Origin of the sequence: Actinomadura madurae, assembly GCF_047130825.1 — a bacterium.
Classification (GTDB): Bacteria; Actinomycetota; Actinomycetes; order Streptosporangiales; family Streptosporangiaceae; genus Spirillospora; species Spirillospora madurae.
Genome location: NZ_CP083237.1, coordinates 57672 through 510998, shown reverse-complemented (window position 1 = coordinate 510998; position 453327 = coordinate 57672). Strand labels below are relative to the sequence as shown.

General features: G+C 70.7%; 399 protein-coding genes, 1 tRNA gene, 3 rRNA genes, 10 pseudogenes and 1 riboswitch (2 of these 414 running past the window's edge). Of the genes and pseudogenes, 165 read left to right on the top strand and 248 right to left on the bottom strand.

Annotation, left to right across the window (positions count from 1 at the left end; all coding sequences use genetic code 11):
* The 3 genes from K8Z49_RS02340 to K8Z49_RS02330 form a co-directional block, all read left to right on the top strand.
* Positions 1-865, top strand: partial view of an ATP-binding protein gene (locus K8Z49_RS02340; protein ID WP_412517521.1) — the 3' portion only. 848 nt of this gene lie to the left of the window's left edge; only the last 865 of its 1713 coding nucleotides appear in the window; the start codon falls outside the window, past its left edge; its stop codon occupies positions 863-865.
* Positions 862-2454, top strand: coding sequence for a fused response regulator/phosphatase (locus K8Z49_RS02335; protein ID WP_021598373.1), 1593 nt, complete (start codon positions 862-864; stop codon positions 2452-2454). The genes K8Z49_RS02340 and K8Z49_RS02335 overlap by 4 nt, the downstream gene beginning before the upstream one ends.
* Before the next feature lie 108 nt (positions 2455-2562).
* Entirely contained in the window at positions 2563-3699 is a 1137-nt protein-coding gene (locus tag K8Z49_RS02330) for a hypothetical protein (protein ID WP_021598374.1), read from the top strand.
* Between the two features lie 7 nt (positions 3700-3706).
* Here K8Z49_RS02330 and K8Z49_RS02325 read toward each other — a convergent pair whose 3' ends face one another.
* The 8 genes from K8Z49_RS02325 to K8Z49_RS02290 are packed head-to-tail and all read right to left on the bottom strand — an operon-like array spanning position 3707 to position 13051.
* A complete protein-coding gene (locus K8Z49_RS02325; RefSeq protein WP_033332034.1) occupies positions 3707-5710 on the bottom strand; it encodes an ATP-binding SpoIIE family protein phosphatase in 2004 nt (667 codons plus the stop codon).
* 60 nt (positions 5711-5770) lie between these two features.
* Entirely contained in the window at positions 5771-6544 is a 774-nt protein-coding gene (locus tag K8Z49_RS02320; protein WP_412517520.1) for an SDR family oxidoreductase, read from the bottom strand.
* A 34-nt stretch (positions 6545-6578) separates the two neighbouring features.
* Positions 6579-7439 (bottom strand): spermidine synthase, encoded by an 861-nt coding sequence (locus K8Z49_RS02315; protein WP_021598377.1) that lies wholly within the window; start codon positions 7437-7439, stop codon positions 6579-6581.
* 43 nt (positions 7440-7482) lie between these two features.
* Positions 7483-8502, bottom strand: coding sequence for an ABC transporter ATP-binding protein (locus tag K8Z49_RS02310; RefSeq protein ID WP_021598378.1), 1020 nt, complete (start codon positions 8500-8502; stop codon positions 7483-7485).
* The gene (locus K8Z49_RS02305) at positions 8486-9520 is read right to left on the bottom strand and encodes an ABC transporter ATP-binding protein (RefSeq protein WP_075024467.1); all 1035 of its coding nucleotides are present in this window, start codon (positions 9518-9520) and stop codon (positions 8486-8488) included. Before K8Z49_RS02305 ends, K8Z49_RS02310 begins: the two co-directional genes overlap by 17 nt.
* 8 nt (positions 9521-9528) lie before the next feature.
* Complete coding sequence (locus K8Z49_RS02300) at positions 9529-10491, bottom strand: ABC transporter permease (protein ID WP_024935487.1); 963 nt, start codon at positions 10489-10491, stop codon at positions 9529-9531.
* A gap of 7 nt (positions 10492-10498) precedes the next feature.
* Positions 10499-11425 (bottom strand): ABC transporter permease, encoded by a 927-nt coding sequence (locus K8Z49_RS02295; RefSeq protein ID WP_021599633.1) that lies wholly within the window; start codon positions 11423-11425, stop codon positions 10499-10501.
* Positions 11426-11431: 6 nt separating this feature from the next.
* Positions 11432-13051: a peptide ABC transporter substrate-binding protein gene (locus K8Z49_RS02290; RefSeq protein ID WP_412517519.1), complete on the bottom strand. Its 1620-nt coding sequence runs from the start codon at positions 13049-13051 to the stop codon at positions 11432-11434.
* A gap of 217 nt (positions 13052-13268) precedes the next feature.
* On the opposite strand from K8Z49_RS02290, the gene K8Z49_RS02285 reads away from it, so the two are divergent.
* A complete protein-coding gene (locus K8Z49_RS02285; protein ID WP_412520973.1) occupies positions 13269-14600 on the top strand; it encodes a M20/M25/M40 family metallo-hydrolase in 1332 nt (443 codons plus the stop codon).
* Here the strand turns inward: K8Z49_RS02285 and K8Z49_RS02280 are convergent.
* On the bottom strand, positions 14597-14809 hold the full coding sequence (locus K8Z49_RS02280) for a DUF5988 family protein (RefSeq protein WP_021599636.1): 213 nt from the start codon (positions 14807-14809) through the stop codon (positions 14597-14599). The genes K8Z49_RS02285 and K8Z49_RS02280 overlap by 4 nt on opposite strands.
* A 107-nt stretch (positions 14810-14916) precedes the next feature.
* On the opposite strand from K8Z49_RS02280, the gene K8Z49_RS02275 reads away from it, so the two are divergent.
* The 3 genes from K8Z49_RS02275 (at position 14917) to K8Z49_RS02265 (ending at position 17655) form a co-directional block, all read left to right on the top strand.
* Complete coding sequence (locus K8Z49_RS02275) at positions 14917-15819, top strand: hypothetical protein (RefSeq protein ID WP_024935490.1); 903 nt, start codon at positions 14917-14919, stop codon at positions 15817-15819.
* Between the two features lie 83 nt (positions 15820-15902).
* Positions 15903-16940 (top strand): MBL fold metallo-hydrolase, encoded by a 1038-nt coding sequence (locus tag K8Z49_RS02270; RefSeq protein ID WP_412517518.1) that lies wholly within the window; start codon positions 15903-15905, stop codon positions 16938-16940.
* Positions 16941-17016: 76 nt separating this feature from the next.
* The gene (locus K8Z49_RS02265; RefSeq protein ID WP_021596406.1) at positions 17017-17655 is read left to right on the top strand and encodes a pyridoxamine 5'-phosphate oxidase family protein; all 639 of its coding nucleotides are present in this window, start codon (positions 17017-17019) and stop codon (positions 17653-17655) included.
* A gap of 61 nt (positions 17656-17716) precedes the next feature.
* On the opposite strand, the gene K8Z49_RS02260 is transcribed toward K8Z49_RS02265, so the two are convergent.
* A complete protein-coding gene (locus K8Z49_RS02260) occupies positions 17717-17974 on the bottom strand; it encodes a DUF5302 domain-containing protein (protein WP_235206434.1) in 258 nt (85 codons plus the stop codon).
* A 74-nt stretch (positions 17975-18048) separates the two neighbouring features.
* Here K8Z49_RS02260 and K8Z49_RS02255 point away from each other — a divergent pair, with 74 nt between their 5' ends.
* A complete protein-coding gene (locus K8Z49_RS02255; RefSeq protein WP_412517517.1) occupies positions 18049-19452 on the top strand; it encodes a cytochrome P450 in 1404 nt (467 codons plus the stop codon).
* A gap of 20 nt (positions 19453-19472) precedes the next feature.
* Here K8Z49_RS02255 and K8Z49_RS02250 read toward each other — a convergent pair whose 3' ends face one another.
* Positions 19473-19814 (bottom strand): DUF7668 domain-containing protein, encoded by a 342-nt coding sequence (locus tag K8Z49_RS02250; RefSeq protein WP_024935491.1) that lies wholly within the window; start codon positions 19812-19814, stop codon positions 19473-19475.
* Positions 19815-19913: 99 nt separating this feature from the next.
* Here K8Z49_RS02250 and K8Z49_RS02245 point away from each other — a divergent pair, with 99 nt between their 5' ends.
* Entirely contained in the window at positions 19914-20321 is a 408-nt protein-coding gene (locus tag K8Z49_RS02245; RefSeq protein WP_021596410.1) for a DUF2795 domain-containing protein, read from the top strand.
* Here K8Z49_RS02245 and K8Z49_RS02240 read toward each other — a convergent pair.
* From K8Z49_RS02240 to K8Z49_RS02215, 6 genes are all read right to left on the bottom strand, one after another.
* Positions 20315-22267 carry an aconitate hydratase gene (locus K8Z49_RS02240; protein ID WP_021596411.1) on the bottom strand — a complete coding sequence of 651 codons (1953 nt, stop codon included), beginning with the start codon at positions 22265-22267 and terminating at the stop codon, positions 20315-20317. The two genes, K8Z49_RS02245 and K8Z49_RS02240, sit on opposite strands and share 7 nt — an antisense overlap.
* On the bottom strand, positions 22264-23838 hold the full coding sequence (locus K8Z49_RS02235) for an FAD-dependent monooxygenase (protein WP_412517516.1): 1575 nt from the start codon (positions 23836-23838) through the stop codon (positions 22264-22266). The genes K8Z49_RS02240 and K8Z49_RS02235 overlap by 4 nt, the downstream gene beginning before the upstream one ends.
* 106 nt (positions 23839-23944) lie before the next feature.
* Positions 23945-25546: a long-chain-fatty-acid--CoA ligase gene (locus tag K8Z49_RS02230; protein ID WP_075024452.1), complete on the bottom strand. Its 1602-nt coding sequence runs from the start codon at positions 25544-25546 to the stop codon at positions 23945-23947.
* A gap of 92 nt (positions 25547-25638) precedes the next feature.
* Positions 25639-26496 (bottom strand): hypothetical protein, encoded by an 858-nt coding sequence (locus tag K8Z49_RS02225; protein WP_412517515.1) that lies wholly within the window; start codon positions 26494-26496, stop codon positions 25639-25641.
* A gap of 80 nt (positions 26497-26576) precedes the next feature.
* Complete coding sequence (murA, locus tag K8Z49_RS02220) at positions 26577-27878, bottom strand: UDP-N-acetylglucosamine 1-carboxyvinyltransferase (protein ID WP_024935493.1); 1302 nt, start codon at positions 27876-27878, stop codon at positions 26577-26579.
* Between the two features lie 56 nt (positions 27879-27934).
* On the bottom strand, positions 27935-28561 hold the full coding sequence (locus tag K8Z49_RS02215) for a LysE family translocator (protein ID WP_024935494.1): 627 nt from the start codon (positions 28559-28561) through the stop codon (positions 27935-27937).
* Between the two features lie 63 nt (positions 28562-28624).
* Here K8Z49_RS02215 and K8Z49_RS02210 point away from each other — a divergent pair, with 63 nt between their 5' ends.
* Complete coding sequence (locus K8Z49_RS02210; RefSeq protein ID WP_412517514.1) at positions 28625-29335, top strand: haloacid dehalogenase type II; 711 nt, start codon at positions 28625-28627, stop codon at positions 29333-29335.
* Between the two features lie 234 nt (positions 29336-29569).
* Here K8Z49_RS02210 and K8Z49_RS02205 read toward each other — a convergent pair whose 3' ends face one another.
* Positions 29570-30163: a TetR/AcrR family transcriptional regulator gene (locus K8Z49_RS02205; RefSeq protein WP_412517513.1), complete on the bottom strand. Its 594-nt coding sequence runs from the start codon at positions 30161-30163 to the stop codon at positions 29570-29572.
* 63 nt (positions 30164-30226) lie between these two features.
* Here K8Z49_RS02205 and K8Z49_RS02200 point away from each other — a divergent pair, with 63 nt between their 5' ends.
* Both K8Z49_RS02200 and K8Z49_RS02195 read left to right on the top strand, forming a co-directional pair.
* Complete coding sequence (locus K8Z49_RS02200; RefSeq protein ID WP_412517512.1) at positions 30227-31618, top strand: MFS transporter; 1392 nt, start codon at positions 30227-30229, stop codon at positions 31616-31618.
* Positions 31619-31641: 23 nt separating this feature from the next.
* On the top strand, positions 31642-32142 hold the full coding sequence (locus K8Z49_RS02195) for a tetratricopeptide repeat protein (protein WP_412517511.1): 501 nt from the start codon (positions 31642-31644) through the stop codon (positions 32140-32142).
* Between the two features lie 21 nt (positions 32143-32163).
* On the opposite strand, the gene K8Z49_RS02190 is transcribed toward K8Z49_RS02195, so the two are convergent.
* From K8Z49_RS02190 to K8Z49_RS02175, 4 genes are all read right to left on the bottom strand, one after another.
* Entirely contained in the window at positions 32164-32319 is a 156-nt protein-coding gene (locus tag K8Z49_RS02190) for a hypothetical protein (protein ID WP_177287907.1), read from the bottom strand.
* A gap of 52 nt (positions 32320-32371) precedes the next feature.
* Positions 32372-32488 (bottom strand): 5S ribosomal RNA (gene rrf / locus K8Z49_RS02185).
* 154 nt (positions 32489-32642) lie between these two features.
* Positions 32643-35762, bottom strand: a 23S ribosomal RNA gene (locus K8Z49_RS02180).
* Positions 35763-36214: 452 nt separating this feature from the next.
* A 16S ribosomal RNA gene (locus tag K8Z49_RS02175) occupies positions 36215-37731 on the bottom strand.
* The 16S, 23S and 5S rRNA genes sit together here, the layout of an rRNA operon.
* 777 nt (positions 37732-38508) lie before the next feature.
* On the opposite strand from K8Z49_RS02175, the gene K8Z49_RS02170 reads away from it, so the two are divergent.
* The gene (locus tag K8Z49_RS02170; RefSeq protein ID WP_412517510.1) at positions 38509-39264 is read left to right on the top strand and encodes a hypothetical protein; all 756 of its coding nucleotides are present in this window, start codon (positions 38509-38511) and stop codon (positions 39262-39264) included.
* On the opposite strand, the gene K8Z49_RS02165 is transcribed toward K8Z49_RS02170, so the two are convergent.
* The gene (locus K8Z49_RS02165; protein ID WP_256255845.1) at positions 39202-40053 is read right to left on the bottom strand and encodes a putative RNA methyltransferase; all 852 of its coding nucleotides are present in this window, start codon (positions 40051-40053) and stop codon (positions 39202-39204) included. The two genes, K8Z49_RS02170 and K8Z49_RS02165, sit on opposite strands and share 63 nt — an antisense overlap.
* Before the next feature lie 98 nt (positions 40054-40151).
* Complete coding sequence (gene trxA / locus K8Z49_RS02160; protein WP_021598928.1) at positions 40152-40505, bottom strand: thioredoxin; 354 nt, start codon at positions 40503-40505, stop codon at positions 40152-40154.
* 130 nt (positions 40506-40635) lie between these two features.
* On the opposite strand from trxA, the gene K8Z49_RS02155 reads away from it, so the two are divergent.
* Together K8Z49_RS02155 and K8Z49_RS02150 are read left to right on the top strand one after the other, a co-directional pair.
* Positions 40636-41640, top strand: a complete 1005-nt coding sequence (locus K8Z49_RS02155; protein WP_021598927.1) for a sigma-70 family RNA polymerase sigma factor — start codon at positions 40636-40638, stop codon at positions 41638-41640.
* A gap of 125 nt (positions 41641-41765) precedes the next feature.
* Complete coding sequence (locus K8Z49_RS02150) at positions 41766-43115, top strand: class II 3-deoxy-7-phosphoheptulonate synthase (RefSeq protein WP_412517509.1); 1350 nt, start codon at positions 41766-41768, stop codon at positions 43113-43115.
* Between the two features lie 101 nt (positions 43116-43216).
* On the opposite strand, the gene K8Z49_RS02145 is transcribed toward K8Z49_RS02150, so the two are convergent.
* The 3 genes from K8Z49_RS02145 to K8Z49_RS02135 form a co-directional block, all read right to left on the bottom strand.
* Positions 43217-43492 (bottom strand): ATP-binding protein, encoded by a 276-nt coding sequence (locus K8Z49_RS02145; protein ID WP_412517508.1) that lies wholly within the window; start codon positions 43490-43492, stop codon positions 43217-43219.
* 147 nt (positions 43493-43639) lie between these two features.
* Positions 43640-43978, bottom strand: a complete 339-nt coding sequence (locus K8Z49_RS02140) for an STAS domain-containing protein (RefSeq protein WP_024936128.1) — start codon at positions 43976-43978, stop codon at positions 43640-43642.
* Between the two features lie 31 nt (positions 43979-44009).
* Positions 44010-46271 (bottom strand): SpoIIE family protein phosphatase, encoded by a 2262-nt coding sequence (locus K8Z49_RS02135; RefSeq protein ID WP_024936127.1) that lies wholly within the window; start codon positions 46269-46271, stop codon positions 44010-44012.
* A 334-nt stretch (positions 46272-46605) separates the two neighbouring features.
* On the opposite strand from K8Z49_RS02135, the gene K8Z49_RS02130 reads away from it, so the two are divergent.
* From K8Z49_RS02130 to K8Z49_RS02120, 3 genes are all read left to right on the top strand, one after another.
* Positions 46606-50847, top strand: coding sequence for a HAMP domain-containing protein (locus K8Z49_RS02130; protein ID WP_024936126.1), 4242 nt, complete (start codon positions 46606-46608; stop codon positions 50845-50847).
* A gap of 76 nt (positions 50848-50923) precedes the next feature.
* Positions 50924-51577 carry a response regulator gene (locus tag K8Z49_RS02125; protein ID WP_033333273.1) on the top strand — a complete coding sequence of 218 codons (654 nt, stop codon included), beginning with the start codon at positions 50924-50926 and terminating at the stop codon, positions 51575-51577.
* Between the two features lie 95 nt (positions 51578-51672).
* Entirely contained in the window at positions 51673-52689 is a 1017-nt protein-coding gene (locus K8Z49_RS02120; protein WP_412517507.1) for a sulfite exporter TauE/SafE family protein, read from the top strand.
* Here the strand turns inward: K8Z49_RS02120 and gltX are convergent.
* Both gltX and K8Z49_RS02110 read right to left on the bottom strand, forming a co-directional pair.
* Positions 52686-54080 (bottom strand): glutamate--tRNA ligase, encoded by a 1395-nt coding sequence (gltX, locus tag K8Z49_RS02115; RefSeq protein WP_412517506.1) that lies wholly within the window; start codon positions 54078-54080, stop codon positions 52686-52688. The two genes, K8Z49_RS02120 and gltX, sit on opposite strands and share 4 nt — an antisense overlap.
* A 66-nt stretch (positions 54081-54146) precedes the next feature.
* A complete protein-coding gene (locus K8Z49_RS02110) occupies positions 54147-54728 on the bottom strand; it encodes a TIGR03086 family metal-binding protein (protein ID WP_052357852.1) in 582 nt (193 codons plus the stop codon).
* A gap of 94 nt (positions 54729-54822) precedes the next feature.
* Between K8Z49_RS02110 and K8Z49_RS02105 the strand changes: the two genes are divergently transcribed.
* Positions 54823-55662 (top strand): helix-turn-helix domain-containing protein, encoded by an 840-nt coding sequence (locus K8Z49_RS02105; RefSeq protein WP_412517505.1) that lies wholly within the window; start codon positions 54823-54825, stop codon positions 55660-55662.
* On the top strand, positions 55659-56297 hold the full coding sequence (locus tag K8Z49_RS02100; RefSeq protein WP_075024835.1) for an NUDIX hydrolase: 639 nt from the start codon (positions 55659-55661) through the stop codon (positions 56295-56297). The genes K8Z49_RS02105 and K8Z49_RS02100 overlap by 4 nt, the downstream gene beginning before the upstream one ends.
* A 3-nt stretch (positions 56298-56300) precedes the next feature.
* Here K8Z49_RS02100 and K8Z49_RS02095 read toward each other — a convergent pair whose 3' ends face one another.
* Complete coding sequence (locus K8Z49_RS02095; RefSeq protein WP_276330314.1) at positions 56301-56441, bottom strand: SDR family oxidoreductase; 141 nt, start codon at positions 56439-56441, stop codon at positions 56301-56303.
* Between the two features lie 75 nt (positions 56442-56516).
* Positions 56517-57527 (bottom strand): methyltransferase, encoded by a 1011-nt coding sequence (locus tag K8Z49_RS02090; RefSeq protein WP_024936122.1) that lies wholly within the window; start codon positions 57525-57527, stop codon positions 56517-56519.
* 199 nt (positions 57528-57726) lie between these two features.
* Between K8Z49_RS02090 and K8Z49_RS02085 the strand changes: the two genes are divergently transcribed.
* A complete protein-coding gene (locus K8Z49_RS02085; RefSeq protein ID WP_021595457.1) occupies positions 57727-58365 on the top strand; it encodes an HNH endonuclease family protein in 639 nt (212 codons plus the stop codon).
* Positions 58366-58442: 77 nt separating this feature from the next.
* Here K8Z49_RS02085 and K8Z49_RS02080 read toward each other — a convergent pair whose 3' ends face one another.
* Positions 58443-58943 (bottom strand): HAD domain-containing protein, encoded by a 501-nt coding sequence (locus K8Z49_RS02080; protein ID WP_024936121.1) that lies wholly within the window; start codon positions 58941-58943, stop codon positions 58443-58445.
* Between the two features lie 90 nt (positions 58944-59033).
* Between K8Z49_RS02080 and K8Z49_RS02075 the strand changes: the two genes are divergently transcribed.
* Together K8Z49_RS02075 and K8Z49_RS02070 are read left to right on the top strand one after the other, a co-directional pair.
* Complete coding sequence (locus tag K8Z49_RS02075) at positions 59034-59888, top strand: class II glutamine amidotransferase (protein WP_021595455.1); 855 nt, start codon at positions 59034-59036, stop codon at positions 59886-59888.
* A 53-nt stretch (positions 59889-59941) separates the two neighbouring features.
* Complete coding sequence (locus tag K8Z49_RS02070; protein ID WP_412517504.1) at positions 59942-60754, top strand: PIG-L family deacetylase; 813 nt, start codon at positions 59942-59944, stop codon at positions 60752-60754.
* Here K8Z49_RS02070 and K8Z49_RS02065 read toward each other — a convergent pair.
* The 3 genes from K8Z49_RS02065 to K8Z49_RS02055 form a co-directional block, all read right to left on the bottom strand.
* A complete protein-coding gene (locus K8Z49_RS02065) occupies positions 60747-61886 on the bottom strand; it encodes an ARPP-2 domain-containing protein (RefSeq protein WP_412517503.1) in 1140 nt (379 codons plus the stop codon). The two genes, K8Z49_RS02070 and K8Z49_RS02065, sit on opposite strands and share 8 nt — an antisense overlap.
* The gene (locus K8Z49_RS02060; RefSeq protein WP_412517502.1) at positions 61883-63313 is read right to left on the bottom strand and encodes a hypothetical protein; all 1431 of its coding nucleotides are present in this window, start codon (positions 63311-63313) and stop codon (positions 61883-61885) included. The genes K8Z49_RS02065 and K8Z49_RS02060 overlap by 4 nt, the downstream gene beginning before the upstream one ends.
* Positions 63314-63496: 183 nt before the next feature.
* Positions 63497-63736, bottom strand: coding sequence for a hypothetical protein (locus K8Z49_RS02055; protein WP_021595451.1), 240 nt, complete (start codon positions 63734-63736; stop codon positions 63497-63499).
* A gap of 182 nt (positions 63737-63918) precedes the next feature.
* Here K8Z49_RS02055 and K8Z49_RS02050 point away from each other — a divergent pair, with 182 nt between their 5' ends.
* Entirely contained in the window at positions 63919-67818 is a 3900-nt protein-coding gene (locus K8Z49_RS02050; RefSeq protein WP_412517501.1) for a hypothetical protein, read from the top strand.
* 18 nt (positions 67819-67836) lie between these two features.
* On the opposite strand, the gene K8Z49_RS02045 is transcribed toward K8Z49_RS02050, so the two are convergent.
* The 3 genes from K8Z49_RS02045 to K8Z49_RS02035 form a co-directional block, all read right to left on the bottom strand.
* The gene (locus K8Z49_RS02045; RefSeq protein ID WP_412517500.1) at positions 67837-68199 is read right to left on the bottom strand and encodes a VOC family protein; all 363 of its coding nucleotides are present in this window, start codon (positions 68197-68199) and stop codon (positions 67837-67839) included.
* Between the two features lie 70 nt (positions 68200-68269).
* Positions 68270-68932: a TetR/AcrR family transcriptional regulator gene (locus K8Z49_RS02040; RefSeq protein ID WP_021595448.1), complete on the bottom strand. Its 663-nt coding sequence runs from the start codon at positions 68930-68932 to the stop codon at positions 68270-68272.
* Entirely contained in the window at positions 68925-70217 is a 1293-nt protein-coding gene (locus tag K8Z49_RS02035) for an acyl-CoA dehydrogenase family protein (protein WP_412517499.1), read from the bottom strand. Before K8Z49_RS02035 ends, K8Z49_RS02040 begins: the two co-directional genes overlap by 8 nt.
* A gap of 107 nt (positions 70218-70324) precedes the next feature.
* Between K8Z49_RS02035 and K8Z49_RS02030 the strand changes: the two genes are divergently transcribed.
* The 3 genes from K8Z49_RS02030 to K8Z49_RS02020 all read left to right on the top strand — a co-directional run bounded on the left by K8Z49_RS02030 (position 70325) and on the right by K8Z49_RS02020 (position 73096).
* Positions 70325-71389: a phosphotransferase family protein gene (locus K8Z49_RS02030; RefSeq protein WP_338072012.1), complete on the top strand. Its 1065-nt coding sequence runs from the start codon at positions 70325-70327 to the stop codon at positions 71387-71389.
* A 75-nt stretch (positions 71390-71464) separates the two neighbouring features.
* Positions 71465-71971 carry a GNAT family N-acetyltransferase gene (locus K8Z49_RS02025; RefSeq protein WP_021595445.1) on the top strand — a complete coding sequence of 169 codons (507 nt, stop codon included), beginning with the start codon at positions 71465-71467 and terminating at the stop codon, positions 71969-71971.
* Between the two features lie 186 nt (positions 71972-72157).
* The gene (locus K8Z49_RS02020; protein WP_021595444.1) at positions 72158-73096 is read left to right on the top strand and encodes a TIGR03621 family F420-dependent LLM class oxidoreductase; all 939 of its coding nucleotides are present in this window, start codon (positions 72158-72160) and stop codon (positions 73094-73096) included.
* Here K8Z49_RS02020 and K8Z49_RS02015 read toward each other — a convergent pair.
* From K8Z49_RS02015 to K8Z49_RS02005, 3 genes are read right to left on the bottom strand one after another with little or no spacing between them, the layout of a single operon-like run.
* Positions 73093-74592 carry a sugar ABC transporter ATP-binding protein gene (locus K8Z49_RS02015; protein ID WP_412517498.1) on the bottom strand — a complete coding sequence of 500 codons (1500 nt, stop codon included), beginning with the start codon at positions 74590-74592 and terminating at the stop codon, positions 73093-73095. The two genes, K8Z49_RS02020 and K8Z49_RS02015, sit on opposite strands and share 4 nt — an antisense overlap.
* 13 nt (positions 74593-74605) lie before the next feature.
* Complete coding sequence (locus tag K8Z49_RS02010) at positions 74606-75682, bottom strand: sugar ABC transporter substrate-binding protein (protein ID WP_021599915.1); 1077 nt, start codon at positions 75680-75682, stop codon at positions 74606-74608.
* Complete coding sequence (locus K8Z49_RS02005) at positions 75679-76719, bottom strand: ABC transporter permease (protein WP_111832253.1); 1041 nt, start codon at positions 76717-76719, stop codon at positions 75679-75681. The genes K8Z49_RS02010 and K8Z49_RS02005 overlap by 4 nt, the downstream gene beginning before the upstream one ends.
* Before the next feature lie 102 nt (positions 76720-76821).
* Between K8Z49_RS02005 and K8Z49_RS02000 the strand changes: the two genes are divergently transcribed.
* From K8Z49_RS02000 to K8Z49_RS01990, 3 genes are all read left to right on the top strand, one after another.
* Positions 76822-77574 (top strand): SDR family NAD(P)-dependent oxidoreductase, encoded by a 753-nt coding sequence (locus K8Z49_RS02000; RefSeq protein WP_021599913.1) that lies wholly within the window; start codon positions 76822-76824, stop codon positions 77572-77574.
* Between the two features lie 46 nt (positions 77575-77620).
* Positions 77621-79264, top strand: a complete 1644-nt coding sequence (locus K8Z49_RS01995) for a thiamine pyrophosphate-binding protein (RefSeq protein ID WP_111832255.1) — start codon at positions 77621-77623, stop codon at positions 79262-79264.
* 71 nt (positions 79265-79335) lie between these two features.
* A complete protein-coding gene (locus K8Z49_RS01990; protein ID WP_052357843.1) occupies positions 79336-80130 on the top strand; it encodes an IclR family transcriptional regulator in 795 nt (264 codons plus the stop codon).
* 140 nt (positions 80131-80270) lie between these two features.
* On the opposite strand, the gene K8Z49_RS01985 is transcribed toward K8Z49_RS01990, so the two are convergent.
* From K8Z49_RS01985 to K8Z49_RS01975, 3 genes are all read right to left on the bottom strand, one after another.
* Positions 80271-80939 (bottom strand): hypothetical protein, encoded by a 669-nt coding sequence (locus K8Z49_RS01985; RefSeq protein WP_412517497.1) that lies wholly within the window; start codon positions 80937-80939, stop codon positions 80271-80273.
* Between the two features lie 680 nt (positions 80940-81619).
* Complete coding sequence (locus tag K8Z49_RS01980; protein ID WP_143118851.1) at positions 81620-82096, bottom strand: hypothetical protein; 477 nt, start codon at positions 82094-82096, stop codon at positions 81620-81622.
* Positions 82097-82230: 134 nt separating this feature from the next.
* On the bottom strand, positions 82231-82995 hold the full coding sequence (locus K8Z49_RS01975) for a siderophore-interacting protein (RefSeq protein ID WP_024936117.1): 765 nt from the start codon (positions 82993-82995) through the stop codon (positions 82231-82233).
* A 185-nt stretch (positions 82996-83180) separates the two neighbouring features.
* On the opposite strand from K8Z49_RS01975, the gene K8Z49_RS01970 reads away from it, so the two are divergent.
* Positions 83181-84275 carry a winged helix DNA-binding domain-containing protein gene (locus K8Z49_RS01970; RefSeq protein ID WP_021594888.1) on the top strand — a complete coding sequence of 365 codons (1095 nt, stop codon included), beginning with the start codon at positions 83181-83183 and terminating at the stop codon, positions 84273-84275.
* Positions 84276-84478: 203 nt separating this feature from the next.
* On the opposite strand, the pseudogene K8Z49_RS01965 reads toward K8Z49_RS01970, so the two are convergent.
* Both K8Z49_RS01965 and K8Z49_RS01960 read right to left on the bottom strand, forming a co-directional pair.
* Positions 84479-84604 (bottom strand): annotated as a pseudogene (locus K8Z49_RS01965) (AMP-binding enzyme); the annotation flags it as partial.
* 216 nt (positions 84605-84820) lie between these two features.
* Positions 84821-85369, bottom strand: a complete 549-nt coding sequence (locus K8Z49_RS01960; protein ID WP_412517496.1) for an AMP-binding protein — start codon at positions 85367-85369, stop codon at positions 84821-84823.
* Between the two features lie 255 nt (positions 85370-85624).
* Between K8Z49_RS01960 and K8Z49_RS01955 the strand changes: the two genes are divergently transcribed.
* Both K8Z49_RS01955 and K8Z49_RS01950 read left to right on the top strand, forming a co-directional pair.
* Positions 85625-85897 carry a hypothetical protein gene (locus tag K8Z49_RS01955; RefSeq protein ID WP_021594885.1) on the top strand — a complete coding sequence of 91 codons (273 nt, stop codon included), beginning with the start codon at positions 85625-85627 and terminating at the stop codon, positions 85895-85897.
* Between the two features lie 529 nt (positions 85898-86426).
* Positions 86427-87650, top strand: a complete 1224-nt coding sequence (locus K8Z49_RS01950; RefSeq protein ID WP_412517495.1) for a DUF2786 domain-containing protein — start codon at positions 86427-86429, stop codon at positions 87648-87650.
* A gap of 81 nt (positions 87651-87731) precedes the next feature.
* Here the strand turns inward: K8Z49_RS01950 and K8Z49_RS01945 are convergent, their stop codons facing one another.
* Together K8Z49_RS01945 and K8Z49_RS01940 are read right to left on the bottom strand one after the other, a co-directional pair.
* Complete coding sequence (locus K8Z49_RS01945; RefSeq protein WP_021594883.1) at positions 87732-87944, bottom strand: helix-turn-helix domain-containing protein; 213 nt, start codon at positions 87942-87944, stop codon at positions 87732-87734.
* A 167-nt stretch (positions 87945-88111) separates the two neighbouring features.
* A complete protein-coding gene (locus tag K8Z49_RS01940; RefSeq protein ID WP_075024853.1) occupies positions 88112-89104 on the bottom strand; it encodes a class II glutamine amidotransferase in 993 nt (330 codons plus the stop codon).
* Between the two features lie 186 nt (positions 89105-89290).
* Between K8Z49_RS01940 and K8Z49_RS01935 the strand changes: the two genes are divergently transcribed.
* The 5 genes and pseudogenes from K8Z49_RS01935 to K8Z49_RS01915 all read left to right on the top strand — a co-directional run bounded on the left by K8Z49_RS01935 (position 89291) and on the right by K8Z49_RS01915 (position 94041).
* Positions 89291-90241 carry a hypothetical protein gene (locus K8Z49_RS01935; protein ID WP_111832258.1) on the top strand — a complete coding sequence of 317 codons (951 nt, stop codon included), beginning with the start codon at positions 89291-89293 and terminating at the stop codon, positions 90239-90241.
* A gap of 473 nt (positions 90242-90714) precedes the next feature.
* Positions 90715-90936 carry a hypothetical protein gene (locus tag K8Z49_RS01930; RefSeq protein ID WP_412517494.1) on the top strand — a complete coding sequence of 74 codons (222 nt, stop codon included), beginning with the start codon at positions 90715-90717 and terminating at the stop codon, positions 90934-90936.
* Between the two features lie 272 nt (positions 90937-91208).
* Positions 91209-91397: pseudogene (locus K8Z49_RS01925) on the top strand (transposase); the annotation flags it as partial.
* 26 nt (positions 91398-91423) lie between these two features.
* Positions 91424-91615 carry a hypothetical protein gene (locus tag K8Z49_RS01920; protein ID WP_412517493.1) on the top strand — a complete coding sequence of 64 codons (192 nt, stop codon included), beginning with the start codon at positions 91424-91426 and terminating at the stop codon, positions 91613-91615.
* Positions 91616-93219: 1604 nt separating this feature from the next.
* Positions 93220-94041, top strand: a complete 822-nt coding sequence (locus K8Z49_RS01915; RefSeq protein ID WP_075024855.1) for a hypothetical protein — start codon at positions 93220-93222, stop codon at positions 94039-94041.
* A gap of 849 nt (positions 94042-94890) precedes the next feature.
* On the opposite strand, the gene K8Z49_RS01910 is transcribed toward K8Z49_RS01915, so the two are convergent.
* Complete coding sequence (locus tag K8Z49_RS01910; RefSeq protein WP_412517492.1) at positions 94891-95169, bottom strand: transposase; 279 nt, start codon at positions 95167-95169, stop codon at positions 94891-94893.
* 901 nt (positions 95170-96070) lie between these two features.
* Here K8Z49_RS01910 and K8Z49_RS01905 point away from each other — a divergent pair.
* A pseudogene (locus K8Z49_RS01905) lies at positions 96071-96448 on the top strand (transposase); the annotation flags it as partial.
* A gap of 289 nt (positions 96449-96737) precedes the next feature.
* Positions 96738-96872, top strand: a pseudogene (locus K8Z49_RS01900) (IS5/IS1182 family transposase); the annotation flags it as partial.
* Between the two features lie 176 nt (positions 96873-97048).
* Here K8Z49_RS01900 and K8Z49_RS01895 read toward each other — a convergent pair.
* The gene (locus tag K8Z49_RS01895) at positions 97049-97834 is read right to left on the bottom strand and encodes a hypothetical protein (protein WP_021594875.1); all 786 of its coding nucleotides are present in this window, start codon (positions 97832-97834) and stop codon (positions 97049-97051) included.
* Positions 97835-98012: 178 nt separating this feature from the next.
* On the opposite strand from K8Z49_RS01895, the gene K8Z49_RS01890 reads away from it, so the two are divergent.
* Entirely contained in the window at positions 98013-98951 is a 939-nt protein-coding gene (locus tag K8Z49_RS01890) for an aldo/keto reductase (protein ID WP_412517491.1), read from the top strand.
* Positions 98952-99016: 65 nt separating this feature from the next.
* A complete protein-coding gene (locus K8Z49_RS01885; RefSeq protein ID WP_412517490.1) occupies positions 99017-99919 on the top strand; it encodes a serine/threonine-protein kinase in 903 nt (300 codons plus the stop codon).
* A 10-nt stretch (positions 99920-99929) separates the two neighbouring features.
* Here the strand turns inward: K8Z49_RS01885 and K8Z49_RS01880 are convergent, their stop codons facing one another.
* Complete coding sequence (locus K8Z49_RS01880; protein WP_412517489.1) at positions 99930-100592, bottom strand: hypothetical protein; 663 nt, start codon at positions 100590-100592, stop codon at positions 99930-99932.
* A 127-nt stretch (positions 100593-100719) separates the two neighbouring features.
* Here K8Z49_RS01880 and K8Z49_RS01875 point away from each other — a divergent pair, with 127 nt between their 5' ends.
* The 5 genes from K8Z49_RS01875 to K8Z49_RS01855 all read left to right on the top strand — a co-directional run bounded on the left by K8Z49_RS01875 (position 100720) and on the right by K8Z49_RS01855 (position 106359).
* A complete protein-coding gene (locus K8Z49_RS01875) occupies positions 100720-102003 on the top strand; it encodes a citrate synthase (protein WP_021594871.1) in 1284 nt (427 codons plus the stop codon).
* Between the two features lie 156 nt (positions 102004-102159).
* Positions 102160-103383, top strand: coding sequence for a cytochrome P450 (locus K8Z49_RS01870; protein ID WP_021594870.1), 1224 nt, complete (start codon positions 102160-102162; stop codon positions 103381-103383).
* Positions 103384-103745: 362 nt separating this feature from the next.
* A complete protein-coding gene (locus K8Z49_RS01865) occupies positions 103746-104615 on the top strand; it encodes a DUF418 domain-containing protein (protein WP_412517488.1) in 870 nt (289 codons plus the stop codon).
* A gap of 167 nt (positions 104616-104782) precedes the next feature.
* Positions 104783-105697, top strand: a complete 915-nt coding sequence (locus tag K8Z49_RS01860) for a hypothetical protein (protein WP_412517487.1) — start codon at positions 104783-104785, stop codon at positions 105695-105697.
* Positions 105698-105744: 47 nt separating this feature from the next.
* Positions 105745-106359: a hypothetical protein gene (locus tag K8Z49_RS01855; protein ID WP_412517486.1), complete on the top strand. Its 615-nt coding sequence runs from the start codon at positions 105745-105747 to the stop codon at positions 106357-106359.
* A 379-nt stretch (positions 106360-106738) separates the two neighbouring features.
* Here K8Z49_RS01855 and K8Z49_RS01850 read toward each other — a convergent pair whose 3' ends face one another.
* The 4 genes and pseudogenes from K8Z49_RS01850 to K8Z49_RS01835 form a co-directional block, all read right to left on the bottom strand.
* Positions 106739-106987, bottom strand: a complete 249-nt coding sequence (locus K8Z49_RS01850) for a hypothetical protein (RefSeq protein WP_412521352.1) — start codon at positions 106985-106987, stop codon at positions 106739-106741.
* A 172-nt stretch (positions 106988-107159) separates the two neighbouring features.
* Positions 107160-107228: pseudogene (locus K8Z49_RS01845) on the bottom strand (hypothetical protein); the annotation flags it as partial.
* 473 nt (positions 107229-107701) lie between these two features.
* On the bottom strand, positions 107702-108292 hold the full coding sequence (locus K8Z49_RS01840) for a DUF4291 domain-containing protein (protein WP_412517485.1): 591 nt from the start codon (positions 108290-108292) through the stop codon (positions 107702-107704).
* Between the two features lie 34 nt (positions 108293-108326).
* Positions 108327-109034, bottom strand: a complete 708-nt coding sequence (locus K8Z49_RS01835; RefSeq protein WP_412517484.1) for a TetR/AcrR family transcriptional regulator — start codon at positions 109032-109034, stop codon at positions 108327-108329.
* Positions 109035-109114: 80 nt separating this feature from the next.
* Between K8Z49_RS01835 and K8Z49_RS01830 the strand changes: the two genes are divergently transcribed.
* Entirely contained in the window at positions 109115-110011 is an 897-nt protein-coding gene (locus tag K8Z49_RS01830) for a TIGR03620 family F420-dependent LLM class oxidoreductase (protein ID WP_412517483.1), read from the top strand.
* Between the two features lie 201 nt (positions 110012-110212).
* Positions 110213-110386 carry a hypothetical protein gene (locus K8Z49_RS01825; RefSeq protein WP_412517482.1) on the top strand — a complete coding sequence of 58 codons (174 nt, stop codon included), beginning with the start codon at positions 110213-110215 and terminating at the stop codon, positions 110384-110386.
* On the opposite strand, the gene K8Z49_RS01820 is transcribed toward K8Z49_RS01825, so the two are convergent.
* Both K8Z49_RS01820 and K8Z49_RS01815 read right to left on the bottom strand, forming a co-directional pair.
* A complete protein-coding gene (locus tag K8Z49_RS01820; RefSeq protein ID WP_021598183.1) occupies positions 110356-111012 on the bottom strand; it encodes a response regulator in 657 nt (218 codons plus the stop codon). The two genes, K8Z49_RS01825 and K8Z49_RS01820, sit on opposite strands and share 31 nt — an antisense overlap.
* An 8-nt stretch (positions 111013-111020) precedes the next feature.
* Entirely contained in the window at positions 111021-112157 is a 1137-nt protein-coding gene (locus K8Z49_RS01815; RefSeq protein ID WP_412517481.1) for a sensor histidine kinase, read from the bottom strand.
* 158 nt (positions 112158-112315) lie between these two features.
* Here K8Z49_RS01815 and K8Z49_RS01810 point away from each other — a divergent pair, with 158 nt between their 5' ends.
* Genes K8Z49_RS01810 through K8Z49_RS01800 form a run of 3 tightly spaced genes read left to right on the top strand, consistent with a single transcriptional unit; the run spans position 112316 to position 114773 of the window.
* Positions 112316-113221 (top strand): ABC transporter ATP-binding protein, encoded by a 906-nt coding sequence (locus K8Z49_RS01810; RefSeq protein WP_021598181.1) that lies wholly within the window; start codon positions 112316-112318, stop codon positions 113219-113221.
* Entirely contained in the window at positions 113218-113994 is a 777-nt protein-coding gene (locus K8Z49_RS01805) for an ABC transporter permease (protein WP_021598180.1), read from the top strand. The genes K8Z49_RS01810 and K8Z49_RS01805 overlap by 4 nt, the downstream gene beginning before the upstream one ends.
* Positions 113991-114773, top strand: a complete 783-nt coding sequence (locus K8Z49_RS01800) for an ABC transporter permease (RefSeq protein ID WP_412517480.1) — start codon at positions 113991-113993, stop codon at positions 114771-114773. Before K8Z49_RS01805 ends, K8Z49_RS01800 begins: the two co-directional genes overlap by 4 nt.
* Before the next feature lie 81 nt (positions 114774-114854).
* On the opposite strand, the gene K8Z49_RS01795 is transcribed toward K8Z49_RS01800, so the two are convergent.
* Positions 114855-115163, bottom strand: a complete 309-nt coding sequence (locus K8Z49_RS01795; protein ID WP_021598178.1) for a hypothetical protein — start codon at positions 115161-115163, stop codon at positions 114855-114857.
* A 580-nt stretch (positions 115164-115743) separates the two neighbouring features.
* On the opposite strand from K8Z49_RS01795, the gene K8Z49_RS01790 reads away from it, so the two are divergent.
* Complete coding sequence (locus K8Z49_RS01790) at positions 115744-116610, top strand: helix-turn-helix domain-containing protein (RefSeq protein WP_024936670.1); 867 nt, start codon at positions 115744-115746, stop codon at positions 116608-116610.
* An 11-nt stretch (positions 116611-116621) separates the two neighbouring features.
* On the opposite strand, the gene paaI is transcribed toward K8Z49_RS01790, so the two are convergent.
* Positions 116622-117017 carry a hydroxyphenylacetyl-CoA thioesterase PaaI gene (paaI, locus tag K8Z49_RS01785; RefSeq protein WP_052357972.1) on the bottom strand — a complete coding sequence of 132 codons (396 nt, stop codon included), beginning with the start codon at positions 117015-117017 and terminating at the stop codon, positions 116622-116624.
* A gap of 172 nt (positions 117018-117189) precedes the next feature.
* Here paaI and K8Z49_RS01780 point away from each other — a divergent pair, with 172 nt between their 5' ends.
* The 9 genes from K8Z49_RS01780 (at position 117190) to K8Z49_RS01740 (ending at position 125729) form a co-directional block, all read left to right on the top strand.
* Positions 117190-117591, top strand: a complete 402-nt coding sequence (locus tag K8Z49_RS01780) for a nitroreductase family deazaflavin-dependent oxidoreductase (RefSeq protein ID WP_021598175.1) — start codon at positions 117190-117192, stop codon at positions 117589-117591.
* A gap of 131 nt (positions 117592-117722) precedes the next feature.
* A complete protein-coding gene (locus tag K8Z49_RS01775; RefSeq protein WP_412517479.1) occupies positions 117723-118814 on the top strand; it encodes a phosphotransferase enzyme family protein in 1092 nt (363 codons plus the stop codon).
* 146 nt (positions 118815-118960) lie between these two features.
* Positions 118961-119827, top strand: a complete 867-nt coding sequence (locus tag K8Z49_RS01770; protein WP_412517478.1) for an NAD(P)-dependent oxidoreductase — start codon at positions 118961-118963, stop codon at positions 119825-119827.
* A gap of 54 nt (positions 119828-119881) precedes the next feature.
* A complete protein-coding gene (locus K8Z49_RS01765) occupies positions 119882-120271 on the top strand; it encodes a VOC family protein (protein WP_412517477.1) in 390 nt (129 codons plus the stop codon).
* Positions 120272-120289: 18 nt separating this feature from the next.
* Positions 120290-120895: a class I SAM-dependent methyltransferase gene (locus K8Z49_RS01760; RefSeq protein ID WP_412517476.1), complete on the top strand. Its 606-nt coding sequence runs from the start codon at positions 120290-120292 to the stop codon at positions 120893-120895.
* A gap of 68 nt (positions 120896-120963) precedes the next feature.
* Positions 120964-121797 (top strand): hypothetical protein, encoded by an 834-nt coding sequence (locus K8Z49_RS01755; RefSeq protein ID WP_021599698.1) that lies wholly within the window; start codon positions 120964-120966, stop codon positions 121795-121797.
* The gene (locus K8Z49_RS01750) at positions 121794-122888 is read left to right on the top strand and encodes a hypothetical protein (RefSeq protein ID WP_024936672.1); all 1095 of its coding nucleotides are present in this window, start codon (positions 121794-121796) and stop codon (positions 122886-122888) included. Before K8Z49_RS01755 ends, K8Z49_RS01750 begins: the two co-directional genes overlap by 4 nt.
* 7 nt (positions 122889-122895) lie before the next feature.
* On the top strand, positions 122896-124368 hold the full coding sequence (locus K8Z49_RS01745) for a hypothetical protein (RefSeq protein WP_412517475.1): 1473 nt from the start codon (positions 122896-122898) through the stop codon (positions 124366-124368).
* Positions 124365-125729, top strand: a complete 1365-nt coding sequence (locus tag K8Z49_RS01740) for an AAA family ATPase (protein WP_235206589.1) — start codon at positions 124365-124367, stop codon at positions 125727-125729. Before K8Z49_RS01745 ends, K8Z49_RS01740 begins: the two co-directional genes overlap by 4 nt.
* A 45-nt stretch (positions 125730-125774) precedes the next feature.
* Here the strand turns inward: K8Z49_RS01740 and K8Z49_RS01735 are convergent, their stop codons facing one another.
* Positions 125775-127952 (bottom strand): MMPL family transporter, encoded by a 2178-nt coding sequence (locus tag K8Z49_RS01735; RefSeq protein ID WP_412517474.1) that lies wholly within the window; start codon positions 127950-127952, stop codon positions 125775-125777.
* A 148-nt stretch (positions 127953-128100) separates the two neighbouring features.
* Here K8Z49_RS01735 and sigJ (K8Z49_RS01730) point away from each other — a divergent pair, with 148 nt between their 5' ends.
* Positions 128101-129006: an RNA polymerase sigma factor SigJ gene (gene sigJ / locus K8Z49_RS01730; protein ID WP_075023676.1), complete on the top strand. Its 906-nt coding sequence runs from the start codon at positions 128101-128103 to the stop codon at positions 129004-129006.
* 60 nt (positions 129007-129066) lie between these two features.
* Here the strand turns inward: sigJ (K8Z49_RS01730) and K8Z49_RS01725 are convergent, their stop codons facing one another.
* Positions 129067-129855, bottom strand: coding sequence for an ABC transporter ATP-binding protein (locus K8Z49_RS01725; RefSeq protein ID WP_412517473.1), 789 nt, complete (start codon positions 129853-129855; stop codon positions 129067-129069).
* 187 nt (positions 129856-130042) lie between these two features.
* Here K8Z49_RS01725 and K8Z49_RS01720 point away from each other — a divergent pair, with 187 nt between their 5' ends.
* From K8Z49_RS01720 to K8Z49_RS01710, 3 genes are all read left to right on the top strand, one after another.
* Positions 130043-130558, top strand: a complete 516-nt coding sequence (locus K8Z49_RS01720) for a hypothetical protein (RefSeq protein WP_021598400.1) — start codon at positions 130043-130045, stop codon at positions 130556-130558.
* Positions 130559-131144: 586 nt separating this feature from the next.
* Entirely contained in the window at positions 131145-131834 is a 690-nt protein-coding gene (locus tag K8Z49_RS01715) for a hypothetical protein (protein WP_024936674.1), read from the top strand.
* A 145-nt stretch (positions 131835-131979) separates the two neighbouring features.
* On the top strand, positions 131980-132195 hold the full coding sequence (locus K8Z49_RS01710; RefSeq protein WP_021598398.1) for a hypothetical protein: 216 nt from the start codon (positions 131980-131982) through the stop codon (positions 132193-132195).
* 12 nt (positions 132196-132207) lie between these two features.
* Here the strand turns inward: K8Z49_RS01710 and K8Z49_RS01705 are convergent, their stop codons facing one another.
* Positions 132208-133701, bottom strand: coding sequence for a chromosome segregation ATPase (locus K8Z49_RS01705; RefSeq protein ID WP_075023679.1), 1494 nt, complete (start codon positions 133699-133701; stop codon positions 132208-132210).
* A 98-nt stretch (positions 133702-133799) separates the two neighbouring features.
* Positions 133800-134759: a prolyl aminopeptidase gene (gene pip / locus K8Z49_RS01700; RefSeq protein WP_021599101.1), complete on the bottom strand. Its 960-nt coding sequence runs from the start codon at positions 134757-134759 to the stop codon at positions 133800-133802.
* A 55-nt stretch (positions 134760-134814) separates the two neighbouring features.
* Here pip and K8Z49_RS01695 point away from each other — a divergent pair, with 55 nt between their 5' ends.
* Positions 134815-135039 carry a hypothetical protein gene (locus tag K8Z49_RS01695; protein WP_021599100.1) on the top strand — a complete coding sequence of 75 codons (225 nt, stop codon included), beginning with the start codon at positions 134815-134817 and terminating at the stop codon, positions 135037-135039.
* 15 nt (positions 135040-135054) lie between these two features.
* Here the strand turns inward: K8Z49_RS01695 and hrpA are convergent, their stop codons facing one another.
* Positions 135055-138987: an ATP-dependent RNA helicase HrpA gene (gene hrpA / locus K8Z49_RS01690; RefSeq protein WP_412517472.1), complete on the bottom strand. Its 3933-nt coding sequence runs from the start codon at positions 138985-138987 to the stop codon at positions 135055-135057.
* A 214-nt stretch (positions 138988-139201) separates the two neighbouring features.
* Between hrpA and K8Z49_RS01685 the strand changes: the two genes are divergently transcribed.
* Positions 139202-140626 (top strand): serine/threonine-protein kinase, encoded by a 1425-nt coding sequence (locus K8Z49_RS01685; protein ID WP_075023681.1) that lies wholly within the window; start codon positions 139202-139204, stop codon positions 140624-140626.
* A gap of 22 nt (positions 140627-140648) precedes the next feature.
* Here K8Z49_RS01685 and K8Z49_RS01680 read toward each other — a convergent pair whose 3' ends face one another.
* On the bottom strand, positions 140649-141557 hold the full coding sequence (locus K8Z49_RS01680) for an SDR family oxidoreductase (RefSeq protein WP_412517471.1): 909 nt from the start codon (positions 141555-141557) through the stop codon (positions 140649-140651).
* Positions 141557-142384 carry an SDR family oxidoreductase gene (locus K8Z49_RS01675; RefSeq protein WP_021595899.1) on the bottom strand — a complete coding sequence of 276 codons (828 nt, stop codon included), beginning with the start codon at positions 142382-142384 and terminating at the stop codon, positions 141557-141559. Before K8Z49_RS01675 ends, K8Z49_RS01680 begins: the two co-directional genes overlap by 1 nt.
* Before the next feature lie 66 nt (positions 142385-142450).
* Here K8Z49_RS01675 and K8Z49_RS01670 point away from each other — a divergent pair, with 66 nt between their 5' ends.
* From K8Z49_RS01670 to K8Z49_RS01650, 5 genes are read left to right on the top strand one after another with little or no spacing between them, the layout of a single operon-like run.
* Positions 142451-143197, top strand: coding sequence for an enoyl-CoA hydratase family protein (locus K8Z49_RS01670; RefSeq protein WP_021595898.1), 747 nt, complete (start codon positions 142451-142453; stop codon positions 143195-143197).
* Positions 143194-144054 carry a CoA transferase subunit A gene (locus tag K8Z49_RS01665; RefSeq protein ID WP_412517470.1) on the top strand — a complete coding sequence of 287 codons (861 nt, stop codon included), beginning with the start codon at positions 143194-143196 and terminating at the stop codon, positions 144052-144054. Before K8Z49_RS01670 ends, K8Z49_RS01665 begins: the two co-directional genes overlap by 4 nt.
* Positions 144051-144797 carry a CoA-transferase subunit beta gene (locus tag K8Z49_RS01660; RefSeq protein WP_021595896.1) on the top strand — a complete coding sequence of 249 codons (747 nt, stop codon included), beginning with the start codon at positions 144051-144053 and terminating at the stop codon, positions 144795-144797. The genes K8Z49_RS01665 and K8Z49_RS01660 overlap by 4 nt, the downstream gene beginning before the upstream one ends.
* Complete coding sequence (locus K8Z49_RS01655) at positions 144797-145858, top strand: NAD(P)H-dependent flavin oxidoreductase (protein ID WP_021595895.1); 1062 nt, start codon at positions 144797-144799, stop codon at positions 145856-145858. The genes K8Z49_RS01660 and K8Z49_RS01655 overlap by 1 nt, the downstream gene beginning before the upstream one ends.
* A gap of 26 nt (positions 145859-145884) precedes the next feature.
* Positions 145885-146463, top strand: coding sequence for a peroxiredoxin-like family protein (locus tag K8Z49_RS01650; RefSeq protein ID WP_075023685.1), 579 nt, complete (start codon positions 145885-145887; stop codon positions 146461-146463).
* Here the strand turns inward: K8Z49_RS01650 and K8Z49_RS01645 are convergent.
* From K8Z49_RS01645 to K8Z49_RS01615, 7 genes are all read right to left on the bottom strand, one after another.
* A complete protein-coding gene (locus K8Z49_RS01645; RefSeq protein ID WP_412517469.1) occupies positions 146417-147427 on the bottom strand; it encodes a quinone oxidoreductase family protein in 1011 nt (336 codons plus the stop codon). The two genes, K8Z49_RS01650 and K8Z49_RS01645, sit on opposite strands and share 47 nt — an antisense overlap.
* Positions 147427-148431, bottom strand: a complete 1005-nt coding sequence (locus K8Z49_RS01640; protein ID WP_412517468.1) for an aldo/keto reductase — start codon at positions 148429-148431, stop codon at positions 147427-147429. Before K8Z49_RS01640 ends, K8Z49_RS01645 begins: the two co-directional genes overlap by 1 nt.
* A 108-nt stretch (positions 148432-148539) precedes the next feature.
* Positions 148540-149400, bottom strand: coding sequence for a helix-turn-helix transcriptional regulator (locus K8Z49_RS01635; protein ID WP_412517467.1), 861 nt, complete (start codon positions 149398-149400; stop codon positions 148540-148542).
* 59 nt (positions 149401-149459) lie between these two features.
* A complete protein-coding gene (locus tag K8Z49_RS01630) occupies positions 149460-150680 on the bottom strand; it encodes a CaiB/BaiF CoA transferase family protein (protein WP_412517466.1) in 1221 nt (406 codons plus the stop codon).
* The gene (locus tag K8Z49_RS01625) at positions 150677-151849 is read right to left on the bottom strand and encodes an acyl-CoA dehydrogenase family protein (protein ID WP_412520970.1); all 1173 of its coding nucleotides are present in this window, start codon (positions 151847-151849) and stop codon (positions 150677-150679) included. Before K8Z49_RS01625 ends, K8Z49_RS01630 begins: the two co-directional genes overlap by 4 nt.
* Before the next feature lie 20 nt (positions 151850-151869).
* Complete coding sequence (locus tag K8Z49_RS01620) at positions 151870-152670, bottom strand: enoyl-CoA hydratase/isomerase family protein (protein ID WP_075023690.1); 801 nt, start codon at positions 152668-152670, stop codon at positions 151870-151872.
* 70 nt (positions 152671-152740) lie between these two features.
* Positions 152741-153436, bottom strand: coding sequence for a GntR family transcriptional regulator (locus K8Z49_RS01615; RefSeq protein ID WP_412517465.1), 696 nt, complete (start codon positions 153434-153436; stop codon positions 152741-152743).
* Between the two features lie 117 nt (positions 153437-153553).
* Here K8Z49_RS01615 and K8Z49_RS01610 point away from each other — a divergent pair, with 117 nt between their 5' ends.
* The gene (locus K8Z49_RS01610) at positions 153554-154705 is read left to right on the top strand and encodes an acyl-CoA dehydrogenase family protein (RefSeq protein ID WP_412517464.1); all 1152 of its coding nucleotides are present in this window, start codon (positions 153554-153556) and stop codon (positions 154703-154705) included.
* Here the strand turns inward: K8Z49_RS01610 and glpK (K8Z49_RS01605) are convergent.
* Both glpK (K8Z49_RS01605) and K8Z49_RS01600 read right to left on the bottom strand, forming a co-directional pair.
* Positions 154702-156228 carry a glycerol kinase GlpK gene (gene glpK, locus K8Z49_RS01605; protein ID WP_250370275.1) on the bottom strand — a complete coding sequence of 509 codons (1527 nt, stop codon included), beginning with the start codon at positions 156226-156228 and terminating at the stop codon, positions 154702-154704. The two genes, K8Z49_RS01610 and glpK (K8Z49_RS01605), sit on opposite strands and share 4 nt — an antisense overlap.
* Before the next feature lie 57 nt (positions 156229-156285).
* The gene (locus tag K8Z49_RS01600; RefSeq protein ID WP_024936373.1) at positions 156286-157053 is read right to left on the bottom strand and encodes an IclR family transcriptional regulator; all 768 of its coding nucleotides are present in this window, start codon (positions 157051-157053) and stop codon (positions 156286-156288) included.
* Positions 157054-157300: 247 nt separating this feature from the next.
* Here K8Z49_RS01600 and K8Z49_RS01595 point away from each other — a divergent pair, with 247 nt between their 5' ends.
* From K8Z49_RS01595 to K8Z49_RS01585, 3 genes are all read left to right on the top strand, one after another.
* A complete protein-coding gene (locus K8Z49_RS01595; RefSeq protein WP_021595882.1) occupies positions 157301-158131 on the top strand; it encodes an MIP/aquaporin family protein in 831 nt (276 codons plus the stop codon).
* A gap of 45 nt (positions 158132-158176) precedes the next feature.
* Entirely contained in the window at positions 158177-159694 is a 1518-nt protein-coding gene (gene glpK / locus K8Z49_RS01590) for a glycerol kinase GlpK (RefSeq protein ID WP_024936374.1), read from the top strand.
* Between the two features lie 104 nt (positions 159695-159798).
* Positions 159799-161463: a glycerol-3-phosphate dehydrogenase/oxidase gene (locus tag K8Z49_RS01585; protein ID WP_021598123.1), complete on the top strand. Its 1665-nt coding sequence runs from the start codon at positions 159799-159801 to the stop codon at positions 161461-161463.
* Here K8Z49_RS01585 and K8Z49_RS01580 read toward each other — a convergent pair.
* The 11 genes from K8Z49_RS01580 to K8Z49_RS01530 form a co-directional block, all read right to left on the bottom strand.
* Positions 161460-162266 carry an FAS1-like dehydratase domain-containing protein gene (locus K8Z49_RS01580; protein WP_083598327.1) on the bottom strand — a complete coding sequence of 269 codons (807 nt, stop codon included), beginning with the start codon at positions 162264-162266 and terminating at the stop codon, positions 161460-161462. The genes K8Z49_RS01585 and K8Z49_RS01580 overlap by 4 nt on opposite strands.
* Positions 162267-162416: 150 nt before the next feature.
* On the bottom strand, positions 162417-163583 hold the full coding sequence (locus K8Z49_RS01575; protein ID WP_021598125.1) for an NADH:flavin oxidoreductase: 1167 nt from the start codon (positions 163581-163583) through the stop codon (positions 162417-162419).
* Positions 163584-163585: 2 nt separating this feature from the next.
* Positions 163586-164740, bottom strand: coding sequence for an acetyl-CoA C-acetyltransferase (locus K8Z49_RS01570; protein WP_021598126.1), 1155 nt, complete (start codon positions 164738-164740; stop codon positions 163586-163588).
* A 24-nt stretch (positions 164741-164764) separates the two neighbouring features.
* Entirely contained in the window at positions 164765-165382 is a 618-nt protein-coding gene (locus K8Z49_RS01565; protein ID WP_021598127.1) for a TetR/AcrR family transcriptional regulator, read from the bottom strand.
* Between the two features lie 11 nt (positions 165383-165393).
* The gene (locus K8Z49_RS01560; RefSeq protein ID WP_021598128.1) at positions 165394-166173 is read right to left on the bottom strand and encodes an SDR family oxidoreductase; all 780 of its coding nucleotides are present in this window, start codon (positions 166171-166173) and stop codon (positions 165394-165396) included.
* Entirely contained in the window at positions 166170-167369 is a 1200-nt protein-coding gene (locus K8Z49_RS01555; RefSeq protein WP_024936375.1) for an acyl-CoA dehydrogenase family protein, read from the bottom strand. The genes K8Z49_RS01560 and K8Z49_RS01555 overlap by 4 nt, the downstream gene beginning before the upstream one ends.
* A gap of 24 nt (positions 167370-167393) precedes the next feature.
* Positions 167394-168689, bottom strand: a complete 1296-nt coding sequence (locus tag K8Z49_RS01550; RefSeq protein ID WP_412517463.1) for a glycosyltransferase — start codon at positions 168687-168689, stop codon at positions 167394-167396.
* Positions 168673-171567 carry a bifunctional glycosyltransferase/CDP-glycerol:glycerophosphate glycerophosphotransferase gene (locus K8Z49_RS01545; protein ID WP_075023792.1) on the bottom strand — a complete coding sequence of 965 codons (2895 nt, stop codon included), beginning with the start codon at positions 171565-171567 and terminating at the stop codon, positions 168673-168675. The genes K8Z49_RS01550 and K8Z49_RS01545 overlap by 17 nt, the downstream gene beginning before the upstream one ends.
* 163 nt (positions 171568-171730) lie before the next feature.
* Complete coding sequence (locus K8Z49_RS01540) at positions 171731-172489, bottom strand: CHAP domain-containing protein (protein ID WP_075023695.1); 759 nt, start codon at positions 172487-172489, stop codon at positions 171731-171733.
* 11 nt (positions 172490-172500) lie between these two features.
* Positions 172501-172643: riboswitch (cyclic di-AMP (ydaO/yuaA leader) on the bottom strand.
* 470 nt (positions 172644-173113) lie between these two features.
* Entirely contained in the window at positions 173114-174976 is a 1863-nt protein-coding gene (locus K8Z49_RS01535; RefSeq protein ID WP_021594580.1) for a PP2C family protein-serine/threonine phosphatase, read from the bottom strand.
* A gap of 180 nt (positions 174977-175156) precedes the next feature.
* Positions 175157-175945: a hypothetical protein gene (locus K8Z49_RS01530; RefSeq protein ID WP_021594581.1), complete on the bottom strand. Its 789-nt coding sequence runs from the start codon at positions 175943-175945 to the stop codon at positions 175157-175159.
* 171 nt (positions 175946-176116) lie between these two features.
* Between K8Z49_RS01530 and K8Z49_RS01525 the strand changes: the two genes are divergently transcribed.
* Positions 176117-176190: transfer RNA gene (locus tag K8Z49_RS01525), tRNA-Pro, on the top strand.
* Between the two features lie 82 nt (positions 176191-176272).
* Here the strand turns inward: K8Z49_RS01525 and K8Z49_RS01520 are convergent.
* From K8Z49_RS01520 to K8Z49_RS01460, 13 genes are all read right to left on the bottom strand, one after another.
* A complete protein-coding gene (locus K8Z49_RS01520) occupies positions 176273-177256 on the bottom strand; it encodes a tyrosine-type recombinase/integrase (protein ID WP_412517462.1) in 984 nt (327 codons plus the stop codon).
* 220 nt (positions 177257-177476) lie between these two features.
* Positions 177477-177719, bottom strand: a complete 243-nt coding sequence (locus K8Z49_RS01515) for a helix-turn-helix transcriptional regulator (RefSeq protein ID WP_412517461.1) — start codon at positions 177717-177719, stop codon at positions 177477-177479.
* Between the two features lie 16 nt (positions 177720-177735).
* A complete protein-coding gene (locus K8Z49_RS01510) occupies positions 177736-179349 on the bottom strand; it encodes a replication initiator (protein WP_412517460.1) in 1614 nt (537 codons plus the stop codon).
* On the bottom strand, positions 179346-180113 hold the full coding sequence (locus tag K8Z49_RS01505) for a hypothetical protein (protein WP_412517459.1): 768 nt from the start codon (positions 180111-180113) through the stop codon (positions 179346-179348). The genes K8Z49_RS01510 and K8Z49_RS01505 overlap by 4 nt, the downstream gene beginning before the upstream one ends.
* Positions 180103-180390: a hypothetical protein gene (locus K8Z49_RS01500; RefSeq protein ID WP_412517458.1), complete on the bottom strand. Its 288-nt coding sequence runs from the start codon at positions 180388-180390 to the stop codon at positions 180103-180105. The genes K8Z49_RS01505 and K8Z49_RS01500 overlap by 11 nt, the downstream gene beginning before the upstream one ends.
* Positions 180387-180632 (bottom strand): hypothetical protein, encoded by a 246-nt coding sequence (locus K8Z49_RS01495; protein ID WP_412517457.1) that lies wholly within the window; start codon positions 180630-180632, stop codon positions 180387-180389. The genes K8Z49_RS01500 and K8Z49_RS01495 overlap by 4 nt, the downstream gene beginning before the upstream one ends.
* Before the next feature lie 45 nt (positions 180633-180677).
* Positions 180678-181106 carry an RRQRL motif-containing zinc-binding protein gene (locus K8Z49_RS01490; protein ID WP_412517456.1) on the bottom strand — a complete coding sequence of 143 codons (429 nt, stop codon included), beginning with the start codon at positions 181104-181106 and terminating at the stop codon, positions 180678-180680.
* A 77-nt stretch (positions 181107-181183) separates the two neighbouring features.
* Complete coding sequence (locus K8Z49_RS01485) at positions 181184-181525, bottom strand: hypothetical protein (RefSeq protein ID WP_412517455.1); 342 nt, start codon at positions 181523-181525, stop codon at positions 181184-181186.
* Complete coding sequence (locus tag K8Z49_RS01480; RefSeq protein ID WP_412517454.1) at positions 181522-181848, bottom strand: hypothetical protein; 327 nt, start codon at positions 181846-181848, stop codon at positions 181522-181524. The genes K8Z49_RS01485 and K8Z49_RS01480 overlap by 4 nt, the downstream gene beginning before the upstream one ends.
* 16 nt (positions 181849-181864) lie before the next feature.
* Positions 181865-182671, bottom strand: a complete 807-nt coding sequence (locus K8Z49_RS01475) for an FtsK/SpoIIIE domain-containing protein (protein ID WP_412517453.1) — start codon at positions 182669-182671, stop codon at positions 181865-181867.
* 220 nt (positions 182672-182891) lie between these two features.
* Entirely contained in the window at positions 182892-183200 is a 309-nt protein-coding gene (locus K8Z49_RS01470) for a hypothetical protein (protein WP_412517452.1), read from the bottom strand.
* 184 nt (positions 183201-183384) lie between these two features.
* A complete protein-coding gene (locus K8Z49_RS01465; RefSeq protein WP_412517451.1) occupies positions 183385-184230 on the bottom strand; it encodes a hypothetical protein in 846 nt (281 codons plus the stop codon).
* 498 nt (positions 184231-184728) lie between these two features.
* Positions 184729-185049 (bottom strand): hypothetical protein, encoded by a 321-nt coding sequence (locus K8Z49_RS01460; RefSeq protein WP_412517450.1) that lies wholly within the window; start codon positions 185047-185049, stop codon positions 184729-184731.
* A 1065-nt stretch (positions 185050-186114) separates the two neighbouring features.
* On the opposite strand from K8Z49_RS01460, the gene K8Z49_RS01455 reads away from it, so the two are divergent.
* A complete protein-coding gene (locus K8Z49_RS01455; RefSeq protein WP_412517449.1) occupies positions 186115-186504 on the top strand; it encodes a hypothetical protein in 390 nt (129 codons plus the stop codon).
* 65 nt (positions 186505-186569) lie between these two features.
* Here the strand turns inward: K8Z49_RS01455 and K8Z49_RS01450 are convergent, their stop codons facing one another.
* Positions 186570-187541 (bottom strand): IS481 family transposase, encoded by a 972-nt coding sequence (locus K8Z49_RS01450; protein WP_412517448.1) that lies wholly within the window; start codon positions 187539-187541, stop codon positions 186570-186572.
* A gap of 447 nt (positions 187542-187988) precedes the next feature.
* Positions 187989-188579: a hypothetical protein gene (locus K8Z49_RS01445; RefSeq protein WP_412517447.1), complete on the bottom strand. Its 591-nt coding sequence runs from the start codon at positions 188577-188579 to the stop codon at positions 187989-187991.
* Between the two features lie 356 nt (positions 188580-188935).
* Here K8Z49_RS01445 and K8Z49_RS01440 point away from each other — a divergent pair, with 356 nt between their 5' ends.
* Positions 188936-189790: a helix-turn-helix domain-containing protein gene (locus K8Z49_RS01440; protein WP_412517446.1), complete on the top strand. Its 855-nt coding sequence runs from the start codon at positions 188936-188938 to the stop codon at positions 189788-189790.
* Positions 189791-189814: 24 nt separating this feature from the next.
* Positions 189815-190039: a DUF397 domain-containing protein gene (locus K8Z49_RS01435; protein ID WP_412517445.1), complete on the top strand. Its 225-nt coding sequence runs from the start codon at positions 189815-189817 to the stop codon at positions 190037-190039.
* Between the two features lie 455 nt (positions 190040-190494).
* On the opposite strand, the gene K8Z49_RS01430 is transcribed toward K8Z49_RS01435, so the two are convergent.
* The 3 genes and pseudogenes from K8Z49_RS01430 to K8Z49_RS01420 form a co-directional block, all read right to left on the bottom strand.
* The gene (locus K8Z49_RS01430) at positions 190495-190806 is read right to left on the bottom strand and encodes a hypothetical protein (RefSeq protein WP_412517444.1); all 312 of its coding nucleotides are present in this window, start codon (positions 190804-190806) and stop codon (positions 190495-190497) included.
* 1163 nt (positions 190807-191969) lie between these two features.
* Positions 191970-192170: a helix-turn-helix transcriptional regulator gene (locus K8Z49_RS01425; RefSeq protein WP_412517443.1), complete on the bottom strand. Its 201-nt coding sequence runs from the start codon at positions 192168-192170 to the stop codon at positions 191970-191972.
* Between the two features lie 170 nt (positions 192171-192340).
* Positions 192341-193547, bottom strand: a pseudogene (locus tag K8Z49_RS01420) (IS256 family transposase).
* Positions 193548-193979: 432 nt separating this feature from the next.
* Here K8Z49_RS01420 and K8Z49_RS01415 point away from each other — a divergent pair.
* A complete protein-coding gene (locus tag K8Z49_RS01415) occupies positions 193980-194552 on the top strand; it encodes a hypothetical protein (protein WP_412517442.1) in 573 nt (190 codons plus the stop codon).
* A 545-nt stretch (positions 194553-195097) separates the two neighbouring features.
* Here K8Z49_RS01415 and K8Z49_RS01410 read toward each other — a convergent pair.
* Together K8Z49_RS01410 and K8Z49_RS01405 are read right to left on the bottom strand one after the other, a co-directional pair.
* The gene (locus K8Z49_RS01410; protein WP_412521327.1) at positions 195098-195493 is read right to left on the bottom strand and encodes an ImmA/IrrE family metallo-endopeptidase; all 396 of its coding nucleotides are present in this window, start codon (positions 195491-195493) and stop codon (positions 195098-195100) included.
* Between the two features lie 97 nt (positions 195494-195590).
* On the bottom strand, positions 195591-195887 hold the full coding sequence (locus K8Z49_RS01405; RefSeq protein WP_412517441.1) for a hypothetical protein: 297 nt from the start codon (positions 195885-195887) through the stop codon (positions 195591-195593).
* A 612-nt stretch (positions 195888-196499) separates the two neighbouring features.
* Between K8Z49_RS01405 and K8Z49_RS01400 the strand changes: the two genes are divergently transcribed.
* The 3 genes from K8Z49_RS01400 (at position 196500) to K8Z49_RS01390 (ending at position 198955) form a co-directional block, all read left to right on the top strand.
* Positions 196500-197546 carry a zinc-binding dehydrogenase gene (locus tag K8Z49_RS01400; protein WP_412517440.1) on the top strand — a complete coding sequence of 349 codons (1047 nt, stop codon included), beginning with the start codon at positions 196500-196502 and terminating at the stop codon, positions 197544-197546.
* The gene (locus K8Z49_RS01395; protein ID WP_412517439.1) at positions 197546-198019 is read left to right on the top strand and encodes a MaoC/PaaZ C-terminal domain-containing protein; all 474 of its coding nucleotides are present in this window, start codon (positions 197546-197548) and stop codon (positions 198017-198019) included. The genes K8Z49_RS01400 and K8Z49_RS01395 overlap by 1 nt, the downstream gene beginning before the upstream one ends.
* A gap of 366 nt (positions 198020-198385) precedes the next feature.
* Positions 198386-198955 (top strand): TetR/AcrR family transcriptional regulator, encoded by a 570-nt coding sequence (locus K8Z49_RS01390; protein ID WP_412517438.1) that lies wholly within the window; start codon positions 198386-198388, stop codon positions 198953-198955.
* Positions 198956-199382: 427 nt separating this feature from the next.
* Here K8Z49_RS01390 and K8Z49_RS01385 read toward each other — a convergent pair whose 3' ends face one another.
* The 7 genes from K8Z49_RS01385 to K8Z49_RS01355 all read right to left on the bottom strand — a co-directional run bounded on the left by K8Z49_RS01385 (position 199383) and on the right by K8Z49_RS01355 (position 206630).
* Complete coding sequence (locus tag K8Z49_RS01385) at positions 199383-201029, bottom strand: AMP-binding protein (RefSeq protein ID WP_412517437.1); 1647 nt, start codon at positions 201027-201029, stop codon at positions 199383-199385.
* Positions 201030-201503: 474 nt separating this feature from the next.
* On the bottom strand, positions 201504-202433 hold the full coding sequence (gene iolB / locus K8Z49_RS01380; RefSeq protein ID WP_412517436.1) for a 5-deoxy-glucuronate isomerase: 930 nt from the start codon (positions 202431-202433) through the stop codon (positions 201504-201506).
* Positions 202430-203530 (bottom strand): mandelate racemase/muconate lactonizing enzyme family protein, encoded by a 1101-nt coding sequence (locus K8Z49_RS01375; RefSeq protein ID WP_412517435.1) that lies wholly within the window; start codon positions 203528-203530, stop codon positions 202430-202432. The genes iolB and K8Z49_RS01375 overlap by 4 nt, the downstream gene beginning before the upstream one ends.
* Before the next feature lie 58 nt (positions 203531-203588).
* Positions 203589-204104: a flavin reductase family protein gene (locus K8Z49_RS01370; protein WP_412517434.1), complete on the bottom strand. Its 516-nt coding sequence runs from the start codon at positions 204102-204104 to the stop codon at positions 203589-203591.
* 173 nt (positions 204105-204277) lie between these two features.
* On the bottom strand, positions 204278-205042 hold the full coding sequence (locus K8Z49_RS01365; RefSeq protein ID WP_412517433.1) for an ABC transporter permease: 765 nt from the start codon (positions 205040-205042) through the stop codon (positions 204278-204280).
* The gene (locus tag K8Z49_RS01360; protein ID WP_412517432.1) at positions 205039-205788 is read right to left on the bottom strand and encodes an ABC transporter permease; all 750 of its coding nucleotides are present in this window, start codon (positions 205786-205788) and stop codon (positions 205039-205041) included. The genes K8Z49_RS01365 and K8Z49_RS01360 overlap by 4 nt, the downstream gene beginning before the upstream one ends.
* Positions 205785-206630, bottom strand: a complete 846-nt coding sequence (locus K8Z49_RS01355) for an ABC transporter ATP-binding protein (RefSeq protein ID WP_412521325.1) — start codon at positions 206628-206630, stop codon at positions 205785-205787. The genes K8Z49_RS01360 and K8Z49_RS01355 overlap by 4 nt, the downstream gene beginning before the upstream one ends.
* A 570-nt stretch (positions 206631-207200) precedes the next feature.
* Between K8Z49_RS01355 and K8Z49_RS01350 the strand changes: the two genes are divergently transcribed.
* Positions 207201-207920 (top strand): GntR family transcriptional regulator, encoded by a 720-nt coding sequence (locus tag K8Z49_RS01350; protein WP_412517431.1) that lies wholly within the window; start codon positions 207201-207203, stop codon positions 207918-207920.
* Here the strand turns inward: K8Z49_RS01350 and K8Z49_RS01345 are convergent.
* The 5 genes from K8Z49_RS01345 to K8Z49_RS01325 form a co-directional block, all read right to left on the bottom strand.
* A complete protein-coding gene (locus K8Z49_RS01345; protein ID WP_412517430.1) occupies positions 207869-209050 on the bottom strand; it encodes an adenosine deaminase family protein in 1182 nt (393 codons plus the stop codon). The two genes, K8Z49_RS01350 and K8Z49_RS01345, sit on opposite strands and share 52 nt — an antisense overlap.
* The gene (locus K8Z49_RS01340) at positions 209047-209271 is read right to left on the bottom strand and encodes a hypothetical protein (protein WP_412517429.1); all 225 of its coding nucleotides are present in this window, start codon (positions 209269-209271) and stop codon (positions 209047-209049) included. Before K8Z49_RS01340 ends, K8Z49_RS01345 begins: the two co-directional genes overlap by 4 nt.
* A 55-nt stretch (positions 209272-209326) precedes the next feature.
* Positions 209327-211042 carry a CocE/NonD family hydrolase gene (locus K8Z49_RS01335; protein WP_412517428.1) on the bottom strand — a complete coding sequence of 572 codons (1716 nt, stop codon included), beginning with the start codon at positions 211040-211042 and terminating at the stop codon, positions 209327-209329.
* A gap of 73 nt (positions 211043-211115) precedes the next feature.
* Entirely contained in the window at positions 211116-212765 is a 1650-nt protein-coding gene (locus K8Z49_RS01330; protein WP_412517427.1) for a CocE/NonD family hydrolase, read from the bottom strand.
* 131 nt (positions 212766-212896) lie between these two features.
* Positions 212897-213793: an ABC transporter substrate-binding protein gene (locus tag K8Z49_RS01325; RefSeq protein WP_412517426.1), complete on the bottom strand. Its 897-nt coding sequence runs from the start codon at positions 213791-213793 to the stop codon at positions 212897-212899.
* A gap of 521 nt (positions 213794-214314) precedes the next feature.
* Between K8Z49_RS01325 and K8Z49_RS01320 the strand changes: the two genes are divergently transcribed.
* Positions 214315-215016, top strand: a complete 702-nt coding sequence (locus K8Z49_RS01320; RefSeq protein WP_412517425.1) for an alpha/beta hydrolase — start codon at positions 214315-214317, stop codon at positions 215014-215016.
* Between the two features lie 44 nt (positions 215017-215060).
* Here K8Z49_RS01320 and K8Z49_RS01315 read toward each other — a convergent pair whose 3' ends face one another.
* Both K8Z49_RS01315 and K8Z49_RS01310 read right to left on the bottom strand, forming a co-directional pair.
* The gene (locus K8Z49_RS01315; protein ID WP_412517424.1) at positions 215061-215918 is read right to left on the bottom strand and encodes a fumarylacetoacetate hydrolase family protein; all 858 of its coding nucleotides are present in this window, start codon (positions 215916-215918) and stop codon (positions 215061-215063) included.
* Positions 215919-215946: 28 nt separating this feature from the next.
* On the bottom strand, positions 215947-216732 hold the full coding sequence (locus tag K8Z49_RS01310; protein WP_412517423.1) for an SDR family oxidoreductase: 786 nt from the start codon (positions 216730-216732) through the stop codon (positions 215947-215949).
* Positions 216733-216911: 179 nt separating this feature from the next.
* On the opposite strand from K8Z49_RS01310, the gene K8Z49_RS01305 reads away from it, so the two are divergent.
* The gene (locus K8Z49_RS01305) at positions 216912-217457 is read left to right on the top strand and encodes a cupin domain-containing protein (RefSeq protein WP_412517422.1); all 546 of its coding nucleotides are present in this window, start codon (positions 216912-216914) and stop codon (positions 217455-217457) included.
* 82 nt (positions 217458-217539) lie between these two features.
* Here K8Z49_RS01305 and K8Z49_RS01300 read toward each other — a convergent pair whose 3' ends face one another.
* From K8Z49_RS01300 to K8Z49_RS01270, 7 genes are all read right to left on the bottom strand, one after another.
* Positions 217540-218727, bottom strand: coding sequence for an NAD(P)/FAD-dependent oxidoreductase (locus tag K8Z49_RS01300; protein ID WP_412517421.1), 1188 nt, complete (start codon positions 218725-218727; stop codon positions 217540-217542).
* Positions 218728-218871: 144 nt separating this feature from the next.
* Positions 218872-219063 (bottom strand): ferredoxin, encoded by a 192-nt coding sequence (locus K8Z49_RS01295; protein ID WP_412517420.1) that lies wholly within the window; start codon positions 219061-219063, stop codon positions 218872-218874.
* A 27-nt stretch (positions 219064-219090) separates the two neighbouring features.
* Positions 219091-220317, bottom strand: coding sequence for a cytochrome P450 (locus tag K8Z49_RS01290; RefSeq protein ID WP_412517419.1), 1227 nt, complete (start codon positions 220315-220317; stop codon positions 219091-219093).
* Between the two features lie 39 nt (positions 220318-220356).
* Complete coding sequence (locus tag K8Z49_RS01285; RefSeq protein ID WP_412517418.1) at positions 220357-221235, bottom strand: hypothetical protein; 879 nt, start codon at positions 221233-221235, stop codon at positions 220357-220359.
* On the bottom strand, positions 221225-221647 hold the full coding sequence (locus tag K8Z49_RS01280; protein WP_412517417.1) for a hypothetical protein: 423 nt from the start codon (positions 221645-221647) through the stop codon (positions 221225-221227). Before K8Z49_RS01280 ends, K8Z49_RS01285 begins: the two co-directional genes overlap by 11 nt.
* 497 nt (positions 221648-222144) lie before the next feature.
* Entirely contained in the window at positions 222145-223578 is a 1434-nt protein-coding gene (locus K8Z49_RS01275) for an aldehyde dehydrogenase family protein (protein ID WP_412517416.1), read from the bottom strand.
* A gap of 14 nt (positions 223579-223592) precedes the next feature.
* A complete protein-coding gene (locus K8Z49_RS01270; protein ID WP_412517415.1) occupies positions 223593-224642 on the bottom strand; it encodes an LLM class flavin-dependent oxidoreductase in 1050 nt (349 codons plus the stop codon).
* 202 nt (positions 224643-224844) lie between these two features.
* Between K8Z49_RS01270 and K8Z49_RS01265 the strand changes: the two genes are divergently transcribed.
* From K8Z49_RS01265 to xdhC, 3 genes are read left to right on the top strand one after another with little or no spacing between them, the layout of a single operon-like run.
* Complete coding sequence (locus K8Z49_RS01265) at positions 224845-226251, top strand: xanthine dehydrogenase small subunit (protein ID WP_412517414.1); 1407 nt, start codon at positions 224845-224847, stop codon at positions 226249-226251.
* Positions 226248-228596 carry a xanthine dehydrogenase molybdopterin binding subunit gene (gene xdhB / locus K8Z49_RS01260; protein WP_412517413.1) on the top strand — a complete coding sequence of 783 codons (2349 nt, stop codon included), beginning with the start codon at positions 226248-226250 and terminating at the stop codon, positions 228594-228596. Before K8Z49_RS01265 ends, xdhB begins: the two co-directional genes overlap by 4 nt.
* A 50-nt stretch (positions 228597-228646) precedes the next feature.
* On the top strand, positions 228647-229408 hold the full coding sequence (gene xdhC / locus K8Z49_RS01255; RefSeq protein WP_412517412.1) for a xanthine dehydrogenase accessory protein XdhC: 762 nt from the start codon (positions 228647-228649) through the stop codon (positions 229406-229408).
* 10 nt (positions 229409-229418) lie between these two features.
* On the opposite strand, the gene alc is transcribed toward xdhC, so the two are convergent.
* The 5 genes from alc to uraD are packed head-to-tail and all read right to left on the bottom strand — an operon-like array spanning position 229419 to position 233532.
* Positions 229419-230519 (bottom strand): allantoicase, encoded by a 1101-nt coding sequence (gene alc, locus K8Z49_RS01250; protein WP_412517411.1) that lies wholly within the window; start codon positions 230517-230519, stop codon positions 229419-229421.
* Complete coding sequence (allB, locus tag K8Z49_RS01245) at positions 230516-231841, bottom strand: allantoinase AllB (protein ID WP_412517410.1); 1326 nt, start codon at positions 231839-231841, stop codon at positions 230516-230518. Before allB ends, alc begins: the two co-directional genes overlap by 4 nt.
* Entirely contained in the window at positions 231835-232722 is an 888-nt protein-coding gene (gene pucL / locus K8Z49_RS01240) for a factor-independent urate hydroxylase (protein ID WP_412517409.1), read from the bottom strand. The genes allB and pucL overlap by 7 nt, the downstream gene beginning before the upstream one ends.
* A gap of 4 nt (positions 232723-232726) precedes the next feature.
* Positions 232727-233038, bottom strand: a complete 312-nt coding sequence (uraH, locus tag K8Z49_RS01235; protein WP_412521323.1) for a hydroxyisourate hydrolase — start codon at positions 233036-233038, stop codon at positions 232727-232729.
* The gene (gene uraD / locus K8Z49_RS01230; protein WP_412517408.1) at positions 233038-233532 is read right to left on the bottom strand and encodes a 2-oxo-4-hydroxy-4-carboxy-5-ureidoimidazoline decarboxylase; all 495 of its coding nucleotides are present in this window, start codon (positions 233530-233532) and stop codon (positions 233038-233040) included. Before uraD ends, uraH begins: the two co-directional genes overlap by 1 nt.
* Before the next feature lie 116 nt (positions 233533-233648).
* On the opposite strand from uraD, the gene K8Z49_RS01225 reads away from it, so the two are divergent.
* The gene (locus tag K8Z49_RS01225) at positions 233649-234635 is read left to right on the top strand and encodes an adenosine deaminase family protein (RefSeq protein ID WP_412517407.1); all 987 of its coding nucleotides are present in this window, start codon (positions 233649-233651) and stop codon (positions 234633-234635) included.
* Between the two features lie 10 nt (positions 234636-234645).
* Here the strand turns inward: K8Z49_RS01225 and K8Z49_RS01220 are convergent, their stop codons facing one another.
* Positions 234646-235386 carry a TetR/AcrR family transcriptional regulator gene (locus tag K8Z49_RS01220; RefSeq protein ID WP_412517406.1) on the bottom strand — a complete coding sequence of 247 codons (741 nt, stop codon included), beginning with the start codon at positions 235384-235386 and terminating at the stop codon, positions 234646-234648.
* Positions 235387-235442: 56 nt separating this feature from the next.
* Between K8Z49_RS01220 and K8Z49_RS01215 the strand changes: the two are divergent.
* Positions 235443-235638, top strand: a pseudogene (locus K8Z49_RS01215) (transposase); the annotation flags it as partial.
* Positions 235639-236161: 523 nt separating this feature from the next.
* On the opposite strand, the gene K8Z49_RS01210 reads toward K8Z49_RS01215, so the two are convergent.
* Both K8Z49_RS01210 and K8Z49_RS01205 read right to left on the bottom strand, forming a co-directional pair.
* Complete coding sequence (locus K8Z49_RS01210) at positions 236162-237181, bottom strand: hypothetical protein (protein ID WP_412517405.1); 1020 nt, start codon at positions 237179-237181, stop codon at positions 236162-236164.
* Entirely contained in the window at positions 237181-237921 is a 741-nt protein-coding gene (locus K8Z49_RS01205) for a hypothetical protein (protein ID WP_412517404.1), read from the bottom strand. Before K8Z49_RS01205 ends, K8Z49_RS01210 begins: the two co-directional genes overlap by 1 nt.
* Before the next feature lie 251 nt (positions 237922-238172).
* Here K8Z49_RS01205 and K8Z49_RS01200 point away from each other — a divergent pair, with 251 nt between their 5' ends.
* The 3 genes from K8Z49_RS01200 to K8Z49_RS01190 all read left to right on the top strand — a co-directional run bounded on the left by K8Z49_RS01200 (position 238173) and on the right by K8Z49_RS01190 (position 241145).
* A complete protein-coding gene (locus K8Z49_RS01200) occupies positions 238173-238319 on the top strand; it encodes a hypothetical protein (protein WP_412517403.1) in 147 nt (48 codons plus the stop codon).
* Positions 238320-239417: 1098 nt separating this feature from the next.
* Positions 239418-240356: a GntR family transcriptional regulator gene (locus K8Z49_RS01195; RefSeq protein ID WP_412517402.1), complete on the top strand. Its 939-nt coding sequence runs from the start codon at positions 239418-239420 to the stop codon at positions 240354-240356.
* Between the two features lie 33 nt (positions 240357-240389).
* Entirely contained in the window at positions 240390-241145 is a 756-nt protein-coding gene (locus K8Z49_RS01190; protein WP_412521321.1) for a group II intron maturase-specific domain-containing protein, read from the top strand.
* A 128-nt stretch (positions 241146-241273) separates the two neighbouring features.
* Here K8Z49_RS01190 and K8Z49_RS01185 read toward each other — a convergent pair whose 3' ends face one another.
* The 4 genes from K8Z49_RS01185 to K8Z49_RS01170 form a co-directional block, all read right to left on the bottom strand.
* Positions 241274-242758: a CoA-acylating methylmalonate-semialdehyde dehydrogenase gene (locus tag K8Z49_RS01185; protein ID WP_412521319.1), complete on the bottom strand. Its 1485-nt coding sequence runs from the start codon at positions 242756-242758 to the stop codon at positions 241274-241276.
* A gap of 1232 nt (positions 242759-243990) precedes the next feature.
* The gene (locus tag K8Z49_RS01180; RefSeq protein WP_412521317.1) at positions 243991-244851 is read right to left on the bottom strand and encodes a Cgl0159 family (beta/alpha)8-fold protein; all 861 of its coding nucleotides are present in this window, start codon (positions 244849-244851) and stop codon (positions 243991-243993) included.
* A 41-nt stretch (positions 244852-244892) separates the two neighbouring features.
* Positions 244893-245816, bottom strand: a complete 924-nt coding sequence (gene iolC, locus K8Z49_RS01175; RefSeq protein WP_412521315.1) for a 5-dehydro-2-deoxygluconokinase — start codon at positions 245814-245816, stop codon at positions 244893-244895.
* A gap of 32 nt (positions 245817-245848) precedes the next feature.
* Entirely contained in the window at positions 245849-246496 is a 648-nt protein-coding gene (locus K8Z49_RS01170) for an inosose dehydratase (RefSeq protein ID WP_412517401.1), read from the bottom strand.
* A gap of 205 nt (positions 246497-246701) precedes the next feature.
* Here K8Z49_RS01170 and K8Z49_RS01165 point away from each other — a divergent pair, with 205 nt between their 5' ends.
* The 3 genes from K8Z49_RS01165 to K8Z49_RS01155 all read left to right on the top strand — a co-directional run bounded on the left by K8Z49_RS01165 (position 246702) and on the right by K8Z49_RS01155 (position 248380).
* Positions 246702-247418 carry a GntR family transcriptional regulator gene (locus K8Z49_RS01165; protein WP_412521313.1) on the top strand — a complete coding sequence of 239 codons (717 nt, stop codon included), beginning with the start codon at positions 246702-246704 and terminating at the stop codon, positions 247416-247418.
* 66 nt (positions 247419-247484) lie between these two features.
* Positions 247485-247895 (top strand): hypothetical protein, encoded by a 411-nt coding sequence (locus K8Z49_RS01160; protein ID WP_412517400.1) that lies wholly within the window; start codon positions 247485-247487, stop codon positions 247893-247895.
* Positions 247896-247903: 8 nt separating this feature from the next.
* Positions 247904-248380 (top strand): hypothetical protein, encoded by a 477-nt coding sequence (locus tag K8Z49_RS01155; RefSeq protein ID WP_412517399.1) that lies wholly within the window; start codon positions 247904-247906, stop codon positions 248378-248380.
* Between the two features lie 129 nt (positions 248381-248509).
* On the opposite strand, the gene K8Z49_RS01150 is transcribed toward K8Z49_RS01155, so the two are convergent.
* From K8Z49_RS01150 to K8Z49_RS01100, 11 genes are all read right to left on the bottom strand, one after another.
* Positions 248510-249844: a DUF1996 domain-containing protein gene (locus K8Z49_RS01150; protein ID WP_412517398.1), complete on the bottom strand. Its 1335-nt coding sequence runs from the start codon at positions 249842-249844 to the stop codon at positions 248510-248512.
* Positions 249845-250552: 708 nt separating this feature from the next.
* The gene (locus K8Z49_RS01145; protein WP_412517397.1) at positions 250553-250921 is read right to left on the bottom strand and encodes a fumarylacetoacetate hydrolase family protein; all 369 of its coding nucleotides are present in this window, start codon (positions 250919-250921) and stop codon (positions 250553-250555) included.
* Entirely contained in the window at positions 250921-251340 is a 420-nt protein-coding gene (locus K8Z49_RS01140) for a hypothetical protein (RefSeq protein WP_412517396.1), read from the bottom strand. The genes K8Z49_RS01145 and K8Z49_RS01140 overlap by 1 nt, the downstream gene beginning before the upstream one ends.
* The gene (locus K8Z49_RS01135; RefSeq protein WP_412517395.1) at positions 251331-251723 is read right to left on the bottom strand and encodes a cyclase family protein; all 393 of its coding nucleotides are present in this window, start codon (positions 251721-251723) and stop codon (positions 251331-251333) included. Before K8Z49_RS01135 ends, K8Z49_RS01140 begins: the two co-directional genes overlap by 10 nt.
* An 80-nt stretch (positions 251724-251803) precedes the next feature.
* Positions 251804-252538 (bottom strand): amidohydrolase family protein, encoded by a 735-nt coding sequence (locus K8Z49_RS01130; protein WP_412521311.1) that lies wholly within the window; start codon positions 252536-252538, stop codon positions 251804-251806.
* Positions 252539-252560: 22 nt separating this feature from the next.
* Positions 252561-252941 (bottom strand): hypothetical protein, encoded by a 381-nt coding sequence (locus K8Z49_RS01125; RefSeq protein WP_412517394.1) that lies wholly within the window; start codon positions 252939-252941, stop codon positions 252561-252563.
* On the bottom strand, positions 252938-253375 hold the full coding sequence (locus K8Z49_RS01120; protein ID WP_412517393.1) for a fumarylacetoacetate hydrolase family protein: 438 nt from the start codon (positions 253373-253375) through the stop codon (positions 252938-252940). Before K8Z49_RS01120 ends, K8Z49_RS01125 begins: the two co-directional genes overlap by 4 nt.
* A gap of 60 nt (positions 253376-253435) precedes the next feature.
* Positions 253436-253708 carry a hypothetical protein gene (locus tag K8Z49_RS01115; protein ID WP_412517392.1) on the bottom strand — a complete coding sequence of 91 codons (273 nt, stop codon included), beginning with the start codon at positions 253706-253708 and terminating at the stop codon, positions 253436-253438.
* Positions 253705-254286, bottom strand: a complete 582-nt coding sequence (locus K8Z49_RS01110; RefSeq protein WP_412517391.1) for an FAD-dependent monooxygenase — start codon at positions 254284-254286, stop codon at positions 253705-253707. Before K8Z49_RS01110 ends, K8Z49_RS01115 begins: the two co-directional genes overlap by 4 nt.
* A 211-nt stretch (positions 254287-254497) precedes the next feature.
* On the bottom strand, positions 254498-254941 hold the full coding sequence (locus K8Z49_RS01105; RefSeq protein WP_412517390.1) for an aldo/keto reductase: 444 nt from the start codon (positions 254939-254941) through the stop codon (positions 254498-254500).
* A 160-nt stretch (positions 254942-255101) separates the two neighbouring features.
* Entirely contained in the window at positions 255102-255899 is a 798-nt protein-coding gene (locus K8Z49_RS01100) for a helix-turn-helix domain-containing protein (protein ID WP_412517389.1), read from the bottom strand.
* A gap of 211 nt (positions 255900-256110) precedes the next feature.
* On the opposite strand from K8Z49_RS01100, the gene K8Z49_RS01095 reads away from it, so the two are divergent.
* The gene (locus K8Z49_RS01095) at positions 256111-257103 is read left to right on the top strand and encodes a methyltransferase (protein WP_412517388.1); all 993 of its coding nucleotides are present in this window, start codon (positions 256111-256113) and stop codon (positions 257101-257103) included.
* Positions 257104-257177: 74 nt separating this feature from the next.
* Positions 257178-258794, top strand: a complete 1617-nt coding sequence (locus K8Z49_RS01090; protein WP_412517387.1) for a GMC family oxidoreductase — start codon at positions 257178-257180, stop codon at positions 258792-258794.
* 21 nt (positions 258795-258815) lie between these two features.
* On the opposite strand, the gene K8Z49_RS01085 is transcribed toward K8Z49_RS01090, so the two are convergent.
* The 9 genes from K8Z49_RS01085 to K8Z49_RS01045 all read right to left on the bottom strand — a co-directional run bounded on the left by K8Z49_RS01085 (position 258816) and on the right by K8Z49_RS01045 (position 270551).
* Positions 258816-259124 (bottom strand): hypothetical protein, encoded by a 309-nt coding sequence (locus K8Z49_RS01085; protein WP_021592018.1) that lies wholly within the window; start codon positions 259122-259124, stop codon positions 258816-258818.
* Positions 259125-259403: 279 nt separating this feature from the next.
* On the bottom strand, positions 259404-260777 hold the full coding sequence (locus K8Z49_RS01080) for an MmgE/PrpD family protein (RefSeq protein ID WP_412517386.1): 1374 nt from the start codon (positions 260775-260777) through the stop codon (positions 259404-259406).
* Complete coding sequence (locus K8Z49_RS01075; protein ID WP_412517385.1) at positions 260774-261907, bottom strand: NAD(P)/FAD-dependent oxidoreductase; 1134 nt, start codon at positions 261905-261907, stop codon at positions 260774-260776. The genes K8Z49_RS01080 and K8Z49_RS01075 overlap by 4 nt, the downstream gene beginning before the upstream one ends.
* On the bottom strand, positions 261904-263355 hold the full coding sequence (locus K8Z49_RS01070; RefSeq protein WP_412517384.1) for an FAD-dependent oxidoreductase: 1452 nt from the start codon (positions 263353-263355) through the stop codon (positions 261904-261906). The genes K8Z49_RS01075 and K8Z49_RS01070 overlap by 4 nt, the downstream gene beginning before the upstream one ends.
* Entirely contained in the window at positions 263352-263591 is a 240-nt protein-coding gene (locus tag K8Z49_RS01065) for a (2Fe-2S)-binding protein (protein WP_033329715.1), read from the bottom strand. Before K8Z49_RS01065 ends, K8Z49_RS01070 begins: the two co-directional genes overlap by 4 nt.
* Before the next feature lie 17 nt (positions 263592-263608).
* A complete protein-coding gene (locus K8Z49_RS01060) occupies positions 263609-265240 on the bottom strand; it encodes a dihydroxyacetone kinase subunit DhaK (RefSeq protein WP_412517383.1) in 1632 nt (543 codons plus the stop codon).
* A gap of 49 nt (positions 265241-265289) precedes the next feature.
* Positions 265290-266591 carry an MFS transporter gene (locus K8Z49_RS01055; protein WP_111833431.1) on the bottom strand — a complete coding sequence of 434 codons (1302 nt, stop codon included), beginning with the start codon at positions 266589-266591 and terminating at the stop codon, positions 265290-265292.
* Between the two features lie 40 nt (positions 266592-266631).
* Positions 266632-268731, bottom strand: coding sequence for a hydantoinase/oxoprolinase family protein (locus K8Z49_RS01050; RefSeq protein WP_075023796.1), 2100 nt, complete (start codon positions 268729-268731; stop codon positions 266632-266634).
* Between the two features lie 5 nt (positions 268732-268736).
* Positions 268737-270551 carry a hydantoinase B/oxoprolinase family protein gene (locus tag K8Z49_RS01045; protein WP_412517382.1) on the bottom strand — a complete coding sequence of 605 codons (1815 nt, stop codon included), beginning with the start codon at positions 270549-270551 and terminating at the stop codon, positions 268737-268739.
* Positions 270552-270660: 109 nt separating this feature from the next.
* On the opposite strand from K8Z49_RS01045, the gene K8Z49_RS01040 reads away from it, so the two are divergent.
* The gene (locus tag K8Z49_RS01040) at positions 270661-271545 is read left to right on the top strand and encodes a LysR family transcriptional regulator (protein ID WP_412517381.1); all 885 of its coding nucleotides are present in this window, start codon (positions 270661-270663) and stop codon (positions 271543-271545) included.
* Positions 271546-271616: 71 nt separating this feature from the next.
* Here K8Z49_RS01040 and K8Z49_RS01035 read toward each other — a convergent pair whose 3' ends face one another.
* The 4 genes from K8Z49_RS01035 to K8Z49_RS01020 form a co-directional block, all read right to left on the bottom strand.
* Positions 271617-272798 carry a thiolase family protein gene (locus K8Z49_RS01035; protein WP_075023737.1) on the bottom strand — a complete coding sequence of 394 codons (1182 nt, stop codon included), beginning with the start codon at positions 272796-272798 and terminating at the stop codon, positions 271617-271619.
* Between the two features lie 79 nt (positions 272799-272877).
* On the bottom strand, positions 272878-273900 hold the full coding sequence (locus K8Z49_RS01030) for a CaiB/BaiF CoA transferase family protein (protein WP_412517380.1): 1023 nt from the start codon (positions 273898-273900) through the stop codon (positions 272878-272880).
* Complete coding sequence (locus K8Z49_RS01025) at positions 273900-275579, bottom strand: long-chain fatty acid--CoA ligase (RefSeq protein WP_412517379.1); 1680 nt, start codon at positions 275577-275579, stop codon at positions 273900-273902. Before K8Z49_RS01025 ends, K8Z49_RS01030 begins: the two co-directional genes overlap by 1 nt.
* A 74-nt stretch (positions 275580-275653) precedes the next feature.
* Entirely contained in the window at positions 275654-276823 is a 1170-nt protein-coding gene (locus K8Z49_RS01020) for an alpha/beta hydrolase (protein WP_244938902.1), read from the bottom strand.
* Positions 276824-277117: 294 nt separating this feature from the next.
* Between K8Z49_RS01020 and K8Z49_RS01015 the strand changes: the two genes are divergently transcribed.
* The 11 genes from K8Z49_RS01015 to K8Z49_RS00965 all read left to right on the top strand — a co-directional run bounded on the left by K8Z49_RS01015 (position 277118) and on the right by K8Z49_RS00965 (position 288850).
* A complete protein-coding gene (locus K8Z49_RS01015) occupies positions 277118-277729 on the top strand; it encodes a TetR/AcrR family transcriptional regulator (RefSeq protein ID WP_033329711.1) in 612 nt (203 codons plus the stop codon).
* Positions 277730-278155: 426 nt separating this feature from the next.
* The gene (locus K8Z49_RS01010) at positions 278156-279580 is read left to right on the top strand and encodes an APC family permease (RefSeq protein ID WP_075023740.1); all 1425 of its coding nucleotides are present in this window, start codon (positions 278156-278158) and stop codon (positions 279578-279580) included.
* Between the two features lie 52 nt (positions 279581-279632).
* Entirely contained in the window at positions 279633-280391 is a 759-nt protein-coding gene (locus K8Z49_RS01005; protein WP_021592002.1) for an SDR family NAD(P)-dependent oxidoreductase, read from the top strand.
* Entirely contained in the window at positions 280376-281440 is a 1065-nt protein-coding gene (locus K8Z49_RS01000; protein WP_111833367.1) for a phosphotransferase, read from the top strand. Before K8Z49_RS01005 ends, K8Z49_RS01000 begins: the two co-directional genes overlap by 16 nt.
* The gene (locus tag K8Z49_RS00995; protein ID WP_218163842.1) at positions 281437-282825 is read left to right on the top strand and encodes an aspartate aminotransferase family protein; all 1389 of its coding nucleotides are present in this window, start codon (positions 281437-281439) and stop codon (positions 282823-282825) included. The genes K8Z49_RS01000 and K8Z49_RS00995 overlap by 4 nt, the downstream gene beginning before the upstream one ends.
* A complete protein-coding gene (locus K8Z49_RS00990) occupies positions 282825-283595 on the top strand; it encodes a LamB/YcsF family protein (protein ID WP_111833366.1) in 771 nt (256 codons plus the stop codon). The genes K8Z49_RS00995 and K8Z49_RS00990 overlap by 1 nt, the downstream gene beginning before the upstream one ends.
* A gap of 3 nt (positions 283596-283598) precedes the next feature.
* Positions 283599-284501, top strand: a complete 903-nt coding sequence (locus tag K8Z49_RS00985) for a 5-oxoprolinase subunit B family protein (RefSeq protein ID WP_412517378.1) — start codon at positions 283599-283601, stop codon at positions 284499-284501.
* Positions 284498-285484, top strand: coding sequence for a biotin-dependent carboxyltransferase family protein (locus tag K8Z49_RS00980; RefSeq protein ID WP_412517377.1), 987 nt, complete (start codon positions 284498-284500; stop codon positions 285482-285484). Before K8Z49_RS00985 ends, K8Z49_RS00980 begins: the two co-directional genes overlap by 4 nt.
* A gap of 15 nt (positions 285485-285499) precedes the next feature.
* Complete coding sequence (locus tag K8Z49_RS00975) at positions 285500-286690, top strand: acyl-CoA dehydrogenase family protein (RefSeq protein ID WP_412517376.1); 1191 nt, start codon at positions 285500-285502, stop codon at positions 286688-286690.
* 13 nt (positions 286691-286703) lie between these two features.
* Positions 286704-287924 (top strand): acyl-CoA dehydrogenase family protein, encoded by a 1221-nt coding sequence (locus tag K8Z49_RS00970; RefSeq protein WP_412517375.1) that lies wholly within the window; start codon positions 286704-286706, stop codon positions 287922-287924.
* 41 nt (positions 287925-287965) lie between these two features.
* Positions 287966-288850 carry a TIGR03618 family F420-dependent PPOX class oxidoreductase gene (locus K8Z49_RS00965; RefSeq protein ID WP_021591994.1) on the top strand — a complete coding sequence of 295 codons (885 nt, stop codon included), beginning with the start codon at positions 287966-287968 and terminating at the stop codon, positions 288848-288850.
* A 61-nt stretch (positions 288851-288911) separates the two neighbouring features.
* Here the strand turns inward: K8Z49_RS00965 and K8Z49_RS00960 are convergent, their stop codons facing one another.
* The 6 genes from K8Z49_RS00960 to K8Z49_RS00935 are packed head-to-tail and all read right to left on the bottom strand — an operon-like array spanning position 288912 to position 295908.
* Positions 288912-289973: an LLM class flavin-dependent oxidoreductase gene (locus K8Z49_RS00960; RefSeq protein WP_412517374.1), complete on the bottom strand. Its 1062-nt coding sequence runs from the start codon at positions 289971-289973 to the stop codon at positions 288912-288914.
* A 26-nt stretch (positions 289974-289999) separates the two neighbouring features.
* Complete coding sequence (locus tag K8Z49_RS00955; RefSeq protein ID WP_075023747.1) at positions 290000-291415, bottom strand: gamma-aminobutyraldehyde dehydrogenase; 1416 nt, start codon at positions 291413-291415, stop codon at positions 290000-290002.
* Positions 291412-292899, bottom strand: a complete 1488-nt coding sequence (locus K8Z49_RS00950) for an APC family permease (RefSeq protein ID WP_021591991.1) — start codon at positions 292897-292899, stop codon at positions 291412-291414. Before K8Z49_RS00950 ends, K8Z49_RS00955 begins: the two co-directional genes overlap by 4 nt.
* Complete coding sequence (locus K8Z49_RS00945) at positions 292896-293165, bottom strand: hypothetical protein (RefSeq protein WP_021591990.1); 270 nt, start codon at positions 293163-293165, stop codon at positions 292896-292898. The genes K8Z49_RS00950 and K8Z49_RS00945 overlap by 4 nt, the downstream gene beginning before the upstream one ends.
* Positions 293162-294673: an FAD-binding oxidoreductase gene (locus K8Z49_RS00940; protein ID WP_021591989.1), complete on the bottom strand. Its 1512-nt coding sequence runs from the start codon at positions 294671-294673 to the stop codon at positions 293162-293164. Before K8Z49_RS00940 ends, K8Z49_RS00945 begins: the two co-directional genes overlap by 4 nt.
* A complete protein-coding gene (locus K8Z49_RS00935; RefSeq protein ID WP_024934016.1) occupies positions 294670-295908 on the bottom strand; it encodes a (Fe-S)-binding protein in 1239 nt (412 codons plus the stop codon). Before K8Z49_RS00935 ends, K8Z49_RS00940 begins: the two co-directional genes overlap by 4 nt.
* A 123-nt stretch (positions 295909-296031) precedes the next feature.
* On the opposite strand from K8Z49_RS00935, the gene K8Z49_RS00930 reads away from it, so the two are divergent.
* The 3 genes from K8Z49_RS00930 (at position 296032) to K8Z49_RS00920 (ending at position 298542) form a co-directional block, all read left to right on the top strand.
* On the top strand, positions 296032-296766 hold the full coding sequence (locus tag K8Z49_RS00930; protein WP_021591987.1) for a FadR/GntR family transcriptional regulator: 735 nt from the start codon (positions 296032-296034) through the stop codon (positions 296764-296766).
* 45 nt (positions 296767-296811) lie between these two features.
* A complete protein-coding gene (locus K8Z49_RS00925) occupies positions 296812-297534 on the top strand; it encodes a cache domain-containing protein (protein ID WP_021591986.1) in 723 nt (240 codons plus the stop codon).
* Between the two features lie 819 nt (positions 297535-298353).
* Positions 298354-298542 (top strand): hypothetical protein, encoded by a 189-nt coding sequence (locus K8Z49_RS00920; protein ID WP_412517373.1) that lies wholly within the window; start codon positions 298354-298356, stop codon positions 298540-298542.
* A 38-nt stretch (positions 298543-298580) separates the two neighbouring features.
* Here K8Z49_RS00920 and K8Z49_RS00915 read toward each other — a convergent pair whose 3' ends face one another.
* Positions 298581-299696 (bottom strand): Acg family FMN-binding oxidoreductase, encoded by a 1116-nt coding sequence (locus K8Z49_RS00915; protein WP_412517372.1) that lies wholly within the window; start codon positions 299694-299696, stop codon positions 298581-298583.
* 416 nt (positions 299697-300112) lie between these two features.
* Between K8Z49_RS00915 and K8Z49_RS00910 the strand changes: the two genes are divergently transcribed.
* The 3 genes from K8Z49_RS00910 (at position 300113) to K8Z49_RS00900 (ending at position 303906) form a co-directional block, all read left to right on the top strand.
* On the top strand, positions 300113-301078 hold the full coding sequence (locus tag K8Z49_RS00910; protein WP_412517371.1) for an Acg family FMN-binding oxidoreductase: 966 nt from the start codon (positions 300113-300115) through the stop codon (positions 301076-301078).
* A gap of 273 nt (positions 301079-301351) precedes the next feature.
* Positions 301352-302725, top strand: a complete 1374-nt coding sequence (locus tag K8Z49_RS00905) for a nitronate monooxygenase (protein ID WP_412517370.1) — start codon at positions 301352-301354, stop codon at positions 302723-302725.
* Positions 302722-303906 (top strand): TIGR04053 family radical SAM/SPASM domain-containing protein, encoded by a 1185-nt coding sequence (locus K8Z49_RS00900; RefSeq protein ID WP_412517369.1) that lies wholly within the window; start codon positions 302722-302724, stop codon positions 303904-303906. The genes K8Z49_RS00905 and K8Z49_RS00900 overlap by 4 nt, the downstream gene beginning before the upstream one ends.
* A 38-nt stretch (positions 303907-303944) precedes the next feature.
* Here the strand turns inward: K8Z49_RS00900 and K8Z49_RS00895 are convergent, their stop codons facing one another.
* The 10 genes from K8Z49_RS00895 to K8Z49_RS00850 form a co-directional block, all read right to left on the bottom strand.
* A complete protein-coding gene (locus tag K8Z49_RS00895) occupies positions 303945-305162 on the bottom strand; it encodes an ATP-binding protein (protein WP_412517368.1) in 1218 nt (405 codons plus the stop codon).
* 81 nt (positions 305163-305243) lie between these two features.
* Positions 305244-306464 carry an FAD-dependent monooxygenase gene (locus K8Z49_RS00890; protein WP_412517367.1) on the bottom strand — a complete coding sequence of 407 codons (1221 nt, stop codon included), beginning with the start codon at positions 306462-306464 and terminating at the stop codon, positions 305244-305246.
* On the bottom strand, positions 306461-307795 hold the full coding sequence (locus K8Z49_RS00885; protein ID WP_220126869.1) for an MFS transporter: 1335 nt from the start codon (positions 307793-307795) through the stop codon (positions 306461-306463). Before K8Z49_RS00885 ends, K8Z49_RS00890 begins: the two co-directional genes overlap by 4 nt.
* Positions 307796-307933: 138 nt before the next feature.
* A complete protein-coding gene (locus K8Z49_RS00880; RefSeq protein WP_412517366.1) occupies positions 307934-308671 on the bottom strand; it encodes a YoaK family protein in 738 nt (245 codons plus the stop codon).
* Positions 308668-310404: a gamma-glutamyltransferase family protein gene (locus K8Z49_RS00875; protein WP_412517365.1), complete on the bottom strand. Its 1737-nt coding sequence runs from the start codon at positions 310402-310404 to the stop codon at positions 308668-308670. Before K8Z49_RS00875 ends, K8Z49_RS00880 begins: the two co-directional genes overlap by 4 nt.
* A 93-nt stretch (positions 310405-310497) precedes the next feature.
* Positions 310498-311622 (bottom strand): DUF3500 domain-containing protein, encoded by a 1125-nt coding sequence (locus K8Z49_RS00870; protein ID WP_412517364.1) that lies wholly within the window; start codon positions 311620-311622, stop codon positions 310498-310500.
* Complete coding sequence (locus K8Z49_RS00865; protein WP_412517363.1) at positions 311619-312422, bottom strand: alpha/beta fold hydrolase; 804 nt, start codon at positions 312420-312422, stop codon at positions 311619-311621. Before K8Z49_RS00865 ends, K8Z49_RS00870 begins: the two co-directional genes overlap by 4 nt.
* Positions 312423-312792: 370 nt before the next feature.
* A complete protein-coding gene (locus K8Z49_RS00860; RefSeq protein ID WP_021597986.1) occupies positions 312793-313410 on the bottom strand; it encodes a TetR/AcrR family transcriptional regulator in 618 nt (205 codons plus the stop codon).
* A 108-nt stretch (positions 313411-313518) separates the two neighbouring features.
* Positions 313519-314667 (bottom strand): pyridoxal phosphate-dependent aminotransferase, encoded by a 1149-nt coding sequence (locus K8Z49_RS00855; protein ID WP_412517362.1) that lies wholly within the window; start codon positions 314665-314667, stop codon positions 313519-313521.
* Positions 314664-315323: an aldolase gene (locus K8Z49_RS00850; RefSeq protein ID WP_021597984.1), complete on the bottom strand. Its 660-nt coding sequence runs from the start codon at positions 315321-315323 to the stop codon at positions 314664-314666. The genes K8Z49_RS00855 and K8Z49_RS00850 overlap by 4 nt, the downstream gene beginning before the upstream one ends.
* A 156-nt stretch (positions 315324-315479) precedes the next feature.
* On the opposite strand from K8Z49_RS00850, the gene K8Z49_RS00845 reads away from it, so the two are divergent.
* The 4 genes from K8Z49_RS00845 to K8Z49_RS00830 are packed head-to-tail and all read left to right on the top strand — an operon-like array spanning position 315480 to position 321089.
* Positions 315480-317216, top strand: coding sequence for an FAD-dependent oxidoreductase (locus tag K8Z49_RS00845; RefSeq protein ID WP_412517361.1), 1737 nt, complete (start codon positions 315480-315482; stop codon positions 317214-317216).
* A gap of 9 nt (positions 317217-317225) precedes the next feature.
* On the top strand, positions 317226-319238 hold the full coding sequence (locus K8Z49_RS00840) for a condensation domain-containing protein (RefSeq protein ID WP_412517360.1): 2013 nt from the start codon (positions 317226-317228) through the stop codon (positions 319236-319238).
* Complete coding sequence (locus K8Z49_RS00835) at positions 319235-320320, top strand: saccharopine dehydrogenase NADP-binding domain-containing protein (protein WP_412517359.1); 1086 nt, start codon at positions 319235-319237, stop codon at positions 320318-320320. Before K8Z49_RS00840 ends, K8Z49_RS00835 begins: the two co-directional genes overlap by 4 nt.
* A gap of 28 nt (positions 320321-320348) precedes the next feature.
* Positions 320349-321089 (top strand): class I SAM-dependent methyltransferase, encoded by a 741-nt coding sequence (locus K8Z49_RS00830; RefSeq protein ID WP_075023763.1) that lies wholly within the window; start codon positions 320349-320351, stop codon positions 321087-321089.
* A 2-nt stretch (positions 321090-321091) separates the two neighbouring features.
* On the opposite strand, the gene K8Z49_RS00825 is transcribed toward K8Z49_RS00830, so the two are convergent.
* The gene (locus tag K8Z49_RS00825) at positions 321092-321856 is read right to left on the bottom strand and encodes a thioesterase II family protein (RefSeq protein WP_021599668.1); all 765 of its coding nucleotides are present in this window, start codon (positions 321854-321856) and stop codon (positions 321092-321094) included.
* Positions 321857-321890: 34 nt separating this feature from the next.
* Between K8Z49_RS00825 and K8Z49_RS00820 the strand changes: the two genes are divergently transcribed.
* Positions 321891-322817: an NAD(P)/FAD-dependent oxidoreductase gene (locus K8Z49_RS00820; RefSeq protein ID WP_021599667.1), complete on the top strand. Its 927-nt coding sequence runs from the start codon at positions 321891-321893 to the stop codon at positions 322815-322817.
* Positions 322818-322823: 6 nt separating this feature from the next.
* Here K8Z49_RS00820 and K8Z49_RS00815 read toward each other — a convergent pair whose 3' ends face one another.
* The 6 genes from K8Z49_RS00815 to K8Z49_RS00790 are packed head-to-tail and all read right to left on the bottom strand — an operon-like array spanning position 322824 to position 340363.
* Positions 322824-325286 carry a methyltransferase gene (locus K8Z49_RS00815; RefSeq protein WP_412517358.1) on the bottom strand — a complete coding sequence of 821 codons (2463 nt, stop codon included), beginning with the start codon at positions 325284-325286 and terminating at the stop codon, positions 322824-322826.
* Complete coding sequence (locus K8Z49_RS00810; protein WP_412517357.1) at positions 325270-327519, bottom strand: ATP-binding cassette domain-containing protein; 2250 nt, start codon at positions 327517-327519, stop codon at positions 325270-325272. The genes K8Z49_RS00815 and K8Z49_RS00810 overlap by 17 nt, the downstream gene beginning before the upstream one ends.
* On the bottom strand, positions 327516-328445 hold the full coding sequence (locus K8Z49_RS00805) for an ABC transporter permease (RefSeq protein WP_244938886.1): 930 nt from the start codon (positions 328443-328445) through the stop codon (positions 327516-327518). Before K8Z49_RS00805 ends, K8Z49_RS00810 begins: the two co-directional genes overlap by 4 nt.
* A complete protein-coding gene (locus K8Z49_RS00800) occupies positions 328442-329959 on the bottom strand; it encodes an ABC transporter substrate-binding protein (protein ID WP_412517356.1) in 1518 nt (505 codons plus the stop codon). The genes K8Z49_RS00805 and K8Z49_RS00800 overlap by 4 nt, the downstream gene beginning before the upstream one ends.
* A gap of 16 nt (positions 329960-329975) precedes the next feature.
* Positions 329976-336491 (bottom strand): SDR family NAD(P)-dependent oxidoreductase, encoded by a 6516-nt coding sequence (locus K8Z49_RS00795; RefSeq protein ID WP_412517355.1) that lies wholly within the window; start codon positions 336489-336491, stop codon positions 329976-329978.
* Entirely contained in the window at positions 336488-340363 is a 3876-nt protein-coding gene (locus K8Z49_RS00790; protein ID WP_412517354.1) for a non-ribosomal peptide synthetase, read from the bottom strand. Before K8Z49_RS00790 ends, K8Z49_RS00795 begins: the two co-directional genes overlap by 4 nt.
* Before the next feature lie 322 nt (positions 340364-340685).
* Between K8Z49_RS00790 and K8Z49_RS00785 the strand changes: the two genes are divergently transcribed.
* Both K8Z49_RS00785 and K8Z49_RS00780 read left to right on the top strand, forming a co-directional pair.
* A complete protein-coding gene (locus K8Z49_RS00785; protein WP_412517353.1) occupies positions 340686-341306 on the top strand; it encodes a hypothetical protein in 621 nt (206 codons plus the stop codon).
* Between the two features lie 25 nt (positions 341307-341331).
* Complete coding sequence (locus K8Z49_RS00780) at positions 341332-341706, top strand: CocE/NonD family hydrolase (RefSeq protein WP_412517352.1); 375 nt, start codon at positions 341332-341334, stop codon at positions 341704-341706.
* Positions 341707-341802: 96 nt separating this feature from the next.
* On the opposite strand, the gene K8Z49_RS00775 is transcribed toward K8Z49_RS00780, so the two are convergent.
* The gene (locus tag K8Z49_RS00775) at positions 341803-343530 is read right to left on the bottom strand and encodes an FAD-dependent monooxygenase (protein WP_412517351.1); all 1728 of its coding nucleotides are present in this window, start codon (positions 343528-343530) and stop codon (positions 341803-341805) included.
* Positions 343531-343655: 125 nt separating this feature from the next.
* Between K8Z49_RS00775 and K8Z49_RS00770 the strand changes: the two genes are divergently transcribed.
* Positions 343656-344597, top strand: a complete 942-nt coding sequence (locus tag K8Z49_RS00770; protein WP_412517350.1) for a LysR family transcriptional regulator — start codon at positions 343656-343658, stop codon at positions 344595-344597.
* Positions 344598-344674: 77 nt separating this feature from the next.
* Here K8Z49_RS00770 and K8Z49_RS00765 read toward each other — a convergent pair whose 3' ends face one another.
* The 3 genes from K8Z49_RS00765 to K8Z49_RS00755 form a co-directional block, all read right to left on the bottom strand.
* Positions 344675-346141, bottom strand: coding sequence for an aldehyde dehydrogenase family protein (locus K8Z49_RS00765; RefSeq protein WP_412517349.1), 1467 nt, complete (start codon positions 346139-346141; stop codon positions 344675-344677).
* Positions 346142-346343: 202 nt separating this feature from the next.
* Positions 346344-347210 (bottom strand): amidohydrolase family protein, encoded by an 867-nt coding sequence (locus K8Z49_RS00760; RefSeq protein WP_220126864.1) that lies wholly within the window; start codon positions 347208-347210, stop codon positions 346344-346346.
* The gene (locus tag K8Z49_RS00755) at positions 347210-348559 is read right to left on the bottom strand and encodes an MFS transporter (RefSeq protein ID WP_021591544.1); all 1350 of its coding nucleotides are present in this window, start codon (positions 348557-348559) and stop codon (positions 347210-347212) included. The genes K8Z49_RS00760 and K8Z49_RS00755 overlap by 1 nt, the downstream gene beginning before the upstream one ends.
* 231 nt (positions 348560-348790) lie before the next feature.
* On the opposite strand from K8Z49_RS00755, the gene K8Z49_RS00750 reads away from it, so the two are divergent.
* Genes K8Z49_RS00750 through K8Z49_RS00720 form a run of 7 tightly spaced genes read left to right on the top strand, consistent with a single transcriptional unit; the run spans position 348791 to position 355142 of the window.
* Positions 348791-349735, top strand: coding sequence for a 3-carboxyethylcatechol 2,3-dioxygenase (locus K8Z49_RS00750; protein WP_412517348.1), 945 nt, complete (start codon positions 348791-348793; stop codon positions 349733-349735).
* The gene (locus tag K8Z49_RS00745; protein WP_021591546.1) at positions 349732-350622 is read left to right on the top strand and encodes an alpha/beta fold hydrolase; all 891 of its coding nucleotides are present in this window, start codon (positions 349732-349734) and stop codon (positions 350620-350622) included. Before K8Z49_RS00750 ends, K8Z49_RS00745 begins: the two co-directional genes overlap by 4 nt.
* Complete coding sequence (locus tag K8Z49_RS00740) at positions 350619-351542, top strand: alpha/beta fold hydrolase (protein WP_412517347.1); 924 nt, start codon at positions 350619-350621, stop codon at positions 351540-351542. Before K8Z49_RS00745 ends, K8Z49_RS00740 begins: the two co-directional genes overlap by 4 nt.
* A 21-nt stretch (positions 351543-351563) precedes the next feature.
* On the top strand, positions 351564-352538 hold the full coding sequence (locus tag K8Z49_RS00735; protein WP_021591548.1) for a 3-hydroxyacyl-CoA dehydrogenase NAD-binding domain-containing protein: 975 nt from the start codon (positions 351564-351566) through the stop codon (positions 352536-352538).
* Positions 352535-354247, top strand: coding sequence for an AMP-binding protein (locus K8Z49_RS00730; RefSeq protein ID WP_083598351.1), 1713 nt, complete (start codon positions 352535-352537; stop codon positions 354245-354247). Before K8Z49_RS00735 ends, K8Z49_RS00730 begins: the two co-directional genes overlap by 4 nt.
* On the top strand, positions 354244-354729 hold the full coding sequence (locus tag K8Z49_RS00725) for a MaoC/PaaZ C-terminal domain-containing protein (protein WP_021591550.1): 486 nt from the start codon (positions 354244-354246) through the stop codon (positions 354727-354729). Before K8Z49_RS00730 ends, K8Z49_RS00725 begins: the two co-directional genes overlap by 4 nt.
* Positions 354726-355142 (top strand): PaaI family thioesterase, encoded by a 417-nt coding sequence (locus K8Z49_RS00720; RefSeq protein ID WP_021591551.1) that lies wholly within the window; start codon positions 354726-354728, stop codon positions 355140-355142. The genes K8Z49_RS00725 and K8Z49_RS00720 overlap by 4 nt, the downstream gene beginning before the upstream one ends.
* Before the next feature lie 59 nt (positions 355143-355201).
* Here the strand turns inward: K8Z49_RS00720 and K8Z49_RS00715 are convergent, their stop codons facing one another.
* The 4 genes from K8Z49_RS00715 to K8Z49_RS00700 are packed head-to-tail and all read right to left on the bottom strand — an operon-like array spanning position 355202 to position 361519.
* Positions 355202-355999, bottom strand: a complete 798-nt coding sequence (locus tag K8Z49_RS00715) for an enoyl-CoA hydratase/isomerase family protein (protein ID WP_021591552.1) — start codon at positions 355997-355999, stop codon at positions 355202-355204.
* The gene (locus tag K8Z49_RS00710) at positions 355999-357258 is read right to left on the bottom strand and encodes a CaiB/BaiF CoA transferase family protein (protein ID WP_021591553.1); all 1260 of its coding nucleotides are present in this window, start codon (positions 357256-357258) and stop codon (positions 355999-356001) included. The genes K8Z49_RS00715 and K8Z49_RS00710 overlap by 1 nt, the downstream gene beginning before the upstream one ends.
* Positions 357259-357286: 28 nt before the next feature.
* The gene (locus K8Z49_RS00705) at positions 357287-359437 is read right to left on the bottom strand and encodes a hydantoinase B/oxoprolinase family protein (protein WP_412517346.1); all 2151 of its coding nucleotides are present in this window, start codon (positions 359435-359437) and stop codon (positions 357287-357289) included.
* Positions 359438-359461: 24 nt separating this feature from the next.
* On the bottom strand, positions 359462-361519 hold the full coding sequence (locus tag K8Z49_RS00700) for a hydantoinase/oxoprolinase family protein (RefSeq protein WP_021591555.1): 2058 nt from the start codon (positions 361517-361519) through the stop codon (positions 359462-359464).
* A gap of 205 nt (positions 361520-361724) precedes the next feature.
* Between K8Z49_RS00700 and K8Z49_RS00695 the strand changes: the two genes are divergently transcribed.
* The 3 genes from K8Z49_RS00695 to K8Z49_RS00685 all read left to right on the top strand — a co-directional run bounded on the left by K8Z49_RS00695 (position 361725) and on the right by K8Z49_RS00685 (position 365875).
* Positions 361725-363560, top strand: coding sequence for a helix-turn-helix domain-containing protein (locus K8Z49_RS00695; protein WP_412517345.1), 1836 nt, complete (start codon positions 361725-361727; stop codon positions 363558-363560).
* A 99-nt stretch (positions 363561-363659) separates the two neighbouring features.
* The gene (locus K8Z49_RS00690) at positions 363660-364934 is read left to right on the top strand and encodes a hydroxymethylglutaryl-CoA reductase, degradative (protein ID WP_412517344.1); all 1275 of its coding nucleotides are present in this window, start codon (positions 363660-363662) and stop codon (positions 364932-364934) included.
* The gene (locus K8Z49_RS00685) at positions 364931-365875 is read left to right on the top strand and encodes a hydroxymethylglutaryl-CoA lyase (RefSeq protein ID WP_075023779.1); all 945 of its coding nucleotides are present in this window, start codon (positions 364931-364933) and stop codon (positions 365873-365875) included. Before K8Z49_RS00690 ends, K8Z49_RS00685 begins: the two co-directional genes overlap by 4 nt.
* 85 nt (positions 365876-365960) lie before the next feature.
* Here the strand turns inward: K8Z49_RS00685 and K8Z49_RS00680 are convergent.
* From K8Z49_RS00680 to K8Z49_RS00660, 5 genes and pseudogenes are all read right to left on the bottom strand, one after another.
* Positions 365961-366086 (bottom strand): annotated as a pseudogene (locus tag K8Z49_RS00680) (FAD-dependent oxidoreductase); the annotation flags it as partial.
* Positions 366087-366145: 59 nt separating this feature from the next.
* Complete coding sequence (locus K8Z49_RS00675) at positions 366146-367087, bottom strand: alpha/beta fold hydrolase (protein ID WP_412517343.1); 942 nt, start codon at positions 367085-367087, stop codon at positions 366146-366148.
* A gap of 17 nt (positions 367088-367104) precedes the next feature.
* Positions 367105-369108, bottom strand: coding sequence for an acetoacetate--CoA ligase (locus K8Z49_RS00670; protein WP_412517342.1), 2004 nt, complete (start codon positions 369106-369108; stop codon positions 367105-367107).
* The gene (locus K8Z49_RS00665) at positions 369105-370037 is read right to left on the bottom strand and encodes a VOC family protein (RefSeq protein WP_412521309.1); all 933 of its coding nucleotides are present in this window, start codon (positions 370035-370037) and stop codon (positions 369105-369107) included. The genes K8Z49_RS00670 and K8Z49_RS00665 overlap by 4 nt, the downstream gene beginning before the upstream one ends.
* 28 nt (positions 370038-370065) lie before the next feature.
* Entirely contained in the window at positions 370066-370920 is an 855-nt protein-coding gene (locus K8Z49_RS00660) for a fumarylacetoacetate hydrolase family protein (RefSeq protein ID WP_412517341.1), read from the bottom strand.
* Positions 370921-371053: 133 nt separating this feature from the next.
* Here K8Z49_RS00660 and K8Z49_RS00655 point away from each other — a divergent pair, with 133 nt between their 5' ends.
* Positions 371054-371737 (top strand): GntR family transcriptional regulator, encoded by a 684-nt coding sequence (locus K8Z49_RS00655; protein WP_024934001.1) that lies wholly within the window; start codon positions 371054-371056, stop codon positions 371735-371737.
* Here the strand turns inward: K8Z49_RS00655 and K8Z49_RS00650 are convergent.
* Positions 371688-372512, bottom strand: coding sequence for an IclR family transcriptional regulator (locus K8Z49_RS00650; RefSeq protein WP_021591564.1), 825 nt, complete (start codon positions 372510-372512; stop codon positions 371688-371690). The two genes, K8Z49_RS00655 and K8Z49_RS00650, sit on opposite strands and share 50 nt — an antisense overlap.
* 47 nt (positions 372513-372559) lie before the next feature.
* Between K8Z49_RS00650 and K8Z49_RS00645 the strand changes: the two genes are divergently transcribed.
* The 3 genes and pseudogenes from K8Z49_RS00645 (at position 372560) to K8Z49_RS00635 (ending at position 375918) form a co-directional block, all read left to right on the top strand.
* A complete protein-coding gene (locus K8Z49_RS00645) occupies positions 372560-374152 on the top strand; it encodes an FAD-dependent monooxygenase (protein WP_024934000.1) in 1593 nt (530 codons plus the stop codon).
* 35 nt (positions 374153-374187) lie between these two features.
* Positions 374188-374965, top strand: a pseudogene (locus K8Z49_RS00640) (hypothetical protein).
* A gap of 182 nt (positions 374966-375147) precedes the next feature.
* On the top strand, positions 375148-375918 hold the full coding sequence (locus tag K8Z49_RS00635) for an SDR family oxidoreductase (protein WP_075023783.1): 771 nt from the start codon (positions 375148-375150) through the stop codon (positions 375916-375918).
* Positions 375919-375929: 11 nt separating this feature from the next.
* On the opposite strand, the gene K8Z49_RS00630 is transcribed toward K8Z49_RS00635, so the two are convergent.
* The 3 genes from K8Z49_RS00630 to K8Z49_RS00620 all read right to left on the bottom strand — a co-directional run bounded on the left by K8Z49_RS00630 (position 375930) and on the right by K8Z49_RS00620 (position 377663).
* A complete protein-coding gene (locus K8Z49_RS00630) occupies positions 375930-376319 on the bottom strand; it encodes a VOC family protein (RefSeq protein WP_021591569.1) in 390 nt (129 codons plus the stop codon).
* Positions 376320-376383: 64 nt separating this feature from the next.
* The gene (locus K8Z49_RS00625) at positions 376384-377241 is read right to left on the bottom strand and encodes an alpha/beta fold hydrolase (protein ID WP_412517340.1); all 858 of its coding nucleotides are present in this window, start codon (positions 377239-377241) and stop codon (positions 376384-376386) included.
* A gap of 14 nt (positions 377242-377255) precedes the next feature.
* Positions 377256-377663 carry a hypothetical protein gene (locus tag K8Z49_RS00620; RefSeq protein WP_075023812.1) on the bottom strand — a complete coding sequence of 136 codons (408 nt, stop codon included), beginning with the start codon at positions 377661-377663 and terminating at the stop codon, positions 377256-377258.
* Positions 377664-378018: 355 nt separating this feature from the next.
* On the opposite strand from K8Z49_RS00620, the gene K8Z49_RS00615 reads away from it, so the two are divergent.
* The 3 genes from K8Z49_RS00615 to K8Z49_RS00605 all read left to right on the top strand — a co-directional run bounded on the left by K8Z49_RS00615 (position 378019) and on the right by K8Z49_RS00605 (position 382196).
* Entirely contained in the window at positions 378019-379407 is a 1389-nt protein-coding gene (locus K8Z49_RS00615) for an FAD-binding oxidoreductase (RefSeq protein ID WP_200871673.1), read from the top strand.
* Between the two features lie 174 nt (positions 379408-379581).
* Complete coding sequence (locus K8Z49_RS00610; RefSeq protein ID WP_412517338.1) at positions 379582-380808, top strand: amidohydrolase family protein; 1227 nt, start codon at positions 379582-379584, stop codon at positions 380806-380808.
* Positions 380805-382196, top strand: a complete 1392-nt coding sequence (locus K8Z49_RS00605; RefSeq protein WP_412517336.1) for a carboxylesterase/lipase family protein — start codon at positions 380805-380807, stop codon at positions 382194-382196. The genes K8Z49_RS00610 and K8Z49_RS00605 overlap by 4 nt, the downstream gene beginning before the upstream one ends.
* A 69-nt stretch (positions 382197-382265) precedes the next feature.
* On the opposite strand, the gene K8Z49_RS00600 is transcribed toward K8Z49_RS00605, so the two are convergent.
* The 7 genes from K8Z49_RS00600 to K8Z49_RS00570 all read right to left on the bottom strand — a co-directional run bounded on the left by K8Z49_RS00600 (position 382266) and on the right by K8Z49_RS00570 (position 390033).
* Complete coding sequence (locus K8Z49_RS00600; RefSeq protein WP_021591575.1) at positions 382266-383009, bottom strand: GntR family transcriptional regulator; 744 nt, start codon at positions 383007-383009, stop codon at positions 382266-382268.
* A gap of 158 nt (positions 383010-383167) precedes the next feature.
* The gene (locus tag K8Z49_RS00595; protein WP_412517334.1) at positions 383168-384796 is read right to left on the bottom strand and encodes a thiamine pyrophosphate-dependent enzyme; all 1629 of its coding nucleotides are present in this window, start codon (positions 384794-384796) and stop codon (positions 383168-383170) included.
* A gap of 56 nt (positions 384797-384852) precedes the next feature.
* Positions 384853-386331 carry an aldehyde dehydrogenase family protein gene (locus K8Z49_RS00590; protein WP_412517332.1) on the bottom strand — a complete coding sequence of 493 codons (1479 nt, stop codon included), beginning with the start codon at positions 386329-386331 and terminating at the stop codon, positions 384853-384855.
* 104 nt (positions 386332-386435) lie between these two features.
* On the bottom strand, positions 386436-387227 hold the full coding sequence (locus K8Z49_RS00585) for an IclR family transcriptional regulator (protein WP_412517330.1): 792 nt from the start codon (positions 387225-387227) through the stop codon (positions 386436-386438).
* A gap of 88 nt (positions 387228-387315) precedes the next feature.
* On the bottom strand, positions 387316-388083 hold the full coding sequence (locus K8Z49_RS00580; protein ID WP_412517329.1) for an ABC transporter permease: 768 nt from the start codon (positions 388081-388083) through the stop codon (positions 387316-387318).
* A 50-nt stretch (positions 388084-388133) separates the two neighbouring features.
* The gene (locus K8Z49_RS00575; RefSeq protein WP_412517328.1) at positions 388134-389003 is read right to left on the bottom strand and encodes an ABC transporter permease; all 870 of its coding nucleotides are present in this window, start codon (positions 389001-389003) and stop codon (positions 388134-388136) included.
* Positions 389004-389034: 31 nt separating this feature from the next.
* The gene (locus K8Z49_RS00570) at positions 389035-390033 is read right to left on the bottom strand and encodes an ABC transporter substrate-binding protein (protein ID WP_021591581.1); all 999 of its coding nucleotides are present in this window, start codon (positions 390031-390033) and stop codon (positions 389035-389037) included.
* A gap of 529 nt (positions 390034-390562) precedes the next feature.
* Between K8Z49_RS00570 and K8Z49_RS00565 the strand changes: the two genes are divergently transcribed.
* A complete protein-coding gene (locus K8Z49_RS00565; protein WP_021591582.1) occupies positions 390563-391450 on the top strand; it encodes an ABC transporter ATP-binding protein in 888 nt (295 codons plus the stop codon).
* A gap of 18 nt (positions 391451-391468) precedes the next feature.
* Here the strand turns inward: K8Z49_RS00565 and K8Z49_RS00560 are convergent, their stop codons facing one another.
* Positions 391469-392188 (bottom strand): GntR family transcriptional regulator, encoded by a 720-nt coding sequence (locus K8Z49_RS00560; protein WP_052357186.1) that lies wholly within the window; start codon positions 392186-392188, stop codon positions 391469-391471.
* Between the two features lie 148 nt (positions 392189-392336).
* Positions 392337-393917 (bottom strand): FAD-binding oxidoreductase, encoded by a 1581-nt coding sequence (locus tag K8Z49_RS00555; protein WP_024933995.1) that lies wholly within the window; start codon positions 393915-393917, stop codon positions 392337-392339.
* Between the two features lie 330 nt (positions 393918-394247).
* Here K8Z49_RS00555 and K8Z49_RS00550 point away from each other — a divergent pair, with 330 nt between their 5' ends.
* Genes K8Z49_RS00550 through K8Z49_RS00530 form a run of 5 tightly spaced genes read left to right on the top strand, consistent with a single transcriptional unit; the run spans position 394248 to position 398643 of the window.
* Positions 394248-394775, top strand: a complete 528-nt coding sequence (locus K8Z49_RS00550) for a carboxymuconolactone decarboxylase family protein (RefSeq protein ID WP_412517326.1) — start codon at positions 394248-394250, stop codon at positions 394773-394775.
* A complete protein-coding gene (locus K8Z49_RS00545; protein WP_021591586.1) occupies positions 394772-395572 on the top strand; it encodes an SDR family NAD(P)-dependent oxidoreductase in 801 nt (266 codons plus the stop codon). The genes K8Z49_RS00550 and K8Z49_RS00545 overlap by 4 nt, the downstream gene beginning before the upstream one ends.
* The gene (locus tag K8Z49_RS00540) at positions 395565-396515 is read left to right on the top strand and encodes an amidohydrolase family protein (RefSeq protein WP_021591587.1); all 951 of its coding nucleotides are present in this window, start codon (positions 395565-395567) and stop codon (positions 396513-396515) included. The genes K8Z49_RS00545 and K8Z49_RS00540 overlap by 8 nt, the downstream gene beginning before the upstream one ends.
* A complete protein-coding gene (locus K8Z49_RS00535) occupies positions 396508-397281 on the top strand; it encodes an SDR family NAD(P)-dependent oxidoreductase (protein WP_412517325.1) in 774 nt (257 codons plus the stop codon). Before K8Z49_RS00540 ends, K8Z49_RS00535 begins: the two co-directional genes overlap by 8 nt.
* Before the next feature lie 9 nt (positions 397282-397290).
* Entirely contained in the window at positions 397291-398643 is a 1353-nt protein-coding gene (locus K8Z49_RS00530; protein WP_412517323.1) for a hypothetical protein, read from the top strand.
* Positions 398644-398713: 70 nt separating this feature from the next.
* Here K8Z49_RS00530 and K8Z49_RS00525 read toward each other — a convergent pair whose 3' ends face one another.
* Genes K8Z49_RS00525 through K8Z49_RS00505 form a run of 5 tightly spaced genes read right to left on the bottom strand, consistent with a single transcriptional unit; the run spans position 398714 to position 403217 of the window.
* Positions 398714-399733 carry an LLM class flavin-dependent oxidoreductase gene (locus K8Z49_RS00525; RefSeq protein ID WP_075023310.1) on the bottom strand — a complete coding sequence of 340 codons (1020 nt, stop codon included), beginning with the start codon at positions 399731-399733 and terminating at the stop codon, positions 398714-398716.
* A complete protein-coding gene (locus tag K8Z49_RS00520; RefSeq protein WP_412517322.1) occupies positions 399730-400695 on the bottom strand; it encodes a fumarylacetoacetate hydrolase family protein in 966 nt (321 codons plus the stop codon). The genes K8Z49_RS00525 and K8Z49_RS00520 overlap by 4 nt, the downstream gene beginning before the upstream one ends.
* 8 nt (positions 400696-400703) lie before the next feature.
* Positions 400704-401720 carry an amidohydrolase family protein gene (locus K8Z49_RS00515; RefSeq protein ID WP_412517321.1) on the bottom strand — a complete coding sequence of 339 codons (1017 nt, stop codon included), beginning with the start codon at positions 401718-401720 and terminating at the stop codon, positions 400704-400706.
* Positions 401717-402733: a fumarylacetoacetate hydrolase family protein gene (locus tag K8Z49_RS00510; RefSeq protein WP_412517320.1), complete on the bottom strand. Its 1017-nt coding sequence runs from the start codon at positions 402731-402733 to the stop codon at positions 401717-401719. The genes K8Z49_RS00515 and K8Z49_RS00510 overlap by 4 nt, the downstream gene beginning before the upstream one ends.
* Complete coding sequence (locus K8Z49_RS00505; protein ID WP_412517319.1) at positions 402726-403217, bottom strand: MarR family winged helix-turn-helix transcriptional regulator; 492 nt, start codon at positions 403215-403217, stop codon at positions 402726-402728. Before K8Z49_RS00505 ends, K8Z49_RS00510 begins: the two co-directional genes overlap by 8 nt.
* A gap of 114 nt (positions 403218-403331) precedes the next feature.
* Here K8Z49_RS00505 and K8Z49_RS00500 point away from each other — a divergent pair, with 114 nt between their 5' ends.
* Genes K8Z49_RS00500 through K8Z49_RS00490 form a run of 3 tightly spaced genes read left to right on the top strand, consistent with a single transcriptional unit; the run spans position 403332 to position 406440 of the window.
* Entirely contained in the window at positions 403332-404366 is a 1035-nt protein-coding gene (locus K8Z49_RS00500) for a VOC family protein (RefSeq protein ID WP_412517317.1), read from the top strand.
* Positions 404367-404383: 17 nt separating this feature from the next.
* Positions 404384-405310, top strand: a complete 927-nt coding sequence (locus K8Z49_RS00495; protein ID WP_412517316.1) for an MBL fold metallo-hydrolase — start codon at positions 404384-404386, stop codon at positions 405308-405310.
* Positions 405298-406440 (top strand): FAD-dependent monooxygenase, encoded by a 1143-nt coding sequence (locus K8Z49_RS00490; protein WP_412517314.1) that lies wholly within the window; start codon positions 405298-405300, stop codon positions 406438-406440. The genes K8Z49_RS00495 and K8Z49_RS00490 overlap by 13 nt, the downstream gene beginning before the upstream one ends.
* On the opposite strand, the gene K8Z49_RS00485 is transcribed toward K8Z49_RS00490, so the two are convergent.
* Positions 406424-406957 (bottom strand): MarR family winged helix-turn-helix transcriptional regulator, encoded by a 534-nt coding sequence (locus K8Z49_RS00485; RefSeq protein WP_075023304.1) that lies wholly within the window; start codon positions 406955-406957, stop codon positions 406424-406426. The genes K8Z49_RS00490 and K8Z49_RS00485 overlap by 17 nt on opposite strands.
* Positions 406958-407044: 87 nt before the next feature.
* On the opposite strand from K8Z49_RS00485, the gene K8Z49_RS00480 reads away from it, so the two are divergent.
* From K8Z49_RS00480 to K8Z49_RS00470, 3 genes are read left to right on the top strand one after another with little or no spacing between them, the layout of a single operon-like run.
* Positions 407045-408097, top strand: a complete 1053-nt coding sequence (locus tag K8Z49_RS00480) for an ornithine cyclodeaminase family protein (protein WP_063747644.1) — start codon at positions 407045-407047, stop codon at positions 408095-408097.
* Between the two features lie 14 nt (positions 408098-408111).
* On the top strand, positions 408112-409131 hold the full coding sequence (locus K8Z49_RS00475; RefSeq protein WP_412517313.1) for a dihydrodipicolinate synthase family protein: 1020 nt from the start codon (positions 408112-408114) through the stop codon (positions 409129-409131).
* Positions 409128-410612, top strand: a complete 1485-nt coding sequence (locus K8Z49_RS00470) for an NAD-dependent succinate-semialdehyde dehydrogenase (protein WP_412517312.1) — start codon at positions 409128-409130, stop codon at positions 410610-410612. Before K8Z49_RS00475 ends, K8Z49_RS00470 begins: the two co-directional genes overlap by 4 nt.
* Before the next feature lie 741 nt (positions 410613-411353).
* On the opposite strand, the gene K8Z49_RS00465 is transcribed toward K8Z49_RS00470, so the two are convergent.
* From K8Z49_RS00465 to K8Z49_RS00395, 15 genes and pseudogenes are all read right to left on the bottom strand, one after another.
* Positions 411354-412301 carry an alpha/beta fold hydrolase gene (locus tag K8Z49_RS00465; RefSeq protein ID WP_177287839.1) on the bottom strand — a complete coding sequence of 316 codons (948 nt, stop codon included), beginning with the start codon at positions 412299-412301 and terminating at the stop codon, positions 411354-411356.
* 443 nt (positions 412302-412744) lie between these two features.
* A complete protein-coding gene (locus tag K8Z49_RS00460) occupies positions 412745-412915 on the bottom strand; it encodes a hypothetical protein (protein WP_177287838.1) in 171 nt (56 codons plus the stop codon).
* A gap of 191 nt (positions 412916-413106) precedes the next feature.
* The gene (locus tag K8Z49_RS00455) at positions 413107-414321 is read right to left on the bottom strand and encodes a DUF6745 domain-containing protein (protein WP_111833328.1); all 1215 of its coding nucleotides are present in this window, start codon (positions 414319-414321) and stop codon (positions 413107-413109) included.
* A gap of 2 nt (positions 414322-414323) precedes the next feature.
* Positions 414324-414878 (bottom strand): hypothetical protein, encoded by a 555-nt coding sequence (locus tag K8Z49_RS00450; RefSeq protein WP_052357185.1) that lies wholly within the window; start codon positions 414876-414878, stop codon positions 414324-414326.
* Between the two features lie 277 nt (positions 414879-415155).
* Positions 415156-415251: pseudogene (locus tag K8Z49_RS00445) on the bottom strand (DUF6444 domain-containing protein); the annotation flags it as partial.
* Between the two features lie 34 nt (positions 415252-415285).
* Positions 415286-416542, bottom strand: coding sequence for a tetratricopeptide repeat protein (locus K8Z49_RS00440; protein WP_412517311.1), 1257 nt, complete (start codon positions 416540-416542; stop codon positions 415286-415288).
* A gap of 59 nt (positions 416543-416601) precedes the next feature.
* Positions 416602-418320 carry an NB-ARC domain-containing protein gene (locus K8Z49_RS00435; protein WP_143118686.1) on the bottom strand — a complete coding sequence of 573 codons (1719 nt, stop codon included), beginning with the start codon at positions 418318-418320 and terminating at the stop codon, positions 416602-416604.
* A 570-nt stretch (positions 418321-418890) separates the two neighbouring features.
* Positions 418891-420111, bottom strand: a complete 1221-nt coding sequence (locus K8Z49_RS00430) for an MFS transporter (protein WP_412517310.1) — start codon at positions 420109-420111, stop codon at positions 418891-418893.
* A gap of 47 nt (positions 420112-420158) precedes the next feature.
* Positions 420159-421340 (bottom strand): RNA polymerase sigma factor, encoded by a 1182-nt coding sequence (locus tag K8Z49_RS00425; RefSeq protein ID WP_244938882.1) that lies wholly within the window; start codon positions 421338-421340, stop codon positions 420159-420161.
* Positions 421341-421393: 53 nt separating this feature from the next.
* Positions 421394-421708, bottom strand: a complete 315-nt coding sequence (locus K8Z49_RS00420) for a YciI family protein (RefSeq protein ID WP_256255556.1) — start codon at positions 421706-421708, stop codon at positions 421394-421396.
* 176 nt (positions 421709-421884) lie between these two features.
* A complete protein-coding gene (locus K8Z49_RS00415; RefSeq protein WP_111833324.1) occupies positions 421885-422880 on the bottom strand; it encodes an NADPH:quinone oxidoreductase family protein in 996 nt (331 codons plus the stop codon).
* Between the two features lie 99 nt (positions 422881-422979).
* Positions 422980-423969 (bottom strand): cyclase family protein, encoded by a 990-nt coding sequence (locus tag K8Z49_RS00410; RefSeq protein ID WP_021591613.1) that lies wholly within the window; start codon positions 423967-423969, stop codon positions 422980-422982.
* 64 nt (positions 423970-424033) lie between these two features.
* Positions 424034-425584, bottom strand: a complete 1551-nt coding sequence (locus tag K8Z49_RS00405; protein WP_412517308.1) for a long-chain-fatty-acid--CoA ligase — start codon at positions 425582-425584, stop codon at positions 424034-424036.
* 7 nt (positions 425585-425591) lie between these two features.
* On the bottom strand, positions 425592-426371 hold the full coding sequence (locus tag K8Z49_RS00400; protein WP_021591615.1) for an SDR family NAD(P)-dependent oxidoreductase: 780 nt from the start codon (positions 426369-426371) through the stop codon (positions 425592-425594).
* Entirely contained in the window at positions 426368-427654 is a 1287-nt protein-coding gene (locus K8Z49_RS00395) for an alpha/beta hydrolase (RefSeq protein ID WP_412517307.1), read from the bottom strand. The genes K8Z49_RS00400 and K8Z49_RS00395 overlap by 4 nt, the downstream gene beginning before the upstream one ends.
* Positions 427655-427817: 163 nt before the next feature.
* On the opposite strand from K8Z49_RS00395, the gene K8Z49_RS00390 reads away from it, so the two are divergent.
* Positions 427818-428330: a TetR-like C-terminal domain-containing protein gene (locus K8Z49_RS00390; RefSeq protein WP_021591617.1), complete on the top strand. Its 513-nt coding sequence runs from the start codon at positions 427818-427820 to the stop codon at positions 428328-428330.
* A gap of 22 nt (positions 428331-428352) precedes the next feature.
* On the opposite strand, the gene K8Z49_RS00385 is transcribed toward K8Z49_RS00390, so the two are convergent.
* The 8 genes from K8Z49_RS00385 to K8Z49_RS00350 form a co-directional block, all read right to left on the bottom strand.
* The gene (locus K8Z49_RS00385; protein WP_024933987.1) at positions 428353-429669 is read right to left on the bottom strand and encodes an MFS transporter; all 1317 of its coding nucleotides are present in this window, start codon (positions 429667-429669) and stop codon (positions 428353-428355) included.
* A 243-nt stretch (positions 429670-429912) separates the two neighbouring features.
* Positions 429913-431241, bottom strand: coding sequence for an LLM class flavin-dependent oxidoreductase (locus K8Z49_RS00380; RefSeq protein ID WP_200871670.1), 1329 nt, complete (start codon positions 431239-431241; stop codon positions 429913-429915).
* 24 nt (positions 431242-431265) lie between these two features.
* Complete coding sequence (locus K8Z49_RS00375; protein ID WP_412521307.1) at positions 431266-432165, bottom strand: ABC transporter substrate-binding protein; 900 nt, start codon at positions 432163-432165, stop codon at positions 431266-431268.
* A gap of 55 nt (positions 432166-432220) precedes the next feature.
* On the bottom strand, positions 432221-432751 hold the full coding sequence (locus K8Z49_RS00370) for an NADPH-dependent FMN reductase (RefSeq protein WP_412517306.1): 531 nt from the start codon (positions 432749-432751) through the stop codon (positions 432221-432223).
* 320 nt (positions 432752-433071) lie between these two features.
* Positions 433072-434925, bottom strand: coding sequence for a helix-turn-helix domain-containing protein (locus tag K8Z49_RS00365; protein WP_075023293.1), 1854 nt, complete (start codon positions 434923-434925; stop codon positions 433072-433074).
* 201 nt (positions 434926-435126) lie between these two features.
* Entirely contained in the window at positions 435127-435741 is a 615-nt protein-coding gene (locus tag K8Z49_RS00360; protein ID WP_111833320.1) for a fumarylacetoacetate hydrolase family protein, read from the bottom strand.
* A gap of 166 nt (positions 435742-435907) precedes the next feature.
* On the bottom strand, positions 435908-436882 hold the full coding sequence (locus K8Z49_RS00355) for an MBL fold metallo-hydrolase (protein WP_412517305.1): 975 nt from the start codon (positions 436880-436882) through the stop codon (positions 435908-435910).
* Between the two features lie 11 nt (positions 436883-436893).
* Positions 436894-438102, bottom strand: coding sequence for a cytochrome P450 (locus tag K8Z49_RS00350; RefSeq protein ID WP_075023291.1), 1209 nt, complete (start codon positions 438100-438102; stop codon positions 436894-436896).
* Positions 438103-438219: 117 nt separating this feature from the next.
* Between K8Z49_RS00350 and K8Z49_RS00345 the strand changes: the two genes are divergently transcribed.
* From K8Z49_RS00345 to K8Z49_RS00325, 5 genes are all read left to right on the top strand, one after another.
* The gene (locus tag K8Z49_RS00345; protein ID WP_021591625.1) at positions 438220-438885 is read left to right on the top strand and encodes a TetR/AcrR family transcriptional regulator; all 666 of its coding nucleotides are present in this window, start codon (positions 438220-438222) and stop codon (positions 438883-438885) included.
* Positions 438886-439158: 273 nt separating this feature from the next.
* Positions 439159-439956 (top strand): SAM-dependent methyltransferase, encoded by a 798-nt coding sequence (locus K8Z49_RS00340; RefSeq protein WP_412517304.1) that lies wholly within the window; start codon positions 439159-439161, stop codon positions 439954-439956.
* A gap of 342 nt (positions 439957-440298) precedes the next feature.
* On the top strand, positions 440299-441729 hold the full coding sequence (locus K8Z49_RS00335) for an RCC1 domain-containing protein (protein ID WP_143118685.1): 1431 nt from the start codon (positions 440299-440301) through the stop codon (positions 441727-441729).
* Between the two features lie 121 nt (positions 441730-441850).
* Positions 441851-443869 (top strand): ATP-binding protein, encoded by a 2019-nt coding sequence (locus K8Z49_RS00330; protein ID WP_412517303.1) that lies wholly within the window; start codon positions 441851-441853, stop codon positions 443867-443869.
* A gap of 402 nt (positions 443870-444271) precedes the next feature.
* Positions 444272-444727 carry a nuclear transport factor 2 family protein gene (locus K8Z49_RS00325; RefSeq protein WP_021591630.1) on the top strand — a complete coding sequence of 152 codons (456 nt, stop codon included), beginning with the start codon at positions 444272-444274 and terminating at the stop codon, positions 444725-444727.
* A gap of 605 nt (positions 444728-445332) precedes the next feature.
* On the opposite strand, the gene K8Z49_RS00320 is transcribed toward K8Z49_RS00325, so the two are convergent.
* From K8Z49_RS00320 to K8Z49_RS00305, 4 genes are all read right to left on the bottom strand, one after another.
* A complete protein-coding gene (locus tag K8Z49_RS00320; protein ID WP_021591631.1) occupies positions 445333-445821 on the bottom strand; it encodes a pyridoxamine 5'-phosphate oxidase family protein in 489 nt (162 codons plus the stop codon).
* 642 nt (positions 445822-446463) lie between these two features.
* A complete protein-coding gene (locus K8Z49_RS00315; protein WP_021591632.1) occupies positions 446464-446934 on the bottom strand; it encodes a hypothetical protein in 471 nt (156 codons plus the stop codon).
* A gap of 36 nt (positions 446935-446970) precedes the next feature.
* A complete protein-coding gene (locus tag K8Z49_RS00310; protein ID WP_412517302.1) occupies positions 446971-447951 on the bottom strand; it encodes a zinc-binding dehydrogenase in 981 nt (326 codons plus the stop codon).
* A 5-nt stretch (positions 447952-447956) separates the two neighbouring features.
* Positions 447957-448835: a haloalkane dehalogenase gene (locus K8Z49_RS00305; protein ID WP_075023285.1), complete on the bottom strand. Its 879-nt coding sequence runs from the start codon at positions 448833-448835 to the stop codon at positions 447957-447959.
* A gap of 65 nt (positions 448836-448900) precedes the next feature.
* Between K8Z49_RS00305 and K8Z49_RS00300 the strand changes: the two genes are divergently transcribed.
* The 3 genes from K8Z49_RS00300 (at position 448901) to sigJ (K8Z49_RS00290) (ending at position 451074) form a co-directional block, all read left to right on the top strand.
* Positions 448901-449410 (top strand): MarR family winged helix-turn-helix transcriptional regulator, encoded by a 510-nt coding sequence (locus tag K8Z49_RS00300; protein ID WP_412517301.1) that lies wholly within the window; start codon positions 448901-448903, stop codon positions 449408-449410.
* A 222-nt stretch (positions 449411-449632) separates the two neighbouring features.
* Positions 449633-450211, top strand: coding sequence for a carboxymuconolactone decarboxylase family protein (locus tag K8Z49_RS00295; RefSeq protein ID WP_021591636.1), 579 nt, complete (start codon positions 449633-449635; stop codon positions 450209-450211).
* Positions 450208-451074, top strand: a complete 867-nt coding sequence (gene sigJ, locus K8Z49_RS00290; RefSeq protein WP_412517300.1) for an RNA polymerase sigma factor SigJ — start codon at positions 450208-450210, stop codon at positions 451072-451074. Before K8Z49_RS00295 ends, sigJ (K8Z49_RS00290) begins: the two co-directional genes overlap by 4 nt.
* 365 nt (positions 451075-451439) lie before the next feature.
* Here sigJ (K8Z49_RS00290) and K8Z49_RS00285 read toward each other — a convergent pair whose 3' ends face one another.
* Both K8Z49_RS00285 and K8Z49_RS00280 read right to left on the bottom strand, forming a co-directional pair.
* Positions 451440-452675 (bottom strand): MmgE/PrpD family protein, encoded by a 1236-nt coding sequence (locus K8Z49_RS00285; RefSeq protein ID WP_021591639.1) that lies wholly within the window; start codon positions 452673-452675, stop codon positions 451440-451442.
* Positions 452672-453327 carry the 3' portion of an LLM class flavin-dependent oxidoreductase gene (locus K8Z49_RS00280; protein WP_021591640.1) on the bottom strand. It continues 361 nt past the right edge of the window, so only the last 656 of its 1017 coding nucleotides appear in the window; its start codon lies off the right edge, out of view; the stop codon is at positions 452672-452674. The genes K8Z49_RS00285 and K8Z49_RS00280 overlap by 4 nt, the downstream gene beginning before the upstream one ends.

Below are 453327 nucleotides of genomic sequence, written 5' to 3'. Positions count from 1 at the left end.
GCTGGAGCCGCGGCCCGCGCCGGTGAACGTCCCGGCGCTGCTGAAGCACCTGGCGGAGCTGATGGGCCCGATGGCCGAGCAGGCCGGGCTCACGCTCTCCGTGGACGTGTCCCGCGCGCCCCCCGTCATCGTGACCGACCGGGAGATGCTCTCCCGCATCCTGCGGAACCTGGTGGGCAACGGGCTGAAGTTCACGGCGGAAGGGGAGGTCCGCCTCGCCGCCGGAGCGACGTCCCGGCACACCGAGTTCGTCGTCACCGACACCGGCGTGGGCATCCCGCCCGACGAGCAGGAGCGGGTCTTCGAGGAGTTCTACCAGGCGCCGGGCGGCACGGCGCGGGGAACCGGGCTCGGCCTGCCCTACGCCCGCCACCTCGCCACCGCGCTCGGCGGCGAGCTCCTCCTGGAGAGCACCGAGGGCGAGGGCACGACGGTGACGCTGCGGCTGCCGCCCTACCGGCCGCTGGCCGAGCTCGGCCTCGGCCACGTGCTGATCGCCGATGACGACGACGCGACCCGCCGGCTCCTGCGCGGCCTGGTGGAGGAGGCCGCGGAACGGGTCAGCGAGGCCGCCGACGGCCGTGCCGCGCTCGCCGCCGTCGCCGCCGATCCGCCCGGCCTCGTCCTGCTGGACCTGCGCATGCCCGGAGTGGACGGCGTCGACGTCCTCGCCGAACTCCCCCCGGAGCCGCCGGTCGTGCTGGTCACCTCGGCGGACGTGACGGTTTCGGACGACCCGCGGCTGGCCCGCGCGGGCGCGGTGCTGGCCAAGGACAGGATCGGCCCGGAGACGCTCGCCGACGCGGTGCGCGCCGCCCTGGCCGATGGCACCGCCCGCCCCCGCGACGCCGGAGGGCCGGCATGACCGGCTCGCCCGCGTGCACGACGCTGGTGGTCGACGACAACGACACCAAGCGGTACATCATCGGCAGCTGGCTGCGCCGCGCCGGGCACGTCGTGGTGGAGGCCGCGTCCGCGGCGGAGACCTGGCGGCGGCTCGCCGAGCACGAGATCGAGCTGGTGGTGCTGGACGTGCGGCTGCCGGACATGAGCGGCATCGAGGTCTGCGAGCGGATCAAGTCCGCACCGCGGACGGGGTCGCTGCCCGTGATCCACATCTCGGCGCACGCCGTGGACATCGCGGACCGCGTCCACGGGCTGCGCCGGGGCGCCGACGCCTACATGACCGACCCGATCGACCCCGGCGAGTTCCTCGCGACCGTGGAGGCGGTGCTGCGCTACTACCGGGCGCTGCACCGGGCCGAGCGGATGGCCTCCCGGCTGGCGGCCTTCACCCGCACGTCCCTGCGGATCAACGCCGCCGGGTCCTTCGAGGAGCTCGCCGCGGTCGCGGTCCACGGCGCCCACACGATCTTCGGGACGCCGGCCGCGGTGTTCACCCAGCCGCTGGAGGGCAGACCGGTGCGGACCGTGGAGCGCGGCGGCGGGCCGGAGTACCGCGACCATCCGTCCGGCCTGCTGCCCCGGCTGGTCGGCATGACGGGGCTCGCGGACGACACCGGGACCGAGGTCAGGCGGGTGCCCGCGCACGCGTGGCGGGAGCTGCTGCCCGACACGGTGGTGGAGGGGGACGCCGTGATCGCGGTCTCGCGGCTCAAGGCGGACCGGCCGGCCGCCGCGATCGTGATCGACGCCCGCGGCGTCCCGGAGAAGGGCGACACCGAACTGCTCCGCCAGCTCGGCCAGACCCTGGCCCTCGCGATGGAGGCGCTCAGGTCCTACACCGAGGAGCACACGGTCTCGCTCACCATCCAGCGCAGCCTCCTCCCCGCGGCGACCCCGCCGGTGCCCGGCTGGGCCTTCGCCGTCCGGTACGCGCCCGCCGGCGACCAGGCGGAGGTCGGCGGCGACTTCTACGAGGTCCTCGACCGCGGCGACCGGGTCCTGGTGGCCATCGGGGACGTGCAGGGCCACTCGCTGCTCGCCGCGACGGTGATGGCGGAGATCCGGCACGCGCTGCGGGCCTTCGCCGCCGAAGGCCACGACGCCGTCACGATCCTGCGGCTGCTGAACGACGTGATGGAGCGCTACCACGGCGACCAGACCGCGACGATGTGCCTGCTGACGCTGGATCCCCGCACGGGCGCCGCGCAGGTCGCCAACGCCGGGCACATCCCGCCGCTGCACATCTCGGGCGGCCGGGCCCGCTACGGCTCGGGCGGCGGCGTGCTGCTCGGGTTCCCCGTGGAGGACGTGGCGGTCGAGGAGACCGTGGTGCCGCCGGGCGGCATCGTCATGCTGCTCACCGACGGGCTGATCGAGGACCGCGGCATCCCGCTGGGCGACAACCTGGAGCGGCTGCGGGCCGTCGCCGGCCGCGCGGAGGACGACCTCGAACGGTTCAGCGACCGCGTGCTCGCCGAGTTCGGGCACCGCGAGGACGACGTCGCGATGATCGTGCTCCGCCGCGACGGGGCCCGCGGCGCCGCCTGACACCACACCGCCTGACACCACACCGCCTGACACCACACCGCCTGACACCACACCGTGCCGCCCGCTCCCCTACGATGCGGCGGAGGACGGCGAGGGGGTCGGCGACGGATGCGAGGCGGCAGGGGGCTCTGCGCGGGCATCGCGGCGGGAATCGTCCTCACCCTGGCGGCCGACGTCGGCGTCATCGTGCACGACCGGGCGGACGGCGGGCCGGCCAAGGCCGGAAACCTCGTCTCGGTGGACCAGGCGCCGCGGACGCCCACCGTCGCGCCGCTCACCCGCCGGTACACGCCGCACCTGCTCGTGGCGGGCCCGTCCTCCTTACCGCCCCAGGCGGTCGAGCGGGCGAGGCGGCTCGACGGCGTCGCCGGGGTCACGGTCGTGGACGCCGCGCGGGCGCAGGTCGGCGGGCGCCGCATGGGGCTGCTCGGCGTCGACCCGTCGGGGTTCCGGGCGTTCGCCCCCGGGCCCACCGCCGAGTCCGACCAGCTGTGGCAGACCATCGCCCTGGGCGGCCTGGCCGTCTCGTTCGAGCACGGCCGGGACGCGCTGCCGCTGGGCTCGGTCGTCACCGCGGGCCGCAGCACGAGCCCGGGGCGGGTCCGCGTCGGCGCCTACGCGTCGATGGGCATCGGCGACATCGACGCGGTCGTGTCGCGCCGGCAGGCCCGCGCGCTCGGCATGCCGGACGGGAACGGCCTCGTCGTCAGCGCCCCGAAGGCCGACACCGCGAAGCTGGCGAAGCGGCTGCGGCGGATCCTTCCGCGCGGCACGAGGGTGGCGGCGCTGGCGACGCCGAAGACCCCGGCCGGCTCCGGGAAGCGGAAGAACCGGCCGCAGGTCACGGGGCGTCCGGACGGGGCGTCCGGCGACCGCACGCCCATCACCGGCAACATGATGACCCCCACGATGCGGACCGTCCTGCTGGAGATCGCCGGCATGTTCGGCCCGTTCCCGGTGATCGGCTGCCACCGCTCCACCGGCGACCCGCAGGACCACGGCGACGGCCGCGCCTGCGACTTCATGGAGAGCACCGGCGGCCGGATGCCGAGCGCGGGCGCCCAGCGGCACGGCGACCAGGTCGCCGCGTACGCCGTGGCCAACGCGCGCCGGCTCGGGATCTCCTACGTCATCTGGAAGCAGCGGATCTGGAACGTCCGCGGCGGCGGCTGGCGGCCGATGGAGGACCGCGGCAGCATCACCCAGAACCACTACGACCACGTGCACATCTCGGTGCTGCGCTAGGGACCGGTCACGGCAGTTCCTGCTCGCACCAGACCACCTTGCCGCCCTTGGTGCGGCGGACGCCCCAGCGCTGCGCCAGCCGCCCCACCACGTGCAGGCCGCGACCCGACTCGCTCGCGTCGTCCTCCTCCTCGTCGTGGTGGCGGATGCGGGGCCGCCCGTCCGAGGAGTCGAACACCTCGCAGACCAGCCCGCCCTCCCGCACCAGCCGCAGCACGATCCGGCCGCCCGCGTGCCGGATCGCGTTGGTGACCAGCTCGGACGCCAGCAGCGTGGTCGTGTAGGCCATGTCCTCCAGGCCCCAGCGGGCCAGCCGGTCGCGGATCAGGCCGCGGGCGCGGCGGACGGCGGCGGGCTCGGCCGGCAGCTCCCAGGAGGCGTGCCGGTCGGCGGGGATGCGCGCCAGCCGCGCCACGAGCATCGCGATGTCGTCGCGGTGCTGGTCGTCGTAGACGCCGTCGAGCGCCGCCTGGCACAGGTCCTCCAGTGGCCGCGCCGCGGCGCCCGGGCCGAAGGTCGCCTGCAGCCGGGCGAGCCCGTCGTCGATGTCGCGGGCCCGGTTCTCCACCAGGCCGTCGGTGTAGAGGAACAGCAGCGTGCCGTCCTCGACGGTGAACTCGCGGCTGACGATCGGGCCCTCGCCCCCGACGCCGAGCGGCGGCGCGGGCGGCACCGGCAGGTACTCCGAGTCGGCGCCGGGCGGGACGAGCAGCGGCGGCAGGTGCCCGGCGCTGGCGACCTCGCACCGGCCGCTGACCGCGTCGTAGACGACGTAGGCGCAGGTGGCGAAGTGCGGTTCGCGCTCGCCGAGCGTCTCCATCAGCCAGTCGAGCCGCTCCAGCGCCTCGGCGGGCGGCAGCTCCAGGCCGGCGAGGGTGTGGATCGCGGTGCGGAGCCGGCCCATGGTGACGGCGGCCTTCACGCCGTGCCCGGCCACGTCCCCGACCACGAGGGCGACCCGGCCGCCGGGCAGCGCGATCGACTCGTACCAGTCGCCGCCGACCTCGATGAGGCGGCTACCTGGCAGGTACCGGTGGTGCACCTCGACCGGCGACGGAGCCGACAGCCCGGTCGGGAGCAGGCTGCGCTGCAGGGTCAGCGCCGTCGCGCGCTCCCGCGAGTACTGCCGGGCGCTCTCGATGAAGATGGACGCCCGGTTGGCGAACTCCATCCCGATCTCGACGTCGTAGGCGTCGAACGGCCGGTGCGCGGCGTTGCGCGTGCACACGAAGAAGCCGAGGACACCCGCCGCCGACGCGATCGGCAGCAGCAGCATCGAGGCGCCCTTGAGCAGCTCGGCGACGGGAGGCCGCCGCCACGCGGCGGCGAGCCTGGCCGCGCCCTCGCCGCCGAGGGCGCGCAGCACCGGCTCGCCCGACTGCAGGCACAGCACGTGCGGGGTGCCCTCCGGGTAGACGAGGGACTCCCCCGTCGGGAAGGTCGCGTCCCAGGCCGGATCCTCGTCGTCGAACCCGATCGCCATCCGGCGCAGCTGCGGGCCGTCCGGGCCCTCCGGCGGCTCGTCGGCGTCGATATGGCTCTCCAGGAGCATCAGCGCGCCGGAATTGCAGAAATGCGGGACGAGGACGTCCATCAGGCCGCGGGCCAGCATTTCCAGGTCGAGCGTCGAGCCGATCCGCGGCAGCGCGTCGTCCAGCAGTGCCCGCCGGATGACCGCCGGGTCGACGAAACGGTCCGCGAGCGGCACCGGCACCCGGACGACGGCGAGCGCGACGACGTCGGGCGCGCCGCCGTTCATCGGGTGGACCGTTACGACCGCGTCGAGCGACCCGCCCGCGGGGTTCTCCACGGCGAGCATGGCGGTGCGCTCCCGCCTGGCCTTCAGCGCCTCCAGCAGCGGCTCCCGGGCGCCGGGGATGACCTCGTCCAGGTGCGCACCCAGCAGGTCGTCCGGATCCGGGCGCAGCACGGCGGCGGCATTGCGGTCGAACTGAAGAATTCTCCCCGACGAGTCCATGCCGAGAATGAGAATTCGGGTGGACGACTCCATCGCTCGATTATGGGACATGGCGCGGCCGGATGAGGCCGATACGGGAGGGGAATCCGCCCGTTACCGATGCGTGCGGGTCTCGTCCAGGAACTGCCTCCAGGTCCGCTTCCCCACCGCCCGGTCCGGAGTCAGATGGAGGCCTTCCCGGAATCCGCGCGCGGCCTTCCCCGGCAGCGGCAGCGGCAGCCGCACGGGCTTGCGCAGGCCGCGAGCCGCCAGGTAGTCCCGCATCATCTCCTCGGCGGTGAGCACCTCCGGGCCACCCATGTCATCCACCCGCCTCGCGGGACCGGCGGCCAGCGCGAGTTCGGTGAGGCGCTCGGCGACCTCTCCGACGTCGATCGGCTGGTCGCGCAGGTTCCTGGGCAGCGCCACCACCCCGGGGATCTTGGTGAGAACGGTGAAGACCATGTCCGGGAGCGTGTGGAACTGGGTGGTGCGCAGGATCGTGTACGGCAGGCCGGAGTCCTCGACGAGCCTCTCCACCGCGTGCTTGGTCCGGTAGTAGCTGTAGGGGATCTTGTCGACGCCGACGATCGAGATGTAGATCAGGTGCGGCGCGCCCTGCCTGCGCGCGGCCTCGACCAGCCTGCGCGTGGCCGCCAGGTCCCGTTTGGTGTGGAACGGGTCGCTGGCGCAGTGCACGATCGTCTCCACGCCCTCGAGCGCGGCGTCGATGCCCTCGCCCTTCCACAGGTCGCCCTTGTGCCAGGTCACGCCTGCCTCGGGTTCCCGCGCGCGGCGGCTCAGCCCGTGCACGTCCGCGCCCGCCTCGGCGAGCAGCCGGGTGACCGGCGTGCCGAGCGTGCCGCTCGCTCCGGTGACGAGAATCATCGTTTCCTCCATCTCAACGTGGCGCCGCCGCGGGTCAGGGCCTCCCGAAGACCTGCGGCGGCGGGACGGGCGTGACGATCTCCTCGCCGTCGCGCAGCGGCGCGGCGCCCGCGCAGAAGGCGGCGAGGTCGCCGCCCTCCAGCAGCCGCGCCCGGACGATGCCGCCCGCCGCGCGGCGGGTCAGCTCCGCCACCGGGAGCGGCTCGCGCGACGCGGCGACGATCAGGTTGCCGAAGCGGCGGCCCCGCAGCACGCCGGGATCGCCCATCAGCAGCGTGTGCCGGAACACCGAGCGGACCGTCGCGGTCACCCGCCGGGCGAACGGCAGCCGGAAGCCGTCTGCGACGTTGGCCAGGTAGACGCCGGCTGGACGCAGCACCCGCGCCGCGTCCAGGACGAACTCGCGGGTCGCGAGCTCCGGCGGCATCGACGCCCCGGCGAACGCGTCCATCACCACGAGGTCGTCGGCCTCGTCCGCGAGCGCCGCGACCCCGGTGCGCCCGTCGGTGACGCGGATCCGCAGGCCGGGGACGCCCTTGACCGGCAGCTGCTCCCGGACGAGCTGCACCAACTCCGCGTCCGGCTCCAGCACGATCTGCCTGGAGCCGGGCCGCGTCGCGGCGATGTAGCGGGGCAGCGTGCATCCCGCGCCGCCGATGTGGACCGCGTCGAACGCCTCGCCGTCCGGCCCGAGGGAGTCGACCACGTCGCCCATCAGCCGCATGTACTCGAAGTCGAGGTAGGTCGGGTCGGCCAGGTTCACGTACGACTGCGGCACGCCGTCGACGAGGAGCATCCAGCCGCCGTCGCGGTCGGCGTCCCGCAGGAGCTCGGCCTCCCCGCCGTCGATCTCGTAGGTTCGCGCCCGGGGTCCGTGCCTGCCCTTGCGTGCCATGGCCTCCACCCTACGGACCGCGCGACGCGCGGCCCGCCGTACCTCACGTCCGTTCCGTCAGCGTGACCTCCGCCGCGAAATGGCACGCGCTGGGATGGGCGGAACCGTCCCGCGCCCGGAGCGCGGGCTCCTCCTCCGCGCAGACGTCCCGCGCCTTCCAGCACCGGGTCCGGAACCGGCAGCCGGACGGCGGGTCCATCGGCGACGGCGGCTCCCCCTCCAGCCGGATCTGGTCCGTCCAGACGGCCGCGTCCGGGTCGGGCACCGGCACCGCCGACAGCAGCGCCTGCGTGTACGGGTGGGTCGGGTGCTCGTAGATCTGCTCCTCGTCGCCGGTCTCGACGACCCTGCCCAGGTACATGACGGCGATCCGGTCGGAGATGTGGCGGACGGCGGCGAGGTCGTGCGCGATGAACACGTAGGCCAGGCCGAGCTCGCGCTGCAGCTCGGCGAGGAGGTTCATCACCTGCGCCTGGACCGAGACGTCCAGGGCCGACACCGGCTCGTCGCACACGATGACGTCGGGCCGCAGCGCCAGGGCGCGGGCGATCCCGACGCGCTGCCGCTGCCCGCCGGAGAACTGGTGCGGGTACCGGTTGACGTGGCCGGGGTCGAGGCCGACCAGCTCCAGCAGTTCCTGGACGCGCCGGCGCCGCTCGCCCTTCGGCGCGGCCTCCGGGTGGATCGCGAACGGCTCGCCGACGATGTCGCCGACCGTCATGCGCGGGTTGAGGGACGAGTACGGGTCCTGCATCACCATCTGGATGCGGCGGCGCAGCGCCCGCAGCTCGGGCCTCGGAAGCGCGAAGACGTCGCGACCCTCGAAGCGGACCGTCCCGGCCGTCGGGCGCTCGGCGGCGAGCAGCAGTTTCGCCAGCGTCGACTTGCCGCAGCCGGACTCCCCGACGACGCCGAGGGTCTCGCCGCGGCGCAGCTCCAGGTCGACGCCGTCCACGGCCTTGACGTGCCCGACCGCCCGCTTGAGCACGATGCCGCGAGTCACCGGGTAGTGCTTGACGAGCCCCTCCACCTGGAGGATCGGCTGCTCACTCTGCTCCGGCACCGTGCACCTCCGCGGCGAAGTGGCAGGCGGCGTCGTGCCCGGGCGCGACCGTCACGAGCGGCGGCGCCTCGGCGGCGCAGACCGCCTCGGCGCGGGGGCAGCGCGGCTGGAACGGGCAGCCGGGCGGGAGCGCGGCCGGGTTCGGCGGCGAGCCCTTGATCGGCACGAGCGCCGCGTCCCGCCGGTCGAGCCGCGGCACCGAGGCCAGCAGCCCCCGGGTGTAGGGGTGGGCGGGCCGCGCGTACAGCTCGCGGGCGGGCGCCTGCTCGGCGACCGACCCGGCGTACATGACGACGATCCGGTCCGCGACGCCGGCGACCACGCCGAGGTCGTGGGTGATCAGCACCATGCCCATGCGCAGCTCGTCCTGGAGCGTGGCGAGCAGCCGCATGATCTGCGCCTGCACGGTCACGTCGAGCGCGGTGGTCGGCTCGTCGGCGATCAGCACGTCCGGGTCCAGGGCCAGCGCCATCGCGATCATGATGCGCTGGCGCATGCCGCCGGAGAACTGGTGCGGGTAGTCGCCGAGCCGCTCGGCGGCGGACGGGATCCGGACCCGCTCCATCAGCTCGACGGCCTTGTCCCGGGCCGCGCGGCGGCCGAGCCCGCGGTGCACCCGGTACATCTCGCGGAGCTGGTCGCCGACCGTGAAGACGGGGTTCAGCGCGGTCAGCGCGTCCTGGAAGATCATCGAGATGCGGTCGCCGCGGTAGGCGCGGCGGCGCTTCTCGGGCAGGCCGAGCAGTTCCTCGCCGCGCAGCTTCACCGACCCGCGCTCGATCCGGGCGGGCGGGACGTCGAGGATGCCCATCACGGCCTGCGCCGCGACGCTCTTGCCCGACCCCGACTCGCCGAGGATCGCGAGCGTCTCCCCTTCGGCGAGCGTGTACGACAGGCCGTTCACGGCGTGGACGTCCTGGTCGCGCACGCGGAACCGCACGTGCAGGTCGTCGACCTCCAGCAGCGGCGCCCCCGGCCGGGGCGCCGGTACCGGGTCGTCCTTCAGTTCCGTGCTCATGTCTCCGATCACCGCAGCTTCGGGTCGAGGGCGTCGCGGACGGCGTCGCCGAGCATCAGGAAGCTCAGCACCGTGGCCGACAGGAACGCCGCGGGGAAGATCAGCAGGTGCGGATGGTCGATGAAGGAGTCCTTCGCCTGGTTGAGCTGCAGGCCCCAGGAGACCTCCGGGTACTGCAGGCCGACGCCGAGGAAGTCCAGCGTCGCCTCGCCCACGATCACATGGCCGACGTTGAGGGTGGCGATCACGATCACCGGGGCGATCGCGTTCGGCAGGATGTGCCGCGTCATGATCCGCCGGTCGGACGCGCCGAGCAGCCGCGCCGCCTGCACGTAGTCGGCGTCGCGGACGGAGATGACCTGGCCGCGCATGATGCGGATCATGGTCGTCCAGCCGAGCAGCACCAGCACCAGCGTCATCGCGCCGACGCCGTGCCCGGGGAAGGCGACGAGGATGACCGTGCCGCCCAGCACGAACGGCAGCCCGAAGAACACGTCGGTGAGCCGGGCGATCAGTGCGTCGACGGCGCCGCCGTAGTAACCCGCGAGCAATCCGAACACGAGCGCGATCAGCAGCGCGAACAGCGTGACCGCGACGCCGATCAGCAGGGTCGGGCGGGCGCCGTGCACGACGTGCGCGTAGTAGTCGCAGCCCGCGAGGTCGGTGCCGAACCAGTGGTCGCCGGACGGGCCGAGCTTGGCCATGTTCGGGTCGCATCCCTTGTTGGCCTCGGTGGCCGTGAACAGCCGTGGCAACGCGGCCATCGCCGCCACCACGGCGAGGATCACCATCGAGCCCCAGAAGATCCAGCGGCGCCGCAGGTCGCGCCAGGCGTCGTCCCACAGCGAGGCCCTGCCGATCTCGCCGCCCGCGACCGCGACGGCCGCGGCGCCGGTGCCCGGGGCCCCCGCGCCCGCGGCGGGCGCGGGCTCGGCGCCCGGCGGCCCGGCGTCCGGCTCCTTGATCGTCATGTTCTCCTCACTCGTACCTGATCCGCGGGTCCAGCACCCCGTACAGCAGGTCCACGATCAGGTTGACCAGCAAGAAGATCAGCACGAGCACTGTGACCGCGCCGACCACCACGGGGCCCTCCTTGAGCTGGATCGAGGTGAACACCTGCTGCCCGATGCCGGGCAGGTTGAAGATGCCCTCGGTCACGATCGCGCCGCCCATCAGGTTGCCGAAGTCGACGCCCAGATAGGTCACCACCGGGATCAGGGAGTTGCGCAGGGCGTGCCGCCCGACGACCCGGGCCCGGGACAGCCCCTTGGCGTTGGCGGTGCGGACGTAGTCGGCCCGCAGATTCTCCGCGAGGCTCGTCCGGGTCAGCCGCGCCACGTACGACAGGCCGAGCGAGCCCAGGACGAGGCCGGGCAGCAGGTAGCTCATCGGCCACCCGTCGTCCGTCCCGGCCGTCGGGAAGATCTTCCAGTGCAGGCCGAACAGGATCTGCGCGAGGTAGCCGAGCACGAACACCGGGACCGCGATCACCAGGGTCGTCCCGCCGAGGACGAGGGTGTCGGCGAACCTGCCGCGCCGCAGGCCCGCCCACACACCGAGCATGATCCCTATGCCCAGTTCGAAGAGCCAGGCGGTGACCGCGAGCTGCGCGGTCACCGCCCAGCGCCCGCTGAGCATCTCCGACACGCTCTGGCCGGTGTAGTTCTCGCCCAGGTCGCCCTGGACGAGGCCCCACATGTACTTCGCGTACTGCACCAGCAGCGGGTCGTTCAGGTTGTACCGGTCCCGGAGCGTCTGCAGGACGTTCTCCGGAACCGGCTTGTCCCCGGCGAGCGCCTGGATCGGATCGCCCGGCAGCGCGAACACCATCGCGTAGATGAACAGCGTGGTGCCGATGAAGACCGGGACCGCCTGCAGGAGCCGCCGGAGGACGTAGCGCCACATCGCCGGCTACTTCACCGTCACTTCGGTGGCGACCAGCCCCGTCGCGTACGGGGTGATCTTGACATTGTCCACCTTCTCCGACCGGCCGCCCTGGCCCACCCATGTCCACAGCGGGATCATCGGCATCTCACGGATGGCGATGTCCTCGGCCTGGTGGTAGAACTTCAGGGCCTCCTGCTGGTCGGACGTCCGGTTGCCCTTGGCGATGAGCTCGTCGAACTCCTCGTTCTCCCAGCCCATGCGGTTGGCGTCCGAGCGCCACATGTTCTCCAGGTAGTTCTGCGCGCTCGGGTAGTCGGCCTCCCAGTTCTGCCGGTACGGGCCCTTTTCCTCGCGCGCCCTCAGCATGGAGAAGTAGTCGGAGGCGGGGACCTGCCGGAACTCGATCTTCTGGATGCCGAGGTTGTCTCGCAGAGAGTTCGCGACGATCCTCATCCACTGCGCGTACGTCGGCTGCGCATTGGAGAAGTACAGCTCCAGCGTCCCCTCGAAGCCGCCCGACTTTTCGTACAGCTCCTTGGCCTTGGCCGGGTTGTAGGTGCACAGCTCGCCGCAGGCGCCCTGGCGGTACCCGGAGATGATCGGCGGGAGCAGGGAGTCGGCGGGGATGTAGTCGCCGTTGTAGACCGCCTTGTTGATGCCCTCGCGGTCGATGGCCATGGAGAACGCCCTGCGCAGGTCGGCGTTGGCGAAGCGCTTGTCGAACAGCGGGAAGCCGAGGTAGTCGATGGTGCCCATCTTGCGCGGCAGGAACCGGTCGCCCAGCAGCCGCTTGGCCTCGGGCACCTTCCCGGCCGGGATGGTCTGGAGGACGTCGATCCGGCCGGCCCGGAGGTCGGTGTAGGCGGTGTCCGCGCTGGAATAGCTCTTCCAGGTCACGCCCTTGTTCTTAGGCTTGCGTGGCCCGGTGTAGCCCTCGAACGCGACCAGCTTGATCTGCTTGTTGCGTTCCCACTTGCCCTCGATCTTGTACGGGCCGTTGCCGATCGGCTGGTCGTCGAACCCCTTGAGGTCCTTGAGCCCCGCCTTCGGCATCGGCGCGTACGCCGGATAGGTGAGCAGCTGCGGGAACTGGTTGAACGGGTCGTTCAGCGTGACCTTGAGCGTGTTCTGGTCGACGACCTCGAGCCCGGACAGCTTGTCCGCCTCCGGCTTGGCGTCCTCGTCCTCGGGGTTCATCTCCTCGTACCCCTTGATGTACGAGAAGTAGTCGTTGGCGCCCATCGCGTTCGGCCCGTATGCGGCGTTGTTCCACGCGTCCGCGAAGCTCTGCGCGGTCACCGGCTCGCCGTTGTGGAACTTCTGCCCCGGCCTGACCTTGATCGTCCACACCTTCTGGTCGTCCGAGGTGACCGACTCCGCGGCCAGCGGGACGGCCTTGCCGTCCTCGGTGAGCGTCACCAGGTTGTCGAACAGCTCGGTGATCACGTCGAAGGAGTAGCTGCTCGTGGTGTTGGCCGGCACCAGGTGATCGGGCTCGCTGTGGCCCACGGTGAAGGCGCCGTCGCCCGCACCGGCGTCGTCGCCGCCGCAGGCCGACAGGCCGAGCGACGCGGCCAGCGCCACCGCGGCGAGCCCCGCCACCTTCACGCGGACGCCCCTTCCGGCACCCCTCAGGCTGGTCATGCTCCTCCTCGGCCCCGTTGCTTCGTCGCGCGGGCGCTTGGCCGCCCGCCGCCACCTAGATTGCTGGCAGCGTCGTCCTCACGTTGACGGTTTGGGTACGCCGCTGACGGAGTCGAAACCGGATCGAGACGTTTTTGATCATTCATTGACACAGGTCAGCGCGGGAGCAAAATGAAGGTTCGTTGCGGAAGGGGCTGATGGGGTGGAGTTGCGCGAGATGCCGGACGGGGCGGCGGCGGACCGGGCGGGGACCGACCGGGCGGGGGCGGAGGCGGCGGCGATCTGCGCCGACCTGATCCGGTTCGACACCACGAACCGCGGGGAGGGCGTGGCGCAACCGGAACGGCCGGCCGCCGAGCACGTCGCCGCGCTGCTGGACGAGGCCGGCGTGGCGGCCGAGATCGTCGAGTCGGCGCCGGGCCGCGCGAGCGTGCTCGCCCGCGTCGCCGGGACCGACCCGTCCCATCCCGCGTTCCTGATCCACGGGCACCTGGACGTGGTGCCCGCCGACCCGGCGGACTGGACCGTCCCGCCGTTCTCCGGCGAGGTCCGCGACGGGTGCGTGTGGGGGCGCGGCGCCGTCGACATGAAGGGCAGCCTCGCGATGACGCTCGCGGCCGTCCGGCGGCGGATGCGGGAGGGCCGGCGCACCCGCGGCGACCTGGTCCTGGCGTTCCTGGCCGACGAGGAGTGCACCGGCGACCACGGTTCCCGGTACGTGGCGCGCGAGCACCGGGAGCTCTTCGAGGGCTGCGCGGAGGCGATCAGCGAGTCCGGCGGGTTCAGCGTGGACGCGGGCGGCACGCGCGTCTACCCGATCGCGACCGGCGAGCGCGGCACCACCTGGATGAAGCTGACCGCGCGCGGCACCGCCGGGCACGGCTCCAAGCCGGCACCCGACAACGCGGTCGCGGAGCTCGCGCACGCCGTGTCGCGGCTGGCCGCGTACGAGTGGCCCGTCCGGCTGACGCCGGGCGTGCGGGCGCTGCTGGACGGGCTCGCGGACGCACTCGGCACCACCATCGACCACGACCGCCTCGACGCCGAGGCCGCGCGGCTCGGCCGTGCCGGGCAGCTGTTCGCCGGGACGATCCGCAACTCGGCGAACCCGACCCGCCTGGACGCCGGCTACAAGGTCAACGTCGTGCCCGGCACGGCGACCGCGCAGGTCGACGGCCGCTACCTGCCCAGCACGGGCGAGGAGTTCCTTGCCACGATCGACCGGCTGCTCGGCCCGAAGGTCACCCGCGAGTTCATCAACTACGAGGAGGCCCCGGCGGCCGACCCGGCGGGCGCGACGTTCGCCGCGCTCGCCGGGTCGCTCCGCGCCGAGGACCCGCTCGCCCGTCCCGTCCCGTACGTGATGGCGGGCGGCACCGACGCCAAGTCGTTCCACCGGATCGGCATCACGAGCTTCGGGTTCGCGCCGCTGCTGCTCGGGCCGGAGCTCGACTACTTCGGGATGTTCCACGGTGTGGACGAGCGGGTGCCGCTGGACGGGCTGGCCTTCGGCACCCGCGTGCTGGACCGGTTCCTCGACACCCGCTAGAGGGAGCCGGGGGCGCTCGTGCGCCCGGACCAGCGGAACACCGGGAGCCTGCCCTCCGGGGTGTCCCGGTGCCGGGACGTCGCCCTGAAGTGCTCGTATCCGCCGCGGAAGGGGAGCCTCAGCTCGGCGCCGGGCGGGGTGATCCCGACGATCCGGTGCGGCAGGTCCGCGGGACCGCCTTCCAGGAAGGCCTTCAACGAGGTGTCCATGAGCGGATGGTCACATGCCGGGAACGTTCCGCCAATGCTCCGCGGGGACGTATCGCCCTATCATCGCGTCCGAGATCACCGGGACGCCGGGCGGGTAGAGACCAGGCGTGGACTTCTCCAGCGCGACCGGCGAGCTCTACGGCGTCCCGCCCGCCGAGTTCGTGGAAAGGCGGAAGCGCCTGGCCCAGGAGGCGAAGGCGGACGGCGACGCGGCGCTCGCGAAGCGGATCGGGGGGCTGCGGCGGCCGACGCTGTCGGCCTGGGCGGTGAACCTCCTGGCGCGCTCGGCGCCCGGGGAGCTCGACGACCTGCTGGACGTCGGCGAGGAGATGCGCGCGGCCTGGTCCTCCGGCCGCGGCGTCGGAGACCTGGAGCAGCGCCGGGCCGGGCTGGTGCGGGCGCTGGTGCGCCGCGCCGCGGACCTCGCGGCCGAGGCGGGCGGCCCGCTGCGGGAGCAGGCGGTCCGCGAGGTGGAGGACACCCTCCAGGCCGCGACGGTGGACGCCGGCGTCGCCGAGGAGGTGCGCGCCGGACGTCTCCCGCAGCCGCGCAGCCACACCGGCTTCGTCCCGGCCGGGTTCCCGATGGCGCCGGCGGAGAAGCGGGAGCGTCCCGAGCCGAAGCCCGAGGAGAGGCCCGAGGAGAAGCCCGCCCGGCGCCCCAGGGAGAAGAAGGAGCCCGAGCGGGCGAGGTCGAACGTCACCCGGACGAGCGCGGCGCGGGCGAAGCGGGCCGAGACGCTGCGCAAGCGCGCCGAGCAGGCCGAGCGGAAGCTGGCCGAGCGGGCGGAGCGCGCCGACGCCGCCCGGCGCGAGGTCGAGGAGGCGTCCGCGGAGGTGGGCCGGCTCCGGCACGAGCTGGACCGGGCGATCGCCGAGCGGGACGCCGCGTCCCGGCGGGCCGGGCGCGCCGAGCAGAACCGGGCCCGCGCCGAGGAGGCGGCGCGGGAGGCGCGCGAGGCCGCCGCCGACGCCCGGCGGGTCGCCGACCGTGACGCACGCCACGGCTGACCTCGGCACCCGCCGGTCAGGCGGTCGGACGGGATGAAGTACCTTCGTTTTCGAACGTGATTCGATTTCGGAGGGGGCCTGCGGTGACGGCACCGGTCGTGGAGCAGCCGACTGACTGGACCGAACCGGGCGCTCACCAGGTGGCCCCGGGGGTGCACCGGGTCCCCCTGGAGCTGCCGATCCCGTCGCTGCACGCCGTCAACGTGTACGTCATCGAGGACCCCGAGGGCCTCGTCGTCGTGGACTCGGGCTGGGCCATGCCCGACTCGCGCGCCGCGCTCGAACGCGCCCTCGCCACGCTCGGCCACCGGCTGGACGACGTCGCGCAGTTCCTCGTCACCCACGCCCACTGGGACCACTACTCGCAGGCCCTCGCCCTGCGGGAGTCCTTCGGGACGCGGGTGCGGATCGGGCGCGGCGAGCAGCCGTCGATCGAGGCGTTCGACCGGCGGCTCGGGCTGCACCCCCGGCAGGTCGAGCTGCTCCGCCGGTGCGGCGCGCACGAGCTCGCCGACGAGATCGCGGGCAAGCCGGTGGACCGGTCCGAACGCGACGTCCCGCACACGATGCCGGACGCGTGGCTGGACGACGGCCAGCGGCTCACCCTGGCCGAGCGGGGCCTGGACGTCTTCGCGACGCCGGGGCACACGCGCGGGCACATCGTCCTGCGGGACGCCGGCGCCGGGCTGCTGTTCGCGGGCGACCACATCCTGCCCCACATCACGCCGTCCATCGGGCTGGAGACCGAGCCCGAGCCGAAGCCGCTGCGCAGCTACCTGGAGTCCCTGCGGCTGGTCCGCGGGATGCCCGACACGCTGCTGCTGCCGGCGCACGGTCCCGTGACGCCGAGCGTGCACACCCGGGTCGACCAGTTGCTGGAGCACCACGCCGAGCGGCTGGAGATCGCGGCGGCGCAGGTCCGCGCCGGCCGCGGCACCGCGTTCGAGGTGGCGGCCGCCATGCCGTGGACGCGCCGCCGGCGCAGCCTCGACGACCTGGACGCGTTCAGCCGGATGCTGGCCGTCCTGGAGATCGACGCGCACCTGGACGTCCTCACGGACCAGGGCGTGCTGGAGGCCCACGAGGCGGCCGGGGTCCGCAGCTACGCCGTCCGGCGCTGACGCACCGCGGGCAGGGCGCCGGAGGACGCCCGAGTTACGATGATCGTCGGTTCCCCCGGGTGGAAGGAGGGGCGCGATGACGGTCGCCCCCGAGTTCACAGCGATCACGTCCGCGCAGGAGCTGCGCGAGCTTCTCGGCGTGCCGATGCGGCGCGCGGTCGACAAGGAGCGCGTCGCGCTGCACGACTGGGACCGGGAGTGGCTCGCCAACTCCCCGTTCTGCCTGATCTCCACCAGCGACGCCGACGGCAACTGCGACGTCTCCCCCAAGGGCGACCCACCCGGCTTCGTCCACGTCATCGACGACACGACGATCGCGATCCCGGACCGTCCGGGCAACCGCCGCGCCGACGGATTCCTCAACGTGCTCGGCAACCCGCACGTCGGGCTGATCTTCCTCATCCCGGGGCGCGGGGAGACGCTGCGGATCAACGGGCGGGCCACGCTCGTCCGGGACGCGCCGTTCTTCGACGCGATGGTCGTCAAGGGGCACCGGCCCGCGCTCGCGCTGGTCGTGGAGATCGAGCAGATCTTCTTCCACTGCGCGAAGGCGCTGATGCGCTCGAAGCTGTGGAAGCCGGAGTCGTGGGAGCCGGGGGCCCTGCCGCCGCACGCCCGCATCGTCAAGGACGTCCAGTACACCGAGGAGTCGCTGGACCAGCTCGAACAGCACTACACCGAGGCGAACTACTCCAAACTGCTGTACAAGGGCTGACCCCCGCGCCTTCCACGCGGGGGTCGTCGGTCACAGCGGGGTCGGGGGCGCTCCGGCCCCGTCAGCCGCTCTTGCGGCGGAACTGGCGCTGGTGATCGGCCCGGTCGTGCGTACCGCGCACCTTCGAGCCGCTCCTGCCGCCGCCACCGGTGTTCTTGCCCGCCGCTCCGCGCTTGCGCTCCAGGGCCTCCCGGAACCTGCGCTTCACGTCGTCCTCGCCCTCGTCGGGCTCTCCTGCCGAGTCGGCCATGCGGACCTCCAGCTCTCGTTCGGGCACACCTAGCGTCACATACCCCGCGTGGACCGCGGACTCGTGCACCCCCACAAGATCATCGTGGGAGATTCCAGCATAAACCGGCCGCAGACGAATGATCTCTCCTAGGGTCTGTGCACGTGGATCCGCAGACACCCCACGCAGAGCCCCTCCCCGCCCACCCGCCGCTGGAGTCGCTGGCCGTCCAGCCGCTGCTGAACCGCGACTACGAGGCCCGGCCCGCGGTGTTCTTCGAGCGGCTCCGCGCGGAGTACGGGCCCGTCGCGCCGGTGGACGTCCTCGGCGTCCCGGCCTGGCTCGTCATCGGGTACGCGCAGACGCTCGACATCCTGCGCGACACGCGCGGCGTCTGGAGCAGGCGGGTCGGCTCCTGGCGCGCCTACCGGGACGGCGCGGTACCGGCGGACTGGCCGATGCTGCCGGTCGTCGAGTCGGACAACTGCGGGTTCCGCGACGGCGCCGAGTCCACCCGGCTGCGCGGCGCCTGGAGCGAGGGCCTGCGGCCGTTCCAGGACCGGACGCGGCCCGAGGCGAAGGCGCTGGAGCAGGCCGTCCGGCGGTACGCCGACGAGCTGATCACGGTGCTCTCGGAGAACGGCGGCCCGTCCGGCTGGGCGGACCTGTCGGCGCAGTACGCGCGGCCCCTGCCGCTGATGGTCATCGGGCGGCTGCTCGGCTCCGGGGCGGACAGCGGCGACGAGCTGATCATCGACCTGTGGCGGGTGATGGACGCCGGCCCGGGCGCGCAGGAGGCGTCCGAGCGGCTGACCGCCCGGGTCGCGGACCTGTGCGCGGCGCGGATCGCGGCCCCCGGCGACGACCTGCCGTCCGCCATGCTGGCCGCCGTGCCGGACCTGACCGCCGACGAGCTGACCGCCGAGATGGCCATGATGACCGGCCTCGTCGGCGACGTGACCGGGACGCTGATCTGCAACACCATCACCGAGGTGCTCATCGGCGACACCGGCGCCCGCGACAGCCTGTCGGCCGGCCTGCTCCAGGAGGCGATCAACCGCGCGGCGGCCGCCAACCCGCCGATGGCGAACATGGCGTTCCGCTGGGCCAGGACGGACGTGCGCCTCGGCCGGTTCCAGATCGCGGCCGGCGACCCGGTGATGGTGTCGCCCGCCGCCGCGCACCTGGACCCGGCGTTCACCGCGTCCACCACGCCCGACTCGATCTACAGCTCGCGCGCGCACCTGGCGTGGGGCGCCGGGCCGCACGCCTGCCTCGGCCGCGACCTCGCCACCACGATCATCACCATCGCGGTGGAGCGGCTGTTCGACCGGTTCGCCACGCTGCGGCTCGCGCTGCCCGAGGACCAGCTCCCGTGGCGGTCGTCGCCGATCATGCGCGGCCTGCGGTCCCTGCCGGTCACCTACGAGCTGGCCGAGGCGCCGGCGCGGCCCGCCCCCGCGCCCGCCGAGCCGGAAGAGGACGCCGAGCAGGACCCGCCGGCCGGGGCCGGGCCGAACTCGCTGGTGCGGCGCGTGCTGCGGCTGATGCGCATCCCGCAGTCCTGACCGGCCACCGCGGGCCGGGGTCAGGGGCCGATGCCGTCCAGGTCCGCGGCCCACACGCCGGCCATGATCTCGGTGACGGTGAGGCGCAGCGTCAGCGCGGAGCGGCCGTCCCGCGCCGTCCACAGCGGGAAGGCCACGTGGAAGGCGCGCCCGCCGGCGGAGACCTGCTCGGCGCCGGTCACCTCCAGCTCGCCGAAGGCCTCCTCCGGCGGGCTGAGCAGGTCGTGCCCGGCGAGCGCGGCGGCCATGTCGGACGCGCTGAGCCGGCGTCCCTCGGTCAGCGTCTCGAGTTCCTCGTAGTCGCCCCGGACGAGCAGCGCGACCACGACCCTGACGGCGTTCACGCCCTCCTCCGGCAGCATGCGCCACACCGTACCGCGCCCCCGCCGCGAGATCGCCCGCATGTTTGGGCACGCCCGCCCGGGAACGATCGACGGGTACGCGCGCAGGGAGGACGCACGATGCCAGACAAGAGCGACAAGCACGGCGCGAAACTGGACGAGGAGATCGACCGCGAGACCCGGGGCATGGTCAGCGGCGGGCATCCCACGCACGCCGAGGAGTTCAAGGAGACCGAGCCCTTCTCCGACGATCCGCCCGCGGACCCGGACACGGCCGCCGCCGACGCGCGGGAGGGGTCCCCGCCCGGCATGAGCGCGCAGGACGTCGAGTCCCGCAGCGCGCTCGCGCGGATGCTCACCGGCGTCCGCTACCCGGCCCGCCAGAACGAGCTGGTCCGGCACGCGGCCGAGGCCGACGCGTCCGGCGAGCTGATCGAGCGGCTGCGCGGGCTGCCGAGGCGCGAGTACGAGAACGTCGCCGACGTGGCCGAGGAACTCGGCTACGGCAGGGAGGAGCGGCGCTACTGACCGGCCGCGCGTGCGCGGTGCAGCGGGATCTGGCCGCCGGCGGCGACCAGGTCCCGCTGCCGTGCGGACAGCCGGTGCCGCGCCCGGTACGTCTCACCCCTGGTGAGGTTGCGGACCTCGATCTCCGTTCCGGCCTCCAGCGCGCGCCGGACGCCCTCGACGCGCAGCACGTCGCCCTGGCCGATCCGGTCGTGGTCGGAGCCGTCGGCGAACTCCAGCGGCAGGATCCCGAAGTTGACGAGGTTCTGCCAGTGGATCCGCGCGTACCCGCGCGCCAGGACGAGCCGGAGCCCGAGATGACGGGGCGCGATCGCGGCGTGCTCGCGTGACGAGCCCTGCCCGTAGTTGCGGCCGCCGACCACGGCGTGCGGCCCGGCCTCCCGGGCCCGCCCGGGGTAGCCCTCGTCGATCCGGACGAACGCGAAGTCCGCGAGCCTGGCGATGTCGCTGCGGTACGGCAGCGCCCGCGCGCCCGCCATCAGGATCTCGTCGGTCGACACGTCGTCCCCGACCTTGATGACGACGGGGACCTCGACGATGTCGGGAAGCGGGTCGAGGTCGGGCAGCACGCCGATGCTGGGCGCCTTCTCCAGGGCGGCGCGGCGGGCCTCGTCCTCGGGCGGCGGGCCGTCGAGCATCGCGCGGTCGACGCTGGACCGCGCCGGGAGCCGGACGGCGGGCGGGTCCATGTCCAGGTCGCGGGGGTCGGTGATGCGGCCGGTGAGCGCCGCGGCGGCCGCGGTCTCGGGCGAGCACAGCCAGACGAGGTCGTCCTCGGTGCCGGACCGCCCGGGGAAGTTGCGCGGGAACGTCCGGAGGCTGTTGCGGCCGATCGCGGGCGCCTGCCCCATCCCGATGCAGCCGAGGCAGCCGGCCTGGTGGATGCGGGCGCCCGCCTGGAGGAGGTCGGCCGTCGCGCCCATCCGGGTGAGGTCTACGAGGATCTGCCGGGACGTCGGGTTGACGTCCAGCGAGACCCGCGGATGCACCTGGCTCCCCCTCACGATCGCCGCCACGGACGCGAAGTCGCGCAGCCCGGGGTTCGCCGACGACCCGACGACGACCTGGTGGACCTCCTCGCCCGCGACCTCGCGCACCGGCACCACGTCGCCGGGCGAGCCGGGCCGGGCGATCAGCGGCTCCAGTTCCGCCAGGTCGATCTCCTCGGTGACGTCGTAGGAGGCGCCCGGGTCGGCGACGATCTCGGTGAAGTCGTCCTCGCGGCCCTCCGCGCGCAGGAACTCCAGGACCCGCTCGTCGGACGGGAACACCGTCGTCGTGGCGCCGAGCTCGGCGCCCATGTTGGCGATGACGTGCCGGTCCATCGCGGTCAGCGAGGCGAGGCCCGGCCCGTGGTACTCGATGATCCGGTTGACGCCGCCGCGGACCCCGTGCCGCCGCAGCATCTCCAGGATGACGTCCTTGGCGCTCAGCCACGGCGCGAGCCGGCCGGTCAGCCGGACGCCCCAGATCTCCGGCATCGTGACGTGCAGCGGCTCGCCGGCCATCGCCATCGCGGTCTCCAGCCCGCCGACGCCGATCGCGAGCATGCCGAGCGAGCCCGCCGCGCACGTGTGGGAGTCGGAGCCGGCCAACGTCGCCCCGGGCACGCCGAACCGCTGCATGTGCGTCGGGTGGGACACGCCGTTGCCGGCCTTGGAGAACCAGAGCCCGTAGCGGCGGCTCGCGGACCGCAGGAAGATGTGGTCGGCCATGTTGCGCTCGTCGGCCTGAAGGAGGTTGTGGTCGACGTACTGCACCGACACGTCCGTACGTACCCGGTCCAGGTCGAGGGCTTCCAGTTCCAGCATCACGAGCGTGCCGGTCGCGTCCTGGGTGAGGGTCTGGTCGACGCGGATCCCGATCTCGCCGCCCGGCGTCATCTCCCCGCTCACCAGGTGCGAGGCGATCAGCTTCCCGGCCACGCCGAGGGCTCCCCCGGTCACCGGGTCCTCCCGTCCTGGGGCAGGTCGTCCCCGGGGACGCTCTCGGCCGGGCGCGGGTCGTGGGCGGGGTGGTCGGCGGGCCGCCCGCACCAGTGGTCCAGCGCGTCCCTGATCGCCGCGGCCCGCCGGTCCGGCGCGGTCTCGTCGGTCGCCCACGCGACGTACCCGTCCGGGCGGACCAGCGCCGTCGTCCGGGTCGCGCCGCCCGCCGTCACGCAGTGCACGCGCCCGGCCCACCGCCGGGTCGCCAGGTAGGTGACGGCCGGGTCGTTCGCCGCGACGACCAGGACGAACCGCCCATCGCCGAGCAGCCCGTAGAGCCGTCCCGGTTCGCCCGCCAGCGGGACGTCCGGGGCCCGCCTGCCGGCGAGGCGGTGGGACCCGCGCGGAGCCGGGTAGGCGATGTCGATGCCGGAGACCGCGCCGGCCATCCGCCGGGCGACGGGCCGGGCGTGGGTCGCCGCCCACGCCGCCGCGCCGCGCGCCGTCCGCAGCCACCACGGCTCGGCCAGCGCGAACCGCAGCAGCAGGCCGCTGCCCCGCAGGACCTGCCGGCCGACCGGGTACCGCTCCTCGTGGTAGCTGTCGAGCAGCCATGACGGCGCCCGGCCCCGCAGTTCGGCCGCGAGCTTCCACCCGAGGTTCGCCGCGTCCTGGATCCCGGTGTTCATGCCCTGCCCGCCCGCCGGGGAGTGGACGTGCGCGGCGTCCCCGGCGAGGAACACCCGGCCCACCCGGTACCTCGGGACCTGCCGCTCGTCGCTGTGGAACCGCGACGTCCAGCGCGGGTCGCGCGGGCCGAGGTCGGTGCCGAGCGCGCGGCGCGCCACCTCCCGCAGTTCGTCCATGTCGACGGGCTCGGAGTCGGGTGCCTGGTGCCGGCGGTTCCACGCGATCACCCGGTACCAGCCGTCGCCGAACGGGGCGAGGAACGCGAACGCGTCCCCGGTCGCGCCGACGGTCAGGACGCCGGCGGGCGCCTCGTCCAGCCGGACGTCCGCGAGCATCACCGACCGCACCACCGCCCGGCCGGGAAACGGGAGCCCGAGCGCCCGCCGCACGGTGCTGCGGACCCCGTCGGCGCCGACGACGTACGAGGCACGCCGGGTCCGCGTCGTCCCGTCCGCGGTACGGACGTCGACGTCGACGCCGGCCGCGTCCTGGCGGAGCCCGGTGGCCTCGGCCCCGTACACGATCTCCGCGCCGGCGGCCAGCGCCCGTTCCGTGAGGACGCGCTCCGTCTCGTACTGCGGTGTGACCAGGACGTACGGGAAGCGCCCCGGCAGACGCGACAGGTCGAGGCCGGTCGCGCCGAGCAGCCGCAGGGTCGCGACCCGCCGGCCCGTCCCGATCAGCTCCTCCGCGACGCCGCGGGCGTCCAGCATCTCCAGGGTGCGGGCGTGCACGGCGAACGCCCGGGTCAGGTTGCTCGCCTGCTCCTCGCGGCGCTCCAGCACCGTGCACGCGATCCCGGCCGCGGCCAGGTCGCCGGCCAGCAGGAGGCCCGTCGGGCCCGCCCCCACGATCAGCACGTTCCCGTCCGGTCTTCCGGCGGGCCTCCCGGTGGGCATCCCGATCCCCTCTCGCTCGGCGGCCGGCACTCGGCGGCCGCGCAGGGAACACTTCCCACGAACCGGCGGCCATCACCTCACCGGAGGCCCCGTCCCGCCGGGGTTCTCAGCCCTGGACGCGGCGGTCGCGGCCCGCCCACTCCCGCTCGCGGAGCTGGAACTTCTGGATCTTGCCGGTGGACGTCTTCGGCAGCTCGGGGACGAACTCCACGGCGTCGGGCGCCTTGAACCGGGCGAGGCTCTTCCGGACGTGCTCGACCAGCTCGGTCCCGGTGACCGCGTGCCCGTCGCGGAGGACCACGAAGGCCTTCGGGCGCTCGCCCCACTTGTCGTCCGGGACCGCGACGACGGCGACCTCCAGCACGGCCGGATGCGAGTCGATCGCCCGCTCGACCTCGACCGTGGAGATGTTCTCGCCGCCGGAGATGATGATGTCCTTGGAGCGGTCGCGCAGCTCGACGTACCCGTCGGGGTGGCGGACGCCGAGGTCGCCGGAGTGGAACCAGCCGCCGCGGAACGCGCGGGCGGTGGCCTCCTCGTCCCGGTGGTAGCCCTTCATGACGTTGTTGCCGCGCATGACGATCTCGCCGAGCGTCGCGCCGTCGGCGGGGACGTCGTTCATGGCGTCGTCGACGACGCGCAGCCCGTCCGTCTGGATCATGCCGACGCCCTGCCGGGCCAGCAGGCGCGCCCGGTCGGCGGCGGCCAGCTCCGGCCACCCCGGCTGCGGGTCGCAGACCGAGTACGGTCCGTAGGTCTCCGTCAGCCCGTACACGTGCACGATGCCCGCGCCGAGGCCCTCCATCTGCCCGATGATCGTCGGGCTGGGCGGCGCGCCAGCCGTCGTGACGGTCAGCGGCCGCTCCAGCGGATGCGCCTCCGCCGCGTTCGCGATCGTCACCAGGACGGTCGGGGCGCCGTTCAGGTGCGTCACGCCCTCGGTGTCGATGAGCCGCCACACCTCGCCCGCGACGACCGCGCGCAGGCACACCTGCGTCCCGCCGATCGCGGCGAGCGCCCACGGCGTGCACCAGCCGTTGCAGTGGAACATCGGCAGCGTCCACAGGTAGACGCTCTCGGGCGTGTGGCGCGAGTGCACGACCTCGCCGAGCGCGTTGAGGTAGGCGCCGCGGTGCGTGTAGATGACGCCCTTGGGACGTCCCGTGGTCCCGGACGTGTAGTTGATCGAGATGGCGGCGTTCTCGTCGTCGACGTCCCAGGAGAGCGGGTCCTGCGAGCCGCGCGCCATCAGCTCCCCGTAGCCGATGCCGCCGACCGCCGGGTCGGGTTCGGCGCCGGCGGCCGGGACGGTCACGACCTGCGGCAGACCGCCCGCGAGCGGCGCCACGGACGGATGCAGCGCCGCGTCCACCACCAGCGCCTTCGCTCCCGAGTGGTCGAGGATGTAGCGGATCTCCTCGGCGGCGAGCCGGGTGTTGATCGCGACGAGGACGGCTCCGGCGAGCGGCACGCCGAAGTGCGCGACGAGCAGCTCCGGGACGTTCGGCGCCAGGTAGGCGACCCGGTCCCCGGGGCCGATCCCGGAGGCGCGCAGCGCGGAGGCCAGCCGGGTCGCCTCGGCGGCGAACTCCGCGTACGTGGCGCGGCGGTCCCCGTGGACGTAGGCGGTCTTGCCGGGGAACACCTCCGCCGACCGCCGCAGGAACGCGAGCGGGGTGAGCGCCGTGTAACCCGGGCCGTTGTCCATGGGAGCCTCCGGTGCCGTCTGCTGGGAGCGTCCGGCACCCCCAGGGCGGATGTCGCCTGCGCTCCCAGGATCGCACGGCCCCCGCCGCGGGCTCAGGCGCCGCGGGTCAGGATGGAGACGGCCTTGACCGTGACGTAGCCGCGCCATTCCAGTTCGGCGGCGGGCGAGTAGGAGACGAAGTCGACGCGCCATCCGCCGTCGTCCTGCTGCTCCTCGTCGAGGCGCCGCAGCTCCGCGGCGATGAGGTCGTCCTCGAACAGCCTCCGGACCGGGCGCCCGGGGTAGGGCGCGAGGTCGAGCGGGCGCATCATCTCGTCCTCCTGCCCGCCCTGGACGTGGACGAGGCCGTTCTCGGGGATGTGCCTTCCGAGCAGGTCGATGGCCTCGATGTCCTCGACGGCGTCGGCCAGCCACAGCGCGAACGCCAGTTCCAGGGCGTGCAGCTCATCTTTCGCACGCAGGGCGTCGAGGCAGTAGCGGGTGGCGCGTTCGAGCCACGGATGCGCGGCGACGGCCTTGTCGTGGACGGCGACGCGCTGCGCCGTCGCCGCCACGACCGCCGTGATCTGCAGGGAGGACGCCCGCGGGTCCGCGCCGGCCCAGAACGGCGCGCACCCGGCCGGGTCGGGGACGTGCAGCCCGAACGGCACGCCGCCGTCCGGCAGCGTCACCGAGTCCAGCCAGTCGCAGAGCGCCACCGCCTCCGGGGCCGTGGCCGGCCCCAGCTCCTCGAACACCTCGAACGCGTGCAGCGCCGGGCCGGGCTGGCTGGTGCGCGACCGGAGGTCGGGTTCGAGGCCGTGGCCGTACCCGCCGTCGGGGTTGCGGTAGGCGTTGACCGCGGCGAGCAGCGCGTCGCGGTCGCCCTCGCCGGTCAGCAACTCGAACCGCCGCCGGTCGAGGGGACGCGCGTGCGTGGCCATGAATTCCGATGCCTTCGTCAGGTTCATGGCTCCAGCGTGGCCGCCGCTCGGCCACCCGTCTTGTAGGTTCCGGCCATCACCGCGTAAGGACCGGCCCAGGTCCCGCGCTAACCGGCCTGCAGGGAGAGCCCCAGCGCCCGGAACTGCTCGACCGGGCGGTGGTAGCCGCGCTCGATGTGGTGGACGCCGCGCAGCGTGGAGGGACCCTCCGCCACCGCCGCCGCCAGCACCGCCGAGAACCCGGCCCGGATGTCGGGCATGGTGACGTCCCCGCCGCGCAGCTTCGTCACGCCGCGCACCACGGCCGAGTGCAGCGCCGCCGTGTCGTGGTACCGGCAGGCGGGGCCGCCGAGGCACGTGTCGTACACCTCGATCTCCGCGCCCATGCTCTGCAGCGCCGGAACGTAGGCGAGCCGGTTCTCGTAGACGGTCTCGTGCAGCACCGACATGCCGTCCGCCTGGGTGAACAGCACCATCAGCGGGGTCTGCCAGTCCGTCGCGAACCCCGGGTGCGTGTCGGTCTGCACCGCGGCGGGGCTCAGCCCGTCCGGCGCGGACGCCATGATCCAGTCATCGGTGATCTGGAACTCCGCGCCCATCCTGGTGAGCGTCGTGATCGCGGTGACGAGACGGTCCTGCGGGCACCCGTGCACCCGCACCTCTCCGCCGGTCACGAGCCCGGCCACCAGGTAGGAGAACGCCTCGATCCGGTCGCCGTCCAGCCGCGTCAGCGCGCCGTTCAGCCGCTCGACGCCCTCGACCACGATCCGCCGGTCGGGCGCGAAGGAGATCCGCGCGCCCATCCGCTGGAGGAACAGCGCCAGTTCGATGATCTCCGGCTCCGTCGCGGCGTTCCTGATGACGGTCTTCCCCTCGGCCCGCACGGCGGCCAGCAGCACCGTCTCCGTGGCGCCGACGCTCGGATACGGCAGGTCGATCCGGGTGCCGACGAGCCGCGTCGCGTGCGCGTGGATCCCGTCCGCCGCGTGCGACACCTCGGCGCCGAACGCCCGCAGCGCCTCGACGTGGAAGTCGACCGGCCGCCGCCCGATCGGGTCGCCGCCGACCAGCGGGACGAACGCCTCGCCCGCCTGGTGCAGCAGTGGGCCGAGCATCAGGATCGGGATGCGGTTCAGCCCGGTGAACGCCTTGCCGACGCTCGGGTCCGACACCGGCCCCGGCACGACCGTCACGTCCCCGCCGGACCGCTCCACGGTCATCCCGACGTGCTCCAGCATGCCCGCGGTGATGCCGACCTCGCCGACGTCGGGCGCGTTGCCGATGGTGCTCGGCCCGTCCCCCAGCATCGCCGCGACCATGTGCTTGCTGACCGCGTTCTTCGCCCCCCGCACGGTGACGTCCCCGCGAAGCGGCCCCGACGGCTCAATACGCCACAACTTGTCAGTCATCCGAGCAGCCTACGGCGTCCGGTGAGCCCGTCCACGGCATTCCCGCGGGCCCGGAATCAGGGACGGTCCGCCAGGAGGTTCGCCGCGAAGCCGATGAACGCGACGCCGCTGACCTGTTCCATCCGCCGCCGGAAGGACGGCCGCCGGAGCCTGTCCCCCAGCGCGGCCGCCGCGCCCGAGACGAGCCAGAACCAGACCGCCAGCTCGATCAGGTCGATCACGGTGAACAGGACGGTCGTGCCGAACACCGGTGCCCCGTGCGGCATGAATTGCGGGACGAGGCTCATGTAGAACACGCCGGCCTTCGGGTTCAACAGGTTCGTCCCCACCCCGGCCCGGAAGGCCGCGAACCCGGTCCCGGCCACGGCGGGTTCCGGCGGGGCGCTCCCGCTCTCCTTCCTCCGCGCGCGCCACAGCGCCGTCGTCCCCAGCCACACCAGGTACGCGGCGCCGCACACGCGCACCACGTCGTACGCCACCTGCGAGGCGGTCAGCAGGGCGGTCAGCCCGACCGCCGTCGCGAGCCCCCAGACGCCGCACCCGGTCAGGATGCCGAGTGCCGCCGCGAGCCCGCTCCGCCGGCCCTGCGCGATGGACGTCCTGAGCACGAGGAACGTGTCCAGGCCTGGCATGACATTGACGATCATCGCGGCGAGGGCGAACGCGAGCACGGCGGTGGCCATGATCGAATCCTACCGACACTCCTTACGCCCGCTGCTCCGGCGGACGTGCTAGATGTGGCTGGTATGAACGTTGACGCTGCGGTGTTCGATGTGTTCGGGACATTGACCGACTGGCGGTCGAGCGTGGCGGGCGAGGTGGCCGAGGTCGGCGAACGCGCCGGGCTGCACGCCGACTGGACGGCCGTCGCCGAGGACTGGCGGCGCCGCTACCGCCCCACGCTCGGACGGGTCGTCGCCGGGGACCTGCCCTGGGGTCCCCTGGACGCCCTTCACCGCCTCATGCTGGACGAGGTGCTGCCCGGGCACGGGCTCGACACGCTCACCGACGCCGACCGGGACCACCTGGTCCGGGCCTGGCACCGCCTCCGCGCCTGGCCGGACGTCCCCGAGGGCCTGGAGCGCCTTCACCGGAGCCCCGTCCTCACCGCCACGCTGTCCAACGGCGGGGTGGGGCTGCTGACCCGCCTCGCGAAACAGGCCGGGCTCCGCTTCGACTGCATCCTGTCGGCGGAACTGGCCGGCTCCTACAAACCCGACCCGCGCGTCTACCGCAAGGCCGCCGAACTCCTCGACGTCGAGCCGAGCCGACTCCTCATGGTCGCCTGCCACCCGGACGACCTCGAGGCGGCGGCAGCGGTCGGCCTCCGCATCGCCTACGTCCCTCGCCCCGAATGGGGCCCGCACGCCGCGCCCGTCCCACCACCCGCCGAGGCCGACCTGGTCGCCACCGACCTCAACGACCTGGCCCGCACCCTGGCCGAAACTCGCGACTGAACAGAACCGGCGACTCCCGCTTCCCAGAAAGCGGGCGCTCCGCCCTGGTCGCTCACGTCTCCCTTGTGGGTGAGGAGGACACGGTCACCTGCTGCGGCGGCGGAACCGTCGCTTTTCGACACGCTCGCGATGCGGGCGAACTTGAGGTCGTCTCGTACGATCGCGGACCGCTCAGCCGCGCGCGGGGCCACGTGACGATTCGACGCTCGGGGCGATCACGATCCAGCCAACCGCCTAGACGGCGGCCGTCTCCGTCTCCGTCCATGAGTCGGCGAGCGTGCAGAGTTCGGCGAGCGCGGTCTCGGCCCGTTCCCGGTCGCCGGTGGTGAGGACGTCGGTCTGCAAGCCCGCGTAGGCGCTGCTGAGGAAGGTCGCCTTGACGCGCGCCTGAGCGGGATCGAGGCCGCGGGCGGTCAGGGCGCCCGCGACGAACTCCGCCCGTTCCGCCAGGAATCTCGGTATCCGGTCGCCGAGGCGCCCGGCGGCGGCGAGCCCTTCGATCTCGCGGACGAGCCGGGTGTGCGCGATGTTCTCCGGCGCCAGGTGGCGGTCCCAGGAGGCGCGGACGATCGCGCCGATCCCCCGGTCCGTGTCGTCCCAGCCCTCCGTCGCGTGGAGCTGCTCGTGCTGGATCTCGTCCAGGCGCTTCAGCAGCGCGGCGAGCAGCGCGTCCTTGTCGGCGAAGTGGTGGGTCAGGACGCGGGTGCTCTGGCCCAGGGCCTGGGCGATCGGGCGCATCGACAGGCCGGACATCCCGTGCTCGGCGAGATGGTCGAGCACCGCGTCGAGGATCTCGACGCGGCGACGCGGGTCGCGCGGCCTGGCCACTCCTGCCCTCCTTCAGGTCCGGGATGTTCAGCCTATAGGGTAACGAGTGTTACCTTAACCGCCATGCTCATCTTCCGGCGCCCGTCCAGCGGGCTGTGGCTCGTCGCCCTCACCCTGACCGCGTTCACCCTCCAGACCGACGACTTCGTGATCGTGGGCGTGCTGCCGTCCATCGCGACCGGCCTCTCGGTCAGCGAGGCCGCGGCCGGGCAGCTGGTGACCGTCTTCTCCGTCGTCTGCGCCGTGTTCGCTCCCGTGGCGGCGGTGGTCACGGCGTCGTGGTCACGGCGTCGCCTGCTCACCGGCGGGATGCTGGTGTTCAGCGCCGCCAACCTCGCCGTGCCGCTCGCCACGTCCTACCCGGCGCTGATGACCCTGCGGGTCGTCGCCGCGCTCGCCGCCGCCGTCGTGCTGCCGACCGTGTTCGCGGTCACCGCCGCCCTGTCCCCGCCGGGCCGGCAGGGCCGCGACCTGGCGACGGTCATGGCCGGGCTGACGGGCGCCATCGTCGTCGGCGTCCCGCTCGGAACCTGGATCGGCGCGGCGTTCGGCTGGCAGGCCACGTTCGTGACGGGCGGTCTCCTCGGCCTCGCCGCCCTGGCCTTCCTGCACATCACCGTGCCGGACGTCGTGTCACCACCCCAGACCGGCCTGAGCGAACGGCTCCGCCCGCTGGGACGTCCGGCCGTGCTGCTCGTGCTGTCCGCCGCCGTCGCGGCCGTGGTCGGCAACCTGATGATCCAGACGTATCTCGCGCCCCTCCTGGACGGGCTGGCGGGTGTTACTTCGTCCGAGTTGGGCGGGCTTCTGGTGCTGACGGGCGTCGCGGGCATCGTCGGCGGGCGGTTCAGCGGCACGTTGGTCGACCGTTTCGGCCCGGCGAGAACGTTCGCCCTGGCAGCCGCCGTCTTCACCGTGTCGATGGCCGGGCTGGCGCTGGTCTGGTCGCTGCGTCCGGCACATCTGGCGCTCGTCGTCCCGTTGCTGCTGGTGTGGTCAGCGGCGGCCTGGGTCGGTTCCGCCGCCTGTCCAGACGCGTGTCCTGGCGTCCGCCGGGCCCGAGAGCGGCCCGCAGGCCCTGGCGCTCAGCAGCAGCGCCGTCTACGTCGGCGCTTCGCTCGGTGCGGGCCTCGGCGGATGGCTGCTCGGCATCTTCGGCGCCGGGACGCTGCCCGTCGCGGCCGGTGCCTGCACCCTGCTGGCCCTGGCCTTGTTCGGCTTTGCGGAGCGCACCGCCCCCGTCCCTGCCCCCGCGGACGAACCCGCCGAACACGCCGACTGCGAAGTACGTGGCTGACCCCTCGCCGGACCGGTGGCCGCGCCGGTGCAAGATGTGTGGGTTGGCACCGGCGCGACCATGATCCCGACCATCGTCGAGCGGACCAATTCTGCCCGGCCGGAGGTTGCACAACCGTTGCGCCGCCGCCCGGGGACGGGCCGCCCCCGCGACGATGACCTCCGGCCCTATCCTCGATTCCATGATCACTTCGGATTGGGAGCGGCGAATCGCCGATCTCTGGGCCTCCTTCGACGACCACGAGCCCGCGGCCTTCCTCGCCGAGGTCGAGGAGCTGGCCGGCGAGCTTCCACCCGGCGACGCGGTCGCCGAGTACGAGATCGCATCGGCCCATGACTCGATCGGCAACGAGGCGGAGGCCGCCGTCCACTACCGGCGGGCGTTCGAGGCCGGGCTGTCCGGGACGCGCCGCCGCGAGGGGACGATCCAGTACGCCAGCACCCTGCGCAACCTCGGCCGGGCCGAGGAGAGCATCGCGTTGCTGACCACCGAACGCGACGCCGTGTCGGACGACCTCGACGACGCCGTGACCGCGTTCCTGGCCCTCGCGCTCACCGATGTCGGACGCGAAAGAGAGGCGGTGTCGCTCGCCTTGGGCGCCCTCTCCCGCCACCTCCCCCGGTACAACCGCTCGCTCGCCGCCTACGCCGAGGCTCTGACGCAGGAAGGCCCCACCGGCTGACGTCCTCCGCGCAGCGGCCGGTCACGCCTTCGCGCTGACGTCCCGCCGGGCCCGCGCGAGCACCGGATCGGCGTCCCCCGGGTAACCCCCGGCGCGCTCGACAGCACTCGTGCGCCCGACCTCGCCGAAATGCCACCGGGCACGGTCATGGTCACCGGCCGACACCAGAATCGGCATGGTGAAATGAGAAAGGCCCCGCCGAAATCGGCGGGGCCTTCCTGCAATATAGGTCCGGCGGTGTCCTACTCTCCCACACAGTCTCCCATGCAGTACCATCGGCGCTGAGAGGCTTAACTTCCGGGTTCGGAATGGGACCGGGTGTTTCCCCCTCGCCAAAACCACCGAACGCCTCAACGCACCACCCCCAGCGGGGGTGTGCAAGTCTCAACGTCCGAGCCAGGCTCGGTATTCACTTGATTAATGCGGGTTCCCGGTTGTTTTCCAGGAACCACACAGGGACGCGAACAACTCACAACAGCGATTCGGTTTGAACGTCATGTGTGTTCAAGCCACTCGGCCTATTAGTACCGGTCGACTCCACACGTCACCGCGCTTCCATCTCCGGCCTATCAACCCGATCGTCTACCGGGGGCCTTACACCCACAAAGGGGTGGGAGAACTCATCTCGAGGAAGGCTTCCCGCTTAGATGCTTTCAGCGGTTATCCCGACCGAACGTAGCCAACCAGCCGTGCCCCTGGCGGGACAACTGGCACACCAGAGGTTCGTCCGTCCCGGTCCTCTCGTACTAGGGACAGACCCTCTCAATTCTCCTACGCGCACAGCGGATAGGGACCGAACTGTCTCGCGACGTTCTAAACCCAGCTCGCGTGCCGCTTTAATGGGCGAACAGCCCAACCCTTGGGACCTACTCCAGCCCCAGGATGCGACGAGCCGACATCGAGGTGCCAAACCATCCCGTCGATATGGACTCTTGGGGAAGATCAGCCTGTTATCCCCGGGGTACCTTTTAGCCGTTGAGCGACACCACTTCCACACGTAGGTGCCGGATCACTAGGCCCTGCTTTCGCACCTGCTCGACACGTCCGTCTCACAGTCAAGCTCCCTTGTGCCCTTGCACTCGCCACCTGATTGCCAACCAGGCTGAGGGAACCTTTGGGCGCCTCCGTTACACTTTAGGAGGCAACCGCCCCAGTTAAACTACCCACCAGGCACTGTCCCCCACCCGGATCCACGGGTGCGGGTTAGACGCTCAAAACGACCAGAGTGGTATTTCACCAACGACTCCACCGACACTGGCGTGCCGGCTTCACAGTCTCCCACCTATCCTACACAAGACGCTTCAGGCGCCAATGCCAAGCTGTAGTGAAGGTCCCGGGGTCTTTCCGTCCTGCTGCGCGAAACGAGCATCTTTACTCGTACTGCAATTTCACCGGGCCTGTGGTTGAGACAGCGGGGAAGTCGTTACGCCATTCGTGCAGGTCGGAACTTACCCGACAAGGAATTTCGCTACCTTAGGATGGTTATAGTTACCACCGCCGTTTACCGGCGCTTAGATTCTCAGCTTCGACACCCAAAAGGCATCTAACCGGTCCTCTTAACGTTCCGGCACCGGGCAGGCGTCAGTCCGTATACAGCGTCTTACGACTTCGCACGGACCTGTGTTTTTAGTAAACAGTCGCTTCCCCCTGGCCTCTGCGACCCCACCCAGCTCCCCGTGCAAGACGGTTCACCAGACGTGGTCCCCCTTCTCCCAAAGTTACGGGGGCAATTTGCCGAGTTCCTTAACCACAGTTCACCCGATCGCCTTGGTATTCTCTACCTGACCACCTGAGTCGGTTTAGGGTACGGGCCGCCAGTACACTCGCTAGAGGCTTTTCTCGACAGCATGGGATCACTCACTTCACCTAAAACGGCTCGGCATCACATCTCACCCTTCACACGCCACGGATTTACCTATGGCGCGGGCTACATGCTTACCCCAGGACAACCATCGCCTGGGCTGAGCTACCCTCCTGCGTCACCCCATCACTCACCTACTACCCCCTCGGGTCCCACGCTCGCCAAGCAACAGGCCCGAAGGCCCACAACCCGGTTCAGGTGGTTAGCATCAGAGGGTTCAGCGTTGGCGCATACCAGCGGGTACGGGAATATCAACCCGTTGTCCATCGACTACGCCTGTCGGCCTCGCCTTAGGTCCCGACTTACCCTGGGCGGATTAGCCTGCCCCAGGAACCCTTGGTCATCCGGCGCACACGTTTCTCACGTGTGATTCGCTACTCATGCCTGCATTCTCACTCCCGCAGCCTCCACCACTCGATCACTCGGCGGCTTCGCCGGCTACAGGACGCTCCCCTACCCATCACACCCCCCGAAAGGGATGCAATGCCACGGCTTCGGCGGTGTGCTTGAGCCCCGCTACATTGTCGGCGCGGAATCACTTGACCAGTGAGCTATTACGCACTCTTTCAAGGATGGCTGCTTCTAAGCCAACCTCCTGGTTGTCACGGCAACTCCACATCCTTTCCCACTTAGCACACGCTTAGGGGCCTTAGCCGATGATCTGGGCTGTTTCCCTCTCGACTACGAAGCTTATCCCCCGCAGTCTCACTGCCACGCTCTCACTTACCGGCATTCGGAGTTTGGCTGACGTCAGTAACCTTGTAGGGCCCATCAGCCATCCAGTAGCTCTACCTCCGGCAAGAAACACGCAACGCTGCACCTAAATGCATTTCGGGGAGAACCAGCTATCACGGAGTTTGATTGGCCTTTCACCCCTAACCACAGGTCATCCCCCAGGTTTTCAACCCTGGTGGGTTCGGGCCTCCACACCGTCTTACCGGCGCTTCACCCTGCCCATGGCTAGATCACCCCGCTTCGGGTCTACAGCATGCGACTAAAACGCCCTATTCAGACTCGCTTTCGCTACGGCTACCCGCCACCGGTTAACCTCGCCACACACCATAACTCGCAGGCTCATTCTTCAAAAGGCACGCCATCACGAACAAAGGAAAAACAAGTTCCCCCTCGAGGACGCTCTGACGGCTTGTAGGCACACGGTTTCAGGTACTATTTCACGACCCCTCACCGGGGCACTTTTCACCTTTCCCTCACGGTACTAGTCCGCTATCGGTCACCAGGAAGTATTCAGCCTTACCACGTGGTCGTGGCAGATTCACACGGGATTTCACGGGCCCCGTGCTACTCGGGAACACACCCAGAAGCCACTCGAATTTCGTCTACCGGACTCTCACCGTCTACGGTCGGCCATCCCAAGCCGTTCAACTATCCGAGCAGTTTGTAACTCCTCGCCAGCGCGGCAGCACTGACCGGATGGTCCCACAACCCCGCACACGCAACGCCTGCCGGCTATCACACGCGCACGGTTTAGGCTCCTCCGCTTTCGCTCACCACTACTCACGGAATCACTATTGTTTTCTCTTCCTGCGGGTACTGAGATGTTTCACTTCCCCGCGTCCCCACCAACCTGCCTATACATTCAGCAGGCGGCGACACCCCATGACGAGTGCCAGGTTTCCCCATTCGGAAATCCCCGGATCAAAGTCTGGTTGCCGACTCCCCGAGGCATATCGCAGGCTCCCACGTCCTTCATCGGCTCCTGATGCCAAGGCATCCACCGTATGCCCTTAAAAACTTGAACACACAAAACGATCAAAACAAATCGCAGACAAACAACAAGAACAACCCGAAGAAACCCCCAAAAGGGCTCCCCGCGCAACTCTCATCATTCGCCAGAGATGCTCGCGTCCACTGTGCAGTTCTCAAAAAACAACCGGGCCCACCAAAACCACACCCCCGACAAAGGAATGTGGTCCTGGTCCCGCGATCCAGAGGTCACCCGGGCTTGCGCCCGTTCCCTCAGGACCCAACAGCGTGTCCAACCCACCACCCGCCCGACACCGCCGTTCCCACTCCCCCCAACACCCTCACGGGTCTGGGAGGCGGTACTTGCCGGCTCACACGAGCGGTGAGCTGAGTAGCCAGTGCTCCACATCTATGAGCAGCCACCTGACAGACATCCGCTGTCAACAGTGGCCACCGACCCGGGCCTTCCACAGGGGAAGCAGCCCTGGCCAGTTGTGTGCTCCTTAGAAAGGAGGTGATCCAGCCGCACCTTCCGGTACGGCTACCTTGTTACGACTTCGTCCCAATCGCCGGCCCCACCTTCGACCGCTCCCCCCACAAGGGTTGGGCCACGGGCTTCGGGTGTTGCCGACTTTCGTGACGTGACGGGCGGTGTGTACAAGGCCCGGGAACGTATTCACCGCAGCGTTGCTGATCTGCGATTACTAGCGACTCCGACTTCACGAAGTCGAGTTGCAGACTTCGATCCGAACTGAGACCGGCTTTAAGGATTCGCTCCACCTCACGGTATCGCAGCCCTCTGTACCGGCCATTGTAGCATGTTTGCAGCCCAAGACATAAGGGGCATGATGACTTGACGTCATCCCCACCTTCCTCCGAGTTGACCCCGGCGGTCTCCCATGAGTCCCCACCCGAAGTGCTGGCAACATGGAACGAGGGTTGCGCTCGTTGCGGGACTTAACCCAACATCTCACGACACGAGCTGACGACAGCCATGCACCACCTGTCACCGGCCCAAAAAGGACCCCACATCTCTGCAGGTTTTCCGGCAATGTCAAGCCTTGGTAAGGTTCTTCGCGTTGCGTCGAATTAAGCAACATGCTCCGCCGCTTGTGCGGGCCCCCGTCAATTCCTTTGAGTTTTAGCCTTGCGGCCGTACTCCCCAGGCGGGGCGCTTAATGCGTTAGCTACGGCGCGGAATCCGTGGAAGAACCCCACACCTAGCGCCCAACGTTTACGGCGTGGACTACCAGGGTATCTAATCCTGTTCGCTCCCCACGCTTTCGCTCCTCAGCGTCAGTACAGGCCCAGAGAACCGCCTTCGCCACCGGTGTTCCTCCCGATATCTGCGCATTTCACCGCTACACCGGGAATTCCATTCTCCCCTACCTGCCTCTAGTCTGCCCGTATCCACCGCAGACCCACGGTTAAGCGCGTGGGCTTTCACGACAGACGCGACAAACCGCCTACGAGCTCTTTACGCCCAATAATTCCGGACAACGCTTGCGCCCTACGTATTACCGCGGCTGCTGGCACGTAGTTAGCCGGCGCTTCTTCTGCAGGTACCGTCACGTTAGCTTCGTCCCTGCTGAAAGAGGTTTACAACCCGAAGGCCGTCATCCCTCACGCGGCGTCGCTGCGTCAGGCTTCCGCCCATTGCGCAATATTCCCCACTGCTGCCTCCCGTAGGAGTCTGGGCCGTGTCTCAGTCCCAGTGTGACCGGTCGCCCTCTCAGGCCGGTTACCCGTCGTCGCCTTGGTAGGCCATCACCCCACCAACAAGCTGATAGGCCGCGAGCCCATCCCCAACCGAAAAACTTTCCACCACCAGACCATGCGACCAGTGGTTACATCCGGTATTAGACCCAGTTTCCCGGGCTTATCCCAGAGTCAGGGGCAGGTTGCTCACGTGTTACTCACCCGTTCGCCGCTCGAGTACCCCCGAAGGGGCCTTTCCGCTCGACTTGCATGTGTTAAGCACGCCGCCAGCGTTCGTCCTGAGCCAGGATCAAACTCTCCATTAAGGCCTAACGACCAACCAAGGCGCGAACCCCAGCCGGCCAAACCTCGAAGAAAATCCCAGCACCACCATCCCCAGAAAACCAGGGACAGCATTGCCTCAAAGAAATCCCAGACCATCACCACAAACAGCGACGGTCACGGGGCGGTCCAGCCACAACAGGCCGAACCGATAAAGGCACTGGCTTTTAACACGCTGTTGAGTTCTCAAGAAACGGACACCCACCGCGCCGAACACCGCTCTCACGGTCCCGACTCCGGGGCAACCCTTCTAACTTACCTGGTTCGTTCCCGTTGTCAAGCGGATCGGCGAAGATCTTTTCGACGGTTCGAGGACGTTCCAGACCCCCACGCGACGACACACCCCAGGCCGAAAACCTGGCGAGATCGTTTCGTAGGGAGTGCCCTGCGGGCCGGCCACCTCGCGGCGTCCTGCATCCTGTTCCGGGCGGTTTCACCATCGTACAACAGCCCGAGCGAAGCTCGAACCATTTTCGATGGTGTGGTTCCCCTGGGCCGGCCGCCTTCCGGCGTCCCGCATCCCCTCGGGGCAGGAGAGACATTAAGGCGGCTCTCCGAGACCGTCAAATCCGTCGCTCCGGCCACTCGGCGTTCTTGTCACCCGAGCACACCAAATGTCCCTTTGACCTCGTCTTTCACGCACTATGTGTGCCGGGTCACAGTGAGGTAGCGTGCGCAGACCCGCTTCCCGCGGCGGGCGACGCCACGGGACGGCGGTGGCTCCCGGCACGCCTGCCAGACCGAGGTCAGGAGGACACCTCGTGAATGTGCCCGTAGCCGTCCGCGCTTCGGCGGAGCGTCTGGTGGTCGCGGCGACGATGGGGCCCACCATCCATGACGTGCACGCCTGGCGATTCCGAGTCGTGCCCGGCCAGATCGAGGTGCACGCCGACCCGGACAGGTTCCGGCCCATGCACGACCCCGCAGGACGGGGCCTGCACCTGAGCAGCGGCGCGGCGCTCGTGAACCTGCGCCTGGCTGCCGCCCAGCTCGGTCATGAGGCCGTGGTTCGCCTGCTTCCAGACGCGGGACGTCCCACGGTGCTCGCGTCTGCGCGGCTCGCCGGGCGCCACCGGGTGACCCGCGAGGAGCGGCTCCTCTACGCCGCGACCCTCCGCCCGTTCCTCACGGACCGTCCTGCCGCGGGGACCCGGCCGCCCCTCCCACTCGTCAACGAGCTGGGCGGTGAGGCCAAGCTGGAAGGGGCGACGCTTCATCCGCTCCCGCCCGCACCCGGCTCGGTGGGGCAGCGGGCCGTGCTGACGACCCAAGGCGACTCCCCCGCCGAGTGGCTCCGTGCCGGCCAGGCGCTCCAGCGGCTCCTGCTGAGCGGAACGGCCCGCGGGGTCTCCACGTCCTTCATGTACGAAACGGTCGACGTGCCTGGGGCGGAGGACGTCGCAGAGCCCGGCGAGGTGCCGCAGGTGCTTCTGGAGATCACGCAGGACGTCCGCCTATTCGAGCCGCCGGTACGTCGACAGGACGAACGACAGGGGCGTCGGCAACGGGTCCGGTAGCCGTTCCAGCCGATCTTCCAGCAGACCTGCCGGGACGTGGTGCGCGCTCGGCCCCATCCCCACGAGCGTGGCCGCCTCGGCCCGGGTGAGGACGGCCTCGGTCTCGATCTCCTCGCGGGAGTCGAGCTTGAAGTATCCGGCGAGCGCCGCGTCCATGCGCTCGGTCTTGCGCTCGTCGATCGAGAGCAGGCCCAGCGGCCCCACCAGCGTGCCGAGATGCCGTGGCGACGGTGTCACCGTGATGAGCAGCCCGTCGTCTATGAGGACCCTGTGGAACTCGGCCGCGTTGCGGGGCGCGAAGACGTTGACGACGGTCCCGGCGGCACCGTCCCGGACGGGAAGCGGGCGCCAGAGGTCCGCGACGACCGCGCCGCTCCGCGGATGCGCCCTGGCGGCACGGCGGGCGGCGTGCTTGGAGATGTCCACCGCGAGGCCCACGGCGTCCGGTGATCTGTCGAGTATCCGGCTCAGGTAGTGCCCTGTGCCGGCGCCCGCGTCGAGGACGAGCGATGGCCGCGCCGCGGCGACCCCCCACGCGAGCCGCTCCGCCAGCATCGTGAAGTGCCCGGCGTTCAGGAACTCTTCCCGCGCGCGCACCATGTCCGCTGTGTCGGCTGTTCCCGGCCGGGCGTTGCCGGGCAGGAGGTTGGCGTATCCCTGTCGGGCGATGTCGAACGAATGCCGGGCGGAGCAGCGGAGTCCGCGGCCGGCCAGTTCGAGGTCGGCTCCGCACACGGGGCAGACCAGGTGTGGGACGACATCGGCGAGCATCCGTCCATCATCGTCCATGCGGAACGCGGAAGGGGCGGCACCGTCCGGTTCTTTGCCGACCCGCCGCCCGCGCGCCCGCTGCGCGTCCCGTTCCCGCAATCCGCGGGCGAGGACGGTCAGGTGTCCGCGCGCCGGCGGACGTCCTCCATGTCCAGGGCGCGGACCTGCTCGATCACGTTCTCCAGGACGCCCTCGGGCACCGCGCCCGGCTCGGCGAAGACGATCATGCCGTCGCGGATCGCCATGAGGGTCGGGATCGATTGGATCCCGAACCGCTGGGACAGCTCCGGCTCGGCGTCGGTGTCGACCTTGCCGAAGGTGATGTCCTCGTGCTTGCCCGCCGACTTCTCGTACACGGGCGCGAACCTCTTGCACGGACCGCACCACTCCGCCCAGAAGTCGACCAGCACGATCCCGTCGGCCTGAGCCACCTGGTCGAAGTTCTCGGCGGTGAGTGTGACCGTCGCCATGTCGCATTCTCCTCAGTCGGGGTATCAGGACCTAGAGCGGCTTGCCGTCTCGCAGTATTCCCGACCTGGGAATCACAGAGCGGTAATTAGCGTTGTCCCCCTAGGGAGATCGCACCGGAGAAGGGTCAGGATGGCTGCAACCCGTACCAAGGGCGACAGGGTCGACGTCCCCGAGAAGGATCTCGTCGGGGCATACCTCGACCGGATCGGCCGTACCCCCCTGCTCGACGCGCAGGCGGAGGTCGATCTGGCCAAGGCGATCGAAGGGGGCCTGTACGCCGAACAGCTTCTCGAGGAGGGCAGGGTGCCGGAGGGCGCCTCCCGTGAGGAGCTGGAGGAGCTGGTCGCGGCGGGGCTGCGCGCGAAGCAGCGCTTCGTCGAGGCCAACCTGCGGCTGGTCGTCTCGATCGCCCGGAAGTATCCGACCGATTCGTTGCCCCTCATCGACCTCATTCAGGAGGGGAACCTGGGGCTGATGCGCGCGGTGGAGAAGTTCGACTACCGCCGCGGCTTCAAGTTCTCCACGTACGCGACATGGTGGATCAGGCAGGCGATCGGCCGCGGGCTCAGCCACACCGCCCGCACCATCCGGTTGCCCGTCCACGTCGAGGAGGAGCTCTCCCGGCTGCGGCGCGCGGAGCGCCAGCTCGGCCGCGAGCTCGGCAGGGAGCCGACCCGCGAGGAGCTCGCCGGGACGCTCGGCGCCGACGCCGAGCACGTGGACGAGCTGCTGCGCTGGCGGCGGGACCCGGCGAGCCTGGACGCGACCGTCGACGACGCCGGTGAGACGCCGATGGGCGACCTGCTGGAGGATCCGGACGCCGTCACCCCGGAGTCGGAGATCCTCGCGCTGGACGACATCGAGGGTCTCGGGCGGCTGCTCGACCGGCTCCCGGAACGCGAGTCCGCGATCCTGCGCGCCCGGTTCGGGATGGACAGCGGCCAGCCCCTGTCGTACGCGCAGATCGGCGCGCGGTACGGCCTGAGCCACAACCGCGTGCGGCAGATCACCGACCGGTCGCTGCGCCGGCTGCGGCAGCTGGCGAACGAGGCGGACACGGGCGGCCGCCCGACGCTGACCGCCGAGCCCGGTATCGCGCGCCAGGCCGCCACCGCGGGCAGCCGCGCGGCCTGAACCGCCCCTCCCACTCCTGAGCCGAACCGGGCGGCCCCGAAAGCGGGGCCGCCCGGCCGTGTCTCCGGGGGTCGGCGGGTGGATTCGGCGTCTTCGCGGGGCGGACCGTGCCATAGCCTTTTCACGTGAGTACATCCGCCGTCACCGGGGAGCTCGACGCCTGGCGCGCCCTCCCCGCCCACCAGCAGCCCGAATGGGACGATCCAGACGAGGTCCGGAAGGTCGCCGTGGAACTGGCGTCCCAGCCGCCGCTCGTCTTCGCCGGCGAGTGCGACCAGCTGAAAGCGCAGCTCGCGGACGTCGCACGCGGCGAGGCGTTCGTCCTGCAGGGCGGCGACTGCGCGGAGACGTTCGAGGGGTCGACCGCCGACGCGGTGAAGAACAAGCTCAAGACGCTGCTGCAGATGGCGGTCGTGCTCACCTACGCGGCGAGCGTCCCGGTCGTGAAGATCGGCCGGATGGCGGGGCAGTACGCGAAGCCGCGGTCCAAGCCCGTGGAGGTCCGCGGGGGCGTGGAGCTGCCCGCCTACCGGGGCGACGCGGTGAACGGGTTCGGGTTCGACGCCGCGTCCCGCCGCAACGACCCGCGCCGTCTGCTGAAGGCCTACCACTGCTCGGCGGTGACGCTGAACCTGTGCCGGGCGTTCACCAAGGGCGGCTACGCCGACCTGCGGCAGGTGCACGCCTGGAACCGCGACTTCGTCCAGCAGAGCCCGGCGGGCCGCCGCTACGAGCGGCTGGCCGGCGAGATCGACCGGGCGCTGACGTTCATGAAGGCGTGCGGGGCGAACCCCGACGAGTTCCACGGGGTGGAGTTCTACTCCAGCCACGAGGCGCTGCTGCTGGAGTACGAGCGGGCGCTGACCCGCATCGACCACCTCAGCGGCCATCCGTACGACGTGTCCGCGCACTTCCTGTGGATCGGCGAGCGGACCCGCCAGCTGGACGGCGCGCACGTGGAGTTCCTGCGGCACATCCGGAACCCGATCGGAGTGAAGCTCGGCCCGACGACCTCGCCGGACGACGCGATCGCGCTGCTGGAGCGGCTGAACCCCGACCACGAGCCGGGCCGGCTCACGTTCATCACCCGGATGGGCGCCGGCCGGATCCGGGACGCGCTGCCGCCGCTGATCGACAAGGTCCGCCAGACCGGCGCGCCGGTCGCGTGGATCTGCGACCCGATGCACGGCAACACGTTCGAGGCGCCGAGCGGGCACAAGACGCGGCGGCTGGACGACGTGCTGGACGAGGTGGCCGGGTTCTTCGAGGTGCACCGCGCCCTCGGCACGCACCCGGGCGGCATCCACATCGAGTTCACCGGCGACGACGTCACCGAGTGCGTCGGCGGCGGGGACGGTCTCGCCGAGGACGACCTGCACCAGCGCTACGAGACGGCCTGCGACCCGCGCCTCAACCGCGGCCAGTCGCTGGACCTCGCCTTCATGGTCGCCGAGCTGTACCGCAAGTCCGCCTGACCGTCTCGCGGCGGGGCGCGCCTGCCGACCGTCGCCGGGCACGGTCGGCGGGCACGGTCCCTAGGAGATCTTGCCGGGGGCCGGTGCAGCCGGGGGTCTCGTCAGATGTCGACCTCGGCCCAGACGACCTTGCCGCCGGTCACCGGGTCCGCGCCCCACGAGTTGGCGAACCGGTCGACGATGAACAGGCCGCGATGAGATTCGTCCAGGGGGCCGGGGACGGTCAGCCGGGGCAGCTGGGCCGCGCGGTCGCGGACCTCGACGCGGATCCGGCCGGTACCGCGCAGCAGCCGCAGCTCCAGGGCCGTGCCTGCGTGCCGGACGGCGTTGGCGACGAGCTCCGCGACGATGGCGGTGACGAGCTCCTCGCGGTCCATGAGCGCCCAGGTGCGCCCAGGTGCGCATGGTGCGGGCGGCGAGGCGCCGCGCGTACTCGACGGCCTCCGTCTGGGGCGCCGCGCGCAGTGTGGTCTCGGTCATCGGGTCGGTCACTCCGCCCGCTCGCCGTTCTTCATCGGTTCCCCTCACCGCCCATCGGCCGAAGCCTCCTCCGCCGGGCCCTCGATCAGGAACCGGTCGAGGCCTGTGGTCCGCAGCACGTTCTCGACCCGGCCGTAGGCGCCGGTGACGGTGAGCGTGGCGTTCTGCGCACGGGCGTGCTTGTACGCCCTGACGAGGACGTTCAGGCCGGAGGAGTCACAGAAGTCGACCGCCGCGAGGTCGACGACCACCGCCCGCTCGCCGGCGTCCACGAGCTCGGTCAGCCGGGCGCGCAGTTCGTCGGAGGAGTGCAGGTCGATGGAGCCGCGCGCGGCGATCGTCGCGCGGCCGTCCTGTCGTGTCGTGTGCAAGGCAAGCCCCACGCCACCCCACCTTACCGATTGTTGGTCTCCATCATGACGCCCGCAGAACGATGAGGGCAATGTCGTCGTTCGACGGCTCGGGGCCGAAGTCGCGGACCGCGCGCTGGATACGGGCGGCCACGGCGCCCGCGCTCAGACCGGTGCATCCGGCCAGCAGCTTCTCCAGCCCGTGCCCGTCGCCGAGCAGGCGGTTGCCCGAGCGCCGTTCGGTGACACCGTCGGTGACGCAGAGCAGGACCTCGCCGCGGCGCAGGTCGACCGTGTCGGTGTGGAAGTCCACGCCGTCGAAGACGCCCAGCAGCGGCTGGGGCGAGGCGGCCTCGCGCACACCGCCCTCCGGGTCGAGCACCAGCGGGGGCGGGTGCCCCGCGCTCGTCAGCTTGATGGTCACGCCGTCGCGGCGCCGCCGGGACGCGATCTCGCCGTGCAGCAGGGTGAGCAGCCGGCCGCGCTCGCCCTCGCCGAGGATGAGCCGGTTGAGGCGGGTCAGGACGGCCGGGACGGACATGTCCTCGGCGGCGAGGATGCGCAGCGCGTGCCGGGCGAGGCCGGTGACGGCGGCGGCCTCCGGGCCGGTGCCGCACACGTCGCCGATGGCGAACCGCCAGCGGGACGCGGGGGCCGGGCCGCCCGGCCGCAGGCCGCTCTCGAAGACGTCGTAGAAGTCTCCGCCGACCTCGCTGCCCTCCCCGGCCGGCTCGTACACCACCGCGACCTCCAGGCCGGGGATCTCGGGGATGGCGGGCGGCAGCAGGCTGCGCTGCAGCGCGCTGCTCATGGCGGTCTGGGCGGAGAACAGGCGGGCGTTGTCGACGGCGAGGGCGGCGCGGCGGCTCAGCTCCTCGGCCAGCTCGACCGCGCTGCGGGGGAAGCGGTCACCGGACGGGCGGCCGATGACGATGGTGCCGATGCGGCGGCCCCGGGCGATCAGCGGGAACGCGTAGACCTGGTCGGAGGCGGTGTCGCCGGCGGCGGCCCGGACGTCCTCGGCGGCGGTGGCGAGCCCGTTCCAGGGCCCGGGGGTGTCGGTCGGCGGGGCCGCGCCCGCGTGCTCGAGGAGCTCGCGGAGGCCGTCGGCGCGGTTCTCGTCGGCGTGCCACACGTAGGCGAGCCGGTCGGGCTCGGCCTCGGTGACGGTGTAGACGGCGCACCAGGTGGCCAGGCGCGGGACGACGAGCTGGGCGACCAGCGCCATCGTGCGCTCCTGGTCGAGCGTCCCGGCGAGCAGGTCGCTGGCCTCGGCGACGAAGCTGAGCCAGCCGCGCCAGGACCGTTCCAACTCCCCCACCCTGGCCTTCTCCAGGGAGAGCGACATCTCGTCGGCGAGCCGGCCGAGCCGGACGCCGTCGGCCTCGTCGAAGCGGCCGGAGACCGACGAGACGGCCACGATCAGGCCGGTCAGCCGGCCCTGGGACTCCAGCGGCGCGGCGGCCAGCGACGGGGCCCGCAGCGCCTCCGCGGTCGGATCGGCGGCGTCGGCGGCCACCCAGGCCGAGCCGGCGCGGGCGGCGGGGCCGAGGGTGCCGACCGACAGCTCGCCGAGCGGCATCTCCGCGGCCGTCCCGGCGGACGACCCCATGATCAGCCGCCCGTCGCGCTCGGTCAGCAGGACGGCGGCCCCCTCGGCGCCGAGGATCTCCCGGACGGTGGCGACGCCGTCCTCCATGGCCTCGATGGCGGCCGGGGAGCGCAGCAGCCGGTCGCCCGCGACGGGCATCTCGCTCGCGCCGCCGACCAGCCTGCTCTCGCGGCCCTGGGCGGGTCCGGCGCCCTCCCGCGCGGTGTCGGCGCCGTCGGCGGTCTCCCGCGCGCCGCCGTCACGCCCGGCGCGCTCGCGCCGCGGGAGGCCGGCCGCGATGCCGGTGGTGAGGGCCGCCTCCCCCGACCCGGGTTCCGGCGGCGCCGCGACGTCGGCGGCGCCCGGCCGGGGAAGCCGGAACCAGACTCCCTTGGTGCGTCGGTCGTAGGAGACGCCCCAGGACGTGGCGAGCCGGGAGATCGACGGGAGCCCGCGCCCGCTGGAGGCGGTGACGCCCGGCATCTCGATGCCGCGGGTGGGATGGCGGTCGCGGACCTCGATCTCCACGCTCCCGCCCTCCAGGCGGCAGGAGACCTCGAAGGACGTGCCGGCGTAGGCGATGGCGTTGGTGGCGAGCTCGCTCGTGGCGAGGACGGCGTCGTCCGCGACCTCGTCCATGCCCCAGTCGGCCAGCACCTTCCGGACGAACCGGCGCGCGTCCGCCACCGCCGCGGCGGCGGACGGGAAGGTGGCCGACGCCGTCTGCCGATCCAACTGTCGTCCCTCGTTCGAAGCGTCTCTACCCGGGCCTGGCTATCGTGACAGACTGGTCGGCCGCCCGGCCACGAGTGCCGGGAACCGGGCCGTGCGATGCGTCCGGCCTCGGTGTTCGCGACCCCGCCACAACACGACAGACCGTAACACGAAGGCTACAGGGCAGGATGCACGGTCAATGCCGCGCGACGGCCCGCGCGACGGCCGCCCGGCGTCGGAGGGGGGTTCCGCCGCCGTGCGGAGACGTAGAGTACAAGGGCGGCCGGACAGGCCCTGGAGCAGGAGTCCGTGTCACCCGGATGACCAACGATCGCGGGCCAGGAGGATGAAGAGAATGCCGCGTACCGCGTCACGTGCCCGCCCCGGAGGCGGGTACCGCGACACCACCCCGCGTTACAGCGACGCGGACCTCGAACCGCTCCTGAGGGCGCTGATCGCCGTCCGGGACGGCAAGGCGAGGTCGGAGCTGGACGTGCCGGGCGAGGGCGCCGTCGCGGAGGCCGCGGCGGTGCTGGAGGAGATCCGGCAGAACGGCATGGAGCTGGCCTCGGGCCTGGCCCGCGTGCGCCGGGAGATCGGCCGGGAGGGGCAGCTCCGGGGGCGACTGACGCCGGGGACGCTGCGCGGCACCTGGGTGACCGCGGTGGAGGACGCCAACGCGATCATCGACAAGCTCACCGATCTCGCCACCGGGATGAGCCAGGTGGTGGAGGCGGTGGCGGCCGGCGACCTGAGCCAGCGGGTCGAGCTGCGGGTGCGCGGCCGGCCGATGCGCGGCGAGCTGCTGCGCATGGCCAAGTCGGTCAACGGCATGGTGGAGCTGCTCGACCAGTTCACCTGGGAGGTCACCCAGTTCGCCCGGGAGGTCGGGACGGAGGGCCGGCTCGGCGGGCAGGCCCCGGCGCGCGGCATGACGGGCCGGTGGCGGGACGTGACCGCGTCGGTGAACGTGATGGCGGCGCGGCTGACGTCGCAGGTCCGCGACATCGCGGAGGTCACCACGGCGGTCGCCGAGGGCGACCTGACCCGCAAGGTCACGGTGGAGGCGACCGGTGAGCTGCAGGAGCTGAAGCTCACCGTGAACACGATGGTCGACCAGCTGTCGGCGTTCGCCGACGAGGTGACCCGCGTCGCCCGCGAGGTCGGCACCGAGGGGCAGCTGGGCGGGCAGGCCAACGTGCCCGGTGTCAGCGGCGTCTGGAAGAACCTGACCGACAACGTCAACGCGATGGCGAACAACCTGACCTACCAGGTACGCAACATCGCCCAGGTCACCACCGCCGTCGCCGAGGGCGACCTCGGCAAGAAGATCACGGTCGACGCGCAGGGCGAGATCCTGCAGCTCAAGGACACCGTGAACACGATGGTCGACACGCTCTTGGCGTTCGCCGACGAGGTGACCCGCGTCGCCCGCGAGGTCGGCACCGAGGGCCGCCTCGGCGGCCAGGCCAACGTGCCGGGCGTGAGCGGCGTGTGGAAGGACCTGACCAACAACGTCAACGGGATGGCGTCCAACCTGACGTTCCAGGTCCGCAACATCGCGCAGGTCACCACCGCGGTCGCCGAGGGCGACCTCGGCAAGAAGATCACGGTGGACGCGCAGGGCGAGATCCTGGAGCTGAAGGACACCGTCAACTCCATGGTGGACACGCTGTCGGCGTTCGCGTCCGAGGTGACCCGCGTCGCCCGCGAGGTCGGCACCGAAGGGCGCCTCGGCGGCCAGGCGATCGTGCCGGGCGCCGGCGGCGTCTGGCTCGACCTGACCGACAACGTCAACTCGATGGCCAACAACCTGACGAATCAGGTGCGCGGCATCGCGCAGGTGACCACGGCGGTGGCCCAGGGCGACCTGACCCGCAAGATCGAGGTCGACGCGCAGGGCGAGATCCTTCAGCTCAAGGACACCCTGAACACGATGGTCGACACCCTGTCGGCGTTCGCCGACGAGGTCAGCCGGGTGGCCCGCGAGGTCGGCACCGAGGGCCGGCTCGGCGGCCAGGCCCGGGTGCCCGGCGCGGGCGGCATGTGGAAGGACCTGACCGACAACGTCAACGGGATGGCGTCCAACCTGACCTACCAGGTCCGCAACATCGCCCAGGTCGCGACCGCGGTCGCGCACGGCGACCTGACGCGGCGCATCGACGTGGACGCGCAGGGCGAGATCCTGGAGCTGAAGACCACGCTGAACACGATGGTCGACACGCTGTCGTCGTTCGCGTCCGAAGTCACCCGTGTCGCCCGCGAGGTCGGCATCGAGGGCCGGCTCGGCGGCCAGGCCGAGGTCGAGGGCGTGTCCGGCACCTGGAAGCGGCTGACCGAGAGCGTCAACGAGCTGGCCGGGAACCTGACCACCCAGGTCCGCGCGATCGGCGAGGTCGCGAGCGCGGTCGCCACCGGCGACCTGACCCGGACGATCACCGTGGAGGCGCGCGGCGAGGTCGCCGAGCTGTCCGACAACGTCAACCTGATGGTGGCGACGCTGCGCGAGACGACCCGCGCCAACGAGGAGCAGGACTGGCTCAAGACCAACCTGGCGCGGATCGGCGGCCTCATGCAGGGCCACCGCGACCTGATGCAGGTCGCGGAGCTGATCATGCGGGAGCTGACGCCGACCGCGAGCGCCCAGTACGGCGCCTTCTATCTGGCGGAGAACTCCGGCGAGGAGACCGACCTGGTGCTGATCGCCGGGTACGGGACGCGGCGGCACCGCGGCGGCCACATCCGGTTCGGGCTGGGCGAGGGCCTGGTCGGGCAGGCGGCGCAGGAGCGCCGGCCGCTGCTGATCGCCGACGCGCCCACCGACTACGTCAAGCTCGGGTCCGGCCTCGGCGAGGCGTCCCCGGTCAACATCATCGTGCTGCCGATCGTCTTCGAGGACGAGGTGCTCGGCGCGATCGAGCTGGCCTCGTTCGGCCGCTTCACCGACGTCCACCTGGCGTTCTTCAGCCAGCTGATCGAGACGATCGGGGTCACGCTCAACGCGATCCGCGCCAACACCCGGACCGAGGCGCTGCTCGGCGAGTCGCAGCGGCTCGCGCAGGAGCTGCAGGAGCGGTCGGACGAGCTGCAGCGCCAGCAGGGAGAGCTGCGGCACTCCAACACCGAGCTGGAGGAGAAGGCGGCGCTGCTGGCCCAGCAGAACCGCGCGATCGAGATCCAGAACTTCCAGATCGAGCAGGCCAGGCGGACGCTGGAGGAGCGCGCCGAGCAACTGGCGATCTCCTCGCGGTACAAGTCGGAGTTCCTGGCCAACATGTCGCACGAGCTGCGCACGCCGCTGAACAGCCTGCTGGTGCTGGCCAAGCTGCTGTCGGAGAACCAGGACGGCAACCTCACCGACAAGCAGGTGGAGTTCGCGCGGACCATCCACGAGTCCGGCACCGACCTGCTGGAGCTGATCAACGACATCCTGGACCTGGCCAAGGTCGAGGCCGGGAAGATGGAGGCGCACCCGCAGCACCTGTCGGTCTCCGCGCTGGTCGACTACGTGGACGCGACGTTCCGGCCGCTGTCGGTCGACAAGGGCCTGCAGTTCGGCGTGGAGGTCGCGCCGGACGTCCCCGCCACCCTGAACACCGACGAGCAGCGGCTGCAGCAGGTGCTGCGGAACCTGCTGTCGAACGCGGTGAAGTTCACCGCTGAGGGCGAGGTGCGGCTGCTGATCGAGCGGGCCGGCGACATCGACTTCACGCTGCCCGCGCTGTGGAACACCCCCGATGTGATCGCGTTCCGGGTGATCGACACCGGGATCGGGGTGAGCGCCGACAAGCTCCAGGAGATCTTCGAGCCGTTCCAGCAGGCCGACGGGACCACGAGCCGCCGCTACGGCGGCACCGGCCTCGGGCTGTCGATCAGCCGGAACATCGCGCGGCTGCTGGGCGGGGAGATCCACGCCGAGAGCCAGCCGGGCCGCGGCAGCGTGTTCACGCTGTACCTGCCCGCGCAGTACAGCGACCGGGACGGACGGCGCCGCGCGGCGCTGCCGGACGAGCCGGCCGCGGCGGACGCGGTGCCGGGTCTGGCCGCCGGCGGCGGCAACGGCGGGGTGGCCGGGCCTGGGCCCGTCGCCGCCGTGGAGCAAGGGCGGACGGCGGAGCAGCGCCCGCCGGCCGGGGACCGTCCCGGCGAGGAGGAGCCGGCGCTGAGCAGGCTGCTGGAGGAGCCGCCCGCCGAGTTCCTCGACACGGCCCTGTCGGGCCGCAAGGTCCTGATCGTCGACGACGACGTGCGGAACGTGTTCGCGCTCACCAGCGTGCTGGAGGGGTACGGCATGGAGGTCCTGTACGCCGAGGACGGGCAGGCCGGGATCGAGGTCCTGCACCGGAACCCGGACGTGGCGGTGGTCCTGATGGACGTCATGATGCCGGGCCTGGACGGCTACGCCACGACGGCCGCGATCAGGGAGATGCCGCAGTTCGCCGAGTTGCCGATCATCGTCATCACGGCCAAGGTGATGAAGGGCGATCGGGAGAAGAGCCTCGCCTCTGGCGCGTCGGACTATGTGCCGAAGCCCGTTGACGTGGACCATCTCCTTGACGTCATGAGGAACTGGCTGCAACCCTCCATCGTCCGCTGAGGGAGAGGAGACGCCCGGCAAGTGGGTCGCCGCGGGGTCGGTGGCGATGGCGGGGACCGGAATCGGAGAGACGCGCGTGGACGACAAGGCGAAGATCCTGCTCGTGGACGACCGCGAGGAGAACCTGATCGCGCTGGAGGCCATCCTCAGCTCCCTCGATCAGGACCTCGTCCGGGCCCGGTCCGGGGAGGACGCGCTGAAGGCGCTGCTCACCGACGAGTACGCGGTCATCCTGCTGGACGTCGTCATGCCGGGGATGGACGGGTTCGAGACGGCGCGGGACATCAAGCGCCGCAAGAAGACCCGCGACCTGCCGATCATCTTCCTGACGGCGGTGAACAGCGACCCCGACTACGCGTTCCGCGGTTACGCGGCGGGCGCGGTCGACTTCATCTCCAAGCCGTTCGACCCGTGGGTGCTGCGCGCCAAGGTGTCGGTGTTCGTGGAGCTGCACACCAAGAACAAGCAGCTCCGCGACCAGACCGCCCTGCTGCGGGAGCAGGCGGCCCTGCTGCGGGAACAGGCGACGCTGCTGAAGGCGCGCCCGGCCGGCGACGGGGCGGAGCCGGCCGGGGACCGGCGCGTCGGCGACCGCCTGGCCTCGGTGGAGGAGCAGGCGGAGCTGGTCGCCAAGCGCGTGCCGGCCGCGCTGCGCGACGAGTTCGAGGAGCTCGACCGCCGGCTCGCCGAACTGCGGGCGGCCCTCGACGGCGCCCCCTCCGCGGGGTGACCGCCGCCGGCACCGCGGGACACCGGAGGGTGTCCGTGCGGTGACGCTTCGCGGCGTCCGGCGGTGGGGAGGGTCTCGCGGCGGAGGTGGTCCGGGTGGGCGTCGCCGCGTTGTTCCTCGCCGGTGCCGGGACGGGCCTGCTCGCGGGCGGCACCACGTGCGCGGCCGTGCAGCTGGGGCTGCTCACCGGCGCGGTCTCCGGCGGGCGGAAGGCCCCGGAGAGGGAGGCGTCGGGTACGCGATCGGTGGGCGGGGAGGTCCGTGCCCGCCTTGTCCGCCCGGTGGCGGCCTTCCTCGCGGCGAAGCTCGTCTCGCACGCGCTGCTGGGGGCGGTGCTCGGCCTGGCGGGCGGCGCGCTCCAGCCCGGGCCGCGTGTGCGCGGGGCGATCCTCGCGGCGGCCGCGCTGATGCTCGCCGTGTTCGCGCTGGACCTGCTCGGCTTCCGGCCCGCGCGGCGCCTCATGCGGCGAAGGGGCGCCGAGCGGTGCCGTCCACCGCGTTCCGGGCGTCCCGCCGTGCTCGGGGCGGCGACCGTGCTGCTGCCGTGCGGGCTGACGCTGTCGGCCGAGCTGCTCGCGGTCTCGTCGGGGTCGGCGCTCGGCGGCGCCGCGGTCATGGCGGGGTTCGTGCTCGGGACCGCACCGCTGTTCGGGCTCGTCGGCGTGACGGTCGGCCGGTCGCTTGCGGCCGTGCGGGGACGGCTGGCGGCGCTGCCGGCCGTCGGGTTGCTGGCCGTCGCCGGCTGGACGCTTGCCGCGGGCCTGCGCCTCGGCGGCTGGCTCCCGGACGGCGGCGGCACGGCCCCGGCGTCCGGTGCGGCGCGGTTCGTCTCGACGGACGCGTCCGGGACCCAGCTCGTGACCGTGTGGGCCCTCGACCGCGGTTACCGGCCCTCGCGGCTCAGTGCCCGCGCCGGGGTGCGCACCGTCCTGGTCGTGAAGACGGCGGGCACGCGCGGCCACACCAGGGCGTTCACCATCCCGAGCCTCGGTCGGGACGTGTTCCTCCCGGTGACCGGTGAGACCCGGATCGACGTGGGCGCCCCGGGGCCCGGCCGGATGCGCTTCGTGTGCGCGTCCGGCCACTTCCCTGGGGCGGTCACCTTCCGCTAGGCGGCCAGCCGCGCGCGGGCGGCGGCGATGCGCGCGAGGGTGCGGTCGCGGCCGAGGATCTCCAGGGACTCGAACAGCGGCAGCCCCACGGTGCGGCCGGTGACCGCGACGCGGACGGGCGCCTGCGTCTTGCCGAGCTTGAGCCCGTGCTCGGTGCCGATCCGCTCCAGCCGGTCCTTCAGCTCGGCCGCGTTCCACGGCGCGTCCTGGTAGGCGGCCTCGGCGGCGGCGAGGATCTCGGCGGCCGGCTCCTTCATCGCCTTGTTCCAGGACTGCTCGTCGGACGGCGGCTCGTCTAGGAACGCGAAGTCGATCATCTGGACGATCTCCGACAGCAGCGCGACGCGGGTCTGCGCGAGCGGCGCCAGCTCGGCGAACACGGCGACGTCGACGTCGAAGGGGGCTTCCTGCAGGAACGGCAGGCACTCGGCGATGAACTTCTCCACCGGCAGCGCGCGGATGTACTCGCCGTTGATCGCGCGGAGCTTCTTGACGTCGAAGAACGCGGGCGAGGTGTTGACGTCCTCGATGCGGAACTCGTCGACGATCACGTCCCAGGGGACGATCTCGCGGTCGCCGGACGGGGCCCAGCCGAGCAGCATCAGGTAGTTGCGCATGGCCTCGGCGAGGTAGCCCTCGGCCCGGTAGTCCTCCAGCGCGACCTTGTCGCGGCGCTTGGACAGCTTCTGCCGCTTCTCGTTGACGATGACCGGGACGTGCGCCCACACCGGAGGCTCCCCGCCGAGCGCCTCCCAGAGCAGCTGCTGCTTGGGCGCGTTCGACAGGTGCTCCTCGCCGCGCACGACGTGCGTGATGCCCTGGCTCATGTCGTCGACCGCGTTGGCCAGGAGGAACGTGACCGACCCGTCGGCGCGGGCGATGACGAAGTCCTCCATGAGGGCGTTCTCGAACACCGGCTTGCCGCGCAGCAGGTCGACGACGGTCGTCTGGCCCTCGTCGGGCGTGCGGAAGCGGAGGGCGCGTCCCGGGCCGGCCTCCAGGCCGCGGTCGCGGCAGAAGCCGTCGTAGCCCTTGTGCGAGTCGCCGGTGCGGGCGATGACCGACTCGCGGGAGCAGTCGCAGTAGTAGGCGCGGCCCTTGCCCTTGATGGTCTCGACGGCCTCGGCGTGCTTGTCGGCGTTGGCGGACTGGAAGTAGGGGCCCTCGTACTGCTCGCCGTCCATCCCGAGCCACGCCAGGGCGCGGATGATGCCCTCGGTCCACTCCGGGCTGTTGCGCGAGGCGTCGGTGTCCTCGATCCGGAGCACGAGCGTCCCGCCGGACTGGGCCGCCATCACCCAGTTGAACAGCGCCGAGCGGGCGCCGCCGACATGGAACATGCCGGTCGGGGACGGGGCGAAGCGTACGCGGATCGAAGAGGTCGAAGACATGCCACCAAGGGTAGGGCGCGGGGAGCGCGGTTCGCGCCTCGTTTACTCCCGGGCTGTTCCGGCGTGTCAGGGCCTCCAGGACGGGTCGCGGCCCGCTTTCCCGAGCACGCGGTCGAGCAGCGGCGCGTCCCCGGGCACGGGGACCTCGGCTCCGATGGCCCCGTATTGGCGGCTCATCTCGGCCGTGGCGGAGATCTGCTCCCACGCGGCCTCCACCACCGCGGGCGGGAAGGCCGGCTCGCGGCCGGTGGCGACCGCGAGGTCCCAGCCGTGCATGACCCACTCGCCGAGAAGGATCCCGGCGATGAACCCGGCCGGCATGCCCTCCTTGTTCCCGGTGAGGCTGGTGTTGCCTTCCCACGCGGCGGGGTCCTGCCACGCCTCGGCGGTCTTGCGGGCCTGCTCCGCGAACCGCTCGGCCCAGCCCGCCTCGGCGGTGAAGTCGTGGTCCTCCCCCGGCCCGGTGGGCGGCAGCCGGTGCGCGGCGGTCTCGCCCCGTCCGGTCCACAGGATCAGATGGCCGGCGAGCCCCCGCACGTCCCAGTCCGGGCACGGGGTCGGCGCGTCCAGCCCGCTCTCCGGGATCGCCAGGACGATCCGCCCCGCGGCCTCCGCGGCGGCGGGCATCTGGGTCCTTATGTTGTCCATGTCCGTCTCCTCGCTCATCCGTTCGAATACGGTCCACGCTAGGAGGACCCCGTGACGCGCGTCTTGAAGAAACGCGCCACGTTAGCCTGACCTCATGGAACGTCCCCTGCCCGGCGGCACGCGCGGCATCCTGCGGCCGCGGACGGGCCTGGAGCGCTTCCAGATCGAGCGGATCCCGCCGCGGGCGGCGCTCGCCCCGTTCGTCGCCAACTTCTGGGTGCTGTGCTGGGATTTGCGGGGCCGGCCGCCGCACCGCCAGCAGGTGCTCACCCGGCCGTCGGTCCATATGACCTTCACCGGTTATCTGACCGAAGGCGCGACGCGGGCCAGGATCGTCGGCGTGGTGAGGGACGACTTCGCCGAGGAGATCCACGACGAGGGGCGCGTGATCGGCGCGGCCTTCCGCCCGGGCGGGTTCCGGCCGTTCATGGACGCGCCGGTCGCCACGCTGACCGGCCGTTTCGCCGGGGTCGAGGAGGTGTTCGGCGCGGACGGCACCGCGCTCGCCGCCGAGATCTTCGACTGCGCCGACGCGGCCGAGGCCGTCGGCCTGCTGGAGGCGTTCCTGACCGGGCGCGGGCCCGCGCCGGATCCGTCCGCCGAGCGGGCCGCCGTGATCGTCGACCGGATCGCGGCGCGCCCCGGCCTGGTTCGGGTGGACGAGCTGGCCGCGGAGGCGGGGCTCAGCCCCCGCAGCCTGCAGCGCCTGTTCCACGAGTACGTGGGCATCGGGCCGAAGTGGGTGATCCGGCGGTTCCGGATGCAGGAGGCCGCCGAGCGCGCCGCGTCCGGCGCGGACGTGGACTGGGCGGAGCTGGCGGCCGAGCTCGGCTACGCCGACCAGGCGCACTTCGTCCGCGACTTCACCGCCTCCGTCGGCACACCGCCGGCGAGATACGCGCGGGAAACCGGGCCTGGCAGTATCGGGGGATGACCGCCGCCCCCAGCAGCCCGTTCGACGACCTCACCGCGTTCCGGGCGCTCGCCGCCGAACGGCTCGGCTCGTTCGAGCACACGACCGTCCCGGACGCGCCCGGCCTGCGCCGTGCCGGGGTCGTGCTGTGCGCGGTGGAACACGGCGGCGTCCCCTCGGTCATCCTCATCAGGCGCGCCTACCGTGGGCGCAACGCCGGCCAGTGGGGCCTGCCCGGCGGGCGGCTGGAGGACGGCGAGACGCCCGAGGCGGCGGCGCTGCGGGAGCTGCACGAGGAGATCGGGCTGACCGCCGGCCCCGGTGACGTCCTCGGCAGGCTCGACGACTTCCCTGCCACCTCCGGCTTCGCGATCACGCCGATCGTGGTGGTGCTGGACGCTCCGGGCCCCCTGGCGCCGAGCGCGGACGAGGTGCACTCCGTCCACCACACCAGCCTGCGCAAGCTCGCCGCCGACGACACCCCGAAGTGGGTTCCGCAGCCCGACGGCGGACGCCTGCTGCAGATGTGGCTGGGCCCGAAGTGGCGCGTCCATGCCCCGACCGGCGCGATGCTGTGGCAGTTCCGCGAGGTCGTCCTGCTCGGACGGCAGGTCAGGGTCGCCGACTTCGTCCAGCCCGACTGGACGCGCCACTGAGGGTCAGAACGTCCCGCCGTCCACGACGATGCGCTGCCCGGTCACGTAGGACGCGGCGTCGGAGACGAGGAACCGCACCACGTCGGCGACCTCCTCGGGAGTGCAGACGTGGCCGTACGGGGACGAGGCGTCCGCCTGCCGGATGTCCTCGATCCCGGCGGTGGCGCGGACCAGCCCGCACGCTCCCGGAATCCCGCCGTGAGCCGCCCCTGACGCGGGTCATCGGGCGGGCACGGCCTCGATGACGTGGTAGGCCGCCGGCGGCAGCGGCCCGGTCAGCGCGACGACCGTGAACCCGGCGCCGTCCAGCAGGTCCCGGTACTCGGCCTCGGTGCGCTCCCGCCCGCCGGTCGCCACCAGCATGTTGAGGTCGTTGCGGACGATGCCCGCCGACTCCGGCGCGACGATCTCCGGCATCACCTGCTCCAGCAGGATCATCCGGGCGTCGGGGCGCATCGCCGCCCGGCAGTTCCGCAGGATCGCCGCGGCCTTCTCGTCGTGCCAGTCGTGGACGACGCTCTTGAGGACGTAGGCGTCCGCGCCCCCCGGGACCGACGCGAAGAAGTCGCCCGGGACGATCTCCGCCCGCCCGGCGACGTCGGCCAGGGTGCCCGGTGCGGCGGCGAGCCCGGCGGGCAGGTCGAACAGGACGCCGCGCAGGCCGGGATGGGCGCGCAGGATCGCGGCGAGCAGCGTCCCGTCGCCCCCGCCGAGATCGGCGACCGTCCCGTAGCGGCCGAAGTCGTGGGCCTCGATGACGCCCGGCGCGACGTCGCGGGTGTGCTCGGCCATGGCCCGGTTGAACGTCGCCGACGGTTCGGCGTCCGACGCGAAGAACTCGAACGGCGTCCTGCCGGTGACCCGTTCCCAGGCGTACTCCCCTGTGCGCAGCGTCTCGGTCATGTCGCCCCACGTCCGCCACACCTCGGGGCCGCAGAACAGCCTGATCAGCGACCGGATCGAATCCGGGGCGTCGGCGCGCAGGCGGCGCCCCTCGGCGGTCAGCGAGAACAGGTCGCGGTCACGCTGCTCCACGACGCCGAGGCCCGTGAGCCCGCGCAGCAGGCGGTGCAGCGACGGCGCGTGCGCGCCGGTCTCCTTCGCCAACTCGGTGCTCGACATCGGCATGTCGCCGTCGAAGGCGTCCGCGAGCCCGATCTCGGCGGCGGCGTAGATGATCTGCGCCGGCATGAATCCGAAGGCCAGGTCCATGAGCGGTGATCTCGGCATCGTCGTGCTCCCCTCCGTGCCGCCTTCCCTTGCCGTCCGCACGTTACGAGGCCGCCTCGGGCGCGGTCTTGGACGAATGCAACCTCCCGGACAGGTCGCCGTTACCTGATCGTGATCTCCGCTAACACGATAGACATTTCCGGTTTATCTAACTATTTGAGACTGGCGGCTCGTGCTCCCGAGCGAAAAGGAGTTTCCCGTGAGACGCACGGGGATCACCGCCAGCGCACTCAGCGCACTCACCGCCGCCCTCACCGGGGCGGCCCTGCTCGCCCCCGCCGCCGACGCCGCTCCGCCGCCCCCGCCAGACGGAAGCACCGCGTCCCAGCACCTCGCCGCCCTCACCGTCGCCGCCGAAGGCTCCGGCGACGGCTACTCCAGGGACAAGTTCCCGCACTGGATCGACCAGGGCGACAGCTGCAACACCCGCGAGGTCGTCCTCAAGCGGGACGGCGACAACGTCGGGACCGGCTCGGACTGCTACCCGACGTCCGGTTCCTGGACCAGCCCGTACGACGGGGCCACCTGGACCCAGCCGTCCGACCTCGACATCGACCACATGGTCCCGCTCGCCGAGGCGTGGCGGTCGGGGGCCTCGTCCTGGACGACGTCCCAGCGCCAGTCTTTCGCCAACGACCTGTCCAGCTCGCAGCTGTGGGCGGTCACCGACAACGTCAACCAGGCCAAGGGCGACAAGGACCCGGCCGAGTGGACGCCGCCGCTGGCCTCGTTCCACTGCATGTACGCCAGGTCGTGGATCGACGTGAAGTACCGCTTCGGCCTCACGGTCGACTCGGCGGAGAAGTCGGCGCTCACCGGCCTGCTCGGCACCTGCTGACGCGATACCCCCGCTCCCGGCGGGTCCGCGGCGCGCCCGCGGACCCGCCGGCCTCCGCCGTCAGCCGGCCTCCGCTGTCAACCGGCCAGGGCTCGCAGCCAGGTCTTGGCGATCCCGATGTGGTCGTCGGTCAGGCCGGTCAGCGGGTCGATCTCCACGAGCAGATGCTCGGCGATGCCGGGCTCCCCGGCGATGCAGTCGGTGGCGTCCGGCTCGTCCTCGAACCAGACGAACGGCCTGCCCTCCGCCCACGCGGCCACGTGGCGCGCCTTCCACGCCCCGAGCGTGCGGCCCTCGTGGATGCCGGGGAACTGCGGGATCGGCACGAAGGGCAGCTCCGGCAGCCCGACCCGCGGGGCGATCCACTCGTTGGCGTTGTCGCACCAGTAGCTCGCCCAGGCGAGCTCGGCGCCCGTGGACTCGGCGAGCTCCAGCAGCGCCGGGCCGTGCCCGGGGTTCAACCACAGCGTGAACGGCATCCCGTTCGGCGAGCACCGGTGCCGTTGAAATCCGCGATGAGGCCTCTCAAAGGGATTGAGCACCCCGTCGACATCCAGAAGAACCACCGGCGACCCCATACACCGGACCGTACGGCATCCCGGCCCGCCCGTCGAAGGTCATCGCGGCGCGGCCGTCATAGGTCGCCGCCGAGCGGGCATCGTCCCCGCATGTGCCGACTGTTCGGACTGACCACGGGCGGGCCCCGCGTCCGCGCCACGTTCTGGCTGCTGGACGCCCCCGACAGTCTCAGTTCCCAGAGCCGCCGCATGCCCGACGGGACGGGGCTCGGCTGGTTCTCGCTGGGCGAGGAGCCCGTCCGCGACCGGGCGCCCATCGCCGCCTTCCAGGACGCCGACTTCAACTCCGAGGCACGGTACGTCGCCTCGCACACCTTCGTCTCCCACGTCCGGTACGCCTCGACCGGGGCGCCGGACGTCCGCAACTCCCACCCGTTCGTCATGGACGACCGGCTGTTCGCCCACAACGGGGTCGTGCGCGGCCTCGACGTCCTCGGCTCCTGGCTCACGGACGCGGAGCGGGCGATGGCGCGGGGGCAGACCGACTCCGAGCTCGTGTTCGCCTACATCACCGCGCAGATCCGGCGGCACGGGGACACGCGGTCCGGGCTGATCGCGGCCGTCGGCCGCATCGCCGCCGAGCTGCCCGTCTTCGCGCTGAACCTCCTGCTGGCCGAGTCCGGGCGGCTGTGGGCGCTGCGCTACCCCGGGACCCACGAGCTGTGGGTGCTCGCCCCCGAGCTGACCGAACCCGGCGCCGCCCGGCACATGTCCTCCGGCCGCGAACCGGGCCGCATCGACGTCACGGCCCATCGGGAGGCGTGCGCGGCCTGGATCATCGCGAGCGAGCGCATGGACGACGACCCGGACTGGCGGCTCCTCGATCCCGGCGAGCTGCTCATGCTGGACGGGTGGCGGGCGTCCTCGCACTTCCCCTTCGGCACCCCCGCGCACCCGCTGACCACCGCCGACCTGTCGGCGGCGGAGTCGGTGTCCCAGACATGATCGGGTTCGCCGCTCCCGCCGTATAGTGGACGGCCGAGGACCGAGGAGCCCGGATGCCGCGAGAACTCACGCTGATGGCCGTGCACGCCCACCCCGACGACGAGGTGCTGAGCACGGGCGGGATCCTCGCCCGCTACGCCGCCGAGGGCGTCCGCACCGTCCTCGTGACGTGCACCAACGGCGAGCAGGGCGACGGGCCCGGCGGCGTGAAGCCCGGCGAGCCGGGGCACGACGCCGAGGAGGTCGCGCGGCGGCGGCTCGCCGAGCTCCGCGAGTCCGCCGGCCTGCTCGACATCGGCCACCTGGAGCTGCTCGGCTACCGCGACTCCGGCATGCCGGGCTGGCCGGCCAACGACGACCCGGCGGCCTTCGCGAACGTCCCGCTGGACGAGGCGGCCGGGCGGCTCGCCGAGCTGATGGAGCGCCACCGCCCCCAGGTCGTCGTCACCTACGACGAGAACGGCGGCTACGGGCACCCCGACCACATCCAGGCCCACCGCATCGCGGTCGCCGCCGCCGAGCGGTCCGGCATCCCCGACAGGCTCTACTACACGGCCATCCCCCGGTCCGGGAGCAAGCAGCTGTTCCAGGCCGTCCGGGACGCCGGTGTCGATCTCGGGTTCGACCCGCCCGACGACTTCGGCACGCCCGACGAGCTGATCACCAGCGTCCTGGACGTCTCCGAGCATTTCGACGCCAAGCGCAAGGCGCTCCTGGCCCACGCCAGCCAGGGCGAGAGCATCTTCCTGCTGCGGCTGCCGGAGGAGACGCAGCGGATGGCGTTCTCCTCCGAGGCGTTCATCCGCCACCGCAACCGCGTCGAGGCACCCGACCAGGAAGACGACCTGTTCGCCGGGCTCAGGTAGCGCGCTCGGCCCGGTAGTGGTCGAGGACGTCCTGGCGCAGCAGGTAGCCGAACCCGGCCCGTTCGAGCCGCAGCACCAGGGCCGCCTTGTCGGCGCCCAGAGCGGCGGCCGTGGCGCCCAGCCTCCAGTCGTGCTCCGCCAGCCGCTTGAGCAGGTAGCCGCGCTTGACCTGCGCTTCCGAGAGCCTGAAGGTCTTCATGTAGGCGATGCGGCCGTCCCCGTCGGTGATGGTCTCGCCGATGTGGTTCTCCCCGCGCAGCGCGAAGGAGGGCAGCCACCGGGAGAGTTCGAAGCCGTGCAGGTACTGCACCACCTGCCGCGTCCCCTCCTCGTCGAAGAGCTGCCCGGCCATGACCCCGTCGTGGAAGGCGGCCCACTCCTCCTGGCGCAGCGTCACCGCCGTCCGCAGGTCGCCGAGCGAGCGGATGTCCGCGTCGTCGATCGGCGCGGACAGGTCGCCGGCAGGGGCGCCCAGCAGGCCGTACATGTAGACCAGCTCACCGAAGAGGTCCTCGACCAGCGTGGGGTGCAGCGCCCGGTAGTCGTCGGGGTGCGGGACGACGAACGCGCTCGCCAGGGAGTCCGCGACGTACACCATCACGCCGCACTGCCCGGGGTGGATCTCGAAGATCCTCAGCGCGTCCTCCAAGCCCTGGACCGCCCGCCCGAGGTAGGCCTCCTCGCTGCGGGGGGACAGGCCGTGCGCGACCGCCCGGCGCGACCACTCCTCCCACGCGATCGACGGTCCGCCGAAATGCAGCGCCAGATAGCCCTCGACGGCCAGATGCAGCGGAAGGAAGCGCAGCCGGTCCTTGCCTGCCTTCCGCGCCATCCTCCGCGTGAACCGCACGGGCATCCGCGGCGGGGCCGCCGCGGTGTCGCGCTCCAGCAGGCGCGTCCCGTACGAGGCCGCCTGCGTCTGGTCACCGTCACTCCACCCCGCCACGAAGGCGTGCGGGACGAACGAGACGTACACGGAGTCGCCCACGTCCACGACCGACACCGGCTCCTCGTACGCCTTCCGGTGCAGCCGCAGGTACGGAACGGGCTCCTCCCGGACGAGCGGGACGAGCCGCACGGAACCCCACACCTGCGCGGGCCTGGTCTCCAGCCCGTCCAGCCTGATCGTCATGCGCGCTCCCCGAGGAACCGGGCGACCCGGTCGTCCAGATGCGCCCGGAGCCCGGCCAGGCCGACCCGCCCCTCGGCGAACCGGGCGAGCTCGACCAGCGTCGGGAGGTCCTCGGCGTCCCGGACGCCCGCGGTCGGCACGGCCGGCGACAGCCGCCGCACGTCGAAGTCGTCCGCGTCGTACACCGGGTTCAGATGCGCGATCATCACCCGCCGGCCCGGCGCGAGCCGGTGGCCGGGGTCGAGGCGCGTGCGCCAGATCCGCAGGACGTCCGCGGCGAGGCCGGGGGGCGCGTTGTCCCAGCCGTCCGAGATGATGAGGAGCCGCTCGGGGCCGGTCTCCAGGGCGTCGATGATCCGCTGCCCGAGCGGCGTCGGGCCGGACGGGTACACGAGCAGCTCGTCGGTGCGGCCCGACGTCCACAGCGGCGTGTAGTCCTTCGCGAGGGTCTCCAGCAGGTAGTGCGCGGCGAGCACGACCGCCAGCGGGCGCCGCCGCTTCTGCCCCGACCCGAGCGAGGAGTAGCTGTCGTCGAGCACGGCCGCGACCCTGCCCCAGGAGCCTCGCGCGGCACCCGCCACCCGCCGCGCGGCGGTCCGCAGCGCCCGGCTCAGCTCGGCCCGCCGCTCGGACCGCTCGTCCAGCGGCAGGGAGAGCACGTACGAGGCGAGGCGCGTCAGCGGCATCTCCCCCAGATCGGCCCGGACGGCCGCCCCTCCGCTCGACTGCAGGCGCAGCCGCTCCAGCCGCGTCATCCGCGGCTGGATGCGCTCCAGGAACACCTCGCGCGGGATCCGGTGCTTGACCGCGAATCCCTCCGCGACCGTGTACGGCAGCTCGTAGATGGCCGCGTGCTCGTAATGCGCCCGCCGCCACTGCTCGAAGATCGGCGTCTTGAACGCCTTGACGCAGAACGGCGCGAACAGGAACTTGCGCTGCTCGCCGCGGAGCCGCAGATGCGCGTGCCGCGCCGCGTCCTTCACCGCGCCCCGGTACTTGACCGCGTCGAACGCCGGGTCCCGCCGCCCCGCCATCCAGTCGCGGATGATGACGCGCGTCCGCCGGTTGTTCACCCCGAGCCGCCGCAGCTCGCGGAAGAGCCGGTACACGCGCTGGGGCGGCAGCGTCTCCAGCCGCCGCGCGATCAGCCGTCCTTCCCCGCGCCGCCGCTCGACCCCCACGTCCCCCGCCCGGACCAGCAGGTTCCGCACGATGATCGCCGCGTTGTGGTCGTTGACGTCCAGCGCGAGGACGTCGGCGTACATGTCCCGGTAGTTCTCCAGCATGTACTCGTGCAGGAACTCGAGGCTGAGGCGCTGCTCTCCCGCGTGGTGGTGGAACTCGCGCTGCCCGGTCGAGGTGATCGCCGCGTTGACGAACATCAGCACGTCCTCGCACGCGACGAGATCGGCGAACGTCTCGCTCATCACTCCCCCGGGGTGGACAGGCGCCGGCCGGGGAATGGGGGCGCGAACAGCGAAGCATCGCTTTCAAGGCGGGTTCCGGAAGTCACACCGAAGTCCCGCGGCCGGCCACCGAACCGTAACACCGCCCCCGGCCGCGGCGCCTTCGGATATCCGCCATGCGAATCGGCGCGCCGGCTTTCCGCGTCATCCCTCGTCATGAGGGTCGGCCACGTCCTCCAGTGCCGCGAGACGGTAGGTGACGAGGTCGGTGGCCAGCGTCGCGGCCGCGCACGCGATGACGACGGCCGGCCGGCCGGCGCCCATCGTGCCGGCGACCGCCATCATGGCGGCGCGGACGGCGGCTCCGGCCGGGCGGGCCCGGTCGGCGCACCTTCGCGAAAGCCCGCGCGCCGCCGCGCGGACACGAACCAGAATGCCCTTCATGGTGACTCCACTTCCATGCGATCAATGGCAGTGGAATCGACATTAAGGACAGCAATAAAACCCTTCCAGGACTGTCGACAATTGGCGGGAACTGTCGACCACGGCAGGGTATCCTCGCAGTTCAGAACATGAAGTGCTCCTTCGTTCATCAGATCTCGGCAGATCTCGACAGGAGGCTGGCGGTGTCAGAGAGCTGGGCGGACCTGTCCGACTCGGAACTGCGCGATCTCTGCGAACGGCTCGTGCGCGGCCTCGCGAAATCCGACCTGCCCCGGCTGATCTCCAGGGAGGAGACACTGCTCGCACTCGCTCGCCGGCTCGCCGGCGAGGGCGCGGTGATGACCCGCGTCCAACTCGGCGGCGTCCTGTCCGAGCGCATGAACGAGGTCACCGCCCGCACCCGCCGGCGCGAGCTGAAACAGGCACGCGACCTGCTGGGGCTGTCAGCGGAGGACGACGGCTTCGAGGAGCGGCTCGGGGACCGGGATCCGCGCGTCATGGAGGTGCGCCTCTCCCTGGCCGCCAAGTGGACGAGAGAATCCTCGACCAGCGTGCGCCGGAAGCTGGGCACGATTCTCGGCGCCCTGCTCAGCGCCACCGAGACGTCCCGGCGCCGGGACGGCGATCCCGAGGTGGCACGGGTCCTGCGGATGTGCGAGGGGTTCGCGTCCGAGCTGGACCAGACGTTCGAGGCCGCGGACGGGCGCGCGACCCGGTACAGCATCGGTCTGTACGTGCCACGCCGCCTTCAAGGCGACGTCCTTGCCCGGGTGACCGGCCAGGCGTGGCGCACGAAGATCGTGGGCGAGGCCGGCTATGGCAAGTCCAGCCTGCTGTGGGGCCTGCACAAGGAGCTGAAAGGCGCGTTCCGCCCGCTGCTGGTCAACGCCGCCTGGCTGCGCGCCGATCCGGGCCTTGACCCGGTGCTGGACGGAGAGGTGCTCGTCCGCGCCGTCGAGGCCCTCGCGGCAGCCGGCGAGCGTCCCGTGCTCCTGCTCGACACGGTGGATCTGCTCCTCCATGAGCAGCATGAGATCGACCGGGCCAACGCCATGCTCAACGCCGCCGTCGACGCGGGCGCGCGGGCCGTGGTGAGCTGCCGTGAGCAGGAGTCGCACGCCCTCGACCCGCGATTCGACCAGGTGCGGCTCGGCGCCTATGACGAGGACGAGCTGCACGACGTGATCGAGCGCCACGTCGAGGCGTTCTGTCCCGACGCGCCGCCGAAGCCGATCGGCGCGAAGGTCGCGCTGATGATGCGGACGGCGTCGCGGGGGCTGAGCATGGCCGAGGTCTGCCGCCATCCACTGCTGCTTCGGCTGCTCTTCGAGGCGTACGAGGGCACGTTCCCGGACGAGGAGGTCAACAGCCTCGACGTGCTGGGCGCGTACTTCGACAACAAGATCCGCCGCGACCGGAACTGGCGGACGGATCCCGTGCGCGGCCGCGGCGGCGACATGGGGGACGCCTGCGCCTGCATCGCCATCGGGCTCTTCTCCTCGGGTTCCGTGGAGTCCCCCTACGAGGAGCTGTCGTCCCGGGCACGGGACGTGGCCGCCGCGTGGGACGGCTGCGCGGTGACCGACCTCGACGCCGCGTTCGACGTCCTGCTCAGCAGGTCGGTCCTGCTCATGGACGAGCGAGGGCACGTCCGGTTCCGCCACCAGCTCCTCTTCGAGTACGTCGCCGCGCGGGCACTGCTGGCCCGCGGCCGGGACGCCGAACTGCGCAGGCTGCAGGGCATCGTGCAGGACCGTCCGCTCGACCTCTACGTCGGTGCCGTGTTCGAGCAGGCCCTGATCTACGGCTGGCACGCCCATCCGGCGCTGCGCCGCCACGTCTCCTCGGCCCTGGACGCGCTGGCCGCGTCCGGCCAGGTCAACCTCCAGTCGATGGCGCTGGTCGTCGCGGCCCACCACCCCGACGTCGACGCGGACGTGCCGGGCCTGCTCGCCCGGGCCGGAACCGAGGTGGTCCGGCGCTTCGTGGCGTTGACCCCGCGCGTGACCGGGGCGAGGGTGGGCCGGGCCATGGCGCTGCTGCGCCTCGTCTGGAAACGCGATGAGCAGGCCTGCCGGCGGGCCGTGTTGAACGTGTTGGAGCGCTTCGCCGGCCAGGACGCCGCCGCCGTACGGGACCTCGTCGATGATCTGGACTGCGTCTGGTACGTCATCGAGAAGAAGGGCGAGCTCCTTGTGAGCGACCAGGCGCTTCCCCGCGCCGTCGGCCTGGTCGCCGCCGAGGATCCGGGCTGGAGCACCACCACGCTGCGGTCGCTCTTCGAGGCCGGCTGCCTGGCGGCCAGCTCGCGGGCCCTGGCCGTGACGATTCTCGGGATCGTCGGCGACCAGTGGGAGCACCTCGGCTCCAAGGCGACGCTGGACCTGTTCATCGAGGCCACGATCGCCGCGCAGGCGCGCAACGGCGGGCAGGAGGCCACGCCGGTGCGGCTCGCCGCGGGCAGGCTCTGGGGGCTCCACTGGATCGGCGAGTACCGCCTCGGCGGCCCGGAGCCCCGCGCGGCGGAATGGGCCGGGCTGGTCGCCGAGGTTCGCGCCGAACTGGCCCGGCACCCGCAGGCGCCCTGGCCGACCCAGCTCAGGCTCGCGGGCCTGGCGGTCGCGCTGGCGGCCCTTCCCGACGGGAACGCCCTCATCGATCCGACGCTTTCGGCGATCTTCCCGCCGGCCGAGGAGTCCTTCGGCCTGCCGCTGCTGGAGCTGCCGGACTCGTTCCTGATCCCGCTCCTGCGCGGCCCGAGCCCCGCCGGGCGCCGGCTGCGCGGTCTGCTCCGGGACGCGCTCGGCGCGCTGCCCGCCGATCCCGCGCACACGGCGGACCCGCGGTGCCTGCGCGCCACGGTCGCGAGGACCGCCGTCCACGGCGCGGAGCTCTCCCCGGACGAGGTCGCGGAGCTGCTGACGAACCTGCCCTCCCTCCAGCGGCCCTCCCAGTGGACCGCGGCGGGCGGCTTCATCGCCGCGGTCGTCCCGGCGGCCCTCGGCGGCCACCCGGTCGCCCGTGCCGCGCTCGACGCCGTCCGGGCCGATCCCGGAGCGATCGGGGCACCGGGCCGCAAGTCCATCACGGCCTCCCTGAGCCGGCATCTGAGCGACCACCCCGATCTGCTGCCGGCGGCTCTCACCTGCTGCGGCGCGTGGCTGACGGCCGCGCCCCTGATCGAGGCGGTCCGTCGGGACCGGGACGCGCTCGGCCCCGCGCTGGCGCGGCACGCCGGCGAGGTGGACGACTTGATCGACACCTTGTTCGCCAAGGGGGGCGGCGCGCAGCAGGACGCGATGAACCTGTGGCTCGCGGTGGAGGACCTGGACATCCTCCGGGTCCGCGGCTTCGCGGAGCTGCGGAAGATGTGGGAAGGAGCCCAGGTCCACACCGCCAGGCAGAACGTCCTGCGGCTCATGGGGCGGCAGGCCGGGCGAGGACGGCTGCCGCTGGACGACGTCACGTCGCTCATACGGACACTGGTCAGCGTCCGTCCCGACGGATTGCACGCCGTGGGGACGGCGTACCGCGACCAGGGAACGCTGAACGCGGCGCGCGACGCGCTCGTGATCGCCCTCTCGCAGGCCGGGCCGCTGACCGAGGACGCGCTGGACGATCTCCTCATGCTGGCCCTGGGCGGTTCCGCCGGACGCGGCACGCAGGTCTGGTTGCGCTTCCCGTTGCGCCGGCTCGGCTCCTCCGGGCGGTCGGGCGATGCCTTCGCCTTCTACGCGCGGCTCGGGCGGCTGACCGCCGACCGCGGTCCCCAGCACCAGAACAAGCTGGCCAACAAGCTGTTCAAGGAGGTCGCCACCCTGTGCGGCGACGCTCCGCAGGTCGAGCGGCTCCGCTGGATCGAGTCGCTTCCCGCCTTGCCCGTGCCGTTCGCGCAGGTGATGGTGCGCGCCCTCGCACGGACGGCGTTCGGCAAGGTGCACGGCCCGCTGCTGGAGTCCGCGGCGGATGAGCATCTCCCCGAGCCGGTGAAACTGACCATCCGCAGCGTCGTCCAGGACGGTGCCCGCCTCAGCGGCTCGATCGTCATCGACGAGCTGCTCGCCCCGCCCGGCTCTCCCTGAACGGCGGCCCGGAACGGGTCAGGGGCGGTAGGTGCCGAAATACCATTCGTTGCCGTCGGGGTCGCGGGCGGCGTAGTCGCGGGAGCCGTAGTCCTGGTCGGTGAGCTCGCGGAAGATCTCGGCGCCGGCGGCCTTCGCGCGGTCGTGGTGGGCGTCGGGGTCGTCGACCGCGACGTAGACGCTCGCCGCCGGCGTCTCGGCGGCTCCGAGCATGATCAGGCCGGTGTCGTAGCGCATCTCGGCGTGGACGATCGTGCCCCGGTCGTCCTTGTGGACTCCGGCGGTCTCGAAGCCGAACGCCTTCTCCAGCCATTCGAGCGTCCGGGCCGGGTCGGCGGCCCTGATCAGCGGGTAGAAGGTGCGGCGGATCTCGCTCGTCATGTCGTCCTCCCTGCTTCTGGGATGCCCAGTCTGCGGGGAGGGCGACCGTCCGTCTTGGACGAATGTGACCTCAGCGGCGGGCGGCGTCGCGCTCGGCGGCGAGGCGCCGGGTCTCGGCGGAGACGGGGGCGCCGAGGATCGCGGCGACGACGTCGATCAGGTAGCTGGTGAACAGGCGGTCGTCCGTGCGGGGACCGGAGCGGGCGCGGCGGGACAGCTCGATGGAGGCGTAGAGGATGGCGGTGAAGCGGCGGTGCAGCCGGGCCGCGTCCTCTTCGAGCAGCGGCTCGACCAGGGTGCGCCAGCGGCAGAGGCTGTCGGGCGTCCGCTGGGCGGACGGTCCCGCTCCAGGAGGGTCGTCCAGGACGGCCGTGGGGACGAGCGGGTTCGGGCGGTTGACGACGTCCGCCCAGATCTGGAGGTAGGCGCGGCCGGACTCGTCGGTGAGCCGGGCCGCCATGGGGCGGACCAGGGCGGCGGCCAGGGGGCGGACGCCCGGCTCGCCGTCCTCGTAGGCGTCGAGCAGGGCGTGCCGGCGGGCCTCCACCTCGGGCGCGTGCCGGGCGAAGATCGCGCGGATGATCCCGGCGCGGTCCCCGAAGTGGTACTGGACGGCCGTGGCGTTGCGGGCGCCGGCCTCCTGCACGATCTCGCGGAGGCTGACGGCGTCCACGCCGCGGGCTGCGTAGAGGGCCTCGGCGGCGTCCAGCAGCCTCTCCCGCGTGTCACTCATCGCCGATCGCGTGCTCCAGGGCCTCGGCGAAGCGCTGCTCGGCCGCCGCCCGGCGGGTGGGCAGGTGGCCGGACGGCCACAGGCCCTCGACGGGCTCGACGCCGCGCAGCAGCTGCCGGGCCAGGGTGATCTTGTGGACCTCGGTGGGGCCGTCGGCGATGCCCATCGCCTCCGCCCCCATCATCATGGCGGCGAACGGCATCTCGTTCGACACGCCGAGGGCGCCGTGCAGGTGCATCGCGCGCTGGACGACGTCGTGGTACACCTTCGGCATCGCGGCCTTCACGGCGGCGATGTCCTTGCGGACCTTCCTGTAGTCCTTGTGCCTGTCGATGAGCCAGGCGGTGCGCAGGACGAGCAGCCGGAACTGCTCGATCTCGATCCAGCTGTCGGCGATCTTCTCCTGGGTCATCTGCATCTTGGCCAGCGGCCCGAAGCGCGTCTGCCGGGACACCGCGCGCTCGCACATCATGTCGAACGCCTTGCGGACCTGCGCGATGGTCCGCATTGCGTGGTGGATGCGGCCGCCGCCGAGCCGGGTCTGCGCGATGGCGAACGCGCCGCCCTCGTCGCCGAGGAGGTTCTCGGCGGGGACGCGGACGTCCTCGTAGCGCAGGTAGCCGTGCGACCCCTCGCGTTCGCCGCCGACGCCCACGTTCCGGACGGTGGTCAGGCCCGGCGCGTCGGCCGGCACGATGAACATGGACATGCCCTCGTAGGCGGACACGTCCGGGTTCGTCACGGCCATTACGATGAGGAACGTGGCGTGGCGGGCGTTGGAGGAGAACCACTTCTCCCCGTTGATGACCCAGCCGTCCCCGTCGCGGGTGGCCCGGGTGGTGAACAGGGTCGGGTCGGCTCCCCCGTGCGGCTCGGTCATCGAGTAGGACGAGGAGATCTCGCCGTCCAGGAGGGGACGCAGGTAGCGCTCCTTCTGCTCGGGCGTGCCGAAGTGGGCGATGATCTCGGCGTTGCCGGAGTCGGGCGCCTGGCAGCCGAACACCGACGGCGCCCAGCGGGAGCGGCCGAGGATCTCGTTCAGCAGCGCCAGCTTCACCTGGCCGTACCCCTGGCCGCCGAGATCGGGGCCGAGGTGGCACGCCCACAGGCCCTTGTCGCGGACCTGGTCCTGCAGAGGGCGGACAAGTCGCTTGTAGCGGGGGTCGGTCTTGTCGTAGGGGTCGCCGAGGACGAGGTCGAGGGGCTCGACCTCGTCCCGGACGAAGGCGTCCGCCCAGTCGAGAAGTTCCTGGTAGGCGGGGTCGGTCTCGAAGTCCCAAGCCATGGCGCCCTCCCGGGGTCGTGAGGACTCGATAATCCACCAACTTGAGGAAATAATGCAAGTGCATGACTGTTAGTCTCCGGACGATCAGTGTCGGGAAGGGACCCGCCGTGCAGCCTGAGCAGATCGACCGCGCCCTCGTGGACTTCGGCGTCCTGGCCGGGTGGATGGACGGCCAGGACCTGCCGGGCGGGCCGTTCGAGGACGTCGAGGTGCTCACCGGCGGCACCCAGAACACCCTGGTCCGGTTCCGCCGCGGCGGCCGCGAGTACGTGCTCAGACGCGGCCCCGGCCATCTGCGGCCACGGACGAACGACGTCCTGCGCCGCGAGGCGCGCGTGCTCGCCGCGCTCGACGGGACCGACGTCCCCGCGCCGCGCCTCGTCGCCGCCTGCCCGGACGAGTCCGTCATGGGCGGCGCGGTGTTCTACCTGATGACCGTGGTCGAGGGCTTCAACGCCTCGGTGACCTTGCCCGAGCGGCACGCCGGGGACGCCTCCGTCCGGCGCGAGATGGGGTTGAACGCGGCCCGCGCGCTGGCGGCGCTGGGCGCGGTCGACCACGAGGCGGCCGGCCTGCGGGACTTCGGCAGGCCGGAGGGGTTCCTGGAGCGGCAGGTGGGCCGCTGGATGTCCGAGCTCGATTCCTACAGCGCCCTGGACGGCTACCCCGGGCCGGACATCCCCGGCCTGGACGACGTGGCCCGCTGGCTGGAGGAGCGCCGACCGAGGACGTGGCGTCCCGGGATCCTGCACGGCGACTACCACCTGGCCAACCTGATGTACTCCTTCGACGGGCCCGAGGTCGCGGCGATCGTCGACTGGGAGATGTGCACGATCGGCGACCCGCTGCTGGACCTCGGCTGGCTGCTCGCCACCTGGCCCGACCGCGCCGACCAGAGCGCGGCGCTGGCCGGTCCCCTCGGCGCGGCCGGCGGGCTGCCCACCGCGGACGAGCTGGTCGCCGCCTACGCCGAGCGCGCGGACGCCGTCGCCGGGCGCGACCTGCCGTCCATCACCTGGTACGCGGTGCTCGCGTGCTTCAAGCTCGGCATCGTCCTGGAGGGGACCCACGCCCGCGCCTTCGCAGGAAAGGCGCCCAAGGAGACCGGCGACCTCCTCCACGGCATCACGCTCGGCCTCTTCCAGCGCGCCCGCGGCTTCATCGACTCGTAAGGCCGGACGCACCGTTCCCCGCCCTCCGATCTCGTGCGGATGATCAAGAACTGCGAGGATGCCGGAGGAGGTGCGATGAAGATCCGAAAGGGCGGGCCCGGCGACGCGCCCGTCATGATGGCGATGCTGGACGGCGCCGTGGCGTGGCTCGCCTCGAACGGCCGCACGGGGCAGTGGGGCAGCGAGCCGTGGTCGGAGGATCCGCGGCGCGTGGAGCGCATCGCGGGCATCGCCCGCGACGACGAGATCTGGGCGGCGGAGGTGGACGGGAGCCCGGCCGGGGTCATGGCCGTGTCGCCGGGACCGCCGCACTACGTCGACCCGATCGACGAGCCCGAGCTGTACATCACCCTGCTGGTGACCGACCGCGCGTTCGCCGGGCACGGGGTCGGCGCCGCCCTCATCTCCAAGGCGAAGGACGAGGCCCGCGCGAAGGGCGCCGGCCTGCTGCGCGTCGACTGCTACCGCGGCGGCGACGGGCGGCTCGTCGAGTACTACCGGCGCAACGGCTTCGAGCCGGTCGGGGACTTCACCGTGGGCGACTGGCCGGGAAAGCTGTTGTCCCAGCGTGTCGGGGGCTAGCCCCGCCCCGCCTTGCAAAACCGGGCGGCGCGACGCAGCCTGGTAGGTGACGGTGAGAACGGGGCAGTCGGTGACGCCCTTACGCCGCACGGACGGCGACCGAGCCGCTCGCCCCGTTCCGCCGCTCCAAGCCTCACGTCGGATTCCTGCCAGCGAGGCCGCCCGATCGCGGTGCAGGCTCGGGGCATGACCAGAGACTTCCGCTTCGGCGTGGTGGGCGAGTCGATCCGCTCCGGCGCCGAGCTGGCCGAGACCGCCCGCCGCGCGGAGGACCTCGGATACGACGTCCTGACGCTGCGGGACCACTTCGTCGCCGAGCCCTTCGGCGAGCAGCTCGCGCCGATGGCGGCGCTGGCGTACGCCGCGTCCGCGACGAGCACGCTGCGGCTGGGCACGATGGTGCTCTCCAACGACTTCCGGCACCCGGTGATGCTCGCCAAGGAGGCCGCCACCCTCGACCACCTCTCGGGAGGGCGGTTCGAGCTGGGCCTCGGCGCGGGCTGGCTGCGCGAGGAGTACGAGGCCGCCGGGATCGCGTTCGACCGGGCCGGGACGAGGGTCGGGCGGCTGGAGGAGTCTCTGCTCGTCCTGCGGAGTCTGCTCGGCGGAGAGAAGACCGTTTTCTCAGGTGAGCACTACCGGATCGACGGCCTGACCGTCTTCCCGGTCCCCGCCGCGCGCCCGCCGCTCGTCGTCGGCGCCGGGAGCCGGCGCATGCTCGGCATCGCCGGACGGCACGCCGACACCGTCGGCATCCTTCCGCGCGCCCTCCCCGAGGGCGCGATCTCGGACGAGATCTCCGAACGCCTCCCCGAAACGATCGCCCGCAAGGTCGAGTGGGTCCGCGAGGCCGCCGACGGGCGGGACGTCGAGCTGAGCATGATGGTGACGCCGACGTTCGGCCCCGATCCGCGGCGCGCCGCCGCCAGGGTCGCGGTCACCCGCGGCTGGGGCACCTCGTCTGCCGACCTCGTCCTCGGCATGCCGTCCCAGTTCGTCGGCCCGCCCGAGCACATCGCCGAGCAGATGCTCGCCCGCCGGGACCGCTTCGGCTTCACCTACTACCAGGTGTCCGACACCGTCATGGAGGAGTTCGCCCCGGTCATCCCGCTGCTGGCCGGCTAGCCGGCCGGAGCGGCGAAGCCGGCGTTCATGGCGAGGCTCAGCTCCGGTTCGGTGAGCCGGTCGCCGTCCAGCGCGGCGACGATCCGGCCGTGCTGGAGGACGACGACGCGGTCGCACAGCTCGACCAGCTCCGCGAGGTCGCTGGAGGCGATGAGCACCACCTTCCCCTGACCGGCGAGCTCCCGGACGATGTCGTGCAGCTCGCCGCGGGCGCCCACGTCCACGCCCCGCGTGGGATCGTCCAGGGCGAGGACGGCCGGATCGGCGTCCAGCCACTTGGCGAGGACCACCTTCTGCTGGTTCCCGCCCGACAGGTCGCCGGCGCGGCCGTGGACGTCCCCGCGGACCCTCAGCCTCACCAGATGGCCGCGGGAACGTTCGACCAGGCGTGCGCGGCGGGGCATCGGCCCGCCGCGCCCCTGCCCGAGCCAGCTCACCGACGTGATGTTCTCCCAGAGCGTCTTGTCGAGCATCAGCCCGCGGCCCTTGCGGTCGCCGGAGATGTAGGCGACGCCCTTGGTGACGGCGTGCCGGGCGGAACGGGGCGACCGCCCGTCCGGCAGCCGGACGGAACCGGACGAGGGGCGCACCCGGCCGCATACGGCGTCGAGGACGGCGAGATGCCCCGAGCCCTGTAGGCCCGCCAGCCCGACGATCTCCCCGCCCCGGGCCGTCAGGGACACCTCGCGCAGGCGTCCCGGGACGGTGACGCCGGCGAGGGCGACCGCCGCGCCGCCGGAGCGGCGCGGGGCGGCGGCGTCCGCGGGGTCCGCGCGCCGGGCGGCCTGCCCGAGCATCGCGGCGACCAGGGAGTCCAGGCCGACGTCGGCGACCGGCGCGCCCGCGAGCACGACCCGGCCGTCCCGCAGGACGGTGACCCGGGTCGCGACCCGCATCACCTCTTCCAGGAAGTGCGAGATGTACAGGACGGCGAGCCCCCGCGCGGCCAGCCGCCGGGTGACGGCGGCGAGCCGGGCGGCGGCGTCGCGGGGCAGCGCCGAGGTGGGCTCGTCCAGGATCAGGACGCGGGGGTCCTGCAGCAGCGCGCGGCAGATCTCCAGCAGCTGCCGGTCCGCGAGGGGCAGCTCGCCGACCTTCGCGTGCGGCGGCGGGTCCAGGCCGAGCTCGGCGAGGACGGGCCCGGCGACCCGCCGCATCTCCCGCGTGCTGACCAGGCCGCCGCGCCGCGGCGCCCCGTACGGGAACAGGTTCTCCAGCACGGTCAGGTCGTCGTAGGTCATCAGCTCCTGCGACACGATCGCGACGCCCTGCGCCGCTGCCCGTCGGGCGTCGGCGAACCGGACCGGGAAGCCGTCCAGTTCGACCGTGCCGCCCTCGGGCCGCACCACACCGGAGATGACCTTCACGAGGGTGGACTTGCCCGCGCCGTTCTCGCCGACGAGCGCGTGCACCTCCCCCGCGTCCAGCGTGATGCCGACGCCGTCGAGCGCGGTGACCCCGCCGTAGTGCTTGACCAGGCCGGAGGCGACCAGCATCAGCGCCTCCCTGTCATCGGGCGTCCTTCAGCGGGCGCATGCTCGCCTGCTGGTTCGCGAGCAGCTTGTCCAGCTGCGGCTTGTACCACCGGTAGGCGTTCTGCACCGACTGCTGGCGCGTGAGGATCTCGTCGATGTTGGACGAGTCCATCACCAGTCCGGGCGTCTTGAACCAGCCGTCCGGCAGCTTGCCGTCGTTCTCCCGCACCGACTTGATCAGGATCGCGGTGGCGATGTAGCCCTTGAGGTAGTGCTCGGGGTCGATGCCGGCGAAGTTGGTGCCCTTCTTGATGTACTCCAGGGTCTTCGGGTCGACGTCGAACCCGGCCGTCAGGTACTTGCCCTTCTTCTGCTCCTTGAGCCGGCCGAGGTTGTAGCTGTCGGCGTCGCCGACACCGAGGAACGCCAGCGCGTCCGGGTTGGCGTTCACCTGCGACTGCCATGCGCCGTAGTTCTGCGCGGGATCGCTGTAGGTCTGGAACGGGCCGACGACGCGGATGCCCGGCGCCAGCTTCGCGAACGTTTCCTTGATGCCCTTGGCGCGGCTGTCGAGGACGGGCGTCCCCGGGTTGGGCACGCCGACGACCACGGTCCCCTTCGCGTCCGAGCCGAGCTTCTTCACCGTCGCCTCGGCGAGCAGCCCGCCCAGCTCGTAGTTGTCGTTGCCGACGTAGAAGGTCACCTTGCTGCCGTCCGTCGGCGCCGTGTCGAGCGCGACGATCGGGATGCCCTTGTCGACCGCCTGGGCGGCCGGGCGGGTGAAGATCGGCGGGTCGAGGTTCTCCAGCACGATGCCGTCCGGGTGGGTGACGGTGAGGTTCTGGAACAGCTGCTGCTCGGCGGGCCCGTCGGTGTTGGGCGGTCCGACGACCTTGAAGTCGATGTTCCCGGCCTGCTTGGACGCCTCGGTCGCGCCCTCGTACATCTCGCGGGCGAAGTTGAGGCTGTAGTTGGCGACGGCGATGCCCATCCTGAGGCGCTCGCCCTCGCCTCCGGAGCCGCCGCCGTCACCGCAGGACGCGGTGGCGAGGGCGGCGCCGAGCACGAGGGCGGCGGCCGCCGCGACGGGCCCGCGGGGACGCGGGATCATGGGTTCCTCCCTGAAGAGCGCAGGTCACGGACGCGGCGCAGCAGCGGCGCGGCGCCGACGGCGGCGAGGATCACGCCGCCGGTCGCGAAGGTCGTCCAGTTGATGGGGACCTCGAAGAACACCAGCGCCGCGGTGACGGCGCCGAGGATGAGGGTGCCCGCCGCGGCGCCGAGGACGGAGCCGGTTCCGCCCTTCAGCGGGGTGCCGCCGATGATGGCCGCGGCGATGGCCGTGAGCTCGTAGCCCTGGCCGATGGTGGGGTCCCCGGCGATGAAGAACGCCAGGGCGAGGACGGCCGCCACCCCGGCCATCAGCCCGGACAGGGCGAGCGCCGCGATCCGGGTGCGGGTGACGGGCAGCCCGCCGAACTCGGCCGCCTCGGGGTTGGAGCCGATCGCCCGGACCCGCGCCCCGAACCTCGTCCGGGTGAACACGACGGTCAGCACGGCCACGGCGAGGGCGAACACCCACACCGCGTTCGGCACGCCGAGGGACTCGCCGCCTCCCAGCACGCTGAAGAAGGCGTGCTCCTGCGGCAGGTCGGTGACCTGCTTCCCCTCGGCCAGCGCCAGCCCCACGCCGCGCAGCAGCATCAGCGTGGCGAGCGTGACGATGAACGACGGCAGCCGCAGATACGTCGTCACGGCGCCGTTGAGCGCGCCGAGCAGCGCCGACAGGGCCGGCACCGCGAGGGCGGCGAGCCACGGGTTCCAGCCGTCCCTGATCAGCAGCGCGCCCACGACGACGCCCATCGCGTACATCCCACCGACCGACAGGTCGACCTCGCGCATCGCGAGCGCGAACACCATCCCGCACGCCATCAGGCCGACGTAGACCGAGTTGTGCGCGGTCGTCAGCAGGTTGCCGGCGCGCAGGAAGTCCGGCTGGAGCAGGCCGACGCCCAGCACCAGCAGGATGAGCACGCCGACGACGCCGGCCTCGTCGGGGACCGGGCGCCGGGCCCGGGGCCGCCCCGCCGGGGGCTCGCCCTTCGTGTTCTCCGGGGCCGGCGTGGCCGCGGGCTTTCGTTCGGACATGCGGCGAGCATGTGACCGGCCCCACTCCACCACAAGGAACCCGTTTCAATGAATGAAAACGGGGCCTTGCCGGGACCGCGGGCATGGCGCAGGCTGCCGTCCATGAGCGAGACGCCGTCGATGAACGGGACGCGGCGGGTCGCCCTCGTGACCGGTGCGGCGGGCGGGCTGGGGCGCGAGTTCGCGATCGCCCTGGCGGCGCGCGGGCACCGCGTCGCGGGACTCGACCTCGCCGACCAGTCGGGCACCGCGGAGGCGATCGGCGACCGCTTCCATCCGGTGCGCGCGGACGTGACCGACCCCGACGAGGTCGAGGCCGCCGTCGAGGAGGCCGCCGCGAGGTTCGGCGGCCTGCACGTGGTGGTGAACAACGCCGGGATCTATCCGCCGCTGGAGTTCGAGAAGACGACGCTGGAGGACTGGCGCAGGATCCTGCGGGTGAACCTGGACGGCCCGTTCCTGGTGTCGCGGGCCGCGCTCCCCCACCTGAAGGCGGCCGGCTGGGGGCGGATCGTCAACATCGCCTCCGCCGTGGTGTTCCTCGGGCCGCCCGACCTCGTCGCCTACACGACGTCCAAGGCCGGCCTCGTCGGCTTCACCCGCGCCCTGGCGAGCGCGGTCGGCCCTCACGGGATCACGGTCAACGCGATCGCACCGGGCCTCACCCGGACCGACACCGCGGCCCGGACGACCGGCGCGGACGGCGCGTTCGAGCGGGTCCGCGACCTGCAGATCGTCCCGGCGGTCGAGGAGCCCCGCGACCTGGTGTCGACGCTCCTGTACGTGTGCGACGAGGGCAGCGGCTTCCTCACCGGCCAGACGATCAACGTCGACGGCGGCTCCGCCCTGCACTGACCACCCGGCCGGCCGGCACGGGCTCCGACGACGTGGGAGGCAGGACATGAGGCCGATCGAGGCGCTGCTGGAGATCGTCCGGGACGAGGGGGTGACCCGGGTCTTCGGCAATCCCGGCACGACCGAGCTCCCCCTGATGGACGCGCTGGCGGACGCCCCCGATCTCCCGTACGTGCTCGGCCTGCAGGAAGGGTCCGTGGTGGCGATGGCCGACGGGTACGCGCGGGCGACCCGGCGGACGTCGCTGGTCAGCCTGCACGTCGCCGCGGGCGTCGCGAACGGGCTGATCGGGATGCTGAACGCGATGCGGTCGCGGACGCCGATGGTGGTCGTGGCCGGGCAGCAGGACCGGCGCCACCTGATCCAGGACCCCATGCTCTCCGGCGACCTGGTGGGCCTCGCGTCGGCGGCGGCGAAGCACGCCGTGGAGGTGCGGCACGCCCGCGACCTGCCGATCGTGCTGCGGCGCGCGTTCGCGCTGGCGGCGCGTCCCCCGGCGGGGCCGGTGCTGGTGTCGGTCCCGATGGACCTGCTGGAGGAGGACGCCGACGTCGCGGTGCCGGCCCGCTCCCCCGTGACGGGGCCCGGCGCGGCCGACGCCGGGGACGCCGCGGCGCTGCTCGCCCGCGCCGGGCGTCCCGCGATCGTCGCGGGCGACGGGGTCGGGCGGGCCGGCGCGGTCGCCGACCTCGTCGCGGTGGCCGAGCGGCTCGGCGCGGCCGTCCACCACCAGCCGATGAACGACGGCATCGACTTCCCCACCGGGCATCCGCTCTACGCGGGGATGCTGCCGCCGCGCAACGCGGTCATCCGGGAGACGCTCGCCGGCCACGACGCCGTGCTGATCGCCGGGTGCCACGCGTTCATGCCCCACCACTACACGCCCGGCCCGGCCGTCCCGGACGGCCTGGCCATCGTGCAGGTGGACGAGGACCCGGCGGAGATCGGCCGGAACTTCGCCGTCCGGCACGGCCTGACCGGCGACCTGGCCGGGACGCTGCGGGCGCTGGCCGACCACCTGGACGGGCTCGTCCCCACCGCCCCGGAGCGCGCCCGGCGCCTCGGAGCGCGGCACGCCAGGGCACGGCACGAGGTGGAGGCCGCCGCGCGGGCGGCGTACTCGCCGTCCCCGCTGGACCCGCGCGCCGCCGCCCATGCCGTCGCCGCCGGGCTGCCCGAGGGAGCGGTGGTGGTCGAGGAGGCGATCACCGTCGGGCTCCGGCTGCGCGCGGTGCTCCGCCAGGACCGGCCCGGATCGTACGTCCACACCGTCGGCGGCGGCCTCGGCTGGGGCATCGGCGCGGCGGTCGGCACCAGGATGGGGGATCCGGGGCGTCCGGTGGTCGCGGTGCTCGGGGACGGGTGCGCGATGTTCGGCCTGCAAGGGCTCTGGAGCGCGGCCCGCTACGCGGTGCCCGCCGCGTTCGTCGTCATGAACAACGGCGAGTACCGGACGCTCAAGGACACCCTCGACGAGGGCGGAGGGGCGTCGGCCCGGCACGGCACCTACGTCGGCATGGACCTGGCCCCGCCGGCACTCGACTGGCAGGCCGCGGCGCGGCTGTTCGGGATCGAAGCGCTGCGGGCGGGATCGGCGGACGAGCTGCGCGACGCGGTCGCCGCGGTCAAGGACCTCGACGCGCCGCTGCTGATCGAGGCGCCGGTCCGGGGCCACGGGGAGGACCGGTGACCGGGGCCGCGAGGGGCGGCGCCCGCTTCCCGCCCCTTGCCGACGGGTCCGATCACGGACACCATCGGGGGATGGACGTGCCCTCCCCGGGCGACGAGCCGCCGAGATCGGTGCTGGCGCGCGGGCTCAGCTTGCTGGACGCCTTCGGCTCGGCCGACACCGAGCTGAACCTGACCGAGCTGGCCGCCCGCACCGGGCTGCCGAAGCCGACCGCGCACCGGCTGCTGAGCGAGCTGGTGCGGTGGGGCGGGGTGGAGCGCACCGGGTCCGGCTACCGGCTCAGCATGCGGCTGTTCGTGCTCGGGCAGCGCGCCCCCCGGCCGCGCGGGCTCCGCGAGGCCGCCCTGCCCTACCTGGAGGACCTGTACGAGGCGACGCACGAGAACATCCACCTGGCCGTCCTGGACGGGACGGACACGCTGTTCCTGGAGAAGGTCACCGGGCGACGGTCGATGCCGATCGTGTCCCGGGTGGGCGGGCGCCTGCCCGCGTACTGCACCGCGACGGGCAAGCTGTTCCTCGCGCTCGGCCCTCCCCTGCGGCTGGAGCGCGTGCTCGCGGCCGGGCTCGTCCGCTACACACCGCACACGATCATCATGCCGGGGCTGCTGCAGCGGGAGCTGGCCCGCACCGCCGACCGCGGCTACGCGGTCAACCGGGAGGAGTCGGAGGCGGGCGTGTCCGCCGTGGCGGCGCCCGTCCTGGACCACCGGCGGCACGTGATCGCCGCGATCTCGATCACCGGCAACGTGTGCCGGCTGGACCTCGACCGGCTCGCCCCGGCCGTGCGGACCGCGGCGCTGGCGCTGTCGAGGGAGCTGTCCCGGGAGGGCTCCGGCGGAGTGAAAATGGGGATTCCCCGGTGATCTTTCCGATACCGGGGAATCCCCGTTCTCCATGCACCGGCAGCCCTGTGCCGGGTCTGTGAGAGACCTCACGAACGTTCTGTGCGCGGGCTCACATTCGCACGGTGAGCCATTTCACGAACGGTTCGCTCGGCCTCCGGTCAGGAACCGAAAGGCCGCGGCTTGCCCTTCTTCCCGGCGCCGGAGCCCCAGGAGAGGACTTCCCACTTGACGCCCTTCAGGTGTCCCTCGCCGGTACCCGCGTTGTACTTGCTCGCGGGCTTCTTGCCGTCCAGCAGGTACCGGAAGGTGTAGGTGTCGAGGTCGAGCATCACCCCGCGGTGAGACGGCTCGCCGGGACCGCGGTCGCCGACGAAGCCGGTGATGCTGCGGCCCTTGTAGGTGACCCGCACCTTGGTGAGCATCGGCCAGCTCGGGCTGGCGAACATGCCCTTCTGCATGGGCTTGCCGCTCGCGGGGGCACCGGTGTCGCCCCGCACGCCCGACCCGTCGTCCCAGAAGTAGGACGAGGTGGTCTTGCCGCTGAGCAGGGCCTTCGGGCCCTTCTTCGCGTTGTTGCTGTCCTTGGCCACCGCGGGCTTCTCCGCGGGCTTGGCCTCTGTCTTGGCCGCGGGCTGCTTCTTCTCGGGGGCCTTGAGGGCGTCCTGCCGGGGAGCCTTGTGCTCCTGCGCGGCGACGGCCCGCTCGGGCTTGAACTGCTTCTGGGGAGCGGAGTCGTCGCTGGCCGCGGCCACACCGGCCACGAGCATGCCTGCAAGGGCGGTACCGGTCACGCCTGTCAGGACGACGTTGATCGCTCGCTGCTGCATGAAGATCCTTCGTTCGGGGTACAGGGCTGCCGGCCTGCCCTGGCATGCGCGCAGGTCACGCGCTGTTTCCGGGCATGAGGGGACCGGCTCCGAGACTCGAGACTCGGGAGCTGCCGCCGCGATGAGGACCCCGCTTGGAACGATCCACGGGCATGGTGGACCGCGCCCGCGATCAATCGCGCCCGTCCGTGCTCGGACGTGCGTGTGTCACGGGCTTCGTTGAAGCGGAGAGAATGCCGACCGGGGGCTCAGCGGCCCGTCTCGGCAGGCGGCCGGTGCATGGTACGGCCGCGTTCGGCACAGGGGACCCGCCTGGCGGGCGGGAGCGACGGCTCTGCGATTGGCCAGGTCAACGGTTCTTTGACCCGGACCTGGGAGTGACTATATACGGCATTACCGTGCTTTCGCCAAACGGGCGATTTCTTTACCTTTGTCCAGGTAGATCATTTAGCCGCCGACCGTGCGAAAGCGCCTTTCGCACGGGGCCTGCGGTCCAGTCGGCCAGTGAGCGGACGAGAGAAAAGGATCTTCCTGTCATGGGAGATCGCCAGACGCCGAAGGTAAAGAAGGGGGCTCGTGACCGCGGATCCGTGCCCGACAGGGCCGCCCAAGCGGCTACCGGGCCCCTGACATGAGCGTGGCCCGTACGGCGAGTGCCGCACGGGCCGAAGGACGTCGCGTCAGTAGTTCGGGTAGACCGACGGCACCAGGGGTGTCGGGCCGGTTCCGCCGGTGAACACCGACGCACCCTGCTGGGGCGGGATGTACGGTGACTCCGTGTAAGCGGCGTCACCGTAGGCAGGCTCCCCATAGGCAGGCTCCCCGTACGGCGCGGCTGCCGCGACGATGGGGCCCTGCGCCGCCGGGACGGCCTGGGCCGCCTGCGGAGGGACGGGGGGCGGCACGGAGCCGTCGGCACGGCGCGGCTCCCCGGTGGGCACGCCGCCCGGTTCGGCCCGGCGCTCGGCCAGCACGGCCATGAGAGCGCGGGCGGTGTCGGCGTCCATCCTCAGCAGGACGCTGGGCATCCCGGACTGATCGACGAACGGGGAGACCGAAGGCGGGGACGGCAGCTGCGGCAGTGCCGCCCGCATCTCCTCGCGGAGATCCTGGGCCAGCCGCAGCGCCTGTCGGTCGCTGTCGTTCAAGTGGGTCATCGCGATCTCCGGGGAGTTCACGTGCGGGGGTCCGGGGCAATCCTGCTAGGAATGGCGTGCAGGTGCAAGGGCTGATGCACGTGCATTTCAAGAAATATCGCCCCGTAACCCCCGCGCCCGTCGATCGTTCCGGATCACTCCATACCGCGCTTGCCCGGCGTCCAGAACGGCTTGACCAGCACGGATCTGCGCGGCCAGCCGCGTTCCCGCATCAGGTGCGCGCGGACGGCCTGCACGGTGCGTGCCTCCCCGGCCACGTAGGCGATTCCCGGTTCGGACGGCAGATCGAGCCCGCGGACCGCGTCGACGAGCGCGGCCGAGTCCGCGGCCGGAGCGTCCCCGCGGTGGCGCCAGGTGAGCTCCTCCGCCCTCGGCAGGGGCAGCCGGTCCTCGGCGCCGGCGACCTCGATCACGCCGTGCACGGGCTCGTCCGGCGGCGCGGCCCGCAGCATGGCGCCGAACGCGACGGAGGCCGTCTCCTCCCCCGCGAAGACGTGGTAGTCGGCCGGACGGAGCCCGAACCTCCCCTCCGGCTTGCCGAAAACGACCTCCCGGCCGGGCCGCAGGTCCCGCGCCCATCGCGTCCCCGGGCCGCCGGCCTCGTGATCCATGACGCACAGCCGCATCACCCCGGCGGACGCGTCGTAATCCCACACCGAGTAGGTGCGCAGCGAGTGGAGGACGGCCCCGCTGACCCACGTCCGCGCGGAGGTGATGTCCGCGACGTGCACCCGGACCTGCTGTCCGGGCGTCCAGTCCAGGCCGGGCACGCCGGCCACGGCGATCCAGCGCATCCGGCCCGGCCCCGAAGTCACCTCCTCGACACGGCCGCGCACGAACATCAGGTCGAGCAGCCTGCCCCGGACGCCTCCCGCGGGCGCGCGTTCTTCCACGGACACCGTCACACCTCCAACAGACGCGATATATCTCGTGAGTCACGATATATCTTTACTTGCCCGCGCTCCAGCCGTTCGCGGACGCCATGCCGGAAGGCCGAGTCCGATGAGCACACCCGCGAGCGCGATGACCGTCGGGCCATGCTGAGGCGCTGCGTCCGGAAGGCGGTCGGCGGCATGCTGGAGGGATGACCGAAACCCTGAGTGTCCAGGCCCTCAACCGCGCCACCCTGGCGCGGCAGATGCTGCTCTCGCGAGAGCCGGTGCCGGTCGCGGAAGCGGTAGGACGCCTGTGCGGGATGCAGGCACAGGAGCCCAAGCCGCCTTTCCTCGGCCTCTGGACACGCTTGGAGGGTTTCCAGGCGGCGGACCTGCACTCCGCGTTCAACGACCGCTCGATCGTGCGCGCCACGATGATGCGCGCCACGCTGCACCTGATGGCGGCGGCCGACTACACGGCGTTCCGGACGGCTCTCCAGCCGATGCTGGACGGCGCCTTGCGCGTGCTGGGCGACCGCGCAAAGGGGTTGGACCTGCAGAAGGTCGTCCCGGCCGCACGCTCGCTCCTTCAAGAGGCGCCACTGACGTTCAACGAGGTGCGTGCGTCGCTGCAGGAGATGTTCCCGGACGTCAACGACCGGGCACTCGGCTACGCCGTCCGGCTCTGCGTGCCGCTGGTCATGGTTCCGACGCAGGACAGGTGGGGCTTCCCTCGCACGGCCCAGTTCACCTTGGCCGACTCATGGCTGGGATCCGTCCCCGCGGCGGAGCCCGCGGTGGAGGAACTGATGCTGCGTTACCTGGCCGCCTATGGCCCCGCCTCCGCCGCCGACGCGCAGATGTGGTCCGGACTGCAATCGACCGGTGAAGCACTGGAACGGCTGCGTCCGCGCCTTCGTGTCTTCGCCGACGACAAGGGCCGGGAGCTGTTCGACCTGCCCGACGCGCCACGTCCCGGCGAGGACGTCCAGGCGCCGGCCCGCTTCCTGCCTGAATTCGACAGCCTCGTCCTTGCGCACGCCGACCGCAGGCGCATCATCGCCGACTCACACCGCCCGATGCTCACGACCAAGAACCTGCGCGTGCGCGCCGTCTTCCTGTGGGACGGCTTCGCCCGGGGCATCTGGGAGACGGAGTACAAGCGCAAGGTCGCGACCCTGCGGATGCGTCCGTTCGAAGCACTCCCCCGGGCGGCCATCGACGAGCTGACCGCTGAAGGCGAGGCGCTGCTGCGCTTCCTGGAGCCGGACGCGAAGGACACCGCCGTCGCCATAGAGGCCTGACGGCCCGTCAGGCGATGGTCCGTCCCAGCCCCTCCCAGTAGGGCGCGCGGAGGTCCTTCTTGAGGATCTTGCCGCTGGGGTTGCGGGGCAGGGCGTCCACGAAGTCGACCGAGCGGGGCCGCTTGAAACCGGCCAGCCGCTCGCGCGCAGGCGAGCACCTCGTCCTCGCTCAGCACGGCCCCGGGCGCGAGCACCACGACGGCCTTGACGGTCTCACCCCAGCGCTCGTCCGGGACGCCGATCACCGCGATGTCCGCGATGGCGGGATGGGCGGCGAGCACCTCCTCGATCTCGATCGGGTACACGTTCTCGACGCCCGTGACGATCATGTCCTTGATCCGGTCGGTGAGGAAGAGGTACCCGTCGGCGTCGACGAACCCGGCGTCGCCCGTGCGGAGCCAGCCGTCCGCCACCAGGAGCCGCGCCGTCTCCTCCGGGCGGTTCCAGTAACCGGGCGTGTTCTGCGGGGAGCGGGTCAGCACCTCGCCGACCTCGCCGGTCGCGCGCTCGGTGTCACCGCCCGGCTCGACGATCTTTATCTCGACTCATGCGTAGGGGCGCCCGGCCGAGCGCATCAGGTGGGAGCGCGGACCCTCGGGATCGTGGTCCTCTGGGTCGAGCTGGACGATGGCGCCGGTCGTCCCGGAGGTGTAGAGGCACCACGATGTCGTCCGGGCGCCCGGTGAAGCCCGGATCCTCGGCGGGATGCCCGCCGGCCACCGCTCGTGCTCCGCGCCCGTCACGACGACCCTTCCGGGCAGCTCGCCCGCGAGGGAGGCGAACTCGGCGTCCACGAGGGTCATCGGGGCCTGCGCGTCCGCGACGACCGCCGCGATCTCGGGCGGGGTCAGCCGCCAGTTGACCGGCGCGGTCACGGCGCCGATCTTCGCGGCGCCGAACAGCAGGTCGAAGTACTCGGGCGCGTTCTTCCCGACGTAGGCGACCCGGGAGCCGGCTCCGAGGCCCGCGTCGAGGAGGGCCTGCGCGCACCTGCTGGAGCGCTCGTCGAGCTCGGCGTAGCTCACGGTGCGCCCGTCCCCGGTTACGGCGGGCGCTGCCCCCCGGTCGCGGGCATGGTCACCGACGATGGACACGACCCGTTACTCCACCCCGGCCCCTTCCGAATCATATTCGGTTACGTGCCGCGACCTTACTCGCGCGGCACGGCGGACGAAAGCGCCGTCACAGCGCGACATGGGAACATGACGCTTTGAGCGTGGACAACTTCGAATAGTGATCAATCCGATATCTGGGCTGATTGAAAGATCCACCAATAGGGCGCAAGCTGTCCCAGACGTCAGGAATGCCCCGCCCGTTCCTTCCGACCGACCGCCGACAGGACACGACTGATGTTCGAGATCTGGGAGACCAGTGAGCCTGCGCGGCTCATCAGCGACGCGGGGAGCCTGAAGGTGGCGCTGGAGAAGGTCGACACGATGTGCCGGCTCAGGCACGACCAGGCCGTCGCCCACGTCGGCGAGGCCGGCGAGGGCTACCACTTCGAGATCAGGGACCACGAGGGCAAGGCCCTCGCGAGGCTGAGCTACGTCCCGGACACGTCCCGCGCCTACCAGAGCGTCGTGGTCGAGGAGATGCGCGGCGACCGCGACGGCTCCGGCTAGGAACGTTCCCATCGGAAGCCCCCGGCCGCTTGGGTCCTAGGTGTGGCGCCCCAGTTGATCAGCCGGCCGGTGTGGGGAGCGTGGCGAGCCGCTCGACCGGTCTGGACCAAGCTGTACTTGGCCACCCACCGATCACCCGCCTATCACCAACGCCATGACCGAGTACACCTAGTCGCCCCGGGGAAGCAGCGGCGACGCCACGACCACCGGGACGAGGAACCCGAGCACGGCCGCGGGCAGTTGAGCGTTTTGCGTGGTCGGGCGACGAGTTCGGCGGCGCCGCGGTCCAGGCCGTCGTGGCCCCATGGCGGCGTGTCCTGTCGCCCCTGGATGGCAGGATGCGTCGTGCCCGTATGACCTCGACGGCGGGAGTGAGCGGTGCGAAAGGCGTGGCGACGTGGCCGGGCCCCAACCGGGGAATCCTCCGCGACGTCCGCGGAGGACCTGTCCGCCGAGGCGGTACGGGCCCTCTCCCGCGGGGACGGCCCGCTTTTCCGTGCCCTGGTCGCCGAACTCGCGGAACGTCCCGATGGCGACCACCGACCGCGTTCTGGCGCGACGGCTGCACCAGGGCGTCACGCACGCGTGGGAACGGGGCTGGCAGCCGGCCGATGTGGTCCGGTTCACGTCCCGCCGGCGCACGGCCAGGCACGCCCGCCTGGTCACCGACGCGATCGCCGCCGAGATGCGCGCCTACTCCGCCGCCACCGTCGACGACCGCTGGCAGGACCAGCTCGCCGCCCTCGGAGCCGAGGTGTGGTGGCCGGAAGACGACGCCCACGCGACCGCCTGGTGCGCCCGCGAACACGTCGACCGCGCGGCCTACATCACGTGCGCACTCGAACTCGTCCACCTCCTGCAGCACCTCCCGAGACTTCCGACCATCACCCCGCCTCCCGGCACAGAGACCTCCGGCACTGGCGAAGGGGCGGACGACCCGAGGGCGTCCGATAGGCGCCGGGGCGGGGCCCGCCGGAAGCGGGAGGTCGATGGCCCGCAGGACGGCCACCAACGGCTCCGTGGCCGCGCGAGGCGGGAGGTCGATCAGCGGACGCTGGGGCGGGTCCGGGCGTTGCTGGCCAAGGCCGAGTCGACCGAGTACCCAGAAGAAGCCGAGGCGCTCAGCGCGCGCGCCCAGGAGCTGATGGCGCGACACAGCATCGACCACGCGCTGCTGGCGGCCGAGACCGGCGACCTGGGCGGTCCGGACGGACGGCGGATCGCGGTGGACAACCCCTACGAAGCACCCAAGGCGGTCTTGCTGACGGTGGTGGCGGACGCGAACCGCTGCCGTGCGGTCTGGCATCGGGAGCTCGGGTTCTCCACGGTCCTCGGCTTCCCGGCCGATCTGGCGGCGGTGGAGATGCTGTTCACGTCGTTGCTGGTGCAGGCGACGTCCGCCATGGTGCGCGCGGGTTCGAGGCGCGACGCGCGGGGACGGTCACGAACGCGGTCGTTCCGGCACGCGTTCCTCAATGCCTATGCCGCCCGTATCGGGGAGCGGCTGAGGGAGGCCGCCGACGGGGCGGCGGGCAGTGCGGCCGCGGGCGCCGGCGGGAAGGATCTGCTTCCCGTGCTGGCGGCGCGCGACCGGGCCGTCGATCAGGCCGTCGACACGATGTTCCCGGCTCTCGCCAAAGGGCGGGCGGGCACGGTCTCCAACTATGAGGGCTGGGTCGCCGGACGAGCGGCCGCCGACCTCGCCAGCCTGAACGGACGCTCCGAGGTCACCGGGGCGTTCCGCGGTTCCTAGCGCACGGGGTCCCCCCGGGGGGCGAGGGGGACGTCCGGTCATTGCTTGTCTTCCTTTTCTCGCTGGGGGTTCGGGAGCCAGTCAGTCCTTCTTGCGCCGGGTGTTGCCACCCCGGCCGCGGAGCGGCACGCCCGCCTCCTTCAGGACGTTGTAGATGAACCCGTACGAGCGGCCGGTCTCGGCCGCGAGGTCGCGGATGCTCTCGCCGGCGGCGTAGCGCGGTGCGAGCTCCGCGGCGAGACGCGTGCGTTCGGCACCGGTGACACGGGTGCCCCTCGACAGTGTTCGAGCCACGGGGACCTCCTGATTCCAAGGCTGGGCAGCGGGGCCCGTCCCCGCAGCTCACAGCAGTGTTGATCTCCCCAACGTACACATTCCCCCCGAATGCACCGTCGATGCCGCGCGAATCACCGCGAATTCGGCCGAAGCTGGTCTTTTCCGTGGTGAACGGCGTGTCGGAGCTAGACAGACGTGTCCCCGACCGCCGACGGTCGGCCGTTCCGCAGGATCACCGGTTGCAGCGGCGCCCGGACCGGAACCGGTTCCCCGTCGGGGCCGCGCAGCTCCATCACCGTCACCGCCCCGCTCCTGGCCGGCGACGCCGACACTGCCTCGTGGCCGACGGGGACCATCTCCGCCGCTTCGGAAGTCGCCTGGGAGGCGGCCTCGCGGACGGAGAGATCCGAGCGGCGCAGCGGGTACCGGAGAGGGCCGAACGGGAAGAGCGAGGTCTCGGCGAGCCCGTCCACGATCAGCAGCTCGCCGGGCTCCAGGAGACGCCATCCGGGCTGGTCGTCCATCGGCTCGCTGGCGACGACGACGGCCGGGACATCGGCGTCTCCGGCCCCGCTCACACCGCCCCGCCGGTGCGACAGGACCCACAGCTCGTTGCTCTCGGGATAGCGCAGGGCCCAGAGCCGTCCCGCCTCGGCGACCAGGAGGTTGAGCGCGAACACCGGGACCTCCGCGGCGATGCGCCGCACCGCCTCGACGATCCCGGCCGTCGTGTCGCCCCGGCGACGGATCTCGGCGGTCACGCAGGCGAACACCAGTTCCGAGTCGGTCTCCCCGGAGATGTGGGCGCGCTCGACGTCGGTCAGCCACGACTTGAGCGTCTCCAGGCCCTTGACGACGCCGTTGTGCGCGAAGAGGCGGTCGTTCATCACGAACGGGTGGCAGTTGTGCACCGTCAGCCCGCCCACCGAGGCGTCACGGACATGCGACACGAACGTGTGCGACGGGACGTTGCGAGCGTGCAGATCGAAGTCGGCGTTCTCGAAGGCGGCGAGCGGCGCCCGGTCGCGCACGGGCTCGCCGCCGAGCGAGAACCACCCGAGGCCCGCGCCGTGCTGCATCCGATGGCTCTGCGCGCGCAGGCTCCGGGGCGCGTCCAGCAGCCAGTGGGCCGCCCTGACCCGCGGCCCGCCGGTACTCATCCCGAAAAGTCGGCACATATCGTCGCCCCTCAGTGATCTTAACTCCAGGTGACGGAAATTTTACCGAACGTTGCCTTGCGCGTCCGGCGAATCTCGCCACGGCCCGTGGTCGGGAGTTATCCCCAGAATCGAGTTCTAGTGCCTGGAGAGGCCGCCACCGCGGATGCTGAACAGGCCCGTCCCGGTTCTGGAAGGAGCGGCCCCATGGCCACGATCACGTTCCCGGTCCCGTCCACCACGACCTCCCGGTTCGCCGTAGCCGCCGAGAGCATGCCGGACGACCTCGCCGGCGTCCTCCACCGGCTCGCGGACGGCCCTTACCACGCGCACATCGCCGGGCGGCTCGGCTCGTCCCAGCTCCACGTCGCCCAAGAGCAGCTCGGCTCCCTCCGCTGGGACCCGGGCCTCATCAAGGCGGCCCGCCCCGAGGACAGGCCCGTGGCGCGGGCCTTCAACGACGCCGCCGAGTTCGCCGTCATCACCGCGTTCGCCCCCATCACCGACCAGCCCCGCGGCGTCCAGGTCGCCCGAGCCGCCGCGCACGCCCTCGCCGAGGCCACGGGAGGGATCGCCGCCGACCTCGTCACGGGCCACATCCTGCCTCCGTCCACCGGCGAAAGGACGCGCTTCGTCCTCGCCGATCACTGGCTGGGCGACGTCCTGCCACCGTCCCGCGCCAACGGCCGCTGCACGGCCGCCGACCCTTCCCACGACCCCGAGGGCGTCAACGGCTGCGCCTGCGTACGCCTACGAACCCGCGGCCTCCGCCGCTTCGGCCTCCCCGAACTGCAAATCACCGACGTAGCCTGCCCACACGACCTGGCCGCCCTGAACGTCCTACGAACGACCGCACGCCACCTCCTGACAGACCACTGGTCGTGGCTGGCCACCGGACCGGCCGCCCGCACCCGCACCGTCCCCGACACCCTCGACCTCACGGAGACCGACTTCAACGACTTCTGGGGCTCCGCCCCCCGCATGCACCTGTCGCCGCCCACTCCCTTCCAAGTTCACCTCTCACCGGTGACCGGACGCCTCATCACCCTCGCCCCACCCCCCGCCTTCGACGGCACGATCAACGACTGGCTCTGGAGCGACACCGTCCCCCTAGGCATGTACGACACCCCCACCACCACCCTCCCCACCGCCGCCTAACAAGGCACCCCACCAGTGCCCCTCGCCAAGCACCCATCTCACTCGCTGGACGCCGACAGCGGCAGCTTGCAAAGGCAGCACAGGGCGACAGCGAAAACCATGAAGCAGTCAAGCTTGCGTCCGTGGCAACGACGCAAGCAGCAGCGGCGGCCACCCAGTCGATCAACGGCCACAGATGATCGGGCGCGACCCCGGGCCAGATCAGCACCTGCCCAGTCGTCCAGACGATTCTCCGACTAAGGCAGCCACTCCAGGAACCGCCCACTCAGGATGGCGAACAGCGCGAGGAGACCGACCTACCAGACAACCCAGCAGAGAGACAGCTCGGAGTACTGCCGCGTGCCGTCACCGCGAGGCGCTGGATCCGCTGGATCGTCTGGATAAGCCGGGGCGTCCATCTCCGAGTCCTCCGTCGCGGCAGATCCGAATGGCGCCAAAGGCAACAAGGGCCAGGAAGCGCCCAGGCTCGGCCTGTGCTTGTGACCACCATGCTGGGCGGCAGCCCCGCCCAGCAACCGACGGCGGCAGCTCAGAGCGACGGCGAAGGCCGGGCGGCAACCGCCACCCAGCAGAGGACAGCGGCAACTCAGGGTGTCGGCAATGACCGCGAGGGGCCCAAGAAGCGCTCAGGCTTGTTCGCGACGACCATGCAGGAGTCGGCACCCGCCCACGTCGTCAGCATCATCCGGGCGTAAGCGGCTGGACGACCGCAAGGTGCTGTGCGGGATGCTGCACACCGGTATCCGGTGTGAGTTCCTGCCGCAGGAGCTGGGATCCGGGTAGGGGATAACGTTCTGGCGCCGGTTGGCCGAGTGGCACCGGGCGGGTATGTGGGTTCGGCTGCACCGGCTGCTGCTGGAGGAACCGCACACCGCCGGGCGTCTCTAGGACTGGTCCAGGGCGGTGATCGACAGCTCGCACGTCCGCGCGCTCAAGGGCGGCCCAAACCGGGCCGAGTCCGGTCGACCGCAGCCGGCCGGGCTCGAAACACCATGTACTGACAGACAGGAACGGCACCCCGCTGCTGTCGTTGACCGGCGGGAACCGCAACGACGTAACCCAGTTGATGCCGCTGCTGGAGGCGGTGCCGCCGGTGCGAGGCCGAATAGGCCGCCCCCGCCGAAGACCCGAGCGACTGCTGGCCGACCGCGGCTAGGACCACGACAAGTACAGGCGGCTGGTGTGGACCAAGGGCATCAAACCGGTCATCGCCCGCCGCGGCAGCCCGCACGGATCGCGCTGGTCGTCCACCGCTACCCCGTCGAGCGCACCATCGGCCTGCCGCGCCGGTGCCGCAGCCTGCGCATCCGCTGGAAGATCCGCGACCACATCCACCACGCCTTCAAGCCCCTGGCCGCAGCCATCATCCAATAAGGGTCGTCACGTCGAAAGCCTGTGGCATATCTGGTCCGTCGAGGCTTGGAGTAAGACCGTGCACGCGCGGCCTGCCGTAGTGGACGCGTTGCGGAATCAGGCCCCGCCACCGCGGCGGCATCGGGCAGGTTGTCGATCGTGGTTCGAGCCGCCCGCGCGGTGCATCCCTCGCCATCATCAGAGTCTGCTGGCGCCCTCGTCGGGTTAGGGCCCACGCTGGTGCTCCAGGATGGCCGGCTGCGCCTCGTCCGCTGATTCTGTTACGACCTCCAAGGCCACAGAGCGATCGGGCGCGATGCAGGCGGTAGCCACTCAGCCACGACCCGTGCGTCCACGACCCAACGGCGCGGACCCAGCCGACCGCAGGTCTCGATTCCGCGCCGGCCAGGAGCGGCGGGGTAACGCTCCGCCCGGCCCGTCCACCGCGTGACGCGGCGCGGCAACGGCGAACGCGGTGAGGTGCGCCCCGCCAACTCCGCACGTCGCCCGCGAGCGCGACGATGAGGGCCCGTAGCCGGCGCAGGTCGGCGCAGCCGGTGTGGATGAACGCCCTCACCCGGAAGGTCCGGCACCCGGGATTATGGCCAGCGCGCCTTTGCCTGGGATGACCTCCTTGACGGGCTCGGTGCCGTCGCCTGCTTCGTCATCTCATTTGGCCCAGTGACACAGGTTCGAGGAGCCGTCGCCCGACTCTGCTCGGCACGCGTCCTCTATGCACCAAATACGGTGCCATGGTGGTGGGGTCACACGGCGCGCGTGAACGGCGCGTCGGCCAGAGTATGGCGGTGACACCGAGTGAGACTTTTGGAACCGCCTCGCCACTCGAAGGTGCCATCCCGGGGGCTCCCAAGCCTGGGTCAAGCGTGGGCGGATAGGGCGGGAACCATTCCCGGGGAACACCTTACGCGTTGCGAGTAAACCGCCCGCAAGCAGGAAACGCGAGGGTTTCCGGCCGTCCTCCCGCCCAGCCGTCCACGCCGGCGCACCGTACACCGACAGTTCATGGCAGTTCGGTATATGCCCCCTTTTTCAGCCGGGGAGGCGGTGACGGAGGCCACTCGCGATCACCGCGGCGACTGTGAGCAATATGCAACGCTCCGTAGCCGAAGTGGCTACGATCGGCATTCTCACGGTGACCGACGCGATCCCCCGGGGCGAAGATGAACCGTTTCCTGGCACATCCCAGACTTGCCGAGGCGATCGGCGAGCTGTTCCGCTGCACCTGCGGGTTCCTGGGATGCACGGCGATAGCCGGTGCCATCGCCATGGGCGCAGCGACCTCTTCGGAGGCGGCGGTCCGAGCCGAGCCGAAGCCGCGCACGTCCATGCCGCCCGTCTGCCGTCACGCCGTGAACACCGGTGACTGGTACACCGAGCACAAATGCAAGGAGGCTTGGCTGGCGATGTACGAGAGGTCTCGCAGACGGACAGGACGGGACCGGGAGTTCTCCCGTTGGATGGACCGGTATCAGCGAAAGCCGAAGGCCGAGCGCCGGACGCCTCCGCCTGACCCGCTTCAGAAGCCCGCTCCCCCTCCAGCCATTCGGAAAAGACCGAACAGCGCGCCACCATCGCCGACGCGGTCGCGAAGCAAACCGCCGCGCGTGTCCTCCCTCCCCGCTCCGCCCCCCACGCACACCGTTCCGCCTCGCAAGCGCGAGGAGGCGGAGGAGACCGGCTCACGTCCGCCGTCGCTGCAGCCGGTTCTTCTACTCGGGCTGCTCCTCCCTGTCGCCGCGGCGATCTGCTACCCGTTCCGGCATCGCCTCTACGCGGCCGCCACGGCGGGGCTTCCCCCGTTCCCGGTGGGCGAGTCGCTGGAGACACAGCCGGCGACGTTCAGCTACCGGCCCGCCCTCGACCCGTTCGCCGTTCCGGCCATAGGCCTGTCGGGGCCGAGCGCCGGATCCGCCGCACGCCTGCTGGCACTCACCGCCCTCGACGAGTACGGCGACGACTCCCTGGTCGTCATCCCCCGTCCCGACACCACCATCCTGTTCGGCCTGGCCGAGGACGAACTCCTCGATGAGGACACGCCAGGCCTGTTCATCCCCGGCAATCTCGACGCGGCCCTGGCCTACCTGGAAACCGAACTCGCCATCCGCCAGAAGACCGGGGTGCCACAGGCACGGCGCCTCCTCCTGGTGGCCGATTGCGCCAAGGAGGCCGAACGGATCACAGCGCTCCTCGCCCGGCACCCGGGCGGAGTATCCGCCGTCCTGCTCGGTCCCTGGACCGGTGACAGCGCCACCATCGACGACGACGGCCTGGTCGCCGCACCGGCGGCGCTCGCGTCCACCCTGCCCGAGCGCCTTCCGGCGATGTCCCGCACCGAGGCCCGCGACCGGCTCCTGACCGCCCTGGCCCAGCACAAGGAGACCCGGCGCCCTCCAACCCGACGCCGCTCAACTCCCCGCCGCCAATGACCCTCGTCAACGCTCGACCGAATGTCGCCCCAAGCCCAAGACGCCGCTCGCAGTCACTGCGAAGCGCAAGAGTCGCCTGCCACCACCGCACAACATCACAGCTGCCGCTGCCCCGGCCGGAGACCAACCCCCGATCGCCAAAGCCCAGCAACGTTCAAAACACACCGCGGCAGGCCCCCGAAGGAACCAACACCCGGCGCACAACAGTCACCTCCCACGCCACCCAGCAACACCACTCCCGCTACACCGACCCAAGGCCGAACCTCCGATCGACGAAGCCCACCAGCATCCAGCCAGACCGCAATCGGCCACCGAAAGACCAACACATAACGCGCGATACTCGCCTGCCACGCCATACAGCAACATGACCGGTGCCACGCCGGCCCAAGGCTGACCCCCGATCGACGAAGCCAGCGACGTTCAACAACACCGCAGCCCGCCGCCGAAGGAACCAACACACGCGGCGCGCGCAACAGTCACCTGCCACGCCACGGAGCAACACGACTGCCGCTACACCGGCCGAAGAACGAACCCCCGAGTGATGAAGCCCAGCAGCATCCAGCAACACCGCAGTCGGGTAATCAAAGCGACCAACACGCGGCGCGCGAGAGTCACATGCCAGCACCGCTTAGGATCACGGCTGCCGTAACCGCGGCCGGACGCTGATCCCTCGATCGACGAGGCTCAGCAGCGTCCAGGAACACGGTTGCGGAACGCGGTCAACTGCGCGTCCAGCACCTCGGACATCTGCGACACCTGGCTCTTGGCGATGCCCTTGATGCCCGTCTACTCCACCAACTTGTCCACCCGTCGCGTCGACGGCCCCGGCAGATGGAGGTGGCCACACGCTCACCAGGGCCTGCTCGGGCCAGCAGCGTTCCAGCAGCCGCTCGGGGAAGTAGGACCCGCTGCGCAGCTTCGGGATCGCCGGCCACGGTGCTGGCGCGTGGCCAAGTCCCGGACACGGTAGCCGCTACGCCGGTTGACCCGCTCGTTCGAGCGCTGCCCGTAACCGGCACGGCACACCGCATCGGCTTCGGCGCTCATGAGCGCCTCGGCCATCATTTTGACCATCGACCGCATCACATCGGGCTCACACGCCTCGATCTGCTCGGCTGGCCAGGCCAAAGGGTCACACTGTTGCCCACAGCCATCGCGTGCGCTTCTAGTTCGGTCTTGGTCGGTTCAAAAGCTCACGCGATGGCCGTCTCACGCCACAAAACGCCATGCCCACTGACCGGGCCTGAGGTTCCCCCCGTAGCACGGACTGATGTTGCCCCCGTCTGGCGGGCACGGTGATGTTGCCCCGGTTTCACGGACTCGAGGGTGAGGTGATCGGGCTCGACGGGTGGGTGGTTTCGAACTGTATCGGGCTCACACACCATCCCCGTGGGGCAACCTCACCCAAGCGGCTCGTCGCTGATTCCGTCCCGAACGCGAGGTCGGGCCGCGGCACTCGTCGGCGTCCGAAGTCGGCGATGCGAGGGCGCCGACGCCCACCGTGGACGGCCCAGGGCGCGGCTCTCGGCGCGGGCCCGGTGCATCCCTCCGGAATGCACGGCGGGCTCTTTATTCCGACGAACACGCGGGCGGACTGTGTGCGCGTGCGGCGTGCCTGGTGAAGGGGGCAGGTCACCGTGGGCTTTGTTGGGACGCGATTGACTCGGTCTGCGTCCGTGCCGCCAAAGAAGGGTGCGCACGGAGCCGAAGCGGGGCTCGCGGGTAACGCCGAGGGCGCGCGCCGCCACGTGTTCCCAGCGTCCCGGCTCAGTGGCGGTGGGGCCGGCGACGGCCTCGAACCGCCCAGCGCCATCGTCGCGGGGTCAGTTGGGAAGCAGCCGTGCCCCTTCTCGGGAGTCCGTGCTGCGGGATGTCGTCGGCAGCCGGGGAGCTGACCGGCCCGAATCATCATGACTCCTGATCGTCGCCCCTCGGCCTGGCCATCTCCGCCCCTCGCCCCAACCTTTGGCCGACGTGTAATCCGGATTAGGCGTCATCTCATTTAACTTCGAAGAGGTTGCTTGCGGTCGTGGAGATGGTGGAGCGGCTGGTGCCCGAGGGGTTGCGGGAGCTGTTTCAGCGGGTGGTGCCACCTGCTCCGACGCGGCCGCAGGGTGGTGGACGGCGTCGGTATGGGATCGTGAGGTGTTGGCGGCGATCATCTTCGTGGCCACCACCGGTTGTACGTGGCAGCAGCTGCCGGCGGTGTTCGGGCCGTCGGGTCCTACCGCGCGCCGGCGCTTCACTGAGTGGACGGCCGCGCGGATGTGGGTCAAGTTGCACCGGTTGGTGCTGGACGAGCTGGGTGCGCGCGGGGAGTTGGACTGGTCGCGGTGTGCGATCGACTCGGTCAGCGTCCGTGCCGCGTAAGGGCGAGCTGACGGGTCCGAGTCCTAATGACGGTGGACCGCCACCCACCGGTTCACCGTAAGGATGGCGTCTGGTCCGAATCAGGAGCATGGACTCCTGTCGACAGGCGGACGCGCCGTCGGAGCTGCTGGATGGGTGGCGGTTCGCTCATGAGGGTCAGCACGATCGTGGCTGAGCCAGCCGCAGAACCACCGCTCGTCATTCCCGGGTCGTGAACCCTGAGACAGACCCTGGGGTCTGCAGACGGCTGGGGTCACGAACTACTGATCGGATGGCGAGCCTTTGAGCTCTCTCATTAGGGCGTGGCGTGTCCCTTGCGTGGCTGTGGGGGCATCGCGCCGCTCCGTTCCCGGCGCGGGCGGCGCCGGCGTCGTCCCGCCAAACTGCGCGGCGACAAGGGCTACGACTGCGCCGACCTGCGGCGGTGGCTGCGTGGGCGGGGCATCACGCCGCGCACCGCGGGCCGTCCTCGAACGAGTCTCGCGGCGGCGTTGGGTGGTGGAACGCACGGTGTTTGGCTGAGTGGCTGGCGCTGGCTGCCCCCCCGGGCTATGAACGCAACGCCGAGCACCTTCTGGACGTCGTCGGCATGCCGCCGCCCTCGTCTGTCCCGTCTACTCGCCAAATGAGATGTCGTCTAGGGAGTGGCGTCCTCTTGGCTCGCGAGTTCGGCTCTGATTCTCGTCAGGCTTCGGATGGCTCGGGTGAGAGGGGCCAGGTCCGGTGGCTGGTCGGCTTCGTGGTCGACGTAGGCGGAGCAGCGAAGCACCCATGCGCGGATCACGTCTTCGATGTGGGTCTGGGACCTGCGTGTGCGGGCCAGAGTCAGGTGGCGTTTCTCTTCGGCTACCTGGTGCGCCAGGATCTCGTCCGCTTGCAAGGCATGGATGTCGGCCAGCGTGTAGCGGCTGAGCCGGTCGATCGGCAGGTCACGCTCAATGGCGATCCGGTCGAAGATCCTTCGGGGCCATCCGAGGATCATGACCGCCCCGGCGGCGTCGACGGTGTCGGTCAGCGGTCCCTTCCTCGCCCGGACGACCTGCCGGACGGAGTCGGGGTCGAGACGGTCCAGGTCGCGGAGCAGGTAGACGGGGAAACCGCGGAAGCTGCTGATGACGTCGAGGTCGCCCTGAGCCACCAGGACCTCGATGTCCCGGCGCTCCACGTCGAGGCCCACCCGTGCGGCCAGCCTGGCCGCGGCCCGTCCGGAACCGACCGGCGGCTCGGTGCCGAATCTCGCGAGGACCTCCTCGACGCGTTCGCGGGCCTGGTCGGCGAGGCCGGCGGACCAGCGTTCACCGGCGAGGTCGGGGCCGGGCAGGATTTCGTGCTCCAGGCCACAGCGAAGCTGCCAGCGGGTGAGGCCGAGGTGGGCGGCGAACTGGTGCGCGCCGTAGTTGACGCGAGCGATCGGTTCAGGCATTGCCGTGCCTTTCTGGCCGCGATGAAACGTTGGTGTCCTCAGCGTCGCGGACGGCCCCCTCCCGCAGCACCAGAACGCAATTCTGTGGAAAACTTCGGGGCATTTTCCGGGCTTTTGCGGATCATTCGGGCAGACATTGTGGACTGGGGATACCCGGCGGCGTGCGAGGCTGGGGGGCATGAACGCGGTACATCGATTGGGGCTAGGGCTTGCAGCACTGGGGCGGCCTGCCTACATCAACGTGGGCAGGCTTCAGGAGCTGCCGCTTGGACGCACCGTGGAGCAGATGCGCGAGGCGACCTGGAACGTTCTCGACGCCGCGTATGCGGCAGGTGTCCGCTGGGTCGACGCGGCGCGGTCCTACGGCAGGGCGGAGGAGTTCCTGGGAGGCTGGTTCACCGCTCGTGACCCGGCAGAGATGACCGTGTCGAGCAAGTGGGGATACGCCTACGTCGGTGGATGGAAGACCGACGCATCGGTGCACGAGGTCAAAGAGCACACCCTCGGCCGTTACCGCGCCCAGTACGCGGAGACGCGTGACTTGCTCGGTGAACACCTGTCCGTGTATCAGGTGCATTCGCTGACCCACGAAAGTCCTCTGTTCCAGGACGTCGCCCTGCAGGAGGCCATGGCGGAATTGACCGCCGAAGGCGTGCGTGTCGGCTTCTCGACGTCCGGACCGAAGCAGGCGGAAACCATCCGCCGGGCCTTGGCGCTGGAAGTGTCCGGGCAGAGGCTGTTCAGCACCGTCCAATCGACGTGGAACATTCTGGAGACGTCCGCTGAGGACGCATTGCGGGAAGCCCACGACGCGGGCCTGCATGTGCTGCTCAAGGAAGTACTGGCCAACGGCAGGCTCGCCGTGGAACCGCCGGTGGAGGTGCGGGAGCTCGCGTCCAAGAAGGACGTGCGGCCAGATGCCCTGGCTTTGGCTGCGGCGCTGAGCCGTCCCTGGGCCGGGACCGTCCTCATCGGCGCGGTCAGCCCCGCACAGTTGGAGGCCAATCTGGCTGCCACGGACGTGTCGCTCGACGGCGGCGATCTGGAGTTGTTGGACGGGTTGAACGTCTCACCGAACCGCTACTGGGCGGAAAGGGGTGCGCTTCCCTGGACGTGAGGGCCGACGAGCACCCGTGCCATGGCACGATTGAGCCCGCCCACCATGATCGGATAGTCGTGCCCATGCAGTCAGAACCGCCCCGGAAGATCGGCCCGTACCACGTGGTCGCCCGGCTCGGGTCCGGCGGGATGGGGGAGGTCTTCCTCGGCGCGTCGCCCAGCAGGCGGCTGGTCGCCGTGAAGGTCATCCGCCCGGAACTGCTGGACGATCCGAGATGGCGGGAACGGTTCCGCCGGGAGGTGACCTCCGCGCGGTCGGTCAGCGGCTTCTACACGGCGCCCGTCGTCGACGCGGACCCGGATGCGGACCAGCCGTGGCTGGCGACGCAGTACATCCGCGGCGTGAGTCTCTCCAAGGTCGTCCGGGAGAAGGGGCCGCTCCGGGAGCAGGCCGCCTGCCGGCTGGGGGCCGGGCTGGCGGAGGCGCTGATCGCCATTCACGGGGCGGGGATCGTCCACCGTGACCTGAAACCGTCGAACGTCCTCCTCGCCTCGGACGGGCCGAGGGTCATCGACTTCGGCATCGCACGCCCGCTGGACGCGTTGCCGCTCTCGCGTACCGAGATCCTGGGGACCCCCGCGTACATGTCACCGGAGCAGGCTCATGGGGATCCCGTCCATCAGGCGAGCGACGTCTTCTCCCTCGGATCGGCGCTCGTGTTCGCGGCGACCGGTGCCGCGCCGTTCGGCAGCGATCACAAGGTCCGCGCACGGATCGTCCATGGGGAGCCCGACCTCACCGCGCTGCCCGATCCCATGCGCGGGCTCGTTACCCGCTGCCTGGTCAAGGACCCTGGGGAACGTCCCACGCCGGAGCAGGTCCTCGTCGCCTTGTCCACGTTGCTGGACGCGCACTACGGCGAGGAGTGGCCGCCGGTCGACGTCGAGGCGCTCATCGACGTCCAGGAGCGCACACTGGTCGAGGTCACGGCCGAGCTACCCACCCTGCGTGAGCCACCCCTGTAAGGACGGATCGTTACGGGAGACCCTCGACGAGCGCGTCCCAGAAGGCCGTCTCGTAGGCGTGCAGTAGGCGAGCAGCACGGGCGGCCTCGGCAGGGTCGTCGCCCTTGGCGAGCCCTTCCTTGATGACCGCGAGGGCTTGTTCCTCGAAGCCGGGTGGTGACGCAGCGAAGAACTCGAAGAATCCAACGGCGGTGTCCGTGAAACCGTAGCGGGCACGAAGCGCGGCAGCGATACGAGCACAGAACGCACCCCACTCCTCCAGGTTGGCGAGCATGGCCAGAGCCACCTCGCCGGCCGTCCCAAAGGCGGCTCTCTGCGCCAGGTAGGCCGGGTATGCCTGCGCGAAGGGCTTCGGCTCGTAGGCGCTGAGATTCTTCTCACTTTCGCCGAGCGCCGCCGCGAAGTCCCCCAGCAGCGTCAGTGCCTGCCCCTCCCCTTGCGCGAGCCCGAGGAAGAGGTCGCCGGCCGGGGAATCGGGAAATCTCGCGGCGAGGAGGGCGAAACTTCGCCGATCGCTGCTGACGATGCGATACTCCTCGCCCGCCAGCCAGACCAGGCGTTCCTGGGGCAAGTCACCCGTTTCGAGTAGGTCGACGAAGCGGTTCGCGGTCGCCGCCTCCGCGATCTCCCGGCGGGCGCGCGCGACGAGATCGGCTGCGCTCTGAGCGGTCATGCGTCCACCGGAACACCCCCGCCGCCGTTCCGTCAACGCGACAGGCCATGATGAGCGGCCGTGATCACCTGGATACGATGAAGGACGGAACGTCTACGCAGGTGTGGGACGCAGTTGGGAGTGAGCGATGTCGGATTTCGAGCTCGACCACGCGGGCGGCCGTCTGCCTCTGGAGGTCGCCGAGGCGACCGAGGGTCCGTCGGGGCTGGTCGTGGGCAACCTTCTCAAGGAGACGGGGCACGTCACGCTCGATCCGGGATTCACCAATACCGCGTCCACCACGTCGGCGATCACGTACATCGACGGCGAGGCGGGCATTCTCCGCTACCGCGGCTATCCCATTGAGGAACTGGCCGAGAAGTCGTCCTTCCTTGAAGTCGCCTACCTGCTGATTTACGGCGAACTGCCGAAGCCCGACCAGCTGGCCTCGTTCACCGACAGCGTGCGCAACCACACGCTGCTGGACGAGAAGTTCCGGGCGTTCTTCTCCGCGTTCCCGCGCCGCGCCCACCCGATGGCCGTGCTGTCGTCCGCGGTCAGCGCCCTGTCGACGTTCTACCAGGACAGCCTCGACCCGTTCGACCCGGAGCAGGTCGACCAGTCGAGCATCCGGCTCATCGCGAAGCTGCCCACCATCGCCGCCTACGCATACAAGACGTCCAACGGCCAGCCGCTGCTCTACCCGGACAACTCCCTCGGGTACGTGGACAACTTCCTCCGCATGATGTTCGGCCTGCCCACGCAGCCGTACGAGATCGACCCTGAAATCGCGCGCATTCTGGACATGCTGTTCGTCCTGCACGCCGACCACGAGCAGAACTGCTCGACCTCCACCGTCCGCCTGGTGGGGTCCAGCCAGGCGAACCTGTTCTCGGCGGTGTCCGCGGGCGTCGACGCCCTGTTCGGCCCCCTGCACGGCGGCGCCAACCAGGCCGTGCTGGAGATGCTGGAGCGCATCCACGAGAACGGCGACGACATCGACTCGTTCGTCGAGCGCGTGAAGAAGAAGGAGCCCGGCGTCAAACTGATGGGCTTCGGGCACCGCGTGTACCGCAACTACGATCCGCGCGCGGCCGTGGTGAAGAAGGCGACGGGCAAGGTCCTGGACGCGCTGGGCAAGGCGGACCCGCTGCTGGACCTGGCCATGCGTCTCGAAGAGGTCGCCCTGAGCGACGACTACTTCGTCGAGCGCAAGCTCTACCCGAACGTGGACTTCTACACGGGCGTCATCTACAAGGCGATGGGCTTCCCCACGAACGCGTTCACCGTGCTGTTCGCGCTCGGCCGGCTGCCCGGGTGGATCGCCCAGTGGCGCGAGATGATGAACGACCCGGCCACCAAGATCGGTCGGCCGCGCCAGGTGTACGTCGGTCCGGGCGAGCGTCACTACGTGGAGCCGTCCGCTCGCTGACCGGGAGATACCGGGACAACGCCTCCGAGGGAGTGCCGTTCGAGGGACGTTCGTGTGCAGCGGACGGGTCACAGGATCCGTCCGCACACGATCGCCATCCGTAAGCGGCCGGGTTAGCCTGTCGGCGAAGCTCCCCAGCGGAAGGCGGCTGCTCCCATGCCCTCCATCGTCGAGCGCAGTCTCGTCAGCTTGGACTTCTGGGCGAAACCACAGGTCGAACGGGACGAGGTGTTCGCCTCCCTCCGAGCCGCGGAAGGACCGGTCTTCTGTCCCGTGCCGGACCAGCCCGGTTTCTACGCCCTGACCCGCTACGAGGAGGTGGCGGAGGCGAGCCGGAACCCGCAGGTGTTCAGCTCCGGCCCCACCGCCGTCAGCCTGGTCGACCCGGTGCCGGAGATCGCCGACTTCGCCGGGTCGATGATCAACATCGACGATCCGCGGCACGCCCGGCTCCGCCGGATCGTGTCCCGGTCCTTCACGCCCCGCCTGATCCAGCGGGTCACCGGTGACGTGACCGTCCTCGCCCGCCGCATCGTGGACGAGCTCGCCGAGCGCGGCCCGTGCGACTTCGTCCGGCATGTCTCCATGCCGCTGCCGTTGCAGATCATCTGCTCCATGATGGGCATCCCCGAATCGGCGTACGACGATGTCATCGACGCGACGAACGCGATCCTGGCCATCGGCGACCCCGACTACACCGACCCGGACGGCAGGAACCGGGTGGAGGTCATCGTCGAGAAGTTCACCATTCTGCACGAACTCATGGCGGATCTCAGCCGGTTGCGTCGCGAGAAGCCGGCCGACGACCTGGTGACGGCGTTGACGCACGCGAACGTCGACGGCGAAGCCCTCGACGACCGCGACCTCGGCCGCTTCTTCGCATTGCTCGTGGTGGCCGGGAACGAGACGACGCGCAACGCCCTGTCGCACGCCCTGAACCTGCTGACCGAGAATCCGCGGCAGAAGGACATCCTTCTGGCGGACATAGACGGACGGCTCCCCGCCGCCGTCGAGGAGATCGTCCGCCACGCCACTCCCGTGACGTGGATGCGCCGTACCCTGACCCGCGACTACGAGTTGCGCGGGAATGTCTATCGTGCCGGCGATCGGGTCATCCTCTACTACAACTCGGCCAACAGGGACGAGGCCGTGTTCAAGGACGCGGACGCGTTCGACGTCACCCGCTCCCCCAACCCGCACGTGAGCTTCGGAGCACCCGGACCGCATTTCTGCCTCGGCGCGCACCTCGCCCGCCGCGAGATCACGGTGCTGCTGCGGGAGCTCTACACGCGGCTGCCCACCGTGCACGCCACAGCGCCGCCGGTCCAACAGCGGACGAGTTTCATCCACGGCATCAAGTCCCTGGCCTGCGCCTTCTGATGCTTATTACGTGATCGCTTAACCGGTGCATAATCGGTTCTCCGGTACCGTCTCGTTGCCATAGGCGAATGCCGACTGGCCGGGAGGTGTCCCGCGCGACGGTGCGAACAGGCATGTTCTCGTGTCGTTTGCGGTGGCCGTCGCCCAGCTCTAGCCGGGATGTGCTTTCACGGTGTGGGATCGGGCGATGGGGCGAGTCACCGCTCCGGAGGAGGTGAATCCTGACGTCGTGGCAGGGTTCTGAGCCCGAAGGGGTCCGGAAGGACAGGGGCGAGGAGTCGTCGCGCATCACCGAGGTTGACGTCCTGCGCGCCTTCGCCCTGCTGGGCATCTCGATGGTGAACACGGTCAGCATCACCAACATGCCCAACGGTGAGAGCCGACCAGGCATGGGCTACTGGGCATTTGAAACACTCCTACATCAGCGATTCTTCCCCATTTTCGCGTTTCTTTTCGGGATGAGTTTCGGCCTGTTTCTCGACGCGGCTCGGGATAAAGCACGACACCCACGGCTAGTCATGTTGGCGCGACTAGGGTTCCTGGTCCCGTTCGGCGCGGCGCATCGGCTGGTTCAGCCCGACGAAGTCTTGCTGACCTACGCCGTTGTCGGCATCACCGTATTGATTCCCGCATCATTGCTGCCGGGACGTCCTGTCGCCGCGCTAGGCATCCTTGGCGTCGCCGCTGGACTGGTTGCCGGTGGCGGCAGTCTGCTCACTCCAGGACTGTTCCTGTTCGGGCTGGGTGTGCAGCGACGTGGGTTGAGGAATGCAACGGCGATGCGAGTGCCGCATTTGACCATTGCGTGTTGCGCGACACTGACAGTTGCGGCCTGCCTGAACACGTGGCAAGTCGCCGGTGGAACGGATGCAGGCCCGCAACGAGCCGCCCTGGCCGGAGTGGTAACCGCTGGGGGCTATGTCTTGGGCCTTCTGTTGCTGTTTCGCACGCGCGCCTGGCGAGTGTTGCGACACCTGGCCCCAGTGGGCCGCATGGCGCTCACGGGTTACATCGGCGGAACATTGTTGATCCTTGCGGCCGGGCGCCTCATCGACTTCGAGGACGCACCGAGGTACGGGTGGGCGATCTCTCTCGGAGTGTGCGTGTTCGCGATCGAAGTGGCGTTCAGTTGGGCGTGGCTGCGACGCACTCGATACGGCCCCCTGGAATGGATCTGGCGTTGTCTGACATGGTGGCGTATAGAACCGAACACCCGATCCAGCCGAATATAGACCCGGTATCCACCGAATCAACCACCAATGACGACACCCCGGGGCGACAAGATCAGTTCGTGATCAATTCAGACTGACGTTATCCACAGAATCTCGTTCTATCCAATCCGCACGGCCCCCTCATCGAAGCTGGATCCACGCCGGTCCACCGCCCCGAGGAGGCTCCATTGCGCGTCACCATCACGGTTCCCGAAGAGACGACCGCCGGCTTCGTCGTCGCGACCGACAGGGACCCCGGCGACCTGCCGGCGGCGATCCGCCGGAGGCTCCCCGTTCCGTTCGCGGCCGCTGTGTCGGAACGACTCGGCACTCCACGGCTCGTACTGTCCTGCCATCCCGCCGCCGACTCGCCCTGGGATCTTTCGAGCGTGACAAGTGCGGACGAGGACGACATCGCGAGGATCCGCCAGGCGACCCGGCATATCGGCGTCACGTCCGTCCTGCCCGCCGGCGATCTGCCGTCCGGGCCGCACCTGGCCCGGGCCGCCGCCAAGGCGATCTCAGAGGCCCTCTGCGGGGTACCCATCGACCTCGCCTCGGATCGCGTGGTACCGGTAGTTCCTTTCGGACGGTTCGACGAGTTCACCCTCGCCGACGACTGGCTCGGCACCACCCTGCCGCCTTATCGGAACGCCGGGCGCTGCACCGCCGACGAGGACGACATCGACGGCTGCGCATGCGTCACACTCACGACCCGCGGACTCCGCCGGTTCGGCCTGCCCGAGTTAGAGATCGTCGGTATCGGCTGCCCGCACGACCTCGCCGCACTCAACATCCTGCGCACCACCGCGCAACGGCTGCTCCCCTTGGGCATGCATCCAGGCGATCACCTTCTTCCGCCCCAGCTCATGCTGACGAGCGCCGACTTCTCCGCGTTCTGGGGCAATCGCGATCCCATGTGGGACGACGGGCCCATCGCGGTGCGCTTGACCGAGGTGGCACCCGACCGCCTGGGCATACGCCCGCCCGCCGACTTCCCGGGCACCTTGAACGAGTGGCTGTGGGACGAACTTCCGCCCGTCCTGCATGAACTGCTCAGCTGCGAGCCCGACGACGCGGTGCCGGGTCGGACGGGCGGCTAACGTCGTCCGGCATGGAGAACGACCGAGCGCCCGGAGCGCTGGCGCGAGTGCTGGAGGACGTCGCGGCCGAACGCGAGGCCCAGGACCAGATGTGGGGCGTCCAGGAGTTCCCGGACGGCACCGGACCTGAGTTCACCACGCATGCAGAGGAGGCGAAGCAGGATTGTGCCGCGGCCTGGTCGCGTGGGGATCTCACTTGGCGCCACATCCTGACCGAGGAGTTCTTCGAGGCGCTGGCCGAATCAGACCCGGGCGCACTGCGGACCGAACTGGTCCAGACGGCCGCGGTCGCCGTGAAATGGGTGCAATCTCTGGACCGGCGCCACGGTGGGACGACGCATCCCGTCAAGGGTGGTCGGCGCACCGAGAAGCTCGTCCGGGACCGCATACCGCAAATCATCCGGGACGAGGGCGGCGCACCGGAATCACGCGTCGCCGGTTCCGAGGAGCACGCGGCTCTACTGCGCGCCAAGCTCAACGAGGAGGCCGGCGAGTACGCTGCGAGCGGCGACCCAGCCGAACTCGCAGACCTCCTGGAGGTGATCCACGCGCTCGCGGCCCTTCACGGAATGACCCCTGCCGACCTGGAGAAACAACGCGCCGCAAAGGCTGCGGAACGCGGTGGCTTCACCCGCCGCCTCGTCCTACGCCTCCGCGAGTAACAACCCACCCGAGCCGCAACACCAACCGGAACAACATCACTTCGACCACCTGAGCAACCGCATCCACCACGCGCGCTATGTAAAGGATCAGTGCGGCGTTCGAACCAGGACAGACACGAGGGAGCGGCGGGACACCGGCCACGGCCTCGTCAACGGTGAGCAACAACGGCGGCAGCGTGTAGCTGGGCCTCCGCCTCTGGGCAGGACGCTCAAGGCAGCACGCCACGCTCTCCGAGAGAGGGTGAGGACGCTTCTGAACGGGAGGACCTTTAGCATCCGGGAGCACGCCGGTGTCCCACATTCGCTCGTCAGTGGCCGAGCCACGGGTCTGGACCGGCCGGCCGTCAGAGCCCCCGCCACGGTCCCGACCAGCCGGCCGTCAGAGCCCCCGCCACGGTCCCGACCAGCCGGCCGTCAGTGGGCCCGCCGCGGTCTCGACCGGTAGGAACTCGCCGTCGACGACCCGTCCCCCGGCCGCGGGCCGCGGCAGCGTCTCGACGATCACGGCGACGCCCAGCCCGAACCGCGCGGCCAACTCGCCCGCCCGGAAGGGCCCGTGGGCGCGTGCGTACCGGGAGGCCAGGTCGCAGAGCGGATGGCCATGGGGGCCGATTACTCGGAAGATCAAGAGCGTCCTGGACTAGTACGCGGTCCTGTTCATCTTTGACGAGGTGCAGACCGGGTGGCCTGGGCTGGGGCGGACGGAACTGAGGTGCCTGTGAACCATTCGGTCCCGCTGTCGGATAATCGTGTGAGGCGGGCGCTTGCGCTCGGGTGACAGGAGGGGGCCAGCCGGCGGGGCCCTGGATCAGGACGCCCTCCCGCTGTGTCACACCGCGGGACCGCGTCCGCATCGGGATGGAGAACACCCGCACGCGCCGGCCCCCCGGCCTGCCCCGTGGCGGGACATCTGCCTCTGGCCTGGATGCTCCGAGAGGACGCGCCACGGGGGCCGGAAACGGATGAGGCGTTCCTCGGGCAGCAGAGCCTTGGCCTTTGACGGTGCGGCCAGACTTGAGGTGCCTGCAGATCTCCGAGCACGTCGGATGGGTCGCGGCGGCCCGGCCCCGGCAGGGCCAGGTACGACGGCGCCCGGGCGCGCGGGGCGGGCACGCGCCGTTGGGCACGCGCCGTTGGGCACGCGCCCTTGGGCGGGCGGGCGCGGTTGGCGGGCGGGCGCGGTTGGCGGGCGGGCGCCGTTGGCGGGCGGGCGCCGTTGGGCGGGCGCGGTTGGTGGGCGGGCGCGGTTGGGCTTTGGTGGTGTGGGGTGTGGGCGGGCGTCGGGGGTGGACTCGGTGTCGGTGGAGATTTGCGGCGGCGGGTTGTGGGTGGGTGGCTGTGGTTAGGGGGCTCCTAGGCGGTGGGCTATGGGTGGGGGGAGCGGGTACGGGCGTTCTTTTGGGAGTAGGGCCTTGGCTTGGGGGGTGCGGCCGGCTTTTAGGTGGTCGTGGATTTTTCGGGCTAGGGGCGTGCGGTCTTCTACGTCGAGGATCCAGTCGTCGACGTAGCGGTCGATGATGTGGCGGCTTAGGCCTACCTGGATGCTGCGGGCCTCTAGTTTCTGACCACGGAGCGAGCGTTCGGGGTCCCACTGGACGTGCACGACCGCTTCGGCGAAACGGCGGCGCCACTCGTCCGAGCTGCGGAAGACGCGGCGGTCCGGGTCGGTCGGGACCGCCAGGGTCAGGGCCTCCTCCCAGCCCTCCCGGCTGATCCTGACCGCGAGGATCATCTCCTGGCCCGCCTTGCGGGCCCAGTCGCTGCGCGCCATCAGCCAGAGGAACGACGGCTTGATCCAGGTCATGCGGTGCCGGGAGAACGGCGGGACGAACGTGTTGTGCTCGACCGCCGGGGCGCCGATCTCACGGGTGTACGCCTGGTAGACGGTGATCGAGTCACGGTCGTGGACGGCGCGGATCTCGCGTGTGCGCATGGTCCGGTCAGGGTGGCGCAGGCGGCGGTGGCGCTCAACCGGATTTCGCGGCGGCCGTCCTGCGGCGGTGGGCCTTCTGGCGGCAGGACACGCCGCAGTAGCGGGCGGGACGGCCCGTGGACGCGGAGGTGAGGGTGGCCGCGCAGACTTCGCAGCGAGTTTCGTTATGCGACTTGCTAGGTGTTTCGTCTTGTTTCGTTACGTAGCGGAGGGCGTCTAGGGCCAGCGCTGTCATGCGTCCTTCGGTGCCGTGCTGCCTTTCCATCAGCATCGCGCCGCCCAGCAAGGCGCGGACCTCGTGGACGTCCACGTCGGCGCGCACCTCGCCGGCGGCCTGCGCCCGGCGCAGCAAGGCGTCGAGGGCGACGGTGAACTGCTCGTCCAGGCCACAGGCGTCGAGCGTCCGAAGGTCCGTCGCCAAGGCGTCGCACAGGGAGTGGTTGTACATGGCGCGCTCCACGACCCGCATCAGGAATCCGTAGAACGCTTCGGCGGGGTCGGCAGCATCCGCGAGGGCCTGTGCCTCACGAATGATCTCCTCGATCCGCTGTGTTACGACCGCCTCGAAGAGAGCTTCCTTGGTGGGGAAGTTGCGGTAGACGGTGCCCGCTCCGACGCCCGCGCGACGGGCGATGTCGTCGAGCGGGACGAGGCGCCCGTCCGAGGCGAACGCCTCATAGGCGGCCTGGAGGATGCGCTCTCGGTTCCGGCGCGCGTCGGCGCGCCGGGGTCGTTCCGCCAAACCTGGGCCTCCTTGACAAGCGGGGCGAGCGTTCCGGTACTGTCCTAAGCGGGTTGCTGGTTCCGATTATAGGAGGGTCGATGACGGCGGTGGACGAGGCGCGCGGCAGGCTGGGCAGGGTCGGCGTCGCGCTGGTGACGCCCATCGCGCCCGCCGAGGAGTGGGGGCGGGCGGCGCGGCGCGTCGAGGAGGCGGGCTACGGGGCGATCTGGCTGAACGAGGCCATCGGCGGCCGTGAGGTGTTCAGCCAGATGGCCATGATGCTCGCCGCGACGGACCGGATCGCGTCGGGTTCGGCCATCGCGAATCTCTGGGCGCGCCACCCCGCCGCCATGCAAGGCGCGGCCGCGGTGCTGGGGGACGCCTATCCCGGCCGGCTGGCCCTGGGGGTCGGCGTCAGCATGGGTGCGATCGTCGAACAGAGCGGACAGAAGTGGACGAGCCCCCTGAAAAGGATGCGCGAGTACCTTGACGGCATGGACGCGTCGGCGGGCGCGGCCCCGGTGCCCGACGTGCCGTTCCCCCGCCTGGTGGCGGCGCTCGGCCCGAAGATGCAGGAGCTGGCCCGGGACCGGGCGGACGGCGCCCTCCCCGCCGCGATGCCCGTCGAGCACACCAGGGCCACCAGGGAACGGCTCGGCCCGGACAAACTGCTCGTGGTGATGCAGGCGGCCATCCTGGAAGCCGACCCGGAGAAGGCGCGCGGCATCGCACGGGGCACCCAGATGCTCGAAATGCCGGGTTCGCCCTACGTCCGCTCTCTGAAGACCCTCGGCTACGACGACGCGGCGCTCGCCGGCGGCGGGTCCGACGAGGTCATCGACGCCTGCTTCACCTGGGGCGACGAGACCGCCATCGCCAAGCGGGTTCAGGACCACCTGGACGCCGGTGCCGACCATGTCGGCGTCACCGCCTTCGCCCCGGATCTGCCCTCCACCGCCTCCCACTACGAGCGCCTCGCCCCGTTCCTCCTCTGACCCCGGCGCCGAAGCCGACTCCGGCACCGTCTTGCGGAAGGCGCCAGGGGCCCCGGCCTGCGCGAGAGCGCGGCCTCTTCGTGCCGTCGACGCCCCCAGCGCATGGCCGTCCTCTGGTCCCGGCGACATCGGCCCGCCACGCCGCCAAGGCCGGAGCCGACCGCCGCGCCTGGAACAACGAATGAGGGACCGCGCGCGGCCGTGCTGATGTCGGACGAGGTGCCGCTGGACGACCTCGCCTACGCGAGGGTGCGCATCACCGATGCGGCGGGCGGGCCCGCGGTCAGCGGGGGCGGCCGGGACGAGGACGCCCTGGCCGCCTGGCGCGAGGCGGGCCCGCGCGGTCAGCGGGGGCGGATCAGGCCGGTCTCGTAGGCGGTGATCACCAGCTGGGCGCGGTCGCGGGCCTGGAGCTTGGCCAGCAGGTGGCCGATGTGCGTCTTCACCGTGGCGGGGCTGAGGTGCAGGTGTTCGGCCAGCTCGGCGTTGGACAGGCCCCGGGCGATGAGGATGAGGACCTCGCGTTCGCGGTCGGTGAGGGCGTCCAGGCCCTCCGGGGGCGGCTGGACGGGGCCGGGGCGGCGGACGAACTCGGCGATCAGGCGGCGGGTGACCGTGGGGGCCAGGAGCGACTCGCCGGACGCGACGACGCGGATCGCGGAGAGGAGGTCGGCGGGCGGAGTGTCCTTGAGCAGGAAGCCGCTCGCCCCCGCGCGGAGCGCCGCGTAGACGTAGGTGTCCAGGTCGAAGGTCGTGAGGATCAGGACGCGGACGTCCGGGAGGTCGGCGCAGATCCGCCGGGTGGCCTCGATGCCGTCCATCTCGGGCATGCGGACGTCCATGAGAACGACGTCGGGGCGTTCGCGCTCGGCCAGCGCGACCGCCTCGGCGCCGTCGCCGGCCTCTCCGACGGTGCGCAGGCCCGGCGCGGTGTCGATCAGGACGCGGAAGCTGCCGCGCAGCAGGGCCTGGTCGTCGGCGACGAGGACGCTCAGATCCAACGGTGTCCCTAGCTCTCGTACGGGAAGGCGGCCGACACGGCGAAACCGCCCTCGGGACGGGGCCCGGCGGTGAAGTCGCCGCCGTACATCATGACGCGCTCGCGCATGCCGATGAGGCCGTGCCCGTCCCCGCCCGGCAGGACGCGGACGCCGGGCCCGTCGTCGGTGACGTCGATGCGCATCCGGGCGCCGTCGGCCTCGACGCGGACGCGGCAGCGGGCGGGCGCGGCGTGCTTGACGACGTTGGTGATCGCCTCCTGCACGATGCGGTAGGCGGAGAGGGCGACGCCGTCGGGGAGGTCGCCGGTGTCGACGTCCAGATCGACATGGACGCCGGCCATCGCGGCGCGGTCGGCGAGGCCGGACAGCTCGGCCAGACCCGGGGAGGGGGTCAGCTCGGCGTCGGCGGCGCCGGTGCGCAGGACCCCGAGGAGGTGCCGCATCTCGGCGAGTGAGGAGCGGCTGGTGGCCTCGATGACGCGCAGCGCGTCGAGCGCCTCCTCGGGCCGCGCCCCGGCGACGTGGACGGCCACGCCCGCCTTGACGGCGATGAGGCTCATGCTGTGCGCCACGACGTCGTGGAGTTCGCGGGCGATGCGGAGCCGTTCGTCGGAGACGGCCTGGTCGGCGAGGCGGCGGGCCGAGCGGGCGGCCTGGGCGCGGCGCTCCCGGACGACGCGGCCGAGCGTCCAGGACGCGCCGAGGACGGCGAGGCCGAGCAGGATCTTGCCGGCGATCTCGGCATGGCGGCCGGCGGGCCCGACCATGGCGCCGCCGAGGATGAACAGGCCGCTTGCGGCGCCGATGAGCGACGTGGGGATCCAGCGGCGGCGGCGCCGGGTGAGCGCGACCGGGTACAGGGCGTACGCGGCGGCGGCGTAGGAGTCCCAGGGCAGGTCGACGACCAGCATGGCGGTCGAGGCGGCCAGGGTGACGGCGAAGACCGGAACGGGCCACAGGCGCCGCAGGGCGAGCGGCAGCCCCGCGGCGGGGATGAGCACGGCGGCCATGAGCATGGAGCCGCCGCCCGCGGGGAGCGTCAGCATCACCAGCAGGTAGAGGATCGCCGCTCCGGCGTCCAGGCCGATGAGGCCGCGCCGGCTGAGCCGCCTGAAGACCGGGGAGCGCAGCTCGGATTCGTCCACGGCACGAAGGTAGCGGGCGGGGCGGGGCCGACGCCTCGTGCCGGCGGACGTCATACCAGGGTCTGAGCGGGGGCGGCAGCCTCGGAGCACGGTCGCACGCGCGGTTCCCGACCACGTTCCGATGTGGGACGGGGACGTTCCGTAGGACCGTCGACCGCATGATCGAGGTACGTGAGCTGACGAAGCGCTACGGCCGGACGACCGCGGTGGACGGCCTGTCCTTCGTCGTGAGACCGGGCACGGTGACGGGGTTCCTCGGCCCGAACGGGGCCGGGAAGTCGACGACCATGCGCATCCTCCTGGGGCTCGACAAGGCGACGTCCGGTTCGGCGCTGATCAACGGCGGCCCGTACACGGCGTTGCGCCGCCCGATGCGGGAGGTGGGGGCGCTGCTGGACGCGAGCGCCGTGCACGGGGGGCGGCGGGCGTACGACCATCTCGGCTGGCTGGCGCGCAGCAACGGGATCGGGATGCGGCGGGTCGCGGAGGTCCTGGAGCAGGTGGGCCTCGCCGGGGTCGCGCGGAAGAGGGTCGGCGGGTTCTCGCTGGGGATGCGGCAGCGGCTGGGGATCGCCGCCGCGCTGCTCGGCGACCCGGGCGTGCTGATGTTCGACGAGCCGGTGAACGGCCTGGACCCGGACGGCGTCCGCTGGATCCGCGAGCTGATGCGGGCCCTCGCCGCCGGCGGCCGGACGGTGCTGATCTCCAGCCACCTGATGAGCGAGATGGAGCTGACGGCCGACCGGCTGATCATCATCGGGCGCGGCAGGCTGATCGCGGACACGTCGGTGCGGGAGCTGGCGGACCGGTTCCGGCGCGGGGTGGTCGTCCGCTCGCCGCGCCCGGCCGACCTGACCGCCGTGCTCGCCGGGGCCGGGGGCGCCGTCGAGCGGGTGCCGGACGGCTCCCTCTCGGTGACCGGGCTGGACGTCGCCGCGATCGGCGACGCGGCCGCGGCGCACGGGATCCCGCTGTACGGGGTGACGCCGCACAGCGCGTCGCTGGAGGAGGCCTACATGGAACTGACGGCGGGCAGCGCCGAGTTCGGGGCGGTGGCCTCGTGATCGACGCGCTCGCGGCGGAGTGGTACAAGCTCCGGACGGTCCGCTCGACCTTGGCCATCGCCGGGACGATCGCGGTGTTCATGCTGTTGTGCGTCCTGTGGTCCTTCTACGTCGCCCGTTACTGGGACGGCCTGTCGGCCGCGCGGAGGGCGACGGCGAGGTCGGCTCCGGCGGAGCAGCCGCTGGCCGTGGCGCTGCCGGTGTGCGCGGTGGTGCTGGGTGCGCTGACGCTGACGTCGGAGTACTCGTCCGGGATGAACCGGACGACGCTGGCCGCGCTGCCCCGTCGGCTCCCCCTGTTCGCCGCCAAGGCGGGGGTGGCGGCCGGGGCCATGTTCGCCGCGGCCGTGGCGTCCCTGGTCGTCGGGGCCGCGGCGGGCAGGGCGATCGTGGGCGACCGGCCGGTGGCCACGTTCCAGGGTCCGGTGGCCGACGTCGCCGCCCACCTCCTGTGGCTGGGGCTGACGACGGCGGCGATCACGCTGATCACGTTCGGGCTGGGGGCCGTGCTGCGCTCCACCGCCGGGACGATCACGGCGGGCATGGCGGTGCTGTTCATCCTGCCCGCGCTCGCCCAGCTGCTGCCGTCCCCGTGGGACGAGCGGATCTGGTCGGCGCTGCCGGGCAACCTGTCCGACCAGATCGCCGGGGCGCCGGGCTCGTCCGGCGCCCACGGAGTCCTGTCGCCGCCCGCCGCCGTGGCGCTCCTGGCGGCCTACGTCGTGATCGCGCTGGCGGCGGGCGCGTTCTCGTTCATCCGGAGGGACGCATGACGGGCGACGCGGTCGCGGCCGAATGGCGGAAGCTGCGCTCCGTCCGGTCGACCTACTGGATCATGGCGGTGACGTTCGGGTTCCTCCTGGTCGTCCTGCTGCTGGCCCTGCAGTCGGCGCATGTCTGGGACGGCCTGTCCGCGGAGCGCCGCGCGGAGTTCCGGCTGCGGCCCCTCCAGGAGCTGGCCGGGTGGGTGGCGTCGCTGTGCCTGGCGATCCTCGGCGTGCTGACGGTGACGTCCGAGTACCGGACGGGCATGATCCGGACCAGCATCACCGCGATTCCGGCCCGCCGCACGCTGCTCCTGGCCAAGGCCGCGGTCGTCGGGACGGTCGCACTGGTCGCCGGCGAGGCGGTGACGGTCTGCGCGTTCCTCGGGTCGCGGCTCGTCGTCGGCGACCGGCCGTTCGTGGACCAGCAGGAGTCCATAGCGCACGATCTGCCGAGTTTTCTCGTCTCGGGCACGGTGGTCCCGGTCTTCGCGCTGCTCGGCCTGGCGCTCGGTGTGCTGCTGAGGTCCACGGCGGGATCGCTCGTCTCGGTGGTGTTCGTCTGGCACGTCCTACCGCTGCTCGTCATCCACCTGCCGCAGCCCTGGAGCGATCGTGCCGCGTCGGTCATGCCCGGTGCTCTGCCCCACCAGATGTCCAGCCTCAGCGCGGAGAACTCCATATACGGGGATCTGCTGTCTCCGGGGATGGCGACCGCGGTACTGCTGGCGTACGCGCTCGCGCCGCTCGCGGCCGCCGCCTTTGTGCTCGCCCGGCGGGACGCCTGAGCCCCTGGAACCACCAACGGCGGCGTCCCGTCATGGGGCGCCGCCGTTCACTCATGGAAGCCCGCTCACAGCAGGCGAGGCTCAGCCGGCCTGCAGGGACGTCGCCCGGACCGCCAGGCGCTCGCGGAGCATGTCGATGGCCTCGTCGATGCGAGGCGCGGCGGCCTGGGCGCGCACGCGCCGGCCGTCCAGCTCGACGACCGCCTGGGCCAGGGCCGGGCGCGGCAGCGACCGGTCGGCGACGACGCTCAGCGTGACCTGGACGGAGGTGACCCCGCGGGCGGCGGAGAGCGCCTTCCAGACGGCCCGCTCGGCGGCGGCGCGTTCGTGGGCCGAGACATCGCCCGAGGTCAGGAACCGGATCTCCGGTCTCTCACGGGTAGCGTTCATGGTGGTCCCCCAGATGCGAGGTTGTGATCGCCCATCGGAAACGGGGCGGCTGTGGCCGCCCCTCTGAATGGTCGAACGTCGGGAGCGTCCACGATCACGCCCGAGCCGGACGAGAGCTTCGTCACTCGGCCGCCGCCGGGGAGGCGGGCACCCGGAATGTTCACCATAGTAAGAGACCATCGACAATCACGCGTCATACGACCGCCGGCGAAATGCCCTGTCAGGATTGGACGGGGTCATTGCCGGAGAACGGCGGACAATTCGCGCACCAACGGTGACCTGGAGGGCAGGGAAATGACCGTCCGGCCAACGCTCTTGTGACGGCAACGCCACGTTCCGCAGCCGGTCCGCCACCGGCGGCACTGGTCACGGGCCGTGCCCGCCGCGAACGCCCACGTCGAGCGCCGAACGGCCGCTCCCATCGGAACTGCCATTCATACTTCCCAAAAACCGGTCCGCATCCTCTAACATAGGGCGGTGCCGATCCTCCCCCGCGCAGACCCGTCGACTGGCTGGTGACCCCTTGGCCCAGGATTCAGCTGCTCCAACACCTCCGTCCGAGGGTGATCCGGCCGGACGGCTGATCGATTATCCGCGCCGCGGCGGCCCCACCGTCCTGCGCATTCTCCTCGGCGCACAACTGCGGCGGCTGCGTGAGGCCCGCGGCATCTCCACCGAGCAGGCGGGCTACGAGATCCGCGGCTCCCATTCGAAGATCAGCCGCATGGAGCTCGGCCGCGTCGGCTTCAAGGAGCGCGACGTCTCCGACCTGCTGACCCTGTACGGCGTCTCCGATCCGGACGAGCGGGCCCCGCTGCTGGAGCTCGCGAAGGAGGCCAACACCCCCGGCTGGTGGCACCGGTACGGCGACGTCCTGCCCAGCTGGTTCGAGGTGTACCTCGGCCTGGAAGAGGCCGCCTCCCTGCTGCGCACCTACGAGCTGCAGTTCGTCCCCGGGCTGCTGCAGACGGAGGACTACGCGCGAGCGGTCGTCCGCCTCGGTTTCTCGGACGCGTCCGACGAGGAGGTCGAGCGCCGCGTCCAGGTGCGCACCACCCGGCAGCACCGGTTCACCTCACCGGGCGCTCCGACCCTGTGGGCCGTGCTGGACGAGGCGGTCGTGCGCCGTCCCCTCGGTGGGCGCGCCGTGATGCGGGCCCAGCTCCAGCACCTGATCGAGGTGTGCGAGCTGCCCAACGTCACGCTGCAGATCGTGCCGTTCGGCGCGGGCGGGCACGCCGCGGCCGGCGGCCCGTTCACCATCCTGCGCTTCGCCGAGCCCGGCCTGTCCGACGTCGTGTACCTGGAGCAGCTCACCAGCGCGCTCTACCTCGACAAGCCGACCGACGTCGACACCTACATGCGCGCCATGAACAACCTGTGCATCACCGCCGAGCGCCCCGACGACACCGTGCGCTACCTCACCGACGTCCTGAACGACCTTTGACCCCGTGCGGATCACGGCGGGCCGTCGATGACGCGCTGGTCCCGGCTGCGGCTTCCGCCGCGGAACTCCGCGATGACCGCTCCGTCCGCGACGCGGCGGACCGTCACGTCGTAGACGCCGCTCCGTCCGTACCGGACGCGTTCCACCGCCGTCGCCTCCAGCACGTCCCCGCCGTGCGCGCTCGCCACGAACACCACGTCGGCGGACGCGGCGACCGTCACCGCCCCATGGGTGTTGCAGGCGTAGGCGAACGCGGAGTCGGCCAGCAGGAACAGGTAGCCGCCGTGCGCGATGCCGTAGCCGTTCACCATGGTGTCCGCGACCGTCATCCGCAGCCGCGCCCGCCCCGGCGCCACCTCGGCGATCTCCATCGCGAGGTCCTGCGCCACCTTGTCCCGGGCGTACATCGTCTCGGCGCACCGCCACGCCAGCTCTGCCGCGTCGTCCACCAGCCCAGGGTAGTGATCGGCACGCCGATGCGGACGGCGCGCATTTGAGACGCGGCCCATCGGGAAGGTCGTTGCGGGTCCGGCTGTTCACGACAGTGATCGCCTCAAGGTCCGAACACAGGGAGAATGCATGCTTTTCGGCAAGGAGCACGTCGACCGCTACCAGGCGACGGACGGCGAGGAGGGACACGACTGGCAGGGGACCATCACCCTCCTGCTCACCGCCAAGGGACGGCGCAGCGGCAAGGAGTACACCACTCCGCTCATCTACCAGCCGGAGGGCGACGCCTACCTGGTCGTCGCGTCCAACGGCGGCGCGGACGAGCACCCGTCCTGGTACCTCAACCTTGAGGCGGACCCCGAGGTGAAGGTGCAGGTGCGCGGCGACAGGTTCACCGCTCGGGCGCGCACGGCGACGCCCGAGGAGAAGCCGCCGCTCTGGCGGAAGATGGCCGCCACGTGGCCCGACTACGACGAGTACCAGAAGAAGACGAGCCGTCCCATCCCCGTCGTCATCCTGGAACGCGTCTGAGGCGGCGGACCGCGCGGACCGCGCGGTCCGCGGGTCCGCGCGGTCCGCTTTCGCGGCGCGGCCGGGACGTGTAGCGTCGGCGTAGAACATCCATTCGACCGCCGTCCGTCCGACCCAGCCGAGGTGCCGACGTGCCGACGTCACACAGCTCTGACAGTGAACGCGGGAGCGGCGTCGGCGAGGGCGGCGCCGAGCCGCCGCCGCGGCTGCTGAGCCGCTGGGAGATCGGCACGCCGGCCGAGGCGACGCCGCTGGGCTCCGGGCGCGGTCCCCGGAGCTGGCGGGTCGACGCTGCCGGCGATGCCTACTTCCTCAAGGAGTACGAGCGGCCCGACAGGCGCCGCGTGCTGTTCCGGCACGGCGTCACGGCCGCGCTCGACGCCGCGGGCCTCCCGGTGCTCGCGCCGGTGCCGGCGCGCGGCGGCCGGACGCTGGTCACCGCCGCCGGCCGCGGCTACGTCCTGTACCCGTGGGTCGGGGGCCGCGGGCGCGGCGGGCTGGAGCTGACGTTCGCCCAGTGCGAGGCGCTGGGCGAGTTGCTCGGCCGCCTGCACGCCACGCTCGACGAGCTGACGGCGCCCGTCCAGCAGAGCATGCTCGTTCCGACGCCGCGCGCCGCCGACGCCGCGGCGGCCGTGGAGGAGATGCTGCGGGACGTCCCGGACGGCGACGGCGGCACCGACTTCGACGCGCTGACCGTCCGCCGCCTGCGCGAACGCCGCGACCTGCTCGCCGAGTTCGCGGGCCACCAGCCGCCGGACATCGAGGTGAGCACAGTGGGGCACCTGCACGGCTCGTTCCACGCCGGGCATCTGCGCTACGGCGGCTCGGGCAACGTCACCGCCGTCCTCGGCTGGGACGGGCTGACGACGGGCCCGGTCGCGGGCGAGGTCGTCCGGTCGGCGGCGCGGCTGTTCGCCTGCGAGGACGAGCGCGGCCTCGATCTCGACCGCGTCCAGGCGTTCGTCCGGGGGCACCGGTCGGCGTACCCGCTGGACGCCGGCCAGATCCAGTCGGCGGTGCACCGCGAATGGTGGGAGCGGCTCTGCGACGTGGCGCCGCTGCGCCACCGGTACCTCGGTGAGGACGGGACGGCCGAGCGCGGCCCCGCGTCCCTCGTGCCCTGGTGGTCCGCCCAGCTCGAACGCACCCTCGACGCGTTCGCCGCGCCGTACACCGCGGCGCCCGCCGACGTGCTGGAGGAAAGCCCCGCCTACGGCTGAACCGGCCGGTCGTGTCCGGCGCGTGGTCGCGGCGAGTCTCCGCCGCGGCCGGGTAGGGACCCGTTCGGGGATGCACGACATGCGCCCGCTGTGCCAAGCTGGCGCCCCCACCATTTTGAATTGATTAGTCCAAAAGGAGCGGGAGAATGACGCAGATCGCCGTGCTCGGCACCGGGATCATGGGCGCCCCGATGGCCCGGAACCTCCTCCGGAACGGCCATCAGGTCGTGGCGTGGAACCGCACCAGGGACAGGGCGGAGCCGCTCGCCGCCGACGGAGCCGCCGTCGCGGACTCCCCCGCCGGGGCCGTCCGGGACGCCGAGGTCGTCATCACGATGCTGAACGACGCCGATACGGCGCTGTCGGTCATGAAGGACGCCGTCCCGGCGTTGCGCAGCGGACAGGTCTGGGCGCAGATGGGGACGGTCGGCGTCGCGGACGTCCCGGCCCTGGCCGGGTTCGCCGCCGAGCACGAACTGACGTTCGTGGACTCCCCCGTCCAGGGCACCAAGCAGCCCGCGGAGCAGGGCAAGCTGATGATCCTGGCCGCCGGCCCGCAGCGGGGGCGCGAGGTCCTGGAGCCCGTCTTCGGCGCCGTCGGCGCCCGGACCCTGTGGCTGGACGAGGACGGCGCGAGCGGCGCAGGCACCCGGCTCAAGCTGGCCGCGGTGAGTTACGCCATCTCGCTGACCTCGGTCGTCGCCGAGTCCGTCGCCCTGGCCGAGGGGCTCGGGCTCGACCCGGCCCTGCTCGGCGAGGTCCTCACCGGCGGCCCGCTCGACAGCGTCTACCTGCAGATGAAGATGAAGGCGATGCTCGCCGGCGACTTCGAGCCGAGCTTCGCCGTCCGCAACGCGGAGAAGAACACCCGGCTGATCCACGAGTCCGCCGCGAGCGCGGGCATCCGGGTCGATGTGAACGACGCGGCGGGCACGCGGTTCCGGCGCGTGATCGAGCAGGGCCACGGCGACGAGGACATGGCCGCCACCTACCGGGCGAGCTTCACCGGCTGACACCGGGCATCCCGGTGCCCGCACCCGGGCGGCACCCGGGCGAGGATGGTGGGCATGGACGTTCTGAGCAGCCGCATCCTGCTTCGCCCGGGTGACCCGGCGCGCACGCAGCGCTTCTACCGCGACGTGCTGGGCCTCGCCGTCTACCGGGAGTTCGGCCCGGCCGCCTCCCCCGGCGTGGTGTTCTTCCTCGGCCCCGGGTTCCTGGAGGTGTCCGGGCACGGCGCGGGCGGGACGGGACCGTCCCCGATGATCTGGCTGCAGGTCCGGGACGTCCGGGCGGAGCACGAGCGGCTCGCGGCGGCCGGGGCGCGCGTCACGCGGGAACCGCGCGAGGAGCAGTGGGGGCTGGTCGAGATGTGGATCGAGGACCCCGACGGCGTCAAGATCGTTATCGTGGAGGTCCCGGAGGCGCACCCCCTGCGCCGCGACCAGCGATCCTGACCCCCACCGGCGGCGCCGATGACCGACGAGTACTGGAACCACAACACCCACTACCACGACGTCGTGCTGCGCAACGTGCCGCGCGGCTGCGGCGAGGCACTGGACGTGGGCTGCGGCGACGGCCTGCTCGCGCGCCGCCTCGCACCGCGGGCGGCGCACGTCACCGGGCTCGACCGGTCGGCGGAGATGGTCGCCAAGGCCAGGAGGCTGAGCGAGGGCATCGGCAACGTCGAGTTCGTCGAGGCCGGCCTGCTGGAGCACGACCTGCCCGAGAACCACTACGACTTCGTCTGCAGCATCGCGGCCATCCACCACATGGACTTCGCCAAGGGGCTGTCCGCGATGCGCGACGCGCTGCGGCCGGGCGGCGGCCTCGTGGTCATCAGCCTCGCCGGCGACAAGGGGCCGCGGGACTGGGCGTTCTCGGCAATGGGCCTCCCGGCCCACCACGCCCTCCGCCTCCGGAACCTGCGCCGCTCCCGCGGCGGACCGGGAGCGCCGATCGCCGATCCCGCCATGACCTGGGCCGAGGTGCGGGACGAGGCGCAGCGCGTCCTGCCCGGCGCCGTCTTCCGCAGGCACCTGCTGTGGCGGTACTCCCTCGTGTGGCGGAAGCCGCGCTGAACCGGATCGCGCCACGCCAAAGCTGGAAAACACTGGAAGTGTCGGGAAGCACCTGTACTGTCTGCGCCATGCCCCGGTCCCCCGGCGTCCCGACCCCCGACGAGCTGGAGGCGCGCATCGCCGAGCTGCGCGCCGCCGTCCGCCGGGCCATGGCGTCCGGCGACCGGCAGCGGGCCCGCGCGCTGCGCACCGAGCTGCGCCGGGCCGAGAGCGCGTGGGACGACGCGGTCCTCGGCGCCGGCGACCCGCCGGCGAAGCCTTCCGACAGCGGCGAGCGCGGGCTGCTGCCCGTCCGGGAGCAGGTCCACCAGGCGCTCACGCTGCTCGGCGTCCCCGCCGCGCCCAAGCTGATCGGATCGGTGTACGCGGCCTTCTTCCCCGGCGAGATCCCCGGGAGCCGGCTGACGAGCCTGCGGCGCGACGAGGAGCGCTCGTTCCGCACCGCCCCCTACGCCCGGCCGTACTACCTGTGCGCCGCGCTGACCGCCGACCTTCTCGCACCGGCCCGCGGCCTGCTCACCGTGAGCACGTGGCCGCTGGAGCAGCGGATCGTCGGCCCGCTGAGCCCGCGCACCGACTTCCTCACGTCGGCGGTGCGCCTCGCCGAGCACGCCGGGCGCGGGACGCCGCCGCCCGGAGTGCAGCGGCTGCTGTGGCGTTTCGCGTCCAACATTCCCGGTGCGGTCACCGGTACGGTCGGTACGGTCGAGCCGTCCGCGCTGGCCGAGGCCGCCCGGGCCGAGCTGGACGTGCACCGGGATCCGGACCGGCGGCGGCGCGAGGCCGCCGCGGCCCGCGCCCGGGAACGGCTCGACGACGCGGAACGGCTGTTCGGCAGCCGGCTGCGGTCCCTGCGGGACTCCGGCCGGCGCCCCGCCATCAACGGAGAGACGGACCGATGACCGAGACCGCGCCGGACCTGGACCGGCTGCGCGGCGGAGCGCCCCCGCGCAATCACGACGCCCGCACCATCGCCGCGCTGACGTCCAACCCCGGCTGCGCCCGCCGCGGCGTGATGGACGCGGCGGGCGTCGACAAGGACGCGGTGGCGCGGGAGCTGGGCTTCCCCGCGCCGTTCGGCCAGTCGCAGTTCGCGATCACGCGCGGGAACGTGTTCGAGGCGCAGGTGAAGGCGGACGGGTGCGCGGAGCTGCTGACGCTGCTGCGCGAGCGGCTCGGCCTCGACGTCCCCGAGGTCTCCTACGACGACCTGGAGGTCGTCGCGGGCAACGAGGGCCGGGAGCTGCGGCACTCGCGCACCCGGCGGCTGGTCGCCCGCGCGCTGGAGAGCGGCGAGGGGACGCTGTTCGACCATCCGCTGCTGCGGCTGGAGATCGCCGGGCACCCCGCCTACCTGGAGCCGGACGTGATCGCGTTCCAGTTCGCGGGCCGGCTGCACGTCATCGAGGTCAAGTCGTTCGCCGTGGTGGACGGGCAGGCCGAGCCCGAGCAGGTCGCGGCGGCGGCGAGGCAGTCGGCGGTGTACGTGCTCGCGCTGCGCCGGCTGGTGGCCGAGCTGGGGCACGACCCGGCGCGCGTCTCGCACGACGTCTTCCTGGTCTGCCCGGAGAACTTCTCCAACCGCCCGACCGCGACGCCGCTGGACGTGCGGCCGCAGCTCGCCGTCCTCGAACGGCAGCTCGCGCGGCTCACCCGGATCGACGACATCCTGGTGGAGCTGCCCGGCGACCTGACGTTCGAGCCCGGCGAGGCGCTCGCCACGTCGGTCCGCGCGGTGGAGGCCCGGTACTCGCCGGAGTGCATGTCGGGGTGCGAGATGGCGCTGTTCTGCCGGGACGAGGCGCGGGCGTGCGGGGCGACGGGCGCGCTCGGCCGGTCCGTCCGCGACGACCTCGGCGGCGTCGACACGGTCGGCACCGCGCTCGCGCTGGCGGACGGGACGCTGCACCCGTCCGACGACCTGGCCGAGACGGCCGCGCAGCTGCGGGCCGCGGCCCGGCTGCGCGCGGAAGCCCTGCACGGGGCCGCGTGATCCGTCCATGAGCGCGCTGTCCTCGCTCGCGCGGTTGCAGGCGGTGGCCGCCGGCATCGCGCAGCCCGTCGCGACCGTCCGGCACTGCCATGTCTCGGACGCGCCGCTGGTCCTCGTCCCGCTGAAGCTCTCCGGGGAGGCGGCCGCGCCGCTGGCCGTGCTGGCCGGCAGCGCGCCGGACGACCCGACGCTGCTGGTCGTCCCGCAGCCGCGCAACCGCGACCTGCGGTTCGCGTTCGCGGCGAGCCTCGCCAAGCTCGTCCTGAACCACATCGAGACGAGCCGGGGCGCGGTGGAGGAGCTGCCGCCCGGCAAGGACGGCGACGAGAGGATCCGGTACGGGGACGCGCCGCAGCTGCTCGTGCCGAACCGGGGCGGTGTCGCGTTCCTGCGGCTGATGGGCCGCTCGACGAGGTTCCGCAGCACCGAGGGCCCGTACGCGGTGGACCCGGCGGTGCCGGTGCTCGGCCGCTGGCTGACGTGGTTCGCCGACCGCCACGACCATCCCGGGTCGTCGCTGCTGGGCGCGATGACCGAGCTGCTGCGGCTGCACTGGGCCACGGGCCAGAGTTCGCTGGAGGACGGCAACCTCGCCGCGCTGATGGGCTGGATCGACCCGCCGGACGGCCTGGACGGCCCGGCCGCCGCGGCCCGCGCCGAGGACCCGGTGGTCTGCCCGCCGGCGGGGCCGACGACCGACCCGACGTTCGACAACGAGGTCCTCGCGCCGGCGATCGCCGCCTACGACCGGGCGGGCACCGGCTCGCGCGCCGAGGAGCGGCTGCGCTCCGCGCTCGCCGGGCAGCTCACCCCGACGTGGGACCTGATGTGGCGGGCCGTCGGGCTGCTAGGTGCGCTGCCGGAGGGGGCGAGCGTCCCGCGGCGGTGGGAGCGCGACCGGGACGCCTTCACCTACTACCACCAGACGTTCGGCGAGGCGTATCCCCAGGCGCGCCGCGACCCGCCCGTCCGCGCGGCGCGGCGGCTGCACGACCTCGAACGCGCGCAGGACGCCTACGACGCGCAGCGGGCGTTCGACGACCCCCTGGTGATGGCCGAGCACCGGCTGGCCGGCCAGGCGTTCGGCGGGACGGTCACCGAATGCGACCCGACCCGGCTGGACGAGACCGGCAAGCGGCCGAAGCTCCGCCCGCTGCTGCGGGTGGAGACCCGGGACCCGGTGCGCCTGGACGCCGGGACGACGGTGTGCAACGCGGCCCGGCCCGCGCTCAAGGGGAGGATCGTGGAGCTGGACGGCGGCGGCGTCGTGCTGGAGCTGACCGGCGGGATGGGCCGAAAGCTCACTCCGGAGGCGGGCGCCGTGCCGGAGGTGGGCGACCGGGTGTGCTTCACGTCGCTGACGGAGGGCTCGTTCGGCGCGGCGAAGTTCCCCGACCGGGACGACACGCCGTGGACGCACGGCGGGCCGCCCGCCGACTACGTGCCGACCGACGAGGACGCCGAAGAGGAATGGTCGTGACCGAACACGCGGGCCGCCACCTGACGCCGGTGGCTGCGGACGATCCGGACCCGTCGCCGCTCGCTCCCGGGGAGGCGGCCGCCCGGGTCGTCGACGCGGTCCTGGCCGATCTCGGCGGCGGGCACCGCGGCGTGGTGGTCGACTCCCCGCCGGGCGCGGGCAAGTCGACGCTGGTGGTGCGGGCCGCCGCGCACCTGGCCGAGGCCGGCGAGCGGCTCATGATCGTCGCGCAGACGAACGAGCAGGTGGACGACCTCATCGAGCGGATAGCGGGGAGGCATCCCGGCATCACGCTGGGGCGGCTGTCGGCGTCGGGATACCTCCCCTCCGAGCGGGTGCTGGCGCATCCGGCGGTGCGGGTCGCGCAGAAGGCCGACGACCTCGCCGAGCACACCGTCGTGATCGCGACCGCCGCGAAGTGGGCGACGCTCTCGGACGGGTCGTGGCCGTGGGCGATCGTCGACGAGGCCTACCAGATGCGCTCGGACATGCTGCTGCGCATCGCCGGGCGCTTCGAGCGGGCGCTGTTCGTCGGCGACCCCGGCCAGCTCGACCCGTTCTCCACCGTGGAGGTCGAGCGCTGGGCGGGGCTGTCCTGGGACCCGCTGCGCAGCGCCGTGTCCGTCCTGCTCGCGCACAACCCGGACCTGCCCGTGCACCGGCTGCCGGTGTCGTGGCGGCTGCCCGCGTCCGCGGCGCCCGTCGTGTCGGAGGCGTTCTACCCGTTCACGGGCTTCCGCGCCGGGACGGGGCCGGGCGACCGGCGGCTGGAGTACGCCGCGCGCGGCATGGGCACCACCTACGACCGCGCGCTCGAAGAGGCGGCGTCCACCGGCTGGGCCCTGTACGAGCTGCCGGCGCGGCACACGCTGCGGACCGACGCCGAGGCCGTACGGGCCACGGCGGCGCTCGCCGTCCGGCTGCTGCAGCGCGGCCCCGTCGCGCACTCCGAACTGGGATCGGGGCAGGTGGACGCGGGACGCGTCGCGATCGGCGCCGCGCACCGCGACCAGGTGACCGCGATCCGCGCCGCGCTCGGCCCGCACGGCGAGGGCGTCACCGTCGACACGGCGAACCGCCTCCAGGGCCGCGAGTACGACGTGACGGTCGTCCTGCATCCGCTGTCGGGGCGCCGCGACGCGACCGCGTTCCACCTGGAGTCGGGGCGGCTGTGCGTCTTGACGTCGCGGCACCGGCACGCCTGCGTCGTCGTGGCGCGGGCGGGGATCCCCGAGCTGCTGGACGCGCATCCGTCCGCCGAACCGGTGCACCTCGGCGTGCCGGTGAAGTTCCCGGACGGGTGGGAGGCGAACCAGTCGGTCCTCGCCCACCTGGCCCGGCACCGCGTCGCGGGCGGCTAACGCCTGGGCGAACAATCGGCGAACGGGCGACCGGTGGCGCCGCGCCTAGTGCCGCTCCAGCTCGACCTTGGGCAGCAGCCGGGCCAGCGGCGCCGGCAGCCACCAGGCGCGGCGGCCCATCAGCTCCATCGCCGCCGGAACGATCAGGCAGCGGATGACGACGGCGTCCACGAAGATCGCCACCGCCATGCCGAAGCCGGCCTGCTGGAGCAGCCGCTGCGTGCTGAGCATGAATGCGCCGAAGATCACGACCATGATCGCGCCGGCCGCGGTGATCACCGAGCCGGTGTGGGCCAGTCCCTCCCGCACGGCGTGGGAGGGGTCCTTGGAACGCGTCCACTCCTCGTGGATCCGGGAGATCAGGAAGATCTCGTAGTCCATGGAGAGCCCGAAGACGATCGCGAAGACCATCACCGGCAGGTACGCCTCGATCGGGCCGGGCTCCACGCCGAGCCGGCCGTCCTGGAACACCAGGGTCATCGCGCCGAGCGCGGCGCCGATGCTGAGCAGGTTCAGCAGCGCGGCCTTCAACGGGACGAGCACCGAGCGGAACACCGCCATCAGCAGGAGCACGGAGAGGCCGACGACGATGGCCATGAAGAGCGGCAGCCGGTCGGCGACCTTGCCGGCGTAGTCCTCGGACGCGGCCGTTGCTCCGCCGACCAGGTACCGGGCACCGTTCCGATCGGACAGCTCCGGCAGTACGTCGTCGCGCAGAGTGCCGACCAGTTCGGAGGTCTCCTCGTCCTGCGGTGCGGAGGAGGGGAAGGCGAGGATGGTCGCGGCCTCGCCGTCCGGCGTGGGCACGGGGTCCGCGGCGGCCTGCACGCCCGGGGTGCCGCTCAGCGCGCGGGTCGCCTCGGCACCGGACTGGGCGGCGCCGCCCGGACCGCCGTCGGCCACCACCAGCAGCGGGCCGTTGAAGCCGGGGCCGAAGCCTTCGGAGAGCAGGTCGTAGGCCTGCCGGCTGGTCGTCTCGGGCGCGTCGCTGCCCGCGTCCGAGAACCCGAGCCGCATGCCCAGCGCCGGGAAGGAGAGTGCTCCGAGGACCACCGCGGCGGCCAGCAGGGAGGCCAGCGGGCGCCGCTGCACCACGGCGGCGAGCCGCCGCCATGCGGTGCCCTCGACGGCCTTGCCCTTGGCTTCGCGCCGCTCGGCGCGCCGGGTGAACTGGCGGGCGAACCGGCGGCCGAAGACGCCGAGCAGGGCCGGCAGCAGGGTCAGAGCGGCGAGCATGGTCATCAGCACGGTCATCGCGACCGACAGCGCCATGCCCTGCAGCGAGCCGAGACCGAAGGCGACGAGGCCGAGCAGGGCCAGAATGACGGTGCAGCCGGCGAAGAACACCGAGCGGCCGGCGGCGTCCAGCGCGTTCACGGTGGCCCGTTCCGGCTCCGCGCCGCGCACCAACTCGGCGCGGTAGCGGGCGAAGACGAGCAGCGCGTAGTCGATGCCGACGCCGAGGCCGACCAGGATCATCACCGGCGGGGTCCACTCGGCGATCGTGAAGACGTGCGACGCCACGACGATGCCGCCGACCGTGGACCCGACGGCGAAGAGGGCGATGATGATGGGCAGCCCGGCGGCGATGACCGTGCCGAACATCAGCACGAGGATGACCAGCGCCGCGATCAACCCCACGCCCTCCGCGGAACCGGTCCCGCCCTCCCCCAGCAGCCGGGCCGCATCGCCGCCCAGCTCGGCCTGGAGCCCGTCGCCCTCGACCTCCTGAGCGGTGTCGAAGATGCGCTGGGTGTCGTTCTTCGGCATGTCCTGCGAGGGAACGTCGAGCACCACGGTGGCGTAGCCGATCGTGCCGTCCCCGCTGATCGCGCCCTCGCCGTCGTACGGGCTGCGGACCTGGCCGACCTTGGGCAGTCCCGCGACCTCGTCGAGCATGTCCCCCACGCGCTTCTGGACGTCGGGCTCGCGCAGGCCGCCCTCGTCGTGCAGGACGATCTCGACGGTGTCCCCCGCACGGGCGGCGCCGTGCTCGGCCAGCAGGTCGGCGGCCTGCTGCGACTCGGTGCCGGGGAGGGAGAAGTCGTTGCGGTAGTCGTCACCCGTGACCGACGCGGCGGCCCAGACGCCGGCCAGGACCGCCACCCACAGGATCAGGGCGAGCCATCGGCGGCGGTGGGCGAACCCCGCGACGCGGGCGAACACTCCTCGCCGCGCAGGTGGTCGGGTGTTCTCTTCCCGGTCCGTTTGGGTCAGTGTCATGATCTCTTCCCCCCGGAGGGTCGTCGGCGTCCATGGGTCGGCCTGATGAGGCTTCGTTGCCTGACGACGCAGCCCTCCGAGGTGTGACAGGGCACCCCGCGGGAGGGATGCCCTGTCACACCCGGACCGGCTACGTCGTCTACAGCTCATGGGACTGACGGAGCGGGACGTACGAGACACCGAGGAGATGCTGGCGCGGTCCTTCGAGGCCAACCGGCCGCGGCTGCTGCGGGTGGCCTACACGATGACGGGCTCACTGGTGGAGGCCGAGGACTGCGTGCAGGAGGCGTGGCTGCGGCTGCGCGGGCTGGACGACCCCGCGTCCGTCCGTGACCTCGCCGCGTGGCTGACGACCACCGTCAGCAGGCTGGCGCTCGACACCCTGAGCAGCGCGCGCGCACGCCGGGAGCACTACGTCGGCATGTGGCTGCCGGAGCCGCTGGTCGTGGCCGGCTCCGACGACCCGGCCGACCGCGTCACGCTGGACGAGTCGGTGAGCATGGCTCTGCTCGTCGTCCTGGAGCGGCTCTCGCCCGCCGAGCGCACCGCGTTCGTACTGCACGACGTGTTCGGCGTCCCCTTCCCCGAGATCGCCGAGGTCGTCGGCCGCACGCCGGCGGCGGTGCGGCAGCTCGCCTCGCGGGCGCGCCGGCAGGTCGAGGACGGGCGTCCGCGGACACCGGTGACGGAAGCCGAACAGCGGGAGCTGGTCACGGCGTTCGCGGCCGCCTGCCAGAACGGCGACCTGCCGGGCCTCATCGCGCTACTCGACCCGGACGTCGTGCTGCGCGGCGACGGCGGGGGCAAGGTCGTCACGCTGCGGCACGCCGTGCGGGAGGCGGGGCTCGTGGCCGGCATGCTGCTGGCCCGTGCCCAGGCCGCGGGCCCGTTCGACATCCTGCCCGCCGAGGTCAACGGCGTTCCCGGGCTGGTGGCCCGGGACGGCGACGGCGGACTGTCGGTCATGGCGTTCACGGTGGACGCCGGGCTGATCACCGCGATCGACCTCATCCGCAACCCGGACAAGCTCGCGAAGGTTCCGGAGCTGGGCTGAGACGGGCTTCGGCCGGACATCCGTCTCGCGGATGCCTCGGTGTGGTACCCGGAGGGCCCTTCAGGCGTGTCCCGCCGTCGCCGCCCAGCGGCCGTTGTGCCGGGTGATGGTGATCGGGTGGTCGAAGCACGCGCTGACCAGCTCGGTCGTGAGGACCTCCCCGGCCGGTCCCGAGGCGAGCACCTGCCCCTCGCGCAGCAGCAGCGCGTGGCTGGTGCTGGTCGGGAGCTCCTCCAGGTGATGCGTGACGAGCACGGTCGTCAGGCCGGGACGGTCGGCGCGCAGCTGGTCGAGGCTCGCGAGCAGCCGCTCCCGGGCGGCGACGTCCAGGCCCGTGGCGGGCTCGTCGAGGAGCAGCAGCGCCGGATCCGGCATGAGCGCCCGCGCGATCAGCGTCCGCCCCCGCTCGCCCTGCGACAGGGTCGGCCAGCGCGCGTCCGCCCTGGGCGTCAGCCCCATCAGCTCGATCAGCTCGTCGGCGCGGCGCAGGTCGCCCTCGGACGGCGTCCACCGCGGCACGAGCTCGATGGTGCCCGTCACCCCCGTGAGGACGATCTCCCGGACCGTCCGCGCCGACTCCAGGGGATGCCGCGGGTTCACCTGCCCGATGAGCCTGCGCAGCTCCTGGACGTCCACCCGGCCGAGCCGGCGGCCCAGGATCTCCGCCGACCCGCGCGTCGGATGCGTGTAGGCGCCGAGAATGCCGAGCAGCGTGCTCTTGCCCGCCCCGTTCGGCCCGATCAGCGCCCAGTGCTCGCCGCGCAGCACCGTCATCGTGACGCGGTCGAGCAGCGGCCGCCGCTCCCGGACCAGATCGATCTTGTCCGCGTTCAGCACGACGTCGGGCACGGAACCTCCCGTTCGTGGGTATGAGGAGCGCGCGGGGTGTGCGGCGCGCGGGAAGCGCGCGGGACCGGGATCGCCGGGACGGAGGCGTCGTGACGATCTTCAAGCTACCCGAGTGCCGCCGCCTGGCACGAGCGAGGCGTCCGGGCGGATACTGTGAGATCGGTGCCTCAGCGATCAGGGGAGGGACATGGAGGACATCGGCTTCATGTGCGCCCGGTGCGGCGGCGAGGTGCACGACGTGACGCACAACCGCGAGGGCTCGCTGGACGGCGTCGGCTACCGCCACAACCGGCGGGTGGAGCCGTGGGACCACGAGCTGGAACTCGCGGTCGGCGAGGCCGCCCCGCAGGACCACGTCTGCGACTTCTGCGGCGTGTCCGGGCCGAGCTGGCTCTACTACCCCACGCTCGACCCCGACGACACCGACATGTTCGAGGTCGAGCTGGACACCACGCACCTGTCCGACGACGACACCGCGGTCGCCGTCCTCAACATGCTCTACCCCTGGTACGCGTGCGACACCTGCTCCGTCCTCGTCGCCGACCGCAACGTCGAACTCCTCATCGCCCGCGCCCTCGACCGCACCCCCGTCCCCGATGACGGCCCCGTCGACGAGGAGACCGTCCGCGCCCGCCTCCAAGGCTCCCTCTCGGTCTTCTTCACCACCCGCCCAGGCCGCCCCCAACCCTCGAGAGCTGTCTAGCCTTTCTCTCCTCCTTCGGGCCTTGCAGCCCTGCTGTGTTTATTGCAGTGCCCTCCTCCTTCGGGCCTGGCGGCCCTCCATCGTCGGGCACTGCGGGCGATCGCTGGCATCGCTCCGGCTCGCCTTGCGGCTCGCTTCGCGATCAGGTTCTCGCTTCGCTTGAACCTGCCTTCGGACGCGATCGCACCGATTGAGGTTGTCGCGTGGTTGCGGCGGTGGCTGGGGCCTGCGCGGTCGTTCAGTTCTGTGGTCCTACTCCGGCGATCAGGTGCTCGCTTCGCCGAACCTGCCTTCGGACGCGATCACGGCCACGAGTTCGTCGCGTGGTTGCGGCAGTGGTTGGGGTGTGTGCGTCCGTGGAGTCCAATGGTGTCCCCTTCGCTGAACCCGCCTTTGGACTCGATTGCGGCCGTGGGGCTGGGTCTGCGCGACCGGTTGTGTCCAGTGGTGGGGCGGGTTTGCGCTAGCTGGGGAGGCGTGGGCGGGGGTGTGGCAGATTGGTGGTGATACCCCGAGGGGATCGGTGTCGGTGGGGGTTATTAGGATCGGTGCCGTTTTGGTGGGGTGCGTCAGCACGGGGGCGAAAGTGATCATTGATAGGCGGTTTCACGGGCCGGAGGGGTCTGGGAACGGCGGTTACGTCGCGGGGCGGCTCGCGGGGCGGGTGCCGATCGACACGGTGACGGTGACGCTGCGGCAGCCGCCGCCGCTGGAGACGGAACTGACCGTCACGGTGGAGGACGAGCGCGGGCACAGCGCGCGGCTCTGGGACGGTGAGCGGCTGATCGCCGAGGCGCTGGCGGGGGCGATCGTGGTGCCGCCCATCGCGCCCGTCCCGTTCGAGGACGCGCTGGTCGCGGCGGAGAAGTACCGGGCCGCGGAGAACCATCCGTTCCCCGGCTGCTTCGTGTGCGGGCCGGACCGGGCGCCCGGGGACGGGCTGCGGCTCGAACCGGGGCCCGTGGGCGAGGGCACCGTCGCCGCGCCGTGGGTGCCGGAGCGGACGCCCGAGCGGGAGCTGGTGTGGGCGGCGCTGGACTGCCCGGGCGGCTGGTCGTTCGACGTGGCCGGCAGGCCCGCGGTGCTCGGCACCATGACCGCGCAGGTCATGGACGTACCGGAGGCGGGCGAGCAGTGCGTGGTGATGGGTCTCGCGCGGAGCCGGGAGGGCCGCAAGATGCACGCGGCGACGGCGCTGTACGGGGCGGAGGGCAGGCTGCTGGGGCGCGCCGAGCAGATCTGGATCGAGGTCGACCCCGCGTCGTTCGGGCGCTGAGATCTCCGGGGCGGCCGTCCGGCCCATGATCCGGCGGCCGACCCGGTCCGGTTCCGACCAATGCGCGGAAATGTGTCGCCGGACACTGTCGGTGCCGCCGGATCCGCTGTTCAATCTGAGCTGCCGCGGAAACGGAGGCGGACTCATGCGCGGAGACGGGTTGATCATCCTCGGGCTGGTGGCCCTGGCGATCTACATGGGCGTCCACTGGGAGCGGGCCCGCCGCGCCGCGTCGGACATGCGGCTCGTCCGGCGGCGGGCGGCGACCCTCCGGCACACCGTGGCGCGGGAGCGCGGCCAGGTCATGCTGGTCACGACGGTGGCCAGCCTGGCGCTGTTCGTGGCGATCAGGTACGGCTGACCGCCCGGCCGGTCAGGGGCCCGTGAAGAGCGGATCCTCCCGGTCCACGCCGTTGACGGGGCGGCCGTGGTTCGGGGGTGCGCCGCCCGGCACGGGGTGGCCGCCGGTGTTCGAGCCCGGCACCCCGTTGGGGGCGGGTGCCGCGTTCGGGAGGGGCGCCCCGAGGGGGGCCGGCGCCCCGTTCGGCGCGGGGGCGCCGGCGGGGGGCGGGCCGGGCCGCGAGCCGGGGGGCTGCGTGCCGGGCGGCAGGGGCACGCGCGGCGGGCCCTGCGGGGGCGCGGGGTGGCCGCCGCCCGGCATCCGCCCGCCGGGCGGGAAGTTGGACGACAGCGTGCTGTGCGTGAACTGGTCGATCTGGCGGCGGGCGCGGTCGGCCTCGGCGCGGGCGGCGTCGCGCTCCTCGGCGAGGGCGGTGAGCGCGGCCTGCTGCTCGGCGACCGACTGGGACAGCTGCCGCAGCTGGACCGCCTGGTCGTTGGTCTTGGTGGTGAGCTCGTCCCGCTCGGCCAGCGCGGCCTGGGCCTGCGTCTGGGCGGCGTCGCGCTCCTTGGCGGCCTCGTCGGCGCGCGCGTTGGCGCGGACGACCTCCGCCTCGGCCTCGGACTGGGCGCGCAGCGCGGTGGCGCGCTCGGCCTCGGCCTTGCTCGCGGCCTGCATGGCGCGCTGCCGCTGCGCCTCGGTGTCGCGCATGGCGTTGCGCAGGTCGTCGGCGCCCTGCTTGGCGACCGCGGCCTCGACGCGCTGCGACTCGGCGGCGCCCTCCGCCTCGGCGAGCTTGGCGTGCAGGCCGACGAGCTCGGCCCGCGCCGCCTCCAGCGCGGCGAGCAGCTCGGTCTCCCGGGCCGCGACCCGGTCGCGTTCGCTCTCGGCGGCGAGCTTGGCCGTCATCGCCTGCTGCGCGACCTGGTGCGCCTCTTCCCAAGCCTGCTGCGCGGCGTCCCGCTTGGCGGTGGCGACCTTGGCCTCCTCGCGGTGGCGGGAGGCGTCCGCCTCGGCCGACTCGGCGCGCTTGCGGGCCGAGAACGCCTCCTGCCAGGCCTCCTCCGCCTTGCGCTGGGAGGCGTCCCGCTCGCTCTGCGCGATGGCGAGCTCGCGGGCGGCCTCGGCGCGCACCTCGGCGACGCGCCGCTCGACCCCGGCGACGCTCAGCTCGGCGGTCAGCGAGTCGGCGAGCGCGTCGGCGGCCTTCTCCAGCCGCTCGACCATCTCCCACGCCGAGGCGACCTGCCCGGTGAGGCCGGGCGCGTCCCGGCCCCGGTCGCGGCGCTCGCGGGCCTCGCGGGCGCAGGCGCCCTCGTTGTCCTGGCAGTAGCGGACGGCGCGGACGGCCCCGACCGGCTGCGGGACGGGGCGCCCGCAGTTGGCGCACGGCCAGACCGTCACCGGGTCGCCCATCCGAGCGACCGCCGTCTCGGTGCTCTCCCCTGAGCCTTCGGCGACCGCGCCCGCAGGAGCCGCGGCCGCCCCCGCGGGGCCGCTATTGTCGCGCTCTTCGCTGTTAGGCATGGAATGAACCATACGCACTACTTCGAGGTGCTGCAGTGACTTGCGAGGTAGTTGTGGGGGCGACCACGTCGTGGCGGCGCGGGGAGAGCGGCCCCGGATCACCGGCGGGCGAAGCGGTCCGTGGCCTCGATGAGCCGGTCGCGGGTGCCGGGTTCCGATCCTCCGTGGCCGGCGTCCTCGACGACGTGGAACTCGGCCTCGGGCCATGCCCGGTGCAGATCCCACGCTTGGTCCAGGGGCGTCTTCATGTCGTAGCGCCCGTTGACGATCACGGCGGGGATGTGCCGGATGCGGTCGACGCCGGCGAGGAGGCCTCCTTCCGGGAGGAACCCGCCGTTGGCGATGTAGTGGTGCAGGATGCGGGCGAACGCCACGACGACCGCGTCGTCCAGGTCGGGGGACGGGACGGGCAGGAGGGTGTTCGCGGTGTCCTCCCAGGCCATCCAGGCGCGGGCGGCCGGGACGTGCACCGCCGGGTCCGGGTGGCGGACGCGGCGCCCGTAGGCGGCGACGAGGTCGCCCCGCTCTCCCTCCGGGATCGCGTCCCGGAACGCCGCCCATTCGGCCGGGAAGAGATGCGCGGCGCCGCCAGGCGTGAACCCCCACGCCTCGTCCTGCGGGCGGACCAGGTAGATCCCCCGCAGTACCAGCTCCGTGACCCGGGCGGGGTGTGCCTGCGCATAGGAGAGGGCCAGGGTGCTCCCCCAGCTCCCGCCGAACACGAGCCAGCGGTCGATGGACAGGTGCTCGCGCAGCCGTTCGATGTCGGCGACCAGGTGGGGAGTGGTGTTGTTCTCCAGCGAGACCGCCGGGTCGCCGGCGAACGGGAGGCTCCGGCCGCAGTTCCGCTGGTCGAACAGCACGATCCGGTACGCGGACGGGTCGAAGAACCGCCGGTTGTCGGGCAGCAGCCCGCCGCCGGGCCCGCCGTGCAGGAAGAGCGCGGGCTTGCCCTCGGGATTCCCGCACGACTCCCAGTGGATCCGGTTCCCGTCGCCGGTGTCGAGGAGCCCGGACTCGTGCGGCTCGATCGGCGGGTAGAACTCCCGAAGCGTCATGTCCCACTAATACTCGAATTATGATCATGCTCCGGCCGGCACTAGCCTCCGCGGAATGAAACAGTCGAGGTGCACGCAGTGCGGGACCGAGGGCCTGGAGCCGGGCTTCATCGAGGACGCCGGAGAGCACTCCCGCGGCTACGCCCGCTGGATCGCCGGGCCGCTGGAACGCGGCATCTTCGGCGGCGCGAAGCGCATGGGGCGGCAGCGCTGGCAGATCGAGGCCTGGCGGTGCCCGCAGTGCGGGCACCTGGAGCTGTTCGCCCGCCAGCCGGCCTGACCGGGACGGCCCGGGTCAGAGCTGGGCCATCGCCTTCCGGACGCGCTTGTCGGAGACGGGGTAGCGCGTGCCGAGCTGCTGGGCGAACAGGCTGACCCGGAACTCCTCCAGCATCCAGCGGATCTGCCGGGCCGGCTCGTCCTCGCGGCGGGACGGGTGAAGGCGCCGCAGCGTCTGCTCGTACTCCTCCTCCAGCACGTCGACCTGATGGGCGAGCATCCGGTCGCGGCCGGGGTTCTCGGGGAGCTTGTCGAGCCTGATCTGCAGGGCGCGCAGATAGCGGGGAAGGTCGTGCAGCCGGGCCCAGCCGGTCGCGGTGACGAACCCGGGACGGATCAGCGATCCGAGATGGCCGCGGATGCCGGTCAGCGCCGGGACGAGCGTGAGGCTCGTCGTGCCCCGCAGCCGCCGATCGGCCTCGTGCGCCTCCGCCAGGATCCGCTCCACCAGCGCGACGATCTCGGCCGTCGCGTCGTGCAGGTCGGCGCGCACCCGGTCGTGCAGGACGCGGAACCCGGCCTCGTCCCAGGCGGGTCCGCCCGCCTCGGCGATGAGCCGGTCGGCGGCGGCGGTGACGCAGTCGTCGAAGAGGGCGGTGACGGAGCCGTGCGGGTTGTGGCTCAGCGCGAGCTTGCCCTTGTTGGTCAGCCGGCCCTGGATGAGCTTCACCGGCGACGGCGCGTTCAGCAGGATCAGCCGCCGCGTGCCGAGCCACATGGCGCGGCGCTGCTCGGCCTCGGTCTCGTACATGCGGACCGCGACGGCGGCGCCCTCGTCGGTGAGCGCCGGATACGCCTTGACGTCGTACCCGGCCTGGTTGCGCTCGTAGGTGCGGGGCAGCTCGCCGATCGTCCACTCGGTGAGGCCGGAGCGCTCGATGGTGGACGCCGCCTTGGACAGGGTCCCGCGCACCTGGCCGGCGAGGCGGCGCTTCAGCTCGTCGAGGTCGGTGCCCTCGCCCAGGCCGCGTCCCCTGTCGTCCACGACCCGGAACGTGATGCGCAGATGGGCGGGCAGGCGGGACGGGTCCCACGCCTCCCGCGCGACGGGCACGCTCGTCATCGCGGTCAGCTCGCGCTCCAGCGCGTCCAGGAGCGGCTCGCTGCGCGGCGCCACGCGGTCGAGGACCTTGCGGGCGTAGTCGGGGGCCGGGACGAAGTTGACGCGCAGCTGCTTGGGCAGCGACCGGATCAGCTCGGTGACGAGCTCGGCGCGCAGGCCCGGCACCTGCCATTCGAAGCCGTCGGGCCGCACCTGGTTGAGGACCTGGACGGGGACGTGCACGGTGACGCCGTCGGCGTCGGTGCCCGGCTCGAACTGGTAGGTGAGGCGCAGGCGGAGCGGGCCCTGCTTCCACACGTCGGGATAGTCGGACTCGCTGACCCCGCCCGCGGTCTCGTTGATGAGCATCGACTTCTCGAAGCCGAGCAGGTCGGGGTCGTCGCGCCGGGCCTTCTTCCACCAGGCGTCGAAGTGACGGCCGGAGACGACGTCCTCGGGGATGCGCGCGTCGTAGAAGTCGAAGAGGGTCTCGTCGTCGACGAGGATGTCGCGGCGCCGGGCACGGTGCTCCAGCTCCTCCACCTCGTCCAGCAGCGCGCGGTTGTCGTGGAAGAACCGGTGACCGGTCTCCCAGTCGCCTTCGACGAGGGCGTGCCGGATGAACAGCTCGCGGGAGAGCACGGGGTCGATGCGCCCGTAGTTGACGCGGCGGTCGGCGACGATCGGCACCCCGTAGAGCGTGACCTTCTCGCGAGCCATGACGGCCGCCTGTTTCTTGGACCAGTGCGGCTCGCTGTAGTTGCGCTTCACCAGATGGCCCGCCAGCGGCTCGACCCACTCCGGCTCGATCTTGGCGTTGATCCGTCCCCACAGCCGGGACGTCTCGACCAGCTCGGCCGACATCACCCAGCGCGGCGGCTTCTTGAACAGCGACGATCCGGGGAACACGGCGAACTTCGCGCCGCGGGCGCCGAGGTACTCGTGGCCGCGCCGCTGCTTGTCCTTCTTCTCGGTGTCCATGAGCCCGATGTGCGACAGCAGTCCGGCGAGCAGCGCGGTGTGGACGCGGTCGGGCGGCGCGTCGGCGGTGTTGATCGTGACGCCGAGCGACTTGGCGACCTGTTTGAGCTGGCCGTGCAGGTCCTGCCATTCGCGGACGCGCAGGAAGTGCAGGAACTCGTTCTTGCACATCCGGCGGAAGGCGCTGCCCGACAGCTCCCTCTGCTGCTCGCGCAGGTAGTTCCAGAGGTTCAGGTAGGCCAGGAAGTCGGACGTGGGGTCGGCGAACCGGCGGTGCTTGTCGTCGGCGACCTGCTGGTGGTCGGCGGGACGCTCGCGCGGGTCCTGGATCGACAGCGCCGACGCGATGATCAGCACCTCGCGGACGCAGCCGTTGCGGTCCGCCTCCAGGATCATGCGGCCGAGCCGCGGGTCGACGGGAAGCTGGGCGAGGCGGCGGCCGAGCGGGGTGAGGCGCTTGCGCGGGTCCTTCTCGGCCGGGTCGATCGCGCCCAGCTCGTGCAGGAGGTCGACACCGGCCTTGACGTTGCGGCGGTCCGGCGGCTCGACGAACGGGAACGCGGCGATGTCGCCGAGCCCGAGGGAGGTCATCTGCAGGATGACGGAGGCGAGGTTCGTCCGCAGGATCTCCGGGTCGGTGAACTCGGGGCGGGACTCGAAGTCCTCCTCGGAGTACAGCCGGATGCACACGCCCTCGGACACGCGCCCGCAGCGTCCCTTGCGCTGGTTCGCCGACGCCTGGGAGACCGGCTCGATCGGGAGCCGCTGCACCTTCAGCCGGTGGCTGTAGCGGGAGATGCGCGCGGTGCCGGGGTCGACGACGTACTTGATGCCCGGCACGGTCAGCGACGTCTCCGCGACGTTGGTCGCGAGGACGACCCGGCGGCCGCGGTGCGGCCGGAACACCCGGTGCTGCTCGGCCGACGACAGGCGCGCGTACAGCGGCAGGACCTCGGTCGCCGACTTTCGCCGGGTGAAGTGCTTGGTGAGCGCGTCGGCGGTGTCGCGGATCTCCCGCTCGCCGCTGAGGAACACCAGGACGTCGCCGGGCGCCTCGCGGCCCAGCTCGTCCACCGCGTCGACGATCGCCTGGATCTGGTCGCGGTCGGGATCGGCGGACGGGTCTTCCGGGTCGGTGATCGGCCGGTACCGGACCTCCACCGGGTACGTCCGGCCGGACACCTCCACGATCGGGGCGTCGCCGAAGTGCGCGGAGAACCGCTCCGGGTCGATGGTCGCCGAGGTGATGACGACCTTGAGGTCGGGGCGGCGGGGCAGGATCTCCCTGACGTAGCCGAGCAGGAAGTCGATGTTCAGGCTGCGCTCGTGCGCCTCGTCGATGATCAGGGTGTCGTACTGGCGGAGCAGCCGGTCGGTCTGGATCTCGGCGAGCAGGATGCCGTCCGTCATCAGCTTGACGAGCGTGCCGTCACTGGAGCGGTCGGTGAAGCGCACCTTGTAGCCGACGGCGTCGCCGAGCTCGGTGCCGAGCTCCTCGGCGATGCGGTCGGCGACCGTCCGGGCGGCGAGCCGGCGCGGCTGGGTGTGCCCGATCGAGCCGCGCACGCCCCGGCCGAGCTCCAGGCAGATCTTGGGGATCTGGGTGGTCTTGCCGGAGCCCGTCTCACCCGCGACGATCACGACCTGGTGGTCGCGGATGGCGGCGAGCAGGTCGTCCTTCTTCTGCGCGACCGGCAGCTGCGCGGGGTAGGTGATCGCGGGCACGGCGCCGCGCCGCCGCTCGACGCGCCGCTCGGCGGCCTCGATGTCGGCGGTGATCTCCTCGGCGACCCTGGCCTGGCGCCGGGCGTCCCGCATCTTCTGGACGCCGTCGATCCGGCGGCGCAGCCGGTGCTCGTCACGCAGCATCAGCCGCGGCAGGCGCGCGCGCAGGTCGGCGAGCGGCGGTTTCACACTCGTCCCCATAGTCATCGACAAGGATAGGGGCGCGGGCCCCCGCCCACGCTCCCCGCAAACCTTCTGACCGTAGCCGGATCGGCCGGTGGCGGGCGATCCATTTTCCCGTGGGGACAACGCCCTCCGAAGCGGGCGCATTCCGCCCGTGACGGCCACCCCTCGCACCGGATCGTTCACTCCAAGACACTGCGCCCGGCGGGGCGATCGTTCATGATGGGGAAACGTGGAGCACCCGACCGCCGCCGGCCGCTACCGGATCGACCGCCTTCTCGGTTCGGGCGGCTTCGCCTCGGTGTGGCTGGGCCACGACCCGGAGCTCGACTCCCCCGTCGCGATCAAGATCCTGGCCGAGCACTGGACGCTGCGAACCGACGTGCGCGACCGGTTCGTCCAGGAGGCACGGCTGCTGCGCCGGGCCGACTCGCACCGGCTGGTGCAGGTCTTCGACATCGGGGAGCTGCCGGACGGCCGCCCCTACTTCGTGATGACCTACGCCGACCGGGGCACGCTGGCGGAGCGGCTCGCGGGCGGGCCGCTCCCGCCGGCCGAGGCGCTGCGCACCGCCCGGGAGATCAGCCTGGGCGTCCAGGAACTGCACGACCTCGGCGTCGTGCACCGCGACCTGAAGCCGTCCAACGTGCTGCTGCGGTCGGCGCCCGGCGGCGGGGAGCGGCTCATGATCTCCGACCTCGGCATCGCCCGGACCGAGGACCACCTGTCGAGCCTGACGCTGCCGGCCGGCTCGCCCGGGTACATGGCGCCCGAGCAGACGCAGGTCGACGGGGCCCCCGACAGGCGCGCCGACATCTACGGCCTCGGCGCGCTCACCCACCACCTGCTGACCGGCGAGCCGCCCGCGGTCCCCGCGCGCCCGCCCGGCGACACCCGGCCCGCGATCCCGCCCGCCGTGAGCGCGGCCGTCCTGCGCGCGCTGGAGCCCGACCGGGAACGGCGCTGGGCGTCGGCGGCCGAGTTCGGCGAGGCCCTGGCGAGCGCCGCCGGCGGCGTCGGCACCGATCCCCTGACGGGGTCGCCTCCGGCAGGGGCCGGACGCCCGGGCCGGCGGCCGAAGACGATGATCGCGGCGGCGGCCGGGGCCCTCGTCGTCGCGCTCGCGGCGACCGCCGCCGTCTGGGGGCTGGCGGGCGGGGACGGCGGCGGCTCCGCGGCCGGGGACCGGCACGCGCGGTGGCTGCGCCCGGGATCGGACGTCCCGGCCCGGTACCGGGATCTGATCGTCCAGGCCGGGACGTGGTGCGAGATGCCCGGCCTGAGCCCGGCGCTGATCGCGGCGATGCTGAAGGCGGAGAGCGGCTTCGACCCGGACCTGGCGGACCCGGCGAAGGACGAGTACGGCATCGCGCGGTGGACGCCCCGCGTGCTGGTGTTCTGGCAGCCGGGCGGGCTCGACAACCCGGAGCCGAGGCCGGCGCAGATCACGCCGGAGCTGTCGATCCCGGCGATGGGCCGGTTCCTGTGCTACTGGGGCAAGGACCTCAAGGGCGTGCCGGGCGATCCGGCGCTGAACCTCGCCGCCACCTACCGCAGCTCGTCGAAGACCGTCGTGAAGGCGGGCGGCGTCCCGGACCGGTTCAAGCCGTACACCGAGAAGGTGCGCCGGTACATGGACGACTACCGGCCCCGCTGAGCCGCCGAGCGCGACGGCGGGGTCAGCCCGCGCCGTAGACGGGTTCGGGGGCGGGCGCCTTCGCCAGCAGGTCCGCGACGACGTCGCCGACCTCGGCGGGCTCCCAGCGGGCTCCCTTGTCGGCGGCCGGGCCGTGCCGGAAGGCGTCCATCACGCAGATCCTCCCGCCCTCGGCCTCGAAGACGCGCCCCGTGACGTCCCGCGACCCGGCGGAGCCGAGCCACACCACGAGCGGGGACACGTTCTCCGGCGCCATGGCGTCGAACGCGCCCTCGGCGGGCGCGGCCATCGTCTGCGCGAAGACCTCCTCGGTCATCCGGGTGCGGGCGGCCGGCGCGATCGCGTTGACCGTCACCCCGTACCGGCCGAGCTCGGCCGACGCGACGAGGGTGAGCCCGACGATGCCCGCCTTCGCCGCGGAGTAGTTGCCCTGGCCGACGCTGCCGAGCAGCCCGGCGCCGGACGAGGTGTTGACGACGCGGGCGTCCACGGCGCGGCCGGCCTTGCTCTCCGCCCGCCAGTGCCGCCCGGCGTGCTTGAGCGGCAGGAAGTGGCCCTTGAGGTGGACGCGCATGACGGCGTCCCACTCGTCCTCGCCGAGGTTGACCAGCATGCGGTCGCGCAGGAACCCGGCGTTGTTGACCAGGGTGTCCAGCCGGCCGAACGTGTCGACCGCCGTCGCGACCAGCGAGGCGGCGCCCGCGTCGGTGGCGATGTCGCCGGTGTGCGCGACGGCCCGGCCGCCGAGCGCCTCGATCTCCCGGACGACGTCGTGCGCGGGGCCGGCGGAGGCGCCGCCGGTGCCGTCCCGGGCGACGCCGAGGTCGTTGACGACGACGTGGGCGCCCTGCCGGGCGAACTCCAGCGCGTGCGCGCGGCCGAGCCCGCGCCCGGCGCCGGTGACGGCGACCACCCGGTCCTTGCAGATCATCACGACTCCTTCGGTGCCGGCGGCTGGTCGGCGGACGGCTCGTTCACGGATGGCTCGTTCACGGGCGGCTTGTTCACGGTGGCGGCGTCCAGGAACGGCGGGCGCTCTCCCCCGCCGTGCACCTGCATGGACGAGCCGGTGACGTAGGACGCCAGGTCGGAGGCGAGGAACACGCACGCGGCGCCGACCTCGTAGGGGTCGGCGAGGCGGCCGATCGGGACGGTCCGGCCGACCGCCGCGATGCCCTCGTCGTCCCCGTAGTGGGTCCGCGACGCCTCCGTGCGGACCATCCCGAGGATCAGCGTGTTGACCCGGATGTGCGGCGCCCACTCGATGGCCAGGGACCGGGTGAGGCTGTGCAGGCCCGCCTTGGCCGCGCCGTAGGCGGCGGAACCGGGCGACGGGCGCACCCCGCTGACGCTGCCGATGTTGATGACCGAGCCGCCACCGCGGGCGAGGATCTTCGGCCGCAGCGCCCGGGCCATGATCAGCGGCGCGGTCAGGTTCAGCTCCATGATCTTGACGTGGGTGCGCAGCCGGCCCTCGGCGAGCGGCAGGTACGGGCCGCCTCCGGCGTTGTTGACCAGGACGTCGAGGTGATCCAGGCCGTCCGCGAACTCCTGCACGGCGTCGGGGTCGCGGACGTCCAGGGGGACGAAGCGCGCGGCGCGCCCGCCCGCCTCCGGGACCTCCTCCGGCTCGCGCCGGGCGACGGCGACGACGTCGGCGCCCGCCTCCAGGAAGGCGCGGCTGATCCCGGCGCCGACCCCGCGCACGCCGCCGGTGACCACGACGGTCCTGCCGCCCAGGTCGAGCGTCAGTGCCATGCCGCCTCCCCCTCGGGTGCCTCTGCTACCTTCTGTTCTAACAAATGTTTGGTGGAAAGGTAGCGCATGGGAGTCTCCACCACGACCCTGGACGGGGTCGCCGAGATCGTCGTGGACGCGCCGCCGGTCAACGCGCTGACCGTCGCGGGCTGGTACGAGCTGGCCGGCGCCGTGCTCGCGGCGGGCCGCGATCCGGAGGTCGGCGCCGTGGTGCTCCGCGCCGAGGGCCGGGGCTTCAACGCGGGCGTCGACATCAAGGAGATGCAGAGCACCGACGGCCACACCGCGCTGGTCGGCGCCAACCGCGGCTGCTTCGCGGCGTTCGCCGCCGTCTACGACTGCGAGGTCCCGGTCGTCGCCGCGGTGCACGGCTTCTGCCTCGGCGGCGGCGTCGGCCTGGCCGGCAACGCCGACATCGTGGTCGCCTCGCGGGACGCCTACTTCGGCCTGCCCGAGGTGGACCGGGGAGCGCTCGGCGCCGCCACCCACCTGGCGCGGCTCGTCCCGCAGCACCTGATGCGCGCGATGGTCTACACGTGCCGCAACGTCACCGCGGAGGAGCTGCACCACCACGGCTCGGTGCTGGAGGTCGTCCCGGCGGACGAGCTGCGCGCCAAGGCGATGGAGGTCGCCGCGTCCATCGCCGCGAAGGACCGGTACGTGATCCGGCGCGCCAAGGAGTCGCTGAACGGCATCGACCCGGTCGACGTGAAGCGCAGCTACCGCTACGAGCAGGGCTTCACGTTCGAGCTGAACCTCGTCGGCGCCGGCGACGAGCACCGCAACGCCTTCGTCGCGCGGGAGGCCCGATGAGCAAGGTGCTGTCGGCCGACGACGTCGCCGCGTCGCTGGAGTGCGGCATGACGGTCGGGATCGGCGGCTGGGGCTCGCGGCGCAAGCCGATGGCCCTGGTCCGGGCGATCCTGCGCTCCCCCGTCACCGGCCTGACGGTGGTCGCCTACGGCGGCCCGGACGTGGGGCTGCTGTGCGCGGCGGGCAAGGTCCGCCGGCTGGTCACCGCGTTCGTGACCATGGACTCGGTCCCGCTGGAGCCGCACTTCCGGCAGGCGCGGCAGTCCGGGTCGATCGAGCTGACCGAGTACGACGAGGGCATGTTCATGTTCGGGCTGTACGCGGCGGCGCACCGGCTGCCGTTCCTGCCCACCCCGGTCGGGCTCGGCTCGGACGTGATGCGGGTCAACCCCGAGCTGCGGACGATCCGGTCGCCGTACGAGGACGGCCAGGAACTCGTCGCCGTCCCCGCGCTGAAGATGGACGTCGCGCTGGTGCACATGAACCGCGCCGACGCGCGCGGCAACGCCCAGTACCTCGGCCCCGACCCGTACATGGACGACCTGTTCGCGAAGGCGGCCGACCGGACCTACGTGTCGTGCGAGCGCCTGGTCGACACGGCCGACTTCGCCAAGGAGGGGCCGGTGCAGTCGCTGCTGATCAACCGTTCGCAGGTGACCGGCGTCGTAGAGACGCCGAACGGGGCGCACTTCACCGACTGCGCGCCCGACTTCGGGCGGGACGAGAGGTTCCAGAAGCTCTACGCGCAGTCGGCGGCCGATCCGGAGAAGTGGGCGGCGTTCAGCGAACGCTTCCTGTCCGGTGACGAGGCCGCGTACCAGGACGCCGTCCGTGTCTGGCGGGAGGAGTCCCGATGAGCACTCCGACGAGGACCGGCGCAACGAGGGCCGAGGTGTGCGCCGCCGCGTGCGCGGACCTGTTCCGCGGCGACGGGGAGATCGTCGCGGCGGCGGTGGCCGGGTTCGTCCCGATGCTCGGGTCCCGGCTGGCGCGCGCGACGTTCGCGCCCGACCTGCTGACGACCGACGGCGGCCCGGCGCTGAGCGCCGAGCCCGTCCCCCTCGGCGGGTCGGCCGAGACGGTCGAGGGCTGGCTGCCGTTCCGCGACCACTTGTGGCTCGTCCTCAACGGGCGGCGGCACGTGGTGATGGGGCCGAGCCAGATCGACGCGCACGGCAACACCAACATCTCCTGCATCGGCGACTGGGAACGGCCGTCCCGCCAGCTCCTCGGCGTGCGCGGCGGGCCGGGCAACACGCTGCTGAACCCGACGAGCTACTGGGTGCCGAAGCACTCGACGCGCGTGTTCACCGAGAAGGTCGACATGGTGAGCGGCATCGGCTGGGACCGAGGCGCGCACGAGATCCGCGCCGTGGTGACCAACCTGGCCGTCCTCGACTTCGACACCCCGGACCGGCGCATGCGGCTGCGCTCCGTCCACCCCGGCGTGAGCGTCGGCGACGTGGTGTCGGCCACCGGCTTCGAGCTGGCGATTCCAGGCGAGGTGCCCGAGACGAGGCCGCCGGACGGCGAGGAGCTGCGGATCATGCGCGAGGTCCTCGACCCGAAGGGGCTGCGCGAGAGAGAGGTCCCCTCCTGATGGAGCAGGTGCTCGACACGCCGCTGACCCGGCTGGCGGGGGTGCGACATCCGGTCGTCCAGACCGGCATGGGGTGGGTGGCCGGTCCCCGGCTCGTCACGGCCGTGGCGGACGCGGGCGGCCTCGGGATCCTCGCGTCCGCGACGATGACGCTCGACCGGCTCGCCGGCGCGATCCGCGAGGTGAAGGACCGCACGGACGCGCCGTTCGGCGTCAACCTGCGGGCCGACGCCGGCGACGCGGGCGACCGCATCGACCTGCTCATCAAGGAGGGCGTGAAGGTCGCCTCCTTCGCGCTCGCGCCGAAGAGGGAGCTGATCGCCAAACTCAAGGACGCCGGGCTCGTGGTCGTCCCGTCGGTCGGCGCGCGGCGGCACGCGGAGAAGGTCGCGGGCTGGGGCGCCGACGCGGTGCTCGTCCAGGGCGGCGAGGGCGGCGGCCACACCGGCGCCGTCGCCACCACGCTGCTGCTGCCGCAGGTCGTGGACGCCGTCGACATCCCGGTGATCGCCGCCGGCGGGTTCTTCGACGGCCGCGGCCTCGCCGCCGCGCTCGCGTACGGGGCGGCGGGCGTCGCGATGGGCACCCGGTTCCTGCTGACGTCCGACAGCTCGGTGCCGGACGCCGTCAAGCGGGTCTACCTCGACAGCGGCGAGACCGTGGTGACGCGGCAGGTGGACGGCATGCCGCACCGGGTGCTGCGCAGCGGGCTGGTCGACGCGCTGGAGTCGTCCGGCCGCGTCGGCGGGCTGCTGCGGGCGGTGCGCAACGGCGCCCGGTTCAAGCGGCTGTCCGGCATGTCGTGGCGCGAGATGATCGCCGATGGGAAGGCGATGAAGCACGGCAAGGACCTGTCGTGGTCGCAGGTCCTCATGGCGGCCAACACCCCGATGCTGCTGAAGGCGGCCATGGTGGACGGCCGTCCCGACCTCGGCGTGATGGCGTCCGGGCAGGTCGTCGGCGTCATCGACGACCTGCCCACCTGCGCGGAGCTGATCGAGGGGATCATGAAGGGGGCGGCGGAGGCGATCGCCGCCCAGCAGGCCCTGCTGGCACGTTAGGCGCCGTACACCTAAAGGGAGCCCTCATGCACCTGGCACCCGGTTCCGACGTCCCGGCGCGGGAGCTGACCCCGGTCGAGGGGCCGCCACTCCCCGTACCCGCCCCCGGCCGACTCGTCCACCTGCAGTTCCGCCGGTTCGCGGGCTGCCCGATCTGCAACCTGCACCTGCGCTCGATCGTCGCCCGGCACGCCGAGATCGAGGCGGCCGGCATCCGCGAGGTCGTCGTGTTCCACTCGTCGGCCGAGGAACTGCGCGAGTACGTCGGCGGACTGCCGTTCGCGGTGGTCGGCGACCCGGAGAAGGCCCTGTACGCGGAGTTCGGCGTCGAGTCGGCCCGCCGCGCGCTGCTCGACCCCCGCGTCTGGTGGACGGTCGTCAAGGCCACCACGATCAGCACCTGGCGGATCGTCCGGGGCCGCCAGCGGGCGCCGAGGCTGCGGCAGGACGGCGGGCGCCTCGGCCTGCCCGCCGACTTCCTGATCGGGAGGGACGGCCGCGTGCTCGCCGCGAAGTACGGCGAGCACGCCTACGACCAGTGGACGGTCGACGAGCTGCTCACGCTGGCCGCCCAGGCTCCGGCTCCGTCCAGTCCTGCACCTTGAGGACGAGCTTGCCCGTGGTGGCGCCCGACTCGATGCGCTCGTGCGCCTCGGCGGCCCGCTCCAGGGGCAGTTCCTCGACCTGGACCCGCAGGCCGCCCGAGGCCGCCGCGGTGACCGCGCGGCGCAGGGCGCGTCCCGCCTCGGCCGGTGCGAGCGCCGCGAACGCGGCGAGGTTGAACCCGGACACGGTCTTGTTGGTGAACCACAGCTCGTTCGCCGGGACGCCCACGTCGTCCGCCCCGGACGCGTTGCCCATCACGACCATCCGGCCCATCGGGGCGAGGGCGTCCAGGCTGGCCCGGCGGGCGGGGCCGCCGACCATGTCCACGACGATGTCGAACCCGCGCCCGCCGGTCAGGGCGGCGACCTCGCCGGGCAGGTCGCCGCGGAGCACGACGTCGTCGTAGCCGAACCCGCGCGCGGTCTCGATCTTGGCGGGGCCGCCGACCGCGCCGATCACCCGGCCCGCGCCGAGCAGGCGCGCGGCCTGGCCGAGCTGGCTGCCCACGCCTCCCGCCGCCGCGTGCACCAGCACGGTCTCGCCGGGCTCGATGCGCGCGACCCGGTCCAGGGCGAGGAACGCGGTGGTGCTGTTGGACGGGACGGCCGCCGCGAGGTCCAGGCCGAGCCCCAGGCCGTCGAGCGGCGCGACCAGGTCGGCCGAGGTCACCGCGACCTCGGCGTAGCCGCCGCCGCCCACGATCGTCAGCGCGGCGACGGGCCGGCCCCGGCGCAGCCCTTCGACGTCCGGCCCCACCGCGCGGACGTGCCCGGACACCTCGATGCCGGGGACGAACGGCAGCGGCACGTCCGCGACACCCTGCCGGTAGAGGATCTCGGCGAAGTTCGCTCCCGCGTACGCGACGTCGATGGACACCTGGCCCGGCCCCGGCTCGGGGACGTCCACCTCGGCCCGGCGCAGCACGTCCGCGCCGCCGAACTCGGGGATCGTGACGGCCCGCATCAGTACCGCGCTCCGACCGCCGCGGGGACGCCGTCCAGGTCGGCCAGGTCGGCGGCGGTGAGGTCCAGGCCGGCAGCGCCGGCGTTGTCGTGCAGGTACCGCTGCTTCTTGGTCCCGGGAATCGGGATGACGTGCTCGCCCTGCGCGAGCGTCCAGGCGATGGCGACCTGCGCCGGGGTCGCGCCGTGGCGCGCCGCGACCGCCTTGACGACGTCGACGATGCGCATGTTGGCCTTCAGCGCGTCCTCCTGGAAGCGGGGATTGCCGCCGCGGTAGTCGGTGTCCTCGAAGTCGGCGGCGGTGACCGTCCCGGTGAGGAAGCCGCGGCCGAGCGGCGAGAACGGCACGAAGGCGACGCCGTTGGCGGCGCACCAGCCGACCACGTCGCCCGGTCCCTCCCCCTGCCCGTCGCCCGGGAGGAGGCCGGCGGCCCCGCCGGGCGTGCCCATCGCGTCGCGCGTCCACAGCGACAGCTCCGACTGGATCGCGGCGACCGGATGGACGGCGTGCGCCTCGGCCGCCTGCGCGACGCCGACCTCCGAGAGGCCCAGCCTGCGGACCTTGCCCTCGGCGACCAGGTCCGCCATCGCGCCCCAGGTGTCGGCGAGCGGCACCTCCGGGTCGACGCGGTGCAGGTAGTACAGGTCGATCACGTCGGTGCCGAGCCGGCGCAGGCTGTCCTCGGCGGACGCCCTGACGTGTTCCGGCGTGCCCCGCCGGACCATCTTCCAGGGGACGAGCGACTCCACGACCAGGCCGGTCTTCGTGGCGACGACCGCCTCGTCCCGGCGTCCGGCCAGCGCCCGCCCGACGAGGGACTCGTTGTGGCCGTCGCCGTAGGGCTGCGCGGTGTCGAGGAAGGTCACGCCGAGGTCGAGGGCCTCGCGGATCACGGCGACGGACTTCTCGTCGTCCCGCTCCGACTCGGAGTAGGCGAAGCTCATCCCCATGCAGCCGAGCCCCACGGCGCCCACCGGCGTCCCGGCGAAATCACGCGTCTTCATAACGTCCTCTCGTCGTTTCCGTTTCTGAGGACGATCGTGCGGGACGGCCCGGCGCCGAGACAGACTCGGCTCATCCTGGGTGTGGCACCACCACCCTGCGGCCGCGGTTCAGCTGGCGGCGGCGAGGCCGCGGCGGGCCATCAGCTTCTCCAGCCGCTCCTGCGTGCCGGTGCCCGGACGGGGGTTGTGCAGCACCAGGTTCTGGCCCGGCCGGTCCCCCAGCGGCAGGAGCGTGCTCTCGAAGACCAGCTCCCCCGCGTCCGGGTGCCTGATCCCCTTGACGGCCTGCGCGCTCGCGCTCACCTCGTGGCGCGGCCACAGCTCCGCGAACTCCGGGCTGGCGGCCAGCAAGTCCGCGACGAGCCGGTCGAACTCGGGATCGTCGGGGTAGCGGGCGACGTCGGCGCGGAACCGCGCGACGACGTCGGGCGCCGCGTCGGCCCAGTGCGTGTGCATCGACCGGTACCGGACGTTCGTGAAATACGTGACCAGGCAGTTGTGGTCGGTGTCGCCGTAGCCGAACACCTCGCGGGCCGCGTCGTTGATCGCGACGAAGTTCCAGTGCCGGTCGCGGACGTACGCCGGCCGCGGCGACCAGGCGTCCAGCACCCGCCGCAGCTCCGGGGTGATCGGGACGGCCGGGCCGACCTCGGCCTGCGGCGGGTTCAGCCCGGCCAGCAGGTACAGGTGCTCGCGCTCGGCGCCGTCCAGCCGCAGCGCGCGGACGATCGCGTCGAGGACGTCTCCGGACACCTTGATGTCGCGGCCCTGCTCCAGCCACGTGTACCAGGACACCCCGACCCCGGCGAGCACGGCGACCTCCTCGCGGCGCAGCCCCGGCGTCCGCCGCCGCCCGCCGTCGGGCATGCCGACGTCGGCGGGCGTCAGGCGGGCGCGGCGGGTGCGCAGGAAATCGCGGAGTTCCTCGCGGCGGCGGCCGGGCACGGAGGCGGGAGTGGGGCTGGCCATACCGCCACGATATCCGCGCGTCGGCGGCGGATCGTGAGTGCGCCGTGCAGCCGGCGGGTTCAGCCGATGGCGCCGGTGGTGCGGAGGGCGGCGATGGCGGCGTCGTCGCGGCCGAGCTCGCGCAGGACGGCGTCGGTGTGCTCGCCGAGGGACGGGACCGGGTCCATGCGCGGTTCGGCGTCCGCGAAGGTGACCGGCGGGAGGAGCGCGCGGATCTCGCCGACCGGGGAGCCCACCTCGCGCCAGCGGTCCCTCTCGGCGAGCTGCGGGTGGGCGATCAGGCCGTGCCCGTCGTTCAGGGACGCGTTCGGGACGCCCGCCTCGTCGAGCCGCCGCAGCAGCTCCTCCCGCCCCATGCGGGACGTGACGCCGGCGACGATCGCGTCCACCTTCGCCCGGTTGCGGACCCGTGCCTGGTTCGTCGCGTACTCGGGGTCGGTGACCAGGTCCGGGCGGTCCAGCACGCCGGCCGCCAGGGCGGCCCAGCCGCGGTCGTTCTGGACGCCGATCACGACGTCGACGCCGTCGGAGGTCGGGTAGGCGTCGTAGGGGGTGATCACGGGGTGGCTCAGCCGGGAGCGCGGCGGCGGGGACCCGGTGTAGAGGGTCGTGTACATCGCCTGGCCCATCCACTCGGCGACGGCGTCGAACATCGTGATCTCGATCGACGCGCCCTCGCCGGTGGTGCCGCGCCGGACGAGCGCGGCCAGCGTGCCGGAGAACGCGTACATGCCCGCGGCGATGTCGGCCAGCGGCGAGCCCGCCTTCACCGGCGTCTCCGGGGTGCCGGTGACCGAGATCAGCCCCGCCTCGGCCTGGACGAGCATGTCGTAGGCGCGCTTGTCGCGGTACGGCCCGCGCGTTCCGTATCCGGACATGTCCACCACGATCAGCCGGGGGTCGCGGGCCCGCAGCTCGTCCGCGCCGAACCCGAGCCGGGCCGCGGAGCCGGGGGCGAGGTTCTGCAGGAACACGTCGGCGCCCGCGACCAGCTCGGTGAGGATCGCGCGGCCCTCGTCCCGCTTGAGGTCCAGCGCGACCGACTCCTTCGACCGGTTGAGCCAGGCGAAGTGCGTGCCGAGCCCGCCCCGCACGCCGGTGTCGTAGGCGCGGGCGAAGTCGCCGCCGTCCACCCGCTCCACCTTGATCACACGGGCGCCGTGGTCGGCGAGGTGCCGCGTCGCGAACGGCGCCGCGACCGCCTGCTCCAGCGCGACCACGGTGACCCCCGCCAGCGGGAGCGCCCCGGCACCCGGCGACCCCGGTTCCGCCGCGGTCATCGGCCCTCCTCCAGCAGGCGGCGGCCTATGATCATTTTCTGGATGTCGGCGGTGCCCTCGCCGATCAGCAGCATGGGCGCCTCGCGGTAGAGGCGCTCGATCTCGTACTCCTTGGAGTAGGCGTAGCCGCCGTGGATGCGGAAGGCGTCCTCCACGACCTCCTTGCAGTACTCGCTGGCGAGGTACTTGGCCATGCCCGCCTCGAGGTCGTTGCGCTCGCCGGAGTCCTTGCGGCGCGCCGCCATCACCATCATCTGGTGCGCGGCCTCGACCTTGGTCGCCATCTCCGCGAGGCGAAACAGGACGGCCTGGTGCTCGGCGATCGGGCGGCCGAACGTCTCGCGGTGCCGCGCGTAGCCGAGCGCCAGCTCGTAGGCCCGCCTCGCCACCCCGCAGCCCCGCGCGGCCACGTTGACGCGGCCGACCTCGACGCCGTCCATCATCTGGTAGAAGCCGCGGCCCGGCGTCCCGCCGAGAATCCGGGCGGACGGGATCCGGAACCCGTCCAAGACCAGCTCGGTCGTGTCGACGCCCTTGTAGCCCATCTTCTCGATCTTCCCGGGCACGGTGAGGCCGGGCGCGACCTCCCCGAAGCCGGGCGTCTTGTCGACGAGGAACGTCGTCATGCCCCGGTGGCCGGCCTCGGGGTCGGTCTTGACCAGGACGGCGACCAGGTTGGCGGAGCCGCCGTTCGTCAGCCACATCTTCTGGCCGGTGATGACGTGGTCGTCGCCGTCCGGGACGGCGCGGGTCGTGATGGCCGAGACGTCCGAGCCGCAGCCGGGCTCCGACATCGAGAACGCGCCGCGGATCTCGCCGACCGCCATCCTCGGCAGGTAGTGCGCCCTCTGCTCGGGCGTGCCGTGGTGGGCGATCATCCAGGCGACGATGAAGTGGGTGTTGACGATGCCGGCCACGCTCATCCAGCCCCGCGACAGCTCCTCCACGACCAGCGCGTACGTCAGCAGCGACGCACCGAGCCCGCCGTGCTCCTCGCCGATCGTCAGGCCGAAGAGCCCGAGGTCCTTCATGCCGTCCACGATCGCCTGCGGGTACTCGTCCGCGTGCTCCATCCGGGTCGCGACGGGCAGGATCTCCCTGTCGACGAAGGCCCGGACGGTCGCGACGATCTCCCGTTGCTCGTCCGACAGCCCGTGGGTCTGCTGCATCCTGCTCACGTTCCCGCCTCCTAGCGGCCCTCGAAGCGCGGCGTGCGGCGCTCGGCGAACGCGGCGCGCCCCTCGGCGAAATCGGCACTGCCGAACAGGGCGGTCTGCTCCTCGCGTTCGGCCTCCAGCAGTTGATCCAGGCCGTGGTCGGTGCGGGCCAGCAGGCGCTTGGCCGCGGCGACCGACAGCGGGGCGAGGGCGGCGGCCTCGGCGGCGCGTTCCAGAGCGGCGTCGAGTGCCGTGCCCGGCGGGGCGAGCGAGTCGGCGAGGCCGATCTCGTAGGCGCGGGAGGCGGACACGGTCCGGCCGAACACGAGCATCTCCTTCGCGCGGCCCATGCCGACGCGCTGCGGGAGCGTCCAGAGCAGACCGCCGTCGGCGACCAGGCCGACCCTGCCGAACGCGGCGACGAACCGGGCGTCCTCTGAGGCGACCACGTGGTCGCAGGCGGCGGCGAGGGACACCCCGAGCCCCGCGGCGGCGCCCTCCACGGCCGCGATCACGGGGGTCCCGCAGGTGGCCATGAGCCGGACGGCCTCGTGCACGGGCCCGAGCCGGGCGCGGACGGCGTCGGGACCGGCGCCCTCCATCGACCGGACGTCGCCGCCCGCGGAGAACGTCCCGCCCGCGCCCGTCAGCACGATCGCCCGGACGTCCGGGTCGCCTGCGGCGCGCCGCAGTTCGTCCAAGAGCCGCTCGCGCATCGGGAAGTCGATCGCGTTGCGGGCACCGGGCCGGTTCAGCGTGATGACCCGTGCGGCCCCGTGGTCCTCGGCCGTGACCACGGGTTCGCGCGCCGCCGCGGTGTCCCGGTCGTCCATGCACCCTCCCGAAAATTTTTTATACGATATGTGAGGAGGCGCCGGTGGTGGAAGTGGGCTCCCGGGGACCTCAGCCCGGCTGGTCCCTCCAGAAGCCCTGCCCCTCCAGGTGCACGACCAGCAGGGTGCCCGCGTGCCGGATGTGGGCGCGCATGGCCTGCCGCGCGCCGTCGGCGTCCCCGGCGCGCAGCGCGGCGAGGACGAGGTGGTGGTCGTCGACCGACGCCTGCGTCCAGCCCTCGATGCTGGAGTAGAACCGGCGCGGGGCGTACCGCACCACCAGCCGCAGCAGCCACGCCGTCTTCGGCGACCCGGCGCACAGGTTGATCACCCGGTGGAACTCGTGGTTGGCGCGCTCGATGGCCGCCGAGTCGCGGGCCCTGGACGCCTCTTCCAGCTGCGCCTGCGTCCGGTCGAGCGATGCCAGCTCCCCCTCGGTGATCCTCCCGGCGGCGCGGGCGGCCAGCTCGCCGGCGAAGTACGCCTGCGCCTCGAACAGGTCCTGGACGTCCTGCCGGGTCAGCGGCGCCGGCATGAACCCGCGCCGCGGCTCCAGCGTGACGAAGCCCTCGCCGCGCAGCGACAGCAGCGCCTCCCGGACGGGGGTGACGCTGATCCCGAGGTCGTCGGCGACCCGCTCCAGGCGGAGGAACTCCCCGTGCCTGACCTGGCCCGACATGATGAGCTCGCGGACGTAGTCGGCCACCTCGTCGCTCAGCTGGCGGCGCCTGCCGAGGGCCTGGCCACCGGAAATCGCCACTCTCATCGTCTCCCTGCGCGGTGGGGTCGCCACACTATCGGCGGGCACCGGTCCGCGTCCTTTGACAGCCCGGTATTTTCGAATCAAATATATGAGGTCAGCGACCGGGAGGAGAGCGGTACCGTGGTCACGCTCAGCGACGAGGAACGCGCCATCGTCGAGGTCGTCGCGGACTTCGTCGACCGGGAGGTCCGGCCGGCCGCCCGGGAGCTGGAGCACGCGGGCGCCTATCCCGCACGGCTGATCGACCGCATGAAGGAACTCGGCGTCTTCGGCCTAGCGGTCCCCGAGCCGTACGGCGACGTCAGCGTCTCCAAGGCCTGCTACGCGCTCGTCACGGAGGAACTGGCGCGGGGCTGGATGACGCTCGCGGGCGCGTTCGGCGGGCACACGGTCGTCTCGCACCTGCTCGCGCTGTTCGGCACCGAGGAGCAGAAGGCCCGCCACCTGCCCCGGATGGCGACCGGCGAGCTGCGCGCCACGATGGCGCTCACCGAACCGTCCGGCGGCTCCGACCTGCAGGCGATGAGCACGGTCGCGCGGCGGGACGGCGGCCGGTACGTCGTCGACGGCGCCAAGATGTGGATCACCAACGCGCGCAGGTCCGGCCTGATCGCGCTGATGTGCAAGACCGACCCGTCCGCCTCGCCGCGCCACAGGGGCATCAGCATCCTGCTGGTCGAGCACGGCCCCGGGCTGACGGTCTCCCGCGACCTGCCGAAGCTCGGCTACAAGGGCGTGGAGAGCTGCGAGCTGTCCTTCGAAGGCTACGAGGCGCCGCTGGACGCGGTCCTCGGCGGCGAGGAGGGCCGCGGCTTCGTCCAGATGATGCGCGGCCTCGAAGTGGGACGGATCCAGGTCGCGGCGCGCGCTCTGGGCGTCGGGCGCGCCGCGCTGGAGGACTCCCTGCGCTACGCCCAGGAGCGCGAGGCGTTCGGTAGGCCGATCTGGCAGCACCAGTCCATCGGCAACTACCTCGCCGACATGGCCACCCGGCTCCAGGCGGCGCGGCTGCTGACCCTCGACGCCGCCGAGCGCCTGGACGCGGGCGAGCGCTGCGACATGGAGGCGGGCATGGCCAAGCTGTACGCGTCCGAGGCGGCGATGCAGACCGCGCTGGACGCGGTCCGCATCCACGGCGCCGCCGGGTACTCCACCGAGTTCGACGTCGAGCGCTACTTCCGCGACGCCCCGCTCATGATCGTCGGCGAGGGGACGAACGAGATCCAGCGCAACGTGATCGTCAAGCAGCTCGTCGAGCGCCACCGGATCTAGGGCGCGGCGGCGGGGTCCTCCCCGGCCCGGATCCAGTCGAACGTGCGCTCCACAGCGCGTTTCCAGTTGTCGTACTCGGCGGCGCGCCGCCCCGGCTCCATCGCGGGGACCCACCGGGCGGCGCGGTGCCAGTTGCGCCGGAGCCCCTCCAGCCCCGCCCAGTAGCCGACGGCGAGCCCGGCGGCGTACGCGGCGCCGAGCGACACCGTCTCCACCACCATCGGGCGCGCGACCGGGACGTTCAGCACGTCGGCGACCATCTGCATGACGAGGTTGTCCGATGTCATGCCGCCGTCGGCCTTGAGCTCCTTCAGGCTGAGCCCGGAGTCGGCGTTCATCGCGTCCACGACCTCGCGGGTCTGCCAGCCCGTCGCCTCCAGCACGGCCCGCGCCAGGTGCCCCTTGGTGATGTAGGACGTGAGGCCGACGATGATGCCGCGGGCCTCGCTGCGCCAGTGCGGCGCGAACAGGCCGGAGAACGCCGGGACGATGTAGCAGCCGCCGTTGTCGTCGACCGACCGGGCCAGCGTCTCGATCTCCGGCGCGGTGGTGATCAGCCCGAGGCCGTCGCGGAACCACTGGACGAGCGCGCCGGTGATCGCGATCGAGCCCTCCAGCGCGTACACGGCCGGGTCGTCGCCGATCTTGTAGCCCACGGTCGTGAGCAGCCCGTTGTCCGACTTGACCGGCGTGGTGCCGGTGTTCATCAGCAGGAAGGCGCCCGTCCCGTAGGTGCACTTGGTCTCGCCCGGGGCGAAGCACGTCTGGCCGAACAGCGCGGCCTGCTGGTCGCCGAGGGCCGCGCCGACGCGCACCCCGGGGAACACGCGGCGGGCCGTCCCGTAGGTCTCCGTGGACGACCTGATCTCCGGCAGCATCGCCCGCGGCACGCCGAAGAAGTCGAGCAGGCCGTCGTCCCAGCTCAGCGTGTGCAGGTCCATCAGCAGGGTACGGCTGGCGTTGGTCACGTCCGTGACGTGGACCCCGCCGTCGACGCCGCCGCTGAGGTTCCAGATCAGCCAGCTCTCCATCGTCCCGAACAGGACCTCGCCGCGCTCGGCGCGCTCCCGCAGGCCGGGCGTGTGGTCGAGCATCCACCGGATGCGCGGGGCGGAGAAGTAGGTCGCGAGCGGCAGCCCGCTGCGCTCGGTGACCATGGCGGCGCCGGGGGCGCGGCCCAGCTCGTCCACGAGGGGGCCGGTCCGCATGTCCTGCCAGACGATGGCGCGGCCGATCGGGACGCCGGTCAGCCGGTCCCACAGGACGGTCGTCTCACGCTGGTTGGCGATCCCGACCGCGGCGACCTGGTTCGTCGTGACGGCCGCCTGGGCGAGCGCCTCCGGGGCGATCCGCTCGAGGTTGCGCCAGATCTCCATCGGGTCGTGCTCGACCCAGCCGGGCTTCGGGAAGTGCTGCCGGTGCTCGCGCTGGGCCACCGACACCAGGCGGCCGCCGTGGTCGAACAGGATGCACCGCGTCGACGTGGTGCCCTGGTCGATCGACATCACAAACCGTTCGGTCACGATCGGCCCCCTCCCCCTGGCCGCGCCCGTCTCCGGCCACGCGCCGCCGTGCCCGCGTCACCAGCGCGAACCGCCGAGGTCCCGGGAGACCGCGCGGGCCGCGTCCCGCACGAACGCGACGAGCCGCGGCTCGGGAACGCGGCGGGAGTCGCAGATCCGCTCGACCGCGCCGGAGATCCCGATGGCCCCGACGACGAGCCCTCCGTACCCGCGGATCGGCGCGGCGATGCCGGCCTCGCCGATCGACAGCTCCTCGGTCTCGGCGGCCCAGCCGTTCTCCCGGACCCGGGTGGCGGCCCGTGCGAGTTCCCGCGGATCGGTGATGGTCCGCCGGCAGTAGGACTCCAGGACGGTATCGCGGATGGACGCGGCGGCGTTGGCGTCGTGCGCGAGGAGCGTCTTGCCGAGCGCGGTGGCGTGCAGCGGCAGCAGCGACCCGACGTCCATCGCCTGGAGCGTGTCGTCCGGCCGGAAGACGTGGTGGACGACCAGGACCTTCCCGTCCAGCAGCGTCCCGATGCGCACGGCCTCGCCGCTGCGCGAGGCGAGGGCGTCAGCCCAGTTGATGGCGCGGGACCGCAGCTCGTTGACGTCGAGGTAGCTGGTGCCGAGATGCAGCAGGGCGGCGCCGAGCTGGTACTTGCCGGTGCCGTCGTCCTGTTCCACGAACCCCACGCGTTCCAGGGTGCGCAGGATGCCGTGCGCGGTGCCCCGGGCGAGGCCCAGCGACGTGGCGATCTCGCCGACCCCGAGCCGGCCCGAACTGGCGGCGAGCAGGCGCAGGATCGCCGCGGCCCGCTCGATCGATTGCACAGGTCCGGGCATGAATTCGATGGTAGTTCGCCCGGCGAGGTGCCGACAATGTCGACGGCCGCCGCGATCACCGTCCTATGCGCCCCGAACTGCCCGGATTCTGTGATCTGGTGCACATGGGGGAGGGTAACGGGCGCCAGGCCACGGCGAAAGTGTTCGACATTGTCGGCAGCCTCCCGTTGTAAGGCGGTTCCTCCCGGCTTAGCGTCCAGTCCAGCCTCACGGGGCTCGCGTCCACCCCACCTGCCGAGGAGTGCCCATGGCGGAACGACCCAGAATCCCCACCCTGGCCGGTGAGCTCGCCGCCGAGTTCGCCGGCACCATGATCCTCATCCTGTTCGGCGTCGGCGTCGTCGCCCAGGTCGCCGCCGCCGAGATCGGCGACCACGACAGCATCGCCTGGGCCTGGGGCCTCGGCGTCACGCTCGGCGTCTACGTCGCGGCGCGGATCAGCGGCGCCCACATCAACCCGGCCGTCACCATCGCCCTCGCCGCGTTCCGCGAGTTCGCCTGGCGCAAGACGGCGCCCTACATCGCGGCGCAGACCGCGGGGGCGTTCGTCGCGGCGCTGCTCGTCCGCTGGAACTACAGCGAGGTGCTGGCCAAGGTCGACCCCGGCCACACCATCAAGACCCAGGGCGTCTTCTCCACCCTGCCCGGCAACGGGACGCTCCCGGTCGGCACCTGGGGCGCGTTCCGCGACCAGATCATCGGCACCGCCATCCTGCTCTTCGTGATCAAGGCGCTCACCGACGTGCGCAACTCCCCGCCGCTGGCCAACCTCGCCCCCTTCCTGATCGGGCTGCTGGTGGTCGGGATCGGCATGGCGTGGGGCACCGACGCCGGGTACGCGATCAACCCGGCCCGCGACTTCGGCCCGCGGCTCGCCTCCTTCCTCACCGGCTACGGGGGCGCGTGGCGGGACCAGTACGGCGATCTCTACTTCTGGGTGCCGATCATCGGCCCGATCATCGGCGGCGTGCTGGGGGTCGGCCTCTACAAGCTGCTCATCGGGCGCTTCCTGCCGAGCGAGGACGAGAGCACCGAGCAGCCCCCCACGAAGCCCGAGCCGCAGTACGAGACGGCGTGAACCGGCCCGTCCCGCCCGCCACGACCACTCCAGGAGGCCGTACGCATGGCTGACTTCGTCGGCGCCCTCGACCAGGGCACGACCAGCACCCGTTTCATGATCTTCGACCACGGCGGCAACGAGGTCGCCCGCCACCAGCTCGAGCACGAGCAGATCCTGCCGCAGGCCGGCTGGGTCGAGCACAACCCGACCGAGATCTGGGAGCGCACCCGCGCCGTCATCCAGTCGACGCTGAACAAGGCGAACCTGAGCCACACCGACCTCGCGGCGTTCGGCATCACCAACCAGCGCGAGACGACCGTGGTGTGGAACCGGCGCACCGGCCGCCCGTACTACAACGCGATCGTCTGGCAGGACACCCGCACCGACCGCATCGCCTCCGCCCTCGAACGCGACGAGAAGGGCGACGTCATCCGCCGCAAGGCCGGCCTCCCGCCGGCCACGTACTTCTCCGGCGGCAAGATCCAGTGGATCCTGGAGAACGTCGACGGGGTCCGCGAGGCCGCCGAGAACGGCGACGCGATCTTCGGCAACACCGACTCGTGGATCCTGTGGAACCTGACCGGCGGGACGGACGGCGGCGTGCACGTCACCGACCCGACCAACGCCAGCCGCACGATGCTCATGGACCTGGAGACGCTGGGCTGGGACGACGAGCTGCTGTCGTTCTTCGGCATCCCGCGGTCGATGCTGCCGGAGATCAAACCGTCCTCGGCACCGGACGCCTACGGGGTCACCCGCGCGGACGGCCCGCTCGGCGGCGAGATCCCGCTCACCGCCGCGCTCGGCGACCAGCAGGCCGCCACGGTCGGGCAGGTGTGCTTCGCGCCGGGCGAGGCCAAGAACACCTACGGCACCGGCAACTTCCTGCTGCTCAACACCGGCAACGAGCTCGTCCGGTCGAAGAACGGCCTGCTGACGACGGTCTGCTACCAGTTCGGCTCCGAGAAGCCGGTGTACGCGCTGGAAGGGTCGATCGCGGTGACCGGGTCGGCCGTGCAGTGGCTGCGCGACCAGCTCGGCATCATCTCCGGCGCGTCCGAAAGCGAGGCGCTGGCCCGGCAGGTGGACGACAACGGCGGCGTGTACTTCGTCCCGGCGTTCTCGGGGCTGTTCGCCCCGTACTGGCGGTCGGACGCGCGCGGCGCGATCGTCGGGCTGTCGCGGTTCAACACCAACGCGCACCTGGCCCGCGCCACCCTGGAGTCGATCTGCTACCAGTCCCGCGACGTCGTCGAGGCGATGCGCGAGGACTCCGGCGTCGCCCTCGACACGCTGAGGGTGGACGGCGGCATCACGGCCAACGAGCTGTGCATGCAGATGCAGGCCGACATCCTGGGCGTCCCGGTGTCGCGGCCCGTCGTCGCCGAGACCACCGCGCTCGGCGCCGCCTACGCCGCCGGCCTCGCCGTCGGATTCTGGAACAACACCGACGAGCTCCGCCAGAACTGGAACGAGGACAAACGCTGGCAGCCCACCTGGGACGACGACCAGCGCCAGACCGGCTACGCCGGCTGGAAGAAGGCCGTCGACCGCACCCTCGACTGGGTGGATCTGGACTGACGGCACCTGGCCGCGGCCGGTCGTCGTCCGGATGGCCATCCGGACGACGACCCGCCGCAACCCGGCCATCGCACACTTGAACCGATCTTCTTCGGGAGCATGCAGTGACATCCGTAGCCCTCGGCCCGCAGTACCGCGAGGACACGCTGCGCGACCTCGCCGACACCGAGTTCGACGTCCTGGTCGTCGGCGGCGGCATCGTCGGCGCCGGCGCGGCCCTGGACGCCATCTCGCGGGGCCTGTCGGTCGCGCTGGTGGAGGCGCGGGACTGGGCGGCGGGCACGTCCGGCCGGTCCAGCAAGCTGATCCACGGCGGGCTCCGCTACCTCGAACAGCGCGACTTCGGGCTGGTCCGGGAGGCGCTGCGGGAGCGCGGCCTGCTGCTGCACCGGCTCGCGCCGCACCTGGTGCGCCCCGTCCAGTTCCTGTACCCGCTGCGCAACCGGGTCTGGGAACGGGCGTACGTGAGCGCCGGCGTCACCCTCTACGACACGATGGGCGGGGCCCGCTCGCTGCCCCGGCACCGCCAGCTCACGCGGCGCGGCGCCCTGCGGGAGGCCCCGGCGCTGCGGTCGGACGCGCTGGTCGGCGCCGTCCAGTACTACGACGCGCAGGTGGACGACGCCCGCTACACGATGATGGTCGCCCGGACCGCCGCGCAGTACGGCGCGAGCGTCGCCACCCGGGCCGAGGTCACCGGCTTCCTCCGCGAGGGCGAGCGGGTCACCGGCGCCCGCGTCCTGGACCTGGAGGGCAACCGGGAGATCGACGTGCGGGCCCGGAGCGTGGTGTGCGCGACCGGCGTGTGGACGGACGGCGCGCAGGCGATGACCGGGTCCCGGCCCGCGTTCGGCGTCCAGGCGTCCAAGGGCGTCCACCTCGTGGTCCCGCGCGACCGGATCCCCATGGACACCGGCCTGATCACCCGGACGTCCAAGAGCGTGCTGTTCATCATCCCCTGGGGGCGGCACTGGCTCGTCGGCACCACCGACACTCCGCACGAGGACGGGCCGGACGGGCCGGTCGCCGAGCACACCGACATCGGCTACCTCCTCGACCAGGCGAACGCCGTGCTGCGGACCCCGCTGACGCACGACGACATCGAGGGCGTGTACGCCGGGCTGCGGCCGCTGCTGTCCGGCGAGATGGACGACACCACCCGGCTGTCGCGCGAGCACGCCGTCGCCGAACCGGTGCCGGGCCTCGTCGTCGTCACCGGCGGGAAGTTCACCACCTACCGGGTGATGGCGCGGGACGCGGTGGACGTCGTGGCCGAGCGGCTGGACGACTCGGTCCCCGCGTCGGTGACCGGACGGCTCCCGATCCTCGGCGCGACCGGGTTCGAGGTGCTGTGGAACGAGCGGCGCCGGCTCGCGGGCGAGTCCGGCCTGCACGTCGCGCGGGTCGAGCACCTCCTGCGGCGGTACGGGGCGTGCGCCCGCGACGTCCTGCGGCTGGTCGCGGACAGCTCCGCGCTCGGCGCCCCGATCCCCGGCGCCGAGGACTACCTGTGCGCCGAGGCCGTCTACGCGGTGACGCACGAGGGCGCGCTGCGCCTGGAGGACGTCCTGGCGCGGCGGCTGCGCGTCTCGATCGAGGAGTGGGACGGCGGCGTCGCCGCGGCGTCCCGCGTCGCGGAGCTGATCGCGCCGGTGCTCGGCTGGAGCGACGAGGACGTCGCCGACGAGATCAAGCGGTACGTCCTGTGGATCGCGTCGGAGCGGCGCGGCGGACCGGTCACCGAGGAGGCGCCGGTCACCGCCGCCTAGGCGAACGCGGCGGTCATCGCGGTCACCCCGCCCGGGGCCTCGATGGACAGCTCTCCCTCCGGGGAGCCGGCCGCCACGAACGGCTGCCGCGCGTAGACGGGCCTGCGGGCACGGAACGACAGCTCGTTCACCTTCAGGCCCGCCCGGCGCGGCAGTTCCAGGCAGAGGATCGCGAGCAGCGGCCCGTGGACGACGAGCCCGCCGTGCCCTTCCACGCCGGTCGCGTACGTCTCGTCGTAGTGGATGCGGTGGGCGTTGTAGGTGAGCGCGCTGAACCGGAACAGCATGACCGGGTCGGCGGTCATGCTCAGCGTCCATGGAGCCCGAGCCTCGGGCGCCTCGAAGGACACCGCCGGCGGGCGGGACGCCGCGTCACCGCTGCGGTAGACGAGATCCTGCTCCTCGACCGCGATCTCGGTCCCGTCCCGGAGGAAGGTGTGCCGGACGGTCACGAACAGCATCTCGCCGCTGCGGCCCTGCTTCACCGCTGTCGAGACGAGCTCGGACCGTCGCGTCACGGTTTCCCCGACGCGCATCGGCTCGTGGATTCTGAACCGTCCGCCGGCGAACATGCGCCGTCGCTCGGGGATCGGCGGAAGGAAGCGTCCCTCGCGCGGATGCCCGTCCGGCCCCAGGTCCCGCTGCGCGGGCCGTTCCAGGAAGTGCAGCCACTGCCACAGCGGCGGCAGCCCCTCCCCCGGCGGCTCCGCATCGAGCACGCCCGCCAGCGCCACCGAGGGCCCGGCGTCGATGACCTCGCTCATCTCCTGCGGCTCCGGAGCCCATCCCGCGATATCGATCACGGCCCCATCGTCGCAGGCGTCATCCGAACGCGTTGACCCCGGTCGGCTCGGCCGACAGCTCCCACGGCCGACGGGCCTCGGCGGGATCGGTCGCGGAGGACGCACCCCGGCGCGCGGCAGGTCATGGGGGTCGTCGGAGCGCACCTCGGATCAAACGGACTCCGTGCTGACCGGGCAGTGGGTGCCCTGGTAGATGGTGGGGACGCAGCGGTTGCAGTGGATGCACAGGGAGGGGGTGGACGGGTCGGCGGCGATGCGGTTCACGAGGTCGGGTTCGCGCAGCAGGGCGCGGGCCATGGCGACGAACTGGAACCCCTCCGCCATCGCGAGGTCCATCGACGCGCGGTCGGTGATGCCGCCCAGCAGGATCAGCGGGAGGTCGAGCTCGGCCCGGAACCGGCGGGCGTGCTCCAGCAGGTAGGCGTCCTTGTAGGGGTAGGCGCGCAGGAACCTCTTGCCGAACACGCGCATGCCGACGCGCATCGGCAGCTTGTAGCTCGCCGCGAACTCCGGGATCGGCATCTCGCCGCGGAACAGGTACATCGGGTTGAGCAGTGAGCTGCCCGCGGTCAGTTCGAGCGCGTCGACGGTGCCGTCCTCCTGGAGCCTCCGGGCGACGTACAGGCTGTCGTCGATCTCCAGGCCGCCGCGGACGCCGTCCCGCATGTTGAGCTTGCCGGTGATCGCGATCCGGTCGCCGACCTCGTCGCGGACCGCGCGGGCGATGCCCAGCGCGACCTTGGCGCGGTTCTCGATCGGGCCGCCGAACCCGTCCTTGCGCCGGTTGAGCCGGGGGCTGAGGAACGCGCTGGCCAGGTAGTTGTGCCCGAAGTGGATCTCGACGGCGTCGAAGCCGGACTCGATCGCCAGCCGGGCCGCCGCCGCGTGCGCGCGGGTGACGCGCTCGATGTCCGCGGCGGTGGCGACCTTGGTGAAGGCCATGCCGAGCGGGTTGAAGAACCGTCCGGCCGAGATGGCGGGCAGCCTGGTCGAGCTGGAATCGGCGACGGGCCCGGCATGGCCGATCTGCGCGGACGCGGCGGCGCCCTCGGCGTGGACGGCGTCGGTGAGGCGCCGCAGCCCCGGGACGGCGTCGGGCCGCATCCAGATCTGGCCCCGCTCGGTCCGTCCCTCGGGCGCGACCGCGCAGTACGCGACGGTCGTCATGCCCACTCCCCCGGCGGCGGGCCGCCGGTGGTACTCGATCAGGTCGTCGGTGACCAGGGACAGCGGCGCCATCCCTTCGAACGTGGCCGCCTTGATCACGCGGTTGCGCAGGGTCAGCGGCCCGAGCCGGGCCGGTTCGAAGACGTCCATGGTCAGAGGCGTTCGAGGATGGTGACGTTGGCCTGACCGCCGCCTTCGCACATGGTCTGGAGGCCGTAGCGGCCGCCGGTGCGGTCCAGCTCGTGGAGCAGGGTGGTCATGAGGCGGGCGCCGGTGGCGCCGAGGGGGTGGCCGAGGGCGATGGCGCCGCCGTTGGGGTTGGTGATCGCCGGATCGGCGCCGGTCTCCTTCAGCCAGGCGAGCACGACGGACGCGAACGCCTCGTTGATCTCGACGGCGTCGATGTCGCCGATGGTCATCCCGGTCTTCTTCAGCGCGTGCGCCGTGGCGGGGATCGGCGCCGACAGCATCCTGATCGGGTCCTCGCCGCGCGCGGAGACGTGGTGGATGCGGGCACGCGGGGTGAGGCCGTGGTCCCTGACCGCTCGCTCGGACGCGATGAGCAGCGCGGCGGCGCCGTCGGAGATCTGGGACGAGACGGCGGCGGTGAGGCGTCCGCCGTCCACGAGGGTCTTCAGCCCGGCCATCTTCTCCGGGGACGTGTCGCGGCGCGGCCCCTCGTCGGTGGTGACGCCCTCGTAGGGGACGATCTCGCGTTCGAAGCGGCCCTCGTCGATCGCGCGGATGGCGCGCCGGTGCGACTCGTAGGCGAACGCCTCCATCTCCTCACGCGAGATGTCCCAGTCGCGGGCGATCATCTCGGCGCCGTGGAACTGCGACACCTCCGCGTCGCCGTACCGGCGCGTCCAGCCCTTGGAGCCGGCGAACGGGCCCTCGGTGAAGCCGAGCGGCGCGGCGGCCGTCATCGCCGACCCGATCGGGATCTGCGACATGTTCTGCACGCCGCCCGCCACGACCAGGTCCGACGTCCCGGACAGGACGGCCTGCGCGGCGAAGTGCACGGCCTGCTGCGAGGAGCCGCACTGCCGGTCGACGGTGACGCCGGGGACCTCCTCGGGCAGCCCGGCGGCGAGCCAGCAGGTGCGGGCGATGTCGCCGGCCTGCGGGCCGAGGGTGTCGACGCAGCCGAAGACGACGTCCTCGACGGCGGACGGGTCGGCCTTCGTGCGGTCCATGAGGGCGGTCAGCACGTGCGCGCCCAGGTCCGCGGGGTGCGCGCCGGCGAGCCCGCCGTTGCGGCGCCCGACGGGGGCGCGGACCGCGTCGACGATGTATGCCTCGGCCATCGGGGGTCTCCTTCGTACAGGGGCCTAGCTCGCCTGGATGCCTTCGAGGAACATGGCGAGGTACTGCTTGGCGATGTCGTCGGCGGACAGCCGGCCGCCGCGCTGGTACCAGTTGGCCGCGACCCACACGGTGTCGCGGATGAAGCGGTAGACGAGGCTCCGGTCGAGGTCGGCGCGGAACACGCCCTCCTTGACGCCCCGGTCCAGCAGCGTCAGCCACATCTCCTCGAACCGGCGCTGGGAGTCGAGGAGGTAGCGGAACCGCTCGCTCGTCGCCAGGTGCTTGGACTCGTTCTGGTAGAGCACGACGGCCGGGCGGTGCTTGTCGATGGAGCGGAACGACTCGACGACGATGGCCGCCAGCGTGTCGCGCGCGTTGAGCCCGGCGTCCAGGACGCGGTCGTAGGCGGCCCACATGTCGTCCAGGAAGGTCGACAGGATCTCGTCGGCCATCGACTCCTTGGAGTCGAAGTGGTAGTAGAGGCTGCCGCCGAGGATGCCGGCGGCGTCGGCGACCTGCCGGACGGTGGTGGCGGAGTAGCCCTGGGAGGCGAACACCTCGGCGGCCGTGGCGAGCAGCTCGGCCCGCCGCCCCGCGCGGGCGGCGGCGGTGCCTTCGGCGTCGCGCCGTCGTGGACTCATCGTCGTGGTTCCTATGGGTGCTGGGAGGAGACGGAGACCACCTCGCCGGTCATGTACGACGAGTAGTCGCTGGCCAGGAAGACGATAACGTTGGCCACCTCCCAGGGCTCGGCGTAGCGGCCGAACGCCTCCCGGCGCGTCAGCTCGTCCAGCAGCTCCTCCGAGGTCACCTTGACCAGGTGCGGGTGCATCGCGAGGGACGGTGACACGGCGTTGATCCGGACGCCGAAGTCCGCGGCCTCCAGCGCGGAGCAGCGGGTGAGCGCCATGACCCCGGCCTTCGCGGCGGCGTAGTGCGACTGGCCCTTCTGCGCCCGCCATCCGATCACCGACGCGTTGTTGACGATGACGCCCGACCCCTGGCCCCGCATGAGGCGCAGGGCGGCGCGGGTGCAGCGCATGGTGCCGTTGAGGGTGATGTCGAGGACGCGTCCCCACTGCTCGTCGGTCATGTCGACGAGGTCGGCGGTCCCGCCGAGGCCCGCGTTGTTGACGGCGACGTCGATGCGCCCGAACCGCTCCATGGCCAGGTCGTACAGGGCCCGGACCTGCTCCTCGGACGTGACGTCGCAGGGCAGCGCGGCGACCCGGCCGTCGCCGAACTCCTTCTCCAGCTCCCGCGCGGACGCGGCGAGCCGCCGCTCGTGCGCGTCGGAGATCAGGACGCGGGCGCCCTCCTCCAGGCAGCGGCGGGCGGCGGCGCCGCCGATCCCGGCCCCGGCCGCCGCGGTGATCACGACGGCGCGGTCCTTGAGCAGGCCGTGCGCGGGGACGTAGGGGGGCGGTGTCATCCGCGGGCCTCTCTGCTCGCACTCTGCTCACGGGGCAGGCCGAGGACGCGCTCGGCGATGATGTTGCGCTGGATCTCGTTCGACCCGGCATAGATCGTGTCGGAGCGGGAGAACAGGAACAGCCGCTGCCAGTCGTTCAGGTTGTACGGCTCCCCGTCGGCGACCATGCCCGCGGCACCGAGGACGTCCATCGCGAGCTCGCCCAGCTCCCGGTGCCAGGTGCCCCAGACGAGCTTGGAGATGGACGACTCGGGGCCGGGGGCGCCCGCGGCGACGCCCGCCATGGTGCGCACCGCGTTCAGCCGCATGATCTCCAGCCCCATATAGGCCCTGGTCAGCCGGTCGCGCAGCAGCGGATCCTTGACGGCCCCGGTGCGCCGGGCCAGCTCCGCGACGCCCTCGAACTCGCGCCGGAACCCGACCTGCTGGCCGAGGGTCGCGACGCCGCGCTCGAACCCGAGCGTCGCCATCGCGATCTTCCAGCCCTCGCCGGGCGCGCCGACGATGTTGTCGGCATCGGTCCGGGCCCCGTCGAAGAAGACCTCGTTGAACTCGGAGGTGCCGGTGAGCTGCACGATCGGCCGGATGTCGACGCCGTCCCGCTTCATGGGGACGAGCAGGTACGACAGCCCCCGGTGGCGGGACGACCCCGGCTCGGTGCGGCAGACGGCGAAGCACCAGTCGGCTTCGAGGGCCAGGGACGTCCACACCTTCTGCCCGTTGATCAGCCAGTGGTCGCCGGCGAGCTCGGCGCGGGTCTGGACGTTGGCGAGGTCCGACCCGGCGTCCGGCTCCGAGTAGCCCTGGCACCACAGCTCCTCCACCGCCACGATCGGCGGGAGGAAGCGGGCGCGCTGCGCGTCGGTGCCGAAGGCGATGATCGTGGGGCCGAGCAGGTTCTCGCCGATGTGGTTGACCCGGGCCGGGCCGCCGGCCAGCGCGTACTCCTCGTGGAAGATCACCTGCTGCTCGACGGTGGCGCCGCGCCCGCCGTGCTCCTCGGGCCAGCCGACGCACGTCCAGCCGGCCGCGGCCATGTGCCGCTCCCAGGCCAGCCGCTCCTCGAAGGCCTCGTGCTCGCGGCCGGGCCCGCCGAGCCCGCGGGCGTGCGCGAACTCGCCCGCCAGGTTGCCGCGCAGCCAGTCGCGGACCTCCGCCCGGAAGGCCCGGTCCGCCGGGGACTCGTTCTGCTCCACGCGGCGAACTCTACCAAACAGTTGTTAGAAAGAATCTCCCCCCAGGGCGGGCTCCGCCTCCGGGGCCGGGACGCGGCGGGGCACCGCCCGTCCCGGCGCGGGCGCCTCGGCGGCCTCCTGCGCTGGGACGGGCTCCGGCGCGGTCTCCGGTCCGGCGGCCGGAAGCTCGCGGTGGAGCAGGTCGAACAGGCGGTCCCAGCGGGCGAGGACGGCGTCCGGACGGAACCGCATGACCGACGCGCGGGCCTCGGTCCCGAGCGCGCGGCGCAGCTCCGGATCCCGGATGAGGCGGTCGAGCGCGGCGGCGAACGCGGGGACGTCGCCCGGCCTGGCCAGCAGGCCGTCCCGCTCGTCCTCGATCAGGGTCCGGACGCCCGGAGCGCAGTCGAACGCGACCGTGGGCAGTCCGTAGGCCATCGCCTCCAGGACCGACATCGGGAGGCCCTCCGCCCGGGACGGCAGCGCGAGCACCGACGCCTCGACCATCGCCTCCTCGACGTCCGGCACCACCCCCCGGAACTCCACGGATCCGGACAGCCCGGCGGCCGCCGCCCGCGCGCGCAGCTCCGCCTCGTCCGGGCCGTCCCCGTAGATGTGCAGCCGCCAGCCCGGATGGCGCGCCGAGACCCGCTCCCACACCTCCAGCAGCAGATCCACGCCCTTCTCATAGGAGAGGCGCCCCACGCAGGCGACGACGGGCAGGTCGAGCGTGGGGTACACGTCCGGTGTCACGCGCAGCGGGTTGGGGATGTGGTCCACGTTGGTCATGCCGTCCCGGGCCCAGGCGTCGGCGTCCTCGGCGGTGAGCACCAGCATCCGGTCGGCGGCGGGGTAGTGCTCTTTGACCCGCCGGTACCGCGAGGACCTCCGGGTGGCCTGGTACGACTCATGGCTCATGGCCACGACGCGCAGCCCGGACGTGTCGGCCAGCCGCACCCACTCCATCGCCCACACCTGCGCCGCGATGACCACCGCCCCCGGCCGCGCGGCGGCGAACAGCTCCGACAGGCGCGCCGCGCCGCGGCGCTGGGCGGCCGACCGCCGCGCCTCCCGGACCCGGGCCGCCAGGTTGAGGCGATCTCGCGGCGTCCCCGGACGCCACGCGAGCACGGGCGAGCGCCAATCCCCGTGCAGCACCTCGACTGCGTAGGACCCGTCGCGGCCGTGGTGGTACGGCTCGCGCCCGCGGGTGATCCCGACGAGGGTGACGCGGTCGCCGCGCAGGGCCAGCAGCCGCGCCATGTGGTGCGCCCAGCGCTGGAGGCCGCCCATGTCGTCGGCGTTGTTGCACACGATGAAGACGTCACGCGGTGCGGTCATGGCGGTCCCCCCTGTAGCCCGGCCGTGCCGCCGGGAAGTAACGGTCCGCCACCGTCCGGGCGGCGGTGCCGCGGTCGTGCTCGCCGAAGCGCGCGGCGAACGCGCGGCGCCGCCCGGCGTGCACGGCCTCCGCCGTGTCCAGCCCGGCGAGCGCGGCGACGAGCTCGTCCTCCGTGCGGGTGATCGGCCCGGGCGCGTGCCGCTCCAGGTCGAAGTAGCCGCCGGCGCGGTCCCGCCCGCCGGGGAGGTGCAGGACGATCGGCCGGTCCAGCAGCGCGAAGTCGAACATGATCGAGGAGTGGTCGGTGATCAGCGCGTCCGCGATCAGCAGGAGCGGGGTGACGTCGGGCACGTCGCCGACGTCCCGCATGACAGAGCGGGCGCCCGGCGGGACGTTGGCCCGGCACAGGTAGTGCGGCCGGACGAGCAGGACGTACCGCTCGCCCAGCTCCCGGGCGAACGCGTCCGGGTCGACGGGCGGGTCCAGCAGCCGGACGGGACGTCCCCGCGGCCCGGTGGCGAACGTCGGCGCGTACAGGACGGCGCGGCGTCCGCCGTCCAGGCCGAGCGCGTCGCGCAGGGCGGCCACCTCCGCGGCCAGCTCCGGATCGTCGTCCAGACCGTTGACCAGCGGGTCGTTGCGCGGGTACCCGGCCGGGAGCAGCTCGGAGCGGACGCCGAGACCGTTGCAGAGCGTCCTGACGTCGTGCTCGGACCGCACGAGGAAGCAGTCGTAGCGCTCCACCATCCGCCGCAGTCGTGCCCGCTCCGCGGCGGGCCCGCCCTTGATGCGCGGCTGGTCCAGGCCCATGAGCTTGAACGCCGACCCGTGCCAGGTCTGGATGTAGGTGGTCTCCGGGCGCTTGCGGAGCCCGTCCGGGAAGCCCTGGTTGTCGACCCAGAACCGGGCCCGCGCGAGTGCCAGGAAGTACGCCCATGATCCGCGCTTGACGAGCCGGGCATCGTCCGGGAACCCCTTCGGCGACGACGCGTACGACCACACGGCGGTCACCGGGCGACCGGATCTGCGCAGCTCCCGGTGGATGTACTTGGGATTGTCCGAGTAGTGCCGGCCGAGGTGGCTCTCGAAGACCGCGAGGCCCGTCTTGACGGGCAGCCGGCTCAGCACCCGGTTGAACACGGCGATCTTGGTCTTCCGGGCGGTCAGCGTCCGCCGCACGCTGCGCCCCAGCCGCCGGCCGCGGCCCCACGACAGCCGTCCCGCCGGGGACCGGGCGGCGCGGCGCGCGGCCGCGCCGGCGAGCCGCGCCCACGGGCTCCCCGTCTCCAGGGCGAACGCCAGGTGGCCTCCCCCGGTGACGTAGGGGCGGAGCCGGTCGGCGGCGAACCTCGTCAACCGCGGCTTGACGGGCAGCGCGACCCCGCCGAGGGACGGCGATCCGCGGCCCGCGCCGAGGCGGGTGACCACCTCCTCGCCGTCCACCCGCAGGCGCAGCCGCACGTCCCACACCGGGTCGATGATCCCGATCGGCCGGATCCGCCGGTCCGGGGCGAACTCGGCCCGCCAGGCGAGCCGGTCGCCCTCGTGCCGGATCGACGCGCGGACCCGTCCCCGCGGCGCCCGGCGGCGCCGGTCGCGGAACTCCAGCGAGCCGGCCAGCTCTGCGTCCGGCGGGATCCGGCCCAGCGGGTTGAGCACGTGCCCGGCCATGAGGGCGCGCCCGCCGCGCATCTCCAGCCGCGTGAGGGTGTTCGCCGGGCGGAGGTCCTTGAGGGGACGCACGTGGAACCCGAACCCGGTGACGTCCAGGATGCGGCGGCCGAGCGCGCCGTGCGGCCGGCCCGCGCCCCAGAAGACCCGCCCGTCCCGTTCGACGAGCCGGGCGCGGAGCTCCGGCCGCTTGCCGGGGTCGTACTCGGCGGCGGCGAGCGCCCCCGCGTGATCGCCCTCCCGGACCAGGTAGGCGGCGATCGCGGGCAGCGGGTTGGCCTCCTCGAAGACCCTCGGGTCCATCTCGTCCAGGTAAGCGGCCGCCAGGTCGAGGAAGTCCGCCCGGTGGCGGGGGTCGCGGTCGCGCAGCTCGCGCAGGTAGAGCACGAGGTCGTGGTTGACGAACTTGACGTCCTTGGCCCGCTGCAGCTCGTCGGCGCCGCGCAGCGCGAACAGCATGTCGATGCGCCGGTGGATCTCCAGCCGGTCGGCGAAGTTGGCCAGCTCGGCGCGCCGGTTGGAGATCGACGGCGCGGGCACCCTCTCCCGGACCAGCCACTGGTAGACGCGGTGCGGGATGAGCGCGGTCCGTCCCGCCGCCAGGTAGGCCTCGGCGGTGAACAGCAGGTCCTCGTAGTGCAGGCGCTCGACGAACCGCAGGCCGTGCTCCTCCAGGAACCCCCGCCGGTACGCCTTGTTGGTCGAGAGGGTGTCGTAGAGGAGATTCGGGTTGTCGCCCAGCGATTCGTAGACGGCGCTGCGCTGGTAAAGCCAGGGGTACCAGGGGCGGACGCGCCCCTTGGCGCCCGCGGGCAGGTCGAGGAAGATCCGGTCGCAGAGGCCGGAGACGATGTCGGCGCCGGTGTCCTCGGCGGCGGCGAGCAGGTTGAGGCAGGCGTGCCGGTCCAGCAGGTCGTCGCTGTCGAGGAACATCAGGTACCGTCCCGCCGACGCCTCGACGCCGCGGTTGCGGGGACGGCCGCAGCCGCCCGAGTTGGACGGCAGGTGGACGGCTCGCACCCGTCCCGGATGGGCCGCGGCGAGCCGGTCGGCGGCCTCCGCCGTCCCGTCGGTGCTCCCGTCGTCGACGATGACCGTCTCGACGGCGCCGAGCGACTGCGCCAGCGCCGAGGCCACCGCGTGCGGGAGCCTCTCCGCGTCGTTGTAGGCGATCACCACCACACTGACATCCGGGCGCACCCGCATGGGCATCCCCCTTCACCGACTGCCGTGTGCCTGTGATTCCTTTCCAGGAACGCCACAGTGAGGTCCAAGGGAGATCAAAGGCTGTCAATGCGTCGTATTACCCGACGGAACGCCCGAAGGCGCCCGGTGGAGACCGGGCGCCTTCGGCGATGTCGCGTGGGGGTCAGGCGGCGTAGTCGGGGTAGCCGTAGCCCACGATCTGGGACTTCTGGCGCACCTTCTCCTGCACCGCGTTCCCGGTGTTGCCTTCGACGGTCTTGACGGTGCCGTCGCCGTTGTCCTTCACGACGAGGCCGACGTGGTCGATACCGCCGATCCTGCCACCGGAGCCCTTGTCCCAGTCGAAGAAGACGACCGCGCCGGGCTTGGCCTTGTGGCCCCACCGGCCGGTGTCCTTGAACCAGGTGGCGTGCTTGACGGTGTAGGCGTCCCAGCCCATGTTCTGGACTCCGGTCTGGGCGCCGAGCCAGGACACGAACATGTCGCACCACTGGGCGCCGTTGTAGGCCTTGACCGAGAAGCCGCCGTCACGCTGGGCGGTGGCCTTGGCGTGCGGGGTCGACACGTACCACTTGTGGAACTTGGTCTGGCCGCCCTTGCCCTCGTCGATGCCGACCTGGCTCTTCGCCAGCTTGATCACCTCGGCGGGCTTGACCGCGTGCGGCGGGACCTTCCAGCCCTCGCGGCGCGCCTCGGCGGCCGACATGGTCGTGCCCTTCGCCTGGCCGGACTCGGCGGACACGGCGCCCTTCTTGGCGGACGCCGCCTGGGCGGCGGTCTCGGCGACCGCGCTGCCGTCCGCGAGGGGGGCGGCGACGCCGAGCCCGATGGCGCCGGCGAGGACCGCGCCGACGGCGACGCCGACGGCCTTGTCCTCGGGCGTGAAACGCTTGAGGGAAAGTCGATCGAAACGACCGGTCATGCAGGGAATCTCCTTGTCTTCCATGACGCCTACCGGGTTAGCTGACGGATTCGGGCATGGAAGCAGCCCTACGGCGCGCCTCTCGGGCACGCCGATTCACCCCTGGAACCTGGGTCCCCGGCTCCGTTCCGGTCGGTCTCGACCGGGACGGACTCGGCCTTGCACCGCGGCAGCGGTGCTCATTTCTCGGATGTATCTCTGACTGATCTTGATGTGGGGGCGCGCGTCCTGTGGCGCGCATCGCGTGCGGTTTCCGCTCCGCGATCCTCGGCCGCCTCGACGACCGGCGGCAACGCATGGGCTGCGCTGCTTGATTCGGATAGAAGGTACCAACCTGGCCAAGAAAAGCAAACCAGGCACAAAGCAGCGTCTTGCCTGCTCAAAGCCCTTCCAAGGGAGTACCAACACCGTCATGTAGGCGCGTGTTCCCGATCTTTATCGGACTGCCTCCCAGCCCTTTGCCAGAAGGGCTTACCGCGCCCTCGCAAAAGGTAAAGGAACCCCGGGACGATCTTTAGGGCGCATGGTCATCCGGCCCTCACCGACCGTCATCGCCCCCCAGCGCCCGCCCGAGTGAGGCATAAGTCACATTAGGTGATCATCGCAGGTCGGCCGGGCCGCCGCTCACTCCACGTACAGGGCGAAGAGCGTGGTGTCGTCCGCCGCCCGGTCGTGCTCCATCCGCGCCAGCACCTCGTCCAGCACGCGAGCGGGCTGCGTCGAGGACTCCCGCAGGATCCCGGTGAGGCGGACGATGCGCTCGTCCAGGTCCGCGTCCCTGCGCTCCACCAGCCCGTCGGTGTAGAGGAAGAGCAGGTCACCCGAGTGGAGCCCGGTCTTGATCGTGGTGTATTCCCAGCCGGGCATGGCCCCGAGCATCGGATCGCGGACGACCTCCAGGGGCATCGCCTGGCCGTCCCGGACAAGGATCGGCGGCGGATGCCCCGCGCAGGTCCACTCCAGGACCCGCCGCGAGGGGTCGAAATGGGCCACGATCGCGGTGCCGGTCGCGGGCGGGTCCATGTTGCCGACGAGCTCGTTCAGCCAGCCCACCAGCCGTCCCGCGGCCTCCCCGGTGCAGGCGAGGCCCAGGAGGCCGTTCCGGGTCCGCGCCATCGCCGCCGCCGCGGGCAGCCCGTGCCCGGCCGCGTCGCCGATCGCGAACATCCCCCGCCCGTCCTGCTGCGTGCGGGTCGCGAACCAGTCCCCGCCGATCCGCGCGGTGCTCTCCGCGGCCAGGCTGCGCAGCCCGGTGACCAGGCCGGGAAGCTGCTCCACCTCGTCCTCGTCGGGCAGGATCGCGCGGCGCAGCGTCACCGCCACCCGCCGCTCCTGCGCCGTCCGCGCCTGCTGCCGCAGCATCTGCCGCCGGGTCTCGGCCAGCGCCCGCTCGACCCCGCGCCGCCGGGTGATGTCCTGCGACACGATGTTGATCGAGATCGGCAGCCCCGACTCCCCGAGCACCGGCTCGGCGAACACCCACAGGTGCCGCGGCGTCCCGTCCTGGCCGATCACGCGGTGCTCGGCCTCCACCGGCTCGCGCCGCGAGAACATCGTCTGGACGGCCTCCTCCACCAGCGGGAGGTCGTCGTCCGCCACCACCTTCGGCAGGTCGTGCGGCATCGGCGGCACCTCGTCCGGCGCGAGGCCGTAGTTGGCCAGCATCTGCGGCGTCCAGTCCGCCTCGCCGGTGGCCAGGTCCCACTCGCCGAACCCGATCAGGGCGAGCCGCTCGACCCGCTCCAGCCGCCGCACGACCCGGTCCTCGGCGAAGTGGAACCGCCAGGTCACGCAGACGCCCGTCGGCACGTGGACGCACCGCGCACTCGTCCGGGACGAGCGCGACAGGCCGCGCTGCGCCGTGGTGTGCAGGAAAGAGGAACGTTCCAAGCTCTGCCCGGACTCCAGCACGTCGACGTACTCGTCGAAGAGGCCGCCGAGCGCCGCCCCCGGGTCCGTCTGCAGCAGCCGCCGCCCGGTCAGCTCCTCCGGGCCGCGCCCGAACATGTCCCGGGCGACGCTGTTGAGGGAGGCGTACAGGAAGTCCACCACGTTGCCGTCCGGCCCCCGCACCGGCACCAGATGAGCGGCCGAATCGAGCGCCCCGTCGAGCACCGCCCCGGCCACCGGGTCGTCCGGCAGCGCCGCGAGGATCTCCGCGTCCCCCGCGGTGTCCTCGGCGGTCACCCGGCGCAGGACGTCCTCGGCGTCCGACAGCAGGGCCTGGCGCTCCGCCGTGCCGCCCTCGGCCCGCGGCGGGCGCCGCCCGGCCGGCACCGCGCCCACCGGACCGCCGCCGCCGTCCTTGACCAGCAGCGCCGCCGCCTCGGAGAGCTCGATGTCCAGGTCGCGGGCGAGCCAGATCAGGTGCTGCAGGGCCTCCCCCGGCGGGACGCCCAGGCGCCGCGCCAGCACGACCCGCGCCTCCGCCAGCACCGCGCGGTCGTGCGCGGCGCCCCGCAGGTCCTCCAGGTCCGCAACGTGCACCCCGGGCTGGGTGCCATCCGCTTCCGCCAACCCTGCCCCCCGTTCGGCATCACTTGCCCTGGGAGAAAAAAGCTACATACGCCAGCGAAGGACTAATCGCCCAAATCCGGGTAAACAATCCAGATCTTTGCCCGGGTTTTCCCTTCGGCTCCGTCCGCTGACCATCCGCGAACGCAACCGTCAGGCCGCCCGGTGGACCTGCCTCGTCAGCGTCGTGATCCGCGCCGCCGCCGTGCGGAACGACGAGCCCGCCGGATGCAGCGTCAACACCACCACGACCTTGTCCCCCACCAGGCCGGTCGTATGCAGCACGGGCCGCCCGAGCCCGAGATCGGGCCGCCACGCCGCCGGCCGCGTCCCCCTCCGGCACGGCTCGGCCGGCACCTCCCCGAACCCGGACCACCCCTGCTTGACCGCCCACGGCCGCTCCAGTGCCCGCGGAATCCCGAACGTCTGGTCGAAACCGTCCGTCCCGCACGGCGTCGCCTTCCGCAACTGCTCCAGCACGAACTCCCGATGCGCCGCCGGCGCCTCCTCCAGCAGGTACCGGTACGTCTTCACGACGTCCCGCGCACTGAGCGCCGTATACCCCCAGAACCCGGGCTTCTCCGCGGGCGGCGGCGCGGTGTCGGCCAGCCCGACCTCCCGCACCATCCGCTCGATGATCTCCGCCTGCCCGCCCCGCCGCCAGAACTCCGTGGCCGCCCCGTCATCACTGGACCGCAGCATCGGCACGAGCAACGCCCGATCCGCCGCCGACATCCGATGCCGCCGCAGGTAGTCGAGCGCGATGAGGATCTTCACCACCGACGCCGACCGGTACGTCTGCGCGGCCCGCCGCTCCAGCACGACCCGCCCGGCCCGCCGGTCGAACACCATGTACGACGCCCGCACCCCCGCCGGCACCCGCACGACCGGCGCCTTCGACGGCCGGGCCTTCGACCTCGTCGGCTCCGGACTCCCGCTCACCGGCCGAGCCCCTCCACCGCACCCGCACACCAGCCCGAGGCAGACCACCCCGGCCAGCACCGCCCGCAAAGCCACCATCCGGCCTGCCTATCAGAGATCCCGGCCCCCGTATCTCAGTACGCAAGACCCCGCGGACTGCGCTACAGTAATCACGCCTGCTCCGCCAGGCACCGGGACGTAGCGCAGTTTGGCAGCGCACTTGACTGGGGGTCAAGGGGTCGTGGGTTCAAATCCCGCCGTCCCGACAGAACACCAAGCCCTGTCGACCAAGGAGTTTGCCGAGGTCAGCAGGGCTTTTGTGTTTCCGATCATCCTCGCCAGCAAGATCTAGACGACCCGCAGCCGGGGACCATCCGGGGACCTACGGGCACCCAGATGGACACTCAGCGCCTCCCCCGCCGCAGCTATCGAAGCGGCATCGAGATGCAAGTAACGCTGGGTCGTACTGAGCGATCCATGCCCGGCGATCTTCCGGAGGACATGCACCGGGACACCCGCATCAGCCAGCCACGTCAGGCCGGTATGGCGCAGGTCATGGCGCCGGAGATACTCGTATCCGAGCCGGGTCACCACCTCGTCCCAGTGGGTCGCGTCCCGCAATACCGCCGTGGTGATGCGGCCACCCCGAGGGCCGGTGAACAGTCGAGCGGCAGGCTTACCGCTGAGAGCGTCCAAGCGCCGGGCGACCATGGGTCGGATTTCCTCGATCAGCGGCACGGGCCGGGCCCGCTTGCCCTTGGTTCCCTTGTCGACCAGGCCGCCAGGGCCGGGCGTGGTCTGCCGGCGAACCCTCCAAGTCCAGGTATCCCGATCAATGTCGCTGACACGCACCCCGGAAACTTCCCCGATGCGAGCAGCCGTGCAGGCAGCGAAGATGACGACCTCGCCCCATCCTTCGTAGCGGTCGGAGGACCGCTCGACGAGGGCGGCCGCCAACTCGACGAGCGAGGCCCAGTCAGGAAGCGCCAACGCGCGAGGGTCATCAAGCTCGTCTTCGGCCTGCTTGTACTGCTGTTGCCAGCCGGTCACACGCGCGGGGTTATGAGTGATGATGCCGTCCCGTACTGCCTGTTCCATGATCCGCACAAGGATGGCCAGGCTGTTCTTGACGGTTGATCGTCCGCATTCATCCGAGATCCAGGCGTGAACGGTCCGGTCGACAGCACCATTGGTGATCATGCGCACGGAAAGATGCCCGAGGGACGGGACCACTCGGCGACGCCAGCCCGCCAAGTACGGATCAAGGGTCTTGCTCTCCAGGCCCCGCGTCGCCAGCGTCATCACGCTCTCGCCGTACTCGGCGAGGGTCATCGTGAACGTAGCCGGGTCGATTCCGCCCGCGCGCCTTTCTGAATTTCCTCGATCCAGGCTTGCGCCTGTTCCTCCGTTTCTACCGACTCAGACACCGAGCGTCGGCGCCGTGTCGAGGGGTCGACCCAGCGAACTCGTGCGCGGTATGGCCGAGGTCGTCCGGCCCGGTACTCGATGTCGGCAGACAATGAGACGCCGACCGGGATCTGTTCGCGCTGAATCATCGGGCCCGCTCCTGTGGGTCGATCCGGCGACTCAGCAGCCAGCGTTGCACGTCCATGGCGCTGTATCGGGTGACCGCACCCGATAGCCGGACGAACGGAGGCCCCTGGACGGGCTCCGCAGTGCGCCAGCGTCGCAGCGTCGAGGGATCAACACCGATGATCTCAGCGAGTTCCTCAGTGGTGTACCAGCCTCCGAGCAGCAGCCCGGCAGCGTCCTGACGTTCGAGGGTCTTTGTCATCACGTTCCTTCCAAGGTCATGCGGCTCGGTCGTGGGAATCGACGGCGTGGAACTCATGGGCGAGTTCTTCGCGTGCGGCTTGGTGTCGTCGGCGGGCTTGGTCGGCGGCGGTGTTGGCCAGGAGGGCGTCTCCGGTGGTTTTCCAGCCGGACCCGATGTAGGACAGCCGGGCGAGGATGATCGTGGTTTCGGTGTCAAGGTCGTCTTGACGCTCAATCCGTTCGTCGGAGTAGTCCGGCCCTTGGGGTTGGGTGCGGCGGTAGTGGACGCGTGCGGCGCGTAGGGCGGCGAAGGTGACCGAGTAGTGGCGGGCTTTGGTGAGGAAGTGGCCGCCGAAGCCGAGCATGTGGGCCCAGCGGCGAAGTGATTCGAAGCCAGGGTGTTCGCCGAGGGCCCACGCGGCGTGGACGAGCCGTTCGGTGTGGGTGCCGGCCGGGTCGGCGTAGAGCCGGATGTTGTGGTCGTGGAGGCGGCAGGAGGTGTGTCCGGTGATCTCGGTGCCTTTGGTGGCGTATTTGGCGAGGTAACCGGCCACCATGGCGTCACTGACGGATTCGCCGTGCACGCTGATGATACGGACGTCGACCTGGTCGCCCCAGGTGATGGGCCATCCGTCGGGCCGTGCCGGGTGCGGGTCGGTGGTGCAGGTGATGTGCGCGGCGGCGGTTTTCACGGCGTCGTCGAGGTCGGCGGCGGTGATCCCGGGCGGCGGCGGGATGATGGCGGTCGGGTCGCTCTCGTCGATGCCGTCCAGGCGCAGCAGGGCATGAAAGTGGACGGCGCCGCGGGCTTGGAATTCGGCGACCTTGCCGTGCGAGACGCGCACTTTGGGCAGTCCACGTGCGCGGGCGAGCTGGTTGAGGCGGCGGGTGATCGCTTGTTTGGTGCGTCGCCATAGTTCGCCCGCGTGGTTGTTCCACACGGCGTGATGGTCGTGGTGGTAGCAGTCGGGGCACAGTGGTTGGCCGAGGTCGGCGTCGCCGGGTTGGTGGCGGGTGAAGCACGCGGCCAGTCGGCCATGTGGGCAGTGGTCGAGGGTGCGGCGGGCGTGGCAGGGGTCGGGGCGGCAGTTGCAGCGGGCCGGATCGGTGCAGGTGTGGCGGCGCACGTGCCGGGTGTGGACCGGGCCGAAGGACGGGGCGGTGAGGGTGGCGAACACAGCGGGGTGCCGTGCCACCGAAGCGGGGACGGTTTTGCCTCCGGCCAGGCCGGAGCGGATGAGGTGGAAGGCGTCGCGGCGGTAGGTGTCGGCGCAGGAGGGGCAGACCGCAGCACGGCGGTTGCCGCAGGCTTTGTAGATCACCCCGTCCGGCATGCCGGAGGTGGGCAGCGTGCGGGTGACTTCGCCGGTGCGGGTGTCGACGCTGTCGAGGTCGCCGAACAGCCGGACGGGGTGGGCGCATCCGGCGGCGGGCCAGACGTGGTCGAGCCAGTCGAAGTAGCCGTCTCCGGCGCGTTCGAGGGCGGTGTCGGCGCCGAGGACTTTGCGGCGGGTGATGCGTGAGGGCGGCAGCCGGTGGGTTGGGAAGCGCAGTTGGCGGGGTTCGGTGTTCGCCCCCGTACCCGGAGCCGGGGAAGCGGTTCCGGGTGCGAGAGCCAGCGTCGAACCGGACGCCGGTGGGTGCGTCACAGGCGATCCCCCTCGTGCTCAGCAGGGTGGGGGATGGTTGCCTGGAGGTCGCGCAGGATCACGGTGGCCTGGCCGGTGGTGATGCCGAGGTGTTCGGCGAGCGCGTCGGTGGTGATGGGCTGGCCGGTGTTTTGTTGGTGGGTGAAGGCGGCCACCCGGGCGCCGGTGATCAGGTGCGCCGGGATCGGATCAGCCGCAGGCGTGGCCGGGTGGTCGGCCGGGGTGGGGTGTTCGGTTTCGAGTGCGGGCACCTCGGCCGGGAGGGCCGGGGTGTCGACGTGCACGGCGGGAGCCATGCCAGGAGCCGGACCGCTGGGCCCGGTGGGTGTAGTGCGTGAGAGTACGAGTTTGGTCAGGGCCAGGAAGGCCAGGGCGGGGACGGCGGCCAGGAGCCATCCGGTGGGGCCGGGTTTGGCGACCGCGATTTGTGCGGCGATGGACAGGCTGGCGGCGGCGATGAGGACCGCCATGGGGTAGGTGACGGGTTGGTGGTGGCGTTTGCGGCGGCGGATCTCCAGTCCGGCGGCGGTGGGGGTGAGTTCGGTGGGGGTGAGTTCGGCGGGGGTGAGTTCGGTGGGGGTGAGTTCGGTGGGGGTGAGTTCGGAGATGACGGCGTTGGCCCAGCCGAACCAGTCGCCGGTTCCTTGTGGGCTGTTGGCCATGGTCCAGTCGTGGACGTGGGTGAAGGAGGCGGCGCCGGCCATCGAACCGACCAGTAGCAGGATGAGGACCTGGACGAGGTTCTCGATGCGTTCACCGTTCATCGGGGATCACCTCGGATGTCATGTCGCGGGCCAGGACCGGGCAGGGGTGGGGTTCGGCAGCGAACCAGCAGGTCCGGCAGTTGAACCCGGAAGCCAGGCCCGGGCCGCGATGGTCGGCGCAGAAGTGGCCTTCGGAGAGGTGTTCATGGACGCAGCCGCCGACCAGGTAGGCGGTGGCGGGACGGCCGCAGAGGCGTCCGGTCGCGAGCAGGATGACGCCGCAGGTGTGGTCGGCGAGGCGGCCGGTGGGGTGTTGGAGGGTGGGTTTGGTGATCATCGGTTCTCACCGCCCCAGCGCTGTTGTGCGGCTTGGCGGGTGATGCCGAGGGGCCGGGCTATGTCGGCCCAGGAGTAGCCATAGGCACGCAGGCCGGTGACGGCGTCATGGGTGGCGGTGTCGAGTTCTTCGGCGACCTCGGCCAGGTAGGCGAGGGCTTCCACGTCGCCGGAGGCGATACGGCGGCTGTAGGCCCGCAGGATGCGGCGCAGGAACGCGGCATATTCGTCGTTCTCGACCACGCGCCGCGCGGTTGGGTGTCAGGGCAGGGTTGACGGTGAAGTCGCTCATGCCAGGCCCCCGGACTTCTCAGCGCAGTCGAGGCATTCGCCCAGCGAGCGAGGAATGTAGTACCACCGCTCACACCCGCACGACGAGCAGATACAGCGAGCGCGCAGCGCTTTGGCGATGGCGGCCCGCTGGGCCGGGGTGGCGGTGCGCTTGGGCTTGGCCAGGTCTTGGCGGTACAGGTAGGCGACGCGGGCGCCGCGCCGCCACAGGATTTGTGCGGCGATGGGTTGTCCGCCGGGCCTCAGGCCCGCTTCGCGGAGCTGGCGCAGGGTGAGCAGGCCGGTCGGGGCCCACCGGTAGGGGTAGGTGGGCAGGCCGTAGCGCTCGCCGGTGGGGTCGTAGAACCGCAGGACGATGCCGTGTTCGGCGACGTCGTCCAGTGCCGGAACACGCCGGGTCGGGGTGTGGGCATGGGTAAGGTGCATTGCGTCCACTCCTTTTGCAAGTGGCTGGACGGCGGGGGCCGGAGGTCTTTGGCGAGAGGTCCGGCCCCGAGCCGTATCTAGAACCAGGTGGGTGGTTCCTCAACGAGGAGGATGGCGCCGCAGCGGGCGCAGTCGACCAGACCCGGGTGCTGCTGGTCGGCGGGTGCGTCGAGGTCGCAGGGCCACAGCCGCAGGTCGATGCAGCCGCAGTCGGGGCAGCGCAGGGCGCTGATGATGAGCTGGTCGGCCCAGCCGTTGAAGCAGTCGGGGCAGTAGATGTTCATGTCGGGCCAGGCCGACACGAGCCATTCGGCGTTTTCGGTGCTCATCATGTAGGCGCGGCAGTGGCAGCCGTCGCATTCCATGACCCAGCGTCCCCAGTCGGGTTTGCCGTTGGGCCGGTAGTACTTGTGGATCATTGGGCCCACACTCCGTGGCACGCGCCGCAGGTCAGCGCCATCTCGGTGGTGCGCTCGTCGACCACCACACGGATCTCATGGACATCGGTGGAGCCGCAGTACAGGCAGCGGGCGATGCGGTCGCCGATCAGTTCGGCGACGATGTGGGCGCGTTCGGGGTTGCAGGTGTGTTCCTGCGCCCAAGCACCGAGGGCCGGGTAGTCGCCGATGGCGACGGTGTGGGGTTCGAAGCACACCAGGCAGATGCCGGTGTAGCCGTTGGTCTCCGGGGTGATAGTGGTGACCAGGATCCGGGCCGCAGGGGGCTGTTTCGCGGGACTCATAGGGGTGCCTTTCTGCTCAGGCCGCCAGCACCGGGGCCGGTGCGGTGGCCGATGGAGGGGCAGGGGTGGTGCGGATCCAGGTGGCGTAGTCGACGAGGGTGTTGATCTGCTCGTCGGGCAGGTACGCGCCTTTGAACAGGGCGGGCACGCCGCCTTCGGCGATCAGATACGCCACGCCCTGATTGACAGGGGACATGTCGGCGGCGTTGAACCCCGAGTGGGCCCAGCCGTGGCCAAGGATGATGTCGCTGGAATTGGGAGTGGTGCAGCGGAAGGCCACCCGGAACCCGAAGATGTCGCGCAACGAGGTAGGGATGATGTCCACGCTCGGACGCTGGGTAGCGGCGATGACCGGGATGGCGCAGGCACGGCCACGCGCGACGACGTCACGCACGAGGGCGATGAATTCGGCCTGCTGCTCTTTGGTTCCGATGGTGGCCGAGTAGTAGGCCAGTTCATCGAGGATGACCGGGATCACCGAGACGCCGTCGGCAGGGGTGATCTTGCGGCGGTTGTGGGCGCGTAGCCAGGCGTAGCGGTTGTTCATCACCTGCTGCACACGCCGCAGCGTGACCAGGGCGTGCTCGATGTCGGGGCCGACGAATTCCTCGGCGAGGTCGGCCCACATGCCCAACTCGACGAGCTTGGGGTCCAGCAGCACCGGGCGGGTGCCGGCGGCCAGGAGGCAGTGCGCGGTGATGTTCTGTATCAGGCCGGACTTGCCGCCGCCGGGCTCTCCGGCGACCAGCATGTTGCGGTAGGCCAGCACCACATAGACGGGCTGGCTGAACTCGTCGACGCCCAGATAGACGGGGTCGAACATCGAAAGAATCGGCCCCACCGGTACAGCAGCCGATGTGGCCGCAGGTGGAACGGTCAGGGTTGCCATAAGGACGAGGTCCCTTCCAGAAGAGGGGACCCAGGCATGAGGCGACCCACGGCGGGTGACCTCATGCCCGGGGCCCGTGTGATGGGCAGGGAGGCGACGTCCCTGTCAGCGGCAGCAGTGCCGGGACGTCAGGTCACCGGTGATGGGTGTGGCGTCAGTTGGCCGCGATGATGAGCGCGGTGATCCAGAGCCAGGCGATGTGCCAGGACTGATCGAGGTGATAGGCGCCGGTACCGGTGGAGGGGTTGTCGTCGTGGCCGGGACGCGGAGCCCCGAGCCGGTAGTAGTCGCCCTTACCGATCCGATCGGCCAGGCGGGCCAGAGTGGAGCGCCGGTCGGCCCAGTAGTGGGAGGCCGCGTCCAAGGCCAGGGCGAGCGTCACGGTGATCGGGGACAGCGCGAGCCCGATCACCGTCGAGGTGACCGCGAGGGCGATGAGCTTGGTAGCGGTGATGGTGGCCACGTGCCAGCCGTGAAGCCCAGCCGGGACCGCCCTTGGTGCACGCTTGGTGGTGGGTCTGGATCCACTGGTCGCCGACGTGATGGGCGGCGTACAGAGCGGCGAAGACGGCCGCGAACACGGCCGCGCTGTTGTTGTACAGCATGAGAACAGCCCTTCCGGGGGACGAGTTTTCGGAGTGCTGGGATCAGACCCAGTCGAGGACGTCGTCAGGTGTCGACGACTTCGCCGACGCCGGAGCGGGAGCCGGGACCGGTTTAGATGCCGGCGGGGTGTCCGCCCGCTCGGTGCGCTTGTCGGTGCGCTTCTTGGCACGCGGCGGCTCGTCGGGTTCGACGGTGTCGGCCGGGATGTCGGGCAGGTCCAGTGCGGCCGGTGCCTCAGCAGCCGTCCGGGACGCTGCGGGGGTGTCGGGGTCGACCAGGTCGACCAGCGGGGAGTTCACCGTGCCGGTCAGCGCGTCGCGGCGCTTGATATCGGCCCGCACGAAGGCGGAATTGCGGGACGAGGCCCGCTCCACGGTGATGTTCGCGGCCCAGCAGGCGACCGCGATCTTGTCCAGGCGTGATTCCAAGTCGGCCAGCGACAGGCCGGGCCGCAGCCAGATCCACACGCGTTCCCCGACCGGGGTGGGCTTGGCCCACAGGATCAGCGGCAGACTGCCGGACCGGTTGGAGATGATGAACTCGTTGAAGCAGGCACGCAGCCGATGCCGGGAGATCAGGCACCAGGCCATCGCGACGATCCTGCGGCGTATGACCGGGACCCCAGCGGGCACACCGGCCACCACGGCGACGACCAGCACGCGCACGACCACACTCGTGTAGGTCGACAGCGCGGCGAACCCGAGCACGATCAGCGAGACCGTGACGATTTCGGGTGTCCACCACCACAGGACCCGGATGACGGGCCAGGCGGCGATGAAGCCCGCGACGGGCAGCGCCACGGCGATCCCGATCAGCAGACCGGCGGCCAGGGCCAGGATGGGGTGCCAGTACGAGGCCGCGACAGTCGCGGCCAGCAGACCGACCACGGCAGTGATGACGTAGAAGGCGATCTTGGCGGTACGGGCGTAGGACCGGGTAACGCGGTCCTCGATCAGCGTGACGGTTCCGCCACGTCCCGAACGGCCGAAGGAGCGGCCGGACGAGCCTCGCCCGAACGCGGGCAGGGACCTTAGACTTGGACATGATTCGTCCTTCCAGCAGAGGGATTGGATTGGCGGGGCCGGGGGTTGGCAGACCTATCCGGCCCCGCGCGCGTGTTCGAACGCCTAGCGGGTCAGGCGCTCGGCTTCCTGGCACTGCAACGAGCAGTGCTCGACACCACCCATGTCGGCGGTACTTCCGCCGCACTGTGTGCAGGTGGGTTCGTCAGCGGACGTGGCGTCCGCGACAGTGGGGTTGGGCCAGCACAGTTCGCTGGCAGCGTCCCGCTTCGGGGACTCTTCAAGGTGCGGAGCCATCACTTCTCAGCTCCCAGGTTGGACATGCCAGGCACGGCAGGATGGATGGTGGAACCGGAACCCAGATCAGGCCGACTTGGCCGCCGGACCGGACGCCTTGATCTCCACCGCGCGGAACGCCACACCGTTACGCCCGTTGGTCGCCCAGGGCAGGGCCTCCAACCGGGACACGGTGACGAACTGCCCCACCTTCACACTCGGCACTTCACCCGCCGTGGTGATGGTGATGACCTCGCCGCCGTCGTCGTCCTGGACGAACACCTGCGTCGACCACATCGGCCGGCCGGTGTCCCGCTCGGTCCGCTGACGCCCGTTCTGGTCCTTCTTCTCGACCGGGTCCTTCGACACCATGACCTGCTTCGCGCTGGTGTCCACGTAGAGCTTCACCAAGCTCTCCCTTCGACCTAAGGGCCGCACCGCCTCTCGGTGCGCTTCCCTTGCTGTGGCAATACGATCGGACGAGGGACGATTCTCGAACAGAGTGTCGATGGGTGATGATGGGTGATGATTGCTCGTCATCCCTCGCATCACCCCCGACGACATGCGCAGACTGGAGACGACACCGAAGCGGGAGGAGCACCTCGTGACAGAGGAGCGCCCAGATTGGGCAAAGCGGATCACCGCTGAACGAGAAGCCCGCGGTTGGAACAAGCCCCAGTTCATCGAGGCTCTACGGGCCCACGCCAACCGGCAACTGCCGGGCAAGGCGTCGATGCTTCGCCGCGTACACGCATGGAAGAGCGGCGACACCCGGCCCGATGATGACTACCGACCGCTCATCGCCAAGACGTTCGGCACGGTCACCGCAGCGATCTGGCCGGAGGCCAGTAGCCGGGACAGTGACGCCATGCTGGTTGCCGGAACCGGCATGGACACGCTGGAGATCCTCACGCGCTTGCGCGCATCATCGGCCGACCCGGCAGTCCTCGAAGGACTCCGCATCACCGTTGACCGGCTATGCAGCGAGTACCCGCACATGCCAGCCGATCAGTTGCTCATTGAGGGACGGGCGTGGCTTCGCCGCATCACGACTCTGCTGGACCGGCATCTGTCGCTGGCTCACCACCAGGAGATTCTGTCATTGGCGGGTTGGCTGGCTGCCCTGGTCGGGTGCGTCGAGTACGACACGACCAACCGATCAGCGGCCGAGGCGACCCGGCAGGCGGCACTTAGTCTCGGCGAGGAGTCGGGCGATGCCGAGGTCATGGCGTGGGCACAGGAAATGCGCGCGTGGTTCGCTCTCACCCGAGGAGACTTCCGAGGCGTTATCGCTGCCGCAGAAGCCGGTAGCGCCATGGCACCCAACTCACGCGCAGCCGTGCAGCTCCACGCCCAGAAGGCCAAGGCGTGGGCGCGAATCGGTGACCGTCGACAGGTCGAAGTAGCCCTAGACCAAGGCCGGACCCTATTGGAGCGACTGCCTACCCGGATAACCTGGATCACCACTTCGCGGTGGACCCGTCCAAGTGGGACTTCTACTCCATGGACTGCTACCGGTTGCTCGGTAGCGACCAGCCATCGAGCGCAGCCGAGAACAAGCTTGCGGAGACCTACGCCCAGGACGTCATCCGGATAGGGACCGACGCCGGTGGGGTGGAACGCTCACCAATGCGGAACGCGGAAGCACGGATAACTCTCGGGCTGATTGCCGCCAGGGAAGGCGACGTGGAAAGAGCCGTGGACTTCGGCGAGCGTGCCCTACATGGCGAGCGTAAGTCACTACCGAGTCTGCTCATGGTCTCCCGTGAACTCGGGGCCGTCATCAAGGAGCAGCACGAGTCAGAGCCGCGCGCCGTCGAGTACTTGGACCATCTTCGCCAACTGCAAGCAGCCGCCGGATAGCCGTCAAGTCGGAGTCCTGTCAGCACCTCAGCTAGCGTCCCGAATGTGCAACCGACGATGATCGTTTACGCCTGGGCCTGGGTCTTCTGCTTGAGGCGTTCGTAGGGGGTCTGGCCGCCGAGGCCGCCATGCGGTCGATCGTAGTTGTAGTAGTCCTCCCACTCGCGGAGCTTGTCGTTGAACACCTCGGCGCTATCGATCAGGACGCCGTCGAGCATCGCGTAGAACTCCTCGGCGTCGATGCGATGTGAGCGTTCCACCTTCCCGTTCAGCCGTGGCGTGCGCGGCTTGATGTAGGTGTGCGCGATGCCCTTGTCGAGCACGTGCCAGTGGAACGCGGACTGGAATTCGGCCCCGTTGTCCGTTTGGATGACCTCGACCTGGAACGGCAGACGCGACAGCACATAGTCCAGGAACTGGATCGCGGTCTTCTGGTTGAGGGTCGGGTAGATGCGCAGCACCCGCAGCCGTGTGCAGTCGTCGATGGCGGTGAACTGGTAGTACTTGTTGCGGCCGCCGCGGCGTCCGGTTGCGGCGCCGGCGATCGGCTCGATGAACTTCACGTCGATCTGAAGTCGGTGGCCGGGCAGCTGCTTCTCGTACCGCTTCCAGCGTTTGTCGTGCCGCTTGTAGCGCTGCGAGGCGGGCAGCCGGCCCATGTCCAGCCGTTTGAGGATCCGCCACACGCCGGACTTGGAGATGGTGATGTCGTGGTACCGCTTGAGGTACATCGCGATCTTCTCGGGCCCGAAGTGGTAGTTCTGCCGCAGGTAGATGATCTTCCCGACGACCTCGACGTGGGTGGCGTTCGGGCTGGTGTGGGGTCGCTTGGATCGGGTGCGCAGGTCCTCGACGCCCTCGGCCTGGTAGCGGCGGTACCAGATGTAGTAGGCCTGCCGGCTGATGCCGAAGTACCGGCACGTCATCGCGACGTTGCCGGTGACCTCCTCGACGTGCCGGATGACGGCCAGGCGCCGCTTGGCCTCACGGTCGAGCGGCGGATTGGGGCGGTCGGACTGGAGGTTGGAGGGCGACATAGATGATCTCCGTAGTGGCCGGAGACCCAGGTGTCAACGATGAGCGTCAGTTTTAGAAGCTAGCGTCCCGAACTCTGTGCAGACTTTCTGTACGTCTTCAAGGCGGCCCGAGTACCGGGCCGCACGCGCCGCCGACTCGGCGCCTGGCCCTCCGCCTCTGCTCAGGCGCCAGCTACGGGACCAGGCCGACGCCGGTCGGCAGACGCGAAAAGCAGCAGACGTCACGGGGCCGCACGAAGACGGAGACCAGATCACGGGGTCGAGCTGGCCGCGCCCGTGCCGCTGACCGGTTCCCGACTTGCGCGGGGACCCCGCGCGGGGCCTCACGACGGGCCAATGCGGGCAGGCAGGTGCCGCCCGCCCGCCGATCCAGGCTACGAGGCCCCGCCCCCACGCAAGTCCGGAACCGTCCAGCTCTACAAGAGCAGTTTCGTGCTTTTGAAAGAGTCATGGCTCTACTATTCGACTGTCTCTAGAAGCAGTCCTTCGGAAGCGTAACCACACGCTTCGCTGTACAACGATTTCTTCAATGCCGAAGAGCCCGCGATAGATATAACCGTCATAGTTTACGTTCTTCGCACGAACCTTGACGAGGTGATAAAGTGAAGGTTCCAAGCCGCCAAGTTGAGTCTTGACGATGCCATCGTAAATCGTTGGTGAAACGATAAGAACAAGATCTGCTTCAGTGTCGAGAAGTTCATTTCGGAGTATTTGAGAGTCCAACAATCGTCGGACAGTAATTGGCGCCTGCCCCACAGGGCCAAAAGAGCCAGGCATTAGCGTCCCGTGGTCCATTGCCAGCCGAACGCGTATACGCGGCAAAGGAGTGCGGTATCTATTGAGCTGTCCAAGCACTTGGGCGATCTTATTCGGATAAGTCGCAATCAGGCGAAGCCCATCAGTATCAACAGGAAGAAAGGCGAGCTCCCCATCCCCAGCCACCTGGCGATGCCAAGTGGCTCGATTAAGACCGGTCTGCGCCGCTGCACCGTCCAAGACGTAAGCGAGATCTTCCTGGATACGCATCTGATCAAGCATCGATAGACTGCTGAACCCCTCAACGTCTACCCCTACGACGAACTGATAGGCGAGCCCTACCCCGCCAAGCGTCGTGGACGTTCCCGGCGATGCCAGCGCAGGCAAACCTCCAGGCGGCGACCCCCAAGTTATAGCCACCGATACCCCTGCAGGACCCCAGCGACGCCGACATTCGCGCTATTCAAGATCATCGCTAGCATCCACCTCCTGCGCCTGAAGCGCACTGGGCCCCGCTCGCCCAATCATCCGTGACTGCAAGCATGTTTGCAAGTTTGCATGTACGCCAGCATGTACTTACCCGTGCTAGCTTGCACTTGGCAGGAGTGAACTGGCTCCGACTGCCAGGGGAGAGACCCATGCCCGAAGCTCGTACTCCGACTGTCCGAGCTCGTCAACTAGCCCGAGAGCTGCGACAACGCCGGATCACCGCCAACCTCACTGGCGAGCAGGCCGCTACCGAGTTGGGCTGGTCCTCCGCCAAAGTGTCGCGGATCGAAACCGCCCGCACCGCAGTTACAGTCGCGGACGTCAAACGCTTGCTGAACCTGTACCAGATCCCGGAGGCACAGGAGGAGCGGCTGGTCGAGCTGGCGCGCTCGGCTCAACAGCGAGGCTGGTGGGAAAGCGTCGCCGACCTCCCCGAGGGCTATAGCACCTATATCGGTCTCGAAGACGAAACATCGTTTCTGCGTTCATTCCGGCTCAGTATCGTCAACGGACTATTGCAAACCGAGAGCTATGCTAGGGCCGTCATTCGCAACACAGTGCCCAAGCTTCCACCTGGTGAGATTGAGCGCAAAGTTGAGATTCGCCTCAAACGCCAGAAACGCATCACAGAAAAAGACCCATTGAAGATATGGACGATCCTGGAAGAAGGCGTCATTCGCCGACTCATCGGTGGGGCGGAGGTAACACGCGAACAAATGAACCATCTATTGACGCTAAGTCAACGGCCGGACATTACGATTCAAGTTCTACCTTTCACTAAGGGCGCCCATCCCAGTATCGGTGTGTCTTTCAATATACTAAGCTTCTCGGGAGATATTCTTCCGGATGTGGTGCACGTAGAAGAAATGACCGGAGATCTTTTCATTGAAAACGAAAAAAGGGCCTTTCGGTATATGCTGGCATTTGAGGAACTCCAGCGAAGAGCGCTCACCGAGAGAGAGACGCAGGACTTTATCTCGAAAGCGATTGAGGAAATCAGGTAAATATCCCTTGAGAGGGATAAGTATTTGAAAGGCTATTCATCTTTGACTGCTCCAGAATGGCGCAAAAGCACTCACTCCGACTCGGCCGACTGTGTAGAAGTCGCAGGCGGTAGCAGGGTCGTCGAAACATCCATCTTGATCCGCGACTCCAAAGATCCACGCGGAGGCATTCTGTGCTTGTCTCTGCAAGATTGGCGATCGTTGATAATGCATGTGAAGACCGGGGGATTCGACGTCTCAACTCACTGACCAGTCAGTCAACGCTTCTATCAACTCTTAGCGTCGCCCATGGGAGGGTCAATCGATGCGCTGCTGGGGGTTGGTTATTCGCGCACAAGGGAGCCAACGAAAAGAGCTGCTGAGGGCGACGTCACCAGGGCGGGCACATCGAGGGCACATGAGCTTGCGATCATGTGCGAGTCGGCGAGAAACGTCGAGGGCTGGAACTCCTGGTGAGAGGGCGTGTCGACCGGAACGCACAGGTCTGCAGGGGTGCTTGCGAAGAACCCGGCTTACAGGCCAACTGATCCACAAGTGCGCCGGTGACGAATGCCGGCACCGAGCGGTTGCCCCCTAGTCAGATTCGATCGCGTCGTCAGGCTCGTCTTGCTGCCAGTTTCGGGGCCAGGGGCCGGAGGGTGGAGGCGGCCCAGCGATTCCAAGATCGCGGCGAGCACAGGAGTAGAAGTCATCGCGAGCCCGACTCACGCGCTGTACGGCAGCAACCCAGCCCTCTTGATCGTCTTTAGTCCGCGGACCCATAGCCCGATGTTCCAGACGCCCTCATGCCGTGCTCTGGCCGCTACGACGGTTTCCGCGTCTCCGACAAGCAGCACAGCTTCCCACTCAGCCTGACGCCGCGACTCGGCCTGGGCGAGGAGCCGCGTCCCCTCCTCAGGCTCCAGCGGGTCGACTGTGTACGCCAGCCCACGGTGAGCGGCAATGCGCTGCCCGATACTGATCTGGGTCTTCAGCGCGTTGGCGTAGTTTGCGTAGATCTCGAAACTTCTTCTCATCCCATCGTTCCGTTCTCGTCCTCCGCCAACGGGCGCGTTCGGTGAGACTGCTCGTCAGGTAAGAGCCCAAAGCTCCGATGATTACCCCTGCGAGAGCAGCGGCCTGGTCCAGGAATGCCACTTCGACCTCCTGATATCAGACGGCATGCACTTCAAAAGGGTTCAAGACCAAAAGCAACACCGTCGAATGACGGGGACCAGTTGGGGACCACACGCCATGCATCAAGACGAACATAGCCCTGATCGCCGAACATCGCACACACGTTCGAATGGTGTCGTGAGCTGCGAAGAGCACTCCCCCGCCGTCCTGGGGGTCAAGGGGTCGTGGGTTCAAATCCCGCCGTCCCGACAAGAAGTGCCAGCTCAGAGGCCGTTTCTCCACCACGGAGGACCGACCTCTTGATCGTTTGTTAGCCGTTCGTTAGCGAACCCAGCCGCCCCTCGCGGCACTCGCCCGGTTCACACGGGACCACAAGAGCACCCAACCCCAGAGCCGACGCCTGCCACGTGTTTAACTCCAAGGGGCGGAAGATCAAGCACGAGGGCGCCACGCGAGACCACGCTCTCTGGCAGACTCAGCCAGCACGCTGGGCCCGGGCAGGCCCCTCCTCACGTTGCCGACTTCACCGGCTGACGAGCAACAACGCCAAGCGGGCGGCGGCCAAGGCCCCCAGCCCCAGCGCAGACGAACGTGGAACGAGGACGTGCCGAGCCGCCTGGCGGCTCCCATGTCGCGGGCGCAGAAGTCGCGTGAGGTTCGGCCGGGTGGCCGTCCAGTCGAGGGGCCAGATCCGCAGATCCGGCCCCTGACCCATGCAAAGCCCATCCTGGCTTCGCGAGCTGGCGGCGTCCTCGCCGATTCCTGGGGCCAATCGGCCTGGTCACAGCGGCCTTCACGGCCGAGGGGTCTTCATAACGCTGGTCGAGAAGGGCCCGTACAGGCACGCCGACGCGGCGCGTTCTCGGCGGCCTCAGGGAGGCGAGATTGATGCAGCCCGGAGCGACGCCCCTCGCTTCTCCGACTGATTGCCGCTACCGACTCCATCGCCGATACAAGCGTCACCAGATGACTGGGGCACGCGAGTGGTAGGCACCCGATCCAGGCTTTCAGGCGATCCTGGCCGTCCCGCGTTGCCGAACCGAAGGCTCGCCCCCGCCAGGGGCTAATCGGAACTGAGCAGGGATCGAAGGGCGGCCGTGGGCACCCGATAGCAGGGGCCTATGCGGAGGACCTTGCAGGGGAAGTGGCCAGTCTTGGCGAGTTGATAGGCGTAGGTGCGGGAGAGACCGAGAGCTCGCGCGGCGGTGGTGATGGCAACGACGGTGGGCAGCTCGGCAAGTTCGGCGTTCGTCAGCGGTTGCATGCAGTGACCTCCGGTTTCGGAATCTCCGTTGTCGGCGAAGCAGGCTGATCAGGTAAGCACCAGCCGCTGTCGCAGGTGCCTTCGCCTTTGTCGAAGGGGAACGGTTCTGCGTGAGGGGTGACGTGAGGTGGGTGTGTCAAGTTAACGGCTGATCTTGGTTGGTTGCGTGGTCAGTGGATGGTCGGGGTGAGTCGGCCTTCGAAGGCGATCTGGAAGGCGTTCAGGGGTGCCTTCCAGCGCATGGTCCAGCGTTTGCGGCCCTTGCCGGTGGGGTCCAGGCTCATCAGTGCCATGTAGATGCATTTGAGGGCGGCGGCCTCGTTGGGGAAGTGGCCGCGGGCGCGGACGGCCTTGCGGATGCGGGCGTTCACCGACTCGATCGCGTTGGTGGAGCAGATCACCTTGCGGATCTCCACGTCGAAGGCCAGGAACGGCACGAACTCGGCCCACGCGTCCGACCACAGCTTCACGATCGCGGGATACTTGTGGCCCCAGGCGTCCTGGAACTCCAGGAACCGCTCGGTGGCCGCGTCCTCGCTCGGGGCGGTGTAGACCGGCTTGAGCGCACGTGCGATCTTGTCCCAGTCCTGCCGGGCGGCGTAACGGAACGAGTTGCGCAGCAGGTGCACCACGCAGGTTTGGACGGATGGTGCGGGGCCAGATCGTCTCCACCGCCTCGGGCAGGCCCTTCAGCCCGTCGCAGACCAGCATCAGGACATCGTCCAGGCCGCGGTTCTTCAACTCGGTGAACACGTGCAGCCGGTACTTGGCGCCCTCGCCGCCGTCCCCGGCCCAGATGCCCAGGATGTCGCGGTGGCCCTCCACGGTCACCGCCATCACCACATAGACCGGCCGGTTGGCCACCTGTCCGTCCCGGATCTTGACGTTGATGGCATCGACGAACAAGACGGGATAGACGCGGTCCAGCGGCCGGCTCTGCCACCCGGCCATGCCGTCCATGACCTTGTCGGTGATGGTGGAGATGGTCTGCTTGGACACGCTCGCGCCGTAGACCTCGGCCAGGTGCGCGCTGATCTCCCCGTGCGTGAGGCCCTTGGCCGACAGCGACAGCACCATCTCGTCCACCCCGGTCAGCCGGCGCTGCCGCTTGCGGACCAGTTGCGGCTCGAACGTGCCGGCGGTGTCGCGGGGCACCTCGACCTGCACGGGCCCGACGTCGGTGAGCACGGTCTTGACCCGGGTCCCGTTGCGGCTGTTGCCGCTGCCCCGGCCGGACGCGTCGTGCTTGTCGTAGCCGACATGGTCGGTGATCCCGCCTTCCAGCGCGGACTCCAGCACCCGCTTGGTCAGCTGCTGCAACAGCCCGCCCTCGCCGGTCAGCTGCAGCCCCTGGGTTCGGGCACGGTCCACCAGCATCGCGATCAACTAATCGTCCGACGCCGCAGCCGGCGGTGTCTGGACCGGCTCGGCGGACTCGTTCTCGGCGGCGGTGTCGGTCACCTGGCATCTCCTTGATCATCGGATCCGCCGTTCATTAGACACTCCCCATCCCCGCTCGTGGTGGTCGAGGAGTTGGACCGCCTCAAGGAGAGCAGCAAGAAGCACACCCTGCTGGCGCGCCGGGTACACCACGGCGGTCATCAACCGGGTGCTGCCGGACTCCAACGAGACCGGCGTCCTGCGGAAAGCGGGCTACGCGCCCGGCCGCGGCACGATCACCCTCGAAGCACTGATGGACCGGCCCGGCCACGTCCGCCGGGCGAATCCCACTACGCCAGGCCTGATGTGGCCAGGAGCGGATCAGATTGATACATAGTCGAGACTAACCTTCATCACTATCATCTCACCATGGACACGGAACAGAGCAATGATCTAAGAATCTTCTGCCGGCAAGTCCGACAGCGCTCAGTAGAGCACCAGGAAGCCATGCCCGTCGTCATAGAAAATGGCTGGCGATCGATTAGCGTAGGAATCCTGCGACAAGAGCTAGACTCAATGGTCCGCGTAATCTATCTGAATTCACAGCCACCCGAACGTCAGACCCAACTACTTGCCGACTCGGTGAATGGTGAGCGCTGGAGAAGCACATCAGGAAAACCAATATTCGATAAGCAGATGGTAGATAATACGGGAATTTCAGATGGCTGGCCCAAGATGGTTTACAGGTTTGGCTGCACCTTCATTCACCTGTCCAGTTCTCACGACCATATGGCGCGCGACCCATTCCAAGCATTACCCCGCCATGAACGACAGATCATTGTTGACTACATCAACTATTACCACAGAAACAAGCCTCTCGATCCAGTAACGACTGATTCTGATTTTGAGAGCGTACACCTCTATGTGCCATATATTCTAGAAAAGATATCTACGAACCTTGAGTTCGAACTCGAAAAACTCGAGCATGGCAAGCTCACTTAGCATTGATCTCGACATTCCCTCGATTCAACCCGGTTAAGTACAGCGACCGGACGACGCACATCCGGCAACTCCACCCGCGATGCCGCTTTTAATCCGTAGGTTGTGGGTTCGAGTCCCACGCGACCCACTACCCCTGACCAGGGCAAACGCGGGATTGCCCGGCTTGTCCACCGCCCGACATGCCCCGCTTCGTCCCCGTGGCGGCTCGGTGGCGGCTCGGCGGCTCAATCCGGGTCCAGCATCCACCCTGGCAGCGCCCCGAAACCGGGTACTCGTCACCCGCTCAGCCGGTCATGTCGCGCACAGAACCAGCGGCCAGAGCCGCCAGAGCAGTCAGCAACGCACTTCAACGGGCGTGAATCCGCAGGTCCGCAGCCCAGCGCAGGCGGCACCATCAAGCACTCCCCACCAAGCCGGTCGTGAAGAGCAGCCATGATCAAGAGTGCGACACGGGCCGTCTACGCTCGTGACCTCCGAGATCGTGATTGCTGGGCGCGTCGCACTTGTAGGTTCACACCGCTGGTGTTGAGGCGGAATCGGGCCATCTATGTACTGACCTGGTACTTGGCGGCGATGTGGTCGGCGGGCGCGTTGGCGAAGGCTTCGCGGAGGAGGATCTGGCGTGGGAGGAGGAGGCAGCCTGCCAGCCAGTTGGCTTCTTCCTCCTGGTCAGGGTCACAGGTGAAGAAGACGTTCCCCCCGAGGGTCTGCAGTTCCCTGACCTCGTGGCGCAGCAGGATGTGCGCGATCTCGTGGGCGATGTCGCTGTTCGTTCGTGCCGGGTCGTTAAGCGGGTTGCAGACGATGACTACGCGATCACCGGGGAGGTGAAACGAGGCGGCGGAGAAGGCCCGTCTTGTTCGGCGATGAGCTCTTGGAGCTTTCGGATGTCGATAAGCTGGTCCGCAGGAACAACCTCGATGTTGAGGTGGCGGGCCAATACACGGACATCGACGGGCGTGGCGGCCGTAAGGCCCATGTCGCTTCTGGTCCTGTCAGCCAACCGTTCGGCCTGGGCTTTGAAGCCCCGGCGCACCGCTATGTCCCCCGTCCTAGACGCGGAGAGCCTGATTCCAGTTGGTGCTGCATCTCCGACAGGATTTCTCCGAGGAGTTTCGCGGCTCGGGGGGTGAAGGTCTTGGCCGCGCGGAGGTGCACGGTCACCTCCGCGTTCTTCTTCGCCAGCGTCCAGTAGAGCTCGCGGACGACCTCAGCGATCGACTCGGCCGCGGCAGGCGTGAGGTTGGGGTCTTGCGCGAGCCTGGTCGCGATGACCTCACAGGGGTGGTTTTCACCCGGAACATCGCGGGTTGGAAGAACCGTTTCTGCCGGCACGGACGTCGACCACCTCGCCGCACCATCGGCACCACCGCTCCGAGGAGATCGACAAGTCCAGAGGCTCCAGCGGGATCAGTCCGGTTTGCGGACGACGGCCGCTACGTCGGCGGGCACCGAAAGGTCGGGCAGAAACGCTGCCCTCGTTCCCATTCGGCCTCGACGGCGGCGGCTGAGGCCATGTGGGGCTCACCGGTCGTGGCTTGACGGCGACGGATGCGGCGTTGCAGGTTGCAGAACGCACGGCGGCGCGGCTGGGCGGTCATGGCGTCCTTCACGAGCGGAGTCCTATGCACACCGCTGGACGGCATGATCTCGGGGGGGGAGCCACGCGCCGTCCCGGACGCTTTGTCCTCGGCGCACCGGTGGCGTAGGCACCCGGTACTCAGACTGGCGCCCCAAGTCCGCCCAATGTGCGCTCGGCCTCCCGTTACGGGATTACCCGCCAGACACCTACTGTGCAACACTACAGAGCAACTGGGTACGCAAAGCGGTACATTTGTACCCATCAACGGACCGGCCGGTGGTGGTGTTCGTCACCAGCGCGGCAGGGGGCGGTCGCTGCCGCGAGCCAAGAGTGCAGGCGTAAGCAGCGCTCGGTCTGCTGCGCGGATGACAGCGACGCTTCAGGTCATCCAGATCCCGAACACACCTGGGAGGAAGGCGATGATCAGAGCACTGGTGGTGGGCGCTTTCGACGATCACGCTGCCATCACTGTGGCTGAGCGCGTGACCCCACAACCCACACCGAGCCGCTCAGTCATTATTGATGTGAGGGCGGCTGCCCTCGGTTTTCCGGACGCTCTCATTGCACGAGGGCTGTACCAAATCAAGCCCGACCTTCCGTTCGTCCCCGGTATGGAGGTGTACGGCACGGTGCGGTCGGCGCCGGCTGACTCCTCGTGGTCCGAAGGTCAGGCAGTCGTTGCCCTAACAGGTGCGTACGGCGGGTGCGCGGAAGTGGTCGCGGTGCCCGAAGACTGGGTCTATCCCGCACCGACGGGATTGGAGCCGGCCGCTGCGGCAGCAAGTACCGTCAACTTCCATACCGCCTACTTCGCACTTGTCCGCAGAGGACGGTTGCAGCAAGGCGAGCGGGTGATCGTGCACGGCGCGGCCGGCGGGGTGGGAAACGCCGCGGCGCAACTCGCCCTGGCGCTGGGCGCCGAAGTGATCTCTGTCGGGCGGGGGGACGGCCCACCTGCCAACTGGCCCCCGACCGGCGGTCACCACACGTGGATCAGCCCCGCAGACGACTGGGCCGAACACGTGCGCGCCGCTGTCGGGCAAGCCGGCGGCGATCTGATCATCGACCCGGTCGGCGGTTCCTGGACCAGGGAGAACTTGCGGCTGCTCGCACCCGAGGGGCGAGTCATCTCGGTCGGGTTCGCCTCGGGCGAGATCCCGGAGGTGGGGTTCAACCGTCTCCTGCTCCGCAACATCACGGTTGCGGGAGCCGCATGGCGAGAGTTCGTCACCGAGACCGCACCGTCCTATGGTCTCGAAATCGCTCATCGGCTGAATCCCCTCTTTCAGGACGGCAGCCTACGGTCTGTACCCTCCGCCATCCTCACCCTCGCCCAGGCGCCCAACGCTCTCCGTGACCTCGCGGAGGGGACACGGCGCGGCCGAGTCGTCGTGACGTTCGGAGCCAACTGATGGGCTATTACCTGGAGGATTTCAGCGTCGGTGACGTCTTCCGCACGCAGGGACGCACGATCACTGAATCCGATATTTCCTCCTTTGCCAACCTGACGTGGGACACCAACCCGGCGCATACCGACGTGGAATACGCGAAGCAGGGTCGGTTCGGCACAACGATCGCGCACGGGATGCTTGGCATCTCGGCGGCGATGGGCCTCGCATCGACACTCGGTATCTTTGAAGGCACCTCGATCGCGCTCCTGACCGTCGAAGACTGGACATTTCATTCGCCCGTTTTCGCTCGCGACACCATCACCTGCGAAATCGAGATCGTATCGACGCGCAGAACGAGCAGCGGCACGGCTGGGGTGCTCGGGCGTCGATTCCGCCTCTCGAACCAGGAAGGAACCGTCGTCCAGTCGGGGTCCATCAGTCTGCTGATCAAGGCTCGGTCTGTCGGCTCGGGTCGATCGGACCCGGGTGGTTGATCCGACTCAAGCGACCATCAACCGACTGTAAAACCCAGGGGCTGCCCGGACCGGCTCTCGATCGCCAAGCCGATCGCCACCTATGGCATCACTGCGGGCTTACCGCCCCCGCGTGATCACGACCTGTCCGGGCCGCCTCCAGGACAGCCTTGAGGAGCCTGTTCTGGCGTTGCAAGATCCCTGTTCGACGGTGGCCTGGAGGCCGGACGGGGATCGGGTCGGGTTTCACCGCGGGCGGTCCGCCTCACTGGTCATCTCTACGCGCGATGGAGCCCACGTCATACTTGTTCTGTGATGGCTGGGGCACGGGATTCGAATCATGGATCGATACGTCGTCGGCGAGTGGACCAGGAGCGTCGTGCTACGTTGCTCAGGGACCTGGAAGAGATCATGCTCGCTGAGGGCTTCAAGGCCCTCAGCATGGACGATCTGGCGCACCGCCTGCAGTGCTCAAAGGCAACGCTTTACAGCGTTGCCAGAAGCAAGGAACAACTGGTGACGGCGGTGACGAAGCGGTTTTTCCAGCAGGCGACCGAGCAGATCGAGCAGGCCGTGGCCGCTGTGGCCGATCCGAAACAACGCATCCCGGCCTACCTGTCGGGGGTGGGCAAGGCGATGAGCCGGTGTTCCTCGGAGTTCTACACCGACATGATCGGCTTTGCTCCCACCGCGGAGATCTACCAGGTCAACTCCAAGGCTGCGGCCCGACGTGTGCAAGAGCTGATCGCTGCCGGTGTCGAGGGTGGGGCGTTGCGTCCGATCGACGGCCACTTCGCCGGGCACCTCGTGGCGCTGGCCATTGAAGGGGTGCAGTCCGGGGCACTCCTGGCCAGTACTGGGCTCAGCGCAGGGGAGGCGTACACCGAGATGGCGGATCTCCTGCTGCACGGCCTCACCATGCCCCCGGCGTTGGGCGAGGGCGGGCGCCAAATGTAAAACGGCACCCCATCCCGCGTGTACGGGGAGTAACGCACGCCCCCACCGGAAGAGCCCGAAGATCAAATCCACAGGTATTGACTATTGCTCTACGGCCGATCAATGTGCGCCGCCGCAACTCACGCTTGCGGGTCTGCCCCACCGCTCGATCATCGAGTTCACACGACGACTCGAACACCGCTCGGCGGAATCTCAAGCCGCACTGGCCGATGAGACCTCAGACTCGGGAGACGGTCGCCCTGGCCAAGGCTCCGGTCGCCCGTCTCACTCCTGCGGAGTTTCGGCAACCCGTTGTAGTACCCCGCCGCCATGCCTTGTGTACCGGAACCACCCTGGCAGACGCATCTCGATCAGAGCAGCCTCTTGAGCTGGGCCGATGCGCAGGTATTTGGCGCCGCAACAGTACCGAACGACGGGCCTGCGTTGCTCAGTGAGGACGGGGTCCGTGTCGGTCACTGTCCATCTCGGTCGGCGAGTTCGGCTCGTCGCGGCTCCGCAGCAGATAGCGCTGCGTCTTGCCGCTGGGGGTCTTGGGCAGGCCCTCGATGAAGTGGATCGCCCGGGGATAGGCGTGTGCGGCGTAGCGAGTCTTGACCCACTCCTGCAGTTCGGCGGCCAACTCCGGTGACGCGGCGCTGCCCTTCCTCACGACGACATACGCCTCAATGACCTCGCCGCGAGCCTCGTCTGGTGCGGCGATAACGCTGCACTCGGCGACGTCGGGGTGCTGGGCGAGGACGCTCTCGATCTCGAACGGCCCGATCCGATAGCCGGCCATGATGATGACGTCGTCGTCGCGCGAGGTGAAGAAGAAGTCGCCGTCGGCGTCGACCGACCCGGTATCACCGGTAAGGTACCAGCGGCCGTCCGCGGTGAATTTGGACGCGCTCTGGCCCGGCGTCTGGTAGTTGCGGAACGTCATCAGCGGGCTCGCGACATCAATCGCGATTCGGCCGAGCACGCCGGTTCCAGCCGGCTCGTCCCGTTCCTCGGCTAGGACGGTGAGGCTCCAGCCGGGCAGCGGCCTCCCCATCGACCCGGTCTTGATGGGCCGGGCGAGCTCGGCGTGATGGTGATTGGCCAGAGTCATGCCGATCTCGGTCTGGCCGAAGTGGTCGTGCACCTCCAGGCCGAGCGCGCGGCGGGTCCACTCGTTGATCTCGGGGGTCAGCGGCTCCCCGGCACTGGATGCTCTCTCCAGGCACAGCCCCCGAGGCACGGGCACCGAAGAGGTGCGTAGTTGCCGGTACACGGTCGGGGCGGCAGCGAAGTCCGTCACCGCATGGTCGACGAGCGTCCGCCAGGTCTTCTCGACGGAGAATCCGCCCGCCAACAGCAGACTGGGGATGCCGACGACCATCGGGGCGATGATGGCCGCGTACAGCCCATAGGCCCACCCCGGGTCAGCCGCACACCAATAGCTGCCATCCTGGGGAACTGCCTGGGCATACTCCAGGTACACCTGCCATCCCGCGAGGTACGACACGGGGTGAATGACGCCCTTGGGCTTGCCGGTGGTGCCGGAGGTGAACATGTGCACCAACGGCCCTTCTCCGCCGACGGCGACGGCCGGTCCCGGCTCCGGCGAGGCGGCCGCGATGAGGTCGCTGAGCATCACGTCATCGCCGAACCTGGCGGTCCCCGCGACGAGGATGCGGCGCTGCGGATCATCCGGCATGTCCGGGCCGGGGTCAAGCTTGTACCGCTGATCCGGGTCGACGATCACGACTCGCGCACCCGAGCCTTCCAGGCGCATGGCGATGGCCTGGGGGGCGAACGCGGTGAACAACGGGACGTAGACCGCGCCCAGGCGCCAGAGCGCGAGGATGACGGTGACGAGTTCGGTGCTCTTGCCCATCAGGGTCGCCACCCGATCGCCCGGTCCCACACCGAGCTCCTGCAACGCCCGCGCATACCGGTGCGAGTTCGCCGCGAGCTGCCCGAAGGTCAGGACAGACCTGCCTCCGGCGGCATCGACCACCGTGAACGCCACCCTGTCAGCAGGGTGCCGGTCGCACAGCAGCAAGGCCACGTTCACCTCAGGCGACGTGAACCTGCCGGTCAGCTCGGTCACCCGGTCAGCGGCCCTCATCGCCGGCCCTTCCGGACCCCGCGCAGCCGCACGATGGCACTGCACAGCCGCCGCCCATCAGGGTCCAGAGCCGCGACACGAACCACATTCACACGGGAGTGCTGCATCATTGCTCCTTGTCAAGTCAACGGTGAAATTACAAATATTCAGTCAATTACTCATTTATGGCCTTTCCTGCTGGTCCACAGGCAGTTCGACGTATGTCTCCCGCAATTGGGCTCGCAGATAGCCGGTTTCGATCGGCCTCAGTGAGGTCGGCACACGCGGTCATGCCTGGTCCGTCGTTTCGACGATCACGTTATTGAGCGCAGTCTTGGGCTCGGAGACCCGGGCGCCACCGCGGAGCGGATGCAGGTACCGGGCCGGGCCTCGGAAGCCGTCAGGACGTGCCCGTCGGGAGTTGATCACCCTTGCCGCCCGACGGTAGAGGGACGCCCCAACTCAACCCAGCCGGAATCAGAGCCGGAGTCGCGATGGATCCTCCAGAGGGCCCTCCCGGTCGGCACGACCGGTCGCGGAGGTCACGGGGCAGCGAGGATCAGCGGATTCGCGGTCCCACTGTTCGCGCACCCACGTATGGGCCGGGTCGTCGCAGAAGGACATCGACCGCTCCTCTCCGGGTCCGGCGAGCACGTTCAGGTAGTACAGGTCATAGCCGGGCGCAGCGGCGCACGGGCCGTGGTAACCATGCGGCACCAGGCACACGTCACCGTCGTGGACTTCGACCGTGACGTCCAGCGTGTCGTCGTAGGTCCGATGTAGGCCGAACCCGCTGCCGCTCGGCGCCGTCCCGCCGGCCACGGCGACGCGGTAGTAGTAGATCTCCTCGTTGGCGACGGGACAGGTCGTGTCGTGCTTGTGCGGCGGATAGCTGGACCAGTTGCCGGCCGGGGTGATCAACTCGCAGGCCATCAACCGGTCGGCGCCGTCGAACACACCCGGCGCACCAAAGTTGGTCACCTGCCGGGTCGCATTGCCGGCACCGCGGACCTCGACCGGCACGGCGTCCGCTGGTACATAGCGGGCCGGCAGCGAGCGGCGGGCCGGCGCCATCGGAACGGCGATCAGCGCGGATGCCACGCTGCTGAGCCGGGCTGAGCGGCCGCGGCCGAGGTAGGCGAAGTCGGTGACCCGGCTGAACACCGAGGTCCGACCCCGCAGGTGGAACCGCTCGGTCTCCGTTGCTACTTCGCAACCACCGGCGAGCGGCAGCACGAAGACCTCGTGGTCACCAGTGTCCAGTGTCCGGGGTATCCCCGGCTCTAGGGCGAGCACGCGGAGCCCGGCGTACCTCCAGCCCGCCCGACCGGCCGTGAGCAGCACCGGATCGTCGCCGTGGCGAAGGGCGCCGTCCGGCAGGTGGATCCCGGTGTCGTCGCCCCTCATGCCGCGTATTCGGCGAGAGCGCCCGGGTCGAACACCACACCGACACCGGGGAGCTGCGATCGGACCACCCGGCCGTCGCGCACGACGAGTTTGGAGTCCGCGGTCAGGAGCCTCTCGAAGTTGAAGATGTCGGTTCGCTCGCTGAAGTACTCGACCATCTCCCCGGAGCCCGCCCCGGCGATCAGCTGCGAGTGCAGGTTCGCGTGCCAGTGCGGCGCGAGCACGAGATCGTTGGCGCGGGCCAATCCGGCGACGATCGACCACTCGGTGATGCCGCCCATGACGCCCGCGTCGGCCTGGATGACGGAGGCGCCTCCCCGATCGATGAGCTCGCGGAAATCGCGCCGGTTCGTCAGCAGCTCTCCGGTCGCGACTGGGATGTCGGTGCGGCGGGCGAGTTCGGCGTGGCCTGCGAAGTCCTCGGGCGCGAGCGGCTCCTCGATCCAGCGGATGTCGAACTCCGCGACGCTGCGCGCGAACGCGAGCGCGTCCCACGCCGAACGCCACGCGTTGTTGCAGTCGAGGGCGAGCTCACCCTGCGCACCGACAACCTCGCGAGCCGCCGCGACCCGCGCGAGATCGACATCGAGCGCGGCGCCGCCGACCTTGATCTTGTATTCTTGGAACCCAAGCTCAGCGTAGACGGTGAACTCGTCGTGGACGTCCTCGACAGGGTCACCGCCCTTGCCGTAGTAGCCACCCGACGCGTACGCCGCCACGTCGTCGTCCGCCAGCCCCAGCACGCGGTGAAGCGGGGCATCGCAGCGCTTGGCCAGCAAGTCCCAGAGCGCGATGTCCACCGCGGCCAGCGCCCGCATACCCAGCCCACCGCGACCGAGCAGCAGCGACTCGTGGTAGAGCCTCGGCCACACGCCCTTCGGCGCCTCGCAGGCAAGGGCGAGCAAGGTCGGCGACAGGATGTTCTCGACGTAGCTCGCGACCACCTCGGCACCGGACGTGCCGATGTAGGCGAAGCCCTGTCCCTCGTATCCGTCGGCGGCCGTGACCTCGACGATGAGGTAGTCGCGCGCCGTCACCCGGCGGGTCGAAAAGCTCACTGGCGTCGCAAGCGGCACGCGAACCGGACGTGCGCTCACCTTTGCAATTCTCACAAGTCACCCCTTATGTCTCGAACGTCCGGCCGCGGCTTTCCCGTCACGTCCGCCGAGACAGTTCTCGGAACTCACTGCCGTAGAAGATCAGGGGGGCTATGCCCACGTCGTAGTTGAAGGTCTTCACCTCGAGGATGACCACGTCGTGGTCGCCCGCCCGGATCACGGACTCGATCCGGCAGTCGAGCGTCAGAGCCGTACCCTCGACGACCACAGCGCCGGAGGGCAGGCGCCGCCAGTCGACCTGGCCGAAGCGGTCCACCCCGCGGGCCGAGAGCATTCGGCTCATCTCGGCCTGGGCCGCGGAGAGCACGCTCAGGCCGAGCGCGGTCAGGGATCTGAGCCGTGGCCAAGTGGTCGAGGTGTGGGCGACGCAGACGGAGACGAGCGGGGGCGCGAGCGAGACGGAGGTGAAGGATCCGACCGCCATGCCGACCGGCTCGTCTCCGTCGAAACCGCAGAGCGCCACCACACCGGACGGGAAGCAGGACATCGCGCGACGGAACTCGAGATCGTCGAACCCTTCACCAAACGCGGTCGTGGACGATCCGTCCAGCATCAGGATGCACCCGCCCTCGCCGTCCCCGTCATGGCCTCGACCTTCCCAAGCGACTCGTGCCAGGCCGCCGCTGATGCCGGCGGCACCGGACCCGGGATCCCTTGGAGGGCACGTTGCGACATCGCCACGTCCATGTTCGTTCCTTTCGGTTGACTCCGGTCTCGTCGTCCCGGCTACGCGACGAATCGCTGTCCGATCACGCGGTCCATCAGTGAAGCGAGTTGATAACTCAGCAGAGAGATCACGGTCACCGCCACACCGATCGCCCACGATCGATCGGTCTGCAGATTGAACTGGGTCTCACGGAGGAGACTGCCCAGTCCTTTCGGCCCGACGAGGAACTCCGCGCCCAGTGCGCCGAGGATCGCGCCGGGGGCGGATATCCGCAGCGCCAGTAGAATCCCCGGAACTGCGGACGGCATGGCGAGGTACAGCAGGTGGCTGGCGCGTCGAGCTCCCAGCACCTGCAGCAGGTCGTTGGAGCCGAGAGGTGTCTTGGCGAGCCCGGCCGAGACGAACACGAACGTCGGGAAGAACGAGAACACCGCCGCGACTACGAGCACCGTCTTGCTGTTGTACCCCACGATCGCGGCGATCGCGGGGATGAACGCGACGATCGGCGCCGTCCGCAGCATCATCGCGCTGGGCGTCACCATCGCCCGCACCATGCGCGACCACCAGGAGGCCAGCGAAAGGGCGACGCCCATAACCATTCCCAGCGCCAACCCGAGCACGGTCGTCCCCATGGTCCAGCCGAGAGAGGACATCATCCACCCTGGCGAGATCAGTTGTCGGACGACCACTTCGGGCGGCACCACGATGAGCGGCGAGACGTTGGAGACGCTGACTGTCAGCTGCCACCATCCGAGGAGGATCAGTAGTGGCCACCACCGGCGCAGGGCGTTGTTGAGGCCGCCTTTTACACGATATGTACTCATCCCAGGAATCGCCTCCGTGCTGGCACCTCGGCGACGAGAATGACGCCGTAACCCACAAGCGTGATCAACGACGTCGTCAGCGCCGCCGTCCACAGCAGAACGGAGTCGCCGCTCTGCATCGATGACACGAGCAGCACGCCGACTCCCCGCGGCGAGCCGAACCACTCCCCCAGCACCGCACCGAGCATCGACGCGGTGAAGGCGAGCCGAAGACCTTCGAGCGTCAGCGGGATCGCCGCCAGCGCGCGCAGGTGCAGGAGCCGTCTCACCTGGCCGGCGCCCAGCGCCGTGAAAACGTCCTCGTGCGCCGGCCGACTGCTGTGCAGGCCACGCTCGACCGACACGTACGCCACGAACAGGCTGCTCAACGCCGCGAGGTACATCGGTATGTCGCTGCGATCGGTCGTGCTCACCAGCACCGGCGCGACGACGATGATCGGGATAGCGTGGACGGCCGCGGCTGCGCTGGCGAGGCCATCTTCGAGGATCAGCAGCAGCGAGCCGGCGCCCGCCAGGAGCACTCCGATGACCATGCCGAGTACGAGGCCCTTGAGCGCAGCGGGGATCGTCGCCTCGAAGGCGTACGACAGCGACGATCGCGTCGTTTCCGACCCGTACTGACGCAGCACGGTACTGAGCGGCGGCCAAGAGTCGCCGAAGACCTGACTGCGGCCGATCCACTCGTCGATGCCAGCGAGGATGACGACGCCGAGGACCGTCCATACGGCGGCGGCCCGGGTGATCATAGGTTGTCGGCGTTCGCGTGATCGAGCTGCCCCTCGATCTTGGCGGTCATGGCCTGGAAGTCCGGCTCATGCCTGATCTCGTTGACGCGCGGGCGCGGGAAGGGGCTGATGAACTCATCGATGATGCGCCCTGGACCGGCCGACATCACCACCACGCGGTCGGCGAGGAACAGGGCCTCCTCGACCGAGTGGGTGGTGAGCACCGTGGTCGTCCGTTCGAGCAGCCAGATCCGCTGCAGGGCAAGATTCAGCCGACGCCGGGTGACGGCGTCGAGTGCCCCGAACGGCTCGTCCAGCAACAGCACCTTGGGCTGCAGAAGCAGGGCGCGGGCGATGGAGGTGCGCTGCCGCATCCCCCCGGACAGCTGAGCCGGCCGGGCGTCGATGAACTTCCCGAGACCGACCAGTTCGACAAGTTCACGCACCCGCTCGTGGTCGACCTTGCGTCCGGCCACCCGATACGGCAGCGCGACGTTGCCGCGCACCGACAGCCAGGGCAAAAGCGCGTGGTCCTGAAAGGCCACCCCAAGCTGGTGGGACTTCGCGAGTGCCTCGGGCGGCTCCCCGGACACCTGGACCTCGCCGGTGGTCGGGTTGTCCAGCCCGGCGATCATGCGCAGAACCGTCGACTTGCCGCAGCCGGACGGACCGACGAGGGCGACGAACTCGCCCTGCGCGATCGACAGGTCGAGGTGCTCGAGGGCGACGACGCTCTTGGAGCGACTCAGCCGGAACTTCCGCGATACGTCGGACAGGGCGAGCGCCGGAGCCCGCCCAGGCTCCTCGTTCACGCTCTCATCACTGGCGTCGCCAGGCTTCAACCGCTTGCCTCTCACCGTCATGGACACTTGAGAACCTCTCCCCAGATCGCGGCTGCCGAGCTCCGCTGGTGCGGCCTCGGCCGCCTGGGCCGGGGGAGCCGCTGCGCGATTCGGGCCGGATGTAGTTTGCGCGGATCGCTCCCGCACGGTGAACGGGTCGACCGTGCCGTGGCGCGCGGACCGCCTTCGGACTCCGGCTTCGGCACTCGGCCGGGGCCCTTGCTATCGAGCGCCGTCGCGACAAGCTCAATTTTGATATACGATACACCGAAACGTCAAGACCTTGTCTTATGCCAAGTGGACAACGGCTCGTTCGGCGCTCGGACCACGGCGGCCGGGTGGTCCAGGCCGACTTCAGCCACACGCCACGCACCCGCCATGCCAGATCATGCACGCCAAGCGCTGCCGCCGCGGCCGCGGAGCGCACGACAGCGACTCATATACGATGGTCCTGATCTCTGGATCCGCTCCTGGAACCGTCAGATCGCGCTGTGGTTCCATGCTTGGGTACGGAGGCCGGAGAAGACGTTGTAGGATACGATATATGTTCAATGGTTACGCTCCTATCCGCATCGGCCCCGAGGTGACCCGATGAGCACCGCGTCCTCCACGGACGCCGCGCTCCAGGCGTCGACCCAGGCTCTCGAGCCCCTGCCGCCACGACCCGACAACCTGACCACGACAGTCTTCGAGGCGATCCGCGACAACATCGTCAACGCCCGGCTCGCTCCCGGCAGCCGTGTGAGCGAAGCCTCGCTCGCCTCCCAGCTTCAGGTCAGCAAGACCCCGGTGCGCGAGGCCCTCCTGCGCCTGCGGCACATCGGCCTGGTCGAACCGGTCGGGCGGGGTCTTCGCGTCGTGCGGCCGTCGGTCCGCTCGATCCGCGACGCGTACGAGTACCGCGCCGGCATCGAGGCGACAGCCGCTCGCTACGCCGCCAACCGCGCCTCGACGCAGCAGCATGAGGACATCTTGCAGCTGGCCCAGCTCTCGCTCGCTCGCGCGTCGGCCGGCGACACCGCCGGCTTCCGCCAGGCGGACCGTGCCTTCCACCTGGCCATCGCCGACGCGGCGCGCAACACCATCCTGCGCCGGAACATCGAGGACACGCTGGTCCTGGTCGCCGCGCTGCGGGAGCGCGACACCGAACCGTCGGGCGGCGACTCCGTCGAGTGCGCACGCGAGCACGTCGCGGTGGCCGCGGCGATCCGCGCGGGAGACCCCAAGCTCGCCAGCAGCCAGCTCGCCGACCATATCCATCACGTGATGTCGCTGGTCCTGGCCTCCAAGCCCGCGGCCACGGAGGGTTGATCCGCCGAACCGTCCCGGCGCTGTGCGCCGTGGCCGACCTGCCCTTCGGGGCTGGCGGCGAGCCAGTCCGCCACCGCGTCCGACGCCGCGTCCTTGACCGCCGGCGGAGCCGCGCTGTACGTGATGGACGCCTGCGCCAGGGCGGCCAAGCCCGCATCGTCCAGACCGAGCTCTACGGCGCAGCGTACATACTCGCCCAAGATCGACGTGTCGAACCAGATCGGGTCGTCGGCGGCGAGGCTGCAGGGGACACCGGCCCGCATGAGATGCGGGAGCGGGTGCGCTCCGATCGAGGGCACGACGCCGAGAACGACGTTGGAGGTCGGGCAGACGTCCAGGCAGACTCTCTCCTCGGCCAGCCGGGCGAGGAGATCCGCGTCCTCGCCAGCCCGCACGCCGTGCTGGATGCGGTCTGCGCCGAGCGTGTCGAGCGCCTCACGCAGGCTCGCGGGACCGGCGAACTCACCAGCGTGCGGCGTGACCAGGAGTCCGCCGTCCTTCGCGGCGCGGAAGGCGGCCGCGAAGCGGTCACCGGGATACCCCATCTCCTGGCTGTGCAGGCCGAAGCTAGTCATCCCGTACGGCCGCAGCCGCACGGCCAACCGGGCCAACTCCAGCGCGGACTCGGGGGTGTCGCGCACCCGGTCCACCGCGGCCATGAATCCCATCGAGACCCCGTGCCGCTCGGCGGCGGCACCGAACGTCTCCAGCACGTGCATCCAGCAGTGCTCGTCGCTCGGAAAGGCGCCGCGGTAGTTGCGGGCGACGAAGCTCGGTTCGAGGTGGACGACACCCTGGGCCAGGTAGTCGCTCAGCACCTCATCGGCGAGCCGGGCCCACCGCTCGGGCGCGCGCAGCACCCCGGCGACGGCTGCCCGCACCGGCTCGAAGTCTTCGAGCACGCCCGCGACCGGACGGCTTGGAAGCGCTTCGCCCGCACGCGCTCGCAGCGTGGCGAGGGTCGTCCACCGCATGGCCGTCTCCAGGTGAAGGTGGAGATCGGCCTTGGGCAGCCGGGCGAGGCGTGCGACGACGGCTGGACCCGCGGCGGCCATCGCCTCCCCGGCCGCGCCGGCCGCCCGGACTCCGCTGACCAACTGCGGACGCGACGCCCCGGATTGCTCGGTCATGCGGTCACCATGATGCTCTTCCCGCGCCTGCGGCGTCCGGTGACGGCGGCCAGCGCCCGCGCACCGTTCGCGAACGATCGGCGCTCCGAGATGGGCGGGGTGATCGCCCCGGGCGGGCGACGATCGCAGACCAGGTCCGCGAAGCCGACCCGGTCCGACCCGAACTCGGCCCTGAGCGCGGCCACGCCGGGCTCCAGGTCGGTGTCCTTCGCCGTCACCACGTCACAGCCCCCTTCCCGGCCGCTACGCGCGGCCACTCGAACGCACGATGCCGCCTCAGCTGGCCACGATGGGCAGGGCGATCCAGGACGGCCGGGCCGCGTCGTGGAACAGGGTCTGCTCGGCGCTGATCATGTTGGTCTCCAGTTCCTCCGCCGGCAGCCGCCCGGTGTTGGGGTTCCGGTCGAAACGCGGGAAGTTCGAACTGGAAATCTCGACCCGGATCCGGTGCCCGGCCTTGAACACCATGCTCGTCGCCACCAGATCGATCACGAAACGGTACGGCGTACCCGGCTTCATCAGCACCGGCCGCTCGAACCCCTCCCGGTAACGAGCCCGCAGGATGCCGTCCGCCACGCTCATCGCCCGGCCGTCCGGATGCACATCCACCAACTTCGCCGTCCAGTCGGTGTCCACCGCGCTGGACGCCGCGTGCAACACCACCTCCACCGGCCCGGTCACCTCGATGTCCTCGTCCAGCACCTCGGTCGAGAAACACACCACGTCCGGCCGCTCCTCCACCGCCCGCTGATCCCGCGGCCCGGCCCGAAAGGCGATGTTGTCGCCGGGGAGCAGGGTCCGCCCGCCCGTGCTGGGCACAGGGTCACGCGGGTCGTAGACGTAGGTGGAGGGGGTCGCCTCCACCAGCGGCCGCTCGGCCGACAGCCCCCCACCGGAGTGCAGGTAGTACTTCGTCGTCACCGCCCGCTCCAGGGGCCACTCCTGCTCGTCCCGCCAGACATTGGCCCCCATCACGAACAACTTCACCGGCGCACCGCTCACCGGCCCGCCCTCCCCCAGACACTCCCGGAAGTAGTCGAGGTACCGGGGCCACATCTGCATGGACATCTCGCTCGAGGAGAAGCCGAAGTCGAGTTCCCCCAGCACGCGGTCACCGGTGGCGTGCGACCATGGCCCGATGATCAGGCGGGTGCGCTCCCGCGCGACGCCCTGCCCGGCTCCGCCCCTGATCGCGGTGTAGGCGTCGAGTGTTCCCTTCAGGAAAACATCGAACCATCCGCCCTGGACCATGGCCGGCACGGTGATCTTCGGGACGCGATCCCGCACCGAAAGCGCCTCCCAGTAGCCGTCCCGTGTGGGGTGGCCGAGCCAGTCGCCCCAAGCCGGGACGAGCTCACGGAAGAGAGGGACGTCGGTGAGCGGCATCGTCCGCTGCCAGTCGGACATCGCGTCGCCCATCTGCGCCCAGCTTTGGAAGAGCGCGCCGACGTCCTCCGTGCCGACCTTGCGCAGCAACTGGAGCACGGAGAGGACGTGAGACCACCACATCATCGTGCCGAGATGGAAGGCACCGCCGGGGTAGAGGAAGTCCTCGTAGAAATCGAACGGTGTGATGCCCGGTGCGATCGCCACAAGTCCAGGCGCCGGCCTCGACGCGGCCAGAAGCTGGGTGAGGGCCAGGTAGGAACCGCCGAGCATGATGACGCGACCGTCGGACCATGGCTGCTGCGCGCACCACCGCACCGAGTCGGCTCCGTCGACGGCCTCGTTGACGAATGGGGTGAACTCACCGCCGGAGGCGGCGGTGCCGCGGACATCCTGCATGACGAGGACGAAGCCGGCGGTGGCCACGTCCAGCGGCCATGCCTGCTTCATGGGCGCGGACTTGCCGTACGGCGTGCGTGCGAGGATCACCGGGTACCGCTGGTCGTCTCCGGGGCGGTACACGTCTGCGAGGAGCGTCGTGCCATCGCTCAGCGGGACCGGAACGTCCTTGGTCGCGAGCGTCTCGATCGTCTGGTCTGCTGCCACTCTCAATTTTCCTTACCGGTGTCTGGTCGCCGGGCGTGGCTCGGCGCGCCCGGCGGCCGTCGGGTGCGAGTCGTCAGGCGGGCACGATGGGCAGGGCGATCCAGGACGGCCGGGCCGCGTCGTGGAACAGGGTCTGCTCGGCGCTGATCATGTTGGTCTCCAGTTCCTCCGCCGGCAGCCGCCCGGTGTTGGGGTTCCGGTCGAAACGCGGGAAGTTCGAACTGGAAATCTCGACCCGGATCCGGTGCCCGGCCTTGAACACCATGCTCGTCGCCACCAGATCGATCACGAAACGGTACGGCGTACCCGGCTTCATCAGCACCGGCCGCTCGAACCCCTCCCGGTAACGAGCCCGCAGGATGCCGTCCGCCACGCTCATCGCCCGGCCGTCCGGATGCACATCCACCAACTTCGCCGTCCAGTCGGTGTCCACCGCGCTGGACGCCGCGTGCAACACCACCTCCACCGGCCCGGTCACCTCGATGTCCTCGTCCAGCACCTCGGTCGAGAAACACACCACGTCCGGCCGCTCCTCCACCGCCCGCTGATCCCGCGGCCCGCAGTTCGCCCCGACCTGTTCTCCTTGGAAGGACGTCGCGCCACCGACGGTAGGGACGGGGTCACGCGGGTCGTAGACGTAGGTGGAGGGGGTCGCCTCCACCAGCGGCCGCTCGGCCGACAGCCCCCCACCGGAGTGCAGGTAGTACTTCGTCGTCACCGCCCGCTCCAGGGGCCACTCCTGCTCGTCCCGCCAGACATTGGCCCCCATCACGAACAACTTCACCGGCGCACCGCTCACTGGCCCGCCCTCCCCCAGACACTCCCGGAAGAAGTTGAGATATTGGACGTCGAGCTGCACCGCGATGGCGGCGGCGCCGGGACCGAAATCGAGTTCCCCCAGTGCCTGCTCCCGATTGGCCTGCGACCACGGCCCGATGATCAGGCGGGTGTTGTCCCGGGTCGCCTCGTCGGCCCGCAACGCCTTGAAGGTGTCCAGCGTGCCTTTGAGGAAAAGGTCGAACCAGCCGTCGGTGATGATGGCCGGCACGCGGATCGGGGATTCGCGTTCCGAGAGCGACAGGGCGCGCCAGTACTCATCCCGAGCCGGATGCTCCAGCCAAGTGCGCCAGGCCGGAATCAGCCGGTCGAAGACCGGGACGTCGTTGAGCGGCGTGTGCCTGTAGAAGGAGTCCATCTCGTCGCCGATCGGCCCCCACTGCTCCAGCAGGGCTGGGTCGACCTTTCCGGAGCCGAACATCTCCATGCCGGCCTGGATGTGAGCCCAGAACATCGCGTAGCCGAGCTGGAAAGCGCCCCCGCAGTACATGAGGTCGGCGTGACCGTCCCACGGCGTCGCCCCGACGGCCATGCCGGACAGCGCCGGCGGCGAGCTCGCCGCCGCGAACGACTGGGTGAGCCCGAGGTAGGAGTTGCCCAGCGTGAAGACCCGGCCGTCGGACCACGGCTGCTCGGCGCACCACGCGATCGAGTCGAAACCGTCGGCCTCCTCGTTCACGAACGGCACGAACTCGCCCTCGGAGCCGAAGCGGCCGCGGACGTTCTGCACAACGAGGGCGAAGCCCGCGGCGGCCACGTTCAGCGGCCAGACCCCGAGCAGGCCGCTGATGTTCCTCGGGTAGGGGGTGCGCACGAGAATCGCGGGATGGGTCCCCGTGCCGTTCGGCCGGTACACATCGGCGTACAGGCGGGTCCCATCGCGCATCGTGACAGGGACGTCGGCCGATGCCAAGGTCTCGATACATCCGGGCTGCTGGATGGAGGTCACAGATTCCTGCCTGTCGTTAGGAGGGGCTCAGGCCAAGCTGATCGGAGCCGGGCGGCGCCGACTCGCGCTCAAGCCGCCTTGAGCGTCACGCTTGTGGTCGCGACCTTCTCCAAGGGTGCGAGCCCCGGCACCTTCGAGTCGCGGAGGACCTTGTACTGCTGCTCCAGGTCCTCCATCGAGATGGCCCCGATGCCGTACTTGCGTGTGGTCGCGCTCTGCTCCAGCGGGATATCGGCTCGGGCTTCGAGCTTCTGCTGTTCCAGCTGAAGGCCGTTCGCCTTGCCGTAGAGCTTCACGGTCAGCTCGGCGCCGGCGTCCGGGTTCTTGATCTGGTCGTCCCAGCCCTTCCGCAGTGCCTTGAGGTAGGCGACGATGCGGTCCTCGTGCGCGTCCAGCAGCCGGCGGGTCGTGAACAGCACGTTGCCGTACGACGGATAGCCGAGAGCCGAGAAGGTCGTGGCCACGCCATCGAAGCGGCGCAGCTTGAGCGTGATGCCCTGCGACGTGACGAGCCCTGCCATCCCGTCACACGCCCCGCTGATGAGCTGCGAGACGTCGCCGGTCCCGGTGATCGCCTTGTAGTCCTTGGGTAGACCGTTCTTGTCCAGAATGGAGTCCACGACGGTCTTCGCGCTGGGATCGAGGGCGAGCGTCTTGCCGACGATGTCCTTCGGCTCGCGGATCGGCTTCTTCGCCGAGGACAGCAGGCCTCCCGGGGACTCCTGGAACTGGGCCGCGAACGCGACCAGGTCACCGCCCTTGCTCACCGCCTGCGAGATGGCCTGCAGTGTGGCCACCCCGATCTCGGCCTGTCCGCCGAGGATGACGGCCGGCACGCTGGTGAGATTCGGCCCGCCCGCGATCAGCTGCGAGTCGATGCCGGCCTGCTTGAAGTAGCCGTTCTGGGCGGCCAGGTACCAGCCGGCGTACACGACGTTGCTCGTGAAGTACAGCTGGGTCCGCATCCTCGTCAGACCGCCGCCGGATCCGGACTCGACCAGGCCTCCGCCAGGGCCGCTACACGCCGCCACCGCCCCCAGTAGCACCGCCGAACCCGACGCTCCGAGGAAGGCGCGCCGCGACATGCTGGCATCCATACCTGCTCCCATAGCTGATTCCCTTTCTCCCCCGAGTCCGAAGATCGCGCATCGGCTGCGGGTGTCGTGCGTGCCGGCGCCCCGTCAGCAAGACGTGGTCGGCGATCCGGTACCAGCTCGACTGGCGGGTTAACCCGGCTCACGCGTCCCACCCGGTCGGTGCGCAATCTGGGCGACGGCGAGAGATGCCCACGATCAGCCATCTGCGCTCGTCAATGGAGTTCAGTTTGATATACGATACGCTGAAGCGTCAAGAGTCCTGCTCCGAAGATTTTCTACGGCGTTGAACAGACTCTCGAACTAGATTCTCTTCCGCGTACAGTTGATTAGTGAGATACGATGTATCAATCGCAATCCCCGTCAACGATCAAATGGCCCGGGTGGGCCCGATGACTCCTCCCCTCGGAGTCGTCCTCGTACACGGGGCCTGGCACAACAGCTCTTGCTGGGAGCCGGTCCGCGCCGAACTCGACCGCAGACGCATTCCGTCGGTCGCCGTGCAGCTGCCGATGACGACCCTCGATCAGGACGCGGCGGTCGTCCGCGCCGCCGTAGACGCCAGCGATCATGACGTCATCGTCGTCGGGCACTCCTGGGGCGGTAGCCCGGTGACGCTGGGCGCGGCGGGGTCGGCGAAGGTGAAACACCTCATCTACCTGGCCGCCTTCATGATCGATATCGGTCAGCCGGTCACCTCGTTCGACACCCCTGCCTCGGCAGAGAGCACGACAGCGACCGTGGAGCGGGACGGCTCCCTCCTGCTCGACCCCGAGGAGGCGATCGCTCTGCTCTACCACGACGTCGATCCCGACCTCGCCGCCCGCACCATCGCCGGGCTGCGCCCCATGCGGCTCAGCAGCTTCGCACCCGTCGAGACCGCCCTCGTGGCCGCCTGGAAGACGGTCCCCTCGACGTACGTTCTCACTCTCGACGACCGGTCGATCCCGTCCGAACACCAGCGCGTGATGGCGCGGAACGCGGGCGAGGTCGTCGAGATCGACACCGGCCACTCGCCGTTCCTGTCGCGGCCGGATCTGGTCGCCGGCATCATCGCCGGGCGCTGTCGCCGTGTCCGCGAGTCCCGGTCCTAGCGCCTGGGCCAGAATCCGGAGACGCCGCGCCGCCAGACAGGCGGCTAACGGTCACGCCTGCGCACCGAGTTGCTCAGACGTCCCACACCCTCGATCCTGCACTCGGCCACGTCACCGTCCTCTATAGGGATCGCTCCAGGCGTGCCCGTTGAGATGATGTCGCCGGGGTACAGCGGCATCACCTCACTGTGGAAGCTCACGAGGGACGCGAGGCCGTGGGTCATGTTGGCGACGGTGTTGGATCGGATCTGCGTCCCGTTCACGATCGTCTCGACGACGATCCGCTCGAAGGATCCGACCGCATCCCGGACAACGCGGGCCGGCATCAGCGCCGGGCCGAACGAGAAGAACGTCGGGAAGTTCTTGCAGCGCGTCAGGAAGCGCGGGTTCCGCCGCAGGATGTCCTCGGCGGTCTGGTCGAGGACGGTGCAGAACCCCCACACGTAGTCCATCGCCGCATCGAGCGGAACGTCGCGCGCCGTACGCCCGATGATCAGGCCGAGTTCACCCTCGGTGGTGACTCGCCCGCTCTGCTCGGGCAGCACGATCGTGTCTCCAGCACCGATGATCGTGTGGTCGCCCTTGAAGAAGGACGCAGGCTCCTCTGGGGCGCTCTCGTCGAGGTCACCGGCGTGTTCACGGTAGTTCAGGCCGATCCCCAGGATCTTGCGGGGCGCCCGGTAGGGCACGGTGAGCTCGAATTCCGAGGGATCCTCGAAGTACCTGTCGGCGACGCCGGCGACCCGCTCCAGCAGGCGGATCTCCATGTCCGCCGTGAGGAGTTCCATCGCATCGCCGGTGAAGCCTTGGAGTAGCGTCTGCGGACGCAGGACCCCGCGTGCGGGGTCGATGATGATCGGAACCTCGCGCGATTCCTCGCGCGCGGTGGCAAGATGAGTCAACTTCCGTCCTCCCCGTCTTGAGCCCGGTTCAGACGCTCGCGAGCATTCCGCCGTCTATGCGCACCATGGAGCCGGTGATGTACGAGGCCCGCGCGCTGGCAAGGAAGGCGATGAGGTCAGCGTATTCGGCCGGGGTGCCGTAACGGCCGGCGGCGATGGACTGCGTGCTCGCACGTGACACCTCGGCCACGCTGACGCCCTCGCGCTCGGCCTTGGCGTGGTCGAGGAAGTCAATGCGGCCGGTGGCGATCCGGCCGGGCACGACCACGTTCGCGGTGACGCCGTCGGTCCCGACCTCCCGGGCGAGGGTCTTCGACCAGCCGACCAGGGATGAGCGCAGCGTGTTCGACAAGCCGAGGCTGCGGATCGGCTCGACGACGCCGGACGAGGTGCTGGTGATGACGCGGCCCCACCCGCGCTCGCGCATGCCCGGCAGGAAGCAGTCGGTGATGGTGATGACCGACAGCACGAGATGGTCGAAGGACGACCGCCATATCGCGCCCTGAACGCCGGTGACCTCGCTCGGCGGCGGGCCGCCGGTGATGTTGACCAAAATGTCGACCGCCCCGGCCGTCGACTCGATCTCCCGGGCATGGCCCTCGACGCTCGCCAGGTCGGTGAGATCCCACTCCAGCCGCGAGCAGCGCCCCCCGGCGGCCGCGATGCTCGCAGCCGTGCGATCCAGCGCCTCGGTGTGGATGTCGGCGATGACCACCCTGGCCCCCTCGGCGGCGAGCCGCGCGGCCGCCGCCGAGCCCAAGCCGCCACCGCCACCCAGCACCAGGGCGACCTTGCCCTCTATCTCAAGATCCATGCTTTGGTCTCCGCTTCCGTGGTCGCATGCTCATCCTGTCCGCATGCACAAGACATGAGATACCATATATTGTCGAGAACGAGCGGTTCAAGAGCCGCCCCAACGGACGGCGCGGTCGCTCGACAACGATGGGTTCATAGTCGGCTCCCCCGCGGAGCCAAGACCTGTGGAGGTTGAGCATGTTCGTCCGACGTGTGATCACCGGGGTTGACGCGCAGGGCAGGTCCGTCGTGGTCGCCGACGAGCGGATCGACGGCATCCGCCCGTCGCTGGTACCGGGCTCCGAGGTTCACGCGATCTGGGGCACCGACACCGTGCCGGTGGTGCCCCACGATGGTGCCCCGCCCGTCGTTGGAACCACCTACCCGCAGGCTGGGGGCGTCCGGTTCGGACTGTTCAACGTCCTTCCCGACCGAAGCCCTCGCACCCAGCCGGACGACCTCGCCGGCGCTCTGGCGGAGTACGAGGCGCTGCGGCCCGGAGTCCTGCGGTACTTCGAACCGGGCGGCACCGGCATGCACACCACACCGACGGTGGACGTCGTCATCGTGCTCGAAGGCCGGGTCTGGATGGAACTCGACGACGGCGTGGAGGTCGCACTGGGCACCGGCGACGTCATCGTGCAGAACGGCGCGCGACACGCGTGGCGCAACCACGCCGACGTGCCCGCTCGTCTCGCCTCCGTCATGGTCGGCGCCACCGAGGCCGGGGCCACCTCGTCCTGACCCTTCGCCATGCTGCCCCGCTGGCGGTCGGCGGCTCGCCCACGAGTACCGCGGATGGATCGTCACCGCGGCCGCCGGCCGGTCACCGGCCGGCGGCCGCCCGGCGGCATGCGACGAGTTCGGTGGAGAACTTCGCGAAGCTCGGCAGGTACCCGATCAGGCAGAGGCCGACCAGCCCGTCGCCGTCGGCGTAGCCGTACAGTTCGCCACCGACACCGGAATCCAGCAGTTCGGGGCTGCGGCCGGCGAGCCGGGGAAGGCCGACGCCCCGTATGCGAAGCCCGGCCTGGTCACTCCAGAACGTGGGCATCGGTGTGAACGGGGACGCGGGCGCGGCGAAGGGCGTACCGAGCAGCCGCAGCACGGTCTGCGCGGCTCGACGCGCCGTCTCCATGGCCATGGCCCAATGCTCCGTCCTGCGAGGCGCGCCCCCGAACAGCGGGTTCGGGAACCGCGCGACATCTCCCGCGGCGACGACGTTGCTCGCGCCGACCACCTGCATCGCGTTGGTGCACAGCACTCCGTCGCTCAAATCGAGGCCGTTGCCGGTGAGCCACTCCACCTGGGGCTCACAGCCGAGGGCCTCCACCACGGTGGCGCCGGCCAGTCGCTCGCCGTTCGACAGGGTCACGAGCGTGCTGCCCGGGCCGTTCGCCACGTCCTCGACGGTCGTGGCCGACAAGAACCGGACTCCAGCCGCCTCGTGGAACGCCCGGACCCGCCGCCCCACCCGGGCCCCGAGCATCGAACCCATCGGCTCGGCCCCACGGTCGATGACCACGACCCCGGTCCCAGCCCGGTTCAGCCCCGCCGCGATCTCGCAGCCGAGCACCCCACCGCCGGCCACGACGACTGGGAGCGGGCCGCGCCGGCGCCCGGCGAGCGCCCTCATGTCATCGAGCGTGCGGATCACGATCGAGTCCGCCTCGCTCAACACCCGGCGGGGACTTGCCCCAGTCGCCACGACGAGCGCGTCGTACTCCAGCGAGCGGCCGTCGCCGAGCTCCAGCACCTGCCGGGCAAGATCCGCGTGCACGACCTCCACCCCCAGCAGCCAGCGGACGTCCTCCGCCACGGGTTTCGGCGCGATGCGCAGACGGCCGAACGAGGGCGGCCAGTCCGCCCCCTTCGTCAGGCCGGTGCGGTTGTACGGCATGTACGGCTCGGCCCCGACGACGATCACCTCGCCGCCGTACTTCAGTCCGCGCAGGGCCTCGGCCGTCCGCAGCCCGGCGACCGAGCCACCGACGACCACGATCCGCTCGGTCATCTGCCCCTCTCCGTTCTCGCGTACCCGGCGGTCCGGGCCGCCGCGACCACTCGCCCGTCGAGGACGCCGCCGTCGGTGCGGCTGAACCGCACCGTCACGGCCGACCGGCCGCGGAGCCAGCGGATCCCGGGCGGTCGCGCCGGGCTAGGCGGCACCGAACCGGATCGCCTGCACGGGGCACACGTCGGCCGCCTCCTCGACGGCCTCGCGCCGACTCTCGTCGACGTCCCCGCAGTGTTCGAGCTCGCCCGCGCCGTTGAGCCAGAAGACGTCGGGGGCCGCGAAGGTGCACTGCCCGTGGTTCTCGCACAGAGTGTGATCTACGTCGATTCTCATCGCGGGTCTCCTCCTCGATGGGTTCCGTCAAGTCGTGGGCGTCTGGACGCGCACATTGAGCGACTTGAGCATGCGCAGCCCGTGCACCCGAGCCCAGTCCAACCGCCGATCGGTGATGCCTATGCGGGGATATGCGTCCAACAGCGCCCGGATCGCGATGGCCCCCTCCATGCGGGCCAGGTACGCGCCCGCGCACAGGTGCACGCCGCCGGCGAACGCCAGGTGGTCGTTGGGGTCGCGGGCAAGGTTCAACTCGTCCGGGGCGTCGAACACGCTCTCGTCCCGGTTCGCCGCCCCGAGCAGCAGCATGACGCGCTCGCCGGACCGGATCTCCGCCCCGCCGATCGCGATGTCCGCCGTGGCGATGCGGACGATGCGCTGATTCGGGCTCTCAAAGCGCAAGAACTCCTCGATCGCCGTCTCCATCCCCACCTTCCCGCCCCGGAGGAGTGCCTCCTGCTCTGGGAACCTCGCCAGCGAGCAGACCGCCGACGTGATCAGCCCGACGGTGGTCTCGTGCCCGCCTGCTATGAAGGTCGTGCAGGTGTTGAGCAGATCGGCGTCGTCCACGTTCGGCGCGGACGCCAGCCGGGTGATGAGGTCGGCCTCCGGGCACGCGCGGCGGGCTTCGGCGAGTTCGCTGACAAAGGCCCGTGCGGCGCGCAGGCTCTCCTGGCCCTTGCTGAGCAGTTCCGGGCTCGGGCGGTTGTTGCCGAAGAACCCGCTGATGTCACTGGCCCATACCCGGTTGTCCTCGATCGCGACGTCGGGAATGCCGATCAACTCGGCCACGATCGTGGCCGGGAGGGGGAACGCGAACCGCGCGACGATGTCGAACTCCGGTTCTCCGGCCAGCGAATCGAGCAGGCTCTGGACGAGTTCGCGGACGCGCGGTTCGAGCGGCCGGATGCCACCCGGCGTGAGCGCCGGGGCGACGATACGGCGCAGCCGGGTATGATCCGGCGGGTCGGAGTGAAGCAGGCCCCGCGAGAAGTGCCGCCGCAGCAACGAGTACTGGGCTCGCTCAGCCGCCGGCAACCCGTCCAGCACCTGAGACACCCGGCCCGCGGCGGTGAAGGTCTTGCCGTCCTGCCGCAACACGCTTCGCACATCCTGATGTCGCGCGATGATCCACTGCCGCCAGGGTTCGAACCACACCGGGCCGAGGTCGCGCAAGACCGCGTACGCCGGGTACGGGTCATACGTGTAGTCGTCAGCGAGAAGCAGGGCCTCAAGGTCTTCCTGCGTGCGCATGTTCGGATCTCCAATGCTGAGCGGGGGCAGGTGTCGCCCTCACCACGGGTTGAGATAGCGCTCTGGCCGGGTCCGGCGGTACTGATCGCAGCGGCAGGAGCGCTCGGCGGGGACGGCGGCGATCGCGGTCAGGCCGATGCGCATCGCCGGAAGCGCGGAGCGGTCGTGAATGCCGTGGTAGTCGCCCCATTCCTCGGGGTTGACGCCGTCGACAAAGTTCACGATGTAGCTCGACGGCGCGAAGCACGCGCCGATCTCACGGGCGAGCGTGGCGTCCACGGCGATGCTCTGGTTGGCGAGATCCGCACCGAGCAGGCGCAACGCGTTCGCCTCGGCCGGCGTTTCAAGGCGCGGACCCCAGGTGTGGGCCACGACCAGGCCGGCTTCACGCCGCAGGACCCGGCCGGGCGCCGGCCACTCCCGCTCGGCCGCGTCCGCAACCGAGCCGGCGAGGGCCGGGCAGACGAGCTGCGCCCCGCGGCACTGCACGGGAATACGGCCGGGGAGGACGGAGAACGGGGTCTGAGTCAGGTCGATGACGTCGCGCGGGATCACGAAGTCACCCGGCAGCACGGCACGGTTGAGCGAGCCGCAGGTGCTCTCGGCCACCACCACGGTGACACCGGCCTGCTGAAGCACCCATCCGACGCACCTGATGACGCCATGGTCGATCTCGTCGGCGCGCCAGCCGTGGGCGAAGACGTTAAGCACAATCCGGGGCCGGCCGTCGACGGTCATCTCACCGTTCAACTCGAGCAGTTGCCAGCGGTCGGTCGGGCCGTACGGCGTCTCGAAGGCCATCCCGCGGTCGATCACCGTGACCCGCGGGTCGGCGAGGTCGTCGGGGTAGCGGCGTCCCCAACCGGCGCTGCCGGAGACGATCGCATACTCGACGCTCGGAATGTCGCTACCAGGCACGCTCGGCTCCTGTTCGTGAGTCCTGAGGCGCGCCCGTGTAGCCGGCCTCTCCGTCGTTGCCGAACGGGCGGCGACGTGCGGGGTACGCCTCCACGATCAACTGCAGCTGCTCAGCTCTCGTGCGCAGGAGCTCGGTCCACCGCCGGTCAGTGAGAACCGTCATCGGCTGCCTCCTTCCAGGGCGGGGGACGGCCACCATCGCCTCCAGTCCGCCTGCCGTCGGCATTGCGTCGGCGCAGGACAGCCGAGAGGCGACGATGGCCCTGGCCGCGTTGGCGAGGACAGTGGACCGGTGAGCGTCCCAGCCGGTATCCAGCGCGGCGCCGAACGCGTCGCCCGCTCCCAGCCCGTTGGCGACGAGAACCCGCACCGACGGTGCTGTGATCGTCTCCTGCCTAGTCGCGGCCAGCACCCCCGGAGTCTGTGCCGAGGCGTCGCGTACGGCGCACGTCGAAACGCTCCGGCGCCGGCGGCTCCACGCGGGGGCCGAAGGCACGATGGACGGTCGTGAATTTTGACCCGCGACCGATGTTTGGAGTCCGAGCGTGCCGCGAGCCCCCGGTTTCCGCGCTTGATCGATGCCGGCAACGTCGTCGTTGGCAACCGGACCGAGGTCGAGGTCGCGCTCGGGGGCGACGACCCGGGCGAGGCGGCGCGCCTGCTCATCGACCGCGGCGTGGAATGCCCGAGGCGGGCTGCCCCCGCCGCCACGTTGGTGGCCGTTCCGCCGAGGAACCGTGCGAACGTCATGACCCCGTCAAGCGGTACACCGGCTTGCTCGGGGTACATGTCGACACCGACCCGGCCGACGGTGAAAGCCCCTACAGCGGTACTCGTCATCACGGGCTACTGGAACGGCTCGACGCGGGCTCGCCGTCGCCCGTCACGCGGTGGGGGCCACGGAAGTGTTCAGGCAGACGGCAGCTGAATGCTCTTGTACTCACAGAACTCCTCCAGTCCGGGCGCACCACGCTCCCGTCCAACCCCCGACTGCTTGTATCCGCCGAACGGCGAGTGGAGGTTGTACGGCGCTCCATTGATCTCGAGACAACCCGTTCTGATCTTGCGGGCGAACGAGAGGGCGCGCTCGGAGTCGGCCGACCAGACACCACCGGCCAGCCCGTAGACCACGTTGTTGGCGATCTTCACCGCCTCGGCCTCCGAGTCGTAGGCCATGATCGACAGCACGGGGCCGAAGATCTCTTCCTGGGCGATCGTCATCGCCGGCGTCACGCGTGAGAACACCGTCGGCCGGGCGTAGTACCCGCGCGTGACGTGCTCCGGCTTACCGAGACCGCCGCCCAGCAGGCGGGCGCCTTCGTCGATCCCGGCCTGGATGTAGCCCTGGACGCGGTCGTACTGTGCCTGCGATGCGAGCGGCCCGAGATCCACGCCGTAAGCGGCGGGGTCGCCGACCTTCAGCCGGTCGAGTACCGCCGACGCGATGCGCTCGGCCTCCTCGATCCGGTGCGCGGGCACAAGGAGCCGGGTGAGCGCGGCGCAGGTCTGGCCCGAATTGAAGAAGGCCTTACCCACTCCGTCCTCGACCGCGTGTGCGAAGTCCTCGCCGACGACGTCGTCCAGAACCACGTTCGCGGACTTTCCGCCGAGTTCCAGCGCGACGCGCTTGACCGTGGCGGCCGCGAGTTCGGCGACCCGCTTGCCGGCCAGGGTCGACCCGGTAAAGGACAGCATGTCCACCATGGGATGGCCGGCCAGCGCCTCTCCGGCCACGCGGCCGTCTCCGACGACAAGGTTGAACACGCCCGCGAAGCCGATCTCTTCGATCACCTCGCTGAGTACGTACGCGCTGGTCGGCGCCACTTCGCTCGGCTTGAGGACGATCGTGCATCCGGCCGCGAGAGCGTAGGCCACCTTGGCTGCGATCTGGCCCAGCGGGAAGTTCCACGGGGTGATGCAGCCGACCACGCCAGCCGGCTCGCGGATGAGCAGGGAGCCGCCCTCCCGCTCTTCGAACGGGTACTCCAGCGCCAGCTTGGCCGCGGCGTTGAACATGTCGATCGGCGCCTGCACCTGCGCGACGCGCGCGATCGGACTGGGCATGCCGGTCTCGCGGGAGATCATCTCGGTGAGCTCGTCCGCGCGCTTCGCAAGGCCGACGGCGATGGCCTCGAGGTACTCGGCCCGCTCGGATCCGGAGGTCATCGACCAGGTGTCAAAGGCCCGGTGAGCGGCGCAGACCGCGGCGTCGACCTCGTCCGCCGTCGCCGCCGGCACGCGGGCCAGAACCTCCTCGGTGGCCGAGTCGAACACCTCGATCGACGGGCCCGAAGCGGCGTCGATCCACGAACCTCCGATGTAGTGCTGCGTAAACGTCCTCACGGCAGCCGCCCTCCTTAAATGGGAGTCTCGGTCGTGCGGAGTTCAGGCAGGACGCGCGACGCCAGCAGGCGCATGCTCCGCTCGGTCTCTTCTGGGGTCATGTCGCCGATGCTCATCATGAAGACGAGATGCTCGGTCCCTAGCCGTTCGGCCAAGTACCGGGACTTCTCCAGCACCTGCTCCGGTGTGCCGGAGAGGGCGTGCTCGATCCGCGACTTCCGCAGTTCGGCGCCCTCGGCGGCCGGAATGCGGTAGTGGTGGATGAGCCCGTCGATGTAGCTGCCGACGGCACGCTCGGCGACCTCGTCGGCCTCGGCCTCGCTCTCGGCGCAGTAGGCCGGCATAGCGACGATCGGCCGCATGGGCGCCCAACCATGCTCGGCCCGGATCTGGTTGAACCTCTGGACGTCGTCGACACTCTCGTCCACCGGCTTGCCCTGGGTGAGGATCAGGCGCACTCCCGAGTGCGCCGCCTGCTCGAGGCTGGCCCGAGCCGACACCCCGGCGTAGACCTTTTCGGCGAGGTCTCGAGAGCGGAAGCCGGGGCGGACGGCGACGTCGTCGATGTCCCAGTACGTGCCGTGATGGCTGATCGTCGGTGACGTCAACGCCTGCTTGAGGATGTCCGTCGACTCGGCGAGGCGCTCGCGAGAGGTGCCGATGTCGATCCCGAAGTGATCGAACTCGCGCTTGGCCGACCCGCGCCCGATTCCGATGCAGGCGATCCGGCCACCCGACAGGTTGTCCAGCAGGGAGAACTCCTCGGCCACGCGCAGCGGGTGATGCCACGGCAACACGACCAGGCAGGTGCCGAACTCAAGCTTGCTGGTCGCTCCCGCGACATAGGTCAGCAGCGTGATCGGATTCGGGGTCATGTGATGCGGAGACCCGTGATGCTCCACGCAGAACATCGAGTCGAAACCGAGCGGTTCGAGCAGCAGGGCCAGGCGCTTGGTGTCGTCGAAGACCCGCGCGTCCGGGATCCTCGGCTCCCGTTGAAGATCTCCGGCTTCGTAGCGATCCCAGTCGTCGTTCTGCCAGCCGAGCGCGACACCGATCTTCATCTGAGCCACCCCACATCGTTGAACACCGTTGAAAACAACGTACAACCCGACGTCATGCCGGTCAACACCGTTGAATCGAGAGGGCGGCTGGACTATCTTGTGACCCGTCCGCTCCCGCTCAGGCCGCCCGCGGTTACCCCCGGCCCATATACGCGTCCGACGCGACGCCGCCCTGTCCGACCATCATGAAGCGGATCATCCGATGAGTGCTCTCACCGCCACCGTCAATGGCGCCCAACTCTCCTTGGCCGGCGTGGCCGCCCACACCACGGCGCTCGATTGGCTGCGCCACCGCGGGCTCACAGCGTGCAAAGAGGGCTGTGCCGAGGGTGAATGCGGCGCCTGCGCCGTGCTCGTCGCACTGCCCGGACTCGACACTCCCACCGAGTGGACCGCCGTCAACGCCTGCCTGGTGCCGGCCGTCAGCCTCGCCGGGCAGGAGGTCGTCACCGCCGAAGGGCTCGGCGCTCCCGATTCGCTTCATCCGGTTCAGGAGGAGCTCGCTACGCGCGGTGGATCGCAATGCGGTTATTGCACGCCCGGGTTCGTGTGCAGTATGGCCGCCGAGTATTACCGGCCCGGGCGCTCAGCGGGTGTTCGCCCGGACGGGCACGAGTCGAACGGCTTTGACCTCCACGCCCTGAGCGGCAACCTCTGCCGGTGCACCGGCTACCGGCCGATCCGCGACGCCGCGTGCGCGCTCGGCGAACCGGCCCCGGGCGACCCGAAGGCGGCCCGGCGCACGGCACCGCCGCCCGCCACCCGCCCGGTCAGCACCGAGGGCTTCGTGCGGCCGGCCGATCTCGCCGAGACACTGGAGGTGCTGCACGAGCACCCCGGTGCGACAGTTCTCGCCGGCTCGACCGACGTCGGCGTGGAGATCAATTTGCGCGGTGCCCGGCCGGCGCTGACGGTCGCGATCGGCCGGCTGCCCGAGCTGCGCGAGCTGCGCGACACGCCCGAGTACATCGAGATCGGCGCGGCCCTCACCCTGTCCGAGATCGAGCGCCGCCTGGCGAACGCGGTGCCCCTGCTGCGGGAGGTGCTCCCGCAGTTCGCCTCCCGGCTCATCCGCAACCGCGCCACCCTCGGCGGCAACCTCGGCACCGGCTCGCCGATCGGCGACAGCCATCCCGCGCTGCTCGCGCTCGACGCCGAGATCGTGCTGACATCGCGTGCCGGCGAGCGGACCGTGCCGTTCTCCGGCTTCTTTGTCGGCTACCGGGAGACCGTGCGACGACCGGGGGAACTGATCCGCGCGGTGCGCGTGCCGAAACCACAGCCCAGGGTGACCGCTTTCCACAAGATCGCCAAGCGCCGTTTCGACGACATCTCCAGCGTCGCGGTCGGTTTCGCTCTCGATGTGGACGACGGGTTCGTCCGCCGGGCGCGGATCGGCCTCGGCGGCGTCGCCGCGACCCCGCTCCGGGCCCGAACCACCGAGGACGCGCTCCTGGGCCGGCCGTGGAACGCGGCGACGGTCCGCGAGGCGGCGCAGCACATGGCTCGCGAGGGGACGGCGCTCGACGACCATCGCGCCAGTTCGTCCTACCGGTCGGCGATGCTCGGCAACGCCCTGCTCAAGATGTACTACGAGGCGACGCGATGACCGCGCTGAACGACCGGCCCACCGACTCCGCCGTCGGCCGTCCGATCCCACACGAGAGCGCCGCGCTGCACGTCACCGGACGGGCGCTCTACACCGACGACCTGGTGCCCCGGACCAATGACGTTCTGCACGCATACCCCGTCCAGGCACCGCACGCGCACGCGCGGGTGACGGCGCTGGACCCGCGCCCCGCCTACCGGATCCCGGGGGTGGTCCGCGTTCTCACCAAGGACGACGTCCCCGGCATCAACGACGGCGGGGCCAAGGACGACGAACCGCTGTTCCCACACGAGGTCATGTTCCACGGCCAGGCGGTCTGCTGGGTGCTCGCCGAGACACTGGAGGCCGCGCGGCTCGGCGCGGCGGCCGTCGAGGTTGGCTACCGGCCCCTGCCGGCCCTGGTGACGGTCAGGGACGCGATCGCCGCCGAGAGTTTCCAGGGAACGCGGCCCCGGATGGAACGCGGCAATGTGGAGGCGGCGCTCGCCACCTGCGCGCAGGTCCTGACCGGCGAGTTCGAGTTCGCCGGTCAGGAGCACTTCTACCTCGAGACGCACTGCTCTCTCGCACAGGTCGACGAGAGTGGGCAGGTCTTCATCCAGAGCAGTACCCAGCACCCCAGCGAAACGCAGGAGATCGTCGCCCATGTGCTGGGCCTGCGGAACCACGACGTGACCGTGCAGTGCCTTCGCATGGGCGGCGGGTTCGGCGGCAAGGAGATGCAGCCGCACGCGTTCGCGGCGATCGCCGCTCTCGGCGCCGTCCTCACCGGCCGGCCGGTCCGCCTGCGACTCAACAGGACACAGGACATCACGATGTCGGGCAAGAGGCACGGCTTCCACGCGTCATGGCGGGTCGGCTTCGACGCCGACGGCCGGCTCCAGTCGCTCGACGCCACGCTCACCGCCGACGGCGGCTGGAGCCTCGACCTGTCCGAGCCGGTGTTGTCCCGGGCGCTATGCCACATCGACAACGCGTACTGGATACCGAACGTGCGCGTGCACGGCCGGGTGGCGCGGACGCACAAGACCTCGCAGACCGCGTTCCGCGGCTTCGGCGGCCCGCAGGGGATGCTGGTGATCGAGGACATCCTCGGCCGGTGCGCACCGCTGCTGGGTCACGACGCCGCCGCGCTACGCGCCCGGAACTTCTACCGCGCCGGTCAGAGCACGCCCTACGGCCAGCCGGTGCGGCACCCGGAGCGGTTGCTGCGCGCATGGCGGCAGGTGCTCGACGACGGTGACTTCGCCGCCCGCACCACCGAGATCGAGGTGTTCAACGCGACGCACGAGCACGTCAAACGGGGCCTCGCCATCACCCCGGTGAAATTCGGCATCTCGTTCAATTTCACGGCGTTCAACCAGGCCGGAGCCCTCGTCCTCGTCTACAAGGACGGGTCGGTGCTGATCAACCACGGAGGCACGGAGATGGGGCAGGGCCTCCACACGAAGATGCTGCAGGTCGCCGCGACGGCGTTCGGCATCCCGCTCCGCAAGGTGCGTCTCGCCCCCACTCGCACCGACAAGGTCCCCAACACATCGGCCACCGCGGCGAGCTCCGGCGCCGACCTCAACGGTGCCGCGGTCAAGAACGCCTGCGACCAGATCCTCGACCGCCTCCGCCCCGTCGCCGCGGCGCGCGCGGGGGTCGACGCCTCAGACGTGCGATTCGTCGACGGCGAGCTGAACGGCGTGAGCTGGGATGAGATCGTTGGCCAGGCCTACCTCCAGCGAGTGCAGCTTTCGGCCGCGGGCTACCACCGTACTGAGGGGATCTTCTGGGACGGCTCGGCGATGCGGGGTTCGCCGTTCAAGTACTTTTCCTACGGGGCCGCCGCGGCCGAGGTCGAAGTCGACGGCTTCACCGGCATGTACGAGCTCCGGCGTGTCGACATCGTGCACGACGTCGGTGACAGCCTGTCCCCGCTCGTCGACATCGGGCAGATCGAGGGCGGATTCGTCCAGGGCACCGGCTGGCTCACCCTCGAAGACCTGCGCTGGGACGAGACCGACGGGCCGGAACGCGGCCGGATCGCCACCCGGGCGGCCAGCACGTACAAGCTGCCGAGCCTCTCCGAGATGCCTGCCGTCTTCAATGTGTCGACACTCGAGAACGCGACCGAGGAAGGCATCGTGTACGGCTCGAAGGCGGTGGGCGAGCCGCCGCTGATGCTCGCCTTCTCGGTGCGCGAGGCCCTGCGGCAAGCGGCCGGCGCCTTCGGCCCGCCCGGCACGAGCGTCGACATCGCGTCGCCCGCCACACCTGAGGCCGTGTACTGGGCGATTGAGCGGTCGCGCCGCGGCGAGGAGGTCACCGGTCGGACGCGGGCGGCATGGACTGGCTAGGCGCGGTCACACGGTTGCGGCGGACACGCACTCCCGGCGTACTCGTCACGGTGACCGGCGTCCGCGGTCACACCCCGCGCGAGGCAGGCGCGAAGATGGTCGTCTCCGCCGGCCATCTCTGGGGAACGGTAGGCGGCGGCAACCTGGAGGCGAAGGCCGTGGAGCGCGCCCGGGCAATGATCGCGTCGGGAACCACCGACCCGGCCGGCGACGAGGTCGCCCTCAGCGACAAGGCTCCCTACGTCCATGGCGTGCAGTGCTGCGGCGGCGTGGCGACGCTGCTGTACGAGCCGCTCCCCGTCGCTCCGGCCGTCGCGGTCTTCGGCGTCGGCCATGTCGGCCTCGAATTGGCACGAATCCTCTCCCGTCACGCGGTCGAGTTGCACCTCGTCGACTCTCGTGCCGAGGTGCTCGGACCGCAGCGCCTGGCCGTCCTCCACGACGCGCGCGCCACCGTACATGTGCGGCATGAAGCGATCTTGCCGGAGCAGGTCCTCGATGCTCTGCCGCGCGGCGCGCACGTTTTGATCATGACTCATGATCACGCCGAGGACGCGGCGCTCTGCGACGCCGCGCTGCGGCGGCCGTCCCTCGGCTCGATCGGGCTGATCGGCTCGACCGCGAAGTGGGCGCGCTTCCAGGCCCTGCTCGCCGACAACGGCCATTCCGCGGAGGCCATCGCCCGCATCACGACGCCGATCGGCATCGAAGGCATCACCAGCAAGGACCCGGCTGCGATCGCGGTCAGCGCGGCCGCCGCCCTGCTGCGCGCGCTAGCACGAGAGAGCCGGGACGAGACCGCCATGGGATGACGCTCCTCGTTCACCGTTTGAGCAGCGCATCGATCACCGCGTCGGAGAGCGGCCGCTCGGCGATCGCGTCGTGGTCCAGGCCGGCCTTGGCGAGCACATGGCCGGCCGCCGAGGGCGGCAACGCGTCGAGCCAGTGCGCGAGCGCGTCCGCGTGGGCCGAGCGGGTCATCTCGCCGTGCACGCGAAGCCGCGCGACACCGCCGTCCGGGTAGACGTCGAGCCTTACCCGGTCGACGGCCGGTTCCGCGTCGATGCGGAACAGATGGCGGGTGTCCGGTTGCAGGCGGGTCTTCGGTACCAGTTCGACCACCGCGCCGTCGCCGGCGAATCCCGTCACGCTCGCCCAGCCTGGGGCGTTGCCGACGAAGTACGACGTGTCGACCTCGACGCGCCGCACACGGCCGGCGGCGCCGAGACGAACGGTGACATGGTCGTTGCCGTCGTCCCGGCGGCGCGCGTTCTCCCAACCGTCTCCCATGGTCGTGGCCCGGCCCGGCAGCAGAAGCTGATCGGGTGCGGAGTAGAACCTGTTCGAGCAGTCGAGGATCTGTCCCCCATGCTCGATCGCGGCGAGATCGATCGTGCCGCTCATCAGCCGCGGGTCAGGCAGCGGGACCCCATGCACGCGGAAGCGCGCCACGCCCCCGTCCGGGTAGATCGACAACCGCACGTGCGTGAACCCGTGACCGTTGTCGATCGCGAAGCGGTTGCGGGTGTCACCGGCGATGCCGGTCCGCCCGAGCAGCGTCACCCACTCGGCCGCGAGCAGTGCATCGATCGCCGGGTACCCCTCGACCGCAGCCGCCTCGACCGACACGAACGGCGGGTAGTTGCCAGTGAACCACGCGGTGTCGACATCGACTCCGTGCACGACACCGGGTACGCCCAGACGCACGATCGCCCAGTCGTGTCCGGGCCCGCGGCGACGTCGCGTCTCCCAGCCGTCGTAGACCTTGCCCTTGTTCCCGAAGGCAGAAGAGGGCTCCGCCCGCTCCGGCTTGATCAGGTTCTCGCGTTCGGCGAAGAGCTCATCGCTGACCGCGACGACGCCGCCCGCCAGTGCCCGTGACGCGAGATCCGGTAGCAGGGTGAACGCCGGTGTGCCGCTCATCTCGCTCCTCCGCTCAGCAACCGGCCTCGTGGCGGGCCGGACAGGTCGATCGGTTCGCCCCGCAGCCAGGTACCGCGTACGACACCGGAAAGGGTCATGCCGTCATACGGCGTGATCGCGTTCTTGTGGCGCAACCGCGCGGCGTCGACCGACCAGGTGTCGTCCGGCGCGAATACGCAGAAGTCGGCGGCGCGGCCGGCCTCGATCGCGCCGCGGTCGTCGAGACCGATCTGCCGGGCGGTCGCGGTGGCCATCCAGTGCACCACGTCACTCAAGCCGAAGCCGCGTTCGCGCGCCCGCGTCCATACCGCCGGCAGGCCGAGCTGCACTGACGCGATACCGCCCCACGCGGCGCCGAAATCCCCACTGTCCAGGCGCTTCAGCGCCGCGACGGATGGCGAGTGGTCGGACACCACCATGTCGATCACACCGTCGCGCAGCCCGTCCCACAAAGCCTCCTGGTCGGCCGCCCCGCGGATCGGCGGGCAGCACTTGAACTGTGTGGCGCCGTCTCTGATGTCCTCGGCGGCGAAGACCAGATAGTGCGGACACGTCTCGACGCTGACCGGCACGCCCTCGCCGCGGGTCCGCGCGAGCACCGGCAGTGCGCCCGCGCTGGAGAGATGCACGACGTGAACGCGGCAGCCGGTCGCCCGTGACGCGTCGGCGACCGCGGCGATAGAGGCGATCTCCGCGCGTGCCGGACGCGAGGTAAGGAACGTGCCGTAGCTGCGGCTTGGCGGGGCCTCGCTCAGCTCACCGGCATTCTCGGCGTGCACGAGGAGCAACCCGTCGAAAGCCGCGATCTCGCGCATGACCTGTTCGAGCCCGGACCGCGAGAGATGACCGAACTCCTGGACCCCGGATGGTGCGAGGAAGCATTTGAACCCCAGGACGCCCGCCTCGTGCAGCGCCCGCAGCGCGCCGAGGTTGCCGGGTACCGCGCCGCCCCAGAAACCGACGTCGACGTGGCACGCACCGGCTGCCGCCTTCCGCTTCGCGTCGAGGGCGGCGAGATCGACCGTCGGCGGGATCGAGTTCAGCGGCATGTCCACGATCGTGGTGATGCCGCCCGCCGCCGCGGCCCGCGTGGCGCTCGCGAACCCCTCCCACTCCGTCCGCCCGGGCTCGTTCACGTGGACGTGCGTGTCGACGAGTCCGGGCAGCAGCACCTCGTCGTCGGCCAGTTCGACGACACGTCCGGCGGTCAGCCCCGGTCCGACTTCGGCGATGACGCCGCCGCGCACGCCGATGTCGCAGGCCACCTCGCCGTCCGGAGTGATGGCCCGGCGCGCGCGGACGACGAGATCGAGGCTCACCACAGCCCCCCGAACGGCTCGGGTGCCTCGTCGCGCAGCACTGTCGTCTCGATCAGACCGTACGGGCGGTCGGCGGCGATGAACACCTCCCCGTCGTTCTCCATGCCGAAGGGCCTGAGGTCGACGAGGAAGTGGTGCTTGTTCGGTGCGCTCAGTCGGATCGCGTTCACCTCCGGGTGCGCGGCGAGGACAGACTCGCCGACGCCGTAGAGGGTCTGCTGCAGCGCGAGACTGTGGATCTCGGCGAACCGGCTCATCAGCAACGCCCTGATCGCCGCGAACGACGCGTCCCAGTCGAGGTCGGTGGTCGAGTAGCGCCAGCAGGCCACGAGGGATGTCGCGAGGATGCGGTCGTGCGTCTCCTGGAGTGTCGTGTACTCGTCCTTGAGGAACCCGGAGAACTCCGACCCGGTGCTCTTGAGCAGGACGAGATCCTTCACGCCGGAGACCACGCACGCCCGCTCCGCCCCCTGACTCCCCTCGACGTAGGCGGTCGTGGTGCGCACGCCGGCCCCGGACCGCACGAACGCGTGGTCGTGCGGAACGCCGTGGACCTCTATACGCTCCCAGCCGTACTCCTCGACCGCGACCCGCGCGGCGTCGGCGGCCGGCGCGGCCCGAAGGAAGCGCCGGCCGAGCGACAGGGCGTAGTCCTCGATCGCACCGATCCCCTCCTTCTTGGCGAAGGCGAACACGGTGTTCTTCTGCGTGTCGGTCGGCAGCACGTCCCGCTGATCGCCGCTGAGGTGTGCGGCCTCGAAGCGCCCGCGCAGCGAGGTCGAAACGCTCAGGTCGCGAATCCCATGGGAGGCGGTGCCACGGTAGACGCGGACGACACGGGTCTCGGCCTTGCCGTATTGATTGGGGCCCAACCGTATGGCCATGGGATCAGCTTCCTCGGTAGGTGGAGAACGCGAACGGGCTGAGCAACAGCGGAACGTGGTGATGGCGCTCCTCTGCGACGACGAACGTGATGGTGACCCGCGGGAAGAAGGTCGCCTGCCCGGATGCCCGCGCGTACGACGCGATGTCGAAGACGAGGCGGTACTCGCCGGGCTCGACGCGGGCAGCACCAAACGTCGCGATGCGGCCGTCCGCGTCGGTGACCGCGGCGCCGACCTCACCGGTGCCGTCCAGCAAGCGCACCGCGACCCCGGCGGCCGGCCGGCCAAGCGCCGTGTCGAGAACGTGAGTGCTGATCACGCCTCCAGGACCCTCTTCAGCCGCATCCGGGCGATCTTGCGCAGTTCGTCCACGACGACCGCCGCCTCCACCGCGTCGTCATTGCCGAGCCGCCGCCTGGCGGCCGCCAGGATCTGCTCCGCGCTCAGTCCGGTGGCGCAAATCAGGAAGACCCGGTTGTGGCGCCGCTCGTACGCGTGGTTGACGGCGGCCAGCGCGGCCCGCGTCTCGCTGTCGGGGGCGACGCAGGACTGTTCTTGCCGTGACCAGGCGGCCTCCCGTCCATTGCGGGACGGCCCTTCGCCGATGCGCGGGTGCGCGGCGAGCGCATGGGCCACCTCGTCCGGGGTGAGGAGTCCGGCTGCCCGATCGGCCGCCGCCAGGACATGGCCGACGGTCTCGTACGGGCGCCCGTCGCGAAGTGCCGCGGCCCACGCGGGGACGTCGCAGCACATGAGCAGCATCGCCGTCGCCTCGTCGGGCGCGAGGGCGTTGAACTCGCCGAGCGTCACTGCCGGTCACCTCCACGTTCGTGCACAAGACCTCGCCCGTAGAAGAAGCGCCGGGCACTCTGTTACCTTAGTTGAACAGCGTTGAAAAGTGCGACCCCGACAACAAGGAGGGAAGTGTGCGAAGTCTCGCCGACCTGCCGAAGGCCCATCTCCACCTGCACATCGGTATGGGAATGCGCCCGTCGACGTTCGCCGAGCTCGGAGCGAAGGCGGGCCTGCCGACCGAGCTGCCGCCGCTGGAGCAGATGACCCTGGAGTCCTTCGAGAGCGTCAGCCGTACGTTGACCGCGATCCTGAGCGAGCGCGACAACTGGCACCGCTTCTTCGACGAGCTGCTCGCCGATCACTCCGCCGAGGGGGTCGTCTACGTCGAGCCCAGCCTTCCTCTCCGGGTCTATTCGGGCAGTTGGCCCTCCGACGAGCACCTCCTCGCCGCGGTGGTCGAGATCGCCGAGGAGTACTCCGCGCAACACGGCGTGGGTGTCGGGTTCATGATCCCGATCGACAGGACGAACGACTCCCCCGGCCGCGCGGTCGAGCTCGCCGAGCTCGCCGCCCGCAACCGAGGCCAGGGAGTCGTCAGTCTCGGCCTGCACGGCGACGAAGCCGGCCAGAGCGCCGACATCTTCACCACTGCGTTCTCGATCGCGCGCGATGCGGGCCTGCTCGTGACGCCCCACGCGGGGGAGGGAGCAGGCGCAGAGTCGGTCGAGGTGACGCTCGACTGCGCCCGACCACAGCGGATCCAGCATGGAGTGCGAAGCATCGAGTCGGAGCGCACGGTCACCCGGCTCGTCCGGGAGCAGGTCTGCTTGGATGTCTGCCCCACATCGAACAAGGTGCTAGGGGTGACGCCGGACTTGACGGCTCATCCACTCCCCGAACTGGTCCGCGCCAGCGTCCCCTGCAGTGTAAATGCCGACGACCCTCTGGTGTTTCGCACCAGCGTGCTCCAGGAGTACGCGATCTGCCGGTCGGTGTTCGACATCGACGACGAAGGGCTCGCCTGGATCGCGCGATCGTCGATCACATACAGCGGCGCCTCGGAGGAGATCAAGCAGCGCGGACTTGCCGGAGTCGACGCTTGGCTGGCCTCCGTGTAGCCGGTGGACCTCAGCGCGTTTCGGTCGGAGCCTTTTCGAGGCCCACGATGACGGCGTTTACGGCAAAATCCAGATGATCGCGCTGACCGAAGTGCGACGACGTATCCCCGAGCCACACGAAATTCGGCACCGCCCGAGGATCGACCGATTGCAGCAGAGCGCGGTACTCACGCAGGTTGGCCTCCGCCGCAGCGGTTCGGCTCGAATGCCCCTGCGCCATGGCCGAGTCGACCCAGACCCGGCTGGCGACCACCGTGTGCAGATTCACGTAGCCCAGCGCCGCCCGCTCCCTGGACAGCCCGCCGCGGCGCAAGCACCCGATCAGCGCGTCATATTGAACGAGCACGTTCGGGCTCGGCGTCGGCCGCGCCAGGAGGAGTTCGGCCAGCCCGGGATAGGTCGCAAGCAGATCGTAGAATGCATGCGCCCATCCACGCAGACCTTCGCGCCAATCCGTGTCCGACGCCCAGTCGAGCGGGAACGCCGAGAATGCCTCTTCGATGACCAGAGTCATGAGCTCGTCTTTGTTGTCAACGTAGTAGTAGGCGAGCGCGACGTCGGAATCGATTTGCGCGGCAAGCTTGCGCATGCTCAGCCCGGAGACGCCCTCCGAACGCACGATCGCCAGCGCCTCCCGCACGATCATTTCCTTGTTCATGGTGCCGCCAGACCGGCTGTTCTTCCGCCGACGCGTGGACGGAACCGCCTTCTTCGGACTCTGGGCCATGGTCACGCCGTCCTCACGTTCCACATCTTCAACGTTGTTCAAATCGTCCCACGCTGCCCGCCGTCGAGACAAGCCGCCCTGCCGGTCGAGCCTCGGAGTTCGCCGGGGACGGAATGCAGCGGCTCCTCAACCACGCCCGCTGGGACGCCGATGCCGTTCGTGATGCGCTGAAGGCGCAGGCCGCCGCGCGGATCGGAGACCTGGACGGGGTGCTGGTGGTGGATGACACGGGGGTTTGAGAAGAAGGGCAGCCGCTCAGCCGGAGTGCAGCGCCAGTAACCCGGCAATGGCCCGCACCCGATAACCGTCACCCACGCGATTCCGCCCGCTGGCCTGTGTCGCGCACCCCATCAGGGACCGCATCGGCCTCCACCCCGGCGGGTGGAGGCCGATTGCTGCTGGCGTCGTCGTCATGCCCGATCGTTGGGAATCTCACTGGTGGCATCCACGCGGTGACGAGGGTGGTGCTGGAGATGGAGGGTCAGGGCCAGCAGGATGTCTTCATCCCGGTGAGGCTCGCGGCTTCCGGGCTCGATCCTGGTTCGGGTGTCGGGTTCACCACCCCCGTCTTGGGGTCGCTCCACATGAGGTGGCCCTTGCCGAGGATCCAACGACGACGACAAGTCGATCTCTTCGGCGTTGCAGGCGGCCGCCCGCGGTTACGTGATAGTGCAACGCGGAGATCGCGCAGTCCCTGTTCGTCGGCGAGACCACGGTCAAGAGGCACATCAACCACGGTGCCGAAATCGGAGCCTGCAAGGGCACCGAGGCCACCCGCTACGCCCCATCCTACGGGCTGTCACACCAGAATTGGGGTCGGTAGGCTCTCACGCTGTCCAGCATGTTTGGCCAGCTTGACCAGCAGCATTACCGTGACCGCGAGGGCGAGCGCGCCGAGCAGCGCACCGATCAGCGAACCGAGCATCATGAACGCGGTGTGCGATACGAGGATCCCGCCGATGAGCCAGATCCGGTGCTGGTCGCTCCAGTTGGCGGCCGTGCGCCAGCGCCGCACCGCCAGCGCGAACGGAATGGCGGTCATGGCTCCCACGACCAGGCGGAGAACCGGCGACATCATGTCGCCGAACAGCATCGTGGATCCGAGGCCGAGCGGCAGCACCGTCGTCAGGAACGCCATGGTCAGATACATGGACACGAATCCGGCCACTCCCGGGCGTGGCGCGCGCCGATCAGCCCGGCCGAGTTCCTCGCGGTGCGGGAGCGAGACGCCTGCCAGCGCGAGCAGGGTGAGCCCGATGATGAGCAGGGCGAACACCAGCATCGCGCCCCACGGCATGTGGTATCCGGGGTCCTGGGTCGCCGACACGATGGTGCGCAGCCCGAGCACGCCCACGATCGCCAGGGCGCCGATGCCGATGAATCCGCCTCGGCCCAGGTACGGCCGGTTCCGGCGATGCGGGAAGAGCAGGTTGACGAGGGCGATGGGGACGAGGACGCTGAGGACCACGTGCACCCCGATCTGGGACTCCCAGTAGGTCCAGTTCACGCCCAGGGAACGCACGCCCCAGTCGGCGGCGCCGTACATTCGGGGGCTGGTCAGGGCCTGCAGGCCCAGTCCGTCCTCGGCGAGCTGGTAGGCCAGGCCCAGCAGCACGAGACTCGGCCAGCCGCCGCCGACTCGCACGACCGCCTCCCGGATGAGCAGGACCCCGGCCCCGTACATCACTAGCAGCAGCGGCAGGAGCAGCCAGGTCAGCGGTACGGCGACCGCGGTGAAGGTCAGTTCCGCGCACGCCGTCGTCAGGAGGACGAGCGCCCACGGGGCGCTGATCCGGCGCCAGTTCAGTCGTCCGATCATCAAGCTGTGTCCCCCGTCCCGGCCCGGGCCGCGTGTGCGCGCAGCAGTTCCTCGAGCTTCGCGGTCTGTGCTTCGGCCAGGGCCATGGCCTGCTGCTCGTACGCGGCCCGCGCCGCCGGGTCCTGCGGCATCGGTGGGGTCATGTTCGGCTGGAGCCGGGACGTGTTCAGCCAGTGGCCGAGGTCGGCGTTGCCCGCCCAGCGCAGCTGCTCGAGATTTCCGGAGATGGCGAACCGGAGCCAGTCGGTGTCGGTGCGCGGATTCTGCGAGACCGGGCAGAGCGCGTTCTTCTGCGCGTCATCGCCGTACGCCGTCTCCACGTGCGCGATGAGCGCGGCGCTGAACACCGGCTGGCAGACGCGCACCGACTGCGGGATGATCAGCCCGTCCTGGAAGATCGGGACAATGGGGCGCTGCTTGATGGCGTCGGCGGTGCAGTCCACATGCAGCGCGCGGTGGCCGGTCGGTACGGTGCCACCGTCGAGTTCGATGTCGGTCTCGGTGATCCGTTTCACCCGGCCGAGGCGCACGACGTGCTCGATCCGGCGCAGTTGCTCGAGTTCGGCCAGCGAGACGGTCGCGCAGCGGAACGCCGTCGGCCGGTCGTCCGCGGAGATGCGCAGCACGGTGCCGGCGGCGTTGAGCCGTTCGAAAAGGTCGGGAACCGATTCGGCGCCCATGACGGCTTCGTGCCGGGCCATGTGGTCTTTGACGATTTCCTCGGGTCCGCGGAGGGGCATCGGCTGCACGGTCCTCCGGTCGATGAGCCACGGCGCGCGGGGGCATGATCCAGGTCAGCTTCGCCGGGTCGACCCCCTGCTCGAGCAGCCAGAGACAGGCGTCGATGCCGGTCTTGCCGGCGCCGACGATGACGTACCGGTCGTAGGGTTCGGTAATGGCGGGCAGGTGGTTGGGCGGCACCAGGGAAAGGCCGTCGGCGACCGGGAACTCCGGCGGCCGCATAGCCGGCACGGTCACGCCCTGGTAGGTGGTGTCCACGACCTTCCGGCGGACGGTCACCTCGTACTCCTCGCCGGAGGTCGTGAGGTGGAAGCGGCCGGCGCCGTCGTACTCGGCCATGGGGAAGTACGACACCCGGCCGGACGGCAGGAACGTCTGCCGCATGACCTGGTCGTAGTAGCTGCAGATCTCGCTCGCGCCGGCCAGCTCGTACAGCCCGGCGTTCCAGCCGGCGCTGTCGACCGTGTCGTTGCCGAGCGGCCGCGAGTTCACGCCGTACATCGCCGAGGGCTGGTGCAGCCGCACGTACGGGTAGGCGACCGTCCAGTGCCCGCCGGGCTGGTGGTAGCGATCGACCATCACCACGGTCGCGTCCGATTCGGTGAGCAGCGTGTCCACGAAGGCCATTGCCGTCGCGCCGGCTCCGACCACGAGGTAGTCGGTGTCGATCTTGGTCACCATCACATGCTCCATCTCTGCTCGTTGGCCACTTGGGTGTTCACTCATCTATTGGGAGACAGCGGACGAAGCGCTGTTTCGGGCCGAACACCGCTGCGGACCGTCGAATGCGCCCCGTCCGCGCCGACCACCAGTTCGAAGTCTCCAGACCCGCCGGGTCCGGACCGGGCCTGACGCCACCGCAGTCCTGCTCGATATCGGTGATCAGTCGCCGAAGACGTACTCGATCCTGCGTCGCGTCGTACAGGATCCGCGCAAGGTCCGGCGGAAGATCTCGGCGATGGGTCGCCGAAGTCTCGGGACACCTCCGTGCTCAGCGTCGCGGCCCGCTTGCCCGAGTAAGCGACGAACGCCATGCCCTGCGCGCCAGTGCGCGGCCGTACGTGAGGGACGATGCCCGTCCGTCCGGCGACTGTCCTCGCCGTGCCGAGGATGTCGACCGTGTACCCGCCCGTTCGCAGGTCGGGCGCGCCCCACGACGGTCAGCTGGAAACCGAACCTGTGCAACCAGTACGCCAGCGTGGTGCCAGCGATCCCGGCCCCGGAGATCGGGATGCAGCGGCCTTTCATGGGTTCCCTGGACGTGTCACCGCCTGCGCGAGGTGCTCCGACCGATGGCGCGCCGGTTCGGAGCAGCCGCCCCGCAAGCGGGTGTTCGTACGGTGCATCTCTCACTCGATACACCGTAACGACACGAAATCCCCTGTTCTACGCTTAACCTGGAAGAAGTGAACTAGTTCGGTAAGAAAGTCAACTAGTTCAGTTGCACCGGAGATCGCGGTCGGGACAGAGTGGGCGGCTGCCAGGAGGAGGATGAATGTCGACGCAGCGACCGGATCCGCCGTACCGTGCGATCGCGGCCGAGATCCGATCGCGCATCGAGTCCGGCGAACTCAGGCCCGGCGACCGAGTGCCGTCGATCCGCCAGATCGCCCAGCGGTGGGGCGTCGCGGTCGCGACTGCGACCAGGGCGGCCGCCGTCCTGCGCGAGCAGGGCTTGGTCGAGCCGCGCGTCGGCGCGGGAACCGTGGTCAGCGCCGCCGACCCGGGCGAGTCCCCCCGGCCGGCCGGGGGGCCCGCGAAGCGCACGCGGCTGCTGCAGGCGGCCATCGCGATCGCCGACGTCGAGGGAATCGAAGCGGTGTCGATACGACGGCTCGGCGCGCAGCTCGGCGTCCGGCCGATGTCCCTCTACCAGAGCATCACGAGCAAAGAAGAACTGCTGATGCAGATGGCCGACCACGTCTTCGGCGAGGTCACCCTTCCGCCGGAAGGGCCGGAAGGGTGGCGGGAGAAGCTGGAATTTATCGCCTACGCCGAATGGGAACTGTGTCGACGCCACCTCTGGCTGCCGAAGATTGTGTCATTCAAACGGCCATTGTTCGCACCGAACATGATGGCCCACACCGAATGGGTTCTCCGTGCCCTCGACGGTCTCGGTCTTTCGATGGAAATGCGGATGCGCGAAGCTCTCACCATCCACTTGATTGCCGTCGCCACCGGAAGCTCACTGGCCGAGGAGGACGATATCGAGAACAGCACCGGAATAAGTCTCTACCATTGGAACCTGACACCGCAAGTGCGGGAGCGGAAGACTAGCAACCTCACCCAGTTTCCCCTTATCTCCGCAGTCCCCCGTGGAACAGCAAAAGACCTCGAAGGGCTCTTCGAATACAGCCTCGCGCGGCATCTGGACGGACTCGCCGCGATGCTCGCCAACCGTTCGAGCAGGTCCGACGCCGACGCCGGCCAATAACAGGTCATCCGCTATGCCGACGAATTCGTGGTCATGCTCGTGGGGCAACGCGCCGACGCCGAAGCGCTCTGGGACGAGGTCGGCACGGTCCTGGCACCGATGGGCCTGCGCCTGTCGACCGAGAAGACCAGGATCTGCCACATCGACGAGGGCTTTGATTTCCTCGGCTGGCGCATCCGGCGCCGAGCCTGGCGAAAACCGAAGCGGCAAACGAGGGCGCTGACCTCGATCGTGGACAAGATACGGACGCTCACCCGCCGCCGGAGTCATCAAACAATGGCCGACCTGCTGCGCCGGCTCAACCCTGTGCTGCGGGGATGGGGCACCTACATTCGCCACGGGTCTCGTCCCGGAGGTTCGGCTATATCGACCACTTCGCCTTCTGGCGAGTGGTCAGCCGGCTCCGGAAACGTCACCTCGGGCCGAACATGCACACCCTCACCCGGGGCGCTTCGCGCCGGGCTGGCAGATCCAAGCCGAAGGGATCGAGATGTTTCGCCCCGAAACGGTGGTAATCGAACGCTACCGATATCGGGGCACTCGCACCCTCACACCATAATCGCCAGCCCAGACGCCAGGAACCCCCGCACCAACGGCATGAACACGTGGAGAGCCGGATGCGGCGAGGAGTCGCACGTCCGGTTCGGAGGGCGGGCCGCAGAAACCCACCGGCCGAAAGACCGGCAGGCCGTAGGCCGCCCCCTGTATCTGCGCCTGCGGAAGCCTGGAAAATTCCGTCTAGGCTTCCGGCGAGGGCGATGGACAGCGCGCCGGCCGCGCCGCCCTTGACGACCCCGCGACGAGTCACGGACATGGGGACTCCTTGACGTGAGGGGATCACGCGGAGCCTGGTCGCCGCCCCTGGGCCGGCGGCGAACGAGCACCGGCTGGACGGCAATCCCCCAGGACAGCGTTGCTCAGCGCGCCGTGGGGAACGCCATCGGAGACGTGTCGGGCGCCGCCGCGGGCGCGGGCCAGCGGGACGTGACGGCCTTGGCGCGCGTGTAGAACCGGACACCCTCCGGCCCGTGGACGTGCGTGTCGCCGAACAGGGACGCCTTCCAACCGCCGAACGAGTAGAACGCCATCGGCACCGGGACCGGGACGTTCAACCCGATCATCCCGACGTGCACGGCCCGCTGGAACCGCCGCGCCGCCTCCCCGGACGAAGTGAAGATCGCCGTCCCGTTGCCGTACGGGTTGGCGTTGACCAGATCAATCGCCTCGTCGAGCGTCGCGGCGCGCAGCACCAGCAGGACCGGCCCGAAGATCTCCTCCCGGTAAGCCGCCGTGTCGGTGGAGACGCCGTCGAGCAGGCAGGGTCCGATGTAGAAGCCGGGGCCGGCCATGCCGCGTCCGTCCACGACGACCTTCGCGCCCGCGCGTTCGGCCGCCTCGACATGCCCGGCGACGCGCTCCCGCGCCGCCGCGCTGATCAACGGCCCCATCTCGCTGGCCGGGTCGGAGCCCGGCCCGATCCTGATCGCACGGGCCCGCCCGGCGAGCCGCTCGATGAACGGGTCCGCGGCGTCCCCGACGGCGACCGCCACGGATATCGCCATGCAGCGCTGCCCCGCCGACCCGTACGCCGCCGCCGTGATCTGGTCGGCGGCCAGGCTGAGGTCGGCGTCCGGCAGCACGACCGCGTGGTTCTTCGCACCGCCGAGGGCCTGCACCCGCTTGCCGGCGGCACTCGCGGTCCGGTGGACGTGTCGGGCGACGGGCGTGGACCCGACGAACGACACCGCCGCCACATCCGGATGCCTGATCAGCGCGTCGGCGGTCTCCCGGTCGCCGTGCAGCACATTGAACACACCCTCCGGCAGCCCCGCCTCCGCGTACAGCTCGGCGATCAGGTTGGACGCCGAGGGCACACGCTCGCTCGGCTTCAGCACGAACGCGTTCCCGCACGCGATCGCGACCGGATGCATCCACAGCGGGACCATCACCGGGAAGTTGAACGGGACGATCCCCGCGCACACGCCGAGCGGCTGCCGGAACGAGAACGCGTCCACACCCGACGACACCTGGTCGGAATATCCGCCTTTGAGCGCCTGCGGGATCCCGCACGCGAACTCGACCACCTCCCGTCCCCGGACGACCTCGCCGCGCGCGTCGTCCAGGACCTTGCCGTGCTCGGCGGTGATCAGCCGGGCCAGCTCGTCCTCGTGCCGTTCCAGCAGGTCGCGCAGCGCGAACATGATCCGCGCCCGCCGGGTCAGCGACACCTCCGACCACGACTCGAACGCCCGCGCGGCGGCGTCCACCGCCGCGTCCACCTCGGCGCGGCGCCCCAGGACGACCTCGCCGGTCTGATGCCCGGTCGCGGGATCGTGAACGGCCGCCAAGGTGCTCCCGCCGACGGGGACACCACCGATCCAGTGCTGGATAGAACGCATCAGGTTCCTCTCGGACATAACAGCGCTGAGTCTTCTTGTCGTCGTAGCAGGTACGGGCCTGCCAGGTGTGCTCCAGGTTCGAGACCTCGGCAACCGGGAGATCCCACCACGCCTCGCTGCCCGGCCCCGAGACGAGCGGGTCGGTCTCCACACGCACGACGGTCGTCTGCGGCGAAGCAACGTCTTGCCGAAGCGCCTCCAGGGGCCGCCTCGGAATCATCCGCGTGCAGTACGTCCGCCGCTCGAGGCTTACAGGGTTTGCGGCAAAGTCGACGGGGATCGGCTCCCCATCGAGCCTGGTCGCCGACCACGCGCAGTGCCGGGTCCCGAACCGGTCGGCTCTCACGGACTCGGACAGGTTGCCGATCGAGGCGTACCCCGTAATTCTGGACGACGACGAGCTTGCTCCCCGTCGGCGATAGCCGTGGTCCACTCCTGGGCCATCAGGTAAGAGCCGCCACCGACCGGGACGAACACGCCGCGGTCCGGGGGCCATCTTTACGCCGAGACCGCTGGCAATCTCATAGCTCGCGCACGAGTGGCCGTACTCGACGTGGTAGCCCTTCGGGTCGTGCGCCCGCCATAGCTTGTGCAGGTCGCCTGCCGTCGTCCCGGCCGCACACACCACCGCGTCCCGCAGCCCGCTGACCTCCATGACGGCTCTGATCGCCCTGGCCTGAGTGAGGCGTTCCGCAGCGAACACGCGCCACTCATCTGTGTCCCGGGAGTTGATGACACCACCGCCCGCCGCTATAAGCGGACGCCGCGCGGTCTGCAAGACCGGCTCGGGCACCGGGCGTCTGATCCGCCACACCCAGCGCGCGAACAGCCCCTCCGGCCAGCCGCAGGCCTCAGCCTGGACATCCTGTGGCAATGCCACATTGACCGCCCCCGTCTCTGTTTCATCGGTCAGCACCGACAGCCGATTGATCGTCGCCAGCGCCGCACCGACCTCCATGTTGGTCGTGTCAGGACCGATCGAGGTCGTACACAAGAACGTGGCGAGCCGATCGTTCATCCGCGTGAACCCCGCTTCCGTGTGCACCATCGCCTGCTCGTTACTCGCTATGTAGTGCGGCAGGTCCTGCGCGTACTACAGCGAAGCCTGCCGACGCCCGTCACGTCGCCGTGCCCGAAATGCCGAAGCAGCCCGCGATCAACCCGCCGCTCCGTCCCGTCCCGCCCGCTGTACTGGGCCGCCAGGAGACGCGCCACCGCCTGCCCGACCGTGTGTTTCACAAGACCTCCACTGCTGCGTCCACGGCCGCGGCCACGTCACCGTCCGGCGGGTACAGGAGGGAACGGCCGACCACAAGGCCCCGGACGGTGGGGAGGCGCAACGCGCGGCTCCAGCCGTCGCGGGCGGCGCGGGGGTCGGCGGAGACTTCGCCGCCCAGGAGCAGGGCAGGCAGGGTGGAGGCGGCCATGACGCGTTCCATGTCCTGGACGACGGGGACCTTCAGCCAGGTGCGCGCGGACGTCGTGCCGAGACCGGACGCAATGGCGATCGCGCGCATCATCGCCGCAGGCGACAGGTCGTTGCGGACGCGGCCATCCACGCGGCGGGCGATGAACGGCTCGACCATCGCCATCCGGCCGTGCACGGCGAGCGCCGACACGGCGTGCGCGCAGGCCTCCAGGGTGCGCGCGGTGGCGGGATCGTCGTCGTCCACTCGCAGGAGCACCTTGCCACCGTCGAGGCGGGACGCGGCGATCGCGTCCGCGTCGTAAGCGGTAAAGCGATCGTCGATCTCGAAGGACGTCCCGGCGAGCCCGCCGCGGTTCATTGAACCGATCACGATCTTGCCGTCGAGGGCGCCGAGGAGCAGCAGGTCCTGGATGACGTCGGGGGTGCCGAGAACGCCGTCCACGCCCGGGCGTTCGAGCGCAACACAGAGCCGGTCGAGCAGTTCGCCCCGGTCAGCCATGGCGAAGGGGTCGCCTCCGGCGGCGAGGGCGCCGCGGGCAGGGTGGTCGGCCGCTAGGAGCATCAGCCGCCCGGTCTCGCCGAGCAGCGACCGACGCCTGGTGCGGCGGGCAGCGGCCTCGGCGGCGGCCTCGGGGCGGATGGCCCGCGTCTCGGACAGCGCCGCGATGCGCCCGGCGCGTGATCCGGCCGTGGACTCCGTGTCGAGCGTCACACTGTCACCCGCCTGACCAGCGCGTCCACTTCGACGGAGGTGGGCATGGCCGCCGAGCACGCCAGCCGGGAGGCGACGATCGCGCCGGCCGCGTTGGCGAAGTCGATGACGCGCGGCGTTTCCCACCCGGCCAGCAGGCCGTGGCAGAGGGCGCCGCCGAACGCGTCGCCCGCCCCCAGGCCGTTGACGACCTCGACCGGTATGGGCGGTGCGTGGACCGTGCGGCCCTCGGCGTCAACCGCGAGGACGCCGTCCGGACCACGTTTGACGACGGCGAGGCGGACGCCCCGGTCGAGTAGCGCGCGGGCTGCCCGCATCGGGTCGCTCTCCCCGACGGCGACGTCGCATTCGGCCAGGTTGCCGACGGCGACGGTGGCATGTTCGAGGGCTTCGGACGCCCGGCGGCGCGCATCATGCGGCGACTCCCAAAACATCGGCCGGAAGTCCAGGTCGAGGACGGTATGCCTGGCACGGCGGGCGCCCAGCGCGGTGAGGGTCGCCGTCCTGGACGGTTCGGCGCACAGCCCGGTCATCGTGACCCACAGGATCCCGGCGGTCTCGATCGCGGACCGGTCCAGCTCGTCCGGGCGGATCTCCAGGTCCGGCGCCTTGGGGAAGCGGTAGAAGTACAGCGGGAAGTCGTCGGGCGGGAATAGTTCACAGAAGGTCACGGGCGTCGGCAGGCCGGGGACGTCGGCGACGTATCGGTCATCGACCCCGTACTCGGCGAGGGCGCGACGAACGAAGCGGCCGAACGGGTCGGCGCCGGTCCGGGTGATCACGGCGGCGCGGCGGCCGTGCCGGGCGGCGGCGACAGCGACGTTGGTGGCGCTGCCGCCGAGGAACCGCGCGAACATGTCCACCTCGTCGAGACCGACGCCCGGGCTCAGCGGGTAGAGGTCGACACCGACGCGGCCCATGGTGATGACGTCGAAGGACGTCGTGCCATCGGTCACGAGTGGCTCCCACTGAGAACCCCGCACGCACGCACGTCCTCGATCGGACCGGTGCCTTCGGCGGGCTCGGCGTCGACGACGGTGTCCTGCTCCAGGACACACCAGCCGTAGTAGCCGACGCCTTCGAGGGGGCCGACGATGTCAATGTCGTCGGTGTCGGGTCGGCGGTAGACACCCGCCTGGACGGCCTCGGTGCAGGGCGTCCGGCCGCCCCGGACGGCCCCGACGAAATCCGCGTCAACGTTCTTGAAGTGGGCGCGCGCGGTCAACTCGCCGAGGTCGGTGAGGCCGTTCAGCAGGTGGCCGAGGTCCAGGCACAACAGGATGCCAGGCCCGTCGAGGACGCGCCGCACTTCGCCGGGCCATTCCACAACCGTCCCGACATGGGGGTACAGGACCGCCCGGACGCCCGCCTCAGCACCCAGTGCGTCGATCCTGTCGCGATTGGCGAGGAGGGCCGTCCAGCCAGCCGCGTCGAGCGGCGGGCGATCGTCGTGGCCGTCCCCGGCCGGCAGGAAACCGTCCGGCCCGAACTCCGCGACGGCCAGCCCCAGGTCGCACAACTCCGCCAGCACCCGCACGGGCGCCGACCGAAGTCCCCGGCCGGGCACCTCGCACACCTCCCACGCAATCGGGACACCCACGACGCGGTCCTTGATCATCGGCTCACCATCTCTTCGCGGACGCGGTCGACGCCGGCCGTGCCGCCGGCCCCGCCGAGTCTGTTACAGGCCATTAAGACATGTCAATAGTTTGTCATGACATTATGAGGTATTAAGTTAAACACAGAGCCGGGTGTACGATCGTCTCGAGGAGAGGAGGCGATGCGTGTACCGACCGCGCGTGACCATGGATCGCAGCAGTCCCGTGCCGCTGTATTACCAGCTCGCTCAACAGCTGGAGGCGGCGATCAGGGCGGGTGAGCTGACACCGGGCACCCGACTGGAGAACGAGGTCGAACTCGCCGACCGGTGCGGGCTCTCTCGTCCGACAGTCCGGCAGGCGATCCAGCACCTGGTTGACCGCGGGCTGCTGGTGCGCAAGCGGGGCGTCGGCACGCAGGTGGTGCAGTCGGAGATCCGCCGCCCGATCGAGCTGACCAGCCTCCACGACGACCTCGCGGCGGCCGGCCGGGATCCGCGGACCGAGGTCCTCGAACTCGGGCCGGTCCCCGCCGAGGACGGGGTGGCTAAGGAACTGGGCGTCCCGCCCGGCATCATGGTCACCCGGATGCGCAGGATCCGCTTCACCGGCGACGAGCCGCTCGCCCTGCTCACCAACTACCTGCCGCAAGACCTGCTCACGATCACCGAGGACGACCTCGCCGGGCACGGTCTGTACGAGCTACTCCGCGCGACCGGCGTCAACCTGCGCATCGCGAACCAGACCATCGGCGCCCGCGGCGCGACGGCGGCCGAGGCCCGGCTGCTGGACGAGCGGCGCGGCCTGCCGCTGCTGACCATGACCCGCACCGCCTACGACGACAAGGGTGGCGCGATCGAGTACGGCTGCCATGTCTATCGCGCCGACCGGTACTCCTTCGCTCTTACCCTCGTCGAGCGGTAACCGCGGGGAACGGCTCGCCGAACGCCGGTCGTGCTGGGCCCCGACGTCTTCCTCCACTGCAACATCTTGACCATCAAGGGGACGGCGGTGGAGTTCGCCCATCGTGTGGGGCCGGCAGCCGATAACGGCGGAAGCGACGGCATGGTGACGATCGAGGTGGTGAACCCCGGCCTCGACCTTCCCCACATGATCACCAGGGAGCCGCGGAAGGGGACCTTCGAACTGCGGGTCCCCGAGGGCACGACGCTGCACTACCCCTGGGTCGGCTACAGAGCGACGTTGGAACTTCCTCACAAGATCAACACCAGCGACCGTGCGGTCCGGTTCTTGAATATGCTCATGAACCTCACCCGAGCGCACGGTCAAGGGGCGAGCGCGGGACCTTCATCCACAAACTGCGAGGACGTCACGCCCTCAAAGGCGCCGACTTCCAGACCGCTGTCCAAGTTCTGCAAACCCGCGGCGTCGCCCGCCTAGACGGCCAGATGCTCTATCTGCGCAAGGAGCACGAGCCGTACCGCTTCAGCGGCAAGGCGATCGACGGCCAGCGTCTGATCCAGGACGTCTCGGACCACTGGGGCCCGGTCATCGATGAGATTCCTTGCGACGCCGTCACGCCCGTACTGGAGATCCTGGAGACGGCCGGTGCACATGAGACTGAATGGCGTCGCTCACGCTCGCGCCGCGTCAAAGGCGATGCCTCCACGCTTTCGGTCCTTCCGTACAGCGACGAGCACTACGCCGACCTGGTCACAAAGTTCCACCGAAGTGGTGCGACAGCACCTCGCCGACCGCGTCCACGGCCCGTGCGCGCTTCGAGGTGCCGAACTGTCACGCTGCATTTCGTGTGCCGCCAGTCTCTCGATGGCGGTGCCCCCACCTCACTGGCCCTGGACACCCACGCAAGACTGAGCTACCGCCTTCTGGCTCTGGAGGGTCGATATCCACCCGATGACCGTTGAGGTCTCCCGGTCGTGTTAGCGCGCTTCCCTCGTAACGCTGAGAGCCGATCGTTGCTTCGGATCCAGCGCTACGAGGGAGGACCTACTCTCGTTCGCCTGCACCTGGTGAGGCGAGGGAGACACGTCAGGTCAGGTGCAGCGCCGACCGGTGTTGATGCAATTGACGGCCCGTTTCATCAGGGCGTCGGGCATGACGTTGATGAAGTCGCCGTGATCGGTGATGGGCTTGTGGAGTTGTTCGGGGAACGTGTCGAGGGCGTAGACCACACCGCGGGGAACCGCATAGGTGATTCGCTGCTCGAGGGCGGGGATGGCCTTGGTACCGGCAGGACATGTGCCGTTGCGGGCGGTGAAGGCAACATGGTCACGGTGGTTCGCGCTGTCGGTGTTGGCACCGTCCCAGCAGCTTTGGAATTGCAGGATCCGTTCCACCCGGCTTCCCCTCGGGCACAGCGGATACTTGTCGGCGACACGGCGGTTTTCGAATCCGGTGCAAGTCCACTGCGCGTTGGCCTTGGCGCCGCCGTTGGTGAACGCCTTGGCGTCTCCGGTGATGATCCGAATGAAGCGCGGCATTGCCACTACTTTGCTCCTCGGATTTCCAGTGAACCGCAGGGTGACGCTCGCTGGTGTGAGGATTCTTCCGATGTTGCCGTCCTTGCCTCCGCCGGGTGCGTTGGCATCGGAGTCGGAGCCGTTGCGCAGCCGCAGGACCGGCCAGTAGTGCGTGGACTTGTCCCCGTTGAGGCATGTGGTTCCGGCGGCCGCCAGGGTTGCGTCGGTGGACTGGCCGCTGGTGGAGGTGTTTCCGACGTAGTCGTGGACGTGGTGGGCGCCGTTGCTGACTCCGGGCGATGTGATGACGTTGTCGGAATTGTGTTGCCCTTGAGCGTTGCGCCCGCAGCGAGAGACGAAGCTGCCGCGGGACGCGGCGGATGTCTTGCGGGGCGCTTGGACGTTGACCGGCACCTTGCGGATGTCGATGAAGTCCGCCGGGGTCGGGCCACCGGAGTTCTGACCGCCGGGTCGATCGCTGAGGGAACAGGCGGCCAGCCTCCCGAGGCCGCTCGGACGAGATCCAGAGCGGCCGATGGCCGTTGCGATGCGGTTCAGCGTCGCGAGTCGCTTGTCCTTGAGAGGGCCGAGAATGGCGTTTCGGACGAAGTTTGGGCCACCTTCGCCTGCCGACCGGGCCAGCCGCCGGTTGGCCTGGGCGATCTGGGCGTCCAGTAGTGCCAGGTTTCTGTCGACCTCGGCCCGCGCGGCGACCGAGACAGGGGGGAGTTCGGCGGCTACGGGCGGGCAGGTGATCGACTGCTCCGCGGGCGGCCGCGGCGCCTGAGCAAGCGCGGGCGCGCCGGTCACGACGACGGCGAGTCCTGAGGCCAGGACCGCTGAGGCGAGAGCCGTGACGCGAGGATGTTGGGCGAGCCTGCGCCCCTGTTGTCGGTGCTGCTTTCGCATGGTTCCTCCTTGCCGTTCCCTAGCGGGATGGGAGCGGTGAAGTGATCTCATTGCGATCACTGGGATCACAGTGGCAAGACGGACTGCGGAACTCGACCTCCATCACGCTCATGTAACAACCTCGTAAGAGGTGACCGACCGTAATGTTCTCCTTGCCCGAAAGGAATCATCAGCCGATCAGCCTGGACCTTCCAAGGAACAGCATCTTTCGGCACAACTTCCGCTCACCTGCTAACAGGAACGGAATGTCCTCACGGACCTCCCGGATTCGCTATACCTACCGCCGGCACCTGTCGTTCATCCTGGCTTCTAGAGCTGGCGGTGCCCTCGCCGACTTTTGGAGCCATTCGGTCGGCCTGATCAACGCGGCCCTCATGACCGAGGGTCTTCATATCGCTGGTCGAGAAGTGCCCGTTCAGGCACGCCGACGCTGCGCGTTGCTCGGCGGGAGATTGATGTGGCCGAAGCGATGCCTCTCGCTTCAGTCCGGCTGATTGCCGCTCGTGGGCGGTCCAGTACACCGACGGCGGGACGAGCGCGTTCGTACATCGACACGCAAATCACCGAGGACAGTGAGGGGTTCCGGATCAATGCCGCAGATGGCCCAGCGGTGCGATGAGCCCGGCCTGCAAGGTGGCGATCGTGATGGGCCGCTCGGCGCCCGGTGGGAAAAGACAGCGCCGCCTTGGATGATCACACGCTGGACGGTCATGACGGCACACCCGGAACGATGCGACGCCGGTTTGGGGGATGGAAACGGGCGCGGGGCCGGGCACGAGCCTGTTCTCGACATGCCCGAGCCCTTCGACGTCGATCCGCACGACGTCGCCAGGAGCGAGCCAGGCCGGGGCGGCGTGCGTTGAACTCGGCGATGCAGCCGGTGCCGCACGTGCCGGAGCCGAGTACGTCGCCGGGCCGTACGACGGTGCAGCGCGAGGCATAGGCCACCAGGTCGGCGAACGGCCAGGACATGTTGGCGGTGGTGTCGCCTCCGGTGCACGTCTCGTTGAGGTGCACTTCCGGGCAAAGCGCCAGTCTTCCGTCCTCGACGCGGTCGGCGAGCTCGTCCGCGGTCATCAGCCATGGGCCGAGGGTGGTCGCCGCGTCATTGGACTTGGAGGGGCCATCGGCTGCTCAACTCCCGCTCCTGCAGGTCGCGCGCCGACCGGTCGTTCATGATCGTGTAGCCGATGATGAAAGTAGAACAGCAGTTCTTCGTACCACTCGTCGGGCACTCCCCCGGCGAGAGCGTCGATGTGCTTTTCGTAGGTGAGGAAGTCCCGCACGGTCGGCGGCTGGGACAGCGGGCCGAAGGAGGCTTCGGCCACCGGGACGGTGTCGCCGGAGCGGACCCGCCGCGCCACGTCGTCCAGGGTCTCCTGCCCGCCCTGGACGACGTCGAGCAGCGCCGCGCCCGGGTCGAGCAGCCGCACGACGTCGCCGTCCAGCACGCCGACCCGTGTCCCCCCAGTGGTGATCACAGTGGTCAGTCGCATCGCGGTCCCCTCACTTCACGGCGACCGGATTGACCGGGGAGCCGACCGCGTGGGTGAACGGCAGCGGCTGGGCGGCGAGGAAGAACTCGAAGACGCCATCCCGCGCGCAGTCGGCCGCCAGTCCACATCTCCCCCGCCAGCAGGCCGATGTGCGGCGACGCCACCTGGTGCAGCGGCTGGAAGGAGTCCTGGAACTCGTTGGGCCGCACCTCGAAGCCCCAGGTGTCGGTGGCGATCGCGGCGATCCCGGTGGAGTGGAGCCGGCCGGCCGTCTCGAACGACAGGCCCGGGGCGGGCCCGCCCGCGTAGGTGCCCCATCCGTCCCCGCGACGGACCCGGGACAGCCGGCCGGTGCGCAGCAGGACGATGTCGCCGCGACCCACCGCGGAGGTCTCCCTGCCGGCGGATCACCTCGGCGAGATCGTCACTGGTGATCACGCTTCCGTCGGGCAGCTCTCCGTTCTCACCGAGTGCGCGGCCGGCGTCGAGCAGGACCCCGCCGTCCGATCACCGGTGCGGCGATCCGCTCGATGCCGGTGGCGAAGTCGCCCTCGCTGGTGACCACGTCGGCGCCCCTGCGCACGTTCCAGGTGATGCCGTGGTCGAAGACGTGGCCGAGCCCGTCCCATTGGTTCTGCACTGCAGCGGCATGAACACCGCGTCGTCGGCCGCGGTCAGGCCGTGCGGGAGGCCGAGGCGCTCGGCGGTGTCCTGGCCGGTGGACATCATGGTGTGCACCGGGTTGACCCTGCGCCGCCAGCCGTTCTGCGGGCCGTTCTCGTCGAACGGCAGGGAGAGGCTGAACGACGCGCCGCGGCGGACGAGCCGGGCGGCTTCGATGCGCTTGCGCTCGTCGCTGGGTGGTGCGTGCGTCTTGACGGGCGGCCCAGGCATGGTCCGCGCGGCCGAAGTAGCTGGCCAGGTAGCCGCCTCCGTGCGCGGACCATATGCGAAGCCCGGGGTGGTGTTCCAGCAGACCGGAGAAGACGATCCGGGAGAGGGCCAGGGCCGTCTCGGTGGGGTTGCCGACGGTGTTGAACAGGTAGTAGGCGTTCAGGCGTTCACCGAGAGTGCAGCCCCAGGGATGGATGAGGAGGGCGGCTCCCAGGTCATCGGCCGCCGCCCAGAACTCCGCCAGGCGCGGGTCGTCCAGTTCCATGCCCGGCCCGCCCGAGGTGGAGATCTGCACGCCGCGCAGCCGAAGGTCTCCATGGCATCCGTCATCTGTGCCACGGCCAGGCCGGGGTGCTGGAGCGAGACGGTCCCCACACGACCAGCCGGCAGTAGGAGGCGATGGCCTCGTTGGTGACGGCGACGATCCTCGTCGCGAGGCGCTGGTCGGCCCACAGGTGGAGCAGCGGCACCGCCGTGACGGCCTGGATGTCGACCTTCGCCCGGTCCATCGCCTCCAGGCGCAGATCGAGGTCGGTGAGCCGGGGCGCCAGGTCGGCGATGTGCGCCTGGCTGTAGGCCAGGGCCGCCGGGCCGAGGGTCGCCGCGTCGGCCTGCCGCCGGCGGGCCAGGCCCGGTTCGTCGGCGATCAGCTCGTCGACGGCCGGGACGGCCAGGTGGGCGTGGACGTCGATGCTCGGGACGGTCATCGCTCGTCCACGCAGCGGTTGACCTGCCGGCCGAGGCCGCTGATCGTGGCGGTCATGACGTCGCCGTGGCGCAGGAACCGGCCGTGCGTCATGCCTTTGCCCGCGGGGCTGCCGGTCAGGACGAGGTCACCGGGCAGCAGCGTCGAGACGTCCGAGTAGTGCGCGATGATCCGCGCCGCGCCGAAGATCATGTTCTTGGTCGACTCGTCCTGCCTGACCTCGCCGTTGAGGCGCAGGGCGATGCGCAGGTCGGAGGGGTCAGGGACGGCCCCGCTCGGGACGAGGGCCGGGCCGGTCGGCAGGAACGTCGGCGAGTCCTTCGAGGCCAGCCAGTCGGCGCCCAGCTCAGGGATGTCCTTGCGGAAGACCCGCTCACGCAGGGTGAGGTCGTTGCCCCGAGCCGTCGTGGTGGGCGGCCGCCAGATCGACCACATGGGGGCGGTAGTTGGCACCGCATTGGAAAACCCGGCGCGGTTCGACCGGGCTGTACCAGGTCAGGCCGTCGAGAGGCGCCAGGGCGCCTGCTCGTCGGCCGCCAGTCGTTCCAGGACCGGCAGCGCCTCGTCCCAGGCCTCCAGCAGCGCCGCCGTCGTGGCGGGACGGCCGAGCTTCTCCCGGTCGGACAGGTCGAGGTACCGGTCGTGCGCGCCGAGCGCCGGTACCGGGCGGCCTCCGTCGCGGGAGGCGCGACCCAGCGCCCAGATGCCTGCGTGGTCGATGCCGGACACCTGCGTGGACGGGACTCCTCGAAGTGGTGGATTCGTCATTCGGTGGTCGCCTTGCCGAGAGCAGCGCGGAAGGCGCCTTCGGCGGCGTCGATCTCGGCGATCTGCTTGAGGATCTCTCCAGGTGAGGACTCCCCGACCTTCTTCTGCAGTAGGGGCGTACGGCCGAGGATGAGGTCGCGGACCGTCTGCAGGGGGCGTGGGGCGTGGTGGAAAACCTTGCCGAGGATGAACGCCTGCTGCACCTGACGGGCGGTATGCGGCTTGCGCGGGGTCTCGTAAGCCTGCAGCGCGGCGCGAACCGCCTGGTAGTCGCGCAGATCCACGCCGACCAGGCGACGGCCGATGAAGTAGCCGTCTTCGGTGGCCATGCCCGCCCCGTAGGCGGCGTACGGAGACGTGGGGTGAGCGGCGTCTCCGGCAAGGGGTGCACGGCCCTTGGACCACTGCTTGAGCCGTTTGCGGTCGCGGAGCACCCAGCGCTGGACGGCGGCGGGGTCGGTGGCGGCGATGAGCCGCGGCAGCGGGTCGGGGAACTCGTGGCGTGGGCCAGTTCGGTGGCGGTGGCGTGCAGGTCGCCGGTGAACTCCTCGCGCGCGTCGTGGGCGGTGAGCGTCCACCACTGGAAGCCGTCGCGGCCCTTGTGGCGGATGGACGTCCAGGCGCCCTGGGTGGTGCGGCTGTGGGTGACGAGGCACAGGCCCCGTTCGGCCTTGATGTCGTCGCTCAGAACGAAGCCGCCGAAGATGTGCAGGTTGTGCTCCCGTTTGGGCGCTTCGCCCCACAGACTGCGGCGGACCAGCGAGTCGATGCCGCCGGCCCCCACCACCACTACGTCCCACTCGTGGACGTCGCCGTCGGCCATGTGCAGGCGCACGCCGGACTCGTCCTGCTCCAGGCGCTCAACGCGGCGGTTGACCCGCAGGACGCCGTCCGGCAGGGCGGCCCGCCGCCGCTCGTAAAGCTCGGGGCGCAGCAGCCCGATGAAGCCGCCGCAGTAGTCGCGAATGTGTCGAGCGAGGCCACGATGTTTTTGCGGTCGTTTCCTCCGGAATTGAGGTCACCGGGACGGGTGGCGACGGCGAACTTGGTCGCGACGACGAGCCGGTCTCGCATTCCGGTCTCGTTCATGAACGTTCCCAGCATCTCCTCGCTACGGCCGCCGGCGTAGTTGATCGCGGTGGCGATGACGTTGCCGCCCGCCTCGATGTAGCGGAGGAAGATCGAGCGGGCGGCGTCCTCACCCGCGCGCCAGCCGCCCTCGCCGAACGTCAAGGCGCCCAGCGCGATCAGTGAGACCCGGAGTCCGTACGCCCGAGCAGGTGATATCGATGCGTCGTCATGGTGGCCTTCCCTTCGAAGTGGTCGATAGGGGCACCATGCAGCCTGGAGCGCGCTCCAGGTCAAAGAGCGGTTTTCCGCGACCGTGTCGTGGTCAGGTGGTGAGCGCGGCGGGGGTGGTGCCGGTGAAGTGGCGGAACTCGCGAATGAGATGGGCCTGGTCGGCGTAGCCGGACTCGGCGGCGATGCGGCCCCAGCTCTGCTCGTGGTCGAGGTGCCGCCACACGGTCGAGAGCCGCACGAGCCGGGCCGCCATCTGCGGGGTCACGCCGACCTGCTGCTTGAACCTCGTGATGAGGTGCTTGTGGCTCCAGCCCACCTGGCGGGCGACGCTCGTGATCGTGCTCCTCCCGCCGGAACGGACGAGCAGGTGCCAGGCGCTGGTCACCTCGGGCGATGGCTGCGGTCCTCTGGTGGCGCGGTCGAGCAGGAAGTCATTGAGCAGCCGGCGACGCTCGTCCCACGTCGGGGCGGATTGAACCTGCTCGCCGAGCCGGCGGGCCTCCGCGCCGACGATGTCCTCGAGAGCGACGTACAACGATCCGCTGATCTCCGAGAGGGCGGGCCCGAGCAGCTTGTAGGCGCCGAGAGGGGCCAGGCGCGCCACGATGGCGGGCGCCCACGGCCCCTGGACGCGGGTGAAGGTCGTGCTCGGGGCGTTGACGAGCACCGGGGGATGCCACGGCTGGTCCGTCACCTTCACGGCCAGCACTGTCACCAGCGTGGCGGGGTCCACGAAGTCGCCTCGTGGAAATGCCGCCTCGTCGAACCCCTCGTGGTCACGGGCGACCCACGGCCGCAGGCGGGCATCCGCCGGCAACACGATGCTCGGCGCAAGCTCATGCTCGACGCCTGCCGGCTCCCGGCCCTGGGATGCCGCCTCCTCCGACATGGCCACGAGGCTACCTAACCCCACGAACCCACCGGCATCGCCCGCTACGCCCTGACGGGTCGGCCTGGAACCGGTCGAGGTTAAACAAATTCAATACCGCAACCGCTCGTCATCGCATCGTGGCCGGTAGAAGACCTGGAGGCAGGGAGCCTGCCTCGAACACGCTCGGGAGGAACCCATGCCTGGCCATACGCCCTCGCCACTGCCTCTGATGGAGTTGGCGACCGGCTTCTGGTCGTTCAAGACCCTGGCTTCGGCTTGCGAGCTGGGGCTGTTCGAGCAGTTGTCGGGCACGTCCGGCACCACCGCGGGCGAGCTCGCCGACCGCCTCGGGATCGCGTCGCGCCCGGCCGAGATGCTGCTGACCGGCTGCGCCGCGCTGGGCCTGCTGCAGAACCAGGACGGCCGCTACGTCAACAGCCCCCTCAGCGACGAGTACCTGGTGCCGGGCAAGCCCCGCCACTTCGGCGGCCTCGTCACCATGTTCGACCGGCGGCTCTACCCAGGCTGGGACAAGCTGACCCAGGCCATCCGGACCAATCGGCCGACCACCTGGGACCCCGACCGTGAGCGGTCGATGTTCGAGAGCACCGACCCCGAGGTGCTGGCCACCTTCTGGGAGGCCATGCACTCCCTCTCCACGCTGACCGGGCAGGCACTGGGGGCGGCGTTCGACGCCGGCGGGTTCCGCCGGCTGCTCGACGTCGGTGGCGGCTCCGCCGCCTTCGACATCGCGCTGTGCCACCGCTACCCGGAACTCCGCGCCACCGTCTACGACCTGGAGTTCGTGGCCGACATCGCCGCCCGCAACGTGGAGGACGCCGGTCTGGCCGACCGCATCGCGGTGACGCCCGGCGACTTCTTCGAGGACCCCGGCTTCCCCGCCGGCCACGACCTGCACCTGTTCTCGATGATCATGCACGACTGGAACGAGGAGCGCGACCGCCTCCTGCTGCGCAAGTCGTTCGAGGCGCTCGACAGCGGCGGCGCGGTCCTCATCTGCGAGTTGCTCGTCGACGACGACAAGGCGGGGCCCGTCCCGGCAGCCCTCATGAGCCTCAACATGCTGGTCGAGACCGAAGGGCGCAACTACACCGCGGCCGAGTACAGCGACTGGCTGACCGACGTCGGCTTCGTCGATCCCCAGGTCGTCTCCTTCCAGGCGCCCGGCGCCAACGGCGTGGTGATGGCCCGCAAGCCCTGAGCCCGCGGGGCGGCCGTGCCGTCGGTCAGCCCGGTCGCCGACGCGAAGGACGACTGCAGCGAAGGGAGTCACCCGTGACAGAGTTCGACTACGTCATCGTCGGCGCCGGACCGGCGGGATGCGTGCTCGCCAACCGCCTCTCCGCGGACCCCGGGGTCGAGGTGCTGCTGGTCGAGGCCGGCGACGACGACGCCGACCCGCTCATCGCCATGCCCATGGGCTACGCCCGGCTGCTGGCCGACCCGGCCACCGCATGGCACTACCCCGTGCGCCCGTTCGGACCGTCGCGGCACGTCGAGCACTGGGTGCGCGGCAAGACCCTCGGCGGGTCGAGCTCGGTCAACGGCATGATCTACAACCGCGGCCACCGAGCCGACTACGACGCGCTCGAGCGCCTCGGCAACCCGGGGTGGGCCTGGGACGACATGCTGCCGGTCTTCAAGGAGATCGAGGACAACGAGCTCGGCGGCTCCGACGTGCGGGGCGCGGGTGGTCCGCTGCGGATCTCGTCCGTCGAGGAGACCGCCGACGAGGCCGACCCGTTGCTCGACGACGTCATCACCGCCGGCACCCGGCTCGGTTGGCGCCGGACGCGCGACCTCAACGAGGCCGACGAGGAGCGCATCGGCTACGCGATGGCGACGATCCGGCGTGGCCGCCGGTGCAGCGCGGCCGACGCGTTCCTCCACCCGGTCGCCGGCCGTCCCAACCTGACCGTCGCCCTCCGCTTCGCCGTCGATCGGGTGCTGCTCGACGGCGGTCGAGCGGTCGGCGTGCGGGGCCGCCGGAACGGGCAGGCCGTCGAGCACCGCGCCGCCCGCGAGGTGATCCTGGCGGCAGGTGCGATCGCCACGCCCAAGATCCTGCAGCTTTCGGGCATCGGTCCCGTGGACGTGCTGCGGCCCGCGGGCGTCGACGTCGTCGTCGACAGCCCCAACGTCGGCGCCAGGCTCCGCGAGCACCGCGTGCTGCTGCTGCAGTTCCGCCTCGCCGGCGACCTCGGCTACAACAGGCTGCTCAGCACCGAGCCGGGCCAAGAGGCGGCGGCGTCGCGGTACGAGGCGACCCGGCGGGGGCCGCTGGCGGGGCCGGGGTTCGAGATCGTCGGCTTCCTCAAGACCCGTCCGGAGCTCGACCGGCCCGATGCCCAGATCCAGATCGCGCCGTTCTCGTTGCTGCCGCCGGAACCCGGCGAGCGGCCACTGCAGATGGAGCGGGAGCCTGGCATGGCGTGCATCGGCTACGTCCTGCGGCCCGACAGCGAGGGCAGCATCCGCATCACCTCGGCCGATCCCGACGCTCCATTGGAGATCGACGCCAACTACCTCGCCACCGAGCACGACCGCACCGGGACGGTCGACGTCTTCCGCGCCATCCGCCGCCTGTTCGCCACCGAGCCCCTCGCAAGCCGCATCGAGCACGAGACGGTCCCCGGGCCGGGCGTCCAGGGCGACGACGAGATCATCGCCGCCGGGCTGGAGCAGGGCACCTGCGGTTACCACGCCATCGGGACCTGCGCGATGGGCCCGGACGACGACGATGTCGTCGACCCCCGGCTGCGGGTCCGTGGCGTGACCGGCCTGCGCGTCGTGGACGCCTCCGTGCTGCCCACGATGGTCGCCGGCAACCTCAACGGCCCCGTCTCCGCCCTGGCCTGGCGAGCAGCCGACCTCATCACCACCGCCACCTGAGGCCGGGCAGGACGGGCGGAATCAGCCCGAGTAGTACTCCACATAGTCCCGGTAGATCCAGCCCTTCGTGCTGGGCCAGTCCGTGTGGTACCACAGGTTACCGAAATTGTTTATGCACAGCTTGTCGATATGGATGAGCTTGCCGTCGTTGAACCTCGCGATGACGGGAGCCGACCCATAGTAGTTCGAATGCACCGGAGCGCTGTTGACGACGACTTCCACAATGAAGTTGCGGTCCGAACATGAAACCGCTGCCGCGCTGGGCGCAATGGTCAGGACGGGCATCGCCATCATCGCAGCAATCATCACGGACACGGCTCGCTTGCGCATTGTCTCTCCCTCGGTCGAGGTCACCGGCTCGAAATAGCCGCAGCGCAGGGGATTGCCGTAGCGGCCAGGGGATCTTTCGAGCGACTTGTGATCATGGTGATCTCTCGTTTATTCGATGTCAAGAGTCGACCGGCGCCCCTTTTTCTCGGCATCGGGCGGCCACCCTCTTGGCATGGGTCGCTTTCGCGTGAGGGGTGACAATCGACGCACATGCTCGACTTTGGGCGATCGACGGTCTAAGATCGTTTTGGGCAGTCCGAATCTGCGGATGAAACCGCCTCAATAAAGGTCCCCACCCGGCAGGCCCTCGTCGTTGTGGTTGGTGGCGCGGAGCGCGGTTGTGAGAGCACCGAGGTCGGTCTTGCCGGCGGTGTTGAGGGCGTCCGCCACCGCGGTCGCACCGCTCGGGAGGTGTGAGAGCAGACGCCGGTGCTTGGCGCGTAGTGTCTGCGGCCGGAAAGGCAGGCCGGGGTCGCCGCGCGCGGTGTCCATCCGCTTTTCGTGCACCTCGTCACCGGCGTATACGCGCACGATCGCGGGCGTGTTCGCTGGAAACGACCTCTCCAGGTCCGGGTCGGCCCGCACGACTACACGGTCGGCGAGTTCGATGACCTGGGCGTCGTGCAGTGAACTCGCGGATATGGGCAGCAGGGCCGACGGGCCGCGCACGAGGCTCAGCGCCGCGCAGAACGGGAAGCTGTAGTGGGCCTCTTCGGTGGTCTGCGGGCGAACCACATTGCTCAGCGTCAGGCTGCGACCGAAGGTCAGGATCTCGATCTGCTCGACGGTGTCGATGCGGAGTTTCCGCCGCGCTCGGATCGCGCTGAGCCCATCGATGACCGGATGGATCCAGCGGCAGCAAGAATAGCGTTTGAAGTATGTACCGAGTATGGCCGCTTCATGGTCGACTCGTACCGCGCCGAGGCGCTCTGGCCGGAAATCGGGGTGTGCCTCAAGGAGGTAGGTGGGGGCTGGGATGCCCGCCCGGGCCAATCGCGCCGCCGCCAGGCCGGCGGTGACTCCCCACGGAGTAGCCTCCTTCAGCCCGTCCACCCGCCGCGGATCCGGCGCGATCAGTTGCGGGGACAGCGACCCCGCGTGCGCGAGCGCGGCCGCGGCGGTTCCGGGATCGTCCCCCGCGATCCAGCAGCTCACCGCCGCGGCGGCGAAACCGGCCCAGCGCCCGGTGGCGAGCGTGGTCAGGGCCGAGGTGTCTCGCGCGGCGGCGATGCGGACGCCGGCTTCGTAGCCGACGACGATGGCGTGCAGCACATCGACATCGGGCAGGCCCTGTGATTCGGCTTCCGCGATGACCGCGGGGACGACCGCCTCGCCCGGATGACCGGCGGCGGCGCGATGGCCGTCGTCGAGATCGTGCGCCGACACCGCGACGCTGTTGAGGAAGGCGGCCTGCAACGCCGGTGCGGGAACCGCGTCGAACCAGATCGTGGCGGTGGCGTCGCCCGCGCCGAACAGCTGGCCCGCCGCTGCCCTGGCCCGCTCGTACGCCGGGGTGAGGACTCCGGCGGCGGCGCAGGCGAGCGCATCCGACAGGCAACGGTGCGCCATCCGGCGGGCGGACGGTCCGGGCCGGCGCTCGCGGGACGACATCAGTTCACGGGCGAAGCGTTCGAGTGCGAGCTCGCCGGTCATGCCGTGCCACCGCCGGTCGAGAACCTGTCCGGACTCAGGGCCGAGATATCCAGGCCCGGGGCGGACTCGCACGCCAGATCGCACAGCGTGCGGCCGACCGCCGGGCTGAGGCAGAAGCCGTGGCCGCTGAAACCCGCCGCGACGATGTAGCCGTCGATCCCGGCCGGTCGGCCGATGATCGGCAGGTGGTCCGGCGTCATGTCGAGGGTCCCCGACCACACGCGCAGCACGTTCATGCCGCCGAGCTCCGGGATCACCTCGCACGCCCGGGCGAGTGAGGTGATCTCCCCGGTCGTGACCTCCTGGTCGAAGGTGCCCAGCACATTGGAGACTCCGCCGATGTGCACCTGCCCGGCGCGGGCCTGCCGCATGTAGACCCCCAACTCGTGGGACGAGACGAAGGTGCCGAACAGCGGCGCCGCGGCCTGGGTGACGAGGATGGCGTTGCGCGCCGGTGTGAGCGGCAACTGGGGTCCGAGGTCAGCGGCCAGTTTCGAGGTCCAGGGCCCGGCGGCGTGGATCACCAGCGGGGTGGCGATGCGGAACGGCGCACCGTCGGCGGACCCACGGACGCCGACGACCCGGCGGCCCCGGGTCTCGATGCCCTCGGCCCGCGCTCCCCACCACATGACCGCCCCGGCACGGGCCGCGGCGCGGGTCATCGCCCACGTGGCGAGGATCGGGTTGGCATGTCCGTCGCTCGCGCAGTACTTGGCGCCGGCGAACCGCGGGGACAGGTAAGGGGCCCGTCGCCGGAGGTCGCCTCGGTCCCAGATCTCCGTGTGCAGGCCGTCGGCCGCCTCCTCGGCCGCCTCGGCGGCGAAGGTCTTCAGGCCGCTCTCCTTGAGCGCCAGCCGGAGGTTGCCGCCCCGGTGATACTCAAGGTCGTCTCCGGTGTCCGCGGTGAACTTCGCCCACAGGTCGATGCTGCGCATCGCGAGGAGGCGCTCGACGCGGCTGCGGCATTGGGCCCGTACGCCGCCCGCGTTGCGCACCGACGCCTGCGCCGGCATGGGATCCCGTTCCAGCACGATCGGCTTGATCCCGGCCTGCGCCAGGTAGTACGCGGCGGCCGAGCCGATGACACCACCGCCGATCACCACTGCGGGCATCTGCTCCGGTGGGATCATTGCCCCGCCTCGGAGGCGAACGCGGACAGTGGCACCGGTTCCAGCGGAGTTCTGGCACGCAGTGGGGGTTGCTGTTCCGGCGGCGGACCGAGGTGCCGGGTGAGGCAGTCCTGGATCAGGGGAGCGCACACCCGCCCCTGACAGTTGCCCATGCCGCATCTGGTGAGCGATTTCACCGCCGTCACCGTTGTGGCGCCCGCGTTGATCACAGCGGACACCTCCCGTTCCGGCACGTTCTCGCAGCGGCACAGCGGGGTGTCGGGGCCGGCAAGGTCCGCAAGACCGGGACGTGACCGGAACAGCTCGCTGTAGTGCTTCTGGAACCGGCGTTCGCGGCGCAGCCGCACCCGTTGTGACCTGGTGAGGTCGGCCGTGGAGTAGGGCATGCCCAGCGCGTGGGCCGCCGCCGCGGCACCGGCGATCTCGCCTTCGACAAGAGCCAGGCCGGCACCGCCGACCCCGGCTCCGTCGCCCGCGGCGAACACGCCGGCCGCGTCGGTCGCCATGGTGTCGTCCCGTACTGGGACATGCCCGCCCAGCGCCGGCTGATAGGACAGAGACACGCCGAGCAGCTGCAACATTTCGGTGGCGGGCACGAGGCCGTGATGTATCGCAATGGTGTCGCAGTCCAGGTAGCGGTCTGTCCCCGGAATGGGCCGCCACTGGCGGTCGAGCCTGGCGATGGTCGCCCCGGCGACCTCGGTGCGGCCGTGTGCCTGGACGACGCCCCAGCCTGTGCGAACCCGGACGCCGTGCCGGGCCAGGGCCGCCACGCTGTGCACGCCCTCCCAGATCTTCGCCGGCTGGCGGACCATGGTCGCGGTGGTCGACAAGGGATGCCGCAGGGAGTGACCGCCGACGCGGGCGGCCTCCACGACGGCCACGACCTCGCCCCCCGCGCGGACCATCGCGGCGGCGACGACCAGCAGAAGCGGGCCGGAGCCGGCCAGCAGGATCCGCTTGCCCGGGACGATCCGGTGCTGCTTGTACAGGGCTTGAAGGCCTCCCGCAGTGAGCACCCCCGGCAGCGTCCAGCCGGGGAACGCCGCGCACCTTTCCCGCGCCCCGGCGGCCACGACGATGCTGCGGGCCGACACCTGGGACAGTCGCCCGTCCGTGACCAGCTCCACGCGCCGAACCGTCGTCGTGTGCGGGTCCTCGCTCAGACCCCAGACGCCGGTGCCTGGCAGATAGCTGCTTCCGGCGTTCACGGCTGCCTCGTACAGCGCGGCCCCGCTTCGCTGCCGCCGGTCCGCGGATGCCGCCGCGGCCCCGGCCGGCTGCCGGTAGTACTGACCGCCCGGCCGCCGCTGACCGTCGATGCAGATCGTGGCGGCGCCCGCGGCCGCGGCGGCCGCGGCGGCGCCCAGCCCGGCCGGTCCGGCGCCGATGACCGCGACGTCGAAGCACGAGTCACGGCACGTACCGGTGGACGCATTGGTGATCACACCGCACCGCCATGGGTTTCGATGACCATGCCCGCCCGGACGGGCGTCAGGCAGGCGCGCACGTGGGGCTCCCCGTCCACCGTCAGCGTGCAGTCGAAGCAGACGCCGATGCCGCAGAACAGACCGCGGAGATCACCGCCGTTCGTACGCCGCCACGCGCGCACGGGCCGCCGCAGAAGAGTGGCGGCGACGGTGTCGCCGGTGCGGGCGCGGTGCACGTCTCCGTCTATGGTCACCGGTACGGTATCCGCGCTCATCCGCCCCACCGCAGCCCCGGCGTGCAGACTGGAGCGTCCCACAGCCCGGTCAGTTCGTCATCCAGCCGCAGCAGGGTGATCACGACCCCCGGCATGTCGAGAGCGGTGAGGTACGGCCCGACCAGGCGGCGGCTGATCCGGTGGCCCGCCCTGCCCAGCGCGCTCTCCAGCTCGGCATAGGCGAGGTACTGCTCGAGCAGGGGTGTCCCACCGAGACCCGACACGAACGCGAGCAGGTCGTCGCCCGGCGTCACCGGCAAGCAGTCCAGCAGGGTTCGCACCGCCTCCTCGACGATCTTCCCGGCCGGGGCGATGGCGCTTCTCCGCATGCCGGGCTCGCCGTGAATGCCCACACCGATCTCGATCTCGTCGCCGCCGAGGTCGAGGAGACGCTCCCCGCCGGGCGGCGTGCAGGACCCGAGGGCGACACCGAAGCTCGCCGCCTGGTCCACCGCTCGCTGGGCGACCGCGGCGACCTCGTCGAGACGGCCGCCCGACTCCGCCTTGGCGCCGGCCATCTTCTCGGCCAGCACGGTCGCCCCCGTTCCGCGCGGACCGACCTCCGACGCCACGTCGCGGGTCGCCGCGTCGTCCATGACGATGACGGTCCGGACCGCCACTCCTCGCTCCGCCGCGCGCTCCGCGGCCATCGCGAAGTTCATGACGTCGCCGGTGTAGTTCTTGACCAGGTGCAGCACCCCCGCACCGGAGTCCGCGGCGAGCGTCGCGTCGAGAATCTGGTGGACCGTGGGCGAGGCGAAGACGGGACCGGGCGCCACCGCCGTCAGCATCCCGGAGCCGACGAAACCGACATGCATCGGCTCATGGCCCGAGCCCCCGCCGGAGACCACGCCGACCCGTCCGGCTCCGGGGGCGGCGCGCACGACGATCCGGCGCGCCCGGTCCCACGTGATCATGTCCGGGTGAGCCAGGCCGAACCCGCTCAGCGCGTCGTCCACCGCGTCGGCCGGGTCATTGACCAGGTGCTTTGCGGCCGGGGGTTCGGGCACCGGCGCGGGCTCGGTCACCTTCCGCGCCGGCGGCGGGGAGTCTCCGCCGGCCAATGCCGCCACCTCGGTCGCGAGGACGGCGACCGCCGCCGCGCCGGGATCCACCGTGCCGATGCCGCGGTCTCCGACATATGCGGCGCGGCCGCGGCGGGCGGCGATTCCCGCCGTGGCGGCCGCCCCGGTCCGCGCCGCGGCGGCGGCCGCCTCGGCCAGCCTCGCGGGGCGGGTCTCACCGGCGCCGTACGCGCTGGTCACGGCGTCGACGGCGGGCACCAGGGCGTCGAGGAGCGTCTTGTCTCCGACGCGCGCCCCGCCGCGATCCGCGATGGCCGCCACGGCGGCATCGAGCGCGCCGGTCACCCCCTCGGCCGCTTCCCATGCCTCGCCCGCCCGCTGGAACGACGCCGCGAGCAGCGGGCCGCTGCTCGCGCCCATCGCGCGGCTGAGCTTCTCCGCCACGGCGCGCAGGAGCGCGCCTTCCGGCCGGGTGGCCAGTTCCTCCCATTCGTCGAGGACCGCGCCGAATCCCCGGGCCATGGTGGTGCCGAAGTCGCCGTCGCCTGCCGCGGCGTCGAGTTCATTCCACTCGTCCCGATACTTCAAGGCTGCTTCGGCCATGGTCCGGACGACTGTATGCACTGTGAATTCACGCACCGAGGTCTCCGAATCAGGTTGCGGACAGGGGCGTCTTGGCGGTTTCGGTGAGCGTCAGCGCGGAGATGAGGCTGACGACGGCCGCGACGATCAGGTAATAGCCCGGCGCGAAATGGTCGTCGGTGGTGGAGATCAGATATGCGGCGAGATACGGTGTCGTCCCGCCGAACAGAGCGGTGGAGACGTTGTAGCCGACGCTGAAACCGGCGTAGCGGACCCGGGTGGGGAACAGTTCCGTCAGGGTGGCCATCGCCGCGCCCTGGAACACCGCCAGCAGCACGGCGAGCACCAGGAGGCCTGCCATCGCCGCCCCCAGAGCACCCGTGTTCATCAGCACGAACATCGGATAGGTCAGCACCGCGAAGCCCAGGCTCGCCCCGGCGAGCACCGGCCTGCGGCCGATGCGGTCGGACACCACTCCCATGACGGGAATGAGCGCGACCTGGACCACCAGGGTCAGGATGACCGAGACGGACGCGGTGGTGGAGCTGAACCCCAGCTGGCCGGTGAAGTACGTTTGCGCGTAGACCAGCACGATGTAGAAACTGACGACCTGCACCAATGTGAGTCCGATGACGCGGATGATGCGTCGCCAGTAACCGCTGATGGCCTCGGTCAACGGCGCCTTGGAGGTCTCGCCTGCCTCTTTCAAGGCCAGGAAGTCCGGAGTGTCCTCCAGGCGCAGCCTTATGTAGAGGCCGATGACGCCGATAGGGCCGGCCAGCAGGAAGGGGACGCGCCATCCCCAGGACTCCATGGCGGATTCGGAGAGGGAGGAGTTGAGGATGAGCACCGTCACGGCGCTCAGCCCGATGCCCAGCCCCGACCCCGCCTGGAGCAGGCAGGTGACGAATCCCCGGCGGCCCGGCGGGGCGTACTCGGCGAGCAGGGACGCGCCACCGGGCACCTCTCCCCCGGCCGAGAAGCCCTGCAGCAGTCGCAGCGCGACGAGCAGGACGGGAGCGAGGATGCCGATCGTCGAATGGCCGGGGAGCAGCCCCACGGCGAACGTCGCGCCGGACATGAGCAGCACGACCGTCGCCAGGGTCCGCTGGCGGCCCATCCGGTCGCCCAGCGAGCCGAAGAAGAAGCCGCCGAGCGGCCGGACGGCGAACGCGATCGCGAAGACCGCGAAGCTGGCCAGCAGCGAGGCCGTGGGGTTGTCGGAGGGGAAGAAGACGCCACCGATGACGACGGCCAGATAGCCGTAGACCGTGTAGTCGAACCATTCCACGGCGTTTCCGATGGCGCCGCCGAATATCGCCTTGCGGAGCGCCGCCGGCTTCACTTCATTTCGGTCATGCTCATTTTCCATCTGCTGGACCATGACGTGATTCCCGTCTTGATGCTGTTCGTCATCCGGCGATTTCGATGATCAGGTTGGCGTAGGAGTCCCGCGACACCGAACACCCGGGCGGGACGACCACGGTCGCGTCCTGCTCTTCGACGATCAGCGGGCCCGACGTGCGTTCCGCGCCCACGGCCGACCTGGTCACCACGGGTGTGGGGAGCAGTCCCAGCGCGGGTCCGAAGTAGGCCCGGCGCCGGCCACGGGGGTCGGCGATCTGCGGTACCTGTGACAGCACCGGTGCGCGCGGCTCTTCCACGCTTGCGATGACGCGGAGGTTGAAGAATTCCGTCGGCACGTCCGGGCTGCGATGACCGTACGTGCGTTCATGCTCGCGGGCGAAGTCCTCCTCAAGGGCGGCCACATGCTCGTGGAGGGTCGGCCGCCGGGCGAATGGAACTGTTATCTCGTGCGCTTGGCCGATGTAGCGGACATCGGCGAGATACTGCAGCCGCTCTTCACCTGGTTGCGCGGTGCTCTCCCTGCCCATCGCGCGCATGGCGCGTTGCTCCAGTGCGGCGAAGGCGGCGTCGAGACGGTCGAGCGGCACGGCCGCGGTTGCGTGTATGAACGTCTGCACGAAATGGTGTTCGATGCCGGCCTCGAGCAGGCCGACGGCGGAAAGCACACCGGTGCGCGGCGGCACGATGACCTGCCTGATTCCCATCTCCTGGGCGATCGCGGCCGCGTGCACCGCCCCGTTGCCCCCGAAGGCGAACAGCGCGAAATCGCGCGGGTCCCGGCCGCGGTTCGTTGACACCGACTTGATCGCCCGGATCATGCTCGCGTTGACCACGGTATGGATGCCGTACGCCGCTTGGTGCACAGAGAGCCCGAGCGGCCGCGCCACGTGCTCGTTCAGCACGTCCTCCGCGAGTTCCGGCCGCAAGGTGAGGTTGCCGCCGGCGAGCTGGCCCGGGTTGATGTAGCCGAGCACCACGTTCGCGTCCGTCACCGTCGGCGCGGACCCGCCGCGGCCATAGCAGGCGGGCCCGGGGACGGAGCCGGCGCTGCGCGGGCCGACCTTCAGGCTCCCGCTGCGGTCGACCGTGGCGATGCTGCCGCCGCCCGAGCCCACCTCGGCAATGTCGATCATGGGCAGTTTCAGCGCGTGCCCGGTGCCGGTGACGAACGGCGTCGCATGGTTCATGGACGCGCCCACCTCGTACTCGGTGGTCCGGCTGACCTCGGCGTCCTCGATCAAGGACGCCTTCGCGGTCGTACCGCCCATGTCGAAGGCGATGAGCCGGGTCAGCCGGCTGCGGCCGCCCATCACCTGTGCGGCGATCACGCCCGCGGCGGGGCCGGACTCCACCATGTGGGCGGGCTTCTCGGCGGCGAGCGACGCCGACATCACCCCGCCGCTGGACTGCATGATCAGCAGCGGGGCGGGGACGCCGACGCCGTCCAGGCTGCGGCGCAGGGCAGTGAGGTAGTTCTTGACGATCGGTCCGACGAAGGCGTTCACGACCGTGGTGCTGGTCCGCTCGTACTCACGGATCTCCGGGAGCACGTCGACCGAGAGCGACAGGTACACATCGGGCAGGCGTTCGCGGATGATCTCGGCCGCGGCCCGTTCGTGGACCGGGTTCTTGTACGAGTGCAGCAGGCACACGGCGACGGAGCCGACCTGCATCATCGCGAGCTCGTCGGCGATGCGCCGCAGCGCCGCCACGTCCAGCGGCTCGATCACCGTCCCGTCGGCGGCGATCCGCTCCGTTATCTCGTAGCGCAGGCGCCGATCGACGATCGGCCGGGGCGGTCGGTGCGCGAGGTTGTAGAGCTGCGGAACCCGAAGCCGCCGCAGCTCCAGCACGTCTCTGAACCCATGGGTCGTGATCAGGGCGGTGCGGGCGCCCTGGTTCTCCAGCAGTGCGTTCGTGACCACCGTCGTCCCGTGGACGATGCCGGAGATCTCCTGCGCGGGTACGCCCGAGGTATCGAGCATCTGGTTCAGCCCGCTGATGATTCCCCGGCCGTATTCATCCGGAGTGGACAGCACCTTCGCCGTCGTGACGATGCCGTCGGGGCCGCTGAGAACCAGATCGGTGAATGTTCCGCCGATGTCGGCGCCGACTCGGTACGGGCCGGTGTTCGTTCCGGGCATCGTCATCACACCCCGTCCAGCTCACCGGCGCCCTGCTGCCGTTCCGTACGCAGGCGAGCCCGCAGGTGCGCCGTGGCCTCCCCGTCCGCCTCCCCGGTCTCCTGATCGACGACGACTCCGTAGTCGGCGGACGCCTTCGCCGGGGTGATCTTGTCCTGCTGGACGTCGTGCTCAACGGCGGCGACATCCCGATCTAGGGGGTCGCCCCAGCCTCCGCCGCCTGCGAGGACCTGGACGACCACGTCGTCCTTTCGCAGGATCTGCTTGCTGACCAACGTCGGCAGGACCATCTCGGCGCCGTCGCGGTGCAGGATGTTGACGGACGGGGTGCCGGGCGACCCTCCTTGCAGCCCGTACGGGAGATGCGTCCGCTTGTCCGAGCGAATCTCCATGGTGCCGGCCTGGGCGAGCATCCGGATGGAACGGACCTGGGAGAGGGCCCCACGATGCATACCCGCTCCGGCGGAGTCGGGGATGATGGCGTAACGCTCCACGCGCAGCGGGTGGTCGTGCTCGATGAGCTCGACCGGCGTGTTGGCGATGTTGGCGTACGAGTGCGGCATTCCCTCGACACCGTCCCCCCACGGTGCTCCCCCGCGCGCCCCCGCGAACGCGTCCGCGTAGATGAAGCGCTCGTCGCCCGGCGCGGCCTCGCCACCGATGCAGATGCAGGTGTTGCCGCCTTCTCCGTCCGCCGGCACGCGTTCGGGAACGGCCTGGGCGAGCGCCCCGAGCACGCAGTCCATGATCCGGGCCCCGGTGATGCCGCGCACCGCGCAGGCGGCGGGCAGTACGGGGTGGACGACCGTTCCCGCCTTGGTCAGCACGTGGATCGCCCGGAAGTACCCTGCCGCGTTGGGGACATCGGCGCTCAGCAGCGTACGGACGGCCCCACGCGCGGTGGATTCGGTGAACGCGATGGGCGAGTTGACTCCCGCCGCCACCTGCGGCGAGCTCTCGGTCAGGTCGATCGTGATCTCGTCACCCTCGATGGTGGCCTCGGCCTTGATGACCACCGGCTCGTCGAGCACGGCGTCCCCGTCGATGTAGCTCGTGTGGGAGTAGACGCCGTCCGGCATCTCGCGGATGTCCGAGCGGGCGATGCGCTCGCTCAGGTCCAGCAGGCTGCGCGTGCACCGGCGGACGACATCGGGCCCGTAGCGCCCGGCCAGCACCTTGTACTCGCGCTCCCCCACGTTGACGGCCGCTATCTCGGCCCGGACGTCGCCGAGCACCTTGTACGGGATCCGCACGTTCGTCCGCAGGAAGTCGAAGACCGCCTCGTTCGCCTCGCCCCGCTCGTACAGCTTCATGGTGGGGATCATGAGCCCCTCCTGGAAGATCTCCGTGGCCCCCGTGCACTGGCTGCCGGGCACCGCGCCGCCGACATCGATCTGGTGAGCGACGGCGCCGACGAAGCCTTCGAGCCGGTCGGCGACGAAGACCGGCTTGATGATGAAGATGTCGGGCAGGTGGATACCGCCCGAGGAATAGGGATCGTTCATGATGTAGATGTCGCCGGGGTGGATGCACCCGCTGAACTTGGTCAGCACCGACTTCACCGCGGCGGGAAACGAACCCAGATGGCAGACCAAGGTGAGGCCCTGGGCGATCATCTCGCCCGTGACGTCACAGAAAGCGGTGGAGAAATCCAGGACGTCGCGGACGATTCCCGAATAGGCGGTGTGCGACACGGTCAGCGCCATCTGGTCGGCCAGCGAATCGAGTCCGCTGCGCACGACCTCGAGTGTGATCGGATCGATTTCGGACGCATCTGCCGCGTTGATGACGCCTGCCGCGGACGGTGACTTGACGGACAAGATCGGTCACTCCTCGCTGTTGTCGCAGGTAGCTGATGCGGAGTAGCATGCCCGCCCAATCCAGCATCTGTCGATGACAGATTCGAGCACGTGACGATCGCGAGATGAGATGGAACTGCGGCAGCTCGAATACTTGGTGACCATCCTCAACGAGGGTTCTTTTACGAAAGCGGCGTCCCGGCTGCACATCGCGCAGTCCGCCGTCTCCCACCACGTTTCCAAGCTCGAACGAGACATGGGCGTTCAGTTGCTCCGGCGGGAGCGACCCAAGATCCTTCCCACACCGGCGGGCGAATTGTTCGCCGCGCGGGCGGTCAAAATCCTCGCCGAAGTGGCCGCGGCACGGGACGAACTGTCCAGCCTTCGGGGCCACACCGTCGGAGAGGTGACCTTCGGCTCGACCCTGCCCACCGCGTCACTCGACCTGCCCGGGATCTTGGCCGGCTTCCGTCGCCGCTACCCGGGCGTACGTGTCAGGCTGCGCGAGGGGACCAGGCAGGAACTGGTCTCCATGGTCCAGCAGGACACCATCGACCTCGCCGTGGTGTCGATCGACCCACTCCAGCTCCCCCACGGGACCACCGGCGTGGTCGTCGACCACGACCACCTCGTCCTCGCCGGGCCGCCGGGGCATCCCTTCGAGCACTACGACACCGCACCGGCCCATGCCCTCGACGGCATGGACCTCATCAGCTTCCGCAAAGGCGCCGGACTGCGCGATGCCGCCGATACCGTCCTGCGAGAAGCCGGTGTGGTGCCCAACATCGTCATCGAGTCCAACGAGGTATCGGTCCTGCTCGGCCTGATCGCCCATGGCCTCGGGCTCGGCATCATCCCCCGGGGCTTCGTCGCTCTCGCCTTCCAGCCCATCTGGAGCATCCCGTTCGACCCGCCGATAAGGCCGCCGCTGTCCCTGATCTGGCGTGAAAGCCGACACCTCGCACCGGCCGCCGCCGCCTTCCTTCACCACATCAGAACGTCGACACCAGAATGAGCAGGCTCCAAAGGAGCGGCAGGCCACACAGATCGAGCGACAGGCCACCCATCACCCGACCGACACCACGCCTAGACCCGCTGGATCAGCGTTCCCGTCCCGAGGCCGCCGCCGCAGCACATGGTCACCAGGCCCATCTCCCCGTCGGAGCGCTCCATCTCGTGCAGCAGGGTGGTGATCAGCCGAGCACCGGTCGAGCCGAGCGGGTGCCCGAGCGCTATCGCGCCGCCGTTCACGTTGACCCTGTCCATGTCGGGTCCGATCTCGCGCCGCCAGGCCGCGACGACCGAGGCGAACGCCTCGTTGATCTCGATCAGGTCGATGTCGTCGATCTTCATTCCGTTGCGGTCGAGCAGCTTGCGCGTGGCCGGGATCGGGCCGGTCAGCATGGTCACCGGGTCGGTCCCGACAGTGGTGATGTCGTAGATCCGCGCACGCGGCCTCAACCCGAGGGCCTCGGCCTTCTCACGGGTCATCAAGAGCACCGCGGCGGCGCCGTCGGAGACCTGCGAGGAGTTCCCGGCGGTGATCCTGCCGTCTTCCCGGAACGCGGGCCGCAGCCGCGCCAGTCCTTCGAGGGTCGTCTCGCGAAGGCCCTGATCGGTGACGTGGGTGTGGCCGCCGACCCGGTAGGGGATCATCTCGCGCGCGAAGCGGCCCTCGTCGGTCGCCCGCCGCGCCAGTCGCTGCGAGCGCAACCCGATCTCGTCCAGCTCGGGCCGGGGGATTCCCCACCCGTCGGCGATCATTTCGGCCGCGAGGCCCTGCGAGACCAGGTCGTGGCGTTCGAGCAGCTCGGACGAGTAGGGCGAGCCGTGCTCGGCCACGACCTCGCCCGCCACGGCGAACGAGTTCCTGCCCATGTGCTCGACCCCGCCGCCGATCGCCGCGTCGTGGGCGCCGGAGGCGATGAGGGTGGCCGCGAAGTTCACCGCCTGCTGGGCCGAGCCGCACTGGCGGTCGACCGTGGTCGCCGGGACCTCCTCGGGCAGGCCGGCCTCCAGCCAGGCGTTGCGGCCGATGTTCATCGTCTGGGTGCCGAACTGCTGGACGCAGCCCGCGATCACATCGCCGACCTCCATCGGGTCGATCCCGGTCCGCGAGATCAGTTCCGCGTAGGTCCTGGCGAGGAGGTTGGACGGGTGCAGATCCTTGTAGTAGCCCTTCTCGGGGTGTCCGCGTCCGATCGGTGTGCGGACCGCCTCCACGATCACGACCTCGCGGCCGCCGAGCTTCCCTTTCCCGTTCCGCATCTCGCTCTCCGTCCGTTGCCTGTCATCGATCGTCTGAGGATTGGTCCGGCGGGCATCGCCGTGCTCGGTTGGGACGTGATCAGCCGCTGAACCGCGGCGCCGGCGCCGGCTCGGTGCGGCCGTCGCGCTCGCGGAAGACCCCTCGGGCACGGTTGTGAGCGTCCGCCGGCGCTTCGCGCAGAGAGAGGACCGGCGAGACGCAGCAGTCACCGTCAGCGAAGAAGGCGGCCCACTCGTCGCGGGTGCGGGTGGCGAAGGTTTCGGTCAGCCGGGCCCGGATCGTCGGCCAGTTCCCGGGGTCGAGGTGCCGGCCGGCAGGCGCCACCTCGCCCTGCAGGCCGAGCCTCTCGACGAGAGCGGCGTAGAAGGCCGGCTCAAGCGCCCCCACCGCGACGAAGAGGCCGTCGGCGCAGGTGTAGGTGTCGTAGAAGGGCGCGCCGCCGTCGAGCAGGTTGACGCCGGCCCGGTCGGCCCAGCCGCCTTCGGCGAGGAAGTCGTGGATCACCGTGCCGAGCAGCGCCGTACCGTCGAGGATCGCCGCGTCGACCACCTGGCCGCGGCCGTCGCGACGGGCGGCGAAGAGGGCGGCGACCAGTCCGAGGGCGAGCAGCATCCCGCCGCCGCCGAAGTCGCCGAGCAGGTTCAGCGGGGGAACCGGCCGCTCGCCCTCGCGCCCGATCGCATGCAGGACGCCGCTGACCGCGAGGAAGTTGATGTCGTGGCCGGCGGTGGCGCTGTAGGGGCCCTCCTGGCCCCAACCGGTCATCCGCCCGTAGACGAGCGCCGGGTTGCGGGCCAGGCACTCGGCCGGGCCGAGCCCGAGCCGCTCCGCGGTCCCGGGGCGGTAGCCCTCGATCAGGGCGTCGGACCCGGCGACGAGCTCGAGCACCTCGGCCACGCCGGCGGCGCTCTTGAGGTCGATCTCCAGCGTGCGTTTGCCGCGGCCGAAGGCCTTCACGCGCCCCCAGGCGGCGGGATGCCCGCCGGGCCGGTCGATCCGTACGACCTCGGCTCCCAGATCGGCGAGCACCATCGCGCCGAACGGGCCGGGGCCGATGCCGGCGAGTTCGACCACTCGCACACCTGCGAGCGGACCTTCCATCACTGGCGTCGTCCCATCCGCTGAGCAGCGTCGAGGCCGCGGGTCTCCCGTCCGATCGCGCCGTTCACCACGGCCTCACGCAACGCGGCCTTGGAGAACTTCCCCGTGGCGGTCTTGGGGATTTCGTCGATCAGCAGCACCTGTTCGGGGACCCACCACCTGGCGACTCGTCCTCGCAGGTACTCCTGGACGTCGTGCTCGGACAGGGAGGCGCCCGGCACGGTGACGACACAGGCGAGGGGACGCTCGTCCCATTTCTCGTCGGGCACCGCGATGACGGCGGCCTCGATGACGTCGGGATGACTCATGATCTCGTTCTCGAGCTCGACCGAGGAGATCCACTCGCCGCCCGACTTGACGAGGTCCTTGGTGCGGTCGACGATGCGGAGCTGCCCGTCGGGGGCGATGGTGGCGACGTCGCCGGTGCGCAGCCAGCCGTCCTCGGTGAAGGACCCGGCCGCCCGCTCTCCGGATCGCCCGTAGTAGGCGGCGGCGACCGTGGCGCCGGCGACCTGCAGTTCGCCCGCGGATCTGCCGTCCCAGGGCAGCGCCCTGCCCTTGTCGTCCACCACGCGCAGCCGGACCAGCGGCAGCGCGACTCCCGGGCGCGCCAGTGCCTCCGGTTCGCGGTCGCGGTCGCGGGCTGCGCGGTCGGACACATAGGCACTCGTCGCGACCGGGCTGGTCTCGGTCATCCCCCACCCGTTGCGCAGCGGCTGACCGATCGCCTCGTCGTACGCACGGGAGAGCGACAGCGGTACCGCGCCGCCGCCGCACACGATGTGACGCAGACTCGACAGGTCGTGCCCGTCGAGATGCGGGAGCGCTCCACGCCAGACCGTCGTCACCGCCGCGGTGAACGTCACACGATGGCGTTCGATCTGTTTCACCAGTTCGGCCGGCGCGGTCGCGGTGCCGGGCATGACCAACTCCGCGCCGCACATGAGCGCCGCGTAGGGAAGGCCCCACGCGTTGACATGGAACATCGGCACCACCGGCATGATGACGTCGGACTCGCTGAGCGCGAACGCGTCGGCGGTCTGCAGCATCAACGCGTGCAAGAGGATCGACCGGTGGTCGTAGAGGACCCCCTTTGGCAGACCGGTCGTGCCGGAGGTGTAGCAGAGGGCGGCAGCGGTTCGTTCGTCGTGGACGGGAAACCCGTCATCGGTGACGGGCACCGCTTCGGCGAGCAACCGCTCGTAGTCGCGGACGCGCGGGTCGTCCGGGATCTCCGCGGGGTCGCCGTCGTCCATGACCACGACGAAGCGGACCGTGCGGAACGACTCGACGAGCGGCCAGACGACCGGCAGCAGGGACCGATCGACGAACAGGACGTCGTCCGCCGCGTCGTCGACGATGAAGGCGAGCTGCTCGCTGAACAACCGGTGGTTGATCGTGTGCAGAATCCGGCCGGTGGACGGAACCGCGACGTACAGTTCGAGGTGACGCTGGGTGTTCCAGCCGAAAGTGCCGACGCGTGCGCCGGCCGGCACGCCGAGGGCATCGAGAACAGCGGCAAGGCGACGTACGCGATGCGCGATCTCCCCGAAGGTCGCCTCGAGAACCCTTCCGGTCTGTGTGGTCACCACCCGCTTGCCGCGGAACCGGACCTCCATCCGCTCCAACAGGTCTGAGAGGACCAGCGGACGGTCCTGCATCATGCCTGGTTGCATCATCCCTCCTTCTCTGGATATCGACCGGACGTCACAGAGCGGCCGATCCGGTGTGCGCCCGGGCCGCTCGCGTTTCGTCACGAGTGCAGGACCGTGTCCAGCCAGTCGTAGATCACCGAGGACGCGTAGCGCATGACATCGACCTGGTTGTGCAACTCGCCGCCGCGCCGGGCCGTGAAGACGTGGTGGGCGTGCGGGGCGGTGAGATGCTGGACGAGCTGCGCCGGCTGCCCGCCGAGGGCCATGTCCTCGTCGGCCTCCAGGACCAGGACGGGACACGTGATCTGTTCCGCGACACCGTCCCGGACGTTGAAGTCGCAGATCCGCCTCAGCAGCATGCGCGGGGACTCGGTGCCCATCACCCAGCTTCCGTGGTCGAAGAACCAGCGGGCCGTGCCGCTCTCCGAGATCCGCCGCTGGATGTATTCGTCCAGTTCCACGTCGGACTCGGCGCCGAGCCGGTCGAGGAGAACCTCCCGCGGGTCGGGGAGCTCTCCGAGGACGAAGTCCAGCGCGACGGTGCTCATGTCGTAGACGCCGTCCCAGGCGACCACGGCGGCCAGACGCCGCTCGAACGCCGCCGCGCGAGGGGCGAGTGCGCCTCCCATGCTGATCCCGATCAGCGCGATGCGCTCGGCGTCCACCTCGTCGCGGGTCTCGAGGTGGTCGACGACCGGACCGACGACGTGCTCCCAGTCGGGACGGAACGTCAGGCCCTGGGACCGGATGACCTGCCCCTGGCCGGGCCCCTCGAAGGCGAGGACGTGGTAGCCCCGGTCGTGGCCGGCTCTTCCACCGAACGAGTAGATCTCTTCGGCGGTGCCGTCGAATCCGTTGTGGATGACCACCGTCGGCTTGGGGGTGGACGATTCGCCGGCGGCGCGGAAGAAGTAGGCCGGCAAATGTCCAGTGCCGTAGGGGATCTCCACTGTCTCGATCTCGGGATCGTGCAGTCTTGCGGCGCGGTGGAAGCTTTCGACCGACATCTTCGACGTGCGATGAATCCGCGGATCTCCCGGGGATCCATGGAGGAAGAACTCCGCCGTCCGGTAATAGTTCGCACAACGCAGGTACGCATCACGCGCCGAAACCTTGTGCTGGGACTCGGTTCCGGCAGTGCGATCGAACAGCCACTGCGCGGTGTCGAACCACTCGTCGTGCCAGCTGTCGTAGTCACCGTCGACTATCCGTGCCGCGGTGGCCAGACACTCACCGATCTCTGCCGCGCCGTAGGAAGTCTGACCCATTGTCCGCATGAACTCGAACTCGAACTGCGTGTCTTTCTTGAAGAAGTGAGCCATGTCGCCACCTTCGTGATCCAGTCGGCCGGCAGAGCGCTGCCCCGGACGTCGGATCCAGACCCAGCACACGAGACGGTACCGTACCGTCTCGCCCGCAAGGTAGCGCGAGCCCGCTCGCCACGTCCAGTCCCCGCCACGCGCTGCGAATGCTCACGGGCCGGCACCGACCGTCGCCGACCGGGGCGGCGGAGCGCATCGGGGTGGTACATCACCGCGCGAGTGCCTGGTAGGTTCCTAGGCGTGAGCAAGCGATCATCTACTCCTGCCTCCAGACGGTCGAGCTCCAACCTCAGCCCCGAATTGACGGTCGCCATCACCGAGGCGGTACTCAGCGAACTCGCCGAGGTGGGCTTCGGGCAGCTGTCCATGGACGGAGTCGCCCGAAGGGCGAGAGCGGGCAAGAGCGCGCTCTACCGGCGCTGGCCCTCCAAGCAGGAAATGGTCCTGGACGCGGTCTCAAGTGTCAGCGTTCCCATAGCGGACGTGCGGACTTCGCACGATCTGCGGACCGTCGTGACGTTGCTGGTCGAGTCGGTCGACAACTGGCTGAGCGATGACATGAATCGGCGAATCCTGCCCGACCTCCTGGCCGAGGCGCTGCGCAATCCGGACCTCGGCGAAGCGTTGACAACGCGCATCGGCCTGATCCGCCGGACTCACTATCGCAGGGTGCTGGAGGAACGGATCAGTACCGGGGAAGTGGACGCCGACGCTGACATCGAGTACGCCCTCGATCTGCTGGCAGGTCCCCTTTTCTGGAGAGTGTGCGGCCGCCGGCAGAGCTCGTCGCCGGCGCTGCGCGAAAACGTCGTCCAATCTGTTCTCGACGTTCTGCGCGGGGCGACCCGATAGCTCGGGCCTGACCGCGCCGGGCCCGGCTTGAAAGCCGGGCCCTTCCCTCCCTGAAGTCCATCTCGGAGAGAACGCCGGATCCGTCCGGAGTGTGCCCATCCACCTGCCGTCGCGGGTGCCGGATGATCGCCCGGTACCGCGACGCGCGGCCCACCTCCGCGGTGTCGGCCGGAGCCGCGCGGCCCGCCCGGGCACGCGTCGGCCGATCCCGACCCTTGCGAAGCCGCACATGAGGACTTACTCTGCCATCACGGCGAGACGATCCCGTTCCGTCTCGCGGTGACCTCGCGATTCATCGGCTCAGCGAATCCACCCACGATCTCCTGACGGCCCTGAGGCGACACGCCCACAGCACGGGGTCCCCCGGCGAACCACACCGCGGCGGGCGACGTCCACGACGGAGCGACGAACAATGGGAGACCCGACATGACAGGGCTCGAGGACACTCGAACGAGCACCACCGACCGGCAACTGCGACGAGGGACGATCGGCGTCGTCGGAATGCTGTTCATGGTCATCGCGGGGACGGCGCCGCTGACCGCGATGGCATCGAACTTCGCGCTGAGCATCGGGATCGGCGCGGGAATCGGAACGCTCGGCTGGATCCTCGTGGTGGCGGCGCTCCTGTTCGTGTTCACCGCCGGCTACGTCGTCCTGAGCAGGCATGTCGTCAACGCCGGGGCGTACTTCGCCTTCATGGCGTACGGGCTGGGCCGTACGGTCGGGGCCGCGACGGCGTTCATAGCCGGCATCGCCTACAACATGGCCACCATCGCGATGGTCGCGGCGACCGGATACTTCGCCAAAGTCACGGTCAGCCAGTACCTGAGCCTCGACCTCGCCTGGTACTGGTACACGCTCGCCGCCCTCGCCGTGGTCTGGGCGGCCGGCCACTTCGGGGTGTCGATCGCAGCACGACTCGCGACCGCGATCTGCATCGCCCAGTTCGCACTGGTCGGCGCGCTGATCATCGCGGTGCTGCTGCGCCGGTCCGGCTCCTTCACCCTGGACGGCCTCTCACCGGACTCGATGTTCAGCGGGAACTTCGCACTCACCCTGGTCTTCTGCCTGCTCTCGTTCGCGAGCTACGAGGCCGCCGCCATCTACGGCGAGGAGTGCGAGGCGCCGGCCAAGAGCATCCGCACGGCGACCTACCTGGCACTCGGACTGCTGGTCGCCCTGTTCTTCGTCGCGACGTGGAGCTTCATCGCGGCATTCGACGACGTGACCGCGCTGGCCGCGGCCGACCCCGGAGCGCTCGTCACAGCCGCCGCCGACGAGTATCTGGGCGAGTGGGCGGGGTCGCTCATCGCGGTGTGCATCGTGCTCAGCTTCTTGGCCGCGGCGACCGCATTCCACAACATGGCGGCGCGCTACCACTTCTCTCTGTCGAGAGCGGGACTGCTTCCCACCCGCCTCGCACGCATCCATCACCGGTACGGCACGCCCGCGAACGCCACGCAACTGCAGGTCGTGCTGTCCCTGTCCGTCATAGCGCTGTTCGCGGTGGCCGGGCTGGACCCCCTGCTCAATCTCTTCCCGACGGTTTCCGGCGTCACCTCGCTCGCCACCATCTATGTGATGGCCGGGTGCTGCCTGAGCGTCATCGTGTCCTCTCTGCGCGGCACCGTGTCCGGCTCGATGTGGTCGACCAGGATCGCACCGGCCATCGCCGGCACCGGACTTCTCATCGTCGGCGGAATCATCGTGGCCAATTACGAGGACGTCACCGGAAGCGACTCCCCGTACATCGTCGCGATGCCGCTGATCCTCGTCGTCGGCGCCGCGTACGGAGCGTTCGCCATACGCCGCAGCCCTGACATCAGGCTGGAGAACTACCTCACCGAATAGCCGTGCCCGGTCCAGCCCTCTCACGAAGTCGACACCGATAGGACGATAGACAGTGACCACCATTCCTTCAGCGCTGCGGGGCAAGACCGCCGTCGTCACAGGGGCCAGCTCGGGTATCGGTGCGCAGATCGCGCGAGAGATGCACGCCGCCGGCGCGAATGTGCTCCTGGTGGGGCGCGACGCATCACGTCTGGATTCCTGCGCCCGTTCGATCTCCGGCGATCGCGACGCCGTCGGCCATCTGAGCGTCGACGTGACCGGCGCTTCGGCGCCGGACGAGATCGTCGATCATGCCGTCAAGAAGTTCGGCGGGATCGATGTCCTGGTCAACGCCGCGGGCATCTTCACCCCGACACCCTTCGGTGAGACGACGGACCAGATCCTCGACATGCAGTGGAACGTGAACGTGCGGGCCCCGTTCCGGCTGGCCCGCACCGCCGTCACCCGCATGAACGAGGGCGCTTCGATCATCTTCGTATCGTCCATCTGCGGCTACGCCGGATTCCCCAACTCCAGCGCGTACTGTGCGACCAAGGGCGCGGTCGAACTGCTGGTCAAGGCGCTCACCGCGGAGCTGTCCCCCCGCGGCATCCGCGTCAACGCGGTCGCGCCGGGCAACGTCCGTACCAGTATCAACGCGCACCTCTTCGCCGACCCGGCGTACGAGCGGCAGATGCTCGACGCGACGCCGGCCGGACGTATCGGCGAGGTTCAGGACATAGCGCCCGCGGTCGTTTTCCTGGCCTCCCCGGCTGCCTCCTACATCCACGGTTCGAGCCTCCTCATCGACGGCGGATGGATCGCGAACTGAACGTGGAAGACACCGCACATCCGCCGACCGGCCTGGCAGCGCTCCTTGCCCGCGAGTACGGGCTCGAAGGGGCCTGGGATCGCCTGGGTTCCGAGCGCGACGACACGTTCCGGCTTCGCGCGGCCGATGAGGCGTTCCTGGTCAAGGTGAGCCCGCCGGCTGAGCCGTTCGAGTCGATCGACCTGCAGATCTCGGCGATCACACACCTCGCTCGCACGACCTGTCTGCCGGTTCCCCGGATCCGCCGCACGCTCGGCCGGGCACCGGCCACGATCCTGCCGGCGGCGGGTGACGATCAGCCGGCCCGGATCGTCCATGTCATGCGGTTCCTTCCGGGGAGCGACCTCGCTTCGCATCGAATGACCTTCGGTCAGGCGGAGCGCGTGGGCGAGGTCCATGGCGAGGTCACGCGGGCACTCGCGCGCTTTCATCACGCTCGGGAGCGACGGCGCCTCATCTGGGACCTGGCGGAATTGCCGGCGTTGGCGGAACTGGCCGATGGGCTGGCGGATCGGGCTCATCGGGAGCTGGCGCGTCGGGTCATGCGGTGCTTCGAGTGCACGGTCATGCCGCTCGCGAACGAATTCGCCCGGCAGGTCGTTCATGGGGATTTCAGCGTGTACAACGTTCTCGCCGATCCGTCGACCCCCGGATTCGTCACGGGTGTCGTCGACTTCGGCGACCTGCACCACGGGCCCGTGGTCTTCGATCTGGCCATCGCGCTGTCCAATCTGCTCGACCACCGCATGGCCGATCCTTGGTCGGCGGGAGCACGGCATGTCACCGGATTCCTCAAAGTGCGGCCACTGCCACGGCACCACCGCGAGGCGCTCGCGGTGGCGGCGGTGGCGCGCAGCCTCCAGCGCGCCTTGCTCTCGGAGTCGCGTGCACAGAATGACCCGGTTCGGGCCGAGTACGTCCTGGGACACGCACGCAGCGACTGGCCCAACATCGAAGCCGGGCTGGAGACCATCGAAATCGCGACGGCTCATTTCTCAAATGCTGGCTCGCGCGAGTGTCGGACACAGTCGTACGGAGAATCGAGATGACGTCGTCATCCGGGCGCAACCACGCCGTCAGCCCCGTCGGAATGGTCAACGGCTTCCAGGCCGCGGACCGGGCCGGGCAACCGCCGGACATCATCAGCATGCTCGATCGCCGCAGCGACCTGCTCGGCCCCGGCTACCAACTCTTCTACGCCGACCCGATCGAGGTGTCACACGCACGAGATGTGTTCCTGTACGGCCGGGACGGCATCGAGTACCTCGACGCGTACAACAATGTCGCGCAGATCGGGCACTGCCATCCGAAGGTCGTGGAGGCCGTGTCGCGGCAACTCGGCATCCTGAACACGAATACGCGATACCTGCAGAGCAGGATCCTGGAAACGTCCGAGGAGCTTCTGGCGACGTTTCCCGGCGCGCTGAATCGCGTCACGTACACGTGCAGCGGCTCGGAAGCGAACGATCTCGCCGTGCGCATCGCCAACTACCACACCGGCGCCACGGGGTTGATCGCAACAAAACACGCATATCATGGCGTCACGTCCGGCGTCGCGGCGTTCTCTCCTTCTCTCGGCACCGGCTCGCCGCCGAGTTCCCATGTACGGCTCATCGACCCGCCCGATCCTCGGCTCGTCGGCGGCGACGAGAGTCTGGAGGACGTCCTCCGGGCGAACACGCGTATGGCAGCCGAGGACCTGCACCGTCACGGACATGGCGTGAGCGCGTTCATCGCCGACAGCGTCTTCTCGTCCGACGGCGTGTTCACCCATCCGACGCCCACGCTAGGGGCGATCGCCGACGAGGTGCGCCGGGCCGGCGGCCTCGTCATCGCCGACGAGGTGCAAGCGGGGTTCGGCCGCACCGGGGACGGCTGGTGGGGTTTCCAGCGCCACCGGTTCGAGCCGGACATCGTCACGCTCGGCAAGCCCATGGGAAACGGGTATCCCGTTGCCGGCGTCGTGTTGCGCGAGGAAGTGGGACGCGAGTTCGCGGCGGCGGTGCGATATTTCAACACCTTCGGCGGAAGCACCGCGGCAATGGCGGCCACAGGGGCGGTGCTGGCCGTCATCAAAGAAGAAGACCTCGTTGACCGTGCGCGGACGATCGGCGACTACCTGCGTCGATCCCTGCGGGAATCCCTCACCGACATCGGCGCCGTCGCCCAAGTACGAGGCGTCGGAATGTTCTACGGAATAGAGATCTGCGGTCCTGATGGGCCTTCGGCCGCCGACGCCGATATCGCGCGGACGGTCGTCAACGAGGTACGACGCGACGGCGTGCTCATCTCGGCATCAGGACCGGGCGGAAACGTCCTCAAGATCCGCCCCCCGCTGACGTTCCGGCGCGGCCATGTCGACCGGCTCGTCGGCACGCTCACCTCGGTTCTGCGGCGCACACCGTCCGCCGCGGCGACACACGGAGGTCGCTGATGACCGCACACCGAATAGATGTCAATGCCGACGCGGGTGAGAGCTACGGGCGATGGCACCTGGGCGAGGACGCACATCTGTTCCAGTACGTGTCGAGCACCAATATCGCATGCGGATTTCACGCGGGTGATCCCACGACGATGCACGCCGCCGTTCGGGCGGCGAGGGACGCGGGGGTCGCCGTGGGCGCGCACCCCGGATACCCCGACAAACTCGGGTTCGGCCGCAGGGCCATGGCCGTCTCCATCGAGGAGACGACCGACTATGTCGTCTACCAGGTCGGGTCCCTGGCAGCGATCGCGGCGACCGAAGGCGTACGGTTGCGCCACCTCAAACCGCACGGCGCCCTCATGGGAGCGGTCTGCCGGAATCCGGACCTGGCCACCGCCATCGCCGCGGCGGTCCACCGCGCGGGGCTGGACCTCCCGTTGATGCTGGCCCCGTCCCCGGCCCTCGACGCGGTCGAAGCGGCCGGTCACCCCGTCATCCCCGAGAACGCGGTCGACCTCGGCTTCGACGACGACGGGCTCAACATCATCGAGCCCCGGCCCGCGGCCAAGGACCCGGACCGCGTGGCCCAGATCGCGCTCGCGGCCGCCGCGGGCCACGCCGTCACGACGACAGGCCGGACCATTCCGATGCCCGTCCGGTCGATCTGCGTTCACGGCGACCGCCCCAACGCCGTCGACATCGCCGCGGCCGTCCACCGCCGGCTCACCGAGGCGGGCATCACCGTTCAGCCGGCGACCGCAGATGCGTCGGCCAGGTGACGCATGGATGCATCGGCCATTTATCACCCGTTCCCGGATGGCAGCCGCGCGAGCTTCGGCGGTGACGAGTACATCTTCGTCGAGATCGCTGAGGCGATGAGCCTGGAGGCGGCACTGCGCGTACAGGCGATCGTCGCGCGAATCGCGGAACTCGGAATGCTCGGCATCGTCGACATCGCGCCGGCGAACACGAGCTACATGATTCGCCTAGATCCGGATGTCTCGCATCCACGGGACGTGTTGGCGGCCGTCAGCGAGTTGCACGGTCATGATGACGGCTCGGATCCGAGCGTCACGACGCAGATCGTTGAAGTACCCGTGTACTACGACGATCCATGGACGAAAGACGTATGCCTGCGATTCCGCTCCGGGCATCAGTCGCCGTCGGAGACCGATATCGAGTTCGTGGCCCGGATCAACGGCTTCGGCGGCATCCGGGACCTTGTCGACGCACACACCCGCGCGCCGTTCATCGTGACCTTTCCATGCTTCAAGCCGGGCAACGCCGAGTCGTACCAGCTCGTCGCCCGTGATCGGCAGATCGAAGCGCCCAAGTACCTGAGCCCGCGTACCGAGACGCCCTCTCGTGCGGTGGCGCACGGCGGCGCGTTCAGCGTGATCTATCCGGTGGACGGGGTCGGTGGTTACCAGCTACTGGGGCGTGCCGCCGTTCCCGTCGTCGACCTGTACCAGCGGTCCCGGGAGTTCACGTCGTCGCGGGTGCTCACTCCCATATCGACGCTGATCCAGTTCCGGTCGATCGATCGCACGGAATATGACGACATTCAGCACCGGGTCGAATGCGACCGCTATGCCGTCAAGCGTCACCCGGTGGAGTTCTCGCTGGAGAAGTTCACCGCGGCGCCGTGCGAGTACGCACAGTCTTTGAAGGGACTGGTGTCGTGATATCGGTCGTTACCCCGGGGCTGCACACCACCATCCAGGATCTCGGCCGGCCCGGCCACTTCGCCATGGGCCTGCCGCCGTCCGGTGCGCTGGACCAGTTCTCACATCGGTGCGCAAACCTGCTGGTCGGCAACTCGGCCGGCGCGGCGACGCTCGAGTCGACGATGACCGGGCCGGCACTCCACTTCAAGGAGGCCTCCCTGATCGCCGTGACGGGCGGGGACGTCGACATCTCTATCGACGATCACCAGGTGGAGACCTGGACCAGCCACGCCGTATCCCCCGAGCAGGTCGTCAGAATCGGAATCCTCCGAACCGGCGCCCGAGCGTACCTGGCGATCCGCGGCGGCATAGACTCTCCGCCTTTCCTGGAAAGTCGCTCGACCTATACCTCTTCGAGAATCGGCGGCCTGTCCGGAGAACCGCTCAAGGCAGGCGACATTCTGCCATCGGGCCGCGAGACTTCGGCACCGGGCCGGATCGGGGCATCGATCGACCGGCGGCTGCGTCCGGCGCTGAGCGCACAGACCGGCGTTCGTGTCGTCGAAGGGCTCTGCAATTATCGCTTCACCCGTGAATCCCTCCACGAATTCTTCACCGAGACGTTCACGGTCACCTCGGTGTCCGACCGCACCGGATACCGTCTCGATGGCCCTCGTCTCTCGTTCGTGGAACGTGCACAGCCGTTCGGGGCGGGCGACAACCCCAGCAACGTCGTGGATCTCGGATACCCCGTCGGTTCGATCCAAGCACCGAACGGAGACCAGGCCATCTGCCTCATGCGGGATGCCGTCACCGGCGGCGGCTACGCGACGCTGGGCACCGTCATCTCCTCCGACATCGACCGGCTCGCGCAACTGAAAGCCCCTGACCTCATCCGCTTCGAATCCGTCGATCTCGACACCGCCGTCGCGGCGCGGAAAGAGTATCACCGACGACTGCGTGACGCCGCGACCAATGTCAACCTATTGTTCATGTTCTGACAGCGCGGAGCGAAAATGACATCACCAGAAGCACTCAACGAACGGATCGACAATTTTCTGCGGGCGTATCCGGTGAGCGGAACAGACGACCGCCGGTTTCGCGAGGCCCGTTTCGACGCGGGACTGGCGATGGTTCACTTCGACCCCGGCCTCGGCGGCCTCGGACTGGCTCCGAGCCTTCAGCCGATGGTCGACGCCCGATTCCGGGAGGCCGGCTGCGCCGACTGGCGCGACCGCAATCTCATCGGACTGGGCATGGCCGCCCCCACCATTCATGCGCATGGCACGGCCGCCCAGAAACGGCTGCTTCGGCCGCTCTTCAGCGGCGAGCACGTCTGGTGCCAGCTGTTCTCCGAGCCGGGGGCGGGATCTGACTTGGCGGCGATGGCCACCCGCGCGGTGCGCGATGGTGACGGCTGGATCGTTTCCGGCCAGAAGGTGTGGACGAGCTTGGGGCACGTTGCACGCTACGGGCTGCTCCTGGCCCGCACCGATCCCACGCTGCCGAAACACCGAGGACTGACCTACTTCCTGCTCGACATGTCCCTTCCGGGCGTCGACGTGCGGGCCCTTCGCCAACTGACGGGGGAGGCGGAGTTCAACGAGGTCTACCTCACCGACGTCCGGGTGCCTGACACGGCGCGCCTGGGCGCGGTCGGCAGCGGGTGGACGGTCGCGCTCACGACGTTGTCCAACGAACGATCCACTCTCGGTGACGTGGTCGCCGACCGGGGGACCGGCCCGATCGGTCAGGCGGTCGCCCTCTACCGGCAGGCGATCGACGGCGGCGGATACGTCGAGCCGGAGCTTTACGACCGGCTCATCCGACTGTGGTGCCGTACCGAGACGAATCGCCTGATGAGCGCCCACATGGGGCGCTCCCGTTCGGATCTCGCCGCGGGGCCGGATGGATCCGTGGTCAAACTGCAGATGGCGGAATTGAACCAGGCCGTCTACGACCTCTGCATCGACCTGATGGGCCTGGACGGAGTGCTGTACGACAGCTTCGCGCTGACCCGGCCCGGGCATTCCACGGTCCACGGAAGCTCGGACCCGCGACGCGCCTTCCTGCGAAGCCTCGCCAATTCGATCGAGGGCGGGACGTCGGAGATCCAGCGCACCGTGATCGGCGAACGCGTCCTGGGTCTTCCTCCGGAACCCCGCGTGGACAAGAACCGCCCATGGACGGACGTGCCGCGCGGATAGAGGAGCTGGAAGAATGAGCACCTACTCACACGACGGCGACATCGATACCGCCGCCCGCCGCCCGAGCGTTTCCGACGAGGAACGCGCGGAACTACGAGCGTCGGTGCGCGACTTCTTCGTGAAACATACTTCTCCCTCTCAGATCGTCTACTGGCTCGAGACCGATCCGGGCTACGACCCGGCGGTGCTCACCGCGATCTACACGCAACTGGCATTGCCCGCCATTCGGATTCCCGAACGCTTCGGCGGCATGGGCTACGGCTGGCAGGAGCTCGGCGTGGTGCTCGAGGAGACCGGCAGGGCGCTGACCGGCGTGCCGTTTCTGTCCGGGCAGATAGCCGCCGCGGCGTTGCTGGAACTGGGTGACGAGGAAGGCCGGTCGCGGGTTCTTTCCGGACTGGCCTCCGGGGCGAATCGCTGCACCGTCGCCGGACTGTCAGAGCGCGGACCGCTGTCGTTCGGGGTACGCGCCGAGCCCGCGGAATCGCCCGGGGTGTCTTGGTCGCTGAACGGCACCGCGCGCTTCGTCATCGACGGAGCCGGCGCCGACACGATCCTCGTCCTGGCCGAGACGCGGTCGGGGCCCGCGCTTTTCCTGCCCGCTTCCCCGGCACCTGGCATGCTGCGTGAACCGCTGGTGACGATGGACATGACCCGTCCCATGGCGGACATCGAGTTCAACGCGGTGCCGGCCGTCCCGCTCGGCGAGGTCTCCCCCGGCATGGAGGGCGCCGAGAGGCTGTCCCTGTGCGCCGCGCTCCTGCTGTCCGCGGAGCAGCTCGGCGGGGCGCGAGGCGCCCTCGAGACGACTGTCGATCACCTCCGTCAGCGGGTGCAGTTCGGACGCCCCCTGGGATCCTTCCAGGCGCTCAAGCATCGCTGCGCCGATCTCCTCGTGGCGGTGCGAGGCGCCGAGGCCGTCCTGGCGGAGGCGCTGACGGCCGCCGAGGCCGGCTCGACCGAACTGCCCGTCCTGGCTCACCTGGCCGCCGCGGTCTGCTCCGACACCTACGTCGAGGTCGCCCGGGCGATGATCCAGATGCACGGTGGAATCGGCTTCACGTGGGAACACATCGCCCACGTCCATCTGAAACGCGCGAAGACCTCTCAGCTCATGTTCGGCACACCCGCGGAACATCGCGGGCGGCTGGCCCAAATCCTCGGTCTGCCGGCTCCTTCCACGCGACCGTGGCGCGAAATCGGCCGGGCCGGGGCCCGGGCGTGCCGCGACTGACGGTCCGGCCCGAAGACACGACCGATGAATCAGGAGGACCCATGGCCACCATCCCTGACGAGGCAAGGCACCTCTTCGAAGGCAGGGACTTCGCCCACGTGGCGACGGTCAACCCGAACGGCTCGACGCAGGTGTCGCCGGTATGGATCGCTCTCGACGGCGACCTCGTCGTCTTCAACACGAACGAGGGCCTCGTCAAGACGAAGAACCTGCGAAACAACCCGGACGTCGCGATCTCGATGATCAGCCACGCGAATCCCTACGAGAGCCTGCTCATCCAGGGCAAGGTCGTCGAGATGACCGGCGAGGGCGCCGAAGAGGGCATCGACGCGCTCGCCAAGCGCTACCTCGGCGTCGACTCATTCCCCTTCCGCAGGCCCGGCGACGTGCGGGTGATCGTGAAGATCCGGCCGGAGAAAGTTCACCACAGAGGAAAAGAAGAAGGAGTGGACACCATGCCCGAGCACGACGACTCCGCGGCGCGACTGCGGCAGCAGACGCTTGAGCTGCACCGCGGTCATTTGCGCAACCTGCTCGACAAGAACATGGAGGCATGGGTCGACGCCTTTGCGGACGACGCGGTCTTCGAGCTGCCTTTCGCGCCGCCGAACTACCCCCAGCGGCTCGTGGGTAAGACCGCGATCTGGGAGTACGTCAAGGACTACCCGAAGCGCATTGATCTCCAGGGCTTCGCGGAGGTGATCGAGCACCCGACGACCGAACCGGGAGTGCTCGTGGTCGAGGCCCAGGTGGAGGGACGGGTGATCGCCACGGGTAAGCCCTACCGCGTGCGATACGTCTGGGTGGTCACGGTCGAGGAAGGAAAGATCGTGAAGCAGCGCGACTACTGGAACCCGCTTGCGGTGCTCGAGGCGCTGGGGGGCGAGAAGAACATGCGCGACACCTTCAACGTCGAGGAGCGATGAACGCACGACGACTCCGCCTCAGCCAGCCGACCGGCCCGGGGGCCGGTCGTGCCGGCCTGAGTTACGAGGACGGGCTCGCGAAGACGGGCATCACCTGGTCGTGGACCAGTCGCAACTGGTCGCGCATGGTGGCGACACCGGGAAGCTCCATCCCGGAGAACGCCTTGACCAGCGCCGCGTCCGTGATGGCGAGGACGAGATGGTTCACGCCGGTCGACGCGATCTCGGTCTTGATCTTCTCGGCGCATTCCTCCGGGGTGCCCGCGACCGAGAGCTTGTCGGCCAGTTCCGGCGGCGTCAACTCGAACGCGCGGTCCACCCGGCCTTCGCCGACGGCGGCGATGATGTCGGTCAGGTCGGCCGGGTCCACATCGTTGCGTGCCAGCTGTTCGGCGGGCATCGACGATGCGTACAGGCCCACCATCGCGCGGGCGGCGTCCTTGGCGGCGCGGGAGTCGGGGCCGGTCGAGAAGACGATCCAGGCGCCCAGGTCCAGCGAGTCGGCGTCACGGCCCGCGCGCTCGGCTCCGATGCGAACGTTCTCCACCATGTACTCGTAGGCTCGTCTGGTGTAGCTCAGCGCGTGGTGGACACCGTCGGTCAGCTCGCCGGCCGCCTGGAACGACTTCGGGCCGCGCATCGCGCCCAGCTTCACGGGGACGTGTTCCTGCACCGGCCGCGCGAAGGTGAACAGACCGTTGTAGGAGAAGAACTCGCCGTCGTAGTTGATCGCGCCTTCGTCCAGGACGGTGCGCACGACGTGGTGCGCCTCCTTCAGGCGGGACAGCGGCCTCGTCTTCGCCCAGTCGATGCCGTACTGAGCCAGCAGACCGAAGTTGCCCGAGCCGAGCACGCACTCGGCGCGGCCTCCGGTCAGCTCGTCGAGCGTCGCCGTCGCCTGGGCGATCAGGGACGGTTCGCGCAGGGTGACCGCCGACAGGCTCGGGCCGAAGCGGATGTTCTCCGTCTTGTCCGCCGCCGCGGCGAACAGCAGCCACAGATCCTTGTGCCACGTCTCGTCGGCCGCGTAGCAGCCGTAGTAGCCGAGCTCGTCGGCGAGCTTGATGGACTCGATCGTGTCGTCGAGCGGATAGTCGGGCAACATCACGAAGCTGAACCGCATGGGGCGCTCCTTTCGAAGCGAAGCGACTAGACGTCCAGGTTGGACATGACGTGCTTGATCCGGGTGTAGTCCTCGATGCCGTACATCGACAGGTCCTTGCCGTAGCCGGAGTGCTTGAAGCCGCCGTGCGGCATCTCCGCCACCAGTGGGATGTGCGTGTTGATCCACACGCAGCCGAAGTCGAGCTCCCGCGACATCCGCATGGCCCGGCCGTGGTCTCGTGTCCACACCGACGACGCGAGCCCGTACTCCACGCCGTTCGCCCACCGCAGCGCCTCGGCCTCGTCGGTGAACCGCTGCACGCTGATCACCGGGCCGAACACCTCCTGCTGCACCATCTCGTCGTCCTGCCGCAGGCCGGACACCACCGTCGGGGCGTAGAAGAAGCCCTGTGAGCCGACGCGTCCGCCCCCCGCGGCGACCGACGCGTGGTCGGGCAGCCGGTCGACGAAGCCGCTGACCTTCGCCAGCTGGTCGGCGTTGTTCAGCGGGCCGTAGTCGCCGTCGGCACCGGTCGAGGTGCCGGCGGCCTGCTCGGTGAGCGCGGCGACGAGGTCGTCGTGGACGCCCGGCGCGGCCAGCACCCGGCTCGCGGCCGTGCAGTCCTGCCCGGCGTTGAAGTACCCGGCCTCGGCGACGGCCTCCGCGGTGGCGGCGATGTCGGCGTCGTCGAACACGATGACCGGCGCCTTGCCGCCCAGTTCGAGGTGCACCCGCTTCAGGTCGCCGGCCGCCGCGGCGGCCACCTCGCGCCCGGCGCGCACCGAGCCGGTGATCGACGCCATCGCCGGGATCTCGTGCGAGATCAGCGCGGCTCCGGTCTCCCGGTCACCGCAGATCACGTTGAACACTCCGGGCGGGAGGAACTCCGCGGCCAGCTCCGCGAGGAACACCGTCGACACGGGCGTCGTGTCGGACGGCTTGAGCACCACCGTGTTCCCGGCCGCGAGCGCCGGCCCGAACTTCCACAGCGCCATCAGCGCGGGGTAGTTCCACGGTGTCACCTGCGCGCACACCCCGACCGGCTCACGCCGGATCCACGAGGTGTGCCCGCGCATGTACTCCCCCGCCGACCTGCCCTCCAGCACCCGCGCGCCGCCCGCGAAGAACCGGAGCTGGTCGAGCAGCATCGGCAGCTCCTCCTGCCGGGTCAGCTCCAGCGGCTTGCCGGTGTTCTCGCACTCCAGCGCCAGCAGTTCGTCCGCGCGCTCCTCGATCCGGTCGGCGAGGCGCAGCAGCGCCAGTTGCCGCTCGGCGGGTGTGGTGTCCCGCCACGAGGCGAACGCGTCCCGCGCGGCGGTCAGCGCCCGGTCGACGTCGGCCGGCGAGGACACCGGCGCGGACGCGAACACCGCGCCCGTGGCAGGATCGACCAGCTCGGCCGTGCGGCCGTCGGCCGCGTCCACGTAGGACCCGCCGACGAAGTTCTGCACCTTCTTCATCCGTCCTCCCGGGATATCGCGTCGCCTGCGGTCGCCGTGCTGTACCGGTACGGCCGCAAGGTCATCATCAGCAGCAGTCCTGCTCCTGCGACGACGACGCCGGACAGGAGCACGAGGTAGTCGTCGTACCAGGGCGCGCCCTCGGTGCGCGGCCACACCATGTTCACGATCGCCGCGACCCCGTAGAGCAGAGCGCCGGCGTTCACCGCGAACCCCCAGCGCCCCAGCGTGAACGACCCCGCGGGCCGCCAGCCCTTGAGCCGCGCGCGCAGCGCGGCGAGGACGACCATCTGGAAGCCGAGGTAGATGCCGAGCACCGCGAAGGAGACGATCTTCGTGACGGCGTCCTCGGAGAACCCGGACACCAGCACCACCACCGCGGGCACGACGGCCGCGACCAGGAGCGCGTACGGCGGCACGCCCCGCTGGTGGGAGAACCGGGCGAGCAGGCCGCTGCCGGGCAGCATCCGGTCGCGGCCGTAGGAGTAGAGCAGCCGCGACGCCGCCGCCTGCAGGCTCATCGCGCACGACAGGAACGACACCAGCACGACGACCAGCACCACCTTGGCACCGAACGAACCGAACGCCGTGGTGAGCACACCGCCGACCGGGTCGGCGTCCGCGCCGGAGATCACCGCGCCGAAGTCCGGTACCGCGAGCACCAGCGCGAGGCACACGAACGTCGCCGCCGCGCCGCCGACGTAGATCGTCATCCGCATGGCCTTCGGGATGCGCCGGCCGGCGTCCGGCACTTCCTCGGCGACGTCCCCGCACGCCTCGAAGCCGTAGTACTGGAAGATCCCGATCAGGCCCGCCGCGAGGAAGGCGGCCAGGTAGGAGCCTTCCGGCGCGGCGCCGAAGCCGTCGAACAGCACTCCGAGGCCATGCCGCCGCTCGGCGATCAGCAGCCACCCGCCGACCGCGAGTGCGCCGAGGATCTCCGTCCCGAACCCGATCATCGCCGCCATGCCGAGGACGCGGGTGCCGCCCAGGTTGATCACCGTGGCCAGGGCGACCATGACCAGCGCGCAGACGGTGGTCGTGGTCGCCGACACCGAAAGGTCCAGCAAGGACGCCAGGTAGGGCCCGGAGCCGTAGACCACCGACGCGATCGTGACCAGCAGCGCGATCGCGTACACCCACCCGGTCATCCAGGCCCATTTCTGGCCCCACAACCGCCGCGCCCACGGGTAGATCCCGCCGGCGATCGGGTACTGCGAGACGATCTCGCCGAATATCAGCGCGACGAGAAGCTGGCCCAGGCCGACGATGACGAGGCTCCAGATCATCGGCGGGCCCGCGGCGGCCAGCGAGACCGCGAACAGCGTGTAGATGCCGACGACCGGCGACAGGTAGGTGAAGCCGAGCGAGAAGTTCGCCCACAGGCTCATGTCCCGGCGGAACTCCGAGGTGTAGCCGAGGTCGGCGAGTTGCCTGGCGTCGACGTCCGCGGAGTGGCCTGCGCCGGCGGTCGTATCGGTCACCGGCCGTCCTCCGCTTCGAGCTCGTCGAGCAACTCCTGTCCGGAGAGGACGGTGCCTGCCCAGTGCCGGTGCATCCATTCGAGATGGTCACCGCGGCTCGCCGCGATGCGCAGCGTGTCCCAGTTGGGGAAGAGCTGCTGTGCGACGTGGACGGTCATGAGCCTCGGATCCACCTCGAAGATGTGCTCGAAGCGCTCCACGGCGACATCGCTGACCTGCCTGGCCGAGGGCGGCGTGTGCTGCTCGTCGTAGCGATACCCGTTCATGGCGTTTCCTCGTAGGCGCGCTGCAGCCCGTACTTGCCGGGGTTCATGATGTTGTTGGGGTCCAGCGCCTTCTTGACCTGGAGCATCACGTCGTAGCCGCCGCCCAGTTCCATCGGGACGAGGTCGACCTCGCCCTCGCGGCACGAGCCGTGGCACGCGCTGATCGAGCCGCCGTGGCGCAGGGAGATCTCCGCGATGTCCCGCTTGGCGTCCACCCACGCGGCCCACGCCGCGTCGTCGAGCTCCTGCTCCCAGATGCCCACGTCGATCTCCGTGAGGTAGTCGACGCCGGTGTCCGCGCTGGTGTAGAAGAACATCCCCCAGTCGTCGAAGACCGGGTGCCGCTCGCGCAGCCGGGCGATGATGTCGTGCCAGTGCACCCGGACCTCGGGCAGGTCGGTGTAGGCGATCGCGGCGTCCTCGCAGTGCCACGACATCGGCACGACCTGCCCGGCCTCGGTCCTCCCGTGCAGCGGGGTCGCGTACCGGTCGTGCCTGGCGGCCCAGTCGCCCTGGGAGATCTCGTCTCCCAGGTAGCGCGCACCCGCGTCGCGCGCGACGCGCATCAACCGCTTGCCGCCCGCACGCACCTCGTCCTCGTTGCCGTACGCGGCGGCGCACACGAGCGCCCGCACGTCGGCGGGCTGCGGGATGTAGGCCTCGTCGTCGCGGCGGAGGTAGTCGACCTTCCACTCGTCGAACAGGACGGCGCCCGCGAACGTCGCCACCCCGGCGCGAGCGAGCCGCCCGACGCAGGCGTAGGCCGAGTCGAAGTCGGCGAACGCCCAGAACGGCGAGAACTCCGCCTCCGGCTTGGGATACAGCTTCAGGGTCGCCTCGGTCGCGATGCCCAGGGTGCCCTGGTGGCCCATGAACAGGTGCTTGAGCTGGTAGCCGCTGGAACTCTTGGACACCTTGCGCCCGCCGCCGTCGCCGACCCGGATGACCCTCCCGGTCGGGAGCACCATCTCGAAGCTCAGCACCAGGTCCCTGGTGTGCCCGTACCGTGAGCCGACGAGCGACCAGCCGCTGGTGCCGATCCGCCCGCCGACGAGCGAGCACGGGTAGGAGGCGGGGTCGTCGGGGTAGATCAGGCCGTGCCGGGCCAGGACCTCGTTGAGCTTGAGCATGTTGATGCCGGGTCCGACCGTGCAGGTCCGGTTGTCGAGGTCGATCTCCTTGATCTCGTTCATCCGCTTGACGTCCACGACGATGCCGCGCCGCTCCGGCACCGCCCCGTCGGTCAGCCCGGTGCCGCCGTCCCTCGGCACGATGGGGATCCGGTGCGCGTTCGCGATCCGCACCACCTCGGCGACCTGCTCGGTCGTGGCCGGCATGACGACCAGGTCCGGGATCCGCTCGCGCCACCGGTGCACGGGGAACGGCGCGGGCACGCGGGCCCGGTTCATCCGCGCGGTCTTGGAGGTCAGCACGTACTCGCCGCCCAGGGCGTCGACCAGCTCGCCGAGCACCCGGTCGGACAGCTGTGCGGTCTGCTGCGCGGTCATCGGCCCGTGCTCCCGCCCACCTCGATGCCGCAGGATTCGGCAAGGAGCTCGTGGAGGTCGACGACGTCGATGGCGCGTTCCGCGCCCGCCTCGGCGAGCGGCCGTTCGGACCATGGGCAGGCCGAGACGAGCGTGTCGACCTCGAGCTCGGCGGCCTTGTCCAGGCGGGCGGCGCTGATCTTCGCGGTGAGCTCCGGCTTCTCGATCGGGAGCCCGCCCCCGGCGCCGGAGCAGTAGGACCACTGGGTGACGCGGTCGACGTCGTGGAAGGTCAGCCCGGGGATCGCGCGCAGGATCTGCCGCGGCTCCTGCCAGACCCCCTTGCGCTTGTTGAGCCGGCACGGGTCGTGGTAGGTGATCGTGCGCTCGATCGGCACGGTCGGGGTCAGCCTGCCCTCGGCGACGAACCGAGCGAGCAGCTCGACGACGAGGACGATCTCGATGTCGAAGTCGGCGCCGAAGTAGCCCGGGTAGTCCTCGGTGAACGTGATGTAGTCGTGCGGGTCGAGCACCAGCACCCGCCGGACGCCGCTCGCGCGCCAGTCCGCGAGGTTGTGCTCGGCGAAGCGCCGCGACTGGTCGCGGTAGCCCATCTCGGCCGCGGGTCCGCCGCAGCACCACTGCTCGCTCATGAGCCCGAAGTCGTAGCCCGCGCGCTGGAGCAGCTGGGCGACCGCGCGCGGCACCGAGGTCCGGTAAAATGCGGCCTCGCAGTCGACGAAGAGGATCGTCTCGCCGCCGATCGGGAGTTCGAGGCCGTGTGCCCAGTCGCGGACATGGTCCTGGCTGACCGGGACCTCGCCGAGGACGGGTTCGTGGGTGCGCTCGTCGGTGCGCTCGTTCCAGCGCCGGTAGCCGGGCTGGTGGACGTCGTTGTCCACGGCCAGCGCGCGCATCTGTTTGACGAGGTCGACGGTGCGAGTGCGGAAGCGGTAGAAGTCGCCGGTGAACAGGGTGTTGGGGCAGCGCAGCTCGCAGGCGCCGCACTGGGTGCAGTTGACGTAGTCCTCGGCCACGTCCTCGACGGTCAGCTCGCCCTGCTCCATCGCTACGACGTTGGCGTGGAAGGCGGTCGGGGTCCACGATTCGTTGCGTGTCACCTGCATGACCGGGCAGACCTCACGGCAGAACTTGTGGCCGGAGGAGAAGCAGTTGTAGGCCGCGTTGCGCCAGTCGGACAGGAACTCCATGGTCACCGGCGCGTGATCCGAGGAGGTGGACTCTGGTTCCGTCATGTTTTCCTCCGCATGTGACCGCGGTCACGGTAGACCTTAAAATATAACTCTATATTTCAAATGACAACACCCAGTGATCTGCGGGCTAGGCTCCGTGGGGGTCCCTGGGGAGGAGAGACGCAGGTGACGGACGTCGGTGCTCGGTATGTCGTCTTCGCGCCGCTGCAGGACGGCGGCCGGGCAGAGGTCATCGCCCGGCGGATCAGCGAGGCCATCGGCCTGGGTCTGATCGCCGACGGCGAGCAGCTGCCGACCGAGCTGGAGCTGGCCGCCTCGCTGAACGTCTCGACCGTGACCCTCCGCGAAGCGCTGATGCTGCTCCGCCAGCGCGGCCTGGTCGAGACGCGGCGCGGCCGCGGCGGCGGCTCGTTCGTCCGCGCCCCCGTCGACGCGTCGGTGTCCCGCCTTCGCGACACGCTGCGGGAGACCGGCGTCCACGAGCTGCGCGAGATCGGCGACCACCTGCTGGCGGTGTCCGCCACCGCCGCGCGGCTGGCCGCGTCACGCGCGTCCGCCGACCAGATCGCCGTCCTCAACGGGCTGGTGGACCAACTGGCCGTCGCGGAGAAGGCGGGCGAACGGCGCCGCGCCGACGGCCGCTTCCACATCGAGGTCGCCGCGGCCGCCCAGTCCACTCGCCTGACCCGCCAGTCGATCGACCTGCAGGGCGAGATCGGCGAGCTGCTGTGGATCCCGCTGGGCGAGGCCGTCGAGCGCGACGAGCGGGTGACCCAGCATCGTGCCGTCGTCGCCGCGATCGAGGCGAGGGACGGCCATCGCGCGCGCCTGCTGGTCGAGGAGCACGTGGAGCTGGCCATTTCGAGGTTGATCGAGTTCCACCTGCAGCTGGTGCGTTAGAGCTGGTGCATTAGAGTGAAGCCCGACGTCGACCGTGGAGCAGCCATGGAAGCGATCACGTACACCGGTGACACCGCCGCCTCGGTGGAGGCCCTGGTCCGGGACACGTTCGACGGCATAGACACTCTCCGGTCACTGACGGCCGACGTTCACCGCCGCGTCGTGACCGAGGGCCGCGCCCCGACCACGTCGGACATGGCGTCCATCCGCCCCACGGTGCTCGAGCACCTGTCGAGCCGGCGCCTGTGCGCGGGCACCGGCGTGATCGCGGCGCCCGGAACGCTGGCCGACCAGCCGAGGTGGCTCGAGTGGTGGCGCAGGCCAGCCGCGGCCGGCGACCTGTTCCCCCTCGCGGTCGACCTGGACCCGAACAACATCGGCAGCTACGAGTACCCACTGGCACCGTGGTTCGACGTCCCGTACCGGACCGGCCGCAGGGTCGTGGTCGGCCCGTACGTGGACTACGCGGGCACCGACGAGTACATCCTCACGTTCTCCGCCCCCATCACGAGCGACGCGGGCTTCTTCGGCGTAGCGGCGGCCGACATCCGCGCGACGGACTTCGAACGCGCGATGCTCCCCGTCCTCAACACCGAGGGTCCCGCCACCCTCCTGATCAACTCGACGGGCCGCGTCCTGGCCTCGAACACCCCGGCGACCATCGTGGGCTCGATCACCCGCCCCGACGACCTCCCCCGCCGCGAACTTCCACCCGGCCCCGACTGGGCGGACTGCGTGGGGCTCCCCTGGTTCCTCGTCCGCAGCTAGGTTCGTCGATCAGATCGCATGACCGATCTGGCAACACCGTCATCCCACTCTCAGAGCGCCATTCGGCGGTGGACGTCTTCGACTGCGAGCCGGCCCCCGGCAGGGCCTCCAGATGCGCCCGGAAGGGGGGCTCCCGGGTGAACCCGCCGAACAGTTCGCGCTGTGAGATCCCGCTCATCCGGCGCAACGCGAGGGTGGTCGGGCCTTCGGCGGGGGCCGCGTGCAGGCATTCCTGCCGCGTCAGTTCCTGGGTTCGGCGAGGGCCGTGTCCGATCAGCGCGTCGGCGGTGGCGCAGGCCATCGGCGGCGGTCCGGCCAGCTGGTTCGCGAGCCGCCGGACAGCCCTGCGGGCACCGTGGACCGCCGCCGCTCCAGGACACGCCACGGTCGCGGGACCCTCATCCCCGCCCGATATGGACCTTCGGCCCCCGGTCTACAGGACGTCGGACGGTACCCCCGAGCATCCCCTTGAGAAACGCTGGATGGCGGACGCACCCCGACGGGCCTTTGCTTCCAGCCTGCGGGGGACACAGGGGCGCCATTGCACGAAAGGAGGGGAACGGCGTCATGAGACCGTCGAAAACCTGGGCGCACGTGAATCGTCGCCGCCGCGGCTGGGGTTTCGACAGAAATGACCTTCGCCGTGATGTCGACCGGTCGACGCCATCGTGGTAGAGGTCAGACCGTTGCACCGCGGCCGGGAAGTCACAGTGGGCTGGACCGACCCGGACGGGACGCCGCACAAGGGCCGCTTCACCACCTGGCGCGGGGTGAACCTGGGCGACCGACCCGAGGTATGGGTCGGCGCGGGAGCCGTAGGTGAGCATCCACCACGCACACGCCCGAACGGTCGGCGACGCGGCGGCGGTCGGGGCCTCGACCGTGGCGGCGACGGGCCTGCCGCTACTGGGGCTGTACCTGCTGCTGCGCCATCACTGCGATCGGTGCCGCTACCGGCTGTGGGACGAGGCCTGGGCCGGCTTCGACCACCGCCGCATCGGCCCCTGACACCCGACGCGTCATCACACCCGCAGCCGCCAGGGTCGTCACTCACCGCTTAGGACGTCCCTCACTGACCGCCGCCGACCGCGTAGGCGGCGTGCCGCATGGCCGAGGCGCAACACCATCTGCGGATGCGCGCAGACCAGGTCGCGGCGTACCGCCGCCCGCAGGTAGGGCAGTTCCAGCGGCTGCGTGTGAAAGGCCGCGCTCACCTCCAGCGTCGCCGCATGCAGCAGCACATGCTGGAGCGCCTGACCCGCGAGCAGCCAGTCCGTCCGCCTGTCCTGCCGGGTGGTCAGCACCGCCACCGTCCCCGCGACGCCAGGGGCGACTTCGGGATCGGTGTCCAAGCCGGCCGCACGATGTCGCGTCCTCCATGGCACCTCGGCGCCGGAGTCTCGCGAGAGGAAACCCTGGCCGTCCGCCGGGACCGGGTAGGGGCCGGGCGCGAGACCGTCAGGCCGCCCGCTGCCCGGCGAGGCCGCCCATGTTCCCAGCTCGGAGACGATGCGAGGGTCACGGCGTTGCGCCGCCTCGGCGGCCCGGACATGCTCGGCCAACTGCCGCCGCTGTGCCTCGTCCGGGACGACGCGCAGGCTTGCGCCCTCGTGCCGGGCGATTCCGGCCAGCACGGTCGGCAGCATGGGCGGCAGCGGCGTTGTCAGGAACGGCCCGCGGTGGGTGTGACGGAGCCGAATCGTCCGATACAGAAGTTCCTCGTACGGCCGCGGCGCCGCTCTGGTCCCCCAGGTGATCCGGGCCAGCAGGTCCTGGTGCGCAGGGTTGGGCAGGAGCGCCACTCTCGGGGTGAAGCCGAGGTGGCGGACGGCCAGCCGCGCATTGAACAGGGCCGCACCGCAACTGATCACCATCTCGCGCCCGGCCGGATCGCCCATCGGCAGCAGACGCGCTCGGTCGGCCCAAAGCTCCAGCCCATCGGCACAGCCGACGAACCGCCACGGCTGGGTGTTGTGGATGGACGGGGCCAGGATCGCCGCTCGGACGACGAAACGCGCCGCCAGATCAGTCCGTTCATATCCGAAAGCCTTGGCGGGCTTGTCCCGTCGCCCCGCCGCAGGCCGTGTGGCGTTGACCATCTCGATGACCTCCAGCCGTTGGTCCGGCACCTTCAGCCTGCCGGGCGGCTGCCAAGGCGGCATCGTGCCCAAGGTCCTCTCTGCCAGGACCTTCGGCCCTCCAGCCCGCGCTTCCTGGCCGCCTCCGTGGCGTGGCGGCGGATCTGGCGCACCATCATCAGGAAGGTGCCCCAGGAATAGTGGAGCGTGCTCGCCAAGTCATCGCCCGACCTGGCCGGTGCCCGCCTATGGGCCCGGATAGAGCACGTGACCCAGCGTCGGGCAGCCGGACTCATCACGACGCCACGTCAGCCGGCTGAGCCTGCCAGTGGTCTGGGTGTGTTGTTCACCCGTGCTGCTGGCCGCCAGAGGCTCCGTGGGGCCGGCACGGTCTCAACGTACGGTCCTTTGCCCTCTCACGTTGGGACCTTCGTCCCTGTGGCGCTCTGCCGGATGACCGGAAGTCTGGCGGTGACAGCGGCAGCATGTGGAGGAAGGCCATGCCTCACCCGTTTGCGACGCGCGCGGGGGTCCGGCGGCTGGTGACCGCGGCCATCGCGGCTCCGTCCGTGCACAACACCCAGCCGTGGCGCTTCCGGCTCAACGGTGCGGCGGCCCTGGCCCTGGAATTGCACGCCGACCTGGACCGCAGGCTGACCGTCATCGACCCATGCGGCCGAGCCCTCCACATCAGTTGCGGGGCCGCCCTGCTGAATCTGCGGCTGGCGCTTCGCGTGACCGGTCATCAGCCGCAGATCGAGCTCTTCCCGAAAGCTCTGGGTAAGCCGACGCTGCTGGCGTCCGTCCATGCCGTGGACGCGCCCATGCCGTCGCGGGAACAGGCGGAGCTGTACGCGGCCATCCCGCATCGGCGTACCAACCGGCATCCCTTCAGCAAGCGCCTGGTGCCGCGACCGGTCCGCTGGGAGCTCCAGTCCGCCGCGCTAACCGAGGGAGCGGTGCTGAACCTGCCGGGCCCGCAGACCACCGCCTACCTGCTCAGCCTGGTCGCCGCCGCGGACGAGCGGCTGGCCTCCACTGACGAGTACGTCGCCGAGCTGTCCCGGTGGACGCCGGACCGCACCCGCGGGGACGGCGTCCCCTGGTACGCCTTCGGGCCTCGCCCCAGCGGGCGCGGCGTGCCCATGCGGGACTTCGGGCTGGCCGGGCCGATGTCCGGACGGAAGGTCGACGACTTCGCCGCCGGCCACAGCTCGGCGTGCTGCTCACCAAGGGCGATGGTCCGGCGGACTGGCTGCGGGCCGGGCAGGCGCTGCAGCGGGTTCTGCTCACCGCCGAGCGGCGCGGTGTGTCGGCCTCGTTGCTGTCCCAGCCCCTGGACCTGCGCAACAGTGCGCGTACCGACACGGCCGGGCAATCGCACGGCCACATCCAGGCGATCATCCGGTTCGGCTACGGACCGCCGGTGCCCGGTACGCCGCGCCGACCGTTCCCCGAAGTCCTGACCCGTGCCTGACAGCGCACGGCACCCGAAGAGCCACGCAAACTCACGTCGCAGAAAGAAGAGGCCGTGACCGACCGCTGTGACCATCCGCCACTCGTCTCCTCGTGTTCCGGCTGTTCCAGCCGCGGCCAGATGACGAACTGGCCGGCAATCCAGAACGTCCGCCCGCCACGCCGGAAAGTCCGCGGTGCCGGGCTCGACCTGTTGAGCTGGGCGGCGACGGCTCGGGACCGGCATGTCTGAGCCCTCGCTCCCTCACATCGTCCAAGGCGGAATGGGCGCGGGTGTGTCGGGATGGCGGCTGGCACGCGCCGTGGCCCGGACCGGCCAGCTCGGTGTGGTCTCCGGCGTGGCACTCGACGCCCTGCTGGCACGCGGGCTCCAGGCCGGCGACAAGGGCGGCGACCTGCGGCGCGCGCTCGCCGCCTTCCCGCTGCCGGACGTGACCGAGCGGATCCTGCGGCGCTATTACGTCCCGGGCGGGATCGAGCCGGGCCGGCGCTTCCGTCCCGTACCGAAGCTCGGTCTGAACCCGAACAGGAACCGTGACGAACTAACCGTCGCAGGGAACTTCGCCGAGGTCTGGTTGGCCAAGCAGGGACACGATGGCCCGATCGGAATCAACTACCTGGAGAAGATCCAGCTCGCGACGCCTGCGGCCGCCTACGGGGCGATGCTGGCCGGGGTGGACTACATCCTGATGGGGGCGGGCATCCCCAGCGAGATCCCCGCGCTCCTGGACTCGCTGGCCGCCGGCTCTCCCGGCCGCCTGACGATCACGGTCGCCGGCGCCGACGATGGCCGCACCCTCACGTTCGACCCGGCGTCGCTCGCCGGTCCGGCGCGGGCGCGGCCGCGCTTGCTCGCCATCGTCTCCTCATCCGTCCTGGCCATGTATCTGCACCGGACGCCGGCCACCCGCCCGGACGGGTTCGTCCTGGAGACGGCGATCGCAGGCGGGCACAGCGCGCCGCCCCGCGGACGCATGCGCCTGGACGACGGCGGCGAGCCGATCTACGGGCATCGGGACCGGATCGATCCCGCGAAGGTCGGCGCGCTCGGCCTGCCGTTCTGGGTGGCCGGAGGATACGCACGGCCCGGCACGCTGGCGGAGGCGCGCTCGGCCGGTGCCACGGGCATCCAGGCCGGCAGCATCTTCGCGCTGTCCCGGGAGTCCGGTCTCGACGCTGACCTGCGGCGGCGGCTCATCCGGCGGGCTCTGGACGGCACCCTGCGGATCCGCAACGATCCCCACGCTTCCCCGACCGGGTTCCCGTTCAAGGTCGCCGTGCTGCCGGGAACCCTGTCGGAGGACGAGGTCTACGACAAGCGGTCCAGGCTGTGCGACATGAGCTATCTGCGGACTCCGTATCTCAGAGAGAACGGCGCGATCGGTTACCGGTGCCCGGCCGAACCCGTCGATGCTCACGTCCGGAAGGGCGGGACCCGCGAGGACACCGTCGGCCGCCGCTGCCTGTGCAACGCGCTCGTCGCCAACATCGGCCATCCGCAGCATCGACCGGACGGCTACGTCGAACCGCCCCTCCTGACGCTCGGCCAGGACCTCGGGTTCCTGCCCGAGCTCGTTCACAAGGTCGGAGACGACTACTCCGCCGCCGACGCCGTCGACTACCTGCTGGGCCTATGAAACAGATCCGCAGCCCCCGCCACGACCCCGCCGACCGGCCGCTCATCGTGATCTGGGAGGCCACTCAGGCGTGCCCGCTGGCCTGCCGGCACTGCCGCGCCGAGGCGCGGCCCGACCGCGATCCGGGCGAGCTCACCACCGTCGAGGCCTGCGGCCTGATGGCCCAGGTGGCCGAGTTCGGGTCCCCGCCGCCGCTGTTCGTCATCACCGGCGGCGACCCGTTCCAGCGGCCGGACCTGTTCGAACTGGTCCGGCACGGCACCCGCCTCGGGCTGCCGGTAGCGGTCTCCCCGTCCGGCACGCCCACGCTCACCAAGGACGGTCTCACCGGACTGAGGGAAGCGGGCGCGCGGGCCGTCTCCCTCAGCCTGGACGGCTCGGACGCGCGCGTCCACGACGCGTTCCGCGCCACGCCCGGCGTCTACCGCTGGACCCTGGACGCCTGGCAGGCCGCCCGCGACCTCGGCCTCAAGGTACAGATCAACACCACTGTCACCGGGCACAACCTGACCGACCTGCCGGAGATCGTCCGCATCGTCCAGCAGATGGGAGCGCTGACCTGGAGCGCGTTCCTGCTCGTCCCGACCGGGCGGGGCAGGCTGCTGCCCGGACTCGACCCCCACCAGGTCGAAGACGTCCTCAACTTCGTCTACGACGCCGGCGCCTTCGTCCCCGCCCGCACCACCGAAGCCCACCACTTTCGCCGTATCGCCATCCAGCGGGCGATCCTGAGCCGGCAGGAGGCCGACCACGTGGCCGTTCTCGGCCTGGGCCCGCTGTACCAGACCCTGCGGCAGCGGCTGACCGAACTCGATCTCCCCCCGCGGCGGGCACGCCGCCCGCCCATGGACGTCGGCTCCGCGCGCGGATTCGCCTTCGTCTCCCACCGGGGCACCGTGCACCCCAGCGGCTTCCTGCCCTCTCCGGCCGGCAACGTCCGCCACGACCGGCTGACCGACATCTACCGGACCTCTCCCCTGTTCACCGGCCTGCGCGACCCCGGCAACCTGACCGGACGATGCGGCGCCTGCGAGTTCAGGACGATCTGCGGCGGCTCTCGGTCACGCGCCCTGGCCACCTCGGGCGACCCGTACGCGGAGGAGCCCTGGTGCGCCTATGAGCCCGGCTCCTTCCCGTATGAAGACGAACTCGCCCCCTACGGCGTGAAAGCGGTCCGCTGATAGGCGCCGGACAGCGGTGACCACGAGACTTCGGTGTTTCAGGGTTTGGGCCGGTGTTGGGGCAGTCGCAGGATGATGCAGGTCCCGGGTGTGTGCTCGGCTATGTGAAGGGCGCCGTGGTGGGTGTGGGCGATCTGGCGGGCGATGGGGAGGCCGAGCCCGGTGCCCGCGGGGTCTTTGCGGCGCGCGTCGGGGCGGCGGTGGAACCGCTCGAACACGGTGTGACGTTCGGCGGCGGGGATGCCGGGCCCGTCGTCGGTGATCTGCAGGATCGCCGAGCCGTCGTCGGCGGTGAGGATGATCTCGATGCGGGTGCGGGCGTGGCGTTCGGCGTTGCTGAGCAGGTTGTCCAGCAGCCGGGCCAGCCGGACGGGTGATCCCTTCACGACGGTGTGGGGCCGCAGGTGGGCGATGACGGGGATGGCCGCCGGGCGGTGGGCGAGTTCGGTCTCGACCAGGTCGGCCAGGTCGACGGGCTCGGTCTCGGTGGGGTTCCCCGATTCCAGTTCCGCTAGTTCCAGCAGGTCGGAGACGATGTCGCCGAGGCGTTCGGCGTCGTGCAGCGCGGCCAGCAGGATGTGCCGCAGGTCGGTGTCGGGATCGGCCAGGGCGTCCTGCAGTCGGGTCTGCAGCCCGGTGATGGGGCCCTTGAGGTCGTGGGAGGTGTCGGCGACGGCCTCGCGGTGCCGGCGTAGCTGCTCATGGAGCGCTTCGGTGGTGCGGCGTTGCTGGTCCTGGGCGCGGCGGAGCCTCTGGTTGACCTCGTTCAGCTCCCGGGCCCGGTCGAACAGCTCCACTTCGATCTGCTGCATCTGCACCGCCGCGGAGCCGGCGACGGCCGTGGGCCAGGCCGCTTTGCGCAACTGATCGACGAAGGGGGTGATCTCGTGCACCTTCTGGACGATCCAGAGGAGTTTGCCGTCTGAATCCAGGACCGGAGCGTTCACCGTGTTCCAGTACCGCTCCCGGAAGCGGCCCGGCGCCCGGGCGTCCTCCAGGTCGTAGCGCAGCATGGTGACGATGTCGGTCTCGCGTTCGGTGAGCACCCGTTCCAGCGAGGCCCGCAGCTGCGGCGGGCCCTGCCCGGACGGACCCGCGGGCACCTCCAGCTCCGGACGGCCGATCAGCTCGGCCCGGTCCAGGCCCGTGATCCTTTCGAAGGCGCGGTTCACCGCCCGGAACACCAGATCCGGCGACAGCACCACCGAGGCGGTGGGCGACGCCTCGAATATCAACCCGAAATCTATCTCCGCCATGGCCAGCCCCTTGCAAACCCCATACCCGCCCCCACCTGGACATACCCGGCCTTCTCGGGTGGTCGGGGTTGTCGTCGGAGATCAGGGCGCCGGCTCGAAGTCGGGGAGGGTCAGGGCCGAGTGGGCCGGGCGTGGCTCCGCGGCGGGCATGGCGCTGAGGTCGCGCAGCCTGCTGTTGCGTTCTTCCAGGGCCTGGGCGGTGGTCGGGAAGAGTGTGGCACTGCCCTTGCCGACGAGGTCCTGATTCATGGTCACGAAATCACGGGTGGTGTGTTCGTAGGCCGCGAAGCCCGCGGCGTGGTCCCGGGCGGCCAGGGAACCGGCGAGCATGTACGCGCCGACGAGCGCGAGGCTGGTGCCCTGTCCGGTGAGGAACGAGGGCGCGTACGCGGCGTCGCCCACCAGCGCGGCCCTGCCGCTGGACCAGCGGGGCATGCGTATCTGGCCGACCCCGTCGAAGAACAGGTCATCCGCCTCGCGCATGGCGGCCAGCATGCCCGGGACCTCCCATCCCGCGTCGGCGAAGACCGTGGCGACGAGGTCCCGTTGGGCTTCCGGGTTCGTGAACGCGTCGAACGGCGGTTCCGGCTGCGCGAAGTTCAGGAAGGCGTGCACTTCGTCGCCGTCCCCCACGGCGTAGAGTGCCGCGGCCCTGCCCGGGGTGTTCCACATCACGGTCTCGTGGGAGAGCCCGAAGGTGTTGCGCATGGTGAACACGGCGAAGCAGTAGCCGAGGTAGCGGTGGAACTGCTTCTCGTGGCCGAAGAGCATCTCCCGGGTATGTGAGTGCATACCGTCGGCGCCGAACACCATGTCGAACGTGCGGCTGCCGCCCCCGCGGAAGGTGACATCGACCCCGTGGTCAGACTGGTCGAGTGTTTCGATGGAGTCGCCGAACATGAACTCAACGTCGTCACGGACCGCCGCATAAAGGGCCTCTGTCAGGTCCCCGCGCCGTACCTCCAGGTCCCGTCCCGCGACACCACCGGTGACGGTGTGCGGGTTGAGCGAGACCACCTCGGCGCCGTCCCCGTCGAGGAAGGTCAGCCGACGCAGGTCGACGTGTGCGTCCCGCAGTCGTGGAAGGATCCCCATCTTCCGGACGACCTCAAGTGCGGTGCCGCGCACGTCGATGGGATAGCCACCGCTGCGAAGCGTGCCCGACTTCTCCACCACCGTGACCGCGTATCCGTACCGGTTCAGCCAGAACGCGAGGACAGGACCCGCGATGCTCGCCCCTGATATCAGTACTTCGTGTTTCGGCGCGGTGCGGATGCCGGTCGCCGGATCGGTGCGGGTCATGCCTTGGTTCCTTTGCTCATGGTGCGGACGACGAGGAGGGACAGCGCGCTGACGATGCCGGCGATGACGAAGCCGGTGACGAAGGCCGATTCGGCGGGGACGTCGGACCCCGAGGGGGTCGCGGCGGTGAGGAAGGCGCCGCTGACCTGTGCGCCCGTGGCGAAGCCCAGCACGCGGATCACCAGGACCAGGCTGGTGGCGGTGCCGGTGTTGTCGTGATCGACACTGGTGGCGGTCTTGATGACGATCGCGGTGACGCAGACACCGCTGGCCAGGGCGATCAGCGCCTTGCCCACCACGAGGTGCCACACCTCGGCGTGCACGAACGCCACGGCGACGAGTGTAGCCGCCAGGAGGCCGATCGCGGTGCTGACCGCGGCGCCGGCCCCGAACCGCCGCGCCGCGATCCCGCCGAGCGGTCCGCTGATCGCCGCCATGACGGTCCCGGGCAGCAGGTACCGCCCGATGTCGGTGGAGTCGGCCCCGAAACCGTATCCGTCGCCCGAGACCGCGAACAGCTGCGGAACCATGAACATCGACACCGCGGTGCCCACGCAGACGGCGAAGGTGATCACATAGGAGCTCCAGATCGCGGGCCTGGCGAGCATGCGCAGATCGACCAGCGGTGAGGCGGCACGACGCTCGACGGCCACCCAACCGGTCACCAGTGCGGCCAGGACCACGACGAGGGCGCCGAACACCAGTGGCTGCTCGCCGATGTCGGCCGCCATCGAGAGCACGAGCATGAGCGTCAGCAGGACGCCGCTCAGAAGCACCAGGCCGGGCCAGTCGATCCCGCCGGCCGGCCGGCCCGGCGGATCGTCCGGCATCAGCCTGTGGATGGACACGGTCGCCGCGATGATCGCGAAGGTCGGGATCGCGAACATCCAGTGCCGCGACAGCCCTTCGGCGATGGGCCCGGCGATCAGCGTCCCCAGCATGCCGCCGCCCACGAACAACCCGCTGACCACCCCGATGGCGACCTGGGACTGCCCCGACGGCATGTGCCTGCGCACCAGGATGAACGACAGCGGCATCGCGCCGACCATCGCGCCCTGCAGGATCTGCCCCAGCAGCAGCACCCACAGGTTCGGCGCCAGCGCCGACACCATCCCGCCGGCCGAGACGACCGCCATCAGCCGCATCATCACCCGCTTACCGCCCCAGCGGTCCCCGAGAATCCCCGCGATGGGCGCGACGAGTGCGCCGGTGACGAGCATCACGACACTCAGCAGCGCCCCCTGGGCGGGACTGATCGACAACTCGCGCTGCAACAGCGGCAGCGTCGGGGCCACCACCGACTCCAGGGTCCCGGTGGCGGCCGCCAGCATGCCCAGGGCCCCCAGAGCGACCCTTCCGATACGGACCGGAGGTGCCAAAGTCGAGGACATGAACGTCCATACCTTTCTTCGTGGGCTGTTCGCGGTCGTTCGTGCGATCGGGACATCCGGGGATGCCGGGTGGGACTGTCATGGGTTTCGCCGCGTTGGGACCGCCGTCGCGCGGTCGGCGGGGCGAGCGGACGCGTGGCCGAGGCCGGTCACGGCCAGCACGACGAACGCCGCCGTCACCACCGCGAGGCCTTCGTGCACCTGGCACAGCGCCGCGCCGCTGACCGCTCCGGCGATGATGAGCGCGACGGCCGCGCCTCGGCGCAGCGCCCCTTGCCCGCGGGCCGCTCCCAGCCGGGAGTCCGCCGCGAGGCCGGTCAGCGTGGAGGTGACGACGACGGTGGTGACGTCCTTCACCGCCAGGTGGCGGGCCGTCGCCGCCTGCACCCCCATGGCCAGGGCGAGCGACGACGCCATCGACGCGCGGACGGCGGGGGCGCCCGCCCGGGTCGCGGCCAGGCCGAGCGCCGTGGCGGTCAGGACCAGCCCGACGCCGGCCAGCAGGCCCGTGCACCGGCGGCTCCAGCCCGAGGCGGCGGTGCGCAGCACCCGCCCGGCCATGGCCGCGCCGGCGAGAAAGGCCGCCAGCGCGGCGACCGGGCCGGCCACGGGCAGCCCCGTCCCGCCTATGGCCGCCATGCCGAGGATGACGACGTTGCCCGTCATGTTGCCCGCGAACACCTGGTCGAGGCGGAGGTATCCGACGGCGTCGACGACGCCCGTCGCGAAGGTGAGCGCGAGCATGAGACCCAGTGGCGGGACACGCCGCCGCAGCGGCCGGGCGCCGGCGCGGGTGCCGGACGCGACGCCGCTCATCGCCCCGCGGCGTAGCCCTGGGCGCCGCGCGAGTTCGCCGCCGCCTGGAGGACTCCGCTGTCCGGATCACGTGTGACGGCGGACAGCCGGCCCTGGCTCCATGGTCCGGAGACGGTCACGTCATGGCCTCGCTCACGCAGCTCGTCGATGACCGTCCCGCCCACTCGCTCCTCGGTGACCAGTCCCCTCGGCGTCCAGGTCCGCGGCCAGAACGAGCTCAGTACCGCGGTGGTGTGGAACGCGGGTGCGTCGATCGCCTCCTGCGGGTCCAGGCCGAGAGCGAGCGTGCGCACGAGGTAGAGCAGTTGCCACTGCTCCTGCTTGTCGCCCCCCGGCGAACCCAGCGCGGCCACGGGCCTGCCGTCGCGGAGCACCAGGGTCGGGGTGAGTGTCGTACGAGGCCGCCGTCCCGGCTCCAGCCGCGACGGGGCGGCCGGATCCAGCCACGCCATCTGGAGCCGCGTGCCCAGCGCGAAGCCGAGACCGGGCACGGCGGGAGAGGACTGGAGCCACCCTCCCGACGGCGTGGCGGAGATGATGTTCCCCCAGCGGTCGACGACGTCGATGTGGCAGGTGTCGCCCCGGGTCTCCCCGGTGTGCTGCACGGTGGGTTCTCCCACGCCTTCGACCCGGACGGCCTGCCGATCGGTGTCGAGCGGCGGTGTGTACGGTGTGACGCCGATGTCACCGGGCCTGAACGCGGTCGACGCGTCCCTGCCGATCAGGCCGGCGCGCTCCCTGCTGTACCGGGGGGACAGCAGACGGCGCACCACGGCCTCCGCGTCCTCCGGATCCAGGTGCCCGTAGAACGCCTCCCGGTCGGCCATGGCCAGCTTCACGGCCTCGGTGATGGTGTGGATTCCCTCGGCGGTCGACGGATCGATCTGCTCGTCGTCGAAGTGGTCGAGCATGGTGAGGCACTGGAGCAGCACGGGTCCCTGGGACCACAGGCCCGCCTTCGCCACCGTGACCCCCCGGAACTCCGCGGTGACCGCGGGTTCGACGGACGGGCGGAAGTCGGCGAAGTCGGCGGCGGTGATCACTCCGGCGTGGTCCCGGCCCGAGGAGTGGCGATGCGGTGTGGCCGCGAACTCGCCCACGGCGGCCGCCACGAACCCGGTCCGCCAGGTCTGCCGCGCGGAGTCGATCCGGGCGGTTCTCGTCGTGCCGGCGCCCGCGGCGCTCAGCCGGCGCAGGGTCCGGGCGTACTCGGGGTTGACGAGCGTCGCGTCCGCTCGCGGGACCCGTCCTCCGGGCATCCACAGCGCGTACGACGTCGGCCAGTGCGTGCGGAAGAGATCCTCGACCGTGGCCAGGACGCGCGCCAGCTGGGGGACGACCGGAACTCCGTGCTCCGCGTAGTGGATCGCGTAGGCCAGGACGCCGGCCAGTTCCCAGGTGCCGAACTCGGCGAGCAGCCAGAGCCAGGAGTCCACGGCCCCCGGGACGGCGGCGGCCAGGGCGCCCGAGCCCGGGACGTGGTCCAGTCCTTCGGCCCGGAAGTGCTCGATCGTGGCCCCCCGCGGAGCGTGCCCTTGCCCGGCCAGCACGAGCGGAGACGCGCCCGCCGCGGTCGCGAGCACGGCGACGAGATCGCCGCCCGGCCCGTTGAGATGGGGTTCGGCCACGTGCAGCACGAAGGCGCCGGCCGTCGCCGCGTCGAACGCGTTGCCGCCCCGCTCCAGGACGGACTGGGCCGTCGCGGAGGCCAGCCAGTGCGTCGACGCGCACATGCCGAAGGATCCCCGGAGCGTGGGGCGGGTCTTGTGGGGTGGATTGTCGGTCCGTGATGGCTGTTGACCGGCCATGTCTGTCACATCCCATGGTCAGGGCACGTGGTGGGCGGCGTGGTGGGCGGCGTGGTGGGCGGCGAGGACGTCCCCGCCGAAGTCGGTGTCCGGGTCCCGCCACACGGCGTGGGCGTGGTTGGCGCCGCGGTGGACGTTGGTCCACTCGACGAGCAACCGCGGCCCCTGCAGGCGGTAGTAGTGCGGCTCGCCCGCCGCTGTGGACCCGGCCCAGGCGAGGTGCACGGCGTCCAGCGCCGCCGGGTCGTCATAGCGGGGCAGCGCGGACACCTCTTCCGGGACGCGGCCGAGGTAGGTGCCGAGCAGGGCCCGCAGCAGCTCCCGCTGCGCGGCGTCGAGTTCGGCGCCCGGAACGCCCCTGGGCGTCGAGGCGAGGTCCAGCGCCCGCTGGTCCGCGCCGTCGAGGCCGGTTGCCGGTTCCTCGGCACGGTCCGGGACGTGCGGGCCGGGGCGCCAGAGTTCGCCGCGCTTCCTCACGCGGCCGTCGACCCGGGCGCCGTTGCCCGTCACGATGTCGTTCGGGGGGCGCGCCAGCAGCACCGCGCGTGCGGCGAGCTCGGGACGCAGGGACCGCACCAGCTCACGGGCCAGGTCCTCGGCGGCCCCCAGCGGGCGCAGCGACGCGCCCCCCAGCAGCGGCGACGCGGCCGGGTCGGCGCCCAGGAAGCACGGCGTGGTGGCGGCGACGCGCCCGTCCACCACGAGGTTGTTGAGCGAGACATGGTGGCCGCCGAACCGCCATCCCCATGGCCCCGGCCCGCCCGGCTCGCCGAAGACCCGCAGGTAGTACATGCCGGGGTCGCGGGTGCGTTCCCGCCCCCAGTTCACGGAGAAGCCTTCGGTGCGGTCGAGTACGTTCTCCAGGCCGAGCACGGTGGCGACGGTGGTGTACCCGGCTTCGGAAAGGCCGCTCGCGACCAGCCGCATCATCAGCCGGTGCTGGGCGGGGCGCTGCTGATGGAAGGTGAGGCCGCCATGGTCGGTGGGGGTGTAGAACCAGCGGGTGCGTTCGGCTTCGGCCTCGGCGCGGGCTCCCGGCCGCGGCCCGACCGCCAGCGTGCGCTGGTCCGCGTCCAGAGAGGCGAGCCACGCCCGTGCCGCCTCGGCCATCCGGTCCGCGACCTCACGGCCGGCGAGGCTCACTCCGCGGTCACCCCGAGGAACTCGCGCACCCAGAGGGCGATCTCGTCCGCGAACTCCATCCCGACCGCGTGCCGCCCGCCCTCGATCGACCGCAGTTCGGCGTTCGGCATCCGCTGCTCCATCATGACGGCGCCGGGGTAGGGCGCCAGCTGGTCCTCCGTACCGTGCACGATCAGGGTGGGCGCGGTGATCTCCCCGAGGCGGTCCCGGATCTCGTGCTCCCGGGCGGCGGCGTGGCGGCGGGCGCGCTGCTCGGGGTCACGGGTCATGAGCGTCTGGGCGGCCCGGGTGCCGATCCTGGCCCTGCCTTCGGACGTGACGAAGTAGTCGTCGACCGCGTCCCGCATGTCGCCGTAGGACAGGTTCAGCAGCTTGTTGATCGCGTCGGCCCCCAGCGCGAAGCTCGGCGTGGTGGCGATCAGGACGAGGGACTCGACGCGCTCGGGATGCCGGAGCGCGGCGTGCTGCGCGACGGCGCCGCCGAAGGAGGTGCCCAGCAGGTGCGCACTCCGCAGTCCCAGCGCGTCCAGCAGGTCGGCGACGTCATCGCCGAGGTCGCCCAGCGTGTACGGAACGGGCGGGTTCACGGTGATCCCGGAATCGCGTTGATCGTAGGAGATCGCCCGTATCCCCGCGCCGAGGTGCGCGCGGAGTGTCGCGTACGCGGTGCGGTCGCCCTCGCCGCCGTGAATGAGGACGAGCGGCACACCGCTGCCGCGATCGATGTACCCGACGTCGAGCCCACCCGCCCGGATGGTGGAACTGTCGGCGGGTTCGCGCTCCTGCCGCTGCGCTGCCACTACGGACCTCCCTGTCGCCAGAGGTGCGAGACTGTCATCCGAATTGAGAGAACCGTATCATATTAATCTCGCCGCGCCTCGTGCCAGAAGGAGGCGATCCCATGACACGGGAGACCCGAGGTGCGTGCGAGCGGGGGCCTCACGGCTACTGCGTGGAACGGTCCCGGCCGCGCAGCGTCTTCCCGAGAGCCCGGGCGGGCGGCGAGCGATGCGCCGGCGGTGCCGGGCCGGCCGCCGTGGCCGAGGTCCCGGCACCGATCACAACGGCGGCCGTGCGCCGACCAGCATCGTCACCGGTGGCGGCACATACGGGACCCCGCGGCCAGGCGCCGGACCGGTCGGAAATGGGCTGGCCGACGTCGGGGCGGGATCAGCCTGCCCGCGCCCATCCGCGCAGCGCGCCGCCGTAGGCCTCGGTCAGCCGGGTCACGACCTCCCGGCGGGACAGGTCCGTCTCCTGCAGCAGGTCCTGGATCTCTCGCGGATCGAAGATCATGTTCGCGAGGAACAGGGCGTACTCGATCATGTCGTCCGGGAGGCCGATGTCGTCGAGCAGCCCTCGCACCGGCCCGGTCCAGGCTTCCCGCGTCGCGGCGATGATCTCGTTCCCGGCGTGGAGCCGCTCCAGGTAGCCCCGCCGGGACCGGAGCCGCACCAGCGCCGGGCCGTGCTCGGCGAGCAGGTCCATCCACTTGTCCACGACGGAGTCGAACAGCGGACGCCCTTCCGCGGTCGACGCCGCGCTGAAGTCGCGGAGTTCCTCGACGACGCTGAGCACATAGGCCGCGAGCACGTCCTCTATCGAGGAGTAGTAGCGGTAGGCGGTGGCGGGGCCGATCTCCGCGCGGGACGCGACCGCCTGCATGGTGAGCTGATCGGGCGCTTCCCGGGCGAGGTCGCCGACGGCCTCGAGGAGGCGCCGGCGGTTGCGGCGGGTGTCACTGCGCAGCTTGCGCCCCCCGCGCGCGGCGGCCTGCTGATCGGTCACAGGCTCCCCTCGCCCTCGACTGAGTACAGGCGAAGGGTATCGCCCTCCGGGCGGCTCGCCTTGGCCCGCACGGACATCCGCGGTGCGAAGCACACCCGCCCGGCCTCGTCAGGATCGCGCATCGCCGAGGTGCCGGACGATACGGGCCAGCCCGGTCCGCAGGTCGTTCTCGGCGGCCGCGAACGAGATCCGGACGTGTCCCTCGCCCGACGGCCCGTACTCGGCGCCGGCCCGGACCATGACCTTCCGCTCGGCGAGTTCGCGGACGACCGTCTCCGAGGGCAGGTCGGCGTCGTAGCGAAGGAACCCGTAGAACGCTCCTTCCGGCGGAACCAGGTGCAGACCGGGAACGCCGGACAGGTGGTCGACCACGAGTTCGCGCCGCTGCCGGTACGTGTCGACCATGGCGTCGACGACGCCGTCCGGCAGATCGAGGGCGGCGAGGGCCGCGTGCTGGACCGCCGTGTTCAACGAGCCGTTGTAAGTCCGGTGCGCGTGCGCCGCCGCGTCGACCACCTCGCGCGGACCGGTCAGGTACCCCACCCGCCAGCCGGTCATCGCGTACGTCTTGGAGAACGTCTGCACGTACACGGTCCGGTCTCGCAGCGATGCGACCTCCAGCGCGGAGGTCAGCGCGTGCCCCGGGTAGACCAGCCGGTGGTACGCCTCATCGCTGACCACCAGGACGTCGGAGCCGTCGAGGAGCTTCCCGAGGGCCTCCAGCTCCTCCTCGCGGTGCACGATGCCGGTCGGGTTCGACGGGTTCGAGAAGATCATCATCGCGGCCCCGGGCAGCGCGGCGGCCAGCGCGTCGAGGTCCCAGTGCAGGTCCGGGGCGAGCGGGACGAAATCCACCGTCCCCCCGGCGAAGACGACCAGGTCGGCGTACAGCGAGTAGGCGGGCTCCGGGACGACCACGCGGTCGCCGGGGCCGATCGTCGCGAGCACCACGGCCGCGAGCGCGGCGGTCGCGCCGTGGGTGACCACGATGTCGTCCGCGGTCCACGTCCGGCCGGGGTGCGCCGGCAGTCCGGCCGCGAGCGCGGCGCGCAGCTCCCACAGGCCCTTCTGGTCGGCGTAGTGGGTGTGCCCCTCGCGCAGGGCGGCCACCGCGGCCTCGATCACCGGCGGCGGCGTCGGGAGGTCCGGCTCGCCCATGGCGAGGGAGACGGCCCCCGGCGGGGCCGGGGCGAGGGCCGGGCGCCGCGAGAAGCGGCGCAGTTCCGCGATCCGGAAGGCGGACGGCAGGGCGGTCATCGGGCCACCCCCGCCCGGCCGGAGCGCGCGGTGAGGATGCGCTGCCGGAGCGCCTCCTCCTTCTCGCCGATCCCGTCGACCGCGTCCGCGACCTCCTGCACGCGGTGCCGTGGCACGACGACGACGCCGTCGGCGTCGCCGACGAGCACGTCGCCCGCCTCCACCACCACCCCGCCGACCGCCACCGGGGCTCCGACGGCGCCGGGCCCGTCCTTGAAGGGCCCGGCCGGGGTGACCGCCCGCGCGTAAACGGCCAGGCCCATCTCGGACAGCGCCCGGACATCGCGGACGGCCCCGTCGACGACCGCGCCGACGACCCCGGCGTTCAGCATGATCTCGCCGATGAGGTCGCCGATCAGCGCACGGGTCATGTCCCCGTGTCCGTTCACGACCAGGACGTCGCCCGGCCGGGCCTCGTCGAGCGCCCGGTGGACGGCCAGGTTGTCACCCGACCGCACGTCCACCGTCAGGGCGTTTCCGAGGAGCGCGGCGTGCTCGGTGAACAGCCGGATGCCGCCGTCCATGACGGTCATCCGCTGCAGCGCGTCGCCGACGTTGGCGGCCGGCACCTCCCCCAGACGGCGACTCCGCACCGCCGCCGCGCGGTCCCAGCTCGGAGCGACGAACACGCGGTCCGTCGCCGCAACGATGAACACGATGGGACTCCCCTACTAAATGAGGCAACTATCTCATATAAGAGAACCACAACTCCAGGGCGTCCGGCTACACCCCCAACCGCCGAACGACTCAACGAGCCGAGAGCGAGGGCTGCGCAAGCTGGCGAAAACGATTATCATTTCTAGCCTCCCCAGATGAGGAGTTCCATGGAGCGCCGGCATCACGTCGCGGTCATAGGCGGCGGTATCGCGGACTTGCCCGCGGCGATCGCACTGGCCGGGCATGCCCGGCGGGTGACCGTCGTCGGGCGGGACGCGGTGGCCGTCACCGACGAGTTGTACGCGGCCGGCGCGGTGCCGCTGCGCACCCCCTACGACCACGTGTGGCTCAGCCCGGCGGGCTGGTGCCACCGCTTCGCGCCGTCGCGCACGGTGCCGTCGGCGAGCCGGGAGCTCGTGGAGTGGGTGGTCCGCCGCCGCGCGGAAAGCCTCCCGGGCATCCGGATGCGTGACCGGCTGGAGGTCACCGGCCTGCGCGCGGACGGTGCGGGGATCACCGAGGTCACCGTCGTGCGGCGTGACGGCGGGACCACCGAGGTCGCCGCAGACCTGGTGGTGGACACGTCGGGGCGCCGCTCCAGGACACCTGAGTGGCTGGCCTCGCTCGACTGCGACGATGCGGAGACCACGCTCGTCGACTCGCGCGCGGGATACGCCAGCCGCTGTTACGCGATGCCCGCGGACTTCGGCGACGCGTGGCGGGTGATCTCGGTCCAGCCGGGGCCCTCGCAACCGCTTCGCGGAGGTGCGCTGGTGCCGGTCGAGGGCGGCCGCCGGCTGGTGTCGCTGTACGGCTGCCTCGATGACCACCCACCGACGGATGAAGAGGGCTTCCCGGCCTTCGCCGCGTGGCCGCGGGCCTGCTGGTGGTGGGCGAGGCCCACATGCGCGCTCAACCCGGTCTACGCGCAAGGCATGTCGGTCGCCGCGATGAGCGCCCACCGGCTGCGCGATCTGCTCCATGAGGGCGTCGATGACTGCGCCACGCTGCAGAAGGAGATGGCCGCGGGCAACGATCGGGCTCGCACCCGAACTGACGGCGCGACTCGCCCAGGGCCCGGCTCGTCCACCGGCCGCCCGGCCGTGACGATGCGCGCCCGTGCTCATCGGGCGGGGCCGGCCGCTCTGGGCGAGGCCTCCCTCGATGGCGTCCCCCGATACGTCCGCGATCTGGACCTGGCGGTGCTGAAGGGCATCGCCGCGTTCCTCGGCACGGCGTTGCCACCGGACGCGCCGCGGACCGCGGGCCAGGTCGCCGACGTGCTGCAGACCGCGTCCCGGCATCGATGGATACAGGGGCATTGGCCGGCCGCCCTGACCGGCGAATCACTGGTGAAGCGCGAGCCCGGCGCCCGGTACCTGGGGCCGCGCCGCTTCCGGCGATCGGAACTGGCCGAAGCCCGGGAGACCCTGGACCGGGCACGGACGCGGCGCGCATCCGGTTCGCCGGACACCCCTTCCCGCGTCCCCGCGTCGTGGCTTCGACCGGGACCTCGCCGCGCAGTGCGGACCGGACCCGTTCGATCTGGTGGTCGCCGTGAACGCGGCGCACAACGCCTCGCATACAGGGACGCTGTCGGACGTGTCCGGGAGTCACTGGCGCCCGGCGGTGCGCCGCTGCTCGTCGAGACGTGCCACGAGCACCACCAGTCGCTGGCTTCGATGCCGTTCCTGCTGTCGGCCCGTCCCGGCGGTTCGCGTCCCGAGCGCCGTGACGGGCGGGCCGGGACCGGCCGCACCTACCTGACCCGGCGGGAATGGCTGGCCGCCCTCCGCACCGCCGGGCTGGCACCGCTCCTCGACCTGCCCCATCCCGACCATCCGCCGGCGGCGTTCTCGCAGCACCTGTTCGTCGCCGCGCGGGAGCCGTAAGGAGATCAGATGACCGTCCCGTCCGCCACCGGCCCCGGCGAAGCGCCGCCCCCGGCCAGGGCCCGGCCCCCTGCGGAGATCGTCCCGGACCTGGCCCGGATCTGGGCCGAGTTGCTCGACCTGGACCCCGGCACGATCGGCGGCGACGCCAGCTTCCTGCGGCTCGGCGGCGACTCGGTGCTGACCGTGCGCATGTCGGCGCTGATCCGCAAGCGGCTGTCGGTCGAGCTCGCGCTGTCCGACGTCACCGTGGAGATCACCTTGTCGGAGCTCGCCGACATCGTGGCACGGCGCGGCCAGGGTGGAGCGACGGCACGGGCCCTTCCCGTGGAGATCGAGCACCGCGCCGACCCCGCGGCACCCTTTCCCCTGATGCCGCTCCAACAGGGCTACTTCGTGGGGCAGCACGACGGCTGGGAGCTCTCGTACGACTCGGCGCACTTCTACGGCGATGTCGGCCTGACGGACATGGACGCCGAGGAGGCCGAGGAGACACTGGCCGACGCGCTGCGACGGCTGGCCCTGCACCAGCCGACGCTCCGGGCCCGCATCACGCCCGACGGCATGCAGTACGTCCTGCCGGAGGACGCACCCGGCGCGATCCCGCGGCCCCGCGTCTACGACCTGCGCGAGGCGGGCGAGGACGAGATCCGCGCAACGCTGGCGACCGTGCGGCGGGAGATGGCCGGGACCGGGCCGAACCCGCTGTCCGGTCCCGGGCTCGACGCGCGGCTGAGCCTCCTGCCGGGCGGGCGGGGGCGGCTGCACACCGCGATGAGCCTGGTCGCGATGGACGGATGGTCGGCCACGGTGCTCAATCGGGAACTGCTCGCGCTGGCGGCCGACTGGAACGCCGTCCTGGCACCGCTGGAGGTCGACTTCGGCGACTACGTCACCTCGATCGGGCGGCTGCGCCGGACGGCGGCCTGGGCGGCCGACCGCGACTGGTGGTGGGACCGGCTCGACGGCGCGCCTCTCCCGCCCGCGCTGCCGCTGCGCGCCGATCCCCGGGAGGTGGCGCCGACCCTGATGGACAGCCGGGAGGCGCGGCTGGAAGCCGCGAAATGGGCGGCATTGCGGGAACGGTGCGCCGCGCACGACGTCACCGTGTCGGCCGCGATGCTCACCGCGTTCTCGGTCGTGCTCGCCCGCTGGGCCGGGCACCGCCGGATGCTGCTCAACACCCTGCAGCTCAACCGCCTGCCGCTGCATCCCGACATCCACCGGACGATCGGCGCGTTCGCGTCCACCATGCTCGTCCCCGCCGAACCCGGCACCGGACGAACCTTCGCCGAGCTGGCGGCCGGCCAGCAGCGCACGTTCACCGAGTACGCGGCGCACAACCTGATCTCGGGTGTGGAGGTGTCGCGGGAGCTGGCCCGAAGGCGCGGGACGACCCGGCCCGTCGCGCCCGTGGTGTTCCAGAGCACCCTCGGGATGGACGCGGCCATCGGCGAGAGCCAGGCCACGTCGGCCGGACCGCTCGGCCGGCTGGACTTCGCCGACTACTACCACCAGCTCCGCACCCCCCAGGTCGCCCTGGAGGCGCGATTCTGGGAGATGGACGGCGCGATGGCCGTCGCGTTCTCGCTGGTGGGCGAGCTGTTCGATCCGCAGGAGGTCGACGCGGCCTTCGCGGAGCTGGTGGAGCTGATCGGGGACCTGGCCGACGGGCCAGGCTGGGAACGGGTGGTCGAGTTGCCCGCCGCTCCGGAGCCGGAAACGGACGGCGGCCTCTCACCGGGTGGCCCCGCCGCGGCCGGCACGGGCGAAGAGGCCGGGCCGCCCAGGGACGAGCTGGAGCAGCGGATCGCGCTGCTGTGGGAGCGGATCCTGGACGCCCCGGTCCTCGACCGCGCGACGCCGTTCTTCGCCCTCGGCGGTGACTCACTGCTGGCCGTGCGCGCCCTGGCACGGCTGGCCAAGGACGAGGGCGTGGCCGTCCAGGTCCGGCGGTTCCTGGACGCCCCGACCGTGGCCGGTCTGGCGGCCGTCGTCCGCGATCTGGACGAGGGCCGATGACGACGATCGGCGTGCTGGGCGCCTCGGGAACGGTCGGCCGGGTCGCCGTCGACCGGCTGGCCTCCTGGGACTTGGGCGACCTGCGACTCGGCGGGCGCGATCTGGACCGGGCCGCCGAGGTCGGCGCCCGAGTGCCCGGCGCCCGCACCGAACCGGTGCGCGTGGATCTCAACGACGCCGACGCCCTGCGCGCCTTCTGCGCCGGCTGCGACGTGGTGGTCAACTGCGCGGGCCCGTCGTACCTGGTGCTCGACACGGTGGCCCGGGCGGCACTGGCGGGCGGGGCTCACTACGTCGACGCGGCGGGTGACGCGGCCGCCGCCGACGCGCTCGGCCAAGGCCCCGCCCGCCGGAAGGCCGCGGTCTTCTCGGCGGGCCTGATGCCGGGGCTGTCCGGCCTGCTCCCCCGGCTGCTGGCGGCGGACGGCCCGCCGTCCCGGCTGGACCTCTACGTCGGCGGCGCGGCCGCGATCGGCCCGTTGTCGGCGGTGGACGCGCTCCTGACGCGCGGTCCCCGGTTCGGGACCGCGCTGGCCGTGTGGCGGGCCGGCGCGGTGCTGCCGAACGCGCTGCGCCCGCTGCGGTCGGTCACCCTGCCGGGGTTCCGGGGACGGGTGCACGCCTGGCCGTTCCTGTCGGTCGAGGCGGCGCGGCTCGCCGCCGAACTGGACGTGGAAGAGCTGCGGAACTACACCGTCTACGTCACCGAAGCGATTCCCCGGGCGCTCGCGGAGGCATGGGCGGACGACGACGCGAGCGGGGACGGGGACGCTCCGCCCGAGCGGCACGTCCCGGCGGTCGTGGCCGCGGCCGAAGCCGACCTGGCCGCCACGGGGCCCTACTACACGATGCTGTTCCAGGCCGTGCACCGTGACTCCACACCGGGACGTCCGCGCCGCCTTGTTCTCCATACTCCCGACTCCTACGCACTGAGCGGCGTCGTGGCGGCGCTGACCGTGCGGGAGTCGCTCACCGGCCGGATCCCGGCGGGCGTCCATTTCGCCGCGGACGTGCTGGACGCGGCCGAGACCCTGGCGCTGCTGTCCGGCGATCCGCTGGTCACCGGCGTCGAGTTGGCCTGATCCACCACCGAGAAGAAGGGCGTGAGGAATGACCGATGAGACGGCCCGGGCGGACGAGGGCCTGGGATATGCCATCAATGCCCCCTACTACGACCTGATCCTGCCGGAGGAGCACTGGGCCGGCCTCGCCGCCGCGGTGGGCGGGCTGCTCAAGGACGCACGGTCGGTGGCCGAGGTCGGGGCGGGGACGGGCTACTTCACCGAGTCGATGCTCAGTTCCCTGCCCGCCGGGGCGGAGATCTTCGCGATCGAGCCGGCGCGCGTCATGCGGGCGGCGCTGGTCACGAGGCTGGCGAGGCGGCCCGGGGCGGAGCGGCGGGTGACCGTGCTGCCGTGTGACGCGGCGACCGCCGATCCCGGAACCGCCGTCGACGCGGTCGTCCTGCTCAATCTGGTGATGCACTTCTCCCCGGCCGAGCGTGCGCGGCTGTGGCGCAGGTGGGCGCGGGCGCTGACTCCGGGCGGGCTGCTGATCGTGGAGGCGCAGTATCCGCAGAAGGCCGAGGAGGTTCCGTCCAGCGTGGTGCCGGGACGCACCCTCGGCCGCCGCCGGTACGACACGGTGTCGCGGGCGGATGTGATCGGCGGCGACATGATCCGCTGGGTGAACACCTACCGGACCTGGGAGGGCGACCGCCTCGTCCAGGAGGAGACCGCCGAGTTCGACTGCCACGTCGTCTCCGACGAGCTGCTGGCCGCGGAGCTGTCCGCCGCCGGGCTGTCGCCCGTCCCGGACGCGCCCGAGAGCCTGCGCGTCTGGCGCCGGTGATGTCAGCCGGCCCCGCGGCCGTACGGGGCGAGCAGCCGGCGCAGCGAGGCGAGCACGGCGTGGCGCCGCGGCACCAGGTAGAAGTGATCGCCGGGGAAGACCTCCAGCCGCGTCCGGGCCCGGGTGGCGTGCCGCCAGCGGCCCGCCTCGTCCGGGGTCAGGTCGGGGTCGCGGTCGCCCAGGAACACCGTGACCGGGCAGTCCAGCGGCGGCAGCGGCAGCGGCCGGTAGGTCTCGATGAGCCGGTAGTCTCCCCGCGCACAGGCGAAGATCATCGCGCGCAGGCCGGGATCGGCGAGCACGTCCGGCGCGGTACCGCCGAGGCGCAGCAGCTCCGCGTACAGGTCGTCGTCGCCGCCCCGGTGCACGTCGCCGCCCTTCTCGTCGTGCGGCGCCTCCCGCGCGGAGGCCACCAGATGGACCGGGCCGGGCAGGCCGCGCCGCCGCGCCTCCTGGGCGACCTCGTAGGCGACGGTGGCGCCCATGCTGTGCCCGAAGAGCGCATAGGGCCGGTCCGCGACGGCCGCGATGGCATCGGTGAGCTCGGTGACCAGTTCGGCCATGGCGCGGGGCACCGGGTCGGCGAGGCGGTCCCCGCGGCCGGGGTACTGGACCGCGAGCAGCTCGACGGCCGATGGCAGCAGCTCGGCCCAGCCCAGGAAGGCGCCCGCTCCGCCGCCGCCGTGCGGAACGCAGATCAGGCGCAGCCCGGCGTCCGGGCGCGGCAGGAAGCGGCGCAGCCACGCGCCGCACGACTCATCGATCAAGATTCCTCACCATTTCCGACAGCGGAGGAGCGACATGTACGACGTGATCGTGGTGGGCGGCGGACCGGCGGGGCTGAGCGCCGCCCTGGTGTTCGGGCGGCAGCGCCGCCGCGTCCTGGTGATCGACGGCGGCCGGGTCCGTAACGCGCCCGCCGCCGAGATGCACATGTACCTGAGCCGGGACGGCTTCCCGCCGGCGCGCCTGCTGGAACTCGGCCGCGCGGAGCTGACCGCCTACCCCTCGGTGGAGGTGCGTCCCGGGACGGTCCTGGCGGCGCGCGGAGCCAAGGACGACTTCGAGGTCGAGCTGGCCGGCGGCGCGCGGGAGCGGGCACGGCGCCTGGTGCTGGCCACCGGGCAGGTCGACGAACCCTACGACATCCCCGGCCTGGCCGAGCGGTTCGGCCGCGGCGTCTTCCACTGCCCCTTCTGCCACGGCTGGGAGACCAGCGGGAAGACCCTCGCGGTCATCACCACCGTCCCGCGGGAGGCGATGCTGGCGCTGTACGTCGCCGACCGGTTCAGCGACGACGTGGTGCTGTGCACCCATGGGCCGCTGGAGCTGCCCGCCGAGATCGCCGAAAAGCTCCGCGAGAAGGGCGTCACCGTCAACACCGAGCCGATCACCGAGGTGTCGGGCGAGGCCGGCGACGTCACGCTGCGGTTCGCGGACGGGAGCGTGCTGCGGCGGCAGGGGGTCTACCACCGGGCGCCCACGCGGCAGCATTCGGAGCTGGCGGCCCAGCTCGGCTGCGAGATCCAGGACGACGGCACGGTCCGCGTCGACGAGCTGCAGGAGACCACCGTGCCGGGCGTCGCGGCCGCGGGCGACACGGCCAAGCTGCCCGCCGTCCCCGACGCCGCGACCCTGGTCTCGCTGGGCGCCGCCGATGGTGTGCGCGCCGCGTTGTGGATGGACGGCGACCTCTTTCGATCCGATCTCGGCTTCCCTTCCGAGTAGGAGTCGTCACCTGGCGAGGCGGGCGACGAAAAGCCGCAGGCCCGCCTCCGCCAGGGGATGGTCGTCGTGCGGGAGGGTGAACCACGGCCGCAGCCCGGCGTTCCCCAGCTCGCGCGACCACTCCTCGCCGGTGAGGAAGATCCGGTCACCGGCCGCCCGGGGATCGTCGGGATGGAGCCGCTCCTCCCCGGGGCCGGCGGACATGAGGAACTGCATCGAGGTGAGGATCGAGTACAGCTCGCGGGTGGTCTCGACGAACACGAACAGGCCCCCCGGGGCGAGTAGATCCGCGAGCCCCGCCAGCATGCCGCCCACGTGGCGGGCGTTGTGCAGAACGTTCGCCGACAGCACCACATCGAAGGAGCCCGGGGCGACACCCTGGACCGCGGCGTCCCGGTTGATGTCGAAGATCGCGAACCGCACGCCGTCGCGTCCTCCGAAGCGCTCCCGGCCGAGGGACAGGAAGTAGCGGGACAGATCGGTGAACAGGTAGTCGATCTCGGTGCCGGCGAGCGCCGCCAGCGCGTCCGCCGTCGTGCCGCCGACCCCCGCGCCGAGTTCCAGCACCCGCAGGGCACCGCCGTGGTCGTTGTTCTCGCCGGCCCAGCGCAGCACCTCGCCGACCGCGCCGTTGAGGTAGCGGTTGACGGTGTTCTCGCGGTACGCCCCGTCGGCGGCCTCCGTCCCGTCATCGCCGAACAGCAGGGTCCGCATCGACAGCTCGTCTCGCAGGAGCTCGGGGAGCCGCGCCATCGCCGTGAGCATGAGACCGGCCGTCTTGGCCGGGTAGCCGCTCTCCTCCCCCTCGGCCACCACGCCTTCCGCCGCCGCGGCCACCTCCCGGCGCGTCATGGGCCGCAGCGCGCCGTACCGGCCGTCGTCGTGCCGGACGACCCTTCCTTCCGCCACCAGGACGTGCAGCCAGCGGCGCAGGATCCAGCGATGCCGGGCGGCGGCGTGCACTCCGTCGGCGATCTCGTCGGCGGTGAGCCGCTCTTCGGGGACGGTCAGGCCCACCGGACGCAGCGTGGACGCCATCGCCCGCAACGCCACCTCGTCCAGCCTGCGCAGGAAGACCGGCAACCCGGCCGGGTCCGTGTCGACGGCCCGGGCGGCGGCCCGTCCGGCGCGCTCCGGCAGCCCGGCCCGTCCGTCGCCGCGATCGATCTCGACGGCCGTGTCGCGGCGCAGGACGGCACGCGCGATCTCGCCGAGCCGGCGCTCGCCGAAGGAAGGGAACGGGTCGTGCGCCGTCCCGGGACGGCCGGCGATCTCCTCCACCGGGACGGCCGCCGCCTCGGGCGGGGCGACCACTCCGAGCCGCGCGGGGTCCGCGGGATCGGCGATCACCGCGGCCCGCTCCCCCACCAGCTCCCGCAGGCGCGCGGCGGGCAGCGACGTGCGCGGGATGCCGTGAACGGCCACCGGTTCCGTTTCCAGCAACACGTTCAACGCGGCGGCCTCATCGCCGGCCGAGTCGTCCCAGGACGCGGCCTTCGGGGTGGGCGTCGCCGAGGCGTCGACGTGCAAGACGGCGTCGAAGCGGTAGCGGGTCAGTTCGGTCTCGTCCCGCATGGTCTTGGGATGGACGCTCATCCGAAGGGAGCGTCCCGTCTCCGCGGCCGCCCGCACGGCGAGTCCGGCGATCAGCGGCGGGTCGAAGAGCAGCTCGGGGTCGCGCGCGGCGCGCTGCGCCGCGCGGCGCGCGAGTTCGCGCGCATCGGCGTCGGGGGCCTGCGCGCGCTCCGCCCAGCGGCAGAAGTCGCGGAGCAGGCGCGCGTCGCGCACGTCTCCGACGATCACCGTCCCTCCGGCGGCGACCAGTTCGACGGCGTCCCGGAGCACCGCTTCCAGGTAGGCGACGCCGGGAAAGCACTGGGTCACCGAGTTCAGGAGCACGCAGTCGGGCCGGGCATCGGGGAAGCCGCCCGCCTCCAGCGCTGCCAGCACCTGCGGGGACCGGGCTTCGTGGGCCGCCGCCCGGACGAACGTGGTTCCCGGCAAGGCGCCGGCGCTGAGCTTCCGGACGGCGGTGCCGGCCACATCGGTGCCCACGTAACCGGACACATGGCCGCGCAGCCGATGCGTCAGCAGCCCGGTGCCGCAGCCCAGTTCGAGGATCCACCGCGGCCGAACGCTCAGCACCAGGCCCACCGTGTGGTCGACCCACTCGCGCATGTGCCCGGCGGGCAGCGGGCGTCCGGTGTCGGACGCGCGCCATCCGGACAGGTCCAGGTCGTCGGCGCGACGTCCTTCGGCCTCGGTGTACGTCCAGTCGTAGACCTCGCCCCAGTGCTCCAGGTACTCCTCGACCAATCCGCCGAGGGCGGGACGCACCGCGAGGGCGGACGCGGCGGGCCGGATGCGCACGGTCTCTCCGTCGGGCGCGAAGCTGGCGTCCTCGATCCAGGGGTGCGCGCGAAGTGGACGCAGAAGATCATCTTTGTGCTGGTCAGCGGGCACGGCCATCGGTCTCCGTTCGTGCGAGGGGCTGCGGGACGAGGGTGCGGTCGTGGACGTGCAGGACGCGGTCGGCACACGCGGCCACCGAGTGGTCGTGCGTGACCAGGAGGACCGCCAGGCCGCCGGCGCGCAGGCTCGCGAGCAGGCGCAGGACGGCCGCGGCGGACGCGGCGTCCAGGGCGGCGGTGATCTCGTCGGCGAGCAGAACCGCCGGTCCGGCGGCGAGCGCCCGGGCGAGCGCGACCCGCTGGCGCTGCCCGCCCGACAGCTCGGCCGGACGGCGCGCCGCCAGCTCCGGGCCGAGCTCCACTTGGCGGAGGAGTTCGGGGACGCGTTCCCGCGCCTGAGCGGGGGGCGTCCCGTCCAGTAGGCAGAGCGGACGGGCGAGGACGGTCGCGACACGGTGGGCGGGGTTGAGGACGCCCGCCGGGTCCTGGCCGACGAACTGGATCGCGCGGATCTCGTCGCGGTCGCGTCCGTCCAAGGACCAGGCGGCCGGCCGTCCGAGAACGCCGAGGTCGCCGCATGCGGGGACGTGCAGTCCCGCCAAGGCGCGCAGCAGCGTGGTCTTGCCGCTCCCGGACGGCCCGGTGACGGCGACGAGTTCACCGCGCCGCAACGACAGGTCTTCGACGCCGAGCAGAGCGGCGGGCCCGTAGGCCACGCGCAGCCCCCGCACGGCCAGCGCCTCGGCGGCCACCGGCGGCGGTTCCGCGACGGGCGCCGGAACGGCCCGCGGGAGGGGGCGGCCGGTGTCGGGCGGGGTCAGGTCGATGATCCGGTCGGCGACGCGGGCGACGAAGGTCTCGTCGTGGGAGACCACCAGCGTGACGGAGCGCCCGTCACCACGGCGCCGTTCCACGGCGCCGGCCACCAGGTCGAGGGCGCCCTGGTCGAGTCCGCTGGTCGGCTCGTCCAGGACCAGCAGCGCCGGGCCGGTGAGCAGCGCCCGGGCGAGCGCGACCCGTTGCGCCTGTCCTCCGGAGAGCCGGTTCGCGCGGCGCGACCAGAGCCGCCCGGCGTCAAGGCCCAGTTCCGTCAGCATCGTGCGGGCGGCGGCCCGCGGCTCGCGGCGGCCATCGAGAACGGCGGCGCCGACGGTCATCAGCGGGTCCAGCGTGGCGCCAGGGTCCTGGTCGACGAGACCGACGTGGACGCGCCGCCAGCGGCGGGCCGCTCGGCCGGAGGGGACGTCGTCTCCCTGCCAGCGCACGGTCCCGCCGGAGCGCTGAAGCCCCTCCCCCAGCAGCCCGAGGACGGCCCGCAGCGCCGTCGTCTTGCCGCTGCCGGACGGCCCGACGATCGCGACCACCTCGCCCGGCCCGGCGCGCAGGGCGAAGCCCGTGATGATGGGCCTGCCAAAGGAATCGACCACATCGAGCCCGTCCACATCGAGCCCGTCCATGGCCGACTCAGCGCCCACGGGCCGCGGCTCCGCCCCGGCTTTCGTGAGCTCGGCCGGGCGGGGCGTGCGAGTGGCGGCGAGGCTCTGCGCGAGCAGGGCGGCGGTCACCGCCAGGACGGTCAGCGCGATGGCCGGTGCCACCAGCGCCACGGGGTTGAGGCCCGCACCCGGCAGGTTCTCCCGCAGCATCAGCCCCCAGTCGGGGGCCGGCGGCTCGGGTCCGAGGCCGAGCATCCCGAACGCCGCCGCGAGGTGCAGCGCCAGGACGAACCGCAGGACCAGGTCGGCGGCGGCCGCCCCGGCCAGCGAGGGCAGCACCTCCCGGCCGAGGATCGCGGCGGCCGTCTCGCCTCGTCCCCGAGCCGCCTCCACGTACCCGGACCCTCTGGCCTGCCCGGTCAGGTCCCGGATCACGCGCAGGCCGAGCGGCGCGCCGCCGCAGACCGTCCCGGCGACCACGGCGGCGGGCGCGGGCAGCGCGACGGCCAGGACCATCGCCTGCAGCAGGAACGGGACCGCGAGCAGCAGGTCGGCGAGCCCGCTCAGCAGGCGATCGACCCGGCCTCCCGCCCAGCCCGCGGCCAGCCCGCCCGCGGTACCGAGAACCGCGGCGGTGAGTGCCGCGGCCAGCGCCGTCGCGGTGAGCGCGCGGCCGCCCGCCAGCACGCGCGACAGCACGTCACGGCCGGCGTCGTCCGTTCCCAGCAACGAGCCATCGCCGGGCGGGGCCCAGGGCGCGCCGATCGAGGCCGCCGGATCGTGCGGCGCGAACTCCCCGCCCAGCAGGACCGCGACCATCAGGAGCAGCGTCCACGCCGCCGGCGCCCGGCTCATGCGGTCTTCCGGTGGGGGTCGGTCAGCGCGGCGAGCACGTCGGCGGTGAGCAGCCCGGCCAGCACGGTGCCCGCCGCCGGCATCGCGACCGCCTGCACGACCGGCACGTCGCGGGTTCCGATCGAGCTGACCAGCAACTCCCCCAGCCCGCTGTAGCCGAAGAGCGTCTCCACGACCGCCGTGGCGGCGAGCATCCCGCCCGCAACCACGGCCAGCACCCGCACGGCCGGCGCGAGCAGGCAGGGCAGGACGTGCCGCGCCGCCACCCGCGTCCCGGGCACGCCACGGGCGACGGCGGACGACACGTGCGGGCGGCGTACCGTGTCGGCGACCGCGCCGCCGAGGAGGGCCGCCCCGAACGCCGCGGCCGGGATCGCCAGCGCCAGCGAAGGCAGCACCAGGATCTCCGGTCGATCCAGCGGCGCCCCGTCCGGGGGCACCAGCGAGACCGGCGGCAGCCAGGCGAGCACCCCCGCGAACAGCGCCGCCATTCCCGCGGCGAACACCACCTGCGGGACCGCCGCGAGCGTGGTCACCACCCCGGTGAGGGGGCCGCGGCGGCGGGACGAGGCGGTGCCCACGGCCCAGGCCAGGGCGCCCATCAGGGGGACGGTCAGGGCGAGCGCGCATCCCGCCAGGGTGAGCGTGGCGGGCAGTCGCTCGGCGACCATCTGCGCCACGGGGCGGTCGGTGAGCAGGGAGTCGCCCGCGTCCCCGCGCGCCAGTCCGGCGAGCCAGTCGGCATAGCGCCGCCAGGCCGGGCGGTCCAGCCCCAGCCGGTCGCGCAGCCCGGCCGCGGCCGTCCCGCCGGAGCGGGTCCGCGCCGCGTCCGACGGGAGGAGCTCGGTGGCGCCGAACACCGCCACGGAGGCCAGGACGAGCAGGCCGGCGGCGCGTGCGGCCGAGGCGAACAGGCGGGCGATCACCGGGCCGGCCGCACCCCTTCGATGAAGCTGCTCTCGAATCCGGGGCCGGTGGGCAGGCCGGTGACGCGGGCGGAGGTCAGGTCGAGGCCGTCGCCGGTCCCCCAGACCACGTAGCCGCCTTCGTCGCGCAACTCCCGCTGGAGCGCGCCGAACTCCCGGCGCCTGTCCTGCTCGTCCGTGGTGGCGAGGGCCCTGCCGAATCGGGCGTCCCATCCGGGTCGCTTCCAGGCCGTCTCGTTGGTGGGCGCATCACCGAGAAGCGATACCCGCGCCACATCAAGGAAGGGGATGCCGCCGAAGAAGCCGGTGTAGAAGTCGGCCTTGGCGAAGACCTTCGTCCAGTAGGTTTCCGGCGGTTCCATCTTCACCCGCACGGTGATGCCCGCCTCGCGGAGCTGCTGAGCGAACAGGTTCGCCGCGGTGTCCATGCCCGGGTAGGAGGTCGTGGTCGCCAGTGGGAGGGTCAGCCCGCCGCCGTGCCCGGCCCGCCGCAGCAGGATTTTGGCCTTGGCGGCGTCGCGGGTGCGTTGCGGCACGTCGCGGGGGCTGGACGGGTCGGCCGGGGTGAGCAGGTCGTTGCCGGCCTTTCCGTAGCCGAGGAAGACCTTGTCGACCAGTTCGCGCCGGTCGGCCGCCAGCTTGATCGCCTCCCGGACGCGGGGGTCGTCGAACGGCTCGCGGTCCAGCCGCATCACGAACGGGTACATGGTGACGGCGGGCCGGCGCACGACCGCGAGGCCCGACCTCCCCTCCGCCCGGCGGGCGGCGGCGGGGCTCACGCTGCCGGCGACATCGGCCTGCCCGGACATCACCGCCTGGGCGCGCGCCTGCGGGTCCGCCACGGCCCGCACCTCGATGCGCCGCATCGCGGGCTTGGGCCCCCACCAGCGGTCATTGCGTTCGAGGACGGCGTGCTGCGGCGTGCCGCCGGTCATCCGGTACGGGCCGGACCCGGGGGGCGGCTCGGCGAAGTCCGTCGTGCCCTCGGGCACGACGAAGGTCACCGACTCCAAGGCACGCGGGACCTCCGCGTAGGGCTCGGCGGTGACCAGTTCGAGGGTGTGATCGTCGACCACACGGGACCTGGCCATGTCGAACATCCGCAGGCGCCCGAAGTTCTCGGCGGCCTTCCCGTGGATGCGGCGCACGGAGAACAGCACGTCGGCGGCCCGGACGGGACGGCCGTCGGTGAACGTCACGTTCTGCCGCAGTTCGACCGTCCACGTGGTCAGGGACTCGTCCGGGGTCATGGACGTGGCGAGGCGGTACTCGGTGGTGCCGTCGGCCTTGGGTTTGGTGAGCACGTCGTACAGCAGCGCGAACCTGATGAGGTCCGACTGGTTGCCGATGCCGCCGTGCGGGTCGTTGATCGCGGTGGCTGGGGCGCCGACCGCGACGTAACGCAGCGTGTCCCCACCGGACGGGGCGGCCGTGTCGCCGCCTCCGCCGCATCCGGACAGGGTGAAAGCCAGCCCTAGGGCGAGCGCGCCGGCGGTCTTGCGAAGGGGTGTCATCGGATGTCCCGTTCCTTCAGTGGCGGGCGAGCGCCCGGTTGATGAGCTCGGCGAGCCGTGCGAGGGCGGGCGCGCGCAGCAGGCCGTAGTGGTCGGTGTCGATGCCGTGGACGTCGAGCGGGCCGGCCAGATGCCGTCCCCAGCCCAGATCGGGCCGCAGCTCGGGCGGGGTGTCGTCCACCCCCATACCGATGCCGGAGTTGCGGGACGCGGGGCGGTCGGCGCGCACCAGCAGCGCCGCCGTGGTCGCGTCGGTCAGGGGCCGGGGGGTGTGCCGGGCCAGTCCGCGCAGGTGCCGGGCGAACACGGCGACCCGGGCCGGCGCGTCGTCGCGGCGGCCGAGGAGCCCGTGGTCGCGCAGCCGCTCCGTGACGTGCGCGTACCGGCGGTCCGGGGGCAGAGCGAGCAGTGCCGCCCGGCCCTCGGCCGTCCCGACGCCCAGGTCGATGCCCTGGAAGGCCTCGAAGGCGCCGAGTAGCCGCACGGTCGCCTCGGCGTCGGCGGCGTCCGGGGTCGGCGCCTCGATCGGGGTGATGTGGGCGGGGTCGTTGGAGTCCAGCATCACCAGCAGGCCGACGGCATCGCCGTGCTCGTGGAGGAGGCGGGCGACCTCCTGACCGAGGCTGCCGCCCATCGACCAGCCGCCCAGCAGGTAGGGACCGCTGGAATCGCCCCGGATCACCTGGGCGTAGCCCCGGGCGAGTTCGGTGAGGTCGGTGGGCGCCTCACTCTCGCCTACCAGGCCGGGGTCGGTGACGGCGACGACGGAGAAGCGTTCGTCCAGCAGCCTGGACAGCTCCGCGTAGCACATGACGTCGCCCCCCGAGGGGTGCAGGAGGTAGAGGGTGCGGTCGCCGGTGCCGTCCCGGAGCGGTACCAGCACGTCCTCGGTGACGGCCGCGCCCCGAGGCCCGTCCCAGGCGGCGGGGTCATCGGCCAGGCGCCGCAGCCGCGCGACATAGGCGGCGAACACGCGGTCGACCTCGCCGGCCGGCAGCACGCCCTCGACGAAATCCCACTGCAGCAGCAGCTCGCCGCGCTGGACGAGGACCTGGTGGTCCAGCCAGGTCTGCGGGGTCTGGCTCAGCGCGTGCACCTGCTCGCCGACCCACTGCAGGTCGGGTTCACCGCCGACGAGGTCCTCCAGGCCGAGCGCGCTGGTGAACACCACCGGCACCGAGGCGACCTCGCCGGTGCGCGCCGCCCGCTCGGCGAACAGGTCCAGCGCCGAGTACGCGCGGTGGTCCAGATCGGCGAACAGCCGCCGGTGCGTGGCCCGCACGTGCTCGGTGAAGGAGCCGGGCTCGCGCCGGTCGACCTCGTGGACGAGCAGTGAGGTGAAGTCGCCGACCACCGCGTCGACGTCCGGGTGCGCCGGCGGGCGGTCGAACAGGGTCAAGGTCAGCGCGAAGTGCGTACTCTCCGACCAGGCCGCCAGGGCCTCGGCGTAGGCGGTCAGCAGCACGGCCGTCGGCGTGGCGCCGCGCCGCGCGGCCTCGCGGCGCAGCGCGTCCCACTCGTCGCCGCTCAGCCGGTCGGCACGGCGCGCGAACCTCGGTGGCCCGTCCGGGGCGGCGACGGGCAGCGGCGGCGGCCCGGGAACGGTGTCGAGACGATCACGCCAGTAGGCGGCGGCGCGACGCCACTCGTCGCCGTCCCGGGCGGCCTCGACCGCCCGGGCACACGCGGCGAAGTCCACGCCGATCTCCGGCAACGGGCTCTCCGGGTGCTCGTAGAAGTGCCGGACCTCGCGGTCGATGATCCAGTAGCTGCCCGCGTCGCAGATCAGCACGTCCACGCCGATGAAGAGGCGCACCCGGCCGCCGGGGAGGCGGGCGGCCTGGATCCGCACCAGCGGCCACCTGTCGGGCGGGCCGGGGTCGCGGGAAACGCGGTCGCGGAGCCGGGCCAGCCGGTCGGCGCGGGCCGGTTCGGAGGCGCCGGTCAGGTCGTGGACGCGGATCCGGTAGTCCGGGACGTGCTCCAGGGTCTTCAACCGGCCCTGGCCGGTGACGACCGTGCGGAGCATCGGATGCCGCGCGATCACCTTCCGCCAGGCGGCCTCGTACCGGGCGAGGTCGAGGTCGGGGCAGTCGTACTCCAGGTAGAAGGCGCAGGCGATGTCGCCGAGGGCGTACCCGCCCCCGCGCCCGACCCAGTAGGCGTGCTGGACGCGCGTCATGGGGAACGTGGCGTCGGACGAGTCTTCCGCCGGAGCGGCGGGCGGGCTCGGCGCCGGGTCCGCCGGGCCGGTCAGGAGTTCGGCGAGGCCCGCGACGGTCGGCCGGGTGAACAGGTCGCGGAGCCGCGGTTCGACGCCGAAGATCTTGCGCAGGGTGGCGAGCATGCGGGTGGCCAGCAGGGAATGCCCGCCGAGTGCGAAGAAGTCCGCGTCGGGTGAGGTCACCGGTACGCCCAGCAGGTCCGACCACAGGTCGGCCACCGCTCGCTGCTCGCCGGTCAGCTCGGTGCCGGCCGTGCCGTCGCCGGTTCCGGAGGGTGCTACGGGCGCGGTGAAGGCGGCCGCGGCCATCCGTTCCCGCAGGTCGGTGGTGGAGACCGCGACCACGGGCGGCAGAGCGCCGGCGTCGCAGCACGCCAGGACGCGGTCGAGGGCGCCCATGCCGGTGCGGGCGTCCAGCGCGTAGGGCGACCGCACCTCGCGCTCACCGCCCGGCGGGCCGGCCTTCCACACGTCCCACACGACGCTGACCCAGCGGGTCCCGGACGGCGTGATCCCTTCGGCCATGGCGTCCAGGTAACGGTTGGCGGCGCAGTACGGCCCCATGCCGATGCCGCCGACCAGGGTGCCCGCCGACGACATGAGCACCACCGTGGAGGGGCGCCGGTCCGCGGGCAGCGCGTCCAGCGCCGTCCGCAGCGCCAGCGCGCCCTCGACCTTGGCCTCGACATGCCCGGTCACGTGCTCGGGGCCGACGCGGCGCAGCGGCTGCAGGTCGGCGCCGGCGACCACTCCGGCGGCGTGCACGACCAGCGCGATCGGCGCCTGGTCGGCGAGGTCGGCGAGCAGGGCCGCGGTCGTGGCGGCGTCGGCGGCGTCCACCTGCCTGACCTGGACGTCCAGGCCTTCGCCGGCGAGCAGGCGCAACCATTCGGCCCGCTCACCCTCCCTTGGCGGCGCACTCCTGGAGGTGACGACGACCCGGAGCCCCCGGCGGGCGAGGTGCGCCGCCGTGGTCAGGCCCACGTCTCCGAGGCCTCCGGTGATCAACGCGATGTGCCCGGCCTGGAGCCGCGGGGCGTCCGACGAGGGGCGCCACGATCGGACGCCGCGGATCCATCGGCTGCCGCCGCGGGCGGCGACCTCTTCCCCGGAAGGCGCCACTTCCCCGGAAGGCGCCACGCCGAGCTCGGCCGTCACGGCGGCGGCGAGGTCGGCCCCGCCGTCCAGGTCCAGGGTGCGCCAGCGCAGCCCGGGATGCTCCTGCGCGAGAACGCGGGGCAGCGCGTGCGATGCCGCCGCGACGGGATCGGGGTGATCGGCGCTCTCCACGCGCTGCGCCGACCGCGTGACGTGCAGCAGCAGGCCGGGCGGCTCTCCGGCGGCCGCGATGGCCTCGGCCAGCCGCGCATACGCGAGGATCTGCTCGGTCACCGCTTCCGGTCCGCCGGTGTGCGCCAGCATGATGACACCGGCCCAGGTGCCGGACGAGGCGTCGTCCACCTCCGAGAGCGCGACCGCATCACCGCTGAGAGTCCGGCAGAGTTCCGCCACCGCACTTTCGTCGTGACCGGCCACGAGCCAGCGGCCGTCGATACGCGCGACCGGATCGAGCGGCACCGCCTGCCGCCATACCGGGGTGTGGAGCGGTTCGGTTTCGTCCGGCGGCTCCCCATCGAGGTGGACGGCCGGACGCTCGGGCGGATCGATCCACAGACGGCGCCGCTGGAACGCGTATCCCGGGGCGGACACGCGGCGGCGGCCGGGAGCGTGCATGGCGGGGAAGTCGACGTCCACGCCGTGCGCCCACAGCTGACCGGCGGCGTCCCGCACGGCGGCCAGATCGCTGTCGGCGGTGTCGGCCGCGAGCGCGGGCAGCGCGGCGTGGAGCCCGGGGAGGTCATGGCCGCGGGCAAGCGTGGCGAGCGCCGCTCCGGGCCCGACCTGGACGAGCACCGCGGGCCGGTCGGCCGTCCCGCCCACGGTCTCGACGGTCGCGCGCAGCGCCTGGGAGAACAGGACGGTCTGCCGGAGCTGGCGCACCCAATGCTCGGCCTCTCCCAGCTCGGTGCCCACCGCCGTTCCGGTGACCGTGCTGATCAGCGGGACGGCGGGGGTGCTCGCCTTGATCCGCGTTGCCGCGTGGCGCATGTCCGGCAGCGCGGGTTCCACCAGGCGGGAATGCGCGGCCCCATCGAACCGGAGCCGGGCCGGCCGCAGACCGCCGGCCCGCAGCTCGGCCTCCAGCGCCCCCACGTCGGTGCGCGGCCCGGAGACCGCGCAGGCGGTGGGGCCGTTGACCGCCGCGAGGTCGACGCCCGGATGGCGGGACAGCAGAGTCCGCGTGTCCTGCTCGGGCAGCGGGACGGCCAGCATCGCACCGTCCCCGGCCGCCTCCGCGAGCGCGATGGACCGCACCGCGATGAGGCCGGCGGCGTCCTCCAGCGACAGGGCGCCGCTGACCACGGCCGCGGTGTACTCGCCCAGGCTGTGCCCGAGGACGGCGTGTGCACCGACGCCCCAGGACCCCAGCAGCCGCGCGGTGGCCAGCGAAACCGCGAACAGGGCGGGCAGGCCATGGATCGCCCCGTGGACCCGAGCCGTATCGATCACCTCGCCCCGGATGACCGGGCGGATGTCAACCTTGAGGAGATCGGCGAACAGCTCGGCGCACTCGTCCGCACAGGCCGTGAACACCGGCTCGTCGGCGTAGGGCTCGGCTCCCATACCGGGACGGGCGCTGCCACCGCCGGGGAAGGCGAAGATGACCCGCGGCCGCGCGGGCAGCGGTGCGACCGGCACCGCCGCGCGCAGCGCGGAGGCGAGGGTGTCACCGGTGGCCGCGACGGCGAGCCGGTACGGGAGGTGGTCGCGGCCGGTCTGGAGCGTGTGCGCCAGATCGGCCGTAGCGGTGGGGTCCTGACGTTCCGTCCACGCGGCCAGGTCGGCGGCGGTCTCGCGCAGCGCCACCGGGTCGTGCGCCGAGAGGACGATCGCCTGCGGCCGGGGATCGGGGGCGGAAGGCGGGCGGCCGGGCGCGGGCCCCACCACGACATGCGCGTTCGTCCCGCCGATACCGAACGAACTGACCCCGGCGAGCCGCGGGCCGTCCCACGGGCGGGTCTCGGTGAGGACCTCGAAGGGAGACCCGTCCAGCCCGAGGAGCTCGTTGACCGGATCGGCGTGCAGCGAGGCGGGCAGCGTCCCCGCGCGCATCGCCAGCACGGTCTTGATGAACGACGCGATCCCCGCGGCGGAGTTGGCATGGCCGATGTTGCTCTTGACCGACCCGAGCCCGCACCAGGCCGGGCCGGTGTCGCCGAAGACGCGGCGCAGCGCCCCCACCTCGATCGGATCCCCGATGCGGGTCGCGGTGCCGTGCGCCTCGACGTATCCGACCTGCCGCGGCCCGACCCCCGCGACCGCGTGCGCCTCGGCGATGGCGGCCGCCTGGCCGTGCAGCGAAGGTGCGGTGAAGCCGGCCTTCGCCGCACCGTCGTTGTTGACGGCCGATCCCGCCACGACCGCCAGGATCGGATCGCCGCCGTCCAGAGCGTCCCGCAACCGGCGCAGCACGACCACCCCGGCGCCCTGGCTGTAGACGACGCCGCTGCCGTTCGCGGAGAACGGGCGGACCTTGCCGTCCCGGGAGTAGATGCCGTCGGCCATCGACAGGTACCCGCGCCCCTGCGGCACGATCAGCGAGACCCCGCCCGCCAGCGCGGTGTCGCATTCACCGTTCAGCAGCGACTGGCCCGCCAGGTGTACCGCGACCAGAGACGTCGAGCAGGTGGTGTTCACCGCGACCGCGGGCCCGGTGAGGTTCAGCCGGTAGGCCGTTTGGAGCGGCATGTAGTCGGTCTGCGTGGCGATCGCCGCCTGCAGGCTCCCGGCCGGGTCGGCCCCGCCACCGGTCGGATCCCAGCGATCGGCCAGGTTGCTCGCCAGGTAGGCGCTCTGCGCGGCGCCGGCGAACACCCCCACCGATCCGGCCCCGCGCCCTCCCCCGTGGCCCGCCTGTTCCAGCGCCCGCCACGCGCACTCCAGGAACAGCCGGTGCTGCGGATCGAGCAGGGCGGCTTCGGCCGCGGCGAGCCCGAAAGGCTTCGGGTCGAACATGTCCTGGCCGTCGATCAGCCCGGCGACCGGCACGTACGCGGGGTCCCCGCGAAGCCTGCGGGGCACCCCGCGCTCGGCGAGTTCCTCGTCGGTGCACCGGACGAGGCCCTCGCGGCCCTCGACGAGCATCGTCCAGAACGCCTCCGCGTCCGGGGCACCTGGGAAACGGCAGGCCAGCCCGGTGACGGCGACGGCGGTGTCCGGATCGGGAACGAACTCGGGGCGGCTCATCGGGCGACCTCGGCGGCCTGGAGGCGGGCGAGGCGCCGATGGTGCGCCCGCCGCGCCGCGGGATCCGTTGGGGGCGGCGCCTGCCCGGCGGCCGGTTCACCGTCCGGTCCGGCGGCGGGCCGGACCGGGGTGGCGGCGTCCCGTTCCGTGCGGGACGTGATCAAACCCGCGAGTCCGCGCACCGTCGGACTGGTGAACAGGTCCACGACGGACAGGCCGGGATCGAGGCGTTCGGTCAGCCGGGCATGGGCGCGCACGAGGGTGAGCGACGTGGCGCCCAGGCGCATGAAGGGAGTGTCCGGGTCGATCGAGGCTCCTCCGAGCAGGCCGCTCAGAGTCTCGGTCACGAACCGTTCGATCTCGGGATCGGCGTTCTGTGCCTCCCCGGAACCGTTCGGCGACGAGGCGGAAGGCCGCGGTGCGGGGGCGGCCTCGGCGGCCGGCTGGGATGCTGGTGCGGGCGGCGGCGCCGGCGCCGTGACGACGCTGAGTTCGATCAATCCGTCCGCGGGCAGCCGTTCATGCAGGGTCAGTTCCCGACCCTCCGCCGCGGCCGACAGCCGCCCGGCCCACGCGCCGGCCGCCGCCAGCGCCCGCGCCGGGGTGAGCGTGCCCCCGGAGATGCGCACGGCCACGTCGAGGCCCTGCTCGCCCGCCTGCCGCAACAGCACCGCCAAGTCCCCGGGTTTGTCCGCGGCGGCCGGGGGCGGCTCCGCGTTCGCGGACGGCTCCGCCTCGTCCGGCGTTCGCGCAGGGGCGGCCGCCCGGTCGTAGGGGTTGGGCAGAGCCTTGTAGTCGATCTTGCCGTTGCCGGTGACCGGAAAGGCCTCCAGCCACAGGATCCGGCTCGGCACCATGTAGTCGGGCAGGCGCTCGCGCAGGTGCGCGATGAGCTCGTCGTCGGACGGTCGGGCGGCGGGCTCGGCGGCGGCCAGGTAGGCGACCAGCCGGGGCCGGTCGTCGGGGCCGCGGACGGACGACGCCACCGAGTGCCGCACACCGGGCGCCCGGTTGAGCGCGGACTCCACCTCGCCCAGTTCGATGCGGTGCCCGCGGATCTTGACCTGGCGGTCGAGCCGTCCCAGGAACTCGATGGTGCCGTCGATCCGCCACCGCCCGAGGTCGCCTGTGCGGTACAGCCTGCGTCGCAGCACCGGGTCGGTGACGAACCGCTCGCGGGTCTGTTCGTCGTCCCCGATGTAGCCGCGGGCGAGGCCGCCACCGCCGATGTGCAGTTCGCCCGCCGCACCGACCGGGCACGGCCGCCCCTGCTCGTCGAGGATGTGGAACGACTGGCCGCGCAGCGCCCGCCCGTACGGGATGCTCGGCCAGGACGGATCGACCTCGCCGATGGGGTAGCAGATCGACCAGATCGACGCCTCCGTGGCTCCGCCCAGGCTCACCAGCCGCGCCTCGGGCGCCAGCGCGCGGATCCTGTCGGGCAGCGTGACCGGGATCCAGTCGGCCGACAGGAACACCAGGCGCAGCCGTCCCAGTACCGCGCGGGCGCGCTCGGGCTCGATCTCGGCGTACTCGACGAGCATCTCCATCAGCGCGGGCGCGGTGTTCCAGACGGTGACCCGGTGCCGCTCCATCAGGTCGAGCCAGTGGCCCGGGTCGCGTTGCCGGCCCGCGTCGGGCAGCACGAGCCCGGCGCCGGTGCCCATCACCCCGAAGACGTCGTGCACCGACAGGTCGAAGCTGAACGCCGACAGCCCGAGGACCCGGTCCCCCGGGCCGACCGGGAAGCGGTCGATGAGGTCGTCGATCGTGGTGCGGGCGGCCCGGTGCTCGATCGCCACGCCCTTGGGACGTCCCGTGGAGCCGGAGGTGAAGATGACATAGGCCAGGTCGTCGTCCGCGGCCGTGTCCGGGTCGGCCGTCCTCGCGTCCAGGAGCTCCGGCAGCGTGTGCGTGCTGACGTGGCCGGGCCATGCGACGGCCGAGCCCGCGGGGACCAGCGCCCTGGTCACGCCCGCCTGCTCGCACACCGAGGCGATGCGGCCCGCCGGCCAGGACGGTTCCACGGGCACGTACCCGGCGCCGCTCGCACACACTCCCAGCAGTGCGGTCACCTGCTCGACGCCCTTGTCGAAGGCAACGGCGACCAGCTCACCCGGCCCGGCGCCCAGCGCGGCCAGGGCACCCCCGATGCGCCCGGTACGCTCGGCCAGCTCCCCGTGGCTCAGACCGCCGGACGAGTCGAGCACGGCCGGCTCGCCGGGCACGGCACGGGCGGCCGCGCGCAGCGGATCGTCCAGCCGAGGCCCGGCCTCGGGGAAGGGACGGCGGTCCAGGGGCTCTTCCGCCAGCAGGCTCGGGTCCCACCCGAGGCCGGGTTCGTCCCAGGTGTCCGGCTCGGTGGCCAGCCGCCGCAGCAGCCGCAGGTGAGCGTCGCGCATGCCCGCGACGAAGCCGTCGGTGAACGCTCCGGTGACCGCGTCCCAGGCGATCCGCAGCCGTCCCCCTTCGTCGTGGACGATGTGGTCCAGTGCCACCTGCGGGGTCTGCGAGATCCCGAAGACCTCCTCGCCCAGCCACCCCGCGGGATCCCGCTCCGGGTCCGACAGGCCCAGGCCGCTGGTGAACACCACCGGATGGGTGGGTGTGAGATCGGTGGCCCCGGCGTCGCGCAGGACTTCGACGCCCGACACGGCGCGGTGCTCCATGTCGGTCCAGAACCGCCGGTTGACCCGCGCCGCGAAGTCGGCGAACCCGCGCGTCCCCGGCTCCGGCACCTCCACCAGCAGCGTCGAGGTGAAGTCGCCCACCAGGTGTGCCAGCTCGGGGTCGTCGGGCCGGTCGAACAGCGTCGTGTTCAGGCAGAACGCCCCGCCCGCGCCCCACCGCGACAGGACCAGCCCGAAGGCCGCCAGCAGGACGCCCGTCGGGCTCAGGCCGCGCTCGGCCGCCCGCTCCCGCAGCGCGCTCCACTCCGCGGCCGGCAGCTCGGCCGCCCACCGGCCGAAGCGGTGCGACCGCAGCTCCGCCAGGTCGGTCGCCCACGGGAGCCGGGGGCCGGCGGGAAGCACCCGCCCCCGCCAGTACTCCCGATCGCGCTCCCTCCTCCGCGCCTCGTCCGGGTCGGCGGCCCGGCGCTCGACCAGTTCGGCGAAGGAGATCGGGGCCGACGCCAGCACGGCGTCCGGATCGCCGACCAGCCGCCCCCACTCGTCCAGGACCTGCATCCATCCCGCCAGGTCGAGGGCGAGCACGTCGACGCCGAGCAGGACGCGTGTCCGGCCGTCCGGAAGGAACGCGGCACTGACGTCGAACAACGGCCACCGCGACGCGTCCCGCACCTGGTGCGAGCGGTCGTGACGCAGATCGCCGAGCCTGCGGTCGGCCTCCTTCCCCGTCACCGCCCGCAGATCCACGACCTCGATCTCGTACGGCTCCACGGCGGGAAGGACGTGCTGCCGCCCCTCCCCGTCCACCACCATGCGGAGCATCGGATGGTGCTCCACCAGGCGATTCCATGCGAGGGTGAGCCGGGCCAGATCCTCCTCCGGTCCCTCCGGCCCCGGCACCCGGTCGTACTCGCGGTAATAGAAGGTCGCGACTCCACCGAGCGGAAACCCGGGGTTCCTGCCGATCCAGTACGCGGTCTGCAACGGCGTCAGGGGGAAACCCTCGTCCGATGGGGCTCCCTCGCCGGGATCGGCGATGCCCGCCGCGACGGTCCGGGCCGTCGCGGCCCCGAGGAACGCCGTCATCGGCAGGTCCAGACCCAGATCCCGCAGCCTGCGCCGCAGCCGGACCGCGGTGAACGAGTCCAGTCCCAGGACGGTCAGGACGGCGTCGTGATCCACCGACCCGGCGGCCAGACCGAGCACCTCGGCGACCACCCCCGCGACCTCGTCAACCGCCACGAATGCGGACGAAAGCGACTTATCAGGCATGACGCTCCTTCAACTGCACGGAGGAAAGGCGGGAATCAGAGGGGGCGATCGCAGGCGCTGTTGGGGACGGCGAACAAGTCGGCTCAGAACGAGATGGGGCGGAGCCTCGATGCCAGGAGATCTCCCGTGGTCGGCACAGGGACACCGTAACGATAATGAAAACGATTATCAATGCCAGACAACGACCTCGTCCGGTTCGTCTGCAGGGCGGGAGGCCCCGCGCGCTTGTGTCGGCGATGAACCACGATCACCAGTTACGCTCTGGCGTTCGGTACGGCCTGGTGGAGGAAGCATGTCCGTCGTCGGTTCCGCCGTGCTGCGCGGTGGCCTGGTGCTCGGCGTGGCCGCATGCGGGTTCGCGCTCGCCGTGGCCGGCTACTTGTGGTGGAACACGACCGCCGCGGCTCTGATCGTCGTCATCGGGACGATCTCAGCGGTGGTCGCACTGGGATGGCTGTACCGGACGCGGCGGCCGCTCCGGTTCAGCGGTGTGCCGCTGACCTTCGGCGTCCTGTCGTTGCTCGCCGTCTCCATCGTCGGTGTCGTGGCTGCGCGGGACATCGCGATGATCCTTGTCGGCGTCGATGCCGAAGCAGTCGTGGAACGGACCTGGACGACGCAGAGCCGCGGCTCCGAAAGCCGCCACTGCACGCTGCGCCGCACCGACGGCGCCCCGATCGCGCGCGAGCTCGCCACCAACTGCGAGGGGTACGGGCGCGGCGACATCATGCCGGTCGTGCTAGATCCGCGAGAACGCTTCGCACCGGTCGGCGGCCCCAAGTCGGACCTGCCCGCGGTGGGAGAAGGCCAGGCGGTGGCGGCCGCCGCGCTCGGGCTGCTGGTCTCCATCGCGATCGGGAGCGTCCCCGCACAGCCCAGCCACACTAGATCCTCCAGACGCTCTCGCGTGTAGGGCGTTCACACGTCCTGGCCCGCCCGTGATCCTCTTCCGATCCGTGGCGCCGCGACCACCAAGGCACCGGATCACCGGGGTCCACTCGGGCCGGCGTCGCCCGCGGCGCGGACTGGACGGACGGCCAACCCGCGCTGATGGACGGTTGGCGACGCGCTTCGCCGAGTACGGCTACAACGGGCTGGTGTGCACGACGCGCGGCTCAGGTGAATCGCCTGGACGCGTCGACCCGTTCAGCCCGCTGGAACAACGTGACAACTACGACGTCATCGAGTGGCTGGCCGTCCAGCCGTGGTCGGACGGGCACATCGGTCAGATGGGCAACAGCTATGGCGCCCTCGTGCCGGCATCTTCTGGAACACGTGGGAGAGGCGCCCCGGGGCGACCGGGGCGCCGTTGAGAACGGATAGGCGCTGTTGGGGTGACGGTCCCCGTGGGCGGCGGCCTCGGCGTGCCGCCCGTTGCGGTGCGCCCGGTCCCCGGCTCGGGCCGGGGGTCAGGGCTGCGGGGTCGGCTGGCGGGCGGTGTCGTGGCGGCCTAGGAGGCTGGCGAGCAGGTCGCCGGGGCGGGCCGGAGGCTCGTCGTCGCTCCAGGCGACGTGGAGGTCGGGGCGGACCAGGATCAGGCGGTACCGGTAGACGTCGAGGAATTCGGGTCCGGAGACTTCCAGCAAGGTCATCGGTATGCCGTGCGCGTGGGCGAGGTCGAGCAGGGGGGTGACCCGGGCCGCCAGGTCCGGGGCGTCCACGACCACCAGAGTGAACTCCGGCCCCAGGCGGTCGAAGATCGAGGTGCCGTCGGGCAGCCAGGCGTGGGGGAAGCGGGCCCCGGGATCGGCGCTGGGCACGTAGGTGCCGATGTCCTCGATGGCCGTGCCGTTGCTCACGCCGGGCCGCGCGGCGATGCCCAGTGAGCCGATGTAGCGCGAGCCGAACTGGACGCCCTGGCTGTACCACTGCTGGCGGTCCTTCTGCTCGATCAGCCGCCCGGCCTCCTCGCGCAGCGTCCGGCCGCGGTTCGAGTCGGCGTGGAACTCGGGGTCCCGGCCGATCTGCTTCATGTCACGGTCGATCTTCAGCGCCGCCTGCGAGGTCGCTTCTCCCACGGACCGGCGCTCGGCCTCGTAGTCGTCGAGCACGCGTTCGTCCGCCCAGCCGTCCAGGATGGCGGCGAGCCGCCACCCGAGGCCGACCGCGTCGGCGATCCCGGTGTTCATGCCGAAGCCGCCCAGCGGCAGCCACAGGTGCGCGGCGTCGCCGGCGAGCAGGACCCGGCCCGCGCGGAAGCGGTCGGCGACCAGCCGGCGGGGCGTCCACCGGACCACCTGGATCTTCTCGTGCTCGACCGGCCGTCCGATCGCGGTGACGAGTACCTCGTCCTCGTCCAGCTCGTCGGGGGTCATGTGCTCCGGCACCCGCGCGTGGCACAGGAACAGGTCGGTGCCGTTCAGCTGGACGAAGGAGCCGCGGAGCCTCTCGCCGTACCACCAGTACATCCAGCCCGGACGACGCCGCGCCATCTCCCGGCCGAGTTCGGCGGAGCGGAAGTACACCGAGAGCCGCTCCTCCGCGGCTTTGCCGTCGCCTTCCAGTACGGCGCCGATCGAGCGCCGCACCACGCTCGTTCCGCCGTCGCAGCCGACGAGGTACCGCGCGAGGACCTCGCTCTCCTCACCGGTCGCGGTGTCGCGGTACCGGACGGTCACACGGTCGCCATGCCGGACCGCGTCCACCACCTCGGCACCCCGCCGTACCTGCACCGACGGGAGTCGGGCCAGTTCCTCGTGGAGGATCGGTTCGAGGTAGATCTGGGAGACGCGGTGCTGGGGTTCGGGGGTGGGCCAGTCGGCGAACTCGTGCGCCTTTCCGCTCAAGACCTGCCCCGAGGTCGAGAACTCGAATCGGGTGAGCTCGTCGCCGAGGATCGCTGTGCAGTAGACGACGTCGGTGGCGTGGTCGAGCGGGAGTCCGGCGCGGCGGATCCGGTCTGCGATGCCCATGCGCCGGAAGTACTCCATGGAGCGGGCATTGGTGGTGTTGCACCGGGGGTTGGCCGTGGTGCCGGGCTCGGTTTCGAGGACGAGGGTCGGCACACCGCGCCGGCCCAGCTCAAGCGCGAGGCAGGTGCCGACCGGTCCCGCGCCCGCGATCACGACCGGCCATTCGTCGCCCTCGCGTTGGTGGTCGCCCAGGCCGGTCCATTGCGGGGGTTGCTTGTATCCCACTGCTGACTCTTTCCTCGTTCATTTGCCGTTGCCCTCTGTGAGTCGGACGCTAGTCAGCGTGAGCCGATAGCACTATGACAAACTTTTCGAGGCTCACATAGACGTCTGACTAAGGGGTGGGCGTGATGAGTGCGCCGGACAACCGCATCTCGCTGCAAAAGCTCGAAGTGTTCTGCAAGGTCGTGGACCTCGGCAGCGTGCGCCGCGCGGCCGAAGAGCTCTACATCTCCCAGCCCGTGGTGAGCGCGCACCTGCGCTCCCTGCAGGATCGGATCGGTGCGCGGCTTTTCGAGCGCGACGGCCGGGGCATCGCGCTGACCGAGGCGGGCCACGAGGCCTACCGCTGGGCCAGTGAGGTGCTCCGGGGGCGGCTGGAGCTCCAGTCCAGCCTGCAGAATCTGTCCGGCGGGACGTCCGGCACGGTGGTGGTGGCGACGAGCATGTCCGTGGGCACCTACATCCTGACGCCAGTACTGATCGATTTCCGGCGCGAGTACGAGCAGGCGAGCATCACCCTGCTGATCTCGGGCGTGGAGCAGGCCCTGGAGACCTCCCTCACCGGCCGTGCCGACATGTGCGTGATCGCGACCGACGCGGTCCTGGACACCAACGCCTTCGACGCCGAGCTGATCGCCGAGCCGGGGTTCTGCCTCGTCGCGTCGACGTCGAGCCGCCTGGCCGGCGACCTGGTCCGCCCGGAGGAGCTGAACGGGATGCCGTTCGTGTGCCCTCCCGGAGGACTGGCGATCCGGCGCGCGCAGGACGGCGCCCTCGCCTCGATCGGCGTGGTGAACCGCCGGGTCGAGATCGAGCTGGGCAACGCCGAGGCCATCAAGCAGGCCGTCGAGGCCGACCTCGGGCTGGGGCTGCTCTGGCGGGCGTCGGTGCAGAAGGAGCTCGACCGCGGCACGCTGCGCGAGGTCGTCATCGACGGAGCCGACCTGCGGGACAAGCTCTATCTGGTGACCCGTCGCGGTAAGCGTCCGACGCCGCTTCAGCGCCGCCTGGCGCAGGCCATACGTGACGACGCGGTCCGCCGGTTCGGCCCCTTTGCACCGGCGGAATGACGGACCGACACGTCAGGGGCGCTGTCGACTAGCTCCGGGCTCGGACGAGGTGACGCCGGAGAAGGATCAGGGGACGGTCACACGAGGCCGTCCTCTCCGAGCGACGTCATGCCGGTCACCGGCCCGTCACGGCGGATCAGCGCCTTCTTGCGGAAGAAGCGAAGCAGCGCGTTGGGCCCCATCCGCGAGCCACCGAGTCCGGACCGGTTGAAGGAGGTCTTCTCGACGTCGCCCATGATCGTGATCGTCAGCGAGGTGTCCTGGAGGCTGATGGCGCCCGCGTCGACGCGGCGCGCGATCCGTTCGGCCTCGTCGGCGTCCCCGGCGATGACCGCCGCGGACAGGCCGTAGTCGGAGTCGTTGGCCAGCGCGACGGCCTCGTCCTCGGTGTCGTAGGGCATCACCGGGATGACCGGCCCGAACGTCTCCTCGGTCATCAGGGACATCGAGTGGTCGACGCCGACCACGACCGTGGGCTCCATGTACCGTCCACCGTCGAGGTCGGTGCTGGTGCCGCCGGTGAGGATCCGAGCGCCCTTGCCCACGGCGTCGCCGAGGTGACGGTCCACGACCACGGCCTGACGCTGGTCGATGAACGGCCCCAGGTGCCCGTGCCTGATGTCGGGGTGGTTGACCTTCAAAGCCCGCGCCTTCGCCACGAGCAGGTCGACGAACTCTTCGATGACCGGGCGCTGCACATACACGCGCTCGGTGGCGAAGCAGATCTGGCCGGTGTTGTGCACGGCGCCCTTCAGGACCGCCTCGGTCGCCCGCTCCAGGTCGGCGGTCCGCGTCACGATCGCGGCGTCCTTGCCCCCGAACTCCAGGAAGACGGGGACGAATCGCTCCGCACAGGCCACGGCGACCTTGCGGCCGGTGGCGACGCTTCCGGTGAAGCACAGCACATCGACCACGTCGATGAGTGCCCGGCCCGTGCCTCCGTCGCCGTAGAGGTAGGTGACGACGTCCTCCAGCTCGGGGACCCGGGCCAATGTCGAGCGGACCGGCTCGATGAAGCGAGGAGTGATCTCGCTGGGCTTGACGATCGCGGCGGATCCGGCCAGCAGCGCGGGCACCAGGTCCAGGGTGGAGAGCAGGAACGGGTGGTTCCACGGGCTGATGACTCCCACGAGCGGATACGGCACCAGTTGCGTCCGGAAGCTGACGCCCGGGTCGACGGTCGAGACGCCTTCGAGCGCAGCGGCCTCGACCACCCGGGGCGCTCGGCCGCACCATGCGCGGATCGACCCCGCCACGATGTGCGGCACCTCGTGCGCCATGCGGCGGCGCCCGGTGTCGCGCATCTCGGCCTCGGCGATCGTCGCCGCCGAAGCCTCGATGGCGTCCGCCCAGGCGAGCAAGGCCGTCCGCCGGCCGTCGAGGCCCAGCGCCTCCCACCGCTTCTGAGCCGAGCGGGCCTTGCGCGCTGCCCGGGCCACGTCATCCGTGCTCGGGGCGTCGTACGTGGCGTCGCCGGCTCCGGTTCGCGGGTCGATCGCGCGTAGCGGGGCTCCGGACTCCACGGCGAATGTGGTTTCGGTCATAGTTGCGACGGTAAACGAGCGGACCGCTATGCACCATGCGCTTTTGTTCGACCGTCCCATAGCCTTTTCTGAATGCGCCCGCGGCCGTATCGCCTCGGTCGGGCAGCGCGGCGCGGCGCGGCGGATCCGATCCGCCGCGCCGCCCAGAACCGTGCCTCCGTCCGAACGTTGGTCGAGTGGCAGTGCCCTAAATGGGCGGGCATCAGAACTCATCCCCGGGAGCGTCGAATGCTCGCAGTGCCTGGCCTGCGGCGGGGAAGACCCGGCAGAACGTGCGCCAGAAGACGTTCTCGAGGTGCTCGGTGTCCAGGTCGGAGTTGAGCAGCTCCTCCATCACGGCGGGCACGTTGTAGCTGACCGGGTCGGCGTAGGAGTCCGTGCCGAACATCAGCCGCTCGGAGCCGAACCGGGCGACGAAGGCGTCCAGCGGGCGCAGCAGCGGGAAGCAGACCGCGGTGTCGAACAGGATGTTGTCGAAGCGGTCCGCCAGATCCATGACGTACTGGATCTGCGTCGAGCCGGAGAACCCGTCCAGCGCGACGATCGTCGCCTCGGGGTGGGTTCGGGCGAGGTCCGCGAACATCCACGGCGCCTCCAGGTTGGATTCGGCGAACATGTGGACGTAGCAGGGGAGGCCGCGGGCGGTGGCCTCGTCGACCAGGGCGTGCATCCGCCGGTCCGAGACGGCCACGCCCTGGTAGCGGGTGTGCCAGACGACTCCGTCGAGGCGCAGATCGCCGACCATCCGGTCGAGCTCCTCGCGGCAGAGCGCGAGGCCGTGCAGCGGCTCCACCGTGCCGAGCGCGGCGAGGAAGCGCGGCGAGCGGTCCCTGTAGGCCGCGATCGCGTCGTTGACCTCCCGGGTGTTGACGATCCCGTGCGGACGCTCGTACTGCAGGCCCGGCATCACCGCGCACGCCGTCATCCCGAAGCGGTCGAGCATGGCGTGATGGGTGTCGACGAGGTCGCGCGGCTCCCGGTCCGGCGCCCGTTCCTCGGCCGCGCCGATCGAGAGGGTGCCGACATGGTGGTGGGTGTCGACGACATGCCGGACAGTACGCCTCGTCATCACAACTCCTTGCGGCTCGCCGAGTTCGCCTGCCTGCGCAACACCACGATGGACACGAGACTGATCCCCCCGAGGACGGTCATGTAGGCGGCGACGGACCAGCTCACCTTCGTCCAGTCGAGCAGCGCGGTAGTGACCAGCGGCGCGATCCCCCCGCCGAAGACCGATCCGATCTGGTACCCGAGTGACGCTCCCGAGAAGCGGACGTCCGTGCTGAACAGCTCGGAGTAGAGCGCCACCTGGGGACCGAACATCATCGAGTGGACGGTGAAGCAGACGAACAGCGCGGCGAAGACCAGCCACAGGTCGCCGGTGTCGATCATCGCGAACATCGGCCAGCCCCAGAGCACGACGCCCACGGCTCCGAGGATGAACAGCTTCGGCCGCCCCACGCGATCGGACAGGTGCGCGAAGTACGGCAGGAAGAACAGCGGCGCGACGCAACCGGCCAGGATCACCCCGAGCAGCGGGCCCTTGGCCAGGTGCAGGGTCCGGACGCCGTAGTCGAGGATCCCGGCCACCACGATGAAGGCGACGGCGTTCGGCAGGACGAACGCGCCGCCCGCGAACAGGATCGTCCGCCAGTGCTCGCGCAGCACCTTCACCAGCGGAGGCTGCTCGGCGGCGGCCGTCTCCGGGCGGGTTGCCTGCAGCTCCTTGAACTTGGGCGTGTCCTCCACCGCGCGGTGGATGTAGAGCCCGATGCCGATCATGACCAGACCGGACAGGAACGGAATCCGCCAGCCCCACGCCATCATCTGCTCGTCCGAGAAGAGGAACGCGAGCACGAGGAACGCGCTGATCCCGCCCATCAGTCCCAGCTGTGAGCCGACCTGCACGAAGCTCCCGAAGAAGCCGCGCCGGCCGGCCGGCGCGCTCTCGGTGAGGAGCAGCGACGCGCCGCCCCACTGCCCGCCGAGCGCGAAGCCCTGCAGCAGGCGCAGCAGCGTGAGCGCCACCGCGGCGGCCCAGCCGATCGTCGCCGCCGTGGGCAGCAGGCCCATGAGGAAGGTGGCTCCGCCCATCACCACCGTCGAGGCGACGAGCATCGGCTTGCGGCCGTACCGGTCGCCGAAGTGGCCCGCGACCGCGCCGCCGACCGGGCGGGCGACGAATCCGACGGCGAAGGTCGAGAACGAGGCCAGCGTGGAGGCGGTGTCGCCGAGCCCGGAGAAGAACAGCGGGCCGAGGAAGATGGCGGAGGCGGTGGCGTAGACGAAGAAGTCGAAGTACTCGACGGCCTGCGCCAGTACGGCGACGGTGACCAGCCGGCGCAACCGGGAGGCCGAGGAGGTCGCCGGGGCCCCTGGCGGGGCGGCGGCGGCCGGGGTGGATGTGAACTCGGTCATACCCAGGACGCTAGGCCGCTCAGAGGAATAGCACTATTACAAGTCTTGTCGCCTTCACTTAGCCGGACGCCTATCGATTCGGCAAGGAGTGTGTCCGCGACTCGCGGGTCCGCGACAAGGCCGAGAGCGAATTCATAGGGAAACGACTATGTCCTGATGCTGAACTTTCACATAGACCTATGTGAGCGTCGGTCGTAGCGTCGGGTCATCCCACACGTCGAGGAGGTACCGGTGCCGCTGGCCGTCGTTACGGCGTCACACTCGCCGCTCCTGCACACGGTCGAGCCGCGCGGCGGCGCCCGCGCCGCGGTCGGCTCGGCGTTCGCGCAGGCCCGTGACTTCGTCGCGGAATTCCAGCCGGACCTGGTCGTCGTGCTCGCGCCGGACCACTACAACGGCATGTTCTACGACCTGATGCCGCCGTTCTGCGTGGGCACCGCGGCCGAGGCGGTCGGCGACTACGGGACGGCGCGGGGATCGCTCGCGGTCGACGCGGACGCCGCGCGGCACGTCGTCCGGGAGGTCCTCGCGGCGGACGTCGACCTGGCGATGTCCGAACGGATGGTCGTCGACCACGGCTTCGCGCAGCCCCTGGAGCAGTTGTTCGGTTCCATCGACGCCGTCGCGACGGTGCCCGTCTTCGTCAACGCCGTGGCGGTGCCGTTCGGTCCCGTGCGGCGCACCCGCCGGCTCGGCGAGGCGCTGGGGCGCGCCCTGCTCGCACTCGACCGCCGGGTGCTGCTGCTCGGCTCCGGCGGGCTCTCCCACGATCCGCCGATCCCCACGCTGGAGGACGCGCCGCCCGAGGTCGCCGCCCGGCTCATCGGCGGCCGGAATCCGACGGCCGAGGAGCGGGCCGAGCGCGAGGCCCGCGTCCGCCGCGCGGGCCTGGCCGTCGCGGCAGGGGAACCCGGCCCGCGGCTGAATCCGGACTGGGACCGCGCCTTCCTCGACCTGCTGGCCGAGGGACGGCTCGCCGCCACCGACGCCTGGACCAACGACTGGATCACCGCCGAGGCGGGCAACTCGGCCCACGAGGTCCGCACCTGGCTGGCCTGCTACGCGGCGCTGGCCGCCGCCGGCCCCTACGCGATGCGCACCCGCTTCTACCGCGCCATCCCGGAATGGATCGCCGGCTTCGGCATCACCACCGCAGAGACCCGGAGGACCCCATGACCGTCCCCGCCCCCGTCACCGACGAGCCGAGCATCTGGACCGCCCTGCTGGGGCAGGACCTGACGATCCGGCATGTGCAGGTCGGCGAATGGAACACCCGCGTACTGGAAGCAGGCTCGGGACCGGAGACCGTCGTCCTGCTGCACGGCGTCGGCGGGCACCTGGAGGCCTACGCGCGCAACATCCCCGCCCTCGCCGCGCGGTACCGCGTCATCGCCTACGACTACCCCGGCCACGGGCTGACCACCCCGGCGACCCGGCCGCTCGAACTGCCGGACTACGTCGCCCACCTCATGGGCCTTCTCGACGCGCTCGGCTTGGATCGGACACACCTGAACGGGGAGTCGCTCGGAGGATGGGTCGCGGTGAAAGCCGCGTACGCGCACCCCGAGCGTGTGGGCCGCATCGTGCTGAACACCCCCGGTGGCGCGCTGTCCGATCCGGCGGTCCGCGAACGGATCCGCACGCTGTCCCAGGGCGCCGCCGACGACCCGAGCGACGAGCGCATCCGCGCCCGCGTGACCTGGCTGATGGCCGACCCGGCGAGCGTCACGCAGGAACTGGTCGACGTCCGGCGGACCATCTACGCACAGCCGCCGTTCGCCGAGTCGATGCGGAACATCATGTGCCTCCAGGACGGCGGCACCCGGGCGCGCAACATGATCACCGACGACGAGCTGGCGGCCATCACCGCGCCCGCGCTCGTCATCTGGACCAGCGACGACCCCTCGGGACCCGCCGCCGTCGGGCTGCGCATGGCGGACCGGCTCCCGAACGGACGCTTCGAACTCGTCAAAGGCGCCGGACACTGGCCGCAATGGGAGCAACACCACCGCTTCAACGACCTCGTGCTCGGCTTCCTCGCTGAAGAGGGAGGTGCGGCATGACCAGGTCGATCGGTCGACGGACGGTCCTCGCGTCGATCCCGGCCACTGTGGGGCTGGCCGGTGTCGCCGGCCTCTCCCCCGCCGGAGCGGAGGGCGCCGCCGGGCACGCATGGCCGGTGGACTTCACGCCGATACCGGTGCCGGACGTCCCGCTGCGGCGCGGGGTGCTGGAACTGCCGGACGCCCGTCTCGCGTGGAGCGACACCGGCGGCGACGGCCCCGTCGTCGTGCTCCTGCACGCCCGGTCGGGGAGCCTGAACTCCTGGCCCTACCAGCAGCAGGGACTGCGCGGCGAGGGCCGTCGCGTCATCGCCTACTCCCGGCGCGGCCATGAAGGCAGCACGCACACCGCCGTCGGCTACAGCACCGACGATCTCATCGCGCTGCTCGACCATCTGGCGATCGATCAGGCCCATCTCGTCGGGCATGCCGCAGGCGGGGTGCCGGCCCTGGACGCGGCCCTGGCGCGACCGGCCCGGGTCCGCTCGCTTTCGATCGTGTGCAGCACCATGGGCATCAAGGACCCGGAGTTCGCGGCGAGCGTCGCCGCGCTGCGGTCGCCGGAGTTCGAATCCATGCCGAGCGAGTTCCGCGAGCTCGGTCCGAGCTATCGCTCCGCCGACCCGGCCGGCGTGCGCGAGTGGCTGAAGATCGAGGAACGGGCTCTGAACGGCGAATTCTTCATGCAGGGCTTCAGGAGCCCGATGGACTGGGCGGCGGTCGAAGCCACGGCGGTGCCCACCCTGCTCGTCACGACGGACGCCGACAACTACATCACGCCCTACCTTGCCGGGAAGGTCGCGAAACGCATGCGACGCGCGGAGCAGCACACGATCGTGGGGTGCGGGCACTGCCCCACCTGGGAACGTCCACTGGAGTTCAACCGCGTTATCTCCAGGTTCGTCGCCCGTCACCGTTGAGCCGTGTCACGGAGGTCACCCATGTCCCATCTCGCGAATGACGAGCCCGTCGGCCTGGTGGGCGCCGGGACGATCGGCGGTGGATGGGCCGCCACCTACCTCGCCCGGCGCCGGCCGGTGCTGGTGGCCGATCCGGCACCCACCGCGCTCGGGAGGCTGACGTCGTACCTCGACGCGGTGTGGCCGTCGGTCCGGCGCACCGTGCCCGGCGCACCCGCGTCGGCGCCCCTGGACCTGCTCCGGCTGGTCCCGGCCGCCGAGCTCGGCGCCGCGGCCTTGGTGCACGAGAACGTCCCCGAGTCCCTCGAAGCCAAGCGGGAGGCGTACCGGAGCATCGAGGCCTCGGTCGCGTCCGAGGTTCCGATCCTGTCGAGCAGCGGCGGGCTCATGCCATCGGACCTGCAAACCGGCATGAAGCACCCGGAGCGCCTGCTGGTCGCCCACCCGCAGAGCCCCGTCTACGCGCTACCGCTCGTGGAGGTCCTGGCGGGCGAGGCGACCTCGTCCGCGGTCGTCACCGCGGCGCTCGCCCACCTTCGCGACCTGGGCAAACGCCCGGTCCTGCTGCGACGCGAGGTACCCGGGTACCTCACCAACAGGCTCACGTTCGCGATGCTCCGGGAAGCGGTGCATCTGCTCGCCGAGGGCGTCGTGGACGCCCGCGGCATCGAGGACGCCGTCGTCCACGGCATCACCCCGCGTTTCCTGGTCGGCGGTCCCCTCACCTCGCTGGCGCTGGCCGGCGGCCCCGACGGGATGCGCGGCGCGATGCGCTCGTTCGCGGAGACCATCGAGGGTTGGTGGTCCGAGCTCGGCTCGCCGCATCTCGACGAGAAGACCCGCGCCCTGCTGATCGCGGCCGGGGACGACGCCCTCGACGGCCGGCCGATCGGCGCGGTCCTCGCCGACAGGGACACGGCCGCCGTCGACCTGCTGGCGCTGCTGCACGCCGATGACCGCGGTGAGGCCGGGCCTCACCCGGAGCCCGGGGCATGAGCATGTTCGCGACGCCCGCGGTCGACCACCACCGCGATCCGGACGGGCTGCTCCTGCTGCGGTCCCGCATTCCCGCCGGCACGCCGGCGCCGACCGTCCTGCACTGGCTGCGCCGGTTCGCCGCCGAGACGCCTGACGCCGTCCTGCTCACGGTGTCCACCGGCACCGGCAGGACGGCCTGGTCCTACGCCGAGGCGTGGGACGACGTGACCCGGGTCGCCGCGGCGCTCGTCCAGCGCGGCCTGCGGAGCGGGGACCGCGTGGTGGTGCTGGGGCCGAACTCCATCGAGCACATGACCATGGGGCTGGCCGCGATGCTCGCGAGGGCCGTGGCGGTGCCCGTCGCGCCGCAGTACGCGGGGGCCTCCGCCGACCGCGGCAAGCTGACCGGCCTCCTGGCCCTCCTCGAACCGGCCCTGGTGTGGGTGTCCGACCCGGCCCGCGCGGCGGTCCTGGCGGACGCCCTGCCCGAGGGCTCACGGGCCGATGTCCTGGTCGGTCATCCGGCCGTGCGGGACCTGCGGAGAGAAGCCCGCGACGGGGACCCGCGGCCGGATCCCGACGACATCGAACCGGCTGCCCCGGCGAAGATCCTCCTCACCTCCGGTTCGACCGGCCGGCCGAAGCCGGTGGCCTACACCCAGTCGATGATGACGACGAACGTCCAGGTCACGGTCGACGTCTGGCCGTTCCTGACCGGCCACCGCCCGGTGCTGGTCGACTGGCTGCCGTGGAACCACGCCTTCGGCGGCAATGCCAACGTCGGGCTCGTGCTGTCCCAGGGCGGAACGCTGCACATCGACGAGGCGGCGGGCCGGCCGGACCGGCTCGACGTCACCATCGAGAACCTCCGCCGTCACCGGCCCACCTTCCATGGGGCGGTCCCGGCCGGGTTCGCGGCGCTCCTGCCCGCGTTGGAGGCCGATCCGTCCTTCCGCGAGGCGTTCTTCGGGCGACTCGACGTCATGTTCAGCGCCGGCGCGGCCATGCACCCGGGCGTGTTCCGCCGGCTGTCGGATCTGTCGGCGACGGTGCGCGGGCGTCCCGTTCCCATCGTGACCGGATGGGGTTCGACCGAGGCGGGCCCTGGAGCCACCATGGTGCACGCGCACGGGGTGGCCCCGGACTGCATCGGGACACCGCTGCCCGGTGTCGAGATCGCGCTCCGGCCCGTCGCGGGCAAGCGGGAACTCCTCGTCCGCGGACCATGCGTCGCCGCCGGGTACTGGCGGCAGCCCGAACAGAGCCGGGCGGCGTTCACCTCCGACGGCTGGTACCGCTCGGGTGACACGGGCGAACTGATCGATCCCGCGCGCCCGGAACTCGGGCTGCGCTTCACCGGCCGGATCGCCGACGACTTCAAGCTGGCCAACGGCACCTGGGTCGACGCCACCGGCATCCGCGCGGATCTCCTCGCCCGCGGCGGAGGCCGCCTGCGCGACGTCGTCGTGGCCGGCGCCGACCGGCCGGCGCCATGCGTGCTCGTCTGGGCGGACGACCGGGCCTTTGGCGCGGACGACCTGCGACTACTCCTGGACGTGTTCAACCGCGAGAACCCCAAACCGAGCACTCGGCTCCTCGGCGGCGCTCTGCTCGTCCCTGAGGGCGACGAGGTGGGCAGCAAGGGACAACTCGTGCGCGGGGTCGTCCTGGAACGGCGGGCGCGGCTCGTCGAGCAGCTTTACGACAGGCAGGAGGCGACATCGTGAAGGTCGAGGACCCTGACAGGACCCTGGCCGTCGACCGCGCCACCGATCTCCGGACCCACGTCGGAACCGAAATCGGGGTCAGCGGCTGGGCTTCACTCGAACAGGACGACGTGCTCGGGTTCGCCGAACTCACCCACGACCGGCACTGGATCCACACGGACCCGGTCCGTGCGCGTGCCGAGGCCGGTCTGAGCGGTCTCCTCGCCCACGGATTCCTGATGCTCTCGACGGTCACCGCCCTGGCGAACCAGTGCTACACCATCGCCAAGGCCACGAGATGGACGAACTACGGGCTGGAACGGGTCCGGTTCACCGCCCCCGTCCTCCCGGGCGACGAGTTCCGCCTTCGCTTGACGTTGGATGCGGTGGCCGCGGGCCCGAGCGCCACCACCCGGCTCGACCTACGGTGCCTGTTGGAGCGGCGGGCGAGCGAACGGCCCGCGATGGCGGCGGTATGGATCGTCTTGGTGGAGGAAGCGTGAACGGCGTCCCCGAAGGCTTCGTCCCCCTCGGCCAGGAGGGCACCTTCCTCGACCACGTCGGCGGCCTGATGTGGCGGCGCGGCACCGACCGGACCGACGTCTGCGTGTCGCCGGCGCCTCACCACCTCAATCCCAACGGCACCGCGCACGGCGGCTTCCTCATGACCGTCCTCGACATCACCCTCGGCGCCACCGTCGAGTCCTACCTCGGCGTGAACCCCGACCGCCATCCCGTGACGCTGCAACTGTCCTGCTCGATGATGGCGCCCGCCCACGGCGGTGACCTGCTGTTCGGGGAGGCGACGGTCGATCAGTCGACGCGAACGGTGACCTTCGCATCCGCCCGACTCCACAGCCAGGGCCGAACGGTCCTAACGGCAAGCGCGGTCTTCCGGAACCCCCCGTCACCCTGACCGACCGCGGGAGGAGGCGCCGGTCATCGGATCGGCGTCCAGGTCGTACCAGTGCCGGGTCAGTGGGGAGGTTTCGCCGTGCCGGTGCGGGATGGGAAGGTCGGGGGGCGGCGTTGGGTGAACGCGGCTATGCCTTCGCGGGCGTCCGGTGAGGTGAAGGCCTTCTGACCGTAGAGGGCTTCGCTGTGGAACGCCTGGTCCTGCGGGAGGTCACCGAGCCTGAGCACGGCCTCCTTGACGGTTTCCAGTGCGGTGCCGCTGCGGGCCACGAGCCGATGGGCGCGGTCGAGCGCGGAATCGAGCAGTGAGGGAAGGGGGACCACCTCGTTGAGGAGTCCGTATCGGAGTGCCTGCGCCGCGGAGATCCGGTCTCCCTGCAGCATCAGTTCCATCGCCCACACGTAGGGGATCTGCCGTGTCAGCCTGGTGAGGGTGCCCCCCGCGGGGACGACGCCGACGCCGCTCTCGGGAAGGCCGAACTCGGCGGTGTCGGCCGCGATCCGGATGTCCGTGGACAGCATGATCTCGAAGCCGCCGCCGAGGCAGAGACCGTTGATCGCGGCGATCACGGGTTTGAACAGCGTGGTGTGCTTCTGGTGCGCGGCATCCCATTCGGAGATGTCGAAGCGCCCCTGTGCCAGGGCCGGGATCGACTCGGTGAGGTCGGCCCCCACGCTGAAGGCGCGGTCGCCGCTGCCGGTGAGGATCGCGACGGCGAGCGAGTCGTCGTCGCGGACCTCGGCGAAGGCCGCGCCCAGGTCCTCGTACATCGCGAGCGTCAGCGCGTTGAGCTTGTCGGGACGGTCGAAGCGGATGATCCCGACCGCCCCGTCGCGGTCGAGGGTGATGCCGCCCATCAGATGACCTTCTTCTCGCGCAACGCGGCGATGTGGTGCTCGTCGAGATCGGCCAGTGCCCCGAGGACGGTGCCGGCGTGCTCGCCGACCTTCGGTGCGAGGCCGCGCGGCTGGGTGGGCGTGCCGCCGAGCTTGATGGGCGAGCCGAACATGCGCAGCCGGCCGAAGTCGGGATAGTCGACGTCGACGACCATGTCACGCGCGGCGATCTGCGGGTCCTCCACGACCTCGGCGATGTCCTTGATCGCGCTCAGCGGCACGGCGTCGCCGACGATCTCCTCCAGCTCGGCCTTCGTCTTGTCCTCGAACCACTTGTGCAGCAGCGGCCGGATCCGCCGCTCGTAGACCTCGGGCTCGAACCGTTTGGCCATGGTGTCGATCTCGGGGTCGTCGGCGAGCTCGGGCTGTCCGAACAGGTGGCAGGACAGGCGCCAGAACTTGTCGGTGTATCCGCCGAAGAACACGAACCCGTCCTGGCACGGGTAGAGCTCGTAGGGCTTGACGAACGGGTGCTCGTTGCCCAGCGGACCGGCGACCTTGCCGTCGACGGCGTAGGAGACCACGGCGTTCTCGGTGAGGCTGAGCACCGAGTCCTGCTGGGACACGTCGACCATCTGCCCCTCCCCGGTCTTCTCCGCGTGCCGTAGCGCGGCCAGGGTGCCGATGACCGCGTACAGCGTGGCGGACAGATCACCGATGATGGTGCCGACGCGCACCGGAGGCCGGTCGGGGAAGCCGTTGATCGACCACAACCCGCCCGCGGCCTGCGCGCTGTTGTCGTAGGCGGGCCGGCGGCGATAGGGGCCGGACTGCCCGTAGCCGGAGATCGCCGTGTACACCAGCCGCGGGTTCTGCTCGCGCAGCGTCTCGTAGCCGACGCCCAGCTTGTCCATCGTGCCGGGCCGGAAGTTCTCGACCAGGACGTCCGCGCGGCGTACCAGTTTCTTCAGCAGTTCCTTGCCGTCCGGCTGGGACAGATCGAGGGTCAGCCCGAACTTGTTGCGGTTGAACTGGGCGAAGAACCCGCTGAACTCCTCGCCGGAGCTCGCCTTGAGCTTCGGCGGGAAGTCCCGGGCGTAGTCCGGATCCCTGGGATTCTCGACCTTGATCACGGTCGCCCCGAGGTCGCCCAGCAGCATCGAGCAGAAGGGGCCGGCGACGACCCGGGTGATGTCCAGGACCACGATGCCGCGCAGCGCGCCCTGGGACGGCCCGCCGGGGAGCATGCCCGCGATCGCGCCGAAGTCGTTGATGGTCATGTTCGCCTCTGATCTATGAGTCGGCCGGTCAGCCCGCCGTCGAGTCGACCCTGACGCACGCCTCCAGAAGGGTGCCGCACGCGGGGCTGTAGTACTCGTCGATCAAGACGCGCTGCCCGTTGGCGCGCGGGCGGACGCGGACTCCGTACGCGGCCAGCCTGTCGGCGGCCACATGGGTGACCTTCCGCGCGGCCCGGTGCCAATCCTCCCCCGTACCCAGGCGGGCACCGCTGGCGGGCACGAACCAGCCGTCCGCGTCACGGCGCGGCGCGGACGATCCGGCCGGCGAGGCCGGCAGGACCTGCTGGACGGGGCTTTCGCCGAGCCGTTCCCGGCGGAGCTCGGCGCGGGCCCGCTCCGTGGCGGTCTCGTCGACGACGCCGTCGGTAAGGACCACGCCGTAGGTCCGCCGCGCGGCCTGGGCGGTCACATAGCCGTCGCGAACGTCGGCCGCGACCAGCTGCGGGGCGCGCAGCAGCGGGTCGCCGTAGCCGCCTCCGCCCGCGATCCACTGCACGAACACGTCCCCGGCCCGGACCGTGACCGACTGCTGGTTGATCGCCAGCAGCTCCTTCTCCTCGGCGCTCAGCGCGTCCCGGGCGGGGACCCGGCCGTCACCGAGCAGCCGCGCGACATCGGTCCGGCGCCAGACCTCGTGCCCGCTGCCGCCACCGGGGAGGCCTCCACCGAAGCCGCCGGCGACCACCTGGGCGCTCGGGGCGAACACCGTCTGCGTGACCTCCGGCGCACCGTGCAGGGTCCAGGCGAAGCGCAGGCCGAGGCCGCCGCGGTGGGCGCCGTGGCCCGCGCTGTCGACGTTGAGCTGCTTCCACAGGTAGAGCACCGGGTAGAGCATCTCGTTCATCTCGACGTCGGGGAGCATGTTGTTGACCTGCGTCATCATCCCCGCGCAGTCGAGCCCGTCGCCGTCGGGCTGGGCGCCGGCGCCCATCCCGCCGCCGTCCATGTTGAACAGGACGAAGTACTCGCCGCCGTCGGTGGTGCCCGCGGAGATCCCGCCGGTCCACGAGTCGCCCCACACCCCCTGCGTGCGGTTGCGGACGGTGTCGTCGTCGCTCCTGTGGCACGCGTCGTTCATGAGCTTGGTGACCACGCGGCTCACCCGGGCGCCGGTGGTGAGGTGCCCGTTGCTGATCGGCGCCGGGGGCCGGGGGTTCACGATCGAGCCGGGTTCGGCGACGATGTCGAACGCCGTCATGACACCCTCGTTGAACGGGACGTCCCAGGCGAGGATCGGCACGATGGCCGTGGCGACACTGCCGACCAGGGCTCCGTAGCTGCAGTTGACGAAGCCGTCGGTCTGCTCGCTGGAGCCGGTGAAATCGAAGGTGATCTGGTCGCCGCTCTTGGTCATGGTGCAGGCGACGCGGTACAGGTCGTCGACGTGTCCGTTGTGTTCGGTCCACTCGTCGGCGCTGTAGGTGCCGTCCGGGATCGCGCGGATCCGTTCGCGCACGACCTGCTCGGCGAGCTCGAAGGAGAGCTTGGTGTAGTCGCGGAACCGCTCGAGCCCGAACTCCTCGATGGTGCCGAGCAGCCGCCGGATGCCGGTGTTGTTGCTCGCGACCAGGCTGCGCACGTCGTTCCAGAACAGCGTGGGCACCCGGACGTTGTTGAGCAGGATCCGGCGCACCCACTCGACGGGCTCGCCCCGCTCGAAGATCTTCACACCGGGCGGCAGCCGCAGCGCCTCGGCGTAGCAGTCATGGGCGCCGGGCGCGAAGCCGCCGGGGGTCATGCCGCCGACGTCGACCAGGTGCGCCTGCGACTGCGCCCAGCCGATCAGCTCGTCGCCGTGGAAGATCGGCGAGATCACGTTGGTGTCCGGCGGGTGGCTCGCGCCGGCCGTGTGCGGGTCGTTGCAGATGAACGCGTCACCCGGCGCGAGCGGCTCGCCCTCGATGGCCTTCACCAGGTTCTGCACGGCGACGCTGCCGGATCCGATGTGGAACTGGACGTAGTCGGAGTAGGCGTAGATGCGGCCGGCGGGGTCGAACAGGGCGGTGTTGAAGTCGCCGGCCTCGGTGATGACCGGGGAGCCCGACGAGCGGATCATCGCGATGCCCATCTCCTCCACGATGGAGTCCAGGCGCATCCGGATCACCTCGAGGGTGACCGGGTCGAATCCTTCGGGCATCTCGGGCTGGGTGCTGGTCATGGGTCGTCTCCTTCGGCGGACGGGTCAGCGGTCGGCGAGGCCCAGCAGGAAGTCGCCGCCCTCGGTGAGCTCGACGGTGGCGCCGCTGGGCACGTAGACCGTGGTGTCGGGCTCCTCCAGCAGGCAGGGACCGTCGGATCGGCCGAGCGCGCCGAACCCCCGGTGCACGCCGATCTCGACGCGCTCCCCGGTGAGCGGCTCCAGCACGGCGCGGCGGGTGAGCTCGTGCCGCTCCTCATCGGCGCCCGCGATCTGCTTCACCGTCTGCACGTCGCTGCGGCCGATGGCCCGGACCCGCGTGTTGATGAGCAGGATGTCGGCCTCCGTCCACGCGGTGCCGGTGCCGAACTCCTCCTCGTAGTCGGCGATGAACCGGTCGCGCAGCGCCTCCTTGTCCGCCTCGCCGAACGTGCTCACGGGGAGGCGGGTGGTGACCTCGAAGATCTGGCCCACGAACTTCATGTCCGCCTCGCGCTGGAGCTCTCGGCGGTCGTCCGGGATCCCCTCGGTCTCGAACCACGCCCGCGCGCGTTCCTCAAGGGCCGCGAACTCCTTCTCCAGCGCCGCGGCGGGCTGGTCCATCGTCCACGGGCTCGTCTGGACGGCGGAGAAGACCGAGTCGGCGTGCATCAGGCCGTAGGCGGAGAAGACCGCGGCGTTGCGCGGGATCACGACCTCCCGGACCCCGGCCTCGGCGGCGATGGCGGCCGCGAACAGGCCGCACGCGCCGCCGAAGCCGACGAGGGTGAACTCGCGCGGATCGTGCCCCCGGTTCACGGTGATCTTGCGCAGCGCGTTGGACATCTGCGACGTCGCCAGCCGGTACACGCCTTCGGCGGCGGCGTCCTCGGAGATCCCCAGGGGTTCGGCCACGTGCTTGCGCAGCGCCGTCCGCGCCTTCTCCTCGTACAGGGGGACGGTGCCGCCGAGGTAGTAGTCCGGGTTGATCAAGCCGAGCACCAGCGCGGCATCGGTGACCGCCGGCCGGGTGCCGCCCTTGCCGTAGCAGGCGGGGCCGGGGGTCGAGCCCGCGCTCTGCGGGCCGACGCGCAGCAGGTTCCGGCCGTCCACCCAGGCCAGGCTGCCGCCGCCCGCCCCGATGGTCTCGATGTCGACGGCGGTCAGGCTCGTGGGCAGGCCGCCTATCTCGGCCCGGGGCAGCAGCCGGAACTCCTCGTCCAGGATCGCCGCGGCGTCGAGGCTCGTGCCTCCCATGTCCGCGGTGAGCACCCGGCGGCGCCCCAGGCGCTTGCCCAGCAGCCGCGCGCCGGTGACGCCGCCGACCGGGCCGGAGTTGAACATCGAGATCGGGGCCTTGCCGGTTTCCTCCACCGACAGGAACCCGCCGTGCACCTGCATGATCTGCACCCGAGCGCGGAGCCCCCTGCTCCGGAGGTCCTCGGCCAGGTGCTCGAAGTGCGAGGCCACGATCGGCTTCACCGCGGCGTCCAGCGCGGTGGTGACCATGCGCTCGTACTCGCGGTAGACCGGTGTCAGGCGGCTGGACAGCGTGTACGGGACGTCGGGGTGGTGGGCGTCCAGGTAATCGCCGATCGCCTGTTCGTGGACGGCGTTGCGGAACGACCACAGCAGGCAGACCGCGATCGCTTCCGCGCCGGCCGCCAGGACCGCGTCCACCGCGGCGGCGATCGCGTCCTCGGTGAGCGGGACCAGGACCGTGCCGTGGGCATCGACCCGCTCGGCGACCTCCACGATGCGGCGGCGCTCCACGATGTCCGGCGGCGCCGACATCCGGTGCGGGTCGCGCTCGTCGGTGCGGGCCGAGCGGGCGATGCGCAGGGTGTCGCGGAACCCCTGCGTGGTCAGCAGTCCCACCGCGGCGTACTTCTGCTCGTCCACCGCGTTGGTGACGATGGTGTTGCCCAGGACGAAGCGGTCGACCGCGGCGAAGAACTCCGCCTCGGCCATGCCCACACGGTCCCGCAGGACATCCAGGGCGCCGAGGATCCCGGTGGTCACGTCCTTGGTCGAGAACGCCTTGCCGCGGATCACGCGCCCGTCGACGATCGCCACGGCGTCGGTGAAGGTCCCCCCGACGTCGATGCCAACATGAAGCGCCATGCTCGCCGTCCCTCTCGAATGGGTTGGTGCCGATCGTGCTGGGCTGACGGGTGGTAGGTCCGCACCAACGGTCTGTTTCGATTCACCGGAGATTCCGCCATCCCCGCCGTGGACGCTACGGCCGCCACCTGGTTCAGGCTATGTATCATTCGTCCACTATCCAGGAAAAGTTCCTGTTCGATCGGTACGGGAAGGCAGGGGCGACATGGCGAGCACCATCCCGGTCGAGATCGTCATCGACCTGCTTCAGGCCGCGTCGACCGACCGGGAGGTCGACGTGGACGGCCTCCTGTCGGAGGCGGCCCTGCCCGAGGAGGGCGCCGCCAAGATCGCCTACGAGCTCCGGCGCCTGCGCGCGACCTCGGACCGCTGGCGCCGCCGCGGGCGGGAACTGTCGGCCCTCTTCTCATCGGCACGCGAGCTCGCGCAGCTCCGCGACGTGGACGAACTGCTGGGCCGGCTCGTCGAACGGGCGCACGACCTGGTGGGCACCGACGTCACCTACCTGTCCGAGTTCGACGCGGACAGCAAGGAACTCCGGGTGCGGACCACCCTCGGCTCGATCTCCCCGTCCCTCCTCGGGCTGCGGGTGCCTCCCGGCATAGGTCTGGCGAGCCAGGTGGTCGAGGGCCGCCGGCCGTGCTGGACGTCCAAGTACGCCACGATGACGCAGGTGCCGCATGACTCGGGCATCGACGCCGCCGTCAAGGCGGAGGGCCTGGTGTCGCTGCTCGGCGTCCCGCTGCTGGCCGACGACCAGGTGCTCGGCGTGCTGTTCGCCGCCAACCGCTTCGAGCACGCCTTCTCGCCTGAGGAGATCTCCCTGCTGTCGGCCTTCGCCGACCACGCCGCGATCGTGCTCCAGACCGCCCGCCTGCTCGCCCGGGCACGGGACTCGGCCGACGAGGCACGCCGCGCCTACGGAGAACTCGCCCGCCACGTCGAGGCCGTCGAACGCGCCAGCGAAGTCCACAACGACCTCACGAACCTCATCCTCCAGGGCGGTGACGCGCCCGATGTCGCGACCGCACTCGGACGTGCGTTGCGGTGCCACGTCAGGCTGCTCGAAACCGACGACTCCGACGAGCCTCTGCGCGAGGCCGTGGATCGAAGCCGCCGGAGCGGACGTTGCGTCCCCGTGGGAGGAGGCGCCTTCGTGGTGGCGATCGTCGCCGGGACGACGTCTCTCGGAGCCCTGCTGCTGGAGCAGGGCGAGGTCGCGTTCGGCCCCGTCGAGCTGCGGACCGCCGAACGCGCCGCACAGATCACCGCGCTGCTCAACCTCAAGCAGGAGGCCATGATCGAGGCCGAGAAGCGCGTCCGCGGCGACCTGCTCGCCGACCTGCTGTCCAACTCCCCCGGCCGCCGGGCCGACATCGCCACCCGGGCCCGCGCACAGGGCATCCGGCTCGGTGACCTGCGATCCGTCGTGGTGGTCTGCGTGCCGTCCGAACTCCGCCGTGACGCCGTCCTCGCCCTGCGCCAGATCGGCGGCCTCGTCGGCGCGCACGCCGAGCATGTCGTGGCCCTCACGTCCGATCCCGACCCGCGCACCGCGAGCACGCACGTCCACCAGGCGGTGAGCCGCACGCTCCAGGTGCCGGTCCTCGCGGCCGGCGCCAACGTCAGCGACGCCGCCGGCGATCTGCGCACGCAGGTGGACGCGGCCTCGGCATGTCTTCGAATTCTGCCGTCGCTCGGACTGGACGACGCCGCCGTCACCACCGACGAATACCTTCCCTACACGGCCCTCTTCGGCCCCGGGGAAGCGCGGGTGAACGCCTACGTACGGTGCGTCATCGGGCCCGTACTGGACTGGGACGGCGAACACTCGGCCAAGCTGCTGCCCACGCTGGCCGCCTACCTCAGCAACCGGATGAGCACGGTCGGCGCCGCGCGTGCTCTCCACCTGCACAAGAACACGGTGCTGCAACGCATGGAACGAGTGACCCAGCTCCTCGGCGAGGACTGGCAGGAGCCGGACCATCTTTTCCGGATCACCGTCGCGGTCCGCCTCGCCCACCTGACCGATCGCCCATAGAAATCTCATCAAGCATGGACGATCGGTCCGTTCCCCATCGATCTCATGCGAACTACCGTCGCTCCCTGTACTGCAACCACACGTAGGCGGGGAACCGACATGCCGCGCACCAGCCGTATCCAGCGTCTCCGGGACCTCTCCGTCGAGGACCGGCGCACGTCCGTCGCCGACGCCGCCGGCCTCGACCCCGCGGCGATCGCCGCCTTCGACCCCGCGCACGGCCTCACCACCGCGCTGGCCGACCACATGATCGAGAACGTGGCCGGGATCATCGGAGTCCCGATCGGGGTCGCGACGAACTTCGTCGTCAACGGCTCGGACGTGCTCGTGCCGATGGCGATCGAGGAGGCGTCGGTCGTCGCCGCGGCGAGCAACGCCGCCAAGGTCGCGCGCGTCCACGGCGGGTTCACCACGTCCTCGACCGCGCCCATCATGCAGGCACAGGTCCAGATCGTGGGGATCGCCGACCCCGAGGCGGGACGGGTACGGCTGCTGGAGGCCCGTGAGGAGCTGATCGCGCTCGCCGACGCCCAGGACCCGAAGCTCGTCGAGTTCGGCGGCGGCGTCCGCGACATCGCGGTGCGCCTGGTCCCGTCGCGCGCCGGCACCTATGTCGTCGCGCACCTGCAGGTCGACGTCCGCGACGCGATGGGCGCGAACGCGGTCAACACGATGGCCGAGGCCGTCGCCGCCCGGGCGGCCGAGATCGCGGGCGGGAACAGCCTGCTGCGGATCCTCACCAACAAGGCCGACCTGCGGCTCTCCCGGGCACGCGCGGTGTTCGACGCCGCCGCGCTCGGCGGCCCCGACGTGGTCGACAACATCATTCACGCCGCCGCGCTCGCCGAGGCCGACCCCTATCGCGCCGCGACCCACAACAAGGGCATCATGAACGGCATCACCGCGGTCGTGCTCGCCACCGGCAACGACACCCGCGCCGTCGAGGCCGGCGCCCACTCCCACGCCGTCTCCCCCGCCGGGCGCTACACCTCGCTGTCCCGGTTCGAGAAGGACGCCGACGGCAACGTCGCCGCGGTCCTGGAACTGCCCATGCCCGTCGGTCTCGTCGGCGGCGCCACCAAGGTCCATCCCGCCGCTCAGGCGGCGATCGCCCTGCTCGGCGTCCGCACCGCCACCGAGCTCGCGGAGATCATCACCGCGGTCGGCCTCGCGCAGAACCTCGCCGCCGTCCGGGCCCTGGCCACCGAGGGGATCCAGCGCGGCCACATGTCCCTGCACGCCCGCAACATCGCCTCGACGGCCGGGGCGACCCCGGAGGAGGTGCCGGCCGTCGTCGCCCGGCTCATCGCGGACAAGCAGCTCCGCGCCGACCACGCCGAGAAGGTCCTGGCCGAACTGCGGGCCGGACGATGAGCGGATACGGGACCCGGCGGCTGCCGGGCCTCCCCGAATCCGTCACCATCTGCGAGGTGGGCCCCCGTGACGGACTCCAGAACGAGTCCGCACCGGTGGACGCCGGCGTGAAGATCGAGTTCATCGAACGCCTCGCGGACGCCGGCCATACCCTCATCGAGGCGACGAGCATGGTCCACCCCGCCCGGGTGCCCCAGCTCGCGGACGCCGAGGAGGTACTCCGCCGCCTCGACCGCCGCCCGGGGGTCCGTTACCCCGTCCTCGTGCCCAACCTGCGCGGCCTGCGACGAGCCCTCGACCTGGACGTCACCGACATAGCCGTGTTCGCATCGGCCACCGAGAGCTTCGCCAAAGCCAACCTCAATCGCACAGTGGCCGAATCACTCGAGATGTTCGCTCCCGTCATCGCCGAGGCCCGCGAAGCCGGGATGCGGGTACGCGGCTACCTTTCCATGTGCTGGGGCGACCCATGGGAAGGAGCGGTCTCCACCGACCAGGTCGTCGGCGTCGCGACGGCACTGGCCTCCCTCGGCTGCACCGAACTCAGCCTCGGCGACACCATCGGCGTGGCCACCCCGGGGCGGGTCATCGCCCTCCTCAAGGCCCTCACCGCCGCCGGGATCCCGCTCGACCGGATCGCCGTGCACTTCCACGACACCTACGGCCAGGGACTCGCCAACACACTCGTCGCGCTCCAGCACGGGGTGAGCACCGTGGACACCTCGGCAGGCGGCCTCGGCGGCTGCCCCTACGCCGAGAGCGCCACCGGCAACCTCGCCACCGAAGACCTCCTCTGGCAGCTCGAAGGTCTCGGCATCCGCACCGGCATCGACCTTGCCAAACTGGTCGAGACCAGCACCTGGCTCGCCGCGCGGCTGGGCCGCCCGAGCCCCTCCTCGGTCGTCCGCGCACTCCAGGACAAACCGATCCCCGCGCAGTAGTCGACTGAGCGGATCCGAGCGGCAATTCAGTCGTCGGCGCACCATCGGATCCGGGCGGCCCGATCGGTCCGAGCAGGCGTTCGAGTGGTGGTTCCCGATCGACGACGGTCACGCCCTTACCGAGCCGACGGCACGTCGAGGCGATCTCCATCCCGACGAGTCCGCCGACGACGACGATGCGGTTGAGCCTCATCAACGGCCGTCTTCCCCTTCCGCGCGCGTCGTGACGGTCATGGGTGTTCCTGAAGGCCGCGGATCACCGGGGACGGTTCAGCGCAGCGTTGCCGCCCATTCCACGACGACCTTGGTGAACAGTTCAGGATCGAACTGGTGCATCATGTGGAGCGCCGTCGGGTGGTCCTGGTAGTCACATCGCCGGCCCGCGGACTCGATCAGCTCCTTGGCCTTCATCGCCTGAGCAACCGAGAGCGCCCCGGGGCTGAGGACACCGGTCTCCGAATCCTCGTGGCGCTGGTGATGGGTGATCAGCACAGGGGTCTTGACCTGCCTCAGCATGATGTCGTGCGGGCAGTTCACGGCCACGGTGCCCTCGTAGAAGGCGCGCGCCCATTCCGGGTCGTACTCCTTGAAGTTCTGCGGCGGTCGCGACGGGTCGGGGAACAGCATCGCCGAGGTGACCGCGGACGCCGAGTCATCGATCGCCCTGGTCAGGCCGTCCCAGTCGCCGACCGACCACTGGTCTCCCAGGTACCGGTTCCAGGCTTCGAACATGCCGCCGGCTTCGTGCTGCCGGATGCCGTGGCCGGACGAGGGAGTCAGCTCGGAGGCGAACAAGGGAGGGTCCTCGCAGATCGCACCGCGGATCTGGCCCGGCATGGAGTACGCCGACAACCAGGCCGCCATCACGCCACCGGAGGAGCAGCCGGAGACGATGACCGGGCGTCCGATGACCAGCGAGATGAACCTGACCAGGTCGCCGCCGAAGTTGTCGAGGCTGTACCGCCGCGGCGTCCAGGTACTGCGGCCCTGCCCCCTCATGTCGACGGCGAAGACGTGGAAGTGCTCGGCGAGCAGCCCGATCGAGGGCTCGTAGCTCCACCACGATCCGGTCTGCTCCGGAAGGAGAAGCAGGGCCGGGTTCTCCGGAGAGCCCGCCTCGGCATAGTTCATGGTGATCTCACCGAGGTCGACCTGCTTCTCGGGGAAGGCGTGCGGGACGAACACGTCCCGGTCCGCCGGGTTTCCTGCCATCTCTCGCTCCTTGCTCTCTACTGGTCTGCGGTCGCGTGGGCGTCTTCGGCGTCCCACCGCTCGGCGAGCGCGACGTAGTCGGCGATGAGCCCGGGGCGATCGATCGCTCCCTCGCTCAGCACCTCCTCGGGGCGCGCGCCCTGCAGGATCCGCTTGATCGGGATCTCGAGCTTCTTTCCGGTCTTGGTGTGCGGGATCGCGGCCACGACATGGAACGCGTCCGGCACGTGCCGCGGCGAGCCCTCGGTGCGCAGCTTCTGCCGGAGAGCCCCGATCGCCTCGTCGTCCAGGACCTGTCCCGCGTGCGGCACCAGGAACATGGGCATCCGGTACGTCCCGTCGGCGCGCTCGACACCGATCACCATCGCCTCGGCCACGCCTTCGGGCCCCTCGATGATCTTGTAGAGATCGGCGGAGCCGATCCGCACGCCGTTGCGGTTGAGGGTCGAGTCGGAGCGGCCGTGCACGACGAACGACCCCCTGCTGGTGTGGGTGACCCAGTCGCCGTGACGCCAGACCCCGGGGAACGTGTCGAAATACGCGGCCCGGTACTTGGATCCGTCCGGGTCGTTCCAGAACCCGACGGGCATGCTCGGCATCGGAAGCGTGACGACCAGCTCGCCCACCTGATCGCGGATCGGCTCCCCATCGCCGTCGAAGGCCGCCACGGCCGTGCCCAGCACCGGGCCCGGAATCTCACCGGGGACGACCGGGAGCGCGGGCGCACCGGCGACGAACGCGCCGACGACGTCCGTACCGCCGCTGCTGGAGATCAAGGGGACGGACGGCGAGACCGCGTCGGCCACCCATGCGTACACCGAGGCCGGGGCCGGTGCGCCACTCACCATGATCTGCTTGAGGTGCGTGAACCCGTGGTGCTCGTTGGGCCTCGACCCCTGCGACGCGCACCCCAGGATGTGACCGGGGCTGGTACCGAAGACGGTGACGCGCTCGTCGGCGACGATCTGCCACAGTCGATCGGCCGTCGGGAAGAACGGGCCGCCTTCGTAGGTGACCGCCGTGACCCCGGACAGCAGACTGGAGACGACGCTGTTCCACAGCATCCAGTTCGTCGTGGTGTACCAGAAGAACGTGTCTCCAGGGCCCATGTCCGCCTGCAGCGCGGAGGCCGCGAGGCTCATCGCGACCACGCCGGCGTGACTGTGCGCGATCCCTTTGGGAATGCCGGTGGTGCCGGACGAGAACAGGACCCACAGCGGATGCTCGGCCGGCACCTGCGCGGTGATAAGCCGCTCTTCGGAGTCCGCGGAGCAGACGTCGTCCCAGCGTTCGTGACGCACCGGGCCGAAAGCGGCGGGCTCGGCGTCGAGGCCGGCGCGCGGCACCGTCACCACCGCGCGCACCCCCAGACGCTCGACGAGCGCAGCGACCTCCTCACGCCGGTCGCGCACCTTCCCGTCGAAGCGGTACGCCGTGGCGGCCACCAGGACCGTCGGCTCCAGCTGCTGGAAGCGATCGGCGGCGGCGGAGACTCCGTAGTCGGGAGCGCACCCCGCCCACGTCGCGCCGAGCGAGGCCGTGGCGAGGAAGGCGATGACGGATTCCTGCGCATTGGGGAGGTAGCCAACGACCCGGTCTCCCTCCTGGACGCCCATGGAGCGCAGTGCCGAGGCGAAACCGGCGACAGCCGCCCTCAGCCGAGGCCAGCTCAACTCGCCTCGGCTGCCGTCTTCGGCGATCGAGACCACCGCCGCACCGGGCCGGTCGGCGAACCGCATCACCTGATCGACGTAGTTCAGCCGAGCCCCCTGGAACCACTTGGCCCCCGGCATGGTGCGGCGGTCGAGGACCGTTCGGTACGGCGCCGACGCGACAACGCCGAACTGTCGCCACACCTCGGCCCAGAACCGCTCCGGCTCGGTGATCGACCACTCATGCAACTGCCAGTAGTCGTTCAGGACGACGCCGTGCCGCTCTGCCGCTTCGGCGGCGAACTCCGCCAGCCGTCCCGTGCCGAGTGGGGCGGGGGCGAGCCCGGCGGTCCGCGGTGCGTCGCTCATGAGGTGTGCGCGCCGGCCATCAGCTCGGCGAGGTCGTCGGGGGCGAGGAAGGACGGCGGGGGCGGCGGGCCCCACGCGTACATCGCCCGAACGCCCTCCCACACCTCCGGCTTCCACAACGCGTCGTCGACGATGCAGTCGATGTCGGAGCTGTACTCGGAGAAGTTGCCGGCCGGGTCCTTGAGGTACCAGAAGAAGTTCGAGCCGACGGCGTGCCGGCCGAGACCCCACACGTGGCGCGACGGGTCCGCGGCGAGCATGTGGTGAGCTCCCCTGCCGATCTCGTCCACGTCGTCGACGATCCACGAGGTGTGGTGCAGGAACGAGACCGGTGCCTTCTGGACGAGCACGTTGTGATGGTCGGTCGAGCACCGGAGGAAGGCCGCCACATCGGAAACGAGGTCGCTGACCTTGAAGCCGAGGCCCTCGATGAAGAAGCGCTCCGTCGCCGTGTAGTCGGTCGAGCCCAGCACGACGTGGCCGAGCCTGCGCGGCTTGACCGGCCCCTCGCGCGTGACGCCGTCGGCCCGCTCGTTGGTGCGGACCGGCCGCCCCGGCGCGTTGTAGCTCTGCTCCCGGTCGGGTCGCGGCTCGGTACGGGCAGCGATCGAGACGCTGACCTTCACGCCGGTGCCGGGATCGAGGGCCGTGACGCCGGCATCGGACCGCTCGTAAGCGAGGTCGAGTCGGCGGAGGCCGCGGGCGATGCGGTCGAGGTCGTCGGCGTCGTCGACACCGATTCCCAGTTCGATGAGCCGCCGCAGATCCGTGTGCCTGATGGTGAGCTGCTCACCGCCGTCCTGGGTGTGGAAGCGTGCGATCTTGTCGTCGCCCTCCGATGCGACAGGCGTCAGCCCGAACTCGGTGTAGTACGCCGCCGTCGCGGCGACGTCGGGGACACCCATGGTGATCCCGGTCAGTCGGTGCATCCCCACAACAGCCCCTTTCCTCGCCCCGTCACCGCGCCTTGACGCACACGTGCCGCATCGTGCCGATGCCCTCGATGGCGGTCTCGACGACATCGCCTTCCTTGAGGAACCGCGGTGGCTTGCGGGCACCGCCGACGCCCGACGGGGTACCTGTGAAGATCACGTCACCTGGGCAGAGCTCCAGCACCGACGACAGGTGCGAGATCAGCGACGGGACCGAGAAGATCATCCGATCGGTCGACCCGGACTGCACGGTCTCGCCGTTGACGGTGCAGGAGATGTGGAGCCGGTCGGGATCCGGCACCTCGTCGGGTGTGACCAGCCCTGGTCCCTGCGGGGAGAAGCCGGCGAAGGACTTGCCGAGCGAGAACTGCGGCACGGGCCCTGCCAGCTGGTAGGTGCGCTCGGAGAAGTCCTGCCCGACGGTGAGCCCCGCGACGTGCGACCAGGCGTCCTCGACGGCGACGTCGCGCGCGGGCTTTCCGATCACGACGACCAGCTCGGCCTCCCAGTCCACCGTCTCCCCCGGCAGGGCGAGGTCGCCCGCCGGCCCGGCGAAGCTGCCGAGGAACTTGGTGAAGACGGTCGGCTTGTCGGGGTAGGTGAAGCCCGACTCGTCGGCGTGGTCGCGGTAGTTCAATCCGATCGCGAAGACCTGCCGGGGGTCGGGCGACGGCGCCCCGAGCTCGCTGGGCTCGTACCGGTCGCCCGCGGCGAAGTCGATGGCGGCGGTGCCGTACCAGCGGACCAGCGCGTCCCAGGCGTCGAAGACCTGCCGTGGGTCGGGCCCGAACGCCCCGTCGCCGGCCTTCGCGAGGTCGACCACCGTGCTGGAGTCGGGCGCCATCAGAACCGTTCGCCCTGCTCTCGTCGCGATTCGCATCGTGTGGCTCACCTTTCGTCCGTGGTCCGGCTCACACAACCAGCGAGGATGCGAGATGTCAACGATATTTCGAAATTTGACGCCAAAGTGGAGACCACTGCAGGGTTTCAACATCTTGGACTACACTCCGGCCATGGCTCGATCTGGTTCCGCGGCCCCCACGCGGGCGAGCGTGGTGCTCCAGCGACTGCGTTCGGATGTCCTCAACGGCCGGTTGGCGCCGGGATCAAAGCTCGGCTTCGCCGAACTCGGCGCCCGCTACAACGTCAGCAGCGGAGTGCTGCGGGAAGTCCTGCCCCGGCTCGTCGAGCAGGGCCTGGCCACCTCGGAGGCGCAGCTGGGATTCCGCGTCATCGACGTCTCGGTCGACAACCTCACCCAGCTCACCGACGCGCGCGTCGCCCTCGAGACCCTCGGGATCCGCGAGGCGGTCGCGCACGGCGACATCACCTGGGAGTCGGAGGTCGTCGCCAAGCACCACGCGCTCGAGCGGATCGGCCGCACCGTCACGGGGCCCGAGATAAGCGAGGACTGGCTCGTCGCGCACGAGGCGTTCCACCTCGCCATCCTCGCCGGCTGCGGCAACACCTACCTCTACGACGCCGCGGCGCGCCTGCGCTCCATCTCGGAGGTCTACCGCTGCTGGTCTACGCCCGAGAGCCTGCGCACGCACCGCGACATCGAGGCCGAGCACCGCGCGATCATGGAAGCGGCCGTGGGCCGCGACGCCGACCTCGCGGTCGGTCTCAGCGAGCGGCACATCCGGCTCACGATCGAGTTGGCGATCGCGAGTCAGCAGGCGGCCTCGTCCGCCTGACCGGATCGGGGGCCCGCGTCGCGCGGGCGATCGCGAGGCTCGCGGTCCGGATCGCGACCCGGTTGGCGACCTGGGTGCCGCGGGGACCGGGCGATACGAGAGAGATCGCACCGAGCGCCTCGCCCTGCCGACCGAGGATCGGCGCCGCCACGGTCGAGATGATGTCCGGGCCGCCCGGCAACGGGTTCGGGCCAGTGACCGCGCACACACCCTCCGTTCTCGTCATCGCGAGGAGTCTCCGGAGCCGGGCGGGCTCCGCCGAACGCTCCAGGCGCGCCTGACGCACCTCCTCGGGGGCGTACGCCAGCAGTGCCACGCCGATCCCGGTCTCGCCGAGGGGGATCCGCCCGCCGACCCGGTACTTGACCGCCGTCGCGTCCGTGGCCGACAGCCGTTCGACCAGCACGCCCTCGTCGCCCTCGCGCACCGCCAGCAGGATGTGCTGGCGCGTGACGTGATGCAGGTCCTCCATCACCGGCAGCGCCGCGGCGCGCAGTCCGTGCCCGCGCGGCGCGAGTGAGGCGATCTCCAGGAGTTGCAGGCCGACGACGAATTCTCCGTTCTCGCGACGTTCGAGCGCCCCGACGCGCACGAGCTGGTTCGCGATCCGCAGCGCGGTGCTCTTCGGCAGGTCAGAGCAGGCGGCCAGCGTCTGCAGCGACAGGCTCTCGCCGTTGTCGGCGAAGGCCCGCAGGAGCCGGAAGGCCCGGTCGAGGATCGGCTCCCCGACTGGTGGACGGCCGGACGGGCGCCTTGAGCGCTGCGTGCCACTCATTGAAATGTCCCCTGTGTGTCGACCATCGCACGCCGGACTATATGCCCATGCCTGACCCAGTGAACTCGATGTCGACGGCTCCGGTCCTGGTCGCGGGGGGTGGACCCGCGGGACTCGCGACCGCGGCCGAACTGGCACTGCACGGCGTTCCCTCGATCGTGGTCGAGCCGCGGGCCGCCGTCTCCCACACAAGACCACGCGCCAAGACGACGAGCCCGCGCACGATGGAGCTCTTCCGGCGCTGGGGCATCGCCGACGCGGTCCGTGACGCCGCACCTCTCAAACCGGAGTCGTGCCGGCGGGTCATCTTCTGCACCACTCTCAACGGCGAGCGCATCACCCAGTTCGACGATGCGTTCGGCATGCGCGCCACCCCCAGTGACCTGTTCGCCGAAGGCGGGCAGCAGGTGCCGCAACCGATCGTCGAGGAGGTGCTCCGCGCCCACCTGCGATCGACCGGGCTCGTCGAGCTCCGGCTCGGAGAGCGCGTCACGGGTCTGACCGAGTCGAGCGACTCGGTGAGCTGCGAGATCACGCGTGACGACGAGTCGACGTACCAGATCACCGCGGACTACGTCGCCGGCTGCGACGGCGCGAAGGGCGTCACCCGAGACGCCATCGGTTCGACGTTCGCCGGGGCGTCGTCGCCTCGCTCGAACCTCAACACGGTGTTCCGCGCACCGGGATTGCGGCCCGCCGTCGGTGAGGCCGTCCACTACTGGGTGGTCGGCCCGGAGGTGAAGTCGGCCATGGGCCCGCTCGACGGCGAAGGGACCTGGTGGGCGGGCCTCGGCGGCATCGACGCCACCTGCACCGACCAGCGTGCGGTCGAGCTCCTCGCCGCACTCACCGGACGGTCCGCGGACGAGATCGGCATCGAGCTTCTCGCCACCGACCCGTGGGTGCCCCGGATGCTGATCGCCGACCGGTACGCCTCCGACCGGGTCTTCCTCGTCGGTGAGAGCGCACACGTCAATCCGCCGTTCGGAGGCCACGGCTTCAACACCTGCGTCGGAGACGCGGTCAACATCGGCTGGAAGCTCGCCGCGGCGCTGCGCGGCTGGGCAGGCCCCGAGCTGCTCCGCACCTACGCGGTGGAGCGGCGCGAGGTCGCGCAGCAGACGATCGATTCCGCGACGCGCAACCTCCGAGCGTCCGGCCCCGACATCGCGCAGACCGCCGAACGCATCCAGGAGACCAAGTACGAGGAGTTCAACTCCCTGGGCCTCGTGCTCGGATACTCCTACCACGGTTCACCCGTGGTGATCACGACGCACGAGGCGCCACCGTTCGACGTGGTGAACTACACCCCGTCGACCGTTCCCGGCTCACGACTCCCGCATGTCTGGCTGAAGCCCGGTCATGCGCTGTACGACGACCTCGGCCGCGGGTTCACGCTGATCCATCCGGGCTCCGCCGACACGGGCGCCATCGCGCGGTTCCAGAGCAGGGCGGAGCATTTCGGCATCCCTCTGACGACGATCCCGGCGCCGGCCGCATGGGGACACGAACCCTTCCTCCTGATCCGCCCCGACCAGCACATCGCCTGGCGCGGCCCCCGGCTCGACGCCTCCGTGCTGCTCCGCGCGGTGGGGCGTCCGGAGCACGCCGACACGATGGCGTCCTCCTCGGCCGAATAGTCCAGTCCGAACACGCTTCGCAAGGAGAACCACCGATGCCCGAGGCTGTGATCGTCGCCACCGCACGTTCCCCGATCGGCCGTGCCAACAAGGGATCTCTGGTCTCGATGCGGCCCGACGACCTGGCCGTGGCCGTGCTCGCGGGCATGGACCATCTGCCCGGCACCACGGTCAACCGCTACTGCTCGTCCAGCCTCCAGACGACCCGGATGGCCTTCCACGCGATCAAGGCGGGCGAGGGCGACGTCTTCATCTCCGCCGGCGTCGCGCCCCGCCATGCCCGACCTGTACGCCGCGATGGGGCAGACCGCCGAGAACGTCGCCCAGCTCAAGGGCATCAGCCGCGAAGAGCAGGACGAGTTCGGTGTCCGCAGCCAGAACCTCGCCGAGGCGGCGATCGTCATCATGAGCGACGTCAAGGCCAGGCGGCTCGGACTGACCCCGCTCGCGCGGATCGTCTCCACCGGCGTCACCGGGCTCTCGCCCGAGATCATGGGCCTCGGCCCGGTGGAGGCGAGCGAGCGGGCCCTCGCCCGGGCGGGCATGACGATCGAGGACATCGACCTCGTCGAGATCAACGAGGCCTTCGCGGCGCAGGTGATCCCGTCGGCCCGCGACCTGGGCCTCGACATCGACAAGCTCAACGTCAACGGCGGCGCCATCGCGGTCGGCCACCCCTTCGGCATGACCGGCGCGCGCATCACCAGCACGCTGATCAACTCGCTCCGGTTCCACGACAGGCAGTTCGGGCTGGAGACGATGTGCGTGGGCGGCGGACAAGGCATGGCGATGGTGCTGGAGCGGCTCTCGTGACGGTTCGAAGCGAGGCGGCGATAAGGGCAGGGCAGGTCACCCGCCTGGCCGACGCCGGAACTTACTCGGATACCTGATGGCTTCGCGAGTCACGATCGAGAATGCTCGGAAGCAGACTCGACAACAGGCTGGGCGCGACGCGTCGAACTGACGGTTCGCCTCCCGCCGCGGAAGCGAGAACCATGGACATCTCCACCCTCTTCTCCCTCGACGGCCGCACGGCACTGATCACCGGCGGCTCCCGCGGCATCGGCCGGATGATCGCCGAGGGCTATGTCCGCAGCGGCGTGCGGGTCTACATCTCCGCGCGCAAGGCCGAGGCGTGCGATGCCGCCGCAAAGGAGCTGTCGGAGTTCGGCCACTGCGTCTCGCTTCCGGCGGACGTCTCGACCGCGGCGGGCATCCAGGAACTGGTGGCCGCCTACCGCGAGCAGGAGTCGGCGCTGGACATCCTGGTCAACAACGCCGGGGCGGCCTGGGGTGCTCCGTTCGACGAGTTCCCCGAGTCCGGCTGGGACAAGGTGATGGACCTCAACCTCAAGACGCCGTTCTTCCTCACGCAGGCGCTCAAGCCGGAACTCGTGGCCGCGACCGGCGGCCATCTGGCCAAGGTCATCAACATCGCCTCGATCGACGGGATCTCGATCAACCCGATGGAGACCTACGGCTACCACGCCAGCAAGGCCGGACTGATCCAGCTGACCCGCAGGATGGCGCTTCGGCTGATCGAGGACGGGATCGTCGTCTCCGCGATCGCTCCGGGCGCGTTCGCCTCGAACATGAACAGGGCCGCGCGCGATCACGCGGACGAACTCATGGAGGTGATCCCGTCGGGGCGTATCGGCACCGACGAGGACATGGCCGCGGCCGCGATCTACTTGGCCTCCCGCGCAGGCGACTACGTGGTCGGCTCCACGCTGGTCGTGGACGGCGGCGCGACGCACGCCCGCTGACTCGCGCGGCTCTAGCGTCGATGGCGACGGCGCGGGATGTCCTGCGCGAGCTCCACGATGAAACCATCGGGGTCGGCGACATGCAGTGTCCGGTGTCCCCACGGCCGGTCGGCGGGGCCGCTGAGGATAGCGGCCCCCCTTTCCCTGAGCCTGCGGGCCTCGGCGTCGACGTCGTCGACCATGAAGACGACCTCGGCCGCCGGGCCGGGCGCGGTCCGGCTGTTGGTCAGCCAGTCGGCGCGGCGCTGCTCGTACAGCGCGAACCTGGTGGCCTCGGTAGAGAATTCCGCATAGCCCGCGTCCTGGAACTTGAAGACGAGCCCGACCACGTCCCGGTAGAAGACGATCGAGGCGGCAAGGTCGCGGACATACAGGATCACGTAGCCAAGACTGGGCGCCATGCCGACCTAGGTTCCCACGGACGCCGGCCCTACGCCGCCGTTGTCGGCGCTCCCCTTTGCCCGCTCAGACGGACACCTTCTTTCTTCCGAGGATCCTGAGGGCTTCGAGGAGGTAACCGCGGAACACGGAATGGTTCTCGCTCATCGGGAAATGCCCGACCTTCTCCATCTTGATGAAGGTGGCGTTCTCGATCGCGTTCGCGGTGCGGGCGCTGTCCTCCGGGGTGGTCAGATAGTCGTACTCGCCGGTAAGCATCACGACGGGGCACCGGTCCCCGTCGATCTCGTGAAGACGTTCCCGCAGATCGTGGTCGACGGAGTAGAAGTACAGGTCGCCCTTGAACGCCTCGGATCCCTGGGAGTAGTAGAACCATGTCTTCCAGCGGTCGGCCTCGGGCGACTGCGGCGCCATCAGGTCCCACACGCCGCTCGCGCAGACCTGGGCGGCGTTGGCGTGCGGGTGCTGCCACCAGTCGAGGTAGAACCCGGGCGAGTAGTCCGCGCCCTCGACCGCCAGGACGCCCGCGAATCGGTCGGGGCGCCGCAGCGCGAGTTGCAGCGCGACGTTCCCCCCGAAGGAGGAGCCCATGAAGATGGGGTCTTCGAGTTCGAGGGCATCGCACAACGCGACGATGAAATTGACGTAGTGGTCCGCGGTGAGGGTGTACTCCTCCTTCCACCACTCGACGTTCTCCGGCGGATCGGACTTGCCGTGGCGGGGCAGATCGTAGGCGATGACGCGGTAATTCGCCGTGATCTCTTCGTCCTCCAGCAGGCCGCGCCACTGGTGGTTGTGACAGCCGGCGGTGTGCTGGCAGACCAGCGGCTGTCCGGTGCCGTTCTCGAGGTAGAAGACCTTGTACTCGACGCCGTCGACCTCGACGGTCACATAGTGCCCGGTGACCGGGGATACCTTGCTCACGGTGATCTCCTTCCTCAGACGGGCGAGCCGACGGCGCGGAGCAGTTCGATCTGCCGGGTGACGCAGCGCAGATTCTGCATGAGGACCAGGATGTCCCCGTCCAATCGCATGTCGCGCTGGAAGGTGGCCGCCCAGATCCCGTGGTGCATCGGGGGCGGCACCGGCTCACCGAACCCCCGCCACGTCTCAGGGCTCGCCCGGATCGCGAATTCGTAGGGGACGTCCAGCGGCCCCGGATCCACCGTGACCTGGGTCACCCGCCCCGACTCCACCTTGATCGCGTAGCTGCGGTCGGCGGCGTCGAGCAGGTAGGTGCAGGTGAAGTACTTCCCGTGGGCCCGGATCTCGGCGTCGTCGTTGCTGGCCGCGGCGAAGGCGTCGGCCCACTGTCGGCCGGGTGCGGCCCGGGTTGGTGCGGTCATGATCAGCGTCTCCTCCCGCACTGGACGCTTCGGCGATAACCGGCGCCCTACCCAGCCGCGAGGAACCCATCGACCGCGCGGTTACCAACATCCGGCCAAATCGGGCGATTCGCCACCGCACAGCCTGCGACCACGCTTAGCGCTCATCGGCAGCGCCTTCGGCCGCAGGCATCTTCGCTGGCTCTCGTCGACACCCGGCCGGGCTCTCCGACGTCACGCCAAGCCCGGCGGCGGAGCTCTCCGACCTTCCGAAGGTCATAGTGTCGACAGAATCGGCCACCTAGTAGGCATCCGACCGCTTGACCCCGCTTTTGTGTCGACAGTATCGTCGGCTCTGCACCACCGAGGAGGCATCGTGTCTAAATCGATCGAAACCGACCCTGCCCGGACCGTGCGCGGAGCCGTCATCCGGCGCGGCGACACGGGCTATGAGGAGGCCCGCCTGGCCGCCGTGTGGAACGAGCGCAGGCCGGACCGCTTCCCCGCCGTCATCGTCATCGCCGAGGACGAGCAGGACGTCGTCCGGGCCGTCCGGCTGGCGCGCTCGGAGGGGTTGCGCGTCTCCATCCGCTCCGGAGGGCACAGTTGGGTCGGCAATGGCGTGCGGGACGACGGCATGCTGATCGACCTCTCCCGGCTGCAGGAGATCACCGTCGATCCCGAGGCCCGGACCGCGGCCGTCCAGCCCGCCGCCAAGGGCCCCGCGATCCAGGACGCCCTCGCGCCGCACGGGTTGTTCTTCCCCACCGGCCATGCGCCCACCGTGGGCATCGGAGGGTTCATCCTCGGCGGTGGTTACGGCTGGAACTCCCGGCACCTCGGTCCGGCCTGCCTGAGCATCCGCGCCATTGACGTGGTCCTCGCCGACGGGACGCTCGTGCACGCCACCGACGAGACCCATCCCGACCTGCTCTGGGCCGCCCGGGGCAGCGGTCCCGGTTTCTTCGGTGTGGTCACCCGCTTCCACCTGCGGGTCCACGAACGCCCCGCGAAGATCGTCCGGACTGTGCACAGTTACCCGCTGGCCCTACGCGACGAGGTCCTGGCCTGGTCCTACGACCTTCTGGAGAAGCTGCCCACCACTGTGGAATTCTCCGCCAAGGTCGGCTTCACCCCGGACCTCGGCGTGCCCACGGTCTCCCTGACCGCCACCGCCTTCTGCACGACCGAGCACGGCCCGGAGGCGCTCGCGCTCCTGGAGACCGCACCCTTCCGCGACCGCGCCGTGCGCTCGACGGTGCGTCAGGAGACGACCATCGAGGAACTGTACGACATCGCGGACCGCCTCACCCCGGAGGGGCTGCGCTGGTCCGTGGACGGCGTCTGGGCCGACGGGACGGCCGAGGAGATCCTCGCCGCGGCGGCGCCCGTCTTCGACACCATTCCCAGCGGGAACAGCTTCGTGCTGTGGATGCTCTGGGGCCACTACCCGCCGCGTCCGGACGCCTGCTGGTCCATTCAGGCCAAGGCCTATGTCTCCCCCAATGCCGGTTGGAACGATCCGGCCGAGGATCTGCGCCATGAGGCCTGGGCACACGGCTCGCTGGCCGCCATGCAGCACATGTCCAAGGGGCTGCAGTTCTCCGACAACAACCTCGCCGATCGATTCGACCTCGGAATCAGCGTCGAGAACGCTGAGCGGCTGGAGCAGATCCGCGGCGCTTACGACCCCGAGGGGCTTTTCCGCACCTACATGACCCCGGCCGAGTCCACCACCGCCCTGGCCGCCGCGAACCGCGCCTGACCCGACCGGCCGTACAGAGCAGAAGCCACCCCCCGCATGCCGTAGTGCACGAGAACCCCGGCGGGTCTTCTCTCCATCACTCTCCTGGAGACGGCGGGCGCGCCGCGAGGCCGTCGGCGTCGGCGCGCGGCACCCCGGAAATCTGACAATCCCGGACCTACAGACGGGGGACGCATGATGGGTGACACAACGGTCTTCACCGACGTTCGGGTCTTCGACGGCACCGGGCGCGAGCCTTTCGCCGCCGAGGTCCTCGTCGAGGGCGACCGCATCACCGCCGTCGCACCCCGGCTGCCCGCGGCCCGGCGCGCCGGGGCCCGGGTACTGGACGGCTCGGGCGGCACTCTCATCCCCGGCCTCGTCGACTCCCACACGCACCTCGGCTTCGGCTCGACCGTCGAGCACCGTTCCCCGAGACGGGACGAGCCCGATGAGGAGAAGGCCCTGCTCGTGGCCCATGCGGGACGAGTCATGCTCGATCACGGCTTCACCAGCGCCTACTCCGGCGGCAACCGCCTGCCCCGGACGGAGGTCGCCGCCCGCAAGGCCTTCGCGGAGGGCTGGATGCCGGGCCCCCGCTTCAAGGCGGCGTCCTGGGAGGGCACCGCGGGCATGGTCGAGCCGGGGGTCTACGACTTCCCGGGCATCGACGGCCGGGTGCCCGACCCGGAATCGGTGGGCCGCTTCGTCGGGGAGATGGCCGGCCTGGGCGTCGACATCGTCAAGTTGTCGCTGTCCGGCGAGAGCGCGGTGGTGCAGGGCACCTCACGGATCGTGCAGTTCACCGACGAGGAGGTCGCCGCGGCAGCGGCGACCTCCCGCGAGCACGGCGTGGCGCTGACCGCGCACGCCCACGCGGCAGAGTCGATCAAGATGGCGGTCCGGCACGGCATCCGCGCGGTCTACCACTGCACCTTCGCCGACGAAGAGGCCCTTGACCTGCTCCGGGACGCGCGCGAGCGGGTGTTCGTCGCCCCCACCCCCGGGATCATCCACGCCAACCTCCACCACGCCGGCGTCGAACCCGATCCCGGTATGGAGGTCGAGCTCACCGAGAAATCGGTCAGGCAGGTCGTCCCGGAACTCGTCCGGCGCGGTGTGCGCGTCGTCCCGGGCGGAGACTATGGATTCGCCTGGAACCCGGTCGGCCGCAATGCTCATGACCTGCAGCTGTTCGTCGAGTGGTTCGGCTTCACCCCCGCAGAGGCCCTGCGGGCCGCCACCCTGTACGGCGGCCAGGTGATGGGCATGGGCGACGAACTCGGCCTGGTGCGGGAAGGGTTCCTCGCCGACTTGGTGCTCGTCGACGGCGACCCCCTGGACGACATCCGCGTCCTCCAGGACCGTGACCGCCTCGTCGCCGTCATGAAAGGCGGCGTCCTGCACAAGGCGCCGGCGTGAGCGCCCGGCGGAAGAGCGAGAGGAACGGCGGCGCGGCCTCTCCGCGAGCGCGGACGGCCGCCGGGCGCCTGGTCGGCCAGTGGGACGGCCCCATCGCCGTGTTCCGCGGCATCCCCTTCGCCGAGCCCCCGGTCGGCGACCTGCGCTGGCGGCCGCCCCGGCCCGCCGCGGGCTGGGACGGGGAACGCGACGCGCACTCGTTCGGGCCCGCGCCCCTCCAGCCGGAGCCGCCGCGGGACTCGGTCATGTACCAGAGCAACTTCGCCGACCGGCGCGCCCTGGTCATGAGCGAGGACTGCCTCTACCTCAACGTGTGGACGCCCGACCCCGCGCCGGGCGCCGGGCTCCCCGTCATGGTCTGGGTCCATGGCGGCGGCAACCGCTACGGCCACGGATCCCAGGACATCCACGACGGCGGCGGCATGGCCCGCCGGGGCGTGGTCGTCGTCACCCTCAACCACCGCCTGGGCGCCCTCGGGTTCCTCGCCCACCCCGGCCTGGCCGCCGAAGACGATGTCGGCGCGTCCGGAAACTATGGGACGCTCGACATTCTCGCCGCCCTGACCTGGGTTCGGGCGAACATCGCGGCCTTCGGCGGCGACGCCGGCCGGGTCACCCTCGCGGGCAACTCCGCCGGCGCCGCCCACATCTGCCACCTCATGGCCTCGCAGTCGGCCCGTCCGTTCTTCCGCGCGGCCATCGGGCAGAGCGCGTCCGGAGTGGGCCGGGCGGAGGGACCGCTGCCGAGTCAGGCCGAAGCCCAGAAGCACGGCCTCGCCTACGCGGACGGCTTCGGCGGCCGGGACATCGCGTCGCTGCGCCGGATATCGGGTATCGAGCTGACCGTGCGGGGCCGTTTCGGGCCCGTGGTCGACGGCAGGGTGCTGACCGAGGCGACCGACGACGTCTTCGATGCCGGCCGCCAGCACGCCGTGCCGCTGATGGTGGGCACCAACCTGGACGAGGGAACGGTCTATGCCGCCGAAGGCGAGGATGCCGGCGCCGTCGGCGACGACCGGTTCGTGCGCCCCGTCTGGCACTGGGCACGCGGCCACCGGGCCGCCGCCGCACCGACCTGGATGTACCGCTTCTCCCACCGCCCGCCGCTGCCGCCCGGCGTGCCCGACGTCGGCGTCTACCACACCGCCGAACTCCCCTACGTCCTGGACAACCTGGATCGGCGCCCGGTCTGGCCCTGGCAGGACGCCGACCGAGAACTGGCGGCTCTCATGGCCGACACCTGGGCGCGCTTCACCACCACGGGCGACCCGAACGGCGGGGCCCTCCCCGCTTGGCCGCGGTTCACCGGCCCCGACGACACCCCAGCCCTCGTCTTCGGTGACACCGTACGCCGGGACGTGCTGCGGGCACCCGCACGACGCACGTGAAGCTCTGCGCCACAACGCGCGAGAGAGGCGCCCGTGGACGGCGGGGCGCTCGCCAGTGGGGCGGGCCGTTCAGCCTGCGGCACGACGTTGGCGGGTGGGATTGCGGCGGCGGTCCGCCGTGTCCTGCTCGATCTGTTCCTCCACCGCGCGCAGCGCCCGCACGGTCGCCCCGGCGATCAGAGCCGAGGCCAGTTCCCGGTCGCGTTCCTCGCAAGCCTGGATGAGCCGTTCCTGGTCGTCCACACTGTGGGCCAGGCGGCCGGGCCGGGTCAGGCTGAGATGCCGCAGCATGAGGGTACGGAGGGCGAGCGAGTCCAGCATCTGCTTCAGCGTGGTGTTGCCGGCGATCTCGGTCATCCGCTCTTGGAGCTGGACGTGGTCCCAGAAGTAGGCGTCAACGTCCCCGGCGTCCGCGAGACTCCGCATCCGCTCGATCCGGGTGCGCAGCTCGGCCAGCTCGGTGTCGGTGGCACGCTCGACCAGCAGCCCCGCCAGCATCGACAGGAGCTGGCGCCGCACCTGGTAGATGTCACGGATTCCCTCAAGTGTGGGCGCGGCGACCCGAGGCCGCCGCCGGGCCTTGATCTCGACCAGGCCTTCCTGCTCCAGGAGCATCAGCGCCTCCCGCACCGGGGTACGGCTGGTGTCGAACCGGCGGGACAGATCGACGCTGTTGAGATCCTGCCCCGGCTCCAGCCGGCCCTCGATGATTCCGGCACCAACCCACTCGGCGATCTGCACGACCAGCGGTTCGCGCCGGTCTCGCAGCCGTAGCAGGCGGCTCAGAGCCAAATGCGTCTCCTGGTCTGCCATGCTCTCGTCTCCCGCCAGCCGCCTTCGTGGAGCAGTGTCGACACTACTGCACGTGGAGGCGGTATTTCGAGGAGATAGGCGACTCACTGTCGACAGGACCGGCCGACGGCATCCGACCCGAGTCCTGGGGTGCGGCCGCCCCGGGGACTGGTCGGGGTTCATGCGTAAGAGGGGTCGGGGGCGACGTTGATGTCGAGGACGAGAGGGCTGGTGCGTCCCGCAAGGCCGGGTAGCAGCTCGGCCAGGCTCGATGCGAGTTGCTCGTGAGTGGTGACGCGCGTCGCAGGGCATCCCAGGTTCTCGGCGATGCCCGAGATGGCGACCTCGGTGAACGAGGGCCATGGGGCTTTGCCGCGCCCCGATGCCTCGGCGAGCCGGTCCATGATCGCGTAGGCGCCGTTGGACATGACGACGAAGAGGACACCGGTCTGGTAGTGGGCCGCGCTCCACAGGCCCTGGATTCCGTAGAGGGAGGATCCGTCGCCGAGGACGGCCACGACGGGACGGGTGGGGGCGCCCATCTTCAGGCCGATCGCGGCGGGCAGGCCGAAGCCCAGGCCGCCTGCGGCTGCGCTGACGAATCCGAGTGGTGCACGGGCGGGGACCCGGCGGTGAAGTTCTGGGCGGCTGGAGGGCGACTCCTCGACCAGGATCGCATCGGCTGGTAGGTGGCGGGCCAGCAGATCGTAGACATGGGCCGGCCGCAGCGGCTCACCGGAGGCCGGTGCCGGGGCAGGAGCGGGGGACGGTCGCTCGGGTGCGCGGGTTTCGCGGCGCTTGATGCGCTCGGTCAGGGCGCGAGAGATCAAGGCGGGGTCGGCGATCAGTGCAAGATCGGCGACGCTGTTGTGGGCTTCGTCGGGGTACTGGGTGACCTGCGCGGTCCGCATTCCGCTGGGGAGGAGGTCGCCGGGCTCCCAGGGGTACTGCCGCAGCACTGGCGCGCCGAACGCCAGGAGAAGGTCGTGACCGTGCAGTGCTCGGCGGACGGCCGTCCGTCCCGAGGGCAGGTGCCCGGCGAAGGACGGGTGGTCCTGCGGGAAGCCGGCGCGGGCACCGAACGGTTCCTGCCACACCGGGGCGCCCAGCCGTCCGGCCAGGTCCACCAGCGCTGACCAGGCGGGCGGGCTGTCCGCGCCCGCGCCGACGATGATCACCGGGTGGCGGGCGGACTCGACGAGCTCGACCAGGCCGTCGATCGCCTCGGTCGTGGCGGGCGCCGCCCGGTGGACCGCCATGGGCGCAGCACCGCGTTCGGGCGCGGAGGGCTGGTCCCAATCGTCCATCGGGACGACCACGATCGCCGGGCCGGCTCCGGTGACCGCCTCATGGTGCGCCCGGGCGATGGCAGCGGGGACGTCCTGGGGACGGAGCGGCGTGTTCGTCCACACCGGGTACTGGCCCACGAGGCCGTCGAGACGCCCGGCGAGGAAGGGGTCGTGGGCGAGGTGCCGCCGGTCCTGCTGGCCGACGACGACCACGAGGGGCGCGCGGTTGGTCCGCGCGGTGGCCAGGGCACCGGCCGCGTTGGCGAGCCCAGCGGTGGTGTGAAGGTTGACGAATGCGGGCCGTCCGCGAGCGATCGCCCAGCCCGTGGCCATGCCGACCACCGAGCCCTCGTGCAGGGCGAGCCGGAACTCGACGTCGTCGGGCAGTCCGGTGAGGAAGGAGATCTCGGTCGATCCGGGGTTGGCGAAGATGGTCGTCATCTCGAAGTGGCGCATGACGTCGAAGGCGGCATCGCGGACACTGCGAGCACCTGGCCCCACTGCGGGCGACGGGTTCATGCGGACCCTTTCCGTGCGTGTCCCCGGACTGTCCCAGGCCGGGGATTCGGGCCGTCTCAGATCGGGTAGTGCCGCTGGCCCGACTGGATGGTCACCCAGCGGAGTTCGGTGAACTCCTCGAGCGCGGCCCTGGAGCCGAAGCGTCCCCAGCCGCTGGCGCCGACGCCGCCGAACGGCATCTGGGGTTCGTCGTGGACGGTGGCCCCGTTGATGTGGCAGATGCCCGAGCGGATTCGGCGGGCCACATCCAGCGCCGTTCCTCCGTCCCGGCCGAATACCGCGGCGGACAGCCCGTACTCGGTGTCGTTGGCCTTGGCCACGGCGTCGTCGACACCGTTCGCCTCGATGACTGAAACCACGGGACCGAAAGACTCCTCGCCGTAGATCCGCATCTCGGGCGTCACACCGCGCAGCACGGTCGGCTGGACGTAGAGGCCGTCGGCGTCTCCGCCGGTCAGCACTTGCGCGCCCTGCCGACGGGCGTCCTCGATCAAGGCCAGGACGTGGTCGCGGGCACCGGTATGGACGACGGGGCCGATCTGCGAGGTCGGATCGTCGGGCGGGCCGACGATGAGCTTGCCGGCCATGTCGGCCAGGCGGTCGCTGAGCGGTTCGGCCACCGAGCGGTCGGCGATCACCCGTTCGGTCGACATGCAGATCTGGCCCTGGTTCATGAACGCGCCGAAACTGGCGGCCGCCGCGGCGGCGTCGATGTCGGCGTCGGGCAGTACGACCATGGGCGCCTTGCCGCCCAGCTCCAGGACCGCGCGGGTGAGGTGGCGCCCGGCCAGTTCGCCGATGATCCGGCCGACCTTGGTCGACCCGGTGAAGTTCACCCGGGCGGTGCCGGGGTGGGCGATCAGGGCTTCGACGACCTCGGCGGCGTCCTCGGGCGCGTTGCTGACCAGGTTGACGGCACCGGCTGGAGCGCCTGCCTCGTGCAGGACCTCGACGATGGCGGCCTGGGTCCGCGGTGTCTGCTCGGAGGTCTTGAGGACCACAGTGTTGCCGTACGCCAGCGGCATCGCGATCGCACGAACGCCCAGGATCAGTGGCGCGTTCCAGGGCGCGATGCCGACCACCACGCCGGCCGGCTGCCGGAGGCCCAGCGCGGTCAGTCCCGGCACGTCGGACGGGATGACCTCGCCGACGGCGGAGTAGGCCTGTGCGGCGGCCTCGGCGAGCATGCCCTTGGCGACGTGGACGTTGAACATGCGCCAGGCCCGGGGCGCGCCCATCTCCGCACCCATCACCGCGGCCAGGTGCTCGGCCCGATCGTCCAGCAGCGCCGCCGCACGCGCGAGAACCTCCCGGCGCCGGGCCGGCGGGCGGCCGGACCAGGACGGGAGCGCCGACGCCGCGGCGTCGACCGCGCGGCGGGCATCGGCCGGAGACGCCGCCGCGACCCGCGCGATCGGCGTGCCGGTCAACGCCTCCGCCGTGTCGAAGTACCGCTCGGACTCCGGCGGCACTCGGCGTCCGGCAATGAACAGATCGCAGGTCGGGACGGTGCGTCCCGGATCGGTCGCTGACATCCGGCTGTCCTCCGCACAGAGTGCCCCGCCACATCGGCAGGCCGAGACCGCGAGTATCCGGGGCCGTCCGCACCCCGACAACGCGGATGTTCATTCAACGATCATCACTGGAGCGGTCGGCCCTCGCGGAGCCGGGTGCCGGGCCGCCGGCCGAGCAGCCGCGAGATGCCCAGGCCGCCGGCCACCAGCGACGGGAGCGCGGCCTGGTGCGTGACCGAGCCCGTCCGCAACACCACCGACATGGCCGCGACGACGTGGCCTTGGCCGTTGACGATCCGGGTGGCCACCGAGTCGGCCCCCTCGGTCAGCTCACCGCGGACGACGGCGGTTCCGGTCCGGCGGCACGCCGCGAGCTGGGCCCGCAGCTCCGCGGGATCCACCACGGTTTGCGGCGTGTAGCGGCGCAGCCCAGCATCCAGGACCTTGTCGATCAGCTCCGGGCCGCCGTGGGCGAGCAGCACCTTGCCCACGCCCGAGCAGTGCAGCGGCAGGCGCCCCCCGACCTGCGACACCAGCCCCAGCGCGTGCGGCGCGGAGAGCCGCTCGATGATCACCGCCTCGTGCCCCTCCAGGACGGCCAGCTGCACATGCTGGTGCAGCGCGCTGTGCAGGTCCTCCATGAACGGCTGGGCCCTGGCCCGCAGCGACTCGGTCCGCGGCGCCAGGGTGCCCAGCTCCCACAGCCGCAGACCGATCGTGAACCGCCGGTCCTCCCCGCGCTCCAGCGCGCCCGCCTCGACCAGCTCCAGAGCCAGTCGGCGCGCGGTGGGATGCGGCATGCCGGTCGCCCGCACCAGATCGGCCAGGCTCAGGTCAGGACGGTCCGGACGGAAGGCGAAGAGGATGTCCAGCAGGCGGGAACTCACCGTCCTGCCGGGTTCACCCGTGGGAGGCATGCTTTCTGCGACCTCCTTCCCGACGCTGGGCCCGGATGCTTTCCCGAATACGGGACGGAGGCTTCGTTTCACGCCCGGTCGAAGCCGGTCAGCCGTGCTGCAGGCGCTGGAAGCGCTTGGCTCGCGGTGCGCGCTCGAAGTGCCAGCCGAGAAGAGCGTGCTCGACGAAGAGCAGCGCCACGCTCAGGACGTATCCGACGATCCCGATCAGGATCGTTCCGCCCCAGGTGTCGGCGACCCGGAAGCTGGATCCGCTCTCCAGGATGAAGTGCCCGAGGCCCACCGGCGATCCGTAGATCTCGCTCACGACCATGAGCACGATCGCGATCTGCAGCGCGACCCGCAGACCGGCGAAGATCTGGGGTGAGGCCCCGGGCAGCGTGACCTTGAGGAGCCGCAGGCGCCACGGCACCCGGTAGCTGCTCGCGGTGTCGTTCACCGCCGGGTTGATGCCCGCCACACCGCTGATCGTGTTGAGCAGGATCGGCCAGAACGACCCGAGGACGATGAGGACGATCTTGGGTGTCGCGCCGACCCCGAACGTGAGGATCATCATCGGCACGAAGGCGATCGTCGGCGTCGCCCTGAAGTAGTCGAGCATGGGACCCGTCGCGCGGCGCAGGCCGTCGGACTCGCCGATCACCAGGCCCGCGGCCACCCCCGCGACCGTGGCGATCGCCAGTCCGGCGAGGACGTTCTTGAGGCTGAACCACAGGTCCGACTTCAGCCCTCCGTGCGCCAAGGCGTCCCACATCGCCGTCAGCATCGTCGGCAGCGACGGGAAGTTGAAGCTGCTGTGGCCGGCGGACCAGACCCACCAGATGGCGACCACGACACAGGGCAACCAGAGTTGCATCAGTATCCGGCCCAGCATCCCGCTGCGGACAGATTGCCGTGTCGTAGCCATCAGACCACTTCCCGTGTCGACCGGCGCCATGCCAGAAGCCGGTCCTGCAAGAGATCGGAGCACTTGTTGATGGTCCAGCCCAGGAAGCCGGCGGTGACGATGTAGGCGAAGGCGAGAGGCGCGTTGCCGTTCTGCTGGGCGCTCGCGATCGTGTGTCCCATGCCGGGCAGCGTGGTGAGGAGTTCCACCCCGAGCGCGACGAGCACCGACGTCGTCGCGGCGAACCGGAGGCCCGTCATGATCGACGGTGTGGCGTTCGGCAGGACGACCTTGCGGAACCGCAGGAGGCGCGGGACGCGGAAACTCCGCACGGTGTCGTCGATGATGGGTCTGACGTCCCTGGCGCCGTACTGGGCCTGCAGGAAGATGGGGAACACGCAGGCGATGAGGACGACGGTGATCTCCAGCTGCGGCTTGGAGCCCATCACGAGCAGGAACACGGGCAGCAGCGCGATGACCGGGAACGACCGCAGGACGTCGACGAGAAGCCGGCTCGACCGCTCCGCCGCGGCATAGGTTCCGGTGAGCAGCCCGAGGGGAATCCCGATGAGCGCCGCCAGGAGCAGTCCGGAGACGGCTCCGCGGAGGGTCTGCCCCACGGCCACCCAGAAATCGGCCGTGAAAAGGGCCCGCCACAGAGCCTTCGCGACCTGGATCGGGGTGGGGAGCGCCTCGCGGCTGATCCATCCGCTCTCGCACAGGACCGTCCACGAGGCGACCACCACGATCACCACGAGCAGTTGCTGAAGGCGGAGCGCCCGCCTCCTGGCGAACATCCCCAGGGCGGATCGGCGTGGGATCTCGTCCGTCGACGCCGTCGAGGCCATCTCCTCACCCTCCGCCTCTGCTGTCGCTGGTGCACGGGTCATGGAATCGGTGTTCCTCCGCCAGGGCCTTGCCTCACTTGATGTCGCCCGTCGGTGCGCCGCTCCACAGGAGGGAGGACGGGTCGGGCGCGGACTTGGAGATCTTGTAGGCGGCCATCTTGCTCACGACCGTCTTGAGCGTCTCCGTGTCGATCTGAGCCGAGAACGGCTGGATCGAACGGTTCTTGATGTAGTTCGGCGGAAGCTGGGTGTACTTGGTGTCGATCGCGCGGACGTCGTCCGGGTGCGTGTTGGCGTAGGCGATGGCCTTGGCGACCGCGTCGACGAACTTCTTGGCGGTGGCGTCGTTCTCCTTCAGCCAGTCGGACCCGGCGAACAGGATGGACTGCGGGAAGCCCGGCAGCTCGTTCATTCCCTTGCCGATGATCCGGTTACCGGACGTCCGCGCGGCGTCGAGGAAGGTCGCGAAGATGTAGGCGCCGTCGACCTGCCCCTTGTTCAGCGAGTCGACGATGGAGTTCAACGGCAGGGCGACGTATTTGATCGTCGAGGGATCCACCCCGGCCTGCTCCGCCGCGTAGTTGCTCATGACCTGGATGCTGCCCCCGAGGTTCGGGAGGGCGATCGTCTTCCCGCCCACGTCGGCGAACGACTTGATCGGGCTGTCGGCCGGGACCGCGAGCCCGTCGGACGGCGGAGCGGCCGTGGTCGACGACTGGAGGCCGGACACGATCTTGATGGCGAGACCCGCCTCGGCCCCCTTCGCCACCTGGACGCTGTCCGACATGGCGAACTGCGCCTCGCCCCGCAGGACGGACGGCGCGTTCTGGGACTGGTCCGACGCGCCCGCCTTGATCGTCACCTGCAGCCCGGCGCTCTTGAAGTATCCCTGGTCCTGCGCGATGTAGAGGGGCTCAAAGGTCGAACCGGACGAGCGGAGCACGGTCACCTTGGTCAGCCCGTCGGCCGTCTTGCCGCTGTCCGAGTCGCCGCACGCGACGAGGGAGCCCGCGAGGAGTGAGAGGCCGGCCATACCGGCGAGCCATCGGCGCATGAGACTGCTGACCTGCATATTCGTGGTTCCTTCCAGAGATCGGCCAAGCCGACGAGGACTTCGGATGTGAGGTGGCCGACCGCGTCTGTGACGACGGTCTCACTGCTTTCGGACCATACTGTCGACAGATTTGGACTGTCAAGCACACGGCACCCTTCGTCCGGCAACCCCGCTCCACATCCCGCTTTAGCCACCCTTGTCTGCGCCTATGTCCGTCATGGGACCCCGTCTCCGGCACGTGGCCGACCACACACGCCCACCGGTCCGATCGATACTGTGTCGACACTTCGCCGCGTGGCAGGGAGGGGCGCTCACGGACGCGAGCCCGCTGACGTCGGGGCGGGTTCGACCACTCCTCATCGGGGACGGACTCGGGTGACCGCCCGACGGCGGGCAACCGAGGCTCGCACCTCCAGGTGTCGACACATGGCGCACAGAAGGCATCCTCCCGGGGAAGAGTGCAGAGGATACGCCCCTTGCCAGAGCATCAGTGTCGACAGTAGCGTGGGCCACGCCATCAGTTCTCTCACCACTGGATACGAGGCTCATGTCAGAGGAGACGACCCGCACCCCGCATCTCGTCGTGGATGACATTCACATGACGTACGGCACCGGCGCCACCGCTCACGATGTCCTCGGCGGCATCAGCCTGACCGTCTCGTACGGCGAGTTCGTGTGCATCGTGGGCCCTTCGGGCGCGGGCAAGACGACGCTGCTGCGTTGCCTGTCGGGGCTCCTCCGCCCTACGGCCGGCGCCGTCTCGGTGGCCGGCCGGCAGGTGACCCAGCCCGTTCCCGAGATCGCCGTCGTCTTCCAGGACTACCGGGGATCTCTCATGCCGTGGCTGCAGGTCTGGGACAACGTCGCCCTGCCGCTCCAAGGAATGGGTGTCAAGAAGTCGGAGCGCATGGCGCGCGCCGAGGAGAGCCTGGAGGCCGTGGGACTGCACGGTGTCGGCGGCAAGTACCCCTGGCAGCTCTCAGGCGGGATGCAGCAAAGGGTGTCGATCGCCCGCGCCATCGCGTACCGCTCCCCCATCCTGCTCATGGACGAGCCCTTCGGCTCGGTGGACGCGCAGGCGCGCTTCGAGCTGGAGGACCTGGCTCTGCGGCTGCGCCGCGAGCTCGGGATCACCGTCGTCGTGGTGACGCACGACATCGACGAGGCCGTCTACCTCTCCGACCGGGTCGTCGTCATGGCGGGGCGCCCGACCCACGTCGTCGACGATCTGGCGATCGACCTGGGCCCGGACCGCGACCAGATCACCACGCGCGCTCTTCCCAGGTTCGCCGAGCTCCGGACCCGCGTGCTCGAGGAGATCCGCGCGGGCCAGCCCACGCCTCCCGGTTCTTCCGCCGCGACTGGCACGCCCGCCGGGCCGGCCACGCCCGACGGCCGCTCCGGGAGGGGCCCCGCCCGTAGCGCGACGGTGTGACGGTGAAGCGTCGGAGCCTCAGTCGGAAGAGGTGAGCACGGACAGGTCGATGGCCTTGAGGGCCGCGTCGGTGGCACGCGAGAGCAGCAGCGCGGCGAGTTCGCCGTCGCGGGAGGCGATCGCTTCGAAGATCCTCACCTGGTCGGCCACCGACGCGGTCAGGCGACCCGGGCGGGCCAGGGACGCGTGCCGGAAGACGAGCGTGCGCAGCGCCAGGGAGTCGAGGATCTTGGTGAGCGTGTCGTTGCCGGCTATCGTCAGCAGGCGGCTCTGCAGGTCGACGTGGCCCCAGAAGTAGCCGTCGACGTCGCCCGCCTCGGCCGCCTCCTGCATCCGGGACAGCCGGTCCCGCAGGTCCTCGATCTCCTGGTCGGTGATGTGCTCCGTCACCAGTGAGCCCATCAGCGCCAGGAGGTGCCGCCGTACCAGGTAGATCTCGCGTACCCGCTCGGGAGTGAACGAGGCGACCCGCGGGCGCCTGCGCGCCTTGATCTCCACCAGCCCTTCGGACTCCAGGAGCATCAGGGCCTCCCGGACGGGGGTCCGGCTGCTTTCGAAGCGGCGGGCCAGGTCGACGGAGTTGAGATCCTGGCCGGGCTTGAGGCGGCCTTCCACGATGCCGCGAGCGACCCAGATCGCGACATGGGCGACGGCCGGTTCGCGCCGCTCCTCGATCTGGAGGAGGCGCACCAATTCCGCCGTACGGCCCTCGGCCTGCTCCACTACGACCTCGCTCATCGATTCCCCGTCTCCGCTGCAATGCACGCGCAAGTCTGACGCACATCGGCACACGCTTCCAACGTCGCCGCCCGCGGGCACGGAAGTGACCGCGCCCGCCGGGCGGAGCCCAATTCCGCCCCGCCCGGCGACGACGGACGTCCGTAGGTCAAGGCCGGTGCCGACGCGACGCCGGCCAGATGCCCTGTTTGCCGGGCGCGAGAATGCCGGCCGGATCCACCGCGTCCTTTATCTTCTCGACGAAGCGCATATACGCGTGGTCGTTGAACGAGAACTGTTCGGCGGCCACATCCATGACGCTGAGATGCGCTCGGTAGTTGCCGTATCCGCGCTTCCCCGCCTCGCTGACGAGCTTCTTCATGGTCTCGTAAACGAGCCGGGCCTGGTCCTCGTCGTCGAATCCGAAGTTGCTGCCGCTGACGTAGATCGCGCTGCGTTCCGAGATCGCCATGATGGCGCTCTTGAAGTCCAGCCCGACGGCCTCCACCATCGGCCGGAAGGTGCGGACGAACCGGAGGATCTCCGCCCCCTTCAGCGGCACGACCGGGGCGAAGTCCATGTGCCCGCCGCGTGCGCCGGCGCGCCAGCCCGCCATGCCGACGAGGTCGAGGCCGGGGACGCCGGCCGCGACCCGATCGGACGGGTGCTCCAGCTCCCTCGCCCGCTCGGGGGTCGTCCGCCGCCCGGTGACCTCCACCCCCGGGATCGCGCCGAACGCGGCCTTGATCTTGGCGAACCTGTGGTCGACGACCGGGCCGTCGCCCCAGAGCGACAGCCGCATGGTCCAGCGTCCGATGCCCAGCTCGCGCCCGACCCGGTCGAGGACCTCCTCCGGCATCGGCCCCGTGCCGTCGTACCAGTCGGAGCGCTGGGAGACCATGGCCGCCGCGCTCGGCGTGTTGTAGATGACGGGGACGCCCGCGACCGTCCCGTCGAGGAGCAGCCCGCGGAGCGTGTCGGCCAGTTCCACGATGTCGTCCTCCCTGCGGGCGACGACCGTCACCGGCATGACGACCTCCGGGCTGCGCTGGAGCCACACGCCCATCTTGGTGACGATTCCGAGGTTCGACTGCATGAACAGCTGGTCGAGCGAGGGCCCGAGGCCGCGCCGGTAGAGGTTCCAGCTGCGGCTTCCCGGGACGCCGCCCATACCGGTGCGGAGCAGTTCGCCGTCGGCCGTCACGACCTCCAGCCCGCAGGGCGCCATGAAGTCCTGCCCGTATTTCAGGTAGGTGACGCCGTGGTCCAGGGAGTTGCCGACGAGGCTGCCCCACCCGATGTCCGGAACCGACAGCAGAAGCGGATGTCCCCCGTCCCGGAGGGCGGCGTCGAGCTCCAGGAAGCTGACGCCCGGTTCGACCAGGGCGTAACAGAGCTCGTCGTCGATCTCCAAGATCCGGTTCATCCGCCGGAAATTGACCGTGACCGAGCCGGAGAGCCGCGGGCCCGCGCCACCGTATCCGTTGTTGCGGCCCTGGCCGTTCGGCCACAGCGGAACGGAGTGCTCGGCCGCGACCCGGACGATCTCCTGGACCTGCTCGACGGTCTCGGGCTGGACCACCGCCGAGGGCGTGTGGTCGTCCCAGCCGGCCGGCTGGAACGGGTCGCGGAACTCCTCCAGCGCGGCGGTCGTGCGGAGCACGTGCTCCGGCCCGACGATCGCTTCGAACCGGGCGAGCGCCGCCTCGAGCGACGCCTCGGCCGGACGTCCCTCCGTCACCTGGGTCATGCGCGTCATCTCCTTCCATCACAGGCGTGCCGATGAACGTCGACGGGGGCGCTGCGCTCGGAGCAGCGCACCTGATCACCTCTGATGTGATGAGCCCCATCGGCAATCTGTCGACATTTTGGTCGGCCGGCCCACTTCTGATCCCGACCCGGGTTGAAGGATTCGGGATGTGTCGACAGTATAGTAATCGGCGACTACCGGCCACAACCGTGCATCGAGCGTGGCCGCGGCGTCCGCCGATGCCCTCGGACGTGGGCGGACGATCACCGGAAACACCGGCCTTGTGTCGACACATGGGTCCGGACTGGCTTGTCACAGTAGGAGGTTGAGATGGCGCGGGTCCCGGAGGCAGCCGGCACGGGCGAGATCGCGGATCGGATCCGGCACCGCCGCGCGGGCGGAGTGCTGCGGCCCCTAGACCATGTACTGCTCCACGCGCCGCAGGCGGCGGACGGCTGGAACTCGCTGCTCGGGGCCCTGCGCGCCGGGGAGTTCCTTCCGGCGGATCTCCGGGAGCTGGCGATCCTCCGCGTGGCCGTCCTCAACGACGCGGCCTACGAGTGGGACGCCCACCTGCCCGATGCCGCGGCGGCCGGGCTGGGGCCGGCACAGCTCGCCCAGCTCCGCATAGCCGGCGGGAAGGGCGCCGACGTGTTCACCCCCTTGCAGGCGGCGGCCCTGCGGCTGACGGACGCCATGACCCGGGACCTGCGGGTTCCGGACGACCTCTTCGCGGACCTGCGGGCCCGGCTCGGCGTCGGTGCGCTGGTCGAGCTGGCCGTCGTCATCGCGGCCTACAACATGGTCTCCCGGCTCATCGTCGCCCTCGGCATCACGTCCACGGACGGTGCGTCATGACGGGGCGGCTGGAAGGCAAGGTCGCCGTCATCACGGGCGCGGGCAGCGTCGGCCCCGGATGGGGCAACGGGAGGGCGACCGCCGTCACCTTCGCCCGCGAGGGCGCTCATGTCCTCCTGGTCGACCGCGACAAGGAGTCCCTGGAGAAGACGTTCGAGCAGGTCCGTGAGATCGGCGGGTCGGCCGCGCTCCGGCTCGCGGACGTCACCGACCAGCAGGCCGTCGAGGCCTTCGTGGGCGCCTGCGTCGAGGAGCACGGCGGGCTCGACATCCTCGTCAACAACGTCGGCGGATCCCGCGCGGGCGGCGTCGCCGAGCTCGGTATCGACGATTGGCACGCGCAGCTGGAGGTCAATCTGACGAGCGTCTTCCTGGGATGCAAGGCCGCGGTTCCCGTCATGCGCTCCGGCGGCGGCGGTTCCATCGTCAACATCTCCTCCGCGTCGGGCCTTCGCTACACCGGCGCGGCCCAGGTGGCGTACGCCTCGGCGAAGGCGGCCGTCATCCAGCTCTCCCGGGTCTCCGCCGTCCAGTACGCGCCGTTCGGAGTGCGGGTGAACACCGTCGTCCCCGGTCAGCTCCACACGCCGATGGTGGAGGCGCGGCTGGCCGGGCAGCGCGCCGGAGGCGACGTCGCGCTCCTGCTGCGGCAGCGCCAGGCGAGGATTCCGCTCGGTTTCATGGGCGATGGCCGTGATACGGCCAATGCCGCCCTGTTCTTCGCGAGCGACGAGTCGAGGTTCGTCACCGGGACGGAACTCGTCGTCGACGGGGGAATGACGGCGCGCTGTGACTGAGGCGACCGGCGCCGAGGCCGCCCGCGTGTTCACGCCGTCCCCGGGCAATCCGGGACCGCACCCGCGGCCGCGCAGACCATCGTTGGCACTCCCCAGCGGCTCGACCGACGCCCACTGCCATGTCTTCGGGCCCGCCGACGTGTTCCCCTATCCACCTGACCGGGCCTTCACCCCGGTCGACGCGCCACGGGACGAGGTCACGGGCCTGCAGCGCTTCCTGGGGTTCCAGCGGGCGGTGTTCGTCCAGTCCGCGGGGCACGGCACGGACCACCGTCCGCTGCTGGACGCGCTGGCCGCCGACCGCGCGAACCGCCGCGGCGTGGCCATCCTCCGGCCGGGGATCGGCACGGCGGAGATCCTCCGGCTCGACGCGGCCGGGGTGTGCGGCGCCCGGCTGCATTTCGTCACCCATCTCGGGCCGGGCCCCGAGCCGGAGCAGGCCCTGCGGATGCTCGGGCAGGTGGCCGATCTCGGCTGGCATGCCGAGATCCACGTCCGGGCCCGCGGCATCGTGGAGCACGCCGCACTGATCGCCGCCATCCCCGCGCCGGTGGTCATCGACCACATGGCCCGGGTCGATCTCGCGGAAGGGCTCGACGGGCCTTCGGTCCAGGCGCTGACGTCCCTGCTGGAACGCGGCGACGTGTGGGTGAAGCTCAGCGGCGTGGACCGGCTGTCCCTCGTCGGCCCGCCCTATCCCGACGCCGTGGCGCTGGCCGCGCTCCTCGTGGAACGGTTCCCCGAACGCGTCGTCTGGGGGACCGACTATCCCCACGTGAACATCACCGGGACCGCGCCCGACGACGGGATGCTCGTCGACCTCATCGAGCAGATGGCCCCGACGGCGGCCCTGCGGGAACGCCTGCTCGTGACCAACCCGGCGGAGCTCTTCGGCTTCGGCCCGGCAACCGAACCCGCTTCGAAAGGATTTGCGCATGGCTGAGCGGCTCAAGGACAAGGTGGCGCTGGTGACGGGCATCGGCGCGGGGATCGGCCAGGGCATCGCGCTCCGGTTCGCGGCCGAGGGCGCGTCGGTCATCGGCTGCGACATCGATCCCGATCGCGCGGAGGAGACCGTGGCCCTCGCCGCGGAGGCGGGCACCCCGATCGAGTCGGTGCACCCGCTGGACCTCACCAGGCCGGACGATGTGCGGCGGTACGTCGGCGTGGCCCGTGAACGGCATGGCCGTGCGCACGTTCTCGTCAACGCCGCCGCGATCCCCCCGCACATGGCGCGGGCCGACGAGATGGACTTCGACTCGCAGTGGCGGCCCACCATCGCGGGAGAGGTCGACCTGGTGTTCCTCGCCTGCCGCGAAGCCTGGCCGCTGCTCAAGGCGGCCGGGAGCGCGTCGATCATCAACTTCGCCTCCGTCAACTCCCACCGGGCGAGCCGGAGCCTCGGCATGGTCGCGCACTGCGCGGGGAAGGGCGCCGTGCTGTCGATGACCAGGCAGCTCGCCGTCGAGGGAGGGCCCGACGGCATCCGCGCGAACACCATCGCGCCCGGGCTCGTGCAGACGCGCGCCACCGCCGCCGCGGGCCTCTCGGCCGGCTCCGCCTCCGAACGGTTCATCGCCCGCACGCTCGTCGGCCGGCTCGGCGTGCCCGACGACATCGCCTGGTGCGCCGTCTACCTCGCCTCGGACGAGGCCGGTTGGGTCACCGGCGCCGACTTCGCCGTCGACGGCGGCGTGACAGCGGTCTAAGGAGCCACGATGACGCATTCCCATCAGAAGCCGACCGTCTTCACCGACGAGGAGAAGCGCGCCTTCCGGGCCGACATCGACGCCATGCGCAGACCCGGGGCGTACGAGCCCGGCCGGTGGTCGGTCAGCCCGCTCAACCGGGACCCGGCCGTCGTCGGCGCGATGCCGGCGAAGGTCGCCCTGCGGGACGTCACCATGAGGTCGCTGGAGGCCCTCCCCGGAGTCGTGACGACACCGGAGGCGAAGCGCTCCTTCCTGCGCGCGCTGGTGGCGTCCGGAGTCCCGGAGATCGTCGCGGCGGGCGTGCGAGGACGGCCGGTCGAGGACGTCCGCCGGGACGTCCAGGAGATCCGCGCCTTGAACCCGAAGTGCCGGGTGACGTGCCCGATGCTCTTCACGTCGGCCGACCTCGAAGCGGCCGCGGAGGCCGGTTTCGATGCCGTCCAGGTGTGGGTGCCGCCGTGGGGCAGTGCCTCGACCATGTACGAGCCTCACCTGTTCGCGCGGACGTGGGCCGGGGAGGACTGGCGCGGCCGAGGCCAGCCGGCCGACCGGGACGGCTACCTGGAGCGGGCCGTGAGCCTGGTGGCCCGAGCCCGCGATCTGGGCCTCGCCGTCACGGCCCCGATGCTCATGGTGTCCTTCCTCGACGAGGAGCGTCACAGCGGGACGGTGAAGGCGCTGGCCGAGGCCGGCGCGGCGGAGATCGCGCTGTTCGACGGCCCGGGAGCGATGGCCCCCGAGGCGATGGCCGAGCTCGTCCGCCGCACGCGTGCGCTGGCGCCCGGGGTCCGCATCGGGCTGCACCCGCACAACACCTTCGGCTTGGCGGTCGCCGTCGCGGTCGCGGCGGCCCGCGCGGGCGCCGACGCCGTGGAGGTCTCGGTGAACGGCTACTGCGGAGGGCCCGGCAACGCCGACCTCGCGGCCACGGTCGCGGCGTTCGAGGCACTGTACGGGGTGTCCACGGGCATCGACCCCGGAACCCTGACGCACCTGGCCCGGACCGCCGAGGCGATGACCTCCTACCGGCGCGCCTACAACCACCCGGTCACCGGTGACCAGGTCTACAGCTGGGGCGGCATGGACTTCATGACGCAGGAGCTCGGCGTCGACTCGCTCCTGCACAACTGCATCTCCCCGGAATGGGTCGGGTCGGAGCAGCGGGCCCCGCTCACCGAGATGAGCGGTCCCTTCACCGCGTGGGACAAGCTCGTCGAGCTCGGCTTCGCCCCCGATCACCAGGGCGTCGACGCCTTCCTGGCGCGGGTGCGGGACACCATGGCCGAGCGGGGGCGGCTGCTCGACGATGCGGAGCTGGCCGATGTCGCCCGCGAGTGCGGCCTGACCGGGTCGTCCTGAGCCTCGGGGCGCGAGCGTTGCGGCTTGGGCCGGTGTCAGGAGACCCGGTGTTTCAGGAGACCCGGGTGTGTCAGGAGACGCCGTCCCAAGCCGCCGCGGTCCCCTCGATGGCCTCCAGCAGCTGTTCGTCCGTACCGCCCATCACGGCCGGCTGCAGGACGAGTTCGTCGATGCCGCGCAGGCCGAGCCTTGCACGGCGCGAGGCCAGCTTCTCCGCCGCCTCGTCGGGGCTGCCGACCACGGCGAGCTCCTCCGCGAGGTCCGGCGGGACCAGCTCCCCGAGCGCGGCCCAGTCGGGGCGCCCGTGGTGGGCCGGTGCCGCCTGCCGCAACCGTGCGACGTCCTTCTCCCACGGGGTGCCGTCCGCGACGCGGCCGAGGCCCGGCACCGAGAGGTAGAGGGCGAGACGTGCCCGCGCCTCCCGCATCGCCCGGCCCGCGTCCGGGTGGACACTGGTCACGCACCAGGCGGCGATGGCGGGCGAGGCACCCGTCTCGGCGATGCTGGGAAGGGCGGTCCCTTCGAGGTAGGGCGCGAAGGCCGCCAGCGGATGCAGCGCTATTCCATGCGCGGCGCGGCTCATGGCGCGCAGCGACGCGGGGGTCATCCCGGACCCGTATACCCGGATGGCGGCCCGGTTCTCGAGCGGCACCGCGCTGCCGAACGAGTCCAGCCTGGTCCGGTAGAACTCTCCCTGGAAGTCGAGGCCGTCGGTGGCGGTCAGGGCCGCTCGGACGAGCGCGAGGTACTCCCCCAGCCGGGCGGCCGGCCGGGTGAAGTCGACGCCGAGGGCCGAGCGGAAGTCCGCCGGACCGGTGCCGACGCCGAGCGTCAGCCGCCCGCCCGTGACCTCGTTGGCCTCGATCGCGGCGGCGGCCATCGCGAGGGGATGGCGGGTGAAGGCGTACGCGATGCCCGTTCCGACGCCGATCCGCCGGGTGTGGCCCGCGACCTCGACGGCCCGCATGAGCGCGTCCCGCCCCGGCGTCTCCGTCACCCACGCGCGGTCGAGGCCGTGGTGCTCGACGATCCGCGCCGCCTGCCGGAGCACCGCGAACGACCTGACGGAGAAGACGATCGAGCGTTTCACCGGGCGACCTCCTTGACGGGGCGGAGCGGATCACCCAGAGGGACCACGGCGGGCGCCGGCACGAGCCGGCTCTGGATCGTGCCGAGCGGACCGGCGTCGAGCCGGACGACGTCACCCGCCTCAAGCCACGGGTACTCCTCCGGTGAACGGCGGGCGGCGAGATCGGCGATGCAGCCGGTGCCCACCGTCCCGCTGCCGATCACATCGCCCGGGCGGACCTCGGTTCCCCTCGACGCATAGGCGATCATCTGCCCGAAGGTCCAGAACAGTTCGCCGAGACGCCCTTCGGAGTAGGCGCGGCCGTTGACCGACGCGGTCATGGGAATGTCGGGCGTACGGCCGCGGGGATCGAGCGGCAGCTCGTCCGGGGTGACGAAGAGGGGGCCGAACGAGGTCGCCCAGTCCTTGCCCTTGACCGGCCCGAGGCCGATACCGCGCTCCCGGCGCTGCAGGTCGCGGGCGCTCCAGTCGCACATGAGGATGTACCCGGCGATCAAGGCGGTGCCCTGCTCCGGGGTCAGGTCGCGGCCCGCCACCCCCACGACCGCGGCGATCTCCAGTTCGAAGTCGAGTTCGACCGCGCCGGGCGCGCAGGGCACGTCGTCGGTGGGGCCGAGCACCGCGGCCGGGTTCGTGAAGTAGAACGCCGGTATCTCGTACCACGCGGGATCGAGCCGGGCTCCGCGCGCGGCCAGGATCGGCAGCAGGTGCTCCTCGAAGGCCATGAAGTCGCGGATCGACGGCGGGACCGGGATGGGAGCCTGGAGATGAAGGTCCTCCAGGCGCCGGCGGGCGGCCGGGACGGTGCGTGCCTCCTCGGCAGCCTCGGTCATCCGGGAGCCGTCGTCCCCCAGCAGCGCGAGCAGGTCGTTCTGGCTGGGGGACTCAAGGACCTCCTCGCCTTCGACGAGCCCGAGTCGCGGGGTGCGGTCGTGCGGTGATCGGTAAGCGGTCCAGCGCATGATGCCTCTCAAAGGACGGTTCCGTCAGGAGGAGTGAGCGAGAGCAGCCGTTCGGCATTGCCCCGGTAAATGGAGGCTCGCGCCTCGTCCGTGAGGCCCGCGACGGCGTCGACGAGCGCCGCGGGATCAGCGTCCCCCATATCGAAGGGGTAGTCGGTGCCGATCACGACCCGATCGGAGCCGACGGCCTCGATCAGGGCTCGGGCCACCCCGGGCGAGTGGACGACCGAGTCGAACCACATCCTGCGCAGGTAGTGCCCCGGCGGGTGTTCCATGGTGCGGCTGTCCGGGCGGACCCGGTAGGCATGCTCGCTGCGTCCCAGGTACGTCGGCAGGTACCCTCCGCCGTGCGCGACGCACAGGCGCAGCTCAGGGTGCCGGTCGAGCACTCCGGTGAAGATGAGGAGAGATAGCGCCACCGCCGTCTCAAGGGGTTGGCCGACGATGTTGTTCAGATAGGCGGGGGTCAGCCGCTCGGTCATCTGCGGGCACCCCAAGGGGTGCAGGAACACGACCACTCCGTGTCGCTCGGCTGCATTCCAGAGGACTTCGTACGCAGGGTCGGAGAGATCGGTACCGCCGGCCTGCGTCGAGATCTGCACTCCGACGAATCCACGCCGATCCATCACGTTCGCCAGTTGCTCGGCCGCGAGTGCCGGGTGCTGAAGGGCGACCGTGCCGAAAGCCAGGAAGCGGTCCGGACGTCTTTCGACGAGGGCGGCCAGGTCGTCGTTGATCGCGGCCGTCAGCGCCATCGCGTCGTCAGGGTCGGCCCAGTGGTAGTACTGGCCGGGATTGACCGACACCACCTGGAGGTCCACTCCGGCGGCGTCCATGTGCGCGAGACGCGTGTCGAGGTCGGTGAGGCGATGCTCCCATTCGGGCTGCACGCGCGCCATGTGCGCGGCCGTTCGGGGATCGCGGTAACGCGCGGCCATGGCCCTCGCCTGCTCGGCGTGGTCCGGCATCCGCGCGGCGAGGGCGGCCGCGGACGGCGAGGAGGCGTGGGCGTGCAGGTCGATCACGTGGGGTCGCCCCGCTCGTGCTCGACGACGGGCGTTCGCTGCGTTCCGAGTCCGGTGATGGAACCGGTCATCACGTCGCCGGCCTGAAGGAACCGGCCGTGGTGGACGCCGTTTCCCGCGGGCGACCCCGTGAGCAGCAGGTCTCCCGCCCCCAGCCGGACGCACGCGGAGGTGTGCTCGATCAGCCGCGGGATGTCGAAGATCATGTCTGCCGCGGCCTCGTTCTGCATCGTCCGGCCGTTGAGCTTCAGCGTGATCGTCAACCGGGACGGGTCCGGCACGTACCGCGCCGGGACGACGAGAGGGCCGACGGGAAGCAGCGTGGGCGCGCCCTTGCAGGCGAGCCAGTCGGCCCCGCGTGAGCTGTCCCCCGTCGGGTAGATGCGGTCGCGCATGGTGATGTCGTTCGCGATCGTGTAGCCGGCGACGTACTGCCATGCCGACTCGCGAGGGACGAGGTAGGCGTCGCGGGCCAGCACCACCGCGAGCTCCAGTTCCCAGTCGCATTGGTCGGTGACGGGCGGGATGACGACCTCGCCGAAGGCCGGGGCGAGCCCGCTCACGGTGCCGGGAAACACCGTCGGCGTGCCGGACCTGGCTCGCTGGTCCATCAGCGCGGTGGCGAACGCGCGGCGTTCCGGTTCGCTCGCCTGCTCGTGCTCGGGCCGTGGGGACGCCACCATCAGGTCGATCACGTGCTGCCGGTAGTTGGCCGCGGCCTGGAAGATCTGAGGCCGCTCGACCGGCACCAGTACCTGGTCGGCGCTGGGCGTCCGCGCTGCCGCTCCGGACGCCCCCTCGGCGAACCACTGTTCGACACGGTCACAGACCGGATCCCAGGCGGCGAGCAGATCCACCACGCTCGTGGCGGCCGCCGGGTCGCCGTCGATGATGTCGGCCAGGGCATAGGACCGCCCGTCGGCGACGACCGCGACCTGCGGACCGCCGCCGAGGTCGAGCCGGGCGAACCCGAATCCACCGCTCGGCACGTCCCCCCACTGAAGCTCAGCCACGGCGGTTCGAACCCGCCCCGGCCCGTACCGCGGCCTGCTCCCAGAACTCGGCGTACGCCTCCAGCATGCCCTTGAAGTCGTCAAGGCGAGCGCCCTCGAAGGGGCTCCGGGACTGTTCCTCAAGCGCCGCGACACGCTCGCGCACCTGCTCGGCGACGGCGCGGCCCTCCCTCGTGAGGGAGATGGGACGCACGCGGGCGCTGTGGTGCGACGCGGGCCGGGACACCAGCGCGCGCTTCTCCAGCTTGTCGAGGGGGGCGCTGAGTGCCTGCCTGCTCACCAGGCACCGGCGAGCCAGCTCGGCGCCGCCCGCTTCGCCGATCTCGTACAGGCTCTCCAGGATCAGCGCCTGGGTGCCGGTCAGGTCCAGATCCGCGAGCGTCGCGGTCACGGCGTCGGCCGTGCTGACGCGGATGCGGTGCATCACGTACATCAGCCGGTCGAGGACGCCCAGGCCGTTCGCGACGTCAGTTGCTTCCGTCATGTGACGGTTGTAGTACCGCCGATCCATCTACGTCAACTAGTTGACGTCAACCAGTTGACAAAATGCCCGAGCGTCGGAGAGTGTCGCACCAGGTCACAGAAGGGCGCGATAACCATGGACCGAGCAGACGTTCGCAACAACCTGATAGACGCCGAACCTCCCCCGTTCACAGGGCGGATCCTTCCGCCCCTCGCGCCGCGCGGGCCGGAGCCGCCCTCGGCGGTGGCCGCGCGGTCGCATCTCACCGGGCTGCGTCACGTGGGGCTCGGCGTGCCCGATCTCCGCGACGCGGTCGCGTTCTACGAGGGCGTCTGGGGCCTGTACCGGGTCGCCGACGACCGGGGCGTCGTGTTCCTCGGGTCGGTCGGCAGCGCCGAGCCCTACATCGTCCGCCTGCGCCAGGCGGGCCAGAAGCGCGTCGACGTCGTCTCGTTCGCCGCGAAGAGCGCCGCCTCGGTCGACGTGCTGTACACCGAGCTCGCCACGGCGGGTGTGAGGACGGTCCGCGAGCCGGCCGTCCTCGACACGCCCGGCGGCGGTTACGGCATGCGGTTCTTCGACATCGACGGCCGGCTGATCGAGGTCTCCTCGGACGTCGCGCCGAAGCCCTTCCGGGATCTGGAGATCGGCGAGTCCGTCCCGCGCAGGCTCAGCCATGTCGTGCTGAACAGCACCGACGCCCGGCGGACGAGCGCCTGGTACCAGAAGCACCTGGGCTTCCGGCTGTCGGACTGGCTCGCCGACCGCATGGCCTTCCTCCGGGTCTCGCCGGAGCACCACTGCCTGTCCTTCGCCCAGCGCACCAAGGTCTCGCTGAACCACATCTCGTTCGAGATGCGCGGCCTGGACGAGTACCTGCGCGGCACGGGACGCCTGGTGCGCCACGGTCACCCGCCGCTGTGGGGGCCGGGCCGGCACAGCGCCGGGGACAACACCTTCTCCTATTTCGCCGACCCGCACGGCAACGTCGTCGAGTACACCACCGAGCTGGAATGCATCCTCGACGAGGACGCATGGCAGCCGCGCATCTGGCCCGCGACACCGGAATGGAGCGATCAGTGGGGGACGGCCGGCCCCATCGAGGACCTCTTCGCGCTGGACTCCGTCACGCAGGAGGACTCCGGCCTCTGGACCCCGGCGCCGATCTGACCCCCAGGAGCAATCACGTGAGTACTGCGATCGCCGACGCCCGCACGGTCGAGCTGGCACCGGGCGTCCACGCCTACATCCAGCCGGACGGGGGCTGGTTCATCAACAACTGCGGCTTCGTCGTGGCGGACGACGGGGTGCTCTTGGTCGACTCGGCCGCCACCGAGGCGCGCACCTCCGCGCTGCGGGACGCCATCTCGGCCGTCACCCCGCTCCCCGTCCGCGTCCTGGTCAACACCCACTGGCACACCGATCACACGAACGGCAACTCGCAGTTCGACCGCGCGGTCGTCATCGCCCACGAGGCGGCCCGCGGCCCCATGCTCGAACTCGTTCCCACCCGCCCGGACCCGGACGGCCCCTTCCCGGACGTCCACTGGGGTCACCTCGGTAGCACCCGGCCGGCGGTGACGGTGACCGGGACGCTCTCGCTCTGGGCGGGCGACCTGCGCTGCGAAGTCCGCGGCGTCGGCGGACCGGCCCACACCGCCGGAGACCTCGTCGTCTGGATCCCCGAGCACGGCATCCTCTTCGCCGGCGACCTCGCCTTCAACGGCAGCGCGCCGCTCGTCTCGGCGGGATCGATCTCAGGGTCATTGCGGGTGCTCGCCGAACTGCGCGACCTCGCACCCGCCGTGGTGGTTCCGGGCCACGGCGAACCGTGCGGACCGGAGGTCTTCCAGACGGAGATCGACTACCTGGCCTTCGTCCTGGAGACCGCTCAGCGCGGGCGCCGCCAGGGCCTGACGCCGCTGGAGACGGCCCGGACCGTCGGGCCGCATCCGTTCGAGCACCTGCGCGACGGCGAGCGCATCGTCGCGAACCTGCACCGGGCCTATGCCGAGCTGGACGGCGCGGCCCCGGGCGAGGAGATCGACCTGGTCGCGACTCGCCTCGACATGATGGCGCTCAACGGCGGGAAGGCGCTCACATGCTTCGCCTGAACGAGGGCCGCAGGGCCCTGGTGGTCGGCGCCGGAATCGGCGGGCTGGCCGCGGCGCTCGCCCTGGCCGGCAAGGGCTGGGACGTCGACGTGGCGGAGATCAAGGAGGAGAACTTCACGGTCGGCGTCGGCATCAACCATCCCGCCAACGCCCTGCGCGCCCTGCGGCGCCTCGGCCTCTACGAGGCGGTGGCCGAGGCCGGCTACCGGTACCGCGGGATCAGGCGGTTCGCCGCCGACGGCAGGCTCACCGCGGAGTTCGTGCCGTCCGATCCGCCCGACGTCCCCTTCCAGATCTCGATGACCCGCGCCGATCTCCACGCCGTCCTCACCCGCGCGGTCGGCGACCTCGGCGTGCGCGTCCGGCTCGGCACGACATGGCGGGAGATCGCCGAGGGGACCGACGGCGTCACGGTCGAGTTCAGTGACGGTTCACGGCAGGCCTATGACCTGATGGTCGGTGCCGACGGAATCCGCTCGCAGCTGAGGTCGGAGCTGTTCGGAACCGGGCATGCGCCGGTCGAGACCGGCTACGTGTGCTGGCGGATGGCGGTACCCCGCCACCCGGACATGGTCCTGAGCGAGTACTGGAACGTCGGTGACGCCAAGGCCACGGTGCTCCATCTGAACGACGACGTGATGTACCTGCTGGTCGTCGAGCCGGGTTCGATGTCGGAGATGCCAGGACGCTCGGAGAAGGCCCGCCTGCTGAAGGAGAAGCTGGCCCCGTTCGGCGGGTTGATCGCCTATGTCCGCGACACCATCACGCCCGAGAGCGAGATCCACGTGGCGGTCCTGGAAGAGGTGTTCCTCCCGGCCCCGTGGTACAAGGGGCACGTCGTGCTGATCGGCGATGCCGCGCACGCCGTGACTCCGCACCTCGCGCAGGGGGCGGGGATGGCGATGGAGGATGCGATCGTCCTCGCCGAGACGCTCGTGGACACCGCCGTCCCGCAGGCCTTCGACGCCTTCATGAAGCGGCGCTATGACCGGGTCAAGTACGTGCAGGACCAGGCGCACGCCATCCTGCTGAACGAGATGGAGCCCGACCCGGTGCGCAAGGCCGAGTTCGCGGCGTCGCTGGGTGCGCGCCAGCAGGAGATCACGGCCCGGCTCAGCGCCCCCGCGTGAGCGTCTCGTCCAGATCGGCGGGGGCCTCGTCGGTGTCATCGCCGACGCGTGGCGTGGCGAGCCCGAGATCGCGCAGCCGCTGCAACATCGCCGTCAGGTCCTCGATCTCCGAGGCGGTGAACTCCGCGGCGATGGCGGCGTACATCCGGGCGGCCCGGCCCCGGACGCCGTCCATGACCGCCGAACCCTGTGCCGTGATGCGGAACAGCGACGACGACCGATGCCCGGGATTGGGGGTGCGCTCCACCAGTCCGGCCTCAAGGAGCCGGTCCATCACGGACTGGACGCTCTGCCGGGTCAGGGACAGCCGGCGAGCGACCGCGGGCACGGACTGAGGGCCTTCGCGCAACTGCCCCAGAACCTGGGTGCGCGCGAAGTTCACTCCGCCGACCGCGGCGTTCTCGTCGGCGCGGGCGCGGTACACCTGTGAGGCGCCGTGCAGCGAGTGGAGCAACTCCAGCACGTCCGCCTCCGCCGTGGTCGCCGCGCGGTGCGCGGTCGGCCGTTCGGGCGCCATGAGCCACCTCTCCTCTGTCGATCACATCGTAGGTGCGACTCGAATCGAATATTGACAGGACCCTGTCATTATGACAGGGTCCTGCTCATGAGCGCACCATCCTCCGCGTCGCCTGTGCGGACCCCCGACAACCAGCCGGTCTTCGTGTCGGGGCAGGCCGTGCAGAAGGCACTCGCGTGGACGGACTGCGTCGACGCACTGGAGACCGTCTACGGGGAAGAGTTCGACGGCTCGGCGCTCCCCGCGCGCGTCGTCGCCTCCACCCCGCAGGGAAACTGGATGCGGGTGCTGCCGGCGCTGCCCGGCGGCGGCGACCACTTCGGCCTCAAAGTGATGGGCGGACGTCGAGCCGGTCACGGTCGGCCCTACACGGCGCAGTACCTCGTCGTGCTGTTCGACAAGGTTTCGGGCGCCATCTCGGCGTTCGTCGACGCCCGGGCGGTCACCGGCATCCGCACCGCGGCCACATCGGCGCTCGCGGCCCGGCGGCTGACGCGCCGGCACACCGCGGCCGGCGAGGTGCTCCCACTCGGAGTCCTCGGTACCGGTCTGGAGGCCCGCATGCACGTCCGGGCACTCACGGCCGTGCTCGGCGTCGGAACGGTGACGGTGTTCAGCACGACCGAGTCCCGGCGGCGGGCCTTCGCCGACGAGATGGGGGCCGAACTGGGCCTTCCAATCCGTGCCGCCGCGAGCGCGGAGGAGGCGGTGCGCGACGCGGAGCTCGTGGTCGCGGCCGCACGCTCACACGACGAGCGGCCGATCGTATCGGCGGCGGACCTGAACCGGTGCCGGACCCTCGTCTCGATCGGTTCGACGGTCCCGTCACAGCGCGAGATCGACGTCGACCTCATCGAGCGTTCCGACCTGATCGTCTGCGATGTCGTCGACGAGGCGACCTCCGAGGCGGGAGATTTCCTCGCGGCCGCCCGCGCCGGGATCCCGTTCGACACGAAGGTGCACGCGCTGAGCGCCCTAGTGGGGGGCGAACTCGACTCTCGTGCCGCCGAGGCGGATCTGGCGATCTTCAAGTCCGTCGGCAGCGGCCTCCAGGACGTCGCCATCGCCTCCCTCGCGCTCGCACGAGCACGCGAGGCAGGGCTGACGGCAGAGCTCCCCATGGGGTTCGAAGGCAACTAGGCGAGGAGAAGCACATGGTCGACTACACCAGGAGCGAAGCCCGGGACTGGGCCCGCGAACATCTCCACGGCGTCATCAACGTCATCATCCCGTCCTTCACCAACGATCTCAGGGACATCAACGAGCAGGCGATCCGCCACGACGTCCGCAAGCAGTTCGAGTACGGTTTCGCCGGCGCGCTGCTGGTCTCGGAGGTCTCGATCACGCTGCCCGAGTACCGGCGGTTCTGCGAGATAGCCGCCGACGAGGCCGCGGGCCGGCAGCTGTTCGTCCACCACTCCAGCTGGAGCGACCTGGAGCATGCCCTGGAGGCGTTGAAGGTCGCCGAGGAGTCCGGCGCGGAACTGGTGCTCCTGTCCTACCCGCCGAACTTCTATCCCGAGTCCGAGCAGGACATCTACGACTACACGCGCGCCATCTGCGACGCCACCGACCTCGCGGTCATGATGTTCCCGATGTACCTGTGGGGCTTCTCGCCCCGCATCCATCCGTCGGACATCCCGGCGAGCGTCATCCGGCGGCTGCTCGACGACTGCCCGAACATCGTCGCGATCAAGGCCGAGGGCGGCTACCCGAGCATCATGGGCCTGGTCGAGTGCCACCGCCTGTTCGGGGACGAGGTCGTGATCAGCTGCCCCATCGAGGCCGACCTCATCCCGCTGTCGCAGCTCGTCCCGATCCAGGTCTCCGCGACCAGCGACCACGAGTACTACGGCCCGACGATCCCCAAGATCTTCGACCTGCTCGCCAAGGAGGAGTTCGACGAGGCCACGCGCCTCTACTGGCAGATCCACCCGGCTCGCCGCGCCAAGCAGCAGCTCGGGCCGCAATTGCACGGCGGGTGGTTCATCAACCGGCAGGCCTGGAAGTTCGAGGCCTGGTTGCAGGGCTACAACGGCGGTCCGCTGCGTGCTCCCACACAGCGCATCCACGACGCGCAGATGACGGCCCTGCGCAAGGGCCTCATCGACTCGGGCCTCGAACCGAGCATGGACCCGTTCCGGGAGTTCTTCATCGGCCGGAACCCCGCATGAGCGAGCAGATCGACGTCTTCGGGCTTCTGCAGGCCGTCGGTGGAGGCACGCGTGCCGCAACGGCTCTGCGCCTCGGGGACGGCTGGGAGAAGCCCGCGTCCGGCGAGGTTCTCGCCGTGATCGACCCGGCCACCGAACGCGAACTCGGCACGGTCGCCGACGCGACGCCCGACGACGCGCGGGCGGCACTCGACGTCGGCGCCGCGGTGGCAGGGTCCTGGGCCGCGACCGCACCCCGGTTTCGGGCCGAGGTCCTGCGTCGCACCTACGAGATCATGCTCGCCGAGAGGGAGCCCCTGGCACGGCTCATCACGGCCGAGAACGGCAAGTCACTGGCCGAGGCGCGGGCCGAGATCGACTACTCCGCCGAATTCTTCCGCTGGTACTCATCGCAGGTGACGACCCTCGACGGCGAATTCCGCCCGGCGCCGAGCGGAGACAACCACATCCTTGTCAGCCGGCACCCGATCGGCCCGTCGGTGCTGGTGACGCCCTGGAACTTCCCGTCCGCGATGGCCGCCCGAAAGCTGGCACCCGCGATCGGGGCTGGATGCACGGCCGTGCTCAAACCGGCCCCGGAGACCCCGTTCAGCGCGATCGCGCTCGCGGCCGTCCTGGAACGGGCGGGGCTCCCGCCCGGGGTCGTCACAGTGGTCACGACCAGCGACGCGCCCGGCGTGGTCGGCGCGCTGCTCGATGACCCACGAGTGCGCAAGCTGTCGTTCACGGGCTCGACCGCCACGGGTCAGACACTCCTGCGCGCCGCCGCGGCCGGTGTCATCTCATGTTCGATGGAACTGGGCGGCAACGCCCCGTTCCTGGTCTTCCCAAGCGCCGATCTCGACGCTGCAGTCAAGAACGCGATGGTGGCGAAGCTGCGCAACAGCGGCCAGTCCTGCACTGCCGCGAATCGCTTCTACGTCCACGAGAGTGTGGTCGAGGAGTTCACTTCGCGCCTGTCGACCGCGTTGGCCGATGTGACCGTGGGCAATGGATTCCAACCCACGGTAGTGATGGGCCCGCTTATCAACGAAGCGGCGCACGAAAAGGTGACAAGCATCGTCGACCGCGCCATCGATCAAGGCGCGCGAACGACAATCGAACGCCGCTCCCTGCCTGAGCATGGATTCTTCTATGCCCCGACCCTCCTGTCGGGCGTCTCTCCGGAGACCGACATCCTCCGGGTCGAGATCTTCGGACCTGTGGCGCCCGTCGTGAGTTTCTCCGACACCGACGAAGCCGTGCGGCTCGCCAACGACTCCGACATGGGCCTCGTGTCATTCGTGCAGAGCGGGAACCTCGGCGAAGCACTCAGCGTCGCCGAACGTCTTGAGTGCGGAATGGTCGGGATCAACCGAGGCGTCGTCTCGGACCCCGCCGCCCCATTCGGCGGATCGAAGCACAGCGGACTCGGACGCGAAGGAGGGTTCCACGGCTTGGATGAGTACTTGGAACCGAAGTACATCGCTGCGTCTTGGTAAGGCTTGATGAACTCGGGATGCGGGGCCATGCAGGCTGAGCCCCCTGGAGAGGCACGCGAAAGGGGCGGGGACCGTGACGGCGAAGACCGCGATCGCCCACCGGGCCAGCTCCTGCCGGCCGCCGGACGTCCGGCCCGGCTGGGACATCGAGTCCGCCCGGGCGATCAGGCATGCGTGATCGGGCACGTCACGGCCGAGGCCGAGCGCGCCGCCGCCGTCGGTGTCCGCCGACGGGACAGGGACCCTGGACCGAGTTGACGGGGCCGGTCTGGGGATCAAGAGCGACAGCAGCATGCTGGTCGGCGGCTTCGGCTTCGTCGGCATGCCGTTCGACCTCATCGACCCTCAAGGCCGGGCGCGTGCGCAAGGTGCTCTGCTCGTTCCCCCGGCAGCTCGAATGCACCCACTGCCCCGCAGCGGCTACGCCAGCCAGATCTACACCGACGTCGCCGTCCTCGAAGCGCCACGGCCGGGGTGTCGGTTGACAACCTTCGGCCCTCCCGAGCGACGGACTCCGCGACCGGCTGCCCGTCCCGCTCAAGGCGGGCTGACCGCTCTACGGCCTGGCACCACGGCCTCGTTGCATCGTGGTGCCAGGCCGCTTCGGTAGCTGGCCGTCAGCCGTTGACCTGGCTGAGCACTCCCCCTGCGCCTACGCCAAAAGATGCGAGGAAGGCCAGGGTGCGGGGCGTCAAGCTCGGCCGGGACGGCTCCGCACCGCAGTCGCCCGCGTGATCCGTCTCAGCGCCGAGGCCCGCGGTGCCTAATGCGATTCCTCCGCAGGAAGGCGAGGATGATCCGGTTGAACAGCAGCGGACGCTCCCAGTAGGCGTTGTGCCCTGACTCGGGGAACACCACCTGCTCGGCCCGGGGGAGGCCCTCGCCGAGGCGCCGGAGCATCGCGGGTGGCGTGTACAGGTCGGCGTCTCCGGTGGCGAGGAGCACGGGGACGCCGCTGGAGGCGATCGCGGCCGACGTCACGGTCGCCTTGGTGCGCTGGCGCGCGGCCGCAGGCGGAGCCAGCGCGGCCTCGTCGAGCCAGATGGCCACTCCGTCCGGGTTCGTCGCGCGGTAGGAGCCGCCGAGCTCCTGGAAGTCCTTCGGCAGTTCGTTCCACTGCGGCGGACGCAGCGCGGCACTGTCGGCGGCGTAGTCGGGGTCACCGATGGCGACGAGGCTGCAGGTCAGTGCGGCGCTCGCCACCCGCTCGGGGTGACTGAGAAGGTAGTCGGCCGCCGCGATGCTCCCCGCCGCGGTGCCGACGAGATGCATGGTGCGGAGTCCGAGGTGTTCGACGAGCGCGTGGAGGTCGTCGGCGTAGGTCCCGGTGTCCTCGGCAGGCCCGGGGTCGGAGTTGCGATGCCCCCGGCGGGAGTAGCCGATCACCCGGTAGCCGGCGCGGGCGAGCACGGGCTGCTGGTATCGCCAGGAGCGGCCGCTCCCGGTGTAGGCGTGGAGGAGGACGACCGGCTCACCGGATCCGCCGGTGTCCCAGAACCACAGTTCGCCGGCGCCGAACGACACACGTCCTTCGGTCACAGGCACCTGAGGTGGTATCGGGACGGGTCGCAGGTCGTCGTCCCTCGGCGCGGCGGCGGCGGGTTTGGGGGTCATCAGGGCGGAGGCCGCGGCTAGGCCGGCGCCGCCGAGCAGGACGCGACGTCGCCCGATCGATGTGGACTGGTTCATGACTCTCCAGGGGCCGAAGTGTCGACAGGAACGGCGGGTGGCCGAGCACATCCGAAGCCGGAAGGGGGTGTGACCTCGGGCTTCGACTTAGATGCGGGCAGCATACGGGCTCACAGCCGTGATGTCGACAGATGGCCGAGATTGAGAAGAGTTCCCCTAGGGAAGAGCACCCGAACGCCTTGTTTATGTCGACACTAGGTGCCAAGTTGGCGAGGTCCGTTCAAACGGGCAACGAGGGGCGCGGCCGTGACCTCCACAACGGGCAACGTCAACCCACCGAAGCCGACAGGATCTTAGTGTCGACACACATCGGCGAAGCCCACCGCCCAACCCGCGGAGCCACCCCAAGGGTCACGGGTTGGCCGCGCACTCTGGCACGAAGGATCGGCTTACCGATCCTCGGCGGCGGGGCTTCCAGGTCGGCGACCACCGGGACCGAGTGGTCAGCCGTGCACCCGCTCTGCGGAGCGGTTCAGGCGGTTGCGTGCCCGCCCTTGGAGTTCCGGCCGCCACGGACAGCGATGGTGCTGTGGAGGCGGGTGCACCACGAGCAACGCGCGCGCAAGACCATCGCGGACGGCGGCATTGAAGATGCTGTACACGTCGATCGGCACGGTCTTCACCCTGGACCGTCACGCGGCAGACTGCTCGTCCAGCCAGGCCGACACCGCACTCGTGCAGCAGCCCTCGAAAGTGGTCGGTCGGCCCGAAGGACACCTCACACAAAGATTCTTGGGCGCCACCGAGCGGCCCGCTCCGTGCACGGGCCGGCCCGCCGGGCCGCGGCAGGCGCGGCCCGGCGGGCTCAGGTGCGCCGGACGGTCTCGCTGTACTGGTCGGCGGTGAGGCCGATCTGCCAGGCGGCGGCCCGTACCGGGTCGCGGATCCAGCCGGGCACCAGTTCGGCGAACTCCCGGCGGGTGCCGTCCCGCTCCAGCGAGCCGTTGGTCATCAGCAGCAGGTGCAGGTGGTCGTCGTAGAGCTCCTCGACGCACCACAGGCTGAGGATCTGCCCGGGGTTGCCGGGGTCCGCCGTCTCCCGGCCGACCCGCGGCCATCCCGCCTGGTCGAGCACCGCACGCCAGCCGGCCCGCCCGGCCAGCAGCTCCACCGCGCAGCGCCGCTGCTCGGAGTTGCGCAGCGACACCGCGCGGCGGATCGGGACGTCGTCCTCGATGATCTCGCGCGGCATGGTGACGCCGTGCCACGCCCACAGGCACCAGCCGTCGGGGTACCGCACCGCCGGCCCGGTCGGATGGTGGAGCCGTCCTTCGGCGTCGCGGTGCAGTTCGGTGGGGCGCTCCGTGAGGATCACGCTGTTCCTCATCGGCCACCACTCCCCCGCCGCCCGTGCCACCTGGAGCAGGCCGCGTCCGTGGCGGTCCGGTTCGAGGACGCCGCAGCGGGCGAGGAGGTCCAGCTGGGCGAGCCGCCCCAGCATGCGGGAGCGGAACGCGCCCAGCCGGGGCAGCGCCGCCGCCTCCGGCGACCGCTGCGCGTCCTGCCAGGTCGCGGCCACCTGGTCGACGGCCGCGCCGACGGCCCGGCTCAGCCCCGCCTCGACCGCGGCGGTCACCTCGCGGTCGAGGCGGGTGAGCAGGCCGCTCCACCGCGGGTCCCGCTCCACGTGGCCGACGAGGTCGGGCCGCAGCGGGTCGAGCATGATCAGGTCGGTCTCCGCGCCGTCCCGCGGCACCCGCTCGACGATGGCCTCACCGGTCGGTTCCGGCAGCGTCCGCCACGCCCGCCTGGTGATCAGCGACAGCCGGCCCGCGCGGATGTCGGCCCCGATGCTGCCCGCCATAGGCGAGCCCAGCCAGATCACATGCTCGGGCGGCCGCCGGCCGGCGCCGAGGTAGACGTCCCGGACGCCCGCCTCGGCGACCGCCCGGTCCGCCGGACCCGCGGCCAGCCCGTGCCCGATCCACTCGTCCCGCACTAGCGGCAGCAGCGCCTGCCGCTCCTCGGTCGGCGCCGGCGGCGGCCGGCCGTGGTCGTGGGCGGGCCGCTGGTCCGCCATCGTCAGTCCTCGACGAAGCGGACGGCCGCGCCGTCCCAGGCCCGCTCGAGCTCGGCCTGCTCGCGCTCGGCCTGCTCACGCAGCGCCTGCGCCCGTGCCGCCTCCTTGCGCGCCTGCTTCCGGGCCCGCTCGCGCCGGCGGCGGGTCCCCGGGTCGAGGACGCGCGGCGCCGCCTCGCGCTTGCGCCGCAGCACGTACCGGCCGGGGGCGATTCCGGTATTACCGTGCTCCGGGTGGTCCAGCCACGCCGTCGCCCCCTCGCCGACCACCAGCGAGCCCAGGGCGATGTCGCCCGCCGCGCCGTCGCGGGCGTCGTACCGGACGTCACCGGCGGCGAGCAGCAGGTGCGTGTGGCCGCCCGCCTCGCCGCGGACCACCGCGACACCGGCCGCCGGCACCGGGCTCACCGGCCGACGGAAGTCGTCCTCCGCCATCGCGGCGGGAATCACCGACACGTCGCCCTGGTGCTGCAGTCCGGCGATCGTCGGAATGTCGAGTTCGGCCGCCAGATGGGCCAGGTCGGCGCCATCCGACAGCACGTTGCTAAGAAGTTCCATCACGGCCTCCGCAAAGTGTCACCCACAACGCTAACGCCGTCCGTTCCCATGGGAAACGTATTTTCTGGCCGCCCCGCCCGCCGGCCCAATACCTCCCCATCCAACCCATCCTGACCTGCGATTCCAAGGGAGTATTCCGTGGCACTAAGAGCGCGTGCAGATATCACAGACCGCGCCCACCGGACGGCACCGGCGGCGATCAACGCCCATGAACGCGCCGCCCGGCTGGAGCGTCTGACCAGGCCGCCGAGCACCCGGACGCGCCCAGCCATCACCACGATCGCGCCGCAGAAGGGACCCCGTCCGACGACGGTGGCCTGGAGGAATTTCGGTTGTTCTTGCCCAACTGCGCCACAAGCTCAGCGATCCTGGCTTCCGCTTGTGCCGGGCGGCGCCGACAGCTTCATTCATTCATCTGGTCGACCGTGGTCGGCCCCACACGGACAACCGATCACCGAACCGCGCGCGCCTGGTGATCTCCTCGACCGGCCCCGAGGCATGCCGACGGCCGTCTGGAGCTCGGTCAGCGCGTACCTGATCCCTCCCCATCTCTCCTCGGCCACCAATACCACGATCATGCGTGCCACCAGCGACAACGCTGAAGGCAACCGCCGGTCGAGAAGCAGCAGCTTGAGCAGTTCCGCTTCGCACTTGAGCTCACCGCGCGGATAGTTGTGGCTGCGGGCATCGGCCACGGCGGCCTTCAGGATCGCAGCGGCAGTTCGCCGATCTCCTTTCCGGATGCTCAGCCGGGCCAGTGCCAGGTTGAGTTGGACCTCACCTGTGCTTGCTTCCTGGACGGCGCGGAACAGGCTGCCACTTTTCCGCAGGTGGTAGTGAGCCTCAACAAAAGCGTCCAGCTCGATTAGGATGTCAGCGAGGCGAAGATGAAAGAAGGCTTCCCCCTTCCCAGCGTCCTTCAGAACCGGGCGTGCCTTCACATAGAGGTCCAAGGCCGCCTGCCAATTGCCCCGTGCCACCTGAACGCGTCCCAGATAGTGCCATGCCGCTATGAGCGTATTCGTCACGACGGAAACCGGGGGCATGTCCTTGCCCAAGCGGATGGCTTCCTGAAAATATGGCTCCGCTCTGCTGCGACTGCCGTAGAAGTAGGACATGCCCCATGCCGTCATCACGTCCGGCAGGAGAATATGCAGGTCCGGTGTTGCACGCGCCAGTTCTTCGCAGCGCGACAGGATTCGCTGCGCCTGTCGATAGCTGCTGGCGTCGATATGGTATTTGGCCAGGGTGAGGAGGGTGCGAAGGCGTTCACCGTCCGTCTGGCTGGAGCGGAGGGCTGCGCGGATTGCGTCCAAGCGGGCCGTCCCGTTGTTAGCGAAGATTGCCAGGTACCTGGCCTGCGCCAGCCGGAGGTCCGCCGTCGGACTGCCCAGTTCGGCAAGGCGATTCACGGCGGCGTCGGTCACGGCGATACATCTCTCCTGCTGCCGGAAATCCGTTCCCGGCCCCTCTTCCACCATCAACTCCAGCAATGCGTTGACGAAGGCGTCCAGCCTTTCGGCGTCCAGCGGCGCTTTCCAGGTGAGCACCTTTTCCAGCAGCCCAACGAGCGTGTCCGCATCCAACTCCACGTCCCGCCGGGACATTCGACTTAGCTGCAGATCTACCGCATTGATGACGCTCCGCTGGATGGGTTTACGCATTGCCTGATGAAATCCAGATATGCCGGCGGGGCCGACCATGATCGACTACCCCTCCCTCATCAGCTTCGGCACGTGAACTCGTGCAGCAGGCTGTGAATCGAGTACGCACGATTGAAGTCGCTGGACCGGACGAGTGCGAGCCGGCACGCGAATTCCAGGGCCTGCTCGAACAGCGCCGGATCGGCGATGCCGCTGATCGTCATGAGTTCCTCATATCCGAACGACGTCCCGCGGTCCTTGACGCAGAAGGCGCCCATGAGGCTCGCGGCCACCTCTTCACCGCAACGGTCGGCGAACTGCGCGAGCGAGCGGACGTACAGGTGCTCGCGCACCCGGCGCCCCAGCCCGGGACCGGTATCGCCGGCGCCGAGGCCTGTCAGGTCGGCCATCACCCGGTCCAGCGATCTCCGGGTGGCGAGATACTGCCGGATCACCAGCTTGATCAGGAATGGATTGCCTTCGGTCACCGTCAGCACCGGCGCGAGAACCTCCCGGTCGGCCTCGCGCAGGTCCGGATCAGCACTGCCCAGATGACGGACGAACGCGAGCGCGTCCTCCGGCCGCAGTCCCGACAGCAGGAACTCGGTGATCGCCATGGGGTCGCGCTGGACGGACCACCGGGTCGTCACGATCACCTTGTGCGGCCGTATCAGCCCTAGTCCTTCGAGCCGGGACAGAATGCCTTCGGCGTCTTCAGTGCTCTCGAGGTTGTCGATGACGGTGAGGGCACGCTCGTCGGCGGGCATGGTCGCGACGCCATGAGCAAGGTCTCGTTCCCAAAGTGCCCGGCTCATGCCCAACTCGATCCCGAACTGTGCGGCAATGTCGCGGATCAGGTCGAGCCAGTACGCGGTGCCCCGCGCCGCGTCCGCACGGTCGAGCATCGACAGCGAAATATTGGTCGCGGAGGCCCATGCCACCTTGGTGAAACCGCCGGCAGCGGCACAGCGGGCAGTCGCCTCATAGGCCATGGTCGTCTTACCGATCCCGCCATCACCGAACAGGCTCACGATCCAGTTGGCCGACGGGCTCATCACCGCGGCCGTCACTGTGTCGATCAGCGCGTCCACACCGAAGAGCCGATCGTGGTCGACGACAGCGTGCCGTTCCCAGCCGGTCGAAGAAGAACGTTGTTCCGCGTTCGGTTCCAGCGGGTCGCGATCGGGCGTCTCGTCTGGAAGACGCACCCAAGCCCGTGCCGTCGTCTCCTTGTTGCCGACCATGATCGCCGTGTACGCACGAGGGGCGACATTCCCCCATCCCTGGGCCACGACCTCCTCGTGCACCCTGTCCGACACCACCAGGATCGCCGAGGCATCGGACCCGGCGAGTCGCTCCTTGACCTCCCGGGCGTCCAGCAGGCGGAACACGTGGACGACTGCGGCGCCCAGCAACCCATGCTCGTCCTGATAAACGGGTCCGCTGTGAACGGCGACGCGCAGTTGCATGCTCGTGCTCGGGCTGGAGGCCCGGTTGTGCGCGCGGATCTCCGCACAAAGGTCGTCGACAATGGGATGGAGCAACCGCGCGACGGGCACTCCAGGCGGCAGGACGACGATCGCACCGTCGCCACGGTCCTCAACGTGGCAGTCGTCGAACGGCACGCCGCCCGCCTCGAACGAGGCACGGATCATGGTGTAGAGGGCTGCCCGGACCCTTGCCTGATCCGTCTCGGTGCGGTCCCGGCCGAAACCGGCAACGTCAACGGTCAAAAGACCGCTGTACGCGCCCGATACCAGTTTCCCTTCGGACGGATGTCGATCCGATCGGTCGGCCATCGGCCCCCGCAGTTGGTTCCGACGTTCCCCTCCGCTTCTCGATCGTGCTACGCCGTCCCCCTACAGGCAAGCAAAGGGCGAACTACGGCCAACTCGCCACTGTCAGGCCCGTGGACATGAGACGTAGTCACATTGTTTCGGAAACGAAGTCAAGGTCGACGACGACCGGAGCGTGATCGCTGCCGACCGCGAGACCCTCGTCATACAGATGCCGGATATCCCGGACTACCCAGTGGCGGCTGATCCACACAGAGTCGAAACGGCGTGCTGTGCCTGGGGAGTTCCTCCTGCGCCCGGTGCGGTGGGTGATCGCCGGTGGACCGTGCGAGGCGGTCTGTCGGAGCGCCGCGTTAGTCCCCGGCCTGTCGCCGAGGTACCGGCGCAGGGCATCGTCGAGGGCGTGTATTTTGGCGGGCCCCCAGAGACGATCGTCTACGCATCCACGCATTGTCTCGCCTACGTGCTTTTGTAGCCGCCGCTTGCCGCAGTCATGGCGGTGGCCTCCGCGCTTTGTGGTCGCGAGGTCTGCGGTATCCGGGTTCTTCTTCGTCGGCCCTTTGCCGGAAACCCCTAGTCCTGAAGGTTGGAGGCCAGGCGGGACTGGAGGGCTAGGAGGGGGATCAGGGCGGTCAGTGTCCAGGTGAGTCCTATTCCTTGGGCGAGCCAGCCGATGAGTGCGGGGCCGAGCAGGATGCCGGAGTAGGTCATGGTGGTGAAGCGGGCGAGGAGGCCGGCGGCTCCGGGGCCGTCGGCGCCGAGGTGTCCGATCACGCTGAAGAGCACGGGAAGCGGCGTTGCCAGGCCGAGGCCCATGATGGTGAAACCGGCGATGGTCAGGGACGCCCAGGGGCTGAGCACGACGACGGTCAGGCCTCCCGCCGCGACGAGGGTGCCCGTACCGACCAGGGTGCGGGCGGGGAAGCGCGTGAACAGCCGGTCGCCCGCCAGCCGTCCCGCCGTCTCACAGGCGATGAAGGCGATGTAGCCGAGTGAGGCCACGCCCAGGGACGCGCCCAGGTCGTCGTGCAGGTAGACGCCGCTCCAATTGGCGACGGCGGCTTCGACGGTCAGTACGGTGGCGCCCATGGTGCCGAGCACCAGCAGGCGAGGCGTCCACCCGGTACGCCACCCGGGACGGTCCGCGGCGGCCGTGGGACGCGGTTGCCGGTCCGCGAACGCGGGCAGAAGACGAGGCGCGGCAAGGAGCGCGAGGACGACCAGCCCCACCCCCGCCACCAGGTAGTGGGAGGCCAGGGACAGGCCCGCCTGCGCGGCGGCGCCACCCGCCACCGACCCGGTCACGGCACCGATGCTCCACGCCGCGTGGCACCCGTTCATGATCGGACGGCCCAGTTCGCGTTCGACCGCGACCGCGTGCGCGTTCATGGTCACGTCGACCAGCCCGTGTACGGCGCCGAAGAACAGCATCGCGGCGGCCAGCGCGGCCAGTCCGTCCGCCAGGCCTACGCCGAGCAGGGCGAACGGGAGCACGAGCGTCGCCGACCGCAGGATCGACGCGCTGCCGAGCCGCGCGGCCAGCCCGCCGGTGAGCTGCATCGACAGCACCGCCGCCACCCCGAACAGGGCGGACACCACGCCCAGCTGCCCCGCCGTCAGCCCGTGCTCGATCTTCAGCGAGGGCGTGCGCACGGCCAGGGCGGCGATCGTGAGACCGTTGGCGGCGAACAAGGCGGTGACCGCCCAGCGGGCGAGCGCCGCTCGCGGTGCGGCGCGCCTCTCGGTCACCGGGGTCATCGGCCGGTCCACGGTGGCAAGGTTCTGATCTGGCATCTGCCTCTCCCTCTTCATCGCTCGTCCAGACGACGAAGGGGGGAGGGTCAAATGGACACCTCGGCGAGTCGGCGGGAGAGATAGCGACGCTCGGCCTCGGTGGACGGCAGTTCGAGTGCCTCCCGGTACGCGGCGGCCGCCTCGGGGCGGCGGCCGAGACGGCGCAGCAGGTCGGCACGGGTGGCCGCGAGCAGGTGGTAGCGGGACAGCCCGCCCGACGCGGCCAGCTCGTCCACCAGTGCCAGCCCGGCCGCGGGGCCCTCGGCCATGGCCACCGCGACCGCGCGGTTCAGCTTCACCACATCGGACGGGACCATCTCCACGAGCCGTCCGTAGAGCGCGGCGATCTCGAACCAGTCGGTGTCGTCGGCGTCCCGGGCCGTGGCGTGGCAGGCGGCGATGGCGGCCTGCACCTGGTAGGGCCCGGGGCGCCCGCGCCGCACGGCCGCGTCGAGCAGGGCGGTGCCCTCGGTGATCTCGTCGCGGTCCCAGCGGGTGCGGTCCTGGTCCTCCAGGGTCACCAGGTCACCGGTGGCGTCGACGCGGGCGGCGCGGCGGGCGTGGTGCAGCAGCATGAGCGCGGTGAGCCCCCGCGGCTCCGGCTCGTCCGGCATCAGCCGCATCAGCAGGCGGCCCAGGCGGATCGCCTCCGCGCACAGGTTCGACCGGAGGGGGCCGTCGCCGGCCGTCGCCGAGTATCCCTCGTTGAACAGCAGGTACAGGACGGCCAGCACGCCGCCGGTTCGCTCCGGGAGCAGGTGGGACGGCGGGACCCGGTACGGGATCGCGGCATGACGGATCTTGTTCTTGGCCCGCACCAGCCGCTTGGCCATCGTGGGCTCCGGCACCAGGAAGGCGCGGGCGATCTCGGCGGTGGTCAGGCCGGTGAGGGTGCGCAGGGTGAGGGCGACCCGCGCCTCCAGCGGCAGCGCCGGATGGCAGCAGGTGAAGATCAGCCGCAGCCGGTCGTCCGGCACGGTGTCCTCCACGGTCGGGACGGACGTGTCGAGCCGCGCCTGTTCCGCGGCCTCGCGGAGTTTGCCGGCCTCCGTGGTGCGGCGGCGCAGCCGGTCCAGGGCGCGGTTGCGCGCGGTCGTGGTCAGCCAGGCCCCGGGACGGGCGGGAACGCCGTCCCGGGGCCAGCGCCGCAACGCCTGCGCGAAGGCGTCCTGCGCGGACTCCTCGGCCAGGTCCCAGTCTCCGAAGGACCGGATCAGGGTCGCCACCACGCGCCCCCACTCCTCGCGGAAGGCGGAGGCGACCGCGGCCTCGACGTCCTGGTTCAGCCCTCCCAGAGCGGCCTCACCTCGATCGTCCCGAAGCGGGCCGCCGGGTGCTTGGACGCGACCTCGATCGCCTCGTCCAGGTCCCGGCACTCGATCAGATCGAACCCGGCGATCTGCTCCTTGGTCTCGGCGAACGGCCCGTCCGACAGCAGCACCTCGCCGTCGCGGACCCGCACGCTCGTCGCGTCCGCGACCGGCCGCAGCCGGGAACCGAACGTCCGCACCCCGCGCGCGTCCATCTCGTTCGTCCACGCGGTGGGCAGCGCGTCGTCCCCTTCCGGCTCCACGGACTCATCCACGCAGACCAGCATCATGTACCGCATCTCACCTCTCCGTTCCTCTCGACGTACCCCCACGACGAACGGGGCGGCTGCGGATGGACACGACACGGCGCGAATCTACTCGTTCACGACGGCGCGGGCGGGCGGGATGCCGCTGACCAGCCTCGACCCGCCCCGGAGCGGGCGGGCATCGACAAGGTTCCCGGTCAGCCGGCCGCTCCCGCGTCGTACACCACTCGGCCGACAGTCTCGCCGTCGGCCAGGCGCTGCACACCGGCCGCCACGCCGGCGAGCGACAGCCGCTCGCCGACGAGCGGGTCGATCAGGCCCTGGTCGGCCAGCGCGGTCAGCACCCGGTGGCACTCCTGGATCGCCAGGGGGTCATGGGACCTGTAGAGGCCCCAGTGCAGGCCCACGATCGAGTAGTTCTTGACGAGCGCGTGGTTGAGGGCCGCCGACTGGATGTCGCCACCGGCGAACCCGACCACCAGTATCCGGCCCTCGAACGCGACGCACTTAACGGAGCGCGCGTAGGTCTCGCCGCCGACCGGATCGTAGATGACGTCGGCGCCGCGGCCGCCGGTCTCGGCCCTGACGACCTCGACGAAGTCCGCCTCGTGCCGGTCGACCACGACGTCGGCGCCCAGCCGGCGGGCGACCGCGGCCTTGCCTGGTCCACCGACGACGCCGATGACCCGGGCGCCCGCCGCCTTCCCGAGCTGGACCGCCGCGCTGCCGACTCCGCCCGCCGCGGCATGCACCAGCAGGGTCTCGCCCCTCTGGAGCACGGCCCGCCGGTGGAGCCCGAACCAGCCGGTCTGGTAACCGATGTGGAGGCTCGCGGCCTGGGCGTCGCCGAGCGAGGCGGGCGCCGGGAAGGTCGTCGCGACGTCCATCAGGGCCAGCTCGGCGAAGCCACCCGCCGGCAGCACGGCATCGCCCAGGACCCGGTCGCCGATCTGGAACCCGGCCACCTCGCCGCCGGTCCCGACGACCTCGCCGCACAGCTCGATACCGGGGGTGAACGGCGTATCGGGCTTGACCTGATAGCGGCCGCGGCACATGAGGGCATCGGGGAAGTTCGCCGGTGACGCGAGCACCCTCACCACGAGCTGGCCCGGCCCCGGACGCGGATCGGCGACCTCGACGAGCCTCATCACCTCCGCCGGCTCACCGAGCTCGGCCACCTGCCACGCCTTCATCGGATCTCCTCGCTCTCCAGGAAACGCCGCACCTGTTTCACGCCGGCTTCGCTCACGTCCCCGGACGTGCGCGGCCGAATGGCGACGCCGTCTCGCCCGTCACTTGAAGGCGAGCGGGTTCGTCGGCGAGCCGACGGCACCGGTGATGGGCAGCGGCTGGGCCGCCAGCATGAACTCGTAGCGCCCGTCGGCGGCGCAGTCGGCGGCGAGCGCGTCGACGTCCCAGATCTCGCCGACCGGCATGCCCATGTGGACGAGGGCGACCAGGTGGAGCGGTTGCATGACGTCGATCTCGTTGGGCCGCACCTCGACGCCCCACGTGTCGCTCGCGACGGCACCGATGTTGTGCTCGTACAGCCACGGCGCGGTGTGCAGCGAGAGACCCGGCGCCGACCCGCCCGCGTAGTCGCGCCAGTCGCCCCGGCGCTCGCCCAGCATTCCGGTGCGGATCACGATGGTGTCGCCGGTGGCGATCTCCACGCCCTGAGCGGCGGCGGTCCCGTCGAGGTCGTCGATGGTGATCGCATAACCCGGGTCGAGGAAGTCCACTCCCTTGTATCGAGCCACGTCGAGCAACACGCCACGACCGACGAACCTGTCGCGGAAAACGGTGATCGCGTTGAAGGCGGCTCCGTTCGCGGTCACGAGCCGGGCCGGCCGGTCGTTGTACATCTTTCCCTGCCAGAAGATGTGGGAAAGGCTGTCCCACTGCGTGCCGGCCTGGTTGGGGGTGATGAGCATGTCGTCGGCGAAACCGAACCCCTTGGCCCGCCCCCAACCGTCGGGCAGCTCCTCCTGGACGCCGCTTCCATGGTCGGTGCCGGATGCCGTGACGACGTTGACGGGATTGAAGCGCAGGCCGTTCCCCGGCTGCGGTCCCTTCGCGTCGAACGGCAGGGCGAGCGAGATGACCTTGCCCTCGGTCACCAGCGCGACCGCGGCCTTCACCTGCTCGGGTCCGACGTGATTGATGGTGCCGAGCTCATCGTCGGCCCCCCAGCGGCCCCAGTTGGAGAACTTGGCGATGTAGTCCTCGAGCACGTCCCGGCCGCTGAACTCGACCCCGGTGATGGACGGATGTACGGTCATGGTTCTTCGCTCCCTTGCATGGGAGCGGTCGACGCCGGTCGTCGACCGCTGGGTCTCGGTGGTCCTACTCCTGGGGATCAGCGGATCGCGACGTCTCCGCGCGCAGCTCGCGCTTGAGGACCTTTCCCGTCGCGCCCTTGGGGAGCCGGTCCACCAGGTGGAAGGCACGCGGGCACTTGTACGCCGCGAGCCGTGCACGGCAGTGCGCGTCGAGTTCGCCGGCGCCGGCGCGGCCGCCCGCCCGGAGGACGACGTGGGCCTCGATCTCCTCGCCGAGGCGCCCGTGGGGCCGGCCGACGACGGCGGCCTCCACGACATCGGGATGTGCGTAGAGGACCTCTTCGACCTCGCGGGGATAGACGTTGTATCCGCCCCGGATGATCAGGTCCTTCAGGCGGTCCACCACGTAGAAGTAGCCGTCCTCGTCCCGGTGGCCGAGGTCACCGGTGTGGAACCAGCCGCCGCGGACCGCCGCCGCCGTTTCGTCGGGCTTGCCGAGGTAGCCCTTCATGACGTTGTGACCGCGTATGACGATCTCCCCGACGTGCTCGCCGCCGGGCGGGCACTCGTCACCGCCGGCGTCGACCACGCGCATCTCGATGCCCCATACGGGCCGGCCGATCGATCCGACCTTCCGCCGCTCGGCGTCGATGTTGAAGCTCGCGACGCTCGCCGTCTCGGACAGGCCGTAGCCCTCGAGCAGGACCAGCCCCGGGTACTTCCTCTCGATCCCGCGGATCACCTCGGCCGGCATCGAGGCGCCACCCGACATGCCCAGCCGCAGGCTGCCGACCTTTCGCCCCCGGAGGTCGGCGTGCAGGAGCGCGACGTACATGGTCGGCACTCCCGAGAACACCGTGATCCGATGCCGTTCGATCGCGTCGATCACTGCGTCGGGGGAGAACCGGCGCACGAGCACGAGCGGGACGCCGTACCGGACCGCGACGTTCAACACACTCGAGAGCCCGAACACGTGGAAGAGCGGAAGCACGCCGGTCATGACGTCCCCCGCCCCGAGACGGAGCAGCTCGCCGGTCACGGTGCAGTTCATGTAGAGCTGGAAGTGGGTCAGCTCCGCACCCTTGGGCCGGCCCGTGGTGCCGCTCGTGTACAGCACGACCGCCGTGTCGTCAGGTCCGGTGGCGTGGCTGACGCCGGCCCGCCCGGATTCGAGCAGTGTCGAGAAGTCGAGCTCCCCGGAGCCGTCGCCGTCGCCGTCACCGTCGCCGACCACGATGAGCCGCACGCCGCGGGCTTCCCGCGTCCCCGCCCGGGCCGAGGCGAGGGACGAAGCATGGACGATCAGGGCGGCTGCGCCGCTGTCGGCGACCTGGTAGGCGATCTCACGCGGAGCCAGCATCGGATTGGCCGGCACCATCGTGAGGCCCGTCTTGAGGATGGCGAAGTAGACGTAGACGAACTCGGGGACGTTCGGCAGCTGGACCATCACGCGATCGCCGGGGCGCAGCCCGATCGCCGTCAGTCCGGCGGCCACACGGCGGGCCCGATCGTCGACCTGGCCGAAGGTGAGTGTTGCGCCGTCGACGTGGACCAGCGGACGGTCAGGCTCCGCGCCCGCCGTGACGTCGAGGATGCTCGCCAGGTTGAAGCTCACACCGGCCTCAGTTCATCACGTAGCCGGCGGCCACGGTGAGGTCGATGCCGGTGATGCCGGACGCCCGGCCGGAGGCGAGGAACTCGACCGCCCGCGCCACCTCGTCGGCATTCGCGTTCCGCCGCAGCGCCGCCTGACCGGCGAACGCGGCCCGGACCTCCTCCTCGCTCCGGCCCGTCGCCTGGGCTTGGGACGAGACCACCCAATCGAACCGCTCACCGGTGACAGCACCCGGCGACACGAGGTTCACCCGGATCCCGTGCGGGCCCGCGTCCAGGGCCAGGGTACGCGTCAAGCCGATGAGGGCCGCCTTGCTCGCGGCGTACGGGGTGCGGTGGGCCAAGGGGTTCTTCGCCGTGACGGACCCGACGTTCACCACCGATCCGGTACCTCGTTCGATCATGAGCGGGAGCACGGCTCGACACAGGAGGTAGACACCGCGGACGTTGACCGCGAACGCCTCGTCCCACGCGTCCGGCTCGATCTCCCACAGCGGCATCGACGGCCCTCCGACGCCGCTGTTGTTGACTAGCGCGACCGGGTGCGCCCCATCGTCCGCCAGCGCGGCGACCAGCCCTCGCACGGACGCCTCGTTCGACACGTCGACGGTGTGGACGTCCGCATGCCCGCCGGCGGCGACGATCTGGGCGGCCGTGGCCGCGAGCCCCTCGCGGTCGCGGCCGGTGGCGACGACGTGCCACCCGGACTCGGCCATCGTCAGGGCGATCGACCTGCCGATGCCCCGGCTCGCCCCGGTGACCAGCGCGACGCGCCCGTCGCCTCTCACGACGCCACCTCCAACGAGCCGCCGGCGCCGCGGTGACGACGCACGAGCTCGTCCACGGCCTCTGGACGGGCGCCCAGCCACCAGTCCGGTTCCGCGGACCCGCGCGAGATCTCACCGCCGGAGCGCAGGTAGCTGCGGGCGTCGCGGCCGTCGTCGAAGTCGCCCTTGAGCGCGCGCCGCAGCCAGTCGGCGCCGAAGGTGGTCATCTCGCCTCCGATGCCGCCGAGCGGGTGGAACTCGTCCTCGTGGACTCGGATCTCCTTGGGGCATGCGAGCAGTTCGTACAGCGCGAGGGTCTCCTCGATCGGCACGAGCTCGTCGAACTCGCCGACGGACATCAGCACGGGACACGAGATCTTCGTGGCGAGCGGCCACAGGTTCATCTTCGTGCCGAGTTCGGCGTCGAAGAGCTCCTCGTCGGTGTAGCCGGCCATGGCCATGAAGTTCGTCTTGAAGTTCGGTTGCGCTCCGTTGAAGAGCTTGTCGAAGTCGCCGTAGACGCCCATGAATCCGGCGACCGCGCGCAGGCGCGGGTCATGGGCCGCGGCCCGCATGCCCCAGTAGGTGCTCATGCTCATCCCGAGAAGGCCGATGCGAGTCGCGTCGACCTCGGGCCGCCCGGCCAGGTAGTCGATGAAGCGGGAGACCGCACGCTCGGGATTGGTGAGCGTCACCGTGGTGCCGTGCAAGCGCGACTCGCCCATGCCGGGCAGGTCGACGGCCAGTGCCACGTAGCCCTGATCCGCGAAGAGCCGTTGCCCGACGTCCAGCAGGTCCTCCTTGGTCATGTCCATGCCGGGGCTGAGGAGGACGGCCGGAACGTCCCGGACCTGACCGGCCGGGAGGTGCAGCAACGCGAAGACCGGCCTTCCCTCGAAGTCGAGCTCGACGCGCTCGATCCGCCCCTTGCGCAGCTCCGCCATCTTCGCGACGGCGGTGTTGCACCGCTCCCGGAGCGCCCATTTGCGGGAGTCGACGGTGTAGATCGAGTACTGGGCACGGCTCCAGAGCAGCGCGGCACGGAGGTAGAGCGCGTACGCCGTCTCCAGGAAACCGTCCTGCTCGTACTCGCTCGCGCTGCGCTCGACCTCGGCGGCGACACCGGACCATGCCTTGGCGAGCATCGAGCCCGCCTTGGCCCGCGCTCCGACCTGCTCGAGGTCGTGAGGGTCGTAGCCCAGCCCCTGGAACGCCTTGAACCCGTCAGGGTGCAGGACGTCGAATCCGCCGGTGCGGATCCCCAGGTCGAGGATCCAGCTCTGGCTCTCACCACGGATGGTCATGGCCACTCCTAACCGTCAGGTGCCGGGACGCACATCACGTCGCACTGGGCGACCGTAAGAAGACCGAACTACAAACGCAAGTGTCTGTGCGTTAAGGTGCATCATGGCCTCAGACAAGATCACTCGAAGACCTGGCGGCCGAACGGCGCGCAACCGCGCGGCCGTGCACCAGGCCGTCAAGGTGCTGTTGATCGAGGGCGGACTCGCGAGCGTCACCGTCCCGGCGGTCGCCGCTCGGTCCGGCGTTCACCACACGAGCATCTACCGCCGCTGGGGAACGGTGCAGAACCTGCTGCTCGACGTCATCCTCGCGAACGTGACCCGCGCGGTGCCGACGCCCGACACCGGCTCGCTGCGCGGAGACGTCCGCCAGTTCGCCCGCGACGCGGCCCACGCATTCCAGGACCCGCTGCGTGCGGCGCTCGCCCAGGCCATCTTCGCGTTGCCCGCCGACGACGGGACCATCCGGCGGCGATACTGGGCTCGCCGCTACGAGACGCTGCGCCCGATGTTCGACCGGGCAGAACGTCGCGGTGAGACCCCTCCCAGCCCCCAGGACGTTGTCGAGCGCATCCTGGCTCCGCTGTACTTCAGACGATTCGTGACGGGACGCCCGGTCACCAACCGGTTCCTCGACGGCCTGGTCGATGACGCACTCCGTACCACGGCGCGCTGACGAGCCTCCCGTCACCCCCCCGTCACCGGGCGAGCCGGCCTCCTCGTGTCTCCCGCATCCCGGCGAGCCCGATCAGTCCGAGCAGCGCGCAGCCGATCCCCCACACACCGGGTGCCGCGAGCCAGTCCGTGGACACGATGAGCTGCCCGCAGACGTAAGGACCGAGGACGGCCACGATGGTCCCGAGGTTGAAGCCGATCGAGACGGATGTGTAGCGGGTGCGGGCGGGGAACAACTCCGCGAACGAGGTCCAGACGGCAGCCGAGATGAACGGCTCGATCGCCAGGAAGACCAGCAACGCGGGCGCGAGCACGGCGAGACTCGTCGTGGACCCGGCGATCATGTACAGCGGCAGCGAGAGCACCAGGAACGCCCCGTACCCGGCCGCGGCGATCGGTCGCCGCCCGAACCGCTCGCTGACCCGGCCCATGATCGGGAACAACGCGGCGGTGACGAGGAGGAGCACGCCGAGCATCGTGTAGACCGGGACCGCGGGCAGGTCCCGGAACTGGATCAGGTAGATGCCGATGTAGATCTTGCCGAGCACGCCGGCCCCGAACAGGCCGATGGCCATGGCGGTGACCCGGAGAATGTCCGGAACGTGTCCCCGGACCGCATCGCGGATGGGCGATCGGGTGACCTCGTTCTGCGCGGCGAGCGCCTGGAACTCCGGAGTGTCCTCCAGCCGACGCCGGAGCAGAAGGCACAGGCCGGTGAGGACGATGCACAGCAGGAACGGGACCCGCCAGCCCCAGGTCTCCATGTCCGACCCGATGACCGCGCTGCACAGCGCCGTCACCAGTGCGGCGAGGGCGAGCCCGATCGCCACCCCGAGAGCCGGCAGCGACCCGTAGACGGCGCGCCGGTTCGGTGGCGCCAGCTCGACGATGTAGGTCAGCGCGCCGGTGGCCTCTCCCCCGGCCGCCAAGCCCTGCAACAGTCGCAGGATCACCAGGAGGACGGGGGCCAGTACGCCGACCTGTGCGTGCGTGGGCAGCACCCCGACGAGGCTGGAGGCCCCGCCCATGAGGAAGATTGTCGTCATCAGTACCGGCCGCCGTCCGAAGCGGTCGCCCAGGGCACCGAACATCAGCCCGCCCGCCGGGCGCGCGATGTAGGCGGCGCCGAAGACGGCCAGCGCGGAGAGGGTCGAGGCGATGGGATCGTCCGCGGGGAAGAACTGCGGCGCGAATATCACGGCGAGATACGCGTACACCGTGAATTCGTAGAACTCCACGGTGCTGCCGAGGGTGCTGGCCCACATGGCTCGGCGGCGCGCGGTGGGACTGACGGTGATGGCCTGCTTCGGAGGGGCTGCTGGATCCGCACTGGGTTTCATCGCGCTTCCTCGACGCTAAGGAGAATCTGGTGGCCCGCCCGTCATCGCGGGCGGGATGGGTGGGGTCCATCTTCACCACCCGGGAAAAGGCGGGGCCATGGCTCGACGGCCAACACCTGGCCTGACTTTTTCTGCCTGCGACAAATTCGCCCGTGGCGGGCAGGATGCGGCCACTCGCCGCGGCACTCGGGCTATGTTCTCGGTGACGTATCGCCGTAGCAGCGGGAAATGACGGCTCGGAACCTAATCGAAAAAGGGATTCCTCGGCGTTGGCAGGCCAAGCCGATCGCGCAGCGTACCGCCTTCGTAGGCGGTGCGGAACAGGCCACGCCGCTGCAGCTCGGGCACGACCAGGTCGACGAAGTCATGGAGGCCGCTGGGCATGATGGGCGCGTTGATGAGGAATCCGTCCGCGCCCTTGCCTCGGTACCATTCCTCCATCTCGTCGGCGACCTGGAGCGCCGTGCCCTTGAAAATGGTGTGCCCCATCGACGGCAGCACGCGCTCGTACGCCTGCCGGATCGTCAGGTTCTCGCGCTGGACGATCGCGCCGATCTGCACACGGAACGCGGCGATCGCATTGGTCTCGACGGAAAGGTCCGGCATCGGACCGTCGCAGTCGTACGCCGACAGGTCCATGTCGACCAGCTTCGACAGGTACGCCACGCCGACGTCAGGCGTGATCAGTTCCTGCAACTCCCGGTAGAGATCATCCGCTTCGGCCTCACTCCGTCCAACGTAGACGGTGCAGCCGGGCATGACCTTCAGGCTGTCCGGAGCACGCCCGTACCTGTCCAGCCTGCCTTTGATGTCGGCGTAGAACTCCTGCGCTTCGGGCAGGGTGTTCGAGACCGAGAAGACGCAGTCAGCCTGCTTCGCGGCCAGTTCCCGGCCGGCTTCCGACTGGCCGGCCAGGAACAGAACGGGATAACCCTGGGGCATCCGGGCGATGTTGAGCGGCCCCTGCACGGAGAAGTGCTTTCCCTTGTGGTTCAAGGTATGCACACGCGACGCGTCGAGATATCGGCCCGTGTTCTGGTCCTCGATGAAGGCATCCGCCGCCCAGCTGTCCCAGAGCCCCTTGCACGCGTCGACGAACTCATCCGCGCGCTCGTACCGCACGGCTTTGTCGACGTGCTTGTCGAAGCCGAAATTGACCGAGTCGCCCGGATAGGAGCCGGTGACGATGTTCCAGCAGGCGCGGCCCTTGCTGAGGTGGTCGAGCGACGCGAAGCGGCGTGCGAGCAGGTACGGCTCCTCGTAGGTGGTCGTCGCGGTCGCCAGCAGGCCGATGTGCTCGGTGTGCTGCGAGATCGCCGACAACAGGGTCAGCGGCTCGAAGCCCGCGGGGCGGTCCGACTGGCTGTTGGCCTCGAACAGTGCCGGTTTGTCCATCTGGCGGACGGCATTGCCGTCGGCGAGGAACACCAGGTCGAACTTGCCCGCTTCGGCGATCTTGGCGAGCTCGATGGCCTGGTCGAGGTTCATCGTCTGGCGGGTCCAAGCCTTCGGGTGCCGCCAGCCGGCGAGGTGGGAGCCCAGAGCGAGCAGCGGTGTCATCAGATGTAGCACGATTTTTCTCCTTGAGGGCGGAGGTCAGCCGCGGACCGACACGTCGTGGAACCGCGACCACGCCTGGAAGTCCTGCGCCAGTCCGGAGACCCGGTCGCCCGCGCCGACGAGCTGGGAACCCTCCCAGAACGGGATGATGAAACCGTTGTCGATCATCGTGTCCTGGATCTTCGCGTAGGTCGCCTTGCAGGCCGACGGGTCTGCGTCCGCCTGGGACCGCGTGAACAACCGCGTGAGACCGGCGGCCTGGAGCGCGTTCTTGTCGGCGAACAGGAAGTTCGCGACCGTGCTGCGGATGATGTCGGGGTCGGGGTCGGTCAGCGAGGCCAGGTAAAGGTCGAAGTCGTGCTTGCTGCCCGCGCTCACCTGCCCGGCTTGGGTCAGGTTCTTCAGGGTGATTCCGATGCCGATGTCCTTCATCTGCTGCTGGAACAGCTGCAGCAGGCTCGTGAAGTAGGCGCCGTAGCTCGCCGAATAGGTGATCGCGAAGTTCAGGGTCACGCCGCCCTTCACGCGGATGCCGTCCGGTCCGGGCGCCCAGCCCGCGGCGTCGAGCCCCGACTCGGCCTTCGTCGGGGCGAAGGCCAGCGCGGGCGATTCGTCCTTGTACTGCGGCAGGTTCCTGGTGAGAATGCTCGTCGCAGGGGAATAGGCCGAGCCGAGCACCGCCCTGACGTTGCTCACCCGGTCGAACCCGATCATGATCGCCTTGCGCACCGCCGCATCGGCCAGGCCGGGCCGGGTCGTGTTGACGACGAACGAGACCGGCTGGCCAGGCTGCGTGCCCTGGAGCACGGAGACTCCGGACCGCTTCAGTGCCGGTATGTCCTGCGTCGCGACGTCCAACGCCACGTCCGCCTGCCGTGACTGGAGCGCCCCGGCGCGGAGTCCGTCGTGGCGGCGACCACCGTGAGCCCTGTGCAGAAATTGCCGACGACGTCGCGGAACCGCCGACCGGAATCGACCGCGGCGCCGCCGGTCACTTCGTCACCGCCTTCTTGGTCGCGGACAGCGCGCGTCCCTGAAGCGCCCCCACATTCTCCTGGATCCAAGCGTCGATCGTGGCGTCGAAGCGCGGCATGCTACTCATCGGGAAGTACAGGCCCCGGGTCGGCACGGAGGCGCCCAGTTCCACCAGAAGCGGGCGAAGAGCGAATTCGACCGCGAGGGCGTGTTCCGGTGCGCTCGCGGTGAGAATCGGTATCGTCCGGACGCCCAGGAGTGAATTGCTGGCGTAGCGATCGAGGAACGACTTGAGGAGTCCGGTGTAGGAGGCTTTGTAGGTCGGGCTCGCGACCACGACGATGTCGCTGGTGCGGACGGCCTCGGCGAGTTCGTTCATCCCGTCGTCGGGCCACCGGAAGATCCGGTCGGCATGGTCGATGAGGTCGACGGTGATCTTCCGGTGCCCGCAAAGGTGTTCGGCCACCCGGTCCGCGACGGCTTCGGCGACGAGGAACGTACGCGAGCGCGGCTTCGGATTGCCCACCACAACGGCTATTTCGGTCATGTGCTACTCCCAGACCAGTTGGCACAGGCGTGCAACAGTGGAGGAAAGAGCGAACCACGGTCTTTTGTCGTAGCACGGCACTGGACGTCTTACGCCAGCGATATCGGATATTATGCGAGCGTCAAGGTCACATCAGCGCGAGATTTCGGATCTGCTGCGGCTCCCGCCTGCCAGTCGTAACCCTCGATTCCATATGAGCACTCCTCCGATTTCCCTGATTCGGTGTCAGGGTCCGCCCCCATAATCGCTGGACACGCCGGCACTGGCTATGGCTTACGAGCCAACAGGGCCGGTGTCTCCTTGGCCCTTCGACGCGTCCTTCAAGCCGCGGCTCCGCCGGCGCGCTGCACCTCCCGGACCATGACCGCGACGCGCAACTCGAACACGTCTTCCTGGTGTTGCGGGTCCAGGCCGGTCAGCTCGGCGACGCGCCGGAGCCGGTAGCCGATGGTGTGCGGGTGGACATGCAGCGCCCGTGCGGCCTCGGCGGTCGAACACCCCATCCGGAGCCAGACCCGCAGGGTCTCCGCCAGATTCGTCTCCCGGCTCGCGTCATGCTCCTCGACCGGGCCGAGACGGCGGTCGGCGAGCCCCCGCAGGCTGTCCGGCGTCCCCGCCTCCAGCAGCAGCACCGCCACGCCGAGATCGTCCAGATCGAACACGGAAGCGCTCCCCCGCTCTCCCGCCAACGCAGCCGCGCCGCGCAGCATGCGCCACGCGCTCGGGTAGTCGGCCACGGCGTGCACGGTCGGCCCGATCACGGTCGGCCGCCGCGGCGCTCCGTGCGCGACCGCCAGGTCGGCCAGCGCACCGGCCAGTGCGGGCCGGTTGTCCGGGGCGCCCGGCACGAGCGTCACCAGCGCCCCTTCGTGTTCCCCCACCAGCACCGGTTCCGCCAGGCGAGCCGTCAGCTGCGCCCGGGCGGCGGCCGCGCCTCGGCGGCCCCCCGAAACGCCGGAACCGTCCGCCAGGGGGATCAACACGACCGTGTGGGGGCGGGAGAGATCGTGTCCGAGCACCCGTGCGCGTTCGGCGAGGTCGCGCTCGCTCCCGGAACCGGTCACCAGCTCCACGGCGAGGTCACGGGTGAGCCGGAGCTCGGTGTCGATGGCGTAGCGTCTCTTGAGCAGTTCGAGCGCGACCAGCAGCGAGAAGCGCTCGATCACCGGCCGCACGAGCAGCCCGACGTCGGTACCGGTCGTCTCCCGGGAACGGATCACCCACAACCGCGCAACGACCTCGCCCGCCGTCGCGACCGGCACCACCCACGCGACGGCATCGTCGAGGTCGACGTGCACCGGGACCCGTTGCTCGTCCATCTCCGCGAGCAGCCGGACGTCCCGTTCGGAGCGATTCCTCGCCGTAGGCCAGGCCTCGTCTCTCGGCCCGCGCGCCTGTCCGAGCACGGCGCCGTCCTCGGGGATCTCCACCATCACGGACGCTTCGAGCGCCTTCGCCAACGCCTCCAGCACTCCGTCCAGCCCGACGTCGTCGACCAGCAACCGCACCAGCCTGCGATCCTGCTCCTCCGCCCACTCCCGCCGACCACGCTCCTGGCGCAGGTTCTCCACCGCCGCCGTCAACTGCGCGTTGGTCTCCTGCAACCGGGCGATCGTGCGCTGCTCGGCCTCGCGCAGCGCGGCGGTCTTGAGCACGATCGCCGCGTACTGCGCCATCAGCTCGGCGAGGGCGAGCTCCGAGGCGCCGAAGCGCCGGATCCGTCGCGTGTAGCCGACGAGCACGCCGGTGCACCCCTCGTCGGCGCCCAGCGGCACGGCGAGGATGGACTTGATGCCTTCGAGGTGGACCGCCGAAAGCCACGGACTGTTCGCATCGAGTTCCCGCACGTCGGAGAGCACCACCGTGCGTCGTTCACGCACCGCCTGGGTCGCCGGAACGTCGAACTCGTGCGTGGCCGGATTCACCCGCAGCGCCCGCAGGGTGTCGAGCTCGTGCCGGTAGCCCTCGGTCAGCGCGTGGCTCGCCCGAGCGACGAGCCGCTCGCCACTGTCGTCCAGCAGCATCACCGAGCAGGAGTCGAACCTGGCCAGCGCGCAGGTATGCCGGGCGATCCGCCCCAGCAACGACTCCAGCGACTCGTCGGCGTTCAGTGCTCGCAGCACGTCCGCCGCGGCGTTCATCCACCCGCTGTCCGCAGTCCTCTCACCGATCATGGCGCGCCTCCGCCCTGTTCCTCGCCGGCACGGCCGCCGCCGGCTCCGAAGCCACCGGCCGACTCCTCGCAACGGCCACTCACCTCACCGGACTCGTCCACGGCACGGTGGGGAGCCAGGTCCCGGGCCGCCGGGAGATCGGTCCCGGGGTAGTGAGCGTCGATGTCCGCCGCCGTGGCCGGCCCGCCGGCGGTCCGTCGTTCAGCCATCGGCCACCTCTCGCTCGGCGGGGCCGACGCGCGGGCCCGGGTAGGTGACGATCCTCGACGTGATGCCGCCGAGCCGGTCGCCCGAGATCGTGACGGTGTCGCCCGGCCGCTCGATCATCTCCGGGTAGGAGAAGTGCATCGAGTCCCGCCGGTCGGTGCCGATCACCTCACCGCTGACCACAGCTGCCATCCCCAGGTCGAAGGCGGTGCCCGAGCGATGCGGGGCCGGCTCGCCGGGGGTGACGAGCATGTGCCCGAGGGTCAGGGACGTGCCCTTGCCCTTGGCGGGGCCCAGCCGGACCTCCATCTCGGCGAACTGGAGATCTCGTGCCGACCGGTCATTGAGCAGGCAGTAACCGGCGATGTGGCGTTCGGCGGTGGCGGCGACCACACGCAGCCGGACGCCACGGAGGGACACGACGTCACGCGGGTCTCGGAGCGCCTGCTCGCCCGCCCCATGCAGGCGCTCGCCGTCGTCGCCGAGCAGCCCGCGCAGCGTCACGCCCGGCGGGAGGGCGTAGACCCGGTCGCCGCGAAGCACGCCCGCGCGATCGGCGGCGTCGCCAGGTGCACCAGCCGTGCCCTCGGCATAGGTAACGAAACGCATCGTTTGCAACCTCCTCAGCCGCGGTCCTCCGGCGACCGCCGCGCCACCGGCATCCCGGACGCTGCCGCCATCGAGCAGACCCGGCAACGTGATGCCCGGCCCGAGGGATGCACTCGCTCGCCGGCGAAGCCGACCCGTCCGCACCGCCGGCGAGAGTGGTCCGGGTTCATCGGTTCTCCTCTCCCGAGGCGGTGAAGCCTTCGAGCATGGCGATGCGTTCGAAGACGTGGTAGCGGCTGGGCCGGGGCACGGAGGGGTCCAGTTCCTGGTAGACGCTAAGCACGTTCTGCGCCAGCCGTCCGTGTTCGGGGAGTCGCGCGTAGGGGCCGAGGTCGATGGAGGCGACGGCCTGCTCGACGTCGAGGCCGTCCTCGTAGCGCTTGGTCGCCTCGTCCTGGACGAATCGAAGGTAGTCCCGGACGGGAACGACGCCGCTCTTGCCGGTCACCGGGCCGTGGCCGGGCACTATGGTCGTCAGGTCCATGTCCAGGATCGCCTCGCAGGCGGCGATCCAGCGGGATATCGGTCCGGCCCAGACCACCGGGGTGCCGCCGATGAACAGGATGTCACCGGCGTAGAGCAGGTGGGCGTCCGGTACGTGGACGAGTGCGTCGCCGGGGGTGTGTGCGGGCCCGACCTGGATCAGCCGGACCTCCCGCCCGCCGACGTCGAGGCTCTCCTCGCCGGTGAAGGTGCGGTCCGGTCCTGTCGCGACGATCCCGTCGAAGTCGAAGGCGCCGAAGATGTGCCGGGCGAACTCTCCGGTCGCACCGTGCCGCCGCTTCATCGAGGCCAGGGCGGTGACCTGGTCCTGGGTCATGAGCTCCGACGCGGCCTGCGAGGCGATGATCTCGACGCCGCGCTCGGCGAGGAGCTGGTTGCCGAAGACGTGGTCTCCGTCGGAGTGGGTGTTGACGAGCGTGCGCACCGGATGGGCGTCGGTGACCCGCCGGACGCCTTCGAGCATCTCGCGGGTGTGCGGCAGGTCGAACAGCGTGTCGACCATGACGGACGTGCCCGATCCGGTGATCAGGCCGGAGTTGCTCCAGCCCCAGCTTCCGTCGGGCAGCAGCCACGCATGGCAGCCGCCGCCCAGATCGTGGAGACCTCTGCGGTACTGCGGGAGCGCTGTCGTCGTCATGATCCGCCTTCCTAGTCCGTGACCAGCCGGATAGGCAGTGACGAGAAGTTCCGGATCTCGCGGTTGGAGTTGCGCACGGGCATCCCGGCGATCTCGAACCGGCTGACCCGTGCGGAGAGTGCGGTCAGGAACTCGGCGGCCTCCAGCCGCGCGACGGGGGCGCCGATGCACAGGTGGATGGACGCGCCGAACGCGACGTGCTGGCGGGCGTTGGATCGGGCGATGTCGAGCGTGTCGGGGTCGGGGAACCTGTCCGGATCCCGGTTGGCGGCCGGGAGGATCGCGCAGACGTCTGCGTCCGGCGGGATGGTGACGCCGCCGATCTCGACCTCCTCAAGGGTGCGCCGGAAGAACTGCCGGAAGGGCGAGTCCCAGCGAAGCACCTCCTCGACGGCATTCGGGATCAGGTCCGGATCGGCGCGCAGCGCCTCCCATGCTTGGGGAAAGCGCGCGAACGCGTGGATGGCGTTGGCCATCAGGCTGTTGGTCGAGTCGATGCCGGCCAGCCAGATCGAGCCGAGAACCAGCAGGCGTTCCTCGCCCTCCTTGAGGAGCCCGGTGTCACCGCCTTGCTCGGTGACCAGCCGGCCGAGGCAGTGCGGCGGCATCGTGGCCAGCCCCTCGCCGCCGAGCCACTCGAAGGCTTGCAGGACCCGTGCCAGGTGGATCGGGTCGGCGTCCGGGCCGACCATGTGCATCACCGAGTCCGCCCAGGAGGTGATCGTGTCGGTGTCGGGCGGGGTGATTCCAGTGAGCTGGCGGATCGCCAGGTCCGGCAGCGGCTGGGTCAGCGCGGTCACCACGTCGACCTCGCCCTCGGCGACGGCCGCGTCGACGAAACGTTCGGTCGTCTCGCGGATGCCCGGTCGCAACTCCTCGATCGCGCTGCGCTGGAACCGCTGCTGAACGGACCTGCGGATGCGGGTGTGCTCGGGCGGGTCGTTGTCGATGAACGGCGCCCGGAACCCGGAGTCGGCCACGCGCACATAGCTGGACCCCAGGCCGGACACGAACTGGCGGTAGTTGCGCAGCACCGCCGACACCGAGTCGTGATGGGACACCACCCAGACGTTCCGGCTCGGCAGGTGGAGGACCGGACCCAGGTCCCGGAGGCGTTGGTAGAGGGGGTAGGGGTCGTCGAGGTGCTCCAGCAGGAAGGGGTCGAGCTCCCGCGGGACGGACACGGAGGCGGACGCGGGTGTGGACGGAGAAGCAGCCATGGGCGCTCCCTTGAACTGGCATTATGCACTACGATGCAGAAAGTGCTGTAGCTCACTCTCGCACTGACGTGCGAGAATGTCCAGGGATGCACGGGAGCGACGGAGGAGGCTGCGCCGGTGGTCGCGACGGAGCCGATCGACGGCCAGACCCGGCGACGGCTCGCGACCCGCGAACGGCTGTACCAGGCCGCCGTCGCCCTGATCACCGAACGCGGCTACGAGGCGACCACCGTCGACGAGATCGCCGCACGGGCCAGAACGTCCCGGCGTAGCTGCTTCAACCACTTCCCGACCAAGAGCGACATCACGATCGAATGGGCCCGCCGGCGGCGCGAGCAGGCGATGGCCGCCGCGCAGGAGGCGGTTTCACAAGGCGCCACCGACGTGCTCGACCGCCTGCGCGCCTACTTCCACGAGCTCGCCGTCATCACCGAGGCGCGTCCCGTCGAGACTCGCGAGATGCTCTTCGGCTACCTGCGCGCCTGCGGACCGGTCCTCAACCGGACACCGATGGCCGAGGAGCTGCAAATGCGGCTCGCCGACGACGGCACCGCGGGCACAGATTCCGGGATCGACCTCGCCGCCGAGATCCTGCACGACGTCTACCAGGGAGTGCTCTGGCGCTGGATGCGCAACGACCCGGCCCCACCCGGGGCCTTCACGACCGAACTCGACGCGGCCATCGACATCACAATCCAGGGTGTCGCCGCATCCTTCACCACCGGCCAGGGGAAACCGCCCCACACGGTGGACGACTTCACTGACCGCCAACCACGTCGTTGACGGTCGAAGGACATCGCGATTCTCGTGCCGCGCCACCAGTTTTGACCACTCAGGACTGTGACCTCGGGAAACGTTGCCGGGCACGCCGTCGCCCGTACGCTCCCGTTCATGCTCAGGGAGCACGGCGCGGCGTCTGCTTCCTCGTTAGGGGCGGGCGAGGCCGTGTCCAGCTCTTCTGGGAAGTCCCTGCCCGAGAGATCGTTATATGGTTACGGACATACGAGAATCCGTATGGTTCCACCTTGGATGCCCACTCGCACGGGAGGCTCTCAGATGGCCGACGATCACGGGGCCGGACCGGTCGAGATCGATGAGACGGTGCCGCATTCAGCACGTATCTGGAACTACTGGATAGGCGGCAAGGACAATTACGACGTCGACCGGCAGGCGGGGGACGCCTACGCGGCCGGGTATCCCGGGGTCTTCGCCCAGGCTCGCGAGGCCCGCAAGTACCTGATGCGCGCCGTTGGGCACCTCGCCGGCGAGGCCGGGGTGACACAGTTCCTGGACGTGGGAACCGGGCTGCCCACCGAGCAGAACACCCACGAGGTCGCGCAGGGCATCAACCCCCGGGCCCGCATCGTGTACGTCGACAACGATCCGGTAGTGCTGGCACACGCGCGGGCGCTGCTCACCAACACCACCCCCGAAGGGGTCACCGTCTACATCGACAGCGACTTCCACCGCCCCGAAGAGATCCTCGCCGGTGCCGCGAAGACGCTGGACCTCAGCAAGCCGGTCACGGTGATGTTCATGGGGGTACTCGGCCACGCCGAGAGTGTCGACCAGGCCCGGTCGATCATCGGCGCCCTGCTGGACGAAGTCCCGGCCGGCAGCTATCTGGTGCACTGGGACGGCGCCAACACCAACGAAGCACACAACCGCGTTAACGCCGAATACAACAAATCCGGCGCGGTCCCCTACAACCTGCGCAGTCCCGAGGAGATTTCCGAGCTGTATCAGGGGCTGGAAGTGCTGGAGCCCGGCATCGTGGACATCTCGCAGTGGCGGCCCAGCCCGCCCCCGTCCCCGCCGGTTGACGCCTACGGCGGCGTGGCCAGGAAGCCCTGACCGTCTCTCGACAATTTCGCAACGTCTGCACCCGCGGCGGAACTGGCTCACCTGATTGGCTGGCGGGTCCTGCGTGGATGTAGTTTTCGGCAGAACAGCGTCGGTGGCGATGCCGCGTTTGCGGCCCCGGCACTTCTTCTGTGCGTCTAGCGCGGTTGTGGCCGGGTGCCGCTTCACTCTTCGGTACGTCCGCGTGGTCGCGCATGTGAGCCCGGGCGTTTGGACTTCGGTGCGCGCGCTGGTGGACAGAGGATGACAGGTTTTTGAGCTGGAGAGTGGGCGGTCGATCGGCCGATCCTCGGAGCTCGGCCGCCTGATGGCCGGAGTCCGAGGAGGAAGTCCGTGGAAAATGATCGGATCGGCGGGGTGCTGCGAGCTGGACGGCTCGCGGGCTTCGCGGTAATGACGGTGATCGGCACCGGGATGGCGTTCCTTTCACCGGTCGGTGCCGTTCCGGTGCCGATACCGGCCCAGGTGCGCGAGCGGATCGACGCCGGCGTTCGGCACACCTGCGTGGTCGACGACGCATTCGCGGTGCGATGCTGGGGACAGAACCACGACGGCCAGCTGGGCCACGGCCGCAACGCCGACCCGGGCTGGAGGAGGATCGGCGACAACGAGGCGCCGAGCGCGGCGGATCCTGTCGACCTGGACGGAAACCTGGCATGGAAGGTGGCCACGGGAGCCCTTCATTCCTGCGCCGTCCTGGTCGAGGGCGGGGTCGTCTGCTGGGGGCAGAACCGCTTCGGCGTCCTCGGGTCCGGCGCCCAGGACGGAGGCAACGTTTCGATCGGCGATGACGAGACGCCCGCGGACGTCCCGGTCGGCGGGGACATCATGGTCGACCTCGGGAGGAACCGCACCGCCAAGGCGATCGCCGCGGGCGGCAGCCACACGTGCGTCATCGACGACCTGGACGACGTCATGTGCTGGGGCCTGTCGAGCAAGGGCCAGCTCGGCTACCCGAACACCGAGGAAATCATCGGGGATGATGAGGACCCCGCCCAGGCAAACGCCGTGGAGCTGGGCCGCCGCAACGTCCGGGCGATCGCGGCGGGTGAAGATCACACCTGTGCGGTGACCGAAAGCGGGGCCGTGTACTGCTGGGGCGACAACACCCACGGCCAGCTCGGGCTTCCGGATCTCACCGATCAGATCGGTGACGACGAGACGCCGCTGGCGGCCGGAGCCGTCGACCTGAGCGGGATGAAGGCGGTGGACATCACGGCGGGCCGCGCGCACACGTGCGCCACGCTGGAGGACGCGACGCTCCGCTGCTGGGGCGACAACACCTACGGTGCGACCGGGCTCGGCACCCCGGGCCTCGATCTGCCTCCGGACTCCGGCCCGGTGGACCTGGGCGGGACCGGCGTCACGACGGCCGTCGCCGGATATGACCACACCTGCACCGCGCTGGCGGGCTCCGTCCACCATGTCCGGTGCTGGGGGCGCGTGGGCTGGCAGTCGAAGGACGGCCGGCTCGGCCTGCCTGACCTCGGCACGTTCGAGGACCTCGGCGACGACGAGCTGCCGTCGAGCGCCTCATGGGTCCGGCTGGCCGGTGACTCTGTCGTCGCGCTCGCCGCGGGGACGGTGCACACCTGCGCCGTCACCACAGCGGGTGCGGTCCGGTGCTGGGGCGACAACGTCGACGGCGCTCTCGGGAACGCGCTGGGGGTGAGCAGCGTCATCGGTGACGACGAGACGCCCGGTGCCACCCGTCCGATCAGTCTCGGCGCGACGGTCACCTGGAGCCTGCCCTCGGCGCCGTAGCCACCACAGACTTCCTGACCGCCCAGCCGCCGCGGATCCGACCGGGTCCGCGGCGGCCTTCCGGGGTCTGTCGCCCGGCCGGGGACGGCGTTAGCGTGGGTTCTCGGCCGTGGGGGTGGAAATGGCGGAGAACCTCGCGTCGGTCATCGACGAGGAGCGCCGGCGGGCGTTCGTGGGGCGGACCGGCGAGCTCGCCGCCTTCACCGAGGCGCTCGGAGCCGGGACGCCACGCCGGATCCTGCTGGTCCACGGTCCAGGCGGGATCGGCAAGACCACGCTGCTTCACCAGTTCCGGATGCGTGCGCTGGCCGCTGGCCGTCCGGTGGTCTCCGTCGACGGGCGAGACGTCGAATGCACACCCGAGTCCTTCCGCCGGGCGACCGAGCAGGCCGAGGACCGCTCCGAAGCCGTCCTGCTGCTGGACGGTTATGAGTACCTCGCCCCGCTGGACACCTGGATCCGCGAGGAGTTCCTGCCGTCGCTCCCGGCGGGCACGGTCGTCGTGCTGGCCGGACGCGAGCCGCCCAGCCCCCAATGGCGCAGCGATCCGGGCTGGCGCGCGCTCACCGTCCGCCGTGCCCTGACGTCCCTGACCAGCGCCGAGAGCGTCGAGCTGCTGGTCCGGGCCGGGGTGGCCGCGCCGCTCACCGCGCGCCTGGCCGAGCTCGGCCGGGGCCACCCGCTCGTCCTGGCGCTGCTGGCCGACGCGGCCGCGACGGGACCGCCGCCGGACGAGTTGGGCCAGGCGCCCGATCTCGTCGCGGCGCTGGTGCGACGGGTCGTCGGTGGCGTGCCCGACGAGGCGCACGCTACCGGACTGGCGGTGTGCGCGTATGCGTGGCTCACCACCGAGGATCTTCTGCGCCGCGCCGTCGGAGATCGCGCCGCGGAGGTCTGGGCCTGGCTGGAGGACCGCCCGTACATCGGCCGGGGCAGCGACGGCCTGCACGCCCACGATCTCGTACGGGACCTGATCGCCGCCGACCTGCGGCGCCGCTCGCCCGAGGCCTACCGGCGCGTCCACCGCCTCGTCCACGACCATGCGGTCAACGGCCTGCGCCGGGTCGGTGGCGCGGACCGGTGGCTGGCCGCCCACCAGAAGGTCTTCCTGCTCCGGCGGACGCCGCTGGCGGGCCCCGTCTGGTCGCTGCCGGAGCTGCGGACCGCGGCGGTGACACCCGGACGCCAGGACGACCATCCCGCCGTACTAGCTCTGATCGAACGGTTCGAGGGCGTCGAGAGCGCGGCCGTCGCCGCGCGATGGCTGGACGCCCAGCCCGAGAACCTCGTCGTGGTCCGTACCTCCGCCGGCCTCGCGGGCTGTGCGTTCCAGTGCGTCTGGCCCGCCGACCCCGCTCTCCACGACGCCGATCCCGTACTGCGCGCCGCGCTGGCGACGGCGGACCGCATCTCCCCGGCCAGGCCCGGAGAGCAGATCAGCATCGCCCGCTACGTCATCGGCCCCGACGGCCACGAGCGCGACCCCCACGCCGCCCTCGCGGCCTCGGTCATGTCCACCGTCGACTGGGCCACCCGGCCGCTGGCCTGGTCTTTCACCGCCACCACCGACCCCGACCATTGGGGCCCGATCTTCAACTATCTCGCTCTCACCCCGCAGGTCACCGTCGCCTCCGCGGGCCTGTCCCACACCGTCTACGGCGTCGACTGGCGCCGCCTGCCGGTCGAACGGTGGCTCGACCTCGTCGGCGAACGCGAACTCACCGGCGAGACCGGCCCTCCGCCGCCCGAGATCCTGCGCCCGGCGCCGCTCGACCGCGATCGCTTCGACCAGGCCGTCCGCCAGGCGCTCCTGCACCTGAACCGCCCCGACCAGCTGAGCGGCAACCCTCTCCTCGGCACCTCCCTGGTCACCGAGCTCACCCCCGCCTGCCTCCGCGCGACTCTCCTCACCGCCATCGACCACCTGGCCCAAGACCCCCGCTCGCTTCCGCTCCGCCGCGTCCTCGACCGCACCTACCTGCACCCGGCCCCCACCCAAGAGGCCGCCGCCGAGGCCCTCCACCTCTCCTTCTCCACCTACCGCCGCCACCTGGCCAAGGCCACGGCCCGCCTCACCGACCTCCTCTGGTCCCAGGAACTCACCGGCACTCCCCTGACCCCCGAGGCCCCTCCGCACTGACCAACCATCCGTCCGGGAGATCTGCACGACGCCGACCCCACGCCCGAACACCTCCAGGTAAGTCAGGCAGTCCGAAACCCCGCCAGCTCACGGCCCCGACATGGACGCCGGTCAGCGGATAGCCGAGCCGTTCCTCGGCGCGCCGACGAGGGATGGGTGCACCTCCAGGAGCAGGGCGGCGACGGTGTCTACCGGACCATGCTCGAAGACACGGATACCTTTCTGGTCACCGCCGCCTGACACAGGGAAATGTCGACGACCGCACAGCCCAGAACTCGACGGCCTGCTTGCACCGGCCGGGTGATGGTCGCGGACCAAAGCGCAGACGACGACGTCACAATTCGGGAGTCTCCGTGGTCGTACGACTGAGAAGAACACTCAGCGACATCATGGAGGACCCGGATGCGTGACTTTGCGGCCATCGCTGACCGCGTCGAGATCGAGGCGCTGCGCGGCGAGCACGTCGACGCGCCCATGCTCGGCGACTACGACCGTTTCGCATCGCTGTTCACTGAGGGCGCGGTGTGGCGGATCCCCTTCGCCAACATCGAACTCGCCGGGCGGAAGGAGATCCGCGTCGGGATCGAGCGGCTGCAGAGCGCGTGGGATTTCTGGGTGCAGAACTCGCACTCGGGCACGATCCAGCTCGATGGCGACACCGCGTCCGGCCGGGAATACGTCTTCGAGATCGGTCGGCAGCACGACGGCAGGGCGGTCGTCATGTACGGCCTGTTCCACGACCGCTACCAGCGCACCCCGGATGGCTGGAAGTTCACCGAGCGCATCCTCGAGCCCAGATACCTCGACACCACTCCGCTGACGGGCGGACCACCCCAGGGATCTTGGGACGCCCACTAACGTCTCAGGGGGCAGTTGGCTCGCGAAGCGACCCAACCGGCGCCTTCGTGCCGTGGGCGGTGGTGCACCAGGCGCCGCGCCGCCGGGAATTCCGCCGCCAGCACCGACCGGTGCGGCGGGCGCATATTCGGGTGCTCGACGGGCTCTGGCCGTTCGTTGGCCGGCGCCTGCAGATCGAGAAGCCCGGGCCGGTTGCGAGCCGCCGCTGATGATGGAGTTCCTCGACCGCATGCGCCTGCCCAACGTCCTTGTGCTGAGCAACTCCCACCGCTCTGGCTGCGTCACGCCAGCCAGTGGCACGCCTTCACCGTGCCGAACTCGACGCCGGTGCACGACCCCGGCTCAGGAGACGTAGGGGCAGCTGAGACAGCCCGACGAAGGCGATGCTCCGCTCGCGGTGCGTGAAGGTGTGCGTGACATCGATCGAGCGCGCTGTCTATCAGTCCAGGCGGTCGCTCGGGCGAGGAAGTGACCGAGTTCATTGCGCGCACGCACCGTGCATCCCCTCGCACAACGCGCTACCAGAGCATGCACTCACCCTGTGGCGGTCGGCTTCGGCGTTGCCCCGCCGAGGAGCCATGGAACCCGGGCAGTCAGAGGTCGCCTCAGTCGACCGGATTATCAAGCCATCGGCCGTCCCGCATAACCGTGCGCCCAACGAATTCGTGAAAGCCGTTCCAGACCAGGATGCGCCTAGGTTGCAGGCGTAGGTAGATGAACGTGCCCTCTGGGTGAGTGCGGGGGTCTGTGGAGACTCTGGCGTAGCGCTCGGCGATGTCAGGCTCGATGTCGGGGACGTCCATAAGCGATGCGCCTGTGTCGATCATGACGACGTCGGCGGTGGTGCCGAGAGCGACCCTAGCCTGTGGGTGGGCATTGATATTGGCTACAGTGCGACTCTTGGCAAAGGTCGCGGTATACAGGGCCGAGCCGTCCCAGACATAGGCCACGGGGATCAGATGCGCACCGTGACCGTCACTGCCGGTGGCCAGCCACATCTGGAAGCCGCTTTCGAGCCGGTCTCGGGCATAGGCCCGCCGCCCGACCAGGCTGCGCGGGACCGGGATTGAGGCGAGCTCTTCGTCGGCGTGCATGACGATTCTCCTTCATGTGGGCGTAAGGCTCTGCCCTCTGCTTGGGGCTGTACCTTCTAGACGAACGGCGCTGCACGCGCTTCGACACATCGCCGGACCATCCGTCAGCAAGCGCTGCGGACGGCTCGTCTACCCGACGTCAAACCATGCACGTCCAGCTCCTGAGCGGCAGGAACGGCGTGCCCGCCGCCCTCCTCCGGCATTTCGGCCGGTGCCGCCGTGGGCACCCGTTTCAGAACTCGGACCTGGTCCTTTAGTCAAGCGGACGTCGTCGCAGCGGTCGAGCCGATGTTCGCATCCTGCCGCGTCAGAGGCGCTACAGGATTTGCTAGGCCGCCTGAGCTGTTCTCAGTTACTTGGACGGACGAAGAAGCCGTCGGCTGTCGTGAACGGCATGCGGGGAGGAAGTAAGTTTCGACTGAAACAGGCGTGGAGGCTCCGGCAGAAGGTGCCGCTCTACCCGAAAAGCAACCCAGGTTAGCGAAACCTTCCACGGCACAACGTCCCGCTCGGGATTCACGCAAGCACACCAGCCGGGCCGCGGGACGGGCCGTGGTGGCTCTGGTGGCTCGTCGACCGGTCTGGGGGTCAGTGCCCGAACACCGGGCCGCAGCCCGCGACCCGCTAGACACGTGGTGCGGCTCACCCGGCGCCTCGAGTATGGACAAAGTTCCGCAGGTCTTCCGCGTTCTCCACCATGTGGCGGAGCACCTCGACGGTGTCGGCATAACGGTCCGGGGTCACTCCGGCACTGATCCGGCGCGCTGTCCGCTCGACGCTCTGCGCCAGGGCGGCGTGGGCGGCCTTGCCTGCTGGGGTGAGGGCGTGAGGCTCCTGTGCGGTGAGCCAGCCGCGCCGGGTCAGTTCCTCGATCGCCTCGTCCACGGTGACCGGGCTCCCGAGCCAGAAAGGGCCCAGCCTTTCAGCGATCGCTTGCTTTGTGGCCGGTCCGCGACCGCCGGTGCGGTCGAGTTCGGGCCCTGGCGCGAGGAGGTTCATCGTTTGCCAGTGGCGACGGTGAAGGCCCTCCGCCGCCAGCATCCGGTTGAGGTTCTCCTCGATGAGCTGGTCGAGAAGCTTGAGCCAATAGCCCAGGGGGCGGCGGCGTTCCATGCTGTCCCTTTCCGCGGGCATCAAAGGACGGCCGAGTTACGGCCTCAGGACGGTCTTTCCAGTGGTCGCGCGGGACTCTAGGGCGGCGTGGGCCGCGGGCGCGTCCGCCAAGGCGAACCGCTGGCCTATCACCGGTTGGAGCCGCTTGTCGTTGAGCGCCCGCAGAGCGGCGCGTTCCAGCGTCCGGATGCCGCCCGGTCGTTCGAGGATGCGGGCGCCGACGGCTGAAGCGGCGCTGATGCCGCGGCTGAACAGGTCGGCGGCCGAGAGTTCGGTCAGGGAGCCGGACGACGAGCCGAACATCACCAGCCGTCCCGCCGGACCGAGCAGTTCAAGCGCGCTCCGGCCCACCGGGCCGCCGACGCCGTCGAGCGCAAGCGTGAGCCTGCCGCCGTCCAGCGCTTCGCGGATCGCGTCAGGCCAATCCGGCACGCTGTAGTCGACGGCGTGATCGGCCCCGAGCCGGCGGACCAGCGCGACCTTGCCGGGGCCGCCCGCGGCGCCGACCACCTTGGCGCCGGCGGCGCGGCACGCCTGGACCAGCAGGGTTCCGACCCCGCCCGCGGCCGCGGTGACCAGCACGACGTCGCCGGCGTCCGGCGCGGCGAGTTCGAGGATCGCCATGGTGGTGCGGCCGGTGCCGACCATGGCTACGGCCGAGTCCGCGTCGACGTCGTCCGGTAGGAGGTGAACGGCCGTCGACGGCGCCGCGGCGAGTTCGGCGTACCCGCCACTGGCCAGGCCGAGATCGGCCACGGTGCGCCGGCCGATGAGCCCCGTGTCGACGCCGGCGCCGACCTCGTCGACGATCCCGGCGACCTCCCTGCCCGGTGTCATGGGCAGGGAGGTGGCGACCCGCGGCCCTCCCCCGCCCCGGCGGATCACCGTGTCCAGCAGGTGGACGCCGGCCGACTCGACCCGGATCCGCACCTCACCGTCGGCGGGGTGCGGGTCGGGCACCTCGTCGAGCCGGAGCTGTTCCGGACCGCCGAAGGCGGCCTGCCTGATCGCCAGCATCGCGGTCAGCCCTCCGTCCCGGAAACGAGGCCGTGCTTGTCGAGCCACGCGACCAGCGATGCGGCGATGGCCTCGGGCTGGTCCTCGGGAGTGTGATGGCCGGCGGGCCCGTGCGTCTCGACCTCGAGAGCGGACATGTGGGCGGCGCACCAGCCGACGAGTTCCGCGCCCATCATCGCGCCCTGACCGGGTTCGAAGGCGAGCAGCAGCTTGGGCACGTCCGGGCTGGCCGCCAGCCATTCGCCATAGGCGTCGACTCTGGCGACGACCTCGGCGGGTTCCCCGTCCAGCGGCATCGACCGCGGCCACTGCAGCAGCGGGACGCGGCTCCGCCTGGTCGGGTACGGGCGGCCGTAGACCGCGAGGTCCTCATCGCTCAGCCCGCCGGCGACGGTGCGCGGCAGCGCCTGCTCGATGAACGCGTTCCGGTCCAGGACCATCGCCTCGCCCGCTTCGGGCGTCCGCATGGTCTCGAACAGAGGGCGGGCTTCGGCGGGGAACTCGTCCCAGGACATCGGTTTCACGATCGTCTCGGTGAAGGCGATGCCGCGCGCCCGTCCGGGGTGGCGAGCGGCCCAGTCGAAGGCGAGGGCGCCGCCCCAGTCATGGCCGACCAGCACGACCTGGTCGAGTTCGAGGACGTCGAACCAGGCGTCGAGGTACCGCGCGTGGTCGTCGAAGGTGTAGTCGATACCGGGCTTGCCAGACTCGCCCATGCCGATCAGGTCGGGCGCCAGGCAGCGTCCGGACTCCGCGACGACGGGAAGGATGTGCCGCCACAGATGGGACGAGGTGGGGTTGCCGTGCAGGAAGACGATCGGGGTCGGTCCCGTGCCGGCCTCCCGATAGAAGATCGTCGAGTCGATGACGTGCGCGGTGGGCATGACGGGCTCCCTGCTGGAAACTGACATACTAGACAGGTACCTGACCAATCTAGGAAAGTAGACAGGTGCCTGTCAACATGAACGGAAACTCGTCTTCCCGGCGACCGCGGCTGGCGCTGCTTCTGCGGCTGCTCCACCGCGAGTACACCGCCGGCATCGAGGCGGCCCTTGGCGAAGCGGGCTTCGGCGATATCCGGCCTGGGGACGCGAAGGTGTTCCCCTTCGTCCCGCCAGAGGGCATCCAGATCCGCGACCTGGCGGCTCGCGCGGGAGTTCGCAAGCAGACCATGGCGCAGTCGGTCGACCAGCTGGAGCGGGGCGGCTACCTGGAACGCCGTCCCAATCCGCGCGACGGCAGGTCCCGGCTGATCGTGCTCACCGAGCGAGGGAGAGCGGTGCGGCCGCTGACGGCCGGCGCCGGGGACCGGATCGAAGAGCGGTGGGCGGAACTGACCAGTCCCGAGGAGTTCGAGACCCTCCGCGCCCTCCTCCATCGATTGCTGGACCGCATCGCCGAAGCGGATCCCGATGCGGCAGAGCGATTGACGTCCGTCAGCGACGACCGCTTCGACTGAGGTTCACGCTCCAGTGGTGCGCGATCGCCTCCGTTGCCGACGCCGCTGGAGATCGCCGGCGCTTGCCGGTGGGAACCGGGCAATCACCCAGCGCACACCCGGCAGCTTTCGGCGGGTCCCACGAATTCCTGGCGGAGGACTTCCGGCCTGCTGTCACGTTCGGAGGGGGCGGCGGTGTCTTCATGCCGACCAGCTCGAACGCACACCCACAGGGAGAACGTCATGGCGCTGCGCGTACCGAAGGCCGAGCTTCCCGATGAGCTCAAGGAGAACATGATCAAGCAACTCGGTGGCGTCCCCGAGAACGTCGAAGTGTTGTGGCACAGCCCCGTGCTCGCCCAGGACAGCCTGGAGTTCGGTGCCAAGGCGGGCGCCTGGAGCGCGGCCGACAAGACCCTCAAGTCGTTCGCGCACATGGCCGTCGCGGCGCAGATCGGCTGCAGCTGGTGCCTCGACGTCGGCTACTTCCAGGCCCAGAACGACGATCTGGATCTGGTCAAGGCGAGCCAGGTGCCGCGCTGGCGGACATCGGACGTGTTCACCCCGCTCGAGCGGGACGTGATGGACTACGCCGAGGCGATGTCGGACACGCCGCCGACCGTCACCGACGAGCAGTACGCGAGTCTGCTGGAGAGGCTCGGCCCGGCGGCGATGGTCGAGCTCACCGTGTTCATCGCCTCTGTCAACATGGCGACCAGGGCCAACGTGGCGAACGGGGTCACCTCGCAGGGCTTCTCCGACGCCTGCGAGATCCCGCTGGCCGAGGTCCCGGAGAAGCCCGGTGCGGCGTCGACGGCATGAGCGGGGACGCGACGGCCGAGGACCCCTTCCTCACCCACCGCAGCCTGCTGTTCACCGTCGCCTACGAGATGCTCGGGTCGGCGGTCGACGCGGAGGACGTGCTGCAGGACTCCTGGCTGCGGTGGGCCGGCATCGACCGCGCGAAGGTGAGCGACCCGCGGGCCTATCTCGTCCGGCTCGTCACCCGGCAGGCGCTCAACCGCCTGCGCACGCTGTCACGCCGCCGCGAGGACTACGTCGGTGAATGGCTGCCGGAACCGCTGCTGACCAGCCCCGACGTCGCCGAGGACATCGCCCTTGCGGAGAGTGTCTCGATCGCGATGCTGACCGTGCTGGAAACCCTCGCTCCGGTGGAGCGTGCGGTGTTCGTCCTCCGCGAGGTCTTCGAGATGCCTTACGGCGAGATCGCCGGGGCCGTCGACAAGCCCACGGCCACGGTGCGGCAGATCGCACGGCGGGCGCGCGAACGCGTGGCGGCTCGGCGGCCCCGGGTGCGGGTGAGCCGGTCGGAGCAAAAGGCCGTGGTGGAACGATTCCTGGCCGCGGTGCGCACCGGACAGGTAGCGGCGTTGATGGACGTCATGGCGCCGGACGTGGTCCTGATCGCCGACGGCGGCGGGCTCGCGCCGGCCGCCCGGGCTCCGATCCACGGGGCCGAGCTCGTCGCGGAGGCGCTCGCACGCTCGAACCGGACGGTGTCGACCATTTGGCTCAACGGCGCACCGGCCGGGCGGGTCGAGACCGATGGCCAGGTGGCCGCGGTAAGCCTGGTGGTCGAGGACGGACGCGTGACCCGGATCCACGCGGTGGCCAACCCGCAGAAGCTGACGCGTTTGGAGGTGCCGGCCGAACTCGCCAGATAGGCCCGGCGACCGCGCCAACGCAGGCTTGTCGCCTACCAGTCGGTCCCAGAATCAGCGTCGGGGCCGAGCGCAGCAGCAGGCGTCCGCGGTCCGGGACGTGGCGCCAACACGCAGCACCCGTCGACGACGGGCCATTCTCGCGCCACGGCGGCTGATCGGGCAGTGCCCGCGAGCGTTCGCGAACGGTCCGGCCGGATCAGGTGGCCAGCTGGCCGAGGAAGCGCCAAGTGCGTCGATGCTCGTCCAGTCCAAGCCCTCCCCGTACGTCCGAGCTCGTTGCCTTGACTCTGGCCCTGGTGCCCAGGTTCGATTGGGAACCCTCGGCCGTCATGAGCGGGATCTGACGGTAGCGCCGAGGCCGTTTCTCAGGTGATGGGGCGGGTCAGTTCTGTAGCGCCGTCCAGGTCGTCGAGGGTAAGGCAGCGGGCGCGCCACGCGGTGAGGCGGCCGGCGGTCAGGGTGTCGAATTTCTTGAGCACCGCGTCCGGCGGGAGGGGGCGTGCCGGGGAGCCCAGGGCGTCCACCACGCGGTGGGACGAGCGGCCCGACGGTGTCTCGATCGTCACGCGGGCGGCCCAGTGGCCGGGGAGCAGGGCGTCCAGCTCCGGATCCGGGACGAGGGTCGTGGGCGGGACGCCGGCGGGCAGCCGGGCGCGGCGGAACGTCGACACGTCCTCGGGGGCGCCGGACAGGACGGCGGCCACCGCGAAGGCCGCTCCGGCGGACGCCTCGGCCGGGCCCGGCACCTCCCGGTCGGCGTTGACGAACGACATCAGCCCGGACGGAAGCGCCACCTCGACGTGGGCGGCGTCCCGGACGTCGAGGGCGAGCAGCGCGTCGATCACGGCGTGCAGCGGGCGCGCGCAGGGGTACGGCTTGAAGCCGCAGCGCTCCAGGTGGACGCCTTCGAGGGGAGACGCGGGCGAGGGAGGGCGGCCGAGCGCCAGTGTCGCGGGGCCGTCCAGGAGGGCGAGGCTTCCCGTGGCTCCGGCGCGGGCGAGGTAGGCCGCCTCGACGCCGTCCGCGGCGGCCCGGCCCGGGAGGAGGTAGTGCGCCTCCCCGAAGGAGCCGGTCGAGAGCAGCCCGCCGAGGCCGGCCGCCGCGATCGCGAGGGCGGCGACCGCCCGCTCCTCGTCCAGGTCGAGCAGGACGGACGTCGCGGCGGCGGCGCCGAGCGGGCCGAACAGGGCCGTCGGCCACCAGCCGGAGCCGTACAGCGACGCGCCGCCGAACCGCAGGCCCGCCTCCACCACCGCCTCGTAGCCGGCGAGCACCGCGTCGACGACCGCCGCGCCCGGGCGTCCCTCGTGCTCGGCGACGAGGAGCGCCGCGGGGACGACCACCGCCGCGGGGACGACGGCCGCCTCGGCGTGCAGCGCGTCGAACTCGTCCAGGTGCGCCTGCGCGGACCAGCGCAGGACGCGGGACCGCAGGGAGTCGCCGAAGTGCCGGGCCGCCGCCGCGGCGATCGGGTGGGTGGCGCCGGAGACCGCGCAGCCCATCGTGTCCAGGACGTGCAGGGCCGCGAGCCGGCGGGCGTCCCCGGACGCCGCCCGGGGAGCGCGCGCGGCCCGGGCGGCGAGGGCGTGCAGGGTGCTCACAGGCGCGGGAGGACGTCGCCGCCGACGGCCTCGATGAGGTCGTGCGGCGGGTCGTAGGAGCCGACATGCTGCAGGAACACGCCGGACGCGCCCGCGGCGAACGTCTCCCGGAGCCGCGTCGCGACCTCCTCGGCGGTGCCGACCAGGCAGAACGCGCGGGCGAAGGCGAGCGCGTCCGCGTCCGACACCCAGCGGCCCGCGACCTTGACGGCGTGGTCCCAGTCCTCGGCGTGCACGAGGTCGGGGTAGACCTCGTCGACCCGGTCCGGCACGGACGGGCGGATTCCCGCGAGGGCGAGGAAGGGGGCGCCGCCGTTCTGCGCGATCGACGCGCAGATGGGCTTCAGCCTGCGCGCGGAGGCGAGGACGTCGTCGGTGACCTCGCAGAACGCCGAGACCGTCAGCGGCACCCCGCCGGACCGACCCGCCTCCCGGGCGCCCGCCCGGACCTGCTCCGCCGCGGCGGCGAGGGTCTCCGGGGAGACGCCGCTGAGCAGGACGACACCGTCCGCGAGGCCCCCCGCGAGCCGGAGGTTGCGCGGCCCGCTCGCGGCCAGGTGCACGGGCACGGACGGCGCCGGGTCCCGCAGCCGCGACCGCACCGGGCCGTAGTCCCATGCGTCCCCGCCGAGCAGGGCCCTCAGCTGGGCCA

Excerpts from the sequence above, each read along its gene's own strand:
- K8Z49_RS02335 (WP_021598373.1), top strand. The coding sequence starts at position 862 with ATGACCGGCTCGCCCGCGTGCACGACGCTGGTGGTCGACGACAACGAC.
- K8Z49_RS02330 (WP_021598374.1), top strand. The coding sequence starts at position 2,563 with ATGCGAGGCGGCAGGGGGCTCTGCGCGGGCATCGCGGCGGGAATCGTC.
- K8Z49_RS02325 (WP_033332034.1), bottom strand. The coding sequence starts at position 5,710 with ATGGAGTCGTCCACCCGAATTCTCATTCTCGGCATGGACTCGTCGGGG.
- K8Z49_RS02320 (WP_412517520.1), bottom strand. The coding sequence starts at position 6,544 with ATGATTCTCGTCACCGGAGCGAGCGGCACGCTCGGCACGCCGGTCACC.
- K8Z49_RS02315 (WP_021598377.1), bottom strand. The coding sequence starts at position 7,439 with ATGGCACGCAAGGGCAGGCACGGACCCCGGGCGCGAACCTACGAGATC.
- K8Z49_RS02305 (WP_075024467.1), bottom strand. The coding sequence starts at position 9,520 with ATGAGCACGGAACTGAAGGACGACCCGGTACCGGCGCCCCGGCCGGGG.
- K8Z49_RS02300 (WP_024935487.1), bottom strand. The coding sequence starts at position 10,491 with ATGACGATCAAGGAGCCGGACGCCGGGCCGCCGGGCGCCGAGCCCGCG.
- K8Z49_RS02295 (WP_021599633.1), bottom strand. The coding sequence starts at position 11,425 with ATGTGGCGCTACGTCCTCCGGCGGCTCCTGCAGGCGGTCCCGGTCTTC.
- K8Z49_RS02290 (WP_412517519.1), bottom strand. The coding sequence starts at position 13,051 with ATGACCAGCCTGAGGGGTGCCGGAAGGGGCGTCCGCGTGAAGGTGGCG.
- K8Z49_RS02285 (WP_412520973.1), top strand. The coding sequence starts at position 13,269 with ATGCCGGACGGGGCGGCGGCGGACCGGGCGGGGACCGACCGGGCGGGG.
- K8Z49_RS02280 (WP_021599636.1), bottom strand. The coding sequence starts at position 14,809 with ATGGACACCTCGTTGAAGGCCTTCCTGGAAGGCGGTCCCGCGGACCTG.
- K8Z49_RS02265 (WP_021596406.1), top strand. The coding sequence starts at position 17,017 with ATGACGGTCGCCCCCGAGTTCACAGCGATCACGTCCGCGCAGGAGCTG.
- K8Z49_RS02250 (WP_024935491.1), bottom strand. The coding sequence starts at position 19,814 with ATGCTGCCGGAGGAGGGCGTGAACGCCGTCAGGGTCGTGGTCGCGCTG.
- K8Z49_RS02245 (WP_021596410.1), top strand. The coding sequence starts at position 19,914 with ATGCCAGACAAGAGCGACAAGCACGGCGCGAAACTGGACGAGGAGATC.
- K8Z49_RS02235 (WP_412517516.1), bottom strand. The coding sequence starts at position 23,838 with ATGCCCACCGGGAGGCCCGCCGGAAGACCGGACGGGAACGTGCTGATC.
- K8Z49_RS02230 (WP_075024452.1), bottom strand. The coding sequence starts at position 25,546 with ATGGACAACGGCCCGGGTTACACGGCGCTCACCCCGCTCGCGTTCCTG.
- K8Z49_RS02225 (WP_412517515.1), bottom strand. The coding sequence starts at position 26,496 with ATGAACCTGACGAAGGCATCGGAATTCATGGCCACGCACGCGCGTCCC.
- murA (WP_024935493.1), bottom strand. The coding sequence starts at position 27,878 with ATGACTGACAAGTTGTGGCGTATTGAGCCGTCGGGGCCGCTTCGCGGG.
- K8Z49_RS02215 (WP_024935494.1), bottom strand. The coding sequence starts at position 28,561 with ATGGCCACCGCCGTGCTCGCGTTCGCCCTCGCCGCGATGATCGTCAAT.
- K8Z49_RS02210 (WP_412517514.1), top strand. The coding sequence starts at position 28,625 with ATGAACGTTGACGCTGCGGTGTTCGATGTGTTCGGGACATTGACCGAC.
- K8Z49_RS02200 (WP_412517512.1), top strand. The coding sequence starts at position 30,227 with ATGCTCATCTTCCGGCGCCCGTCCAGCGGGCTGTGGCTCGTCGCCCTC.
- K8Z49_RS02195 (WP_412517511.1), top strand. The coding sequence starts at position 31,642 with ATGATCACTTCGGATTGGGAGCGGCGAATCGCCGATCTCTGGGCCTCC.
- K8Z49_RS02190 (WP_177287907.1), bottom strand. The coding sequence starts at position 32,319 with ATGCCGATTCTGGTGTCGGCCGGTGACCATGACCGTGCCCGGTGGCAT.
- K8Z49_RS02165 (WP_256255845.1), bottom strand. The coding sequence starts at position 40,053 with ATGGACGATGATGGACGGATGCTCGCCGATGTCGTCCCACACCTGGTC.
- trxA (WP_021598928.1), bottom strand. The coding sequence starts at position 40,505 with ATGGCGACGGTCACACTCACCGCCGAGAACTTCGACCAGGTGGCTCAG.
- K8Z49_RS02155 (WP_021598927.1), top strand. The coding sequence starts at position 40,636 with ATGGCTGCAACCCGTACCAAGGGCGACAGGGTCGACGTCCCCGAGAAG.
- K8Z49_RS02145 (WP_412517508.1), bottom strand. The coding sequence starts at position 43,492 with ATGGACCGCGAGGAGCTCGTCACCGCCATCGTCGCGGAGCTCGTCGCC.
- K8Z49_RS02130 (WP_024936126.1), top strand. The coding sequence starts at position 46,606 with ATGCCGCGTACCGCGTCACGTGCCCGCCCCGGAGGCGGGTACCGCGAC.
- gltX (WP_412517506.1), bottom strand. The coding sequence starts at position 54,080 with ATGTCTTCGACCTCTTCGATCCGCGTACGCTTCGCCCCGTCCCCGACC.
- K8Z49_RS02110 (WP_052357852.1), bottom strand. The coding sequence starts at position 54,728 with ATGGACAACATAAGGACCCAGATGCCCGCCGCCGCGGAGGCCGCGGGG.
- K8Z49_RS02105 (WP_412517505.1), top strand. The coding sequence starts at position 54,823 with ATGGAACGTCCCCTGCCCGGCGGCACGCGCGGCATCCTGCGGCCGCGG.
- K8Z49_RS02100 (WP_075024835.1), top strand. The coding sequence starts at position 55,659 with ATGACCGCCGCCCCCAGCAGCCCGTTCGACGACCTCACCGCGTTCCGG.
- K8Z49_RS02090 (WP_024936122.1), bottom strand. The coding sequence starts at position 57,527 with ATGCCGAGATCACCGCTCATGGACCTGGCCTTCGGATTCATGCCGGCG.
- K8Z49_RS02080 (WP_024936121.1), bottom strand. The coding sequence starts at position 58,943 with ATGGGGTCGCCGGTGGTTCTTCTGGATGTCGACGGGGTGCTCAATCCC.
- K8Z49_RS02075 (WP_021595455.1), top strand. The coding sequence starts at position 59,034 with ATGTGCCGACTGTTCGGACTGACCACGGGCGGGCCCCGCGTCCGCGCC.
- K8Z49_RS02070 (WP_412517504.1), top strand. The coding sequence starts at position 59,942 with ATGCCGCGAGAACTCACGCTGATGGCCGTGCACGCCCACCCCGACGAC.
- K8Z49_RS02065 (WP_412517503.1), bottom strand. The coding sequence starts at position 61,886 with ATGACGATCAGGCTGGACGGGCTGGAGACCAGGCCCGCGCAGGTGTGG.
- K8Z49_RS02060 (WP_412517502.1), bottom strand. The coding sequence starts at position 63,313 with ATGAGCGAGACGTTCGCCGATCTCGTCGCGTGCGAGGACGTGCTGATG.
- K8Z49_RS02055 (WP_021595451.1), bottom strand. The coding sequence starts at position 63,736 with ATGAAGGGCATTCTGGTTCGTGTCCGCGCGGCGGCGCGCGGGCTTTCG.
- K8Z49_RS02045 (WP_412517500.1), bottom strand. The coding sequence starts at position 68,199 with ATGACGAGCGAGATCCGCCGCACCTTCTACCCGCTGATCAGGGCCGCC.
- K8Z49_RS02040 (WP_021595448.1), bottom strand. The coding sequence starts at position 68,932 with ATGAGTGACACGCGGGAGAGGCTGCTGGACGCCGCCGAGGCCCTCTAC.
- K8Z49_RS02035 (WP_412517499.1), bottom strand. The coding sequence starts at position 70,217 with ATGGCTTGGGACTTCGAGACCGACCCCGCCTACCAGGAACTTCTCGAC.
- K8Z49_RS02025 (WP_021595445.1), top strand. The coding sequence starts at position 71,465 with ATGAAGATCCGAAAGGGCGGGCCCGGCGACGCGCCCGTCATGATGGCG.
- K8Z49_RS02020 (WP_021595444.1), top strand. The coding sequence starts at position 72,158 with ATGACCAGAGACTTCCGCTTCGGCGTGGTGGGCGAGTCGATCCGCTCC.
- K8Z49_RS02015 (WP_412517498.1), bottom strand. The coding sequence starts at position 74,592 with ATGCTGGTCGCCTCCGGCCTGGTCAAGCACTACGGCGGGGTCACCGCG.
- K8Z49_RS02010 (WP_021599915.1), bottom strand. The coding sequence starts at position 75,682 with ATGATCCCGCGTCCCCGCGGGCCCGTCGCGGCGGCCGCCGCCCTCGTG.
- K8Z49_RS02005 (WP_111832253.1), bottom strand. The coding sequence starts at position 76,719 with ATGTCCGAACGAAAGCCCGCGGCCACGCCGGCCCCGGAGAACACGAAG.
- K8Z49_RS02000 (WP_021599913.1), top strand. The coding sequence starts at position 76,822 with ATGAGCGAGACGCCGTCGATGAACGGGACGCGGCGGGTCGCCCTCGTG.
- K8Z49_RS01995 (WP_111832255.1), top strand. The coding sequence starts at position 77,621 with ATGAGGCCGATCGAGGCGCTGCTGGAGATCGTCCGGGACGAGGGGGTG.
- K8Z49_RS01990 (WP_052357843.1), top strand. The coding sequence starts at position 79,336 with ATGGACGTGCCCTCCCCGGGCGACGAGCCGCCGAGATCGGTGCTGGCG.
- K8Z49_RS01985 (WP_412517497.1), bottom strand. The coding sequence starts at position 80,939 with ATGCAGCAGCGAGCGATCAACGTCGTCCTGACAGGCGTGACCGGTACC.
- K8Z49_RS01980 (WP_143118851.1), bottom strand. The coding sequence starts at position 82,096 with ATGACCCACTTGAACGACAGCGACCGACAGGCGCTGCGGCTGGCCCAG.
- K8Z49_RS01970 (WP_021594888.1), top strand. The coding sequence starts at position 83,181 with ATGACCGAAACCCTGAGTGTCCAGGCCCTCAACCGCGCCACCCTGGCG.
- K8Z49_RS01955 (WP_021594885.1), top strand. The coding sequence starts at position 85,625 with ATGTTCGAGATCTGGGAGACCAGTGAGCCTGCGCGGCTCATCAGCGAC.
- K8Z49_RS01950 (WP_412517495.1), top strand. The coding sequence starts at position 86,427 with ATGGCGACCACCGACCGCGTTCTGGCGCGACGGCTGCACCAGGGCGTC.
- K8Z49_RS01940 (WP_075024853.1), bottom strand. The coding sequence starts at position 89,104 with ATGTGCCGACTTTTCGGGATGAGTACCGGCGGGCCGCGGGTCAGGGCG.
- K8Z49_RS01935 (WP_111832258.1), top strand. The coding sequence starts at position 89,291 with ATGGCCACGATCACGTTCCCGGTCCCGTCCACCACGACCTCCCGGTTC.
- K8Z49_RS01895 (WP_021594875.1), bottom strand. The coding sequence starts at position 97,834 with ATGCCTGAACCGATCGCTCGCGTCAACTACGGCGCGCACCAGTTCGCC.
- K8Z49_RS01890 (WP_412517491.1), top strand. The coding sequence starts at position 98,013 with ATGAACGCGGTACATCGATTGGGGCTAGGGCTTGCAGCACTGGGGCGG.
- K8Z49_RS01885 (WP_412517490.1), top strand. The coding sequence starts at position 99,017 with ATGCAGTCAGAACCGCCCCGGAAGATCGGCCCGTACCACGTGGTCGCC.
- K8Z49_RS01880 (WP_412517489.1), bottom strand. The coding sequence starts at position 100,592 with ATGACCGCTCAGAGCGCAGCCGATCTCGTCGCGCGCGCCCGCCGGGAG.
- K8Z49_RS01875 (WP_021594871.1), top strand. The coding sequence starts at position 100,720 with ATGTCGGATTTCGAGCTCGACCACGCGGGCGGCCGTCTGCCTCTGGAG.
- K8Z49_RS01870 (WP_021594870.1), top strand. The coding sequence starts at position 102,160 with ATGCCCTCCATCGTCGAGCGCAGTCTCGTCAGCTTGGACTTCTGGGCG.
- K8Z49_RS01865 (WP_412517488.1), top strand. The coding sequence starts at position 103,746 with ATGCCCAACGGTGAGAGCCGACCAGGCATGGGCTACTGGGCATTTGAA.
- K8Z49_RS01840 (WP_412517485.1), bottom strand. The coding sequence starts at position 108,292 with ATGCGCACACGCGAGATCCGCGCCGTCCACGACCGTGACTCGATCACC.
- K8Z49_RS01830 (WP_412517483.1), top strand. The coding sequence starts at position 109,115 with ATGACGGCGGTGGACGAGGCGCGCGGCAGGCTGGGCAGGGTCGGCGTC.
- K8Z49_RS01810 (WP_021598181.1), top strand. The coding sequence starts at position 112,316 with ATGATCGAGGTACGTGAGCTGACGAAGCGCTACGGCCGGACGACCGCG.
- K8Z49_RS01800 (WP_412517480.1), top strand. The coding sequence starts at position 113,991 with ATGACGGGCGACGCGGTCGCGGCCGAATGGCGGAAGCTGCGCTCCGTC.
- K8Z49_RS01795 (WP_021598178.1), bottom strand. The coding sequence starts at position 115,163 with ATGAACGCTACCCGTGAGAGACCGGAGATCCGGTTCCTGACCTCGGGC.
- paaI (WP_052357972.1), bottom strand. The coding sequence starts at position 117,017 with ATGTACGCCCGGGACAAGGTGGCGCAGGACCTCGCGATGGAGATCGCC.
- K8Z49_RS01780 (WP_021598175.1), top strand. The coding sequence starts at position 117,190 with ATGCTTTTCGGCAAGGAGCACGTCGACCGCTACCAGGCGACGGACGGC.
- K8Z49_RS01770 (WP_412517478.1), top strand. The coding sequence starts at position 118,961 with ATGACGCAGATCGCCGTGCTCGGCACCGGGATCATGGGCGCCCCGATG.
- K8Z49_RS01765 (WP_412517477.1), top strand. The coding sequence starts at position 119,882 with ATGGACGTTCTGAGCAGCCGCATCCTGCTTCGCCCGGGTGACCCGGCG.
- K8Z49_RS01760 (WP_412517476.1), top strand. The coding sequence starts at position 120,290 with ATGACCGACGAGTACTGGAACCACAACACCCACTACCACGACGTCGTG.
- K8Z49_RS01755 (WP_021599698.1), top strand. The coding sequence starts at position 120,964 with ATGCCCCGGTCCCCCGGCGTCCCGACCCCCGACGAGCTGGAGGCGCGC.
- K8Z49_RS01750 (WP_024936672.1), top strand. The coding sequence starts at position 121,794 with ATGACCGAGACCGCGCCGGACCTGGACCGGCTGCGCGGCGGAGCGCCC.
- K8Z49_RS01745 (WP_412517475.1), top strand. The coding sequence starts at position 122,896 with ATGAGCGCGCTGTCCTCGCTCGCGCGGTTGCAGGCGGTGGCCGCCGGC.
- K8Z49_RS01735 (WP_412517474.1), bottom strand. The coding sequence starts at position 127,952 with ATGACACTGACCCAAACGGACCGGGAAGAGAACACCCGACCACCTGCG.
- sigJ (WP_075023676.1), top strand. The coding sequence starts at position 128,101 with ATGGGACTGACGGAGCGGGACGTACGAGACACCGAGGAGATGCTGGCG.
- K8Z49_RS01720 (WP_021598400.1), top strand. The coding sequence starts at position 130,043 with ATGGAGGACATCGGCTTCATGTGCGCCCGGTGCGGCGGCGAGGTGCAC.
- K8Z49_RS01710 (WP_021598398.1), top strand. The coding sequence starts at position 131,980 with ATGCGCGGAGACGGGTTGATCATCCTCGGGCTGGTGGCCCTGGCGATC.
- K8Z49_RS01705 (WP_075023679.1), bottom strand. The coding sequence starts at position 133,701 with ATGCCTAACAGCGAAGAGCGCGACAATAGCGGCCCCGCGGGGGCGGCC.
- pip (WP_021599101.1), bottom strand. The coding sequence starts at position 134,759 with ATGACGCTTCGGGAGTTCTACCCGCCGATCGAGCCGCACGAGTCCGGG.
- K8Z49_RS01695 (WP_021599100.1), top strand. The coding sequence starts at position 134,815 with ATGAAACAGTCGAGGTGCACGCAGTGCGGGACCGAGGGCCTGGAGCCG.
- hrpA (WP_412517472.1), bottom strand. The coding sequence starts at position 138,987 with ATGGGGACGAGTGTGAAACCGCCGCTCGCCGACCTGCGCGCGCGCCTG.
- K8Z49_RS01680 (WP_412517471.1), bottom strand. The coding sequence starts at position 141,557 with ATGATCTGCAAGGACCGGGTGGTCGCCGTCACCGGCGCCGGGCGCGGG.
- K8Z49_RS01675 (WP_021595899.1), bottom strand. The coding sequence starts at position 142,384 with ATGGCACTGACGCTCGACCTGGGCGGCAGGACCGTCGTGGTCACCGGC.
- K8Z49_RS01670 (WP_021595898.1), top strand. The coding sequence starts at position 142,451 with ATGGGAGTCTCCACCACGACCCTGGACGGGGTCGCCGAGATCGTCGTG.
- K8Z49_RS01665 (WP_412517470.1), top strand. The coding sequence starts at position 143,194 with ATGAGCAAGGTGCTGTCGGCCGACGACGTCGCCGCGTCGCTGGAGTGC.
- K8Z49_RS01660 (WP_021595896.1), top strand. The coding sequence starts at position 144,051 with ATGAGCACTCCGACGAGGACCGGCGCAACGAGGGCCGAGGTGTGCGCC.
- K8Z49_RS01655 (WP_021595895.1), top strand. The coding sequence starts at position 144,797 with ATGGAGCAGGTGCTCGACACGCCGCTGACCCGGCTGGCGGGGGTGCGA.
- K8Z49_RS01650 (WP_075023685.1), top strand. The coding sequence starts at position 145,885 with ATGCACCTGGCACCCGGTTCCGACGTCCCGGCGCGGGAGCTGACCCCG.
- K8Z49_RS01645 (WP_412517469.1), bottom strand. The coding sequence starts at position 147,427 with ATGCGGGCCGTCACGATCCCCGAGTTCGGCGGCGCGGACGTGCTGCGC.
- K8Z49_RS01640 (WP_412517468.1), bottom strand. The coding sequence starts at position 148,431 with ATGAAGACGCGTGATTTCGCCGGGACGCCGGTGGGCGCCGTGGGGCTC.
- K8Z49_RS01635 (WP_412517467.1), bottom strand. The coding sequence starts at position 149,400 with ATGGCCAGCCCCACTCCCGCCTCCGTGCCCGGCCGCCGCCGCGAGGAA.
- K8Z49_RS01630 (WP_412517466.1), bottom strand. The coding sequence starts at position 150,680 with ATGACCGCGGCGGAACCGGGGTCGCCGGGTGCCGGGGCGCTCCCGCTG.
- K8Z49_RS01625 (WP_412520970.1), bottom strand. The coding sequence starts at position 151,849 with ATGCAGCAGACCCACGGGCTGTCGGACGAGCAACGGGAGATCGTCGCG.
- K8Z49_RS01620 (WP_075023690.1), bottom strand. The coding sequence starts at position 152,670 with ATGGACGACCGGGACACCGCGGCGGCGCGCGAACCCGTGGTCACGGCC.
- K8Z49_RS01615 (WP_412517465.1), bottom strand. The coding sequence starts at position 153,436 with ATGAGAGTGGCGATTTCCGGTGGCCAGGCCCTCGGCAGGCGCCGCCAG.
- K8Z49_RS01600 (WP_024936373.1), bottom strand. The coding sequence starts at position 157,053 with ATGCCCGGACCTGTGCAATCGATCGAGCGGGCCGCGGCGATCCTGCGC.
- K8Z49_RS01595 (WP_021595882.1), top strand. The coding sequence starts at position 157,301 with ATGGCGGAACGACCCAGAATCCCCACCCTGGCCGGTGAGCTCGCCGCC.
- glpK (WP_024936374.1), top strand. The coding sequence starts at position 158,177 with ATGGCTGACTTCGTCGGCGCCCTCGACCAGGGCACGACCAGCACCCGT.
- K8Z49_RS01575 (WP_021598125.1), bottom strand. The coding sequence starts at position 163,583 with ATGGACGTCTTCGAACCGGCCCGGCTCGGGCCGCTGACCCTGCGCAAC.
- K8Z49_RS01570 (WP_021598126.1), bottom strand. The coding sequence starts at position 164,740 with ATGGCCGAGGCATACATCGTCGACGCGGTCCGCGCCCCCGTCGGGCGC.
- K8Z49_RS01565 (WP_021598127.1), bottom strand. The coding sequence starts at position 165,382 with ATGAGTCCACGACGGCGCGACGCCGAAGGCACCGCCGCCGCCCGCGCG.
- K8Z49_RS01560 (WP_021598128.1), bottom strand. The coding sequence starts at position 166,173 with ATGACACCGCCCCCCTACGTCCCCGCGCACGGCCTGCTCAAGGACCGC.
- K8Z49_RS01550 (WP_412517463.1), bottom strand. The coding sequence starts at position 168,689 with ATGACCGCACCGCGTGACGTCTTCATCGTGTGCAACAACGCCGACGAC.
- K8Z49_RS01545 (WP_075023792.1), bottom strand. The coding sequence starts at position 171,567 with ATGCGGGTGCGCCCGGATGTCAGTGTGGTGGTGATCGCCTACAACGAC.
- K8Z49_RS01540 (WP_075023695.1), bottom strand. The coding sequence starts at position 172,489 with ATGACCGGTCGTTTCGATCGACTTTCCCTCAAGCGTTTCACGCCCGAG.
- K8Z49_RS01520 (WP_412517462.1), bottom strand. The coding sequence starts at position 177,256 with ATGACCCTCGCCGAGTACGGCGAGAGCGTGATGACGCTGGCGACGCGG.
- K8Z49_RS01515 (WP_412517461.1), bottom strand. The coding sequence starts at position 177,719 with ATGACAAAGACCCTCGAACGTCAGGACGCTGCCGGGCTGCTGCTCGGA.
- K8Z49_RS01505 (WP_412517459.1), bottom strand. The coding sequence starts at position 180,113 with ATGAACGGTGAACGCATCGAGAACCTCGTCCAGGTCCTCATCCTGCTA.
- K8Z49_RS01500 (WP_412517458.1), bottom strand. The coding sequence starts at position 180,390 with ATGATCACCAAACCCACCCTCCAACACCCCACCGGCCGCCTCGCCGAC.
- K8Z49_RS01490 (WP_412517456.1), bottom strand. The coding sequence starts at position 181,106 with ATGCACCTTACCCATGCCCACACCCCGACCCGGCGTGTTCCGGCACTG.
- K8Z49_RS01485 (WP_412517455.1), bottom strand. The coding sequence starts at position 181,525 with ATGATCCACAAGTACTACCGGCCCAACGGCAAACCCGACTGGGGACGC.
- K8Z49_RS01480 (WP_412517454.1), bottom strand. The coding sequence starts at position 181,848 with ATGAGTCCCGCGAAACAGCCCCCTGCGGCCCGGATCCTGGTCACCACT.
- K8Z49_RS01475 (WP_412517453.1), bottom strand. The coding sequence starts at position 182,671 with ATGTTCGACCCCGTCTATCTGGGCGTCGACGAGTTCAGCCAGCCCGTC.
- K8Z49_RS01450 (WP_412517448.1), bottom strand. The coding sequence starts at position 187,541 with ATGTCGCCCTCCAACCTCCAGTCCGACCGCCCCAATCCGCCGCTCGAC.
- K8Z49_RS01445 (WP_412517447.1), bottom strand. The coding sequence starts at position 188,579 with ATGCTTGATCAGATGCGTATCCAGGAAGATCTCGCTTACGTCTTGGAC.
- K8Z49_RS01440 (WP_412517446.1), top strand. The coding sequence starts at position 188,936 with ATGCCCGAAGCTCGTACTCCGACTGTCCGAGCTCGTCAACTAGCCCGA.
- K8Z49_RS01430 (WP_412517444.1), bottom strand. The coding sequence starts at position 190,806 with ATGAGAAGAAGTTTCGAGATCTACGCAAACTACGCCAACGCGCTGAAG.
- K8Z49_RS01425 (WP_412517443.1), bottom strand. The coding sequence starts at position 192,170 with ATGCAACCGCTGACGAACGCCGAACTTGCCGAGCTGCCCACCGTCGTT.
- K8Z49_RS01415 (WP_412517442.1), top strand. The coding sequence starts at position 193,980 with ATGGACACGGAACAGAGCAATGATCTAAGAATCTTCTGCCGGCAAGTC.
- K8Z49_RS01400 (WP_412517440.1), top strand. The coding sequence starts at position 196,500 with ATGACAGCGACGCTTCAGGTCATCCAGATCCCGAACACACCTGGGAGG.
- K8Z49_RS01395 (WP_412517439.1), top strand. The coding sequence starts at position 197,546 with ATGGGCTATTACCTGGAGGATTTCAGCGTCGGTGACGTCTTCCGCACG.
- iolB (WP_412517436.1), bottom strand. The coding sequence starts at position 202,433 with ATGAGGGGCGACGACACCGGGATCCACCTGCCGGACGGCGCCCTTCGC.
- K8Z49_RS01370 (WP_412517434.1), bottom strand. The coding sequence starts at position 204,104 with ATGCTGGACGGATCGTCCACGACCGCGTTTGGTGAAGGGTTCGACGAT.
- K8Z49_RS01365 (WP_412517433.1), bottom strand. The coding sequence starts at position 205,042 with ATGAGTACATATCGTGTAAAAGGCGGCCTCAACAACGCCCTGCGCCGG.
- K8Z49_RS01360 (WP_412517432.1), bottom strand. The coding sequence starts at position 205,788 with ATGATCACCCGGGCCGCCGCCGTATGGACGGTCCTCGGCGTCGTCATC.
- K8Z49_RS01355 (WP_412521325.1), bottom strand. The coding sequence starts at position 206,630 with ATGACGGTGAGAGGCAAGCGGTTGAAGCCTGGCGACGCCAGTGATGAG.
- K8Z49_RS01350 (WP_412517431.1), top strand. The coding sequence starts at position 207,201 with ATGAGCACCGCGTCCTCCACGGACGCCGCGCTCCAGGCGTCGACCCAG.
- K8Z49_RS01345 (WP_412517430.1), bottom strand. The coding sequence starts at position 209,050 with ATGACCGAGCAATCCGGGGCGTCGCGTCCGCAGTTGGTCAGCGGAGTC.
- K8Z49_RS01330 (WP_412517427.1), bottom strand. The coding sequence starts at position 212,765 with ATGCGCGATGGGACCCGCCTGTACGCCGATGTGTACCGGCCGAACGGC.
- K8Z49_RS01325 (WP_412517426.1), bottom strand. The coding sequence starts at position 213,793 with ATGCGGACCCAGCTGTACTTCACGAGCAACGTCGTGTACGCCGGCTGG.
- K8Z49_RS01320 (WP_412517425.1), top strand. The coding sequence starts at position 214,315 with ATGACTCCTCCCCTCGGAGTCGTCCTCGTACACGGGGCCTGGCACAAC.
- K8Z49_RS01310 (WP_412517423.1), bottom strand. The coding sequence starts at position 216,732 with ATGGATCTTGAGATAGAGGGCAAGGTCGCCCTGGTGCTGGGTGGCGGT.
- K8Z49_RS01305 (WP_412517422.1), top strand. The coding sequence starts at position 216,912 with ATGTTCGTCCGACGTGTGATCACCGGGGTTGACGCGCAGGGCAGGTCC.
- K8Z49_RS01300 (WP_412517421.1), bottom strand. The coding sequence starts at position 218,727 with ATGACCGAGCGGATCGTGGTCGTCGGTGGCTCGGTCGCCGGGCTGCGG.
- K8Z49_RS01295 (WP_412517420.1), bottom strand. The coding sequence starts at position 219,063 with ATGAGAATCGACGTAGATCACACTCTGTGCGAGAACCACGGGCAGTGC.
- K8Z49_RS01290 (WP_412517419.1), bottom strand. The coding sequence starts at position 220,317 with ATGCGCACGCAGGAAGACCTTGAGGCCCTGCTTCTCGCTGACGACTAC.
- K8Z49_RS01270 (WP_412517415.1), bottom strand. The coding sequence starts at position 224,642 with ATGAAGATCGGTGTCGCGCTCGGCTGGCAGAACGACGACTGGGATCGC.
- K8Z49_RS01265 (WP_412517414.1), top strand. The coding sequence starts at position 224,845 with ATGAGTGCTCTCACCGCCACCGTCAATGGCGCCCAACTCTCCTTGGCC.
- xdhB (WP_412517413.1), top strand. The coding sequence starts at position 226,248 with ATGACCGCGCTGAACGACCGGCCCACCGACTCCGCCGTCGGCCGTCCG.
- alc (WP_412517411.1), bottom strand. The coding sequence starts at position 230,519 with ATGAGCGGCACACCGGCGTTCACCCTGCTACCGGATCTCGCGTCACGG.
- pucL (WP_412517409.1), bottom strand. The coding sequence starts at position 232,722 with ATGGCCATACGGTTGGGCCCCAATCAATACGGCAAGGCCGAGACCCGT.
- K8Z49_RS01210 (WP_412517405.1), bottom strand. The coding sequence starts at position 237,181 with ATGATCGGACGACTGAACTGGCGCCGGATCAGCGCCCCGTGGGCGCTC.
- K8Z49_RS01205 (WP_412517404.1), bottom strand. The coding sequence starts at position 237,921 with ATGCCCCTCCGCGGACCCGAGGAAATCGTCAAAGACCACATGGCCCGG.
- K8Z49_RS01195 (WP_412517402.1), top strand. The coding sequence starts at position 239,418 with ATGTCGACGCAGCGACCGGATCCGCCGTACCGTGCGATCGCGGCCGAG.
- K8Z49_RS01190 (WP_412521321.1), top strand. The coding sequence starts at position 240,390 with ATGCTCGTGGGGCAACGCGCCGACGCCGAAGCGCTCTGGGACGAGGTC.
- iolC (WP_412521315.1), bottom strand. The coding sequence starts at position 245,816 with ATGGGCCGCGTCGGTGTCGACCTCTACCCGCTGAGCCCGGGCGTCGGT.
- K8Z49_RS01165 (WP_412521313.1), top strand. The coding sequence starts at position 246,702 with ATGGATCGCAGCAGTCCCGTGCCGCTGTATTACCAGCTCGCTCAACAG.
- K8Z49_RS01155 (WP_412517399.1), top strand. The coding sequence starts at position 247,904 with ATGCTCTATCTGCGCAAGGAGCACGAGCCGTACCGCTTCAGCGGCAAG.
- K8Z49_RS01150 (WP_412517398.1), bottom strand. The coding sequence starts at position 249,844 with ATGCGAAAGCAGCACCGACAACAGGGGCGCAGGCTCGCCCAACATCCT.
- K8Z49_RS01145 (WP_412517397.1), bottom strand. The coding sequence starts at position 250,921 with ATGACCGCGGACGAGCTCGCCGACCGCGTCGAGGACGGAAGACTGGCG.
- K8Z49_RS01140 (WP_412517396.1), bottom strand. The coding sequence starts at position 251,340 with ATGCGACTGACCACTGTGATCACCACTGGGGGGACACGGGTCGGCGTG.
- K8Z49_RS01125 (WP_412517394.1), bottom strand. The coding sequence starts at position 252,941 with ATGACCGTCCCGAGCATCGACGTCCACGCCCACCTGGCCGTCCCGGCC.
- K8Z49_RS01120 (WP_412517393.1), bottom strand. The coding sequence starts at position 253,375 with ATGTGGTCGATCTGGCGGCCGCCCACCACGACGGCTCGGGGCAACGAC.
- K8Z49_RS01115 (WP_412517392.1), bottom strand. The coding sequence starts at position 253,708 with ATGACGAATCCACCACTTCGAGGAGTCCCGTCCACGCAGGTGTCCGGC.
- K8Z49_RS01100 (WP_412517389.1), bottom strand. The coding sequence starts at position 255,899 with ATGTCGGAGGAGGCGGCATCCCAGGGCCGGGAGCCGGCAGGCGTCGAG.
- K8Z49_RS01095 (WP_412517388.1), top strand. The coding sequence starts at position 256,111 with ATGGAGTTGGCGACCGGCTTCTGGTCGTTCAAGACCCTGGCTTCGGCT.
- K8Z49_RS01085 (WP_021592018.1), bottom strand. The coding sequence starts at position 259,124 with ATGCGCAAGCGAGCCGTGTCCGTGATGATTGCTGCGATGATGGCGATG.
- K8Z49_RS01080 (WP_412517386.1), bottom strand. The coding sequence starts at position 260,777 with ATGACCGGCGAGCTCGCACTCGAACGCTTCGCCCGTGAACTGATGTCG.
- K8Z49_RS01075 (WP_412517385.1), bottom strand. The coding sequence starts at position 261,907 with ATGATCCCACCGGAGCAGATGCCCGCAGTGGTGATCGGCGGTGGTGTC.
- K8Z49_RS01060 (WP_412517383.1), bottom strand. The coding sequence starts at position 265,240 with ATGGCCGAAGCAGCCTTGAAGTATCGGGACGAGTGGAATGAACTCGAC.
- K8Z49_RS01055 (WP_111833431.1), bottom strand. The coding sequence starts at position 266,591 with ATGGAAAATGAGCATGACCGAAATGAAGTGAAGCCGGCGGCGCTCCGC.
- K8Z49_RS01050 (WP_075023796.1), bottom strand. The coding sequence starts at position 268,731 with ATGCCCGGAACGAACACCGGCCCGTACCGAGTCGGCGCCGACATCGGC.
- K8Z49_RS01040 (WP_412517381.1), top strand. The coding sequence starts at position 270,661 with ATGGAACTGCGGCAGCTCGAATACTTGGTGACCATCCTCAACGAGGGT.
- K8Z49_RS01035 (WP_075023737.1), bottom strand. The coding sequence starts at position 272,798 with ATGCGGAACGGGAAAGGGAAGCTCGGCGGCCGCGAGGTCGTGATCGTG.
- K8Z49_RS01030 (WP_412517380.1), bottom strand. The coding sequence starts at position 273,900 with ATGGAAGGTCCGCTCGCAGGTGTGCGAGTGGTCGAACTCGCCGGCATC.
- K8Z49_RS01025 (WP_412517379.1), bottom strand. The coding sequence starts at position 275,579 with ATGATGCAACCAGGCATGATGCAGGACCGTCCGCTGGTCCTCTCAGAC.
- K8Z49_RS01020 (WP_244938902.1), bottom strand. The coding sequence starts at position 276,823 with ATGGGTCAGACTTCCTACGGCGCGGCAGAGATCGGTGAGTGTCTGGCC.
- K8Z49_RS01010 (WP_075023740.1), top strand. The coding sequence starts at position 278,156 with ATGACAGGGCTCGAGGACACTCGAACGAGCACCACCGACCGGCAACTG.
- K8Z49_RS01000 (WP_111833367.1), top strand. The coding sequence starts at position 280,376 with ATGGATCGCGAACTGAACGTGGAAGACACCGCACATCCGCCGACCGGC.
- K8Z49_RS00995 (WP_218163842.1), top strand. The coding sequence starts at position 281,437 with ATGACGTCGTCATCCGGGCGCAACCACGCCGTCAGCCCCGTCGGAATG.
- K8Z49_RS00990 (WP_111833366.1), top strand. The coding sequence starts at position 282,825 with ATGACCGCACACCGAATAGATGTCAATGCCGACGCGGGTGAGAGCTAC.
- K8Z49_RS00985 (WP_412517378.1), top strand. The coding sequence starts at position 283,599 with ATGGATGCATCGGCCATTTATCACCCGTTCCCGGATGGCAGCCGCGCG.
- K8Z49_RS00975 (WP_412517376.1), top strand. The coding sequence starts at position 285,500 with ATGACATCACCAGAAGCACTCAACGAACGGATCGACAATTTTCTGCGG.
- K8Z49_RS00970 (WP_412517375.1), top strand. The coding sequence starts at position 286,704 with ATGAGCACCTACTCACACGACGGCGACATCGATACCGCCGCCCGCCGC.
- K8Z49_RS00965 (WP_021591994.1), top strand. The coding sequence starts at position 287,966 with ATGGCCACCATCCCTGACGAGGCAAGGCACCTCTTCGAAGGCAGGGAC.
- K8Z49_RS00960 (WP_412517374.1), bottom strand. The coding sequence starts at position 289,973 with ATGCGGTTCAGCTTCGTGATGTTGCCCGACTATCCGCTCGACGACACG.
- K8Z49_RS00955 (WP_075023747.1), bottom strand. The coding sequence starts at position 291,415 with ATGAAGAAGGTGCAGAACTTCGTCGGCGGGTCCTACGTGGACGCGGCC.
- K8Z49_RS00945 (WP_021591990.1), bottom strand. The coding sequence starts at position 293,165 with ATGAACGGGTATCGCTACGACGAGCAGCACACGCCGCCCTCGGCCAGG.
- K8Z49_RS00940 (WP_021591989.1), bottom strand. The coding sequence starts at position 294,673 with ATGACCGCGCAGCAGACCGCACAGCTGTCCGACCGGGTGCTCGGCGAG.
- K8Z49_RS00935 (WP_024934016.1), bottom strand. The coding sequence starts at position 295,908 with ATGACGGAACCAGAGTCCACCTCCTCGGATCACGCGCCGGTGACCATG.
- K8Z49_RS00925 (WP_021591986.1), top strand. The coding sequence starts at position 296,812 with ATGGAAGCGATCACGTACACCGGTGACACCGCCGCCTCGGTGGAGGCC.
- K8Z49_RS00915 (WP_412517372.1), bottom strand. The coding sequence starts at position 299,696 with ATGCCGCCTTGGCAGCCGCCCGGCAGGCTGAAGGTGCCGGACCAACGG.
- K8Z49_RS00910 (WP_412517371.1), top strand. The coding sequence starts at position 300,113 with ATGCCTCACCCGTTTGCGACGCGCGCGGGGGTCCGGCGGCTGGTGACC.
- K8Z49_RS00905 (WP_412517370.1), top strand. The coding sequence starts at position 301,352 with ATGGGCGCGGGTGTGTCGGGATGGCGGCTGGCACGCGCCGTGGCCCGG.
- K8Z49_RS00900 (WP_412517369.1), top strand. The coding sequence starts at position 302,722 with ATGAAACAGATCCGCAGCCCCCGCCACGACCCCGCCGACCGGCCGCTC.
- K8Z49_RS00895 (WP_412517368.1), bottom strand. The coding sequence starts at position 305,162 with ATGGCGGAGATAGATTTCGGGTTGATATTCGAGGCGTCGCCCACCGCC.
- K8Z49_RS00890 (WP_412517367.1), bottom strand. The coding sequence starts at position 306,464 with ATGACCCGCACCGATCCGGCGACCGGCATCCGCACCGCGCCGAAACAC.
- K8Z49_RS00885 (WP_220126869.1), bottom strand. The coding sequence starts at position 307,795 with ATGCTGGCGGCCGCCACCGGGACCCTGGAGTCGGTGGTGGCCCCGACG.
- K8Z49_RS00880 (WP_412517366.1), bottom strand. The coding sequence starts at position 308,671 with ATGAGCGGCGTCGCGTCCGGCACCCGCGCCGGCGCCCGGCCGCTGCGG.
- K8Z49_RS00875 (WP_412517365.1), bottom strand. The coding sequence starts at position 310,404 with ATGTGCGCGTCGACGCACTGGCTGGCCTCCGCGACGGCCCAGTCCGTC.
- K8Z49_RS00855 (WP_412517362.1), bottom strand. The coding sequence starts at position 314,667 with ATGACCGCCCTGCCGTCCGCCTTCCGGATCGCGGAACTGCGCCGCTTC.
- K8Z49_RS00845 (WP_412517361.1), top strand. The coding sequence starts at position 315,480 with ATGAGGAGTTCCATGGAGCGCCGGCATCACGTCGCGGTCATAGGCGGC.
- K8Z49_RS00840 (WP_412517360.1), top strand. The coding sequence starts at position 317,226 with ATGACCGTCCCGTCCGCCACCGGCCCCGGCGAAGCGCCGCCCCCGGCC.
- K8Z49_RS00835 (WP_412517359.1), top strand. The coding sequence starts at position 319,235 with ATGACGACGATCGGCGTGCTGGGCGCCTCGGGAACGGTCGGCCGGGTC.
- K8Z49_RS00830 (WP_075023763.1), top strand. The coding sequence starts at position 320,349 with ATGACCGATGAGACGGCCCGGGCGGACGAGGGCCTGGGATATGCCATC.
- K8Z49_RS00820 (WP_021599667.1), top strand. The coding sequence starts at position 321,891 with ATGTACGACGTGATCGTGGTGGGCGGCGGACCGGCGGGGCTGAGCGCC.
- K8Z49_RS00815 (WP_412517358.1), bottom strand. The coding sequence starts at position 325,286 with ATGGCCGTGCCCGCTGACCAGCACAAAGATGATCTTCTGCGTCCACTT.
- K8Z49_RS00810 (WP_412517357.1), bottom strand. The coding sequence starts at position 327,519 with ATGAGCCGGGCGCCGGCGGCGTGGACGCTGCTCCTGATGGTCGCGGTC.
- K8Z49_RS00800 (WP_412517356.1), bottom strand. The coding sequence starts at position 329,959 with ATGACACCCCTTCGCAAGACCGCCGGCGCGCTCGCCCTAGGGCTGGCT.
- K8Z49_RS00795 (WP_412517355.1), bottom strand. The coding sequence starts at position 336,491 with ATGAGCCGCCCCGAGTTCGTTCCCGATCCGGACACCGCCGTCGCCGTC.
- K8Z49_RS00785 (WP_412517353.1), top strand. The coding sequence starts at position 340,686 with ATGTCCGTCGTCGGTTCCGCCGTGCTGCGCGGTGGCCTGGTGCTCGGC.
- K8Z49_RS00770 (WP_412517350.1), top strand. The coding sequence starts at position 343,656 with ATGAGTGCGCCGGACAACCGCATCTCGCTGCAAAAGCTCGAAGTGTTC.
- K8Z49_RS00765 (WP_412517349.1), bottom strand. The coding sequence starts at position 346,141 with ATGACCGAAACCACATTCGCCGTGGAGTCCGGAGCCCCGCTACGCGCG.
- K8Z49_RS00760 (WP_220126864.1), bottom strand. The coding sequence starts at position 347,210 with ATGACGAGGCGTACTGTCCGGCATGTCGTCGACACCCACCACCATGTC.
- K8Z49_RS00755 (WP_021591544.1), bottom strand. The coding sequence starts at position 348,559 with ATGACCGAGTTCACATCCACCCCGGCCGCCGCCGCCCCGCCAGGGGCC.
- K8Z49_RS00745 (WP_021591546.1), top strand. The coding sequence starts at position 349,732 with ATGACCGTCCCCGCCCCCGTCACCGACGAGCCGAGCATCTGGACCGCC.
- K8Z49_RS00740 (WP_412517347.1), top strand. The coding sequence starts at position 350,619 with ATGACCAGGTCGATCGGTCGACGGACGGTCCTCGCGTCGATCCCGGCC.
- K8Z49_RS00735 (WP_021591548.1), top strand. The coding sequence starts at position 351,564 with ATGTCCCATCTCGCGAATGACGAGCCCGTCGGCCTGGTGGGCGCCGGG.
- K8Z49_RS00730 (WP_083598351.1), top strand. The coding sequence starts at position 352,535 with ATGAGCATGTTCGCGACGCCCGCGGTCGACCACCACCGCGATCCGGAC.
- K8Z49_RS00715 (WP_021591552.1), bottom strand. The coding sequence starts at position 355,999 with ATGGGCGGCATCACCCTCGACCGCGACGGGGCGGTCGGGATCATCCGC.
- K8Z49_RS00710 (WP_021591553.1), bottom strand. The coding sequence starts at position 357,258 with ATGACCATCAACGACTTCGGCGCGATCGCGGGCATGCTCCCCGGCGGG.
- K8Z49_RS00705 (WP_412517346.1), bottom strand. The coding sequence starts at position 359,437 with ATGACCAGCACCCAGCCCGAGATGCCCGAAGGATTCGACCCGGTCACC.
- K8Z49_RS00700 (WP_021591555.1), bottom strand. The coding sequence starts at position 361,519 with ATGGCGCTTCATGTTGGCATCGACGTCGGGGGGACCTTCACCGACGCC.
- K8Z49_RS00695 (WP_412517345.1), top strand. The coding sequence starts at position 361,725 with ATGGCGAGCACCATCCCGGTCGAGATCGTCATCGACCTGCTTCAGGCC.
- K8Z49_RS00690 (WP_412517344.1), top strand. The coding sequence starts at position 363,660 with ATGCCGCGCACCAGCCGTATCCAGCGTCTCCGGGACCTCTCCGTCGAG.
- K8Z49_RS00685 (WP_075023779.1), top strand. The coding sequence starts at position 364,931 with ATGAGCGGATACGGGACCCGGCGGCTGCCGGGCCTCCCCGAATCCGTC.
- K8Z49_RS00675 (WP_412517343.1), bottom strand. The coding sequence starts at position 367,087 with ATGGCAGGAAACCCGGCGGACCGGGACGTGTTCGTCCCGCACGCCTTC.
- K8Z49_RS00670 (WP_412517342.1), bottom strand. The coding sequence starts at position 369,108 with ATGAGCGACGCACCGCGGACCGCCGGGCTCGCCCCCGCCCCACTCGGC.
- K8Z49_RS00665 (WP_412521309.1), bottom strand. The coding sequence starts at position 370,037 with ATGCACCGACTGACCGGGATCACCATGGGTGTCCCCGACGTCGCCGCG.
- K8Z49_RS00660 (WP_412517341.1), bottom strand. The coding sequence starts at position 370,920 with ATGCGAATCGCGACGAGAGCAGGGCGAACGGTTCTGATGGCGCCCGAC.
- K8Z49_RS00655 (WP_024934001.1), top strand. The coding sequence starts at position 371,054 with ATGGCTCGATCTGGTTCCGCGGCCCCCACGCGGGCGAGCGTGGTGCTC.
- K8Z49_RS00650 (WP_021591564.1), bottom strand. The coding sequence starts at position 372,512 with ATGAGTGGCACGCAGCGCTCAAGGCGCCCGTCCGGCCGTCCACCAGTC.
- K8Z49_RS00645 (WP_024934000.1), top strand. The coding sequence starts at position 372,560 with ATGCCTGACCCAGTGAACTCGATGTCGACGGCTCCGGTCCTGGTCGCG.
- K8Z49_RS00635 (WP_075023783.1), top strand. The coding sequence starts at position 375,148 with ATGGACATCTCCACCCTCTTCTCCCTCGACGGCCGCACGGCACTGATC.
- K8Z49_RS00630 (WP_021591569.1), bottom strand. The coding sequence starts at position 376,319 with ATGGCGCCCAGTCTTGGCTACGTGATCCTGTATGTCCGCGACCTTGCC.
- K8Z49_RS00620 (WP_075023812.1), bottom strand. The coding sequence starts at position 377,663 with ATGACCGCACCAACCCGGGCCGCACCCGGCCGACAGTGGGCCGACGCC.
- K8Z49_RS00610 (WP_412517338.1), top strand. The coding sequence starts at position 379,582 with ATGATGGGTGACACAACGGTCTTCACCGACGTTCGGGTCTTCGACGGC.
- K8Z49_RS00600 (WP_021591575.1), bottom strand. The coding sequence starts at position 383,009 with ATGGCAGACCAGGAGACGCATTTGGCTCTGAGCCGCCTGCTACGGCTG.
- K8Z49_RS00595 (WP_412517334.1), bottom strand. The coding sequence starts at position 384,796 with ATGAACCCGTCGCCCGCAGTGGGGCCAGGTGCTCGCAGTGTCCGCGAT.
- K8Z49_RS00590 (WP_412517332.1), bottom strand. The coding sequence starts at position 386,331 with ATGTCAGCGACCGATCCGGGACGCACCGTCCCGACCTGCGATCTGTTC.
- K8Z49_RS00585 (WP_412517330.1), bottom strand. The coding sequence starts at position 387,227 with ATGCCTCCCACGGGTGAACCCGGCAGGACGGTGAGTTCCCGCCTGCTG.
- K8Z49_RS00580 (WP_412517329.1), bottom strand. The coding sequence starts at position 388,083 with ATGCAACTCTGGTTGCCCTGTGTCGTGGTCGCCATCTGGTGGGTCTGG.
- K8Z49_RS00575 (WP_412517328.1), bottom strand. The coding sequence starts at position 389,003 with ATGACCCGTGCACCAGCGACAGCAGAGGCGGAGGGTGAGGAGATGGCC.
- K8Z49_RS00570 (WP_021591581.1), bottom strand. The coding sequence starts at position 390,033 with ATGCAGGTCAGCAGTCTCATGCGCCGATGGCTCGCCGGTATGGCCGGC.
- K8Z49_RS00565 (WP_021591582.1), top strand. The coding sequence starts at position 390,563 with ATGTCAGAGGAGACGACCCGCACCCCGCATCTCGTCGTGGATGACATT.
- K8Z49_RS00560 (WP_052357186.1), bottom strand. The coding sequence starts at position 392,188 with ATGAGCGAGGTCGTAGTGGAGCAGGCCGAGGGCCGTACGGCGGAATTG.
- K8Z49_RS00555 (WP_024933995.1), bottom strand. The coding sequence starts at position 393,917 with ATGACCCAGGTGACGGAGGGACGTCCGGCCGAGGCGTCGCTCGAGGCG.
- K8Z49_RS00550 (WP_412517326.1), top strand. The coding sequence starts at position 394,248 with ATGGCGCGGGTCCCGGAGGCAGCCGGCACGGGCGAGATCGCGGATCGG.
- K8Z49_RS00545 (WP_021591586.1), top strand. The coding sequence starts at position 394,772 with ATGACGGGGCGGCTGGAAGGCAAGGTCGCCGTCATCACGGGCGCGGGC.
- K8Z49_RS00535 (WP_412517325.1), top strand. The coding sequence starts at position 396,508 with ATGGCTGAGCGGCTCAAGGACAAGGTGGCGCTGGTGACGGGCATCGGC.
- K8Z49_RS00530 (WP_412517323.1), top strand. The coding sequence starts at position 397,291 with ATGACGCATTCCCATCAGAAGCCGACCGTCTTCACCGACGAGGAGAAG.
- K8Z49_RS00520 (WP_412517322.1), bottom strand. The coding sequence starts at position 400,695 with ATGCGCTGGACCGCTTACCGATCACCGCACGACCGCACCCCGCGACTC.
- K8Z49_RS00505 (WP_412517319.1), bottom strand. The coding sequence starts at position 403,217 with ATGACGGAAGCAACTGACGTCGCGAACGGCCTGGGCGTCCTCGACCGG.
- K8Z49_RS00500 (WP_412517317.1), top strand. The coding sequence starts at position 403,332 with ATGGACCGAGCAGACGTTCGCAACAACCTGATAGACGCCGAACCTCCC.
- K8Z49_RS00490 (WP_412517314.1), top strand. The coding sequence starts at position 405,298 with ATGCTTCGCCTGAACGAGGGCCGCAGGGCCCTGGTGGTCGGCGCCGGA.
- K8Z49_RS00485 (WP_075023304.1), bottom strand. The coding sequence starts at position 406,957 with ATGGCGCCCGAACGGCCGACCGCGCACCGCGCGGCGACCACGGCGGAG.
- K8Z49_RS00480 (WP_063747644.1), top strand. The coding sequence starts at position 407,045 with ATGAGCGCACCATCCTCCGCGTCGCCTGTGCGGACCCCCGACAACCAG.
- K8Z49_RS00475 (WP_412517313.1), top strand. The coding sequence starts at position 408,112 with ATGGTCGACTACACCAGGAGCGAAGCCCGGGACTGGGCCCGCGAACAT.
- K8Z49_RS00470 (WP_412517312.1), top strand. The coding sequence starts at position 409,128 with ATGAGCGAGCAGATCGACGTCTTCGGGCTTCTGCAGGCCGTCGGTGGA.
- K8Z49_RS00465 (WP_177287839.1), bottom strand. The coding sequence starts at position 412,301 with ATGAACCAGTCCACATCGATCGGGCGACGTCGCGTCCTGCTCGGCGGC.
- K8Z49_RS00455 (WP_111833328.1), bottom strand. The coding sequence starts at position 414,321 with ATGGCGGACCAGCGGCCCGCCCACGACCACGGCCGGCCGCCGCCGGCG.
- K8Z49_RS00450 (WP_052357185.1), bottom strand. The coding sequence starts at position 414,878 with ATGGAACTTCTTAGCAACGTGCTGTCGGATGGCGCCGACCTGGCCCAT.
- K8Z49_RS00440 (WP_412517311.1), bottom strand. The coding sequence starts at position 416,542 with ATGCGTAAACCCATCCAGCGGAGCGTCATCAATGCGGTAGATCTGCAG.
- K8Z49_RS00435 (WP_143118686.1), bottom strand. The coding sequence starts at position 418,320 with ATGGCCGACCGATCGGATCGACATCCGTCCGAAGGGAAACTGGTATCG.
- K8Z49_RS00430 (WP_412517310.1), bottom strand. The coding sequence starts at position 420,111 with ATGCCAGATCAGAACCTTGCCACCGTGGACCGGCCGATGACCCCGGTG.
- K8Z49_RS00420 (WP_256255556.1), bottom strand. The coding sequence starts at position 421,708 with ATGCTGGTCTGCGTGGATGAGTCCGTGGAGCCGGAAGGGGACGACGCG.
- K8Z49_RS00415 (WP_111833324.1), bottom strand. The coding sequence starts at position 422,880 with ATGAAGGCGTGGCAGGTGGCCGAGCTCGGTGAGCCGGCGGAGGTGATG.
- K8Z49_RS00410 (WP_021591613.1), bottom strand. The coding sequence starts at position 423,969 with ATGACCGTACATCCGTCCATCACCGGGGTCGAGTTCAGCGGCCGGGAC.
- K8Z49_RS00395 (WP_412517307.1), bottom strand. The coding sequence starts at position 427,654 with ATGACCATCCGTGGTGAGAGCCAGAGCTGGATCCTCGACCTGGGGATC.
- K8Z49_RS00385 (WP_024933987.1), bottom strand. The coding sequence starts at position 429,669 with ATGAAACCCAGTGCGGATCCAGCAGCCCCTCCGAAGCAGGCCATCACC.
- K8Z49_RS00370 (WP_412517306.1), bottom strand. The coding sequence starts at position 432,751 with ATGACCGAAATAGCCGTTGTGGTGGGCAATCCGAAGCCGCGCTCGCGT.
- K8Z49_RS00365 (WP_075023293.1), bottom strand. The coding sequence starts at position 434,925 with ATGATCGGTGAGAGGACTGCGGACAGCGGGTGGATGAACGCCGCGGCG.
- K8Z49_RS00360 (WP_111833320.1), bottom strand. The coding sequence starts at position 435,741 with ATGCGTTTCGTTACCTATGCCGAGGGCACGGCTGGTGCACCTGGCGAC.
- K8Z49_RS00355 (WP_412517305.1), bottom strand. The coding sequence starts at position 436,882 with ATGACGACGACAGCGCTCCCGCAGTACCGCAGAGGTCTCCACGATCTG.
- K8Z49_RS00350 (WP_075023291.1), bottom strand. The coding sequence starts at position 438,102 with ATGGCTGCTTCTCCGTCCACACCCGCGTCCGCCTCCGTGTCCGTCCCG.
- K8Z49_RS00340 (WP_412517304.1), top strand. The coding sequence starts at position 439,159 with ATGGCCGACGATCACGGGGCCGGACCGGTCGAGATCGATGAGACGGTG.
- K8Z49_RS00330 (WP_412517303.1), top strand. The coding sequence starts at position 441,851 with ATGGCGGAGAACCTCGCGTCGGTCATCGACGAGGAGCGCCGGCGGGCG.
- K8Z49_RS00325 (WP_021591630.1), top strand. The coding sequence starts at position 444,272 with ATGCGTGACTTTGCGGCCATCGCTGACCGCGTCGAGATCGAGGCGCTG.
- K8Z49_RS00320 (WP_021591631.1), bottom strand. The coding sequence starts at position 445,821 with ATGCACGCCGACGAAGAGCTCGCCTCAATCCCGGTCCCGCGCAGCCTG.
- K8Z49_RS00315 (WP_021591632.1), bottom strand. The coding sequence starts at position 446,934 with ATGGAACGCCGCCGCCCCCTGGGCTATTGGCTCAAGCTTCTCGACCAG.
- K8Z49_RS00310 (WP_412517302.1), bottom strand. The coding sequence starts at position 447,951 with ATGCTGGCGATCAGGCAGGCCGCCTTCGGCGGTCCGGAACAGCTCCGG.
- K8Z49_RS00305 (WP_075023285.1), bottom strand. The coding sequence starts at position 448,835 with ATGCCCACCGCGCACGTCATCGACTCGACGATCTTCTATCGGGAGGCC.
- K8Z49_RS00295 (WP_021591636.1), top strand. The coding sequence starts at position 449,633 with ATGGCGCTGCGCGTACCGAAGGCCGAGCTTCCCGATGAGCTCAAGGAG.
- sigJ (WP_412517300.1), top strand. The coding sequence starts at position 450,208 with ATGAGCGGGGACGCGACGGCCGAGGACCCCTTCCTCACCCACCGCAGC.